This window comes from Cupriavidus basilensis, from assembly GCF_000832305.1.
Taxonomy (GTDB): domain Bacteria; phylum Pseudomonadota; class Gammaproteobacteria; order Burkholderiales; family Burkholderiaceae; genus Cupriavidus; species Cupriavidus basilensis_F.
On sequence record NZ_CP010537.1, the window covers coordinates 3,550,053 to 3,898,767 of the forward strand.

Genomic DNA, 348,715 nt, shown 5'->3' on the forward strand with positions numbered 1-348,715 from the left:
GCGAGTGGGAATGCGCGCGAGTCTAGGGCCGCCGGGGCGTCTCGGGTGTCACCGAGGCTTGTGATTGGTAACCGCCTGTAACGGGGAATGCCTTCCGGGTTAAAAAAACGCTTTTGCCCGCTTCAGAAATGCTTCACGGGCGCTCAGGCGCGCTCCGCCCCGTCGTCGTTGAAGGCCGTGAGGCGTGCCACGCGGAAGGTGCCACGCAGCGATTCCAGTTCGCTGCGGTGCAGCATGGCCAGCCGGTTAAGGAAGCGCTCGCCCTTGGCCATCAGGTGGACCTCGACAATGCGGCGGTCATCCGGGTTGGCCTTGCGCTTGACCAGCCCGGCCGCCTCGCAGCGGTTGACCAGCGCGACCACGCCGTGCTGCTTGGCCTGCAAGCGCTCGGCAAGCTCGCCGATCGATGCCCAGTCCTTGCCGGCACAGCCGCGGATATGCAGCATCAGCAGGTATTGCTGCACGGTCAGCCCTTCGCTCTGGGCGGCATCTTCTGAAAACCGCAGGAAACGCCGCAGTTGGTAGCGAAAATCGGAAAGTGCCTCGAAATCCCGCTTGGTGAGCGGGGATTTGGATGCGGCAGGCTGGCGGGTCATAAGGGGCAGCGTCTGGGCGCTGAGGAACTTGGCTCGACGCTCATTATAGGGGCTGCCCCCGGCGGTTCCGCGCACGCGCGGCGGCGTCAGGTTCCGGGGCCAGGCCAGGGTTTCGACCGGCGCTGATGCGGGTATGGCAGAATCTGTGCGTTCGCAGACACTCCTGACTGCAGACATCACACTTCCACCGGAACCGAAACCGATGTTCTCGGAAATCGCCCTTTTCCTGCTCAATACCGTCTTCAGCTTGTTCGGCATGGCGCTGCTGCTGCGCCTGTGGATGCAATGGACACGGCTGCCCACGCGCAATCCCGTCTCACAAGGCGTATTCCAGGTCACCGACTGGCTGGTACGGCCCTTGCGCCGGTTCATCCCCGGCCTTGGCGGCATCGACTGGGCCACCGTGATCGGTGCCTGGCTGACCGCCCTGGCGTTCCTGCTGCTGGTGCTGCTGGTCTCCGGTGCCGACCCGCTGGCCTACCTGCCGCTGATCCTGCTGATCGCCCTGCTCAATATGCTGAAGTGGGGCATCAGCATGGTGATGTGGGTCACGCTGCTGATGGCGATTCTGTCGTGGGTCAACCCGCACTCCCCCGTCACACCCGCCATCAACCACCTGACCGAGCCGCTGCTGCGCCCGATCCGCCGCGTGATTCCGCGCCTGGGCGGCTTCGATATCTCGCCGATGGCGCTTTTCGTGATCGCGCAGATCTTGCTGATGATCATTGCCCGCCTTGGCGCGGGATTGTTCGGTGCGCGATTTGGCCTCTGAAGGCGTCTGAAGACATCCAAAGACCACTGAAGGTCTTGGAAGACCCATCCGGCAGGGTGTGCCGGCGGATGCCCCGGGCTCAGGTCCGGGGCATTGTTCATAGTGACGAACAGTGTTTTGGTGATTGGCTCTTTTTCCTAAGCAGATGCAGGCATACATTACGGCCAACGTGGAACACACCACGATATGCCCGAAGGAAGAAAAGCATCATGAAGACCCGCGCACAAACCCGCACCCTCGCCGTTTCCCTCCTCTGCGCCATCGGCCTGTCGATGGCCGCCGCCTCCGCGCACGCCAGCGTGCCGGTTTCCGACCTGGCCCGCCTTGATGGCAGCATCGGCCGCACGGTCGATGCGTTCACCGACGGTGCCCGCAGCGGCCCGCGCGACCCGTTCACCGATGGCGCCCGCAGCGGCCCGCGTGACCCGTACACCGACGGCGCCCGCGGCGTGAACGAGCCCCGCAGCAGCTTCAGCGACGGCGCCTGAGCGCAACCTGGCATTCGCCAGGTGAGGAAGAGACAGTTAGATAGTCAAGTAGTCAGAGATAGTCAGCAAGTGCTCACGGTGTGAGCAACACTGTCAGCGCGGACATGGGCAGGCCTGCCAGCCGCCCACCCCCAACCGCAATGACCTCCACAGCCGCGCCAGCCCTCACGGGCCGGGCGCGGCTGCGTCGTTTCGGTCCTGCAGTTCGGAGGCCATCATGGCTTCCACCGCCTCCATGAAGACGCGCACCTTTTGCGGCTGCAGCCGGCGATCAGGCAACAAGGCAAAGACCCGCAGCGGCGGCGGCGGGTAGTCCGGCAGCACCTTCACCAGCCGTCCTTGGGCGACCTCCGCTTCGCAATAGATCAGCGACAACCGGGCAATGCCAAGGCCGGCCAGGGCGCCTTGCAACCGCAGCTCGGCGTTGGCGGTCTGCATGCGCGGCCGGATCGGTACCGCCACGCGCTCGCCATCGCGGATAAATTCCCACATGCCGTCACCGGGCGTGGTCAGGGTCGGCAGGTTGGCCAGGTCCTCGGGCTGCAGTTGCAGCGGCAGGCCGGCGGCCAGCGCCGGCGCCGCGAACAGGCCGCGCTCCACGTGATAGATGCGCCGCGCCACGGTCCCGGAATCGGGCAAGTCGGCATCGACCGCGACAAAGGCGACGTCGAATCCATCACGAATGGGATCGACCATGCCTTGCGAGATCTCCACCTTCACGTCCAGTGCCGGATGGGCCGCCAGCGTGCGGCAGATCACGCCGCCCAGTTGCTGGGCGCCAAACTCGTACGGCGCGGCGATGCGCAGCACGCCTTGCACCCGCTCCTCGCGCGCCAGTGTTTCCTGGCGGATCTCACGCAGCCGCGCGAACAAGGGCGCCACGTCGCGGTACACGGCGCTGCCGGCGTCGGTCAGGCGCATGCGCCGGGTTGTGCGCTGGAGCAGCTTGGAGCCGATGGCCGACTCAAGCCGCGCAACCGCCGCCGAGACCCGGGACTTGGGGCAGTCGAGCTGCTCGGCCGCAGCCGTGAAAGTGCCTTGCTCCACCACGCAGCAGAAGGCTTCCCAATCGTTCCACTGGATTGTCTCGTTCACCAGGCGATATTTCCTTTACAAGCTATGTTTCCCAAACGCGCGACATTATGCGCGCAGCGGGCGCACCACTGGCGCGCGCCCCGCATTTCCTCTACCCTTTCGGCCTTTCCGTGTGTATTCGGCGATCAGCCGAACCAACCGATGGCCAGCCCTGCCGCTCCCGACAATTCCGACCACCCGGCCACGGATGCTCCCGTGGCGCCCGCCGCCGCGCCGGGCCCGGACAAGCCGAGCGATACCTATGTGCAGTCCTTTGCACGCGGGCTCTCGGTCATCCGTGCCTTTGACGCGCAGCACCCCGCCCAGACGCTGAGCGAGATCGCGCAGGCCAGCGGCCTGACCCGCGCCGGCGCGCGGCGCATTTTGCTGACCCTGGTCGGCCTGGGCTATGTGCGCGCCGATGGCCGCCTGTTCCGCCTGACGCCCAAGATCCTCGACCTGGGCTTCGCCTACCTGACCTCGATGCCGTTCTGGAACCTGGCCGAGCCGATCATGGAGGCGTTGTCGCAGGAGGTGCGTGAAAGCTGCTCGATATCCGTGCTGGACGGCACCGAGATTGTCTACGTGCTGCGGGTGCCAGCGCGCAAGATCATGACGATCAACCTGTCCATCGGCAGCCGGCTTCCGGCCTATTGCTCGTCGATGGGCCGCGTGCTGCTGGCCGGCCTGCCGCTTGAGGAGCTCGACCGGGTGCTGGGCGCCAGCGAACTGCGCGCCCGTACCAGCCGCACCGTCACCGACCCCGCCGAGCTCAAGGCCATCATTGCCGGCATCCGCACGCGCGGCTGGGCCCAGAACGACCAGGAGCTGGAAGAAGGACTGGTCTCGCTGGCCGCGCCGATCCGCAACCGTGCCGGCCAGGTCATCGCCGCCATCAATATCAGCGGCCAGGCCAACCGCACCAGCGCCGACGACATGGCCAGCAGCTTCCTGCCTGCGCTGCTGGCCGCCTCCGAGAAAATCTCGAACCTGATCAGCCTGCGCAGCTGATGCGCCAGCGCGGTTAGCGCGCGGGCGTTGCCGGCGCGGGCAGCTCGACGCTGCCGAACTCGGCCGAGCGGGTGCCCGGCAGCGGATGGTTGCTGGCACCGTGGTAGGCGAAGGCGACCGACAACTTGACCGCTTCGGAAACGTTCTGGCCCGCGCTGTGAAACAGGCGGCTGTCGAACAGCAGCACGTCGCCGCGTTCCAGGGCCAGCGGCCGCACGCCTTGCAGCATGGCCTGGCTGGCCGGATGCGACTCGATCAGGAATTCGGCCGCATCGAGCTGGCCGGGTTCGAGCGCGACGGTGTGCGAGCCGGGAATCACGCGCAGCACGCCGTTGCTCTCATCCTCCCTGCCCAGCGCCAGCCACACCGTCACCAGCTCCGGGCGGGCAAATGACCAGTAGCGGGTATCACGGTGCCAGCCGGTCTGGCTGCCATAGTGCGGATGCTTGGTCATCACGCAGTTGTGGTGCGCGAGAGTCAGGCGCACCGGCTCGCCCAGCAGGCTCGCCACCACCTGCCCCACCGCGGGATCGGCGGCCCATGCACGGAACGCATCGTCGCGCCCATAGGCCTGGCGCAAGCGCCGCACCGTGGCCCCTCCGACGGCGTCGCGGCTTGCGGGCGCGCCGGGATAGCCTAGCTCGGCTTCATATTCGACCGGCGCCGCCGCCGCGGCCAGTTGCGCGCGTGCGACCTGCTCGAGCTGGTCGCAGACCGCGGGCGGGGCAAAGCCGCGCAGCACGATATAGCCGTCCGCGTGAAAAGCGCGGTTGAGTTCGTTCAAGTCTGCAGCGGTCGGGGCGATGGCCGAAGCGGTGGAAGTGGCGGAAGCGGTGGAAACCTTGGAAGCCGTGGAAGCCACTTGGGAAGCGGCACCCGGCGGGACAGCAAGCGGGGAGTTCATTGCAGCGGATGAGGGGTTGGCTGGGCCGACAGCTTCGATAATGCCAGAAGCCGGGCGAATCGGCGCGCCCCGCGTGTGTCGGGTGCCCATTGCGTGCGCAAACAGACTGTTCCCGCGCCTGCGCGCGCCGCTACAATGGCCGGGTTCTCCCTCCGACCCGCAGGCTTCACGTGACAGCTCGCCCACGCATCGTCGCATCGCTCTCCGAGGCGGAAGCCCAGCTTGGCCGCATCGTCCTGGGCAAGCCCCGGCAGATCCGGCTGGCGCTGGCCTGCATGCTGGCACGTGGCCACCTGCTGCTGGAGGACCTGCCGGGCGTGGGCAAGACCACGCTCGCCCACGCGCTGGCCCGCACGCTGGGGTTGCAGTTCCAGCGCGTGCAGTTCACCAGCGACCTGTTGCCCGCCGACCTGATCGGCGTCTCCGTCTTCGTGCGCGACAGCGCGGAATTCCGCTTCCATCGCGGCCCCGTGTTCGCGCAGGTGGTGCTTGCCGACGAGATCAACCGCGCCACCCCCAAGACGCAAAGCGCCTTGCTGGAGGCAATGGCGGAGGGACAGGTCACCCACGACGGCGTCACCCACGCCTTGCCGTCCCCGTTCTTCGTCATCGCCACGCAGAATCCGCTGGACCAGATCGGCACGCACGCCTTGCCCGAATCGCAGCTCGACCGTTTCACCATGCGCCTGTCGCTGGGTTATCCCGATCCAGCCTTCGAGCGCGTGCTCTACCTCGGCGGTGCGGCGCCCGCGGCCGGCACGCCCGTGATGGATGCCGAGCAGGTGGCCGCGCTGCAGCAGGCCGCGGCCCAGGTCTATGCCGGCCCGGCGCTGGTGGACTACGCCCTGGCGCTGGTGCAGGCCACGCGCGCGCACTCCGCCTTTGCCGCCGGGCTGTCGCCGCGGGCGGGCCTGGCGCTGCTGGCCTGCGCGCGCGCCTGGGCGTTGCTGCACCAGCGCGACAGCGTGCTGCCCGAAGACGTGCAGGCGGTCTTCATGCCGGTGGCGGGCCACCGGCTGCTGCCGTCCGGCGCAGCCGGCGGTGGCCAGGAGGCGCTTACCCGCCTGCTGGCCGACGTCGCCATTCCCTGACGCCCGATGGCGCGCGGCCGGCCGTTTTCCTCGCCGGGCACGGCATCTCCGGCCGCGCCTGGCCCCAAGCGGCAGGCGTGGGCGTCGCCACCCTGGCTGCAGCGCCGGCGCCCACCCCGGCAAGGCGTGGTAACGCTCGACCGCCGTCACCTGTACATCCTGCCCACCCGGGCTGGCCTGGGCTTCGCGGTCTTGCTGATGGCCATGCTGCTGACCTCGCTGAACTACAACATCAGCCTGGGCTTCGCCCTCACCTTCCTGCTCGGCGGCATCGGCATGGCCTGCATGTGGCACGCCTACCGCAACCTGCTCGACATGACGGTGGCCGGCGCCAGCGCGGTGCCAGCCTTTGCCGGCGAGCCGGCCGCTTTCAGCCTGCGCATTGCAGGCAGCGACGCGCCGGTGCGCATCGGCGTGGAGGCAAGCCTGCCGGCCCAGGCTGGCGCGCTACCTGCCCGCCTGAGCCTGGCACGGGATGCCTCCGGCCAGCTGACCTTGCACATGCCCACCAGCCAGCGCGGCTGGCTGGCGCTGCCGCGCGTCACGCTGTCGAGCCGTTTCCCGCTGGGCCTGTTCCGGGTGTGGAGCTATGCCGACCTGCCGCTGGCGGCGCTGGTCTACCCAAGGCCGGAACCTGGCGCGCCGCCGCTGCCATTTGCCGCGCAGCCCGACGACGATGGTGCAGCGTCCTTGCCCTCGGACGATGGCACGGATCATTTGCGGCGCTACCGCAGCGGCGATCCGTTGCGCCGCATCGCCTGGAAACATAGCGCGCGTACCGGCCGCTGGCTGAGCCGCACCGGCGAGGCCGGCAGCCTGCCAACCTGCTGGCTGGACTGGCAGGCCCTGCCACAACAGCTCGGCGTTGAGGCGCGGCTATCGCGCCTGTGCGCCTGGGTGGTGGCCGCGGGCGACACCATGGAAATCGGCCTGCGGCTGCCCGGGGTCGAGATCGCGCCCGGGCGCGGCGGCGCGCATCGCCGCGCCTGCCTCGAGGCCCTGGCCCTGTGGCCGGGACGCGCCGGTCAAGCCCCGCCGGAGCGCACACCGTGAAGCTGCCGCCGCGCCCCCTTGCGCACGAAGAGCATGGCCTGCTGCTGGGCCAGCTGGCATTGGTGCTGGCGCCGCAAGCGCGCAGCCTGCCGGTGACCATCAGCGTCTTGCTGGTCTTGCTGCTGGCGTGGCGCTGGCTGTTGTGGCACCAGCGCGCGCCGCTGCCCTCGCGCCTGATGCTCGGGATCATCGCGGGGCTGGTGATGCTGGTGGCCGCCGCACTGGTCTGGCAGGCCGGCGGCAACATGGGGCGCGACCTGTCGGTGGCGTTGCTGGGCGCCTTCGTCGTGCTCAAATTGCTGGAGTGCCGGGTGCTGGCCGATGCCACGCTGGTTACCCAGCTGTGCTTTTACCTGCTGCTAAGCCTGTACCTGTTCGACCAGCCGTTCTGGCTGGCCTTGTACAGCCTTGCCATTGCCGCCTGGCTGCTGCGCAACTGGCTCTTCCTGGGGCATCCCGAGGCACGGGGCTATCTTGCCGTGTGGCCGTTGCTCGGCCGCCTGACGCTGATCGGGCTGCCCTGGGCGCTGCTGCTCTTTGTCTTGTTTCCGCGCCTGGATCGTCCGCTGTGGCGGCTGCCGCAAGCCGAGGCCGTGGCCACTACCGGCATCAGCGACACCATGAGTCCGGGCAGCGTGAGCCGGCTCACCCAGTCGACCGAAGTCGCACTGCGCGCCGACGTGCAAGGCGGTCCGTTGCTGGCCAGCGCCCTGTACTGGCGCGCGCTGGTGCTGTGGCAATTCGATGGACAGACCTGGCGGCCATCGCCCTTGCGCCAGCGGCGCGCGCAGCCGGCGCCAGCCTTGCCGGCGGCCGATGACATGGCTGCGGATGCCGGGCCCGGCGAGACGGTTGGCGACGCCCCGGCCAACGGGATCGTCAACTACAGCATCACGCTGGAGCCCAACCAGCACGCGTGGCTGTTCCTGCTCGACCGTGGCCAGGCAATTGCCCCCGGCGCTGGCGCGGTGATCAATGCCGACGGCGAATTTTTTACGCGCGACCCGGTGGACCGGCGCCTGCGCTACCGCGCGCGTTCGGCTCCGGCTGCGCCGCAGCCGCTCGATCTGGCGACGCGAGAGCTGGCGCTGGCATTGCCGCCGGGCAACCCGCGCACGCGGGAGCTCGCAGCCGCGTGGGCGGAGCAATACCCGGATCCCGCCCAGCGCGCGCGGGCCGCGCTGCGGCTGTTTGCCGCCGCGCCGTTCAGCTACACGCTCTTGCCTTCGCCGCTTGGCCACGAGCAGGTCGACAGTTTCCTGTTCGACACGCGACGCGGTTTTTGCGAGCATTACGCCAGCAGCTTCGTGTTCCTGATGCGCGCAGCCGGTGTGCCGGCGCGCGTGGTCACCGGCTATCTCGGCGGCGAGTACAACCCCATCGGCGGCAACTACATCGTGCGGCAGGCCGACGCCCACGCATGGGCGGAAATCTGGCTCGAGGGACGCGGCTGGGTGCGCGTCGATCCCACCAGCGCGGTGGCGCCAAGCCGGGTCGAGCGCGGCATCGACGCCGCGCTGGAAGCCAGCGAGATCGAAGCGCTGCACGCGATGCGAGACCCGGGCTGGCTGCGGAACCTGCGCTGGGGCATGGACGGCATGGTCTACACCTGGCAGCGCTGGGTATTGCAATACGATCGCGGCCAGCAGGCCCGGCTGATGCAGCAACTCGGCATCGGCGACAGCGTGCCGCAGTTCCTGCTGGGCGGACTGGCGGCGCTGAGCCTGCTGGCGCTCGTGCCACTCGTGCTCAGGCGCCGCCGGATCGATCCGGTGCAAGCCGCCTACGCGCGCTTCTGCCACCAGCTGTCACGCCACGGTTGCGTGCGCGCACCGTCCGAAGGGCCCCAGGATTTTGCAGCGCGGGCCGCCCGCGCCCTCCCGGCTGCCGCGCTGGCAGTGCAGGACTTCAGCGATCGCTACACCAGGCTGCGCTACGGCCGCCTGGCGCCGGTGCAGCGCTCGGCCGAGCTTGCCGAGCTGCGCCAGGCGCTGCGGCGGCTTTGCCGTCACCTCGCTCGCCGAACATAACGAGCGCCGGGAGGCATCGGTACTCCGATTTGTTTCAGATGATATAATTACATTTGTAATTAAATTGCCGGACCGGCTCCGTTGCTCCGGCATCACCTGACACCCCGCCATGTCCTTCGAAGACCGCATTGACCGCTTCTGCGCGGGCCATCCGGAAGCGCCGCGCGACCTGATCCTGGCTTCCCGGCTGCTCATGCGCACCGCACGCCTGCTACGCAGTCACATCGATCGCGCGCTGGCGCCCTTCGAGCTGGACCTGCAGCAATACCTCGCCATCAGCCTGCTCGCCACCGACGACAACCAGCCCAGCCTGCCGTCCGAGCTCGGCATCACGCTCGACGCCACGCGCACGCAGATGACCCGGCTGATGGACGGCCTCGAAGCGCGCGGCCTGGTGCGCCGGCACGCTTCGGCGCAGGACCGCCGCAGCACCGAGCTCGTACTGACAGCCGCCGGCCACCGCATGCTGGAGCGTGCCGCCCCAGCCGTGCATGCGGCCTACGCCGAGGCCTGGGGGCCGGTCGGCGAAAGCGGTCTGGCCGCTGCCACGCGCGCGCTCAACCGGATGCACCAGAACCTGCTGACGCTGGAACCATGAAAACCGTGTCTGCCTTACGGCCGCTGCGGCTCGGGCTGCGGTGGCTGCGCCTGCTCAGCCACCAGCAGCGCCAGACCCTGGTGATGCTGCTGCTCGCGCTGGCTACCTCGGTGGAGTTCCTCGAGAACATCATGTTCGTGTTCGCGTCGAGCCATATCGTTGGCGGCATCGATGCCGATCCGCGCAGCTTCGCCCTGGTCCAGGCCGCGTACGCGGTGGGCAGCATGTTGATGATCCTCAAGCAGCAATGGCTGGCGCAGCGCTTTGGCTATCGCTACTACCTCACCGGCGCGCTGTTGATCTTCATGGCGGGCACGCTGGCAGCGGCCACCAGCCATTCGCTGCCACAGCTGGTGGGCGCGCGCTTTGTGCAGGGCGTCGGCGGCGGGGCGCTGTTTACCAGCTGCCGCATTCTGGTCAATGTGATGTTTGCGCCGGCCGACCGCCCGCGTGCTTCGCGCATCTTCATGCTGGGGATCTTTGCCGCCTCCGCGCTGGCGCCCGCCATGGCAGCCGAGCTGATCGAGCGCGGCGTGTGGCAGGACGTGTTCTACGGCGTGCTGCCCTTCGCCGCGCTGGCAGCGCTGGGGGCGTGGCTGCTGCTGCCGGACGCCGAGCCGCGCGAGGACGATCCCGGCCCCGCGCTGGGCCCCCTGCTGCTATTTGGCGCGGCGGTGGTGACCCTGCAGGCCGCCATGACGCAGGCGCGCTTCGATATCTTCTCGCACCCGCTGCGGCTGGCGCTGATCTGCGTGGCGGGTGTCGGACTGCTGATGGGGTTTCTCTGGCAGCAATGGCATCACAGCACGCCTGTGCTCCATCTGCGCGCGCTGCGCAATCCGGTCTACCTGACCGGGCTGGCCATGTATTTTGTTTACTACCTGATCAGCAACCTGAGCGGCTACGTGTTCCCGATCTACGCCGAGCAGGCGCTCGGGCTGCCGCTGGCGACTACCGGCTGGCTCGACACCTTCGCCGCCACGGTCAGCCTGGCCGGGATCTTCGTCTACCTGCGCCTGGCCCCAAAACTGCCGCACAAGAAACCGCTGATGGCAAGCGGCCTGCTTCTGATGGCCGGAGCCACGTGGTGGTTTTCGTCGATGCCGCCCAACGCCGGCCCGTCGGCGCTGGCGTGGGGACTGGTGGGCAAGGGCCTGTTTGGCGTGATGGTCATCATCCCCATTGCCGGCCTCACCTTCCGTTCGCTGGCCGGCGACGATTTCGCCCACGGCTACCGCAGCAAGAACCTGCTGCGCCAGATCGCCGCGTCCTTCGCGTCCGCACTTGGCGCCGTGCTTTTGCAGAACCGTCAGTTCGCGGTACACACGAGCCTGACCGGCGCCCTCGGCCAGCACACGGCACAGACGCAGCAGTGGATGGCGATGGCCCAGGCAGCCTTGGGCGCGCGTGGGCTGGATCCGGGCCATGCCTATCAGGCCGCGCTGGCGCAGCTTGCCGGCCTGGTCGATACGCAGGCCAGGTTGATTGCCTGCGAGGATCTGTATCGGCTGATCGCGGCGCTTGCCCTGATGGCTGCTGTCTTTATGCTGGTGCAACGCCGTCTCGATTGAGGCGCGCTTGCTGCAAGACTGGGAGTTGGATGCCGGGGCGCGAGCAGATCTGTCTGCCGCACAGGCTACGCGGTGTCGGCCCGAGGGGCTGGAGCAGCGCGTTGGATCTATCTGGTAAATCTGGCTGAATCTGGCTGGCATGCCGGAGCGGATCGCTCCGGGGCGTCGCGGCGCGGGACGCGCGCGGCTGTCGCTTTCCGGGAAAGCGTCGGGTCGGCTAGTTAATCGGCTCTAGTCAGAACAGAGCGAGCTGGCGCATGCCAAAGCCGATGGTTTCTTCCACGCGCATGCGGGCGTGAGCGAGCGAGCCCTCCGCACCGGAGTAATTGCCTGCGGCCCAGTGATAGACCACCGGCATGTCGCCGCGATCGGACAGGCGAACTTCGCCCAGTTTCTCGCCGCGCTCATTGCGGTAGAAATGCGAACGGTAGCCACGCTCCCAGTGCGGGGCTTCGGCTTTCTTGCGTCGGCGCGGGGTGGGCGAGGCTTGCGGCAGGCGCCGCGCTCTCTCGGTACCCGTGGTCGCGGACGCGCGGGTGAAATCCAACTGCATAGACTTCCTTGTGTCATCGAGTCTGCAGGACAATTTCGCATTAATGGCCCGGGATGGTCAAGGCCGTTGCCGCGTGTCCTGCTTCGCAGTCGAGATGATACCTGTTACCGCGCGTTCTGGCAGCCCTATTGCACCGGAATTCGGCGTCCACTAAGGCTTGGCGGGCCGACACGTATACCTTCGCGCCGACCCGTCCGCCATTTATGCGGAGGTTAACTCGGGGTTAACTTCGCGGTTAACTCGCTGGCTAACTCCGTGGCCGGCTTTGCAGTTAACCCAGGTCCAGAGGGATAAAGATACGGGCGTCGTCGCGTTGCACCAGCAGTGCAACCTGCTTGCCGGACTTCGCTACCAGGGCCCGCAACTGCTCCGCGGAGCCGATCGGCGTGCCGTTGATGGACAGGATGACGTCACCAGGCTGGATGCCCACCTTGGCCGCCGGGCCTGCGACATCTTCGACCACCAGCCCGCCGTCTATCCCGCTGTCGCGTTTCTCGGTCGGGCTCAGCGGGCGGACCGCCAGGCCAAGCTTGCCGCCGGCGTCATTGGCGGGGGTCTTGCCGGCAACTGCCGCATCCTTGGCCGTGCCGACCTTCACCGTCAGGGTCAGCGGCTCTCCCTTGCGGATCACCTTCAGCGAAGTCTGCGTGCCCGGCGCGAGGTCGGCCACATGCTCAGGCAAGTCTCCGGAATGGTCGATCACGTCGTTGCCGAGCTGCACGATCACGTCGCCCGGCTTGAGGCCAGCCTTGGCGGCCGGGCTGTCCGGCTCCACCGAGTTGACCAGCGCCCCGCTAGGCTTGGGCAGCCCGAACGATTGCGCCAGGGCCTGGTTGACCTCCTGCACGCCGATGCCCAGACGACCGCGGGTGACCTTGCCGTGCGCCACCAGCTGCGCCTGCACCTTGGTGGCTACGTCGATGGGAATCGAGAACGACAACCCCTGGTAACCGCCGGTCTGGCTGTAGATCTGCGAATTGATACCGATTACTTCGCCCCGCTGATTGAACAGGGGGCCGCCAGAGTTGCCGGGATTAACGGCCACATCGGTCTGGATGAATGGCACATAGGTGTCATCGGGCAAGGAGCGCGATTTCGCACTGACGATGCCGCCGGTGACCGTATTCTCGAAACCGTAAGGCGAGCCGATGGCCAGCACCGGCTCACCCACGCGTACGCGTGAGGGGTCGCCCAGGCGCACGGTCGGCAGATCCCTGGCGTCGATCTTGATCACCGCAACGTCCGTTTGCGCATCCGCGCCCAGCACCTTGGCCTTGAATTCGCGGCGGTCGGTCAGTTTGACCGTCACCTCCTGCGCGCCATCCACCACGTGCGCATTGGTCAGGATCAGGCCATCGGGGCTGACGATAAAGCCCGAGCCGAGGCCACGCACAAGTTGCTGCTGGCCATTCTGCGGCCCTTGGAACTGCGGGCCGAAGCGCTTGAAAAACTGGAAAAGGGGATCGTCCGGGTCCATGCCCTGCTGCACCTGTGCCGAAGTACGCTGGGCGCGCGCGGTAACACTGATATTGACCACTGCCGGACCGTACTGGTCGACAATGCTCGAGAAGTCGGTGGGCGCGGCAACGGCCAGGGGCTGGGCCGAGGCCGTTGCAGGCGCCTGAGCGGCATATCCAGGCGTGATGACTTCCTTCTGCAGATAGGTATACCCCCCGGCAAGAGCGGCCAGGGCAGCAATACCAATGGCTGAGCGTGCAAGCGTCTGGCGAATCATGGCGTTTTTCCTTTCTTGGCTACCTCAGGCGTCCGGACTATCTGGACGCGACAGGACCATCCTAAAGGCCGATCCTTAAACCAGACTTAAGGAAGCGTAGAAGGCACTGTCGGAATCAAGAAGGGTGCCACCGATGCGGAGGCATTCAAGGTGCGAGGGTAATGTTCAAGCAAGATCGGCGGCTGACGCATCCTGCATCTCTGTCGCCAATTGCACGCAAAAACTCCGCTTCTGCGCGGAAGTCAGCCGCTTCGCCGCCGCTTCGGCCTTTGAGGCTTCCGAGCGATTGTCGAAGCGCTGCCAGCCCAGGATCCTGATGGGCTTGCGCGATCGCGTATATTTAGCGCCCGTTCCTGCCAGATGCTGGGCGAAGCGCCGCTCCACATCCGTGGTGATACCGGTGTAGATCGTGTTGCCCTCGCATTCGAGCAGGTAAAGAAACCACGGTGCTTCGCCGTCGGCTGGCATTCGAAATGAACTAAAAAAAAGGGGCGGGGCGAGATGGCCGGAACAGCAATTATGCTTGCTGCCATGACTTTCGATCGCTATTTCGATCGCACAAAAGCAAAACCCCCCAGTACTTTCGTACTGGGGGGTTTCAAGGGAGAGCCTGGCGATTACCTACTTTCACACGGGTATCCGCACTATCATCGGCGTGGAGTCGTTTCACGGTCCTGTTCGGGATGGGAAGGGGTGGTTCCAACTCGCTATGGTCACCAGGCATAAACGGTGGCCGCGCTGAGGGTTGCTCAACGCAGCGAATAGGGATGTAGTAAGGGGTTGTGCGTATCGGCCAAGCTGCTGCGCAGCGGCACGCGACACTCACACCAGGTAGAAACACACTGGTTATAGGATCAAGCCTTACGGGCAATTAGTACTGGTTAGCTTAACGCATTACTGCGCTTCCACACCCAGCCTATCAACGTCCTGGTCTCGAACGACCCTTCAAGGAGCTCAAGGCTCCAGGGAATCCTCATCTTCAGGCGAGTTTCCCGCTTAGATGCTTTCAGCGGTTATCTCTTCCGTACATAGCTACCCTGCGATGCCTCTGGCGAGACAACAGGTACACCAGCGGTACGTCCACTCCGGTCCTCTCGTACTAGGAGCAGCCCCCGTCAAGATTCCAACGCCCACGGCAGATAGGGACCAAACTGTCTCACGACGTTTTAAACCCAGCTCACGTACCTCTTTAAATGGCGAACAGCCATACCCTTGGGACCGGCTACAGCCCCAGGATGAGATGAGCCGACATCGAGGTGCCAAACACCGCCGTCGATATGAACTCTTGGGCGGTATCAGCCTGTTATCCCCAGAGTACCTTTTATCCGTTGAGCGATGGCCCTTCCATTCAGAACCACCGGATCACTATGTCCTGCTTTCGCACCTGCTCGACTTGTCGGTCTCGCAGTTAAGCACGCTTTTGCCATTGCACTTTAGGTACGATGTCCGACCGTACCAAGCGTACCTTCGAACTCCTCCGTTACACTTTGGGAGGAGACCGCCCCAGTCAAACTGCCTACCATGCACTGTCCCCGATCCGGATTCACGGACCAAGGTTAGAACCTCAAACAAACCAGGGTGGTATTTCAAGGACGGCTCCACGCAGACTAGCGTCCACGCTTCAAAGCCTCCCACCTATCCTACACAGATCGGTTCAAAGTCCAATGCAAAGCTACAGTAAAGGTTCATGGGGTCTTTCCGTCTAGCCGCGGGGAGATTGCATCATCACAAACACTTCAACTTCGCTGAGTCTCGGGAGGAGACAGTGTGGCCATCGTTACGCCATTCGTGCAGGTCGGAACTTACCCGACAAGGAATTTCGCTACCTTAGGACCGTTATAGTTACGGCCGCCGTTTACCGGGACTTCAATCAAGAGCTTGCACCCCATCATTTAATCTTCCGGCACCGGGCAGGCGTCACACCCTATACGTCCACTTTCGTGTTTGCAGAGTGCTGTGTTTTTATTAAACAGTCGCAGCCACCATTTTATTGCAACCCCTTCACCCTCCTGGCGCAGGCCAGTCAAGCTACAAGGGCGTACCTTATCCCGAAGTTACGGTACCAATTTGCCGAGTTCCTTCTCCCGAGTTCTCTCAAGCGCCTTAGAATACTCATCTCGCCCACCTGTGTCGGTTTGCGGTACGGTCTCGTATGACTGAAGCTTAGAGGCTTTTCTTGGAACCACTTCCAATTGCTTCGCAGCACTAGGCCGCTCGCCCCACATCCTTGAATTCCGCGCCCGGATTTGCCTAAGCGCCTTCTCCAATGCAGGGACCGGGACTTCCAACACCCGGACAACCTTCCGCGATCCGTCCCCCCATCGCATCATACGACGGTGCAGGAATATTAACCTGCTTCCCATCAGCTACGCATCTCTGCCTCGCCTTAGGGGCCGACTCACCCTACGCCGATGAACGTTGCGTAGGAAACCTTGGGCTTACGGCGAGGGGGCTTTTCACCCCCTTTATCGCTACTCATGTCAGCATTCGCACTTCTGATACCTCCAGCATCCTTTACAAGACACCTTCACAGGCTTACAGAACGCTCTCCTACCATGCACTTACGTGCATCCGCAGCTTCGGTGACTGGCTTAGCCCCGTTACATCTTCCGCGCAGGACGACTCGATCAGTGAGCTATTACGCTTTCTTTAAAGGATGGCTGCTTCTAAGCCAACCTCCTGACTGTTTTAGCCTTCCCACTTCGTTTCCCACTTAGCCAATCTTAGGGACCTTAGCTGGCGGTCTGGGTTGTTTCCCTCTTGACACCGGACGTTAGCACCCGATGTCTGTCTCCCGTGATTGCACTCTTCGGTATTCGGAGTTTGCTATGGCGGGGTAATCAGCAATAGACCCCCCAACCATGACAGTGCTCTACCCCCGAAGGTGAGACACGAGGCACTACCTAAATAGTTTTCGGAGAGAACCAGCTATTTCCAGACTTGTTTAGCCTTTCACCCCTATCCACAGCTCATCCCCTAACTTTTCAACGTTAGTGGGTTCGGTCCTCCAGTACGTGTTACCGCACCTTCAACCTGGCCATGGATAGATCGTCTGGTTTCGGGTCTACACCCAGCGACTGAACGCCCTATTCGGACTCGCTTTCGCTACGCCTTCCCTAATCGGTTAAGCTTGCCACTGAATGTAAGTCGCTGACCCATTATACAAAAGGTACGCCGTCACCCGTTTCCAGGCTCCGACTGTTTGTATGCATGCGGTTTCAGGATCTATTTCACTCCCCTCCCGGGGTTCTTTTCGCCTTTCCCTCACGGTACTGGTTCACTATCGGTCGATCACGAGTATTTAGCCTTGGAGGATGGTCCCCCCATCTTCAGACAGGATTTCACGTGTCCCGCCCTACTTGTCGTACACCTAGTTCCACAACGCTGTTTTCGCATACAGGGCTATCACCTGCTATGGCCGGGCTTTCCATCCCGTTCTGCTAACAATGCTGCTAAAGAGTACAAGGCTCTTCCCATTTCGTTCGCCACTACTCTGGGAATCTCGGTTGATTTCTGTTCCTGCAGCTACTTAGATGTTTCAGTTCGCCGCGTTCGCTTCCCTGACCTATGTATTCAGTCAGGGATGACCCATAAGGGCCGGGTTTCCCCATTCGGACATCTCCGGATCAAAGCTTGTTTGCCAGCTCCCCGAAGCTTTTCGCAGGCTACCGCGTCCTTCATCGCCTGTGATCGCCAAGGCATCCACCACATGCACTTGTTCGCTTGACCCTATAACGAGTGTGTCTCAAACTTGCGTTCAAGCCGTGCTCGCTACAGGATGAGTTCTCGCATTTGTGCCGTATTCCAAGTCATCTTTCGATCACTTAAATACATTTCGGTTGATACAATCACAACCCGGTATCGTGTTTTACTACAGCGTCTCATCAACGCTCACGACACCTTTACTACATCCCATATTGTTAAAGAACAGCCGTGCGAAACTTCGTCTCGCAACGTCTTGGCCAAGGCCAAAGGCAAACGCTCAATCCTAAGCGCTTGCCTTTGACGACCAATCCAAGGTACCAGGTAATTGGTGGAGGATGACGGGATCGAACCGACGACCCCCTGCTTGCAAAGCAGGTGCTCTCCCAGCTGAGCTAATCCCCCAAATACTACTGACGCCGGAAGCTCAACATCGAACCACCGTCTATAACTTGGTGGGTCTGGTAGGACTTGAACCTACGACCCCCGCCTTATCAAGACGGTGCTCTAACCACCTGAGCTACAGACCCTTGGCTGTAACAGCAAACAAACCGATAAGTGTGAACGCTCGACTTAAGATGCACGCTCTTGAAAGGAGGTGATCCAGCCGCACCTTCCGATACGGCTACCTTGTTACGACTTCACCCCAGTCATGAACCCTGCCGTGGTAATCGCCCCCCTTGCGGTTAGGCTAACTACTTCTGGCAAAACCCACTCCCATGGTGTGACGGGCGGTGTGTACAAGACCCGGGAACGTATTCACCGCGGCATGCTGATCCGCGATTACTAGCGATTCCAGCTTCACGTAGTCGAGTTGCAGACTACGATCCGGACTACGATGCGTTTTCTGGGATTAGCTCCCCCTCGCGGGTTGGCAACCCTCTGTACGCACCATTGTATGACGTGTGAAGCCCTACCCATAAGGGCCATGAGGACTTGACGTCATCCCCACCTTCCTCCGGTTTGTCACCGGCAGTCTCTCTAGAGTGCTCTTGCGTAGCAACTAAAGACAAGGGTTGCGCTCGTTGCGGGACTTAACCCAACATCTCACGACACGAGCTGACGACAGCCATGCAGCACCTGTGTCCACTTTCTCTTTCGAGCACCTAATGCATCTCTGCTTCGTTAGTGGCATGTCAAGGGTAGGTAAGGTTTTTCGCGTTGCATCGAATTAATCCACATCATCCACCGCTTGTGCGGGTCCCCGTCAATTCCTTTGAGTTTTAATCTTGCGACCGTACTCCCCAGGCGGTCAACTTCACGCGTTAGCTACGTTACTGAAGAAATGAATCCCCAACAACTAGTTGACATCGTTTAGGGCGTGGACTACCAGGGTATCTAATCCTGTTTGCTCCCCACGCTTTCGTGCATGAGCGTCAGTGACGTCCCAGGGGGCTGCCTTCGCCATCGGTATTCCTCCACATCTCTACGCATTTCACTGCTACACGTGGAATTCTACCCCCCTCTGACATACTCTAGCCTTGCAGTCACAAGCGCCATTCCCAAGTTGAGCTCGGGGATTTCACGCCTGTCTTACAAAACCGCCTGCGCACGCTTTACGCCCAGTAATTCCGATTAACGCTCGCACCCTACGTATTACCGCGGCTGCTGGCACGTAGTTAGCCGGTGCTTATTCTTCCGGTACCGTCATCCCCCCGCTGTATTAGAGCAAGGGATTTCTTTCCGGACAAAAGTGCTTTACAACCCGAAGGCCTTCTTCACACACGCGGCATTGCTGGATCAGGGTTGCCCCCATTGTCCAAAATTCCCCACTGCTGCCTCCCGTAGGAGTCTGGGCCGTGTCTCAGTCCCAGTGTGGCTGATCGTCCTCTCAGACCAGCTACTGATCGTCGCCTTGGTGGGCCTTTACCCCACCAACTAGCTAATCAGACATCGGCCGCTCCTATCGCGCGAGGCCTTACGGTCCCCCGCTTTCACCCTCAGGTCGTATGCGGTATTAGCTAATCTTTCGACTAGTTATCCCCCACGACAGGGCACGTTCCGATGTATTACTCACCCGTTCGCCACTCGCCACCAGGATTGCTCCCGTGCTGCCGTTCGACTTGCATGTGTAAGGCATGCCGCCAGCGTTCAATCTGAGCCAGGATCAAACTCTTCAGTTTAATACCTGTGTGGTTCCGAAGAACCTCGCTCTTTCGAGCGGTCGCTCACTCTCAGAAAACTGACTGGTTACATCCGAAGACATAACCAACATGTTTTACTGTGCGAGCACTTTATAACTTGTAAGCTAAAAGACCGAAGTCTTCCGCATCCGCTATCAAGCGCCCACACTTATCGGTTGTTTGTTTGTTAAAGAACTGGCCGCGGTTCGCTTTGCTTACCGCGTCGCTGCGTTTGCTGCAGCAGAGAAACGAGATTATGAAGCGCGATCATCGTTTCGTCAACAGGTTTTTTTACTTCAGTTCGCTGCGCTGTTTGCGCCGCCAACCATCCCGCCAACCCCGCAACCCTTGTCCCGTCTGCTTTGCAGCGGCGTTTCGTGTTGCGAGGGGGCGAATCATAGGGGACCCCCTCGGCCTTGGCAAGCGTTTTCTTGAATTTCTTCGGAACGGTCTGTGACACGGTGATGAAGCGGGCTTCCGTGCCTTGGCGCAGGGTCGGGCAGCGGCTACTCCTATCTATTAGAATCAACGGATGCCTGACCTTCCTATCTACCAGCCATCGCACCAGCCGGCGGATGCGCCCCGGCATCTGGATGCACAGGCGCTGGCAGCTGCACTTTCACGTCCGATTGTCTTTGTCGACCTGGAAACGACGGGTGCCGACGGCACCCGCGACCGTATTACCGAGATTGGCGTCGTGGAAGTGGGACCGGATGGTATTGTCGAATGGGACACCCTGATAGACCCGGGCATTGGCATCCCGCCCTTTATCCAGCAGCTGACCGGCATCACCGACGACATGGTGCGCGGTCGGCCAAGCTTTGAGTCATTGGCGGAAACGCTCGCGGAGCGGCTGCAAGGCAAGCTCTTCGTGGCGCACAACGCACGTTTCGACTATGGCTTCCTCAAGAATGAGTTTCGCCGCGTCGGTGTCACCTTTCGCGCCGATGTCCTGTGCACGTTACGGCTATCGCGCTCGCTGTTTCCCTCGGCGGCGCGCCACGGGCTGGATGCGCTGATCGCCCGGTTCGAGTTGCAGCCCAAAGGCCGGCACCGGGCTCTCGCCGATGCCGAGCTGTTGTGGCAATTCTGGCAGAAGGTCCACGAGCTCTACACGATGGACCTGGTCGAATCCGCAGTGCAGTCGCTGATCAAGCGGGCGAGCCTGCCCGCCGGGCTCGAAGAAACCGCGCTGGACGACGTTCCCGACACCCCGGGCGTCTATCTCTTTTATGGCGACCAGGACATGCCTCTCTACATAGGGAAGAGCATCCACCTGCGCCAACGCATTGGCGCGCATTTCTCCGGTGATCATCGTGCTGCCCTGGAAATGCGGCTGGCGCGCGCGGTGCGCCGCGTCGAATGGCGCGAGACCGGCGGTGAGGCCGGCGCGTTGCTGCTGGAGGCGCACCTGATCAAGACGATGCAGCCGCTGCACAACCAGATGCTGCGCCGGAATGCCGGGCTCTACGCGTGGGAGCTGGCCCCCGGCCTGAGCGCGCCGATATTGCGCTCGGATCGCAACACCGATTTCAGCCGGCACCCTAACCTATATGGCGCCTTTCCCAGCCGGGCCAGCGCCCAGGCCCGGCTGGCCGAACTGGCCCAAACCCATCAACTCTGCCAGGTCGCCCTCGCCCTGGAGAAAACCGCGCGGCAAGGCCTGCCCTGCTTCGCGCATCAACTGCACCGCTGCCTGGGCGCGTGCACCGGCGAAGAGTCCCTCGCAACGCACCGCGAGCGGGCGGTCACTGCACTGGCCAGCCTGGCGATTCGGCCCTGGCCGTTCGCGGGTGCAGTGGCATGGCGCGAGCAGCACGGCGCCAAGGCGTGGTGGCATGTCCTGGAAGACTGGTGTTACCTGGGCTCGGTGGCCACGCTGGAGGAGGCACCGGGCTTGTTGTCCTCGCCTGCGCGCTTTGACCTGGACACCTATCAAATCCTGGCGCCACGGCTGCCGGCCTTGCTCGCCGCTGCCGTTCCACTGGAAGCGGTGCGGCGATTCGAGCTGCAACCACTGGCCGCGCCCCGGGCGGAAACACAGCCGCAGACTACATCGCCCCGGGCGGCGCCCCACCGGCGCAAGCTGCCAAGCCCAGACCAACAGACCTTGCCTTTCTTCGAGCGCTAGGCGGGGCGACGGCTGACCAGTCAGCCCATAGGTCACAAACGGTATACCAAAAACCCCATGAATCACGCACCGCCAAGGTGCGCGACGTCTCGCCACGCCTTCCCGCGAACCCCTCATTTGCGCCAAATTCTGCTGCATTGCACCAGAATTTGGCGAATTGCGGGCGTCCAAACATTTGCCTTGCTCTCGGCAATTTAATGAATATAGTATACCGACTTTGGAGGCAGCCCCGATTGCCGCCAACCCGGACGCCATAGCAGCGGCCCCCACAATACGGAGCGAATGCGTGACGCGGCAAGACATAGCAAGCACCGACACCCGGCCGCCAAAGGCGCGCTTCCTGCCAGTTTGGGAAGCCGCAGCGCTATTGGCCAAAGGCGACACCAGCGCGCAGGACCTGGTGAACTGGTGCGAGGCGGCCTATGCCGCCTCGCATCGGGAGATCAACGCCCTCATCCTGGCGGATTTCAGCGCCGCGCGCGCCGCGGCCGAGGCCAGCGACCAACGCCGGCGCCGTGGGGAGCCGCTTGGCTTGCTGGACGGCATTCCCTACTCCATCAAGGAATCCTTCGACGTGGCAGGCTGGCCCACCACGTGCGGCAACCCGGCGCAGCGCCACAACATTGCGATCAGCGACTCGGCCGTGGTCGAGCGCCTGCGCGCGGCCGGCGCGGTCCTGCTGGGCAAGACCAACGTGCCGATCGGGTTGCGCGACTGGCAAAGCTACAACGCCATCTACGGCACCACCCGCAACCCGCGCGACCCCGGCCGCACCCCGGGCGGTTCGTCCGGCGGCAGCGCCGCGGCGGTTTGCGCGGGCATGAGCTTCTTTGACGTGGGCTCCGATATCGGCTCGTCGCTGCGCAACCCGGCGCACTACTGCGGCGTGTTCTCGCACAAGAGCAGCCACGGACTGGTGCCGCTGCGCGGCCACGGCATCGGCCACGGCTACGGCGAGCAGGAGATCAATGTAGCCGGGCCGCTGGCGCGCAGCGCGCACGACCTGGAACTGCTGCTGCGGGCGCTGGCTGGCCCGGACGGCATTGAAGCGCAGGCCTATCGCCTGACGCTGCCGCCCTGCGACAAGCGCACGCTTGCCGACTTCCGCGTCGCCGTGCTGCCTAGCCATCCGCTGTGCGAGGCGGACGGGGAAGTCAGCGACGAAATCGAAAAACTCGGCCGCTGGCTGGAGGGACAGGGCGCCCAGGTTCGCTGGAACGCGCGCCCGGACTTCGATGCCTCGGCTCTCTGGCACACCTACGTGCTGATGCTGCGGGCTACCACGTCGATCCATATGGACGACGCTGGCTTCGATGCCGCGCTGGCCCGCGCCGCAGGCGCCGCGCCCGACGACCACAGCTACGCCACGCTGCAATTCACCGGCGCCGGCATCCGGCACCGGCAATGGCTGCAGTTGCAGCAAGCCCGGGCCACCTTCGCGCAGGCCTGGCAACGCTTTTTTGGCGAGGTCGACGTGTTGCTGTGCCCGGCAGCGGCCACTACCGCCTTTGTGCTGGATGAAGCCGGCGAGCCGTGGCAGCGCATGCTCCAGGTCAACGGCCGGGCGCAACCGCTCACCAGCCAGCTGTTCTGGGCCGGGCACTCCGGCCTGTGCGGCCTGCCCTCGACGGTGGCGCCGATCGGCCCGGGCCGCAGTGGCCTGCCGGTGGGCGTGCAGATCGTCGCCGGCAAGTTCGAGGACCTGACCACCTTGCGTTTTGCCCAGTTGCTGGAAGCAGCGGGTTTTGCCTTCCGGCCACCGCCGGCCTCGGCTCAGTCCCAGTCCCAGTCCTAGACCCAATCCCACACGGTATAACGCGCCCCTGCGCCCAAAAAAACCAGCGCACCGCCCCCGAAGCAACGACACGAAGGAGAGAGCATGTTCACGTGGTTCAAGGATTTATCGACAATGGAGCGCAAAGGCTTTTACGGCGCGTTCCTCGGTCATGCGGTCGACGTGTTCGACTTCATGATCTATTCCTTCCTGATTTCGACGTTGCTCACCCAGTGGGGCATGAGCAAATCGGCCGCCGGCGCCATCGTCACCTGGACCTTGGTGTCGTCACTGGTGGGCGCTATCGGCGCGGGCGTCCTGGCTGACCGCTATGGCCGGGTGCGCGTGTTGCGCTGGACCATCGTGGTGTTCGCCGTTGCCTGCTTCCTGTGCGGGCTGGCCAACACCCCCGAGCAACTGCTGGCCTTCCGCATGCTCCAGGGCCTGGGTTTCGGCGGCGAATCCTCGCTGTGCATGGTGCTGGTGACGGAAATGATCCGCAACCCGGCGCACCGCGGTAAATACTCCGGCTTCACCGCCAGCAGCTACTCCTTCGGCTGGGGCGCGGCGGCCGTTGCCTACGCCATCACCTTCAGCATCTTCCCGGCCGAAACCGCCTGGCGCGTCTGCTTTTTCATGGGCATCCTGCCAGCGCTGGTAGTGATCTACCTGCGCCGCAACCTGGAAGAGCCGGAAGTCTTCACCAAGAGCCAGGCCGAACGTGCCGCTGCTGGCGCCGGCAGCGGGCCCACCGCATGGCAGCAGCTGGCGCGGCTCGGCCGCAGGCCGCTGCTGGGCAAGACCGTACTGTGCAGCCTGCTGTCGGGTGGCATGCTGGGCGCCTACTATGCGATTGCCACCTGGCTGCCCACGTTCCTCAAGACCGAGCGCGGGCTGTCGGTGTTCGGCACCAGCTCCTACCTCGCGATGACGATCGCTGGCTCGCTGGTGGGCTACGTGGCCGGTGCCTATGCCACCGACCGCTGGGGCCGCCGCCAGACCTATATCGCCTTTGCCGCCGGCGCCTTTGTCATGGCGCTGGTCTATATGGTGATCCCGGTCTCCAACACGTCGATGCTGTTCCTGGGCTTCCCGCTGGGCGTGCTGATGCAGGGCGTGTTCGCCGGCATCGGCGCCACCATCTCGGAGTCTTATCCCAACGATATCCGCGCCACGGGCTATGGCGTCTCGTACAACGTCGGGCGCGTGATCGGCTCGCTGTTCCCGCTGACGGTGGGCTGGCTCAGCACCGGCCGCACCTCGCTGCCACTGGCCATCGCGATCGTGGCCGGGGTGGGCTACATGATGGTGATGGGCGCCGCCTTGCTGCTGCCGGAAACCAAGGGCATGGACCTGGGCCAGGCCGGTGGCGACGACAGCGCGCACGAGCCGTCCGGGGACGCCGACAAGACCGTGCTGGCGCCAACTGTGGGCAAGCCCGCATAAGGCGCCTGCGGCCGCTTGCAGCGAGGTGGGCGGCTAGGCTAGGCTGCACGGGAGGGGGCATGCCAGCTCCCCTGGAGCCCCCATGTCTGTCGTTCGCCGTCTCTCCATCTCCCCTCGCCGTTGGTTGACCCCACTCGCCGCCATCGCCCTGGGCGGCTGCACAAGCGTCGAGCAATCCGCCATGCAGCGCATCCTGGATTCGTGGCAAGCCGCCCCGATCGAGCAGGCCAAGGCGCAGTGGGGGCCGCCGCAATCCGTGCAGGCCGTGCCGGGCGGCACCGCCTACTTGTGGACCGAGGACGTGCCACCAGCGCGTGCGCCGGGCGGCGGCCCGCGCGATGCGCGCGCGCCCACGTCACCCGAACCCCTGCTGGTGCCCGGCCTGTGCCATCGCCGCCTGATCGCTGGCCCCAATGGCCTGGTGATCGGTGGCGACTGGTCCGGCAACGCGTGCTGTGTCACCACCGCGCTAGGCCGCTGCGGCGGGCTGGTCAGGGCCAACTCCTGATCGCACCGGCCACCGCGCTGCTCACCGAATTGGTGCACATCGCGCATCGAAGCAGGCGATCTTGCACCAGCGCCGCCAAGCGGCATGCCACGATCCGGCGCATTTGGAACCCGGCGCTCACCGCTGCCGTTGGCACACCTCTTGCTGAACAAACCATCGAGTAGAAGCGGTTAGCGCCGATGCGCCTCCCCCAGCGGGCAGGCGCATGCCGGCGCGGGACATTGCTCTCGCGACCATCCGGTCGCACGCCCGGTTGACTCGCATCGCGAGGCATCCGGGCGTTTGGATCCGGCCACCAGGCCGGGCACGAGAGAAAAGAGAGCGCCCACGATGTCCCCCATCTTCACGCCCTTATTCCATTTCGCGGACGCCTCTGCCGGCCATGGCGCCGCTTGCGTCCCGCGTCGTCGCCCGCCTGTCGCCGTGCCCGCCTCGGTTTCCCCCGCAAACATCCGCACAGGAGCCCCCATGAAGACGCCTTCCCCATTGCGCCGCCTGTTGATTACCGGCGCCTGCGCCGCGCTCACGCTCGCCGCCATCCCCGCCACCGCGCTAGCCGCCGACAAGGTGACGTTCCTCACCTCCTGGTATGCCCAGGCGGAGCATGGCGGCTTTTATCAAGCGGTAGCGAAAGGCATCTACAAGAAGTACGACCTCGATGTCACCGTGCGCATGGGTGGCCCGCAGGTCAACGGCATGCAGATCCTCACCAGCGGCCAGGCCGACTTCCTGATGGGCTATGACCTGCAGGTGCTCAAGAGCGTGGAGCAAGGCGTGCCGGTGACCACCGTGGCAACCTCCTTCCAGACCGACCTGCAAGGCATGATGACCCACGAGGACGTCAAGAGCCTGGCCGACCTGAAGAGCCGCACGGTGCTGGTCTCCACCTCGGGACGCACCACGTGGTGGCCGTGGCTCAAGGGCAAGTACAGGCTGGAGGAATCCCAGTCGCGCGTCTACACCTTCAACCTGCAGCCCTTCTTTGCCGATCCGCAGGCGGCCCAGCAGGCCTATGCCTCTTCCGAAGTGTTCTCGGCCAGCAAGGCAGGTGCCAAGACGCGCTTCTTCCTGTTTGCCGACGATGGCTATCCGCCCTACGGCACCACGATCGTCGCCATGCAAAAGACGGTCAAGGAGAAGCCGGACGTGGTCGCGCGCTTCGTCAAGGCGACCATGGAAGGCTGGAAGAGCTACCTGGCGGACCCTGCCCCGGCCAATGCGCTGATCAAGCAGGAAAACCCCAACATGAAGGACGACCAGCTCGCCTGGGGCGTGGAGAAACTCAAGGAGTACCACATGGTTGACGGTGGCGACGCGGCCCGCTACGGCATCGGCGTGATGACCGACGCGCGCTGGCAGAAGACGCGCGACTTCATGGTGGGCGCCGGGCTGCTCAAGGCCGATGCCGACTGGAAACAAGCCTACACCACGCAGTTCGTGAAAGACCTGAAGGTCATGCCCTGAAGCGCGCGGCCTCGCCGTTCAAGCTCAACCCCATACAAGGATATTTGACATGCTGGTCACCCAACAACCCGTCCTGCGCCGCTTCTGGTATGCCCTGATGCCGATCTCGATGCTCGACGATGGCCCCAAGCCCTTTACCCTGCTGGGCGAAAACCTGGTGCTGTGGAAGGGCGGCGACGGCAAGCCGGCGGCGCTGCAGGACCGCTGCTGCCACCGCACCGCACGCCTGTCCAAGGGCTGGGTCAACGAGCGCGGCGACATCGTCTGCGGCTACCACGGCTGGGAATACAACTGCTCGGGCAGCTGCGTGCGGATTCCGCAAGCGCCGGACAACGCCATTCCCTCTGGCGCGAAAGTGCAGGCCTATCACGTGCAGGAGAAGTACGGCTACGTGTGGGTGGCGCTGGACGATCCGCTGCAGCCCATCCCCGATTTCCCCGAGGATGGCGACCCCACCTACCGCCGCATCTTCCAGTTCTACGAGAAGTGGAACACCAGCTCGCTGCGCGTGATGGAGAACGCCTTCGACAACTCGCACTTCAGCTTCGTGCACCGCGCCAACTTTGGTTTGTCCGAGCAGCCCAAGCCGGAGAAGTACGAGCTGCTGCAGCGCGAGTGGGGCTTCGAGGCGCAGACGCTGGTGCCGATCCGCAATATCGAGGCGGGTCACCGTGTGACCGGCACCACCGAGCCGATCACGCATCGCCATATGTTCAACCGCTGGGACCTGCCGTTCACGCGCCGCTTCGGCTGCACCTATCCGGCCAGCGGGCGCCATCACATCATCTACAACTGCGCCACGCCGATCGACGACAAGAGCGTGATGCTGTCGCAATGGCTGTACCGCAATGACAGCGAGGAAGACTGCTCGACCCAGGAGCTGATCGACTGGGACGCGCCCATCGTCGCCGAGGACCGCGACATCCTGGAAGCCACCGACTACGACGCCTGCGTGGACACGCGCCGCCGCATTGAATTCCATATGGAATCCGACAAGCCCGGCTTGCTGATGCGCAAGATGCTGATGGAACTGTTCACCCGGCATGGCGAGAAGGAGACCTTCCGCATTCCCGTGGTTCGCGGTTAAGCCGGAGTTCGGATAGCCCCTGGAACCATTCCATACGGAGACAGCCATGAGCGTACTCTTTCGCAGTATCACGCAAGCCCCCGCCGCGGCCCCGAGCGCCAGCGGCCGTGCGCCCGACGCCGGCGGCGAGCCCGCTGGCACCAGCCGGCGCGATGCCGGCGCACCGCTGCTGTTCGCCAACCAGGTCGAGAAGACCTACCCCAACGGCACCGTCGCGCTGGAGCGCGTCAAGCTGGCGATCAAGCCCGGCGAGTTCGTCTCGCTGCTGGGGCCCTCCGGCTGCGGCAAGAGCACCTTGCTCAAGCTGTTTGCCGGATTGGAAATGCCGTCGGCGGGCCATATGCGCTGGTGGGGCAACCCATCCCTTCCGAACGGAACAAACGCCGCCACCGACAGCGCCGGCCGCACGCTGGCGATGGTGTTCCAGGAAGCCACGCTGATGCCGTGGGCGCGCGTGGCCGACAACGTGCGGCTGCCGCTGGACCTGGCCCGCATGCCGCGCGCCGACGCCAACGAGCGCGTGCAGCGCGCGCTGGCGCTGGTGGGGCTGGGCCGCTTCGCCGCGGTCTTTCCGCGTGAGTTGTCGGGTGGCATGCAGATGCGCGTGTCGATCGCGCGGGCGCTGGCGAACAATCCGGACCTGCTGCTGATGGACGAACCCTTTGGCGCGCTCGACGAGTTCACCCGCAACAAGCTCGACGCTGACCTGCGCGCGCTGTGGGCCGAGCGCGGCCTCACCGTGGTCTTCGTCACCCACAGCATCTATGAGGCGGTCTACCTGTCGAGTCGCGTAGTGGTGATGGCGGCACGGCCGGGCCGCGTGATTGCCGACGTGGCCATCGAAGGCCCCGTGGTCCGCGATGAGGCCTTCCGTGTTTCGCCCGCCTTCATGCAGTACTGCGCACAGTTGTCAGCGCTGCTCGCGCAGGCCAACACCGGCGTCGACCCCAACGAGCACTAAGCCCGGCAGCAGCATCGGTCCCGCAAACAACAAGGAGCCCCCCCATGAATCCCCCGCTATTGTCGCGCCCCCCGGTACAGCGCGTGGCCGCCCCGCTAGCCGTCGGCGTGCTGCTGTTGCTCGCCTGGCAGGCGACATGCACCGTGCTCGCCGTACCCGTGTACCTGGTCCCCACGCCCACCGCCATCGGCCATGCGCTGGCGGAAGACTGGAGCCTGCTGTGCGGCTCGCTATGGGTGACGCTGCGCATCACCATGCTGGCCTTTGCGCTGGCCGTGGTGGTCGGCACCGCCGCGGCGTTCATCTTCGTGCAGAGCCGCCTGATCGAGGCCAGCCTGTTTCCCTACGCGATCCTGCTGCAGGTCACGCCGGTGGTGGCTATCGCGCCGCTGATCATCATCTGGGTCAAGGAGCCGACGCTGGCGCTGGTGATCTGCGCGGCCATGGTGGCCGTGTTCCCGATCATCTCCAACACGGTGCTGGGACTGCGCAGCGTCAACCCCGGCCTGCTCAACCTGTTCCGCATCAACCGCGCGAGCCGCTGGGATACCTTGCGCCGCCTGCGCATTCCCAGCGCGCTGCCGTATTTCTTCGGCGGCCTGAGGATCTCCTGCGGCCTCGCGCTGATCGGCGCGGTGGTAGCGGAGTTCGTGGCGGGCACCGGCGGCACGGGCGCGGGGCTGGCTTACCAGATCCTGCAGGCTGGCTTCGCCCTCAATATCCCGCGCCTGTTTGCCGCGCTGTTCCTGATCACGCTAACCGGCGTCGCGTTGTTCGGCGCCATGGTCGTGGTATCGCGCATGGCGCTGTCCCACTGGCACGAGAGCGAGCTGGCATGACGACCAACACCATCCTGATCCGCAATGCCACCGCCATCCTGACCGGCCTTCATGGCAACGGCGAGGGCGAGGGCGAGGGCGAAGGCGAGCGCCATGCCGGCCCGGACCTGCGCGTGGCCGGCCGCACCATCGAGGCCATCGGCAAGCTGGCACCGCGCCCCGGCGAACAAGTCATTGATGCCACCGACTGCGTGGTCTACCCGGCCTGGGTCAACACCCATCACCACCTGTTCCAGTCGCTGCTCAAAGGCGATCCGCCGGGGCTGAACCTGACGCTCACGCCCTGGCTCGGGGCTACGCCTTACCGCTTCCGCGCCGCCTTTGACGAAACCACCTTCCGGCTCGCCGCCCGCATCGGCCTGATCGAACTGGTACGCAGCGGCTGCGGCACGGTAGCGGACCACAACTATCTCTACTATCCCGGCATGCCCTACGACAGCTCGGCCATCCTGTTCGAGGAGGCCGAGGCGCTGGGGCTGCGCTTTGTGCTGTGCCGTGGCGGCGCCACCCGCACGCGGCAGCTGGAGAGCGAACTGCCGCAGGCGTTGCGCCCCGAAACGCTCGACCAGTTCCTGGGCGATTGCGAACGGCTCACCGCGCGCTACCACCAGCCCGCGCCGGATGCGATGCGGCGCGTGGTGATGGCGCCAACCACGCCGCTCTACTCCATGTCGCCCGAGGAGTTGCGCACCAGCGCGCGCACCGCGCGCCGGCTTGGCATCCGGCTGCACAGCCATTTGTCGGAGACGGTGGAATACCAGAACGCCGCGCGCGACAAGTACCAGACGACACCCGTGGCCTTCTGCGGCGAGCACGAGTGGCTGGGCAGCGACGTCTGGTTCGCCCATCTGGTGAAACTGGGCGCGGACGAAATCCGCCAGCTCGGCGCAACCGGCACTGGTATCGCGCACTGCCCGCAGAGCAACGGCAGGCTGGGCAGCGGCATCGCGAACATCCCGGCGCTGGAAGCCGCCGGGGTGCCGGTGTCGATCGGGGTGGACGGCGCCGCCTCCAACGAAGCGGCCGACATGATCTCCGAGGCGCATGCGGCATGGCTGCTGCAGCGCGCGCGGCGAGGCCATGGCGCCCGCCCGCGCGCCGAGGGTGGCGACCATGAAGGCGGCGCTGACGCCGCGCGCGTGGAAGACGTCGTGCGCTGGGGCACGGCGGGCGGCGCGGCGGTGCTTGGCCTGGATGCGGTGGGCACGCTGCAGCCGGGCAAGGTGGCCGACCTCGCCATCTACCGGCTCGACGACCCGCGCTGCTTTGGCCTGCACGATCCGGCCATCGCGCCCGTGGCCAGCGGTGGGCGGCCAGCTCTGCGCGCGCTGCTCGTGGCTGGCCGCGTGGTGGTGGAGCATGATGCGATTCCGGGGCTGGACCTTGCCGAGCTTGGCGCTGCCGCGCGCGACGCGGTGCTGCGCTTGCAGCACCGCGCAGCACAATCCGCGGCGCCACATCCTTGATCCAGGCTAGCCTGGGCGCGGGCCGACGTATGCGGCACGCGGGCGGATCAGCTCGGCATCCGCACGCTGCTCCAGCGCGTGCGCGATCCAGCCGATGGAGCGGCCAAGCGCGAACATGCCGAAGGCCGCGCCGGGCGGCAGCCGCAGATGCCGGCGCAGCGCCACCAGTGCAAAATCGATCGATGGCCGCTGCCCCACCAGCGCAAAAGCGTCGTCGATGAACGCTTGCCATTGCGGGTGATGCGGGAGTATCCGTGCCAGCAGGCCGGCGGCGCGGATGTCGCCGGCGGGGTAGAGATGATGGCCAAACCCCGGCAGGTTCTCGCCGCGGGCAAGCCGCTCGCGCAGCTTCGATGCGGGCTGGGCCTCGCCGAGTTCGTCCCAGAGAGCCTCCACGCGGGCGGTGGTCCCGCCATGCAGGCCGCCGGTCAGCGCGGCCAGCCCAGCGACCACGGATGCGCGCAGGCTGGCGCCGGTGGACGCCACGCAGCGGGACGTGAAGCTCGACGCGTTCAGCTCATGGTCGGCGCAGAGCACCAGCGCCATGCGGATCAGGTCCGCGCCCTCTTCGTCCACCTGCCAGGCGCTGGCGCATTGCCGATGGACCGGCGCGCTGGCGGGCGCCGTGTGCAGCAGGCAGGCCGCCAGCAAACGCACCAGCGCGCCGCAGCCCTCGGCAAGGCGTTCCGGTGACCTTTGCCACTGCGCCGTGGGGTCGTCTTCGCTGGCGATGGTAAACAGCGGCAGCAGCGCCTCCTCGCTGCGCCGCCCGGAGAAGGCCGCCTGCATTGCCGCGAGGTGCGCCGGCGCAAGCGGCGCTGCGCCAAACGCCGCGTCCTGGGGGCACTGCCACAGCAATGCGGCCACCGCTTCCACGGTGTCCGACGCGGCCAACGCAACGGCATCCATACCCCGGTAGTAGAGCCGCCCGTCCTCAATCAAGGTGATCCCCGATTCCAGCACCGGCAAACCCCAGCTCAACGTGGCCTTGGCCACCTCGCGAGGCTTGCGGCCACGTGTGCGCTGGCCGGCCAGGCGCGCAACGTCGTCGGCGAGATAGCGGCTCTCGCGGTGGGTTTCGCCATCGTGCGCGTGCAGCAAGCCACGGCTGACATAGGCATAGAGCGTCTGGCGGGACACGCCAAGCTGGGCGGCGGCTTCGGAGGAAGTCAGGTAGCGGGGCACGGGCGACAAAATCGATCAACAAGTTGATTAAGTTAATCAATATTGACTATTAAAACAAGGAGCCTATGCTGCAAAGCACGAATTCCTGCCCCCCAACGGAGAACGCACCATGCCCGGCCCCGGAGAATCCATGCTTTCAGCCACGAGTCCCACGACCGCCGCCACCCCTTTCCTTGGTGAGATCTGGCGCAGCGTGCACGGGGACGCCGCGTGGCTGGAGCACATTGCCGTGGCCGGCGCCGGTCACTTGCCCGCGGTCTTCCCCGTCACCGCCCTGGCCACCGCCGCCGTCGGCGCAGCCGCCCTGGCCATTGCCGAGTTCATCCACCAGGCCTGCGGGCATACGCTGCGTGTCCAGGTGGATCAACGTCTCGCTTCGCTATGGTTCGGCACTTCGCTGCGGCCGCAGGGCTGGGAATTGCCGCCGCAATGGGATCCGGTTGCCGGCGACTACCGGGCCAAGGACGGCTGGATCCGTCTTCACACCAACGCCCCACATCACCGCGACGCTGCCCTCGCCGTGCTTGGCGTGGCGGCGCAAGCGGACAAGGCCGCCATTGCCCGGGCCGTATCCGGATGGGAAGCCAGCGCGCTGGAAACCGCCATCGTCGAGAACGGCGGCTGCTCGGCGGCGATGCGCACCGAGGCCGAATGGGCGGCCCATCCGCAGGGGATCGCCGTCAACAGCGAACCGCTGATGCACTGGACAACGTGCGCTGCGGGGCCTCGGCCAGCCTGGGCCATTGCCCCGGATCGCCCGTTGCGCGGCATCCGCGTGCTGGACCTGACCCGGATCCTGGCGGGCCCGGTGGCCACCCGCTTCCTGGCCGGCTTTGGCGCCGATGTGCTGCGCATCGACCCACCCGGCTGGGAAGAGCCAGGCACCGTGCCGGAAGTGGTGCTCGGCAAGCGCTGCGCCCGGCTCGATCTGAAAAGCGCGGCGGACCGGCAGGTGCTGGAGCGGCTGCTGAGCCAGGCCGACGTGATGGTGCACGGCTACCGTCCCGAAGCCCTGGCGCGGCTTGGGCTGGATGCGCGGCGGCGCCGCGAGATCAATCCCGCGCTCGTGGATGTGTCGCTCGATGCCTATGGCTGGAGCGGGCCCTGGAAGGGCCGGCGCGGCTTCGACAGCCTGATCCAGATGAGCACCGGCATTGCCGATGCGGGCATGCGCGCCGCAGGCCTGGACCATCCCAAGCCGCTGCCGGTGCAGGCCATCGACCACGCCACCGGCTACCTGATGGCAACAGCGGCCATCCGCGGGCTGGCGCAGCGCCTGGCGACGGGCGCCGGCTGCGAGGTGCGAGCCTCGCTGGCGCGCACGGCGCATCTTTTGGTGGCGGGCACGGTCCTGCAAGGCCAAGCAACAATGCCGGCCCCCGAAACGGCGGCCGACCTGGCCGCAGTCGCCGAGAACACCACGTGGGGCCCGGCACGCCGGATCAAGCCGCCCGCCATGGTGCAGGATGCGCCAATGCACTGGGAGCGCCCGGCCAGCAAGCTGGGTACCGCGCTGGCGCATTGGTAAGCCACGGCGGCAGGCCGCACCGGCGTGCTCCGCTTAGTCGATCTTCGCGCCCGAAGCCTTGATCACCTGGCCCCAGCGCTTCTGCTCGGCGGCAATGGTCTGGCCGAAGGCCTCCGGGCCCTGCCAGGCTGCCTCGGCGCCTTGCTGCTCCAGCTTGGCGCGGGTATCGGCTTCGCCCAGCACGGTCTGCAGCGCGCCGGACAGCTTGGCCACCACCTCCTTGGGCGTGCCCGCGGGCGCCAGCATGCCGTAGAAGCCGACCACCTCGAAGTTCTTCAGCCCGGCCTCTTCCATGGTCGGCACGTCAGGCAAGGCGGGCGAGCGATGCCTGGACGTCACCGCCAGCGCGCGCACCTTGCCGGCCTTGATGTATTGCGTGAACAGCGGGATCGAGTCGGCCATCATCTGCGCTTGGCCGCCCATCACATCGGTCAGAGCCGGGGCGCTGCCCTTGTAGGGAATGTGGACGATAAACGTGCCGCTGGCCTGCTTGAACATCTCCGGCATCAGGTGGGAGATACCGCCGTTGCCGCCCGAGGCAAAATTCAGCTTGCCGGGATTGGCGCGCGCATAGCCAATGAACTCCTTGAGGTTGCGGGCCGGCACGTTGTTATTGACCACCATGACCAGCGGAATCAGCGCGGTGCGGGCCACCGGCGCAAAATCCCGCGGCATCACATACGGCAGCTTGGGATAGAGCGCGCCATTGATGGCCATCTGGCCGGTGTTGGCCAGCAACAGCGTGTAGCCGTCCGGCGCGGCCTTGGCGACGGAATCCGAGCCGATGTTGCCGGCCGCGCCGGCCTTATAGTCCAGCACCACTGACTGGCCCAGGATCGGCTGCAGCTTTTCGGCGAGGATGCGGGCGTGGGTGTCGACCGGGCCACCCGGCGGGAAGCCCACCACCAGGCGGATCGGTTTTTCCGGCCAGGCGGCAGCAGCGGGGGCCGCGCCCAGTGCCAGCGGCAGTGCGGCGCAGGCCAGCAGCACCGGCAAGCCGGGCAGGAATCGGTTATTTAATGTGTACTTCGCCATCAGGTCTTTTCTCCTCGTTTATATTGCGGCCTTGCGTTGCCGGCGTGCGCCGGGGCGAGTCCTGGCCGGGCTCGTTGCCGCGCTCGTTGCCGGACACCCGCGAACACCCTTAATTGTGACGATTTTATTACATGGCGCCATGATAGAAATCCCTGTGCAGGCTTATGATGCCCCTGCCCGGCCGCGCCATTGCGTCAGCCGCTTGCCGGCCTGGCGCGTTCAGATAACGGCTGGCCGCCGCGCGCCGGCCTCGCATCCGTGCCCGGGCATCAGCCAAGGAAAGCCAACGTGAAACCAACCAACCGAGCCGTCGTCCTGTTTTTGTGGGCTGCACTGTACTTCTGCTCCGGCTACATCTCGCACAAGCTCAACGGCCCGTTCTCCGCCACTGGCTATATCTGGCTGCCGGCCGGCGTGACCGTGGCCGCGTTCATGCTCACGCCGATGCCGCGCTGGCTGCCGGTAGGGCTGGCGTTCTTCGCCGCGCAGATGCTGCTGGGCTGGGTGGAGGGGCGCGACACGCTGCGCCTGATGCTGTTCTCGCTCGACGAGATCGGCTTTGCGGCAGTGGGCGTGGCGCTGGTCAGGCGCACGCACTTCTCGCTCGAAGGGCTGGCCTTCGTGCGCGGCGTGCTGATCGCCGGGGTGGTCAGCAGCGCCGCCAGCGCGGCGGTGGGCGCGGGCTGGTTCACGATCATGGAGGACGTGCCGTTCTGGCGCACCGCGCGCGTCTGGGCCGCGTCCGACCTGGTGGGGGTGCTGATCGTCACGCCGGTGCTGGCGGGCTGGTCGCGCTTTCGCGCCATGCGCTCAGGCGGCATGAGCGGCGGCGATTTCCTGTTTGGCCTGGGCGCGTTCGCCGCGCTGGTGCTGACCACCTTCTTTATCTTCGACAACAAGAGCCTGGGCCCGCTGCCTGCCGGCGTGGTGTTTGCGCTGACCTATATCCCCCTGTTCTTCGCTGCAGTGGTAACGCTGCTGTGGGGCGGCCGGGGCGGCTCGGTCGCGGTGGCGATCCTGGCGCTGTTCGTGCTGGTCAATACCGGCCAGGGCGATGGCCCGTTCGCCGAAAGCGCGGCCCACCATGGCCGCTCGCTGATGGAGGCCCAGCTATACCTGGCCGTGGCCGCCTTGCTGACGCTGCTGATCAGTACGCTGCGCACCAGCCGCGAGCAACTGCACCTGCAGTCGGCGCAGCGCCAGAATGATGTCAAGCTGGCACTCGCGGCCAGCGGCCAGCTGGTCTATTGCCTGGACCCGCGCAGCGGCACGCTGCGCTGGAGCGGCGACGTGGAACGCTCGCTAGGGGTGCGAGAAGATGCCTTCGGCAATCTCGACAATGTACTGGCTCACGTGCATGCCGACGACCGGTCCCGGGTGCGCGACCGCTGGCTGCGCGAGAGCGACGGCGACGGGGGGGGCGACGGGGGTAGCGCAACCCGCACCGACCTGCTCTTTCGCCTGATGCTGCCCGCGGGCGACTGCACCATGGTGCTGGACATGAGCAGCCCGCTGCTGGACGGTGACGAGACCGTGGCGGTCATTGCCGGCGCATGGCGCCTGCAAGGCGCGGCTGTGATCGAGGAGCGCGACGCAGCATGACGGCTCTCAAGGGCAGCGGCACGGGGGCCCTGCTCATCCATGGCTTGGGCGGCACGCAGTTCGACCTCGGCCCGATGCACAAGGCCCTGCGGCGCGCCGGGGTGGAAACCCACGCGGTGACGCTGCCAGGACACGCAGGCACGCCCGAGGACCTGGTGCCCGTGCGGGCCGAGCAATGGCTCGACACCGTCACGCAGGCATACGATGAACTGGCCGGGCAGTACGAAACCTTTCATATCATGGGCATGTGCCTGGGCGGGCTTCTGGCCCTGGCGCTGGCCGAGCGCCGCCAGCACACCAAGGGCCGGCTGATCGCGCTGGCGGCCCCGGTCTACATCGACGGCTGGTCCACGCCCTGGTACCGCGCGCTGCGGCACCTGGTCTATCACATCCCCACGCTGCCCGCGCGCATGCGGGTGGAGGAAGACGAGCCGTTCGGCATCAAGAACGACCTGGTGCGCGCCATCGTCAAAGCCAAGTTCGAACGCGGCGACAACTTCCACTACCGCTGGGTGCCGCTGGCCTGCATCCGCCAGGTGGACCGGCTGCGCGGCTGGGTGCTCGACGGCGCCCACCGCATCGCCTGCCCCACGCTGGTGGTGAACGCGCGCGAGGACGAGCTGACCAGCCTGCGCTCGGCCGACTTCCTGGAGGCCACGGTCCCCAACGTGCGCAAGGTGGTGGTGGAAAACAGCTATCACATGATCTGCGTGGACAACGACCGCGAGCTGGTGGTCAGCAACGTGCTCGAGTTCCTCGGCTTCGACCCGGCGCAGGCGCGCCGCCCGGCGCGGGCCAGGGTAGAAGTGCCCATGACCGGGGAAGCCGTCGCCGCCGTGGTAAACGAATACCTGCAGGCCCTCACCAGCGGACAATTCGAAGCGCTGTTCCCGCTGCTGGAGCCCGGCGTGCGCTGGCGCCACCAGGGCGAGCATCCGCTGGCGGGAAGCTATGACGACCGCGACGCCGTCATCGGCATGTTTGCCAAGCTGGAGGAAATCGCCGGCAAGACGGTGCGCATCACCGTCACCGCGCCGCCGCGCATCGAGGGCGCCAGCGCGCAGATCGACGTCGCGGCCTCCTCCGTCATGAACGGCGAGGCCCGGCACAGCCAGGGCACGCAAACCCTGCGCATGCGCAACGGGCGCATCTCTGCCGTGACCTTCCGGCCGGCCGACAGCGCCGACAACGCGGTGAGCGCCACCGAGCCCCTGCCGGCGCCTGCGGGCTAGAACACGCGGCCCAGCTGCAGGTACAGGTTCCATACCCCCTGCGGCGCCGCGGCAAAGCCGAAGTACAGCGGACCGATCGCGCTATTGCCGCCGATAAACAGGCTGGCGCTGGTCTTGAACGGGCCATTGCCGAAATTCTTGCGCCGCAGCCAGACGTCGCCCGCCTCCAGGCTGGCGCCCACCACGGTGGTGCGCAGCCCCGGCAGGATGAACTCGCGCAGGTCATTCAGGTAGGTCAGGCGGCCATACAGCAGGTAGTTGCCGGAGAACTGGTCCTGTGCGTAGGCCGAAAGATGCTGGAAACCGCCCAGCGTAAAGCCCAGGCCACCGCTGACGCTGTTGTCGCTGCGGTGATCGCCATAGGTGGCTGCCGCCTCCGCCGCCAGGTTCAAGGTGTGGCGGCCGTAGCTGGTGGCCCAGAGCGCCTTGGCATGGGCATCGTTGAAGCGGTTGTCGGTGCCGCCGAAGGCCAGCTCATTGGTTGCCAGCAGGTAGTAGCCGGTGCGCGGGAATAGCGGATCGTCGAGCTGGTCGATGGTGAGCTGGGCGCGTATGGTCGGCTGGCGTACGCGGGCGTGCGGGAACAGCCGGCCGGTGTTGATCGGCAGGTTATAGAGGGCCGAGTAGTTGACCTGCTGGTAGTTCACACCCGCCCGGAACTCGCCAAGGCGGCCCAGTGGCACACCCAGGTCCAGGCCGGCGACGGCGGTCTCGATCCGGTAGGCGGTCAGCGGATCGGTATTGCGGTTGGGCGCGGTGTCGGCGTACAGATCGACGCGCTTGCGCCCGTATTCCGCGTACGGGGCAAGATAGAAGCCCAGCCGGTCGAACACCGGCTGGCGCAGCTCGGTGCGCCACTTGGCCTGGGTACTGCCCAGCACGATGTCATTGCGCCATTCCAGCCCGCCGGGCGTGATCCACGGATAGCGATGCCCCAGTTGCAGGTTGAACCCGCCCTGGCCGTTGAAGGTATTGGACACGCCGAAGCCGAACAGCAGGAACTGCGGGCCCCAGGACTTTTGCTGCGCCTCGACCTTCAGCACATTACGGCCGTCTTCGGTGACCAGTTCCTGCGCCACGGTCTCGAAATCGCCCGACGTGGAGAGCTGCGCCATCTCGCGGTTAAGCGTGACCGCGTCGTAGGTGTCGCCTTCGTTGACGCCCAGGTACTTGCGCACGAAGCTGGCCGGAATGCGGCCTTGCGACCGGATCTGGATGGCATCGATGCGCACCGGGCCCGCCACCGCCTGGCTGCCCTTGCGCGCCGCCAGGTAGGTCTGCCAGGCGTCCTCCGGCAGCGTCAGCGACGCGAGCTTGGGCTCGGCCGCCAGCACCGCATTCCAGCCGCCCTGGATGCCGTCGTTGGCGCGCGAGAAATCGGTGAACGACAAGTCACCCAGCTGGGGCTCGATCAGCACGTCGCCCGGCTTGAGCAGCGCCTTTTGCGTGGCCACGTTCTGGTTGGTCAGGATGGTGACCATCTGCTGCGTCACCGCCGCCGGCGAGTCCAGGCTCTCGGGGTCATCCAGCGGCGAGGCGATATTGACCGCGATGATCACGTCGGCGCCCATGTCGCGCGCGAGCTGCACCGGCAGGTTGCTGACCAGCCCGCCATCGACCAGCACGCGCCCGTTCACCTTGATCGGCGCGAACAATCCCGGCACGGCCACGCTGGCGCGAATGGCACGCGGCAGCGAGCCGTGGTCCAGCACGACAGGCACGCCGGTGCCCAGGTCAGTGGCAATGGTGCGAAACGGCGTCGGCAGCTTGTCGAAGGCGTCGTCGGCCGGCAGATGCGGGGTCAGGTTCTGCAGCAGCGCCAGCAGGCGGTTGCCTTGGACCAGGCCGGTGGGGAACTTGATCTTGCCGTCACCGTAGCCGGCCGAGATGCCGATCGGATACTGGAGGTCGTCCTCGCGCTGCGCCTGCGGCAGTTCGGCACGCTCGTTGCGGTCAAAGGCGATATCGCTCAGGTTGATGTGCGACAGCTTGGCCTCCAGCTCGCCCGCCGACAAGCCGCTGGCGTACAAGCCACCCACCACGGCGCCCATGCTGGTGGCCGCGATGCAGTCGATCGGCACGTGCATCTTCTCCAGCGCCCGGATCACGCCGATATGCGCGTAGCCGCGCGCACCGCCCCCGGACAGCACCAGGCACACGCGTGCTCGCTTGCCCGGCACGGCGGGGGGGGCGGCTTGCTCGGCAACTTCGGTGGCGACGTCGGTGGCGACGCCGGCGGTGGATTGCCTGGCCGGCTGCGCAGGGTGATCCGCGGCCCTGGCATGCTGCGGCCCCAAGGCTAGCGCCGCCAATGCAAGCAGCATCGGCAGCAACTGACAACCTGACACCAGCGTGCGCAAGCGGCGCGCGATGCATGATAGAGAGCGGGACATGGGCAAACCTGGACAATCCGCGGCAAAACGGGACAAGACGGTGAAATCGCCGCGCAGAGTTGGCGGGGAAGGTCGTCACGATAGGGCAATTGCCCGTCCTTGAACAGCGGCGCATGCACCCGCTAAGTGCCGGTTGCCTAACCTGCGGGGCTCTCGCTGCCCCGTGCACCAAGCCGCCGCGCGGGTTAGCCGTGCAAACCCTCGGCGCAGAGCAGCTTGATCCACAATTTGCCGGAGTGGATAAACGTATGCCGGATACAACAAAGGGAACGCGGCGGACTGAAGCGGGCGGGCTGTTGCGCGAAAACCGGTAGCGAAAGCCGGAAGTGAACGCCGCGCCGTACCCTATTCCAGCTTGATCCCCGCCGACCTGATCAGTGGCCCCCACCTGGCCACCTCGGCATCGATGAAGCGCGCGAACGATGCGCTGTCGCCCGCCTCCGGCTGCAGCCCGAGGCCGATCAGCTTGCTGCGCGTCTGCGCATCGGCCAGCACCGCGTTGGCGTCCCGGTTGAGCTGCTGCACGATGGCCGGCGGCGTGCCCGCCGGCGCGATCAGCCCGAACCAGCCGTAACCCACCACCCCGGGATAGCCTTGCTCGCCGAACGTGGGCGCGTCCGGATACACCGGCGTGCGCTGCTCGGCGGACACCGCGATCACGCGCAGCTTGCCGGCCTTGATGAATGGCAGCGCGGTAGTGATGGCGGTCAACGTAGCGTCGACCCGCCCCGCAAGCAACTCGGTGTAGGCCGTGGAGTCGCCGCGGTAATGCACGTTGAGGCCCTTGAATTTCGCCTGGGCGGCGAAGAGCTCGGCGGTCAGGTGCGGCCCCGAGCCGATGCCCGGCGAGGCGAAGGTCACGCCGTCCTTCTTATCACGCGCCATGCGCACGAAATCCGCCACCGTGCGTACCGGCGAATCTGCGTTGACGATCAGGAATATCGGCCCGAGCACGCGCGGCCCCACTGCCACGAAGTCCTTGCGGATGTCGTAATGCTGGGATAGCCCTGCCGCCGCGTTGATGGCAAACGGCGCCGCCGCCCACAACAGGGTGTAGCCGTCCGGCGTGGCACGCGCGACCTGCTCGTTGGCCACGCGCGTGCCAGCGCCGGGCTTGTTCTCCACCACGAACTGTTGCTTGTACTTGCGGCTGAGCCCCTCGCTGAGCAAGCGCGCCGAGATGTCGTTGGAGCCGCCCGGGCCGTAGGGCGATACCAGGCGCACCGGATGCGACGGAAATTCCTCGGCCTGCACCGGCGCCAGCGCACCGCCGCCCGCGGCCAACAGCACGGCATTGCCGGCCAGGCGCAGCACTTGCCTGCGCTTGTGCGAGTTCAGTGTCATGACCGCTCCTTGGACGAAGCGGCTGCACCCGCCAGCGGGCGGATCGGCGGATAGACAAAGGTCTTGTCGAGATGCGCGGGCTGGGGCACGTAGAGCCGCAGCGTTACGTAGAACGGGCCTGCGGGCGCGGGCAGCCAGTTGCCTTCGTGCGCCGGGTCGGCCGGCGGCGTGGCCGACAGGCGCAGCCGCAGGCTGCCGTCCGGCGCATGGCGCAAGCTCGGCGAGCGGTCGCCCAGCGAGTAGCGCCCCAGCGCGTTGTCGACCAGCATGCAGTCGGCCTTGCCATACATGGTGAGCGACCAGAACGCGCCCACCTGCGGCAGCGCACCGGCCGGGAAGACCAGTTCGTAGCCGACGCGGCCATCGAGCGGCGCGCCCTCGCTGTCGCGGTCGGCCATCACGTACATCGCCTCTTGCACGCCGAGCGCGCCGATATAGTTGCGCGCCACCAGCGCGCGCTCGGCGAAACGCGTGCCGAACGATTCGCGGATTTCCACCGGCAGGGTCCAGCCGCCGCCGAGGTCGGACGGCAGCGGCGTCGCCAGTTCGGCAAGCACCGCCTGGATGGCGTCGCCCAGGCGGGCAAGCGCATCGTCGCCAAGCGCGGCCGCGTCGCAATCCGCGCCAATGCCAAAAGGCGCGAAGCCCGCCACCAGCCCTGCCTCAGCCGGCGGCGGCGGGTTCTCGCGCAGCGCCTGGTTGACCACCTCGGCATAGCGGCGCGGATCGCCCAGATGCTCGCCAGGCTGCATGCCCACATCGAAGGCCCGCGCGGCGCTCGCCCCGGCCAGCGTGCTCAGGCGGAACTGGTCCTGCAGCGCGTGCACGGCCGGCAGGTCGGCTTCGCCATCCACCAGCACGCGGCCGAGCAGCCACACCGCATCCGTGGGGCAGGCGATGGCGGTGGCGCCAGCCGGCACGTCGCCCTGCCAGCGCGGGCCATGCAGCAAGAAGCGGCCGCGCCCGTTGCCCGTGGTGCGGGTGCCGATATAGCCAAAGGGATTGGTATAGAAATCGAGCAGGCCGAGCACGTAGTAGCGGCCCACGCTATCGGGCACGTCCAGCAGCAGCGGCCCTTGCGACAGGTCCATCCAGGCGTTGCTGTAGAGCGTGTCGTTATTGGGCGTGACCACCTGGCGATGCTGCGGGCCAAGCAACTGGCGCGTGTGAATGAAATGATTGATCCAGCGCACCGGGACATCGGGCTGCTGCGCGGCGAACACGCCGGCGCTATTGCGGCGCGGGCAGGTGGCGGCGCGCATGCGCGCCATTTCGTAAAGGGGCAGCGTGTAACGGATGGCGTCGAGAGCGGGCGCGGCGGATACGGTCTGGTGCATGGTGGCCTCCATGATCTGGTTGACTCAATCGACGCGGCGCACGGCCGGGATGGTGTACTGGCCTTGCAGGAAAGACGGCGCGGGATGGTAGAGCCGCAGGATCAGGTAGAACGCGCCAGCGGGCGCAGGCAGCCAGTTCTCCTGCTGCTGCGCTCGCGCGTGCGAGATGGGAATCACCAGGCTGCCATCGGCCTCCATGCGCAAGCCCGGCGTGCGGTCGCCCACGGCGTAGCGGCCGATCTCGTTGGCGCTGAAGTAACGATCCTCGCCGTACAGCGACACCGACCAGAACGCTTGCGCGGGCGGCAGCATGCCGGGCGCGAAGCGCAGCTCGTAACGGCGACGGCCATCGAGCGGCGCGCCGTCCGCATCGAAATCGGCCATGGCATAAATCGCCTCGTCCGCGCGCAGCGCGCCCAGGCCCTTCATCGCGGTGCAGGCGCGCTGCAGCCAGTCGTCGCCGTACATGCCCAGCTTCAGGCTGTAGCCCCAGCACTTGCGGCCCTGGCTGCGGGTATGGGCCTCGATCACCGCCATGCCTTGCGCGTAGGCGCTTTCCAGCCCGGCCACGATGGCCGGGCGCAGCGCCGCGAAATCGATATCGTCTTCCAGCCGGATGCCGGCCTTGCGCAACAGCGTCAGGATGCCCAGTTCCTCCGCCGCTGGCGGGAACTCGCGCAGCGCGTTGAAGAGGTTGTGGAAGAAGTCCAGCGCCGGCCGGCCGCTGTCTTGCCACTGGTCCACGCAGCGCGGACGCGCCGCGCCCGGCGTGCGGGTCAGCGCGAAGCCCTGCTCAAAGGCGCGCGCCACCGCCAGGTCATCCGGCCCCTGCACCAGCACGCGGCCGAGCAGCCAGACCAGCGAGCTCGGGCACGATACCGCGTGCGCGCCGCCGGCCTTCTGGCCCGGGCCGACCAGCTCGATCTCGCCGCCTTCGGCAGCGACATTGCGTGGCCCCAGGTTCTCGAAGTTGTTGGTGTGCACGTCGAGCAGCTCGATCACGTAGTAGCGGCCCGGGTCGGGCAGCGGCGGAATGCGCAGCGTCACCGGGCCATCGGCCAGGTTGACCCAGCCGCAGAAGTACAGCAGGTCGTTGGCCGGGGTGACGATGTCGCGGTCCTCATGCGTCCACTGGCGCTCGCTGGCGGACAACGTGTTCATCGGCGCGCGGCCATAGCCGGTGGCGGCGCAAACCGAGGTCTGCAGGCGGCAGGTGCGCAGCGTCTCGATGAGCGCATAGCCGTAGATCACCAGCGGCAGCGCTGCGCCGGCGACCAGCGCCTGCTGGGGGCTGGCGTACGTGGCGGCGGCAAGCGTGGGGGCGCCGGCGGGGGCGGCGGGAGGGTTCATGTTCATGTGCGTTGGCTCCTGGCGGGTTATTCCTGGCGGGTTATTCGAGGGCGGCGCCGCTCGACTTGACAAGGGCGGCCCAGGCGCGGACGTCGTCCTGCATCTGGGCGGCAAAGACAGCGCGCGGCTGCGGGGTGAAACGCATGCCCAGCGTGGCGGCCTGCGCCTGCATGGCGGGCTCGGCCATGATGGCGTCGACCGCGCGCTCAAGGCGATCGAGGATGGGAGCCGGCGTGCGGGCCGGCGCGAACAGCGCGTACCAGCTGTCGATGCGAAACGGCACGCCGGACTCGGCGAAGGTGGGCACATCGGGCAGCGCCACCGAGCGCTCCGAGCCGGTCACCGCCAGCGCCCGGACCTTGCCGCTGCGGATCAACGGCAAGGTGCCGGCCAGGTCCGACATGGCCACCGGCAGCGTGCCGCCCATCACATCGGTCAGCATCGGACTCACGCCTTTGTAGGGAATGTGGCGCAGATGGATGCCACTGCTGACGTTGAGGCTCTCGCCGGCCAGGTGGCCGCCCGAGCCCGGACCCCAGGAACCATAGGTGAGGTCGGCGCCTGGACGCCTGGCGGCTGCGATCAGCGCCGGCAGGTCCTTGCCCGTGAACGCCGGGCCTGCCACCAGCACGTTGCCGCCGTAGGCCAGCCGGCCCACCGGCACAAAATCGCGCACGGGATCGTAGGGCAGCCGGGGGAAGATCGCCGGCGCGATGGCATGCGTGGCGGAGATGCCGAGCAACAGCGTGTAGCCGTCCGGCGCGGCGCGCGCCACCTGGGCTGAGCCGATGGTGCCGGTGGCGCCCGCCACGTTTTCCACCAGCACGGTGCCGCCCAGCGCGGTCGACAGCCTGGCGGCCACCAGCCGCCCGATGACGTCGGTGCCGCCGCCCGGCGGAAAGGGCACCACCAGGCGGATCGGCTTGTCAGGATACTTCGTGGCTTGCGGTGGTGCGGCGTGCGCCGGTGTGGCGGCCAGCAACGTCAGCACCGTCATCACGACGGCGGCGAGTGCGCCCGCCGCCGGCACGCGCGCGGTCCTTGCAGCTTGCAAATGCATGATGGTTGTCTCCAGTTGTGGTTCCCCATCCGCGCGTCCGGTCTGTGCCGGTAACGGGTTGCGCGGCAGGGTCAAGCTTGCTTGCTACGCCATCGCGGTCATGCCCTCGATCCGCCCGCCGGCAGCAAGGTGATCACGGCATCCGCCGCCACTGCGCCATCGGCGCCGATGATGAATGGGTTGATCTCCAGCGTGTCGAGCCGGGGACCCAGCGCCGCGGCCACCTTCGACACACGCACCAGCAAGTCGGCAGCCTGTGCCAGCGGCAGCACCGGGTTGCCGCGATGGCCGGCAAACAGTACCGCCGCGCGGCTGTGCTCGAGCATGGCGCGGGCGCGCTCGGGCGACAACGGCGCCAGGCCAAAGGCCATCTGCCGGAAGATCTCCACCGCGGTGCCGCCGATGCCGGCCAGCACCACCAGCCCGAACACCGGGTCGCGCCGCACGCCCACCATCAGTTCGCCCCAGCCGCGCACCATGCGGGCCACCAGCGCGCCCTCGAAGGGCAGGCTGGCATCGGCCCGGGCCAGCGCCGCCTGCATCGCGGCAAAGGCCTTGCGCACCGCGGCGGCGTCCGTCAGGTTGAGCGCCACGCCGCCTGCGTCGCTCTTGTGCAGCACCTGTGCCGAGCAAAGCTTCACCGCCACCGGGTAGCCGATGCGCTGCGCCAGCGCCACGGCTTCATCGGCGTCGCGCGCGAGTCCGTGCGCGGCCACCGGCACGCCGGCGTCCGCCAGCAGCCGCATGGCGTCGAACTCGGACAGCGCGCTGGCATCGTCCGGCACATCACGCAGGAGCGCGCCGACTGGCGCGGCGGCCTCGGCAACCGGCACGCTCGCGGCGGCTTCCCATGCTGCCGCGCGGGCCAGCGCTGCCACGGCCTCGATGGCGTGGGCCGGTTCGCGGAACACCAGGCAGCCGTGCGCTTCCAGCCACGCCCGCTTGTCGTCATCGACCACGCCGGAAAGCAGCAGCGGCGCGGCGCGCTTGTCCTCATGCAGCGCGCGGATGGTGCGCTGCAGTTCTTCCCACAAGCGCGGCGCGTTGGCGCCACCGGCGAGGAAGGCCACCACGCTGCCGTACTCGCCGCAGGTGGCCACGCCGGCCATCGCGTCGAGCAGCACGGCGGGCTGGGCCACCACCTGCCCCGTCACATCAATCGGGTTGGCGGTGCTGGCAAAGGGGATGCTCTCACGCAGCGCCTTGGCGGCTGCCGCGGGCATGGGCGGCATGGGCATGCCAAGCTCTTCGGCGCGATCGGCCATCATGATGCCGACGCCGCCGGACACGGTGACGATGGCCACCGGCGCCACCGCGTCGGCCAGCAACCCGCTCGGGCTGTGCCAGCGCGCCGGCCGGCGCCCGCGTGACAGCGTGTAGCCAAGGCGGAAGAAGTCCTCGATCGTATGGGCGCGATGCACGCCGTACTCATCGAACACCGCCTGATACACCGCATCTTCTCCTGCCAGGCTGGCCGTGTGCGACTGCGCCGAACGCGCGCCTGCCTCGGTGGTGCCCACCTTGGTGATCACCACGGGCTTGCCGGCGGCACGCGCGGCGGCCAGCGCCTGGCGCAAGCGCGCGCCATCGCGGCAGCCTTCCATATACGCCAGGATCACGCGGGTATCTTTGTCCTGCGCCATCCACTCGATCACATCGGCCACCTGCAGGCCGGCTTCGTTGCCAGTGGTCACCCAATGGCTCAGGCCCAGCCCGGCCTCGCGCGCCAGCGCAAAGGCGTAGGCGCCGAACGCGCCGCTCTGGCTGACCAGCCCCACGTCGCCCGCAGGCGGCACGCCAGTCAGCGGGATCGGCGAGAACGTGGCAAACATGCGCTCGCGCAGATTCATCACGCCCAGGCAATTGGGGCCGAGCAGGACCACACCGTGGCGGCGCGCGCTCTCGGCCAGCGCCACTTGCATGGCCAGGCCCTCATCGCCCACTTCGGCAAAGCCCGAGGTGAAGAAGATCGCGGCGCGCGTGCCGTTTCGCGCCAGTTGCGCCATCACGGATTCCGTCGCCACCGCCGGCACCGCGACGATGGCCAGGTCGACGGGCTGGCCAATGGCGGCCAGCGTCGCGTAGGCGGGCAAGCCCTGGATCTCGCTGGCGGTGGGATGCACGGGAAAAATGCGCCCGGCGTAGCCGAGCTCGCGCAGCAGGCGAATCGGCATGCCACCCACCTTCTCGGGCTGCGTGGACGCGCCGATGACCGCGACCGAACGCGGTTTCAGCAGGAAATCTAGATCGGGCATGGCGTTGTCTCCGGATGGCCTTGAATGGCTTGTCTTGTTTTGCGCCTGTGCCGGCGCTGTGTGTGTGGCTTCGTGCCGCTTCGTGTGGCTTCGCATGCCTTGCTCTGCCTGCCGGGCTATTGCCGCAGGCCCGTCATGGATTCGATGGTGCGGGTCATCTCCATCAGCAGCGGCGCGATCTTCTTCTCCAGCATGCCGCGCCGCATTTGCGAGCCGGCGATCGCGCAGTTGAACAGCAGCGGGCGGTTCAGGTAGACGATGCGCGAGTACACGCCCACGCCGTGCACGCCGCTGCCGGCGTCGCCTTCATTGATGGCAAAGCCACGCTTGGGGTAATGCGCCACGTTGTGGCAAATGGTGTCATAGCAGGCGGCGTACTCCTCGGCGCGCTCGTGGCGCGCGGCCTGCATCAGTTGCTCGAACTCGCTCTTGGAAAGCGTGCACAGGAAGGCACGGCCCATCGCCGTGCTCAGCACCGAGCGCACCGCGCCCACGCCGGGGCGCGCCGCCGTGCCCTCGTGATGCGTGCAGCTCTGCAGGTAGGTCACGTCCAGCCGATGCGCCACGCCCATCGATACGGCGCCTTCGATACGATCCGCCAGCGCCTGCATCAGCGGGCGTGCCACATGACGCACCGGCAGCCCGGCCAGGTAGGGATAACCCAGGGCCAGCACCTGGGCGCCGACGAAATACTTGTCGAGCTTGGGGTCCCAATCCAGGTAGCCCAACTCGAACAGCGTGCGGCAGATGCGCGACACCGTGGCGCGCGGCATCTGCAGGCGCTCGGCGAGCTCGCCGTTGCCAAGCGGACGGGACTCGTCGATGAAGCAGCGCAGCAAGGCAAAGCCCTTGGCCAGCAAGCCACCGAAGGACGGGTCCTCTTTCCTGCGCTCGGCTATGAATTGTTCGACCGGCGTGTTCATCTTGTCTCCTTGCACCGCAGTGTGGGCGGCGTCATTTTCTGTGTCAAAGAACGGAATGTATTTCCACATATTGGAAATGTAGACCGTTTCTTGACGAAACGCCGTGGTAACCATATGGTTCATAAAACCGAATCAGAATTCGCATACGGAATCAACATGCCCCTCTCGTCCTCTGCCGCGTCCCCCGCCAAGCCGTCCAAGGGGACTTCCGCATTCCCGACAGTAGCAACCCCGTCGATCCTGCAGCCACCGCGCCAGCGCCGCGCGCGCGAGACCGAGCAGGCTCTGCTGGACGCCGGCCGCGAACTGCTGGCGCAGCGGGATTTCTCCGCGGTGTCGGTTGCCCAGATCGCCTCCGCCTGCGAAGTGTCGGTCGGGGCCTTCTACGGCCGCTTCCGCGACAAGCAGGCGTTCTTCGAATCCCTGCGCGCGCTGGTGATGCAGGAAACCAGCGATTCCGTGGCGCGCTACCTGCGCGTGGAACGCTGGGAAGACGTGCCCACCGACGTGATGCTGGAAAAAATCATGCGCTACGTGGTGCTCGGCTGCCACGCCAACCGCGGCGTGATCAAGGCATCGCTCAAGCACGCCTCCGTCCGCCCGGAAGAGTGGCTGCCGCATCGCGAAAGCGGACAAGACGTGGTGGAACGCATGGTGGCGCTGCTGGTGCCGCGCATGCCGGTGCCGCCGGAGCAGGCGCAGATGCGCGTGCGCTTTGCCATGCAAGCCGTGTTCAGCATCGTGGTCAATGCCATCCTCAACGACGCCGGTCCGCTGCCGCTCGACGACGAACGGCTGCCCGGCGAGATGACCCGGCTGGTGGCCGGCTACCTGGCGCTGCCAGCCTGACGCCTTAACGTCACAACATCACAACGGCACAACGCGCGGTCCCGCGCGTGGTTTCCCGCCGCGATCAAGCCTGACCCGATACCGGCGCGCGCATTCTGCCCGGAGCGCGCGCCGGATCCCATAAGAGCCCGAGGAGACAAGACATGACAATACGCAGCCCGTTCTGCGGGAAGGCGGCCGTCCTGCTGGCCTGCGCGTGCGCGGCACTGCTGCCGCTGGCAGCCCAGGCGCAAGCCAGCTATCCCGCCAAGCCCCTGCACCTGATTGTGCCCTACCCGGCCGGCGGCCTCACCGACACGCTCTCGCGCACGCTGGCCGAAGGCCTGGGCAAGCGGCTGGGACAAACCGTGGTAGTGGAGAACAAAGGCGGCGCCGGCGGCATCATCGGCACCGACTATGTGGCCAAGTCGGCGCCCGATGGCTACACGCTGCTGCTGACCATCCCCGGTCCCATCACCGCCAATCTCGCCCTCTACAAGAAGCTGCCCTACGACCCGCGCACCGACCTGCGCCAGGTGTCCGACATCGCCATGGCGCGCACGGTGCTAGCCGTCAACGGCACGCTGCCGGTGAAGACCGTGGCGGAACTGATCGCTTATGCCAGGAAGGAACCCGGCAAGCTGCGCATGGGCTCCTGGGGCCCGGGCACGCAGCCGCACACCATCCAGGCCTACCTCGACAAAACCTACGGCGTCGATATCCTGCACGTGCCGTATCGCGGCGAAGGCCCGATGGTAAGCGACCTGCTCGCCGGCCAGGTCAACATGACGGTTGGCTCGGTGACCTCGCTCAAGCAGCACTTCGCCAGCGGCAAGCTGCGAGCGCTGGCCGTCACCGGCACCCGGCGCGCCAAAGCCTTGCCCGACGTGCCAACCTTTGCCGAAGCCGGCTATCCCGACGAGCCGTACAAGCTGACCGGCCCCATCACGCTGCTGGTCCCGGCACGCACGCCTGGCGACATCGTCGAGCGCCTGGGCCGCGAGGTGAGCGCCCTGGTGAAGACGCCGCAGATCAGCCAGCGCATCGAGGACATGGGCGCGGAGCCGATCGGCAACCTGCCGGCCGACGCAGTGGCTGCCTACAAGGCCTACCTGCCGGGCGTGCTCAAGCTGACCGCGGACACCGGGGTGACGCTGGACTAAGGCTGGACTAAGGCTGGACTATGGCTTGGACTGACCCTGCCGCTGTGCAGCGGGATAATGCAGCGCGGCAATGACCGCTATGAATCCGGCGCGGCTTAGCTTGGCCGCCGCGGCCGGCACTCATACAATGGCTGCACCCCGCGCGGCGCTCCCGCGTTCGCGTGCCGATTCCCGTTTTACCGCTTCCCGGGTGCCCACCGGCGCCGACATCACGCATGGCAACGCTCTTCCTGGTACGGCACGGTCAAGCCTCGTTCGGCGCCGCCAACTACGACTGCCTCTCCGACACCGGCCGGCAACAGGCCCGCTGGCTGGGCGAGTACTTCCGCGAGCGCGGCGTCGCGTTCAAGCGGGTGGTTGCTGGTTCGCTGGTGCGCCAGCAGGACACCGCCCTGGAGATCCTGGCCGGCATGGGGGCCGGCGATGTGCCGGTCCAGACGAACATCGAAACCCACCTCGGCCTCAACGAATACGATGGCGAAGCGCTGTACCGCAGCCATACCGGCGGGGCGGATCATCGCGCGCACCAGAACGCTGACTACAACGACTACTGGCGCACATTCCGCGCGGCGTATCAGGCCTGGACGCTGGATCAACTGGTGGGCATGCCGGAATCATGGGCGGAGTTTGGCGGGCGGATCCGCGATAGCTTGCTGCATGCCACGCAAGGGGCTTCGCGGGAGGACGCGGTGTTGGTTGTCAGTTCCGGCGGGGCGATCGGACGGGCTACCGCGGATTTGCTGGGTGCGCCGGCGCAGACTGCGATCGAGTTGAATCTGCAGTTTCGGAATACGGCGTTTTGCGAGATTATTTCCGGGCGCGGGATGCAGCGATTGCTCAGTTTTAATAGTCTGCCGCATCTGGATCGGCTTGACCGGCGGGATGCCATTACGTTTGCTTGAGGTCCCGGGGGGGACAGGCCTGTTGTTGCTGCTGGGGGGACCGCGAAAAGCAGCGAAGCCCCCCAGGAACCACAGCCCTACAACCCTACAGCCGCTCGACAATAGTCACATTCGCCATCCCCCCACCCTCGCACATCGTCTGCAACCCATACCGCTTCCCCTGCGCATGCAGCGCATGCACCAGCGTGGTCATCAGCTTAGCCCCCGATCCACCAAGCGGATGCCCCAGCGCAATCGCCCCGCCATTCACATTCATGCGCGCCGGATCAGCGCCCGTGGTCTGCAACCAGGCCAGCGGCACCGGCGCAAACGCTTCATTGATCTCGAACAGGTCGATATCGCCGATCTTCATGCCGGCCTTGTCCAGCGCCCGCAGCGTGGCCGGCAACGGTGCTTCCAGCATGATCACCGGATCATGGCCCAGCACCGACATATGGTGAATGCGTGCCAGCGGCTTGACGCCCAGCTTCTTCAGGCCGGCTTCGTTGACCACCATCAGCCCCGCCGCGCCATCGCAGATCTGGCTGGCGCTGGCGGCGGTGACGGTGCCGCCTTCCTCGATCAGCTTGACGCTGGAGATGGATTCCAGGCTGGCTTCAAAGCGGATGCCTTCGTCCACCGTATGCAGCTCGCCGTTGGCGCTGCCGTCCGCGGCGCGCACGGCCACGGGCACGATCTCGTCCTTGAAGCGGCCGGCCTGCGTGGCGGCGATGGCGCGGCGGTGGCTTTCCAGCGCGTAGCGGTCCAGGTCGTCCCGCGTGAGGCCGTACTTGCGTGACATCATCTCGGCGCCGGTGAACTGGCTGAACTTCACACCGGGATAGCGTTCCTGCATGGCCGGACTCATCGAGCTGCCGAAGCCGTTCTTGAAGGGCAGCGTGGAGGGCAAGCCCATCGGCACGCGGGTCATGCTTTCCACGCCGGCGGCGATCACGATGTCCATGGTGCCGGACATCACCGCCTGCGCGGCGAAGTGCAGGGCTTGTTGCGACGAGCCGCACTGGCGGTCGACCGAGGTGCCGGGCACGCTTTGCGGCAGCTTCGAGGCCAGCACGGCGTTGCGCGCCACGTTGCCGGCCTGCTCGCCGGCCTGGCCGACGCAGCCCATGATCACGTCGTCGATCAGTGCCGGATCGGCGCCGCTGCGCGCAACCAGCGCATTCAGCACCTGCGCGGCGAGATCCGCCGGATGCCAGCCTGCCAGCTTGCCGCCCTTGCGCCCGCCCGCGGTGCGCGCGGCCGCTACGATGTATGCCTCTGCCATGTCGTCTCCTCTTGTCGTTCCGGGGCGAACCCGCCCGTAATGGCCGTGTCCCGGGAAGGGCACGGCCAAGCCTCGTTATCCTGTTGCGGATTCTGGCGCAGCAGCGGGGCGCCCGGCGTCGTCGGAAGCGACGATTGCGCGGCGCAGCCGACGCGCCAAGCGGCGGCGGCGGCGGCGCATCACGCTCGCGGCGTGAGCACCGAGAAGATGGCGGTGGCGCGCAGCAGGCAACGCTCCCCGGCCATCAGGCGGCAACCGCCGAAGCGCAGCCGGGAGCCCAGCTTGTCGAACTCGACGTGCGCCTCCACCCAGTCGCCCACCCGCGCGGCATCGAAGTAGTCCATGCTGAGGTTGACCGTCACCGCCGGCTGCTTGCGCTCAGTCTCCAGCGCCATCATCATGCCGATGGCGGTGTCGGCCAGCGTGGCCAGCATGCCGCCGTGCGGGATGCCAAGCGGGTTGAGGTGATGCGGCCCGATGCGGATGGCCACTACGCGCCGCGCCCGGTCCACGTAGATCTGTCCGAAGTTCTCGAGGAAGCCCTTGGCGCCGCGCAATGCGACAAAGCCCGGCGGCGGCGCCTCGGCCACATCGGATTGCCCCACGCCCGGGCCGGCATCGGAAAGTTGACTGGCTTGGGCCATGGCTGTGCCGCCTTACGCCGCGAAGTAGCGCGAGGCCACCCCGAGCTGCTCGCGGCATTCGGCCACCATGCGCTCGATCAGCTCGGCGCAGGTCGGGATGTCGTCGATCAGGCCCACGCACTGGCCGGCGCTGATGATTCCGCCGTCGGTCTCGCCGGCGGCGAGCGCGGCCTTGCCGCGTACGCCCGCCACCAGGTGCTTGACGTCCTCGAACTGGGCGCCGCCCGGCTGGCGCTCGATGGTGACGACCTCATCGGAGATGGCGTTCTTGAGCACGCGCGCGGTATTGTGCAGCGTGCGGAAGATCAGGTTGGTGTCGCGCTCGCTGGCGTCCACCAGGGCCTGCTTGACGTTGTGGTGGATCGGCGCCTCGCGCGTGGCGCAAAAGCGCGTGCCCATGTTGATGCCCTCCGCGCCCAGCACCAGTGCCGCCGCCATGCCGCGCCCGTCGGCAATGCCGCCCGAGGCAATCACCGGAATGCCCAGCCGGCGCGCGGCCAGCGGGATCAGCACCATGCCCGGGACGTCGTCCTCGCCCGGGTGGCCCGCGCACTCGAAACCGTCGATGGACACTGCGTCCACGCCCAGGCGCTCGGCCGACATCGCATGACGGATCGCCACGCACTTGTGGATCACCTTGATGCCGGCCGCCTTGGCGCGCGCGATATGCTCCTTGGGATTGTTGCCCGCCGTCTCCAGCACTTTGATGCCGCTTTCGATGATCACATCGAGGTAGCGGGCGTACGGCGGCGGGTTGATGGAGGGCAGCAGCGTCAGGTTGACGCCAAAGGGCTGGTCGGTCAGCTCGCGGGTGCGCCGGATCTCCGCGGCCAGCGCTTCCGGGGTGGGCTGGGTCAGCGCGGTGAGCACGCCAAGCCCGCCGGCGTTGGAGACCGCGGCGGCCATCTCGGCGTAGCCAACCCACTGCATGCCGCCCTGGATGATGGGGTAGCGGGTGCCCAGCAATTCGGTGATGCGCGTCTTCATGATGTTCCTTCTGGCTTCTGGTCTTTGTGTTCCATGCTCGGTCTTCTGCCTGGCTCAGGCCGCCAGGCGTCCTGGCGCCAGTCTACGGCGGCGCTGCCGTCCCTACCTCGTCGGATTCGACGATTGCAGGCGCCCGATTCTGCACTACCTTACCCACACCCATTTCGAGAGAGCCAAGGCCAGCCATGAGCACCCCGAACCCAGCCATCCCCCCCAGCTTCGAGACCCTGCAATACGCCGTCGACAAGGGCGTCGCCACCATCACCCTGCACCGCCCGGAAAAGCTCAACGCCTTCACCCCGCGCATGATGCAGGACCTCATCGACGCCTTTGACGCCACCGACGCCGACGACGATGTCCGCGCGGTGATCGTCACCGGCTCCGGGCGCGCCTTCTGCGCCGGCGCCGACCTGTCCTCCGGCGGCTCCACCTTCGATTACGAGAAGCGCTACGGCGCCAGCCAGGAAGCCGCCCACCGCGATGGCGGCGGACGCGTGGCGCTGCGCATCTTCCGCAGCCTCAAGCCGGTCATCGCGGCGGTCAACGGGCCGGCGGTGGGCATCGGCGTGACCATGCAGTTGCCGATGGACATCCGCCTGGCCTCGACCGATGCCAGGTTCGGCTTCGTGTTCGCGCGCCGCGGCATCACGCCCGAGGCGGCATCGTCGTGGTTCCTGTCGCGCGTGGTGGGCATTTCCACCGCGCTGGAATGGTGCTACACCGGCCGCGTGTTCTCGGCGCAGGAGGCGCTGGAGCGCGGGCTGGTGCGCTCGCTGCACGCCCCCGAGGACCTGTTGCCGGCCGCGCAGGCGCTGGCCCGTGAGATCGCCGACAATGCCGCGCCGGTTTCCGTCGCCATCTCGCGCCAGTTGATCTGGCGCATGGCCGGGGCCAGCCACCCGATGGAGGCGCACCGCCTGGACAGCCGCGCGATCCAGTCGCGCGGCCAGTCGGCCGACGTCAAGGAAGGCGTCAGCGCCTTCCTGGAAAAGCGCCCGGCCAGCTTCCCCGAGCGCGTGTCGCAGGACATGCCGGACTTCTTCGACTGGGGCAACGAGCCGCCCTTTATCTGATCCCCAAGGAGAACTGCGTGAAAGTCAGCATGGCAGTCCAGAGCCGCAAATCGGTGCGCGGCTTCCTTCCCACGCCGGTGCCGCCGGAGATCATCCGCGACGTGCTGGAGCAGGCCGCGCGCGCGCCATCGGGCGGCAACCTGCAGCCGTGGCACCTGCACGTGGTGGGCGGCGAGCCGCTGGCGCGGCTCAAGGCCACCATGCGCGAACGCGTCGCCGGCGCGCCCCGCGGCGAAGGGACCGAGTATGACGTCTACCCGCGCGAGCTGGTCTCGCCTTATCGCGAACGGCGCTTCCAGGTAGGCGAGGACCTCTATCGCTGCCTGGGCATCCCGCGCGAGAACAAGCCGGCGCGCCTTGCCCAGTTTGCCAATAACTTCACGTTCTTCGGCGCGCCGCTGGCGTTGTTCTGCACGGTGGACCGCCGCATGGGCCCGCCGCAATGGTCGGACCTGGGCATGTACCTGCAAACGGTGATGCTGCTGCTGCGCGAGCACGGGCTGGACAGCTGCGCGCAAGAATGCTGGGCGATGTATCCGGAAACCATTGCGGGCTTTCTCTCCCTGCCCGCCGAACGCATGCTGTTTACCGGCATGGCGATCGGCTACGAGGATCCGGCAGCGGCGGTCAACCAGTTGCGCGCCACGCGCGCACCGCTGGGAGAGTTCACGGAGTTCATCGGCATCTGAGGCCCCTGCGGCAAGCGGTGGGCAGCGGCTTGCCACTATGCCGATTTCGTCGCCGCCGCTGGGGAAAGGCGACAAGCCGGCAGGGAGCGGTCATGCCACGCTGTAGGGGTCATCCACTCCTGGCCCCCTGGGCATTCCCGCCATGCCTGCGCACGCCCTGCCTTCCCCTGCACGCCCCACGGCGTCTTCACCGCCCGCTCCCCGCCGGATCAGGGTGATCGACTCCCACACCGGCGGCGAACCCACCCGGCTGGTCATCGACGGCTTCCCCGATCTCGGCCGCGCCAGCATGGCCGCGCGGCTGGACCGGCTCGCGCGCGAGTACGACCACTGGCGCGCCGCCACCGTGCTGGAGCCGCGCGGCAGCGACGTGATGGTAGGCGCGCTGCTGTGCCCGCCGGTATCCGCCGATGCCTGCGCGGGCGTGATCTTCTTCAACAACAGCGGCTACCTGGGCATGTGCGGCCACGGCACCATCGGGCTGGTGGCCTCGCTGGCACATCTCGGGCGCATCGCGCCGGGGCGGCACCGGATCGATACGCCGGTGGGCACAGTGGAGGCCACGTTGCATGAAGACGGCTCGGTCGGCGTGCGCAATGTGCCCGCCTGGCGCTACCGGCATGCGGTAGCCGTCGACGTGCCGGGCCACGGCCGCGTCACCGGCGACATCGCCTGGGGCGGCAACTGGTTCTTCCTGACCGAATCCCATGGCCAGCGCATCGAGCGCGACAACCTCGATGCACTGACCGCGTTCGCCTGGGCCGTGCGGCAGGCACTCGAACGGGCGGGCATCGCGGCGCCGCACGGCGCGCCGGTCGACCATATCGAACTGTTCTGCACGCCCGACGGCGCCGATGACGCCGACAGCCGCAACTTCGTGCTGTGCCCGGGCAAGGCCTACGACCGCTCTCCCTGTGGCACCGGCACCAGCGCCAAGCTCGCCTGCCTGGCCGCGGACGGCAAGCTCGCGCCCGGCACACCCTGGCGCCAGGCCAGCGTGACCGGCAGCCGCTTCGTGGCGCACTATGCGCCCGCCAACGAACCGGGCCGCATCATCCCGACCGTGCACGGCCACGCCCATGTGTATGCCGAGGCCACGCTGCTGATCGCGCACGACGATCCCTTCGCCTGGGGCATCGGCGCCCGGGGTATCGGCGCCCGGGGTATCGGCACATGAAGCCCGCGCAGGCTTACGGCGATGTCATCGTCATCGGCGCCGGGATCGTCGGCGCGGCCTGCGCCTTCGAACTGGCCGGGCACGGGCTGGATGTCTGCGTGCTGGACAGCCGCGCCGGCGGCGCCACCCATGCGGGCATGGGCCATTTGGTGATGATGGACGACACCGCGCCAGAACGCGACCTGTGCGCCTGCTCGCTCAGGCTCTGGCGGGAGCTCGCCCGCGACATGCCGCCTGGCTGCGCCTATCGCCAGTGCGGCACGCTGTGGGTGGCCGGCGATGCCGCGGAAATGGCGCTGGCCCGCCAGCGCCAGGACGCGCTGCGGGCGCAGGGCATCCCGTGCGCCATGCTGGATGGCGGCGAACTGGCGCGCCACGAGCCCATGCTGCGGCCGGGCCTGGCGGGAGCGCTCAAGGTCGCGGGTGACGCCATCGTCTACGCCCCGGCCGTGGCATCATGGCTGCTCGCGCAGAGGGCGTCGCGGATAAGCCTCCTGCACGCCACGGTGAGCGCGGTGCAGGCAAACCATGTCACCCTGGAAGACGGCAGGCGGCTCACCGCCGCCGCGGTCGTCGTCGCCAACGGCATCCAGGCCACGCAACTGCTGCCAGCGCTGCCGATCCGCGCCAGGAAGGGGCATCTCGTCATTACCGACCGCTACCCGGCCTGCGTGAACCATCAGCTGGTCGAACTCGGCTATGCCGCGAGCGCGCACCACAGCGACGGGATCTCGGTCGCCTTCAATGTGCAACCGCGCCCAACGGGCCAGTTGCTGATCGGCTCGTCGCGCCAGTTTGACAGCCTCGATGCCGCGGTGGACACCCAGGTGATGGCCCGCATGCTCCGGCGCGCCACCGCCTACCTGCCCGCCCTCGCCGACATGAACGCGATCCGCTGCTGGACCGGCTTTCGCGCCGCCACGCCCGACGGGCTGCCCATCGTCGGCGCCCACCCCGGACAGCCGGGCCTGTGGCTGGCGGTGGGCCACGAGGGCCTGGGCGTGACCACCGCGCCCGCCAGCGCGCGCCTGCTGGCGGCGCTGCTGCTGGGCCACCGGGCCCCGGTCGATCCGGCGCCTTTTTCCTTCAGCCGCTTCGCCGCAGCCACGCAGACCGCTCCTGGCCCCGGCAGGGAGAACAAGCATGAAACGCAACCGAGCCGGTAACCCGACTGTGAACGTCCTCCTGGATGGCAGTGCGCTGCGGGTGCCGGCGGGTATCTCCGTGGCGGCGGCCGTGGCCTATAGCGACCGGCCATTCACCCGCCGCGCCTGCGGCGGCGGGCCGCGCGCGCCGTTTTGCGGCATGGGCATTTGCCAGGAATGCCGCATGACCATCGACGCCCGGCGCCGGCTGGCGTGCCAGATCACGTGCCGGGAGGGCATGGTGCTGGAGCGCACGCCATGAGCCCGCAGCAATCCGGCATCGGCCAGGCACCGGCCTCTTGCCAGCGCCGCTACGACGTGCTGATCGTCGGCGCCGGGCCCGCGGGCATGGCGGCGGCGCGCGCGGCGGCCGCGAGCGGCTGCAGCGTCGCACTGATCGATGACAACCCGGCGCCCGGCGGGCAGATCTGGCGCGACGGGCCGGGCGGGCGGCTGCCATGGCAGGCGCGCAGCCTGCGCCACGCCATCGCCGCGCAAGACCGCATCGCGCTGTTCGCCTCGACGCGCGTCATCGCGGCGCCAGCGTCCCGCACGCTGCTGGTCGAGAACGACGAGAGCGCCATGCACCTGCAATTCCGCAACCTGATCCTGTGCACCGGTGCGCGCGAACTGCTGCTGCCTTTTCCCGGCTGGACCCTGCCCGGCGTGACCGGGGCGGGCGGGTTACAGGCTCTGGTCAAGGCGGGCACGCCGGTCAGGGGCGAGCGCATCGTCATAGCCGGCAGCGGGCCGCTGCTGCTGGCGGCGGCCGCCACTGCGCGCCGGCACGGCGCGCACGTTGCGCGCATTGCCGAGCAGGCGCCGCTGTCACGCCTGACGCGTTTTGCTGGCGCGCTGTGGCGCTGGCCGTCCAAGGCGGCACAGGCGGTGGCGCTGCTCGATGGCCACTATCGGGCGAGCTCCCATGTGCTGGAGGCACTGGGTGAGGAGCGCCTGCAAGCAGTGCGCATCCGCCAGGGCGGGCGTACCGTGGCGCTTGCCTGCGACCGGCTGGCGTGCGGCTTCGGGCTGGTGCCGAATACCGGGCTGGCCGTGCTGCTGGGCTGCGCGCTCGACGCCGTATCGGATGCGATTGCCGTCGATGCGCTCCAGCGCACCGGCCTGCCTCACGTCTATGCGGCGGGCGAATGCACGGGTATCGGCGGCAGCGAGCTGGCCCTGATCGAAGGCAGGATCGCCGGCTACGCGGCCGCGGGCGCCGACGAGCGGGCCAGCGCGCTGACGGCGAAGCGCGCGCGCTGGCACGCGTTCGCGCAACGCGTGCGGACCGCTTTCGCGCTCGACCCTGTGCTTGGGACGCTGGCCCGCGCCGACACGCCGCTGTGCCGCTGCGAGGACGTGCCGCTATCGGCCATCCGTGCGCATCCGGATGCCTGGCAGGCCAGGATGCAGAGCCGCTGCGGCATGGGTGCCTGCCAGGGACGTGTCTGCGTCACGGCCGGGCGGCTCCTGTTCGGCTGGGCGCAGTCCACACCGCGCCCGCCGCTGTCTCCCGCCCGGATCGGCACCTTGATGCTGGACGAGAACGGGCGAAGCTGACAGGCTGCGCCAACGCCGCTTGAAATGACGACGGCTGTTACTCCCTCTCCCACAAGTGGGAGAGGGGAGAAGACCAACGGTCAATCCGTGAATCGACGCACCCGGAAATCCGACGAACTAGAAAGTCCTCAGGAGACAGTATGCCGACATCGCTCTCCCTCTCCCTCTGCGCCCCCGCCTTCCTGCCCCGGCAGCCCTCGCCAGCAACGGCAAGCCAGGACGAAGCCGACAACATCACGCACCTCGCCGGCATCTGCGCGGGCATAGCGAAGCAGCGCCCGCGCGACATGGCTACCCTGCTCGATGCCATATCGCTGATCACGCCGTTGCTGAACGCCATTCCCAACGTGGTGTTCTTCATCAAGGACCGCCAGGCGCGCTATCTGGTCGCCAACCTCACGCTGGCCGCCCGCTGCGGCTTCAAGCGCATCGAGCCCCTGCTTGGCAAGACGTCGGCCGAGGTCTTTCCCGCTCATCTCGGCCAGCGCTACACGGAGCAAGACCGGCGCGTCCTGGATACCGGCTGCGCCATTGCGCAGCAGCTCGAGTTGCATCTCTATCCCGCGCGCGACGCAGGCTGGTGCATGACCTGCAAGCGCCCCTTGCTGGATCGCGGCGGCGCCATCATCGGCATGGCCGGCATCTCCCACGACCTGCGCTTCGCCAGGGATACGCATCCGGCCTACCAGCGGCTGGCGGCGGTGGACACCTATATCCGCGAGCACTACATGCGCCCCATCCTGCTATCCGAACTGACGGGGCTGGCCGGCCTGTCGGCGGCGCAGCTCGAGCGCTACTGCAAGCGCATCTTCCACCTGACGCCGCGCCAGATGATCCACAAGGCGAGGCTGGAGCGCGCGTCCGAACTACTGTCCACCGATATGCCGATCACCGACATCGCGCTCGAGTGCGGCTATACCGATCACAGCGCCTTCAGCCGGCAGTTCAAGGCCCTGACCGGGCTGACGCCGCGGCAATTCAGGCCGCCAGCCGGCAGGCCAGGCGCGCACGATTGAGGCGCAATCACGCAATCACGCAAAAAGGCCGCGCGCGTCGAACCCACTCGCGCGGCCGCGCCTGGAGCGAGGCTCGCATTGTGCCGATTTCGTCCACCTTCTTTACGGAAAGTCTCAAGCCCCGACGGCGCGCAACTGCGAACCTGAAGGCTGGTGGCCAGGTGATGCCATGCCGGCACGCCCCACGTACACGAAAGGAGACGATATGAGCCGCAACGCCATCCATTGGAGCGGTGTGTTCCCCGCCGTCAGCACGCAATTCAAGGCCGATTACTCGCTGGATATCGAAGCCACCCACAAGGTGATGTGCAACCTGGTCGCCGACGGGGTCTGCGGCCTGGTGGTGTGCGGCACGGTGGGCGAGAACACATCGATGTCCGCCAGGGAAAAACTTGCCGTCATCGAAGCGGCGAAAGACGCCGCCAGGGGCCGCGTCCCGGTCATCGCGGGCATTGCCGAATTCACCACCGCCTTCGCCCGGGACATGGTGACCGAAGCGGCGCGCGCCGGCGTCGACGGCGTGATGGTGATGCCGGCGCTGGTCTACTCCGCCAAGCCGCACGAAGCCGCCGCGCACTTCCGCGACATCGCCACCGCCACGGACCTGCCGGTCATGCTCTACAACAACCCGCCGGTCTACCGCAGCGACATCACGCCGGACATCCTGGTCTCGCTCGCCGATTGCGAGAACATCGTCTGCTTCAAGGACTCCTCCGGCGATACGCGCCGCTTCATCGACCTGCGCAACGCCGTGGGCGACCGCTTCGTGCTGTTCGCCGGGCTGGACGACGTGGTGCTGGAGAGCATTGCCGTGGGGGCCGATGGCTGGATCTCGGGCATGTCCAACGCCTTCCCGAAGGAAGGCGAGACGCTGTTCCGCCTGGCCCGCCAACGGCGCTTCGACGAAGCGCTGGCGCTATACCGCTGGTTCATGCCGCTGCTGCACCTGGACGCGCGCCCGGACCTGGTCCAGTGCATCAAGCTGTGCGAGGAACTCACCGGGCGTGGGAGCGCGGTCACGCGGCCGCCGCGCATGCCGCTGCAGGGCGAAGCACTGGCACAGGTGATGACGGTGGTCGCTCAGGCCATGGCCACACGCCCGGCGCTGCCGGACGTCGGCCTGCGGGCCTGAGACCGCGCCGCCGGCCCGCGCGGCCGCCATCCACCCGCTCGCCATCGCGCACGGGCGGGCACATCGTCCGGACGACCATCCCCCGATGACCAAGGAGTCCCCATGTCTCCAGTGCAAGGCAAGTTCAAGCGGCAGCTCTCGCTGACCGATCTCACCTTTATCGGCCTGGGCGCGATCTTCGGATCCGGATGGCTATTCGCCGCCAGCCACGTGTCCGCCATCGCCGGACCCGCCGGCATCATCTCCTGGCTGCTGGGCGGATTTGCCGTGCTGCTGCTCGGCATCGTCTACTGCGAGCTGGGCGCGGCACTGCCGCGCGCGGGCGGCATCATCCGCTACCCGGTCTTTTCCCATGGCGAGCTGATGGGCTACCTGATGGGCCTGATCACGCTGATCGCCTTCTCCAGCCTGATCGCCATCGAAGTCGTGGCCGCACGCCAGTATGCGGCGGCCTGGTTCCCCTTCCTGAGCCAGCCGGGATCGAGCAATCCGACCCTGCCCGGCTGGGCGCTGCAGTTCGCGATGCTGTGCCTGTTCTTCGTGCTCAACTACTACAGCGTCAAGACCTTCGCGCGCGCCAACAACATCGTCAGCGTATTCAAGTTCGTGGTGCCACTGCTGGTCATCGTGGTGCTGTTCACGCATTTCAAGCCCGCCAACCTGCAGGTGCATGGCTTCGCACCGTTCGGGCTGTCCGGCATCCAGGCCGCGGTCTCCGCCGGGGGCATCATCTTTGCGTACCTCGGGCTGACGCCGATCATCTCGGTGGCCAGCGAAGTCCGCTCGCCACAGCGCACCATTCCCATCGCGCTGATCCTGTCGGTCTTGCTGTCCACCCTGATCTACGTGCTGCTGCAGATCGCCTTTCTCGGCGGCGTGCCGACCGAGACGCTGTCGGATGGCTGGCGCGGCGTCGGCCAGGCGTTCGCGCTGCCTTACCGCGATATCGCGCTGGCGCTCGGCGTGGGCTGGCTGGCGTTCCTGGTGGTCTCCGACGCGGTGATCTCGCCCAGCGGTACCGGCAATATCTACATGAACGCCACGCCCCGCGTGGTCTATGGCTGGGCGCGCGGCGGCACCTTCTTCAAGTCGTTCTCCCGAATCGATGCGGCCTCGGGGATTCCGCGGCCGGCCTTGTGGCTGACCTTCGCGCTGTCGGTGTTCTGGACCCTGCCCTTTCCCTCGTGGGAGGCCATGATCAACGTGGTGTCGGCCGCACTGGTGCTGAGCTATGCGGTCGCGCCCGTCACGGTAGCCGCATTGCGCCGCAACGCACCCAGCCTGCACCGGCCGTTCCGGGTCAGGTGGCTAGCCGTGCTCGGCCCGCTCTCGTTCATCATCGCCGCGCTGATCGTGTACTGGTCCGGCTGGGGCACGGTGTCCTGGCTGCTGGGACTGCAGATCGCCATGTTCGTGGTCTACCTGCTATGCAGGCGCGCGGTACCCACCCATCGCCTGAGCCTGGCGCAACAGGTGAAGTCGTCGCTGTGGCTGATCGCCTTCTACCTGCTGATCATCGTGGCGTCATACCTTGGCACTTTTGGCGGCATCGGCGCGATCAGCCATCCGTGGGACACAGGCCTGGTGGCGCTCATCGCGCTGGGCATCTATGGCTGGGGAGCCCGCACCGGCATACCTGCCGCGCTGCTGGATCTCGGCGGTGACGATGACGAATAGCCATTGCCTCGATCTCGACCCGGAGCCCCGATGAACGATCCCGGCGCCCCACCACGCCACCACGCCACAGGCGTGCGAAGCGGAACCCCGAATCTTCGTCACCTTGAAATGAATGCGCCTGAGGGCCGCTACAGCAATCCCAGTTGCCGCGCGATGGCAACCGCCTGCGTGCGATTGCTGGCCCGCAGCTTGGCGCTGATATTGCGCAGGTGGGTGCGCACGGTGGTCTCCGAGACAAAGAGCCGATCCGCCATCGCCACATTGGAGAAGCCCTCGGCCAGCAGTTGCAGCACCTTCTGCTCCTTGGGCGTGAGCGGTTCCAGCAGCCCATGGCGCGCCTGCATCGCGGCCGGGTCCACTGGCTCCGGCGCGCCGCCGCAGGCTTGCAGCAGGCGCTCCACATACCCTGCGGGCAGCGCGCTGCCCTGGCGCAGGCAGGCCTCGGCCACCAGCCGGCGCACGTCAGTGCTCTCGTCGGCGAAGATGCGGATGAAGCCTTCCGCCGCGCCGAAGCGCAGCGCTTCGCCCATCGCCTGCAACGCCTGGGGCGCGTCGCCGCTGCGCTGGCAAGCCAGCGCCAGCAGGATGCGCAGCTTGAGCGCCCTGCGCATCAGCTGCGCGCGCTCGGTGGCGGCGAGTTCCGTCTCGATGGCCTCGCGCGTGCGCACGCAGGGCTCGGTAAACAGCGCCAGCCGCAGGCGCCCCATGACCACGTCTTCCAGGTCGTTGGCGAACGAGCTGACCGCGCTCAGGCCGGGACGCGCGCGCCACAGCGCCGGGTCGGCTGCGTGCTGCAGCGCTTGCTCGGCGGCATGCTGATTGCCTTGCAGCAGCGCCAGGCGGGCACGCTCGAGCATGGCGCCCAGCACCAGCCGTGGCAGGCCGCGATGATGGCCAAGGTGCTCGAGGGCGGCCAGCCATTCGTGCGCGCCGTCCACGTCGCCGCGGTCGTAGGCAATGCGGGCCAGTACGGTATGGCCGGTGATGATCTGGTCGGGCAGGCCGAGGTCGCGCGCAAGCGGCACGTACACGGTGAGCAGGCGCTCCGCGCGCTCGCGCTCGTTGATCTCGTAGAGCGCATCGGCCAGCAGGATGCCGGCCATGGCGTTGCCGTTGGTAGGGCCGTAGCGGTTCGGCAGCATCGTGCTGGCGGCAATGCGAAACCGCGCCAGCGCCTGCTGCAGGCGGCCCTGGCGCAGGTCGATCAGCCCCTCCACCGATTCCGAGAAGATCTTGTTGAAGTTGCTGTCGGAGCCGCGCACGACCTGCCGGGCCACGCCCAGCAGGCGCCGCGCCTCGCGGTAGTCGCCGGTAACGGCGGCCATGCGCGCCATCGAGGTGGCCAGGATGGAGTCCGGGAACGGATAGCCCATGGGCAGCGGCAGCGGATCGTCGCGGCTGCAGGCACGCGCCTCGTCGAAGCGGTCCATCATGTTCAGCAGCATATGGCGCAGCGCGCGCACATGCGCCAGCAGGTCGCCCTCGGCGCCGGCCAGCGGGATGGTCTGCAGCAGCGCAATGGCGTCGGCCGGGCCGCGCGTAAACGACAGCGCCCACACATGGGCGATCTGCAGCTTGGGCCACGCGGCCAGTGCGTCGGCCGGCACCGCGTCCAGCCAGCGCGTCAGCAGGCGCATGCGGCCCTGCGCCAGCAACTCGTCCACCTTGCCCGCCAGCAGCGGCAGCGCGTGGTCCACCGCGCCGGCCGCCAGCGCATGCTCGATGGCCGGCACCGGCCGGCCCTGCTGCTCGTACCAGCGCGAGGCGGCCATCTGCAAGGCCGGCACTTCGTGCGGCATGGCCTGCTGCAGCTGCGCACGCAGGAAGCTGGAGAACAGGCTGTGATAGCGGTACCAGCGCACATTGGGCTGATGGGTCTGAGCAGGCGGCTCCGCGCCGCCGTGGCGCTCGCCATCCAGCGGCATCAGGAACAGGTTGGCCCGCTCCAGCCAGGCGAGGATCTCCTCGCTGTCGGCGGTGCCGCTCACGGCATCGCACAACGGCCCGCTGAGCTGGTCAAGGATGGAGGTGCGCAACAGGAATGCACGCACCGCATCGGGCAGGTGCAGGTAGACGTCCTCCACCAGGTAATCGGCAATCGCGGCGTTCGAGCCGGAAAAGCCGGCGATGAAGGCGTCCGGCTGGCCACGCCGCTCCAGCGCCACCGACGCCAGCCACAACGCCGTCGCCCAACCCTCGGTGCGCCGGTGCAGCGTGGAGATGGCCGCGGGCTGCAACGCCAGGCCGCGTGCGCGGCGCAGGAAGGAATCGGTCTCGTCGGCGGTGAAGCGCAGCTGGGCCGGCTCGATCTCCAGCAGCTCGCCGCGCGCGCGCAGCCGCGCCAGCCCCGACTCCGGCACCCAGCGCGTGCCCACCACCAGGCGGGCGCCGGGTGGCAAATGCTCCACCACCTGCCAGACCAGGCCGGCCACGGCGGGGTTCTGCAAGGCCTCGAAGTCATCCAGGAACAGCGTGAAGGGGCGGTCGTGGGCCGCCATGCGGTCGATCAGCGCAAGCGCGTGCTCGCCTGCCGACTGCGGCGCAGGCTGGGCCGCGGCGAGCGGCGCGCCGCCCTTGCGCAGCACCAGCGCGAAGGCGGCTTCGAGCGAGCCGAGAAAACGCGTGGCGTCATTGTCCGCGCGGTCCAGCGTGAGCCAGGCGGTGGCCACGCCTTCGGCGTCCAGCCGCGCCCGGCATTGCAGCATGGCGGTAGTCTTGCCGAACCCGGCCGGCGCGCGCACCAGCACCAGCTTGACGAAGCCGGCAGCGCACACCGCGTCGCAAATGGCGCGGCGCTCCACCTGGAACGGGGTCAGCATGGGCGGGCGCAGCTTCGCCACCAGCGTGGCGGCGCGGGCGGCGCCCCGTTGGCCCGCGCTGGTCTCCTCGATTGTTGCCATTCGCCGTGTCTTCCTGTTGGCGGCGGCATCCACGAGCTGTGGATGCCACGCGATCGGCGCCGGCTTATGCTTGCCGGCTGCTGGCGCCACATGCGCCAGGGATCGAACGGCTGATTATGGCGTAAACGCCCGCCCGGCACGCGACGCGGCCCCGATGCAAGCCCCAATACCGCTTGCCGCCCCCCATGCCGGCCACACAGGCAAGCTATACCAGCTTGTTCTCCCGCCCCGCCCAGTAGCGTTCGCGCAGCAGCCGCTTGAGCAGCTTGCCGGTGGGCAGGCGCGGCAGCTCGGCGGCAAAGTCCACCGAGCGAGGGCACTTGATGGCCGACAGATGGGTGCGGCAGAAGGCCAGCAGCTCGTCGGCCAGGGCCGGGCTGGCGCGCGCCATGTCGAGTGGCTGCACCACCGCCTTGACCTCCTCGCCAAAGTCCTCGTTTGGCACCCCGATCACTGCCACGTCCATGACCTCGGGATGGGTCATCAGCAGGTTCTCGGCCTCCTGCGGATAGATGTTGACCCCGCCCGAGATGATCATGTTGGCCTTGCGGTCGGTCAGGTAGAGAAAGCCCTCCTCGTCCACGTAGCCGACGTCGCCCAGCGTGGTCCAGCCGGCGTGCACCGGGTGGCGCGACTGCGCGGTCTTGTCGGGATCGTTGTGGTAGACGAAGCTGCGCCCCTCGGCGAAGTAGATGGTGCCGGGCTCGCCCGGCGGCAGCAGCGCGCCGCTGTCGTCGCAGATGCGCAGCTGGCCAATGGAGGCACGGCCCACCGTGCCTTTATGGGTGAGCCAGTCGGCCGAACCCACGGCGGTGGAGCCGTTGCCCTCCGTGCCGGCGTAGTACTCCCAGATGATCGGCCCCCACCAGTCGATCATCTGCTCCTTGACGGCCACCGGGCAGGGCGCGGCGGCATGCACGGCAAAGCGCAGCGAGGACACGTCGTGGCGCAGGCGCACATCCTCGGGCAGCTTGAGCATGCGCGAGAACATGGTCGGCACGACCTGGGTATGCGTGATGCGGTGCAGTGCCAGCAGGCGCAGGAATGCTTCCGCGTCGAAATGCTCCATCACCACCGAGGTGCCGCCGAGCTGCTGCACCGCCATGTTGTAGCGCAGCGGCGCGGCGTGGTAGAGGGGAGCCGGCGAGAGGTAGCGCGTGTCCGTCCCAAACTGGTAGAGGGACTGGCACATCAGCACCATGGTGCCAGGCACGTCGATCTGCTGGTTGGCCGGCGGCGTGAAGACACCCTTGGGGCGGCCGGTGGTGCCGGAGGAGTACAGCATGTCGGTGCCCGCGCATTCGTCCTCGATGCGCCACCCGGGGTACCGGGCCAGCGCCGTCTCGTAGGCGGCGAAGCCCGGCACCGCGCCGTCCATCATCAGGCGCGCGACCAGGCCTGGCACCTTGGCCGCCACGCCCTGCGCCACGGCGGCCTGCGCATGCGAGGTGACCAGCATCCTGGCGCCGCTGTCGGCCACGATATGCGCGGCGTCGTCCACGTTCAGGCGCGTGCTGATGCACACGTAGATCAACCCCGAGCGTTGCGCGCCCCAGCACAGCTCGAACAGGCGCGGGTGGTTCTCCAGCAGGAAGGCCACGCGGTCGCCCGGCTGCAGCCCGTGGTCGCGGAACAGCCGCGCCGCCTGGTTGGAGCGCTCGTCGAGCTCGCGGTAAGTAACGACGGTGCCGCCGGCCATGATGATGGCCGGCTTGTCCGGGGTGCGCTGCGCATGAACATGCGGGTGCATGACTGACCCTCCTGGAAGTGGGTGTGGCCGAACTGGGTGACTGGGTGCGTTGGAAACTTCGGTATCGCGGAACCGGCAGGGATGGCATTGCGTGCGGCACATTGTCGGGACAGGCACCCCGGGCGGGCATCGTCGGATGCGACGAACGCGCCTTGATGCAATGCCGCAAACGCCGCTGTGGCCGCCCGTGCCGCGCGCCGCGCGCGGGGGCGATTCGTCGCATCCGACGATGCGAACCGGCGGCCTCTTCACATAATGGCAAGTGCCCCAGCAACCGCGCCAAGGAACCACCGTGGATTTCCAATTCAGCGAAGAACAATCGATGTTGCGCGACACGCTCGCGCGCTACCTGGCCGACCACTACAGCTTCGAAGCCCGCCAGGCGGCAATCCGCTCGCCCGCTGGCTGGCGGGCGTCCTGCTGGCAGGCCCTGGCGCAGGAGCTGGGGCTGCTGGGCGCCGCGTTCCCGGAACGCTTTGGCGGGCTCGGCGGCAATGCCGTCGAACACACGATCGTGATGGAGCAGTTCGGCCGCCACCTGGTGGTCGAACCCTACCTGTCTACCGTTGTGCTCGGCGGCGGGGCCTTGCTGCATGGCAGCGAGACGCTGGCAGCCAGCTGGCTGCCTGCCATCATCGGCGGCGAGGCCACCGTGGCCTGGGCGCACGCCGAGCCGCGCAGCCGCTACTGCCTGCACGATGTACAGGCCAGCGCAGCCCGCGCGCAAGGCGGCTGGCGCCTTGACGGCCACAAGGCCGTGGTGGTGGCCGCGCCGTGGGCCACGCACCTGGTGGTCAGCGCGCGCACCGGCGGCAGCCGGCGCGACCGGGACGGCATCAGCCTGTTCTGGATCGCGCGCGACGCGCCCGGCGTGACGCTGCAGGAATACCCCACCGTGGATGGCTCCCGGGCCGCCGACATACGCCTGGACAACGTCTTCGTGCCGGATGGTGGCTTGCTGGGCGCCGAGGGCGAGGCGCTGACGCTGATCGAGCGCCTGAGCGACGAGGCTGCGGTAGCGCTGTGCGCCGAAGCCGGCGGCGCCATGAGCCGCATGCTCGGCGACACGGTCGACTACGCGCGCCAGCGCAAGCAGTTTGGCGTACCCATTGCCACCTTCCAGGTGCTGCAGCACCGCATGGCCGACATGTATGTGCAACTGGAGCAAACCGTGGCGCTGACGCAAGTCGCCGCCATGCAGGTTGGCGCGCAGCCCACGCAGCGCGCGCTGGCAGCCAGCGCCGCCAAGGCGCAGGCCGGGCAGGCCGGCAGGTTCGTCGGCCAGGCCGCGGTGCAGATCCATGGCGGCATGGGCGTAACGGAGGAGCTGGCGGTTGGCCACTACTTCAAGCGCGTCACCGCGATCGACCTGCAGTTTGGCTCCGCCGAACACCACCTGCGCCGCTACGCCGACCTGCTGTACCCGGTTGCCGCGTGAGCCTGCGCATTCCTGCCCCGCACTGACGAACATCCCGAGGCCCATCGATGAATCTCGATTTCTCCCCGCAAGAGCTGCAGTTCCGCGACGAGGTCCGTGCCTGGATCAAGGAAGCCTTCGACCCCGGCCTCAAGGCCCTGATGGCACGCACCAAGAATGGCTACCTCGACAAGGAAGGCCAGGTGCGCTGGCAGAAGAAGCTGTTCGAGCGCGGCTGGGCCGCGCCCAACTGGCCCGAGGAATATGGCGGCCCGGGCTGGTCCCCGGCGCAGCGCTACCTGTTCCAGGCAGAGACGGCTGCCGCCGGCTGCCCGACGGTGTCGCCGATGGGCCTGAAGATGGTGGCGCCGGTGATCATGAAATACGGCACTCCGGCGCAAAAGGCGCGCTTCCTGCCGCCCATCCTGCGCTCCGACATCTGGTGGTGCCAGGGCTACTCGGAACCCAACTCCGGCTCCGACCTGGCCTCGCTGCAGATGCGCGCCGAGCGCGGGAACGACGCGCACGGCGAGCACTACATCCTCAACGGCTCCAAGATCTGGACCACGCACGCGCAGTGGGCCGACTGGATGTTCTGCCTGGTGCGCACCAGCCGCGACGCGCGCCGCCAGGACGGCATCTCCTTCGTGCTGGTGGACATGCGCACGCCCGGCATCACGGTGGCGCCGCTGCCCACGCTGGATGGCCCGGTCGAGGGACAGCAGGAAGTCAACCAGGTCTTCTTTGAAGATGTGCGCGTGCCGGTGGAAAACCGTATCGGCGAGGAGGGCCTGGGTTGGACCTACGCCAAGTACCTGCTTGAGTTCGAGCGCGGCGGCAGCTACGGCCCGATGTTGCGCCAGCAACTGGCCAAGGTGGCGCGCATCGCGGAGAAAGAGCCCGGCGAAGATGGCGCTCGCTTGCTCGACGACCCGGGTTTTCGCCGCAAGCTGGCCGAGTTGCACATGCGCGCGGCCGCGCTGGAGGCGAGCGAGCTGCGGCTGTTTTCCAACGTGAGCTCGGGCACCTCGATCGGCGCCGCCTCCAGCATGCTCAAGCTGGTGGGCACTGAGACCATCCAGGCCATCAGCGAGCTGGCGGTCGAAGCCGCCGGCCCATACGCGCTGCCCTTCGTGCAGGACGGCTGGGGCGAATTGCAGGGACGCGCCACGGGGCCAAAGGTGGGCCCCGACTATGCCGCGCCGCTGGCGCCGCGCTATTTCAACTACCGCAAGGCATCGATCTACGCCGGCTCCAACGAGATCCAGCGCAACATCATCGCCAAGCTGGTGCTTGGGCTGTAAGCCACGTCAGTGCAGCAGCCCGCCCGCCGGGCTGCGTTCCTGCGAGGCGGCCATGCCGGCTGCCGGCCCTTCGACATCCCTGTAATTCTCGCAGCCCGCGCACTCGACAAAGGGCACGGCCGGCTGGCCGGCGTCGACCTCTTCGCCGGCTTCCAGCGCCGCGGTCACCGTGGCCCGGATCGATTCCGCCTTGAGCAGCAGGCGCAGGGCGATGTCGGCGCCACGGCTGGCCGCCACGCGCGCGATGAAGGCCCGGCGCGCCGGATCGCCCAGCGTGGCGACGTGCGCCGCTTCGCACAGCACATGCCATGCGGCTGGCTGGCCGTCAAACTGCTGCCGGCGGCGCAGCAGGGTGGCGTCGATGGCGGCGGCGATTTCCGCGTCCCTGACGGTGTGATTGCGCATGGTGCTCTCCTGAACGGGAAACTGGGGTTAGGGCCAGACGCGGGCCGCGCCACGATCATTGCTGCCGTGACTGCCGAGCGTCTGGAACCTGGCGCCGCGCTGGCGCGCGGCATGGATGGCTTCGCTCTTGTTGCTGACCTGCAGGCGCTGGTACAGCAGCGCGACATGGCTCTTCACGGTCGCCACCGAGATATTGAGCAGGCGGCTCACGGTCTTGAGCGCATAGCCGTGCGACAGCAGGACCAGCACCTCGTACTGGCGCGGCGTGAGCTTCAACATGCGCGCCTCCTCGCGCAACAGGTCGATGCGCTCGCCTTGCGTCGCCAGTGCCTGCAAAGGCGCCGAGGGGTGCGGGGCCGGCTGGCGCCAGCGCGCGTCATCGGCCAGCACCAGCCGGATCGCCGCCTCGATCGCCGCCAGCGATGACGCCTTGGGCAGCCACCTGCAGATGCCCCACGCCAGGTCCAGCGGCACCACGGGCGGTAGCGTGCCATCGACCAGCAGCAGCAGGTACTGCACCGATAGCACGGTGCGTGCGGTCTCCAGCAACGCGCGCGCGCGATCCTGCGCTGGCGGCAAGCCGAGGATCACCAGCCCGATGTCGTTCATCTGCCCCTGCAGCATGGCGAGATCGGCCGGATCCACGCAGATCACGTGGCCCAGGCCCTCGACGCCACCCAGCATGCGCAGCAGGCCGAGCCGCAAGAGCGGGTTGTCTTCAAGCAGGAGCGCATTCATGACGGCGTGCCTGCGTGCGAGCTGCTGCGTTCCGGTTCCATCTGCTCCCCCTTTGGCAACGACGTGCCCATCCGGCTTGGCTGGTGTTCGCGGCAACGTTGTCACAGGCAATACCGCAAGCCGTGTGCCAGCGGCAAGGCGTTGTGCGCGGCGGATGCGAGGGGGATTGCGGCAGGGGTGGCGCCGGCCGGGAAGGCAGGCGCCATAACGGCTGGCGGGAGGGCGTGCCAGGCAGGCGGGGCCTGGCGGTGCCCCTTGCCAGGCGCGAATGCGCGAGCGGCGGGCCGGCTGCGTGTTACGCGTTACGTAACGTGTTCCGTGGGGCAGGCGGAAGTGGAATGTCAGCTTGCTGACAAGACCGGCTCTGCGTTGTCGTGCTGGAAAACACCACGGGCTTCGCTTTGAGTGGCTCCTGGCTAAGCCACCCCCTCCCCGGCCCTCTCCCCCGGAGGGGAGAGGGAGAGACAGCCGTCGTCATGGCACGCGGATTTGGCCCGTTCGGCGGCTTCGGCAAATGTCTCAGGGTTGCTCCCCTCTCCCACGTGTGGGAGAGGGGCCGGGGGAGAGGGCGGGCGCTCGTTATGCCATCGTGCTGGAAAACACCACGGGCTTCGCTCTGAGTGGCTCCTAGCTAAGCCACCCCTCTCCCCGGCCCTCTCCCCCTGAGGGGAGAGGGAGAGACAGCCGTCGTCATGGCACGCGGATTTGGCGCGTTCGGCGGCTTCGGCAAATGCTCAGGGTTGCTCCCCTCTCCCACGTGTGGGAGAGGGGCCGGGGGAGAGGGCGGGCGCTCGTTATGCCGTCGTGCTGGAAAACACCACGGGCTTCGCTCTGAGTGGCTCCTAGCTAAGCCACCCCTACCCAGGAACCTCCGGCCCTCTCCCCATGAGGGGAGAGGGAGAGACAGCCGTCGTCATGGCACGCGGCTTTGGCCCGTTCGGCGGCTTCGGCTGGTGCTCCGGATTTGTCGGCAATCTGGCATTCAAAAAGAATGTGTCCTGATGATCACTGGCTCGCTGCGCCAGCCTCAGTTGACGCGCCGGTTGTACCCCTCCCAATACGGCTCGCGCAGCTTCCTGCGCAGTAGCTTGCCGGACGGGTTGCGCGGCAGCGCATCGGCAAACTCGATGCTCTTGGGGATCTTGTAGCCGGCCAGCCGCTCGCGCGCCCACGCCACGATGCTGTCGCGATCCGGCGCCTGCCCGGGACGGGGCACGACGATGGCCTTGACCGCCTCGCCCCATTTTTCGTCGGGCACACCGATCACGGCCACATCCGCCACCTGCGGGTGGCCATAGATCGCGCTCTCGACCTCGGCGGGATATACGTTCTCGCCGCCGCTGATGATCATGTCCTTGACCCGGTCGTGGATGTAGACATAGCCCTCGGCATCGAGAAATCCGGCGTCGCCGGTACGCAGCCAGCCGTCAGCGTCGATGGTGCGCGCGGTCTCGTCGGGCTGCTTCCAGTAGCCGGCCATGTTCTGCGGCGAGCGGATCATCAGCTCGCCGACTTCGCCCGGCGGCAGGCGCTGGCCTTCCCAGTCCACCACCACCACTTCCACGCCGGGCAGCGGCTTGCCGGCGGCCCGCATGCGCGGCACGTCGTCGGTGGTGTGATCTTCCGGCGGCAGCGCCACCACCGTGCCAGTGGTCTCGGTCATGCCGTACTGCTGTGCAAACCCGCAACCGAAGACTTCGATGCCTTCGCGCAGCAAGGCGGCCGGGATCGGCGCCGCGCCGTAGAGCAAGGTCTTCAGGCGGGAGTAATCGATGCTTCGCGCGCGCGGATCGCGCAGCACGAACTGCATCGCCGCGGGCACCAGGAACAGCTTGCTGACGCGCTCGCGCTCAAAGAAGTCCAGCACCGCGCCGGGATCGAAATCGCGCGCCACCACGCCCTTGGCCCCCGCGAGCAAGCTGCGCAAGCCCCAGCCTGAGCCACCAATGTGCGCCACCGGCATGGCCACCAGCGAGACATCATCGTCCGTCCAGCGCGACCACGAGATATCTTCGCGCTCGCTGGCCTCGGTGCCGGCGGTCAGGTTGCGGTGGGTCAGCATGGCGCCCTTGGGGCGGCCGGTGGTGCCCGACGTATAAAGCTGCAGCACCACGTCGTGCGCGGCGGGCTGGTGCGCCGGTGGCGTGGGCGCCTGCGCGTCGCGCCAGGCCACGTAGGCGGGCCAGTCCGGCTGGCCGCCTTCCATGGCGATCACCTCGCGCACCAGCGGCAGCGTGGGCAGCAGTTTGCGCACCAGGTCTGCCGATTCCGGTCCCACGAACAGCAGCGCGGCATCGGAGTGACCAACGATATAGCCCACCTCCGGCGGCGCCAGGCGCCAGCTCGCGGGCGCCATCACGGCACCCATCTTGGCTGCCCCCAGCAGCAGCTCGAAGTAGTGATCGCAGTTCTTGCCGATATAGCCGATGCGCTCGCCGGGCCCGACCCCTGCTGCCGCCAGCGCCTGGGCGACACGATCGCTCTGGCGGTCCAGCGCCAGATACGTGGTCAGCCTGCCTTCGAAGGCATAGGCCACCGCGTCGGGCCGCCGCTGCGCGAAGTGGCGCAGCGCATGCGGCAGTGTGGTCAGGTAACTGAAATCCATCAGCGTCTCCTTCTCTCGGTCCTGCTGCATGCGCGCGTCCTTTTTTATTGTTTTGAACTGCCGGATCAGCGCGGGGCCATGCGGATGGCGCCATCGAGCCGCACCGCTTCGCCATTGAAATAGCTGTTGCGGCACATCTCCAGCGCGAGCGAGGCAAATTCTTCCGGCGCGCCGAGCCGCTTGGGGAACGGCACCGAGGCGGCGAGCGCAGCCTTGACGTGTTCCTGCGCGCCTTGCAGGAGCGGCGTGTTGAAGATGCCGGGCATGATGGTGTTGACGCGAATGCCTTCGCCAGACAGGTCGCGCGCAATCGGCAGGGTCATGCCGACCACGCCGGCCTTGGACGCGGAGTACGCCGCCTGGCCCATCTGCCCGTCTTGCGCCGCTACCGAGGCGGTATTGATGATGACGCCGCGATCGCCGTCGCGCGCATCCAGCGTGAGCATGCCGGCGGCCGAGCGCGCCAGGCAGCGGAAGGAGCCGATCAGGTTGATCTGGATGATGCGCTCGAACGCGTCCGAGGCGAAGAAGCGAATCTGGTCCGGCGCTTCCTTGGCGCGCGATGCGGTCTTGATGGCGTTGCCAGTGCCAGCGCAATTCACCAGGATGCGTTCCTGCCCGAGCGCTGCACGTGCCTTGGCGAAGCCGGCTTCAACCTCCGCTTCCGACGTCACGTTGACCTGGCAGAACACGCCACCGAGCTCGCGCGCCACGGCCTCGCCTTTTTCCGCGTTCATGTCGAACAGGGCGACGCGCACGCCGTGCGCCGCCAGCGCCCGCGCGGTGGCTTCGCCCAGGCCCGATGCGCCGCCCGTGATCACTGCCGTTACCGATGCATTGAGTTCCATTTTGTCTCCGCGTTGTCTTGATGTGTGTTGATGTGTGGATGATGCGTGTTGAATCCGTGCTGGACCATTCCCCGCATTCCGCGTTCCCCGTCGGCGCGCAGCGCTACGCCTGGGCGGAATGCCTGAGCCCGGCGAGCCGGATAAACGGGCTTGCCAGCGTGGTATGGAGATTCAGGGATGACGGCGCGCAACGCATCGTCCGAAGCGACGAATGCATGAAAGCACATGAAGCACATCAAGCGCCTGAGAGCGTGAGCACGCCTGCGCGCGGCGCGAATGCTGCTGCCCGCGGGCAGCAGCATTGGCCACTTGAAGAATCCGCGGCCGGTCTAGCGCCGCGTTGCCAGGTGATACAGCGCCAGCAGGATCACAGCGCCCAGCACGGCGCCGACAAAGCCGGCGGACTGGCCCGGGCGGTACCAGCCCAGCGCCTGCCCAAGGAAGGTCGCTGCGAGCGAGCCGACGATGCCCAGGCCGGCGGTCAGGAAAAAACCGCTTGGCCCGCGCTCGGGCGTGAGCATGCGCGCCACCAGGCCGGCGAGAAAGCCGATGAGGATGATCCAGATCAGGTGCATGTCATGCCCTCCCGGCGGCGCTTCCCGCGGCTCACTTGCATGCCTTGCCGTGATCCGCGTGGAAACCTTGCGCGGTGGCGTCGGCTTCACTCATATAAGCGCCGTTCTTGGTCTTGCCGTAGTACTTCGTGCCAGGGCAGTGATAGACCTTGGAAGACTTGTTGGCCCATACCTGCCCAGGGCCGCCACCCGGAGCCGCGGCGGCGGCGGGCGCGGCTGGCTTGGCCATCGGCATGGAGGCGGACGGCGCAGGCGCGGCAGGCTTGGCCATCGGCGCGGCAGCGGCGGGAGCGGCTGGCGTGGTTTGAGCGCGCGCCAGGTGCGGGACCGAGATGATGAGGGCTGCGGCCAGCAGCATGGGCAAGCCGATGCGCCGGCCCAACGAGGCGGGCGAGGCGGACAAAGCGGTAACAGCGGTAACAGCGTTCATGGCTTTCATAGCATTCATGACAGGCTCCTGCGGTAACAATGCCATTGGGACAACGAAACGACAGGGCTGCATACAGCCGCAACCCGACCGACACGCAATACCTCACTCAACGGCCCGCACCGTCACTCCGTTGACCACAACCTGCCAGCACGGGCTTGTGCCATGGTACGCCTGCTGCACGCCGCCCGCTGCTGGCGCCATGCGACATGCCTTGCAAGGTGCCCTGCGCGAGCGGCAACGCCGATTGCGGCGCCGCGCGAATCCACGGCGTGTGCGGTATCCGCAATGCGCTACAGTGTCAGGCATCCCCCGGGGTTGTCCCGTACTCTCTATCCCCACCCGCATGAGATGACGCTCGTGATCAGGTCCCGATTCACAATACCGGCCGCATGCCGGCCAGGCGCACTGCTGCTGATCTGGCTGGTGCTGGCCATGCTGGCGACGCAGCCTGCACTGGCGGCGCCGGCCGGACTGGCCTCGCTGGCGGCGATCGTCAAGGCCGAGTCCGCGCCGGCCTCGCAGCCCGCTGCCAGCGAGCCCCTCGCGCAGTCGCTTGACCAGGTCATCACCACGCTGCAAAGCGACAAGGACCGCAAGGCCCTGGTCGAACAGTTGCAAGCGCTGCGCAAGGGCATCGGCGGGGCCAGTGCGGCGTCGGCGCCACAACCCGGCCTGCTCGGGGCGCTGGCCGAGGCGGTCGACCATCTCGATGCGTCGCTGGGCAAGGACAAGGGGCCGTGGCACTACTGGCGCTGGCGCATCGATTTCGCGGGCGACGAGTGGCTGGCCGCGCTGACCCTGAACGGGACGCGCTCGCCCTGGCAATCGGCACGGGAGTTCTCCACCGTGCTCGCGGCCTGGTTCTTCGCTGGATGGCTGCTGCGGGAGGCGGTGAGACGCGTGCGCAACCGGCGCCTGCAGCCAGCGGTGCGCCATGAGCTGCCCGCGGTGCCGTCCTGGATGGACGTCGGGCTTTACATGCTGCGCAGGGTGGCGCCGTGGGTGGTCGCCTTCGCCCTGGCGATGCTGCTCTCGAGCGGTGTGTTCGAACGCTCGCCCGCCAGCATGGCCGGCATGGTGATTGCCTATTCGGTGGTGGCCGGCGCCGTGATGGGCGCGGTGTGCCAGGTCATCTTCGCGCTGTTTACCTCGGCGCACCGCGCCCACGCGGTGCGCGACCTGCTGCTGCACTCCCGCAGGCTGCTGTTCGCCACCGGCGCGCTAGCGGCGCTGGGCGACGCCACGACCGACGCGCGCGTGATCGCCTCGCTCGGCGCCAACCTGTCAGCACTGATCTCCACCGTGGCCAACATCGCCGCGGCGCTGCTGATCGGCGCCTTCACGCTGCGCTTTCGCCGGCAGATCGGCCAGATCATCAGCAACCGGCCGCTGGCTTTCCGCCAGGAGCATCCCGCGATCATGGACCTGTTGCGCCTGGTAGGCGCGAGCTGGCACCTGCCGGTGCTGGCGGTGGTGGTGGCCTCCGTGGCAGGCACGCTGCTGGCCACCGGCTACGCGGACATCTTCCTGCAGCGCACCGTGGCCTCGGTAGCGCTGTTCGTGGCCGCGCTGCTGCTGACGCTGGTCACCGGCCGCTCGCCCAAGGCCACGCACCGCCCGCCGCGCTTTCGCGACCGCCAGCGCTCGGCCTACCTGGCGCGCTTCGGGCGCTTCGCGGTAGCGCTGGTGCGGGTGGTGATCTGGTTCGCCTACTTCGAGCTGGCCGGACGGATCTGGGGGGTGTCGCTGCTCTCGGTGATTGAATCCACCGCGCTCGGCAAGCGCATCGGCGAGGCCGTGTTCAGCGTGACCAGCACCGTGCTGCTGTCGTGGCTGCTGTGGCTGCTGGTCGATACGGCCATCACCCAGACGCTGACGCCCGCACACGGCCGCGGGCAGGAGCCCAGCCTGCGAGCCAGGACCATCCTGCCGCTGGTGCGCAATGCATTGTTCGTCGCGCTGCTGGTCGTCACGCTGATCGTGGTGCTGGCCAACCTCGGCGTCAACGTGACGCCGCTGCTCGCCGGCGCCGGCGTGGTCGGCCTGGCCATCGGCTTTGGCGCGCAAAGCCTGGTGCAGGACCTGATCACCGGCCTGTTCATCGTGGTGGAGGACTCGATCGCCATCGGCGATTCGGTGGAACTGCCCGACCATATCGGCACGGTGGAGGCCATGACCATCCGCACCGTCAAGCTGCGCGACGGCAAAGGCGCGCTTCATATCCTGCCCTACAGCCAGATCAAGGCCATCAAGAACATGTCGCGCGGCTATGCCTTTGCCGTGTTCAACATCGGCGTGGCGTACGGTAGCGACCTCGACCAGGCCATCGAGCTGATCCGCGAGACCGGCGCCGAGGTTGCGCGCGATTTCCGCTACGCGCGCAACCTGCTTTCCGGGCTCGACATCCTGGGCCTCGATCGCTTCGACCCCAACGGCTCGGTGGTGCTGGCCCAGTTCAGGACCCGCCCGCTGACCCAGGCGGAAATCACGCGCGCGTTCAACGTGCGGCTCAAGCGCAAGTTCGACCAGCATGGCATCAGCATGGCCACGCAGCGGGTGACGGTGCTGGTCGAGGGCAGCCCGGGGCTCCCCCCGGCGCAGGACGCGCAGGCTACGGAGCTGGCAGCCGGCGCCGGCGCCGCGCTTTCAAAGGGTGCGCCCGGGCCAGGCTGAGTCACCATGCAGCGCCCAAAGCGCACGCAGAAACGGGTACGCTTTGCGCCGCCATGGCCCGTTTCGCAGGCATGTCGGCGCCGTAATAATTTGTAATAATTGCCCAGGCGACATTCCCCGTTTGCGAAGTTATGCTCGCATGCGCATAATGCCGCCACACGGTAACGCGCAGCGCTGACAGACCCGGCATACCGGGCGCCTGACCCCGTCCGGTGGCACCTGCCACTTCGGAGCCGGCCACAGCGAGCCAGCCGTACCGCTACCAGCGGGCCAATAAAAAGAGCAAAGCAGGATCAGGCGAGAGCCACCGGGGAAAACACTATGGGCGAACATCCGTCGGCGGATGAAGACTTCCATCGTCTGATCGATTCGATCTACGAGTCAGCGCTTGACGTCACCGCCATGCCAGCCGCGCTGGATCTCTTCTCCCGCTATACCGACATCGAAAGCCCGCATTACCTGGTCTGGGACAAGCTGTCGGGGCAAGCGCGCCTCGGCGTCACCCCGCATGGCTGCTTCCCGGCGCAGGGCACCTACGTGCCGGAGGGCCTGCATGCGCTGGCGAGCCTGCCCAGGCGCGCGCTCGCGGGCGATCACCATGGTGACCTGCAGGACGGCGCGCCTTGGCGCGCGCCAGCGCATGGCGCCGACCTGGAGCATGGCGTGCGCCTGCTCGATACCGCCGAGGTCTGCGTGGTGATGGGCGGCACGGACCGGGGCGGCCGCCCGGACACCGGGTTCGACGGGGCGCAGGACTTGAACCACCGCAGCAAGCGGCTCGCGCGCGTGCTGCCGCACTGGGCCCGCGCCGCGCGCATGCAACAGCGCAACTTCGAGTTGAGCGGCCTGGCGGCCCTTGGCCTGGCCGGGCTGGATACGCTCGACTTCGGCGTGATGGTGCTGCAAGCCGATATGCGCGTGCGCTACGCCAATATCTGGGCCGAGGCGCTGGTGCAGGCCGACAGCCAGCTCACGCTGGAAAACGGCGTGCTCAAGACCCACGACCAGACCCTGCACGCCACCCTGCAAAGGCTGCTCGACCGCGCCATGCAATCCCGTGGTGGCGAGGCGGCGGCCGGGTCGTGGATGCACATCACGTCGGGCGGCCAGCCGGTACCCGTCATCGTGCTGCCGCTGGTGGCCCGCCAGCCGGTGGAGGGCCCGTGGCAACTGCCGTTCGCGATGGTGCTGATGGGCAACTCGGAATCGCGCTCGGTGCTCGACAGTTCGGTGCTGACGTCGCTGTTCGGCCTGTCGCGCAAGGAAAGCCTGATTGCCATCCGCCTTGCCGCCGGCGAAACCCTGGCCGAGATCGCCGAGCACGAATTCGTCTCGCCGCACACGGTGCGCGTGCATATTCGCGACATCCTGCGCAAGACCGGCACCCATCGCCAGAGCGAGCTGGTGCGCCTGCTGCACCTGCTGCCGGGCGTGGCGCTGGAGCGCGCCGGCGCGGCGCGTGGCAGCTGCGCGCCCGCCTGATCCGCGGGCCTAGGCAACCACGGTGCTGGCCACCTCCAGCAAGCGCTGCACCTGCCGGTCATCGCTATCCGTGGATGTGGCCAGCGCGATGCCGATGCGCGCCGCCGGCCGTGGGCTGGCCAGCCGCAGGAAACGCACGCGCCGGTTGATATAGCGCGCCGCCACGCTGGGCACCAGCGCCACCCCCAGGCCGCTTTCCACCAGGCTGACGATGGTCTGCACCTGCACCGCCTCTTGCGTCACACGCGGCACGAACCCGGCTTGCTGGCACAGCAGCATGGCGATGGCCTGCAGGTTGGGCACCTCGGCGCTGGGATGCATGATGAAGGGTTCCCCGGCGAGCGCCTTGAGCGCAATCGCATCGCGCTCGGCAAAGCGGCTATCGGCCGGCACCGCCGCCACGAACTCGTCGTTCTCCAGCGGCATCAGCGTGTAGCCGCCGCTGTGCAAGATGGGAAAACGCACCAGCCCGGCATCGAGCTGATGGCGCTCCAGCCGGTCCAGGATCGACGCCGAAGTGGATTCATGCAGGATCAGCTCGATCCCCGGGTGCGCGGCCCGAAACGCCGGGATCAGCTTGGGCAGCAGGGCGTAGGTTGCCGAGCCCACAAAGCCCACGCGCAGTGCGCCGCGCTCGCCGTGCGCCGCCGCCAGTGCCGCCGCGCGAGCCTGGCCGGCATGGAACAGCGCGCGCCGCGCGTCATGCAGCGCGGCTTCGCCAGCCTGGGTCAGCCGTACCCCGCGCGAGGTACGCACGAACAGCGGCGTGCCAAGCGCGTCTTCGAGCTTGCGGATCGAGATGGATAGCGGCGGCTGCGCCATGTGCAGGCGCTCGGCCGCGCGGTGGAAGTTGCCGGTTTCGGCCAGGGCGACGAACTGCTGAAGTTGACGAAGGTCCACGCTGATGTCCGCATTGATATCTGGAAGATATCGAATCCTAAAAATCTAATATTAGACGCTAGCGACCCGCCTGATCTACCCTGTGGCATCCGGCGCGCGCCCGGGCAGCCCGCCCCGCGCCAGCCAGGCACAAGAACAGACAGGAGACACCCAGGCATGTTGCCCCTCTCAGGCATCCGCGTCATCGACCTGTCCACGGTCGTGATGGGCCCTTACGCCAGCCAGTGGCTGGCCGATCTCGGCGCCGAAGTCATCAAGGTGGAGCCCCCCGAGGGCGACTCCACGCGGCGCACCGGCCCGGCCGCCGAGGATGGCATGTCGGCCATCTTCTTGGGCGTGAACCGCAGCAAGAAAAGCGTGGTGCTCAACCTCAAGCTGCCCGCGGCGCAGGCCGCGCTGGAGCGCCTCGTGGCCGGCGCCGATGTGTTCATGCACAGCATGCGCCCGCAGAAGCTGGCCGGCCTCGGGCTGGACCCCGCCGACGTGATGGCGCGCCACCCGCGCCTGGTCTACGTGAGCTTGCTGGGTTTTGCCGAGGATGGCCCCTATGGCGGCCGCCCGGCCTACGATGACATCATCCAGGGCCTGTCCGGCAATGCCGCGTTGATGGCCGCGCAGACCGGCACCATGCGCTACTTCCCCACCATCGCGGCCGACAAGACCAGCGGGCTGGTGGCGGCGCTGTCGATCTCGGCCGCCATTGCCGGGCGCGAGCGCCAGGGCGGCAAGGGCGCGCTGGTGGAAGTGCCGATGTTCGAATCGATGGTGGCCTTCAACCTGGTCGAGCATCTCTATGGCCAGCACTTCGAGCCGCCGCGCGGGCCCACCGGCTATCCGCGCGTGCTGGCGCCGCTGCGCCGGCCCTACCAGAGCGCCGACGGCCACGTCTGCATGATGCCGTACACCGACGCCCACTGGCGCGACTTCTTCACCGCCGCGGGCCGGCCCGACCTGGCCGCCGACCCGCGCTTTGCCGGCATCGCCGCGCGCACGCAGCATATCGAAACCCTCTACGAGCTGACCGGCGAGATCGTGCGCACGCGCACCACCAGCGCCTGGCTGGCGCTATGCGAAACGCTGCAGATCCCGGTGGCGCGGGTCAACCAGCTCGCGGAACTGGTGGATGACCCGCACCTGCGCGCCACCGGCTTCTTCGATACGCTGGACGATGCGGCCATGGGCACGCTGCGCTTTGCCGGCGCGCCGGTGCGCTTTGACGGCGAGCGCGCGGCGAGCGCGCTGCCGCCACGCCTGGGTCAGCACACCCGCGGCCTGCTTGGCGAGGCGGGCCTGAGCGGTGAGCAGATCGATGAGCTGGGCCGCACCGGCGCAGCCTATTGTGCCGCGCCGGCCACTAATGCCTAACCCTGCCGCATTCCCGCTCCTAACATAAAGGAAGCCGGCCGCCGATGGCGGCCCTCAACAGGAGACGCCGTGCCCCATACCCAACTCCCCCGCCTCGGCCAGGGCTTTTATTGGCAAGACATCAAGGAGGGCCAGGCCTTCCAGACCTTCCGCCGCACCGTGACCGAGACCGACCTGATCAACTTCATTTCGGTCACCGGCATGCTGGAGGCGATCTTCATCGAGGCGGGCCATGAAGGCGGCGCCATCCATGGCCGGCCCGTGCCCGCCGCGCTGACCTACGCCATGATCGAAGGCTTCATCCTGCAGACCATGATCCAGGGCACGGGGCTGGCCATGCTGGAGCTGACGCAGAAGATCCATGCCCCGGTGATGGTGGGCGACACCATCTGGGCCACGGTCACGGTGACCGGCATCCGCCCCACTTCGCGCAATGGCCGCGCCGTGGTGGATTCGGACATCGAAGTCTTCAACCAGCGCCATGAGCGTGTCATGACTTATTCCGCCCGGCGCTTGCTGGCCGGCCGCTAGCCACACGGAGACCCCTGTCTTGACTTCACTGCCCAGCACGTTCCAGCTGACTGCCTTGCCGCCGGCCGCCGCCGCCTTCCGGCGCGAGGTGAAGGCATTCCTGGCCGAACACCTGCCGGCCCTTGCGCCCGAGGTCCGCGCCCGCTCATGGATGGGCTTCAACGCCGATTTCAGCCGCGCGCTGGCGCGGCGCGGCTGGGTGGGCATCACCTTGCCCGCGCAATATGGCGGCGCCGGGCTCGATCCGTTCTCGCGCTTCGTGCTGGTCGAGGAGTTGCTGGCCTGCGGTGCGCCGGTCTCGGCCCACTGGATCGCCGACCGCCAGAGCGGGCCGCTGATCCTGCGCTACGGCAGCGACGCGCAGAAGGCCTTCTATCTCCCGCGCATCTGCAAGGGCGAGGCCTTCTTCTGCATCGGCATGAGCGAGCCCAACTCCGGCTCCGACCTGGCCAGCGTCGCGACCCGCGCCACGCCGCAGCCGGACGGCGGCTGGCGCTTGAACGGCCGCAAGATCTGGACGACCAACGCCGATCGCTGCCACTACATGCTGGCGCTGGTGCGCACCTCCGGCGCGGGCGAGGACCGTCAGCGCGGCTTGTCGCAGGTCATCATCGACCTGTCGGCGCCGGGCGTGACCGTGCGCCCGATCCGCGACCTGGCCGGCGACGCGCACTTCTCCGAAGTCAGCTTCGAGGACGTGATGCTGCCTGCAGCGGCGCTGGTAGGCCGCGAAGGCAGCGGCTGGGAGCAGGTCAACGCGGAGCTGGCCTTCGAGCGCAGCGGGCCGGAGCGGCTGTACTCCAGCGTGGTGCTGCTCGATACCTGGATTGCGGCGCTGCGGCGCGCGCCGGCTGCGCGGCGCGACACCGTTACCATCGGCCGGCTGGCTGGCCGGCTGGCGGTGCTGCGGGCCATGTCGCTGGCGGTGACCGCCCGGCTTGCCGCAGGCGAGAGCCCGGTGGTGGAGGCCGCGCTGGTCAAGGACCTGGGCACGGAGTTCGAGCAATCCATTCCGGCGCTGGCGCAGGCCGCGCTGGGCGACGACCCGCACCTCGCCGCCGATCCCGGCCTGTACCGCACGCTGGCCTACGTCAGCCAGGTCGCCCCGTCCTATTCGCTGCGTGGCGGCACGCGCGAGATCCTGCGCGGCATGATTGCCCGGGGCCTTGGCCTGCGCTGAACCGGAGTTCCCTATGCATAACGCTTACTCGGACGCGCTCGACAGCGTGCTGCGCGACTGCTGCACGCCCGCCGTTATCCGCGCCATCGAACGCGGCGAAGACCACCTGCCCCTGTGGCAGTCACTGCAAGACAGCGGCTTTGCCGATTGCCTGTTGCCCGAGGCGGCCGGTGGGGCGGGCTTGCCGCTGGACGAACTGGCGCCGGTGCTGTTCGCGCTGGGCCGCCGCGCGCTGCCTTTGCCGCTAGGCCAGACCTTGTTCGCGCGCGCGCTGCTGCACGCCGCCGGGCTGGCGGTGCCGGCCGGGCCCATCGCGCTGGCGACCTTCGATATGGAAGCGGGCGCCGCGAATGCGGTCCTCGTCGCAGGCGGCGCGCAGGCGGCCTGGTTCCTGGTGCAGGAAGGCACGCAGTGCATGCTGCTGCCACGCGACCGGGCGCAAGTGCGCGCGACCGGCGCCCACGCGGACCTGGCCGTGGTCCTGCCGCGCCCCGCATCGGACGGATTGCCACTGTTCACGCTGCCCGCGGGCACGCTGCGCCAGATCGGCGCCTGCCTGCACGCTGCGCAGCTGGCCGGCGCCATGTCGCATGTGCTCGACATGACGCTGCAATATGCCAACGACCGCCAGCAGTTCGGCCGCGCCATCGGCAAGTTTCAGGCCATCCAGCACCAGATCAGCGTGATGGCGGAACATGTCACCGCCGCGCGCATGGCCGCGCAGATCGCCTGCGCCGCCGGCGGCTGGCTCCCGAACCCGCTGCGCGCGGCCATCGGCAAGCTCAACGCCAGCGAAGCGGTCACGCCAGTGGCGGCCATCGCGCATGCCGTGCATGGCGCCATCGGCATCACCGAGGAGTACGACCTGCAGATCTACACCCGCCGCCTGCATGCCTGGCAGCTGGCGGACGGGTCGCAGGCTTACTGGGCAAGGGTGGTGGGCGAGGCGGTGTGCGGCCAACCTGGAACGGGCGTGGTCGATCTGACCCGAAGCTGGAGCACCGACGCGGCCTGAGCCCCCGGGCGGGGCCGGGGCCGGCCAGGATCAGCCGGCGTCGGGGTCGCCCTGCAGCAGGCTCCAGCACAGGCGGACCAGTTCGTCCTCCAGGGCCTGGCTGCCGAGCAAGGGCGAGCGCTCCAGTGCGGCCGAGCGCACCACCCCGAACAAGGCCCGTGTGAGCGCGAACATCTGCGCCGGAGCGGGCAAGCGCAGCGCGCTCACGCCCAGCGCCTGCAACTGCGCGCCGATCCGTTCGCTGGCCAGGCGCAGCGCCGCCACGGCATCCTCGTCGCGATCATGGCGCCAGGCCAGGCGGGCCAGCGCGCGGCTATGCGCGTCATAGCCGCCAAAGCTGAGCACATAGGCCTGCACATAAGCCCGCAGCGCAGCGCGCGCGGCTTGCGGCTCCGCCAGGCCTGCCGCTGCCGGCATGGCGGCCAGGCGCTCGGCCAGCATTGTTTCCAGGGCCACCAACGCCGCCTCGCGCTGATGCTCGATCAAGGTGCGGCCAATTGCCGCGCGGTCGGCAAAGTACTGGTAAAGCGAGCCAACCGAAACCCCTGCCAGCGCAGCGATCTGCTCAGTGGTGGGCTCAGGCTGGGCACGCATCTCGTGTTCGGCGAACAGCTGCGCCGCGGCTTGCAGGATGGCTTGGACGGTATGCTGCGCGCGCTGCTGCGAGGGCTGGCGGCGCTTCGGCGGTTCGGTGGCGGCGGACATGATGGAATCTGAGGAGAAAGCGAATTGGCTGCAACGCGGCGAGCCGATAGATTGTCGCACGGTGCCCCGAGCACGGGCTAACCGGACAAGTCCCAGACCATGCATGCCACTTCCTTGCCTTCACCCGTTTTGCCTGCTCCCCCCGTTCCTCCTGTTCCTCCTGTTCCTCCCGCATCGGCGCTGCCGGTGCATTCACCCGGCCCGCACCGCGCCCCCGATGTGATCGTGGCCGGCGCCGGCATTGCCGGGCTGTGCGCGGCCGATGCGCTCGCCCGCGCCGGCGCGCGGGTGCGCGTCTTCGAGGCCGACGGGGATGTCGGCGGCCGCATGCGCAGCGCAACCCTCGGGCCGCATGGCATCGAGTGCGGCGCACAATTCCTGTCGAGCGGCTACACGGTGCTGCCGGCGCTGGCGCGGCGGCTCGGCCTGGACGGCGGCCCGGACGGCGGACTGCAGGCCGCCAGCGACCTCAACGCGGTGGTACGCCAGGGCCGGCCGCGCCGCGTGCGCGCGCAGAGCCTGCTGGACCCGCTGCGCAGCGGCCTGCTCGGATTGCCGGCCTGGCTGGGCCTGGGACTGGCGCTGGGCCGCGAAGGCCGCGCGCTGCGCACGCTGCCGCTCGACGACCTTGGCCAATGGGCGCGCTACGATGCGGACACCGCCAGCGAATGGCTTGGCCAGCGCGGTTGCCGCGAGGCGCTCGCCTATGTCACGGAGCCGCTGCTGCAGGGGTTCTATTTCCTCACGCCCGAATCGTCCTCCGCCGCGCTCATGCTGCTGGCCAGCGGCTTCGGCTGGCGCCGCTGTGCCAACACTTCGCTGGCCGGCGGCATGCAAAGCCTGCCGCGCGCGCTGGCGCGCACATTGCCGGTGGAGACCGGGCGGCGGGTCGCCTCGATCCGCCAGCAGGACACGCGCGTGGTGGTGAGCGGCGCGGGCTTCGAAGCCACGGCCGACTACGTGGTGTGCGCCCTGCCGGCACCCTTTGCCCGGCAGGCCTGGACGGACGGGGATGCGCTGGAGCGCCGCCTGCTGGCGACGCCCTACAGCCGCACCATCAACCTGTCCTTGCTCACACGGCCGGGGTTTCATGTGCCGGCGGCTTTGGCGGGCGTCTACGGCGTATTGGTGCCGCGAGCCGAGCGCCGTTACGTGGCCGCGCTGGCGCTGGACGCTGGCAAGCACCCGCCGGCGCGTCCCGCCGCCGGACATGGGCAAATCGTCCAGGTCATGCTGGAAGACCGCGCCGCCGCGGACCGGCTGGGCGCGAGCGATGCGCAAATCCTCTCCGACGTGCTGCCCGAGGTCGAACATTACCTGCCGGGCATCTCGCGGCAATTGCAGGACTGCCTGGTCACGCGCTGGGCGCAGGCGATGCCCACGGTGCCGGTCGGCCGTGCCGCCGACGTGCTGGCGTACCGCAGCCGTGCGCCGGCATCGCGGCAACGGGTCTTCCTGGCGGGGGATTACGTGAATGCGCCCTTCACGGACGCTGCCGCGGCCACCGGCTTGTGGGCTGCGCAGGCCATCATGCGGGCGGTGTCATCCACCGCCCGCGCCGGCTGACGCCGCCATGCGCGCTCAAGCCGCCTTGCGATGCCGGCGTTCCGGCTTGCATTCGTACTTGGATTCGCGCCGGCCATCTTCATAGGCCACTTCCAGGCGCACCGTAAAGCCCCACAGCCGCGTGACGTGGCGGATCACCTCGTCAAAGTTCTGCGCCAGCGGGCGGCGGTCGTTCTGCAGGTGGCGCAAGGTCAGGGAGCGGTCTCCGCCCACATCCACATTGGTGATCTGGATGTTGGGCTCCATGTTCGACAGGTCGTACTGGTTGGCCAGCAACTGGCGGATGTTGCGGTAGCCCTCATCGTCATGGATGGCGGTCACGCGCAGTTTGCCTTCGCGATCATCGTCGAGCACGGAGAACAGCTTGAGCTCGCGGATCACGCGCGGCGACAGGAACTGCAGCAGGAAGCTCTCGTCCTTGAAGTTGCGCATGGCGAAGTCGAGCGTCTTGCGCCAATCGCTGCCGGCGAACTCCGGCGCCCAGCGGTAGTCTTCCTCAGTCGGGTTCTCGCACATGCGGCGCAGGTCCTGGAACATCAGGAAGCCCACGGTGTACGGGTTGAGGCCGCTGTAGTAGGGGCTGTTGTACGGCGGCTGGTAAATCACATTGGTGTGCGCCTGCAGCAGCTCCATCATGAAGGCGTCATTGACCAGGCCTTCTTCGTATAGCTGGTGCAGGATGGTGTAGTGCCAGAACGTGGCCCAGCCTTCGTTCATGACCTTGGTCTGGCGCTGCGGGTAGAAGTACTGCGCGATCTTGCGCACGATGCGCACGATCTCTCGCTGCCACGGCGCCAGCTTGGGTGCGTTCTTCTCGATGAAGTAGAGCAGGTTTTCCTGCGGCTCCGGCGGGAAGGCGGCGTCGCGCTCGAACCCTTCATCGTCTTCCAGCGCGTGTGCGCGGTGCTTGGGCAAGGTGCGCCACAGGTCGTTGACCTGCGTCTGCAGATAGTTCTCCCGCTCGGTCTGGCGCGCCTGCTCCTCGGCAATGGAGAGCTTCTTGGGCCGCTTGTAGCGGTCCACCCCGTAGTTCTGCAGCGCGTGGCAGGAATCGAGCAGCGCCTCGACTTCCTGCTCCCCATAGCGCTGCTCGCATTCGGCTACGTAGTTCTTGGCGAACAGCAGGTAGTCGATGATGGCATCGGCGTTGGTCCAGGTGCGGAACAGGTAGTTGCCCTTGAAGAAGGAGTTGTGGCCGTAGCAGGCGTGCGCGATGGTCAGCGCCTGCATGGGCATGGTGTTCTCCTCCATCAGGTACGCGATGCAGGGATTCGAATTGATGACGATCTCGTAGGCCAGGCCCATGTGCCCGCGCTGGTAGCTGCGCTCGGATGCGAGGAAATGCTTGCCGTACGACCAATGGCTGTAGCCCACCGGCAGGCCGGACGATGCATAGGCATCTAGCATCTGCTCCGCGGTAATGATCTCGACCTGGTTGGGATAGGTGTCCAGACCGAAGTCGCCGGCAATGCGTGCGATTTCGCGGTCATAACGCTGGATCAGCTCGAAGGTCCACTCGGAGCCGGTAGAGAGATATGCCATTTACGACCCCCGTTGCGGGTGAAGCTAGGGTTGCGCCGCTCTCCCGCATAGCGGGCGAGCGGAAAACACCTGCAAAAAAACCAGGCCGACCTCAGCGGCTGGATGGCCATGCCGCCTTCTTCTGGAACAGGTCATGCAGTACAGGGTAGATCTCGTCCGCCCCGATGATGCGCTGCATGGCGAAGTTCTCATGCCGGTCCTTGACCGCCAGATACTCTTCCCACAGGTTCTGCGGCTCCTCCGAGGCCACTTCCACATAGGCGTAGTACTGCACCAGCGGCAGGATGGACTCGCGCAGCAAGCGCCCGCACAACTCCGAATCGCCCGCCCAGTTGTCGCCGTCCGAGGCCTGGGCACAGTAGATATTCCACTGGCTGGCGGGATAGCGGTCGTGAATGACCTCGACCATCAGCTTGAGCGCGCTCGATACGACCGTACCACCGGATTCGCGCGAATGGAAGAAATCTTCCTCGTTCACTTCCTTCGCCACCGTGTGATGACGAATGAACACCACGTCGATGCGATCGTAGTTGCGCTTGAGAAAGAGGTACAAGAGCATGAAAAAGCGCTTGGCGAGATCCTTGCGGCTCTCATCCATGGACCCGGACACATCCATCAGGCAGAACATCACCGCCTGTGCCTGCGGGCGCTTTTTCAGCACGCGGTTGTTGTAGCGCAGGTCGAGCTTTTCGATAAAGGGCACGCGCTCCACGCAGGCGCGCAGGTGACGCATTTCCTTCATCAGCTCCAGCGCCCGTGCCGAGTAAGGCCCGTCCTGCTCCAGCACCTCGCCATACTCCTGCTCCAGCACCGCGAGCTTTTTCTGGTAAGGACTGGACAAGGCAATGCGCCGCCCGAGCGAGCTTCGCATCGTGCGCAGGATGGACAGGTTGGACGGGGTGCCGTCGATCGAGAAGCCAGCCCGGACCTTGCGGACCTCGGCGATCTTGGCAAGGTGGCGCTTGGCCATGTCCGGCAGCGCCATGTCCTCGAAGAAGAAATTGAGGAAATCCTCGCGCGACAGGCTGAAGACGAAATCGTCCTCGCCTTCACCCGAATCGCTCGCCTTGGAGCCGCCTCCACCGCCGCCTTGCTGCTGGCGGTCGAAGCTGTCCCCCCGGACGAATTTCTTGTTGCCCGGGTGGATCCACTCCCGCCGGCCGCCCTGGCCGTGGTGAAAGGCGGGCTCGGAGATGTCCTTGACCGGAATGGACACCTGCCCGCTTTGCTCGATGTCCATGATCTTCCGGCCGGACACCGCCTTCGCTACCGCCTGGCGTATCTGTTCGCGGTAGCGTTTGATGAAGCGTTGCTGGTTGACGGCACTCTTGTTGCCGCCGTTCTCGCGCCGATCGATGACCGTGGCCATATGCTTGCCCTCGTCTAGAGGCCTCGTTCAGGCGCCGTTACGATGATTTTCTTACGCGCAAATACCACTCCACAAGTAAGCGGACCTGCTTCGCGGTGTATCCCTTCTCAACCATGCGGTTGACAAAGTTCGCGTGCTTGTCCTGATCCTCGCGAGAGGATTTGGCGTTGAACGAGATCACGGGCAACAGGTCTTCGGTGGTGGAGAACATGCGCTTCTCAATCACCATGCGCAACTTCTCGTAGCTGGTCCACGCGGGGTTCTTGCCCGCGTTGTTGGCCCGCGCGCGCAGCACGAAGTTGACGATCTCGTTGCGGAAGTCCTTGGGGTTGGATATCCCCGCGGGCTTCTCGACTTTCTCAAGCTCGTCGTTCAACGCGTTGCGATCGAGAATCTCGCCGGTATTCGGGTCGCGATATTCCTGGTCCTGGATCCACAGGTCGGCAAACACCACGTAGCGATCGAAGATGTTCTGGCCGTATTCGGAATACGACTCCAGGTAAGCGGTCTGGATCTCCTTGCCGATGAACTCCACGAACGGTGCGGTCAGATACTCCTTGATGTACGACCGCAGCTTGGCTTCCTGCTCCGGCGGGAACTGCTCGCGCTCGATCTGTTGCTCGAGCACATAGAGCAGGTGCACCGGATTGGCGGCTACCTCGGTATTGTCGAAGTTGAAGACCTTGGACAAGACCTTGAAGGCGAAGCGCGTGGACAAGCCGTTCATGCCTTCGTCGATGCCGGCGTAATCGCGGTACTCCTGGTACGACTTGGCCTTGGGGTCGACATCCTTCAGGCTCTCGCCGTCATAGACCCGCATCTTGGAGAAGATGTTTGAATTCTCCGGCTCCTTGATGCGGGTGAGCACGGCGAACTGCCCCATCATCTTCAAGGTGTTGGGCGCGCACGGCGCGGCCGATAGCGAACTGCTGCGCAACAGCTTGTCGTAGATCTTCACCTCCTCAGACACACGCAGGCAGTATGGCACCTTGACGATGTAGATCCGGTCGAGGAAAGCCTCGTTGTTCTTGTCGGCCTTGAAGGTTGTCCACTCGGCTTCGTTCGAGTGCGCCAGGATGACCCCGTCGAAGGGGATCGCGCCGAAGCCTTCAGTGCCCTTGTAGTTGCCCTCCTGGGTGGCGGTCAGCAACGGGTGCAGGACCTTGATCGGCGCCTTGAACATTTCCACGAACTCAAGCAGCCCGCGGTTGGCCAGGCACAGCCCGCCGGAGTACGAGTAGGCATCCGGGTCGTCCTGCGGGAAATCCTCCAGCTTGCGGATATCGACCTTGCCCACCAGCGACGAAATGTCCTGGTTATTCTCGTCGCCCGGCTCCGTCTTGGAGATCGCAATCTGCGACAGCACCGAAGGACGCAGCTTGACCACGCGGAAGCGCGTGATGTCGCCATTGAACTCGTGCAGGCGCTTGACCGCCCAGGGCGAGGCAATGGTGTTGAGATAGCGCACCGGGATGCCGTAGTCCTCTTCCAGGATCTTGCCGTCTTCCTCGGGTGCGAACAGCCCGAGCGGAGATTCATGGATGGGTGAGCCCTTCAATGCGTAGATGGGAACCTGCTCCATCAGCGCCTTGAGTTTTTCCGCCAGCGAGGACTTGCCGCCTCCGGGGGGCCCGAGCAGGTAGAGGATCTGCTTGCGCTCCTCGAGTCCCTGCGCGGCGTGCTTGAAGAAGGCGACGATCTGCTCGATCGTGTCTTCCATGCCGTAGAACTCGCGGAAGGCCGGATAAATCCTGATGACCTTGTTGAAGAACAGGCGGGACAGCCGAGGGTCGTGGTGGGTGTCCACCAGTTCCGGCTGACCAATGGCGGCGAGCATGCGCTCGGCCGCGGTCGCATAGGCCGAAGGATCCTTCTTGCAGATATCCAGATACTCCTGGATGCTGTATTCCTCTTCCTTGCGAGCTTCGAAGCGTGTGGCGTAGTGGCCGAAAATGTCCATACCTCACTCCCGTCAGAGTCCCGTCCGAGGCGAAGGTAGATCTACTACAACCTAAGATCTCGCGGCAGCCTTTGCGGCTCCGCCACCCCGGCTTGGCGGTGCTGCCATGTTGCGAAATCTTTACTTCATCATAGTCAAATAACGGCGAAGGCTGAGAGTCGGTTGACGAACTTTTCAACTGCGTTTGCAACGGCGCAACGGATCAGCTCGGCTCACCGTACCAACACTCCAGGCCCCACTCGCGACGGGCATTTGAACCATGTCTTGTGACACACATTACACCTTTCCGTTATTCCGTGCACAGCTGCTTTTGTAACGGGAAACGCCCTCTTCCCCTCGCAACCCGCGCGGCGCGGGGCTTTGCGGCCGGCCTACTTCCAACGCACTACGACGTTGGCATGAGCGGCCAATCGCATGGCCCCGCGCACGACGTCACAGCGTGCGTGCCACCAGCTCCTTCATGATCTCGTTGGAGCCGCCATAGATCTTGCTGACCCGCGCGTTCGCGTACATGCGCGCGATCGGGTATTCGAGCATATAGCCGTACCCGCCATGCAGCTGCAGGCATTCGTCGATGATTTCGCAGTTCTTCTGCGAGCACCACCACTTGGCCATGGCCGCGGTGGGCGCATCGAGTTCGCCCTTCAGCAAGCGCACCATGCAATCATCGACGAACGTGGCGGCGATGGTTGCCTCGGTCTTGCACTCCGCCAGCTTGAAGCGCGTGTTCTGCATATCGATCAGCGGTTTTCCAAACACCTGCCGCTCGCGCACGTAATCGGTGGTGAGCTCGATCGCACGCTGCATGCTCGCTACCGCACCAAGCGCGATGATCATGCGCTCCTGCGGCAGTTGCTGCATCAGTTGATAGAAACCCTTGCCCTCCTCGTCGCCCAGCAGGTTCTCCACCGGCACGCACACGTCGTCGAAGAACAACTCGGCGGTGTCCTGGCCTTTCTGCCCGATTTTTTCCAGAATGCGGCCGCGCCTGAAGCCGGGCTGGTCCCGGGTCTCGACCATGATGAGCGAGACCCCTTTCGTGCCGGCATCGGGATCGGTCTTGGCCACCACGCAAACGAGATCGGCATGGTAGCCATTGGTGATGAAGGTTTTTGCACCGTTGATGCGATAGATGTCTCCGTTCTGGGTCTTCTCACGCACCGCTCGGGTGCGTACCGACTTGAGATCCGAGCCTGCGCCGGGCTCCGACATGGCGATGGCGGCCACCATGGCGCCTGAAGCCATCTGCGGAAGCCAATTGCGCTTCTGTGCCTCGATACCGTAGTTGAGCAAGTAATGGGCCACGATGCCGCTGTGCACGCCATTGCCCAGGCTGGTGGCGATGGCGCGTGCCATTTCGTTACAGATCACAGCCTCGTGGGCAAAGTTCCCGCCGCCGCCGCCGTACTCCTCGGGAATGCTGGCGCACAGCAGGCCAACCTCGCCGGCGCGGTTCCAGACTTCGCGGTCGATGTAGCCGCGCTCGGCCCAGCGCGCCTCGTTCGGCACCAGCTCGCGCTCCACGAAGCGGCGTACGGTGTCCTGGAACATGACCAGGTCTTCGCTCATCCAGGACACCCTGCGGGCGGCCATCGCCATGTTCTTGTCGGAATTTCCCATGTCGTTCTCCTTGATGGTTGCCGGTGATGCCGGCGATGCCTGTGTTGCGTTGCAGCATCACGCGCTTGTTCTTGTATGGTTGTGTGGTTGTTCAGTCGGGCCAGCGATAGCGCGGCGGCTGCTTTTCCAGGAAGCGCGTGGCGGCCTCCTGGCGGTACGCGGTGGCGAAAGCGATACCCTGGCCGTCCGCCTCCATCTCCAGCATGCTGTGCAGGTCCTGGTTCAGCGAGGCATTGAGCGCCTTCTTGGTCAGCGCAACCGCCACCGGCGAGGCCTCGGTGAAGGCCGAGGCAAGCGCCAGCGCGCGCGCCTGCAGCGCCTCGGGCGGCACGATTTCCATCACGATGCCTTGCTCCAGCGCCGCCGCGGCGCTCAGTTCACGCATCGAGAACATCAGCGTCTTGGCGCGCTGCAGGCCGATCATGCGCGGCAGCGTGTAGAACACCCCGCAATCCGGGACCAGGCCCAGGCGCAGGAAAGGCAGGCCAAAGCGCGCGCGCGGCGTGGCCAGGATGATGTCGGCCACGAGAGCCAGACTGAAGCCGGCGCCATAGGCCGCGCCGTCTACCGCCGCGATCACGGGACGGTCGAGGTGGATCAGGTCTTCCAGCCACGGATGGATGGCCGCCAGGCGCTGGCGGCCCTGCTCAGCGCTGATTTCGCCCTGCATCGAGCTGATGTCGCCGCCGGAACAGAAATCCGAGCCCGCGCCGGTGAGGATCAGCGCGCGCACGCTGGTGTCCTGGCGCAACTGGTGCACGACCTCGCCGATCTCGCGGCGCATGGTGCCGTTCAGGGCGTTCTTGCGCTTCGGGAAGTCGAGCGTGAGGGTGGCAACGCCGTCGGCGACGGCGTAGCGGATGGTCTCCATGGCGAACTCCTCTGGGTTGCCTCGGTGAATAAATGGCGTAGCCGTCATAAGATCTGCGCCTCAGTCGAGCTGGATGTTGGCGTCGCGGACGATGCGTGCCCACTTGGGCGTGTCGGTCGCGATCACCGCGGCCAGTTCCTCCGGGGACGAGCCCACCGGCTGCAGCCCCATCGCCACCAGCTTTTGCGAGATGTCCGGGAGCCGCACGATGCGGGCGATCTCGGTGGAGAGCCGAATAACCACGTCGTGCGGCGTATTGGCGGGCAGGAACATCGAGAACCAGCCGCTCGGCTCAAACCCGGTGTAGCCCGCCTGCGCGAAAGTCGGTACCGACGGAATCGATTTGTAGCGCTGGGTGCCCGTGATGGCGAGGATCTTGAACTTGCCGCTATTTAGATAGCTGTTGGCCGAGGTCACGTCGACAAAGGCCGAATCCACCTGCCCGCCCAGCACGTCGCTCATCAGCGGCGCGGCGCCTTTGTAAGGAATGTGTGCAAGGTCCATGTGCGCCTGCATCTTGAGCAGCTCGCCATGCAGATGCGAGGAGGTGCCGTTGCCATAGGAGCCGTAGCTGAGCTTGCCGGCCTTGGCCAGGGCCACGAACTCGGCGAGCGTGGTCGCCGGCACCCGGTTGGGCACCACGAACAGGTCGGAGGACCTGGCCAGTAGTGAAACCGGCGCGAAGTCGCGGGCCACGTCGTACGGGATGCGCTTGTACAGGCTGGGCGACTGGATCATGGCGGTGATGCCGAGCAGCATCGCGTAGCCGTCGGGCGGCGCCTTGGCCACGATGTCGTTGCCGAGCATGCCGCTGGCGCCGGGCTTGTTGTCCACCACCACCGGCTGGCCCCAGGCCTCGGTCAGGCGCTGGCCGATCATGCGCGCGATGGTATCGGTGCCGCCGCCGGCGGGATACGGCACCACCATGCGGATGGGGCGTGCCGGATAGGTGCCCTGCGCCTGAGCGGGCCACTGCCATGCGCCCAGCAACCCACCACCGCCCAGCGCGGCCGCCTGGCCCAGCCAGTTTCGTCTCGATGTCTTCATGATGTCTCCCATCGTTCTCGTTGTTCTCGCTGTTCTCGCTGTTCTTGTTCAGGCCACGCTGCCAGCAGCGGCCGGTTGATCCCCGCCTTGGTCCTGCTCCAGCTCCTGCAATGCCCGCCACTGGATCTTGCCGGTGGCCGATTTGGGCAAGGCATCGACAAAGCTGACAATGCGCGGCACCTTGTAAGCCGCCAGCCGCTCGCGGCACCACGCCATGATCTGCTCGGCGCTGGCCTCGGGCGTGCCGCGCGCCCCCGGCTTGAGCGCCACCACGGCCTTGACGGTCTCGCCGCGGCGCGCGTCGCGCGCGGCGATCACGCAGGCTTCGTGGATGGCGGGATGCCCGTAGAGCAGGTTCTCCACCTCCGCCGGCCAGACCTTGAAGCCGGACGCGTTGATCATGCGTTTGAGCCGGTCGCGCATGAAGAAATAGCCTTCCTCGTCCATGAAGCCGAGGTCGCCGGTGCGCAGGAAGCGCTTGCCATCGATCTCGATGAACGATTCCGCGTCGGCCTGCGGGTTGCGCCAGTAGCCGCGCATCACCTGCGCGCCATGGGTCACGATCTCGCCCAGCTCGCCCTGCGGCAGCTCGGCCAGCGTGTGCGGGTCGATCACGCGCGCGTCCACGCCGAACGTGGCGATGCCCAGGCATTCGCGCTTGGGCCGGTGGCGCGGATTGGACAGCAGGAAGGCGGCGGTCTCGGTCAGGCCGTACGCCTCGACGTAAGGCAGGCCAAAGCGCTCCTGCAGCATGGTGGCCACGGCGTCCGGCATGGCGGCCCCGCCGCCGCCCAGGTAGGCAAGGCTGGAGAGGTTGCGCTCGCCGATGCCCGGCTGCGCGAAGAAATCCACCAGCATGGCGGGCGGCGCGGCCCAGGTGGAAACCTGGTAGCGCTCGATCAGGTCTGCTGCTGCCGCGCGATCCCAGCGCGGCAGCAGCACGATGGTGGCGCCCAGGTAAAGCGGCGCGTGGATGCCGTTCTGCATGCCCAGCAGATGGAACATCGGCGCGACCGACAAGCACACGCTCTGCGGGCTGGCGCTGCGCCACAGCTGCGAGCCCACCGCCGCGCTCATCAGCGTGCCGTGCGTATGCATGCAGCCCTTGGGATGGCCAGTGGTGCCCGAGGTGTAGGCCAGCATGCACAGCGTGTCGTATCCGGCCTCATGCGCGCGCGGGGCATGGCCCGCGGCGTCGGCCTGCGTCCAGGTCGCCAGCGTGGCGCCTGCGGGTGCGCCGGCGGGCAGCGGGGCGCGCTCGCAAAGCCAGGCGGGCACGCCGCCGGTGCCGCCAGCCGGCTCGAGCATGTCCCCGTACTGATGCACGATGACATGCGCCAGGCTGGCGCCATGCAGCGGCGCGATCTGCGGATAAAGCTCCGCCGCGACGAAAGCCGCCACCGCGCCGCTGTCCGCGGCCACGTGTTCGAGCTCCCCGGTCAGCCACATCGGGTTGGCTGGCACGACCACCGCCTCGGCACGCAGGATGGCGTAGTAGGCCACGATGAACTGCGGGCAGTTCTGGCTGAACAGCACCACGCGGTCGCCCGGCGCCACGCCGCATGCCTGCTGCAGGTAGCCGGCCATGCGCTCGATCTGCGCATGCAGGCCGGCGTAGGAGATGGCCGTATGGAAATACTGGATCGCGGTCTTGTCCGGATAGCGCCGGGCGGCGACCTCGACGTTGTAGGCCAGGCTGGTGCGCGGCACGCACACCTCGGCGGGCATGCCCGCAGGCCAGTGGGGAGAACGGTAGGCCGGGGCGTGGGTAGCAGAAGCAGCTTGATTCATAAAAAACACAAAGTGGGAAAATTGCAGGCCGCCACCAGCCCCGCGCGCATCAAGGCGGCGTGCATCGGGACGGCGTTAGAGGCTGTTTCAAAATGAAGCGAAGCGGTTCTGGCTAGGCGCGCGGCCGCAGACAGTACAAGTGGTACGGCAAGGCCGCGCAACGACGCCAGAATCATTTTGAAATGGCCTCTTAGTCAAGGCGGATGTTGCGGGTGCGGATGACCTTGCCCCAGCGCGCGTAATCGCTGCGCATGGTCTCGGCGAAGGCATCGGGCGTGCTGCCGGCAAGCACCACGCCCATGTCGTTCATGCGCGCGCGCACGGCTGGCATGGCCAGCACGCGGTTGACGTCCGCGGAGAACTTCTCTACCACCGGGCGCGGCGCGGCGGCCGGCAGCAACAGCCCGAACCAGCCCATCGAATCCATGCCCGCGATGCCAGACTCGCGAAAGGTCGGCACGTCTGGCAATTGCGGCGCACGCGCGGGGCCGGTCACCGCCAGCGCGCGCAGGCGGCCGGTTGCCATGTGCGGGCGCGCGCCCATCACCGAGATGATCGCCGCGGGGATCTGCCCGCCGAGCAGGTCGTTCAGCTCCGGCGCCTCGCCCTTGTACGACACGTGGGTCATGTCCAGCCCCGCCGCTTCGTTGAACACTTCGCAGTAGAGATGACCGCTTGAGCCGGTGCCGTAGGAGCCATAGTTGAACTGCCTTGGCCTGGACCTCACCAGCGCGATGAATTCGGCCAGCGTCGTGGCGGGCACCGAGTTGTGCACCGCGAACACCAGGCTGGTGGTGCCAAGGTTGGACACCGGGGCGAAATCGCGCACCGGGTCGAACGGCGCCTTGGCATAGAGGCTGGGGGCCTGGACCAGCGTGGTGATGGTAAGCAGCGCGGTATGGCCGTCGGCATCGGCCTTGGCCACGGCGTCGGCGCCGATCATGCCGCTGGCGCCCGGGCGGTTTTCCACCAAGATGGGGCGCTGCCACATCTTGCCGAGCGGCTCGGCAATCGCGCGTGCCAGCACATCGGTGGCGCCGCCCGCGGGGTAGGGCACCACCAGCCGCACGGGCTTGGCCGGGAAGGCGGCGGCGCGCGCCGGGCTCAGCCCCAGGCCCAGGCCGCCGGCGGCGAGGGCGCCGGCTCCGATCTGCTGCAATGCCTTGCGGCGCGTGTGCTGCATCGCTGCTCCTGAATCGGCCCGAACGGGCACGAGAGAGTTGGGAAATGCTGCAGGCTCAGTCGAGCCGGATATTGAGTTTGCGGATCACGCCGTTCCAGTAAGCCTGGTCGGCGCGCGCCACCTCGGCGAACTCCATCGGCCGGGTGCCTTTGACGATCACGCCAAGGTCGGTCATGCGCTGCCGGATATCTGGCGTGGCCAGGATGGCGTTCACGTCGGCCGAAACCTTGTCCACGATCGGCCGCGGCGTGCCGGCCGGGGCAAACAGGCCGAACCAGCCAGGCCCGTCCAGGCCGCTGTAGCCCAGCTCCTGGAAGGTCGGCACCTCAGGCAGCATGGGCGCCCGGGTGTTGCCCACCACCGCCAGCGCACGCAGGCGGCCGGTGCGCACATGCGGCTTGATGCCCATCACGGAGATGGTGCCCACCGACACCTGGCCGCCCAGCAAGTCGTTGAGCAGCGGCGCCTCGCCTTTGTAGGGGACGTGGATCATGTCCAGCCCGGCGGCGCCGGTAAACACTTCCATATAGAGGTGTGCGCCGCTGCCGGTGCCGTAGGTGCCGTAGGAATACCCTTTCGGTTTGCCCTTTGCCATTTGCACCACCTCGGCGAGGCTGCCCGGCATGGACGAACTGGCGGCCACCACGAGGTGCGAAGTCGCCAGTTCCGACAGCGCGACCAGGTCGCGCATCGGGTCGAAAGGCGGCTTTGCATACTGGCTGGGCACCTGCACCACGCTGGTCAGCGTGAGCAGCAAGGTGTAGCCATCCGCAGGCGCCTTGGCCACCGCATCGGCACCGATCATGCCGCTGGCGCCCGGGCGGTTTTCCACCACCACCGTGCGCTGCCACTGCTGGCCAAGCGGCGCCGCAATGGCGCGGGCGAGCACGTCGGTGGCGCCGCCCGCCGGATACGGCACCACCAGCCGCACCGGCTTGGCGGGGTATCCGGTGGGCACGGCGCCTTGCGCGAGCGCGCTGGCGATGCCGGAGATGCTGCCGCCAGCGGCCAACGAGGCCGCGCCAAGCCGTAACAGGGTCCTGCGACGTCCTATCTGCATCCTGCTTCTCCCCTCGTGAACCGCCACGCCGCGCCCCGCGGATGCGCAGGCCGGCAAGGGATGAGATTGCGCGATGGTGCACTGCGTGGACAATGACCTTTCGGCCCAAAATGATTGGCCGAATCGTTCAGGGAAAAGCCTGCCTTTGGTAAATCCGGATTGTGCCGGGGTGCAGCATCGGGTTCACTGGCGCACAGAACCGGCACAGACCCGGCAGTGGTCCGGCAAGCCCGCCCGTTGCGCTGCACTGCAGCGAGACGCAGCCCAGGGTGGATCCGGACCGGGACCACGGAGTCCGTTGAGAACGAGGAGACAATGCAAATCGCCGCACTCAGGGCATCCGCGCCGCCATCGATGACGGTGCCGCTCAGTTCCCTCCCGCCAGGCGCGCCGGGCGCCGATGTCGCCCAGCCGCCCACGCGCCACACCATTTCCGTGCTGCAGCTGCACCAGATCGTGCAAGGCGCACGCCGCCTTGGCTGCGACATCGACGCCCTGCTGCGCCGCGCCGCCATTTCGCCCGCGTTGCTGCAGTCGCCCAACGCGCGCGTGAGCGAGGACCAGTTTGCCGCGCTGATGCGCTCGATGCGGCGCGTCACGCGCGATGAGTTCTGGGGCTTGCTTAGCCGGCCGGTGGCGCCGGGGGTGTTCGCCCAGGCCTGCCATGCGTTGATCCACTGCGCCACGCTGGAAGACGCCATGCGCGCCGGGTTGAACCTATATCGCCTGCACCTGGTCGATTTCGTGCCTCGGCTGCAACAGCGCGACGGCCGCGCCACCCTGCTCCTGCTGCCGCGCGCGCCCGCCACGGCGTGCCGCCAGTACGCGCAATCCACTTTCGCCTTCCAGGCTTACGGGGTGGCCAACTGGCTGGTGGCGCAGCGCATTCCCCTCGCTGGCGTCGACCTGGCCGCGCGCGCGCCGGAACCAGCGCGCGGGCCAGCGCGGCTCACCGACACCGAACGGGTCTTCAACACCCAGGTCCGCTATGGCCAGCCGCACACTGCCCTGCACTTCGACGCGAGCTGGCTGCGCCTGCCCGTGGTCCAGGACGCCAGCAGCCTGCAAGCCTTCCTGAACGACACGCCGCGCAACCTGCTCACCCGCTACCGCGACGACTCTTGCCTCGCCGAGCGCATCCGGCGTCATCTGCGCTGCCACCTCGACGACGAACTGCCCTCACTGGAACAAATGGCCGGGGCCCTGCGCCTGACGCCGCAAACCCTGCGCCGCCGCCTGCGCGACGAAGGCCGCGGCTACCAGAGCATCAAGGACAGCCTGCGCCGCGACGCGGCCATCGCCTTGCTGGAACACACGGACCTTGCACTGCAGCAGGTGGCGCTGCGCGTGGGGTTTTCAGAACCCAGCACATTCCATCGCGCGTTCAAGAAATGGACGGGAGTGGCGCCCGGGGAGTACCGGCAGCGGCAGATGATGGAGTCCGCGGCCTGAGTGCCTGGACGCGGCGGACGAAGCGGAAGTTGAAGACCCCGTCGAGTCGCCGGTGAGCGCTCGGGTCGGCGGGATCCGTGTGACGCAGGGAGATTGCGCCGCTACCGCGGCGCAACAAATCACGAATCAAAAATCCCCTGGCATGCTCAGCGAAACACCACCACAGGAATATCGCTATGCGTCAGCACCTTCTGGGTCTCGCTGCCCAGCAGCAGGCCGCTGATGCCGCGCCGCCCGTGCGACGCCATGAAGATCACGTCGCAGCCGAGTTCCTTCGCCATGCCGATGATGCCGCGATAAGGCGCCGCCGCGGTGGACGTGGCTCCCATGCACGGCACGCCGGCCAGCGCCGCGGCCGCCTCCACCTTCGCCAGTTCCTCGCGCGCCGCCGCTTCGATGCGATGCTCGAAGACCGATTTCTTCTCGTGGCCCGCGTCGCTGGACATCAGGAACGGATACTCCTCAAGGCACATGTACGGAGTCAGCTTGGCGCCGGTCGTCCGCGCGAACTCGATGGCTGCCGGGAATGCCTTGCTCGAGAGTTCCGAGCCGTCGATGGGGAGCAGGATGTGTTTGAACATGGGATGGCCTTTCGATTGGCGGATTTGAAATTGGCTTCAGGAAGCCGAGACCTTGCGCAGGATGACGTAGAGCTGGTCCTTCAGGAGCAGCTTTTCCTTCTTGAGGATCTCGATGGCGGTGCCATCTGCGGGAACCGTGCCCGCCTCCATGTTCTTGATCTCATGGTCCAGTTCGTTGTGGCGGGTGAACAGCCGCGCAAAGTGGGCGTCCTGGGTCTTGAGGATGGATATCTGATCGCGGAATTCAGGAAACATGGGCCTCACCTTGGGTTGGGTTGAAAGGCTGGGGAGTTCAAGGACATTGTGCCGGTAAGCAGGCACGCGAGACTTGATATGGATCATGTCCGGTAGGCTCGGAACCCAGCAGGGGCATCGCTTGTTCGATCTGAAAAAAAGAAACCAGCCTCGAACCATGAGCAGAAAGATGCACGCGACTCCACGGGAGATTGCAAGTTGTCGGAAATAACCAATAGTGCGGAGGTGCCTTGCCTTTTTTTATACCGAGCTTTCACCCCAAGGCCGACAAGGAAATGTGCTCAGTGTCGTCCTGATCTGGCGCCCCGCCGCGCGCATGACCCGGCGCCTCAAGGGCGCAATGATCGCCAAGGGCATCCCGAATGACCTCGGGGTCGTCTCCGACAAAGCGCGATACCAGCGCAAGGCGTTTGTAGCCGCCGCACTGTCGTGGGAGCCACGAGACAGCCAGCAGCTGATTTGCGGGCTGCTGCTGGCTATCGCGGTCTCGGCGGTCAAGATAGGCCTGATGCTGTTCGGGTCCTGACGGCTGGCTGGCGTGAGCGCGGCCAAGGCGGTACGCGTAGCCCCGGTTACTGCATGAGCGTAACGCATACCGCCGGCACCAGCCTCAGATCACCCCTTGTTCGCGCAGCGCCTCGATCCGCCCTGCCGATATCCCCAGCACCTCGCCCAGCACCGATTCGGTGTGCTCCCCCAACCGCGGCGGCGCCGCGTCGTAGCGCACCGGCGTGGCCGAAAGCCGCAGCGGGCTCTTCACCGTGGGACAAACCCCGCCATCGCTGCGCACCATATCCACCTGCAGTTCACGGTACCTGACCTGCGGGTCTTCGAGCACCTGGGCGTAGTCATTGATGGGCCCACAAGGAATGCCCTCGCGCTCCAGCGCCTGCACCCAATGCGCGGTCGTGCCCGTGCGCATATGGGCCTCCAGCAGCGGCACCAGCACATCGCGATTGACGATGCGGCCGGTGCCGGTGGTGAAGCGTTCGTCCGTGGCAAGGTCCGGACGCGCCACGCCCCGGCAGTACCCTTGCCATTGCCCGTCGTTGCCTGCGGCCACGATCATGTAGCCGTCCGCCGTGGCAAAGACGTGGTACGGCACCATATTGGCGTGGGCATTGCCAAAGCGCTGGGGCGTCTTGCCGGTGACCTTCTGCGCGAGGATAGGCGTGGCGCCCACCGCTACCACCGCATCGAGCAGCGCCATGTCGATGCACTGGCCTTCGCCGGTACGCTCGGCATGGCGCAGCGCCGCCAGCACAGCGACGGTGGCGTACATGCCGGTGAGCATGTCGACCACGGCCACGCCGACCTTCTGCGGGCCGCCGCCGGGCAGGTCATCGCGTTCGCCGGTGATGCTCATCAGCCCGCCGATGCCCTGGAAGATGAAGTCGTAGCCAGGCTTGTGCGCGCTCGGGCCTTCCTGGCCGTAGCCGGTGATGGAGCAGTAGACCAGCGCGGGGTTGATGGCCTTGAGGCTGTCGTAGTCAAGCCCGTAGCGCTTCAGGTCTCCAACCTTGTAGTTCTCCAGCACGATCTGCGATTTCGCCGCCAGATCACGCACGATGGCCTGGCCTTGCGGGCTGGCGATATCCAGCGTGACCGAGCGCTTGCCACGGTTGGCGCCGGCGTAGTAGGTGGCATCGCGGGAAGGATTGCCTGCGCCGTCGGGCAGCCACGGCGGGCCCCAGGAGCGGGTGTCGTCGCCCACGCCGGGACGCTCCACCTTGATGACCTCGGCGCCGAGGTCGGCCAGGTTTTGCGCGCACCACGGGCCGGCCAGGATGCGCGAAAGGTCCAGCACGCGTACGCCGTCGAGCGCGCTCTTCATGGTTGTTGCCGTTGTTGTCATGTACGGAACTCCGCTACGCCGTTGCTGAGCACGGTCACGTCGCGCGCGGGCACGCGGGCGTCGAACAGCACGCGGGCGCCACCTTCGCGCCACATGCGCACTTCGAGGGTTTCGCCGGGAAATACCGGGCGGGAAAAACGCACATTGAGTTCGAGCAGCTGATCGCCATCGCCGTTGGCAAAGGTATCGACCAGCGCACGCGCCGCCACGCCATAGGTGCACAGGCCGTGCAGGATGGGCGCGTCGAAGCCCGCCGCGCGCGCCACCTCCGGATCGGCATGCAGCGGATTGGGGTCGGCATTGAGGCGGTACAACAACGCGGCCTGCGGCATGATCGCCAGGCTGCGAACCGCGTCCGGCGCGCGGGCCGGCGCCGCCAGCAGTGCTTCGGGCGCGGTATCGCCCTGGCCAAAGCCGCCATCGGCGCGGCAGAAGGTGGTGTGGTTCACGGTGGCCAGTTCGGCACCGGTGGCCGCGTCCACCAGCGTGCGCTCCACGATCACGAGCGCGCCCTTGTCGGCCCCCTTGTCGATGACATGGGTCACCCGCGCACGCGCACGCACGGTGCCGGACACCGGCAGCGGACGGTGCAGGCGCAGTCGCTGCTCGCCGTGGACGATGCGCACCCAGTCGATGCCGCTCGCCGGGTCCTGCATCCAGAAGCCGGGATAGGCCAGCACCACGGCCTGCGTGGGAAAGGCCTTGAGTTGCGCTTCATAGACGTAGCGCAGCTGGCGCGGATCGGTGGGCTGCTCGCCCAGGCCAAGACCCAGCGCGTAGAGGATGGAATCCTTCTCGCCGTAGGTCTGCGTGACCTGCGGAAAGTCCCAGTTCTTGATGCGGTTGTAGTCGAGCGGCATGGCGTCAGATCGGGTCCCAGCTGATCACGTCGGGCGAGCGCTCGAGCTTGAAGAAGCTGTTGCGCATGGCGGGGATGGCGATCTCGGCAATGGATTCCGGCGTCCAGCCTTCGCTCATGTGGACCGAGCGCACCGGGCGCGGCTGGCTCATCAGCATGATCTCGTTGGCGCGCACGGCAAAAATCTGCGCGTTGACTTCATGCGCGGCATCGCTGGCGAGGAAGGCGGCCATCGGCGCGACCTTGTTGGCTTCCATCTTTTGCAACTTGGCGACGCGCGCCTTTTCTTCCGGGGTCTCGGAGGGGATGGAGCTGGTCATGCGGCTCCAGGCGAACGGCGCGATGCAGTTCGAGCGCACGTTGAAGCGGGCCATGTCCAGGGCGATCGACTTCGACAGCGCGGCAATGCCAAGCTTGGCAGCCGAGTAGTTGGCCTGGCCCAGGTTGCCGATCAGGCCGGAGGTGGAGGTCATGTGCACGTAGGCGCCGCTCTCCTGGTCCTTGAAGTGGTTGGCGGCGGCGCGGCTGACAAAGAACGTGCCGTTGAGGTGGACGTCGATCACCGAGCGCCATTCCTCCTCGTTCATCTTGAAGAACATGCGGTCGCGCAGGTTGCCGGCGTTGTTGACCACGGCATCGATGCGGCCGAAGTTGTCGATCGCGCATTGCACGATCGCATTGGCGCCCTGCCAGCTCGATACGCTGTCGGTGTTGGCTACCGCGATGCCGCCGGCGGCGACGATCTCGTCGACTACGCGCTGCGCGGGGCCGGCATCGCCGCCTTCGCCGGTGAGCGATACGCCGATGTCGTTGACCACCACCTTGGCGCCGGCCTTGGCCAGTTCCAGCGCTACGCCGCGCCCGATGCCGCCACCCGCGCCGGTCACCAGCGCTACCTTGCCTGCCATCACTCCACTCATGTTCATACTCCTGTCTACACGTTTGCTTGCTCGGCGGCCTGGCACGCGCCAGGCCGGATATGGGTTGATCTCTTTTGGTTGAGACCTCTTATTCCAGGCGTGCGCCCGAGTCCTTCACGACCTTGCTCCAGCGCGTGATCTCGGCATCGATATGCGCGCCCAGCGCCGCCGGCGTGGAACCCACCGGCTCATAGCCGTTGGATGCCAGGTTCGCGCGCAGCTCGGGCTGGGTCAACACAGCCGCGATTTCCTTGCTAAGCCGCTCGACAATGGCGCTCGGCGTGCCAGCCGGCGCCAGCACCGCGTACCAGCCATTGATGTCGAAGCCGGGAACGCCGGCCTCGGACAGCGTGGGCACGTCCGGCGCCAGCGTGGCGCGCCTGGCGCTGGTCACGGCGAGCGCCTTGAGCCGGCCGCTGCGGATATGCGGCATCGAGGTGGAAATGCTGTCGAAGGTCAGCTGCACCTCGCCGGCCAGCATGGCGTTGACCACCTGCGCGCTGCCCTTGTACGGCACGTGGGTCATCTTGACGCCGGCCAGGCTGTCGAACAGCTCGCCGGCCAGGTGGCCCGTGTTGCCATTGCCCGCTGAGGCAAAAGTGAGCTGCCCCGGCGCGGCCTTGGCCGCGGCGATCAGCTCAGGCACGGTCCTGGCCTTCAGCGAGGGGCTGCCGGCCAGGATCAGCGGCAGGTTGGCCACCAGCGACACCGGCGCGAAATCCTTGCGGGTGTCATACGGCAGCTTGGGATAGAGGCTGGCATTGATGGCGTGCGCGGCCAGCACCATGATCAGCGTGTTGCCGTCCGGCCTGGCGCGCGCAAGCTGCTGCGAGGCAATGGTGCCGCCGGCGCCCGGCCGGTAGTCGAGCACCACGGGCTGGCCCAGCCGCTCCTGCAGCTTGGCCGCCACGGGGCGCGCCAGCAGGTCGGCGCTGCCGCCCGGCGGATAGGGAATCAGCAACTGGATCGGCTTGTTGGGCCAGGTTTCGGCCAGCGCCGAAGCGCTCGCGCCCAGCAGCCCCACCGCGAGCGGGGCGATCAGCACGGCCTGTAGCCATGACCTGCGGTGGCGCGCTTTCAGTGCTTGCATGCCTTGCCCTCTCGTTGTGTCGTGGTGTGGTGGTGTGGTGGTGTGGTGGTGTGGTGGTGTGGTGGTGTGGTGGTGTCGCGTGCCGTGCCGCGGGCCCGCCCTCATTGCTGTGGAATGCCGGTGTCCTTCACCACCTTGGCCCAGCGCACGCGCTCCGCGTCGATGAACCTGGCGAAATGCTCGGGCGTGTCGCCGCCCGGCACGCCGCCGAGATCGGCCAGGCGCGTCTTCACTTCAGGCTCGGCCAGGATGCCGGCCACCGTCTTTTGCAGGCGCGAGACCACCGCGGCCGGCGTGCCCGCCGGCGCCACCAGGCCGAACCATGCGGTCACCTGGAAGTCGTCGAGCCCGGCTTCCTTCATGGTGGGCACGTCGGGCAACTCGGCCACGCGCGTGGCGCTGGTCACCGCCAGCGCGCGCAGCTTGCCGGACTGGATATGCGGCAGCGAGCTGGGCAGGTTGTCCACCATCATCGTCACCTGCCCGGCGACCAGGTCGGCCACGGCCGGCGCGGCACCCTTGTAGGGCACATGGATGATGTCGATGCCGGTGCGCTTCTTGAACAGCTCGCCGGACAGGTGCACCGATTGCCCGGTCCCCGACGAGGCAAACGAGAGCTTGCCCGGCTGGGACCTGGCCAGCGCGACCAGTTCCGCCACATTGCGGGCAGGCACCTTGGCGTTGACCACCAGCACATTGGGCACCGAGACCACCATGGTGATCGGCGCGAAGTCCTCGGCACGGTAGGGAAGTTGCTTGTACAGGCCGTAGTTGATGGCATTGGGGCCGATATTGCCCATCATCAGCGTGTAGCCGTCCGGCGCGGCCTGGCGCAGTGCCTGCACGCCAACGATGCCGGCCGCGCCGGCACGGTTTTCCACCACCACGGGCTGGCCCAGCAGCTCGGAGAGGCGCTTGCCGACCAGCCGCGAGGCGATATCGGTGGTGCCTCCCGCCGCCGCGGGCACGATCAGGCGCACCGGCTTGTCCGGATAGCCGGCTGCGGCGGCGCCGCCCACGGTGGCCAAGGTAGCCACGCCCAGCATGGTGGCCACGCCCGCCAGCCTGCTTGCGCTGTAGCGCCGAACTGTCATGTGTCGTCCTCCTGGGTGGCTGCGCGGCGGCTCGGGTTTCGCGCCGCCTTTGCGCAAGGTAAGCCGGTAACCGCCCGCGCAATACGGACGAGCCCGCCTTTATGGTTCTCTTGCCATGCCGAATACGATAAATTGACGGCGGGGACATTGCTATTCACGATTGACAAAAGAGGCCTTTGGCCCAGCGAAACACATGCATTACGACCTGACCGACCTGCGCCTGTTCCTCAACGTCGGCGAGACCGAAAACCTGACCCGCGCCGCCGAGCGCAGCTTCCTCTCCCTGCCCGCCGCCAGCACCCGCATCAAGCAACTGGAAGAGGCCTTCCAGACCCAGTTGCTGATCCGCCAGGTCAAGGGCGTGCGCCTGACGCCCGCCGGCGACGCCCTCTTGCGCCACGCGCGCGAAGTGTTCCGCGAACTGGAGTGCCTGCACTCCGACCTGCGCCCTTACGCCAAAGGCGTCAAAGGACGCGTGCGCCTGCTGGCCAACACGACCGCCACCAATTCCTTCCTCGCCACCGCGCTGTCGCGCTTCCTGGCGGAGAACCCGGATGTGGATATCGAGCTGGAGGAACAACTCTCGCAGGCCATCGTCTCGGCCATCAGCGCCGGCGCCGCGGATCTTGGCATCGTCGCTGGCGAGGTCGCCACCAATGACCTGGAGGTCATGCAGCTCTGCAGCGACGAACTGATCGTGATCGCGCCGGTCAACCACCCGCTGCCGCAATTCACCAGCCTGCACTTTGCCGACCTGCTGGATACCTGTCGCTTCGTGGGCCTGAACCAGTTCAGCGCCATCCAGTCCTTCCTGGACCGCATCGCCAGCGGCATGGGCAAGCGCATCAGCCTGCGCATCCAGCTGGGCAGCTTCGACGCCGTGTGCCGGATGGTGGAGGCAGGCGCGGGCATTGCCATCGTGCCCAATAGCTGCGCGCGGCGTTATGCCAGCCGCAAGGTGCTGCGGTTTATTCCGCTCGAGGATGAATGGGCCAAGCGCGATCTACGCCTGGTGCGCCGGCCGGGGCGGGAGTTGCCGCAGTTTGCCGAGACGCTGATCCAGTATCTGACGGATGCGGCGCGGGAACCGGTTTGAGCGCGAATCCCGGCCAGGCTGCGGGTGGTCATTCCGCGAAATGGACGCCAGACCGAATTCGGTCTATATTCGGTTTTTCGGTAACTCTCGAAAGACCGCCCCGTGAAACTCTCGAACATCAAGCCGATCAGCTTTCTGAAAAGCGATGCGGCCCGTATCGTCACGGAGCTCAGCGAGACGCGCGAGCCTTTGATCATTACCCAGAATGGCGAGGCCAAACTCGTCGTGCAAGACATTGCCAGCTATGAAGCGCAGCGACAGACCATCGCGCTATTGAAGATCCTGGCGCTCGGCGAGAAAGAGATCGCGCAGGGCAAGGTGACAATGGCGGCAGACGTCTTTGCTGAACTGGATCAGCTGGATAAAAAAGACGGCGCATGAAGGTGGTCTTTCTTGAATCCGCCAAGCAAGACTTGATCGACCTCAGGCGCTATCTGGTCAGATTCAAACCCGAGGGAACCTGGCTGGCCGTCAAGAAGCAGATTCAGGAGAAGGTGGCGCACATTGCCGAGTTTCCTGCATCCGGTACTCGCCCCGACGAGCTGGCAGGCTTCGCGGATGGCTTCAGGCAACATCTGACACATCAGCAGCGAATCATCTACAGGGTCGCCCCCGACACCGACACCGTCTATATCCACATCATTTGCGGGCAAGTCCAGGACTTCGAGGAATTCCTGAGCCAGCGCCTTACCAGGCCATGGTGACTCAGCCCTTTTTGCGTTCGGGAATGCAGTTTGGGCAACGCTGAGGAGCCAGTGCGCCAGCGCCTCATTGGCTCAGAGCGTCAACGTTAGTTTTCCGGTCAGCGCACCTGGCAACAGCGCCGAATCGGTCTGCCGCTCGCCATAGGTATTGCTCGACACCCGCAACTGCCGCTCGCTGGTCAGCGCCTCAAGGTGCTCGCCCAGGAAGCTATAGATGCTATCGTCAAAGCGCATCGTGCCAAGCGGCGCCTGGATGCGGCCATCTTCCACCCAGAAGGTGGCGAAGCGCGTCATGCCGGTCATGCGGGCTGCTGGCGCATCGGACCAGTTGAGATACCAGAGGTTACCTATATAGAGGCCCGTGCCGAGCGCCGCGAGCACGTCGTCCTGCGCAAGCTTGCCAGCCGCCATGGCAAGGGACTGTGGCGCCTCACCGGCACTGGCGGAATTGGCCGCGAGATCGTACTCGCGCGCACTGCGGGGGTAGACCAGGCGGCCCGCAGGCAGCCCCGCCTGCACGAGCGTCACGTCGCTGCGTGGAATGCCTTCCGGGCCGAAGGCCGGAGCCAGCGTGCCGCTTGCGCGTTCGTCCAGGTCAAGCAAGTGGCTAAGCCGGGCGCCGCCATCGTACAGCCGCTGCAGCGGGCTTTCCTTCTGCGCCAGCGCACGGGCCGAGAAGCCGCCCCAGGAACACATGCCGAGCACTTCGTCGAGGGCGGCGGGGGCCAGGTAGGCCCGGTAGTCGCCGGGCGGCAGCACGCGCTGCGGCTTGCCCAGGTGCTCCAGTTGCCGGCGCGCCTGGGCAAAGCGGCTGGCGAACTCGGCAGCGTCCCAGCGCGAGCCCGCGTAGTCGGCCTTCACGGCCTGGCCGCTCTCGTGAAACAGGCTCCAGTCGAAATGGAAGCCCTGCGCGGCATGCCAGCCGAAAGCGCCGAAGCTGCTGGCGAAGCCACGGTAGAGCGGGCCGGCGGCATAAATGCCGACCAGGTCGAGCCCATGCGCGGCCTCTTCTATCTGCGCGAGCACTTCGGCGGTGTCCGGCGGTGCGGCCGCATCGGCCAGCGTGCGCTGCCAGGGCGCGCGCTCCAGCATCAGGTAGGGGTCCGGCTGCAACTGGCCGATAGCCTCGCGCAACTGCAGCAGGCCGTCGGCGAGGCGCTGCTGATCGGTTGCGGGATCGCCCGACAGCGCGAGGCCGATATTGGCGTGGCGCTCGTCGCGGATCAGCTGGAGCCGGGCCGTGGCCTGCCGCACCTGTCCGGCCTGGCGCACCCTCGCGCGGTTGAAGCGGATGAACTCGGACGCCTCCGCGCTGTACCACAGCGTGAAGGCTTCGCCCTCTCCCAGCGCCTTGCGCACATCCTCGGCCAGCGCCGCAAACAACGACTGCGCATCCGTCATCACGCGGCACCTCCAAAGACTTCCACTTGCTTGAACACGCAGGCCGGCGAAGCGTGGCCGACGCGCACCACCTGGTTGGGCTCGCCCTTGCCGCAGTAAGGCGTGCCGTGCACCTCGAAGGTACTGGCATCGCCAACGGCGGCCAGGCTGCGCCAGAAATTCGCGGAAACGCCGCGATAGTTCGGGTTCTTGACCACGCCCCTGAGCTCGCCGTCCTCGATCAGGCGCCCCCATTCGCAGCCGAACTGGAATTTGTTGCGCGCATCGTCGATGGACCACGAACGATTGGACGACATCAGGATGCCGCGTTCGATGCCGCCGACAAGTTGCGCCATGGTGCGGTCGCCCGGCTCCAGGTTGAGGTTGGCCATGCGATCGATGGGCGGGCGGTTCCAGTTGCAGGCCCGGCTGTTTGCCACCCCCGGCAGCCCGCTGCGCCATTGCGACAGCGCGCCGCCCAGCGGGCGCAGCAGCAGGCCATCCCGGATCAGGAATGCCTTCTGCGCGGGCTGGCCTTCGTCATCGTGGCCGTAGCTGGCCAGTTCCTCGGGGATGCCCGGGTCGAAGCTGATATTGAGCAGGTCCGAGCCGTACTGGTAGCGGCCGAAGTCCTCCAGCCCGATAAAGCTGGTGCCCGCGTAATTGCGCTCATCGCCGAGGATGCGATCCAGTTCCAGCGGATGGCCGATGGATTCGTGGATCTGCAGCATCATCTGGTCCGGCATCAGCAACAAGTCGGTCGGGCCGCTCGGCGCATTGGGCGCCAGCAGCAACTGCAAGGCTTCGTCCGCCACCCGCGATGCGGCGCCAGCGAAACCGAGCCGCGCGATGACCTCCGCCCCGCCCTGCTGGCCGCTGCCGAAGCCGCCGAAGCTGCGGGTCTGGCTGTCGCTGCCGTCGAAGGCGGTCACGCTGATGCCGGGATAGACGAAGCGCAGCGCCTGCCATTGCTCGGCGCCTGCGCTATTCAGGTAGAGCTGCTCATGGCGCTGGTGATCGAGATAAACCAGCCAGTTCACCAGCCGCGGATCGGCGGGCACGCTGGCGGACACCGCCGCCAGCAAGGCGAAGCGCTCGGCCAGCCCGGGAAACGCGCCATGCAAGCCAGGGGATTCGTAGCGGGCCTGGCCTTGCGGCGGCTCCAGCCCACGCAGGTCGACCAGGCCACGCCCGGCGATCCGCCGGGCGAGTGCCTCGGCGCTGTCGAGCGCGCGCTGCAAGCCGGCCACGCTGAGATCGCTGGTGGCGGCGTAGGCCTCCACGCCATCCAGGCGCACGCTGAGCATGGCGCCCATGTCCTGCATGAAGGACGGCGGCTCGGCGACGCCGCGCCGCATCATGCAGTGCTCGCCGGTCTGGCGCACGAGGCGCAGCGAGTGAATCCCGGCGCGGGTGGTTAGCGCGGCGAAGTGCTGTCTGGCGCGATCGAACAAAGAGGCCTCCCGGATCCGTAGTGAAAGAGCCAGCGCTGGCGCGATCAGCTTCAGCCGATGGGCCAGCGCTGGCGCATGGATCCGGAAATCTTACTATCTTTGCGCCGCGGCGATCCCGCGCCCTGCGCTCAATCCGCCTTCACCCCTGCTGCCTTGATGATCGGCGACCATTTCTCGATCTCCGACTGCAGCCAGGTGCGCAGCCCTTCCGGCGTCTGCTTGTCCTGCGGCACGATCTCGGCGCCCAGGTCCGCCAGCCGCGCCGCCACCGCCGGATCCTTCAAGGCGGTGCGCAAGGCGCCGTTGAGCCGGTCGATGACCGCAGGCGGCGTGCCATGCGGGGCATAGATGCCATGCCAGACCTTGACCTCGAAGCCCTTGAGCCCACTCTCGGCCAGCGTGGCGGTGTCAGGCAAGGCCTTGATGCGCGTGCTGGTGGTGACGCCGTAGAGCTTGACCTTGTCGGCCTTGATATGCGGCAAGGTCTGGGTGGTCTGGTCGCACAGGATATCCACCTGGCTGCCCAGCAGGGCTGTCATCGCGGGCGCGGTGCCCTGGTAGGGAATGGCAGTGAGCTCCACGCCGATGGCCTTCTGGAACAGCATGCCGCACAGCTGCGAGACCGCGCCCAGCCCGGCATTGGCCAGGTTGACCTTGCCCTGGTTCTGGCGAATGTAGGCGATCAGCTCAGGCAATGTCCTGGCTGGCAAGTCATGACGGCCGAGCAGGGTCATGGGCACGTCGGCGACCTGGCCGACAAAGCTGAAATCCGTCAGCGGCTTGTAGGGGAGCTTGCTGTACAGCGCCGGCGCGGTGGCCATGCCGTTGTGGTGGATCAGGATGGTGTAGCCGTCCGGCGCGGCCTTGGCCACGTAGGCGGCGGAGACGGTGCCGCCGGCGCCGAGCCGGTTTTCCACCACCACGCTCTGGCCCAGGGTCTTGGACATGGCTGCGGCCATGGTGCGCGCCACCACGTCGGTGGGGCCGCCCGCGGCAAAGGGAACCACCATGGTGATCGGCCTGGTGGGGTAGGCATCGGCGGCGCGCGCCGGGGCGGGCGCGGTGAGTGCTGCCGCCACGCCCAGCGCGGCGAGCGCCATCCAGCGCCATGGCGCCTGGGCCCGCTTCGCCTGCGCCGCGTATTCGCTGCCGGCCTGCCTGTGCCGCTGCTGCTTGCTGCCTGCCATGTCTTTTGTCTCCATCGTGGTGGATTGACCGGGTTATGCCGGCTGGCGCCCGCCCGCGTCGGCCTGTGCGGCCTGTGCGGCCTGTGCGGCCTGTGCGGCCTGTGCGGCTGCGTGGCTGCGTGGCTGCGTGGCGTGATCGCGTTATCGCGTTATCGCGTTATCGTTTCCGGCAAGCGTGGCGATAAAGCGACGTATATGCAATACGGATTTCCCTAAGGGTGGGCAAAGCCGGCCAGAAGCCTCAGGGCGCCGCTCAGGGCGCCGTCAAGTCCGTGCGGCGCCGCGCACACCCGGCGCCGTGCCCGCCCGGCCTGCTTCCGGGGGCGCTAAGCCGCTCTTTCGCAAATCCGAATTACCGCACGGCAGGCCCTCGGGAATAATGGCCGCAAGCTAAATCCCATCAAGTCCATATAACGTCCATACCGGGGCCCCTTTTCATGTTCGCAGACCAATCGCACGACCAGCCGTATCCCGACATCCGCGAAGCCGTGCGTGCCCTGTGCACCGGCTTCGATTCCGCCTACTGGCAACGCGTGGAAGAGCAGAACGCCTTCCCCGAAGAGTTCGTGCAGGCGCTGACCAAGGCCGGCTGGCTGTCCGCCCTGATCCCCGAGGAATACGGCGGCTCGGGCCTGCCGCTGACGGCAGCCTCCGTCATCATGGAAGAGATCAACCGTACCGGCGGCAATTCCGGGGCCTGCCACGGCCAGATGTATGTGATGGGCTGCCTGCTGCGCCACGGCTCGGCCGAGCAGAAGCAGCGCTGGCTGCCGGGCATTGCCTCGGGCGAGCTGCGCATGCAGTCGATGGCGGTGACCGAGCCCACCACCGGCACCGATACCACCAAGCTCAAGACCACGGCGGTGAAGAAGGGCGACCGCTACGTCATCAACGGCCAGAAGGTGTGGATCTCGCGCGTGCAGCACTCGGACCTGATGCTGCTGCTGGCACGCACCACGCCGCTTGACCAGGTCAAGCGCAAGTCGGAGGGATTGTCGGTGTTCGTGGTGGACCTGCGCGAGGCCATCGGCAAGGGCCTGACGGTGCGGCCGATCCGCAACATGGTCAACCACGAGACCAACGAACTGTTCTTCGACAACCTGGAAATCCCCGCCGAGAACCTGATCGGCGAGGAAGGCAAGGGCCTCAAGTACATCCTGGACGGCCTGAACGCCGAGCGCATCCTGATCGCCTCCGAGTGCGTGGGCGATGGCTACTGGTTCATCGAGCGCGCCAGCAGCTATGCGCGCGAGCGCATCGTGTTCGACCGCCCGATCGGCCAGAACCAGGGCATCCAGTTCCCCATCGCGCGTGCCTATGTGAACGTGGAAGCGGCCAGCCTGATGCGCTACAAGGCCGCCGCGCTGTTCGATGCCGGCAAGCCCTGCGGCAAGGAAGCCAACATCTCCAAGCTGCTCGCGGCCGATGCGTCGTGGGAAGCGGCCAACGTCTGCCTGCAGACGCACGGCGGCTTCGGCTTTGCAGCCGAATACGACATCGAGCGCAAGTTCCGCGAGACGCGCCTGTACCAGGTCGCGCCGATCTCCACCAACCTGATCCTGTCGTATGTGGCCGAGCATGTGCTCGAGCTGCCGCGTTCATTCTGAGGGCTGCCCCCATGCTTGCTTCGCACCAGGGTATCCGCCCGCTCGATGGCATCCGCGTCGTCTCCCTCGAACACGCCGTGGCCGCGCCGTTCGCAACCCGCCAGCTGGCCGACCTCGGCGCCCGCGTGGTCAAGGTGGAACGCCCCGGCGTGGGCGATTTCGCGCGTGGCTACGATGAGACCGTCCATGGCCAGGCTTCGCACTTCGTCTGGCTCAACCGCGGCAAGGAGAGCCTGACGCTCGATCTCAAGCAGGACGAGGCGCAAGCCGTGCTGCACCGCCTGCTGGCCGATGCGGACGTGCTGGTGCAGAACCTCGCGCCCGGCGCGGCTGCACGCATGGGGCTGGATTTCGACACGCTGCACCCGCGCTACGGCAAGCTGATCGTCTGCGATATTTCTGGCTACGGAGACGCCGGCCCCTATCGCGACAAGAAGGCGTACGACCTGCTGATCCAGGCGGCCGCAGGCCTGATCGGCATCACCGGCAGCGCGGATGAGCCATCGCGCGCGGGGATCTCCATCGCCGACATCGCGGCCGGCATGTATGCCTATAGCGGCATCCTATCGGCGCTGCTGCAGCGCGGCCGCACCGGCCAGGGCCTGCGCGTGGAGGTGACCATGCTGGAGGCGCTGACCGAGTGGATGAACTACGCGCTGTACTTCGGCCACTACGGCGGCAACGCGCCAGCGCGATTCGGCGCGTCGCACCCGGCCATCGCGCCGTATGGCGTGCACCGTACCGGCGACGGCGGCAGCGTGATCTTCGGGCTGCAGAACGAGCGTGAATGGCAGGCCTTCTGCAACAAGGTGCTGGCGCAGCCAGAGCTGCTCAAGGACGAGCGCTTCGCCTCCAACTCGGGGCGCGTCAAGAACCGCACCGAGCTGACCGCGCTGATCGAAGCGCGTTTCGCGCCGATGACGGTGACGCAGGTCGAAGCGCTGCTGGACGACGCGCAGATCGCCAACGCGCCCATGAACGATATCGAGGCCGTGTGGAACCACCCGCAACTGGCTGCACGCGGACGCTGGCGCGAAGTGGCCAGCCCCGGCGGCCCCATCGGGGCGTTGCTGCCGCCGGCCAACCTGTCGGGCGTGGAACCGGTGATGGGCGACGTCCCGGCGCTGGGTGCGCATAGCGCGGCCATCCTGGCGGAGCTGGGCTACGGCGCGGACGAGATTGCCAGGATGACGCACAGCAAGACGATTTGAACGACCGCGCGAAGCCATGACGCCAACGCGCAGGCGTAGCGCCTGCGCACAATGTCGCGCAGACGTGGCTCCCCTCTCCCGCTTGCGGGAGAGGGGCAGGAACAGAAAGACAGACCACCACCCCAGAACACCGCCCGGAGCCGGCATGAGCCAAGCCACTGACCACACCTACCCCACCCGCCAGCTGTGCGAATTCCTGGCCCGCTTCACGCTGGCCGACGTGCCCGCCGACGTGGTGGAGCGCACCAAGGACCTGTTCCTCGACTGGATTGCCTCCGCCATTGCCGGCAAGGATGCGCCCGCCGTGCGCAAGCTGCAGGAGTTCGCCGCCGCCATGGGCCCGCAGCAGGGTCCCGCGGAAGTCCTGGTCGATCGCCGCCGCACCTCGCCGTACTTTGCCGCGCTGATCAACGGCGCTTCCTCGCACGTGGTGGAGCAGGACGACGTGCATAACGGCTCGGTGCTGCACCCCGCCGCCGTGGTGTTCCCCGCCGTGATCGCTGCCGCGCAGGCCGAAGGCAAGAGCGGCGCCGAAGTACTGCTGGCGTCCATCGCCGGTTACGAGGCGGGCATCCGCATCGGCGAATTCATGGGCCGCTCGCACTATCGCGTGTTCCACACCACCGGCACCGTCGGCACGCTGGCGGCAGCGGCCGCTGTCGCCAAGCTGTATGGCATGGACGCTGAGGGCATCAACCAGGCGCTCGGCTCGGCCGGCACGCAGGCCGCGGGCCTGTGGGAATTCCTGCGCGACGCCGCGGACTCCAAGCAACTGCACACCGCCAAGGCAGCTGCCGACGGCCTGATGTCCGCCTGGATCGCACGCGCTGGCTTTACCGGCGCGAAGCGCATCCTCGAAGGCCCGCAGGGCATGGCCGCCGGCATGTCCAGCGACGCCAACCCCGCCGCCCTGACCGACGGCCTGGGCAAGCGCTGGGCCACCGCCGAGACCTCGTTCAAGTTCTTCGCCTCGTGCCGTCACACGCACCCGGCGGCTGATGCGCTCAAGGACCTGATGCTGCGCGAGAAGATCAGCGCGGACCAGATCGCCAGCGTGACCGCGCACGTGCACCAGGGCGCCATCGATGTGCTCGGCCCCGTGACCGATCCCAAGACCATCCACCAGGCCAAGTTCTCCATGGGCACCGTGCTGGGCCTGGTCGCCGTGCATGCGCACGCCGGCCTGGGCGAATTCGAGGACCACGCGCTGCAAGACGCGAAGGTGGCCGCCTTGCGCGACAAGGTGGAGATGGAGCTGGACGACGAGATCAATGCCGCGTATCCGCGCCAGTGGATCGGCCGCGTCACGGTCAGGACCACCGACGGCCGCACGCTGGCGGGCCGCGTGGACGTGCCCAAGGGCGATCCGGGCAATACGCTGTCGCGCCCGGAGCTCGAGGCCAAGGCGCTGCAGCTGGGCGCGTTTCGCCACGGCGCAAGCGAGGCCGAGATGCGCGCCATCATTGCCCGCGTGTGGGCGCTGGAGAAGCAGGCGAGCGTCAACGACTGGCTGCCCGTCGCGAAATAACGCGGCCAATCTTACCGAGACTCGCTTCATGTCCGACGTCACCACCGCCACCACCGCCATTACCTATCTGTTCGTGCCGGGCGACCGGCCCGAACGCTTCGACAAAGCCGCAGCCGCCGCGCCCGATGCGCTGATCCTCGATCTCGAGGACGCCGTGCATCCGCACGCCAAGCCGGCCGCGCGCACGGCCATTGCCGCGTGGCTGCTGGAACGCGGCACGCAGACGCGGGCCTATGTGCGCATCAACGACGCCAGCTCGCCGGCCTTTGCCGCCGACATGGCATGGCTGCGCGCCCTGCCGCCCGGCGCGCCGCTGGCCGGCTTGCTGGTGCCCAAGGCAGAAGACCCGGCCGCGCTTGGCGAGATCGCCCAGGCGCTGGCGCAGGCCAACCCGCAGGGCCGCCTGGTAGCGATCATCGAGAGCGCGTGCGGCCTGCACGGCATCGATGCGGTCGCCACCGCGCAAGGCGTGTCGCGGCTGGCCTTTGGCTCGCTGGACTTCGCCGTGGACCTGGGTTGCGCCCATACCCGCGAAGCGTTGCTGATGGCACGCTCGCGCATTGTGCTGGCTTCACGCGTGGCCGGCCTGCCGCCGCCCGTGGATGGCGTCACCACCGCGCTCAAGGACGAAGCCGTGCTGGCCGACGATGTCGCGCACGCGCGCGCCCTCGGCTTTGCCGCCAAGCTGTGCATTCATCCGGCCCAGCTTGCCGCGGTGCGCGCGGGCTTCCTGCCCACGGCCGAGCAGCTGGACTGGGCGCAGCGCGTGCTGGACGCCACCGCCAGCGGCAGCCACGCCGTGCAGGTCGACGGCAAGATGGTCGACCGCCCCGTCATCGAACAAGCCCGGCGCATGCTCGCGCTGGCCGCGCCAACCGGCGCCGAACCCGCAATCGCCCAGCCATGACCCAACTCGAAACCCTGCGCACCTGGATCGGCCGCAGTGAAAGCCGCACCGAGACGCTCGCCCCGGAACCCGTGATCGGCCTCGCGGCCACGCTCGACCTCGACGGCGACGCGCTGGCGCGCGGCCCGCTGCCGCCGCTGTGGCATTGGCTCTACTTCCTGCCGCGCGCGCCCCAGCGCGAGCTTGGCCAGGACGGCCACCCGGCGCTGGGCGGCTTCATGCCGCCGGTGCCGCTGCCGCGCCGCATGTGGGCCGGCGGCGAACTGGATTTCCACAAGCCCCTGCGCGTGGGGGATACGGTGACGCGCACATCCACCATCCGCAATGTCGAGCACAAGAGCGGGCGCAGTGGAGAACTGTGGTTTGTCACCGTGGAGCATGTGCTCACCGTCAAGGGCGAGGTCGTGCTGACCGAGCGCCACGACCTAGTCTATCGCGCCATGCCGGAGCCGGGGCAGCCACTGCCCGCGCGCGCACGCCTGGCGCACCAGGCGCAATGGCAGCGCCAGTTGCGCGCCGACCCGGTGATGCTGTTCCGTTTCTCCGCGCTCACCTTCAATGGCCACCGCATCCACTACGACCACGACTACGTGCGCGACGTAGAAGGCTACCCCGGCCTGGTCGTGCACGGCCCGCTGCAGGCGATGCTCACGCTGGACCTGCTGGCGCGCGAGATGCCCGGCGCCACGGTGCGCCGTTTCGGGTTCCGCGGGCTGGCCCCGATATTCGATCACGACACGGTGACGGTGGGCGGCGCGGCCGATGCCAGCACGCCAGGCAAGATCATCTTGTGGACCGGCGACGATGCCGGGGGCCAGGCGATGGACGCATGGGCCGTGGTTGAGCACTGACCCGCGCAAGGACAGCAACGACGATCACAACGACAACATCGGGAACGAAGGGAACGAAGGGAACAACAACAAGAGGAGACTTCCGATGCATGCAGTCCGCAACCCATGGCGCGTAGCTGGCGCCGCTATCGTGCTAGGTTGCGCCACGCTTGTCCAGGCGCAGTCCGCTCCCACCTATCCCACCCGCCCGGTCACGCTGATCGTGCCCTATGCGCCGGGCGGCACCACCGACGTGGTAGTCCGTCAGTTTGCCGTGGCCTTGCAGAGGTCCCTTGGCCAGACCGTGGTGGTGGACAACAAGCCGGGCGTGGCCGGCACCATGGGCGCGCTTGCCCTGCGGCAAGCGAAACCCGATGGCTACACGCTGTCGATGATGCCGGTCACCGTATTCCGCCAGCCCTTCATCCAGAAGACCGCCTTTGACCCGGCGCGTGATTTCACCTACCTCTCGCGCATTACTGGCTATACCTTTGGCGTAGTGGTGCCGGCCAATTCCCCGTGGAAGAACTGGGGCGATTTCCTGCGCGACGCGCGCGCCCGGCCTGGCACCGTAAGCTACGGCTCGCCGGGCCAGTACAGCTCGCCGCACATCACCATGATCGAGCTGGTGACCAGGGAGAACCTCACCGTCAACCACGTGCCCTTCAAGGGCGATGCCGACTGCCTGAACTCGCTGATGGGCAACCATGTGCAGCTCTGCGCCGCCGGCAGCGCGGCCGGCACGCTGGTCGATGCGGGCAAGTTGCGCTGGCTGAATCTGTGGACGGCGCAGCGCTCGCCGCGCTGGCCCGACGCGCCCACGCTGCGCGAGCTCGGCTATGACATCGTCTCGAACTCGCCCTACGGCGTGGCCGGGCCAAAGGGCATGGACCCCAAGGTGGTCAGCATCCTGGAGGCTGCGCTGCGGCGCGCCGCGCAAGACCCCCAGCATCTGGCCGCGCTCAAGCAGCAGGACCAGGACCTGATGTACCTGGACAGCGCCGGCTACACCCGCTTTGCCCTGCAGCAGATCGCGCAGGAGAAGGCGCTGGTGGAGCGGCTGGGCATCAAGCCGGATTGACCGGATCGACCGGATAGACCCTGCACCCGCGCTGCGCCAGGCCATGGCGCAGCGTGGTTTGTTCTGCCGGCGCGCTGCTTCGCGCCACCACCCCCCACACCCACCGATGACCATCCAGCCATCCACAGCGAACCCCGAAGCGACCCGCTTCGACCCGCGCGGCCACCGCATGTGCGAACAACGTTATTTCGAGGATTTTGTGCCCGGTGAACGCTTTGTGCTGCCCTCGCGCACCATGACCGAGGCATTGTTCGCCGCCTTCCAGCTGGCCAGCGGCGACAACCACCCGGTGCATTACGACGCAGAGTACTGCCGCGCCCACGGCATGCCGCACATGCTGGCGCACGGCTACCAGGTGCTGATCCAGACGGCGGCGGGCGCCGGCCTGTTCCCGCATATGGTGGAGGAATCGCTGAAGGGGTTTCTCGACCAGAGCAGCCGTTTCCTGCATCCGGTCTACGTGGGCGATACGCTGTACAGCACGCTGGAAGTCAGCGAACTCGCGCCGAACCGCACCACCGGCGTGCTGACCTTGCGCTCGACGGTGCATAACCAGCACGGCGTGCTGGTGCTCGACGGCTTGCAGCGTTACCTGCTGCGCAAGCGCGCACCGGGCGCCTGAACGGCGCCGCGCTCCCCTCTCCCGCAAGCTGGTGAGGGGAGCCATCCGGCCTCAATCCACCTGGATATTCGCCGTCTTCACCACCCCGCCCCACAGCTTCAGTTCGCGCTGAATGCGCTCGCCCAGCGGTTTCGGGCCAGTGATATCGAGATCGTAGCCGCCCTGCGTCATGCGCTGCTTGAAGGCAGGATCGTCGCCGATCGACTTCTGCGCCTTGACCAGCTTGTCCACCACATCGGCGGGCAGTTTCTGCGGGCCGATCAGCGCGTACCAGCCGGTCAGGTCATAGTTCTTCATGCCGGACTCGATCATGGTCGGCACGGTCGGCAGCGCCGCGTTGCGCGTCTTCGACGTCACCGCCAGCGCGCGCACCTTGCCCCCCTGGATATGGCCGATGGCAGTGCCGGTGATGTCGAACATGAAGGTCACCTTGCCACCGATCACATCGGCCATCGCCGGCGAGTTGCCTTTGTAGGGTACGTGCAGCATCTTCACCCCGCCCATCTGCGCGAGCAGCTCGGCGGACAAATGGTTGGACGCGCCCACGCCGGCCGAGCCGAAGCTGACGCCTTCCGGATGCTTGCGCGCGTACTCGACCAGCTCGGTGACATCCTTGGCGGGGAAATCCTTGTTGATCAGCAGCACGTTGGTGTAGTCGGTGATCAGGCCGATATAGGTGAAATCCTTGGTGGGATTGAAGTTCACCGACTTCTGGATCAGCGGCGTCATGGTCATGGTGGGGCTGGCCACGAAATACAGCGTGTAGCCGTCCGGCGTTGCCTTTGCCGTCAGGTCCGCGGCGATGGCGCCGCTGGCGCCGGCGCGGTTGTCCACCACCACCGGCTGCTTGAGCGTGCGGCCCAGGTAGTCGGCGTAGATGCGCGCGGCCGTATCGACCGGGCCGCCCGGGGCATAGCCCACGATCAGCTTCACCGGGCGCGCCGGATAGTTGTCCGCCATTGCGGCGCCTTGCACCAAGGCCAGCAGCATGCCGGCCATCATCCATCGTTTCATCTGTCTCCTCCTGATTGTGCGTCTTGCCAGTGCCCCGGCGTGCAGGCGCGCTGGCGGCGAGAGCGCTTCGACCCGCGGCGAAGCGCTGGCGGCGGCGAGTTCATGGAATCAGCCGCCGCCGGGGGTCATGCCGCTACGGCGGTGCCGTCCAGCATGGCGCGCAGCGGCTGCTTCAAGAGCTTGCCGCTGGCGGTGGTGGGAATGGTCTCGATCACGCGGATCTGCGCGGGCCGCTTGTACGGCGCCAGGCTCTCCCGCAGGTAGGCCTCCAGGGCGGCGGTGTCCAGCTTCGCGCCCGGCTGCGTTTCGATAAAGGCCACGACTTCTTCGTTGCCATCGGCGGCAGCGCGCCCGACCACGGCGGACTGGCGCACGCCGGGGAAGGCGTTGATGACGGATTCCACCTCGATCGGGTAGACGTTGAACCCCGAGCGGATGATCAGGTCCTTGGAGCGGCCCACGATAAACAGTGCGCCGTCTTCACCAAGCAAGCCGAGATCGCCCGTGTTGAGCCAGCCGCCCGGCAGCAGCGCCTCGGCGGTCTGCTCCGCGTTGCGGAAATAGCCGCGCATCACGCCGGGTCCGCGCACGCGGATCTGGCCGCGTTCGCCCGCGGGCATCGGCTCGCCCTGTTCGTTGGTGATGTTGATCTCCACGCCTTCGACGATGTAGCCGGCGGAGCAATCGGCGCGCGGCGCGTCCATGCGGGTGATGAACAGCGAACCGGCATATTCGGTGATGCCGTAGCCGTGATGCAGCGGCTGGCCGAACCATGCCTCGGTGTCGCGCTTGAGGGTCGGGTCCAGCGGCGCGCCGCCGGTATAGAGATAACGCAGGCGGGGAAACGCAGCGGCGCCGCTCTCCAGCGACGACTCCCGCGCCACCGCCATGATGCGCGTGAACATGGTGGGCACGCCTTGCAGCATGGTGACGCCGGGGGACTCCAGCGCGGCGAACACGTCCGCCGCATCGAAGCGCGGGCGCATCACCAGGCTGGCGCCCGCGTACAGCGTGGCCATCAGCACGGTGGCGATGCCGAAGATATGCGACAGCGGCAGCGCGCCGTAGGCAATGTCGTCGGGACCGAGATGGCGCGAGGTCGCCGAGATCCGCGCGAAGATGGTCAGGCCGGCGTGCGGCACCATCACGCCCTTGGGCGCGCCGGTGGTGCCGGAGGTATAGATCAGCGTGGCCACGTCTCGCGCCTCGGCGGCGCTCACGCGCGGCGGCGCCTCCGCGGCACGCAGGCTGGCGAGGCCGGGATCGAGCGCCACGCAATCGGTGGGCTGTGCGCCGAGCCGCCTGGCATGCGCCGCCGCCACATCGGAGACATGACCGGTAAAGAACGTCAACAACGGCTGCGCATGCGCGCGGATGCCATCGATCTCGCGCGGCGAGAGCCGTGCGTTGACCTGGATCGGCCACGCGTGCAGCGCACTGCAGGCAAACAGCATCACCACCATCTCGGCGCAGTTCTCGCCCACCACCATCACGCGGTCGCCCTGCCCCACGCCCTGCGCGGCAAGCCAGTCGCGCGTGGCGGTGATGCGCTGCCACAGCGTGCCGTAGCTAAGCACCCCGCTGGCCTCATGCAGGCAAGGCGCATGGGGCGATTGCTCGGCCCAGTGCCGGGGGATGTCGTGGATGAACTCGGGGCGGAAAGAGGACATGGTGCAAGTGATGATTAGGTTGGAACCGGACTGGCTGTTGCGACGGCTGGGAATAGCTCGGAATGGCTGAAACGGCGAACTCACTGATCCAGATGGATGTTCGCTGACTTGATCAGGCCGTCCCACTTCTGGTACTGGGTGCGCATATAGGTGCCGAACTGCGCCGGCGTCGAAGGAAAGGGCACCGTGCCCTGGCTGGCCAGCCGCGCCGCCAGCTCGGGCTGCGCGAGCGACGCCACGATCTCGGCATTGAGGCGATCGACAATGGCGGCCGGGGTATTGGCCGGCGCCACTACGCCGAACCACGCGGTGAGTTCATAGCCGGGCACACCGGCAGCGGCCAGCGTCGGCACGCCGGGCAGCTGCTCGGACGGCTTGGCGGTGGTCACCGCCAGCGCGCGCACGCGGCCATCCCGCACGTATGGCAAGGCGGTGGAGATGCTGTCGAACATCATGGTCAGGCGCCCGCCGATCAGGTCCGTCATGGCCGGGGCGCTGCCCTTGTACGGCACGTGGTCGATGCGCACGCCCGCCATGTGGGTGAAGAGCTCGCCGGCCAGGTGCGACGACGAGCCGTTGCCAAAGGAGCCGTAGGTCAGCTTGCCGGGCTCGCGCCGTGCAAGCGCCAGCAGCTCGGCCACGTTGCGGGCCGGGACGGAGGGATGGACCACCAGCACGTTGGGCAGGTAGGCCACGGAGGCCACCGGCGCGAAATCCTTGAGCGGGTCGTAGCCCGGCTTGTCGTACAGGCTCTTGTTGACGGCCAGCGAGCCGAAGGTGCCGAACAGCAAGGTATAGCCATCGGCCGGCGCGCGCGCCACCGCCACGGCGGCAATGTTGCCGCCCGCGCCGGGCCGGTTCTCGATCACTACCGACTGGCCGAGCCGCACGGAAAGTGCATGGCTGACTTCACGCGCGAGCAGGTCGGTGGCGCCGCCCGGCGGGAAAGGCACCACCAGCCGGACGGGCTTGTCGGGATAGGCGGCGAATGCGCTCGCCGTGGCCGCCAGCCAGCCGCATAGGGCAAGCCATCGGGTGCAACGTATGGTCCAGCGGTGCATCGCCTGTCTCCTCGGCGTGAATTGTTCTTGTGCTGCGACGGCACTGCGCCAGTGTGCGGCAGGCGTCGGCCGCATGCCATTTGGATTTGGCTAAGGCCGTGTTCTGCTTGGCATGGGCGCTTGCAGGCGGCTGGCTTGCGCTGGCCATCGGTTCGCAAGCGCGGAAGGACGGCTTTGCCATTGCGGAAGAACCGAACGCCCCGCCACCCATAAAATCCCGGCAACGACTCAAAACGGCGGCCGGTGGCGGCCCGCCTTCCCAACCGAGGGGACAAACAGATGGACCTGCGTTTCAGCGCGGCGGAACAAGCGTTCCGCGAAGAAGTTCGGAGTTTCGTGCAGGCCAGCCTGCCCGCGGATATCCGCGACAAGGTGCTGGCTCACCAGCGCGTGGAGAAGGATGACTATGTGCGCTGGCACCGTATCCTGCATGCGCGGGGCTGGGGCGCGCCGACCTGGCCCAAGGAATGGGGCGGCACGGGCTGGAACGCGCTGCAGCGCCTGATCTTCGAGATCGAGGCATTCCGTGCGGGCGCGCCGCGCCTGCTGCCCTTCGGCCTGACCATGATCGGCCCGGTGCTGATGAAGTACGCCAGCCAGGAGCACAAGGAACGCTTCCTGCCGCGCATCCCCACGGTGGAGGACTTCTGGTGCCAGGGCTACTCCGAGCCCGGCTCCGGCTCCGACCTGGCCTCGCTCAAGACGCGCGCCGTGCGCCGGGGCGACCGCTATATCGTCAACGGCCAGAAGACCTGGACGACGATGGCGCACTTCGCCGACTGGATCTTCTGCCTGGTGCGCACCGACAGCGAGTCCAAGCCGCAGGAAGGCATCTCGATGCTGCTGATCGACATGAAGACGCCGGGCGTGACCGTGCGCCCCATTGTCACGCTGGACGGCGGCCACGACGTCAACGAGGTGTGGTTCGAGGATGTGGAAGTGCCGGCGGGCAACCTGCTGGGAGAAGAAAACCGCGGCTGGACCTATGCCAAGTACCTGCTCGGCCACGAGCGCACCGGCATTGCCGGCATCGGCCACTGCAACCGCGAGCTGCGCCAGCTCAAGCACTACGCCACGCAAGCCACCGACGGCGCGGGCCGCCCGCTGATCGATGACGTGCGCATGCGCGACAAGATCGCGCGCATCGAGATGGACATCATGGCGCTGGAAATGCTGCTGCTGCGCGTAGCCACGCAAGACGCCGGCCGCGGCCCCGGCCCGGAAGCCTCCATCGTCAAGATCCGTGGCTCCGAGATCCAGCAGGACCTCGCCATGCTGCAGATGGAAGTGGCCGGCCCCAATGCCTGGCCATACTCCCCGCGCTGGCTCGAAGCCGGCGAAGCGCCGCCCGCCGACGCACCGCTGCACGCCCCGGCCTGGGCCGCGCCCGCCGCGTCCACGTATTTCGACATGCGCAAGACATCGATCTACGGCGGCACCACCGAAGTACAGAAGAACATCATCTCCAAGATGATCCTCGGTTTCTGAGAGCACAGACGGAACAAGCACAGTCATGGACTTCAACTACAGCGAAGAACAGCAGATGCTGGCGGACAGCCTGCGCCGCTTCATCGATACCGAATACACCTTCGATAAACGCCGCAAGAGCGCCCGCGGCGGCGGCAGCCTCAACCGCGCCACCTGGGCGCAGCTAGCCGAAATGGGCGTGCTCGGCCTGACCGTGCCCGGCGAATACGGCGGCTTCGGCGAAAGCGCCGCCAGCCAGCTGGTGGTGCAGCGCGAACTGGGCCGTGGCCTGGTGCTGGAACCGGTCACGCCCACCGCGGTGATGGCCACCGCCGTGCTCAGCGCCTACGGCAGCGACGCCCAGAAAAACGATTGGCTGCCCGCCATCGCCGCCGGCGAACGCGTGGTCACCCTCGCCTACCTGGAACCCACCACGCGCTACCGCCCCGAGACCGCACGCGCCAGCGCCGAGCGCAAGGGCGACGGCTACGTCCTGAACGGCAACAAGAGCCTGGCCTGGCACGGCGAAGCCGCCGACGCCTTCCTGCTCACCGCGCGCGTCTGCGGCAGCAACGAGCTAGCCCTGTTCCTGGTACCCGGCAACGCCGCCGGCCTCACCGTGCACGGCTATCCCACCATGGACAGCCTGCGCGCCGCCGACCTCGCCCTGCAGAACGTCATCGTGGACGCCAGCGCCATGATCGGTAACGCAGCCGACGGCCTGCCCGCCCTGCTCCACGGCATCGACCACGGCATTGCCGCGCTATGCGCCGAAGCCGCCGGCGCCATGGAAAAACTGATCGAGATCACCGCCGAGTACCTGCGCACGCGGCAGCAGTTCGGCAAGCCGCTAGCGGTGTTCCAGGCGCTGCAGCACCGCATGGCCGATATGCTCGTACAAAAGGAACTGGCGTTGTCGATGGCCTACGTGGCAGCGCAAGCCCTGGACGAAACCGACCCCGCCCAACGCCGCCGCATGCTCAGCGCCGCCAAGGTCACGGTCGCCAAGGCCGGCCGCCTCGTCGGCCAGCAAGCCGTGCAGCTGCACGGCGGCATGGGCATGACAGACGAGCTGGAGGTTGGGGATTACTTCAAGCGCCTGACCATGATCGACCCGTTGCTCGGCGACAGCGATTTCCATGTGCAGCGGTATGGCGAGGTGATGGCCGCGTAAAGCCCGGGCCGGGCATACGAGCGAGCGCGACACTGCGAGCGCCCGCCCTCTCCCCCGCCCCTCTCCCACAAGCGGGAGAGGGGAGCCAACCAGCGGCACGATCAACCAACTGTGGTAGCCGTGTTTCCCGCCCGAAGGGGCGGGAAACACCCCAGCGCGATGCGAAGCGAGCCGTCAAGGTGTGCCAAGGCCGTATGGGGCGCCTCGGGATTCGGCGAAAAGAGCGGAAAAGAGGGACCCATGTCTGAGTATCGCCGTAAGGCGATGCGAGTTTGGGTCCCGGCCGCTCTTTTCGCCGAATCCCGAGGAGTAGTCGCCCCATCCGGCGCGCCTTTTTTGCCTACTTTTTTGGCAAGACAAAAAAGTAGGTCGCCGCCCCGCAGGGGCGGTGAAACTGCAGTTGAAGTTGCCCTTGACGTTAAGCAGTTGCAGTTGCATCTGCAGTCGGGACCACCAACCTACCCCCCACCTCAAATCACCAACTCAATAACAAACGGCCCCCGCCGACCATTAGCCATCCCAAACAACTCAGCAAACCGCTCCATATCCTCAGCCCGCGCAGCCTCCACCCCCATCCCATTGGCCAGCTGCACCCAGTCAAGATCCGGATTGCCGATATCCAGCATATCAAGCGCAGTCTTGCCCGGATTGGCCCCGACCCCAGCCAGCTCGCCCAGCAAGATCGCGTACTTGCGATTAGCCAGAATCACCACGGTGACATCAAGCTTCTCGCGCGCCATCGTCCACAGCGATTGCAGCGTGTACATCCCCGAGCCATCGGCCTGCAGCGCAACCACCCGGCGCCCTGGCGCGGCAACCGCGGCGCCAGTGGCCAGCGGCAGCCCATCGCCGATAGCACCGCCAGTCAGTTGCAGCCAGTCATGCGGCGCGGCATGCACGGTCCCCGGATAAAACGCACGCCCAAAGCTCACGCTCTCTTCCACCACGATGGCCTGCTCCGGCAGCAGCGCCGTCAGCGTTTGCGCGACCGCCTCGGAGGTCACCGCGCCCTTGGCGATTCCACGCGGCGCGACCGAAGCCGGCACCGACACCGAGGGGGCGCCAAGCTCGTCGGCAAGACGCGCCAGCGCTTCGGCCAGATCTTGTTCCGGACGTGCCAGCACATGGATCTCGGCGTCTTCCGGATAGGGGCGCGGCGACTTGCCCGGATAGGCGAAGAACGTCACCGGCGGCGGCGCGCCCACCAGGATGACGTTGCGGATGCCAGCCAGCTTGTCCCGCGCCACGTCGCCGGAATAGGGCACCCGATCCACGTTGAAACGACCTCGGCCGCGCGACACGCGGGCGTTGGACATCGGCGTGATCAGGCGCGCATCGGTGGCAGCGGCGATGCGGTGCGCATCGGCCAGCGGCACCTCGCGCAGCGCGGTGCCGGCCAGCACGATCAGCGTGGGCTGGCCCGAGCGCAGCAGGCGTGCAGCTTGCTGGACGGCGTCGGGCGAGACCTTGGGCACCGGCAGCGGCGCCAGCGGCACGCCTACCTTGCCGCCGGCATCCCAGCAGACATCCGAGGGCAGGATCAGGCTGGCGACCCCACCGGGGGCGGCGCACGCGGCCTGCACGGCCGTGGCGGCATCGGCGCCGACCGATGCGGCATCCGTGGCGGTGCGGGTCCAGACCGAGACGGGGCGCGCCCAGCCTTCGGTATCGGCCGTCAGCGGCGCGTCGAACGGACGGTGATAGGTGGCCTGGTCGCCCACGATGTTGATCACCGGCGTCTGCGCGCGGCGCGCGTTATGCAGGTTGGCCAGGCCATTGGCCAGGCCCGGGCCGCAGTGCAGCAGCGTGGCGGCCGGCTTGTCGGCCATGCGCGCGTAGCCATCGGCCGCGCCGGTCACCACGCCCTCGAACAGGCCGAGCACGCAACGCATGCCGGGAATGCGGTCGAGCGCGGCCACGAAGTGCATTTCGCTGGTGCCGGGGTTGGCAAAGCAGGTGTCCACGCCGCAGGCCAGCAGCGTCTTGACCAGGCTCTCGGCGCCGTTCATCTCGCTCTGCCCGTTGTTGCCCTGGGTTGCATGGCTACCTTGGTTGCGGTCGGTATTCGGCATCTCGTTCATTTCCGGTTGGCGGATTGGGGAATGGATCAGGGAATGGATTGGTGGACAAGCATCAGGACTGCGCCGCTGGCGTAGCGGCCGGGCGCGGTGGGACATAAACGGGGGCGGCGCCCGCGCCGGCCGCAAGCAGGTCAAAATCCAGGCAGACGAACTCACTCGGGAATTCGATGCGCGCGTAATAGACGATCACGCCGTCCACGCACGCATAGCGCCGCAACTCGGCCACCGGCGCGCCAACGGGCAAGGCCAGCCTGGCGGCCGATTCCGCGCCCGCCGCAATGATTGACAGGCGCTGCCTGGCGGCAGTGACCTTCAACTGGGGGAAACGGTCGAGCACCGGCACCGAAGCGCCGTGGCGGAACGCTTCGGGCTCCCGCGCAAACACGCTGGCCTCGATAAAGACCTCGCCCAGCGCAAACGGGCGCTGCTCGATCCGGTGCAGGCGGCGCAGGAAGTGATAGCCCGGCGCACGCGTGGCGGCGCAAGGCATGCCCAGTTCGTCCGGCAAGGTGACGGTGCCGTCGGACTCGGACAGCGCCTCGGTGTCAAGCTGCTCGCCGACGGCCACCACCTGGTCCCAGCTCACCGGCAGCCTCATCGCGCGGCGCTCGCGGCAGCTTGCCTTGACGAACGTGCCGCGCCCGCGCTCGCGGGTCAGCAGGCCTTCTTCGTCAAGCAGGGAGAGCGCGTGATGCATGGTCATGCGCGCCACGCCGAACTCGCGGCAAAGCTGCTCGAGCGACGGAATGCGCTCGCCTTGGCGCCATTCGCCACTCTCGATATGGCGGCGGAAGATCGTGGCGAGCTGGAGGTAGACCGGCTGGCGGCTGCGGGACAAGAGGTCGCTGGAGGCAGGCAAGGCGGTGAAAGCTGGATTCGGCATCAATAGCGGGAGCAACGCAGCGGCTGCGAAAGCCATGGGCGCCAGCGTGTTAGCGCCGGCCGGAAGTGGCTTACGTAGGTGGCTTACGGAAGTGGCTTACTTTAATAAGGTCTATAAACCTAGACTACTAGGGTTTACTGTAGTCCCGTCACTGGCGCAAAAAAAACGCAGGCCGAAGCCCGCGCTTTTCTGTGTGTGTCCATCGCGGCTTGTCACCGCCCTGGCTCACGCTGCAAGCGGCTGCGCGCTGCCCGGCGCAATGACCTGCGTCAGGGTGGGCGCCGGGGTGGTTGCCTGCGGCACGGCGGGCGCCGCGAACCAGCCATGCACGGCCGCGTGGATGGCCTCTACCTGGGCCAGCTTGCGCCGGTACGCGGAGCGCTTCTTGGACGGCAGCTCCATCACATCGCGGCGCGGCTGGTTGACCGGCACCTCGACATTGCCGCAAGGCATTGGCTGGCCCGCGGACTCCATCCAGAAGCCCTCGTAGTCGCAGCGGATCTCGCGCGGGGTATGGCGCTGGCGGCCCACGTGATTTTTCTTGCTGACGCCCACGATGCGCTGCACCCCGAGCACGGCGGCAAAGCCGAGCAGCGCTTCCATGACCGCATCCTTGGGACGCAGGCCTTCGCATGCCTTGGTGGATTCGCGGATCAGGTCGCGGCTGCTCTCGCCCATGGGGCCTTGCAGGCCCCCGACGAAGATCTCCGTGCCGTCCTTGCGCTGCGCCAGGTAGAAGCTGAGCTGGCTCAGGCACACGCCGCTGGCCGTGTCCAGCCAATAAAAGGCCAGTTCGCCTTCCTTGGGGTTCGGCCCGGAATCGGCCAGGCGCAGCCTATAGCGGCCATCGCCCATCGCCCATTCGAGCCCACCGCCCACGTAGACGCGTTCGCTCAGCGCCGGCGGCACCAGCGTGCTCATCGCACGGTAGTGATCCAGCACCGTACGCATGCGCTCGCGAAAGCTCAGCCCGAATGCGCCAAGCGGGCGATACGGGCGCTCGAGCAGCGAGGGCTTGGCCATGGCCACGCGCTGCATCAGCGCGCAGGAGTCGACCGCCTGCAACCAGCTGCGCACCGCGGCAAAGCGGAATGCGGACCGGCAGATCAGCTTGAGACGCTTGAAAACCCACTTCTTGCCACCCGGCGGGTGGCAAAACGCCGACAACGCAGTAAGCGCCGCCAGATAGCGAAAATAGAAAAAAGGCCCGAGATCGTGAAAAAATCCCCTGGCATTCAGCCCCGACAGCCATTGAAGGCTCGAGATTGGTCCTTGCACCACTTGATGCTCCCCTGTTCCCGATGCAGCAAAGCCGGTACCCGGTCTTGTGGTGCTGCGCTAACGATTCAACACCGCCGCGCCCGCCATGATGGTGGCAGGGTAGACGGCCAGGCATTGCCTGGATCACGGAGCGCGGCCGGCGGCGTGGGGGGCCAGCGGGCCAAGTGTTTCCGCTCCGTAATATTTCGTAACGAATAGTAATACGTCCGGTTGACATTAAATGCAGTCATTGCCCCTGGAACGCGAAAAAAAACTGGCGGGCACGGAGGAGTGTCAATAGAACAGGTCGCCGCCCCGCGACAAATGAGCGCAGGATGCGCTCTCTGTCCCCGGGGTGACTCAGGAGCAACGCGGCGCGCCTGCGGGTTGTGGTTCCGCAGCGAAGTGCAGGCCGGCACTGGCCGCCTACCCGGGGCTGGCGTTATCCAGAGGTAGAGGTCGAAGGCCGAGATCATGCGTGAGTTGACGCAAGCTCCCTGGCAGCGCGCTCAAGGCAGGTAGCCCAGCGAGCGCCACCAGAAGTAATCCAGCGGCAGCAGCACCAGCAAGGTCAGCGCGGCCAGCGCCAGGCACATGCGGGTTCCGTCGCGCAGCCCCACGCCACCGAGCTGCATGGCGATCACGATGGGTGGCGACTGGTAAGGGAAGAACACCGTGGAGAACACGGGAACCTGCAGCATCAGCACGGCTTCCAGCGACAAACCCGTGGCCTGCGCCAGTTGTTTGGCCAGCGGTGTCAGCACGGCAGGCAAGCCGGGCAGCGTCGTCATGAGGCCCAGGCTCGCCCCGACCGCGCCAAGCGCGGCCACATTGGCGGCGGTATGCCCCGGCGCAAGGGGCAACCAGCGCAGCAGTGCCGTGCTGATGGCGGTCCCCAGCCCGGTGGACTCCACCACGGCGCCCAGGCCGAGAAAGCCGGCCACATAGATCAGAGGCGTGAGGTGCACCTGCTCGGCCAGCATGCGCGAGGAAACCAGGCCCACGCCCGGCAACAGGCAGACGATGCATGCCGCCAGCGAGATCCAGGCCGGCGAGACGCCGTGCAGCGTATCGGTGGCAAACCCGGCCACGGCCAGCACCAGGATCACGGCCAGCAGCTTCTCCTGCCGGCTCGGCGCGCTCGCTTGCTCGCGCGGGAGTGCAGCGATCGGCCCACGCTCGGGGAACAGCCGGCAAACCAGCCAGACCAGTATCACGGTCTTGAGCAAGCCGAGGATGGGGAAATGCAGCAGGAGATAGCTGCCATAGCTCAGGTTGACGCCATACAGGGAGCTGGCCGCGCCGAGCAACACGCTGTTGGGGATATTGGCCGGCAGGATAGTGGTGGGCGGCATATAGCTGGCGGCTGCCACGGTCAGCACCATGCCGATGCGGCCGTTGGAACCCGGTGCGAAGCCAAGCCGGTCGGCCAGCGCCAGCACGATCGGCATCAGCAGCAGCACGCGCCCGGTGGTCGACGGCGTCAGGAATGCCAGCCCCACGGCGCTCACCGCCACGGTGCCGATCACCTGGCGATAGCTGCCCACCCGGCCCCGGAAGATGATGGCCGCCAGGCGCTGCGCCAGCCCGGTCTGGCGCAAGGCCACGCCGGTTACCGCGCCGCCGAACATGAGCCACCACGCGGTAGAAGCAAAGCCCGAGAACACCACGGGCGCCGGCGCCACGTGCAGCACGACGGCACACAGGAAGAACAGCAACGTCGTAGCCGGCTCGGGCAACGCGCCCAGCGCCCAACAGCAAACGGTGGACGCCACCAGCGCCGCCGCCAGCACCAGGCCGCCGGGCGCGCCGGTGGCGCGGCCCACCAGCCATACCACCGCCACGCACAGGGCGATGACAATAGCGGCGCGCGCGCTGTCCGACAGCTTGCCCGCGCTCGCGGGGCCTGCGGCGGGTGGCGCCTTGGAAGCGGCGGGATTGCCGGGAAGGCTGGCCGGGGGCGGCAAGCCGGGCTGACTGGTATTGCTCATGCGAGGGAACTCCGTGGTGCCATGCGATGAGCGCCATCGTAGGACGCGCCAATCTGGCCGGGTTACACTTCTCGGGCAATTTCTTACGAATACCAGCCACACCCGAAACCCTGCGCCAAAGCCGCGCCGAGCCAGATGCCACGCACCACCTACCAGCCCGTCCCGCTGACCCAGCCCACCGCCGAGCAGCCGGTCATCGTGCATCTGCGCCTGCCGCCGCCCAACGCCATCATTCGCCGCCATCGGCATGCGTGGGGGCAGATCTCGTGCCCCCTGCGCGGCAGCATGCGGGTGACCGCGGCAGGCACCACCTGGGTGGTCCCGACCATGCGCGCGGTGTGGATTCCGCCGGATGTGGAACACGAGGTGGTCACGCTGGGCGACGCAGCGCTGCACGCCTGCTATGTGCTGCCGCAGGCGGCGCCGCTGTCGCTCACCGCCTGCGCGGTCGTGGAAGTGTCGGCGTTGATGCGCAACCTGATGGTGGCGCTGGCCGACGCGGCCAGCCTGTCCGCGCCACGGCGCCAGCTAAGCGCGGCCCTGCTGATCGAGGAGTTGCGCACCGCGCCCACGCTTTGGCCGGGGCTGGCCTTGCCCACCGACCGCCGCCTTAAAGCGTTGTGCGATGCCTTGATGGAGCAGCCAGGGTCGGCGCTGAGCCTGGCCCAATGGGCCGAGCTGACGGGCGCCAGCGAGCGCACCCTGGCGCGGCTGTTCCGCACCGAGCTGCACACCAGCTTTGCCGCCTGGCGCCAGCAATTGCGGCTGGCGCACGCCGTCGACCTGATGAGCCGCGGCAAGCCGCTCGCGCATGTGGCGGCCGAAACCGGCTATGCCAATGCCGGCGCCTTCTCCACCATGTTCCGGCGCGCGCTGGGACAGGCGCCGCGCGATTTTCTGGCCGCGGAGTCCCGCAATCACGGGAGAGGACATTGAGCGCGAAGACCCATCTTGCCAAAGCCATCCACTGGCCTGCCGGCGCGCAGGTGCATCCTCGCGAGATGCTCGCGGCAGCCCTGGGCATGGGCATGCCGCTGCTGCTTGCCGGCGCCACGGGGCAGATCGCGCTCGGCCAGGCCGCCGCGCTTGGTAGCCTGGCGATCGGCGCCGGTGCGGTTGCCGGTTCGGGCATCGACGCACGCGACGAAGCCCGCATCAGGCCACTGGCGGCCCTGCTTGCACCGGTTGCGGCTGCCGCGGGCATCGCGGCAGCCCTGGCGGGCCACGGCATCCTGACCGATGCCATCGTCCTCTTGCTGGCCGGTGCGGCGGCCTGCCTCGGCGGCTACAGCCGGCCGCTCGCGATAGCGGCCACGCGCTTCGTCCTGTTCCTGATCATTGCCACAGGCGCGGCAAGCGCTGCGCCCCATCGGGCAGGCTTTCTCCTGCTCGCGCTGGCCGGCGCGCTCTGGACCTGTCTGCTGTGCCTGCTCCTCGCGCCGAGGGCCACAGCGCTGCCGCAAGCGGACACGCGCTTGCCATTGCCGTTGCCATTACCCACCACGGCGCAGCGCCTGCGGCGATGGCGGCGCACGCTGTCGCAGTGGGCCGGGTGGCAGTACACGCTGCGGCTGGTGCTCGGCCTGGGCTGCGCCGGCATCCTGCGCGGGATGTTCCCGAACCATCATTTCGAATGGATCACGCTGACCGTGGCGATCCTGCTGCAGCGGCAGCCAGAAGGCTTTGCCGTCAAGGCCACGCAGCGCGTGGCCGGCACCCTTCTCGGCGTGCTTGGCGCGAGCTTGCTGCTGGGCCACCAGCTCCCGTACTGGCTGGTGGCATTCAACGCGGGATGGCTGGCCGGCATCCGGCCACTGCTGCGCCTGCGCAACTACCTGGCCTACTCGGCAGTCATGACCCCGCTGATGGTGATGATCATGAGCGCCAGCGGGCCGGCCGACGGCGGCATGCTGATGGACCGCGTGGCCGCGACGGCGATCGGTGCCGTCATCGTGTTGCTGGTCGACCGGATTGCCCTGAAGGCAGCCGGCGGCGCGCTTGCCAACTAGTTAGGCGCCATATAATATGGCGCCACCATGCAAGCACTCGAACAGAAGTACCTCGCCCTGCTCAACGAAGCCGAACGACGCCAGTTGCCCGGCCTGGACAGCATCCAGCTGTGTTTCCGGGCACTGTCGCTGGCGTCCGCGATCGACCGCAACTGCGCTGCGCTGCTGGCGCCGCATGGCCTGTCCGAAGGCCGTTTCGTGTTGTTGTTCCTGCTGAACGCGGCCAGGGACGGGCTGGCGCCCAATACACTCGCCGAGCAGGCCGGCGTCACGCGCGCCACCATCACCGGCCTGCTGGACGGGCTGGAGCGCGAGGCACTGATCGAACGCCATGCCGACGCCACGGACCGGCGTGCCCTGACCATCCGGCTCACCCGCAAGGGCAAGCAGGTCGCGAAGAAGGTGTTCGACGAGCATGGCCGCTGGATCGCCAGCCTGTTCCGTGACTTGTCCGCACAGGAGCGCGCCTTGCTCGACGGCCTGCTAAGCAAGGTTTCCGCGGGCATGGCCAGGCGCCATGGCGTGCCGGAGGACCTGGCATGAACCAGTCAGCAGCCCAGCCGGCATCACGCAAAGGCGCGAGCCGGGCGGCGGACATTCCCGCCGACATCCTGGCCGCGCTGGAGCGCGGCGAACTGCAAAGCGCCACGCTCACCGAATGCCTGGCGTTGAACCAGGTCACGCTGCTGCGCGCCGTGTTTCCCAAACTCCCGCCAGCCGCCATGCAGCAAGCCGAAGCCGCCAGCCAGCTCGGCATCCTCAAGCGCATGGCCAGCATCGGCGCCATCCTCATGGAGCAGCTTGGCGCCGCGGGCATCGCACGTTGCCAGGCGCATCCATCGGACACCGTGCGCGGCTGGGCCTGCTTCATGGCCGGCATGCGGCCGGGCCTGGACCTGAGCCAGCGCCTCGCGGCCATCCGGGCGCTGGCCGACGACCCGCATTTCGGCGTGCGCGAATGGGCCTGGATGGCAGTGCGGCCGCATCTCGCGGCGGACCTCGACACCGGCATCGCGCTGCTTGCCGCCTGGACGGCGTCGCCATCCGAGCGGCTGCGCCGCTTTGCCACCGAAGCACTTCGCCCGCGTGGAGTATGGTGCGCGCATATCGCCGCGCTGAAGAAGCATCCCGCGCAGGCCCTGCCGCTGCTGGACGCGCTGAAGGCCGACCCCTCGCCCTATGTACAGGACTCGGTGGCCAACTGGCTCAACGATGCGGCCAAGGACAGTCCCGACTGGGTACGCGCCCTGTGCCAGCGCTGGCAACTGCATGAGCCGGCCGCCGCCACCCGCCGCATTTGCAGCCGCGCGCTGCGCAACCTGTGACGAAGGGACCGGGGGGCGGGTCAGGGAAATAAAAAAGCCCGCCACCAAGGTGACGGGCTTTCGAGGCAGGCAACAACCGGAAGATCAGGCCGGCAGCGAATCCGACAAGCGGTTCTCATTGCCGTTGCCATTGCCGTTCTCTTCGTCCGGCCAGTTGCGGCCGACCATCCACTCATACAGCGTGGGCAGCACGATCAGCGTGAGCATGGTGGCGGTGATCAGGCCGCCGATGATGACGATGGCCAGCGGGCGCTGCGTCTCCGAGCCGATGGCGCGCGAGATGGCCATCGGGAACAGGCCCAGCATGGCCAGCAGCGCGGTCATCAGCACCGTGCGCAAGCGGTCCATCGAGCCGGTCAGCACGGCCTGGCGCACCGGCATGCCTTCGTCGCGCAGCTGGTTGAAGTAGGTCACCATCACCACGCCGTTGAGCACGGCCTGGCCGAACAGCGCGATAAAGCCGATCGCAGCCGACACCGACAGCGGAATGCCGGTGATGAACAGCGCGAACACGCCGCCGATCAGCGCGAACGGAATGTTTGAGATGATCAGGGTCGCGCTCTTGAACGACTTGAAGGCATTGAACAGCAGCAGGAAGATCACCAGCACCGACAGCGGCACCACGATCGACAGCCGCGCCATGGCGCGTTCCTGGTTCTCGAACTCGCCCGACCAGCTGATCTTGACGTCGTCGGCCTTGACGTTCTTGGCGACCAGTTCCTGCATGTCCTTCACCACGCTGCCCATGTCGCGGTCATGGATGAAGATGCCGATGGACGTGGTGCGCTGGCCGTTCTCGCGGCTGATGTTCATCGCGCCGGAAGCCGCGCGGAAGTGCACCAGTTGCGACAGCGGCACCTGCGCGCCGTCCGCCGTCTGCAGGAAGATATTCGGCAGGTTTGGCAGCTGGCGCTCGTTAGGCTTGAGGCGCACCGCCACGCTGAAGTGCTTCTCGCCCTCCCACAGCTCGGTGGCTGCCTTGCCGGCCAGCGCGGTCTCCATCAGGTCCTGCACGTCTCCCACGTTGATGCCGTAGCGGGCAGCCTGGGCGCGGTCGAAGTCCAGCACATACTGCGGCAGCTCGCCGTCGCGGTCGATAAAGGCGCGCATCACGCCCTGGACCGATTGCACGTTGGCCAGGATCTGGTCGGCCACGCGCTTGTTCTGCTGCAAGCTGTCGCTCTGCACCTTGATCACGATCTGGCCCTTGATCTGGGAGATGCTCTCAAGAATGTTGTCGCGCACCGGCTGCGAGAAATTGGGCTCGATGCCGGGCAACTGGCGCAGGTTGGCGTTGATCTCGTTGATGATCTTGCGCTTGTCGTAGCCCGCGCGCCATTGCTTGTCGTTCTTCAGGTCGACCAGGATCTCGACGGTGTTGATCAGCTTGGGATCGGTGCCGTCGTCCGGGCGGCCCACCTTGGAGATGGTGGTATTGACCTCGGGCGTCTTGCGAATCACGCCACGCAGGCGGCGGGCCTGGTCGCGCGCTTCGTCGATGGACACCGACGCCGGCAGGTCGAAGCTGACCCACATCGAGCCTTCGTCCAGCTCCGGCAGGAACTCGCTGCCAAGGAACTTGCCCACGCCAACCGTTGCCACCAGCAGGCCAACGGAGATGCCCACCACGGTGCGCTTGTGGTCGAGCGCCCAGGCCAGCATCGGCTCGTAGAGGCGCTTGCTATGGCGCACCATGAAGTTGTCTTCATGCGCGATGTTCTTGGTCAGCAACAGGTGGCACAGCAGCGGCACCAGCGTCAGCGAGATGATCAGCGAGCCGACCAGCGCACCCGTCACGGTGTAGGCCATGGGCGCGAAGATCTTGCCCTCGTGGCGCTGCAGCGTAAAGATCGGGATGTGCGCGGCGATGATGATGATCATCGAGAACACGGTCGGGCGGCCCACTTCGGTGGTGGCCTGCAGGATGGCGTGCATGCGCGCGCGGCTGTCCTTGATCTGGGCTTCCTTCAGCTCGCCCAGCCGCTTGAAGATGTTCTCCACCACGATCACAGCGCCGTCCACGATGATGCCGAAGTCCATCGCGCCCAGCGACAGCAGGTTGGCGGGAATGCCCACCCAGGTCAGGCCGATGAACGTGGACAGCAGCGCCAGCGGAATCACCATCGCCACGATGGCCGCGGCACGCACATTGGCCAGGAACAGGTACAGCACGGCCATCACCAGCAGCGCGCCCTCGACCAGGTTGCCGAACACCGTGTGCAAGGTCTTGTCGATCAGCGTAGAGCGGTCGTAGTAGGGCACGATCTTCACGCCCTTGGGCAGGATCGAGTTGTCCAGCAGGTCGATCTTCTTCTTGAGCGCTTCGAGCACCAGCGAGGGGTTCTCGCCCTTGCGCATCACCACGATGCCCGAGACGATATCGTCCTCGTCGTCCTGGCCCATCAGGCCCTGGGGCGGCGCGGAACCGGTCCTGATCTCGGCAATGTCCTTGACCAGGATCGGCGTGCCATTGACTTCCGACACCACCACATCGGCGATATCGGCCGAGGTGCGGAAGCTGCCCAGCGAGCGCAGCAGGAACTGCTGGCGCCCGTTGGCCACGGCGCCGCCGCCGGCGTTGGAGTTGGCGCGCTGCAGGGCGGTAAAGAGTTGCGCGAGCGAGATCTTGGCGTCGCGCATCTTCGCCAGGTTGGGGTTCACCTCGTACTGCTTGATGGTGCCGCCAATGGTGACAAGGTCGGCCACGCCCGGGACCTGGCGCAGGTTCTTCTCCACCACCCAGTCCTGCAGCGTGCGCAGTTCCTGCGCGCTGTAGCCCTTGCCGGTCAGGCGAAAGCGGAAAATCTCGCCGATGGCGGTCGACAGCGGCGCCAGCTCCGGCTGCACGCCGTCGGGCAGGTCCACCCCGCGCAGGCGCTCGATCACCTGCTGGCGGGCCACCACGTCGGTGGCCTTGTCATTGAAGGTGACCATCAGGAAGGACAGGCCGAACTGGGTGTGCGAGAACACCCGCACGGAGTTCGGCGTGCCGGCCAGCGCGGTCTCGATCGGGATCGTGACCTGGCGCTCGACTTCCTCGGCGGCGCGGCCCGGGTATAGCGTAATGACGTTGACCTGGATGTCGGAGACATCCGGGAAGGCTTCGATCGGCAGGTTCTTGAAGGCCGCAAGGCCCCCCCCGATGAAGATGGCAAGGCCGAGCCAGACGAACAGCTTCTGGTGCAGGGCGAAATGGACGATACGCGAAATCATGTGGCGGTCTTCCTCACTGCTTCGCGCTGGCGCTGCTGGCTTCGCTCGCGCGCGCCGCGTTGACCGCGGTGGCGTCTCGCAGGATGTCCTGCAGGTACAGGTTGCCGTCGGTCACCACCACGTCGCCATCCTTGAGCCCTTCCACTGCCTCGGCCATGCCGGGCAGCGACACGCCCAGCTTGATCTGCTTGCGCTCGAAGCGGTTCTGCGCCGTGCGCACGAACACAAAGTGGTGGTTCTCGGCCAGGAACACGGCCTTGGACGGCACCGCGATCCCCTGGAAGGAGGCGGCCTGCAGCTTGGCGGTGACGAACATCTCGGCCTTCAGGCGACGGTCCGGGTTAGGCACGGACAAACGCACCTTGACGCTGCGCGCCGCAGGATCCACGTAATCGGCCACCTTGACCACCTTGCCGGCGAAGGTCTCGCCGGGATAAGCGGCCGACACCAGTTGGACGGTCACACCAGGCTTGAACAGGGCGATGTCGGCCTCGGCCGCGTCGACCTGCGCCCACAGTTCGCCGGGATCGGTCACCAGGAACAGCGGTGCGGTGGGCGGCTGGTCGGGGCGCAGCTCCATGCCGTTATTGATATTGCGCTCCACCACCAGGCCGTCGATCGGCGTGCGCAAGGCAAAGCGGTTGCTCGCGCCCTCGCCCTGCGCGCCGGCGCCGTACTGGCGCAAGGCAGCCTGGGTGCGCTGCAGGTCGGCATTGGCCCGGGCAGCGTCGGCCTGGGTCTGCTCCAGGTCCTTTTGCGCCACGACGCCAGCACCGTACAGCTCGCGCTGGCGTGCCAGCGCCTTGCCGGCATAGGCGGCGTCGGCCGCGGCCTTGCGGGCGTCGGCCTGGGCCACGCCGAAATCGGTCGAGGTCAGCATGGCCAGCGCCTGCCCCGCCTTGACGTTGGTCCCCGGCTGCACCAGCACCTCGGTCACGCGCCCGGCAAACGGCGTCGACACGCGCACGGTGCGGTCTTCATTCCAGACCAGGCGGCCTGGCAGGCTCAGCATGCGCTCGCCGCCGCTCTTGACGGCCTCGCCCACGATGCCGGGCAGCGTCCTGACCGTGGCCGGAAATTCAACGGTGTTGCCGCTGACCTTGGGTTCGTCGCTGGGGGGCGGGGCTTCCTTCTTGCCGCAGGCGGCGAGCGCCAGCGCGACCAGCGAAAACGCGACCAGCCGGGCGGCGACGCCATGGCGGGCCGCGGCACGTACGGGGGACATTGAAGCAGGCTTAGCAGTCATCGGGACGGACATCGGAGCAGACACGGAATTAAGGACGCGGTACATCGGGGCGAGCCTGGGAATTGGGTGAGGACTGCAGGGCGGCGCGGTAAGCCGACAGGGATTTGGCGAAATCGCCTTGCGCGTTGACAGCGTCCAGGCGCGTCTGGCGCAAGGCCCGGCGCGCATCGAGCAGGTCCAGCACGCTGCTGGCGCCCTTGGCGTAGGCAAACTCGGCGCTGCCGGCAACACTCTCGGCGGTCGGCACCACGCCTTCGACCATCTGCTTGAGCGACAGGCGCGTGGCTTCAAGCTGGTTGCGCGAGCGCTCCAGCTCGTTCTGCGCCTCGAGCAGCACGCGGTTGCGATCATCCAGCGCGGCGTAGTAATCCACCTCGGCGCGGCGGGCTTCTCCGCCAAAACTGTGGCGCACGTAGAGCGGGATCGACACGAACACGCCGAAGCTGTTGCCGCTGCCGGTCTGGTTGGCGGCCGAGACAGGGTAGTGCTCCGCCTGCGCGCCCACGGTGACATCGGGCACGCGCCCCGCGCGGGCCAGGTCGCGCGCGCTGGCGGCTGCAGCCAGGCGGGCTTCCGCCGCCGCCACGTCCGCGCGGCGCTGCACGGTGTCGGCGTCGGGCTGGGGCACCGGCACATCCAGGGCGGGCCAGTCGGGCGTCAGGCGATTGTCGGCCAGCGTGCCGGGCACGCCGATGGCCTGCGCCAGCGCGGCCTTGTCGCTGGCATGGTCGGCCATGGCGCTGCGCAGGTCGGCTTGTGCGCGCAGCACATCGAGCTGCAGCTTGGCCACATCGGCGCGCGACACATCGCCAGCCTTCAGGCGAGCCTCGTTGGCTTGCTGGGTGCGGCCGTAGAGTGCCAGCGTCTCGTTGAGCACGGCAACCCGTTCCTGGCTCACCAATGCTTGATAGAACGCCTGGTCCACCAGGCTCGCCTGCTGGGTGATCACCGCCTGCAGCACTTCGCCAGCGGCGCGGCTGGAGGCTTGCGCGGTATCCACCCGCAAGCCTGCCTTGTTGGCGGTCTCGATCACCTGGTCCACACGCAGTGTGGAGTCCACCGTCTTGCTGCGCGGGCCGCCCGAGTTGAAGCCGGCATGCGGGTTGATATTGGCCACGCCCAGGCTGAGCACAGGGTTGGGCCGCTGCGACGCAATCTGGATATCGGCCTGGCCAGCCTCCACATTGCGCCGCGCCGCGATGATGTCGCGGTTGCAGCGCACGGCATCGACCCGCACCTGGGCGAGGGTCAGGGTCGCCTTGGACGGCGGCGCCACGCAGGGGCCGTCCATCGGCAAGGGTGCGCTTTGCGGCACATTAGAGCCGGCCACGGCAGCGCCCGCAACGGCGCCGAGAAGGCTTAGCAGCAGGAAACGAGGAATGGAAAAAGACACGATCAATCTGGCTCGGTTCGACTTAAGTGTGCGGTAAACGACCATGCCCGCCGTTCGGTGCACCGAGTTAGCGAATATTCACGCATCTCCGTGGAACCCGACGTGTTCTTGCCGGTATCCGGCAGCGGCGAACGATCTCCCGAGCGCATTCCAACCGAACTGCATTACAAACGCCTTTCACGCGGCCAACAAATTTGGGGAAAAACCCTCGAACACCCCCTTTTCGAGGGAAAACCCTGACAAATACGCCGCTTTCATGACAAAGGAAAGTAGCCAGCAGGCGGGTCGCCAAAGCCGCGTATCATTACGCGCTTTGTGCCTTTTGGCCCCCACCGGAACGTCGGCCCGGGGCGTTATCACTCACCCCGCAGTGCACGCTGTTGCCATGCTGTTGCCGTTAGCGCCGCCTCCTGTATTCCATGCTTGACCATTCCCTGCTGCCGTCCTTGCTGTCCGCCCTGTTGATCTTTGGCCTGGGCAGCGCGCTGGGCGCCGTGGGCGGGCTGTTCGGCATCGGCGGCGGGCTGATTGCCATTCCCGCGCTGGGCCTGCTTTATGGCATGGACCAGCAACTGGCGCAGGGCACCGCGCTGGTGATGATTGCGCCCAATGTGCTGATCGGCTTCTGGCAATACCGCCGCCGCGCCGGCATCGCGCTGCGCACGGCAGTCGTGCTCGGGCTGTCAGCGGTGCTGGCGACTTATGCCTCGGCACGTCTGGCCACCGCCATCGACGCCGTGTTGCTGCGCCGCATCTTTGCCTGCTTCATGATCGGCCTGGCGCTCTATTTCCTCTGGCGGCTGCTGCCAGGACGCGCCGCCACGGCGCAGCAAGCACGCCTGTCACCGCGCTGGATTCCGGCGCTGGGCGTGGTCGGCGGCGCGTTCTCGGGCTTTTTCAGCGTGGGCGGCGGCGTGGTGGCGGCGCCGGCCCTGGTTGGGCTGTTCGGGTTCCGGCAGGCGGCGGCGCAAGGCCTGGCGCTGGCGCTGGTCACGCCCGGCGCGGTGGTGGCGCTGGCCACCTATGCCCATGCCGGCCATGTCGACTGGGCCAGCGGCATCCCGCTGTCGCTCGGCGGCATGCTGACCATCTCGTGGGGCGTGGCGCTCGCCCACCGCATGCCGGAGCGGCGGCTGCGCGCCGCCTTTGCCTTGTGCCTGATCGCCACCGCGGGGATCATGCTGGCGCACTAGCCTTGCAGGCCGCGGCGCCTGTGCCACTCGGCAAGCGACTCGGAGGGCCAGGTGCCGCAGTGCACATGGCCCCGCCCCTTGGGCACATCGACCCAGGGCGCGGCAAAATCCAGCGCGGCCTCCACCACCTCTGGCGGCTTGGGCAGCGGCGTATCGATGGCGGACGCCTGCGGATGCACCAGCTCCGGCCAGCGCGGATCCCAGAGCCATAACGCGCTGCCGCATTTCAGGCAGAAATGCCGCTTGGCCGGCGAGCGGCGCGCGCGCTTGCCCGGCTCGCGCATCACCGCGTGGTAGATGCCGACATGCTTTTTGCCGCGAACCTTCAGCGTGGCGGCGTCACCGCCGAGGTTGATGGCATAGCCACCGCCGCCCGCCGTCTTTCGGCAGATCGAGCAGTAGCAATGCATGAACGGATAAGGCGAGTCGCACTCCAGGCTGAAGCTGACCGCGCCGCAATGGCAGGAACCTTCGAGATGCATGGGATCTCCCGTGGGGACAGGACACCTTCATTCTAGGTTCCAGGAGTTGGCGCGTGGCCGGACACTTACGCGCTGCCTGCTGGCTCCTCCCAATCGAAACGCCAGATCGCCAGCAGCGCGAACAGCGCGGCAAAGGCCAGCAACACACCGACAAAGCCGGCCACGCTGCCGTCGATGCGCACACCAAAGAACGCAATGGCGGCACCGAAGATCAGCGCCATCAGGATCGTGGCCGTGAGCGCGCCGCTGACGATGCGGCTGCCCAGCAGCGCAGCGCGCGGCGCCGCTTCGCCGAAGCCGCCCGGCAAGGTCACGGCCACCTGCACCTTGCCTTGCCGCACCGCATCGTCGGCGGCCTGGGCTGGCAGCTCGCGCAACTGCAATGCGGGATCCTGTCGCAGCGCCCGGCCAGCGTATCGCTGGCCACCAACTGCCCGTGGTCCATGATCACGATGCGATCGCACAGGCGCTCGGCCTCTTCCATGTAGTGCGTGGTGTAGAGCAGCGCCTTGCCGCGCTCGCGCAGCGCTTCCAGGCTGTCGAAGATGGCATTGCGGCTTTGCGGGTCGACCCCGGTGGTGGGCTCGTCGAAGATCAGGATGTCGGGATCGTGGACCAGCGCGCAGGCAATGTTCAGGCGGCGCTTCATGCCGCCGCTGAAATGCGCAGGCTTGTCCCGCGCGCGCTTGGACAAACCCACCAGCGCAAGTGCCTGGGCCGTGCGCTCGCGCAGCACAGCGCCCGGCATCGGGGGCGACCAGGCCGCACAGCATCGCTACCGTGGTGCTCTTGCCGGCCCCGTTGGGCCCCAGCAGGCCCGTGATCTCGCCGCCAGCGACGGTGAAGGCAACGTCCTTCACCACCGCCCGCGTGCCATACGATTTGCCCAGGCCGATGGCTTCGAGCATGTGGCGCCCCCTCCCGTGAAGACGCACGATCCTAGCCGAGATGCCCGGCCAGGATGCCCCCCCTCGCGTCCGCCAGCGAGTGGGGCTGGCTGGACAAGCCCTACCCGATATGGCATAAGAGTCCGTGCTGCCTGAAAAAACGGCGGCACGCTTGCCAGGATTTTCCACCCTTCATTCGAGACCTCATGCTCCTCGCCTCGCACCGCAACGCAGTCCGCCGCCATGCCATGCATGCGGTGGCAACGCGTGCGTGCGCGGCCAAGGGCAGCGTGCGCTCGCTGCGCGCCACACCGGCCGCGGTCAACACCTATGGTTTCGCCGCCGTGCTTTTCCAGGCCGTGCGGGGAAACCAGGACACACCAGCCAGGTCCTGATTTTCCCCGCACGGCACTTTGCCTGAGGGCGCGCATCGCGCCCCTTGTCCAATGTGCAACCTGGGGGAAAAACCATGTCTTCGTCTTCGATCTATCACAAGACCCTCTGTGCGATCGGCACCGTCGCCGTCGTCTACTTTCTCATCAATCTCTGATTGAGCACGGTGCCTCGGCTTAGCCGTTGCACCGTCATGGCCCTGCACGCCTTTTTCCTGCCGCGGCACGCTCGCGGCATTCACTTCGCACGCCTTCATCGCCATGGAGCTCACCAAGAATTTTGTCAAAGCCAAGCGCCCCTGCGCCGATGGCTACCGCTGGTTCGTGCGCAACCGCCAGGGCGGCAGCGACTACCAGCACCTGCTCGACGCCCTCGTCGATGACGGCCGCGTTGACGACGCCTGCTGGCTGCTGACGCAGTTCGGGCCCACCGACGCTGTACTCGCCGTGGACAGCATCGACGCCGATGCCGTGGTCTTTGCCGGCTCGCTGGTGGTGCGCGGCAGCATCGACGTCGGGACCACGCTGCGCGCCGGGGGCCGCATCCAGGCCGGCGGCGGCATACGCGCGGGCCGGGCCATCGTGGCCGGTGACAGCCTCGCGGCGGCCGGCGGCATCCATAGCGGCGGCGTGCTCGAAGCGGGCGGCGATATCAAGGCCACATGGGGCATCGACGTGCAGGACGCGATCACCGGCGGCGCCAACCTCAAGGCCGGCTGGGATGTGCTGTGCGGCGGCAAGATCGCGCTCGCCGGCAGCGCGGTGGCCGGGCAGGACCTGATCGGGCAAGCGGCCATTCACTGCGGCAAGAGCATCCGCGCCGGCGGTGTCATCGATGCACGCCACACCGTGCGCGCCGGCCACGGCATCGAGTGTGGCGCCTCCATTCGCTGCGGCATGCATCTGGAGGCCGGCTGGGGCATCAAGGCGCTCGAGGCCATCGTTGCCGAATGCGCCATCAAGGCGGGCGAAGGCTTGCAGGCGGGCGACGAGATCCGCGCGGGCGTTGGCTATGGCGTGTACGCCGGCCTGGATGTCAGGGTCGATGCGTGGCCGGCGAGCGCGAAGGTGCTGGCGGTGCGCAAGCCCGACGGCCTGGTGAGCGGGTGGTGGGAGGAACCTGCCATGTGCTGATATGCCACCGCACACCTTGCCCTTGTTCCTTCACCGTTCTCACGTTCTCACCTTTCACTTGGGAGATAAGCAATGTTCTACAAAGTCTTGCTGGTCCTGGCCTTCTTCATGGTCGTAGTGTTCGCCCTGGCACGGGGCTTCCAGCACATGCCGGTCTAACCGCCGCTGCTTCCGGGAGAAAGAACGACATGTCCATCATGGCGCTTCCGTGGCTTGCGCGCAGGCTAGAGCTGCGCATCGATGTCAGCCACCGCCCCGCCGAGCTCGACCAGGAGTTCGGTTCCATCTACGGCCGCCTGCACCGGCCGGGCGACCGCCTCCACGGCATCCCGGCGATCGCCACCGACTCGCCGGAGCTGGTGATCCGCTACCGCGAGGCGGATGGCGAGTACTACGTCTATGTGGAGGACGTGGCGCGCAAGCGCCTGGCGGGCTACACGGTCTTCAACCGCCTGATCGAGGTGGGGCGGCGCGCCGACCGCTACCTGCGCGCGCCGCACTCCAAGTACGAGACGGCCTACCAGCGCCGCGGGCTGGCCACCGCGATCTACCGCTGGGGGCTGGACGCCGGCCTGTGCCTGATGACGGGCGCGCGGCAGTCCGCCGGCGCCAATGCCTTGTGGCACTCGCTGTCCAAGGACCATGTGCTGGGTTATGTGGACCTGCGCTACAAGACGCTGACCTATCTCGGGCAGGAAGTCAGCCGCGAAGTGCATGATGACCTGCATACGCGCATGATCCTGCTGGGCAAGGGCTGGAGCGTCGAGCGGCTGGCGGCGGTCACCGGCATGCTGTAGCGCCGCGCTGGCGCCGCTTGCTGGTTTCATGAAAACCGGAATCGCCCGGGCTAGTTGTTTCGCGCCGAAACAACTAGCCCGGGCGAATCGCTGATTTTTACGAAGTCGCATCTCAAGTTACAGATATGTTGCAACTTAGGCACTTCCCGCCTCTCCAGATTTTCCCGGATGCGTCGTAATCTTCAAACGTGCCAACCGGCGCTGCAACCCAATAGGAAATCATGTCCGAACGCCTCATCATGCTTGACGTCCCCGGTGTCCTCTATTCGAGCCGCTCCGAGGCTCGGCTGGGCGGAATCCCCGATACCGGCACCTTGCGCGACGTCCGCTTCTTCGATCCCGTCGCGCTCGGATTCGTGCGGCGCCTGTTCGGCCTGGCCGGTGCGCGCGTGGTGGTATCCGAGGCATGGCGCCGCGGCGTTCCCGCCGCCATCCTGCAGCAGCTCGACCTGCAGGTGGAAGGCATGACCCCCGACATCCCCGGCGGCCACGCAGCCCGCATCGCGGCCTATTTTGCGCACCGCCCGGCACCGCAGGCCTTTGCCATCCTGACCTGCGACACGGCGTCGATGCAAGACCCGCAATACGCGCACCTGCTGCCGCACGTGGTCAGCGTGAATCCGGCCGAGGGCCTGACACCGGCCAACTTCAAAGAGGCGCTGGATAGGCTCGGCGTGGCGTGCCCGTCTACCCTGTGCCTCGACACGCAGCCCGACGCGCGCGTGGAAGCCCGGCTGGAGCGGCTGCGCCGCCTGGCCAAGGAAGCGCCCGCGCGTTTCGAGGTGGGCACCGCTGCCACGCCCTTGCTGCAGGCCGTGCCAGCGCTCGCGCTGCCGGCGCGGCGCACGGAAAAGCTGCTGGCACACGCCTGATACGCTGCACGCCGATGCGAGCCGGCCCCGGCCGCCGCGCGCCGCTTCGGCGCGTTGCACGCCGGGGCCGGCCTGGCTTTCAGGCTACCCGGGGCTACCTGCTTTCTGGCTGAACACCAGCACCAGCCCAAGCACGATCGCCACCATGCCTGCCAGGCTCAGCGCGGCAAGGCGATTGCCCAGGAACAGGTAATCCATCAGCGCGGTCACGGCCGGCACCAGGTAGAACAGGCTGGTGACGTTGACCAGGTTGCCCGCCTGGATCAGCCGGTAGAGCAGCAACGTGGCGCCCACCGAAATCACCAGCGCGAGCCAACCGAGCGACAGCGCGAAGCCCGCCGAAGGCACCACCGCCATCGGCTGGAACGGCACGAACAGCAGGCACAGCGCCAGGCCCGCGCCGTATTGCAACGGCATCACGTCAAGCGGTGCTTGCCGGATGCGTTTTTGCAGGATGGCGCCGATCGTCATGCACGCCAGCGCGCCGAGCGCAAAGCCCATGCCCAGCAGCGAGATGCGCGCCAGCGCTATCCCCTGGAAGACCACCAGCACCAGCCCGCCCAACGCCACCGCAAGGCCTGCCAGGCGGCGCGCCGAGAAGCACCGCTCCACCAGTAGCAAGGTCAGGATCGGCTGCACGCCCAGCAGCGTGGCCAGCACGCCCGGCGTCATGCCGCGCGCCAGCGCCAGCAGGTAGAAGATCGAATACGCGCCGGTCAGCAGCAACCCGGAGCAGACCACCTGCAAGCGCGTGCCGGGCCGCGGCAACCAGCGCCGCCGCCAGGCCGCGAGCACCAGCAGCACGGCCAGCGCCAGCGCAAAGCGCGCGGCCAGCAAGGCAAAGGCAGAAGCGTATTCAAGCCCGAGGCGCGCAAAGATGGCGCCGCTGCTCCATAGCAGCACGAAGAGCGCGGTCGAGCCATGCGCGCTCAGTGCATTTTTGTTCAAATCCATGGGTTTCACCTGTCACGGTAATCCGAAAACGCCGGCGCGCCCCGGCACACTGGCGCCGCGCGGACGCAAAAGCGCCCTGGCATCAGGCGGGAACCAGCCGAAGAAGGAAGAAGCCGAAAAAAGACGGGCTGACGATCAGCCCAGCACGGCCGGGGGCGGCGGCGCAAGGCCGGCCCGCGTGCGCGGCGCAGGAGTGACGGGCGGTGCGAGCGGTACAAAGGCGGCGCACGGCCGCGCCGCGCCCGGACGGGTCGCGATGGTGGCAAAGGCGTTGTGCGCAACTTGATACATGGGAATCCGAAAGAGGCCGTTTCAAAAAGATTCTGGCGTCGTTGCGCGGCCTTGGCGTACCACTTGTACTGTCTGCGGCCGCGCGCCTAGCCAGAACCGCTTCGCTTCATTTTGAAACAGCCTCTAAGCAGGCCGGGGCGGAGAAACAAACATCCGGGTCCCGCAGGACTGCGTAACGTTACACCACGTCATTTCACGTGGCAATGCTGTCCGGTCTGCGGGCGGTCTTGCGGGCCTAGGTGAGCGGCTCGCGATCCACCGCCAGCCGGCTGGCAACGGCAAACAGCCACATCGCCAGCAAGGCCAGCCCCCACAGCACCAGCACCCGGCCTGCCGCCAGCTGCTCATCGGCCAGGTAGGTGCTGCACAGTTGCGACTCCGCCTCCTGGTACAGCAACCCGGCGCTCAGCATCATCCAGGCGCCGTTGATGACAAAGAAGCCCTGCACCACGGGGCCGGCGGCCTGCCACGAGGCGCGCGCCAGCAGCCCCGCCAGCACCATGCTCGCCACCTTGGCCATGCCCATGGGGCCCGCCAGCGTGGCTGCGTCCAGCGCCACCGGCAGCATCCAGTAGCTGACGATGCACCACGCCGCCAGCAGGCCCGGCAGCCCCGCCGCGTTCCATGGCGCCAGCCAGGCCGCCAGCCGCAGCCCTGCACAGCGCGCCGCCCACCAGCCGGCAAGTGCCAGCAGCGGCAGTTCCAGGCCCATATGCCTGGCCATGGTCGCCTCCAGCCATGGGCGCAACAACGCGGCCACGGCCAGCATCAAGCCGGGCAGGCAGGCTTGCCAACCGGGTGCAAGCCGCACCTTCACAGCCGGCTGCGCAGCACGTCGGCCAGCGCCAAGTCCGGCCGCTCCACGTCATAGGCGGCAGCCAGCCGGCCACGTGCGTCGACCAGGAACAGCGCGGCGTTGTGCGAGTAGCCGCCCAGCCCATCGGGCAGCACGACGATGCCGAAGGCGTCGAGCAGGCCGCGCAAGCGCGCGGGCTCGGCCACCGTGGCGAAGGTCCAGATGGCGGGATCGGCGCGCAGCGTGCGCGCATAGGCCCGCAGCGCGGCGGGCGTATCGCGTGCCGGGTCGAAAGACAACGTCAGCAGGCGCACGCGGTCCTGCAGGCCGCGCTCGCGCAATTGCTGCTGCAGCCAGGCCTGCCCCGACGCGCTGGTGCGGCAGATTGCCAGGCATCGGGTATAGACGAACGTCACCAGCGTGACGGGCCTGTCGCGCTTGCCAACGCCCTCGCCCTGCGGCATGGGGCCGCCAAAAGCGAGCTGCCGGCCCGCCTGGTCGACCAATGCCAGCGCCGGCAGCTCGCGCGGGGCGCGCGCCAGGTCCAGGCGCCGGGCGCCATCGGCGCTGACCGTGCGCAAGCCCCGCGTTGTGGCGAACACCGCCGCGCCGGCCAGCACCAGCACGAGCGCAACCATCGCCAGCGTCTTGCTCCACGCACGCGTCATGGCTTGGGGGCGCCTCCCGTGGTCGTGAATGCCTGCAGCGCTTCGCCGCCGTGCCAGGGCGCCTTTTGCGCGACGGAAGCCGCGCGCGCCGCCGCGATCCGCGCGGCCTCGACCGGCGCGGCGCCATTGCCCCACTGGCTGCGGATATGCGTGGCCAGCGCCGCGATCTCCTGGTCGGAAAACTGCTCGCCAAAGGCCGGCATGGCGCCGTTGTAGGTGGTGCCGAGCACCTCCAGCGGGCCGGTCATGCCGTGCAGCAGGATCTGTGCGAGACGGTCCGGATCGTCGTTGACCCAGGGCGAGCCCGCCAGCGGCGGGAACACGCCGGGAATGCCTTGCCCGCTGGCCTGGTGGCAAGCCTGGCAATTGGCGGCGAACAATAGCTTGCCGTCGGCTACACGGCCCTGCCCCGCCGGCGCTGCCAGCGCGGCCAGGTCGCGCCGGTCGCCCAGCGCGGCGCTGCCGTCGGCGCGCTCGATCAGGATGTAGCTGATGGCCCAGACCAGCAGGCCGCACACCAGCGCCAGCACGATCTTGGGCACCGGGTTGTGCTGCTCGACGGAATCGGCGTTCTCTGTCTTATGGGCTTGCGAGGGCTTCATCGTGGCTGGCTTGCGCGCCGGGCGCGCGTGGCGCCGGCGGGCTGGAGGTGGATTGAGAAGAGGTGGATTGAGAAGACGCGGCCGCACCGAACGGGCTGGATGGCGAGGTCGAGGCGGATGCCAGCGTGGCACGCTGCGGCGGCTGGCTGCTTGCGCCCGCCGCTGCGGCCTGCTCCACCACCGGGTAGGTGTGGCGCAGGCCAATCAGGTAGGCGACCAGGTCCAGCGCCTGGGGCGTGGCCACCACCACCTTGCCCGGCGGCACCGTGCCGCCGGGCAGCGCGACCACCTTGTCGCTTTTGCCGACGGCGCCTTCGGGCTTGAGCTCGAACAGGAACGGATAGCCCGGCATGATGCTGTCCGCCACGTAGGCGCGCGGCTGGTAGAGATGGCCCAGGTGCCAGTCGGCGCTCGGCTGGCGCACGCCGATGTTGAACAGGTCGGGGCCGGTGCGCATGGTGCCAAGCAAGGGCGGGCTGTCATAGTGGTAGTCCGCCGCCACGGACGGGCGGCCCCAGCCGCGCGCGCCGTCGGCGCGGCCCGCGCCGGTGGAACTGGGCTGCTGCGTATGGCAGGCGATGCAGCCGTTGGCGAGATACACCTCGCGCCCTCGCAACTGCTCGCTGGTGTAGGGCGCCAGCGCCGCCGGCGCCGGCACATCCTTGAGCTGCAGGAAGGGCACCACGATCATGGCCGAGGTGGCGAGCGAGAGCGTGACCATGGCCCCGCCCACAAGTTTGAGTTCGTTTTCCATGTTCAGGCAGCCGCTTGGGAAACCATGCGATCGGTCTGCGCCAGCGCCGCAGGACGCAAGACCATCAAGGCAAAGTGAAAGGCAAAGACCAGATGGCCGAGCGTCATCAACGCGCCGCCCAGCGAGCGCCCCTGCAGCCAAGGCAGCGTGACCGTCACCGATTCCATGAAGGGACGCGCCGGGTCCAGCAGCGCCAGGCCCTGCAGCACGCCGCCGATGCTCAGCGTGATGAGGTACGTGGAGAAGCCCGCCACCACCAGCCAGAAATGCAGCGAGATCAACGCGGGCCGGGGCCACGGCGCGTCGACAATGCGCGGCAGCGCGAAGTAGATGCCGCCGAAGATCACCATCGACACGAAGCCGTACATGCCCAGGTGCGCGTGCGCCACCGTGAAGTGCGTGAAGTGCGTCACCGCGTTGAGCGAGCGCAGCGCCTCGAACGAGCCCTGCACCGATGCCAGCGTGTACATGATGGCGCCGAACACGATGAAGCGCAGCGTGGCCGAGTGGCGCAGCGCGCCGAAATTGCCCTTGAGCGTCAGGTGCTGGTTCACCGAGAACGCGGTCACCGGGATGATCATCATCACGCTCTGCACGATCGACAGCGTGATCAGCCACGGCGGAATCGGGCCGCCGATCAGGTGGTGCGCGCCGACCTGGCCGTAGAAGAACGCCAGCGTCCAGAAGCCCAGCAGCGACAGGTTATACGAGCGCACCGGCCGCCCGATCACCTTGGGCAGGAAGTAATAGACCGAGGCGAGCGACAGCGGCGTATAGAACAGGCCCAGCACGTTGTGCCCGAACCACCAGTTCATGGTGGCCTGCTCCACGCCGAAATGCACGCCCGGGATCTTGGCCACCACGTACAGCACCGGGAACCAGAACAAGGCCGCGCCGATGTACCAGACCGACACGTACAGATGATGCACACGGCGCTTTTGCAGCATGAACGCCAGCGGCAGGCCGATCATCATCCCGCCCAGCGCAAACAGCAGGCCCACCTGCCACGGGATCTCCAGCCACTCCAGGCCGGCATTGATGCCCACGGCGATGCTGCCGAGTCCCGCCACCAGCCCCGCATTCCAGACCAGCGCGCCAATCATGGCAAAGCGCCCGCCCAGCAGCGGCGTGCGCAGCAGGCGGGGCAGCATCCACAGCGTCAGCCCGAGCAGCCCCATCGGCGCCCAGCCGTACGCGACCGCGTTCAGGTGCAGCGTGCGCAAGCGGCCGAAGGAAAGCCACGCCTGCCCGGTCAGCAGGTCGGGCATATGCAGCTTGAGCGAACCAAGCAGGCCGGCGGCGGACGCCACCACCAGCCAGACCACGGCACAACTCAACATCAGCAGGGCCGGCAGAGCGCTGGAGCGATCAGCCTCATGCCGCGCCGCCAGCTCTGCCTCGAGATCGGCGCGCGCGGCGGCGGTGGCGGCCGGCGCCACCCGGCTGGACGCCGCGCCCACCCAGAGCGCCTGGCGCTGCGCCGCATCGCTCGACGGCTCCTCGGGCTGGCCGACCTCGCCGGGCGCAAAGATGGTGCGCGCACCGGCGGCTTCGAGATCGAACAAGCCCTTGCGCAACGACCAGATGAAAGCAAACAGGCCACCAACCGACAGCAGGAAGGTAGCTAACAACAGACTCGTGGGATCCATGGATTTCCTTGCACTTCCCAGGACGGCGCCGTGGCGGCCGTGGCTTACGGACAGCGCTGAATGCTAAGGAGACAAGGCCGGCCCGAACAGGATCAGATCGGATCGATACAACCGGAGCAGAGGGATTCCGGCGCGACATGTTGCCGCAGCAAATCTGCCACATCGGAATATCCCCATGCACCGTGTCGCGCATCGCGCCGATACGATACAGTTTCCGGAAATCAGTCATACGCCAAACAGTGGATCTCCAATGCCGCCCAGCAAGCCAGACACCCCCCAGCGAAATGACGGGGAAGCCACGCCCGGCACGCTCTACGAAACGCTGGCCGACGATATCGCGCACTCGATCCAGGCCGGCACGCTGCGGCCCGGCGACCGCCTGCCCTCCGTGCGCCAGGCCAGCGCCAGCCGCGGGCTCAGCCCCTCCACGGTGTTCCAGGCTTACTACCTGCTAGAAGCGCGCGGGCTGATCATCGCGCGCCAGCGCTCCGGGTATTTCGTGGCCAGCACCCGCCGCGTGTTGCCACCCGAGCCCGAGGCCGCGTCGCAACCGGCGGACGAATCCACCACGCTGAATGTCAGCGAACTGGTCTTCGACGTGCTGGCGTCGGCCAAGCAGCGCGAGCTGGTGCCACTCGGCTCCGCGTTTCCCAGTCCGCTGCTGTTTCCGCTGCCGCGCCTCGCCAAGTCCATGGCCGCAGTCGTCCAGCAACTGGACCCCTGGAGCTCGGTGGACGACATGACGCCGGGCAACGCCGGCCTGCGCCGCCAGATTGCCCTGCGCTACCTGATCGACGGGCTTACCGTGCACACGGACGAGATCGTCATCACCAACGGCGCGCTGGAGGCGCTGAACCTGTGCCTGGCGGCCGTCACGCGCCCGGGCGACGCGGTCATCATCGAGTCGCCCACCTTCTACGGCGCGCTGCAGGCGCTGGAGCGCCACGGCCTGCGCGCCATCGAGGTGCCCACGCATCCGCGCGAAGGCATCGAGCTCGACGCCCTCGCCCGCGCGCTGGAACGCCACCGCCCGAGCGCGTGCTGGCTGATGACCAATTTCCAGAACCCGCTGGGCAGCCTGATGCCCGACGACAAGAAGCGCGAACTGGTGCGGTTGCTGGCGCGCTTCGAAGTGCCGCTGATCGAGGACGACGTCTACGGCGAGCTGTACTTCGGCAACAAGCGCCCCACCCCGGCCAAGGCGTTCGACACGCAGGGGCTGGTGATGCACTGCGGCTCCTTCTCCAAATGCCTGGCGCCGGGCTACCGGATCGGCTGGGCCGCGCCCGGACGCTTCGCGCGCGAAGTGGCGCGCGCCAAGCTCACCAGCACGCTGACAGTGGCGGCGCCAACGCAAGCCGCTATCCTTCACTACCTGGAGAAAGGCGGCTACGACCGGCATCTGCGGCAGTTGCGCCAGGCGCTGATGCAGCGCCAGGACACCTTCGCGCAGGCCATCGCGCGGCACTTCCCGCCGGGCACGCGGGCCACGCGGCCGGCTGGCGGTTACTTCCTGTGGCTCGAGATGTCGGCCGGCACCGACAGCCTTGCGCTGCACCGGTACGCGCTCTCGCATGGCATCAGCATCGCACCCGGCCCGATTTTTTCCGCGCATGGCGGCTTCCGGCATTGCTTGCGCATCAACTGCGGCCACGACTTCGACGACCGGACCGACGCCGCGCTCGCCACGCTGGGCCGGCTGGCCAGGCTGACAATGCAGTAAAGGCCGCGCCGCACCTGCCTTACAATGCGCGGCCCAATGGAGAACACAAAATGGAATCCCGCCTGACCGAACTAGAAATCAAGGTCGCCTTCCAGGACGACCTGCTCGACACGCTCAATCTCGCCGTGGCGCGCCAGCAGCGGCAGATCGACCTGCTGCAGGAACAGCTTCAGGCGCTTTACCAGCAGATGCGCTCCAGCGGCACGGGCGGCGGCGAAAACGGCCCCCAGCACGAACTCCCGCCGCACTATTGATCGTGCGCATGGCCCGCGGCCAGACTGGGCAATTGGCCGACAAGTGGACACGTGGACAAGTGGACAATTGAACAAAGCCGGCGCAGGCGCGGTCAGAAGGGATAACGCGCAAGACGCCAACCTGGAGGCACCACAGCATGCCGACGACGCAATGCCGCACCCGGCCCCGCAAATCCCTGACAACGCGCAAAGCCGCCCCCGCCGCCGCCGCGCTTGCCATGCTGGTCGCCGCCAGCGCCTGGGCCGGCTATAACGTCTGGACCGGCGACTACACATTCTCCCGCCAGGAACTGCAGGACGCCGTCGACAAACGTTTCCCGGCAAGGCTGCGCTACGCCCAGGTGCTCGACGTCCAGCTGACGCAACCGCGCCTGCTGCTCGACGAAGCCAACAACCGCGTGACCACCCGGATGGATGCACAGGTCAGCAATACCTTGCTGCCCGCGCCACCGATCAACGGCACGCTTTCGCTGAGCAGCGGGCTCAGGTACGACCCGGCCAAACGCGCCGTGCTGCTCGACAATCCTTCCGTCGAACGCGTCCAGGTCGCCGGCATGCCGGCGCAATATGGCGAGCAACTGAACGCCATCGGCGCCGTCGTGGCGCAGCAACTGCTGCGCGATTACCCGCTCTACACGTTCAAGCCGGAAGAATTGCACGTTGCCGGCAAAGACGTCGAGCCGGGCGCCATTACCGTGCTGGCCGACGGCATCAAAGTCCAGGTCAATACGCGTTAAACGCAATACGTACCCGCTATTCGCATCCAATGCCGATGCCGTCGCCGTGCAAGACATGTTGTATCCGCGCACGCATTCATACCAGAAATCCGCGCAGTGAATTCACGCCGCGCGAGTAATGTCGCGCGACCGGTTATACTCCGCGCTCCACAACTAACGGGTAAATAAAAATGGCCGTAGCAAAGAAAGTCGCAACCAGCGCAGCAGCAAAGACCAAGCCGGCAGCCGCCAAGAAGGCAGCAGTTCCCGCGAAGAAGGCCAGCGTGCTGGCTCGCGAACTGGCCGCTGCAAAGAAGGGCCTGCTGAAGCTGCGCGCTGATGCAAAGAAGGCGATCGAAACTGCTAAGCGCGAAATCAAGGTCGCAGCTGAAGCCGCCAAGCAGGCCGTGCTGGCTGAGAGGCAAGCCGCCAAGGAAAAGCTGGCTGCACAAAAGGCCAAGGCCAAGCCGGCTGCGAAGAAGCCGGTGGTGAAGGCTGCCGTGGCAAAGAAGGCTGCAAAGCCGGCCGCCGCCAAGAAGGCAGCAGCTCCCAAGGCTGCAGCACCGAAGGCAGCTGCTCCGAAGGCAGCAGCACCGAAGAAGGCCGTCGTGAAGGCTGCCCGCAAGCCGGCAGCGCCGAAGAAGGCCGTGGCCGTCAAGGTCGAGGCAGAAGCGCCTGTCGCCGCGAAGTAAATCGCGCACGGGCCAGCGCGGCAGGTGGCCCGGACATGCGCGCGGTAATCCGCGCCGTGCTCCGGTCCCCGCCGCGCACCACTTTTGTGCTGACTGGCTGGCGCCCTGCAGGGCCAGCCGGACATCTCCAGAGCAAATCCCCGGTTATTCAAGACGCCCTGGCCGATCGGCATTTCCCGATTAGCGCCGCCTGGCTCCGCCTGTCATTTCCCGCATTTCCCGCATTTCCCACATCGCACGCATTGCCCGCCGGGACATTCGCCGCGTCTTAAGCCAACGCTTAAGGTGGCATGCGCAAAGACATTGCGGCGAAGACTTGGCCCCACTGCGCGCCAGTCCTCAATCGCGCTTTGTCGAATTTCGGCCACGCATTGCACGCGGCCCAATCCGCCTGCATTCGGCGATGAAGTTCCTATTTTCGGAATACCAGGCTGAAATTATTGGCCGGCATCGGGATTGGCTCGTCCATGCGAAAGCCCTCGGCCTCGCCCAGCGCCGCCACGTCTTCCATATTGCGCACGCCCCATTCGGCGTTCGCGCTGCGCAACTGCGCATCGAAGGCGGCATTGCTCGGCGCGGTATGTTCGCCATTGCGCCGATACGGGCCATATAGGTAAAGCACGCCGCCGGCTGGCAGCAAACGCCCGGCCCCGGCGAACAGCGCCTCGGCCGCAGACCATGGCGCGATGTGGATCATGTTGATGCAGACCACCGCCTGCGCCGCCTCGATGCCCCAGGGCTGCTGGCGCACGTCCAGCACCAGCGGCGCGAGCACATTAGCCAGCCCGGCATGCTCGGCCCAGCCCGCGATCGACTCGCGCGCCGCAGCGTCCGGGTCGCTCGGCTGCCAGGTCAGCCCCGCCAGCGCGGCAGAAAAATAGGCGGCGTGCTGGCCGGTGCCACTGGCGATTTCCAGCACCAGGCCGCTCTGCGGCAAGACCCGCCGCAGCACGGCCAGGATGGCGTCGCGGTTGCGGTCTGTGGCTGGCGCCATGCGGCGCGCGTCGTGTTGGCCGTCTTGGTTCGGCATCTTGTTGCTCCTGTTGGGGTACGGGTCTGGGTCTGGGCCGCGGTGGCGCGTTGGCCCGGCGGCCGCGCATTACCGCAAGCGTAGCAGGCATGACCGGTCCCGCGTCCATGTTGCCTCGGCGGGTCCGCACGCCTGCGGCCCGAAACGTTCCCGGTATAGGCCAGGGGTGATGCCGATGCGCTTGCCGGTCTGCCTGGCGAACGCGCGCGCGAGCGTAAAAAAAGGCCCCCGATGACAAAGTCATCGGGGGCCCAACAAAGCGCCGGGGTAACAGCTGTCCCGCGCTTACGCCTTAGTGGTCTTGACGCTCGTGGTATCGGCCGTCAGGTAGCCGACGGCGGCGCCAAAGCGGTCCTTGTAGTTGGCGCGCACCAGCGGATCCAGCGTGGCCTGGACCTTGGCGTGCAGGCCGCTCCAGTCGCCGGCGTGCTGGAAGTTGTTCATGATGTAGGTCCAGCCGTTGATCTCGTCCACCGCATGCAGGCCGGTGGATTCCGCGCCGGCCGGGGTCGAGAGCACGCGCGACAGCTTCTTGGTGTCTACGTTGTAGGCCCACAGGAAGTTGTTGACGTGCTGGCCGCTGTCCTCGCCGATGAACAAGGTGCGCAGCTTTTCCGAGAACTTGAGGTTGTCCGGGTTGGCGATCTGGTCCGGATCGGCGGTGTTGCCGAGTGCATCCGCGCTGATGTCCTTGCCCACGATCAGTGCCTTGGTGTGCACCGGTACCCATTCGCTGTTGATGGCGGCACCGCCCAGGTCCTTCTGGCCGCCGGCAAGGTTGTGCTGCATCACGCCGCCTGCGTTGAGCGCCGTGGGGATCGTGATGTTGCTCTGCGCGTTCCAGCCCTTGGCGTTGTTGAGGACCATCGAGTCGATCATGTTCTGCAGCGCGGAGTAGGCCACCTTGTCCTTGATATTAACGGTGGTGCCTTCCATCTTGGTAAAGCCCATGCTGCCGCCCTTGAGGTAGGCGTAGCGATGGGTTTCCAGAAAGGCCGCGGCCTTCTCCTTGCCCGGGTAGACCTTGATCCAGTTGGCGGTGCCGCCAACGAAGATCTTGGTGAAGGTGGGGTCCGAGGGATCGGTCGTGCGCACGTCCATGATGTCGGTGGGCAGGTTGGACTTGGCCATGGCCTCGACTTCGGCGCTGGTGGCGTGTCCCAGGTTGACCCACGTCAGGTCGGCGCCGGGGGCGGCCGGGTCGATGGAGAAGCCCGCGCCCACCTTGGCCACGTACAGCGTGCCGGCGGAGAGGTCCTTTTCCTTGTCGGCCACGAACATGAACAAGCCGCTGTTGGTGGCGTCGTCGCCCATCAGCACCGTGCGGTTGTCCGGCATCACATGCACCAGTTCGTGCGAGATGCGGCCCATGCAGAAGTGCTTCTTGATGCTTGCGGTGCCGTCGGCATTGACCGTGACCTCAGGCATGTGGCCATAGAAGTACGGGTTGGCCACGACGCTGGCGGTCCCCAGCAGGTTCTTGCTGAACGCCAGGAACTGCGCGTTGGTGCTGGCCGTGAAGGCGTCCGGCTCGTACTCCTCGCTCGACAGGTGGGTGTTCCACGGCGACAGGCTGGCGCCGCAGGTAATCCACAGGCCATTGACCGACGAAGTATCGACGTTGTGGTACTTGACCAGGGTCAGCTTGCCGGTGGCGGGGTCCTGGTCCAGCGTCAGCACGCCGATCGGCGACGGCAGGCGGCCGTAGGCGCTGGCGCCGGCCTGGTCACGCGTGGTGTACTCGAACTGGACCACGGCGAAGACCGTATTGCCCTTCACGCCGGCCACCTTGGCGCCGTCGATCTTGAGCAGCGAGGTGCCGTCGGGCGAGTCGGAGTAGAACTGGCGTTCCTTGCCGGCCACCGATTTGTCGATGATCGGCTGGTTGTTGATGTCGAAGTAGCCACCGGCGAGGATGCTGCCACCCTTGCCGTCCGGGACCATGTCGCCGGTGATGAAGAAGGGCTGGTAGGCCAGCTTGTAGGTCTGGCTGCTGCCGTCGCTGAACGATACCTTCAGGCTGGAACCCACCGTGGTGGTCGCCATCGCGGCCGGGTTGGCCAGCGTGGGCGCGGCCATGCCGGTGAATTCGGCGGTCGTAAACGTAGCGCCGGCAGGCGTGACGGGCGTCGGCGCCGGAGCCGTTGCGGCTACGGCGTCGCCATCGCCGCCGCAACCGACCAGAAAGGCGGTAGCGCCAAGGCCCAGCGGCAGCATGGGGGCGCCAGCCAGGAATTTAAGCGCCTTGCGGCGGGATGCGTCCGGTTTGTCGAGCATTCTTCTTTCCCGTTTCGTTATGTGAAGGATTGGGCGGCGCGCCATGCGCGCTGCCCTGCAGCGCGCTCGTGGGGACAACCGCGCAGCGTTCAGGCCGATGCGTATGCTATGAATGATTTGTTACAGCTTGTTTAAACTGACTGAACTTGCAGACATCCAGGAGCCCTCTCGCGCAATCCGGGCGGCCGGGGCGGCTGCGGTACACTGGCGCAGGCCCCAATCCGGTGCCCCGATTCCTTTTAGCTTTCCGCCCGCCGGCGCCGCGCATCGCGCGCCGTGACGCGGCCCGACCCGTGCCGACCTACACCCTCGCTTCTCCCGTCCAGTCAGACCTGGAAATCCGCAAGAGCCGCTTCATCGGCTTTGCATTGCCCGTGCCCGACCGTGCCGCGGCCATGGCCGAAGTGGCGCGCCTGCGCGCCGACCACGCCACCGCCACCCATGTCTGCTGGGCGCTGCTCGCGGGGGGCCAGTCAGGCATGTCTGACGACGGCGAGCCATCCGGCACCGCCGGCCGGCCCATGCTGGAAGTGCTGCGCCACCATGAGCTGGAAGGCGTGCTGGCGGCCGTGGTGCGCTATTACGGCGGCGTCAAGCTAGGGGCGGGCGGGCTGGTGCGAGCCTATACGGACGCGATTGCCGTGGCGCTCAAGGATGCACAGCGCATCGAGCGCATCACCTATGCGGAGCTGGTTGTGGAGGTGGACTACGCCGACGAAGCCCGCGTGCGCCGCTGGATCGAGCAGGAGAGCCACGTGCTGGCGCATACCGAACACGGCGCGGCTGCCCGGCTGACCATCCGGCTGCCGGCCAGCCTGCTGGCGCCGGCCCGGGCCGCGCTGCGCGACGCCACCCATGGCCGCGCGCGCTTTCCCGAGGCGGACGAGGGGCAAGCGCAGTCATGAGCCGCGACATCACCGCCGCCCAGTTGGCCCCGGCGGCCCCGGTAGCGTTTGTCGCCCGCCTGGAGCCGCAGGGCAGCACTTTTCCCGCCCCGCCCACGCAGACGCTGCTCGAAGCCGCGTTGCAGGCCGGCCTGAAATTCCCAAGTTCCTGCCGCAACGGCACCTGCCGCACCTGCCTGTGCCGGCTGGCCGCCGGGCGGATCGGCTACCGCATCGAGTGGCCGGGCGTGAGCTACGACGAGCGCGACGAGGGATTCATCCTGCCGTGCGTGGCGTATCCCGAGAGCGACGTGGTCATAGAAGCGCCGCAATCGCGCTAGCCAAGCAAGGCGTCAGGCGGCCACCTTGGGCACCCGCCTTGGCGCGGCACGCTGGCGCGCCGCCAGGCACTGCATGAAGAACTGCCACGCGATCCGCAATGCATCCGGGCCGGACGGATCGGCAAAGGCCTGGCTGGACGGGCCGCCGCTCCACGCGTGCCCGAGCCCTTCGATGCGCACCAGCCGGATGCAGGGCTCCCCCTCGCTCGACCAGGCAAAGATGCTGTAGGCACGGCGCTGCCCGCGCTGGACCCGGCGCGGCTTGGCCAGCATGGGTGGCTGCGGCAGCAGTTGCTGCCAGAGCGCGGCGCTGGCCAGCGCGTTATCGAAGTGCACCACATGATCGGCATCGCCGTGCAGCAGCAACAACGGCGGCGGGCGGCGCCCCGCTAGTTGAAAGCGCGCCGCGTCCAAGTCCGGCTGGCCCTTGCCGTGCATCACGCGCGCCGCCTGCGCGGCGTTGGACGCGCTCAGCGGCACCGCCCCGGAATGCGAGCCGACCGCGACAAAACGGTCCGGGTAGCGCAGCCCCAGTATCACCGCCATGGCCCCGCCCGCCGACAAGCCAAGCGCGAAGACGCGTTCACGGCGAACCGGCTGGTGCTGGCAGACATGCTCGACGATCGACATCAACAGGCTGGCCTCGGCCACCACGCGAGGCGCGGCGCGGAACCAGTTCCAGCAACGCTGGGCGTTAGCTTGCGACGATTGCTCCGGCATCAGCACCACGCAGCCCGCGCTGCGCGCCAGCGTAGCCGCGCGGGTGCAAGCCGCAAAGCTGGCCGCGTCCTGGCCACAGCCGTGCAGCAACACCAGCAAGGGCGCGGGGCGCGACGCGCTCACGCCCGGTGGGATAAACAGCCGGTAACGGCGCTGCACTAGCGGCCCCAGCCCCCAGCTGCCCTCCTCCCAGCGTCCGCCGCCGCGGCTGACCGGCGTTGGCACCGGCGAGGCAACGCCGGTCAGCACGCGCTGCGCCGCCTTGCTCATCGCCTCGCCCTGCTTGAGCGCCGAGCGGATCGCGGACTTCGTAACCGTGCGCTGCGCACGCTGGACATTGCGGGTGGCGATCTTGCTCAGGGTATTCCAGAGCTTGGTGCCGCTGCGATTGCGTCGTGTCATCGGCGATATGCCATTGGCGGCATCTCCAGCGCGGGGGTTGCGGGAATGCGCGGCCTGCGGTGCGCACCCGGCCTGGATGCGCAGTGTTTCGCCGCAGCGCAGCAGCCAGTATGCCCCGCGCAACCCCGAAAGAATGCGCCTTCGCCGCCATTCCGATCAGAAAAACCCGCGTAGCGCCAGCTCGGCCCCTAGCAGCAGCAGCCCACAAAAAAACAGCTTGCGAAAACGCGCCGCGCTGATGCGATGGCGCAGCCACTGCCCGATGAACATGCCCGCCAGCGCCGGCACCAGCGCCAGCAGCGACGCCCCCAGCACCGGCGTGTGCAACAGCGCGCCATGCATCACCAGGCTCACCGCGAGCGCGATGGTGGACACCGTGAACGACAAACCAAGCGCCTGCACCAGCGTCTCGCGGTCCAGGCCCAGCCCCTGGATATACGGCACCGCCGGAATCACGAACACACCCGTGACCGCCGTGATCGCGCCTGTGACCACACCGATCAGCGGCGCCAGCCAGCCCTCGGCCGCCAGCGGCACCTTGGGGTGGAACGCCATCAGCCCCAGCACCGCGTACAGCACCAGCGCCGCGCCCAGCCATGCGGTGGCATGCACCATCAGGCTGGGCGGCAGCAGCGCGGCGGCCAGCCAGGTGCCCACGCAGATCGCGGCCAGCAAGGGCCACATCCGCCGCGCCAGCTCGCCAAGCCGCGGCCCGGTGTAGAGTTGAACGACGTTGGTTACCATGGAAGGCGCGACCAGCAGCGCGGCGGCCTGCGCGGGCGGCATCGCCAGGCCCAGCAGCCCTACCGCCACGGTAGGCAGCCCGAGCCCCACCACGCCTTTGACCAGGCCGGCGAGCAAGAAGGTAAAGCCGATCAGCGTGGTCTGCCCATTCAGGAAGGTCGACTCCATGCCGCCCTCACCGCGCCGGCGACGCGCTCGCCGCAATGGGCGCGTGCACGGCGCGGCTGTCCGCCGGCGCCTGGTCGCGTTCATTCAGGCCGTAGTCGCGCAGCACATGCGCCACGCGCAGCCGATAGCCCGCGAACACGCCGCCCCGCCCGGCCGACTGCGCCAGCCGGTGCGCCTCGGTATTGCGCCACGCCATGACCGCGGCCTCGTCGCGGAAGAACGACAGCGACAGCAGCTTGGCCGGATTGGTCAGGCTCTGGAAGCGCTCCACCGAGATAAAGCCGTCGATGGCCTCCAGCGTGGGCCGCAGTTGCGCGGCGATCTGCATGTACGTGTCCTTGCGGCCCTCGGCCGGCTCGACTTCAAAGATGACTGCGATCATGGCGGGGTCCTGTTGACTTGCTTGACTTGACTTGACTTGACTTTGACTTGAATCGCTTCACAGAAAATACGGAATGCGCGCGTTGACCGAGGGCCGATAGCGGAATGCGTGCGCCAGCGACGCCGGATCCGCGCCACGCGCCAGCAGCGCGGCCACCACGGCCTGCGCCACCGTGGACGCCAGCGCGTCGCCAGGGCATGCGTGGTGGCCGCGCCCGAAGGTCCAGGGCGCCGGCGTCGCCGCCTCGCGCTGTCCGAGCGAGGCGGCCGCCAGCACGACCAGCACCGTATCGCCCGCCTGCAGTTGCGCACCACACAGGCGGACATCGGCGGCCAGGAAGCGCCGGGTGTTCTGCACCGGCGGATCCTCCCGCAGCACGCGTGCGGCCACGCAGTCCAACGCGGGCCGCTCTCGCCCATGGGACGTATCCCGGCCCAGGCACAGCAGCATGTTGCCGACCAGGCCGGCGGTGGCCTCGCACGCCTGGATCAGCAGGCCGATCGCATTGGCTGCGATAATCTCCCGCGCCACGCCGGCGGCAAGCGCTTCGTGCACCAGCGCGTCCAGCGGCGGCGCCGATGACAGGCTCGCGCGCATCCAGGCCTGCAGCCATGTGGCGGCCTCGCTCCCCGCGGCAATCTCCTGCGCTGTCGCCAGCGGCGACATGGCCCGCGCGAAGGCTACCACCTGGCCCGCCACGGATGGCTTACCGGTCATCGGCAATCCAAGCGCATCGGCTACCGCCAGCACCGGCAAGGTGAACATCCAGTGGTTCACGGCAGCTCCGGGCCGGACGGCGTCGAATGGCAGATCCTGTGCCAGCGCCAACACCCGCGCCCCCATGCCGGCAAGCGCCAGGCACGCCATGCGTTTGCGCAGCACGCCCTTGAGTGGCGCATGCCAGTCCCCATCGTTCATGCGGATCAGCCCGCCGAACAGCGTGCCCGCCGGGCTACCCGCCAGCGCGGGCGGCACGGCTTGCGCGGGCGGCCGCACGCGGCAAGCGGGATGGGCCAGCACGGCTTGCACCTCGGCGGCGCCAGAGGCAACCCATAGCCCGAGCGCTTCGTCGCGATAGAACGGACGCTGCGCAGCAAGGATGCGGTAGTACGGTGCCGGATCGGGGTGCGTCACGGCGCAAAGCGGGTCGGACGGCATCGGCATGGCGGTCGGCAAGGGCATGGGGAGGGGAATCGAGAGCACACAAGCAGTATGCCGGCGCCCGCCGCACGACGTTTCATGACGATGTGAAATGTGGAATGCGGACCCGGGCCGCAAAGGCGGGAGATGTCATGCCAGCCATGCCCGCCATGCCTGCCATGCACCCGCGCCAAGCGTACGGGCGTTTGACGAAAGCCGGGCGTGCCGGCTTTCGTCTGGCTTTACGTCGCCCGGACAGTGTTCACGAGCGGCCATCCACCGTGTTACCAGGGCATCGGAACCTCTTCGCCGTTCGCGCGCTCACCGTAATACAGCGACGCAAGCATGCGCGACAGGAAGGTGAACTCCGTATAGCAATGTTGCATCAGTGCCAGGCCAACTTTTTCCGGCACATGTTCGGCGCCGGGCTCCAGCCCGAGCACGAAGCGGCTGCGCAGCACGCAACCCCACGAGGTATCCCGCGCCACGTGAAGCATCTGACCCGTGATCGGGTCCTTGTTGACATCCATCTTGACGTTATCGCCGAAGCCGATTCGCGCAGCGATGATCGCCGAAACGGCACCGGCACCGAACGCATCCTTCAATGCGGCCTCGCCATACACTTCGACCGGATCGTGAAACTTCAACTTCGCGGCAACCGGAGGAATCTCTGCCAGCGACTCGACAGCGTGAATGCTGGCGCCGTAGTAGTTCTCGCCACGCTTCCAGTGCTCGTCCCAACCGCGATGCTCGACGTGATCGACCGGGTGCCACCACTTGATGTGTTGCGTCGTCTCGAAGAACTTGAACCACCAGTCCAGCATACGTCCCTTGCAGCCGTGCAGGTCGGTGCGCACGGACACTTGCAGCGGTCCGCCTTCGAGACGCTGCAAACCAGTCTCGATCACCATGGGAGCAGGATTCAGCAACGAGGAGTGATCCAGCCAGGGCATTGCCATTTGGGTACTGTTCATTCCGAACTCCAATTCGGGGATGAGGGGGAGTTTCAGTATATTGGAAACGATGATCGTTTCCAATATACAATCGCGCATAATCGCAAATCGATAGACTTCCGCTTTGCCCTGATGACCGATACAGACAAGAAGCCGCGCGGCCGTCCGCCCAAGCCGGAAGCCGAAATTCAAGCCCTGCTTGTGACCAGCGCCATGGAGGTGCTGCTCGAGCGGGGGTATGAGGCGACGACCGTGGAAGCGATTGCGGCGAAGGCCGGCGTGGCGAAAAAGACGGTGTATCGCCTAGCCGCGAACCGGGACGAACTCGTGGGCATGGCCGTGCGCGCCTGGACGGACGGATTCGCTGGAACGCTGGCGATCGATGCTTCGCAGAGCGCCGAGGTGATGGGCGTCCTGCGAAGCATCCTGGAACAGATCTGTGCTCACGTGCTGACGGCTGAGGCGGTGAGCATGTTCCGCCTGCTGACGACGGACTTTCGTGGCAAAGGCGAGCTGTTGGCCGCGTACGAACGAAACGGCATCGCACGGGGACGCGCCCTGTTGGGAGAATGGTTGGAGCGCCAGCATCGCCACAAGATGCTCAACGCGCCGGACCCCAGGGCCGCCGCTGGTGCAATTCTGGCCATCGCCGTCACCGAGCCGCTTCGGCAGATGGCCATTGGCGTTGCAACACCCATCGAGCGTGTCGAAGATGTGCAACACCTTGACGCTTGCATGGGCATCATCGGCCGTATCGTAGGTCTGCCTGCGACCCGGTCGTAGAATCGGGGCCGTTACGTCGTTGTGTTGCGGGATGGACGGCACGCAACCGCCATCCGCCAAGGCGGCGACGTTCTTCGCCAAGCAAACATCGCTTCCGCCGGCGCCGCCGGGTCCGGCTCCAGACAGCAAGGGACTGGCTCGCGGGCTAAGACGGAACGCAGACTTCTGCATTGCGCCTACATTGCCGAAGACCTGGACTAGACTCCTCCAATCAGGGAGGCTCCTTGCAAACACCGCAACGATGCGGGGATCATTGCGTTGGCAAGGCTCCCATGCTGGTCATTGGGGGGGAATTCCCTCATTTAATGTAAAAAGCCGGTGGAAAATAAGCTCTAAAACGCATCTTTCCAGAAGGAAGCCCATCATGACGTCCCAGACAGACAGCAAGCAGCCGACGCCTGACCCAGCCGAGCGCAACGCGTTCTTTCCCTCCCCCTATTCACTCTCGCAATTTACTTCGCCAAAATCCAACCTCGCGGATGCCGACTATCCGGACGCTTATCAGGGAGGCAGGTGGAAGGTACTGCTCGTCGCTGCGGACGAGCGCTATCTCCTGACGGGAAATGGGACCTTTTTTTCCACGGGCAACCATCCCGTCGAAACCCTCCTGCCCATGTATCACCTTGACCGCGCGGGATTCGAGTTCGACATTGCTACATTGTCGGGTAATCCGGCCAAGTTTGAATGGTGGGCGTTCCCTTCCGAAGACGCCGAGATAAAGGCCCTCTACGCGAAGTACGAGCAAAAATTCCAGCAGCCCCTTAAGCTTGCCGACGTGGTGAATTCCTTGAACAAGGATGCAGACTACATTGCCGTTTTCGTCCCTGGGGGACATGGCGCCCTGATGGGGCTACCCTTCAGCGCGGACATGAAGGCAACCCTGCAGTGGGCCATGCAAAACGACAAGTACGTCATCACGCTGTGCCACGGGCCTGCCGCCTTACTTTCGGCCAGCGTCGACGAACCCAACGGTGGAGATCTGTTCCGCGGCTACCGCATCTGCGCATTCCCAGATGCCATGGACAAGCAAACGCCGGATATTGGCTATATGCCCGGCCCATTGCGTTGGTTCTTTGGCGAAAAACTCGCGGCTATGGGAGTCGAGATAGTAAACACCGGAATCGATGGAAGTACGTTCCGGGACCGGAAGCTCCTCACGGGTGACAGTCCGCTCGCGGCCAATAATCTTGGCAAGCTGGCTGCGCGCGTGCTGCTGGACGAAGTGCAGAATACCGGTGGGCGCTAGTTCTCACGCCATCGGGGACCTTGTCTGCTCGGGTGCGTGAACTGGCACGGCCTGCACAAACATCGATTCGCCTCGAGGCGCGGCTCGGGACGGTTCACTCGTCCATCGTCGCGGGGCTTTCCAGGGGAAACTGCCCCAGGATGTAGTGTGCTGAAGAGCGGGGAAAGGCTGGAAAGTCGCTTCCCGTATGGCAAGGACGGCGGCAACCGGGACGGCATCAATACATTTCGTAAGCACTCTGATGCTTTGCAAGGACTTTAATGTCCGAGGTCACTATTGAATTAAGGGAATATTGTGCTTTCCAGAATGACGCTAACCTCTTGATTCTTCGACCCAGTCGGATGGGGTCACAAAGTCAAAGTCCTTTCCGTCAACTTTGGCCCCCGAAAATTAAAGAGATTTCCACTTGTATCTTCTCGCAGCCCAGGATGAAGAGGCGCAAAAATCACATAGCAGATGTTCCTTCACTGTCCGGAGGTGGTGTTCGGTTTTTATTTTGTCAGCCGAGCAATTGTCGCCATCGTCGCAGGGACACGCTTCATACAGTATTTTCCTGATTGCTGCGGTATCCCCGCTTCCTTCATGAGCGCCGTCTGGCTAAGAGCCTTCGATGGGTCCACCTGCCGGAGTCGAAACGCCGCTGCTTCTACGGCTGCGTTGTATTCAGCATCACGCGTTGCCCAGTCGACGAGATAGCTGCCCTCTGTCGAGTAGCGCCCGCGGAATTTCAATCGATGAGCCTCGCAGACCTTTCTGAGCCAAGCAGGGTCCTCTCTAGCAAGACACTTGAACAAACGAGGTTCGAGCTTACCTGCATGAGTCGAGGAAAGAGGCGCGACTGTCGAAAGTAATGTTTCCACCGCTTCCTAAGTCTCGTGAGATCTTCGTGTGAGATACGCGGCCGCAAGGTATCGTGACGCAGCCAGTATATAACCGTTGGCCTGGCGGCCCCCATCTGCTTAGCGATTTCCCATTGCTAATTCATTATGCGGCCGTCTGGCCGATGCAGCTCGAAAGCCCATTGGGCAGCTATTTGAGCAATATTTCGCCTGCTTCTCGAGGCACAACAGGGTGAATCGGAATGGCCGGGATTGTCAACAATCGTCCTGTCGTTGATGCACAGGCATTCACATGCGGATGAACATAGCCAGCCGTGCGTTCGCTCGTCAAGCGCAGCCTGGCGTGAGAACCTCGCGAACCTGGGTAATTGATGCCTGCTCTGGGGTTGAAGGAGCGTTTTCCCTGTGGAATGCCGCGCGGCTCATTTTTGGTAAAACACTGCCATAGCTTGCTGGCCGCGGACGGGCGATATTGGAGGCGTCGGAACTGACCGACGTCACCTACAGGAGTAGCATCATGCACAGCTACAACGTTGACCCGAACAATCCCCAGTGGCCGAGCCGGAATCCCTTCAAGGATTCCGGAAAAAACCGCGGCAACAACCCGCCGGCGAAGGGCAATTAACTCGTCGAGCTACTGGCAGCTTGTGCCGTGCGCTGCCTTGGCGAGCTCCGCCAGGACAGCGCCTTTTTCACGGTGATAGGCCAACCAGTAGGGATAGCGCACGGCCGCCCACGACTCGAAGTCTGGGTGGCCAAAAGGAAAGGCGGGCCAAGGCCACATCGCTGGTGGCTCGCCGTTCTCGCGCGAGATGGCGGACAGGGTCTGTCCAAGGTACCCCAGCAAGTTGATAAGCTTCGCGGCAGAGTGCTGTCGATACAGCCTGTCCTTCGAGTCTTCTAGGCCGTGAGCGGCCATCAGTCCCGCCATTGTCTCGGGGTCCGGGAAGTGCTTTCCCGAACTCCAACGATACAGCGTGCCAATCTCCAGTTCGGGCACGTCGCTGGCTTTATTCATCATCGCGGAGACTGACGAAACCCTCAGACGACGCTTCAGCTCATCGAAAAGCAGGCTCGCAGGGTTGCGACCATGTCCTGTCCGTGAGGGTATCAGGCAGGCAAACTGGGGCGACTCCAATCCCTTGTTCTCGCCGTCATCAAGGTCCCAGCCGGCCAACCACCCCAGATGCGCATCCATGGACATTGCGGTCGTAAGGGCAGAAACCGCCTGCAGGTTTGGGGCTTTGCGTAGAACCTCTAGCGCCTCCGGCCAAAGTAGGGCGCTCAGCAGGGAATGATTGGTCATGAAGTCGGCTGCCCCGGCCGCATCACCGGCCTCAAGCAGTTGCTGAGTCCGCCAGCCCGAGCGTTCCAGCACTGCCAGATAGCAATGTCGGCGCTGCCATTCGCTCACCTCAATACCCAACCCCCAAAACAGAGTTTCTATGAACGTCAGGGACTCAACATGCTGTCTGGCGTCTATGCATCCTGCGATTGCCCGCTTCAGGTCATCGATGAAGGCTGGCGTGGCTTCTTGTGACCCGACCTTTTCCAGCATTTCGTTCAGGGCTTTCAGTACCAGCTTTTCCCTGGGATTGCCTTGCGCAGCAAGCCTCATTAGTCGCCTGTATGCATTCCCCGCGCCTGTTTCGGCAAAGGCCGCCTGCACGGACACGCCGAACAGCTTGAGGTGGATGTCCGGCATAAAGGCAAACAACCCAACCCGCGGAATGGGGGCCGGATGGCCATCAAAAGGGTAACTAAACGACACCCGTGCATTCATTGGCTATTGTGGACCCCGTTGTTTGCTCTTCAACTCCAGCAGCGATTCATACCGTTCAACTCTCGCTCATCGCTGCCGCAGCCGGTATCATTCATCGCCCTCTCTCTATATGCTGCCCTTTCCGCCCAATCGTTGACCGATATGTAGGTGCGCGCCATACTTCGTCACTAGGTTCAGGTACTGGCTTGATAGCAGCTCGGCCTCTTCGACCTGAGCGGCGAAATCCTCCAACGTCAGGTCGATTGATTTGTCCACCCGATTGGGCGACATGTCCCAATCGAGCGGCACGAAGACAAGCAACGGAGTCGCGTCACAGAGTCTTCCCGATTCGGTGCGCAGATGCTTCCCTGGCACACCCCAACGGCCGTGGGAATAGTCATTGCGGAACCCACGAGCTCTATGCGCACGTTCGAACCACAGCGCAAACTCTCGCTCGCCTTCAAGGTCCGAGCTCGTCCACGCAGCCCACATCAAGCGCTCCAGAGCTTTCAAGCGTCCCTTTAGCTTTGCTGTGTGAGGCTCGAGAAGTTCTCGAATCTTCGCGTCTTGCTCGTGCCCCCAGTACCGCAACTGGAGCCCAATATTGAAGTCCAGCCTAGCAATGGCATGGACGAGCCGACCGAGCAATAGATGAAACGCGCTGTCGAAGTCGGTTTCCGCAATCTGACGCCATGCATCTACTCGTTTAGGTGAGGCCATAAGGGTTCTACGGCGAGCCTAAAGTGCGTGAGGTCGCTTCCCTCGCCAGCAATCCGGCTTCTGTAGCCCGATCCGCGAATTCATCAATAGTCATCGAAATTGATTTCCCCGATGGCCCCGCGACATTCTCATCCAGCTGCACACGAAGATTGGCCTCTGCTCCAAAGCATCAACGCACGGTCCAGCAGTTCGCGTCCGCGTATCTCGATTGTCGACTCGTCCCAGGTGAGGAAGCGATTAAGCACACCGTTTATCGGTGACACAGAGTGCGTGAGAATCGCATCGCGCTTGGTTGCCCAAGCACTGTTCTTCAAGGCACTGTTAAGACTTCCCGTGATAAGCGTCAGGTTACCGAAAGTCTGAATCAGCTCGTTTCGGCGCCGGCTCTCGGCTACTCCGGGCGCCGCTTCGTCGGCGAACCACGCATGCTCAACGCCCTGCGAGCCGTCTGCGAGCGGCCAGTGAGGTACCCAACCTTGCGGCATAATGTGCTCGACCGTGAGCGGAGAGTTGGTGCTTACGTTCTCCGATTTGGACGACCGATACGTTTCGCTGATGCGCCAGAGAGCGTGTGTCAACCTCAGATTATTGAGGGATTGGTATGCATTGCGGCTCATCCAAGCTGCGGATACAGCATCGTCGCTGGGCCATTCATCTGTCGCACTTCGGAGCGCCATCAGGAATTCGCGGACAACCTCGGCAGTAGCCCCTTTGCTGCGTACTGTCCGCGTTAGAGCCATAAAGATTCTGTTGTACGCCTTCGTCTCACCGCCGCAAACCGCTCGACGCACGAGGTAACTCTCGAGCATCTTAGCCGTTTCGGCCATGTCAGCGTCACTGGCACCCAAGTCGAGCATTGCCAGTAGTGGCGGGTAGGCCGTACTGACATCAAAGAGGTTCAGGAAATGGGCTAGGTCACCAAGTAAAGGAGATTCGTGGGAAACCGAAATCTTCCGGAAATTGTCGCGCTGCCGGGCAAGTTCCGAAAGCTCTTCCTGGACGCTTGAGAAAGGCTTCTCACGCTCGACCCAGTGCTTGTACTCGGCGAATAGGTGCTTGATTGGGATGTCCCGAGCCTGCTTGCTGGCAAGGTAGTGCTGGATGAAAAGGTCGCTGCGGGGCCGACGCAGTCGACCTTGTGTCACCTCTTCGCGCCAGAACGGCTCATCAAACGTTGACCAGTACTGCTCGTAGAGTTCTTCCTGCTTTTCGCCATATCGCGCGGCCCGCAAGAAGATATAGTTTCGCAGTAGGTCCGCCGGCAGAAGCGGCTCACCTCTCGCATTAAGCGTCTCGAAGATGACCTGTGCGTCATCTCCGTCGCCCAGGTCAATCGCTACAACTTTCAGTGCGGTCTTGAGCGCTTCAAAGCATGCTTCAACGCGATGCTCCATCGCGATTTCCTCGCCAACCGGAGGCTCGTCTGGCGAACCCTTGAAGTAGGCAAATATCTGCTCATGGAAAAAGAGATACGCTTCGACCATCCGGGGCCGGGGATTGAACTTTCTCGCGTACGGACGACGAGTGAGGGGATGAACTTTCTCGAGGGACGACTTCGAGCCCGCCGTCAGCACGTCGACGAACTGCGACCGGTCGGAGAGGGTCGGCCAGACCTTGAACTTCTCGACTTCCGGTTCAGCCATCCGGCCAGAGTTGAGTGTGTACTTCTCACACTCCACCGCGAAGTCGTCGAGGCCTTCCTCGCGACAGAAATCGCGAAATGCCGCGAGGAAAATCTGTAGCGTGGTCAAACGCTGTTGGCCATCGATTACGCTCCGACGCTCGACGCGACCAACATGCGTCTGCTTCTGGTCCAGCACCATTGCTCCCAGAAAGTGGACTGGCGCGTCTCGGCGGTCCTCAATGAACTCAGTGAACTTGCGCGATATGTCTTCCCAGAGAGGTTCCCACTGATGGTCCTGCCCCCACACATACTGCCGCTGGAACATTGGGATTTCGAGTCGCATCTTCCTTTCGAAGATGTCCAGCAGCGCGATGGCATTTGCATCCATTGGTCGTTCTCTCTAGTTTCGTTTGTTTTTTTGTGACTGTTGGCCGAACGTGATGATACCTCTGCCAAAAAGCAGAGGCTTGAATAAGTCGTTGACGACCGTAGCGCCGCTGGGACCGTGTGCGACTAGATCACGTCCGCGGAGAACTGAGTGAGGTCCTGCAAGACTTCATCAAACTCATGATTAGAAACCGGGTGAGCACCTATAAGCTCTTCGAGACGTGACCTAGTCACAAGCTCTACCTGGTTCGCCTCAGCCTGTGTCACTGCGCCACGCGTAAAGGATTGGTTTGTCACAGCAAGCCTACGGAATTTAGTGCCCCTGAAGCGCGCTTGATAGCGGGCAGCGCCTGCAGTTACCTCCTTGACGGCGTCCCAGCCAACCTCGGCCGACTTCGAACTCTTACACTGAAGTAGCTCTCCTTCCCGGCCCTTCAAAGCAATCACATCGATTCCTCCATCCCCCCCCCTCTTGGGCGTCACGGTCGCCTGGAACCCTTGCTTGTTCCACAAGAGGCAGCAGAAAACCTCAAATGCCTCACCATCCATGCGGTCGATATCATCAATCGTAAGGTATCGCTTCGGGATGGCCTCACCAGTGCCGCCCTCGTCAACGAGGTCCCTGAAGCTTGCATCCTTACCGGCACCATTCAGCATAGCCGTCAACCCTCCATCATCGAGGGTTGTTCCCGCCAGACCTGCCTTGCGCTTGAGAAGCTGGTCCAATCTGACCTCAAAGGTGTTGAAGTCGTCAGCAACTACGGTCGGGCAATACACGAAAACATCCCGCTCCTGCCCAATGCGAAACGCACGGTCGGTTGCTTGAGCCTCCTTGGAAGGGTTCCAGGCACGGGTGAAGTGGAAGACGTGATTTGCCGCGGTGACGTTCAATCCAGCGCCGGCGGCAAGGGTAGACAGGATGATGACGTCGAATCCCGGCTTTGACGAAAACTTATCTATGTATCCCTGACGGCCCTGAGAATCGCCGTTGATGATGTACGGGCGGATACCGAAGGTCTCTTTGAGGAAGTAGTACAGCGCTGCCTGAGCCTCGCGAAGTTCCGTGAACACAATGGCCTTTTCACCTGCCGCTTTGACCTCATCGAGTTGCTCAAGAAGCCAATCCAATTTTGGCGAGTTGGCAAGATGCGCTTCTCGTCCAGACCTGTCGACGAGGAACTTCGTGCCCGGCAGACAGTAAGGCTCGGCGCAAACTGCCTTCATGAGATGTAACGCACCAAACGACAACTGCGCGCGCTTTCGCCCATTTGACTCCTTGGCGGCGTCCTGAAGTTTTTTCAAGCCCCCCTTGTAGAGGATGCGCTGGTGCTCTGTGAGAGGGATTTCCAGACGCTCCTCAGTGCCAAGTGCTGGCTTGAACTCCAGCTTGGTCTGCGCGACGGTCTTCAGCGCAAAGTACTTCATCGGCAGGTCGGCCGCAATGTCTGCCTTCGTGCGACGCAATGTCTGGGGTGCGATGGCAGTCTGGAGACGCTGGAGTGCTTCCTTCTGTTCCTCGGTCTCACATTCAATCGGGCGCCGATAGGTCTTGCCAAATTCCTCCAGGGCACCCAGCAAGCCCGGCTGGACCAGGTCAAATAGACACCAAAGGTCGGCCAGAGAATTCTCGACCGGTGTACCCGTACACGCAATGCGGAAATCTGCCTTCAGCTTTTTCGCAGCGAGCGTGACCAGCGTCCCTGGAGTCTTGATGCGCTGAGCCTCATCGCAAATGAGAAATGCAAAAGGTTGCTTGGCCAGCGAGAACTCATATGAGGTCAGTACCTCATATGTGGTGATGATAACCTTTGCCGGTCCGACCCAGCTCGGCTTCAGCAGGTCTTCAATGCCCTTGTCTCGCAGCTGGTTGTCGATAAGGCTAGGCGGTTGCTTGCGTTCCTTCAGTTCATCGCCGTAGAGAACCAAGACTTCAGGGAAGGAGTCATTGAAAAATTTCTTGGATTCGTTGGCCCAGTTCTCGAGAAGGCTCTTGGGTGCGAAGATGACCGAGGGAGCGGCATTGGGGTTGCCCTCATAGTACCAAGCGAGTAGCGACAGCAGTTGCAGTGTCTTCCCCAACCCCATGTCGTCCGCCAACAAGGCACCGCGGCACCCGGCGGGAGCCTTCGAAACCAAGTGCTGAAACCAAGCCACACCGTAGTGCTGGTGGTGCTTGAGCTCAATGCCAGGTCGCAGACACTTGGGCAACTGAGCTTGCCGGTCGTCCGGCAGCGCCAGCGATGTCCTGCGCTCCTCGAAATAGTCAACGTCATGGAAATTGGTCTTGACCAAAAGCGTTTGACGGGTCTTCTTCTCCTTCTTCGCCTGAGAGGAATGTTCTTCTTCAACGCTCTCTTGAGCTTCGACCATACTTTTGAAGCTATCAGCGAGCGTCCGCGCTTGAGCGGTGGCAATCGGAGTCGGCAGACTGGAATTTTTGACGTCTGGAAGCCCCTTTTCCTCTGCCTCCTGCACCTGCTTGTCGAAGTCCCGCACCCACTCCTTCGTGAGAGGCACCAGCACCTGGCCTTCGTGCCCTTGCAGGGTCACCTTGACCATCGGTGTCAGGTCCAATGGCAGCCAACCGCTATCCCCCTCTTCCTTCTTCTCCTTCTGGAAAACGGGAACATAGATGGGCTTGGCTGCGCCAATCCCCTCGACACGTCCACTATAGCCGTCTAGCTCATAGACGTCGTCGAAGCTGATTCGCTCGGCTGGCTGTGTACGCCAGAGGTGGGCCAGCTGAAGTCCCTGCTCAAGCTGCACGGTCGACTCTGCATCGAGGGTCAGGTCATACTCGTCCCAGGGAAACCGTTCCCGGTCCCGCTCCAGCGCTTCCTTGAGCGCCAGGAGGAACGCATCCAGTTCGTCAACAGTCTTACACGCTTTGCAATCAGTTCTAGCCGAACCGTCCCCAAAGTGCTCCGTGACCACGAGTTCGACCGCATTTAGCCGTCCGTGCTCGGTCCTAGCGACAATGTTGAATACTGCCGCCACCGCGCCGGCCTCCGCACGGTCTGCCTCGAACTCATCCGTCTTTAGTACTTCGTGTGCTGCGTCACCAAGGAATGCGAACGGATTGTGGACAAACTTCTCAGCTTTCGCCCCGGCTACATGGCGGTTAGGCATCTCACGTTTGATAACGTTGAGCACCTTCCGAACTGGCTCGGAGATAACGACTCGTATGCGCCCCGAGCCCCGCGTGAGGTCGTAATGTGGCTGAACCGAGTTGAACCCGTCGAAGGCAGTCAACCAACCGTCGGGAGCTCCCTCAAAGATTGGAGATACGGTCAGTACCCGCCCGAATGGTGTGTCGTGCTTTGAAAGAGGGAGCCGCAGCGTGTCGGGTGTCAGAACAAGGGTCGTCTCGAGGTAGGGGCTCGCATAGAGCGCTCCGGCCCGGTCAGCAATTCGGCGAATTCGCCCCCAGGCTAGCTCTTGGGCGTGTTGCGTCCTATCGCTATCGTCGCGGCGGCGGAATGCGGACACTTCTGCTGCCGTAGCCCATGCAGCGGCCGACAGCATCTGCGATTCGCCACTAACTGTCGCCACCGCACCATCCAAGCGTTCCAGGTGAACTTTCTTGGCACCATCGGTCCAACCTGTCACCGTAAGGTCGAAGTCCCGACCGGACAGCGTTCCGGAGCTGTCAAGCACTGGCCGCAATGGTCCCTGGGGAGGAAGGCCTAGTAGCTTAAGTGCGCCGACGTGTTCTGCAGAACCCTGCAGGTCATAGAGGTCACCCCATGGAATGAGTGCGGCCTTCCGGTCTAACCGACAGCGGTCTTCTGCTGCAAGCTGCGCCAGATATGCCCCCAAGACAACGTCATCAGGACCGGCATCATGTATGGCCTCAAGTAAGCCGTCGGCCGTGGACTCAGTCAATTCACGTGCGAACTCAATACGTACCCCTTCCTGAGTCCACGAGGTCACCAGAGTCGACTTATCGGCCTTGGGCGCGGCCGCCCGCTTAAAAAAATCGAACAGCCCCATCAGTTCTCCGGGAAGTACCAAGCCTGCCTGTTGTTTGCCCACTTGAAGCCCAGCGCCTTTAGCTCCGTGCCGAGCGTCGTCCTCTGCAGTGGGTCCTCAACCCAAAGCCTGCCGCCGCTGGCGTTGCTCCGCCTGTCATCTATCGATGCGCCACGGAATCGAGTTACGAGTGCCCGCAGCGCTGCCATGTCTGGGCCTGCGAACTTGGCGGTCGCCCGTCCCGATGCCGTTCCGGAACTCGCAGTACGATTTCCTGCCGTTGAAGTGGTGGCAGCCCCGGCGGTCGCGACTCTTTGCGCCTCAGGGCGGTCAGGCCGAATCCCCAACTGACGAAGTTCGACTTCTGCTCTATCACCCCACCCTTCTCGATGGACGATTCGAAGAGCGCAACCGACGTCTTGGCGGTAGCCGGCGGCCAGGTCAGCTGTACCTCCCTCGTAGTGTCGGTCATAGGGCTCGAACGGTAGCTGGTCAGCCTGATAGACGTAACATGCATTCGGCTTCTTGCTGAACTCGATAATGAGATAGGAGCCAATCTGCATCATGAAGGCATCCACCTCAGGTTTGCTCGTTAGCTGCGCATATGCGCCCTCCTCTCGAGCAATCAGCTCCCGAATCCCGGGGTTGCTACGCTTGAGCGCCATTGTGTCGACACCAAACACCAACCTCGTCCAAGCGATTTGCTTGAGATACTTTGACCAGAAGGCAAGTCGACCTTCATCCGCGTTGTTTCTGGCAGCCAATATGTCGAAGAAGTCCTTAAGATTTCGCTCATTTACCCAACTGAGCACCATCTGCCATACCGGGTCAGGGACTCTGTTCCAGGCTGTGGCTATCCCTGCGGCTTTCAGCTTCGGATTCTTCCACACCGTGGGCTGACACACGTAGTCCCGCAGCCGTTCGTCATGCGGGGCACCCTTGCAGGCGTGGTACCGAATGAGAAGGACTTCCAACGCCTCATCGCGGAAGCCTGGCTTTCCTTGGATTAGCTTGACTAGTTGAGGAATGAGTCTTCTGAACTCCGCATCGCTCTCCGCCGTCGCGCGACGCACCACTCCAAGAACCAGGGCGTGCCAGAACCAGCTCGACGGCGGGATACCCAAATCCTCGGCGAGCCGGTCGGTTGGCCCGGTTTCGCCTCGAAGATATGAGTGCGAATACTTGTCGACGGGGTTCTCTGAAAGTACCTCTGATTCCTTGCGAAGGACGTTGACCCAATCTGGAACCTGGTTTTTTCCAGCCTGTTTGTCAATCAGCGGCCAAGTCCTCTCTAGGAATGACCGAAGCGCCTCCCAGCCGGAGCGCGTCGCATCATCGTTCGCAAGATTCGGGTCGAAATTGAAGTACGAGTACAGCAGTCCGTGCCAAGTAAGTCGCCAAAGGTCTCCTCGCTTAGCCTCGGATTCGTACAAGCCCAGAAGCGCCGGAAACCGCCTGGCCCCAAGCACCATCGCGCCATCCTGCTCGCGGATAGGCTCGCCAATGGCAGAGGCCACCAGGTCTCGTTGCCATGAGTCCAGCTCCTTGCCCCTGAGAAAGCTCAGCGCAGCAGCGTACGCATCTTCTTTCCTGGGCTTGGCCGCTGCAAAACCTTGGAAGATGCGTTCTGCTTCTCGGGTTGGCTTCTCAACGAGCTCAGGTTTGCCAAACTCACCGGAATGCAACCCCATCGACTCCATGGCGGCGACGAGGTCCCGATTGAGTTGTTGCAGCGCGGCGGCGGCTAGCACTTTCCGAACTCCTTGCCTTTGAGCACGTCGCTGGCCTCTGGCTGCTTTTCGTCCAGCCCCCAAAAATCCACCTTGAATTCAACTCGCCGGCTCTCTGCCTTGTCTTTCTTAATAGAGTTGAAGGAATAGCCGCCAACCAGAAAAAGCTCCTGCACCTTTCTGAGCTGCTCCGAGGTCAGCCCGTCACCAGATGAAGTACTCTGAAACAGAGCGCAGACCACGCTACGACTTCGGTCTAGGCTCAATTGCAGGTTATAGAGGTATGTCCCATCCTCATCCGTAAAACCCTCAACCACGACGCTTCGCATCCAGCGCTGGCCCTCGGGTGTGTCTTTCGCCTTCAGTAGGACAGGAATGTAGCTACGCAAGAACTGGCCGGCGGGAACACTGATGGTGTAACTGCCACTATCAAAGCGAACCTCCTTGCCTAGGTCGATACGGTAGTTCTGCTGGTCAACGCCCACGCCACGGCTCTTCGGGTCGTTGGCAATCATTGCCATGACTTTGTTGATAGCCGCAGCTCGCTCGATGGTCGCACGTGTCGCTGCATCAATACTTTGTGTTACTGCAACCAGCGTCACAGCCATCACCACGAGGAAAAGCACCATTAGCGCCGACATGAGGTCCGAGAAGGAAATCCAGAATGGACTCTCCCCTTCATGTTTGCCTCCTCGCTTGAGGAAGATGCGAGCGAACATGTCAGACCCTCTTCATGCGCTGTACGGCATTCGCAAGTTCCTGCACGACCCCGTTAAGATGCCCAGTGCCCTGCGCGAGATGGCGGTCGGTCTCTGCAATCGTTGACTTCACTTGGCTGACCAGGGAATTACCAAAATCGGAGAATGCCTTGACCAACGCGGCGTTGACTTGGTCCAAGTGCAGGCGAGCCTCTTGCTCCGATTTCCGCATCGCTTCGGCACTCGCCTTGATGCTGGAAATAAGCTCCTGGGACACGCCGGCCTCCCTTTTGACCGTCTCGATGAGACCCATAAGGGCAGCTACTTGAGTGTCAACGGTCTTCCTTGTCGAATCGTACTGCTCGAACCCACGCTGCACCGCGGTCGATGCCGCCTGCAACGAAGCAGCAGCGGAAGACAGCGTGTCTGCGACTTTTGTCGAACGTTCGAATACGGCTGACACCGCGCCACCAGCGGTCTCGAAGCGCTGAGCCGCGGAGCCCATGGTCAACGCCCCTTGATTCATGCCATCGATTGCCCGTAGCGATACGACTCCAAGTGCATCGACGTTTTGTTGAGTCTTCGCGACCTGCTCCGAAACCACGCTCATCAGAGTCTCCACCTGTGTCGTCAAGCCACCAACCAACTGATTGGTCTGGTTAGCCAGCCGGTCATTTCTTCCAGCTTCCTCCGCGGCTGCCGCCTTGCGCGTACCTTCTAGTCTATCCATGGCGACAGCCACTTCGCCGAGAACCTTCATCACAGCCTCGTCCATCGCCTGCTTGGACTTGTTCTGCTCTTCGGTCACCAGTCGTCGGAAGTCCTGAACAAACTCCCGCATTTGGTCCGTGAGGAGTTGCTGGTTGTCTGCAGCCTTCCTCATGGCGTCCTCAAGCGTGCCGCTCATCTGATTCGCGGCCTGCTCGTTAGTCTGCTTGATGTCGGCAAGGAGTCCCTGGAGCGACGACTGAACAGCCGACATCGAATCCATCGACCGCTGCATCTGTTCGTTGATGCCGCGCATTTGCCCCCCGAAGGTATCTTCCAGTTTGGCCATGAACCCGGTGAGCAGGGTCTCAAGCATCGAATTGACCTGCTCGCCATTGCCGCGGGCCGTGACCTCCATAGCCTCCCCGACACGCCTCATTGGCTCTGCAATGGCGGAGGAAATGGACTCTCCAATGTGCTTGCCGAGCGCCAAGGTCGACGCCTCCTGGGCTGCAATCTGGCGGTCAACCAGGTTGGTCATCATCTTGTGGAGGTCCTCCACAAGTGCGTCCTTCAATTGAGCGGTGCTGGTAGCGTTTTGCTCCGACGACTTGACCAATCGGGCCAGGTACTCCTCGCCCGCGCCCGTCGAGTAGAGGCTGTCGATGGCATGAGTAAGGTGCTCAACCAGCCGATAAAAATAGGCCAACACGAGACGACTGATGAAGACCACCAGCATCGCGCAAGCAATAGCTGTCCCCGAAGCGACGAAGGCATGCTGAACACCAAGCAGCAGTGGGCCCAGACCGTTTACAGCGTCCTCAATGGGGGTAGGCTTGAACTGTTGAAGGCCATCCAAAAGTCCCGCGAAGGTGCCAATGATGCCCAACCCGGTCAGCACACCCGGAAGATGCCGCGTGAAGTCGTCGAATAGGCGCCCATCAACCAGCACCTCGCGAGTAAACATCGCCTCGGCGGGCACGGTCGCACGGACTTCAGTGAGGGCGGCGCCGCCTGAGCCTGCCACACGCAGCTCATGCAGTGTGTCGGCATATTCAGTCCAGAGGTGCTTGAGTGGCTCCCACCGAAACGCACGACCAACTTCGGCGGGGTCGGGAGCGCCTTGGTCCCTGCGGAGCGCGCGAATTGCCCGCAACGTCGACCAAATCTGCCACCAGACTTGGGTTCCCTTGTACGCGTAGCCAGCCAGGAATGCTACCGTCAGGAGAGCGACAAAGAGGAACACGTATAGCGGTACACCATGGAGGCTGCCAAGCGCTGGATGAAGTGCCCCCAATGTTTTTGTTATTCCGTTCATGACCTCTTCTTCCCCGTGGAAACAACCTCTTCCCGACTGCTGACTTCAGCTTCGCCGATGCCGTGCATCCGGCAGTAATCATCTACCAAGACTTCAAACATGTTGGTCAGGCTCCTGCGCTCCTGCGCGGCGGCGGCTTCAAGTTTGCGCTTCATCGTTGGGGTAACCCGAAAGCTCAACCCGACAGTTTTCTCTGCTTCCATGAACGGAATTGGCGTTTGTATAGCAAACCACCATACATCCCGCCCCTCAAAAAGTCCAACCCCCGAACGGGGGGGAGGTTGCTTCCCTTTGGCATCTAGAGGTCTCGCGGTCGCACTGGCCTCATCCGGCGCTACTTCGTTTGCGCTTGCGGTTTGCGGTGCCGCCAAGAGGCTCCGCAATAACCGGCAAGATTGTGCCCGCTATAGCGAATATCCCGCTTTACCGGCAGAGTGTTGCCTGTAATTGCAGTCGAGTCAGGTAGGAGAAAGCCTGGGTTGGAGCTCTTTGGGATAGCGTACTGCGTCGAGCCGAAGAGGCGAACGACGAACCCGGTGTGGTTAAATGGATATTGGCTCATCCAAATACGACTGATGAATCCGCAGTGACAACGCAACTAAGAGTTCCGTTCGCCCTCGATGGCACGGGAAGGGTCGTGGAGGCACGCTCTCTCTCTCGCGCGATGACGCAGGCCCATTTCTTTGTGCCGCCTGCAAAAGCCCACTTGTCGCAAGACGCGGAGACATAAATATTTGTCATTTTGCTCACAAGACGGAGGGAAACTGCGAGACGGCCTTCGAAACAGCTGTCCCGGAGCATGAAGCCAACGTGATGAAGCCAGGCATTAGTTCGCATAGGCCGCAGATATGATGATGGCTCGCCCAGTCCAATTTTGATTCAATGGAGCAGCTTCTCGAAACAGCGCAACTTCTCGCCGACGTCGCGCGAGTTGCTGCGTTGGAGCCCAAGGAGCGGCTACAAGACGCCTGGTGCCAGGCGCTTCTACGGCAACCAGGTGCTCGTCGCTACCTCACGAAGCAGTGTTTGCTGCCATTCTATTCTGCGCAAATTAGCTATGTAGCAATGGTGGTCGGCTGCATCCTCAATATTGAGGATTCGTCTTCCGCACCGGTGCCGGTCACTGGACAGAAGGCCGGAAGGATTAGAGCAGCCGCGAAAAAACTTGATGACGAGGTCGAGGGCGTTGCAGCATTGAATGTCGCTATTGCGGAGCCGACATTCCGCTCAACCCTAGACCACCTTCGCAATTTCTCCCAGCCGAAGAACGTCCCTGTCCGGAACCGCAAGGGGAATCCTGAACGGCGACAGTTCATCTGGGCGGTTGCGGAAGCTTTTTTCAGGCACTTCCAGGACTTCCACATAGAGGCCATCACAGAAGTCGTGGCATCGCGCTGGCGTGAGACCGACGTGCGCAATGTTCGTCACGAGTTGACCGCAGAGCGCAAGGCCAAGATTGCTGAAGCAGCAAAGCGAGAAACCAGCAGCAGCGGCGAAGCTGCTATCGTTGCTGCGGCTGCCTTGACTCGCGCTCAGCGCAGGGCTGTCCCACTGATTGGACATCCGCGCAGCGACAGCCAAAGGATTCGGGATGCGCTGGCCGCGTTGAAGAGCATGGAAGACAGAGAATTGGCAGCCAGTCTGGTCCAAGGAATTGAAGCAGTTCTGGCTGACTTCGATTACGAGTTTCCGGAGAGCTGAGCCGCGGACACTAAAGGAAGAAAATCTGCGCTTTAGTGTCCGGATACAAAGAATCCTCGTTGGCGAAAGTGCCGACTTATACCCATTTCGGGAATAATTCGATGAGTGAGGCGTTACAACTTCGCCGCGTACAGCGGTTGCCTCATGAACCTCGAACTATTTTCGTCGGAAGCCGAACGCATCGGTGCCGTTCTCGAAGCTCCCAATGAGCCGGCCCTTCGGGAGCGGCGCCTCACGGAAATCGCCAAGCAGTGTCGTGGCAACCATCATGCGACACAAACCCAGAGGCTGGCCCTGGCACTGAAGGAGCTCAAGTCAGTGTCTACTTACGAATGTCGCAGGTACCTGGATATCTACTGTCCGCCTGCCCGCAAGTTCGACCTTGTGCAGCAAGGACACTACATCGAAACGCACTGGCAAACCATCCAGGTGGAAAGCGGCCAACAACATCGTGTAGGCCTCTACGTGCTCCGGCAAGGCAATCTCCAGGCCGCGTGTGCTGCGAGAGAATCGTGACACAAGGTTTAACTCATTGATTTGCAAGGACCCTGAGGCGACACGTGGATTGAACAGGATTGCGGCGGCTCCCGACGCCGTTCGGTTTGCCCCTGCTAATACATTTCGGAGGTGCTTTATTCCCTTTGGAAGTACTTTATTACCAATGTAAGGACTTTATTCCCTTGCAAGGGCTTTATTCCCCGAGGTCAGAAATCCTCCACCGAGCGTCTATACTGCATTCGTTGCTTCATTGCGGAATGAACTATGGAATACGCTCCCAGCATCAGCCAGATGGCCGGCCTGCTTGCCGACCCGGGACGCGCCGCCATGTTGTGGGCGCTGATGGACGGCAGCGCCCGCCCGGCCGGCGAGCTTGCGGCCATTGCCGGCTTGTCGGCATCGTCCACCAGCGGTCACCTGGCCCGGCTCAGTGAGGGCGGCCTGCTCGCCGTGCAGACGCGCGGGCGCAATCGGTACTACCGGCTCGCCACGCCGGAGATCGGCGTAGCCATCGAGGCGCTCGCCAGTGCGTCGCTGGCCAGCCAGCCGCCGCGCGTGCGCGCGGTGCCCGCGTCGCGTACCGCGCCGGCGGCCTTGCGCCAGGCGCGCACCTGCTATGACCACCTGGCGGGCGAGCTTGCGGTTTCCCTGTTCGAACGTATGTCGCATGCCAACTGGATCGTGGTGCACGGCACGGCAGTGGACCTCACCGACAGCGGCAGTGCGGGCATGGTGCAGCTTGGCGTGGACCTGGATCTCGCGCGCCGCAAGCGGCGGCAGTTTGCCTGCACCTGCCCCGACTGGAGCGAGCGCAAGCCGCACCTCGGCGGCGCGCTTGGCGCGGCGCTGCTCGATAACATGATGACCAACCGCTGGATCGAGCCCACCACCACATCGCGCGCGCTGCGCGTGACGCCGCGCGGGCAACGCGAGATCCTGCGCATTGCCGGCTGAGCACAGGCTCATCCGTGGACGACACCATTTCCGTTTTCAATGCGCCGAGCCGGCGCCGCACCGATGGAGGGCTGATGCAATGAGCGACGAACTGAGCAACGAGGTGCGCGAGGCGCTCTGGCGCCTGATTGAGCTGATCAACTTCGACGACGCAGCCATGGTGGAGAAGCACCAGATGCTGTTCGACGAAGCCCTCGCCAACTCGGACGACGCGGATGCGGTCGAAGGCCAGGAACTGCTCTGGATCCTGAAGGACGTGATCGACTGGGAAGCGGGCTTCTATGTGGACTGGAAAGACGCCGCATCCTTCATCAGTTGCATGGATGAGCTGTGCGCCAGGCTCGATATCGAGCTGGACTGGGGCGTGGAGGATCCGCAGGACGAGGAGTTCCTGGAGAAGGCCAGCGTGCCGGAGCTGATGGAACTGGCTCATGAGCAGTTGCGGCTGGCCGGCATCACGCTCTGGAACTGGAACACCGATGGCGATGCCTATGCAGGCTGGATCGCCCGCGGCGAGGATGATGAAGAGATGACGACCGTGGCCGAGACACTGGGGCTGGAGATCAGGACCGGCGACCAGCCGTATTGAGGCTGCGGAGCTGGCCCTGGCCCCGGCCTCACCGCGGCCTCGCGGCCTCAGCCGGTGATCCCGACGTCAACCGCGCCCTGCCGATCCGTGGTGCCCAGGGTGCGCTCCAGCACATCGAGAAATGCCCTGACGCTGGCCGGCATCAGCTTGCGCGCGGGCATCAGCACAAACACCTTCAGCGGCGACGACGAATACGCCGGCAGCACCCGCACAAGGCGCCCCTGATCCAGCTCATCCTGCGCGTAGCGTGGCGAGAGCCGGGCCACGCCAAGGCCATCGGTGGCGGCTTTCAGGCGGATCTCCGCGCTCTGCGTGCGCATGCGCGGCTCCACCGCCATGTTGGCCACCTCCACACCGTCGCGCAGGAACTCCCAGCGCCGGTCCTCGGCGTCGCCCAGCAGGGGCCAGCCGGCCAGCTCCTGTGGCGTGCGCGGCAAGCCCCGCGCGCGGATCAGCGATGGCGCGGCAAAAAAGCCGCGCTCGATGCGCACCACCCGCTTGCTGGCAAAGGAGCTGTCGTGCAGGCCGGTGGTCGTCATCACAAAGGCCAGGTCGTAGCCTTGCTCGACCAGGTCGGGCTGCTCCCAGCTCACATCGACCTGCACGCGCAGCTCGGGATGCAGCCGCAGCAACTGTGTAAGGATGGGCGAGATGTGCAGGGAGCCAACCTCATAGGGTGTGGAAATGCGCAGTGTTCCACTGACTTGCTCGCTGACCGACACTGCCTCGGCGCTGATTTCGCGCAGCTCGTTAAAAAGGGGCGCGACCCGGTCGTAGAGTTGCTGGCCCCGCTCGGTCACCCGCACGCGGCGCGTGGTGCGCTCGAACAGGCGCACGCCCAGCTGCACTTCCAGCCGCGACACCGCCGCGCTGGCGGATGACTTCGGCACGTCGGCCAGATCCGCCCCCTTGGTGAAGCTGGCACCCTCCACCACCCGGCAGAAAATCTCCCAGTCCTTCCATTCGATCGTCTTCATTCGCCATCCCCGTGCCACATGGCGCGCATCGCGAGTCGTGCGCGTCAATGTGGGGGATTGTCCCATGCGGCGAACAATGACGCGCGGGCAGCGTTGCCTTCCATTCTTTTCTTGACTATTTACATCGTAAATATACACTGTAAATCATCGTTACCAAAGCAGCATCGCAGCAGAAGGCGACATGCTTCAATCGGCACACACACGGATCGCCCCACCCCAACAGACATGGCAAAAAACCTCACCCAGGAAGAGATCGACGCGTTCAAGGCCCGCCTGTGCGCGGTAGCGGAGCGGCGCTTCGCCGAAGGCGGCGTAGCCAGCGTGAGCATGCGCCAGCTCGCCGAGGAACTGGGCTGCAGCCCGATGACGCCCTACCGCTACTTCAAGGACAAGGACGACATCCTGGCGGCGGTGCGCACCGCCGCGTTCGACCGTTTCGCCGCCACCCTTGAGGCCGCCGGCGCCAGCGTTGCCGAGCCGCGCGAACGCGCGCGCGCGGTGGGCGAGGCCTATCTCGCCTTTGCCTTTGCCCAGCCCAATGCTTACCGGCTGATGTTCGACATGACCCAGCCGGACGACGACCGCTACCCCGACCTGGAGCGCGCCGGCTCGCGTGCGCGCCGCACCATGAGCGCGCATCTGGAAACCATGGCGCAGCGCGGCCTGATCCACGGCGACCCGCAGGTGCTGAGCTATGTGATCTGGGCCTCGATCCACGGGCTGGTGATGCTGCGCCTGGCCGGCAAGCTGCCCGGCGACCCCGATTTCCGCGCTATCCACGCCGAGATGTTGCGGCTGCTGGCTGCGGGCATGCGCGCGCCCATGCCCGCGGCAAGTCTCGAAGCGGGGAATGAAGCAGGTCATGAAACCGTTAGCGAACCCGTCCCCACATCCATGCCGAAGCCAATCCGGCAGCAGAGAAAAAGGAGCTCCCGATGAGCCAGCCGTTCCCGTCCACGCCCTATCTCAGTGGCAACTTCGCCCCCATCCTGATGGAATGCGATGCGCCCGACCTGCCGGTGCTTGGCGAGCTGCCGCGCACGCTGCGCGGCACGCTCTACCGTAACGGGCCAAACCCGCAGTACGCCCCGCGCGATGCGCATTACCACTGGTTCATCGGCGACGGCATGGTGCACGCCTTCCACATGGAAGACGGCCGCGTGCGCTACCGCAACCGCTGGGTACGCACCAACAAGTTCCAGCGCGAGCAAGCTGCTGGGCATGCGCTGTTCGGCAGCTGGGGCAACCCGGCCACCACCGATCCGTCAGTGCTTGGGCAGAACGCCGGCGTGGCCAATACCAATATCCTCAGCCACGCCGGCCGCCTGCTGGCGCTGGAAGAAGCCGACCTGCCGGTGGAGCTGGACGCCCAGACCCTGGCCACGCGCGGCGATGTCGACTACGGCGGCAAGCTCACCGGCGCGATGACCGCGCACCCCAAGGTGGACCCGGTGAACGGCGAGATGGTGTTCTTCGCCTACTCGGCCGATGGCCCCTTCACCCCCGGCATGCGCTACGGCGTGGTGGATCGCAACGGGCAGCTGCAGCGCCTCGAACACTTCGAGGCGCCGTTTCCCAGCATGGTCCACGATTTCATGGTCACGCAGAAGCATGTGCTGTTTCCCATCCTGCCGCTCACCGGCAGCATGGAGCGGGCCATGCGCGGCGAGCCGGCTTACGCGTGGGAGCCGCAAAAGGGCTCGCACATCGGCATCATGCCGCGCAATGGCGGCACCGTGCAGATGCGCTGGTTCCATGGCGAGGCCTGCTACGTATTTCACGTGATGAATGCCTGGGACGCCGGCAACAAGGTCATCGCCGACGTGATGCAGTATGAATCCTCCCCCATCTTCAATCCCAACGGCGACGGCACCGGCGCTCGGCTGTGCCGCTGGACCTTCGACATGGCCGGCAAGTCGGACACGTTCACGCGCGAATACCTGGACGACATGGCGGGCGAGTTCCCGCGCTTCGACGAGCGCTTCTCCACGCTGCCGTATCACCATGGCTACTACGCGCTGCGCCAATACGAGAGCAGCGCGCGTGGCAGCTACGACAGCCTTGCCCATCTGGACCTGCGCAGCGGCAAGCGCGCCACCTACCAGTTGCCCGAGGGCGACGCCTTGTCCGAGCCGGTGTTTGTGCCGCGCGCAGCCGACAGCGCCGAAGGCGATGGCTGGCTGCTGGCTACCGTCTACCGGGGCGTGCAGGCGCGCAGCGACCTGGTCGTGCTGGATGCCAGCGCGATTGCCGATGGGCCGGTTGCCACGGTACAGCTTTCGCACCGCGTGCCGTTCGGTTTTCATGGCAACTGGTGCGGTGCGGACTGATCCGGCAACAAGACGCGCATCGACATCCACTGCCTGGCGGCCGGGCTTGTTCCGGGCCGCAAACCAACCCAAGGAGAGCAGCATGGGATTACTGATTGGCTTTGCCCCGTTCGTCGCTTTTTTTATCGCCATGCGGAGCATCTCGCCGCTGGCCGGCCTGGCCGCGGCCTTCGTGGTCTCGCTGTTGCTGTGCCTGCGCATGTGGCGGCGCGGCGAATCGCTCAAGGTGCTGGAGCTTGGCAGCCTGGCCCTGTTCGCGCTGCTGCTGCTCTATACCGTCAGCGCCGCGCCGCAATGGACGGTGGCCACGGTGCGGCTCGCGGTGGATGCAGGCTTGCTGGCGATCGTGCTGGTCTCGCTGGCGATCGGACGCCCGTTCACGCTGCAATATGCCCGCGAGCAGGTGCCCAGGGAATACTGGGCGTCGCCGCGCTTCCTGGCGGTGAACCGGCATATCACGCTGGCGTGGGCCGCCGCGCTGGCGGTGATGGTAGCCGCCGACGCCGCGGCGGAATACGTCAGCGCCATCCCGTTGTGGGTCGATGTGGCGGCGACGGTGGCTTCGTTCGCCGGCGCCGTCATCTTCACGGTGCGCTACCCGGCAGCTGTGCGGCGGGCGGCCGAGGCCGCGGCATCGGCATCGGCCGCGCCAGGACGGCCGCTGGCATAGCCGGATAGCAACCCGGCCCCACAGGCTTCTGCTGCGTTTCTCCCCGAACTGTGGCAAATTTCCCGCACGGAGAACGGGAGGAGCCTTTTGCCATGAACCCAAGCACCAGTGCCGGCCTGTTGCGAGCGCGCGATGGCCGCAAAGCCCGCGTGACCGAGGGCGAGCTGTTCTTCGACCTGATCTACGCCTTTGCCATCACGCAGCTGTCGCACCTGTTGCTTCACCACCCCGGCCCGGAGGGCGCGCTGGCGCGGCGGGGAAAACGGCTGTCGAGGCGGCATAGACCGCCGCCGGCCTTCAGTGCTCGAACATGATCACGGAGCGCGCCAGTTCGCCGCGCCGCAGTTCGTCAAAGGCCTCGTTGATGTTCTCCAGCGGCATGCGGCGCGAGATCAGCTCGTCCAGCTTGAGCTTGCCCGACAGGTAGAAATCGACCAGCCTCGGCATGTCCACCGGGAAGCGGTTGGAGCCCATCATCGAGCCCTGGATGCGCTTCTCAGCCAGGAAGTCCGTGCCCTTGATCTCGATCTTCACGCCCGGCGCGATCATGCCGATCACCGTGGCGGTGCCGCCGCGGCGCAGCATGGAGAAGGCTTGCTCAGCGGTCTGCTTCAGGCCTATGGCTTCGAACGCATGGTGCACGCCGCCACGGGTCAGCTCGCGCACGGCTTCCACCGCATCCACGTCAGCCGCGTTGATGACATCGGTCGCGCCGAATTGCCTGGCAAGCTCCAGCTTGCCAGGCACCCGGTCGATCGCGATGATGCGGCCCGCGCCGGCAATGGCCGCGCTGTTGATGGTGGCCAGCCCGATGCCCCCGCAGCCGATCACCGCCACGGTCTCGCCCGGGCTCACGCGCGCGGTGTGGATGACCGCGCCCATGCCGGTGGTCACCGCGCAGCCGATCAGCGCGGCGCGGTCCAGCGGCATGTCGCGGCGAATGGCCACCAGCGCGTGCTCGTGGATCAGCATCTGCTCGGCAAATGCCGACAGGTTCAGGAACTGGTTCATCGGCGCGCCCTTGGCCGCCAGCAGGCGCGGCTCTTCGCCCTCGCGGCGCTTGGTGTCGGGCTCCACGCACAGCGACAGGTGGCCGGTCAGGCAATGCTCGCAATGGCCGCAGTAGGCCGACAGGCAAGTGATCACGTGATCGCCGGGCTTGACCGTGCGCACTTCGGAACCCACCTGCTCGACCACGCCGGCCGCCTCGTGCCCAAGCACCACCGGCATCGGGAAGGGATAGGCGCCGTCCAGGAAATGCAGGTCCGAGTGGCAAACGCCCACCGCCGCCGTGCGCAGCAGCACCTCGTGCGGGCCCGGCTTGCCAATGGCGACGTCTTCGATCACAAGCGGGGTCTTGGGTTGATGCAGGACAGCGGCTTTCATGGATCTCCTCGTTGTTCGATCTTGTTCGGCACAATTCGCGACGGTTTCCGTCCCCGGCAACGGCGGCGGCACGGCTACCATACAACCGAAACGCCATTCAGTGAAGCCATAAAACAGCGCCCGCCCCCGGCCTGCTGCGCAGCCAGGCGCCCGAGGATCAGGAATGCGACGCCGCCTTGTCTTGTTGCGCGGGCGCCGGTTGCGCGTTGCGCCGCTGGTGGTACTTGCGCAGGATCTGCTGCGCGATCGACAGCCGCGAGCCCACCGGCACCGGAAACCGCACCAACGCATCGAGCCGGTCCGCCGCCATGGCTTCGAACATCACGCGCGGCTCGAACTGCGAGAGATCGAGAAAACGCGAGCCGCCGTATTCCTGCAGGCTGTGCCGGGCCTCGGCCAGGAAGCCGGCGCACACCTCTTCCGTGATCGCGATCAGGTCGGCCTCGACGCGGTCCGGATCGCTCTTCTCCGGCAACGGGATGCGCAGCGTGTCCAGGGTGTACTTGCCCGCCTGGGAGTGGTTGCGCACGGCTACCGTCAGCAACATGCTGTTGGGAATCTGCACCGTGGAACCAGTGAACTGGCGCGCGCCGGCAATCTCCACCAGCGTGGTGGTGAGCGCGTCCATGTCCACCACCTCGCCGGAATGCGGGCCGATCTCGACGACATCGCCAAGCTGGAAGGGGCGCGCCATCATGCGCAGGAAAGCGCCCAGGAAACACATCACCAGTTCCTTGCCGCCGATCACCAGGGCCACCGCGAAGGCGGTCAGCGAGATCGCCACGCTCTTGAGCTCGGACACCCAGATGCCCAGCAGCAGCAGGAACACCACCGCGGCAACCGCGTTGCGCGAGGCCACGGTCCAGGCGCGATAGCTGCCGCGATTGTCCTTGTCCCCCTGCTGGCGAGCCTGGAAAAATCGGTTGATGAACTTCACGGCCAGCATGCCGGCCAGCACGATGCCGACGCTAAGCGCGATGTGTAGAAGATAGCTGTCGTTGAAGGGCAGGTTCATGAGGATTGGTCCGGATACCGCGAGGATGCAAACCCCAGATTCTAGCCATGCCGCGCCGCAACCAGCGCAAAACCTGCCGCGGCCCCGCCCCGCGCCTTTCCCCGGGCGGCGTTTTCTCTTATGATGCCGCCCGATGTATCAGCCGGTAAATGTACTGCCGTGCATCCCGCCTTGTGCTGGCCGGGCCCGGTCGGATGCCGGCCGCGCCAGTCAATGTGGGCCACGCGCATCTAGGGCATGATCCGCGACACCGGCGACGACCTCAAGGCGCTCAGCGCCAAGGGCCTGTTCTCCGGCTACGGCAACGACCGCTGCTACCTGCGCGCGGTCAAGCTGTACGGCGACGGCGCACTCGGCAGCCGTGGCGCGGCGCTGATGGCGCCGTACTCGGATGACCACGTGCACAGCGGCCTGCTGTTCATGAGCGACGCGGCCATGCAGGCGAGCGTCAAGATGGCGATCGAGGTGGCCGACAAGGAAGTCGGCGGCCGCGAACTGCGCAACCGCATCGAGCATGCCCAGGCCCTAGCGCTGCCGGACATCCCGCGCTTCAAGCAGCTCGACCTGATCGCCTCGATGCAACTCACCCATGCCACCAGCGACATGAACATGGCTGAGGACCGCATCAGCAAGGAACGCATCAAGGGCGCCTACGCCTGGCAGACCATGCTCAAACAAGGCACCGTGATTGCCGGCGGCTCGGACTTCCCGGTGGAATCCGCCAACCCCTTCTTCGGCCTGCATGCGGCGGTCACGCGTACCGACCACGAAGTGCGCCCGATCAAGGGCTGGCATCCGGAGCAAGCCATGACCCTGACCCAGGCCTTGCGCGCCTTCACGCTGGACGCCGCTTACGCGGAGCACCAGGAGAAGATGCCGGGCTCGCTGGAGCCGTGCAAGTGGGCCGACTCCATCCTGGTCGACCAGGACCTGTTCAAAGTGGCGCCGGCCGAGATCTGGAAGACCCGCGTGACCCAGACGTGGGTGGCGGGTGAGCGCGTGTACGCGGACACAAGCGCGCGTTGATGTTGATACGCTGAATTGCCGAGTACCATGGCGTGTATTCGTCGCCGTGGCATGATCGAGAGGCCGGCCCTGCGCCGGCTTTTTTTCATGCGTGCTGCTGCTTCACGGTGCGTGTTGCAAACAGAAGACAGAGCACAGAGAACACCCATTGCCCGCCCCGCCGGGCGGCAGGCGATCGAGTGGCGAGCATGGCGCACAGGCCATTGCGCCATGAGAAGAAACAATGTCCGCAGAGGCGGCGGGGAATGCCTCACCCTCCGAAAATGCGCCCGTGCGTATGTGACAGCCAGGTCTCTGCCCGCATGGGAAATGGGGCATCGGATGCCATTGATTTCAACGGTGTGACATCCTGCTCTTACACATTCTTACAGCACTGGCACGGCTTCTTGGCTAGCCTTCATTCACTCGCCACCGTGCAGCGAACCCGAGTCCTGCACATCCGCGAGTATCGTCGATGGCCCTCGGGTCATACGCATTCGCCCCGCTCCTGCGCTCAGCCGGAGCGCGGGCAGATCCACGGACCCGGCACGTCTTGGTCCACACACAGATGCGCAAGCGGTCCGGCTGGGCCGTGAAACAACGCATCGCGGAAGAAATATTGGGGGACTTGCTTTACAGGGAACGTGCGTCTTGCCGACACGCCCGGTGCCAACGGCTTGCCGCTCGTTTTGCGAACCCGATCGCGCAAACTTGCCAGTGAGGATGCCATGAGCGACAAAATCGAACAAAGCCGCCCCCCGGCCACGCACCTGCCGGAATTGCGCACAGAGCATCCGGCGCCCGCGAGAGGCAGCCGCGAGCTGACCCAACACCGACTCTGGCACGTGGTGCCACGCCTGACCAGCTACGGCGTGGCCGCCTTTATCGTCTGGGTGATCTTGGCCGTGATGTTTCCACCCGTGTTCACGCGCTCGTCGGAACGCGCCGTGGTCGATGGACCTGTCAACCTGGTCACCACCCCGGTCGAAGGCGTGGTGGCGGGCCAGCGAATTTCGGTGGGCGCCTCATTTGCGCCGGGAGACACGCTGATGAGCGTGCAGAACCAGAATATCGACCGCGCCTTGCTGGTGGAACTGACGGGCAAGAAGCTGGACAACCAGCAACGCTACGATGCGGCCAAAGCCAAGCTCGAAGGCGATCAGGCCCGCCTTGACGCGACCGACCAGGAGACCAGGAAATACCAGGCAGCCGCACAAGCCGAACACGCCGCCAAGATCCGCGGCATCCAGGCCCGCATGGCAATGGCCAAGGAACAGGTAGACCAGCAGGAAGACGTGGTGAACCGCAACCAGGCCATGCAATGGGCGGGCGCGGTCAGCGAGGCCTACACAAATGCCTCCCGCTACCAGTTGTCGATCCTGTCGAACTCCAAGGAAGCGATCCGCGCCGAGCTCGACAACGCGCTCAGCAACAGCCAGGCAGCCAAGGGCAAGGTGTACCTCTCCAGCACCGATGGCGCGGTCTCCACGCTGGCGCAGCGGCACGACGAACTGAGCGCGGAGATCACCCAGCTCAGGGCGGAGCTGACCCAGCTTGAGCAGTATGGCAAGTCGGTTGACTCCCTGATCGCGCAGGAAGAACAGCGCGTCCAACGCATGTCCAACCTGGATATCAAGGCCTACGATTCCGGCATGGTCCAGGACGTGCTGGCACCGCCCGGCACGCGCGTCGCGGCCGGCGCGACCTTGCTGCGCAGTACCAATTGCGCGCAACCCCGGGTGGTGGCCGTGTTCCCCCGCAGCCTCAGCAACGACCTGTTGCCCGGCACCAAGGTGACGGTGCGCGTGGACGGCGTTGCCGCGCCGCTGGCCGGCAAGGTTGCTGAAATCCTGCCGCGCGCGCCCGATGGCGAGCAGGCGCGCTACTTCGTGCCGTTCCCGCCCATCGAGAAAAACGAGATCTACCTGATCGCCAAACTGGACAAGCCCTTACCGGCGTTGCCTCAGCAGAGCGCCGGCGCGGCGGCGGATCGCTGTGCGCTGGGCCGCTGGGCCAAGGTCAGCCTCGACCAGCCCTGGTGGGGCCATGTGCGCACGCTGATCTGACGGCAGCGAATCCGACGCAAGGCAGGAGATCGCCATGAACCGGGCCTTACCCACCTTACCCACCTTACCCACCTCGCCCGCCTCACCCACCTTACGCCGCCGAATGCTGCCACCGCTGCTGGCCGGCATGACCAGCCTGGCCATGATCCTGGCGCCGCCCGCCGCCGCCCAGGCGCCCCCGGCGCAAGCGCGCGAGCAGTTGCTGGCGGGCGCCTGCCAGGCAATTGCCGCGCGGGTCGCGGCGGTGCCGGGCCAGGGCCCGGTGATGCTCGGCAGCTACGAGCCCGCACCGGGGCAGGGTCCGCTCGCACCCGCCTTGCAGCAAGCGGCGTTCGTCTATGACAACGCGCTCGCGGGCATCGCGCTGGTGGCCTGCCGCCGCGTTGGCGATGCGCGCCGCATAGCGGACGCCATGGTTGCTGCCAGCGCGCACGATCGTCACTACCACGATAACCGGCTGCGCAATGCCTACCGCGCCGGCGCGCTGCCGGCAGGCCCCGCGCCCCTGCCCGGCTGGTGGGACACGCCGAGCCAGCGCTGGTTCGAGGACGCGTACCAGGCCGGCACCGCCACGGGCAATGTGGCGTGGGCCGCGCTGATGCTGCTGGCGGTCTACGACAGCACCCACGAACGCCGCTATCTCGACAGTGCCGCGGCGCTGATGGGCTGGGTCGACGCCACGCTCTTCGATGCCGGTCCCCCGGGCGGCTTCATCGGCGGCTACTTCGGCGAGGAACCCAGCCCCACCCGCCAGTCCTGGAAGTCCACCGAGCACAACGTCGATGCCTATGCCGCGTTCATCTGGCTGGCCCGCCTCAGCAACGATCCGCGCTGGCCGGTGGCGGCGCGGCGCGCGCGCGGTTTCGTCGAGGCGATGTGGCAGCCGCGCGAAGGCCGCTTCGTGATCGGCACGCGCGACGACGGCCGCTCGCTCAATAGCGGCCCCTCCGCTCTCGATGCGGTGTTATGGCCGCTGATCGCCGTGCCAGACGCGCCCGCGGACTGGCGCAGGGGCCTGGACTGGACCCGCGAGCGTCATGGCGTCAAGGGCGGCTACGGCTTCAACGGCAACCCCGACGGCGTCTGGACCGAAGGCACGGGCCAGGCCGCGCTGGTGCTGCGCGCCAGCAGCCGCGCGCAGGATGCCTCATCGCTCTGGCCACTGCTGCTGTCACAGCGCGCGCCCTCCGGCCTGCTTTACGCCACACCGGAACAACGCATCCGCACCGGCCTCTCGATCGGGCCGACCTCCACCACGGAGGACTTTTACTACTACCACCTGCCCCACCTCGGCGCGACCGCATGGGCGGTGCTGGCCGCCGCAGGCTGGAACCCCTTCCGTCCTTCCGGATGTGTCGATGCCGCTTGCACCGGCACCATTTCCGCCCCTCCGTCCAAGGAGTAATGATGTTTGCATTCTTCCTCGATGGCAGGGCGCTGCTCGTCATCAACGCCGCCACCTTGCTGCTCGCCTGGCTTTGCATGCGGGGAGACCGCACCCGGGACTCTGACCGTTGCGTGTTCGGCGCCATCACCGCAACCCTGCTGCTCGTCTACCTCGCGTGGCGCTGGACCCAGACGCTGCCCGAATGGCAAATGACCTTCCCGAGCCTGTGGGCGCATGCCTTCTTCGGGTTCGAGATCATGACGATCGCGTACACCGTGATCTCCATCGTCACGCTGACGCGCGGCAGCAACCATGCGCCAGCGGCCGATGCAGGCGAAGCAGCACTGCGGCGCAGCCGCTCGGTGCCCCGCGTCGACATCTTCATCGCAACCTACAACGAAGGACTGGAAATACTGGAGAAGACCATTGTTGCCGCGCTGGTGATCGACTATCCGGATTTTCGCGTGTGGGTACTCGACGACACCCAGCGCGACTGGCTGAAGGCGTTCTGCGCGCAGGTCGGCGCCAACTACGTCACGCGCCCCGACAACACGCATGCCAAGGCGGGCAACCTCAACAATGGCCTGCAGCATAGCGCCCGCGCGGAGCACGGCGGCGGCGCACCCTACATCATGGTGCTCGATGCCGACTTCGCCCCGAACAAGAACATCCTCATGCGTACCATCGGCCTGTTCGCCGACCCCAAGGTCGGCGTAGTGCAGACGCCGCAGTTCTACTACAACGCGGACCCGATCCAGTACAACCTGCGCTCGACCGAATGCTGGGTCGACGAGCAGCGCGCCTTCTTCGATGTGATGCAGCCCGCCAAGGACGCCTGGGGCACCGCCTTTTGCATCGGTACGTCCTTCGTGGTCCGGCGCGAGGCGCTCAGCTTGATCGGCGGCTTCCCAACCGGCACGGTCACGGAGGATATCCACCTGACGTATCGCCTGATGCCCCACGGCTATGTCACGCGCTGGCTCAACGAACGCTTGAGCGTGGGCCTGTCCGCCGAAGGCCTGCCCGAATACATCAGCCAGCGCAGCCGGTGGGGACTGGGCACGATCCAGGTAGCACTCACGGCCGACGGGCCGCTGCGCGGGCGCGGCTACACACTGGGCCAGCGCGTGCATTACGTGCACGGCCTGCTGCACTGGCTGAGCCGCCCTTTCACGCTCATGCTGCTGGCCGGGCCGCTGTTGTATTGGTACTTCGACGTGCCGACGCTGTACGGCGAACCGATGCAGTTCCTTGCCTATGGCGTGCCGGCGCTGCTGCTTTACTGGGCCTACAGCATCTGGGTAACCGGCTCGCGCGCGCTGCCCATCTTTACTGAAGTCACGCAGATCGTAGCCGCGCTGGCGGTCAGCGCGACACTGGTCAGCGCATTCTTCAAGCCGTTCGGGCGTCCGTTCAAGGTCACCAACAAGGGCCTGGATCGCAGCAAGCTGGTGATCCACGGGAAGTTCGCCACGCTCTATGGCTGCCTGATCCTGCTCTCAGGCATGGGCCTGGCGCGCGCGGTGGCCGCCGACGCGGCAGCCTCGGGACTCGCCTTCAACATCGCGTGGACCGCCGTGTCGATGGTGCTCTACCTCACCTCGCTGCTGGTCTGCGTTGAACTGCCGAGGCCGCGCAAGGAAGAACGCTTCCCCTACCGGGAGCGAGCCCTGCTGCGGATCAGCGGCAAGGCAGCTTGCGGCGGACACGAGTACACCGCCACTACCGTGAACCTGTCCTGCAATGGCGTCGCCATTACCAGCGCGATGGCGGCGTCGATTCCGGTCGGCGCCGAGGGCGCGGTCTGGATGGAGGCGACCGGCTGGGTCCCATGCCGGATCGCGCGCCGCCAGGGCAAGCTGCTCGGGCTCGCCCTGCATCTGGACATGGCGACGCGCCATCGCTTGATCCGGCTGCTCTTCAGCGAGCCCACCCACAACGTCGCCAGCCAGGGCAATCCCCGGCTGGCCATTTCGCGGCTCGTGTGGCGCGCCTTTTCCGGATGAATCCCATGCACAAGACTCTCGCCCCTACGCTGCGCATTCTCTGCATGGCGCTGCCGCTTGCGCTGGCCGCATGCACCCTCGAGCCAACATACCAGCGCCCCGCGCAGCAAGTGCCGCAGGCCTGGCCCACCGGCCCGGCATACTCTGCCGGCACGCCGGCAGCGGCCGAAACGAGCACTTCGGCGGCCGACCTGGGCTGGCAGGACTTCTTCGTCGATGCGCGCCTGCGGCGCCTGATCGAGCTGGCGCTGGCCAACAACCGCGATCTGCGCGTCGCCACGCTCGCCATTGAACAGGCGCGCGCCCAGTACCGTATCCAGCGCGCCGCGCAATTCCCCGCGATCGGTGCCAGCGCGGGCGTGCTCAGCCAGCGCGTGCCCAACGAACTGCGCGCGCCCGGACAGCCAGCGGTCATCACGCAGTACAGCGCGGGCGTGGGATTCAACGCGTTCGAGCTGGACTTCTTCGGACGCGTGCGCAGCCTCAAGCACGAGGCACTTGAACAATATCTCGCCACGGAGGAAGCGCGCCGCAGCGCCCATATCAGCCTGGTCGCCGAGGTCGCCAGCGCCTACCTGACCTGGCGCGCCGACCAGGTGCTGCTGCAAATCTCGGAGGACACGCTGAAGAGCCAGCAGGCTGCCGCCGAGATGATCGGGCGCGGCAAGCGCGCGGGTGCCATGGCGCAGCTGGACCTGCACCGCGCCGAGACCCAGGTGCAGACCGCGCGCGTGGGCGCGGAGCAATACACGCGGCAGGTCGCGCAGGACGAGAATGCCATCAGCCTGCTGATCGGCGGCCCGCTGCCGCAAGACCTGCCACCGCCCGAGCCCTTCGAGTCGACGAGCCTCGTTGCCGAGCTGCCTGCCGGCCTACCCTCGGCATTGCTGCAGCAAAGGCCCGACATCATGGCCGCCGAGCACCGCCTGAAAGCCTCCAACGCCGACATCGGCGCCGCGCGGGCGGCATTCTTCCCGACCATTTCGCTGACCGGCGCGGTTGGCTCGGCCAGCACCAATCTGGCAGGGCTGTTCTCCGCAGGCATGGGCGCGTGGACCTTCGCGCCGCAGATCACCCTGCCGATCTTCAATGCCGGCAACAACCAGGCCAGGCTCGATGCCTCCAAGGTGCAGAAGGACATCAATATTGCCGCCTACGAGAAGACTATCCAGACGGCCTTTCGCGAAGTGGCAGACGGCCTGGCCGCGCGCGGGACCTATGACCGGGAGGCCGCCGCGCAGGAAACCCTGGTCAAGGAAGCCAGCGAAACCCAGCGCCTGTCGGAGATGCGATTCAAGAACGGCGTGGACGACTATTTTGCGGTCTTCGATGCCCAGCGCCAGCTCTATACCGCGCAGCAAACCCTGGCCACCATCCGGCTGGCCCGCCTGACCAGTCGTGTTGCGCTGTACAAGGCGCTTGGCGGAGGATGGTCGGAGCACACGGCCGCCGTGGCGCAAAGCGCGGGCGCGACACCGGCACGATGAAGCGCACCGCAGCTAGCGGGGCCCGATCGCTACATGGCGGCCCCTGGCCTTGGACCGGACAGGTGGAAGCGCATGCGCCTCGGGCCGCCCCCGCCGCGCGCAGACGGCGGCCTGCGGCTGCGTCACACGGCAGGCCAGCGCCGCCACGCTCTCGATCGCCAGGCAAATCAGGAAGTAGAGAAACGCGACGGCAAGGAACACCTGCGCCGCATAACCCACGCTGCGCCCGTTGACCTGCGTTGCCACGGTCGACAACTCCACCACGCCCACGATATAGGCCAGCGACGTATCCTTGGCCAGCGACACCCACACATTGCCCAGCGACGGCAGCATGGCGCGCAGCGTCTGCGGCAGCACCACCTGCCAGAGCGCCTGCAACGGCGTCATGCCAAGCGCCAGCGCCGCATTGCGCTGCCCGCGCCCGATCGCGTCAAAGCCCGCCGCCATGACCTGCGCGATATAGGCCGCGCCGATCAGCGCGAGCGCCAGCACCACGGTCTGCACTTCGCCCACGTGAACGCCCGCCAGCATCGGCAGCAGGAAGTAAGCCCAGAAGATCAGCATCAGCACGGGAATCGCGCGCAGGCAGGCCAGCAACGCGCGCACGGCACGCGCCAGCGGGGCCGGCGCCAGGTCAAGCAGCGCGGCAACGCCAATGCCCAGCACGGTGGCACCCGCGCAGGCCAGCAGCGCCATCCACAAGGTCAGCGCGGCGCCCGCCACGGGACCGTTGGGGAACGTGCCGGCCAACAGGTAGGGCAACTGCCTGAGCACCATGGCCCAGCCGGAGAAATCGGCATCAGGCACGCGCGGCCTCCGTCCATCCCAGGCAGCGCAGCAGCACCGGCGCCGCCGCCTGCAACAGCAGGATCAGCGCGACGTAAAGCAGCGTGGCCAGGCCGAAGGCCTGGAAGGTCATCAGGCTGTCGGTTTCCACTTGCCGGGCGGTGTAGGACATCTCCGCAAAACCGATCGCCATCGCCAGCGATGTGTTCTTGATGGTCTGGCAGAACTGCCCCACCATCGGCCGCGCGGCGATGCGCAGCGCCTGCGGCAGCACCACGCGCCAGAATGCGGCCGCGGGTGTAAAGCCCAGCGCCAGCGCCGCCGCGCCCTGGCCCCGCGGCACATTGGCCAGCCCCGCCTCCAGTTCGCGCGCATAGAAAGCACTGGCGTAAAGGCCGATGCCGGCCAGGCTCGCAAGCGCCTCCAGCGAAGGCGCGGGCACGTGCCAGCCGCCGATGCGCCATCCCTGCCAGTCATACAGCGCGCCGATGGCGCCCTCGCCCAGCAGCTGTGCCGCGCCGAAGTACCAGAAGAACAACTGCACCAGCAACGGCGTGCGGCGCAGCAAGCCAACCGCGCCGCGCGCCGTCAGGCGCAGCGGCATGATCGGGCTACGCGCGAGCACCAGCCAGCCGGCGGCAATCGCGCAGCCAAGCACAAACACCGCCACCGACAGCGCCACGGTCAGGCCAAAGCCGGCTGCAATCCAGCCGACGTACTTTGCCGGCAGCGACTGCAGCAGGATCGCTTGCCCCTGCATGGCTAGCCCTGGCCGGAATAGAAGGAAGCCATCGTCACTTCAGCGCGCTGCCAATCGTGAAATCCCGCGCCAGCGGCGCCGTGCTCTTCGGCCCGAACCACTTGTCGTAGATGCGCGCCGCCGTGCCATCCTTCTCCAGCCCCGCCAGGATGCGATCGATCTCGGCGGTCAGCCGGTCCTCGCCCTTGGGAACGCCCACGCCCATGTACTCACGCGTCAGCGTGAACGACGAAATCTCGAACTGATCCTTGTTGGGCAACGTCGCCAGCAAGGCGCCCAGCTTGGCGCCATCCTGCGCAAATGCCTGGATCGCGCCGCTGCGCAGCGCGCTCAGCGCCAGCGGGGAATCGTCATACGCGATCACGCGCGCGTCCGGATACTTCTGCCGCAGCGTGGTCTCCTGCGTGGTGCCCTTGTCCACGCCCAGGCGCCAGGCCTTGAGGTCGTCCGCCTGCTTGAGCGCGCCCTTCCTGGCGATGAACTGCAAGCCGCTGGCGAAGTACGGCGTGGAGAAGCCGATCTGCTGGCGGCGCTCATCGGTGATGGTGAAATTGGCGGCGACGATGTCTGCCTTCTGCGATGCCAGCAGGGCAATGCGGTTGGCTGGGTTGGTCGCGCGGAACTCAGGCTTCACGCCCAGCCGCTTGGCGATCTCGGCCGCGTAGTCCACATCGAGGCCAACAGGGGTGATACTGCCGGCCTCGACAAAGCCGAACGGCGGGTTCGCGTCGAACACGCCCACGCGCAGCACGCCAGCCTTCTTGATGTCATCCAGGCGGTCCGCCATGGCGGGGCTCGAAGCCAGCACGGTGAGGCCGGTGAGCAGCGTCAGGGCAGCCTTGAACAGCGGCGAAGGGATACGCATGGGGAATCTCGCTAAGGGTTGGATGGCGAGACGATAGCGGTGGGAACCCAGGCCGGGAACGAATGGTTTCGCAGATGGTTATGCCATCCCGGGAGCCCCATCGGCAGGCCCCGGCGGCCCGCTTTCCACGGCCCTTCGAAATCCATGCAAAAATACGCTGATAACGCACCGCAACAAAGCCCCCTGCAATCGCCCCAACCAGCGACCACTACAGGAGAATGAACAACATGTACCGTGGAGAACGTTTCAACGGCTACAGCCATTTGGCCGGCGCCGTGCTGGCCGCAGCCGGCACAGCAGTCCTTATCACCAGCTCTGCCCTCTACCACGACGCCTGGAAGGTCGTCAGCTCCATCGTCTACGGCGCCACGCTGGTCTTCCTCTACACCATCTCCACGCTCTATCACAGCCTGCGCGGCCGCCCCAAGGACATCCTGCGGCGGCTCGATTACTGCGCCATCTACCTGCTGATCGCCGGCAGCTATACGCCCTTCGCGCTGGTCACGCTGCGCGGGCCGTGGGGCTGGACGCTGTTCGGGGTGAACTGGGGACTGGCGGTGATCGGCATCGCGCAGGAGCTGTTGATTGGCCGCCGCACGCGCGTGTTCTCGCTGCTGATCTATGTGCTGATGGGCTGGCTGGTGCTGTTTGCCTTTGGCCCGCTGGTGGCGGCGCTGCCGGCTGCCGGCCTGTACTGGCTGGTGGCGGGCGGCGCGCTCTATACGGCCGGCATCGGGTTCTTCCTGTTCGACGAGAAGGTGCGGCACTTCCACGGCATCTGGCACCTGTTCGTGCTGGCCGGCAGCGCCTGCCAGTTTGTCAGCATTCTCTGGTACGTGGGCTAGACAGAGTGTATTGACCTGGCGTTCTCGCGCGCCAGGCGCATCGGCACATAGGCGATGCCCTTTGTCTGTGCGCGGGGGCCGATGGCCCGGAAGCCGAAGCGCTCGTAGACCACGGTTGCGAACGGGCTCGAATTGACGGTGAATTCACGCACCTCGCCGCTGGCGATCGCAGCCTGGCTGGCGGCTTGCCAGAGGGCTCCGGCAATGCCGCTCCGATGCATCTGTGGCGCGACGAACAGGTGGAAGAGGTGGCTGACATCACGCATCGCAAGGATGCCGGCAAGCTGCTCGCCGCGGCAGGCAACCAGATAGTGGAAGCGCGGACTGGTGACATAGCCGGACATCGCATCCGGCGAGAGGCTGGCGAGAAAATCCTCCGCGCCGGCCCCGGATGCCTCGATGGTGAAATAGTGCGCGACGCTCAGCGCAAGCGCGCTCATGCCCGCGGCGTCTTCGATGCCGGCATGGCGAATGATCAATGTATCCATGGTGGATCTGGCTGATGATAGCCATTCAGTTTTTGGTCATAGCGCGGGCCGGCGCGCCACATGCCTGCAGCCAGGCGCGAGCCAGATGCGTCTGCCGCGGGCTTACTGCGGCACCAGCTCCACCTTCTCCCGCGTCTCCTTCTCCACCGCCTTGCGCGTGTAGAGCAGCGGGAAGTAGTCGCCCCTCGCCCACATCTGCGCCAGGTCCCGATAGTGCGGGCTGGCGGGATTGCCGGATTGCCCGGGTGCGTTGACCACGCGCGAGGCATCCCAGTTGCCCACGTCCAGCACCATGCGGAACGACGCGCCCGCGGTGAGCTGGTAGTCGCTGTTGCGGTAGCTCGTGTTCATCGGCGTGAAGGAAGACCCGCCGATCGGCCCGGCGTTGACGTCGTAGCGCTGGCGCGCCGCGTTATCCAGCAGCGGGTCGAGCGGATGATTGAACACTGCGGTGTGCAGCTTGCCCCATTGCCAGGCTTTCGGGTCCGGGCCAAGCTTGCGCTCCACCTCCGCCATGGCGCTCTTGAGCGATGCCACGATGACTTCGTTGCGGCGCTCCACCGGCATCCACGGCTCGGGCTTTTCCAGCACCGCCAGCACGCGGCTGGCATCGCCATAGCCTGCAAGCCTGGCGCCTTCCGGCGACAGCGCCGCGCGCACCACCGCCGGGCGCAGGTACTTGCTGAACCAGACTTCAAACAACGCCGCCGGCGCGCTGTCGGCGCGCTCGTTGCCGTCCCAGCCGCGCAGCAGGTCGAGTCCCCGGCGCGCCTGGACGTCCTCGGTGCGTACATTGGCCAGCAACGCCACCGCGCGCAGCGCCGGCAGCGAAGTGGTGTCGTTCTGCCACGCCATGCTGTCCGCCACCGAGGCATGCGGGTTCGCTGCCACCAGGCTCTTGAGCCGCCGCGCGCGCGCCGTGTCGCTCCATTCGTAGCCCACGCCCATCTTGGCTGCGGGGTGGTGGGGCGGGATGTTGTTCTCGTTGGCGGTCACCACATAGCCGGCGGCCGGGTTGTAGGCCCACGGCAGCTCGTCCATGTTGCGGTAGCCCGCCCACTCGTAGCGGCCGTCGCCCGGCACTGGCGTGAGGCCATCCCAGTTGGGGCGGATGACGGTCAGGCCACCGGGGATCCAGCCAATGTTGCCTTCGCGGTCGGCGTAGACCTGGTTCTCGCCCGGGGCGCCCCAGCGGTTCATCGCGGCGCGGAACTGGTCCCAGTTCTGGGAGCGCATGTAGTCCATGGAGCCGAAGTACGGCGCCATGCCCAGGTCCAGCCAGGCCGCGCGCAGCGCATAGGCGCGATTGCCCTTGGCATCGGTGACCAGCACCGGGCCGTGGCGGGTGAAGTCCAGGCTGACCTTGCGCGGCGTGGCCTCGCCCTTGACGGCGATCTCTTCGGTCACGGTTTCCATCGGTTCCCAACGGCCGCGGTACTTGTATTCGTGCGGCTGCGCCGGGTTGGTCTCGTAGACGTAGAGATCCTCCTGATCCATATAGAAGCGGGTCAGGCCGAAACCGATGTTGTCGTTGTGCCCGATCGAGATCCCCGGCAGGAACGGCTCGCCGGCTCCGATCACCGACATCCCCGGCGCGTTCAGGTGGCTGATGTAGCGCAGGCTGGGCGCGCCGTGCGCGCGGTGCGGGTCATTGGCAAGGATGGGCCGGCCGGTGCTGGTGCGCGAGCCCGAGATCACCCAGTTGTTGGAGCCGAGGCTGCGCGCGGTGTCGCTGTTGGTGTCAAGCACCGCATACAGCGCCTCGTGCGGGATGCCCTCCGCCTTGGCCGAAGCCCACCACTCTTTCGGAAAGCGCGGCGCGGCGGTGGCGAGCTCATAGGCGCGGCGCAGTTCCACGGTCGGCAGCGCGCAGGGGTCGAGGCCGTCCGGCAGCTTGGGCTGGATCGGCGGATCCAGCTCGCGTTGCACCCAGTCGGTGCGGGCCGCATCGGGCTTGACCTGGCAGTAGACCTGCGCGCGATTGACCTCGCCCATGACATTGAGCGTGAGCCCATGATGGCGGATGCGCACGATGTCTTCCGCATGCCAGCGCGCGGGCTTGTAGTTCAGCAAGCGAAACTCCGGCGGCAGCAAGTCCGGCCTGCTCTCCGTCTGCGCGACATAGGCGTTCACGCCGGCCACGAACGCCTCCGCCACGCGCTTGGCGTCCGAGCCATAGGCCAGCCACTCGCGGTACATGTCGCCGCGGAACAGCACGGCACGTGCCATGCGGTCCCCTTCCACATAGGCCGGCCCGAAGTCCTTGGCCATCTCGCCCAGGCCACGCTTGCGCCACAAGTCGATCTGCCACAGGCGGTCGCGCGCGGCCATGAAGCCTTGTACATAGAAGGCGTCGTACAGCGTGTTGGCGTAGATATGCGGCACCCCCCAGCGGTCGATCAGGATGCTGGCGGGCTTCTCCAGGCCCGCCACCTGGAAGCGTTCGTTGGCGGGGACTGCGGCGGTGGCAGCGGTTGCGGCGGCCGGTGGCACGGCATGGGCGGCGGCTGCGGCAGTGCTCAGGATGAGCAGGGCGGCAAGGCGGCGGGCTCGGCAAACCATGGTGTTTCCTTGGGGACGTGGGGATCGCATCGGGTAAAAATCGGGTGTCGCGAGCCATGCGGGCGCGGCGAATCGCCGCCAAGGATAGCGGAAGTCGCACGGGCGAGCCTGATCGGGCTACCCGTTCTTGCCGGATTGCAACCCGGCTCACGCTCCGGGAACCAGCGCGAACACCCAACTGGCGCGGCTTTCCATGAGTTTCATCAGGCAAAACTTTGATGCAGTGCAGAATGACGAGGCACACGTGGAAGCCTATAACCCCATAACCGGTTTCATTATCCGAAACCGGCCGACTCCGGAGTGCGCGCGCGTGACGGTACCGACTACCTCCCTCCAGAAGGCCTGCAGGCTGCTGCGCGTGCTGTCGGACGCGCGCAATACGCGCCTGACCGACCTGGCCGTGGCAGCCGGCGTCGACAAGGCTTCGGCGCTGCGCCTGCTGGACACGCTGGCAGCCGAAGGCTTTATCGAGCGCGACCCCGACACCAAAGCGTTCACGCTGGGCCCCGAATGGCTGGTGCTGCGCGCGGCCAGCGTGCGCCGCATCGACCCGCGCGCCAGCGTGCGGCCGGCGCTGATCCGGCTTGCCCAAGCCTTCGAGGACACCACCATCCTGTCAGTGCCAAGCGGCTGGGAGTCCGTCTGCCTGGAACTGCGCCCCGGCACCTTCCCGATCCGCGCCAGCTACCTTGACGTGGGCAGCCGGCGCCCGCTCGGGGTCGGCGCGGGCAGCCTGGCGCTGCTGGCGGCACTGCCCGATGCCGAGGTGGAAGCCACCTTGCACGCCATCGCACCCGCGCTCAAGCGCTATCCGCGCATCAGCGCGGCGATGCTGCTGCGCGAGGTCGAGGCCACCCGTGCGCGCGGCTACGCGGTACTGCTGGATGTGGTGGTGGAGCGCATGGGCGGCATCGCCATCGCGCTGCCGGACCCGGATGGCTACCCGCTTGGCGCCATCAGCATCGCCGCGCTCAATGAGCGCATCAGTGAGCGCGAGCCGGCGCTCGCGCGCGCGCTGCGCCGCGAAGCCGATACCGTTTGCGCCGCCTGGACACCGCCAGCGCCCGACTCGGCGGCGGCACGCCGGCGCAACGCCACCATGGCCGGCGCCGCGCCAAAGACCAAGACCCCGACTGCGCGCAAGACGCGGCGAACCACCACAACCGACCTGTAACCGGAGACACACAGCATGCGCTGGAAGCAACGACCGCAAGGTTCCAACTGGGGCGACTTCGGCCCCGACGACCAGCTTGGCCGCGTCAACCTGATCGGCGCCGAGCAGGTGCGCAAGGGCGCGCGCGAGGTGCAGGCCGGGCTGTCGTTCTGCCTGTCGCTGCCGCTGGATTATCCCGGCGGCAACAAGCTCAACCCGCGCCGCCATCCGCCAGTGCTGCGCCCCACCTTCCGCGACGACATACCCTATGTGAACTTCCCGCTGGCCAAGGTGAACCCGAGCGCCACCGACGTGATCAGCGACGACCAGGTGCTGCTGTCGCTGCAGTACTCCACGCAGTGGGACTCGCTCGCCCACGTGGGCGCGCTGTTCGATGCGGATGGCGATGGCCGCCCGGAGCGGGTCTACTACAACGGCTATCGCGCCAACGAGCACATCGTGGGCCCGGTGGACTACGCGGAGGACGATCATTTTGCCGCGCACGCCTGCGGCCACGACCACAGCGAGGCGCGCGCGCTCGGCATCGAGAACTTCGCCGTCAAGGGCATGCAGGGGCGCGGCGTGCTGGTAGACCTGGCCAATGCGTTTGGCCAGGATTTTCGCAACGTGGGCTACGACGACCTGATGCACGTGCTGGAGGCCGACCGGGTGGAGGTGGAACCCGGTGACATGCTGTTGCTGCGCACGGGCTTTGCCGAAGTGGTGCTGTCGATGCAGCGTGAGCCGGACGAAGCCGTGCTGCATCACAGTTGCTGCGCGCTGGACGGCCGCGACGACCGCCTGCTGAACTGGATCACCGATGCGGGCATCGCCGCGCTGATCGCCGACAACTACGCGGTGGAGCGCTATCCCGCGCGGCCCGCGCCGGCCGACCAGCCGAATCATCCGCTGCTGCCGCTGCACCATCACTGCCTGTTCAAGCTCGGCCTGCCGCTGGGCGAACTCTGGTACCTGAAGGAGCTCGCGCAGTGGCTGCGTGCCAACCAGCGCTCGCGCTTCATGCTGACTGCGCCACCGCTGCGGCTGCCGGGCGCGGTGGGCTCGCCCACCACGCCGATCGCGACGGTGTAGGCACCACAAGAAAGCAAGTCAACAAGACCAAAGCTGGAGGAGACCACCATGAACCGAAACCACTCGCTGCTGCGCCGCCCGCTGGGCGCGCTCGCCATCGCCGCCGCGTTGCTGTGCGGCGCAGGACAGGCTGATGCGCAGCCGGCCAAGGCCGGCATTTCCGATGACGAGGTCAAGATCGGCCTGATCCTCGACATGAGCGGCCTGTACGCCGACGTGACCGGGCGCGGCAGCGCCACCGCCGCGCAGATGGCCATCGACGATTTTGGCGGCAAGGTGCTGGGCAAGAAGATCGAACTGGTGGTGGCCGATCACCAGAACAAGGCCGACATCGCCGCCAGCAAGGCGCGCGAGTGGTTCGATACGGGCCACGTCGACGCCATCCTGGACGTGGCCGCCTCGGCACCGGCGCTGGCGGTGCTGGAGGTCGCCAAGCAGAAGAACAAGATCGTGGTGTTCTCAGGCCCCGGCACCGAGCGCATCACCAACGACCTGTGCACGCCGGTCTCGGTGCATTACGCCTATGACACCTACGCGCTGGCCAATTCCACAGCGCGCGCGGTGGTGCAGCGCGGCGGCAAGACGTGGTTCTTCCTGACCGCCGACTACGCCTTTGGACACACGCTGCAGGAGTCCGCCACCGCCGTGATCAACGAGACCGGCGGCAAGGTGCTCGGCGCGGCGCGCCATCCCATCGGCGCCAGCGATTTTGCTTCCTACCTGCTGCAGGCCCAGGCCAGCAAGGCGCAGGTGGTGGGCCTGGCCAATGCCGGCGGCGATGCCGTCAACGCCATCAAGGCGGCCAGCGAATTCGGCCTGACCAAAGGCGGCAACCAGCGCATGGCGGGGCTGCTGCTGTACATCAACGACATCCACGCCATCGGCCTGAAGACCGCCTCCGGGCTGCTGCTGACCGAGGGCTTTTACTGGGACATGAACGACGCCACGCGCGCGTGGTCGCGCCGGTACTTCGAGAAGCTCAAGAAGATGCCGAACATGAGCCAGGCCGGCACCTATTCGTCGGTGATGCATTACCTCAAGGCGATCCAGGCCGCGGGCACCGACGAAACCGCTGCCGTCATGAAGCAGATGAAGGCGATGCCGATCAACGACTTCTTCGCCAAGAACGGCCGCATCCGCGAGGACGGGCGCATGATCCACGACATGTACCTGTTCGAGGTCAAGACGCCGGCGGAATCGAAGTACCCATGGGACTACTACAAGCTGCTGGCCACGGTGCCCGGCGACCAGGCCTTCATGCCGGTGGCCAAGTCGCAGTGCCCGCTGCTCAAGCGTTGAAGTCCTTGCCGTATTTGAAGCATTGAGAGAGGCTCCATGCAACACGCAGCTTACCTGCGCGGCGCGGGCAATACGCGCTTTGGCCGCGTCGAGGGCAGCACGCCGCTGACGCTGATGGCGCAGGCCACCGACGCCGCGCTGGCCGATGCGGGCCTGGCCCGCGCCGACATCGACGGCGTGCTGTGCGGCTACGCCACCACGCTGCCGCACCTGATGCTGGCCACGCGCTTTTGCGAGTACGCCTCGCTCGATCCCGCCTACGCGCACGGCGTGGCCTCCGGCGGCGCCACCGGCGGCGTGATGGCCATGCTGGCGCGCGAGCTGGTGGGCGCAGGGCGCTGCCGCAACGTGCTGGTGGTGGCCGGCGAAAACCGCCTCTGCGGCCAGAGCCGTGACCAGTCCATCCAGACGCTGGCCCAGGTTGGCGAGCCGGACATGGAAGTGCCCAACGGCGCTAGCGTGCCAGCTTACTACGCGCTGCTGGCGTCGCGCTATCTGGCCGAGACCGGCATGCACGCCGACGCGCTCAGCGGCTTCGCGGTGCTGATGCGCGAGCACGCGGCGGGGCACCCCGATGCGCACCTGCGCGAGCCGCTCACGCTGGATGCCGCACGCGCCGCCAGGCCCATCGCCACGCCGCTGCGGCTGTCGGACTGCTGCCCGATCTCCGATGGCGCGGTGGCGCTGGTGGTGTCCGCCGAGCCGGGCGGCGGCACCCCCGTGCGCATCACGGGCGCGGGGCAGGCGCATCGCCACCAGCATCTGTGCGCGCTCGACAGCGTGATGGCTACCGGCGCCGCCGACGCCGCGCGGCGCGCGCTCGCGCAAGCGGGCAACACGATCGGGCAGATCGACTACCTGGCGATCTACGACTCGTTCACGATCACGCTGGCCATGCTGCTGGAAGAGCTTGGCATAGCCGCGCGCGGCGGATCGCCGCAGCGGCTTGCGGCAGGCGACTTTGCGCGCGACGGCGCGCTGCCGCTCAACACGCACGGCGGCCTGCTTGCCTTCGGGCACTCGGGCGTGGCCGGCGGGCTGATGCATCTGGCGGAAGCCACGCGGCAGCTTGCGGGCAAGGCTGGCGCGCGCCAGTTGCCGCCGCGCAAGCGCGCGCTGTTTCACGCAGATGGCGGGGTGCTGTCTTCGCATGTCAGCCTGGTGCTGGAGGCGGCATGAGAACGCTTGCAATGCCCACCGCTTCGCCAAGGACGTCGCCATGAGCACTGACCATCCCTATCAAGCTGGCCTCGACGCGGGCGTGGTGCGCTATCAGGCGTGCGAGGACTGCGCCGCGTGGCAACCGCTGCAGCGCCATGCATGCCGCGCTTGCGGCAGCACGCGGCTGGCATGGCGCGACGCCACGGGCCGCGCTACCGTGCACAGCGTCACCGAAGTCGCGCGCGCGCCCACCGAGGATTTCCGCGCGCTGACGCCTTACACGCTGGTGCTGGCCACGCTTGACGAAGGCCCGCGCGTGATGGCGCATGCCGAGCCCGGCGTGACGATCGGCGAACGCGTGCGCGCGGGGTTCATGCGCCATGGCGAGCGCACGCTGCTGCGTTTCCAGCGCGAGTAGCCGCGTGGCACGGCGTAGCACTACGTAGCACGACGCAGCAACACACTTCGACACCCTGGAGACCGACATGTACCGAACCTTGCCGCTTCGGCGGCCCGCGCGCGCCCTGCTGATGGGCGCGATGGCATTGGCCGCCGTGCTGCTGGCCGCGCCCGGCGCGCGTGCGCAGGACTGGCCCACGCGTGCGGTGCGGCTGGTTGTGCCTTACCCGCCCGGCGGCCCCACCGACATCGTGGCGCGCGTGGTCGGGCAGAAATTGTCGGAGCAGCTCAAGCAGCCCGTGGTGATCGAGAACCGGCCTGGCGCGGGCGGCAATATCGGTGCCGAGGCCACCGCGAAGGCCGCGCCGGATGGCTACACGCTGCTGGTGGCCACCACGGCGCACGCCATCAACATGACGCTGTTCACCAAGCCCGGCTACAACACGCAGCGGGACTTCGCCCCGGTCTCGCTGCTAACGCGCGGCCCGCTGGTGCTGGTCACGGCGCCCGCCACGCCGGCGGCCAATGTCGCGGAGCTGATCGCGCTGGCCAAGGCCAAGCCGGGACAAGTCAGCTTTGCCAGCTCCGGCAACGGCCAGTCCACGCACCTCGCCGCCGAGCTGTTCAACAGCATGGCGGGCACGCACATGACCCACGTGCCATACAAAGGCAGTGCGCCCGCGCTCACCGATGTGATGGGCGGGCAGGCCACGGTCATGTTCGACACCATGCTCTCCGCCATGCCCTTCGTGCGCGAGGGCCGGCTGCGCGCGCTGGCGATCACCGGCGCGACCCGCTCGCCCGCCGCGCCCGATGTGCCCACCATGGCGCAGGCTGGCCTGCCCGGCTACGAGGCCACCGCGTGGAATGCCCTGCTCGCGCCGGCAGCGACACCACAGGCCGTGATCGCCACCTTGAGCAGCGCGCTGAAGGCCGTGCTTGAACAGGAGGAGGTGCGCGCCAAGTTCGCTACGCAGGGCTTCGCCGCGCAATGGACGGCGCCTGGCGCCACGGCGCAGTTCCTGACCGGGGAGATCGACAAATGGGGCAAGGTGGTCAAGGCCTCCGGCGCCACCATCGATTGAGCCATTCACGCTGTTCCCCCAAGCCGGACATGCCGGCCTTTGATTCCGGATCGCACTCATCATGAACCAGACCTTGCAAGCCTTGCTGGCGCCGCGCTCGATCGCGGTGATCGGCGCCTCCGACCATATCCACAAGATCGGTGGCCGGCCCATCTACTACATGCGCGAGCATGGCTATGCCGGCAAGCTCTTCCCGGTGAACCCGCAACGCGACACCATCCAGGGCCTGCCCGCCTTTGCCTCGCTCGATGCACTGCCCGAGGTGCCGGAGCTGGCCATCATCGTGGTGGGCGGCGATGCAGCGGTGTCGGCGGTGCGCGATTGCGCGCGGCTGGGCGTGGCGGCGGCGATCGTGATCGCCTCGGGCTTCGGCGAAGCCGGCGAGCAAGGCCGTCGCCAGCAGGACGAGATGGTGCGGGTTGCCACCGGCGCGGGGCTGCGCCTGGTTGGCCCGAACAGCCAGGGCCTGGCCAACTTCGGCACCGGCACCATAGCCAGCTTCTCCACCATGTTTATCGAAGTGCCCCCGCAGGATGGCCCGGTGGCCGTGGTGAGCCAGAGCGGCGGCGTCAGCGCCATGGTCTACGGCCTGCTGCGCGGCCAGGGCATTGGCGTGCGCCATATGCACGCCACCGGCAACGAGGCCGACATCACGGTAAGCGAGCTGGCGCTGGCCGTGGCGCACGATCCCGATGTGCAGCTGATCCTGCTGTACCTGGAGAGCCTGACCGATCCGGCCGTGCTGGCGCAGGCCGCCGCGGTGGCGCGCCGCCGTGGCGTGCCCATCGTCGCCGTCAAGGCGGGCCGCTCCAGCGCGGGCCAGCGCGCGGCGGCGTCGCACACCGGTGCCATGGCCAATGAAGACCGCGCGGTGGGTGCCTTCCTGGCACGGCACGGCATCTGCCGCGTGGATGATGCGCACGCGCTGGCGCGCTGTGCGCCGCTCTACCTGCGTGGCTGGCAGGCCAGCGGGCGGCAGCTGGTGGTGGTGAGCAATTCCGGCGCGAGCTGCGTGATGGCGGCCGACGCGGCAGAGCCGCTCGGGCTTGCGCTGGCGCCGCTGTCGCAGGCCACGCAGGCAGCGCTGGCGCAGCGCCTGCCCGGATTCGCCTCAACGGCAAACCCGGTCGATGTCACCGCCGCGCTGCTCACCAACAGCGGCCTGTTTGGCGACGTGCTGCCGCTGGTAGCCGCCGATCCGGCCGCCGACCTGCTGCTGCTGGATATCCCGGTGGCGGGCATGGGCTACGACCTGCCACGCTTTGCACGCGACGCCGCCAGCTTTGCCGACAGCGCCGGCAAGCCGATTGCCGTGGCGGCCTGGCAGGCGCCGGTGGCAGCTGCGTTCCGCGCGGCCAACGTGCCCACCTATGCCAGCGGCGCCGAGGCGCTGGCTGCTTTCGCGCAACTGGTCACGCACCAGCAGCAGCTGCGCGATGTGGCCGCGCAAGACACGGCCGTAGGCGCGCATCGGCCCGCGGCCAGCGATGCGGCGGGCGCTGCGTCGAGCGCTGCCGGGCACACGCTGAGCGAGGCGCAGAGCCTCGCGCGCCTGGCGTTGGCCGGCATCCCGGTGGTAGCGCACAAGCTGTGCCAGAGCGTCGATGAGGCGGTCGCGGCCTGGCGCGAGCTGAAAGGGCCCGTCGCAGTCAAGGCCAGCTCGCCGCAAGTGCCGCACAAGAGCGAGCACGGCCTTGTCGCATTGAACTGCAACGATGAACACGCGGTGGCGCAGGCCTTTCTCACGCAGACCGACATCCTGGACAAGCTCGGCGCGACCTGCGAAGGCGTGGTGGTGGCGCGCATGGAACGTGGCCAGCGCGAATGCATGGTGGGCGCGCACTGGGACCCGGTGTTCGGGCCGGTGGTGCTGGTGGGAGACGGCGGCAAGTATGTGGAAGTGCTGCGCGACACGGCCGTGCTGCTGGCGCCGTGCAGCGAGGCCGCGGTGGCGCGCGCCGTGGCCGGCCTGCGCATTGCGCCGCTGCTGGCGGGCGTGCGCGGCGAGCCGGCTGTCGATGTGGCGGCGCTGTGCCGCATCGCCGTGCGCGTGGGCCAGATGATGCTTGAGGCCGACGGTGCGATCCGCTCGATCGACCTCAACCCGGTGATGGTGAGCGCGGGCGGGGCGGTGGTAGTGGATGCGCTGATGGAGGTGGCAGCGCACGCTGCGCCAGCCTGATCGTTTTCCAGGCAGTCTCAGTTCTCAGTAGACGTCGCGCCGATACCGGCCCTGCTCGCCAAGGCGCAGCAGAGCCTCTTCGCCCAGCACGTCCGCCAGCGCCGCGTTGACGCCGCCGGCCATGCCCTTGAGGCTGCCGCAAACGTAGATGGCCGCGCCGGCTTCGATCCATTCCCGCAATGCGCCGGCCGATGCGCGCACGGCGTCCTGCACATAACGCAGCGGGCCGCCATCGCGCGAGTAGACCAGGTCCAGCCGCTGCAGCACGCCATTGGCCTGCCATGCGGCGAGCTCAACGTGGTGGAACGCGTCGTGCTCCGCGGTGCGCTCGCCAAACAACAGCCAGTTGCGATGATGCCCCGCAACGGCGCGGGCCTTCAGGTGCGCGCGCAGGCCGGCCAGGCCGGTGCCGTTGCCGATCAGGATCAGCGGGCGATCGTCCGCGGGCGGATGAAAGCCGCGATTCGTGCGGATGCGCAGGGCGATGCCCGCGCCCGGCTGCGCATGCGCGGTGAGCCAGCCGGATGCCAGGCCGAGCCGGCCATCGTCATGGCGCGTCTGGCGCACCAGCAAATCCAGTTGCCCGTCGCCCGGCAGCGAGGCAATCGAATACTCGCGGTGCGGCAACGGCGGCAGCGTGTCCACCAGGCGTTGCGGCGTGACGCCGTCCAGCGCGGCAAGGTGCGGATCGGGCAGGACGATGCGCGTGGCGAGCGCCTGCGCCAGCGTGGTGGATGCGCCATCGCAGCGCACGGCGGTATCGCCGTCCAGCGAGAGCTTTGCCAGCACGCGCGCCACCTCGGACGGCGCAAGGCGCGGGCCGATCTCGGCGATGTCGCCGGCCTGCCACGACGGCGCGCCCTGGCCCACGGCTGCCGGCACCAGCGCAAGATGGAAGGCCGGTGCGCCCGGGCTGCCGGGATTGAGCAGTCTGCGCTCGTGCAGGCGCCAGTCGGCATAGCGGGGCTTTTCCCAGTCGGCGATTTCGGCGCCGCCGCACAGTGCGCTGAGATGGTTCTGCCAGTGGCGCAGGGCCCCGGCATCGCCATTGTCCACTTCCACCATGTCGAAGAGCGCTTGCGCATGCTGGCGCTGCATCCATGCCGACAGCGCGTGGCCGAAGGCGCAGTAGTTCGCGTAGCTGCGGTCGCCAAGCGCGAGGATGCCGTAGCGCAGCTCGCCCAGGCCACCTGCGCCGGCGGCGGCCGTCAGGCGGCGTGCAAAGCCCGAGGCGCTGTCTGGCGCATCGCCCTCGCCCGTGGTGCTGACCACGAACAGCGCCTGGCGGCAATGGGCAAGACGCCCGGCCTCCAGCTGGTCGAACGACAGCAGCTGCGCGGGCACGCCGGCATCCTGCAGCGCTTGCGCGGTCTGCAATGCAAGCTGCTCGGCAAACCCGCTCTGGCTCGCATAGGCCACGACCGTGGCGCCGTCCCTGGCCTCCGATAGCTGGCCGGCGCGCGCATGCCGCTGGCGATGCCGGCCGATCACGGCGGCACAGAACCCGGCATAGGCTATCACCACGCCGGCGGCCATGCCGGCGCGGCTGGGCGCGAGAAGGCCCAGCGCGATGCCAGCCACGCCAGCCAGCGCGCCCAGCAGGATCACGGCATCGATGACGCGGATGCGCTTGCGGGAATTGCCGGCATGGCCGGCATGGCCAGTATTGCTGGAACTGCCGGCGTCGCCGGCGTGGCCCTGCCGGCGCGGGCTGGCAGCGGCCGGCGGGTCCATCGGCAGGGAGGAGGCGGTATCGGGCGTGGTCATGACAGCATGGCCTCGAAGGCCGGCGACAAGCGTTCGTCGAAGCCATCGCTGCGGCGGATCAGCAAGCGCGCGGCCAGCCCATGGCGGCGGGCAAACACCATGCCCGCCTCGGGGCCCAGCACGGTCAGCGCGGTGGACAGCGCATCGGCCATCATGCATTGCGGGTGCAGCACCGTGACCGAGGCCAGCGCGTGGCTGGCCGGGTAGCCCGTGCGCGGGTCCAGCGTGTGCGCATAGCGGCGACCACCGCTATCGAAGTAACGCCGGTAGTCGCCCGAGGTGGCAACCGACAAGCCATGCAGCGCAACCAGTGTCTCGTGCCCCGCCGCGCCACCGCCCGGCGGCGTTTCCAGCGCGACCCACCACGGCATGCCGTCGGGCTTGACGCCATGGCCGCGCAGCTCGCCGCCGATTTCCACCAGGTGGTTGTCGATGCCCTGCGCGCTCAGGTAGCGCGACACCGCATCCACGCCAAAGCCCTTGGCGATGGCACAGAAATCCAGCCGGATGCCGCCGGGCTGCTGCACGCGGCTGCCAGCCTCGTCGATGGCGATGCGCTGCCATGCGCATTGCGCGTGCGCCTGCTCCAGCGCCGCCAGCGCGGGCGCTTGGGCACGCTGTGGCGCCGGGCCGAAGCCCCACAGGTCGACCAGCGGCCCCGCGCTGGGGTCAAAGGCGCCGCCGCTGTCACGCGCCACTTGCAGCGCAGCCTTCAGCACGGTGAAGCAGTCGGCTGGCAGCACCTGCCAGCTGCCGGCCGCGGCGCGGTTGAAGCGGCTCACGTCCGAGGCTTCGTCCCAGTTGCTCATCTGCGCGACGACCTCGGTCAGCACGGCGCGGATGCCGGCGTCGAGCGTGTCTTGATCGGCTGCCACGGGTGATGCGGCCCATGCCACCGACCATGTGGTGCCCATGGTCTCACCTTGCCGCCGGCACAGGCGTGACGCCGCGGCAGGCACGGGCGGAACAGCGCCAAGCGAAAGGGGAACCAGGACACGCTGCATAAGAGACGGACGGGAGACGGAAACGACGAAAACACAAAAAAGCCCCCCGGGGGGCTTAGAGGCTGTTTCAAAATGAAGCGAAGCGGTTCTGGCTAGGCGCGTGGCCGCAGACAGTACAAGTGGATCGGCCAAGGCCGCGCAACGACGCCAGAATCTTTTTGAAATGGCCTCTTAGGGCTTGCGCAGGTGACGGGACTCACGCCCCGCCGCCTGCCGGTGTGGTATTGCGCTTACTGCGGCAGCACTTCCACCGTGGCCGCATAGCTGGCGCGGCGCGCCGTGGCTTGCTTGACGGCAACCTTGTCGTCGCGCACCTCGGCTTCCATCCAGTACATGCCCGGGGCCGGCCACTTGACGCTGAACTTGCCGTCGGCGTCGGTGGTAAGCGCCATTTCCTGCAACTGGTCACGGTAACGGATACCGCCCGGCACCACGGCTACCTTGACGTTCGCGGCGGGCTTGCCGTCCAGCAGCAGGCGGAAGCTGGCGGCGTCGCCGGCGACCAGGTCGTTCGGGTGGGTAACGGGCGCCAGCTCCAGGCCGCGGCCAGTGGTCTGCAGCACCTTGGCGGTGGGCTTGCCCGCCGTCACGAAAGCTTCCAGGCGGCTGTCGGCCTGCGTCACCTGCAGGTCCTGCGCGCCGGCCGGCACCTCCTTGGCGAAGGCTTCCGGCGAACCGCGCCAGCGCTTGGCCTGGCCGTCCACCTTGTAGCTGGCAAACAGGCCGTGGTTGACCATGGCCACCTTGTAGGTGCCGGGCTGGGTCAGGTGCACGTCGAAGGTGCTGCGATAGCGGCCGGTGCTGGCGTTCTCGACCTTGGCCGCGGCGCCGTCCGGCGCGGTCACGGCAAGATTATCGAGGCGCAGCGGCACGTGCTCGAAGTAGAACAGGTCGTTCGACACGGCGGCGTCGACGGTCACCCACGGGTCGCTGCCCGACAGCACGGTCGCCGACGGCAGCAGCCACTGGCGGTGTGCGTGGGCGGCCAGCGGCATCAGCGCGGCCAGGGCCAGCGCGGCGGCCCGGACGGACAGTTTGGTGGCGAAGGTCTTCATCGTCATGCTCCTATTCCTCTTGCTATTGCAATTGCTATTGAATGCAGGGCGGGTTGATCGGTTCGGGGCTCAGGGCTTCAGGGCTTCAGGTCGACCGAGACGCCGCCAAGCTCATGCTCGCCCTTGGCCTTGGCCGAAGCGGCTGCCTTCGGCGGCCAGGCAAAGGGCACGCGCAGCAGCTCGCGGCCACCGACCTCGCGAGCGGCTTCCACCACGAGCTGGTACTCGCCGGCGGGCAGCTTGCCCAGCGGGGCCTTGGCATCCGAGAAAGTGAGCGTGTGCTCTCCGGCCGCGCGCGTGGCGCCGGAGATGCCATCGGCGGGCATCTGCATGTCGCGCCCGGCCTTGCGCCACCACTGGCGCATGTCCTTGAGCCACTTGGTGCCTTCGCCGTCCTTGTGCTTGACGTCATACCAGACGGCCAGCGTGGCGGCCGGGCTCTGGTCGGCGCGCTCGATCCACATCGAGACATAGGGCCGGTGGTATTCCGCGACGTTCAGGCGCGGGATCTCCACCTTGACGTTCATTTCGGCCGCCACGACCGGGCTGGCGAACGGAGCCGCGGCCAGGCCGGTAAGGGTGACGGTAAGCAATCGGCGCATAACGGGACCTCGTCTTTGAACGGTAAATGGGATCAGGTGATCGCTAGTGATCGTTAGTGGATGAACAGCAGCGCCAGCAACAGCGGCACCACCAGGCCCAGCCCGACCAGCGGCCAGGTCGCCATGCGGCCACCGGCGTGCAGCTTGAGCAGGAACAAGCCGGTCACGCTGAAGATCAGGCAGGCCGCGGCGAACACATCCAGGAACAGGCTCCAGGCGCGGCCGGTGTTGCGGCCCTTGTGCAGGTCGTTCAGGTAGGAGATCCAGCCGCGCGTGGTCTTCTCGTACTGCACCTCGCCGCTGTCCAGCGCCACGCTGACCCAGGCGTCGCCACCCGGGCGCGGCAATGCGACATAGATCTCATTGGCCTGCCACTCGGCTTCACGGCCATGGGCGTTGATATCGAGTTCCTGCGACAGCCAGTCGGCCAGCGCCGTTGGCACCGGGCCCTTGTCTGCGTGCGTGGCCCTGCGCAAGGCCGCCGTGAGGCTGGCTGGCGCGCTCGCCGTGCGCGTGACTACTTGTGCTCGAGCCTCGATCTGGCCAGCGTGGTTGAGCGTAAAGCCGGTGACGGCAAACAGCAGCATGCCGATCAGGCACATTGCCGAACTGATCCAGTGCCACTGATGCAGGTGTTTGAGCCAGAAGGCCCGGCGCTGCTGGCCTGCCCCTAGCGATGTTTCAGTCATGTTTGTTGATCTTCCGGCGCCCGGCAAGCTGCTTCTCCGGTGCCTCACTGGTCAGCTTGCCGCGTCCGCGCGGAGGTGCCGCGCCCCATGCCAGGTGACGTCCCAGGCAGATAAAGCGAAAGGATAATGGTTCTCATTTGAAATCGCAATGCTTGCGCTGGCGATCGGGCATTACGTTCCATTACACGCGCCACACTCGGTATGGCCAGACAATAGAGTCGTTACTTAGACAAAAGGTTGTTACAAAAACGCGCATTGTGCTCAATAGAGCATATTTTTACTAGCATTGGTGGTTCCATCGACCTATAGTGAAGACGCATTCCCCCGAGCGCCTCTAACTGCGAGGCGCCTCCGAACGCTTGGCCTGAGACAGGCTCTATGTCAGGCTGTGAAGCTCACCGAAAAAGGCTTGCCAAGCAAGCCAATTAAGGTCCACATCTCACAGCCCTCGTACCCAGACCGACGCTGCGCGCCTGCTACGGACTAGTGGTCACTTCCGAAGGTCAGCCATCGCCTTGAATTCCTTGTTCCAGCGCATGCACGTCCACTAGCCACCTCGAACTCCTCCTTGGTCTCCGGGGCCGCGTCGGCGTCCGCCTATGCCGCTGCAAGGAGAGTCAAATGAGAATTCAAATAGCGTCTGACCTGCATTTGGAGTTCCTTGACCGAACGCATCCCAGTTTTATCGGTCTCGCCCCGGCCGAGGATGCAGAAATCCTAGTACTGGCCGGCGACGTCCATAACGGCTGTCGCGGTATGGAGCTCTTCGCCACTTGGCCCGTCCCCGTCATCTATGTGCCTGGGAACCATGAGTACTACGGAAGAGAGTTTCGTGCTCAGCGAGATACCTTTTGCCTTGCGGATGAAGATACTTACCCCAGTGTCATTGCGCTTGAACGGGGTATTTTTGAGTACAAACGGGTACGGTTCCTCGGCGCCACTCTCTGGACAGACTTTAATCTCTATGGTCAGCCCACCAGTGCAAGGCGCCTCTCGGCTACAAGGGTCTATGACTACAGGACCATCCGATTAGCGCACAGCCAATTTGGGACGCGCGACGCCCTCCGTGAGCACCTCAAATCCGTAGTTTGGCTTGACAGCGTACTAGCCGAACCTTTTCCCGGGCTTACTGTGGTAGTCACTCATCATGCACCACACGAGCTTAGTTTAGAAACAGATTTGGCCGGACACCCACTGAATCCAGCATTCGCCTCAAACCTTCAATGGATGTTCGGTCGCTGTTGCCTATGGATTCATGGTCATGTACACGGCAGTTGTGACTATGCTCTCGAAGGGACAAGAATCCTTGCTAACCCGCGAGGCTACCCCGATTTACTGGGTGATTTATCTCTGGCCGATAAGGTGCAGTGGGAGAATCACCAATTCAACCCGAGTCTAGTTGTGGAAATAGACCAATCGACATCTTTTCGTCGTCACTCTATAGCCAGGAACCGGAGAACTCGCGACGAGCGTTCACGCTTTGCGAACTGGCAAGCTGACTCGGGGCCCTTGAATACCTTGACTTGGGACACCGCCTTCGATGGCCTCCCGAGTTGACGTCTTCAGTGCGAAGTTAATCGCATCACGTTGAGGCCATTTCACTCTACCCATGATTTAAACCACTCAACCTCTCCGAAGGCATAGCGGTGGATATCGGAGCTCACCATAACACCTCTAAGGTGTTCTCTGGTGCTCTGAAACCGCCGCCCGGCTTTCTCAAAATCAGAGACAAGTCGATTTAGCCTCTGAATGATTTCTTGACAGTCGAGGTGTCGAGATGAACGTCCGCACACAAAAAATCATCATTGAAACGCTTCTAGGGATACCGCCGATTGTCGTGCCTCCTGAATATTTCAGGTACGCAATGAGCGAGTGGAAGATACAGAAATTTCTCTCGGAGGGGCGCGGATTAGGCGAACGAGAAAACTACAAACCGTGGTTTACCATTGCGGATGTGCCGTCACGCGGCAAGTCTACCCGAGTCTGCGGGGAGGATAGATTCGGTCAACGTACCCTGCACTTTCTTTCCACGAATGAATGGTATGAGTATTTGCACCTTAAGTGGGACCCTACTTGCATCGGGATTAAGGAACAGTACCCTCATCGAGACCGCTTAGAAACCATAGCAGCTGCAGCTCACCTCGAAATCAAACATCCCGAAGACCCTATCTATCACGTTCCTATCGTTATTACCACCGACTTTATCGCCAAATTCCGAGTCGATGGCAGAACCTCAGAGAAAGCAATTGCCGTCAAAGACGTAGATGCACTGGAAAACAAGCGCACAGTCGAAAAGCTGGCACTCGAGGATGAAATTTGCAGCATGCACGGGCTTAAGTGGGATTGCATTACAAACCGCAACCTCCGAACTCCGTATGGAGACAATCTCGAGCGTCTGGATGGATACGACCGAACACTCATTCCGGCATCCGCACAGACCGACCTTATTCTTGCCATATTTCTAAAGTACCCCGGCGCCACCGCTTCCGATGCGTGTTTGGAATGCGACCGAATTTCTGGAACTGAGCAGGGGACACACTTGGCGATGTTGAAATGTATGCTGGCGACAAGACATATTATCACGGATTTACATACCAAGCCCTTTCAGTCGCAGCTCTGCAATGCATTTTTTCCGATGAGAGAACTGGCGACCCGAGCGACATACCTTCAACGATATATCGGGAAGCCGACACATGCCTTAGTTCCGCCCCCACTGGCGTCAATGCCGGGGGGACCAACATCCTCGAACCCTTATAGGATTTACGGCTATATCAAAGGGGAATGACCATCATGGAAACCACATTCGATGAAGATGTCGCCATCGCGGAAAACCTCGTCCTTCACGAGAAAGCAACCGGAGCGCGCTATGCTGTAGTGGTTCGTGGATGGTCGGCTGAACTGCCCACCGCCTTGGAAAGGATAGACATGCCGGACCAATGGCCCATCTCAATTCCACGCGAAAAGCTCGCCAAAGCAATTAGGGCTAAAGAGTACGTCATTGACTATTCCTACACGGAAAGTCGAATCTCATATCTTCCTCCGAGCGCTGGACCAGAGACTAAAAAAAGGAAGGTTTCAAAAAAAGATAAAAAAGAGCGATTGATAACACATCACGTAACGTCCGGAAAGGCGGCGGCCGACGACAGGAGGTGGACACTACTCCAGGACGTCCTTAAAAGTCCGGAGTATCTACAAATCGTTTATGGAATCAACAGAACAAAAAATCTCGAAGCCCTGGCCTTGCGATTCAAGGTGTCACGTCCCCACCTGAGGACCGTGCTTATGCTTTATTGGAGTAACGGGCTGAGTAAGGCTGCAATTCAGACTGACCTCGATAAATGCGGCAATGAAGGTCAATGCCACAATTCGAAAAACAACGTGAGGCTGGGCGGACCACGCACATTCGCGCTTGATGAAGGTCTCGGCGCGCTAGCTAACGAGCAAACCAGAAAACATCTTCAAATCGCAGCGGATTACTATTTCGCAAGCAAAAACGCCACACACGAAAAGGCAGTCGATTACATTACTGGCTTATATTTAACAACAATCACGAAGGCAGAAAACGGCATAATTCGAACCATAGAACTTCAGAAAGCATTTCGCCCAACCGTTCGACAACTTCGTCATTTCATATACAAAAACTATCCAAACGGAACTCGCAAACCGACCCGCGCCACTCAGAAGGAGTGGGACCTCTTATTCCGTGGTCTGGAAGGACGCGCCACTGATATTGCACATGGGCCCGGCGAGCGATTTCAAATAGATGCCACCATTGCCGATGTCTACATAGTGAGTCGCTTAGACCGGCGGTTTGTAATCGCGCGTCCCACGATATACTTCATAATCGACACGTGGAGTCGTCTCATTGTCGGGATGTACGTCGGGCTCGAGCCACCATCATGGGCTGCCGCAATGATGGCGCTCATCAACTGCGTTGAGGACAAGGTCCAATTCTGCAAACACCATAACATTTCCATAGAGCATTGGCAATGGCCCGCTGCACATTTGCCAGCATGCCTTTTGGGTGACAAGGGTGAGCTTTTGAGCATCAGGCTTGTAAGGGATGTAGTAGACGTCCTAGGGGTCAGAATCGACAACGCCCCCGGTGGTCGCCCTGATTTGAAGGCGATAGTCGAGAGAAGATTCGGCATCTATCCTTCCTCTTTTGGACCTTGGATGCCAGGACACGTAGAACGTGATTGGGCGAAGAAGGGCCTACCGGACGGGCGCGAAACCGCAGCCTACGACCTCGAAGAATTTACCACTGCGGTCATTCTCGCAGTCATAGACCACAATACTAATCGCGTGATAATGGATTTTGACGCTCCGCCTAAAATGGTGGGTGATGGAATTCCTCCTATTCCCTACCTCCTCTGGCAGTGGGGCATCGCAAACCTGGGGGGAGTTCTAACCAAACGCCCTGTTGAGGAAGTACGCATGTATGTCTATCCGGAAGTTGACGTCGCGGTGACCGAGCATGGCATTAATTACGAGCACGTGTTCTACAGCAGTCCGACCAGCGAAGCACAGGGGTGGAAAGCGAGAGCTCGAAACAAAGGAGTCTGGCACATCCTGGGCCGCGCCAACCCCAACCGATTAGGGGACCTTTACATTCCGATTGGCGGTCGCAAGTTCGAAAAATGCGTACTTGCAGAATCTGAGCTTAATGATATAACTTGGTGCGAACGAGAGGACCTATATCTTCGAGGTCGTGAAAATGAAGAGGTAGGCCACGCACAGGCTCAACCAGGTCGCGTTGGTGGAATTCTCGCTCAACAAACAGTACAAGATGACGCGACAGCACAAACCGAGGCAGTCTTGTACGCCTCAGATTTAAGACACCCCATTAAGAAGCACATAAAGCAAGCGACCAAAGCGGAACGCGAACTTCGAAAAAAATTTGGCATACCACCTGCCCCCAAGCCGAAGTTGGACGCTCAACCTGTCGATGATACGTCCCTAACAGGTGCGTCTCGTCAGCAAAAGGCCGAGGCCATTCAACGCCAAATTGATGCGCGGAATGCGCAACCTAATGATGACAAGAGCTAAGCGAGACAGCCCAGCGACTGGGGACTTACCCAGCATGCCCAATAGGGCGATTGCAATCAAGTCAGAAGAGGAACTTCTTGAGTATCTAGAGGAATTACTCGATGTCGAGCGACACAGCGAGGCCCTTTGCAATCTTCCGGAGTATTCTCCGGAGGAGCGGCAACTGCCTAAGGCCATGCGTATGCGCCGCGTCGGTAGGCTCGAAACGTTCTACCAAACGCTGCCCCGTGATTACGAGGTATTGAATGCGCTTATCAGATGCATTATCAACGGATACGAGTATCGCCCGCGTCGCTCGCGTCCAGATATAACCGAAACGCCCCCTCGCAACGTCGAGAAACTTGTTAAGCGCAGCATTGAAAGTGTGCGCTACAGACCCATTCGCTTCCAAGACTTAGGCCCTACTAGCGCTCCAATGGCCAGTCTACTCGGTTTATCAGGTCTGGGCAAAACGCACACTATTCATAATGCGCTGACGTTCATCCCTCAAAAGGTCGAATGTCCCGATGGCGTCATTCAGGTAGTGTGGATTTATGTTCAGTGCTCTCCGTACGGTCAATTAAAAGAGGCGCTCCGGGACATTATTCTAGCAATCGACAACCTAGCACCCACCGAACACATAAAAGAAGTAAGCAAGAAAGCTGGCACTGATGAATTAGGACTGAAGGTTCGAAAGCTGTGCGAACACCATCGCGTAGGAATTATAGTATTCGACGAAATACAAAATGCCTTGGTCCAAAGAGGCGTTACTCAGCACGCTGTTTTGAACTTTTTCGTGAAATTAAATAACCGCGACAATAATTCCAACAATACCTCCGACGTCAGCTCTGATAATGGCTCTCTGATACCCATATTTTTCCTCGGCACCTCCAATGCAAAGCAACTGCTGAAAGAAACAGTGTACTCATTGCGACGAGCGGAAAAGTATGGTGAATATGAGTGGGCTCCCTGCGGGCTGAACACGGAGTGGAATAACTTTTTCAGCGCCCTATGGGAATATCAATGGACAAAAAAATTTGCCAAGCCGACTCCACAGTTGAGCCTCGCCTTGCATGACTTGTCCCAAGGAATTTTTGGAATAGCGACTTGCTTGTTTCAACTCGCCCAAATTCATGCTATTGAGCACGGTATGGAGGAGCTGACACCGAAGCTTCTTTATGAGGTCTTTGAACAAAGGATGAGCATGTTGATACCAGTTATTGAAGGAATAAGAAACGGTGATGTGGACAAAATGTCACGGTATGAGGACATCATAGCCAACGAACTCAAGAAAATCAGAGGTGCCATCTCTTCAAAAACTGGCAACGGGACAACGACAGAAGAAACTCCAAAAGAGCTTTCGGAAGAAGCGGCAAAAGCCTCAACTAATTACAGCGAAGCCAAAACATTCCTAGATAAAATTTTTTCCGAAGAAGAAAAAGTAGTAGCGCTACGCGAGCTACTCGACATCTGGAGAGAAACGAAAGGACTTCTCGCGTCCTCCGCCCTAGTTCAGAAGGTCCACGGAAGAATACTGAAGGAAAGACGCCAAAACCTGAAGCACAGCTCACCTGGACCTTCGAAGGACGTCAAGAGGCCAACGCCCACATTCGAAGAAGTAATAAAGCGCGCTAAGGATTCTGCGAAAAATTCACAAAAAGGCCGCTGAGAGCAACCGTGACACGAGTCGCCCTTTCCTATCCATACCCGGACGAGCTGCTATATAGCGTTATTAGTCGATATCTTTCTAGCGTTGGCCCTACTAGCCGAACAGAGCTGATGAAAGCGCTCACTGGTCGTCAAGGAAAGCCTGTTATCGACTTGCCTAAATATTTGAACCGTGTCAGCGAGGTGACTTTTGAATCCTGGGGGCTGACTGGTCTTGAGATTGCCAACCGATTTACCCTTGCCCCGCTTTACACTTGGCCTCTTTCTTTGGCTGACGCAAACGAATGTCTCGATAAGCTCCTCGGGTCAGAACCTGCCACAGCCCATAAGGATTTGAAGGTGACGGGAGAATACGTCACCCGCCCAGCGCACCTCCGAATTTGCCCAGTATGTCTAAAAGAGGATATCCGCAAGTATGATGGCATTACGTATTGGCATCGAGTTCATCAAATCCCCGGTTTGTTGATTTGTCCGGACCATAATGTCCCGCTGGTGAACACAACAGCTACATACGACAACCGAAGTATTCGCACGTGGGAGGATGCGAACAACGTGTCGCTACTGGAGGGGCCACTTGCCACGGAGAACTTTACAACCACGCAAATGGCGCAAGCTTATGCCATTTCGGTGCTTCTCCATACTATGCTGCAAGGACTACTACCAAAGCCAGAGTCGTCGTTTAAGGACTATTACACTTTGCGCGCATTCGATGCCGGAATTATAAATAGCACATTAAGAGTAGACAGACGCGCCATCATTAGCTCGTTTCTCAACTTTTATCAGCAAAGCTTTCTTCACGCACTCGGGCTTCCAGAAGTAACAGAACGAAGGCATTGCTGGCTTACACAAGTGCTATTCAATCTAAAATATAAGATTACTCCTCTGCATCATTCAGTGTTACTGCGGTTCTTTGATGCACTAGACGGACTACCTTCTAGGCCAGAAAATTTTTCGCACGGCCCATATCGTTGCCTTAATGTAGAATGTAGGAAATCACCTTTGCCGACAGCAATAGCGGAGTCATTTCATCGGACTTCTACAGGGCTACGCATAACGGCCAAATGTTCATGCGGCTTTATAATTGAATTTTCCGACAGCAAGGACGCTGTTCCGATTGAGCCCACCATAATTGCCTTCAGCCCAAAATGGCTCGAAGATGTGAATCGTCTAAACAATGCCGGCTCCAGCGCCCTACAGATTTCCAAAATAATGTCGACAACGGCCCAAATAATACGGCGAGTTATTGGCGGCAATGCGGATTTTTTGGGGCTATCGTTCGATGAACGGCGAATCGAAGCACTAGAGGAGAAATGGAGAGAGGTGACTACGGAAAGCTCTGTATTGGAAGCCAAACGGAATTATCCGGAACTGTACCGCCTGCTTTTTGCCTACGATAGGAAATGGTTGTATAAGTATAATCGCGCCTCTAACCGAAGAGTGGCACCTCCAGTACGGGCACCCAGGGCATTCACGCCCGAGCGCGACTTAGACTGGAGTAAGCGTGCAACATTAGCCGTAGAGAAAGAACTCAAGACACGAAGCACCAACTACCCCTATACCCGTGGCATTCTTGCAATGTCCGCAGGACTCAATTCCCAAGTAATCTCCGAAAATGCAGAAAGACTTCCGCTAACCATGCTTGCACTTGAACGCGGCGTTCGTATACTAAATCAAAAGAATTAAATTTCATCTATTTGTCAAAATTTGAATTTAGCTTTTAACATTGGATTGGAGCTTTTCCAGTATTTTCCACAATTGAGATAAAGGCGAATCATCGCTTAGCCCCAATTCCGGATTGGTCCTTATCAAGCGCCATGCATTATCTCGACTCCATCCTTCCTCTCTGTCGTCGAGCACGCACCAACACTTGAATCGTTTGGCGCGGACGTAGCGCGCAATGACCTCATATTGAGTAGCAGTCCTCAGTAATCCGGACATTCGTGGCTTCCCAATCGGTTCCGTGGCGCCTTCTACTCTCCTCGCGAGTTCAATTGGCATTCTGGAAGTGAAACCATCAAGCGGCAGCATGAGTAGCAAACTCGTTCTTAGCACTATAGCCGAGTCGAACCTGTTCACGAGGTCAATCAACAACGGTGACCAGCGCCAGTAGCGTCGTCCTTCATCGCTCTCCGCGTCAATAGGCGGTAGGCCTGCACCACAAGGCACCAGTACACCCTCGATGTTGAGGAATATGCGGATTCGCTCACAGTTTTTCATGGCGCTTCACTCGCGGCACGTCGCGACACGCCACGCCCCACCTCATCCTGCAATTCCCACCGTGCGTAACAGCCGAACGAGCGCCGCATAGACCTGAGGCTCTCTTAGTCCTTCCTCGCTTGTCGCAATCAGACTTACGTCTTCAGTCTCCGGAAGGACCTGGTTCCAATCCGAATCCAAGACGATAAGGGCGGAGGGCGAACGGCGTCTCAGGTCGCATCGGAGCCATTCCCTCCTCACGCAGGAATTCCTCAAATGGAATCGCAGCAGGCGATTTCCTGGAAGGGTTGAACCGACTACGCGCGCTCGCAGCGCCGGCGGTAGGTGTTGAACAGCATGCTGATAGCCGATGAAGAATGGCCACCAGCTGTGCAGAACGATACGTGTGTCGGGATAAGGAAGAAGGAGCTCTTCCAGGCGTTCGGCGTTCTCGAATAGGCGATGGCCAGGACTACGCAGATGCGGCGTGCGTCCGCTCTCGAATGTCACAGGGCGCGGGTGAAGGACTCCATCCGTGTTTAGATAGAGGGTAACCGGCACGGCGAACCTCCGGAGGCGGAGGGCTGGCAGGACGCGAATTCGCCACAATCGGGTTACATGTGGCTAGAATGGCGATGCCATGCCGTTGGGGAAGGGTCGACGCTGCCTTGACGGTTCGAGTTCTACTTCTTCACGTCGACCATACATCCGTTTTCGCAGTGCGAAATGACGGAGGGATGGCTATTGCAAATGGAATGCTCACGTGCCTCACACTGACTCTGCGTGGACCCGCCTAGCGGGCCGGACTGCGCGCGGGGTTTTGGCGCGCAAGGACTGCTCATTTGAGGAGCTTGCCGTCCTGATGTCCGCGACTGGCATCCCGGAATCCTTCAGAAGCGTTGAAAGCAAGATTCGGAGAGGAAGTTTCAGCTTCGCATTCTTCCTGGCAATGCTTTGGGCCGTCAGCGCCGAATGCCCCGCCCAATGGAGGCAGTTCGTTCATTCCGAGCAAACCTGGGAGGACGCCGCGCACCATATCTTCCTTCATGAAGCCGCCGCTCACCGACTGAACCTGGACGACTTACCTAGGCGGTTGGAAGCCTTCGCCAGTGTTCGTAGGCGAGGCACACTGACAGCCCAGGTTACGGCCGGCACGTTTCCTTTCACACTCCTGCTGCAACTAGCCTCCGTTGTTCGCATTCCAGACTTTTCAAGGTTTGTAGACGACATCGACCTGGCCGCCGCCGCAGCCGATGACGCCGTCACGGCCGCCAGCAAGCGACCCCCACCGCCCCGGCCTTAGAGCGACTGCTGGGGTTCGATGCTGGTTAGCAGCGTTCCTGTTCCTACTTGACACCGGTAGCCCCGCAATCGTGCGGCCGGTTCCGTGCGCCCCGCGGTCATTTGGTGCGTAAATATACGTACCATAGTATACCGATGCGACCGTAATGCCAAGCGAAATCTGCGCCCAATGCCACGGAGGCTTTGGGTACGCCGCTATGGGTACGGCCAATAGGAACGCGCCATAGACAACACGCGGCGAGGTCAAGCTTGGCTTCGTCGACAAGTCCGGGCGAGCAGGGAGTAGACGGCATTCAGCGGCACCGTAGCGGGAGCGTCCTGGCGGAAGTTGGCCGGTGCGGCTGAGTGCGTGATGGCAGCCGAGGAATTGGAGGATTAAGAGATGTCCAAGATGAGCAGACTGATGCGCTTCGCCTCGTCACAGAAGAATGTCGACAGAGTCGCCTTCTGGGGCGGGGTGATTGTAGGGATATACTTCGTGTTTGTTGTTGGAGCGATGACCTTACGGCTCCCGCGCTTGGGGACGCGTGAACGTGCAGGCAAATTGGATACTTACGGAAGCTATTGATGCTGCGAAGGCTGACTGGTGCTCTGGCTAAGACGGCCTTCGCAAATTGGAAGCAGCGCTATTCATGCTCGGCTACGACCTGAGCCGCGCCGACGAACGCAATCCGATGGCCGAGGCAGCATAGTTATCCCCAGCGCCATTCCCCCAGGGGTGGCGCATACACGTCGCCACTGCAGATGGAACTCCACTGCGCACCGTTCCATCCGCCACGACCTGCCCCCGTCGACGCTCACGTCCCTGAGCTCGTTCGAGTCCGCTTTCGCACATCAAGTGCGTAGGCAGACTATAAGCCGCAACGGGGCACTATTAATCAACCATCCTCTCGTGCTTCTAAGCGCCCTAGAAGCTATTCTGGGCTAACGGTCGTCCAACCATCCGAATCGGCACGACCCATCTTCTCGCCTGGCATCTGCTGCAGTTCGGCAATTTTCCCTACCCGCCCCAGGCAGGGCTCAAGATGGATGAAGAAGCCGCCCCGTAGCGCGAACCATCTAAGCATCTCGATTGCTCGACAGTAGCAACCCTGAAGCTACACTAGAAATACTCCCTGCTATCCGCATCGGGGGCAACCAGTTTCACCGATTGAGCAGAGGCATTTCCGGAGCTTGCAGTCTTTCTCTTGGCTCTGGAAGTGCCGGTGTCGGCCCCGGGCACCACTGGGTGAGTTAACGCGGATACATTCTCGTCATCATCTTGCGGTCATTCTACGGATAAGCCTATAGTCCGCCTGATTCGCACAAACAAAAAGCCCTTCTGTCACATCGAAGGGCTTTCTTGTTTCCAGACTTCTAAGTCAATGCGGCACGCCTGTACCAAGCAGCGGAAAATGGCGCAGCCCCAAATCACGCTTCTGGAATCAAAAACTTGTCGCGATTCTTGCCGAGCCAAGCCGGCGCACGGCCACGGCCAGTCCAAGTTGCACCCGTCTTGGGGTCTTGATACTTCGGCGGCAAGGATGACTTGGATTTTGCCGGACCCTTAGCTGCCGTTCCTGCAGCGGGACGGCCACGGCGTCGCTTTGGAGCAATGTCTTCCGCGGTCAACTCGTACTGCGCCATCAGGGCTTGAATCTGTTCAATAACGCCAGCGACCTCTGTTGCACGCACTTCGAGGAGTTGCGCCTCAATTTTTTCCTTTTCTGCCAGAAGTTGCTTGTATGTCGCCATTGTCTTTCTCCGTTTCAGTAGTAATTTCAGCATCGTACATTATTTCGGAGATTGCAACTCTCTACAACCGCATTTCGGCATCCGCACCAATCAATCTGTGCATCGCAGACGCCTTTATTTCCCTCGTTTACCGGTCGATACTTGTGGCGGTGCACGTGGCTTCCGTTGTACTGCAATATCCTTTGGTCGAGACCGGAGCACTTCGAACAATTCCGCATGCGCCGGTGCGGACCGCCGGATGAAGCGCTAGATGCGTCGTTCTGTCGGTAGTGAGTCGGTATCGCACTGATTACATTCTTCGCTTGGGTTGGCGGCCCGCTCGGACTAGTCGTAGACTGGGCCATGGCCGCTGACCGTATCCGCCCTCCGCTCTCCCAGTATGAGCAGAAGCGTGACTTCAATGTCACGCCCGAGCCTGCTTCTCAGATTTTTAGCCACCCGACGCCGGTCAAAGGCCTTTTCGTCATCCAAAAGCACTGGGCTGGCCGTCTCCACTATGACTTTCGCCTGGAGCTCGATGGAGTCTTACTGAGTTGGGCTGTTCCCAAGGGTCCAAGCTTCGACCCGCAGCAAAAACGGATGGCCATCCACGTCGAAGACCATCCCCTCGACTACGCAAACTTTGAGGGCTCCATTCCGCCAAAACAGTATGGCGCAGGCGTGGTTCTCGTGTGGGACCGTGGAACCTGGGAGCCGGTAGGCGACCCGCACGTGGGAATGAACAACGGAAAACTCATTTTCCAACTCCACGGGGAAAAACTCGCCGGCCTGTGGGAGTTCGTGCGCATCTCCAAGCCTGAAGACAAGCAAGACTCGTGGATGCTATTCAAGAAGCCCGATGAGTGGGCACAACCGCTCGCCGAGTATGACGTCGTCAAAGCGCTGCCTGACAGCGTCATCGACAGACCGCTAGGACTGGTCGAGCAGCGCGAGCCGAAAACCTCTTTTGCGAATCCGCCCGCCGCGGTATCAAAAATCGACTTGTCGCTTGCTGTCAAAGCCGACCTGCCCGCGAAGCTAGAGCCACAGCTAGCCACCTTAGCAACCTCACTGCCGAAAGGCGATGACTGGATAGTCGAGATGAAGTTCGACGGCTATCGCATGATGGCGCGCATCGACAAGGGACGAGTCCGCTTGTTCACGAGAGGCGGCCATGACTGGACCAATAAACTGAAGAGTCTCGCTGCCGGAGTAGAGAAAGTGGGCATCACAAGCGCTTGGCTCGATGGAGAGCTCGTGGTCCTCAAGGACGGACTCCCTGACTTCAATGCTTTGCAGAACGCTATTGACGGCGCTCGCAATGAGAACATCGTCTACTTCCTCTTCGATATCCCTTATTGGAACGGCCAAGACCTCCGAAAGGTGCCCCTGACCGCCCGGCAAGCGCTCCTGGAGCATCTCATCGGAGAGCCCACCGAGCGGATTCGAATCAGCCAGCATTTCGACGCGCCGCCGGCGCAGGTTTTCAAGGCCGCAAGCGAATTGGGGCTAGAGGGCTTGATGTTCAAGCGGCAAGACGCACCGTACGTGTCGACACGTACGCAAACGTGGCTAAAGGCGAAATGCACACTCCGCCAAGAATTCGTCATCTGTGGTTTCCTCGACCGGAGTGCTGCGCCCCAGGAAGTCGGTAGCCTATTGCTCGGCTACCACGTGGACGGCAAGCTCCGCTATGCCGGCAACGTCGGCACAGGTTGGGATGCCAAGACCGGCCGAGACCTGTGGACCCGCTTGACCGCACTTGCAGCTCCTTCCGCGCCGTTTGACGCTGAATCAGTCAAACCGGGGCGCTGGTCCAAGCGCAGTGCGGGTAGCGAGCATTGGGTCCGGCCATTGCTGGTCGCAGAGGTTGCCTTCGCCGAGTGGACGCCTGAGGGTCATGTGCGACAAGCCTCGTTCAAAGGTTTGCGCACCGACAAGCCGACAAGCCAAATCATCCGGGAGGTCAAGACCACCGCTGCAGTGCCCGTGCCAAGCTCGGTCAAGGTGACCCATTCTGAGCGGGTCATCGACCCGACGACCGGTCTCACAAAGCTCGACCTAGTTCGCTACTACGAGAGTGTTGCGGAGTGGATGCTACCTCACCTGAAGGACCGCCCACTCTCGATGCTGCGCGCGCCCAATGGCATCACCGAAGAACAGTTTTTTCAGAAACACCCAGAGAGCAAGATGCCGTGGCTCAAAGAGCACGACCCCGCCTTGTGGCCGGGTCACGCTGCCTTGCTCACCGTCGGCAGCCTGGACGCGCTTGTATCCGCTGCTCAGATGAATGTTGTGGAGTTCCATACCTGGAACTCTGTGGTCAAGCGCCTCAACAAGCCTGACAGGGTCATCTTCGACCTGGACCCTGGTGAAGACCTGAAGTGGCCGTACATGCAGGAAGCGGCACTCCTTGTCCGCACACTACTGACCGAACTTGGGCTCAAAGCCTGGCTGAAGACCAGCGGCGGGAAAGGCTTGCACGTGGTGGTGCCGCTGTTGCCAAGGCTTGACTACGATGCCGTGAAGGGATTCTCCCAGGCGTTTGTACAACACATTGCCAGAACCATCCCCCAAAGGTTTTCTGCAACGTCTGGGCCCGCGAATCGTAAGGGGAAGGTCTTCGTCGATTACCTGCGCAACGGGATGGGCCAGACGACCGTGGCAGCATTCTCTGCCCGGGCCCGCCCTGGCTTGGGGGTGTCCATGCCAGTGACGTGGGAGCAGCTTATGTCGCTGAAAAGTGGCGCGCAATGGACTGTCGCGACAGCGCGCGACTACCTTAGCTTCCAAACCGCGGACCCATGGCGTGACTATTGGTCGACGCGGCAGTCATTGACGACAGCACTTAAGCGGCTAAGCTGACCTTAGCGCGCGTGCGTTTGCCTCAGTTGCTCGGTGCAACAGTGTCGAGGCGTGGAGGATAGTATGCCGGCCCATTCCATCGCATCGTTGTCCCTTTCCTTCGGCTTGGTTTCCATACCGGTCAAGCTATACACCGCCACGGAGAGTCAGAGCGCCGTCAAGTTCAACTACATGTGCAAGGACGGCTCCCGCGCCAAGCAACAGTACGTTTCAGAGAAGACAGGTCAGGTGGTTGAGCGTGCTGACCTGCAGAAGGGCTACGAGTTTGATAAGGACCGCTATGTCCTATTCTCGCCGGAGGAGCTAAAGGCGTTGGAGGAAAGCGCAAACCATGTCGTCGAAATCGTGGCGTTCATCCCAGAGAAGACTGTCGACCCACTGTACTATGACAAGGCGTACTTCGTCGCACCCGACAAGCGGGGCAGCAAGCCCTACAACTTGCTGAAGGACGCCATGCTGAAGAGCGGCCGCTGCGCGCTGGCAAAGTGGGCATCGAAAGGGAAGACGCATATGGTGCAGATTCGCCCGGCAGAGGATGGCTTGGTGTTCCAGCAGTTGCTGTTCGCTGATGAAGTCCGGTCAATGAAAGAACTGCACATCGAACAGGTCGACGTTTCCGACGCCGAGTTAAAGCTTGCGCTGCAAATTATTGACCAGGCCGCAGAGGATAGCTACGAGCCCACGCAATACGAGGACGAAGAGAAGAAGCGCATCCTTCAGGCCATCGACGCGAAGATTGCAGGCAAACAGATTGTCTCGCCCGAGCAAGTCGAGGTGTCGGCCAGCGGCCAAGTTATTGACCTTATGGAAGCGCTGCGAGCAAGCTTGGCTAAGGGTGGCAGAAAAGCCAAGCCGCCAGCGGCCACGGCCAAAGCGCCTGTCGAGGAAGTCGCGGACCTCGTAACGAAGGAGCGCAAGAGCGTGAAACGCGCTGAGAAGGTCGCTGAAGCACCCTCGCGAGTACGAGCTCGGAAGTGACGGCCCCCAACTCGGACCATCACTACTCTCTGCGCAGCCTACAGTCTTTGCTCGGCGTGCCCCGTAGAGTGGTGACTGGCCTGATGGAGGCCGGCTTCGTGAACCCAAGCCGTGGCCCCCGGAACGAACTCCGCTTCACGTTTCAAGATGTGGTGCTGCTGCGCACAGCTTATCAACTGCAAGCGGCGAACATTTCTTCGCGCAAGATTGTTCGTGCCTTAGCCAGTTTGAGAGCAAAGCTGCCGGAAGAATTGCCGCTGACAGGACTCCGCATTTCAGCCGTTGGCAACACGATTACCGTACGGTCTGGTCCTGACCAGTGGGAAGCCGATTCCGGGCAATTGTTGCTTGACTTCGAGGTGGCCCCGCTTCGGGGTGCTGTGACGTTTCTTGACAGCGCGCCTGGAAGTACGGCGAGTCGGGAGCAGGGAGGAGAATGGTTTGCACTGGCCGAGCAGTTGGCCGTTTCCGACCCACAAGGCTCAGAACATGCCTATCGGAAAGCCATGGAGTTGTCGACCGTGCCACACTACGAGGCCTACACAAATTTGGGTGTCCTGCTGGTGGAGAGCGGCCGATGTGTGGAGGCGCTGACCATGTTCGACAGAGCCTTGGAACACTTTCCGGCTGATAGCCTACTCCACTTCAACCGCGCCGTCGTAATGGAGGAACTCACTCGCGACGAGGATGCTGCAAGCAGCTACAGAAAATGCTTGGAGCTGGAACCAGACTACGCAGACGCCCACTTCAACCTGGCCCGATTGAGTGAATTGCGCGGCGACAAACAAATTGCTTTGCGACACTACAACGCGTACCGCCGACTCTGCCCGTAGTTGATGGATATGAGCACCATGTATGCCCTGAGACCTTTCGCAATTGACACCGGTGCCGAAGTATTGGCCGCCGACCGGCTTGAGGTGGATGGCCGCGCCAGTTGCCTCCTGCTGCATGGCGGCGCAGCTATGAGCGAACGGTCCCACTGGCTTGTGCTCCGGCAGAATCTCGCGAGCCATGGGATTGGGACGGTTGCCGTGGATTTCTCCGGGCACGGAGAAAGCTCGGCACGAACACCCAACTCCCTGAGTAAGCGCTACGACGAAGCAATTGCAGCTTTGCAGTACCTTGATGAAGCCGACTCGCGCGCTGTTATCGGCATCAGCATGAGCGGCGAAATCGCAGTACGCCTTGCCGCTGACCCTAACAATCGCATCAGGCGACTGGTCACATTGGTCGGCGCCGCCTACGATTCGGCCGCATTCGAGGCTCCCTTCGGCCCAGCCTTCACCAAGATACTCCGCACGCCGCAAAGCTGGCTGCGCTCGGTTGCCTTCGAACAGATAGCGTCCTTTCCTGGCCGCTTAACCGTGGTCCGCACAACCGAGGACACTATCGTTCCGGCCACCATCGGTGAGCTGCTCATTGCGAACGCCTGATGTGCCGAGCATGCGGAAATTGTAGACATCCCCAATACGGACCACGCTCTCGGCATGCCCTTGCAAGCACAGCCGGGGCTAGTCGACCGCCTCGGAAACGTCATCTCTCGCGCCATCCTTGCCGGACAGCGGGGCAAATGACTACTGTGGCTTGGCGCCACGCGCAGGCCGATGTCGCTTTGTCGGATGACGAGACTGAATGGCTAAAGCTGCGGTTGCAACGAAAGCGCGAAACTCCGCCTTAGTCGTCGTCTTCCCCGTGGTGTCCATGGTGCCGGTGGCCCCAGTACCCGTACGGACCATAATATCCACCATAGTACCCACCATCGTACGGCACCACGACGCAACCGCCGAGCAGCGTAGACACGGCAATCAGCAATGCGAGAAAGGCTTTCATGGCGTTTCCCTCATCTTGAACAAGTGCGGAGAGGCCAAGCTGGCCTCCCAGCCAACTGGCACTCTCCACAAAGCCCCTGCACTCGAGCATCGTTGCTATGGCCTTCGCCTTCGCAACCGACCTCCTGTTCGCTCGATGGGAGCAGCTTACTGCTTCTTCGTCTTGTCTACATTGGCACCGGCTGCGTCCTTCGCAGCACCGGCCTGTGCCTCCGGCTTCGCGACATCCACCTTGGCCTTCGCCTTGTCGGCACCATCAACCTTCGCCATGCCAGTGTCCCCCTTGGCGGCCTTCGTCTTGCTCGCCTTGTGATGGGTGCCCTTGGCGGACTTGGTGGCGTCAGCTTTAGCGTCAGCCTCCTCCTTGCTGGCGTTGGCTTGAGCCTTTGCTTCATCGCCCTGCGCGCTGACATTCTTCTTGTCCTTGTCGGCTTTTGCCTGCGTGGCGCTCTTTTCCTTGACGACCTTTACCTGGTCTTTCGTCGCCCCTGATTGCGGCTGAGTCGCGGAAGCTGGCACACCAGTCTGCGCGAAAACGGTACCGACGAGGGCTGCAGAGGCGAGAGCAGCGAACAGCTTCTTCATGACGTGAACTCCTGAGGAATCTTTAGCAGCTCGGCAATGCGCCGTGCTTACCACCAGAAACGGGACTGTCCCGAGCCGAGTTGACTCAGAACTCGTGACAATCCGTAAGTTCTGAAACAGGCAAGCTTAAGACGCGAGCACGGCCCGATGCGCCTCCACCCCCAACACGGGTCTTCGTCCTTTCGGCGCAGAAGATGCTCGCGTGTGTTGCAGCCTCAAAAGGCTGGCTGGAAACCTAGCGCCTCGACGTCGTGTTACAGAAAGTCACCGCTGTGCGAATCCGCTAATACACTGTCGAGCCATGCTGACCTAGAGTCTCTGCAAGAGAAAAAGGAGGAGAAAATCATGCGAAAGGCCGCAGCGCTCTTGCTTCTGGTCGGCGTTACCGCGCTTGGCTCCAACATGGCTGAGGCGCGGGTGGACGTCGGTATTGGTATTGGCATCCCGTTGCCAGCGGTTGTCGCCCCGCCCCCGGTCTTAGCGCTAGGCTGATGGGTAACATTCGGAACGCCGAGACTTCCATCATCAATCATTCGATTCAAAGGTAACGCTATGAGGCCGCGCCGTGCGACCAAGGCAGACCTTCGTGATGTGGAAGCATTGCTTCGGTCGTGCTCGCTGTCCGTTGGCGGAATACATAGCGAAGCGGTGCAATTTCATGTCAGCCGGGACAAGATTGGCCTCCTCGGCTGTGCCGGTATCGAGGTGTTCGGTGACAGGGTTGGCCTGTTGCGAGGAGTCGCTGTCGCCCAGCGCGCGAGACGGGCAGGGCTGGCTGCCTTGCTAGTGTCCGCACTGGTCGCCGATGTCCGCTTGCGTGGCATCGCTACCCTGGTCGTCGGAACTGAAACTGCCGCCGGCTATTTCTCCCGCCTTGGTTTCACGCCTGCCGACCTTGCTGCCATCCCTCTTGAATTACTGGCTTCCCGTGAATTCGCTAATGCCAGTATCAGTGAAACGCCTCTATTGAAGGCTGAGCTCTAGCTACACAGCACGGTGAACTATCTCGCTGCAGCACTACCGAGCCGCCCAGAGCCACGACCGACACATGCCGAGTCGTAACCGCTCACGGTTTGCATTGAAGTAGCCCTTACGGCGCGTGATGAGGAGGGATAGAGTCGTGCCAAAATCAATTGACGGCAGGCTTGGACTGACTGCAGACAACGTCAACGAGGAACCCGAAGCCAACGGCCGGATTGAAGAACTACCCGTTCTCAAGGCTCGCGCCATTCTCTATATTTCGCGCAGACATCTCGACAACATCGTCGGATGCGCTGCACGTGGCAGGTTCTATCTGAAAAGCGAAGGCGGTTTCCAGATTTCGCTAACCACCGCTCTCGCCTACCGAAAAGCAAATTCCAGAGGATAAAAGCGGCGGCGTTCAATCTCACGGAAGCCACCTGACGAAACGCGCCGCCGGAAAGATGGCGCAGGGACCCTTCGGCATTCTGGATTCGACCCATCTGATTTCTCAGGCCAGTCGCGGCTCATTGCCTTCGCCGGCCCTTGGCGTAGACTTCCCCGTTCGCCGACCGCTCTGTTGAGGCGTTACCAGCGCACTCGAACCTCTGTTGGCGAGCTAACGGCCCTCAGTAATCGCACCTCTGCCTAGCCAGCGATTCCCTCGTGAAGCCATGACTGACGCGCAACTGATGCTCGACCGCAATCACCTGGTCCTGGCACGCAAACAACAAGTCGTCCTTGAACTTCTGCGAAGCACCCTTGATGCGTTGAGCTTCATAGGAGGTCTGCCTCGCACGACAGCGCAGATACAACAACGTCGCCTTGGGAGCCAGCTTAAGCTCCGCCTTGTCGAGAGGCTTACATTCGACATAGGTTTGGGCGAAGCCGCCTTGGCTCGGTAGCAATGCCGAGAAAAGCAAAAATGAAGAAAGAATACGCGACATGAACGTGTCATCACTTGAGGTGCCGGCCGGGCGTACCTTCTATCGTCGGCTGAAACCTGCCGAAGAGAGCTACTCGTTTCCGCCATTCTCCCCCGTTGGACTGCGTTTTCCTGTCACCGCGAGAGGCTCCTTGGAGTCACTTCCTGCGTTCGTGCGCGAGTCTGGGCGAGCGCCTGAACCCGGCTGACGGACACCGGTCGGCGCCTGGATGGTCGAAATTGCTCGCTTGTACACAATTTGCATGCCGCCGGGTCCGCTCAGCATCACCACGTACTGGTCGAATGACGCGATTGAACCGGTTAGCTTGATTCCGTTGACCAAGTACACCTCGACACGCTTCCGCTCTTTGCGTGCCGAATTCAAGAAGTCGTTTTGCGGATAAGAGAGCTCAGGATTCATTTGGTGTCGAATAGTCCAGACAGCCAAGTTGCAGCCGTGCCAACACAGCCTGCGACCACCGAGTCGGGTCCCGTCAAGGTTCAACTCTTCGAACTCGACCCGCTTTCTTCGATGCAGCAGCATGTTGGCCTCGCAATGCAGAAGACAAGCGTGTGAGGTGAAATTATGCTCCGTTTTTCCACACGCGCAGGGGCGCAGTCCAGCAGGAAGTTGAGCGCTAAAGGAACCCACGTCGCCGGCTGTACGTGGATGCCGTGAAGGACGCTCTCGAGCGCTTTACACCGGTCTCAGTACCTTTTCGATTAGGAAATCAACACAAGCAGATTTCAAATGTCTTCGTTGGGATGACACGGTCGACGCGCCTCCTATGCATAGCCATGCATCGAGAACGACTGTCGTCTGAATCGGGCGCTTCACCCCACGCTTCTTGAAATCAGAGCGTCTGGCTCCCTACCGCATTTGAGGTGTCACCGGTACTCTGGCTTCGGGAGACGCATGCGGACATGACTTTACATTTGGATGCTGATATGAGCTCGTTGCAAATAGCCGTAAGTCATAAGCCTCATGACAAATGTATGAGTTTTTGCAACGCACAATCCAGCCGAGCGAACCTATACTCGAGGCTACCTTTTACTGGCCCGGGGGAACAAATAACCACCTAACAAAGAAAGGAGGTGGGAAATGCTGAAGAAAATTGCACTACTCGCCGTAACAGGGGCCGCACTTTGCGCTGCAGCGGCCTACGCCGGCAACGGCCAGCGGGATGTTTACACCGATGGCGCTGGCACAATGGGGCCGCGTGACCCCTATACCGATGGAGGAAGAGTCGGGAAATTCGACGTGTATTCTGATGGCGCCAGAGTCACAGACCGTCGTGATGTTTTCACCGATGGAGCGCGAGTCACAGACCGACGCGATGCGTTCACCGATGGCGCGCATATCTAAGGCGGGCATCCAGTAGCCCACAGAATTAGTTGGCGGAAGGGGGCGTCCAGCGCCACCCATCCGCAATTTGGTAGCCCTCCAAAGGTGCCCGCCTTTGGGGGCGTTGTTTTTTAAGGCAACCGCGCGCAGGGCCGTCGCTCACACAAAGGCGCTCCGTGGATGCCGCCATAATGTTGGACTGCGTGCGGGCCGGCGTCACGGCATCTCAACGAGAAGCCTGTTTCCCTGCTGGGCACAAACATTTCTGCATTTCAGGCTCGTAGATGGATTTGCTCGACAAATCGCCCACCTCTGCGGCGAACGATGGCCCATCTTTGCGCCACCGCCAATGGTGAGCCAGGAACTCCATAAGGCTTCCTGGCTCCCTATCTGTCGGCGCCGGTTTGACAATACAAGGATGGCCGATTCTGCATAACGGCAGGCTCCCAGTCGCAACCTGAATCATGGCCTCCGATGCGTCGGTATGCTGGTCGTAATCACTGCCTAGGCGGCGCCAGCGGACCATCCAACCAAACGTGCGCTCGCCCCCAGCAAAATCAATCTGCTGCTCGTGGCGGCGCACCACCTCGACCACGAAGTCAGGCCTCGCCGCCTTGTACCTCAGCGCCAGGCGGTTGCAGGCTCCATCGGCAAAGAAGTGCTTCAGACCAGGCCAACGGCTCTTTTGCCCCCCGCGTTCGCGCCAGAGTCAGCGGGGACTCGTAGCCAAGGTTCTTTGGTGGACTGGAAGCCTATCTACCACGCGTGAAAAAAGAACCCGCGTCGCTTGGAAGGCAACGCGGGTGGCAGCAGGACTACATCGCCGGTCTATGGAGAATTAATAGTCTTTCATCTGAGAATTAAACAGCGTTCTCCGGCCTATCTCTTGGTCATTGTGCCCGGCCGCGAAAACGGAGTGGTCAGCGACCGACATGCGGACGTCACGCACCATCAAGGTTAACCCGCAATCACTGCAATATCAGGCCCATGCAGCACTTGATTGACACCAAACCGACACGGGGATTGTGTTCAATGCGTGGGCGATTTCTGCAGCGTCATCTGCGAGTTCACCGTCGCTTCCGGCTAGAGCACTCTTGGGCAGGCTACCGCCCGTTGCCGCAAGAAAAAAGAACGCCCGTTCGCGAGACAGTGCCAAGCGAAACCAGGCATAGCAATTTTGAAGGTCAATATGCATCAAATTCTCGTTTCTCCCATAACCACGAACGACGCACCGCTACCGGGTGCTCGCATTGGGAGAAGGCCTCGCTGGACTGTTTCAGCCGGCATCCAGACACTCCGTCATGAAGCGGCAAAGCTGCGGGCAGCATTTCAGGCACGGATGGCGCAAACCGATGCAAGTGCCTTGCAGGATGACGCCACCGACTTGCTCCAGCAGGCCGCTATCCTCGACAGGGGCGCCGAGGTGCTGGCGCTCACCAGCACGACTTGAGTCCGTGACTGCCATCCTATAATCCGGAGCCTGGCGGGCCCCTTGGTTCCTTGCATCCAGCTTCTTTCGCCGGATGGCGAAATGTGCGGTCACCGCGAACTGGCACGTCGCGGATTTTGTTAGGCGGAATTCTCATTTCTCCGATTGGCATATGCATTAGCCAGCGGTGCGCTCCATCGTCAACTGAGACCAACCCATGGTGCCATTCCGTGGTAAACCCTAGACCATCTTGGCTGCAGCGAGCCGGTCGGCTATGCTGGCAAGTCGGATTATCTTGCTGCAATCGAGGGCAAAATGCGCAGGGTGAAGTAGCAGGTCCGGATTGAAATTTTTATTTCTGCATGCAGTTTGCGTGCGCGTTGCATTGAGGATGAAATGGCGACTGGCATTGTGAAGTGGTTCAACAACGAAAAGGGATTTGGATTCATTGCGCCGGACGGCGGTGGCGCGGACTTGTTTGCGCACCATACGGAAATCCAGGGTACGGGATATCGGTCCCTGGATGAGGGCGCCAAGGTGGCATTCGAACCGAAGCAAGGTCCCAAGGGCTTGCAAGCCTCGCAGATTCGCAAGCTGTAGTCGCCGTTGCACCTAGACAGCCGAGACGGAAGAAAGGCCCTTCGCCGTGACGAGGGGCTTTTTTGTTTCCGGCAACACTCTGCCGCTTCAGCGCATCCACACGAGTCGGCAGCCGGCTGCAATCGATACGCCAATCGCGGTCCCGCAAATCGTCTCTGAACACCGTCGCAGCGGGCCCCACCCTCGACCGTCAAAGTCCGTACAAAACCCGATACTCAGGACTTGCCTTATTAGTCACAATGAGTGCCTGAAGCAAACTGACCATGACCTGAACGTTGTAGGCAACTGCCATGACCGCGACAGGCTTGGTGGAACGCTAACGAAATGGCACGCAAATTGCGCCAGCCGAATAAGAAAAGCCGGTCTCATCAGGGATGAATCATCGTGCTGACAGTCATGGCTCTGCTGGTACTTGCGCTCGTCATGCGCGCCTTATACCTGCATCTGCACCTCGCGCGCGCAGAGTTGGTTCGACGCGAGGAGAAAGGGATGCTCACCTATGAGGTCCGGCGACGTGTTGGCATGGAAGCCCTTCCCTCACATGTTTCCGCGTATCCCGTCCCCAGAGAGGTGCGTATTCGCGTCGTCAGGTTCACCGTGATAGTGCTATGGCGCAAGGAGTATCACATTGCCTTGCCTGCTGATGCCTGCACACACCTTGGAGATATCTCCGCCGACGAAACTGATGAGCGCTTCCCTGCTTGGGTGCAACACCGTCCTTCCTAAGCAGGGGAGCCCTCACTCCTCGCCGCGAGTGGCACGCCCTCGGGCTACCCAAGCTGAGGCCTTACTCCGACCTCGACGCGGAAATGCTCAAAGCTTTCCCCTGCCGTCACGGCTCTTCGCCGCCAGTCGCGTAACCAATCTGGTCGCCCGCACGTCAGTTTTTCGTATTGGTGGCGCGTCGCGCTACTTCGCAGCACCGACCACGTAGTCCACGGCGGGTTCCACCTCGTCATCCGAGACACCCCACGTCCGTAGAATGCCCGAATTTTATCGCCGACCGACCGGACGGGATGCGATAAGTTGAAGTCCGCAAGTCGCCGTCACCGCATCAAAATAACTCTCAAGTCAGCTTTGCAAGCCGGCACAGCTTTGTCACTCTGGGTGTTGCCAACAGCAGCATTTGACACCAACCAACGGCAGCGCAATGGGATTCATTGCGACGGTAAGCAATATGAAGAGTCGCGGCGGGCTTCCTGGAGCCCCCTTTGGCATCGACGGGGCCCCCTCAATGCCAACCTACGCTCCGTTCGACCTCTCAACCCAAATTGGGTCAGCTACGTCCATAGCTGGAAGCTTGCGCCCTCGCCCACAAAGGGTTGGCAGAAGTCAAGTGCCGGTTGGTTACGCGGGTGGTCACAATGACATCGTCGCCAGTACATATTGACTTTGATTTTTTTTACGTCAGAATTAAGTAACACTTTATGCGGATGGACCGCTCTCTGCGCTTGCAAACGAATTCCAGCAAGGCCGCACGCGTGACGAGGGTCCTGCCATTGTACAAAGTGGACAGACGACATTGAGTTGAATTCAATAGCATGCAGAATTAGACCCGTGACCCATACGTCGGACGATGTAAGTGGAGACAGGAATGACGACAGCCCGAGCTGGAACCAAAGGAGAAGCCGTTAGGCTTTTGGCGGCAGAAGGGATAGCACGAGTCGAGCTGGATTACGAGTCAGGTTGGCAGGATGCGATTGAACTCGGACGTTTGGGCCAGAAGGCTGGCATCTGCGTGGAGTATCGCGGGCACGAGAACATCGCTGTGAGGTCCCACACTGCACTTATCGCGGGCCTCAGTCGACCGAAGGTGTCTTTCCGCCAACGAAATCTCTACTGCCAGTTCGCATTGACCGAACTGACAGCCAAGGACTTGGCGACCTTGGAGACAAAGGCAATGAAGCTTGGAGACTACATCCTGGCCGGGCATCTACTGCGGGAGGTCGATACAGTTTGGGCCTGAGTAGGCTCCGATTGAGCGGGGCTTCTGTATCGACAACTTGCGCGCTCATTTCTTGGCGCTACTTGTCGTGCCTCAAGGCAGTCAACTTCAGCATAGCACCACAGGGAGAGGCCATAGCGTCCGAGTGCTTCGCGTCTGCACTTCTGGTTGTCGTGACTTGGCTTTCCCGCTATATTCCTTGGCAACGTGACCCATAGACGAGATTTCGCCGTGACCGTCCATGTTGCGCACAATCGAGCCAATGCGCTTGAACAGATATTGTCACAGGTGACAGGAACGGTTGACCTGGACTATGAGGCCGGTTGGGAAGATGCCCTTGAACTTGGAAGGGTTGGGCAAAAGTACGGCGTCGCCGTTCAGTTCAGGACCCTTGAACATATCGCCGTGCGCACTCCAGAAGCCCTGGCTCAGGGACTGCGAGCACCGAAGAATACCTTCAGACAGCGGCACCTCTATTGCCTCTTCGACCTAACCTTGATGACCGATGCGCTCCTGACGGAGCTGGAGGCACTTGCCATCGAGCATGGTGATTACATCTTGGGTGGCCAACTACTCCGGGAAGCTACGCTTGTCTGGGAGTGAGCGAAGACGCCGGCCGGCACCACCAACTGTACCTGCCCGCCCATTCCAGTTTCAATGCGCACGCACAATGCGAGGCCATCCTACTGATTTCGCGCGCCGCTAATCAATGCGCAGCTTAGCCAAGCCCCTCGCTCCAAATCTCCGCAAGACCGCCCTGGACAGTTCTACTTCCTCAGGCATGACTTCGAGCTCGCCGAGCGAAACATCATAATGTGTGGAGAAACCGAGGCGTCCGGCGGTGATGAGTACCGCCTTAGTACAGCCATCTGCGCGAGCGCGCGTTAACACTGTATCGACTAGGCGCGTCGCGATTTGATGCCCACGATATTCCTTGAGCACGCCGACAGACCGTACAACGACCGTCTGGTCGCATTGCTCAGCGCAAGCACAGCCGACGACCCGCTCGCCCGCCAGCGCGACATGAAAGAAACAAGAGGTCTGGTCAACGAACTCGCTCGGCAATCCGCAACATTCGAGAACTTCCCCGATTGCAGGCCAATCAACTTCCTCTGCCGCCCTAATCTGCAAACTTCTCATTTCCGGCATCTCCTCGTTTCACATGCGAGCTGAAGGCGGAAAACACGTAAGAATGCGCATCTCTTAAGAGAGTGGCTCCTAAGTTAACATTTCCGTCGAGCCAATTGATATCAGGGAAACCCAGCAACGCATCGTGCAATGCTCAAGCGGAGAATCAGCTATGGTGTCGGTGCGTTGACGCCAAAGAAGCTAGGCTTTGCAAGCGGAGGGAAACGCCCCCGTTCGCGCTTCAGGCCTCCGGAATCAGGAACTTATCACGATTCTTTCCAAGCCAAGCCGGTGCCCGACCACGTCCGGTCCAGGTGGCACCAGTCTTCGGGTCCATGTACTTTGCCGGCAGCGAGGCCTTCTCCTTCGCCGCAGCCTTAGGCTTATCGCCGGCCGCCGGGCGTCCACGGCGTCGCCTCGGAGCCAAGTCATCGACCGTCAGCTCGTACTCAGCCATCAACGTTTGAATCTGTTCGATTACGCCGGCGACCTCGGTCGCACGAGCTTCGACGAGCTTTGCTTCCAGCGCCGCCTTCTCTGCGACGAGTTGCTTGTAGGTTGCCATTTCAATCTCCGTCTATTAGTAATAGTCAATATCCTACAGCACTTCGCCCGATTTTCATCAGCTATATGAAGCTGGTCCAACTGAATTATATTAAGCAGGCGCTGAAATATCTTTCTGTGAATGCTATCCTTTCTTCCTCTTCTTCCCAGCCAGGAAGGGGGGCAGTCATAGGAAAGAATCCATGTATTTCGCTTTACGCCTCGTCGCATCTGTCGCCATTTGTCTTAGCGCCGCCGCCGCTCACGCAGAAACGGACTTTGAAAGTTGCCCTCAGTTTTTTGCACAAGGCGCCATTCCGCAGGCTCGGAGCACCGAAAATTTGAAGCCACGCGCTCTTTGTTTTGAGGCGTTCGCGGTCTTGCATTCTGGCACGACGAAAACGCCTATCTATGTAGCTGAGCGGCTGAATTCAGCGCAAGTTGCCGCTGCCCAGAATGAGGGGCGCGCACACAAGTTCTTCGCCGATGCTCGGCTACCCCGAGCGGAACGAGCCGAACTCGATGACTACGAGGGCTCCGGCTATGACCGTGGCCACATGGCGCCGGCGGGCGATATGCCCAATGCCACGGCTATGGCGCAGAGCTTCTCCCTTGCCAACGTGGTGCCCCAGACCCCAAAGAACAATCGGAAGAGTTGGGCCGGCATTGAGAAGGCAACCCGAAAATACGTTCGGCGCGCCAAGGGGGATGTGTACGTCATCACCGGCCCGGTGTTCGGGTCCACGCCGCCCGCCGCCATCGGCCCAGACCAAGTATGGGTGCCACAATACCTCTTCAAGCTCGTGTACGACACGGCGACCCATCGAGCCTGGGTACATTGGATTGAAAATTCAGACTCGGCGCACCCTGGACTCCCTATCTCGTACCGCGAACTCGTAAAGCGAACTGGCGTGGAGTTCCTCCCGGGCGTCGCGCTAGCTGAATGACGCTCGCCCCGGAAGCGGAGACCTTGTAGACCTCTCTCGTTGTTCGCCCTTGCGCGCCCCTGCATCCCGCATACCGGTGAATGTCATTCGCCGGAGAGGCGTATCGGGTTCAATGCTCCGCCGGCGATTGCAGTATTGTGCGGGTGCAGGGCGTGGCCCATATGCGCCGAGGATGTAAGTGGGGAGAACGAAATGGCGACAACTCCAGCTGGCACCAAAGTGGAGGCGCGAGGCTCCTGGAGACAGAAGGCGTGACGGTAGTGGAACTGGACTATGAGTCAGGCTGGGAAGATGCCATCGAACGTGGACGGCTTGGCGACAAGCGCGGACAATGATTCTGCAAGTCGTAACGTGGGGCGGCAGTCTTGCGCTGCGCATCCCAGCTGATTACGCTCTCCAAGCTGGCCTCAAGGAAGGCAGCTGGGTGAGCGCGGCCCTAACTGTCGACGGCGGTATCAGCATCCGCCCGCTCAAATGGGACCGCGCCACTTTCGCGCAGGGACTTGAAAGGCCCCGCGAAGCTATGCGGATGACTCAGTCTGTCACGGAGGAACTGCGGCGAGGAGCGCGCTACTAAGGTATCGGAGTCAAAAAAGGGGGCTGTCAAGGGGGCGCTCACGGTAAGCGCAGCGCCCTTTGTACTCCTAGAATTCGCTCTCACTGATTTCGTGAGTCCGCGTGTTGCCATTGAGCACCTTATACAAGGTAAGCCTCATCTTGCTGTAACGCGTGCCGTTGTACTCCTCGGTTTCCTGCAGCTCGAAGGGCTCTGACCTGGAGATTCTGCCCGTATCTAAGTTTCGGTAGCGGACATCGAAGTAGCCGGGCGCCATGTTGGCAAATTCGAAGTGGGTCCCCGCCTTGATGAAGGCGTATCGCACGGGAGTCCTATTGCTTCCGTTCAGTGAGAACACTTTCAGGAATACGTCCTCGTCGTTGCGCGAGTTATCTATCGTTAGCGACGACAGACCTCCTGTTTTCAGAGCAGGGTAGCCCGGGACGTAAGCAGTCCACGTTGGCCAGGGTTCGCCATTGGGCGCGGTGGGCTTGCGTGTGTAGCCTGGTCGAAAAGGATTAGGGCTAACAGTATTGGTCGGCGGAGGTGCTGACGCGCGCGATGGCGTTGCCACAGCTGGCTGCACTGCCGGTGGCGCGGGAATCTTCTGCTGAGGATAAGGAATCGCCGGCGTCTCGGGTCGATTCGTTGCAACAAGAGGCTCTATCGGGCCACTGCGCGGCTTGTGGTTTCCTAGCCCTACAAACAATAGGCCAAAAATGAACACCACAAAAAGAATCGGTCCGACGGACTGGGAGAACCCGGGCTCCTTTGACGTGTTCCGACTAGCCCTCGGAGACTGACTAGCCTTCGGCGTAACCGAGGGTCGTGGCGGCACGGGTCGTGCCGTCGCGCTGGGTCGACTCGCCGAAGCTCCGGCGGCCGCCCTGGCTGCTGCCGCTCTCTGCACGTTTATCGCAGCATCTTTCGCAGCTTTCTCCTGCGCCAGTATCCAGGCGTCATGCTGGGCACGCCTGACCGGGTCCACCAGGACTTCATAGGCCGTGTTGATAATGGTCATATTCCGGTGCGATTCCGGAGAACCATTGTTCCGGTCAGGGTGGTGCTTTTGACTCAGAGCTTTGTAGGCGGCCCGGATAACCTCAGGTGGAGCTTCACGAGAAATTTTTAGGTTATCGTAGTGGGTGTGCATTCTCGATATCGGCGCGAAAGTCGTCCGCTATTTTATGTCACACCAATACAGGAAAATCCCGCCTCCATAAAGGAGTACTGGCTCTTAGCGCATAGTCGTTGGGCGGCCACAACAGCACCCCACTCCAGTTGGGAGCGCCCACACCTCCCTTGTGAGAAGGAAAATGTCTCATAGAGCGTGAAACTCCGTCACCCCCTAACATAGCGACAATCATCATTACCTGAACACGTCAGTGAATTCTGCGCCCTCCGATACTTCGAGAGTGGAATCACTTGCGCGAAGGTTCTGAGGCTCGCCGCTGAACGAGGGCCGTAGTGGCAGGGACCCAGATATACCCGCCCTCGACATCGCCGTACGGGTAGGCCTTCCCTTCCACCAGGAATCTTGCTGTCAATGCACACAGAGCGGCATCGACCGCCTCAATTGACTTCAACATCCTGGTGTCGATAGTTGTCTCGCCGATGCAACGTCCCTGTCGAGCACGGCGCAGGTTATGGCATAGGGGAAAGTCTCGAAGCTTACGCGCCCCCTGGAAAAGGCTTTGCCCACAAGAAGCGGGTAACTTGATGCGAGAGCTTCGTTATGATAGGTGTTGCGCAGGGACTTTTAGCGGCACGGAGTTGGTGGAGCAGCCGGCCAAGTTTGCCGAGGTTACGATGCGTTTCAAGTCCGTTCATTCGTCGTTGTGCAGAACGACAGCCGAACCTTCATCTAGGTTCCAACCCGGTTCGATACCAAAAACCCCGCACAGATAAGATACTCAAGGACTCTCTCATCGCTCATCTCCCGACGAGAATAAAGAGCGCAAATTTCCTCGGGAGTTCGTAGTCTAGCTTTTGGTAAGAGCGTGCTTAACGCATCCCAGGACACGCTGAGGAGGTCGCTGCGCGCGTGGGCTACCGCAATCAGCTGAGCTATTTCTCTGGGTGGCCACGCCTCTTCGTCGACCCAAACCAATTGGGATGGTCTGCCGGAGGTTCCCCGTGCAGCAAGTAGCGTTTCATACGCAGCCAAGCTAGATACTGCAATTTGGAAGTAACCTTTGTGCTTGCGGATAAGCGCCCCGGAGTCAGATAAGCTCACCAGGTAATCCCAGACCGCTATCTTCTCGCTGTCAGTAAACTCAGGGGTAGTCGCAAAGCGGTAGCTCAGCCAGCCGACCGCATAGTCTTTCTTTACCCAGCCGCGCCCCTCAACCACTTGCCGCTCAATCAAACCGCCGAAGAGCGTCATCTGCCAGAGCAAGGGGTCCATTACCCCAAATGACCGAGCGCCGCGCACCCGAACCCTAAGGTTGCCAGGGAGCTCGGCTCTATCGAAGCGCCGCGCTATAATCTGCTTCTTTTCATGCTCTGGTCGGCCTCTGAAGCGGGCAGCTCTCTCCAACTCTACTCGCTGCTGATACTTCTTCTCTCGCTCAGCCTTTCGCAGTTCGCTCAATAAATGTCGCCGGGCCTCCTGCTGTTCCGCTTCCAGGGCAGCGTCTTTCTGCCGGAGCATATCTGCTTCCACACGGGCAACCTCTAGTATCGGGGACAACGTCTCCTCAAGTTTGCGCTCCGTTTCTTTCAGCTCCGGATGGAACAACCATCGCTTTAAGGAGTGCTCCGCGAACAAGACTTCGCGTAGCGATTCGAATGTCGCGGTTCGCTGTGCTGACAGGTCAATCTCAAGCAGAGGTATGCCGAGGGCAGCTACTTTATCAAGTTTGGTCGCGTCGACGAAGTGGGTGACTGCCACCTCGACCATGACCGTCCCAAGCCCCTCTGCTGTCACCAATAGGTCCGGCCGGACATTCTCTACCTGCTCCTCGAGACGCACGTCAGTGAGGTCGCGTTCTCCGAGCGAGACTATCTGCTGTACCGGTTCATGAAGTCGACCCAATGCGTCATAAATCTCATACTTGGCAAAGAGCGCGGGAAACAAGAGTTTGCGCTCAGTATCAATCAGCTGCTTTGCTGCCAGATGAACAGCGCTCTCAAAACCGCTTCGGCAGTCGGTGCCAGGAGCGTGTGCAAAGTGCGGGACAACGCTGCTTTCCCAACAATGCTTGGCGTAAAGCTGTTCACGGCAGCCGGGGCAAATGCATCCGCAAGCTTTCCCCAAAGAGACGTCTCTGGGTTCATACAAGCGACCATCGGACTTGCTAAGACCGAATGGCACCCGGAGGCTTGAGCGACTCAAACCTATGGACAAAGCGTCAGCCATGTGAAACGCGCAGAGAGTTTATGGGGTAGCCCACCCGCTAGTCGGTGCCTCCATCGCTTCGGGCCGCTTCGGCGCTGCGCTGCTGGCATCGGGTCAGAACTTGGCACAGGACAAGCGGTACAGTCGACCTCGAATCGCGCTGTGAGAGGGGACGTCGACCGCCTTGGCTTAGCACCGAACCAAGTGTCCAGGGAAGGTTGAGGGCGCTCCACTATCGGCGTGCCTCGACTTTGTAGAAGTAGTTCTCGACCATGAGGCGAGCTCGGTCGGACTGTACGGCGTCGGAAATCGAGCTCTTCAATTGAACGTAGTGACGGCACTCGGGGTCCTGGGCCTTGCTCCAGTTGTAGACACCTTGAATCTTGCTCGCGAACGCTTGATAAGAATATGGTCCGGCCAACGCACCATCGATGCCTGGGAGTGCTCGCGCAACACCCTCCCGACGCGGCGGCCAGGCTGGTGTGACAACCACAGACTCTGGGCGAACTTCGACGGAGAACAGAAACTCCACCTTACCGCTCTCATCGGCCCAACATGGTGGGAAGTCCCGACCGCCACGGGCGTCGAGCCGATTCTTCAGAAATGCAACCTGTCCGCGTAGGTCAGAGTTCTCCTTCTTGATGGCTTCAGGGCTTCGGCCTCCCGTCGCCAAGTCACCGAAACCCTTTGCCGCTGCAACCACCTCCTGGACTGTCTGGGCTTCCTGCCCGGGCTTGAGGTCTCGGTCCAGCTTGTCCTTGAGTTGCATGCGAAGCTCAGCAGTGGTTGCGATGGCCTGTCGGACCATATCGATGGCTCGCTTGTCACGGCTGGCTTTCCCTGTTGCAGTCTTGCCTTCCGTTGCAGAGGCTGCTTGCGCCAGGGACTCGACGCCTGCAGACGAGGCGGCGCTTGTGGGGTTAGCAGGTGCGGATGCCTTCGCATCACGCTTGCTAGCAGCCGTACTTGCTAGCTTTGCTGCTACTGCGTTGGCTTGCTCTACAGCCTTACGCACCTGCTCCTGTAGCGCAAGGGCCGACATGACCTCCTCGCGTGTGACGTCTGGCCTGCTCGCCATGGCTGCCTGTTCAAGCTGCTCCTTCAGCTCGGTAAGGGCAGTCAGCTTGGCGTCGAGGTCTTCAACCTGCTGCTTCAGCCTGTCACGCTCAGCACGAATCTGGTCGGCCGCGATTAGCTTGGTGATGACTTCGTCAGGATTCGGAGTGCCTGCACCTTGGAGTGCGGTTGCAAGCGAAGACTTTGCGGCATCGAGCGCCGCCTTGGCTTGCTGCGTCGTCTGTACTTTCGCCAGCTCGGCCTCGGCGGCTAGCCTATCGTTCTGCTCCTTGAAAACCAGGTACCCAAGCAGGAGCAGCAGCAGAAACGTTAGGGTAAACGCAATCTCCGTCAGCGATAGCTGGAAGACTTGGTCATTTCGTTGTGCCACACGAAGTCCTCAAGTTCCTGATGCTTTGGGCGGAAAGGACTGGGTAGAGGCACTGATTGCCCCTTCCGCACCGAAATCTGGTCCGTTCGGTCGCACCGAACCGACTGCACTGGGGGCACTAGCTGCTAAATAGGCGCTCGCACCGTTAACCGGGACTTGCGGTTGTGCAATTGCCTGGCCCGCCGACGCAGAATACGGAACCGCAGGAGACGGAAGACTCAAAGCCGAGAGCAGAGCAGGCGTATGCTGGAACGGGCTACCCACCGTGGAGGGCGCTGGAGTTTCAACCGCGACCTTCACCTCCTGAATTCGAGACACAACGTCACGCAACTCAGAGCTCTGAGCTCGCAACGCCGTGTCCAGGGAAGTGAGCTGTCGAACCATTGATTGCAGCTGCTCGACGGCCTGGTCAACTCTGCCTACAGCCGTTGTGGCGTGCTGACCCAGAGTGCTGAGAGTCTGAACCGCCTTCAAATCGGCAACAGCTACGCTTTCCAGCTTTCCAACTACGGACTGTGACGCTTCAGCTGCGGCCACCAAGTTGGTGGAAGCGGTTTCGGCTGCTATGGTATTCGATGCCAACTTACTTGAGATAGTTTCTGCAGCAGCTCTCGTTGCGGTCGCGTTCGCCTCAATCTTCGCGGCTACGGATTGGGTGGCCTGAGCTTGAGTATGCAACTTCTCGATGACCCCAGACAGCCCTGACTCAACGGCGCGTCGTGTCTCTGCGCCGTCGGAAATCACACCAGCGACTCGGGCAGACAGTTCATTCGTGGCATTGTTGCTCGCGGCAACCCCAGCCAGCGTGCTAGCCAACGTTTCGTCGAACTTGATGAGGGTCGCGCCAAGTTGCTCCAACGCCGTGAGCTGCCCCTGAGCGGTGTCAAGCACTGCCTGCTGTTGCTGGGTCAGCTTGAGTACGGTCTCAAGCGAGCCCTCGGTTGCACCGGCTTTGTCTTTCAGTTTTTTCAATGCGGCCGACAGCACGACAGTGGATTCGTTGACCTCGTGAAAGGAGGCCTTGATACCACCAGCAAGCGCCGTCGAGCTTGCCTTCAGCTGAGCCAGCGGGTCGCTCAAATGCTGGGCGAAGTAGTCGTCCGGGAAGGTTGTTGTCTTGAGCCTATCCGTGACAGCATCGGTGAACGCCCCGACCTTGGCCTCGATGCTCGCTAGATTCGCTCTCATGCCTTGGGAGTAGCCATCAACCGAGTCAGACAGGCGCTGACTAGCCGCTTTGACCCCTCCAAGAGCCTGCATGAACGCGTTTTGGTTCCTTGTTGTCAGGTCAGCAAAGAATGCGGTGAGCTTTTCGGCGTGGTTCTTGGACAGGTTCTCGACCTGCATGTTAACGCGCTCGACGCTTGCCTTGGCGGCTGTGTCGACCTGAGACTCGAAATCGCGAAGACGCTCCAACGCGATGGTCAGCTGCTCGGTGAATTTGCGGGTGGCGTCAAGGACCGCATCCTCCGCGTCCTTGATTGCGTCAGCTACGTCCTTCTTGAAGCTGACTAAGTACACGCGGACACCGAGGCCGAGAACTGTGCTGACCATGGCCGCGCCGAATCGAACGGCAATGTCCTGAATCCTCGTGCCGATATTCGGGAGGTCGAACAGGCTGAAGATGATAGACGTGATGGTGAAGATGAACCCGAGGTAGTAGCACGTGTCAGCGAACTTCTCGTCCGTTAAGTCGTTCTCGCGCCTGAAGTAACCAAGCGCGATGTAAGCGCCCATGATAAGCAGTGGAACCGTGAAGCCCAAAATCCATGGGTCTCGCAGCTTCCACCCCAGGAAAGAAGACCCGACCTTGAGAATGAGCGTGACAAGGAACAGCTTCTGGACACGGATATCGAAGATGCTCTTCATAGTTAGCCCTCCAGCGGTCGGACGGCCACGATGCGAGCACCTGCCTTGGCGAAGTAGTCCTCCCAGAACTTCAGGTTTCTCTTGGTCTGAAGTTGCGGGCTGTTCATGAGGTAGTGCAACTCAACCTCCACATCGCTGAGTTCGAGTTGTGCCTTCTTGCCGTAGTCAGACGCGGCGAATGCAGCGTAGTCGACAGGTCCCTTGTACATGGTGAACTGCGGCGTGTTGTGCAGCATGTCGGACATGATGATGAGCCGACGCTCGCCCTTCACGTCATACTTGTGATAGGCATTGATGCCCACCAACTGAAGCATTTCAAATATTGGTGACCACTTTGCGGGCTGAGTTGACACAAGCGACTCGGACTGCTTGAGCACTGGTTCGATGAACTTCAACCGATACTGAGCCTTGAGCCTCTTCTGGTTAGCCGTGAGTTCGCTCTTGCCCGAACCGTCACCGGGATTACACAACTCCACCAGCGGCGCGGCAGTTTCCTTGAAGTCCTCGCTAAGGACAAACACTGACAGGAGGTAGCCCTCCGGAATCCGTTTCTCCACCAGCTCTTGGAGGATGACGGAGAAGGCCTGCTTCTGGGTGAAATTGAGCGGGTCGGTCTTGTCGACCAGCAAGACATAGTGACCGACAGGTCCGTCGGCAGGGCACATCGTCTCGGGATTCAGGCCCTTCGGACGACTCATCATATAGTAGCCGACACCGACCAAGCCAGCTACGACCGCTATTAGGAAAAGCGTTCCAAGGACAAGTTCCTGCGTGCGGCGTTGTCGTGCACGCCTTCCTAGCTGCGCCATTACGCAATCTCCTTGGCCGGGAAGTGGGTACCAAGCGGCTTGAGCCGGTCGAAGTGTTGAGTGAAGGCAGCCTGGATGCGGGCTCGGATTTCCTGCACTTCTGCCAGAAGGGCGTTGACCAACACCCGCTGTTCTCGCAGCCCAGCTTCGTCAGCGGCTGTGCTGAAGTCTGGTGTCCGAATCGGCCTCAGGTCGGGCTGCCTGTCGAAGTACACGGGTCGCTGCAGCCCCTTGCGATGGAGCTCGTTCTCGGTTCGGAACTTTCGAAGAAGTGCGTCCAGTGAGTTATCCGCATCGCGGAGGGCTGTTGACAGTCTCGAGCCCGTCATCAGCTTGTCTTTGATGAGCGACTCAAAAACCGCAACATCTGCTTGGGCGCGTTCAAGCGTCTTGTCAAGCGCCTTCAATTCTTCGTTCTTCAACTCTTCGAGGTCGATGCGCAACGTATTGAGTTCGTCTTCATGGTCCTCCACGGCAGTCTGAGTGCGGCGCGAGATGGACCCGTAGCCAGGGTAGAGGTCCTCGCTGAAGAGCCCGTCAAACAACGAGGCGATGCCAAAAACCATGCTGATGGCAAACAGCGCCCACGAGAAGAAGTCCCGAAGGTGGAGAGGATGTTCAATGAACGCGTCGAGGGCGGCCTTCGCCGGATTGGCAACCTCTGCCGTGAGGCTGTCGCGGTAGTGCGCGATACCCATCCCGACGCAAGCCATAACAAAGAATGAGAAAGCAAGAGCAGCCAGCCCCAAGGTCTTGAGAGCTGCGCTCCTGTGATTCACGTAACGAATCGCGAACTTGCCTAGCAAGAACGCGACGGCGACATTGATTGCCGCCATGATGGCGGCCTCGGCAAAACCCCCGAGGAGCCCTGAGTCCAACCCTTGTGCGAAGAATCTAGCGTTGAGGACACCCTCTACTCCGACGAGCAGGAAAAGGACTGCGTATAGGAGGTAAGTCCGGGTCCCAGATGGGAAGTGAGCCTCACGAGTCAGTCCATGCTCAGTGCGAAACGCGTCAAGTTCTGCTTTGCGCTTCCTGGCGGTCTCGCCCAACGTCCGGAGGATACTGTCTTGTTCAGTCAGAAGCGTGCTCGCCTTACGCTCAAACTCTTTGTCGGCTTGGCGCGCCCGATTTACGTCCTGAGTGATGTTGCGACGGCCCAAGTCTTGACTGAGAACATTGAGCCGCAGCGCTGCCCAGTCAACGTAGTCTTGCCGCGCCTTCTCCACGCGCTGCACTACGGCGGCCTCCGGTCCTGAGATGAGCGTTGCGTCGCAAGCGGGCAGCCCCGCCTCGCCAAGGCGCTTAGCTTCGTCGACAAGGCGAAGCTCCTTGGCAAGCTTGTCTACCTCCAGGGGGTAGAGGTCTGGGTGACCCTTTCGGGGTTTACCCGACCCTGACGATGTGAGCCAGTCCCATAGCCGCTCCAGCAGACCCATGCAGAACCCGTTTTTTAATGTTCTTCCACGCGTTGACCGCCGCTTCTGTACCCCGGTAACGCTTTCCTTATTGCATTCTACCTATCGAGGACCGGTTTTAGAGCGTATTTTGCACTTTTCGTGACGACTGGTTTCGTAGTGAGATGACAAAACGCAGGCCGTACGGATGTATCAGACAAAGAATGGACCTTTACCGCAACATAAATCCAATCTGATTGCTCATTGGCTCAGGTAGCAACCTCGGTGATGCCTGAGATTGCTAAAGGCCAAAGATGCCATTCAGCAGTCTAATGACGCGGCGCCTTGGGCCCAATTGCCGAAAGGTGACGCACTCAGTGCGGACCTAGTAGCCCCTCGAAAGAGGGGGGCACTCAGAGATAATCCTTGAGGAGCGCTCGAAGACTGCAACACAGTCAGCGGCGCGAATTTATGCGGCAAGACGGGTAGGCCAAACGACTGCTATTAACGGATTGAATCACGTGTCGTGCATCACTGGTTTGGAGAAGGAGCAAGCTGACTGGAGGCGTCAGCGTTCCCCTCAGAGAAATCCGCTTGACGCCCACGTCCCGTAGCGTACCTTTTGGCCCCAAACCGGGGCACCGGGGCCGCAAATGCGGCCAGGCCCGCATGCATATCAACAAGTAAAGATGAGGCCTGGGCGCGGAACGCGAATGTATCCGCCTTCAGCATCGCCGTAAGCGTGCGTCCGTCCTGCTAGCAGATATCTTGCTGTCAACGCACAAAGAGCCGCATCCACGGCGTCAATCGATTTCAATGCGTTGGTGGCAATCCGCGCTTTTTCAAGCAGTTGTCGGCGTTGAGAACGCTTTTCCTTTGCAGAGGCGACATCCCTACCAAGCATGGCGCAGGTTATGGCATGGGGAAATGTCTCAAAGCTGACCCTTCCCTTGGCATAGTCCTTGTCGCTAAGGAGCGGGTAGGTTGGAGCGAACGCGTGGTAGACCCGCTCCCCATTGAACATCCAGCCATAAAACCCGCTGGCGTTGGACTTGGCTCTATCTCGTGGAGGGGTCGAGAAGGAAAAGATTCGCTCCTGTGCGAGCTCTCTTTCGGCGCGACGGCCAAATCCCTCGATTCCCCACCGACAAGGCGAGTCAATCCCGATAGCAATGGCATCAAACTCAATGCACTTTTGGACTAAGCCCTCCGGCGCTCTGCTGTTGATGCTGCATAGGATGTCGTTGCCTCGCAAAATGACAAGGTGGCATCCTTTCCTGTTCCCTCCAATCAATGTCAATTCCAGCCACCGTGCTGAGTACAGTCATAGCTATCTTCTGCCTTGCAAGGGAATCATGAGTATGAAGGATACATCCTGATAGGTGTCTATGCAGGAAGTTTCAGTTTCCACGCATGCTAAGCTAGCTCTGGACTGTGAATCCAAGATAGAAACGGCCGTTCAGTTTGGCCCGAGGACAGTTGAGGACATGCTTTTTCTTCGTCGGTCGCCTTCGTTGGGTCAAACGCTGGAAGTCAGTCTGTTTACGCGAAGTCAGAGATTCCGCTGAGTCCATATGTGATGCCCATCGAGCTCGCGTCGCCTCGCGACAACCAGCAGCAAAAGGAATGTTGACCGAAAAGCTTGCCCAACTCAGAGTTACATACAGCTATTCTGATATGAGGGAGCGGTGTAGAGACCGACATCACCCATCCTCGGAGGACGCGCTAGCCTCGACCCACTGCTCATCGACACGCGTCACGAAAAATTCCCTTAAGATATCGGGCAAAGAACGGGACCAACAATAGCTTCCGAGGGTATGCATGCAGCCACGTTTGACCGAATTGCTCAAAGCAGTGCAGCCAGAGCGAGTCCTGTTCACAACCTTTACCCTGAGCCTGAACTGGTTTGAGTCATTCTGCCTACCCGTTCTTAAAATGGAAGGTTGTGACCAAATCGACCTGTTCGTGGATTCCCGCGAAGCCTGCAAGTTGGGCAACGAAACATCCAGTGCTTATGCTGGCAATGCCTACCGCGTAGTCCCCATATACAACAAAGGCGGCTTCTTTCACCCCAAAATTGCATATCTGCAAGGGGAAGAGACTGACACGCTCGTTGTCGGCAGTGGGAACCTGACCTTCCCCGGCCAAGGTGGAAATCTGGAGGTGATTGACGCGGTCAGCGCCCGCCAGCACCCTTACGTTTTTGAGGAATTCGCCTCCTTCGCCGAAGCTCTTGCCCAGCGTCCGGACTTGGCTAGCGAGACTGTTTCTGTGCTGCAGCACTATGCGCAACGGGCACGCCATGTTGCATCCCTTGCTCCAGCGGAAGGTCGAACATCGCCGAGAACAGCCTGGCTGGTCCACACATTGGCCACATCGGCGCAGGACCAACTCGAGAAACTCGTTAAATCAGAGCTTGGCGCTGTTCGCCGGCTCACGGTCCTCTCCCCGTTCCATACGCGCTCTGGGAAAGCCATCGCGTCCATTGCCAACATGTGTCGAGCCGAGGCCGTGCGAATTGGCCTTCAGGTAGAGCGCGGCACCAGTCGGCTATTGGCTCCCTTTGACATAGCCGCACCGTGTCTGCCAGAGAATCTGACGTACGTCACACCGGACACCTCCCACGCTGCCAGGCATGTCCACGCTAAGTGCTTTGAGCTCGAAGGTCCCTCGGAATATCTGGTGATGACAGGGTCGGTCAATGCAACCTGGCAAAGTCTGTGTGACACTCGCAATGTAGAAGTGGCGTTAGTGCGGAAACTAGCCACATCACCTTTCGCATGGATAGCGGGCGAACCCGCCGAGTTCGTTCCTTGCGAGTATGAGGTGGACCCATCGAGCGCTTTGGCATCTTCCTTGCAGGTGTCATTGCGCGACGATATGCTGGATGGAGCACTATCACCTAACGCAGATGTGCGAGTGGCACGACTAGAGGTTTGGTCAAAAAGCAAGAAAGAACTCACCCTAGAAGGGGTTGAGCTCGATGCGGAGGGTCGGTTCAGCGTCGCCGTAACACTCAACTGCGCCACAGACCGTGCCTTGCGACTGAAGCTAATCGCCGACAACGTTCGAGCTGTGGGCTGGCTTAACGTGGAGAGCGAACTCGTCATTCCACCTGGTGACAAAGTGCTGGGTCGCATCGCAGCCAAGGTGGTCGCAGGCACGGCAACACCGGCCGACCTCCGAAAAGTGTACGAGCGATTCCGACGTATCCTTCGGCGTGAAAAGGAGCGGGCACAGTCCGCCGCTCAAGTTTATCGAACTACCTCGACGCGTCCCTTGACCGCGCCAACTTCTCCTGGGCCTCGCTCCTACGACAGGTGGTCCCACGGTGACCGGGGTGACTTAGGTCAATCCCCCGAGACGGCACAGCAAGCGCTGGCTGCAGCCTTTGTTAGCTTACGCGAAGCCCGCGGAGCCCCCAGTCGGACTTCAGCCCGACAATCGTCAGCCGGGCAGGCAAAAACATCCACGCAAAACACCCCGACCGCGGCCCCCCCCAACGATAACCCTCCCAGTAAGGGGCCAAAGAATAAAGAGGCCAAAAATCCGATGGCGGAGATGTTGAAGACATTGCCCGTCGTGCTGGCCATTGACGCGTCAGGACTATGGATGCCTGCCTTGATTGCACTTTCCGCCGGCGACCTGTTGGCTCGAATAACCGCCGATAAAGCTCTTACGCTGGAAGAGGCTGCGACCTACATCCGGCGGTGGTTATCCGATTACAGCCACTTCAGCTATAGCGCCGAGAGCCGCAGTCGGCTCATGCAACTGTTTTGCGGAATGGCCGCGACTGCCGCCTACTTTAGTGGAGCGTCCGCCGACCTCTCGCGATTGATACAGGATGTTGAGGTGCTGGCGCAGCGCAAGGTGAATGCTGATGAATGGCTTGACCTCGTTGACCAGGCGCTGCAAACAGATGCCTTTGACACACTCCAGGCTGACATTTGCACCCAAGTGCTGGAGAAGTCCCTTGAATTGGGGGTTACCCAGGCCCGCGGTCGAGAACTGGAAACAGTGATTGCTTCAGTGTGCAGCACTGAACCCTGCTTGGATGAGCCCTTGAAGCGATACGAGAACATTCGGAAACACCTTACGCAGATACATAAGAGCCAACTGCGTACAGGAAAGACCCGCCGGCTCTTTGGAGTCATCGGTCCCGACGTCAGCCCCATTAACGAGGAAACCGGGTGCCCTGCCTGTAACCATAAGCTGGGTTCTGTTGACGTCGTTGCAATCATTGCACGGGACGGCGTAGCACTACATGCTCCGGGGTGCAATAAACCTGTTTTTTCTGGACCCACCAAAGAGAGTTTGACGGCAGCACACGTGCCGACCTCCCTGTATGGCTATCTGACGGCCTGATTACTGCTCTAGCCATGTTCGACACCCCTCACTACGTCCCCTTCCCCGTTGCCAGTCAAAGCCCGGACCCGCTTGGCCTGGCAACGGCCAACACTTCGCTGTACCGCCAAGTCTTCCCGGGCATCAACAATAGAGCTCGGTATATCCGCGTGTACTCGGCGCTTTGCTGGATGGTGGAACAAATCTGGAACACGCTTTCCGACGATTCCACTGACGAGGACATCAAAGCGGCATTTGAATCGGGCCTCCAGAAAATACAGCTTCTCCTAGTATGGGGCAACACGCGCCGGAAGGTCCCTACGTTGCCGGGCAGTCAACGCGTATGGCCGGCTGATGATGAACCAGGGACACTCTCTTTTGCAGGCATGCCGACGAAAGCTGCGTATAAGCTTTTGGCTGAAGATGAAGATTCCGAAACAAAAGATGGCGCGACACTTCTTGCCCCTGATGAGTATGCCCCAAGCGCCACGAACGGGCTCGGGTTCCTCATTAGGGATGAGCACTTGGAAGGCGTGTATCGCACTTCAGAAGCGGGCGCAGTCCTTGCCGCAGCGTTTGAAGGCCACCTTGTTGCCACCCTCCCTCAAGCGTTGAGCTGGCTAAGGGACCCGCACAAAGTTGAAGCTAGCGCCTCAAAGGTTGACGAGCTTTATGAAGTCTTGCGACTCGATGCGCCGACAAAGGTAGAACAGTCGGCGTTCGCCGCACAGTACTTTCCCGGGTCGCTCGGCCCGTTGACGTCCCGAGAAACGGTGCAGCGGTATCTCGGATTAACGCTTGCACTGCGTGCGATTGCAGCGGAGCAATCCATTACCCCGGCTCAGAATCGATTTATCGATGTCGACCACATCCGCCATGCAATGGCCCGTGGCTTGGCCAGCGACGGCACCTCGCTTACGACGAGTGATTTGGTAGAAACCCGGCGGCTATGGCAGAGCCTGCAAGTTCGCCAGTACCTGAAGCTCGCGTTGGAAACCTTGTTCAGGGTATGCGAGCACCAAATTCGCCACGCGGTCACAAAAAACTATGCCCTGGATGAGACCGGCAATCGGGTATGGGCGAGCCGTGACATTGGGGATATCGCTCAAAAAGTCGGAGAACTAGCTAAGTCAAACTTTCCCGGACAACAAGGTGTCTCGATTGAGGAGTTGCTGACGACAAATTTTCCAGCCAAAGGGCAAATACCGTCCCTGTATGTTGCAGGTGCCTCAAGTACGGACCTCGACATCCGCTCCAACCTAGCGGAACTTAAGCGGCTCTCCACCTTTACGCAATCCTCTGGAAAAGAAGGACTGGCAGCAGGTGGCGCGCTGTACGCGCTACTTTGGTGTGCCGTGGAAGCCCACTACCTTCCCGCGGAAAGCTTGGATGAGCACGGGGACCGCCTAAGCTTCGCTCTACTCAAGGTGCTAACTGATGAGTTTTCGAAAGCCTCGCCAGCCGAGTTTGTGGCCACTATCGCCCGGGACTACGTGATTAACTTGCATTTCGATGTCGTACGAGAACGAACAGAGGACGACATCAACGCGCGCAAAACGCCGAAGGACCGCTATCGTATCCTCGTTGGTGACTATGGACTGGAGCCCGGACTGAATCGACGAGAAGCGCTATCTAAACCCTTTGTGCTGGAAGACGTGCTCTTGCACGCGCTCTATTTCATGACACAAATAGGACTGCTCTTACAGAAAGAGAAAGGACGCAAGGAATTTCGATTGACTGCGGAGGGCGAAAGACGCGCAGCGCAGCATGTTCCAGACCGTGGAATTCTCTGAAATGCAAGGGGTCGCTCGGTATGCTCGGGACGGCATCCCTCTGGAAGCGGCAGCCTCACCGAGCATATGCCGCAACAAATCAAAAACACCCTGGCCTGACGCTCGCCGCCTGCTACCACAACTGCAATGGTCCCCCGGTGGGCGGTGACGAGCTAGTAGCCACAGTTCAGTGCACTCGGCAGTGCTGCTCAACATTTGCAGCATATCTGGCAAAAAAGTTGGCGATATGCATACTTCGCATCCCGAACCTGGACCCGACAGCCCCCCAATTCGCCGCCACCTGCGAGGCACTTGCATCTCCACGCATCCATCGGCCTATTTGTACCGCAAGCAGAGCTTGAGGACTCCATAAAGGGCGTCGTAGACCCGTTCCTAGGCGATTACGTGACGCCCGGCGTATGAAGCGATTGAGCCCAGTAGTACCAAGCAAAGACCGGCGGGCCATTGCCTTTTGCGGCACTCGGGTTTAGCACCGCGCGGGCGTTGGCGCCGCCTTCCCTCGCCACAGGGCCTTGAAGAGGCGCTCTCCCCCTAGGGCCCCGACAAGCCCTCCTACCAGGGCGCCAGCCGCCGTGCCGAGGCCAGGTGTAACCAGAGACCCCGCTAGTGCGCCCAATTCCGCGCCGGCCCACGCCGAGCCACATTCCACGGTCGAGTCTATTGCGCTTGCTACCGTCAGCTCCCTTCGATAAGCCTTGATACTAAGGTCAGCCAATAGCACAAGAGCAGGGGCTGTTCGCATCACTTTTGTTCCCTTGGCCCACGCCTTGGGCGCATGCTTGGTCACAACTTCTTTTAGCAGTTGAGCGCCCAATGCCCACGCGCCGCCCTCTGCAGCCCCCACTGCGGTGGCTTTGGCAACCTCAACAAAGGCGCGGCCGGCACTCACCTCCCCTTTGCGCACCCTACTCGCTTGGCGAACCGCGCTGTAGGTTCCGCCTACTACCGCTCCCACGATGGCACCGTTCTTGACCGCGGCCCTGCGCTCCAGGATAAGCTTGCGCCGGACTAGCGGGACCAAGTCACCCCGTGCAAGTCGCTTCATCTCGTCGGTCGTGAACTTGTCGCTGCTGACGTTGCCAGCTGAAATCTTGTCGGTCAGCCGCTTTGCTGCCGCATCGGCGCGGGAGGCCTGCTTCTTCGCGAAGGGGATTTCTTTCTTGCTCCAGCGTTGCCCCTTCTCCCGAAGGCTTGCTTTGGCGCTGGTGACCGTGTCAGTCGGGACGACGAGCCCTACCGAATCGTAGTCCCCCATCAAGACTGCCTTAGCATTGTCCGCCGTGTTCTTGGCCTGGTAGCTCTTCACTACCTTGCCTTTACGGTGTATGTTGATGTCCTTGACCCTGTGCTGATAGTGGTCCTTGACCGCACGCAGCTCAGACCCGGCCAGCACAGCGTTGGCGTCGAAAGACCCGGCCAACGCGTCCTCGAAGTGACAGCCAGCTTTGGACGCCAACGGGCGCTTGGACCGATTGCACTTTTTCACCGCAGAGATGGTTTTGTCCAGGACCGCCGATGCCTCCCTGGCGCGGCTGTTCGCAGCCTGGTACACGGGTTGAGCCTTGGCGAGTTGCGCAGCCTTGGTTTCTTTTTCCCCTCGCCCCTTTTCGGCCGCTGCTTTCGGGTTAGACTTGTTAGAGCGTGGCATGAGAGAACAATTAGGTTGGGGCTGTTGAGTTTGTAGCGATGCGTGCCCTACCAGAGTAAGACATCTCGACAAAAAATCCAAAAAGCTCCTATAACTTCGACAGTCGAAAAAATCTCGGCGAAGCTTCAACTCTGTTTCAATAATGATGCATGGCTATGGCAGATTTTGAGGTTAACCTGAAGCTTCACTGCAACGTCGTTGGCGGGCCTTACCTTCGACCGTTTAGCCCGAACACCAATTGGAGGCAAGCATCCTGCTTCATTATTGGGTTGAATCCGGCGACAGCCCTGTGGGAAGAGTTTTCCGGATTCGAGGAGTACTGGAATGGCCTAACCAAAGAGCCAGAACTCTTCTACAGCCGTTACAGGGCCAAACACAGAACAGGGCAAACGAAGACGAAAAAATCCATCAATGAGCTGACCTCGTTGATAGGTGCGGAAAAATGCCTGGTAACAAACATTTGCTGGTACCCAGCGCCCAAATGGAGGTGTGTCCCCAAGCGTGAACTTCGCCGTCACGAAATGCAACTTCTGAAGCTTATCGATTACTGTCAGCCCCGCGTGCTATTTTTCCACGGGAAGGATACTGTGGACTTCGTCGAACGCACCTACGGCATGACGCTGAAGCCGAATGTGCCGCCCGCAGAGCAAAACGTGCAAGTTGGAAATATGCAAATACTGACTTACTACCACCTCAGCGGGTTAGGTAGGAAGAAAGAGCAATTCAACCCGGGTCGGGACCTACCCGTCTTTGCAGACCGAATCCGCCAACACCTACAGATAGCCTAGACCTTTAGACGTGCCTGCTTGGCTCGTAGTGCCTGCTGGAAGTAGTGTTCAGGAGGTTCGCCGGCACCGAATTCCCGGGTGGCCCTCGGACCAGCTAAGGCAAACTGTGCATACTCAGCACGAATGCGCCGCGCATAGTTTCGTTTCGTTAGCAGGGGCCGGTGTCGATAACTGCATCCCATACGTCCGCTGGCACGGGCTCGAGTATCCGACGCAACGAAATCCTGTCTGTGCGAGCTAGAACTTCCATTGTTACGTCCCTTGTTTCCACCAGTCTTTCGTCAAATACCGCACAGAGCTCTACAAAGAGCTCCGCTGCCTCTGCGGTCCCTGGTTCCCCGACAAGAACATAGACCCCTCCGCCATCGGTCGTCCCGGTGAGAGTGGCAGAGTCAAACTCAACGATGCGAGCAGTTGCCCAATACCTACCAGCCTTGGAGAACTTGCCTACAAGGTGGCGCTCTCCTCGGTAAGTCGCAAGTACGCGCCAGCCCTCGATTAGCTCACGCTCCGAGTTGGCCGCGGTGTTCCGTACGTTTGCTAGCATAGTAAGTTCAGAATGCATCTCGGCCATTCAGCCATAGCCGCTGCTGGCGCGTCTTCTGCCAGCCTATTGAGCGGCGCACACCAGCGCCTACGGCCCTAGCGCATGAGGTACTCGCCCGTAATGTCTTTTGCGCCGGACACCTTGTTTTTCCACATGGCAACCAGCCAGAACAACATCCATATTCCTTCTTCCTTTCCAGCGTAGCCGCCCAAGATGAAGGAATACCCGTCTTCTGTCCGTCCAATCTTGCTCCTCGCATCGAACGACACGAGGGGAGGGCTGACACGGTAGTATCCAGTGCGAGCACACTTGCCAACGTAGTGCCTTGTACCGGCGTGGGTGAGCATCACGTGCCATTCCCTGAGATGAGCATCACCATTCAGGTCCTCAGGAGTTGATATCCATCGAGCCACGCGCCTCTCCTTTTCTCGTTTCGTCAGCCTCAGTGCGTAAGCGCAGAGTCACCAGAAGCCGGCAGGAAATACTCCTCGCTCACGTCTTTTGCTGCCGCGAATCGCCAAATTCGCGAGTAGCGCTCCCAGACGTAGACAGCTTCTTCATCAAGCCCAGGTGGCCCCAGCAATTTGTACACACGTCCGTTTAACGTCCTACCGGTACGCTTCTCTCTGTCGAAACTGGAAATGGGCGTACTCACACGCCCAATGTTATCTTCTACGCTGTGGCCAATGAAATGCCGCGTCCCGTAGTCCGTCTCCAACACGCGCCAAGTCGTTAGCCAAACTTTCGGCTGTGCGGCCACATCGAGTGATGTCCGGGTAGGCATGAGTATCCTCCCGCGTTAGCACAGGTTCCTTGCGAACAAGCCTATCCACAGCCATCTAGTATCAATGGCTGAATGCGTACAGCGCTAACCCATGCGGCGTCCGGCCCAAGACCGACTCGTCGTCAGCATTGGGCACAGGGAAGCAAAGGGCTTCGCCGCGCGTGGGTGGTTGCCTGCAAGGTTGGGAAGATTGTTGCCAGGGAGTGTAGTTCTGCTTGTGGCGGCAACGATTGGCGTGCGCCAGCAGAGCGCACGGTTGAAGTGTAGTCAGTTTGTGAGCGAGTTCAAGGCTACCGTGCGAGATGCTGAGTATAGGCTCAACTATCCACGAAGACGCAAGTGGCAACGCCTGCTAGGGCTCCCGCTCTCCCACTTTCACTACGACTGCCGCGACGCCGCCGAACGAAGTTCGCACCACCCGCGTGTCAAAGATGTCACGTGAGAGCCTCCGTTCCGATAGCTCTCGGCTCAACACATTGAGCGCATCACTGATTGCAGTGTCGCCTTTATTCTCTGGTATTGGCTCCTGCTCATCGACAGGCGGCGTCGTTCCCTCGCTGCCAGCGCACTCTGCAGTCATGACAACGCCGGCCTCGATGATGCGGCCAAGTGCCGCGGCCGAGCAACTCACGACAGCCTTGACGGACGCAGGACCTTGCGCGCAGAGCGCTCCAATCGCGCAAGCCATGCTTTGAGTCAACTCCGGTCTCACCCCAAGCTGCGCGACAAGCTCAGCAGGGAGTTGAGTAATGCTGAAAGTCATGCAGCTCTCCTGACTAGACTACAAGTAACCGCCCGCAATGCGGGACGGAGCGCGGCTTGCTGCCAGGGAAGCGTGGTGCGATAGCACCGCGTAAGCTACAGTCGACGCGTGACGCTATGCCAATGACTGAGCCAATCACGGAGGAACTGCGGCATGGAGCGCGTTATTGATGATGTTCGTTAACATGATGGGACACCCCCGTCATGAAGCATGCTCCGAGGGAGCAATGTACTCCGTGGTGACATCCCTGGCTTCAGTTACATGATTGTAGGAAGCCCAGAAGTTCCAGACGTACTCTGCATCGCCGTCAACGCCCGGACCGCCTGCCAGCAAGTATCTGCGTCCGCTTCTGGTAATGCCTGTTCTGGTCGTGGCATCAAATGACACAATCGCTGAACTCACACGCCCATCCCGATTCTCCAGGCAGTAGCCTACAAAATGCCGCTCGCTGAGCTCTGTCTCCATAACTCTCCAGTGCCGGAGCGTGAGATGCGGCTGTTCGTCAACGGAGGCAACGGGCCAAATGGGCATAGTAGCTTCTCCTTTGTCACAAGGAAAATACGATGAGTTGCCGGGAGTACTACACTGCTACCTGTGTTCGCACGGAATCGGCGATAGGCAGGATTACCAGCAAGTACACCCGCGCGCATCGACGCAACACACGTTTCCCCGCCAGCGAAGTTACTCGCGGCAAATGGAAAGACGCGCAGTGACGCATATCGGCGCGCAACAGGCCTGAGCTTGGAGCGCGTGCGTGCGTTGGTTGGGAGATTTGTTGCCAGTTTATAGTTCTGCTTGTAGCGGCAACGTTTGGCGTGCGCCAGCGGGGGCGCGTGACTGCAGTGTAGGTCGTCTGCCGGGAGATGCAAGGCCGCGCGGAGATAGGCGCCCAGGACTTCCGCCGACGCTGAAGTGCGGTTAGGTTGAGTGCATCCTGACAAGGTGCGCCGTTGGACAAACGTAATGGGAACCATTGCCTGCAAGGCTCGATAGCTACTTGCAGATGCAGCTGGCGGTCCCTTTTGGCGGTCGCCCTCGTAGGCCACGTCTTCGGACACTACACTGTAGCTAGGCAATGGAGAGAACGATGATATGCCACTCCGCCACGCAGCCGCCCGGAGACGCGCTGCTGACCATCGCCGAAGTTGCTGCCCGGCTCGAAGTCAGCCGACCGTATGTCTCAATGCTTTGCGAAGCAGGTAAGCTGGGTGAGGTCGTTGTGACTGGCGACGGACGTCGGCGCATCCGAGCGTCCGCCGTGGAGGCTTGCCTGGCTGCACGAGTCAAACAGTCCGAGGGAGCACCGTCTCCTCGCCGAGCAGGAGTTGACTCTGGGCGCTACGACCACCCCGATGAGCACTTCCGGAGCAAGATTCGCCAGAATGAGGCTGCCAAGCCGGAGGAACCGTCCTCTGCTCGGACCGCTCCAAAATCGCGTTCGTGACGCCGCCAACAAAAATTGGGGCTCGCTTTGAGGAGACAAGTGCCATCAGTAACGCGCTCTGCGCCGCAGTTCTTCCACGACAGACTCGGTCATTGGCATCGCCTGACGCATTGCCTCCAGCTCCTGCGCGAAGGCCCTGCGGTTCCATTTTGCGGCGCAAACGTTGATGCCGCCGTCCGCAGTCAGCGTGACCTGCACTCGGTCCCCCTCCTTGAGGCCTAGGAGCCGAACGTAATCGGCGGGGATACGTAGCGCGAGACTGTTTCCCAGTTTCGCGATTCGCACGTACATCGTCTCGTCCTTGAGCTACACGTGAGTGGGGAAATTTGTCGCCAGAATGTTGTTCTGCTTGGTGGCGGGAGGGTTGGCGCCGCAGGTGCGCGTGACCCAGTGTAGAGCGTTTGCCGGGAGATGCAAGTCCAACAAGAACCAGGTGCGGTACAGCTTGCGGGCGGCGTCAAATTTGGACCCCGAGTTCGCTTTGCACGCAACAGGATTCGTGATTCGAGAGCTTGGCTGGGGGCGCTGACCTTTCGTCCAGCTACTTGGCGAGGTATTTATAGGGCAACCAGGCCACGTCCTCGAAAACGGTCTCCGGGCCAGCGCGATGCTCAATGTTCCAAACTTGTCCAGCAGCCTCTTGGCGAGTTCGGGAGTAGCCATCCCAGCCAAAATACTTGGCCATAAACTCCGGGGCTCACGGAAAAGATTTTGACCGAGTTGACCGCAAATTGATAAGGGCACGGGTGTACGCTTCGTTGAATCGCTCGTAGTCAGCGGTGCCGCCAGTGAGCCCTGAAAGCATCGCGTCACGAGAGCGGCTTGCGGCCTCCGACTTTTGAGCTACATGGTCTATGCCCGCGCAGCAGTGGGCCATCGTTTCAATGGCCTCCCTCTCACGCTGTTCGTCCATCCGGTCGCCATGCTCAAATTCGGTGACTGCGTTGTATACAGCCCAGAAACGGCGTGCCATGTCTTGAGTGATTTTCTTCGATTGACGAGCGGCCGTGGCGACAAGTAACGCAAGCCGCTGGATGGGCGTAGTCTCGCCAGCATCTACGCGAAGCCTCGCCTTTCCGAGCCACAGGCCGACGATTGCGGATATCGCCGTTAGGTTGTTCTCCTTCTCGGCGATAAGGTCCGCCAACAGAGCAGACGCATGGGCCGCGATGTCGATATAGGGTTTTCTGACATTCCAGATACCCTCGAAAATCGCTGTACAGGTATCACTGCCCCGGATTGCGTCAATAGCGCTGCTGGCACTTTTTGCCTCTCCTGCATTGGTGGGAAGGCTCGCAAGCAGGTAGCGAGGTGTGATAGCAATTCCAACGTTCCATGAGCACAAAAGCCCAAGTTTCTCGCTCACCTGTTGCGGTGTCATTAACCCCATCTCGTCAGCGATTGCCAGCAGGTCAAGCGTACAGAGCCCTCGAGCAGCCGTTTCCTCCGATTCCGTTGCATAGATACGCAATAGCGCATCGTCCGAGTAAATCCAATACCTGCCCAACTGAGCAAGGCTGCGCGTATCCTCAGTGAGCAACCTTCCTATCGGACCAGATTCCTCCGCCGGCGTATGGTTCACCGGCTGCTGAATTTTCTCGAATCGGCGCTTGAGTTCCTCAATCAGCTTCGTGTAGCGTTGTCGGACAAACGACCCTGTTATCGGCGAAGCGCTCTGTTGAATCTCCAGCAGAGTCGCCTGGCTAATCGCGATAACAGGAAAAATCTCAAATAGCACGTCAAACAGCTCTAAGTCTTGCAGGACAAAGAGCGCGGTAAGGTCGAGGAGCGGTACCGCCGTTGCGACATCGTGACGAGCACGCGGAGTCCATGTACCCGCAATCATTGACAGGTGGTACTGCAGCGCATCCTTCTTTGACTTCTTTCCAATCTCCCAGAGTTCCCCGATGTCGCGAACGTTCACCAGGATGGCCCGTGGCCGCCAGGCGTAGGGGATTGGTAGGTCACCGCGACCAAGTTCCCTTTCTGTTTTTGTCTGCCAAGCGCGCCGCTCCTCGTAGTTACCCAGCACCTCCTTAAGCATGCGCTCGATGTCATGGAAAGTGGGATTCTCCGGCAGCGTGCCGTGACGCAATATGCGGGACTCAGGCCAGCGGTCCGTAAAGGCCGTCATACGCCGCTGGAATTCGGCAGCCCTCTCTGGTGAAAATGGGACATCGCCACGTATCGTCGCCGTTAGGAATGTTCCGAGAAACTGCCCCTCGGCAACTTCGTCATTTTGGTCGACATTCCGCCCCATTTCCCACGCAACCTCTATTGCTCGCTGGCTCCCAGGCTCTTTCGTATGAAGCAGCGTGAACAGCAGCCGCAGACAATCGACGCGTCGTGCTCTATCGACCTCTTGGTCAAGAAGTCGCTCCGCAAGTTCTAGGGCCTCATCTATAAAACCACACCGCGTCACGATGTTGACATACGTGTCGACCGCTAGTCGGTCAGAGACATTGCTATCGAGAAGCTTACGGACCTCGGTAAGGGCCTCGGCAGTCCGACCAAGTTTGTCGAGTGCGAACGCCTTGATGGCAGAGAAGCGACCGATATGTGCGAATCTTTCGATTGCCCGATTAGCAACAAACAGCAAGTCGTCCCACTTGGCAAGCGTCGCGTACGCTTGCGCTAGCACGAACTCTCCTTCAATCGAAAGCTGCTGGAGCTCACGAATCCGTGCCGAGATGTCTATACAGAATTCTGCTTCGTTGTGCTTAGTCGCGTCGAGTAAGTGAAACAGCTGGAAGGCGATGGCCTTGGGCTTCCCTTGTTCTTCATAGTCGACCATCAACCGCTTCAGGGCCTCATCTTTGGCCAACACGTTACGTGCAGTCGCACGGAAATAGCCAAGAATTGCTACATGGCTCGCCCACTGTGGCTTGCTTCGCAACCGAGTGGCCAGAGCTTCAGCTCGGTCTGCAAGGAAGAGAGTATCGCCAGACAGGACGCCAAGTGCCAAAGACACTGGATACAGGTCATGGTCCTGGGGCAGCGAGTCACATGCGCCTTCAACTTCTTCCAAGCACGGGCGGTATCTCTTCGTCTGATGCAGTATGCCGATTCGCTTGAAAATGCGCTCTGCCGAATCTGGTCGGCGCTGATTCGCCAGAAGAGCTGCGTCGTAATCTTCGAGATGAATTGCCAGCATCTCGAGCGCCCACTGCATTGTGGGTAACGTTGGACGAGCCTCAGCCGCCTCTTTAGCCGCATCAATAGTCTCCTCCGCCCTCCCCAACATAAGAGCGGCAGCTGCCCATATGTCCGCGAGAAACTCCAGGTTGCCCGACCAGCCAGCCCGACGTAGCAAGTCGATAGCTGTTTGTACATCATTCCACACTGCCTGCAATCGTGTGACGTCGAGGTCAGCGGGTCCGGTCATCGACGCGATAAAAATTTCACCGACAACCTCGCGCGTTGAAGGCATTGACAGCCTGAAGTTAGCGCGGGCTCGCAGAATATGAAACAGCTGCTGGCTATGCAAATCAAGCTGCTTCTGGGCGATGCCTTCATCGCAAACGCGTACGACCTCCTCGTGCTTGCCCTCTAAGCCGGCAACGATAGCGCGGGTATTAAGCGCATCCCTGCGAGGGAGCGTGTCCAGCAGTTCGGCGGCTCCGTCGAAGTCTCCTTCAATCGCCATTAGGCGAGCGAGAGTCGCCTTGACGTCTGGAGCGTCCGTCTGCAAGCGCGCTTTGAGGTCAGATACGTCGCATTGCTTTTCGGGTTGATACCTGAGCGAAAGTTCCGCCTCGACCCAAGCGGTCAAGTATCTAGGAGCATCACCGGAATGCCGGCAGGCCAGCGCATAGTCAGCCGTGGCCTGGGTTTCGTCCGAACTGCGAGAGTGCAATCTCCCACGACAGTACAGGTACTCCGCCTTCTCAAGCGGCGTCATACCGTCGAAATATGGCTCCAGCGTTTCCAGAAGCACAGATGCTTTGTCAATCGCACCGATGGCAAGGCGCCGGCCGACCTCATCTAGTTTTCCAGCGATGGAATCGCGAGGAGCCGTCGGCCATGGTGTAGTCACCGGTGACGCCATGACCTCGAGCAACGTCCCGCTGTACTGCGCAAGACCCGTAGCCACGCCCTCAAGAAGAGTGGCGCGCTCGTCCGGAGCCGCCGACGGCAGCTTGGCTTCCACCACTTCGTCCAAAGTCGTCGCAACCTTGTGAAGGCGAAGGTTGGCATCGACGTCGGCACGCAGGTCCGTCTCCTCGGTCAGCTGATTCGCGACAGGTACCCGAACCGTTAGACTGTCAGATTCAGATTTGTCCCGACCATCCTTGCGAAATCGTTTCAGCTCTTCGTGAATCCATACATAAAATGCTGGACACGCGGGAGCACTCTTGAGGTCTACGCTGAGGTCACAGTACACGAGGAGAATCGGCTCCGTAACTCGCGCGTAGTAGTTCACCGTACTTCTACTGAGGGATATCGAGTAGAACTCACCGGATACGTTTATCGCGGGCGATTCGCTCCCTTTGAGTTGAACGTGGAAAGCGGCAACGTAGCGCTCGCCATCCACAAGTTGGACGTGGTAGTCGAGGCCAACGTCGTCAGTACCTTCCAACGACCGCGCGCGCCAAGTCTCAGGGTGACGTGCAGAGAAGCATTTGTTCGCTCGCTGCCCAATTCGTTGGGCTTCACTTTCCTTCGGAAGGGCTGCTTCGTGCGACATGGGCTTTAGGTAATCGGTGGAGATTGCAGGGGACTGGTGTAGAGCGCAGAACTTATTCGGGTAGGTTCGTCGCGTCGCCCTAGAAGGTGCAGTCAAAGACGAATGGGCTTAACAGCGTAGTTTCCGATGAAGCCTCGTCGCACGCGGAAGATATGACCCTTAGGCATTCCTCTGCGGTTCCGCTCGGTACAAGCCTTCGGGCAACTTTCTTCCGGCGGTCATCGTCAGACCAAGTGTCACACATGAACCACATGACAAGATATATTCCGACACCGGTACCGAATGCGTTCATATAGTTATCGCGCAACTGTGAGGCTGGCGCAGACAGCAGGTCATCGTTCCAGCAACCTTTGACTTCAATCACTACTCGGATAGGTCGCTGCACGTCACCGCCTGTCGCAGCTGACACTTCGACAAGAATGTCCGTTCTCTCGCCGATGCCGGTGGGGCTGTGCGACCGCACTTGAACTTCGCGATTCACAATTGCTCCTCGTGTCGAGAGGCGGTCGCGCAATTCTATGGTCAACCAGTCACAAAGCCGAGGTTCGTGCTTCGGACGTTTGGAAGCTTCGTCCCAAAGGAAATAGACGGCAGGTTGTGCCGAATGCCCCGAGATTTTCTCTGCGATTAGCACAAGCTCGCCTACCACGGCTAGGTGGAGTTCGCGCTCAGTTCGGACAACCCTGCCCTTGGCAATGCCCAAGGCCGCTAAGGCCTCTTGCACATCATATGGAATCCAGGAATCGCGAACGGCCTTTTGCTCAGCATCGTGCAAAAGAGATGCAATCCACATTCGGTCAGGATAACGCTCCGAAATTCTTTGGAGAGCAGCGATACTTTCACGACTGGCCAGTTCGCGCAGACTATAGAGGCAGGCATTTCTAAAGTGTTGTACATAGTGCTGCCACTTGACGATGCCTCCGTAGGCGATATCAGACGAAGAGGGATAGTCCCCCTCCAGTATCTCGAAAATCTGCTCCGTGACTTCGGCATCAATGAGCAGCAGGGGCACAGCATGACCCGAAACCGAGACTTGCATTTCTGCCGCTAGTGCCGCTACGGCTTGCGGCAAGGCGCGCAGGCGTAGCCAAATGGAGTTGAGCATGCGCTCGGGCTTTCGTCGTGCCAGCAGGGCCATACAACTTGTAGCGAACGGCACTGACAAGTCCGGCAGAGTATCAACGCGAGCGACCAATGAGTTAATTGCCGCTGCTTGACTGCCGTTCTTATCCAGAAACTTGCACAACGCTAAGAATGCGGATTCACTTTGCAGCGTTGGTAGCAGCACTTCTAGTTGCCGTCGCAGCGGTTGGGGCATGAACCCTTCGGCAAAATCGGGGAGGCGTGCCAAGTCGGCTTTCAGATATTGATGGCACACATCCGAAAGGATTTGCATCATGTCGTCAGGAGAATGCCTTAACGCCATGTCCAGCAACCGGTTGATAACGGCGCGAGGTTGCCCGTCGAGATTGTATCGTGCGACGCCACGAGCCCATTTCACCAGCAAGTCCATGAAACCAGTTGAACCATGCAGATTCATTGTATGCAGCAATACTAGGGCCGCGATGCCTCCGTCCTCCTGCTGATGCGATTGATTGGGCGCCAAGTCTCGTTCAACTGGCCCAGCATCCCGTAGATACGCAGCGGCGCAAGTACATATTCGTCTTTGGACCCCTTCGTCCAGCGTTGCCCATAACGGGGAGGTCGTAACTTCACACGAGAACGTGTAATAGCCGAGAAAGTCTTCTTCGAAACGAAGATACGACAGCATGTTGAGCCACTCCCACGTATCTCCGCTCTCAGCTCGCGTGAGCGCTGCTAATAGAAGTTCGAGTGAACTTCCCTTGGGAGCCGTCGGGGGTGAAGGAGTGTCAAGCCTACGCATAAGCGCAAGCGTCTCCCTAGCCTTGTTTGCCTTGTCCGAGTTGAGCACGACAGCGTCGATGTAATCAGTACTGACGTCAGCAAGCAGGGCATCGCGAACTTTGGCGTGGGGGCCAGCTGACTCAAGCAGCCACTCGCGAACAGTTCCGTCACCGTCACCCAGATATCCGAGTATGAGGTTGGCGATTATCCTCCGCTGGAATTCGGAGTGAGTGGCCCGTTCGTATGTAGCAATCAGGTATGCTCCGTCAGTCTCGGTGAGCAGGCCAGTTCCGTATCGTAATATTCCCGCTGCAGACCGAGGATTGCCGGTCGCCCCATCTAAGATGGATTCGAAGACTTTTAGCCGACGCTCAGGGCGTTCGGCGAGCTCGAGACCCTTGTCGAATTCTGATGTTTCTCGCGAGGTAGATAGCCGGTGGTGATTTGACAACGCAAGCCAAGCCACTTTTCCAAATTCATACCAGTACTCGTCTGACGACATGACCATGAGCGCCGCTTTGCCGAACATGTGGAAAACGAAGTCCTCCCAACTGTGTTCAAGATGTTCGCGACTAAATTCCAAGTGCAGCCATCCCAGCACATGCGGCATATCGCTGGACAGCGTGCCTAAATCTTGAAGTCTATACAAAGCGTGCGCATATGCGCCGGAATGATTCGAGTTCTTTCGCTGCTGAACGTGCTCGATGAGCGAGCCTAAGGTGTCTCCGATGTCAAGGGCGCAGTGAAGCGCAATTCCTTTCAACTCATCGTCGACGTCTTCAGTGCAACCACCTTTCATCAACGGAATGATTTCCTTCTTTGCAAGCTGGGACTGAGAATCCCTGATGGCATTCGCCGCGCTTTGTCTTAGCTCGTAGTCTTCCGCCGCATCAAGTGCAATTGAAACTAGCGATGGAATCTGGTCTACATGTCCGCACGCGGAAGCCACATCGGCGGCAAATTGGCGCAAAGCACCAACTCGACTCTTATCACCAAGGATTTTCAGCAGCTTCTCGAGCAACGATGGGTGAGCCAGCTTCGAGTATGACCGTATAAGTTTGTAGTCGTAGATGGGATATCTACGTCGTTCAATCAAGTGGGTAAGCTCATCAAAAATCTTCCCTACGTGTATCTCATCCGATAGCGAAACGCTACTGTCAAAGACTAGCATTGGCTCAGCGGAAACAACCAGAGACAGGAGTTGCTGGCTTTGCTGACCTAACCATGCTGCGAGTTCGCGAAGCTGTGGGACCAGTCTGCCGGAGCCGTCTGGCAAGGTAATGAGAGCCATGACATTGGGGATGGAAAGCCCCAGGGACGCGATGAAATGCGCCGCGAGGAATTCCGCGTACGTGCGATGCGTGAATGTAAAAATTCCGCCGCCTCTTGCCGTAAACAGTCCGCTATGCAACACTTCGGCAAACTGCGCTCTGCTTGCACACCACTCGCTCCCACCAAAACGGAGTGGAAAGCGCATCAGTTGGTCATTGTCTAGCCACGACTGTTCGGACTCGCCCTCATTACAGTCGTCTAGCCGGATGTCGGTCTTGTTGGTTAGCAGAGCGGCAGCCGCGACAAATCCCGCGAGCTGCAGCCGGAGACGCCCATCCGGGAGCGACAGATTTCCGTACTCACGGCGACGCTCGCATTCGTTCAACAAGGCTGCGCAGCCTCGTTCGTAAAGTGTCCATCTGCTTGAGGAGAAGACCTCGCCGTCTCCGAACTGGGAAATCAGGAATCTCAGTCCTAGAGGCTGTAAGGAGAGCGCGTAGGCTCCCGAAGTCAACAAGGACTGAAAGAAGGCCGCCACTCCAATTTCCCGCTCATTCAACGCAGCTGCGACTTGCCCTCGTGAGTACGGAGCAATCTCGAAAATGTTGATGGCGCTTTCTTTGAACGATTGCCAATGGCGCCGCAAGGTGTCTTCCAACGAACGCGGCCACGCACGTGTGCGGCAGGTGATAACTATCCGCAGGGCGCTGGCGTCGACTTCGAGAAGCACATCTTCAATTACGGTCTCGGCTCGCTTGATATTAACGCGGCACTCGTCCAGGGCATCCAGAAAGAGGATGGTCGGGATGCCCTCGTCGATGCAATCCTTCAAGGCGCGCCGCAGGGCGGCGTCGAGGACTCCAGCGTCTGCGTATCTTCCGAGGTCGATAAAGCGCACGGTACGAGCGGCAGCTGCCTCGGCTTGGCTTTTAAGTCTGCCTAGCTCAAAGGACTTCCCCGAACCCGGTTCTCCGAGAAGAACGAGTACCTCTGATGCCCCCAAGAGCTCGTTAGTTGCCCTTAGATGAGGGTTGTAGAACGCCCGCCAATTTTTCTCACCGAGCACCGTGTAGCCATGCTCGTCCACGCGAATCGGCATCCCGTGTGGGGTCCAATATCTCCCAGACTCAAGAAAATCGCTGTCCGCGTCGTTTTCGCTATGGTCGAACATTCGTATGGGTACAAGGACCGTGACCACCGCGGGGCCATTGGTTTGGTGCCTCCCATCGGTCCGGTGTCATTTAGGTAACTCGGCTAGTCTAACCCGATTCGCTGCTGAATCAGCTACCGCAGCGAGCGTCTCAGTCCATCGAATCGGATAGCGGTCAAATAAACATCGCGCCACTCCACTTGTGAGTGCACGCAAACTGTCTTGTTGCTATGACCAATTCGCCGTGACTGCTAGGCCTGAGTTAAGTTGCACTCTGGTCGCCAAGCCATTGGAGGACATCTGCCCCTCGCCAACGGAGAGGGAAACTTGGTCCCAAATGAGCGGTCGGTGGCAAGGTCCAGGGGGCAAGATGGGCGTGGCGTAGGATGGTCACGGGTGTGACTCCGAGGAGCGACGCTAAGTCGTAAGGGCGAGATATTCCTGCAATGCGACCGGATAACTACCCATGGAGATGGAGAATACTTGCATCCTCCATAACAACTCGCAACGCTTCCCCACGCGAGGTAGTTGAGACAGTCCATGCCCGGTATTTGGTCGGACGGCTGGCTCGTGAACGCTGCTCTTGCCGTCCTATATCGCTGTTTCTGCCGGTCGACTGCGATACCAGACCTCATTGCCGCCGCTGTCCTTGGCCACCTGCTTGCGAATCTCGAACTGGCGCGATTCGTGAATAACCTGCCTCCAGCTACCGCAGCCATACCGTTGTGGCAGCTGGTCCGGATGCTGCTCGCGTATCCATGCTGTGGCGGCATTGAGCTTCGTCCAACCATTTGCGGAGAACTTGGCCTCCGCTTTCCGAAGGCAGGCGACGGCCCTGCTTGTTGGCCAATCCACTGACCCATCTGGCCAGATTCCATTGACGACCATGTCCTCAAACGTCGACGTCGCCGTGAAGGACGCCGCAAACGCCCGCGCTTGGTCCATCGTCTGCGCCCAGCCCCGCAGGGTGAGGAAGTGGCCATCGATGGTCTGGAAGCTGGCGTCAAGATAAGCTTCAGCGGCGTTGCAGCCATCTAAATCCCAGATGTTGAAGAGTTCCAAGAAGTGATGGACTAGCTCATTGCGGAGGTCTACCAATTCCTTCAGTGCCGTCCTGATAGCTTCATACCGTTCGGGGTCCAACTCAATCTGAGAGCGGACTCGGACCCAAAGGCCGCCATCGCCCGACTTATCTTCGCTGGCGGCATCGTCTTCCTGGCTTGGGGTCAGATAGTTCTCAGTAAGCATGCCCACCAGAGTACCCAGGGTCTGTTTCTGGACACTCGCCACCCGCGCGTCGCGGATGGCCTGCAGCTGGGCAGGTGGCCCGGCAATGTCGTGGTTGGCGACAAGCGATTTGAGAAGGATTTCGTACTGCTGGAGACGAAGCAGGCAGCGCCCGAGCTTTCGCTGCACGGTGCGCTGGAGGTCGAGCAGGGCATCGGGACTGGCTGATGTTAGTAAGTCCATACAATCATTAACCTCGCACCGGGTGGCAATCATGTGGGATTGCACTCTAGCAAGCGAATGATAGAGCACTCGTGAGCGGCGTCGTCAAAAACTGCTGGTGGGTTAAGGAATTGATGCAGCCTGGTCCAAAAGCCACCGCAGGACGTCAGACCGTCGCCATCGCAACGGGAAACGTGGTCCCAGATGAGCAATTGGGAGCAAAGTCCAAAGGGCAAGCCGCGCGCGACGGCGGATGGTCGCGGGAGTCACACCTAGTAGCGAGGCTAGGTCGTGGGGGTCGAGGTATTCGTAGTTTGAGGTCATGCATCCTATAGGCAACAATGCATGTGCCTTATTCGGCAGTAACGACTTCGCTTGCCGGAGACCCCAGTGGCGCGACGGTAGTAAAAGGGTTTCCGGGTGATTTCGGTAACGACTCTATTGTCTCGGGATACTCGGAACGCCCCTTGAAGTGCAGCGTCATCCGCAGCAGGAAGATCATTTGTGCAGCTGCAAGCACGTCAATGCCAGATTCCCCTGCAAGCCTTGCCGCACCTGGGAAATCCCCTAGCGAGGGATCGTCAAGTTTGTCCTCCGTGCCGCCGATATCGCGTCAGCAGTGCCGTAAATCGATACTTAGAAAAGGGGGGGGAGAGAATGCTGGAGCACCTGAGCCTGAGGAAAAAATTGCTGTTGCCATTGCTGCTGAGCTGGGTCTGCCTGCTCGGGCTGACGCTATGGGACGCCTGGCAGATGCGCGAGCTGCGCCTGGCGGAGAGAAAGCTCGACCTGGCGCACGTCACCGAAACCGCGCTGTCCATGGTCCAGTCGTACGAGGCACTGGGGCGCAGCGGCAAGCTGCCGATGGAAGAGGCCAAGCAGCAGGCCCTGGAGCGCGTGCGCGCCATCCGCTTTGGCGAGGACGGCTACTTCACCCTGATGCGCTCCGACGCGGTCGTGGTGATGCACCCGTTCAAGCCGGAAATGAACGGCAAGAACATGGAAGACACCAAGGACCCGAAGGGCACTTATCTGTTCCGCGATATTGCCGCGATCGGCAAGGGCCCGGGACAGGGCTACGTGCAATACCTGTGGGCCAAGCCTGGCGCCGAGGCGCCGCAGCCCAAGCTGAGCTACGTGGCGAATTTCAAGCCGTGGGACTGGAACTTCATCGCCGGGGTCTACCTGGACGATATCGACGCGGCGTTCCGCCAGGCGCTGCTCAAGTCGCTGGCCTTGCTGCTGGGCATCGGCACGGTGATGACTGTGGTGGTGGTGCGCATCGCCAACGGCCTGCATAAACAGCTGGGCGGGGAGCCGGCGCTGACTTCGCGCATCGCCGCGCGCATCGCGGAAGGCGACCTGGCCAGCGAAGTGCACACCGCTCCCGGCGACAGCCACAGCGTGTTGTTCGCCATGCAGCAGATGCAAACCCGCCTGACCGGCGCCATCGGCAGCATCCGCGGCTCGGCGGATTCGATCGCCGGAGCGGCCAGGGAGATCGCCACCGGCAACGCTGACCTGTCGCGCCGCAGCGAAGAGCAAGCGGCGTCGCTGGAGCAAACCGCAGCCAGCATGGAGCAGCTCACCGGCACCGTGCGCCAGAGCGCCGACAACGCGCGCCAGGCCAGCCGCCTGGCCGAGGGCGCATCGGAGATCGCGGTGCGCGGCGGCGTCATCGTGGGCAAGGTGGTCAACACCATGGGCGAGATCAAGGCCGCCTCCGGCAAGGTGGTCGACATCATCGGCGTGATCGAAGGCATCGCTTTCCAGACCAATATCCTGGCGCTCAACGCCGCGGTGGAAGCCGCCCGCGCGGGCGACCAGGGCCGCGGCTTCGCTGTGGTGGCCGGCGAGGTACGCAGCCTGGCGCAGCGCAGCGCTACCGCCGCAAAGGAGATCAAGGCCTTGATCGGCAACTCCGCGCAACGGGTGGATGATGGCTCGGCGCTGGTGGAGACCGCCGGGCAAGCCATGGATGAGATCGTGGAAGCGGTCAAGCGCGTGACCGACCTGATGGGAGAGATGCGCGCCGCCACCGAAGAGCAGACCGGCGGCATCGAGCAAGTCAACCAGGCCGTGACGCAGATGGACCAGATGGCGCAGCAGAACGCCGCGCTGGTGGAGCAGGCAGCCGCCGCGGCCGCCTCCCTCGAAGACCAGGCAGATGCGCTGCACCGCGCCGTTGGCACGTTCCGGCTGGCGGGCGCCTGAGATCCGCATAGTGCAGTAACCAGCGGCGCCCCGAAGCTTGGCATGGCGGGCGCCGCCATCGCGCGCTTGACTGCGCGCTTCGCGTGCGCCGGGGACTTTCCCCGCTTGCCCGGCGCACGTTTTCTTCTTCCGCGTCCCCTCCCGGTGTTTCCTTCCACGCTTGTGTGCAACTGGCGGCCGCGCCGCCCGCGAAGCCCTTCCGAAATAAGTTGAAAATTTTCCTTGTAATGAGATTAATTCCCATTTACGATGGCTTCACTGACTGACGCAGGCAAGCAAGACGAACCCGGCGCCAGGCACCAGAACACAGCAGGGCCAGCGGCAAGTTCGCGGCAACCAGAATTTTGAGAGGCCGCAACGCGGCATCCATTACCGTCTTTTGTGGGGACCGCTCCGTACCGCGGAGCGTTTGGCAGTAGCCAGTCGCCGGAGGATCGGGAAAGCAACCAGACCCCGCTTTCCCGATCGGCTCTTCGGCCGACAAGCCAAGCCATTTTTTTATTCCGCAAGCCGTGCGCCACGGCTTGCAGCAGCGGGCGGCCTTCCTTTCAGGATGCCGCCCGCTGCACGCCTACGGTTGGAATCGCGAACGCCCGCCCAATGCGCGTGACGGCGCGGCCGGCCCGGACACCTTCATTTCCGATCGATGCGCCCCGTGCGGGCGCCAACCCGCAGCATGCTGATGCCTCCCGACAGTACCGAACCCATCGACCTCAAGCGTGCCGGACTCAAGGCAACGTCGCCGCGCGTTCGCGTGCTGGAAGTCTTCCGTGCCAGCCTGCGGCGCCACCTCAGTGCCGAAGACGTCTACCGCATCCTGCTGGCCCAGGAAGTCGACGCCGGCTTGTCGACGATCTACCGCGTGCTCAACCAGCTGGTGCAGGCCAACATCCTGTTGCGCCTCAGCTTCGAAGCCGATCACGCGGTGTTCGAACTCAACGAAGGCGGCCACCACGACCACCTGATCTGCGTGGCCTGCGGCCGCGTGGAAGAATTCCGCGACGAAGCCATCGAAATCCGCCAGCGCGAAGTGGCAAGCGCCAATGCCTTCGTGCTGCGCGAGCACATGCTGGTGCTATACGGCCTTTGCCCTGGGTGCCGGGCCGACAAATCCATCAACTGATAGGGCCTTTGTTCCACCGCCCCCATTGCCGGAACCACGGCCTCGCCCGTCCCCGCCCGCCGCGGGTGCCGGTGCGCAACCGGAGTCCATCATGGATCGCCAGACCAAGCCCCTGACCGAACTCAAGCGCCTGCTCAACGATTGCCTGCATGCGCAACTCGGCTGCCAGGGCTGCCAGCTGCACGCCGTGTGCGTGCACCGGCCGGACCACACGGGGTGCAACTGGAGCGCGGAGGTCGATTTCCCCGGGACGAGCGAGGAAGAAGCGATACGGAGCTTGCCGCTGGCACGCCGGGTGGTCGTGATGGTCAGGGAGCGCTTCAATGTCGAGCGGATGAACATGGGCGAACCGGGCTTGAGCCTGGCTTAAGCCCGGCTCAAGCCCCCGGCACCGTTCACGCGGGCAGGCGGCACTTGCGTTCAAGCACATGGGTGAGCATTTTCCATCCTGCCAAATCCCCCCACCCCCTCCCCCTCCAGTTAAAATCCGGCGCTAGCCTCCGCGCGCAGCGCGGCCCCACTCAAACCCGCTCCGCGTCAAAATGCCCATCCCCTTCGCGCCCCGCCGCGCACTTCTGGCTCTAGCCCTCACCCTGGGCGCCACAGCCGCCTGGGCAGCGCCTGACGTGCCGGCCACCACCGCGCCCGCCAGTAACTGGAAGATCTCTGCCGGCCCGGGCTTGTACGCCGCGCCGGATTTCCCCGGCTCGCGCAGCACGCTTGCTTATCCGATCATCTACCAGGACATCGACTACGGCGGCCGCTTCTTCTCGCGCGGCTTCGACCTGCTCGGGGTCTACGCGCTCAACAACGATATCTGGCAGATCGGCGCCGACTTCCAGTTCGACCCGACCTGGCGCAAAAGCAAGAATGACAGCCGGCTCAGAGGCCTGGGCGACGTCAACATGACCATGCGGGCGCGCGCATTCGCGCAGGCGCAGGTGTCGTTCGTGACGTTCTCGGCGGATGTGGCGCAGGATATCGCTGGCCAGGGCCAGGGCCTGATTGCGAATGGCGATGTGCTGTTCAGCCTGCCAGCCGGTAAGTGGCTATTCACATTGGGGCCAGGAGTGACCTGGACCAACGGCAAGTACATGCAGACGTTCTTCGGCGTCACGGCGGAGCAGAGCGCGCGTTCCGGCCTGCAGACGCATGCCGTGGGTGCTGGCCTGCGCGAGTGGCATGCGAACGGCATCGTCAGCTACGAGATCTCGCGCAACTGGTCCGCGCTGGCCTCCGTGACCTTTGCCCGGCTGCAGGGCGACGCGGCCAGCAGCCCGATCACCGAGCGGCGCCAGCAATGGACCACCATGGGCGCCGTGACCTACCGTTTCCGCTAAGCGCGGGCAGCACGGGTAGCGCAGGTAGCGCGAGGTAGCGAGAGGCAGGCTGGATGGGCGGGATGGCCAGATGGCCGGGCCTTCCGCCGTCAGGGCCGGCCCGGCCCCGACGCCACCGCATTCGCGCTCGCGCTCGCAGCCGGGGCGGCGGGCCGCAGCACCAGCCAGACGGCCATCCCGATCAGCGCTCCGCCGGCGGCGTGTGCCCACGACAACTGTTCGCCAAGGAAGATGGCGCCCCAGACGATGCCGAACGGGGGGATCAGGAAGGTCACGGTCAGCGAGCGAACCGGACCCAGGTCGGCAATCAGCCGGTAGTACAGGATGTACGCAATCGCCGTGCAAAGCATCCCCACCCCGAGCATCGCCATCCACACGCCCGGGCCGGCCGCCGGCAGCGTGTTTTCGCGCATCAGTGCAACCGCGCTGAACGGCAGCAGGAACAGGGTGGCGCCAATCATGCTGCCCGTTGCCACCAGGCGGGCGTCCAGACCGCCCTGCGCGGTGATCCAGCGCCGCGCGAGAAAGCCCGCCAGACCGTAACATGCTGTCGCCACCAGGCAGGCGGCGGCGCCGAGCAGCACCTGGGGCGAGAATGCTACCGGTCCGGTGCGGGTCAGCACCGCGACACCGGCAACGCCGAGGACGACACCGCCGGCCTTGGCCAGCGTCAGCCGCTCGCTAAAGCACAACGCGCCGATCAGCACGCCCATCAGCGGCGTCATGGCGTTGAACACCGCGGAGTAGCCTGCCGGCAGCCACAGCGCCGCAAAGGAGTACATGGCGAACGGGATGCCCGAGTTGATCACGCCCAGCACCATGACCTGGCGCCACTTGCCGCGCATGTCCCAGCGCACGCGCATCATCGCCAGGCAGGCCAGGAGCGTCAGCGCCCCGATCAGTACCCGCAGAAAGGCGGCGGTCAGGGGACCAAGCACCGGCGCGCTGATCCGCAGGAACAGGAAACTGGCGCCCCAGATGGCGGCAAGGCTGAGCAGGCGAATCAGGTCGGTGGGTTTCATGGCGGGGAGGGGGAAGGAGACGAGACGAAACGAGGATGGCGTGCCCGGATTAAACCCCGGTGCCGGTGTGGCCGCAAGCTGGTTTCGGACATCTCCCTGCCCCGGATTACCGCCAATAAGTGAATTAACAGGCTTTTTTTAGCGGGATCGCCACGTTGACACCCTACTGAAGAGGGGACAGCTACATGAGTTGCGTGACAAGTCGTGTTTAGTTATTTTAAAATCTGATCTGCGCCAGAGTTAATTGACCCCTCCGACGCATTCCCGACAAGCCGCCACTCACGTGGCGGCTTCTTTTTTTTGCGGCGCACGGTTCACAACTATAAATCAACGTCAACCGCAATGGGAGATGACGCGTTTGCAGCGTCATGAAACGACAGTTCCTTGGCTTGCTAGCCCGCATTTACGTCCTCCAATTTGCCGTCGAGGTACCGGCCACCGTGGCCATGCTCGCCGAGATGCTGATGGAGTACGGCTTCCAGGTGGACATTGGCACCGTCCGTCCCTTGCTGCGCGCCTTGCAGATGGAAGGCTACATGGAAAGCGTCCTGCGTGACGGCATCGGGCGTGTCTACCTGATCACGGAACGTGGCCGGGAAGAACTGCGCAGCAGCCGCAGCCATGTGGACGATCTGTATCGCCGGCTGCACTCGCGCAGCGATCCCTCGGAAGCGTCCCACAGCTGACTGCCAGCACGGCGGCCAGGCTTGGCCGCTTTTTGCGCCGCGCCCCGACGGCGCTCGCACCAGGGCAGCGTGAGTCCACACTCACGCCATCGCCTCTCCTCACATTACCCCTGCATGCTGTCCACCAAAAACGCCCAAACGGGGACGTTTTGCCGCAACTCGTCATGCGACGAATAACGTACCCGTTTCTGCGTGGACCACCATGCTTTGCATCAATGAAAGCGCCCGGGCAAGCCGTACGCGCTAGATTGCGCACCACTTGCCCGGGCTAGCTGTCTGGCGCTGATCGCCAGCTTCTGCTTCTTTGCCTTCTGACTGATTTACTTCTTCTCGGCCTTGCCTTCGTAGCGCTTGCTCCACTCGGCAAGAATGCGGTCCCGGTTGGCGCTGGCCCACGTGAAGTCGTTCTTGATCAGGCGCTTCTCGTAGTCGGCCGGCAGCAGCGGATCCGGCTTGGCGATGCCAGGGATGGCCAGCACCGCGAAGTTCTTCTCGTACAGCGCCATGGCGTCGGACGAGGCGGAGAAGTCGGCCAGCTTGCGCGCCGCATCCGGGTTCTTGGTGCCCTTGATGATCGCGGTGGCCTCGATGTCCCAGCCCAGGCCTTCGGACGGCAGCACGATGTCGATGGGCGCACCTTCCTTCTTGGATTTCATCGCACGGTATTCAAACGCGATGCCGATCGGGAACTCGCCTTGCGCCGCCATCTTGCAAGGCTTGGAGCCGGAGTGCGTATACAGGCCGATGTTCTTGTGCAGGGCGTCCATGTAGGACCAGCCCTTTTGCTCGCCCATCATCTGCAGCCAGGCGCTCACATCCAGGTAGCCGGTACCCGACGACGCCGGATGCGGCATGACAATCTTGCCGGCGTATACCGGCTTGGTCAGGTCGGCCCACGACGTGGGCTTGGGCAAGCCCTGCTTTTGCGCCTCGATGGTGTTGAAGCAGATTGCCGCGCCCCATACGTCCATGCCAACCCATGCCGGCGGATTGGCGGCGCTGCGGTATTGCGCGTCCACCGCCGCCAGGTTCTTCGGCGCGTACGGCTGCAGCATGCCTTCCTTGTCGAGAATGGCGAGACTGGAGCCGGCCAGGCCCCACACCGCGTCGGCACGCGGCGCGGCCTTCTCGGCCAGCAGCTTGGCGGTCACGATGCCGGTGGAGTCGCGCACCCACTTGATCTCGATGTCCGGGTTGGCCTTCTCGAACGCGGCCTTGTAGGCGGCGATCTGGTCGGCCTCCAGCGCGGTGTACACCGTCAGCACGGTATTGGCATGGGCGGCGCCGGCCAGCAGCGCGAAGGCGGCCACGGCGGTGGCGGTGCGGAACAGGTGAGTCATGGTTTCTCCTTGTAAGGCGTGTCGTGAAATTCGGGTCGTGAAAGGCGTGTCGTGGCGCAGGCGCCGGTTTGCGACGGCGAATCAAGGCGCCGGCGCGCGCCAGGCTTGCGTGCGGCGCAGCCAGCCGCGCGCGGCGCCCATCAGCAGCAGGCAGGCCAGCGCCGAGGTCAGCAGGATCAGCGTGGACATGGCCGCGGCCGGCGCGGTGTCGCCGGCGTCATCCATGTTCAGCACCGAGATCGCGGCCAGCACGGTATCGGGGCTGTACAGGAAGATCACCGCGGATACCGTGGTCATGGCCGAGACGAACAGGTAGCGGAAGATATCGATCAACGCGGGCAGGCAGATCGGCACCGTCACCCGCCAGCAGGTGATCAGCGGCGCCACGCCCAGCGACAGCGCGGCGGCCTCGAACTCGGCATCGAGCTGGCGCAGCGCGGCGGCGGCGGTGAGGTGGCCGGTGGTGTAGAAGTGGGCCACATTGCAGATCACCAGCAGCGTCATGGTGCCGTAGAGCGCGTGCAGCGGATTGGACGGCGCGTTGAAGAAGAACACATAGCCCAGCCCGAGCACCAGGCCGGGCACCGCCATCGGCAACACAAAGCCGGCACGCAGTACGCCATGCAGCCATGCCGGCCCGCGCGTGCGCTCGGTCAGCCACGCGCCGAAGAAGATCGCCAGCGTGCCGGCCAGTGCGCTCAGCGCGGCCAGGCGCAAGCTGTTGCGATAGGCCAGCCAGCCGCCACCATCCATATTGTCGAAGTCGTAATGCGCCAGCGTGAGCTGCAGGTTGTATGGCCACAGCTTGACCAGCGAAGCACCCACCGCCGCCGCCAGCATGGTCAGCAAGGCGGCGCCGATCACCATCACCACCAGCGTGCAGCACGTGTCGCGCAGCCCGTCGCGGCTGGGCACATAGACCTGGGCACGGCTCGACATCTGCGCGCGTTGCCGGCGCTGCATGGCGATGTCCACGCCGAACGTCAGCAGCGCCGGCAACAACAGCAGCATGCCGATCAGCGCGCCGCGCGCGAACTGCTGTTGCCCCACCACGGCCTTGTAGGCTTCCAGCGCCAGCACCGGATAGCCGCCGCCCACTACCTTGGGCACACCAAAGTCCGTCACCACCAGCGTAAACACCAGGCATGCCGCGCCAAACAGGCCGTGCCGCGCGCCCGGCAGCGTCACCGTGAGGAAGGTGCGCCAGGCGCAGGCCCCCATGGCGCGCGCGGCCTCGTACAGGCGCGCGTCAGCCAGCGAGAGCGCGGCCATCAGCACCATCAGCGCATGGGGAAACGTGTAGAAGGCCTCGCCCAGCACGATGCCCCAGAAGCCATAGATGCCGCCCGCGCCGAATACGCCCTTGAAGACGCCCTGGTTGCCGAACAGGTAAACCAGCGCGATGCCCGGCAGCAGCGAAGGGGCAAACAACGGCAGCAGCGCAATGCCCCGCCAGAGCGGCTTGAGCGCGATGCGGGAGCGTTGCAGCGCGTAGGCAAAGCCAAAGGCCAGCGGCACCACCAGCGCGGCCACGGTCAGCGAGACGGCCACGCTGCGGCCCAGCAGCGGCAGGAAATTCGGGTTGGCGACCAGTTCGGCCACGCGCGCGGGCAAGGCCCAGCGCCCGGCGTCATCGAACCACGCCTGGCCAAACAGCGCCAGCAGCGGCAGCACCAGCGCCACGGCAAGCCCGGCAAGCCAGAGCCACTTCATCGCGGCGGGCGCGGCATGCGCGATGCGGTCCGCCGCGCCGCCGGTGCCGCGCCCGCAACTGACAGCGGCTTCGCTTTCGGCCTTCGCCCCGGCCACGGGCCATGCGCGCGTCATGCGAACACCTGCAGCGCCTGGCTGGGCAGTGACACCCAGAACTTGTGGCTGCCCGGCGCCGGCAGCAGATGGCGCTCCTCGCGCAGCACGTCGGCAAACAGCGTGTGGCCCGGCAGGCGGTCAGCCTCCAGCATCAGGCGGTAGCGGCTGCCCAGATAGGTCTGGTCGACAATGCGCGCCAGCAGGCGGTTAGGCTCGCCCTCAACCGGGTGCAGCCGGATGGCCTCCGGGCGGCAGCATAGCCGGGCTGCGCCATCAGCCACCTCGCTGGCACGGGCCGGGGATACGGCCAGGTCGAGTTCGCCCACGCTGAAGGTATCGCGCCCGCTGAGCCGGCCATCCAGCCAGTTGGCCTGGCCGATGAATTCGGCCACGAAGGCCGAGGCCGGGCGCTCGTAGATCTCGCCGGGCGTGCCGACCTGGGCGATGCGCCCGCCCTCCATCACGGCGATGCGGTCCGCCATCGCCATGGCCTCATCCTGGTCGTGCGTGACCATGACGGTGGTGACGTTCAAGCGCCGCTGCAACTGGCGCAACTCCAGCCTCAGATGCTCGCGCACCCGCGCATCGAGTGCCGACATCGGCTCATCGAGCAGCAGCAGCGACGGCGCCGGCGCCAGCGCGCGCGCCAGTGCCACGCGCTGCTGCTGGCCGCCCGAGAGCTGCCCGGGGAACTTGCGCTCGCTGCCGGCCAGGCCTACCAGCGACAGCATTTCCGCGACGCGGGCCTCGCGATGCGCACGTCCCATGCCGCGGCCCTGCAAGCCGTAGGCCACATTCCGGGCCACCGAGAGATTGGGAAACAGCGCATAAGACTGGAACAGGATGCCGTAGTCGCGCGCCTGCGGCGGCAAGCCTGTCAGCTCGCGCCCGCCGGCGTGGATACGGCCCGTGTCCTCGCGCTCCAGCCCCGCGATGATGCGCAGCAAGGTGGTCTTGCCGCAACCCGATGGGCCCAGCAGGCACAGCAGTTCCCCCTGCGCCACCGACAGCGAAACACCGTCCAGCGCCTGGAACCCTCCCGCCCCTCCGAAACGCTTGCCTACCTGCTCGACCGCCAGGAACGCGCGGCCCGGCGCGGACTCACCTGCTTGCATGGACAACCCTCTGCGCTTTGATAACAGCGGGCAGCATAGGAGCGGCGCATGCCAGCCGTGTGGCAGTCAGGCAAAGAATCCCGATGCGGGTATCGGCGGATTTTGGGGATGCGCCTCAATCCGCGGCCGGCACCCGTTGCGCCCAGGCCCGCATGGTCACTTCACCGCCTGCCGCGCAGATCTCCATCAGGCCGGCCAGCGGCACCGCCTGGCAGAACAGGTAGCCCTGCACGGCGTCGCAGCCATGTTCGCGCAGGAAGGCGAATTGCGCGGGCGACTCCACGCCTTCGGCCACCACCTGCAGGTGGAGCTGGTGGCCAAGGGTGATGATGGCGGCCGCCACGGCCTGGTGATGCTCATCGTGCGCCACATCGTCGACGAAGGATTTGTCGATCTTCAGCTTGTCGATCGGCAGCCGCGTCAGGTAGCTCAAGCCCGAATAGCCCGTGCCGAAATCGTCGATCGACAATCCCACGCCGAGCGCGCGCACGCGCTCGAACGTGTCCATGGTCTTGCTGCCGCCCTCGATCAGGATGCCCTCCGTCACCTCGATGGTGAGGCTCGACGCCGGCAGCCCGGCGGCCGCCAGGCATTGCGTGACCATGGCGGGAAACCCTTCCTGGCGCAGTTGCAGCGGCGAGATATTCACCGCCACATCCAGCTCCACGCCAAGCTCGCTGCGCAGTTGCTGGATCTCGCGGCAGGCCGTGGCCAGGATCCACTCGCCCAGCGGCATGATCAGGCCGCTCTGCTCGGCAATCGGGATGAACTCCGTTGGCGGGATCACGCCGCGCTCCGGCGTTTCCCATTGAATGAGCGCTTCCACGCCGGCAATGCGCAACGTGGCCGTGTCAACGATGGGCTGGTAGCGCAGCTTGAACGCCTGGGTGGCCAGCGCACGCCGCAGCAGCCCCTCGATGGTGAAACGTGCCATGGATGCCTCGGCCATCTCGCTGGAGAAACGGCTGAGCTGCGCACCGCCGCGGCGCTTGGCCGCGTACATGGCGGCATCGGCGTTCCTGAGCAGGTCGGCCAGGTTGTCGCCGTCGTCGGGGCACAGCACCATGCCGATCGAGGGCGTCACGCGCAGGCGCTGGTTGCCTAGCTGCAGGTCTTCCGACAAGCGGGCCAGGATCTTGGCGGCGACCAGCTCGGCCTCGCTGTCCTGGCTCAACGGGTCGAGCACCACCACGAACTCGTCGCCGCCCATGCGGGCGACCAGATCGGCGTAGCGCACCGCGGCCTTGAGGCGATCGGCCACGATACGCAGCACCTCATCGCCGATGTGGTGGCCGAGCGATTCGTTGATGCGCTTGAACTGGTCGAGATCGAGCAACAGCAGCGCGATGCGCTCGCCCTTGCGCAGCGCGCGCTGCAGCACCAGTTCCGTGCGCGCATGCAGCTGGGCGCGGTTGGGCAGGCCCGTAAGCGCGTCGTGATGCGCCAGGTGCCGGATGTATTCGTCGGCACGCTTGCGCTCCGTCAGGTCATGCGCGATGGCGAGATAGCCGCCGGCATCCAGGCCGCCGATGCCGGCCTCGCCAGCAAAGGCCGGGGCCGGCGGGTCCCCCGTGCCGCCGGGCACGTGCGCCTCGGGCAGCGCGGTCAGCGTCAGTTGCACCGGCAGGCGCGAGCCGCCCTTGCGGACATAGGTCCACTCCTGTTCGTCGGTCAGCCCGAGCCGGGCCTTGCCGACCACGGCGGCCAGGCCCGGCGCCACCGGCTCGCCCAGCTCGTTGGTGAGCACGGCGGCGCGCGCCGTAACCTCCTTGGGATCGAGGAAGTCCAGATAGCGCATGCCCGCGGCCACCTCGCTGGCCTGGTACCACAGCATGCGCTGGCCGGCGCGGTTGATGCCGGTCACCGTGCCGTTGCGGTCGAAGGTGATGACGCACAGCGCGGTGTGATCGAGCACGCGCGCGCTGCGCTCAGCCACGTCGGCCGCCACCAGTTCGGCACGGCGGATGGCGCTCAGGTCGGTCACTACCCACAGCACCCGGCCGGGCCCGGCAGCGGGCACCGGCGTCACCGCCACGCGCACGGGAATGATGGTGCCGTCGGACCTGCGGGCGTGACTCTCCAGCCGCCCCTCCAACGCCGTCGCGGCCAGCGTGGCGGCATCGGGCAGCAAGGTGGCGATGAGGGTGCCGGGGAACTGGTCCGGCGCCTTGCCGAACAGTGCGGTGGCCGCCGCGCTGGCGATCTGGACACGGCCGCCGGCATCGCATACCAGGAAGGCATCGCTGGCGCTGGCCAGGCCCGCGCGCTGCAGGGCGCTATCCGCCTGCCGGCCCTGGCGCACCCGCGCTGCGAGCTGCCACGCCCTGCGCCGCTGGCGCGCCAGGCCAAACACAATCCAGGCTAGCAGCAGCGTGCCTGCCGTGCCGCCCGCCAGTACCAGCATGGAGCGCCGCGGGCGATGCGCCGATTCGAAGGCTGGCGTGGTGGTGGCGCGCAAGGTCCAGACCCTGCCGCCATAGGTCAGCTCGCGTTCGGCCTGCAGCAACGGCGCCGGGACCGGCGCGCCAGCCGGCACGGGCTCGGCGTCACCGGCCAGGAGCGCGCCGGGGTTGGTGTCGCGTCCTTCATAAAGCAGCAACGACAAGGTGCCGGCCGCAGGCAGGCCGACCCCGCGCAGCAGGTCTTCCAGGCGCAGCGAGGTATAGACGTAGCCGGTCACTGCCAGTTGCCGCTGGGTGGGGGTGTTCAGCGGCAGGCCACTGCCGTACACCGGCAGGTACAGCACCGCGCCACGCTGCGGCGCCTGCGTTTCGCTTTCCCGCGTGAGCTCCACGCCAGCGCTCAGGCGCGCCTCGCCGCTATCGCGGGCAGCCTCGGCGGCAGCGCGGCGCACGGGATCGGACATGATGTCAAAGCCAAGCGCGCGCGTGATGCGCCCGGCGAAGGGCTCGACATACACAACTGGCGCGTACACGTCGCGCGGGCCCAGCGGGTAGACCTCAAAGCCAGGCTGGCCCTCGCGGCGTATCGTCTCGACCAGCCAGTCGAGCTCGCGTGGCGGGGTCAGGCGCGCATAGCCGATCGAATGCGTGCCGGGCGGCAGGTCATCGAGCTGGGTGGTGTACAGGTAGTTGCGCCACTGCTCGCGGGTGAGGGCGGGATCGGCGGCGAACAGCCCGGTGGTGCCGCGCAGCAGCTGCTCGTTGTCCTGCAAGCGCCTTTGCAAGGCGGAGAAGACCGGCGAGAACACCGCCTCGAAATCGTCCCGCGCCACCTCGGCTTCAAGCGTATGCATGCCGCGCCACGCGCCGCCAGTCGCCAGGGCGCCGGCCGCGGCGACCAGCAGGGACAGCAGGACTGGCGAAATTGAGGGCAGTTTCATGAATTGGGGGTGCGCATGGGAGCCCTCGGTGGCCTCGCCCTGCCGCCGCAGGGCGACGGTCCACTATACCGTGGCGGCAATGGCTCGCCCACCCCCGGCGCGCCACCGTAACGTACGGCGCCACACGCTGGCGGGCGCGGCCCGCGCGCGCCCATGCCAGACTCGCGCGGGGCTAGCGCTTGTGGTAGGGTTGGCGGGCCTGCAAGCCTGCCGAAGCCCGACTCCCGGCAACCGTGCGGGCCGGCCGTCCAGAAGGCGCGCGCCGTCCCCCGACACCGCCGGCTCGCATGCCCCAAGTTTCGCTTTCCCTGAAGGCGCGTCTCGCGCTGATTACCACGGCGCTTGCCGCCGTGCTTGGTACCGGCATCGTGCTGGCATCGCTCTATTACGCCCACGACGACCTGCGCGCCGCGCTGCAAGACCAGCAGGATTCCATCGTCAAGCTCGCCTCGGACCAGCTCGACACCGCCATGGAAGACCGCGTCACCCTGCTGTCCCATGTGGCGCCGCAACTGGCCGGCGAGCTTTCCCGCCCGGGCGCCGAGCTGCGCCTGCTGCTGGAGCGGCGGATTCCCGTGCCAGGCGCCTTCAATGCGTTCATGCTGGCCGATGCCCAGGGCCGCGTGCTGGCCAGGGATGGCGTGCAGGTCAGCATCGCCGACCGCGACTACTTCCGCGAAGCCGCGCGCACCCTCGAGCCCGTGATCACCCCGCCTATCCGCGCCCGTATCAATGGCGCGACCGGCGTGCTGGTGGCGGTGCCCATTGTCTCGAAGCAAGGCGAATTCCTTGGCGTGCTGGGGGGCTGGCTCGACCTGTCGAGCGCCAACTTCCTGGTGGAGATCACCCACAACCGGCTCGGCACCACCGGCTTCTATTGCCTGGTATCGGGAGGTCGGATGCCGGTCTATGTGCGGCACCCCGATCCGGCCAAGGCCACGCAGCCGGCCCGCGCGCTGGGAGACACCTGCGGCGTCGACGACCACAGTGGGCGTGTCGAGTTTCTCTCGCCCGCCAGGCCGCTGATCTCGCGCTACCTGATGGAGAGCACCGGATGGGAACTGGTAGCGGTGCTGCCCGCGCAGGAGGCGTTCGCGCCGCTGCACGCCATGCAGGTGCGCTTTCTCGCGCTGGCGCTGCTGTCGCTGGCGGTGGTGGCCCTGCTGATCTGGCTGACGGTGCGGCATCTGCTGACGCCGCTCACGCGCCTGCACCAGGTGGTAAGCGACAGCGCGCGCGACCTCGCGGCCTACGAGAAACTGCCGGCGCAGCAGCGTGACGAGATCGGCGACCTGGCGCGCGCCTTCGGGCAGTTGATGCGTGACGTGCGCGAACGGCGCGAGCAGCTCGACCTGAGCGAGCGCCAGTTGCGCGCGGTCACCGATACGCTGCCCGCGCTGCTGGCCTTTATCGGGCCCGACGAGCGCTATGTCTTCAATAATCTCGCCTACGAGCGGACTTTCGGCATTACGGTGCAGGCGCTGCGCGGCATGACCGTGCGCGAGGTGATCGGCGACACCCGCTATGCCCGCGCCCGGCCGTTCCTGCAAAAAGCGCTGGCGGGCAGCGCGGTGACGTTCGAGACGGAAGAAAACGATCCGGATTACCGCTGCATGGAGACCAGCCTGCGCCCCGAATGGAGCGCGGATGGCAGCCATGTGGTGGGCGTGCATGTGCATGTGCAGGACGTGACCCAGCGCAAGCTGGAGACCCTGCGGCTTTCGCGCATCTCCCGGCTCGACCACCTGACCCAGTTGCTCAACCGCAACGCCTTCGAGGCGTTGCTGCAGGCCGCCATGGCGCGCAGCCGCGAAGACGGCCGGCTCATGGCGCTGCTCTACCTGGACATGGATCGCTTCAAGGCGGTCAACGACTTCCACGGCCACATCACCGGCGACCTGCTGCTGCAGGCCTTCGGGCGGCGCCTGCAGCGCTGCGTGCGCGAGCGCGACACGGTGGCCCGCCTGGGCGGCGACGAGTTCGCGGTAGTGCTGGAGGATATCGGCGGCGCGGCCAATGCACAGCGCATTGCGCAGGCCATCGTGCATTCGGTGAGCCGGCGCTTTTTTATCGACGGGGTGTTTGCCGATGTGGATGTGAGCATCGGTGTGGCGCTCTACAAGGGCGCGCCCATGCCGGACCAGGAGCTGATGCGCCAGGCCGATGCCCTGCTCTACCGCGCCAAGGCGGCAGGCCGGGGCCGCTTCGAGATGGGGCCGCCGGAACTGCTGGACAGCTGACTTAGCTCGCCTGGCTGACTTACTTGCCTTCTTCGAACGGCACGTGCTTGCCATCGCGCGACTGATAGCCGAGCTTGGTGTCCGCACCCATCATCCGCTCCCATGCCACCATGGCATCGGCCACGGCCTGGGGCTCGCCCTTGAATACCAGCACATCGTTGCCGCAGCTCGGGCACTGCCCGCCAAACACGGCATCGATGCCGCGCAGGTTGGGGGCGTCGATGGCATCGAAGGTACTGAACGCCGTCTTGCACGCGCCGCACACCAGTTGCGCAGGCCGCATGCCTTCGAGCCGCGCGCGGGCCTGGTCGGCACGCTCGGCCTGGCTGCCCCGTTGTTTTGCTTCACCCATGATGGACTTCCTTTGCGCAGCCGCCTGGCTGCGCTTGACTTGATTGATTCATCCGTTGCGCGCCCCCTCAGAACGGCGCGGGGCCCACAGCGGACTGCGGCGCCACCGGCGGGAACGCGATCTGCCCGGTCTGGCGTTGCAACGCATAACGCACATAAACGCCGGCATACCACTGGCGATAGTCGCGCGCGTTGTCGATGCCGAGCATGCCGCCGACAAACAGCTGCTGGGCCGCCTGGTACTCCATCGAGCCAACCAGATTGTAGGCCAGGCCGGTCTTGGACTGGCCGGGATAGACGTTATTGCCGGCCGCCGACTGGGCCGCTCGATCGGTCGGGAAATAGTCCGACGCATCCTCGCGGAACGCCTGCATGCCTAACGCGCCGCGCACATTGTAGGCCAGCCGGCCGCTGCGCCCTGCCAGCGAGAGCGGCACGGTCACGGCGAAGTAGGTCTGCGGGCTAAAGTAACCGCCCTGGCCGAAGGTGAAGTAGCGCAGGTTATCCGCGTACCCCATCGAGGTGAAGTTCACGCCGCTCATCAGGCGCTGCTCGGCGTTGTCGACCAGGCGCAGGTAGAACCCGCCACCGCCTTCCCAACGCGTGTTGCGCTTCACATCGTGCCCGGTCAGCAAGCCGTAGCCGCCGTAGCCGTAGATGCCGAAGAAGCCATCGTCCCAACCCAGGTCGACGCGCCCGCTGCTGTTCATCACGCCCCCCCACTGCAGGCCGGCACGGTCATCGCGCGCGCCTGCGTACGACAGCAAGCTGTCGGTGACGGGGCGGCGCGATGCGCCGAGCGACAGCGTGGTGCGTTGTGTCAGCGGCAGGTTCAAGCGCACACCGGTATTGACGTCGGTGTAGCGAAAGCCCAGCGGCGTGCTGCCAATGTCAGCCTTGATGCGATCCGATTCATAGGCCACGCCCAGCGCCACACCAAAGGCATTCTGCTGGCCGGCGGACGCGGACTGTAGCCGCGTGCCGGCCGAGTTGACGAGCGCGCCGCCCACCGGGACCGCCAGCGGGCCGCCGCCAAAGCGCGAGGCGCTGTTGAAGTCGCTGCCGACCGAGCCCGCGTCCAGCGCAACCGGTGTCACGCGCGCCACCAGCTTGCCGTTGCCGACGGCCATCTTGGCTTCAGCCGCCACCTGCATCTCGGTGAGCTGGCTCATGCCGGAGTCGCCATTGCGCCCGCGTAGCACGGGGCCACCGGCGAGCGTGCTGGTGCGCTGCGATTCGATCTCGTTGAGTTCCTGCTGCGCGGTCTTGGGCCCGGTCGGGTTGGCCTGAGAATCGGCTTCGGCCAACCAAGGCGCGCGCGACTGCGCGCCAATCGGCTGGCGCGCGGTCGCGCCCGGCGCGGGCGCCGCCGCGTAGCCGCCGGCGGCTGGCGCAGCGTACTGCGCAGCGGGATACTGGGGTGCCACGGCCTGCTGCGGCACGGGATATGGCACGCCCGGTTGCTGGGCCGCCTGCGCGTTGGCTGGATAGGCGGGGTAAGCCTGACTGGCTGGATAAGCCTGCGCAGGCGCCTTGGCCGCGCGTGTGTTCTTGCCGCGCGTGCTGGCGGGCGCCTGCATCGGCATGGGCGCTTGCACCGGCTGCGCATAGTAGGCCTGCGGCTGCTGGATCTCCGCTGCCATGCCCTGCCCGGCAGCGGACACCGGCGCCGGGATGTAGGGTTGCGAGGCCTGTGCGCCGGCGGTCATCATCACCGGCGCGGGCGCCATTGCCGGCTGGGGCGCTGCCGCGGCGCGCGTGGGACCGGGCACGATCAGGTACGGCGCCTGCGACCCGGGCGGCGGCAACTGCGAGCTGCCGCGCTGGCCGGGCAGGCCGACAAACGGGTTGGACGGTACGCGGTCGAAGCCCGCGCCATCCGGGCGCGCGCCGGCCGAGGATATGCCCGCGGCGTTCTCTGCCGCCACCGCTGCGCGGAAGTACTCGGCGGCGCGCGAGGTCTTGCCTTGGGCGCGGTAGAGCCGCCCGGCGGCGGTCAGCACCTTGGGCGATCCGGGCGCCTGCGCCAGCGCCATCTGCAGCGTGCCTTCGGCCCAGCTGTATTCCTTGGCGGCGGTGGCGGTGCCAATCGCCGCCAGCATCAGGTCGAGGTTGCGCGGGTCCTTCTCCAGCACGCTCTCGTACAGCGTCAGGGCCTTCTTGTTCTCGCCCGCCTGCGCGTACATGCGCGCCAGGCTGGCGCGCACGGCACTGTTGCCGGGGCGCTCGGAGAGCGCCGGCGCCAGCATGTCGTAGGCAGCCACGAGGTCGCCGCTCTCGGTCAGCGCATCGGCCTGGCGCACGATGTAGGCGACCCGCAGGTCGTCATAGTCGCGGCGCTGCGAAGTACTCAGGTTGGCATTGGCAAGCTGGCGCAGCACACCGGCCAGTTCCACGTCCTGCTTGGTCTTGAGCAGAATGGCGGCGTACTGCAGTTGCATGCCGATGTCAGGGCGCACCGTGCGGCCCATGACGTTGCGCATCAGCGAGAGCGCACGCGCCTCGTCGCCCGCATCGGCGTAAGCCAGCGCCAGCGCGCCGAGCTGGTCGGGGTCCTGCTGGGCGTAGCGTTCGGCTTGCTGCAGTACGCCCAGCGCCGCGGCCTGCTGGCCGGCGGCGGCGAGCCCGCTGGCTCGCTCGGCTTCGGCGTGCACCCACAGGCGGCGTTGCAGGGTGCCCATGTCGCGGGTGCGGTTTTGCGGGGGAATGCGCTCCAGCGCTTCAAGCCCGCTTTGCCAGTCGCCGGTTTCGGCGGACAGCAGCGCGCTGGCATACAGCGCGTCCGGCATATTGGGGTTGGACAGCAGCAGGCCGTCCATGACGCTGCGCGCCTGCTCCTTCAAGCCCATCGACGCATAGGCGCGCGCCACATCCAGGCGCACCCACGGGTTGGTCGGGTCGGCCGCCATCGCGTCTTCCAGCGCGCGGCGCGCGCCGGCGGTATCGCCGCGCTGCAAGGCGGCGCGGGCCTGGCCACGGGCTTCCTCGGCGCGCAGCTTGCCCAGCGAGCCCACCTTGTCCTGCTGGGCGGGCGTCAGGTTCTGCACGATGGCGAGCGCCTCCGCGCTCTTGTTCTGCGCCGCCAGCACGCCTACCAGCCCGCGCGTGGCGTCGGGGTTGTCGGGCTGCTGCTTGAGCACGCGGCGATACGCGGCTTCGGCCGGGGCGTACTGGCCTTCCTCGGCCATCACGTCGGCCAGCGCCACCTGGGCGGAAGGCTCGCGCGGGTCGAGCTTGACCGCCCGCTCCAGCAGGCTGCGCGCCTCGGCCCGGTTGCCGGCGCCGCGCGCGGCGCTGGCCTGCTCGGACAGCAGCCAGTATGTGGCGCTGTTCTGCGCGCTGCGATAGCGGCCGCCGGCCCCACGCTTGGCAGCCTGGTCGAGGAAATCCAGGGCCTCGGCAAACTTCTCCTGCTTGAGGCGCAGCACACCCATGCCGCCGAGCGCGTCGGCGTCGCCGGGGCGCTCCTGCAGCGCGGTCTGGAACCGGTCGCCGGCGCGTTCGAGGTCGCCGGCATCCATGGCATCGAAGCCTTGCTGCACGATCTGGCGCACGGGGTTGCCGGCAGCGCCTGCCGCTTGCGTGGCTTGCTGCTGTTGCTGCTGGGCCTTGACCCCATCGAGCTTGGCGCGGATGGTGGCGTCGTCGGGATGGCTTGCCAGCCAGGCCTGGTACAGCGGCGCGTCCGCCGGGCGGCCGCCCAGCCAGGTCAGCGCCCGCCGCCAGCTCTCGCTGGCCTTGCCAGCTACGTCACTGCTTTTAGACAGCGCCTCCAGCTGGCGAATGCCGTCGCGGCGGGTGGACTCGCGATAGGTCAGGTGCTGCGCCAGCGCGAGCTGCGCGCGGTTGTCCGACGGATTGGCGCGGGCCAGTTGCTCCAGGCCCTTGCGGGCTTCATCCCAGCCCTGCGCCGTGCCGCCCAGCGTCTGGTAGTACTCCAGCGCCAGGTTGCCTTGCGGCACCGCGCCGCCCGCGGCTTGCTGATAGCGCTTGACCGCTTCCTCGCTCTGGCCGCTGCGCGCCAGCTGGCGCGCCTGTTCGACCTGCTGGGTCGCGCCGCCGCTGCTGATCACCTGCGTGAGGCGCGCCACCAGCGGGGAGTTGGGCTGGGCCTTCTTCAGGCGCTCCAGGTAGGTGCGCGCGCCATCGGGGCGGCCCGCCTCGGCTTCGGCCACGCCCATGCCATACAGGGCTTCCGGCTGGGCCGGATTCAGGCGCAGGATCTTCTGCCACGCTTCGGCAGCGCGGTCGCTGCGGCCGCGTTCCTGCCAGTACTTGCCCTGGTCCACCAACAGCTTGACCGGGTCTTCCTGCGCCGTGGCGGCCGCGGCGAACGCCGTCAGCAGGCTCAGCACCAGCGTCTTGGCACGCAGGCCCTTGCCGCGCGCGGTGTCCGCGGCTATATGCTTCCCGCTCGCCGAGCGGGGGGTGTTCGCGCGTCCGTTCATGGCCGGGCGCTTGCGGTTCGACATGTCTTCTCCCACTCCAGCTCCAGTTGCCCCGAAGGCGCGAACCGGTAGCGGCCTTCGGCAAAGCCGAGGCCGAATAATCCCAATACGGTGTCGTAGTACGTGGCGGCGGATTTGCCCGTGGCCGAGTCAATCATCGTCTGCGCCCGGGTGCGCTGCACCGCGGCTGCCGGCGATCCGGCCGCCTGCAGGAACGGCACCAGTGCGGCGGAAAAGCCCGTCGGGCCGTCGCCGTCCACCGCGCCGCTGTCGGCGTGCATGCGCTCAGGCGGCGCGGCGCGTCCCACCATGCGCTGCGCCTGCGGCGCCAGGGCCTTCATCAGCATGCGGCCAGCGGCGTCACCGCTTGGCGTCACGCCGGCCCACAGGTAGACGCGGATAGCGTCGTAGCTGCTGACATCGCCCTTGTCCGGGTCGGTGAGAAAACCGGTGCCGGCCGCGTCGCTGCGGTAGGCCGACCAGTCGGGCACGATGCCCTGCCTGGCCACCGCGTCGACCAGTTTTGCGGCCTGCGTGGCGAGCGTGCCCCACGGGCCGGACGACTCGGCCGCAGCCAGGCGGCGCAGCACCGGCACCGGCAGGTAGCTGGCATTGAGGCGCCACTGGCGCGGGCCATCGGCATTGCCTTGGACAAAGCCCTGCGGGCCCGGCAGCAGCATGGTGCCAAAGCCGGGCAGCGACACCACCTCTTGCTTGGCGACCAGCTTGAGCAGCGCGCGCGCCTGCTCGCCATAACGCGGCTGCTTCCACAACCGCGCGGCTTCGAGCAGCGCGAAGGCGAACCACAGGTCGGCATCCGATGCGGGGTTCGCATCGATCACGCCCCACGAGCCGTCGGCCCGGTGGCCCCACTGCCAGGCGGGCAGCTTGTCCTGCAGGTTGCCCGCGCCGAGGTTGGCAAAGCTCCATTGCCACAGCCGCTCGAAGGTAGCGCGGTCGTTGGCCATCAGGGCAAACACCATGCCGTAGGACTGGCCCTCGGAGGTGCTTTGCTGCTCCTTGGTGGACGGGTCGAGCACGCGGCCGTCGGCCTGCACGAAGCGGGACAGGAACTGCTGGTACAGCGGCCACGCACAGGCCGCCGGCGGCGATGCCTTCGGCACGGCGGCATGCGCCAGTGCGGGCCAGCCACCCAGCGCCCCGAGCGCGGCCAGCCCCGGCAAGCCCGCAAGCCATACGCGGCGTGTGCGGTTCACGCTCACTTGTGTTCCCCCAGCTTGCGGCGCGTGGCGCGCGCCCGCAGCGACAGATACATCAACACCGCCAGCAGCAGCGCAGCGCCGCCGATCATCAGCACCATGGCAAGCGGCCGCTGCGATAGCCACCACTGCACATAGGTCCAGGGCGGCAGCTTGCCCACGTGGTAGTTCTGCTGTGCCGCCAGGCTGTCGATCTCCTTGCCGCGCACCAGCGCCAGGCTGCCTTGCACCTTCGTGACCCGGTCGGGATCGAGCAGCACCTCGGTCACGGTCTGCAGGCCTTGCGGCGCGTTGCTGGTGACGGCCACCACACTGCGCCCTGACGCCAGTGGCGACTCGAAGGCGCTTAGCGCGGCATCGGTGCTGGCGCTGCTGACCGACATGCGCGTCTCGACCGGGCGGTTGCGCGTGCCATCCGCGCCGTTCCACCAGCCCGTCACGGCGGACACCAGATCGGTCAGCGCAAAGCGCTTTTCATTGCCGGCCAGCATGACCGGCATGCGCTCGGCCCATTGCGTGAAGAGCGGCTGGCTCTGCGTGGTGCCGATCACCAGCAGGTCGCGCGCGGCCTGCTTGTCGACCTGCGCGGCGCCGCTCACGGCCACGCCGGTGGCGGGATAGCCGGTGGATTCGCCCATGCGCCCCATCAGCGTGAGGTAGGTCGAGTAGTCCTCGGCAGCGGGCTTGTCCGGCAGGATGACCGCGGTCTCGGAGAGGTCGGCCATGCGCGTGAACGGGAAGCCGCTGTTGCCGAACACCGCCAGGTCAGGCAGCGCGATAAAGTGCGGCAGGCCGGTGATGTTGATGGTCGAGTCCGGGTCGATCGCGCCCTTGACGTTGTCCAGCATCACGTCCTTGCACGCGCCCTGCTTGAGGTAGTCGTAGTAGAAATGGAACTGCAGCTGCGACTGCGCGGGCAGCATGAACAGCGGCAGCTCGATGCGCTCGTCGACCGGCACCGAGCCATCCGGCAGCACTTTGGCCAGCAACTGGCTGGCACGGCCATCCTGGTTCTTGACCGAGCGCAGCGCGTAGGCGCGCAGGAACTGGCTGCTCACGCTGATGTTGAGGGTGGACTTGTCCACCACCGGGCGCGGCGTATAGCGGTACTTCAGGTCGATCGGGATGCCCTTGCTGCGCCAGCCGAACAGGTCGGGCGGCAACCGGAAATTCACCCGCACCAGGTCCGGGTTGTAGCCCGAGACGTTGAGGTCGCGCACCTCGGCTAGCTCGCCGAAGCGCACCGGGCGGTCGCTGCGGATCCAGTTGGGCGCGTCGTAGGGCACGCGCGGTGCCACGTCGTCGAGCTTGTTGATGGTGGCGCTCTGCCCGGACAGCGCGCGCGCACCAAGCGTGAGCGCTTGCGCCGCGGTCTTGAGCTCGGCGCTGTCGCGGCCCATCACCAGCAGCAGCTTGCCGTTCGCATCGCCCGGATTCGGCACCACCGCGATCGACGGCCCGCCGATGGCGGGCACCTGCACGCCGGCGGGCTTTTCCTCGTTGGTGACGAACACCACCGCATTGCCGGTGGCCGGTACCTGGTTGAGCGTGGCGGCAAACGACGCGCCGCGATAGCCGGCCAGCGCGCCGAACCACGACGAGACCGTGCCGGCGGCTTCCAGCGTGGCCGTCGACGGTGCGCCGGCGAACACGAAGGGCAGCCTGAGGCGGCTAACGTCGCGGCGATCGAAGAACGGCAGCGGCAGCAGCGCCAGGTCATTGGCCAGCGCCACCGGCGTGAGCGTGAGCTCCAGCACGCTGCTGTTGCCAACGGTAGCCCACAGGCTGGAGTGGAAAGGATCTTCGCAATCGGTGGTGTAGTGGCCGATCAACTGCAGGTTAAGGCGGTTGAACTCGGTGATCAGCCGCGGCTCGATCGGCACATCGCGCTCCAGGCTGTTGCCCGCGGTGTCCTTGGGCACCGGCACGGTGCCGGCAACCTCGCCGTTGACCATCACATTGATATGCGACAACGCCGGTATCAGCGCGGGCGAATACGTGTAACGCAATTTCAGGCGCGCGCCGGTCACGACCTCGTCGGCGCGGATCGAGAACGGCACGCCGTTGATGGCGTCCACGCCGCGCAACTGGAACGGTGCGATGGCGCCCAGCTGCTTGAGCGTGAGCTGCACGGTGCGCGCGCCGCTGCGGGGTGCCGCTGCGGCGGCCTGCGCCGCCACCCCGGCGGGCGACTGCGCGGCGACCGCGTCGCGCGTGGTGTCGGGCATGCCGGCGCGCTGGGCGCCGGCCGGGGTCACCGTCAGCAAAGCGAGCGCGAGCAATGCGCTAAGGCGGGTCGCGGCGGGCAGGCCCGAGGTGCGGCGCGCGGTTGAGCGCGCAGGCGAGCGGTCGGTCAGGCGTGGTGTCTTGGTCAAACGCATTCTCTATTTTTTGCCAGTGGTCCGGTGCGTGTTCAAGCCGCGGCCCGAACCGTTCCGGGACGCGGCGCTGGGCCGACGAGGCCGATCACCGGGTGGAAGCGCCAGGTTCTGGACGGCGCAACAATTGGCGCATCTCGCGCCCGAGGTGGAACATCACGTTATGGAAGCCAAGCAGGCCAATGCGCAGGATCTGGCCGGCGGCCAGCCCCGGGGCATCCGGCCGCTTGCGGCCCCACGAATCGATCCACGCGTCGGCTCGCGCAAAGGTGCACTGCACGAAAGCCATCTCCTCGCGCGGGCTCATTTCCGCCAGCTCCAGGCCGGTGTGCGTGTCGCCCTGGAACACCACCTTGGCGGGGAACATGTGCTCGTCGTTCTGCAGGTAAAGCGAGATCTGCACCTGCTCGCCCACAGCTGCCTTCATACCCGGCGGCAGCCGCATGCCGATGCCGCCCTCGGCGAAATCGATGGTCTCGCACACCAGCGTGCGGCCATCGGGAAAGTGCAGGGTGGCAGGCAGTTTCATCGCCACGCGGTGCGCCACGCGGATCTGGCGCGTCTCGCTGGCGACCGCAATGGAGGCGCCGAGGATGATCAGGTTGTAGAACGTCCAGATCAGGTTGAGCACCACGGTGGTGGCCTCGAACTGGTTCCACAGGAACAGCCGCAGGAAGCCCACCACCACGCCCAGCACGTTGAACAGCAGCAGCACCAGGTAAGGCCGCGAGATTACCCAGTCGAAGTAGGCTTCCTCGATCACGCCGCCCTTGGGCGTCACGTTGAACTTGCCGGCCGCAGGGTTGACGAACGCCACCAGCACGGGCCGCATGATGTACCACGCAAGCACGGATTCGTACACCTCGTTCCAGAACGAATGGCGGAACTTGCCCTGTATGCGCGAGTTGGTCATGTTCGCGTGCAGCAGGTGCGGCAGCGCGAAGGTGGCGATGGTCAGCGCCGAGGCCTGGATCACGTGGGCGCCGAACAGCAGGTAGGCCAGCGGCGCCGTCAGGAACACCAGCCGCGGCAAGCCGTAGAAGAAGTGCAGCATGGCATTGAGGTAGCACAGCCGCTGCGGGATCGACAGGCCCGGCCCGAACAGCGGGTTGTCCACCCGGCAGATCTGCGCCATGCCCCGGGCCCAGCGAATGCGCTGCCCGACGTGGCCGGAGAGGCTTTCCGTGGCCAGCCCCGCAGCCTGGGGGATCGCCAGGTAGGCGGTGCCGTAGCCCTTGCGGTGCAGCTTGAGCGCGGTGTGTGCGTCCTCGGTCACGGTTTCCACCGCAATGCCGCCCACTTCCAGCAACGGCGCCCGGCGGATCACGGCGCACGAACCGCAGAAGAAGGTAGCGTCCCACAGGTCGTTGCCGTCCTGCACCAGGCCGTAGAACAATTCGCCCTCGTTGGGGACCTCCTGGAATGTGCGCAGGTTCTTCTCGAACGGATCGGGCGAGAAGAAATAGTGCGGCGTCTGCAGCATGGCCAGCTTGGGGTCCTTGAGGAACCAGCCCATGCTGATTTGCAGGAAGGAGCGCGTGGGAATGTGGTCGCAATCGAAAATCGCCACATACTCGCCGTGCGTGCCCTTGAGCGCTTCGTTGATGTTGCCTGCCTTGGCGTGGCGATTGTGGTTACGCGTCACATGGGTAACGCCAACCTTCTCGCAAAACTCGCGGAATTCCTCGCGCCGGCCGTCATCCAGCACGTAGACGTTGATCTTGTCGCGCGGCCAGTCCAGCGACATCGCCGCGAATACCGTCGGCTTGACCACCGACAGCGGCTCGTTGTAGGTCGGGATGAAGATATCCACGGTCGGCCAGCTGGCAATGTCCGCGGGCATGGCCACCGGACGGCGCTTGAGCGGCCACGCGGTCTGGAAGTAGCCCAGCATCAGCACCACGAACGCGTAGATCTCTGCCAGCACCAGGCCAATGCCAAAAGCGGAGTCGAACCAGCCGCCCAGCCCCACCGTTTCCGTCAGGCGCCAGTACATATAACGGCTGGACGCCGCGATCGACAGGATCACCATCATCAGCGTGGCGAGGTGGCCCTTGACCCGGTTCAGCCAGACCGCCAGCCCGAAGCACACCGCGGCAAACCCGACCTGCTGCCAGAAATCCAGCGGCACCGTGATGACCAGCGCAAACATGAACAACCCGGCCAGCAAGGCCAGCAACCGCGCCACGGCGCTATCCCAAAAGGGAAGCGCGACGAAGGTGTTGCCGAATCGCTGCAATGCGGCCGACAGCGCGTTGGGCTTGTCGTTGACCTTGCTTTTGACTTTGTCCTTGCCCTTGGCCCGTGCGCCCTTGGGCGCCGCGGCGGCTTTTGCCTTGGCTGGCTTCACGCGGCCTCTCCGTAAGCGGCCAGGGCCTGGCGCACCCATGCAGCGCAGCGCTGCAGGTCGTGCGTGGCCTGGCTGTGAGGGTTGTACTCGAGCACGCTGCGGTCGTAGGCCAGCGCCTCCGCCACCGCCTGGTCCTGGTGGATCACGCCCAGCACACGCTCGCCGAGCTGGGCGCGCAGCACCTGCACCACATCTTTGCCAAGCTGACGGCTCACGTCGACCTGGTTGATCACCAGCATATGGCCCAGGTAATCGGGCCGGCCCTCGCAATAGGTGCGGATCAGGTCTTCCATCAGGGGCATGGTGGCGTAGGACGCGGCATCCGGCAGCGACACCATCAGGCACAGCTGCGCACATGACAGTGCCTGGCGCATGTATGGCGACGGGCCCGGCGGCGTATCAATCACAACGACATCGTCGCGGCCCAGGCCAAGTCCGGCAAGCTGGGCGCGCAGCCATCCCGGATGGGTGGAGAGGTGCGCTTCAAACGCGGAGCGGTCGGTCTCGTTGAGTGAGCCGAACGGCATGACCAGCACGCGGGAGCGGCCCTTGTACATGCTCTGCTGCCACGCTTCTGCGGCCAGCGTGGCGCGCGCATGCCCGGCAACTTCCTGCGGCGGCATGCCGAAATGCAGGCGCAGCGCATTCTGCGGATCCAGGTCCACGGCGAGTACGTTCTCGCCGGCAACCGCCAGCGCTTCGGCCAGGTTGGCCGACAGCGTGGTCTTGCCCACGCCGCCTTTGGCCGAGACAACAGCAATGATCTTCACGAGCGATTCAGCCGATCTAGAAAGGAGCGGCGCGCGGGTGCGCGCTCGCTGGTGGTGGCGGGCTCCTGGCGGCCTTCTAGGCGGGCGAACACCTTGGATAATTCGGTGTCGGCGGGGCGGGCCGGCTCAGCCGGCGGCGCGGCCGCGGGAGCCGCCGGGGACCAAATGCTGGCCGGCTGGGGCGCGGGGACAACCGCCGGGTTCGCTACGGCTGCCGATGGAGGCGACGCAGCGGCAACTTCCGGCGCTGAAAGCGGCATCGGGGCCGACATCACCGGCGCCATGCCTTGCGGCGTGCGAAAACGCGGCATCATCGCCGAGGCGGGCACGCCCGTTGCCGCCAAAGCAGCCGGGGGGGCAACCTGAGCGGGCACAGCCTCGGCGGCGTGAGCCGGCTCCGCGGCAGGCGCAAGCTCGCCTGCCGGCAGGGCCGCGCGCCACAATGGCGCGGGCGGCGCGGCCTGTGCCGCTGCCGCACCGGCAGCCTCATGCGCATGCGGCGCGGCGGGCTGCACGGGAGGCACTACGGCGGCGCGGTCGACCCGCACGGACGTCAGCAGCGGCCAGCGCTCGCGCGCCTGCATCGCCGCGTCTTCGCGCACGATCTCTTTGTATGACTCGGCCTTGCCGCCGAAACGATGGAACAGCTTGGACAAATCGTCGGATTGACTCATGGGATCTCACTCACGCAAGGCTGTGCGCCAGCGCCAGAACTGCCGCAAACCGCTAGCGGCTCTTCAACGCCCGAACCGGAATTCCACGCATCCGGTGGCATCGATCGGTGTACTTTGGCTGACCCGCAGGGCCTCGGACGAGCCGAGCATGCGGAACCAGTGCTGGTACGCCCCCTCCAGGAATGCCGGCGACCAGGTGTCGGCTCCGTCTCCCAGCGCCGCGTTCAGCGGCGCGCAGAAATGCCGGACCACCAGAGCCCCCCCCACATCCTCGATGCTGGTCCAGCCCCAGTCCACATCCAGCCAGATCTGCGCGACGGCGCGCTCCAGCTCGGCAAGCGTCGCGCAGGCGCCAGGATCAAAACGCTTGGCAAATCGCGCACCAACACGCCACATCACGGCGCGCAGGCCAGCCACGTCCATGGTCTCGGATAGTTCTTCGGCGAGCGCCGACAGTACATCACGCCATTGCGACGAGCAATGCCGCTCAGTGAGATATTGCAGAATTGCTTGATTCACCCCGAGATCCTGTTTTAATGGCTTACTGTCAATATTCTTCTTATTGTTGGAGCGTCATTTTCTTACCAACCCTGCGATCTGGGCAAATGCTTTGCGAGCAACAATGGTTATGTTCCATCCTCGCAACATCCACAACGGCGGCCGCCGTGCCCCGATCCGGGCGATTTCCCGCGCGGGCAGGCGCCACGGCCTTTTGCGGTCGACCCAAGCCTGACAGTTTCCACGTCATAGGGAAACCCACCCCCTTCCGAAGCGGGGAACACTTTACGTTGCCAGTTTAATGTCTCTACATTAGCGCAGTAAGGTACTGCTGCCGGTCCGCAAAGACTGCCCACGATGCCATTCTGGCGCGATAAGTCGCAGACCAGTGCATGTAATTTCTCCATGTGGGGAAATAGCGCGGGTTTTGGGCGAGAAACGATAGGACCGGACCCGTGGCAGTCAAGCAAGCGACTGCGGACTAGTCCGGCATGACTTGCGCGCCGGAGCGGGCCGCGGCGACGAACGCATCGATCAGGCGCGCCCCGCGCCGTTCGCGAAAAAAATAAAGATACTCACTCATTTCCTCGCTACTATCCTCAAAATCCCGCATTTTCAGCTGTGGATGGCTCGACACCTCGTGGCGGGCAATGACGGATACACCGGGTCCGCGAATGACCACCTCGCGCATCAGCGGCCGGCAACCGGCCAGCGCGGCTATCGGCACCCGACGGGGCCAGCCGCCGCCCGCCGCGATGGAACCGCTCGACGCCGCAGGCCTCCTCCAGCGCGCGGATCTGGGCGGTGATGGTCGGCAGCGACAGGCCGAGCCGCTTGGCTGCCTGGGTCACGCTGCCGATGCGGGCGACCATGAAGAAGGATTTGAGCTGGGCAATGGGCATGCTGCAGACGCGTGGTGATAGCGCGGGTGAATCGGGCGCCGTTGCAGCCGGGGGCGTATTCTAAGGCCCGGGGATCTGTTGCCACGCCGCCTTCGGCCGAACAGGAGAATGCCATGCCCGAGCGCAAGCAGGACGCCACCCGGATCGAGACCGACAGCCTGGGCGACATACCGGTGCCTGCCCGGCACCTGTGGGGCGCGCAGACCGAGCGTTCGCGCCAGAACTTCCGTATCGGCTGCGAGACGATGCCGCCCGCGCTGATCGAAGCATTCGCCATCCTCAAGCTCTGCGCAGCGCGTGCAAATCGAGCGCTGCACGTGCTCAAGCCGGAACTGGCCCACGCCATCGAGGCGGCGGCGCAGGAGATCATCGCCGGCAAGTGGCCGGGAGAGTTTCCGCTCTCGGTCTGGCAGACCGGCTCCGGCACGCAGACCAACATGAACCTGAACGAGGTCATTGCCAACCGTGCGATCCAGCTGCTAGGCGGCGAGCCGGGCGCGAAGCAGCCGGTGCACCCCAACGATCACGTCAACGCCAGCCAGTCTTCAAACGACAGCTTTCCCACGGCGATGCATATCGCCGCCACCCGGGCGATCCAGCTGCAACTGCTGCCCGCGCTGGAGCGCTTGCAGCAGGCGCTCGGGCGCAAGGTGGACGCGTTTGGCGACATCGTCAAGGTGGGCCGCACGCACTTGCAGGACGCCGTGCCGCTGACGCTCGGCCAGGAGTTCTCCGGCTACGAAGCCCAGGTAGGCGATGCCCAGTCGCGCCTGCGCCAGGCCATGCTGCGCGCCATGCCGGTGCCGCAGGGCGGCACCGCAGTGGGCACCGGGCTGAATGCACCGCATGGTTTTGCCGCGGCCTTTGCGCGCGCGCTGTCGGACTACACGGGCCTGCCGTTCGAGCCCGCGCCGAACCGCTATGCGCTGCAAGCCTCGCACGATGCGCTGGCCGACCTGTCGGGCGCGCTCAACACCACGGCATCGTCCTTCCTGAAAATCGCGCGCGATTTCATGCTGCTCGGCTCCGGCCCGCGCGCGGGCTTTGCCGAACTGATCCTGCCGGCCAACGAACCCGGCTCTTCGATCATGCCGGGCAAGGTCAATCCCACCCAGGCCGAGGCGCTGGCCATGGTGTGCTGCCGGGTGATCGGCAACCACACCACCGTCACGCTGGCCAATGGCCTCGGCACGCTCGAGCTCAACGCGTACAAGCCCGTGATCATCTACAGCCTGCTGCAATCGGTCACGCTGCTTGCCGATGCCGCTGCGAGCTTTGCCGAACGCATGGTGCAGGGGGTACAGGCGGATCGCGAGCGCATCGCCGAGATGCTCGGGCGCTCGCTGATGCCCGTGACCGCGCTCAACCCGCACCTCGGCTACGACCGCGCCGCCGAAATCGCCAGGCTGGCGCTCACGCGCGGCCTGCCGCTGCGCGAGGCTGCGCTCGCTTCGGGACATGTCACGGCGGCCCAGTTCGATGCATGGGTCGACCTGAAGGACATGACCAGGGAAATATGAGGCCGCCAATCAGGCTCGCGATATGAGGCCGCCGCTTAGCGCTGGCCCTTCTCGCACACGGCGCATAGGGTTCGGCGAACGCCGGTTTGCTATCAGTGGCCGCCTGACAAGGTGCATGGGCCGGCCTTTGTTGCCGAAAAGCAAAAGCGTACCCGTTTCTGCGTGCCTTCAAACCCCACCTGCAACGGCAAGAAAGAGGCTCGCGCCTACTTGCCCGCGGCCTTCTGCCGATAGCGCGCCAGTTCGGCGCCTAGCCACGGAGCGCTCTCCACCGGCTGGGCCTGGCCGCACTTGACCAGGTAAGGCTTGCCGCTGACGCTGCTCTTGCTCGCGCCCAGTTCGATAAAGCGCTCGCTGGTGCCAATGACGCCCTTGTCGGCCAGGTAGTCGTATTTCTTCTTGAGGTGGGCAGCCGCATCTGGCGCTGAAAACCAGCTGCCATTGCGGTTGAACTGGCAATTCGAGCCGGCCAGGTAGGCAAAGAGATGGGTGACCTCGGCCTGCGTGGCGGGCGGCGGCGCCGCTGCGGCGGGGGCCATGGGGACTGCCAGCACGGTGGCCAGGAGCAGGGCGGACAGGAAGGCAGGCTTCATTTTCACGGAGTCGATCAGTCGCATCCGCTGCATTAGAGCGGCATTCCCGCTCCGGTTCAAGGCTTGACGAATGGCCAGAGCGCCCGCCGCGCGGGCGGAACCAACTGCCCGCGCGGCAAAGCGTACCCGTTTCTGCGTAACAATCCGGAGCGTCAGCCGATCGCGCCACCGCCATCGAGCAGCACCGTAGAACCCGTGGCAAAGCCAGTCCCGGCCAGGTAAAGGATGGCCTGCGCCACGTCTTCAGGCTGGCCAATGCGCTGCGCCGGGAGCCGCGCGGCCACGTTTTCGAACATGGCCGTGCGCGCGGCGCCATCGAGCTTGTCCCACAGCGGTGTGGCGATCAGACCCGGGGAGACGGTATTGACGCGCACCGGCGACAGTTCCAGCGCCAGGCCGCGGCTAAGCGCGTCCAGCGCGGCATTGATGGCGCCCTGCAGCACCGATGCCTTGCTCGGCCGCACGCCCAGGAAGCCCGAAACCAGCGTCAGCGAGCCATGCGCGCGGATCGGCACCAGGCGCGCCACGCGATAGGCGCCCCAGAACTTGCTGTTCATCGCGGCGTAGGCATCGGCCAACGGCAACTGGCGCACCGGGCCGGTGGGCGTCTGCGCGGCGGAGATCACAACGTGGTCCCACGGGGTGGCGCCGTCCATGAACTGCGCCACGCTGGCGTCGTCGGTGATATCGACCGTGGCGCCGCCGACCGTGCCGGCGCTGGCCAGCGTGCGTACAGCGGCATCGACTTTTTCCTGCGAGCGTGAGGCAATCGTGACGCTGGCGCCGCGCTCGGCAAAGGCAGCCGCGGTGGCCAGGCCGATGCCTGAGCTGCCGCCAACCACCAGCACCCTGGCGTTCTTGAAATCGGGAAACATGGCAAGACTCCTTGAATTTCCTTCAATGGCCAATCCATGCGGCAGGAAGGAAGGCCGCATGCTTGCCAGCCATTATGGTCACGGCGCGCCGGCGGATCATCCACCCAGGATTGGAAGCACTCTTGGCAGGCATTTGATAATCGAGGGCGCGCCGCCGCTACAATGCTGCGGTGCAGCTTAGGCCCCGTCCCGGGTCCGCTCACCCTCCTCCCAGCGGTCGCCAACCGCCCCGAAACAACCTCCTGCCCATCATGAAGCCGCTCCTGCTCGTCCTCAGCCACGTCAGCGCCCAGCATCTGTCCTGGATTGCCGAACAATACGAGGTGCGCTACGCGCCCGACAGCGCGGCCCGCGCCACGCAGGTCCGGGAGGCCGGCGCCCGCGTGCGCGCGGTGCTGACGATCGGCTCGGTCGGCCTTACCGCCGCGGAGATCGACGCCATGCCCGCGCTGGGGCTGGTGTGCGCGCTGGGCGCGGGGTACGAGAACATTGCCGTGGCCCACGCCCGCGCGCGCGGCATCGTCGTGGCCAATGGCGCCGGCACCAACGACAGCTGCGTGGCGGACCACGCCATGGCGCTGCTGCTAGCCACCGTGCGCGCCATCCCCGCGCTGGACCAGGCCACGCGCGCCGGCAAGTGGCGCACCGCGCTGGCGCTGCAGCCCAATGTGTCGGGCAAGCGCATGGGGATTCTCGGCCTCGGCACCATCGGCCGGCGTATTGCGCAGCGCGGCCTGGGCTTCGACCTGGAGGTGGGCTATCACAACCGGGCCCCGCGCGCCGACGCGCCGTATCGCTATTTCGACAGCCTCGGCGCGCTGGCCGAATGGGCCGACTACCTGATCATCGCCACGCCCGGCGGCGCGGGCACCCGCCACCTGGTCGACGCCAAGGTGCTGGCCCAGCTGGGCCCTGGCGGTTTCGTGGTCAATATCGCGCGCGGCAGCGTGCTCGACACCGCGGCGCTGGCCGATGCCCTGCGCGCCGGCAAGCTCGGCGGCGCCGGCCTTGACGTATACGAGACCGAGCCCGAGCCGCCCGCCGCGCTGTTCGACTGCCCCAATGTGGTTCTGACCCCGCACGTGGCAGGCTGGTCGCCGGAAGCCATCGACGCTTCGGTGCGGCAGTTCCAGGAAAACAGCCGGCTGCATTTTGCCGGCAAGCCTGTGCTCACACCGATAGGCTGACGAGAGGCGCCGCCGCGCGCTCACGCGACGGGAAACACCACCCGCACGCGCAGCCCGGGCGCGGCGCCTTCCAGCGAGACCTGCGCGCCATGCGATTGCGCGATCTCCGCCACGATGGCCAGGCCCAGCCCGCTGCCCCCGGTGGGCGCTTCCGGCACCCGGTAAAAGCGGTCGAACACGCGCTCGCGCTCGGCGGCGGGAATTCCCGGGCCATCGTCCTGCACGATCAGTTCCGCGCTCTGCGTACCCGCTTCCCTTACGCCCGTCATGGCGCGTCCCTGGCCAACCAGCACATCGACCCTGCCGCCTGCCGGCACATAGCGCAGCGCATTGTCGACCAGATTGGTCAACAGGATGCGCAACGCATCGACGTCGCCGCGCACCACGGCCGGCCCGGCGGCAGCGTCGAGCCCAAGGTCGATGTGACAGTCGAGCGCGGCCTGGGTCATCTCCGCCACCACGCTTTGCGCCAGCGCGCGCAGGTCCACCGGCTCATGCGGGGGCGCTGCCGCGCCGGGCTCCTGGCGCGCCAGCGTGAGCAACTGGGCCACCATGTGCGTGAGCCGCTCCAGCCCCTGGCGCAGCTTGCCCACGGCCTCCTGCCGCTCCTCGGCCGTATCGGCGCGCTCCACCAGCTGGGCCTGCAACTGCAGCGCGGCCAGCGGTGTGCGCAGCGCGTGCGCGGCGTCAGCCACGAAGGCGCGCTGGGTATCGATGGCGTGGGACAGCCGCGCCAGCAACTGGTTGAGCGCCTCGGTCAACGGCGCGATCTCGTCCGGCATGCTGCTGAGCGCCAGCGGGGCCAAGGCGTTGGCGTCACGCTGGCGCACCCCGGCGGCGATCTCGCGCAAGGGCCGCAGGCCACGTCCCACGGCCACCCACACCAGCCAGCCGATCAACGGCAGCAGCAACAGCAGGGGCGCCACTGTGCGCAGCGCCATGCGCGCGGCTACCTCGCTGCGCGCCGACATCGGCTGGGCAATCTGCACCACGCCGAGCCCGAGCTGCACGCTGTAGATCCGCCATTCGCCCTGCGCGGTCTTGACGTTGGAAAACCCCAGCTCGGCGCGCGGCGGCAACGCGGGATGCGCGTGCGACAGATACAGGCTGCGCCCGGAGCCGTCCCAGATATGGATCACCACGTCTTCATCGGCATGGAACAGGCTGTCGCCAGGCGAGCCCGGCGCACCGGGAGACTGCTGCGCAACGAACGGCGGCATCACCGGATCGGCAAACTGGCTGGGCAGCGCGGCGGCCACCTGCTTCATCTGGTAGTCGAACAGTGCGTTGGCTTCCTGCCGGGCCTGCCCGTAGATCAGCGCGGTAGCAATGGCGATGCCGGCCAGCAGGCCCAGGGCAAGCCACCACAGCAGGGTTCTCTGGATCGAACGCATCAGCCCGCGCTCCCGGATTCGAGCTTGGGCACCACATAGCCCACGCCGCGGATATTGCGGATCAACCCCGCGCCGAATTTCTTGCGCAGCGCGTGGATGTAGACCTCCACCGTGTTGCTGCCGACTTCATCGCCCCAGCCGTACAAGCGCTCCTCCAGCTGCGCCACCGACCACACCTTGCCGGGCCGCGCCAGCAGCGCCGAGAGCAAGCCGAACTCGCGCGCCGACAGGCGCACCGCCTCGCCGTCAAGGGTGGCTTCGCGGGTCACGGGATTGATCACGATGCCGCCATAGCGCAGCAACGGCTCCGCCCGGCCTTCGGCGCGGCGCACCAGCGCGTGCATGCGCGCGGCCAGTTCCTGCAGGTCGAAGGGCTTGACGAGGTAGTCGTCGGCGCCGGCGTTCAGCCCCGCCACGCGATCGGCCACGGCGTCGCGCGCGGTCAGGATCAGCACCGGCGTATTCACGCCACGCGCGCGCAGCGCGGCGAGCACCTCCAGCCCGGAGCGGCGCGGCAGGCCCAGGTCGAGCAGGATCAGCGCATAGCAGGCCTCGCCCTCGGGGCCGCCCGACTGGGTGGCCGCGGCCAGGCCGGCCTCGCCGTCCTGCACCCAGTCCACCGCGAAGCCTTCCTGGCGCAATGCCAGCTTTACGCTATCGCCGATCATGGCGTCGTCTTCCACCAGCAACACTCGCATGGTCAGGTCCGGGTCAGGCAGGATTAGGTTGGTTGCGCGGATTGGCTCGGCCGGCGCCGCCGGCATCGCCGCCGGCGCCGTGCGTGATCGCTTCCTCCAGTGCCTGCGCCAGTCCGGGCAGCGCTGGGTACTGCGCGTTGATCACGTAAACCGGTAGGCTTTCCAGGTACGCGCTCAACCGCCCCTTGGCGGTAAAGCGCGCGTTGAACGCGGAGTTGCGCAGCGCGGGCACGAAGCGCGGCACGATGCCGCCGCCCAGGTAAACGCCACCACGCGCACCCAGTACCAGCGCAATATCAGCCGCCACGGAACCCAGCAAGCCGCAAAACACGGCAAGCGCGCGCTCGCAGAGCGGGTCGTGCCGGTGGATCGCGCCTTCGGTTACCTCTGCCGGCTCGAGCTGGCGCGCCAGGGGCGTACCCGTTTCTGCGTGCAACGCCGCATGGGTCAGCGATAGCCCCATGCCCGACAACAGACGCTCGGCGGAGACACGGCCGAAGGCCTGCTGGGCCGCGCGCCACGCGGTCCATTCGTCTTCGGTCTGCGGCATCAGCTCGATATGGCCGCCCTCGCCGGCCAGCGCCACGGCCGGCCCGGAGCGCGCGGGCACCAGCCCGGACACGCCCAGCCCGGTGCCCGGCCCCACCAGCGCGAGCGGCGCGCCGGTCACGGCCACGCCCTGGCGCAACAGCGTCAGGTCGTGCGCGCCAAGGTGTGGCAATCCCAGCGCCAGCGCGGTGAAATCGTTGATGGCCAGCAGCAGGTCCAGGCCCAGCGAGCGCTGCATCTGCGAGATGGAGAACGCCCAGGCGTGATTGGTCAGCTTGACGCGATCGCCGGTCACCGGGTTGGCCAGGCCAATGGCCGCGTGGCGCGGCCTGGCGCTACCGGGCGGCAAGCCGCCGAGGTAGTGCTGCACGGCAGCCTCGAGCGAGGGGAAATCGGCCACTTTAAGCGCGGTCACCGGGCCGATGCGCTGCGGCGCGGTCTCCAGCGCAAAGCGCACATTGGTGCCGCCGACATCGCCCAGCAGGCGTGGAAAGCGCCGCATGGCGTCAGGCCGAGAAGACATCGGTGCCATGCCGGTGCCGGCTCAGCACCAGGCTGATGGGCAGCGCCGGGGTGGGTCCCTTGCAGGCGCGCGCGAACACGGCCGTCTTGACGGGCCCCGCGAACGACACGAAGACGCGCTCGGCAGCCAGCAGCGCCGCCAGGTTCAGCGTGATGCGCGCGTGCGGCGCCTCGCGCGGATGCGTGACCATATAGCCCGGCTGCGGCTCGGCAAGGGCTTGCTCCAACTCGGGCGCCTCGGGAAACAGCGAAGCGGTGTGGCCGTCCTCGCCCATGCCCAGCACAATCACGTCAGGCTGGCGCCACGCCGCATTCAGCCGGGCCACCGCGCCGGCCGGGTCGGCCACTTCGGCGGCGTCAGCCACCAGCGGCACGAAGGCCGCCTTGCCAGCCGCCTCGCGCAGCAGGTGGCGGCGCACCAGCGCGCCGTTGCTGTCGTCATGGTCGGGCGGCACCACGCGCTCGTCGACCAGCGTGATGGTGACCGCGTCCCAGCGGATGGTGCGATGGCGAAGGCGCTCGAACATCGCCACCGGCGAGCGGCCGCCGGACACCGCCAGCACCGCCCAGCCGTTCACGCCGATGGCGATCTCCAGCGCGTGGGCCACCGAGATCGCCATTGCTTCGGCCAGGTCCGCCTCCGAGGTATGTTCGTAGCGTCGCATGGGCAGTGTCTCCTGTTTGAATGAGGGTCTATCAACGATCAGCGCTCGCGGCTCACACCTCTTCGTGCCAGAGCGAGCCGTCGCGCGACATCAGCGCGGAGGAGGAAGCCGGGCCCCATGTGCCAGCGGTATACGCCTTGGGCGGCACGGTGCTGCCCGCCCACGTATCGATGATGGGCTCGACCCAGCGCCACGCCTGCGCCTGCTCGTCGCGCCGCACGAACAATCCAAGGCGGCCGCGGATGACATCGAGCAGCAAGCGCTCGTAGGCGCCCGCGCGGCGCACCTTGAAGGAATTGGCGAAGTCCAGGTCGAGCGAGGTGCCCGTGAGCGCCACCGTATCGCCCGGCTGCTTGACCAGGAAATACAGGCGGATGCTTTCCTCCGGTTGCAGCCGGATCACCAGCCGGTTCTGCGGCGACAAGGTCAACGGGCGCGGGAAGATGGCGTGCGGCACATCGCGCAAGTGGATGACGATCTCCGCCACGCGCGACTGCATGCGCTTGCCGGTGCGCAGGTAGAACGGCACGCCGGACCAGCGCCAGTTGGCGATCTCGGCCTTGATGGCGACAAAGGTCTCGGTATGGCTGTCGGGCGCGATGCCCTTCTCGTCCAGGTAGCCCACCACCGGCTTGCCGCCAACGGCGCCGGCCCGGTACTGCCCGCGCACGGTTTTCTCGGCCACGTCCTGCGGCGTGATGGGCTTGAGCGCCTTGAGGATCTTGATTTTTTCGTCTCGAATCGCATCCTCGGACAGGCTGGTGGGCGGCTCCATCGCCACCATGCACAGCAGTTGCAGCAGGTGGTTCTGCACCATGTCGCGCAGCGCGCCGGTATTGTCGTAGAACTCGCCGCGTGTTTCCACGCCAAGCTCCTCGGCGATGGTGATCTGCACGTCCTGCACCCATTCGCGGCGCCACAGCGGCTCGAACAGCGCGTTGCCAAAGCGGATCGCCATCAGGTTCTGCACCGACTCCTTGCCCAGGTAGTGGTCGATCCGGTAGATCTGGTCTTCGGCGAAGTACTGCGCCACGGCCGAGTTGATCGCATCGGACGAATGCAGGTCGTGCCCGAGCGGCTTCTCCAGGACGATGCGGACATTGGGATGATTGAGCCCGGTGCGCGCGAGCTGCTCGCAGATGGGGACAAAGATATGCGGCCCGGTGGCGAGATAGCACACCACCACCTCGGGCGAGCGCTGCAGCACCTTGGCTGCCAGCGCGTCGAAGTGCCCGGGCACGCGGGCATCGGCCTGCACATAGCTGATGCGCGCAAGGAAGGTGGCCCAGGCTTCGGGCGGCGCATGCTCAAGGCCCGGCCGCACGCTCTGCTCCAGCGAGCCGACGTAGTCCTCGGTGGAAAGGGGATGGCTGCCAGTGGCAAGAATGCGGGCGTTGGGATGAAGCAAACCCGCGCAGTGTGCATCGAACAGCGCCGGCAGCAGCTTGCGCCGCGCCAGGTCCCCGGTGCCGCCGAACAGCACCATGTCGAAATCGGGCATGCTCACCCTGTACTCCTTGTCTTGGCCAACGTGAGTGCGGCGCAAGAGCCCGGCGGGGCCCGCGGGGTTCCAGGAACACCAGCGCGCGTCACTTTTCCGAGTGCCGCGGTGCGCCGCATAAGTTCCGGCCAGTTTAGTTGAGTCGCCGCCGCTTGGCGAGGCGTGGAACGCTCGGCGCGGCCCCGGAGGTTTGCCGCCTGCGCACTAGCCGAGCAGCAGCCCCACCCACAGGCCGCGAGCCTGGAGCTGGTAGGCGCGCGTGGCCTCGATCAGGGCGCGGCGGGGCGCCGGGTCCATGATGGCCTCGGGCAGCAGCGGATCGCGCACGATGGCGCGGATGATGGCGCGGCCCACCAGCATGGCCTCGCGCGCGCCGGCATCCGGCGCCATGCGCGCCAGCTTGGCCTGGCTGCGCTCAAGTTGCGCCAGCGCGCGGCGGTACGCGGATTGCAGCGCCGGCACATCCCACAACCGGGCCATGCGCGCGGCGGCATCGGCGTCGAACTCGCGGCCCACAAAGAGCAGGCTGGCGCTGGCCATGCCGAGCCGGGACAGCGCTGCGCGCATGGCCGGGGCGCCGCCCGCGAGATTGTCCGGGCGCACGTTGATGCCAGCGGCCAGCACCCGAAAGCCGGACAACGACAGCGCACGCGCATGGTGGCGCCAGGCGGTCTTCTCGCTGCGCGCCACGGCGGCGTCTTGCACCACCAGCCAGTCGCCGGCCCAGTGCCCCAGCCGGCTCTCTTTTTCGAACCAGTGCTCTACCTCGTCGTAGACCGGGTTGCCTTCCGCCAGCACCGCGTAGCAGCCACGCTCCGTCTTGACGATGCGGCCCTGGCGCTGCAGGCGCGTCAGCGCCACCCGCACGCTGGGCGTGCCGATGCCCATCACCTCGGCGCCGCGCGCCAGCGCCTGCACCGGCAGGGTACGCTCCGGAAGGCCGTAGAGCAGGTCCAGGACCAGGTCGGTCGCCGAGGGCTCGCGGATCTCTATTTCATGCATGGGTCGAAAGCGGGAGCAACGTAGGCGGTAAAGGATGCCGCGAAGGGTAAACCAGAAATATTTCTTTTCTTGGCACAAATATATCATTTTATGAAATATTTATGCATGTGGAAAAACACCTAGAAAGTACCCGATTCGTACGATTCGCCCTTGCCAGGCGCAGGCACCGAGGATGCGCGCATGGATAGTAAATAGTAAACCCAGCCGGCCCGGTCCTCACCGTCATTCTGGACCGCGCCGACAAGCGCAACGCCGATCGTGTTCGAGGAGGGCATCCCCGGGGGCAGGACGGGGGCGGGGCGAACACGCCCCGGCTCGGCAAAGCGTACCCGTTTCTGCGTAGCCAGGGCGGGATGCAATGGCAGCGAAATCAGCCCTGTCGGGCCAGCGCCGAACGCAAGCCAGCATGCATGGCCGGCCCGGCGGCCACGATCCCCTGGCACCCCCACGTAAACGGCTTGCCATCCAGCGCGGTTACCACGCCACCCGCCTCGGTCACCAGCAACACGCCTGGCAACCAGTCGTAGTAATCCTGCCCGCACTCCCAGTAGCCGTCCAGCGCGCCACCGGCAACCAGCGCCAGCAACAACGACGTGGGACCGTATACGCGCTGCCCGAACACCTGCGGCAACAAACGGCCAAAGCGATCCAGAAAAGCCGCGGTATCGTTACGCACCTGCCCAGGCCAGTTGGGATGCGCCGTGGTGATCAGCGCCGAGGCCAGCTCCCCACGCGCGTTGGCACGCAATGGCGCCCCGTCGCAATCGGCGCCCTGGCCGGCCACCGCCCGATACGTCCGCCCGGTGGCCGGGTCATGCACCAGCGCCAGTGCTGGCACCCCTTCTACCACCAGGCACAGTGCAATGGTCCAGCCCGGCATGCCGCTCAGGTAGTGCAGGGCACCATCGATGGGGTCGCAAACCCAGTAAGCGTCGGCATGCTCCGGTGCCTGCTGCTCGCCGCTCTCCAGTTCCTTGTCGGAGAACGGAATCTGCGGCCAGCGCTCCAGCAAGGCCCTTTTCAGCGTCGAGCCGACGGCGCCGCTGTGCTGCTCGAACGCCGCCCGCAGGGCCTGGAAGTCAGCAGGAGCGCTGCGTGGCTGCTGCGTACGCAGCAGCCGGCCTTGCTGGGCGAGCAAGGCGCTCAGGCTATCAAGCACAGCCGCCACGGGCTGGCTGAGACGTTCGGAGAGGAGCTGAGTGTTGACGTTGACGTTGGTCTTGGTGTCGGCATTCACAGTGCATCGCTCCTGGTTGGGTTGGAGCAGCCAGTCTAGGCACTCGCCGCATTGCCATCTAACGATAAAATGCCAACTTATATTCGAAACGGGCCAAACCGATGTCGCTACGAGAAATCCGACCGATCGCGCATGAAGCCGCCCGGGAACAGGTACCGCATGCGCATGCCGAGGGTCAGCTGTTCACGGTGAAGTCCGGCGTGGTCAGCATCGAGGCCGGCGGCGGGCGCTGGCTGATGCCGACCGGCTGCATCGGCTGGGTGCCGCCGTATGCATCGCACGGTGCGCACATCCATGGCGCGATGGCCGGAATGAGCCTGTATTTCGACGAGGCGTGGAGCCGCGCCGCCATGCCGGAAACCCTCAAAGTGGTACGCCTGTCGCCGCTGCTGGCCGCGCTGCTCGACACGCTGGCGCAAGCCGAGCCGCCGTGCGGGCCGGTGCTTGCGCATTACCTGGCGGTCTTCGCCGATGACTTCATCCGCCAGCCGGCACAAACGCTGTTCCTGCCCATGCCCCAGGAACCGCGCCTGCTGCGCATGGCCACCGCCTTGCTGGCCAGCCCGGACGACAACACCGGCCTGGATGGTTGGGCGGCGCGCATCGGCATGGCCCGCCGCACGCTCACCCGCCACTTTCAGGCCGACACCGGCTGGAGCCTGGCGCAATGGCGCCAGCAGTTGCGCATGCAGGCGGCCATGGAGCGGCTGGTGGCAGGCGAAAGCGTCACCGCCGTGGCGCTCGGCCTGGGCTACGCCAGCGTCAGCAGCTTCATTGCCCTGTTCCGCCGTTACACCGGCACCACGCCGCGTGCCTACCTGGCACTGGGCAAGGACTGAGGAGCGACAGGCGCGCAAGGCCACGGCCATTCGCGGGTGCAGCAAGCGCCAACCCACCCGCTCTTGTATGCTACGGCTATTGCCGCCGAAGAAGCCTGACCGCGCCATGAGCCACAAATCCCGCAGCCTCCTGCAGTCGATCTTCAGTCACCCGCTCAGCAACAACATCCACTGGCGCGAGGTGGAGTCGCTGTTGCAGCAACTCGGCGCGAAGGTGGACCCGATCCAGGGCGCCCGCTTCAGGGTGGTGCTCAACGAGTATGAGTTCTACCTTCATCACCCGCACCATGGCAATGTCTGCGCCAAGCAGGAGATCAAGCACCTGCGCGATTGCCTGGCCGCCGCCGGCATCACCCCTCCCGACGGCGACGACAAGCCGAAGTGACCCGGCGCTTGCCCCGGGGCAGGCCCCGTGGCGAACCCCGGCACGGCCATGCTCATCGGCCGCCAGGGCCAGCCATTGCCCCAGCCCATCCATTCCTACGGATTTCCATGACCAATCTTTCCGCCTTCCTCGTTACCAATAAATGGCCAGCCTTGCGCCCGGAGCGGATCCAGCTCTATTCGCTGCCCACGCCCAATGGCGTCAAGGTCTCGATCATGCTCGAGGAAACCGGCCTGCCGTACGAGCCACACCTGGTGCGCTTCGACACCAATGACCAGTACACGCCGGAGTTCCTGTCGATCAGCCCCAACAACAAGATTCCCGCCATCCTGGACCCGAACGGCCCCGGCGACCAGCCGCTGGCCCTGTTCGAGTCCGGCGCGATCCTGCTTTACCTCGCCGACAAGAGCGGCAAGTTCATCCCGCAAGATCCCGCCGGCCGCTACGAGACCATCCAGTGGCTGATGTTCCAGATGGGGGGCATCGGGCCGATGTTCGGGCAACTGGGATTTTTCAACAAGTTCGCCGGCAAGGAATACGAGGACAAGCGCCCGCGCGACCGCTATGTCGCGGAAGCCAGGCGCCTGCTGGCCGTGCTCAACGCACGCCTGGCGAACCGCGCCTGGATCATGGGCGACACCTACACGATTGCCGACATCGCGACCTTCCCCTGGGTGCGCAACCTGATCGGGTTCTACGAGGCCGGCGAGCTGGTCGGCATCGAGGACTTCCCCCACGTCACGCGCGCGCTCGAGGCCTTCCTGGCGCGTCCCGCCGTGGCCAAGGGCCTGGATATCCCGAAGCGCGTCTAGATCAGCCAGCCATCTCCACCACCGCCGCGGCGGGTGCCGCGGCATAGTGATCGAGTTGCATGGCAAAGCTGGCGCGGCCCGAGGTCAGCGCGCGCAGGCTGCCGATATAGCCGAACATGCTGGCCAGCGGCACATGCGCCTGCACCACCGTGGTGTTGCCACCACCGCGTTGCAATTGCCCGCGCACCATGCCCCGGCGCCGGTGGAGTTCGCCGATGACGTCGCCCACATGATCGGCGGGCGTCACCACTTCCACGCTCATCACCGGCTCCAGCACCACGGGCGCAGCCTGCCGCGCGGCTTCACGCAAGGCGGCCGCGGCCGCGGTCTCGAAGGCCAGGGCCGAGGAGTCGCGCTCGTGATAACTGCCGTCCAGCAAGATGGCCTGGACATCCACCACCGGGTAGCCCGCGAGCACGCCCTGCGCGGCCGCGCGCCGGATGCCGGCCTCCACCGCCGGCACAAACTCGCGCGGCACCGCGCCACCGCTGATGCGGCTCTCGAACCGGACGCCCTCGCCACGCGCCAGCGGCTCGAAGCGCAGCACCACTTCCGCGTACTGTCCCGGGCCACCGCTCTGCTTGCGATGCAGGTAGCGCACCTCGGCGGCACGGGTCAGCGTTTCGCGATACGCCACCTGCGGGCGGCCTACCGTGACCTCCACGTGAAAACGCGTGCGCAGCTTCTCCAGCGTGACCTCCAACTGCAACTCGCCCATGCCGGACAGCAACGTCTGCCCGCTCTGCGGATCCAGGCGCAGGCGCAGGCTCGGATCTTCCTGCACCAGCACTTGCAGGCCGCGCGACAAACCGGCCTGGTCGGACTGGCTCTTCGGCTCGATGGCCACGTCGATCACCGGCTCGGGCGTGTCGATCGTCTCCAGCACCATGGGGTGCGCGGGATCCGTCAGCGTGTCGCCGGTGATGGTGGCCTTGAGGCCCGCTATCGCCACGATGTCGCCGGCCACGGCAACCCGCAGCTCCTGCTTGCGGTCCGCGTGCATCTCGTACAGCCTTGCCACCCGCTCGCGCTTGCCACTGCCCGCGTTGAGCACGGTGTCGCCGGCAGCGAGCCGCCCGCGATACACGCGCACGAACGTCAGCGTGCCGTGCGCGTCGTGTACGACCTTGAAGGCGAGCGCCACCAGCGGCTGGTCAGCGTCCGCGCTCACTGCATGACGGCCCGCTTCGCCAGGCGCAGGCAGGTAAGCTGTCACGGCATCGAGCAACGGCTCCACGCCCTTGTTCTTGAAGGCGGACCCGGCCAGCACTGGCACCACGGCGCCGCTGATGGTCGCGCGCCGGATGGCTGCGCGCAAGGCGTCACCGGCCGGCTCGCGGCCCGCCAGGTAGTCTTCCAGCAATGCATCGTCCTGCTCGGCCAGTGTTTCCAGCAAACGCTGGCGCCAGGCCGCGGCCTGCTCCGCCAGCGCCTGCGGCACGGCATCGGTCACGTAGCCCGTGCCGCCTTGCCATAGCAGGGCCTGCATGGCGACGAGATCGACCACGCCGTGGAAATCGCCTTCGCGGCCGATCGGCAACTGCAGCACGAGCGGCACCACGCCGAGGCGTTCCTCGATCATGCCGGCCACGCGAAGGAAATCCGCGCCGGTGCGGTCCAGCTTGTTGATGAAGGCGAGGCGGGGCACGCGGTAGTGGTCCGCCAGGCGCCAGTTGGTCTCGGTCTGCGGCTCCACGCCGGCCACGCCGTCGAACACCACCACGGCGCCGTCGAGCACGCGCAGCGAGCGGTTCACCTCGATGTTGAAATCGATGTGGCCCGGGGTATCGATCAGGTTGATCTGGTGCCCGTGCCAGAACACGGTGGTGGCCGCGCTGTTGATGGTGATGCCGCGCGCCTGCTCCTGTGGATCGAAATCCATGGTGGCGGCGCCGTCATGCACCTCGCCCAGCCGGTGGCTGGCACCGGTGTAGAACAGGATGCGTTCCGACGTAGTGGTCTTGCCCGCGTCCACGTGGGCAATGATGCCGATGTTCCTGAGTTTCCTGCTTTCGTTTCTGCTTTCGTTTCTGCTTTCGTTTCTGCTTTCCATGATGGGCTGCCTGAATGCAAACACCCTGGCGGGTGCGTGCCTGCCAGGGTGTTTGTGGTCCCTGGGAGGCGATCTGCGAGGCCTCCCGGACTGCATCTGCAGCCTGGAGGCTATGGGATCGCTTGCGAGGCGGCGCCGGCATGCCGCATGCGGCACGCAATGGTCTCGGTGACTACGCCAGACGACGCCGTTACCGCACCAAGGGACGAGCGCAAGCCCCCGTTCCCTTGGCCGGTTTGAATCGTGGCAATCAACTTGTCGTAGGTACGCATGGCGTCTCAGATGGTGGCGAAACAAAAAAACAAAACCCCGGCGGGCCTGAGGGCCGTCCGGGGTTGGCGATGATCGGTTTCGTCGTTCCCGGAACTGGCCTTGCAGCCTTCCGGGCGGGACGCTCGGAAGACTAGACGTGAATAGCCAGCAGCACGCGTTCACCGTCGGGTGCCGCGGCAAACGCTGCGATGGCAGGGCGTTGCGCTGCTTGCTTCATGTCGTTTGGACTCCAGAGAATGCAGCGGAGTCTAGCACTTGTGGAGCAAACGTGCAGCGGCTCATACTTGCGCCAGGCACGCACCAACCGTGCGCCCCTCCCCAAAGTGCACTAGGCTGAAAAGGCACCCACGCAGGAGATCCCCATGCCAAGTCACCCAGTCCTGGAACGGGTCACCGCCCGCATCGTCGCGCGCAGCGCCGCCACCCGCCAGACCTACATGGATCGCACCCGCGCCATGGCGGGACAGAAGGTGGAGCGCGCGCAGCTCTCGTGTACCAACCTGGCGCACGCCGTGGCAGCCATGCCCGAGCAGGCCAAGATCCGCCTGAAGGCGCAGGAGCGCCCCAACCTCGCCATCGTCTCCTCCTACAACGACATGCTGTCGGCGCACCAGCCCCTGGCGGAGTATCCGCAATGGCTCAAGGAAGCCGCGCTGGAGGCGGGCGGCACCGCGCAATTCGCCGGCGGCACGCCCGCCATGTGCGATGGCGTGACGCAGGGCCAGGACGGCATGGATCTCTCGCTGTTCTCGCGTGACGTGATTGCGCTATCCACCGCGGTGGCGCTGTCGCACCAGATGTTCGACGGCGCGCTGTACCTCGGCGTGTGCGACAAGATCGTGCCGGGGCTGGTGATGGGCGCGCTGTCGTTCGGCCACCTGCCCGCCATCTTCGTGCCAGGCGGCCCCATGACCACCGGCATCGGCAACGAGGAAAAGGCGCGCGTGCGCCAGCGCTATGCCGAGGGCAAGCTCAGCCGCGCGGAGTTGCTCGAGGCAGAGAGCCAGTCGTATCACGGCCCGGGCACCTGCACCTTCTACGGCACCGCCAACTCCAACCAGATGCTGATGGAGATCATGGGCCTGCACCTGCCCGGCACCGCCTTCGTCAATCCCAACACGCCGCTGCGCGAAGCCCTCACGCGCGAATCCGCGCGTCAGGCGCTACGCCTTGTACATGGCGGCGATCGCTATACGCCGGTGGCGGACGTGCTCGACGAGCGCGCCTTCGTCAATGGCATCGTCGGTCTGCTCGCCACCGGCGGCTCCACCAACCATACGTTGCATCTGGTGGCGATGGCGCGCACCGCGGGCATCATGCTGGGCTGGGACGATTTTGCCGAGCTATCGGAAGTGGTACCGCTGCTGGCGCGCGTGTATCCGAACGGCAGCGCGGATGTAAACCAGTTCCAGGCCGCCGGTGGACTCGGGCTGGTGATTCGCGGCTTGCTGCAGCTTGGCCTGCTGCACGACGACGTGACCACCGTGGTCGGCAAGGGCCTGGCCGACTACACGCGCGAGCCGGTGCTGCGCGATGGCCAGCTCACCTGGATCGACGGGCCCGAAGCGCCGCTGGACGACACCATCGTGCGCGCCGCCGGCCAGCCTTTCGCGCCGGAAGGCGGCATCAGGCTGCTCGACGGCAATATCGGCCGTGCCGTGCTGAAGATCTCGGCGGTCAAGCCCGAGCACCACATCGTGCAAGCCCCGGCGATGGTGTTCCACACGCAAGACGCGCTGATCGAAGCGTTCAAGCGCGGCGAGCTGGAGCGTGACTTTGTCGCGGTGCTGCCATGGCAAGGACCGGCCGCCTGCGGCATGCCGGAGCTGCACAAGCTCACCCCCACGCTGACCGTGCTGCAGGACCGCGGCTTCCACGTGGCGCTGGTAACGGACGGACGCATGTCTGGCGCGTCGGGCAAGGTGCCGGCCGCCATCCATGTATGCCCCGAGGCATTGAGCGGCGGCGGCATCGCCCGCGTGCGCGATGGCGACCCGATGCGCGTGGACGCGCATGCGGGTGTGCTCACGGTGCTGGTGCCGCAAGCGGAATGGGCCGCGCGCTCGGTGACGCCGCCCGACCTCTCAGCCAACCGGCACGGCGTGGGGCGCGACCTGTTCGCCAATTTCCGCCGTCACGTGAGCACGGCGGAGGCGGGGGCCTGCTCGCTGTTTGCCGAGGAAGGCTGACGGGAGGTAGCTAGTGTGCGGCTTAGAAGCTATGGCTGATGCCGGCACCGAACCCGGTGCCGCCACCTGCGTAGCGACTGTGGCGATACGACACCGCGCCATACAGCGTGGTGCGCTTCGATAGCGCATAGTCCACCCCGCCGGTTGCGTAGTCGGTCACGCCCGCCGTGCCATAGCCCTGGAAATCGCGCGCGCCCGAAAGCTTCAGCGTATAGGCGCCCACGCGCCAGTTGACGCCAAGCGTGGCGGCGCTGCGCCTGGCGCTGGCGTCGCCGAGGAAGGCCTGGCTCGCGGCGCTTAGATGGGTCTGGCTATACGAGGCCATCAGCCGCACCTTGGTGAACGCGTAGGCCAGCCCCGCGAACCACGTGTTGTCATAAGCCGAATTGCGCTCCGCCGTCAGCATGGCCGACCAGGGCCCGCCGTCGTAGTTGAGCGAGACCGCCAGCGGCCGCGTGCGGTCCCGGTTGCCGGCGGCGTCCGGCGTTTCGTTCTTCTCCACGCCGGCGGATACGTGCACGTGCATCCCGCCCCATTTCGGCGAGTCGTAGAACACGCCGTTGTTCAGGCGCGAGTATTCGCCCGCGGGGCCATTGTGATACGGGTCGGTGCGATAGGACGGGTGGTACACGTACCACGCCACGGAACTCACGCGGTTGAAATTGTCCCAGCTGTCGTACTGCCAGTCGTATTGCCACATCGGCGTCAGCGCACGGCCAACGCGCAGATCGCCATAAGGCGACTGGATGCCAATCGTGGATTCGCCCTGGAAGTACGGCGTGGCGCCGCTGGCTTCGAGTCGGCCATTGCCCATGTCGAAGCGCGTTTGCAGGTTCAAGGTAGCGGCCCAGCCGGGGGCCAGGGTCTCGCTGCCGCGCAGGCCGATGAAGCTGCGCTGCATGGTGCCGAGCACAATGGGCTGGCCAGGCGCGGGACGGAAGATGCCGACGTCGGCAAACCCGTACAGCGTGAGGCTGCCCTGCGCGTGCGCGGTCGGTGCGGCAGGGGCAAGCACGGCGGCGCAGGCCAGCGCCGGCAGGCACCGCGCGAGCCTTGCGCGCGGCGCACTATGGGAGATGCCTTTATTGGCAGGAGAGACATTGCGCAAGTTGAGCGGCTTGCGCGCGATGGGGTTCAGTTCGAGCTTGTATGCAGGCAGCAAATCCAATTCCGGAGATTGAAGGCATGCCGTGTTCCGCCGCGTGGCGCAGCGAAACGCGGATACCGGTGAAGACCCCAAGGGGGCGGGAGACAGACAAAGGCCGATGGCGGCGCGGGCGCTCGCCGCCAAACGGGATCGCCGCCGGCGCAAGCCGAAGAGCTTGGTTCGTCAGCTCAGGCGATGCGAGGGACTCGGCGCGGCGGGCGCGGCTGCTTGCGCGTCCTCGGGCACGCGCCACTCCTGCACCGGCACGGCGATGGCGCAGCCGGCGGCTTCGAGCACCTGCTTGATGCGGTGGTAGAAAGCGAAGCGCACGTTCCAGTAATCCCCGGCGGCAACCCAGCAACGCACGTTGAGCGTCACGCCCTGCGCGGCGTAGTTGATCACCATGGCCTCGGCGGCCGGGTCCGCCAGGATGCGCCCCTCAGCCGCAAGCATGGCGCGCAGCGCATCGAGCGCGGCCTGGATGTCGGCGCCAAAGGTGACGGTGACTTCGATGTCGAGCCGGCGGGTGGGATTCTCGCTGTAGTTAGTGATGGCACTGCCCCAGATCTTGCCGTTGGGCACGCGCAGGCAAACCCCATCGAAGGTGGTCAGCTCGGTCATGAACAGACCCGTCTCGCGCACCGTGCCGGCCACACCCTGCGCGTCGATGTACTGGCCCACGCGAAACGGCCGCAGCAGCACCAGCATGATGCCCGCGGCAATGTTCTGCAGCGTGCCCTGCAACGCCAGTCCGATGGCCAGACCGGCGGCGCCGAGCATGGCGATGATGCTGGCGGTCTGCACGCCAAATTGCGACAGCACCAGCACCACCGTGATCACGCGCACGATCCACTGCGTGACGCTGGCCAGCATCGGGCGCAAGGTGGCGTCCACGCGCGGGCGGTCAAACGCGCGCAGCACCGCGGCGCGGGCGCGCCCGGAGAGCCACCAGCCCAGGATCAGGATCAGCATGGCGGCGATGCAGTTCAGGCCTTGCTGCACCACTAGTTGCAGCAGGTACGCCCAGGCTGCTTCCAGCTTGTGGGGCTCGATGAAGTTCAGGTTCATGGATTCGGCTCCGGCGATCAATGTGAAAAGGCTGGACATGCGCGGCTCAGGATGCATCGTCGTCGCGGCGGCGGTGCGCCAGTTTCCCCGCGTCCGGCAGCGTGGTTTTGAGGTAAAGCGGGTCGATCTTCAGTGTCTGCATGTGGGCAGGTTCATGGTTTGGTTCGAAAGACTTCAGGAAGAGGTTGGTACGCACGAGCGTGGCATCAGGCCGTGAGGCGGAACGGCAGGTCAACAAAGCGCGCGGCCGATGGCACTGCCGGCGCCGGGCAGCGCGCTCGGCAGGTCGGAATGCTGGAACTCGCCGCTGGCCTCGCCACCCGTGGTCTCGAAGCCAATGGCGTAGGCGCGCAGGTCGGGCGTACCCGTTTCTGCGCGTAATCCGGTGATCAGGCTGGGGTCCGCGCCGCCCGACAACAGCACGCCCATCGGCACGTCCACCACGGTGAGGTGATGGCCGACCGCGCGCGCCCCCTGGCGAACAGGTTCTCTCCATCGGGACCACGCTTGGCCTGGTCGCGAGTCATATCGGCGAGCGCGTGCAGGTCGGCCATGACCTGATCAAAGCGTAGTTCTCCGGCAATGCCACACATGTTTGGTCACTCTCTTGCCACTGGCGGCGTCCGGACTGCCAAAGCCGGCGATGGCCCGGCTTGATGTCAGGTGATTGCCTGCATTTGAATGAAATTGACAATAATTCAGGGACAAATGACGGGGGAATTGGTTTCCCCCCGAGGCGCGGCGGCAGCTGGACGAATCGGCGCCAGCCCTGCGTGGGCAAGGGCTGGGCCCGATTGAAAAAAATTTCGCCGGAGTGGGCTTGGGAGTACTTTTTACGTGGGGAGAATCGCGCGCGCCCCCTGCGTGGGAGCACGCAGAATTGGGTACGCTTTGGTGCGCGGGAGGTAGTGCGGAGGAAGAACGGGCGTTGCACCCCGCCGGTGCCAGGACCGGCCGGCCCGGACCTTATTTCAAGCCGTGACGGGGTGATCGTGCAAGCGGTCGCGCGAGGCCAGCGAGGGGAACAGGCGCATCCACACCACCACCACCACCAGTGTGCCGATGCCGCCAAGCAGCACCGCGCCAACCGGCCCGAACAGCGCAGCGGTCACGCCGGACTCGAACTCGCCAAGCTGGTTGGACGCCCCGATAAAGACCGAGTTGACGGCGCCCACGCGCCCGCGCATATCGTCGGGCGTATCGAGTTGGACCAGCGTGGAGCGCACCACCACGCTGATCATGTCGGAGGCGCCAAGCATGACCAGTGCCGCCATCGACAGCGGCAGCCAGTGCGAGATGCCGAACACCATCGTCGCCATACCAAAGACGGCCACCGCGCCGAACATCACGCGGCCCACGCGGCGGTTCATCGGATGGTGGGCGAGCCACAGCGCGGTCGCCAGCGCGCCGATGGCGGGCGACGAGCGCAGCAGGCCCAGGCCCCAGGGGCCGGTATGCAGGATGTCGCGCGCGTAGATGGGCAGCAGCGCGGTGGCGCCGCCCAGCAGCACGGCAAAGAGATCCAGCGAAATCGCGCCAAGCAGCACCGGCCGGCCGCGGATGTACGAAAACCCCGCAAACAGCGTGGCGATGCTCACCGGCGTGGTCAGCCGCTGCGCAGCCTGGCGCAGCTTGAGCGCGGTGACCAGGCAGGCGGCCACGGCGAACAGCGTGGCGCTGATGGCGTAGACGACGCCCGGGCCGGCCACGTAGGCAAAACCGCCCAGCGCGGGGCCGATGATGATGGCCGTCTGCGTGGCGGAGCTGGACAGCGCCACCGCGCGCGGAAACATGCGTGGCGTGACCACGCTGGGCAGCAGCGCCTGCAACGTCGGCGTCTCAAAGGCGCGGGTGGCACCGATCAGGGCCACGAACACGAAGATGTGATCGCGCGTGATCGAGCCCGACAGGCTCGCCACCGCCATCGACACCGCGATCAGCGCTTCCAGCGTCTGGCAGGTGCGCACGATCAGCCGCCGGTCAAAGCGGTCGGCCACATGGCCAGACATCAGCAGCAGCATCACAGAGGGCAGGAACTGCACCAGCCCCACCATGCCAAGCATGAACGGGTCGCGGGTGAGATCGTAGATCTGCCAGCCTACCGCCACCGTAAAGATCTGGTAGCCGATGGTGGTGCACAGGCGGGCAAACCAGAACAGCCGAAATGAAGGGTCGCGAAAGACTGAGTCCGGCTCGGGGGCCGGAACGGAAGCAGGGGTGGACATGGATGGCGGTGGTGACGGGGCGGCGGCGGGGCAAAGCTGGGACGGATTCTATCCGAGGCCCGTGATGCATGCAGGCGCATGCATCACGTCACGGCTCACCCATGCACACTCAATGATGCAATGTAGCAACAGAAAGACATGCGAGGTGATTTTTCGCGAATGATTCGTATTTATAATGCAACCATCTCGATGCATCGAATGCACACCATTGCCGCCAGCGCTTCACAGGCATTGCCATTGTGCAGCCCACCTCCCGGCTCTTCGGCGCCGCGATCGACGCCGCCCTGCTCTGCCTCGCCTTGTCCACACACGCTGACGACCCGCAGCCGGCCGCTGCCCCGGCAAGCCAGGGGGCTTTCAGCGCCGAAAGCGCCCTTAACGCCGTCACGGTGGTCGGCAACTGGCTGGAGAGCCCGAACGAGGCCAGAATCTTTTTGAAATGGCCTCTAAGCCACCAAGGCGACTACCGAGGCGACAGCGCCACGCGCAGGCACTGCGCCAGCGCCGCGGCGGCTGGTGCGGCGTCGCGGCGCGACAGCAGCAGCACGCGCGTATCACAACGCGTATCACAACCGGCATCGGCCAGCGGTACGCACCGCACGCCCGGCGGTGCCAGGCGACCGAGCGAAGCCGGTACCAGGGCCACGCCGAACCCTGCCTCCACCAGCGCCAGCTGCGACAGCTTGCGCGAGATCGCCGCCGCCGCGCGCGGATAGAAGCCGCGCTCCAGGCAGCACTGCGCCACGCGATGGCTCAGGCCGCCCCGGTCAGGATGCGGCAGCGACACGAAGGGTTCTTCGCGCAACCTATCCAGCGCCACGCTTTCCTCGTGCGCGAGCGGATGCGCGCTGCTTACCGCCAGCACCAGGCGCTCTTCATAGAGCGGGTCCACCTCGACGCCGGGAAGCCGGCGCAGCAGCGGCTCGCGCGCCAGGCCCAGGTCGGCGCGGCCCTCCTCGATCTCCATGGCCTGCTGTTCGCTGGATGCCTGCGAGATCTCGAAACGTATCCCCGGGCGTTTGGCCTGGTACGCGCGCAGCACCGCCGTGCAGGCTGGCGTCAGCGGCACCGAGCTGGAATGCAGCAGGCGCACCGTGCCTTGCTCGCCGCGCTCGACCTGACGCGCCTGCGCCGAGGCCTCGGTCAGCTCGGCCAGGATGCGGCGTGCCGCCTCCAGGAAAGCGCGGCCGGCCGGCGTGGTCTCGACATGGCGCGGCTTGCGCACCAGCAGCGCCACCTGCAGCATGCCCTCCATCTCCTTGATCTGCCGGCTCAGCGCCGACTGCGCGATAAAGAGCCGCTCCGCGGCCAGGCTAAAGCTGCCGGCATCGACAATTTCAACGAAGTAGCGCAACTGCTTGAAGGACGGACTCATTGAATGGGCGGGTTGATGGGACGCACGGGCTGACATCGGCCCGAGAGCGTGCGCGCAAGTGTGCCATGGCGCGCGCGCCGCGCCCAGCACACTGCCATGCCGCTTTGCGATGGATCGCGGGGCGCTTTGATATTGGTCCGCACATGCGGGCGTCCCTATGCTGTGGGGCACGCAACCCTGATGCCAATGCCCGTGGACCTGACCGCCCTGCTGCCCGATGTTTCCCTGCCCGCCTACCTCGCCATGTGCTTGGCGATCGCCGGCGCCTACGTGATCTTCGGCATGGCGGGCTTCGGCACCGCGCTGGTGGCCGGGCCGCTGCTGGCCTACCTGATGCCGGTGAGCCAGATCGTTGCGCTACTGGCGTTGATGGACTGCACGGCCGCAGCCTTTGCCCTGCTGCGCGATGGCCGCGCCGCAGACCGCGCCGAGCTTGGGCGGCTGCTGCCCTGCATGCTGGCCGGCAGCCTGGTGGGCGCCGCGCTGCTGCTCAAGCTGCAGTCGGACCTGCTACCGCTGCTGCTTGGCGTATTCGCCATGGGGTATGCAATCTGGTCGTTTGCCGGCAAGCGACCCAGCGGGTTTACGCCACGCGCGGCGCTGCCCTTTGGCCTGGGCGGCGGCCTGTGCTCGGCCATGTTCGGCAGCGGCGGCTTTCTCTATGCCATCTACCTGTCGGGCAGACTGGGCAAGGATGCCATGCGCATGACGCAGTCCACGCTGATCGGCGTGAGTACGCTGACGCGGCTGGTGCTATTTGCCCTGGCGGGAGTCTATGCGGGTGCGGCCATCATCAAGCTGGCGCTGCTGCTGGCGCCAGCGATGGCGCTGGGCCTGTGGGCCGGGCGCAGGATCACGCTGCGCTTGTCGCGCGAGCAGTTCCTGCGCATGGTCAATGCGGTGGTGCTGTGCTCCGGCGGCGCGCTGGTCCTGCACTACCTGCTGCGCCTGGATTAAACGCGCCGCCCGAACGGGCGGCGCTTGCGCCAGATCGCTCTGGCGGCGCGAAAATCAAACGATTTCGCGCGTTTCCATGAACTGCAGCTTGGGGAAGCGCTCCTGCGTCAGGCGCAGGTTGACCATGCTGGGCGCCAGGTAGACGTGGTCGCCGGCACCGTCGAGCGCTACATTGTGGCCCGCCTTCTCGATCAGCTTCTCGATCTCCGCGGGGTCACCCTTGAGCCAGCGCGCGGTGGCGCAGTCGTGCGACTCGAAGATCGCGTCGACACCGTACTCGTGCTCCAGGCGGTGCGCCACCACGTCGAACTGCAGGATACCGACGGCGCCCAGTACCAGGTCGTTGGAGGCGATCGGGCGGAACATCTGCGTCGCGCCCTCTTCCGCCAGCTGCTGCAGGCCCTTTTGCAGCTGCTTGACCTTGAGCGGGTTGTTCAGCCGCGCGCGGCGGAAAAACTCAGGCGCGAACGACGGGATGCCGGTGAACTTGAGCGCCTCGCCCTCGCTGAACGCATCGCCCAGCCGGATGGTGCCGTGATTGGGCACGCCAATGATGTCGCCGGCGTATGCCTCTTCGGTCGTATTGCGATCCTGCGACATGAAGGTGATGGCGTTATTGATGGCCATGGTCTTGCCGGTGGACACATGCAGCACCTTCATGCCGCGCTCGAAGCGGCCCGAACAGACACGCACGAACGCGATGCGGTCGCGGTGGCGCGGGTCCATGTTGGCCTGGATCTTGAACACGAAGCCCGAGAACTTGGGCTCCTGCGGCTCCACTGCGCGCGACTCGGCATTGCGGCCCTGCGGCGGCGGCGCCAGCTCGCACAAGGCGTCGAGCAGCGATTGCACGCCAAAGTTGTTGACGGCCGAGCCGAAGTACACGGGCGTCTGCTTGCCGCTGAGGAACGCGTCCTTGTCGAAGGCATGCGACGCGCCGCGCACGAGTTCGATCTCGATGCGCAGCTCTTCCGCCTGGGTGCCCAGCACGCGGTCCAGCTCCGGGTTGTCCAGGCCCTGGACCATGGCCGAGGTGCCCTTCTCGCCGTGCGGGTCGAACAGTTGCACGCGGTCGTCGATCAGGTGGTACACGCCGCGAAAGGCCTTGCCCATGCCGATCGGCCAGGTCATCGGCGCGCACTGCATCTTCAGCACGTCCTCGATTTCGTCGAGCAGCTCGATGGGCGAGCGGCCTTCACGGTCGAGCTTGTTGATAAAGGTGATGATGGGCGTGTCGCGCAGGCGGCAGACGTTGAGCAGCTTGATGGTCTGCGCTTCCACGCCGTTGACCGAGTCGATCACCATCACCGCGGAGTCCACCGCGGTCAGCGTGCGGTAGGTGTCTTCGGAGAAGTCCTCGTGGCCCGGGGTGTCGAGCAGGTTGACGATGTTCTCGCGGTACGGGAACTGCATCACCGACGAGGTCACCGAGATGCCGCGCTGCTTTTCCAGCTCCATCCAGTCGGAGGTGGCGTGGCGGTCGGCCTTGCGCGCGCGCACTTCGCCCGCGACCTGGATGGCGCCACCGAACCACAGCAGTTTTTCGGTCAGGGTCGTCTTACCCGCGTCAGGGTGCGAAATGATGGCAAAGGTGCGACGACGCGCAATTTCGGATACGAGCGAGCTCACGGCAGTGGATTCGGCAAACAGAAGATGAAAAGGGGCCCGGGGCGCAGCGGACCGGCGCCAGGGGCCGGCGCGACCATCAGCTTGCGGTCGGGGGCCGGGCACTGCGGGCATGCACGAAGGGAATCGGGCCGTATTTTACCGGTTCGCGGGACCGGCCGCGCGCGGATCGGGCGGCGGGTTGGTGCTTTGCCCTCGCAAACTGCCGAATTGCAGCGCGTACTGGCGGGTCAGCTCGGCACCGAAGAAGAAAATTTGTGCCGAATAGTACACCCACAACATCAGCGCAACCACAGAACCCGCTGCCCCATAGGACGAAGCCACGGCACTATGGCCCAGGTAAAGGCCAATCAGCCGCTTGCCCACCGCGAACAGCAGGGCGGTGATGATGGCGCCCATGACCACGTCACGCCAGGCGATGCGGGCATTGGGCAGCATCTTGAAGATCACGGCGAACAGCAGGGTCACCACGCCAAATGAAAATGCCGTTGAAAGCGCGTCCGCCACCGGCGCAAACCACGATTGCGTCCACATCTGCCCCCAAAACCGGTCGACCACCGCCAGCGCGGCATTGACGATCAGCGACACCAGCAGCATGAAGGCCAGCACCAGCACCAGGCTGAACGAGAGCAAGCGAGCGCGCAGCAATTGCTGCCAGCCGGCGCCCTGCGGCGCAGGCGTCTCCCAGATCTCGTCGAGGCTGCCTTTGAGTTCCGCGAAAACGCTGGTGGCGCCGACAAACAAGATGCCGGTGGCGATGGCCGCGGCCAGCCCGCCACCACCCGAGCGGTGCGTGGCGGCAAGGATTTCCTGGATGGCAGCCGCGCCCTGGGCGCCAACGAGGTCGTCGATCTGGGCGAAGATCTCGCCCCGTGCCGCTTGCGCGCCAAAGAAGACGCCGGCAATCGAGATCACCAGCACCAGCACTGGCGCCAGCGAGAAGAGCATATAGAAGGACAGCGCCGCGCCCTTGCTGGCGGCTCGGTGCGCCAGCCATGCGCTGACCGCGGCCAGCACCACGCTGGCAGTGCGCGTGGCGGTATGGCGATCGGGCAGCCAATGGCCGATGCCGCGAGCGCGTTGCTTGGGCGGCGCGCGGTCCAGGGGCTGATCGGGGGAATCTGCTGGATTCAAGCGTGGACCCCGTTGTTGGTCGGGCGGCTAAAGGGTCAGGCGACCTGCCCTAGCCCCGGTCTTTGCTCAGGCCCCATATCAACGACACCGCGCACAGCACGAGGAAAATGATGAAAAGGATCTTGGCGAACTCGGCCGCCGCGGCGGCGATCCCGCCGAAGCCAAACACGGCCGCGATCATGGCGATGACGAAGAAAACCACGGCGTAGCGCAACATGATGGGACTCCAATGCAGCCTTCTCCCGTTTTGTTATCCGTTCCAAGGTTCATGATACAGGCCATCCCGCGCTTTGCCCAAGCCGCCAGGACGCGGCGCGCGCCCCGATTCCAGCCCGGTCCGGGTGTTGAACGGCTAGACTGAAAGACGGGCTCGCGCCGTCTCGCCACGGGTAAAACGGCGCCACCGGAGCGGTTGGCCGCAAGCACCGGCCGCCCGGCTACCGTCCTCCCGCACACACCCCTTCGACAACCAGAAGGAGGCACCATGAACCGGAAAACCCTCCGCCGCCTTGGCACGGCCGTCTTCCTGGCGCTCGGCCTGCTCGCCGCCGCTGGCTGCGAGCGCAGCCAGCCTGGACCCAAGCCGATCTCCGGTGCACTGGATGAGCAAGCCGCCGGCACCGCGCAACCAGCCTTGCCCGTGCTGTCGGCCTGAGCACCAACAGCTTCGCAACGGCGCGCCCAGGCCAATGCCGCCAGCCCACGCATCACGCTCCTGCAAGCCCGGAGCGTACCCGTTTCTGCGTACAGAGCCGCGCGCCGGCAAACGCACGTAAAGCGGCGCAGACGAGGCGCAAACGGCCCGGGCCGCCCGCCTCGCCGCAGGTACCAAAGACGGGGCGGCATACTTGCCGGCCCCTGCCCTGTTTCAGCAATGCAACCAGGACCAGCCTGCCCTTGCTAGCACGCATGGCGCGTCGTCGTGCCAGACTCAGCATGGCCGCGCGCCCATTCGGCGATCGCTTTCTTCCGGCGCCCTCGGCAATGCCGTGTTACAGCGCCGCAACCAAAATGTTCTTCCTCTATCAGGGAACTTCCGCGCGCTCTTGCGTACCACCCGCAAACCGTTGACAGCGCTCGATTGCAGGGTATTGGCACGCTTGTCGCTCTGTTCGCCACAGGGAGACATAAAAAAATGACGCGACGAGTCCTACAACGCGGGAGTGAGTTCAGCCATGCGTCAGCCGCCAGCGCGAATGACGGCACGGAGGCGTTCGTATCGACTGGCGCGGCCTGCGCCATCGGTCTTGCAGCTTTTGTCGCCGCCCTTGCTTCCTTCTCCGCGATTGCCGACCCAGGCGATATCGTCGTTCTGCGCAGCGTCGAGCCGCGTATTGCCTATCGCGGCATACCGCAGGGGGACATGCCGATAGCCGCCGCTGTCGAGCCGTTTCCGTCCGCACGCTTCCAGCAATCCACCGCCGCCGTGGCCAGCGACCTGACCGACAGCGATCTCGCTGCCGCGGTAGGCCGCAGCGCGGCCGGCGCCGCCGTGTCCGGCACCAGCCAGTCCACCACCGGGCGGCTGGCCCTGGCGCCCAGCCAGATCGAGGGCCTGGCCAATGGCAGCGGTGCCGGGAGCGTTTCGGGCGGCATCGCCGCTCAGGTCGCGCAGGCGACCGGCAACATGACCGGGGCCTTGATGCACGGATTGGTGCCGCTTGCGGTGGGAGGCCGGCCATGACCCGCGTCCACTTCGCACGCGGCAACCGCGCTGCCTTGCTTGCCGGCCTGATGCTTGCCTGCCCGCCGCTTCACGCGCAGGTCCAGGGCGCAGCCACCGACAGCACCCGCATCGATGCCGGCGCGCTCACCGGCGTTGCCGGTCGCGCCGCCGTGAACCTCGCCGCGGGCAGCGGCAACGCGCAAAGCAACCAGACCGCCATCGCGAGTGGCAGTGCGGACGTGCGGTCGCAGCAGCGTGCCGGCGCAACCGCGTCCGCGACAGGCGCCGTCAGCCAGATCGGCGGCGGTGCCTTCGCCAATGGCAGCGGGCTGCTTTCAGCAAACGTGGCCAGCGGCAACGGCAACGTGCAAATCAATGCGGCAGTGCTGGCGCCGGCCGCCAGCGTAAAGATCGAAGCCATCTCCGACGGCTTGCTAGCCGCGGAATCGGCCGGAGGAAGTCGCCCGGATTCAGCGGGCCACGCAACGGGTCCGCGCGAGGCAGTCATCCAGCCAGATGCCTACCGCAACGCAACTGGCCTGGTGCAGCTGAACCAGACGGCAGGATCGGGGAATGTCTCGTCCAACGTTTTTGTGCTCCGTCCCCCGGCGGGCACTTTTTTCTAAGCAGGGAAGGAGAAAATCATGAGAACGAAAATCCTCGCCATCGCAGCGGGCATTGCGCTTTCAACCAGCGCATTCGCGGGCGGCTTCAGTTACTTCGACCGGCCGGACGACGCCGATATCTACAGCCAGACAGCGATCAGCAACGACATCTATGTCCGTGGTTTCGGCTTTGCCTGGGGAGATATCCACTTCAGGTCCGAATCGGGCGCAGTGGTCAACAGCCAGCAAAGCGCACGCGACAATAGCGTGCGTATCGGCCCGTCCACCAACAGCGCATTCGGCGGCGGCAATGCGTTGTTCAATGCGCAAGGCAACATCGGCGTGAACATATCCGCAGGCGCGGGCAACGGCCAGTCCAACCAGGCCGCGCTGGCCAGCATCGACGCGTCGGATGTCTTCGCCTCGGCGCAAGTGTTCTCGAGCCAGAAGACCGGGGGTAACGGCATGCACATGGTCGGCGCCGCAAACAGCGCCAGCATGGGCGATAACATGTTGGCCGGTGCCAAGGGCAACGTCGGCGTGAACATCGCCGCGGGCGCCGGCAACCTGCAGAGCAATGCGCTGGCGGCCTCGGTCAATATGGGCGGCGGCGGCACCGGTCGCAACGGGGGAAACCCCGTCGGCGCGCTGGCCAAGGCAACCGCGTCCAATGACCAGACCACCTACGGCAATGACCTGTCGATGTGTGGCTGCAGGCCGAACAACGCCGCCACGCTCAACGGCGGCGCCCTGGCCAATGCAGTGGGCAACATCGGCGTGAATATCGCCGCCGGGGCCGGCAACGCGCAGAGCAACGGGCTCGCCATTTCCACGGCGACCCACTGAGCACTGCGGCAACAGCACGAACGCGGCTGGAGAGCCGGGACCCGGGGGTCACCGGCTCAACCCGCCCAAGGGGGAGTGTCATGCGCGCGCTATTCCGCGTGACCGGGGCATGCATGCTGCTGGCAGCAGCATGCAGTGCCAATGGTCAGAGCACGATGACGATCGACATCGACGGACAGCCGATGCTCAGGAAGCCCGTCAAGAGCATGCTCGAGATGCGCTACCAGAACATGATGCGCCAGCAGCTTGACTTCAGTTGCGGCGCAGCCGCGGTAGGCACGCTGTTGCGCTACGGCTACGGTTATGACCTGGCGGAGCCCAGGATCGTCGAGGACATGCTGCGCATCTCCGACGCAGACACCGTGGTCAAGAATGGCTTCTCCATGCTCGACATGCGCAACTACGTCGAAACGCTGGGCTTGCGCGGGCGGGGGTTCCGCGTGGACTACAGTGCCCTGCGGCAACTCAAGATCCCGGTCATCACCTTACTCGACGTCAACGGCTACCTGCATTTCGTGGTGGTGCGCAAGGCCATCGACGGGCGCGTGTTCGTAGCCGATCCGGCACTGGGCAACCGCATCATCAAGGAGGAGGATTTCGCGGCGAACTGGAACGGGCTGGTGTTCGCCATCATCGGCCGGCCGTTCGATCCGAACTCGCCGCTGCTCGATATCGCCGCGCCCGCCTTGCGCGACCGGACCAACGCCGCGCTGGCCGGGGGCATGGTGCCCGCGGCGCTCGACTTTGGCCTGATACGGATGGACTATTTCTGACATGGACACCGCACGGCGCCTCCTCTGCCTGAGTTGCTCCGCCGGCATGGCGCTGGCCACGCCAACGCTCGCGCTGGCATCCGCGGCGGCTGACGATGCCAGCGACGTGATGGCATCGCCAGCAATGGCGGAACTCGTCTCCGACGCGGAGATGGCCGGCGTGCGTGGCAAGTACCTGGGCGCGGCCCTGGTCAGCGGCTTTGTTGTGGAAATGGTTTCGCGCTGGCAGAACGATACGGCGATCGCCACGGCAACCGCCCGCGTCGCCGCCGCCAACCTCGCCACCAGCAACGCGGCGGCGCAGGCCACGGCGAGCTTGTCGGCTCACGTCCAGAGCCTTGCCCCGGGCAATGTGCAAGGCAATGGCGGCACGGCCAGCTCCGCAGTGCAGGTGGCGGGCGTGGGCCAGGTCGCGCAGATCGCCGGCGACGGCAATTCGGCCAGCAACGTCAGCACCATCACGACCCAGACCACGCCCATCGCGGCGGCGTCCACGGCGAGCGTGGCAAGCGGCAACCTGGCTGCGCAACTGGCTCACGGCAACGGCATCACCGCCAGCGCTACGGTAGTGCCGGGCGGCGGCGTGTCGCTGGCCATCCAGTCGGCCGCGGGCAGCGCCACGCAGAATGCGCAAAGCGGCAGCCTGATGCAGACAGCACGCATCACGGGCGATGCGCAGCAAGTGCTCAACCTCACCAACATTACGCTGCAGGTGCAGCAACTCACGATCCGGCAACTGACGCAAACCAGCATGCGGGACGCACTAGCGGCAATCGCAACGATGCGACGATAATCCAGCATGCGCAGGGCTGGCGCACCCGCTTCGCGCCCATTCAGATTTCCGGGGGGAAAGATGAAGACCGAACTCGCTCTGATGGGTACCCTGGCGGGTACGCTGATCTCGGCCGGCGCGTGGGCGCAGGTCAGCGCCCAGCCCGGCGCCGACGAGCGGATCGAACGACTGACAAAACTGGTCGAGCAGCAAGACAAGACCATCAAGGCTCTCGAACAGCGCCTGAACGACCTGGAAATGGTCGGGGCGCGCGGGCGAGGGGTAGTAGCAGGAACGGGGAGCAGTGCCAACGGGAACGCCGGTGGCGGAATGACCGCCGCCGGTGTTCCCTCCTTGGCACAAAGCGCAAGCCCTGCCGCGGGCGGCACGGCCAACGCAACGCCCGCCGGCGACACGCCGGTGGTGGGTTCGGATGCGCGCGAGACACAGCAACAGGCGCGCGTGCAGAGCAAGGACCTGGTCTACCAGAGCGAGCATGCGCCGCTGTTCGAGCGGCGCCTGACCATCGACAGCGGCTTCATCTACAGCTACTACGACCGGCGTGCACTGTCGCTGTCCGGCTTCCTGGCGCTGGACGCCATCTTCCTCGGCACCATCAACCTCAACCAGACCAAGTCGCACACGCTCACGTACGACACCATCGCACGCTACGGCCTGTCCGAGCGCCTGTCGATGGACTTCGATCTGCCGGTGACGTACCGCAACACCAACTTCATCTCCGGCGGCGCGGGCGGCTCCGCCTCGAGCCTGTCCGATGCCACGCTGAGCACGACGGCGCTGGGCGATATCAGCATGGGCCTGTACTACCAGTTCCTGCGCGAAAGCGGCGCCGCACCCGACGTGGTCGGCAGCATCCGCGTGCGCGCCCCCACCGGGCGCTCGCCGTTCGGCATCAAGCTGGTCTCGGCGGATCCCAACAACAACAACAACCTGAACATCGCCGACCAGTTGCCCACGGGCAACGGCGTATGGGCTGTTACGGCCGGGTTGTCGCTGCTCAAGACTTATGACCCCGTGGTGCTGTTCGTCAATGCCAGCTACACCTATAACATCAAGCGCTCGGTGAGCGATATCTCCTCGGTGCAGGGGCAAGTCACGCCGGCCGACGTAAAACTGGGCGACACCATCGGCTTCGGCGGCGGCCTGGCGCTCGCGCTCAACGACCGCACGTCGATGTCGATGGCCTTCAATGCCGCGATCTCATCGAGCACGCAGGTCACCACCGCGGGCGTCACGCAGACCGTGATCGGCAGCCGGGCCAACGTGGCCACCATGACATTCGGCTTCAATCACGTGATCACCAAAGGCTTGTCGGTGAGCACCGCGATCGGCCTCGGACTCACCCCGGATGCGCCGAACTACACGGTGACGCTGCGTTTTCCCTATACGTTCTGAGCGCCCCGGCCCGACGAGAAAAGCGGGCCGCGGCCCGCCTGTGCTGCGTCGGCCGGCTATTCGCCGGCGCCGGGATGCGCTTCGATCCGGATATTGTGCTTGTGCATCAGCCGGTACAAGGTGACACGCGAGACGTTGAGCTCGCGCGCGGCGGGTACCACGTGGAAGCCGTGGCTCGCCATCACGGTACGGATCGCCTCGCGCTCCGCCTCCTCGCGGATCGCGTCCAGGGTCTTGCGCGGCGAATCGCTGCCACCGTGCAATTGCAGGTCCTCCGCGGTGATCTTGCGGTTATCGGTCATCACGATCGCGCGCCGTACCCGGTTGATCAGTTCGCGCACATTGCCCGGCCACTCGTATTGCATCATGGCCTGGGTGGAACATGGCGAGAATCCGCGAATGCGCCGATGCGCCTCGTGGCCATGCTCGGCAAGCACCGAGTTGGCAAGCAGCAGGATGTCCTCCCCGCGCTCGCGCAGTGGCGGGATCGACAAGGTCAGAACGCATAGCCGGTGGAACAGGTCGGCACGGAAGCGTCCGTCGGATTGCGCCGCCACCAGGTCCACGTGCGTCGCCGAGATGATGCGCAAATCCAGCGGGATCGACTGGTGCCCGCCAAGCCGGGTGATGGTGCCTTGCTGCAAGAAGCGCAACAGGGCTACCTGGCTTTCCAGCGGCAGGTCGCCGATCTCATCAAGAAACAACGTGCCGCCCTGCGCCTGCTCGATCCAGCCGATCTTGCGCTGGTTGGCGCCGGTGAACGCTCCCTTTTCATAGCCGAACAGTTCGGATTGCACCAGGTGCGGGGGAATGGCGCCGCAGTTGATCGCCACGAACGGGCCTTTGCGCCGGCTCGAGGCTTCATGAATGGCTTGCGCCGCCAGCTCCTTGCCGGTGCCGGACTCGCCGGAGATAAAAACGGGCGCCTCGTTGTGCGCGACCTTGGCGAGCGAGCGGAACATGCTGCGCATCACTGCACACTCGCCGATCATGGGGCCGTGGCCGATCAGTTCGTGGCTGCCCGCGCCATGCAGGCAGGCCATGCCGTGGGCATGTTTCAGCGTGTAGAGCAGTTCACTGAACGAAAACGGCGTGCGCACGTAGTCCACGCAGTAGTCGCGTATCAGCCGCCTCACGCGTTCGTCCTCCAGCATGCGCGACGACGTGATCGCCACCCACATCACGTGCAGGTATTGCAGGCTCTGCTCGAGCTGCATCAGCTCGGCATCACTGTATTCCGTCTCGAGATCGAGCACGCCAGCCATTGGCGCACTGCCCCGCACCACCCGGCTAAGGTCCCGGATCTGCTGGATGTGGCGAATCTCCCAGCCGGAGCCGAACTGGGCCGGATCAAATCCATAGGGTTCGTGGCGGGATACGACCAACACCTGTGCGGTGCGTGTCGCCGCCTTGCACAGTCGGTCCATAACGTTCTCCCTGACATTGAGCATCTTGACTACTCCGGCTTGCGCCGCGGTCCCGTTCTCGTGCGGGCTCCGTGTGCGGTCAAGCTGAGTCGGTTGGGGGAGATCCCCCACGCGCAACGTCGGCATTACGGCTTGGACAAACTGCGGGACTGCTCGCCAAGAATGGCGCTGTGGTCGCTACCGGCATGGAGCTGGTCGCGAATACGTCGGCGCACCAGGTCTTTTTCGCGCATCAACTCGGCGCGTGGTGCTTCGGGCGATTGGCCGGAATACCGGTAATAGAGCGCCTTGTAGGTCAACTGGCTGAGAATCCATTCCTGCAGCAGCGCGCGCTGGCGGGACAACTCGCCATCCATCGATCGTTGCCGCTGCAGCAATTGTTCGATCGCGGCACGCGCGTGGGCCGGCAACGCCTGTTCCTGGCTCAGGAACGCTTCGACGATACTAGCGGCAGGGTCGCCACGCTCGCCATCGCGGCTTCGGCGCGGTGCCTCGGCGGCGGCTTCTCCCAAAGCCGCCCAGGCACGGTGAATGGAAAGACTAGCGGACTCGCTGATGGGCCCCATGGCGGGTCGCCGGATTTCTCCTGCAGTCATGATTGATCCCCGTTGAACAACACCCCCGGCACTACACGTTCGCGATTACCACTTTTGTTTAGTCTTATTGTTTGCTCTTGTCGGGCGGGCGTGTCTCCGCTCGCTCCTTTCGTGGTGGCGAAGCCATCTTGGCGATGGTCTGCTCATTCAGTCCTTGCCCTCTTGTTTGAGATGGACTTGTTGTGTCGCTACTGCAGGCCTGAAGACGCTGAGTCAGCTGGCGCGGCCCCGGAGTGCCGGAGTCAAGAAGGGGCGCCCTGAAGCGCCCCGCAATCTGCCACGCCTCTAGTTCAGTGCATTTAGGCCAGTTTGTCCAGCCCTCAGTATGGGTACTCAGCCGAATATCATCCTTTAGTATGAACGTTCTGCTACACACAATCTGCCACGCGAGGTAATTGATCACTTACATTTCGCGCAGAAATGGGTACGCGAATTTTATCCCGTGGTGTACGCCGGCGACGCAGAAACAGGTACGGCGCCGATTTGCGGGGAAGGGGAGGAGGCCCGCGCCCAGCCACGCAGAAACGGGTACGCTTTCTCTCATCACCCGGCAAACGCGCTCGCCAATGCTGTCCTTCCGGCAGGCGGCAGGCTCAATGCTCAGTACTCCGGCGGATAGTGAAACTTGAAGACGAAGACCGCCGCGATGATCCACGCCCATGAGAGTAGCGCTGGCGTCGAACAGATCGACCAGGAAGAGCACCTGCAACTCGGTGCGCACGTCGGTCCGGTGCTCTGCAAGCTTGAACCAGTGTTCCACCAGCGAAATGCCGGCGGCGGTGCGACGAGTGGCGTCGGTTGGCTGACGGGTTGGGGCCCCTTGTTTTCGTCGCGGCCGTGCTTGCGGATTGCGGTTCAGGTTGCGTACCGTGCACGCCGGGTCTGCCGAGCGTACTTTCGGGTAATTTCCGCCACGGCACGGCACCAGCGGCGAATAGGATCCATCTGAAAAACGTGACGATCCGACCGCGGCTCGCAGTGGATCCAGGCAGACATCCAGAATGACCCTACCTTGACGCTGGCGCTAATCCGCCGTATAAACCCCGCTAGATTCAAGCGACGAGGCAACAGCACATTCGTTAGCCACCGTCATGGTACTTCCGTTGTCCATGGTGTCCTTTCCTTGAGTTGCTTTGCTCGGATATGCGTGAGCTATCCGTTTCTTTTAAATTTTTCCCAGGAAAAGCAATACCATGCAAACCGGTATCGTTAAATGGTTCAACGACGCCAAGGGCTTCGGTTTCATCAAGCCGGACGCTGGCGGTGACGATCTCTTCGCGCACTTCTCTGAAATCCGCTCCGACGGTTTCAAGTCGCTGCAGGAAAACCAACGCGTGTCGTTCGAAGTCAAGAACGGCCCGAAGGGCCTGCAAGCTGCGAACATCACGCCGCTGTAAGCAGTAGACTGGCACCCCACTAGGGGTGCGCCCAGTCAGGAAAACCCCGCCTCTCGAGGCGGGGTTTTTTTTTGTCCGGCAATCCTCCCGGCCTCGCCCGGATCCGGCGCCGCTGCGGGATCGCCATAGGAACGGCGCCACTGCTCTCACCTGGCAACGCCGTCGCTCGGGCCACCGCGGAGCACGCAGAAACGGGTACGCGCCGATCTCTGCGGCCAGTTCGACTCCGCAATGCCTCTGAGTCCCCACGCAGAAACGGGTACGCCCCAT

288 protein-coding genes, 2 tRNA genes, 3 rRNA genes and 8 pseudogenes are annotated in these 348,715 nt (G+C 64.8%); 141 read left to right on the forward strand and 160 right to left on the reverse strand.

What is annotated here, in order from left to right; genetic code table 11:
• Nucleotides 1-143: 143 nt before the first annotated feature.
• Complete coding sequence (locus tag RR42_RS36105; protein ID WP_043357107.1) at nt 144-596, reverse strand: MarR family winged helix-turn-helix transcriptional regulator; 453 nt, start codon at nt 594-596, stop codon at nt 144-146.
• 202 nt (nt 597-798) lie between these two features.
• Here RR42_RS36105 and RR42_RS36110 point away from each other — a divergent pair, with 202 nt between their 5' ends.
• Nucleotides 799-1,368, forward strand: coding sequence for a YggT family protein (locus RR42_RS36110; protein WP_043357110.1), 570 nt, complete (start codon nt 799-801; stop codon nt 1,366-1,368).
• Between the two features lie 209 nt (nt 1,369-1,577).
• Nucleotides 1,578-1,856 (forward strand): hypothetical protein, encoded by a 279-nt coding sequence (locus RR42_RS36115; RefSeq protein WP_043357111.1) that lies wholly within the window; start codon nt 1,578-1,580, stop codon nt 1,854-1,856.
• Nucleotides 1,857-2,021: 165 nt separating this feature from the next.
• On the opposite strand, the gene RR42_RS36120 is transcribed toward RR42_RS36115, so the two are convergent.
• On the reverse strand, nt 2,022-2,951 hold the full coding sequence (locus RR42_RS36120; protein WP_043357113.1) for a LysR family transcriptional regulator: 930 nt from the start codon (nt 2,949-2,951) through the stop codon (nt 2,022-2,024).
• A gap of 141 nt (nt 2,952-3,092) precedes the next feature.
• On the opposite strand from RR42_RS36120, the gene RR42_RS36125 reads away from it, so the two are divergent.
• On the forward strand, nt 3,093-3,941 hold the full coding sequence (locus tag RR42_RS36125) for an IclR family transcriptional regulator (protein ID WP_043357115.1): 849 nt from the start codon (nt 3,093-3,095) through the stop codon (nt 3,939-3,941).
• 13 nt (nt 3,942-3,954) lie between these two features.
• Here the strand turns inward: RR42_RS36125 and RR42_RS36130 are convergent, their stop codons facing one another.
• Nucleotides 3,955-4,725: a phytanoyl-CoA dioxygenase family protein gene (locus tag RR42_RS36130; protein ID WP_144410053.1), complete on the reverse strand. Its 771-nt coding sequence runs from the start codon at nt 4,723-4,725 to the stop codon at nt 3,955-3,957.
• Between the two features lie 290 nt (nt 4,726-5,015).
• Here RR42_RS36130 and RR42_RS36135 point away from each other — a divergent pair, with 290 nt between their 5' ends.
• The 5 genes from RR42_RS36135 to RR42_RS36155 all read left to right on the forward strand — a co-directional run bounded on the left by RR42_RS36135 (nt 5,016) and on the right by RR42_RS36155 (nt 11,188).
• Entirely contained in the window at nt 5,016-5,936 is a 921-nt protein-coding gene (locus tag RR42_RS36135) for an AAA family ATPase (RefSeq protein WP_043357117.1), read from the forward strand.
• A 6-nt stretch (nt 5,937-5,942) separates the two neighbouring features.
• Nucleotides 5,943-6,989: a DUF58 domain-containing protein gene (locus tag RR42_RS36140; RefSeq protein WP_043357118.1), complete on the forward strand. Its 1,047-nt coding sequence runs from the start codon at nt 5,943-5,945 to the stop codon at nt 6,987-6,989.
• Entirely contained in the window at nt 6,986-9,019 is a 2,034-nt protein-coding gene (locus RR42_RS36145; protein WP_043357120.1) for a transglutaminase TgpA family protein, read from the forward strand. The genes RR42_RS36140 and RR42_RS36145 overlap by 4 nt, the downstream gene beginning before the upstream one ends.
• 109 nt (nt 9,020-9,128) lie before the next feature.
• Nucleotides 9,129-9,617 carry a MarR family winged helix-turn-helix transcriptional regulator gene (locus tag RR42_RS36150; RefSeq protein ID WP_043357122.1) on the forward strand — a complete coding sequence of 163 codons (489 nt, stop codon included), beginning with the start codon at nt 9,129-9,131 and terminating at the stop codon, nt 9,615-9,617.
• Nucleotides 9,614-11,188, forward strand: coding sequence for an MFS transporter (locus tag RR42_RS36155; protein WP_043357124.1), 1,575 nt, complete (start codon nt 9,614-9,616; stop codon nt 11,186-11,188). The genes RR42_RS36150 and RR42_RS36155 overlap by 4 nt, the downstream gene beginning before the upstream one ends.
• Before the next feature lie 235 nt (nt 11,189-11,423).
• Here the strand turns inward: RR42_RS36155 and RR42_RS36160 are convergent, their stop codons facing one another.
• The 8 genes from RR42_RS36160 to RR42_RS36195 all read right to left on the reverse strand — a co-directional run bounded on the left by RR42_RS36160 (nt 11,424) and on the right by RR42_RS36195 (nt 19,301).
• The gene (locus tag RR42_RS36160; RefSeq protein ID WP_006164639.1) at nt 11,424-11,741 is read right to left on the reverse strand and encodes a hypothetical protein; all 318 of its coding nucleotides are present in this window, start codon (nt 11,739-11,741) and stop codon (nt 11,424-11,426) included.
• A 271-nt stretch (nt 11,742-12,012) separates the two neighbouring features.
• The gene (locus RR42_RS36165; protein WP_043357126.1) at nt 12,013-13,476 is read right to left on the reverse strand and encodes a DegQ family serine endoprotease; all 1,464 of its coding nucleotides are present in this window, start codon (nt 13,474-13,476) and stop codon (nt 12,013-12,015) included.
• Between the two features lie 165 nt (nt 13,477-13,641).
• Complete coding sequence (locus RR42_RS36170) at nt 13,642-13,944, reverse strand: GIY-YIG nuclease family protein (RefSeq protein WP_043357128.1); 303 nt, start codon at nt 13,942-13,944, stop codon at nt 13,642-13,644.
• Between the two features lie 140 nt (nt 13,945-14,084).
• A 5S ribosomal RNA gene (gene rrf / locus RR42_RS36175) occupies nt 14,085-14,197 on the reverse strand.
• Nucleotides 14,198-14,326: 129 nt separating this feature from the next.
• Nucleotides 14,327-17,205: ribosomal RNA gene (locus RR42_RS36180) — 23S ribosomal RNA — on the reverse strand.
• Between the two features lie 302 nt (nt 17,206-17,507).
• A tRNA-Ala gene (locus RR42_RS36185) sits at nt 17,508-17,583 on the reverse strand.
• Nucleotides 17,584-17,631: 48 nt separating this feature from the next.
• Nucleotides 17,632-17,708: transfer RNA gene (locus tag RR42_RS36190), tRNA-Ile, on the reverse strand.
• A gap of 61 nt (nt 17,709-17,769) precedes the next feature.
• A 16S ribosomal RNA gene (locus RR42_RS36195) occupies nt 17,770-19,301 on the reverse strand.
• The 16S, 23S and 5S rRNA genes sit together here with 2 tRNA genes alongside, the layout of an rRNA operon.
• Before the next feature lie 532 nt (nt 19,302-19,833).
• On the opposite strand from RR42_RS36195, the gene RR42_RS36200 reads away from it, so the two are divergent.
• From RR42_RS36200 to RR42_RS36240, 9 genes are all read left to right on the forward strand, one after another.
• Nucleotides 19,834-21,432: a 3'-5' exonuclease family protein gene (locus RR42_RS36200; protein WP_043357130.1), complete on the forward strand. Its 1,599-nt coding sequence runs from the start codon at nt 19,834-19,836 to the stop codon at nt 21,430-21,432.
• A gap of 286 nt (nt 21,433-21,718) precedes the next feature.
• Nucleotides 21,719-23,227, forward strand: a complete 1,509-nt coding sequence (locus RR42_RS36205) for an amidase (protein WP_043357131.1) — start codon at nt 21,719-21,721, stop codon at nt 23,225-23,227.
• Nucleotides 23,228-23,311: 84 nt separating this feature from the next.
• Complete coding sequence (locus RR42_RS36210) at nt 23,312-24,652, forward strand: MFS transporter (RefSeq protein ID WP_043357133.1); 1,341 nt, start codon at nt 23,312-23,314, stop codon at nt 24,650-24,652.
• Nucleotides 24,653-24,734: 82 nt separating this feature from the next.
• Nucleotides 24,735-25,160 carry a hypothetical protein gene (locus tag RR42_RS36215; RefSeq protein ID WP_043357134.1) on the forward strand — a complete coding sequence of 142 codons (426 nt, stop codon included), beginning with the start codon at nt 24,735-24,737 and terminating at the stop codon, nt 25,158-25,160.
• A 468-nt stretch (nt 25,161-25,628) separates the two neighbouring features.
• Complete coding sequence (locus RR42_RS36220; protein ID WP_043357135.1) at nt 25,629-26,624, forward strand: ABC transporter substrate-binding protein; 996 nt, start codon at nt 25,629-25,631, stop codon at nt 26,622-26,624.
• A 49-nt stretch (nt 26,625-26,673) separates the two neighbouring features.
• Complete coding sequence (locus tag RR42_RS36225; protein WP_043357137.1) at nt 26,674-27,711, forward strand: aromatic ring-hydroxylating oxygenase subunit alpha; 1,038 nt, start codon at nt 26,674-26,676, stop codon at nt 27,709-27,711.
• 46 nt (nt 27,712-27,757) lie between these two features.
• Nucleotides 27,758-28,672 carry an ABC transporter ATP-binding protein gene (locus tag RR42_RS36230; protein WP_236702129.1) on the forward strand — a complete coding sequence of 305 codons (915 nt, stop codon included), beginning with the start codon at nt 27,758-27,760 and terminating at the stop codon, nt 28,670-28,672.
• Nucleotides 28,673-28,716: 44 nt separating this feature from the next.
• A complete protein-coding gene (locus RR42_RS36235) occupies nt 28,717-29,511 on the forward strand; it encodes an ABC transporter permease (protein WP_043357139.1) in 795 nt (264 codons plus the stop codon).
• Nucleotides 29,508-30,977: an amidohydrolase family protein gene (locus tag RR42_RS36240; RefSeq protein WP_043357141.1), complete on the forward strand. Its 1,470-nt coding sequence runs from the start codon at nt 29,508-29,510 to the stop codon at nt 30,975-30,977. The genes RR42_RS36235 and RR42_RS36240 overlap by 4 nt, the downstream gene beginning before the upstream one ends.
• Nucleotides 30,978-30,983: 6 nt before the next feature.
• Here the strand turns inward: RR42_RS36240 and RR42_RS36245 are convergent, their stop codons facing one another.
• The gene (locus RR42_RS36245; RefSeq protein ID WP_043358549.1) at nt 30,984-32,162 is read right to left on the reverse strand and encodes a citrate synthase family protein; all 1,179 of its coding nucleotides are present in this window, start codon (nt 32,160-32,162) and stop codon (nt 30,984-30,986) included.
• Nucleotides 32,163-32,292: 130 nt separating this feature from the next.
• Between RR42_RS36245 and RR42_RS36250 the strand changes: the two genes are divergently transcribed.
• On the forward strand, nt 32,293-33,690 hold the full coding sequence (locus tag RR42_RS36250) for a CoA transferase (RefSeq protein ID WP_236702130.1): 1,398 nt from the start codon (nt 32,293-32,295) through the stop codon (nt 33,688-33,690).
• A 33-nt stretch (nt 33,691-33,723) separates the two neighbouring features.
• Here the strand turns inward: RR42_RS36250 and RR42_RS36255 are convergent, their stop codons facing one another.
• On the reverse strand, nt 33,724-34,725 hold the full coding sequence (locus RR42_RS36255; protein ID WP_043357145.1) for a Bug family tripartite tricarboxylate transporter substrate binding protein: 1,002 nt from the start codon (nt 34,723-34,725) through the stop codon (nt 33,724-33,726).
• 288 nt (nt 34,726-35,013) lie between these two features.
• Here RR42_RS36255 and RR42_RS36260 point away from each other — a divergent pair, with 288 nt between their 5' ends.
• Both RR42_RS36260 and RR42_RS36265 read left to right on the forward strand, forming a co-directional pair.
• Nucleotides 35,014-36,327, forward strand: coding sequence for an MASE1 domain-containing protein (locus tag RR42_RS36260; protein ID WP_043357147.1), 1,314 nt, complete (start codon nt 35,014-35,016; stop codon nt 36,325-36,327).
• Nucleotides 36,324-37,559 (forward strand): alpha/beta fold hydrolase, encoded by a 1,236-nt coding sequence (locus RR42_RS36265; RefSeq protein ID WP_043357148.1) that lies wholly within the window; start codon nt 36,324-36,326, stop codon nt 37,557-37,559. Before RR42_RS36260 ends, RR42_RS36265 begins: the two co-directional genes overlap by 4 nt.
• On the opposite strand, the gene RR42_RS36270 is transcribed toward RR42_RS36265, so the two are convergent.
• The 7 genes from RR42_RS36270 to RR42_RS36300 all read right to left on the reverse strand — a co-directional run bounded on the left by RR42_RS36270 (nt 37,556) and on the right by RR42_RS36300 (nt 48,221).
• Entirely contained in the window at nt 37,556-39,883 is a 2,328-nt protein-coding gene (locus RR42_RS36270) for a patatin-like phospholipase family protein (protein ID WP_043357151.1), read from the reverse strand. The two genes, RR42_RS36265 and RR42_RS36270, sit on opposite strands and share 4 nt — an antisense overlap.
• A gap of 414 nt (nt 39,884-40,297) precedes the next feature.
• Nucleotides 40,298-41,296, reverse strand: coding sequence for a Bug family tripartite tricarboxylate transporter substrate binding protein (locus RR42_RS36275; protein ID WP_043357152.1), 999 nt, complete (start codon nt 41,294-41,296; stop codon nt 40,298-40,300).
• Complete coding sequence (locus tag RR42_RS36280) at nt 41,293-42,645, reverse strand: DUF1254 domain-containing protein (protein WP_052495201.1); 1,353 nt, start codon at nt 42,643-42,645, stop codon at nt 41,293-41,295. The genes RR42_RS36275 and RR42_RS36280 overlap by 4 nt, the downstream gene beginning before the upstream one ends.
• Nucleotides 42,646-42,657: 12 nt before the next feature.
• On the reverse strand, nt 42,658-43,983 hold the full coding sequence (locus tag RR42_RS36285) for a DUF1254 domain-containing protein (protein WP_052495330.1): 1,326 nt from the start codon (nt 43,981-43,983) through the stop codon (nt 42,658-42,660).
• Nucleotides 43,984-44,023: 40 nt separating this feature from the next.
• On the reverse strand, nt 44,024-45,043 hold the full coding sequence (locus RR42_RS36290; protein ID WP_236702131.1) for a tripartite tricarboxylate transporter substrate binding protein: 1,020 nt from the start codon (nt 45,041-45,043) through the stop codon (nt 44,024-44,026).
• Nucleotides 45,044-45,141: 98 nt separating this feature from the next.
• On the reverse strand, nt 45,142-47,298 hold the full coding sequence (locus RR42_RS36295; RefSeq protein ID WP_043357156.1) for an acetate--CoA ligase family protein: 2,157 nt from the start codon (nt 47,296-47,298) through the stop codon (nt 45,142-45,144).
• Between the two features lie 116 nt (nt 47,299-47,414).
• Nucleotides 47,415-48,221 (reverse strand): IclR family transcriptional regulator, encoded by an 807-nt coding sequence (locus tag RR42_RS36300; RefSeq protein ID WP_043358555.1) that lies wholly within the window; start codon nt 48,219-48,221, stop codon nt 47,415-47,417.
• Between the two features lie 156 nt (nt 48,222-48,377).
• On the opposite strand from RR42_RS36300, the gene RR42_RS36305 reads away from it, so the two are divergent.
• The 3 genes from RR42_RS36305 to RR42_RS36315 all read left to right on the forward strand — a co-directional run bounded on the left by RR42_RS36305 (nt 48,378) and on the right by RR42_RS36315 (nt 51,114).
• The gene (locus RR42_RS36305; protein WP_043357158.1) at nt 48,378-49,070 is read left to right on the forward strand and encodes a TetR/AcrR family transcriptional regulator; all 693 of its coding nucleotides are present in this window, start codon (nt 48,378-48,380) and stop codon (nt 49,068-49,070) included.
• A gap of 143 nt (nt 49,071-49,213) precedes the next feature.
• Nucleotides 49,214-50,212, forward strand: coding sequence for a Bug family tripartite tricarboxylate transporter substrate binding protein (locus RR42_RS36310; RefSeq protein WP_043357160.1), 999 nt, complete (start codon nt 49,214-49,216; stop codon nt 50,210-50,212).
• A gap of 215 nt (nt 50,213-50,427) precedes the next feature.
• On the forward strand, nt 50,428-51,114 hold the full coding sequence (locus RR42_RS36315; RefSeq protein WP_043357162.1) for a histidine phosphatase family protein: 687 nt from the start codon (nt 50,428-50,430) through the stop codon (nt 51,112-51,114).
• An 85-nt stretch (nt 51,115-51,199) separates the two neighbouring features.
• Here RR42_RS36315 and RR42_RS36320 read toward each other — a convergent pair whose 3' ends face one another.
• The 3 genes from RR42_RS36320 to RR42_RS36330 all read right to left on the reverse strand — a co-directional run bounded on the left by RR42_RS36320 (nt 51,200) and on the right by RR42_RS36330 (nt 54,009).
• Nucleotides 51,200-52,378, reverse strand: a complete 1,179-nt coding sequence (locus tag RR42_RS36320) for an acetyl-CoA C-acetyltransferase (protein ID WP_043357164.1) — start codon at nt 52,376-52,378, stop codon at nt 51,200-51,202.
• Between the two features lie 179 nt (nt 52,379-52,557).
• Nucleotides 52,558-53,022, reverse strand: coding sequence for a PaaI family thioesterase (locus tag RR42_RS36325; RefSeq protein WP_043357166.1), 465 nt, complete (start codon nt 53,020-53,022; stop codon nt 52,558-52,560).
• Nucleotides 53,023-53,034: 12 nt separating this feature from the next.
• Complete coding sequence (locus RR42_RS36330) at nt 53,035-54,009, reverse strand: NAD(P)H-dependent flavin oxidoreductase (RefSeq protein ID WP_043357169.1); 975 nt, start codon at nt 54,007-54,009, stop codon at nt 53,035-53,037.
• A 185-nt stretch (nt 54,010-54,194) separates the two neighbouring features.
• Between RR42_RS36330 and RR42_RS36335 the strand changes: the two genes are divergently transcribed.
• The 9 genes from RR42_RS36335 to RR42_RS36375 all read left to right on the forward strand — a co-directional run bounded on the left by RR42_RS36335 (nt 54,195) and on the right by RR42_RS36375 (nt 63,478).
• Nucleotides 54,195-55,082 (forward strand): crotonase/enoyl-CoA hydratase family protein, encoded by an 888-nt coding sequence (locus RR42_RS36335; RefSeq protein ID WP_043357172.1) that lies wholly within the window; start codon nt 54,195-54,197, stop codon nt 55,080-55,082.
• Nucleotides 55,083-55,099: 17 nt separating this feature from the next.
• A complete protein-coding gene (locus RR42_RS36340) occupies nt 55,100-55,771 on the forward strand; it encodes a nitroreductase (RefSeq protein ID WP_043357174.1) in 672 nt (223 codons plus the stop codon).
• Between the two features lie 142 nt (nt 55,772-55,913).
• On the forward strand, nt 55,914-56,948 hold the full coding sequence (locus RR42_RS36345; protein WP_052495202.1) for a 4-hydroxyproline epimerase: 1,035 nt from the start codon (nt 55,914-55,916) through the stop codon (nt 56,946-56,948).
• The gene (locus tag RR42_RS36350) at nt 56,945-58,114 is read left to right on the forward strand and encodes an NAD(P)/FAD-dependent oxidoreductase (RefSeq protein WP_052495203.1); all 1,170 of its coding nucleotides are present in this window, start codon (nt 56,945-56,947) and stop codon (nt 58,112-58,114) included. The genes RR42_RS36345 and RR42_RS36350 overlap by 4 nt, the downstream gene beginning before the upstream one ends.
• Entirely contained in the window at nt 58,092-58,355 is a 264-nt protein-coding gene (locus RR42_RS36355; protein ID WP_201777379.1) for a 2Fe-2S iron-sulfur cluster-binding protein, read from the forward strand. The genes RR42_RS36350 and RR42_RS36355 overlap by 23 nt, the downstream gene beginning before the upstream one ends.
• Nucleotides 58,352-59,653, forward strand: a complete 1,302-nt coding sequence (locus RR42_RS36360; protein ID WP_052495204.1) for an NAD(P)/FAD-dependent oxidoreductase — start codon at nt 58,352-58,354, stop codon at nt 59,651-59,653. The genes RR42_RS36355 and RR42_RS36360 overlap by 4 nt, the downstream gene beginning before the upstream one ends.
• A gap of 140 nt (nt 59,654-59,793) precedes the next feature.
• The gene (locus RR42_RS36365) at nt 59,794-60,669 is read left to right on the forward strand and encodes an AraC family transcriptional regulator (RefSeq protein WP_144410054.1); all 876 of its coding nucleotides are present in this window, start codon (nt 59,794-59,796) and stop codon (nt 60,667-60,669) included.
• A 205-nt stretch (nt 60,670-60,874) separates the two neighbouring features.
• Complete coding sequence (locus RR42_RS36370) at nt 60,875-61,801, forward strand: dihydrodipicolinate synthase family protein (RefSeq protein WP_043357176.1); 927 nt, start codon at nt 60,875-60,877, stop codon at nt 61,799-61,801.
• 102 nt (nt 61,802-61,903) lie between these two features.
• Nucleotides 61,904-63,478, forward strand: a complete 1,575-nt coding sequence (locus RR42_RS36375) for an APC family permease (protein WP_043357178.1) — start codon at nt 61,904-61,906, stop codon at nt 63,476-63,478.
• 128 nt (nt 63,479-63,606) lie between these two features.
• On the opposite strand, the gene RR42_RS36380 is transcribed toward RR42_RS36375, so the two are convergent.
• Together RR42_RS36380 and RR42_RS36385 are read right to left on the reverse strand one after the other, a co-directional pair.
• The gene (locus RR42_RS36380) at nt 63,607-66,378 is read right to left on the reverse strand and encodes a LuxR C-terminal-related transcriptional regulator (protein WP_043357180.1); all 2,772 of its coding nucleotides are present in this window, start codon (nt 66,376-66,378) and stop codon (nt 63,607-63,609) included.
• Between the two features lie 205 nt (nt 66,379-66,583).
• A complete protein-coding gene (locus RR42_RS36385; protein ID WP_043357183.1) occupies nt 66,584-68,128 on the reverse strand; it encodes an AMP-binding protein in 1,545 nt (514 codons plus the stop codon).
• A 292-nt stretch (nt 68,129-68,420) separates the two neighbouring features.
• On the opposite strand from RR42_RS36385, the gene RR42_RS36390 reads away from it, so the two are divergent.
• Both RR42_RS36390 and RR42_RS36395 read left to right on the forward strand, forming a co-directional pair.
• The gene (locus tag RR42_RS36390) at nt 68,421-69,566 is read left to right on the forward strand and encodes an acyl-CoA dehydrogenase family protein (protein ID WP_043357185.1); all 1,146 of its coding nucleotides are present in this window, start codon (nt 68,421-68,423) and stop codon (nt 69,564-69,566) included.
• A gap of 47 nt (nt 69,567-69,613) precedes the next feature.
• Complete coding sequence (locus RR42_RS36395; protein ID WP_043357187.1) at nt 69,614-70,849, forward strand: acyl-CoA dehydrogenase family protein; 1,236 nt, start codon at nt 69,614-69,616, stop codon at nt 70,847-70,849.
• 6 nt (nt 70,850-70,855) lie between these two features.
• Here the strand turns inward: RR42_RS36395 and RR42_RS36400 are convergent, their stop codons facing one another.
• From RR42_RS36400 to RR42_RS36425, 6 genes are all read right to left on the reverse strand, one after another.
• Nucleotides 70,856-71,254, reverse strand: coding sequence for a DUF7696 family protein (locus tag RR42_RS36400; RefSeq protein WP_043357189.1), 399 nt, complete (start codon nt 71,252-71,254; stop codon nt 70,856-70,858).
• A gap of 27 nt (nt 71,255-71,281) precedes the next feature.
• Nucleotides 71,282-71,992, reverse strand: coding sequence for a helix-turn-helix transcriptional regulator (locus RR42_RS36405; RefSeq protein WP_043357191.1), 711 nt, complete (start codon nt 71,990-71,992; stop codon nt 71,282-71,284).
• A gap of 1,027 nt (nt 71,993-73,019) precedes the next feature.
• Complete coding sequence (locus RR42_RS36410; protein ID WP_043358564.1) at nt 73,020-74,597, reverse strand: fatty acid--CoA ligase; 1,578 nt, start codon at nt 74,595-74,597, stop codon at nt 73,020-73,022.
• 65 nt (nt 74,598-74,662) lie between these two features.
• Nucleotides 74,663-75,445: an SDR family NAD(P)-dependent oxidoreductase gene (locus RR42_RS36415; protein ID WP_043357193.1), complete on the reverse strand. Its 783-nt coding sequence runs from the start codon at nt 75,443-75,445 to the stop codon at nt 74,663-74,665.
• A 329-nt stretch (nt 75,446-75,774) separates the two neighbouring features.
• On the reverse strand, nt 75,775-76,020 hold the full coding sequence (locus tag RR42_RS36420; RefSeq protein ID WP_043357195.1) for a GlsB/YeaQ/YmgE family stress response membrane protein: 246 nt from the start codon (nt 76,018-76,020) through the stop codon (nt 75,775-75,777).
• 31 nt (nt 76,021-76,051) lie between these two features.
• Nucleotides 76,052-76,468 carry a signal protein gene (locus RR42_RS36425; protein WP_236702132.1) on the reverse strand — a complete coding sequence of 139 codons (417 nt, stop codon included), beginning with the start codon at nt 76,466-76,468 and terminating at the stop codon, nt 76,052-76,054.
• Between the two features lie 330 nt (nt 76,469-76,798).
• Here RR42_RS36425 and RR42_RS36430 point away from each other — a divergent pair, with 330 nt between their 5' ends.
• Both RR42_RS36430 and RR42_RS36435 read left to right on the forward strand, forming a co-directional pair.
• On the forward strand, nt 76,799-79,123 hold the full coding sequence (locus RR42_RS36430) for a mechanosensitive ion channel family protein (protein ID WP_082055244.1): 2,325 nt from the start codon (nt 76,799-76,801) through the stop codon (nt 79,121-79,123).
• Nucleotides 79,124-79,444: 321 nt separating this feature from the next.
• On the forward strand, nt 79,445-80,605 hold the full coding sequence (locus tag RR42_RS36435; RefSeq protein ID WP_043357196.1) for a helix-turn-helix transcriptional regulator: 1,161 nt from the start codon (nt 79,445-79,447) through the stop codon (nt 80,603-80,605).
• 9 nt (nt 80,606-80,614) lie between these two features.
• On the opposite strand, the gene RR42_RS36440 is transcribed toward RR42_RS36435, so the two are convergent.
• Nucleotides 80,615-81,505, reverse strand: a complete 891-nt coding sequence (locus tag RR42_RS36440) for a LysR substrate-binding domain-containing protein (RefSeq protein ID WP_043357197.1) — start codon at nt 81,503-81,505, stop codon at nt 80,615-80,617.
• A gap of 156 nt (nt 81,506-81,661) precedes the next feature.
• Between RR42_RS36440 and RR42_RS36445 the strand changes: the two genes are divergently transcribed.
• From RR42_RS36445 to RR42_RS36460, 4 genes are all read left to right on the forward strand, one after another.
• Nucleotides 81,662-82,870, forward strand: coding sequence for a CaiB/BaiF CoA transferase family protein (locus RR42_RS36445; RefSeq protein WP_043357198.1), 1,209 nt, complete (start codon nt 81,662-81,664; stop codon nt 82,868-82,870).
• A gap of 69 nt (nt 82,871-82,939) precedes the next feature.
• Entirely contained in the window at nt 82,940-83,401 is a 462-nt protein-coding gene (locus tag RR42_RS36450; RefSeq protein ID WP_043357200.1) for a MaoC family dehydratase, read from the forward strand.
• Between the two features lie 19 nt (nt 83,402-83,420).
• Nucleotides 83,421-84,581, forward strand: a complete 1,161-nt coding sequence (locus RR42_RS36455) for an acyl-CoA dehydrogenase family protein (RefSeq protein ID WP_043357201.1) — start codon at nt 83,421-83,423, stop codon at nt 84,579-84,581.
• Nucleotides 84,582-84,594: 13 nt separating this feature from the next.
• Nucleotides 84,595-85,596, forward strand: coding sequence for an acyl-CoA dehydrogenase (locus RR42_RS36460; RefSeq protein ID WP_043357203.1), 1,002 nt, complete (start codon nt 84,595-84,597; stop codon nt 85,594-85,596).
• A 30-nt stretch (nt 85,597-85,626) separates the two neighbouring features.
• Here the strand turns inward: RR42_RS36460 and RR42_RS36465 are convergent, their stop codons facing one another.
• Nucleotides 85,627-86,301, reverse strand: a complete 675-nt coding sequence (locus tag RR42_RS36465; protein ID WP_043357204.1) for a TetR/AcrR family transcriptional regulator — start codon at nt 86,299-86,301, stop codon at nt 85,627-85,629.
• Nucleotides 86,302-86,487: 186 nt separating this feature from the next.
• Here RR42_RS36465 and RR42_RS36470 point away from each other — a divergent pair, with 186 nt between their 5' ends.
• Nucleotides 86,488-87,867, forward strand: a complete 1,380-nt coding sequence (locus RR42_RS36470) for a protoporphyrinogen/coproporphyrinogen oxidase (protein WP_043357205.1) — start codon at nt 86,488-86,490, stop codon at nt 87,865-87,867.
• A 15-nt stretch (nt 87,868-87,882) separates the two neighbouring features.
• On the opposite strand, the gene RR42_RS36475 is transcribed toward RR42_RS36470, so the two are convergent.
• The 9 genes from RR42_RS36475 to RR42_RS36515 all read right to left on the reverse strand — a co-directional run bounded on the left by RR42_RS36475 (nt 87,883) and on the right by RR42_RS36515 (nt 100,310).
• Entirely contained in the window at nt 87,883-89,409 is a 1,527-nt protein-coding gene (locus RR42_RS36475) for a SpoVR family protein (protein WP_043357207.1), read from the reverse strand.
• A 91-nt stretch (nt 89,410-89,500) separates the two neighbouring features.
• Nucleotides 89,501-90,778, reverse strand: coding sequence for a YeaH/YhbH family protein (locus RR42_RS36480; RefSeq protein WP_043357209.1), 1,278 nt, complete (start codon nt 90,776-90,778; stop codon nt 89,501-89,503).
• Nucleotides 90,779-90,815: 37 nt separating this feature from the next.
• Nucleotides 90,816-92,738: a PrkA family serine protein kinase gene (locus tag RR42_RS36485; RefSeq protein ID WP_043357211.1), complete on the reverse strand. Its 1,923-nt coding sequence runs from the start codon at nt 92,736-92,738 to the stop codon at nt 90,816-90,818.
• Between the two features lie 432 nt (nt 92,739-93,170).
• Nucleotides 93,171-94,358, reverse strand: coding sequence for an acyl-CoA dehydrogenase family protein (locus RR42_RS36490; RefSeq protein WP_043357212.1), 1,188 nt, complete (start codon nt 94,356-94,358; stop codon nt 93,171-93,173).
• A gap of 91 nt (nt 94,359-94,449) precedes the next feature.
• Nucleotides 94,450-95,229 carry an enoyl-CoA hydratase/isomerase family protein gene (locus tag RR42_RS36495; protein ID WP_043357214.1) on the reverse strand — a complete coding sequence of 260 codons (780 nt, stop codon included), beginning with the start codon at nt 95,227-95,229 and terminating at the stop codon, nt 94,450-94,452.
• A 60-nt stretch (nt 95,230-95,289) separates the two neighbouring features.
• A complete protein-coding gene (locus tag RR42_RS36500) occupies nt 95,290-96,276 on the reverse strand; it encodes a Bug family tripartite tricarboxylate transporter substrate binding protein (RefSeq protein ID WP_043358569.1) in 987 nt (328 codons plus the stop codon).
• A 48-nt stretch (nt 96,277-96,324) separates the two neighbouring features.
• On the reverse strand, nt 96,325-98,067 hold the full coding sequence (locus tag RR42_RS36505) for a long-chain fatty acid--CoA ligase (RefSeq protein ID WP_043357216.1): 1,743 nt from the start codon (nt 98,065-98,067) through the stop codon (nt 96,325-96,327).
• A gap of 190 nt (nt 98,068-98,257) precedes the next feature.
• Nucleotides 98,258-99,250, reverse strand: coding sequence for a Bug family tripartite tricarboxylate transporter substrate binding protein (locus tag RR42_RS36510; protein ID WP_043357218.1), 993 nt, complete (start codon nt 99,248-99,250; stop codon nt 98,258-98,260).
• 55 nt (nt 99,251-99,305) lie between these two features.
• Nucleotides 99,306-100,310: a Bug family tripartite tricarboxylate transporter substrate binding protein gene (locus RR42_RS36515; protein ID WP_043357219.1), complete on the reverse strand. Its 1,005-nt coding sequence runs from the start codon at nt 100,308-100,310 to the stop codon at nt 99,306-99,308.
• A 315-nt stretch (nt 100,311-100,625) separates the two neighbouring features.
• Here RR42_RS36515 and RR42_RS36520 point away from each other — a divergent pair, with 315 nt between their 5' ends.
• Nucleotides 100,626-101,762: an AraC family transcriptional regulator gene (locus RR42_RS36520; RefSeq protein ID WP_043357220.1), complete on the forward strand. Its 1,137-nt coding sequence runs from the start codon at nt 100,626-100,628 to the stop codon at nt 101,760-101,762.
• Nucleotides 101,763-101,908: 146 nt separating this feature from the next.
• On the opposite strand, the gene RR42_RS36525 is transcribed toward RR42_RS36520, so the two are convergent.
• Both RR42_RS36525 and RR42_RS36530 read right to left on the reverse strand, forming a co-directional pair.
• Complete coding sequence (locus RR42_RS36525; RefSeq protein ID WP_043357221.1) at nt 101,909-102,343, reverse strand: universal stress protein; 435 nt, start codon at nt 102,341-102,343, stop codon at nt 101,909-101,911.
• Between the two features lie 36 nt (nt 102,344-102,379).
• Nucleotides 102,380-102,598 (reverse strand): YdcH family protein, encoded by a 219-nt coding sequence (locus RR42_RS36530; protein ID WP_043357222.1) that lies wholly within the window; start codon nt 102,596-102,598, stop codon nt 102,380-102,382.
• A 277-nt stretch (nt 102,599-102,875) separates the two neighbouring features.
• Between RR42_RS36530 and RR42_RS36535 the strand changes: the two genes are divergently transcribed.
• On the forward strand, nt 102,876-103,124 hold the full coding sequence (locus RR42_RS36535) for a hypothetical protein (protein ID WP_043357223.1): 249 nt from the start codon (nt 102,876-102,878) through the stop codon (nt 103,122-103,124).
• 84 nt (nt 103,125-103,208) lie between these two features.
• On the opposite strand, the gene RR42_RS36540 is transcribed toward RR42_RS36535, so the two are convergent.
• The 5 genes from RR42_RS36540 to RR42_RS36560 form a co-directional block, all read right to left on the reverse strand.
• On the reverse strand, nt 103,209-104,453 hold the full coding sequence (locus RR42_RS36540; RefSeq protein ID WP_236702133.1) for a CaiB/BaiF CoA transferase family protein: 1,245 nt from the start codon (nt 104,451-104,453) through the stop codon (nt 103,209-103,211).
• Nucleotides 104,450-105,313 (reverse strand): MaoC/PaaZ C-terminal domain-containing protein, encoded by an 864-nt coding sequence (locus RR42_RS36545; protein ID WP_043357226.1) that lies wholly within the window; start codon nt 105,311-105,313, stop codon nt 104,450-104,452. Before RR42_RS36545 ends, RR42_RS36540 begins: the two co-directional genes overlap by 4 nt.
• A gap of 4 nt (nt 105,314-105,317) precedes the next feature.
• Entirely contained in the window at nt 105,318-106,232 is a 915-nt protein-coding gene (locus RR42_RS36550) for an SDR family NAD(P)-dependent oxidoreductase (RefSeq protein WP_043357229.1), read from the reverse strand.
• An 88-nt stretch (nt 106,233-106,320) separates the two neighbouring features.
• Entirely contained in the window at nt 106,321-107,322 is a 1,002-nt protein-coding gene (locus tag RR42_RS36555) for a tripartite tricarboxylate transporter substrate binding protein (protein ID WP_043357230.1), read from the reverse strand.
• Between the two features lie 101 nt (nt 107,323-107,423).
• A complete protein-coding gene (locus RR42_RS36560) occupies nt 107,424-108,416 on the reverse strand; it encodes a Bug family tripartite tricarboxylate transporter substrate binding protein (RefSeq protein WP_043357231.1) in 993 nt (330 codons plus the stop codon).
• Between the two features lie 193 nt (nt 108,417-108,609).
• On the opposite strand from RR42_RS36560, the gene RR42_RS36565 reads away from it, so the two are divergent.
• The 3 genes from RR42_RS36565 to RR42_RS36575 all read left to right on the forward strand — a co-directional run bounded on the left by RR42_RS36565 (nt 108,610) and on the right by RR42_RS36575 (nt 110,216).
• Nucleotides 108,610-109,512, forward strand: a complete 903-nt coding sequence (locus RR42_RS36565) for a LysR family transcriptional regulator (protein ID WP_043357232.1) — start codon at nt 108,610-108,612, stop codon at nt 109,510-109,512.
• Nucleotides 109,513-109,614: 102 nt separating this feature from the next.
• Nucleotides 109,615-109,893 carry a type II toxin-antitoxin system Phd/YefM family antitoxin gene (locus RR42_RS36570; RefSeq protein ID WP_043357233.1) on the forward strand — a complete coding sequence of 93 codons (279 nt, stop codon included), beginning with the start codon at nt 109,615-109,617 and terminating at the stop codon, nt 109,891-109,893.
• Nucleotides 109,890-110,216, forward strand: coding sequence for a type II toxin-antitoxin system RelE/ParE family toxin (locus RR42_RS36575; RefSeq protein ID WP_043357234.1), 327 nt, complete (start codon nt 109,890-109,892; stop codon nt 110,214-110,216). Before RR42_RS36570 ends, RR42_RS36575 begins: the two co-directional genes overlap by 4 nt.
• Before the next feature lie 72 nt (nt 110,217-110,288).
• Here the strand turns inward: RR42_RS36575 and RR42_RS36580 are convergent, their stop codons facing one another.
• The 3 genes from RR42_RS36580 to RR42_RS36590 all read right to left on the reverse strand — a co-directional run bounded on the left by RR42_RS36580 (nt 110,289) and on the right by RR42_RS36590 (nt 114,150).
• Nucleotides 110,289-111,617 carry a TldD/PmbA family protein gene (locus RR42_RS36580; RefSeq protein WP_043357235.1) on the reverse strand — a complete coding sequence of 443 codons (1,329 nt, stop codon included), beginning with the start codon at nt 111,615-111,617 and terminating at the stop codon, nt 110,289-110,291.
• Complete coding sequence (locus tag RR42_RS36585) at nt 111,617-113,050, reverse strand: TldD/PmbA family protein (RefSeq protein ID WP_043357236.1); 1,434 nt, start codon at nt 113,048-113,050, stop codon at nt 111,617-111,619. The genes RR42_RS36580 and RR42_RS36585 overlap by 1 nt, the downstream gene beginning before the upstream one ends.
• A gap of 128 nt (nt 113,051-113,178) precedes the next feature.
• Nucleotides 113,179-114,150, reverse strand: coding sequence for a tripartite tricarboxylate transporter substrate-binding protein (locus RR42_RS36590; protein ID WP_052495334.1), 972 nt, complete (start codon nt 114,148-114,150; stop codon nt 113,179-113,181).
• A 524-nt stretch (nt 114,151-114,674) separates the two neighbouring features.
• Between RR42_RS36590 and RR42_RS36595 the strand changes: the two genes are divergently transcribed.
• From RR42_RS36595 to RR42_RS36625, 7 genes are all read left to right on the forward strand, one after another.
• Nucleotides 114,675-115,844: an acyl-CoA dehydrogenase family protein gene (locus RR42_RS36595; protein WP_043357238.1), complete on the forward strand. Its 1,170-nt coding sequence runs from the start codon at nt 114,675-114,677 to the stop codon at nt 115,842-115,844.
• Nucleotides 115,845-115,855: 11 nt separating this feature from the next.
• Nucleotides 115,856-117,055: a CaiB/BaiF CoA transferase family protein gene (locus RR42_RS36600; protein ID WP_043357240.1), complete on the forward strand. Its 1,200-nt coding sequence runs from the start codon at nt 115,856-115,858 to the stop codon at nt 117,053-117,055.
• A gap of 145 nt (nt 117,056-117,200) precedes the next feature.
• On the forward strand, nt 117,201-118,583 hold the full coding sequence (locus RR42_RS36605) for an MmgE/PrpD family protein (RefSeq protein ID WP_043357242.1): 1,383 nt from the start codon (nt 117,201-117,203) through the stop codon (nt 118,581-118,583).
• A gap of 28 nt (nt 118,584-118,611) precedes the next feature.
• Nucleotides 118,612-119,490 carry an HpcH/HpaI aldolase/citrate lyase family protein gene (locus RR42_RS36610; protein ID WP_043357245.1) on the forward strand — a complete coding sequence of 293 codons (879 nt, stop codon included), beginning with the start codon at nt 118,612-118,614 and terminating at the stop codon, nt 119,488-119,490.
• On the forward strand, nt 119,487-120,341 hold the full coding sequence (locus RR42_RS36615) for an FAS1-like dehydratase domain-containing protein (protein ID WP_043357247.1): 855 nt from the start codon (nt 119,487-119,489) through the stop codon (nt 120,339-120,341). Before RR42_RS36610 ends, RR42_RS36615 begins: the two co-directional genes overlap by 4 nt.
• Before the next feature lie 85 nt (nt 120,342-120,426).
• Nucleotides 120,427-121,401: a tripartite tricarboxylate transporter substrate binding protein gene (locus RR42_RS36620; RefSeq protein ID WP_043357250.1), complete on the forward strand. Its 975-nt coding sequence runs from the start codon at nt 120,427-120,429 to the stop codon at nt 121,399-121,401.
• A 106-nt stretch (nt 121,402-121,507) separates the two neighbouring features.
• Nucleotides 121,508-122,023 carry a MaoC family dehydratase gene (locus tag RR42_RS36625; RefSeq protein ID WP_052495205.1) on the forward strand — a complete coding sequence of 172 codons (516 nt, stop codon included), beginning with the start codon at nt 121,508-121,510 and terminating at the stop codon, nt 122,021-122,023.
• 51 nt (nt 122,024-122,074) lie between these two features.
• On the opposite strand, the gene RR42_RS36630 is transcribed toward RR42_RS36625, so the two are convergent.
• The 3 genes from RR42_RS36630 to RR42_RS36640 form a co-directional block, all read right to left on the reverse strand.
• Nucleotides 122,075-123,037, reverse strand: a complete 963-nt coding sequence (locus RR42_RS36630) for a Bug family tripartite tricarboxylate transporter substrate binding protein (protein WP_043357252.1) — start codon at nt 123,035-123,037, stop codon at nt 122,075-122,077.
• A 125-nt stretch (nt 123,038-123,162) separates the two neighbouring features.
• Nucleotides 123,163-124,707, reverse strand: coding sequence for a class I adenylate-forming enzyme family protein (locus RR42_RS36635; protein ID WP_043357255.1), 1,545 nt, complete (start codon nt 124,705-124,707; stop codon nt 123,163-123,165).
• Nucleotides 124,708-124,787: 80 nt separating this feature from the next.
• Nucleotides 124,788-125,768: a tripartite tricarboxylate transporter substrate binding protein gene (locus RR42_RS36640; protein WP_043357257.1), complete on the reverse strand. Its 981-nt coding sequence runs from the start codon at nt 125,766-125,768 to the stop codon at nt 124,788-124,790.
• 279 nt (nt 125,769-126,047) lie between these two features.
• On the opposite strand from RR42_RS36640, the gene RR42_RS36645 reads away from it, so the two are divergent.
• Both RR42_RS36645 and RR42_RS36650 read left to right on the forward strand, forming a co-directional pair.
• Nucleotides 126,048-127,256 carry an acyl-CoA dehydrogenase family protein gene (locus tag RR42_RS36645; protein ID WP_043357259.1) on the forward strand — a complete coding sequence of 403 codons (1,209 nt, stop codon included), beginning with the start codon at nt 126,048-126,050 and terminating at the stop codon, nt 127,254-127,256.
• Between the two features lie 25 nt (nt 127,257-127,281).
• On the forward strand, nt 127,282-128,409 hold the full coding sequence (locus RR42_RS36650; RefSeq protein WP_043357261.1) for an acyl-CoA dehydrogenase family protein: 1,128 nt from the start codon (nt 127,282-127,284) through the stop codon (nt 128,407-128,409).
• 470 nt (nt 128,410-128,879) lie between these two features.
• Here the strand turns inward: RR42_RS36650 and RR42_RS36655 are convergent, their stop codons facing one another.
• From RR42_RS36655 to RR42_RS36670, 4 genes are all read right to left on the reverse strand, one after another.
• Nucleotides 128,880-130,418 carry an acetolactate synthase large subunit gene (locus tag RR42_RS36655; protein WP_043358573.1) on the reverse strand — a complete coding sequence of 513 codons (1,539 nt, stop codon included), beginning with the start codon at nt 130,416-130,418 and terminating at the stop codon, nt 128,880-128,882.
• 124 nt (nt 130,419-130,542) lie between these two features.
• On the reverse strand, nt 130,543-131,373 hold the full coding sequence (locus tag RR42_RS36660) for a GntR family transcriptional regulator (protein ID WP_052495335.1): 831 nt from the start codon (nt 131,371-131,373) through the stop codon (nt 130,543-130,545).
• 225 nt (nt 131,374-131,598) lie between these two features.
• A complete protein-coding gene (locus tag RR42_RS36665; RefSeq protein ID WP_236702134.1) occupies nt 131,599-132,651 on the reverse strand; it encodes a VirK/YbjX family protein in 1,053 nt (350 codons plus the stop codon).
• Between the two features lie 491 nt (nt 132,652-133,142).
• A complete protein-coding gene (locus tag RR42_RS36670; RefSeq protein ID WP_043357268.1) occupies nt 133,143-134,624 on the reverse strand; it encodes an SLC13 family permease in 1,482 nt (493 codons plus the stop codon).
• Nucleotides 134,625-134,759: 135 nt separating this feature from the next.
• On the opposite strand from RR42_RS36670, the gene RR42_RS36675 reads away from it, so the two are divergent.
• The 4 genes from RR42_RS36675 to RR42_RS36690 are packed head-to-tail and all read left to right on the forward strand — an operon-like array spanning nt 134,760 to nt 137,958.
• Nucleotides 134,760-135,560, forward strand: a complete 801-nt coding sequence (locus RR42_RS36675) for an AraC family transcriptional regulator (protein ID WP_043357270.1) — start codon at nt 134,760-134,762, stop codon at nt 135,558-135,560.
• Nucleotides 135,557-136,633, forward strand: a complete 1,077-nt coding sequence (locus RR42_RS36680; RefSeq protein WP_043357272.1) for an FUSC family protein — start codon at nt 135,557-135,559, stop codon at nt 136,631-136,633. The genes RR42_RS36675 and RR42_RS36680 overlap by 4 nt, the downstream gene beginning before the upstream one ends.
• A gap of 27 nt (nt 136,634-136,660) precedes the next feature.
• Entirely contained in the window at nt 136,661-137,176 is a 516-nt protein-coding gene (locus tag RR42_RS36685) for a MarR family winged helix-turn-helix transcriptional regulator (RefSeq protein ID WP_043357274.1), read from the forward strand.
• Nucleotides 137,173-137,958 carry a DNA alkylation repair protein gene (locus RR42_RS36690; RefSeq protein ID WP_043357275.1) on the forward strand — a complete coding sequence of 262 codons (786 nt, stop codon included), beginning with the start codon at nt 137,173-137,175 and terminating at the stop codon, nt 137,956-137,958. The genes RR42_RS36685 and RR42_RS36690 overlap by 4 nt, the downstream gene beginning before the upstream one ends.
• An 84-nt stretch (nt 137,959-138,042) precedes the next feature.
• Here the strand turns inward: RR42_RS36690 and RR42_RS36695 are convergent, their stop codons facing one another.
• From RR42_RS36695 to RR42_RS36705, 3 genes are read right to left on the reverse strand one after another with little or no spacing between them, the layout of a single operon-like run.
• On the reverse strand, nt 138,043-141,171 hold the full coding sequence (locus tag RR42_RS36695; protein WP_043357276.1) for an efflux RND transporter permease subunit: 3,129 nt from the start codon (nt 141,169-141,171) through the stop codon (nt 138,043-138,045).
• Between the two features lie 13 nt (nt 141,172-141,184).
• Nucleotides 141,185-142,396: an efflux RND transporter periplasmic adaptor subunit gene (locus tag RR42_RS36700; protein ID WP_043357278.1), complete on the reverse strand. Its 1,212-nt coding sequence runs from the start codon at nt 142,394-142,396 to the stop codon at nt 141,185-141,187.
• 49 nt (nt 142,397-142,445) lie between these two features.
• Nucleotides 142,446-143,708, reverse strand: a complete 1,263-nt coding sequence (locus RR42_RS36705) for a TolC family protein (RefSeq protein WP_052495206.1) — start codon at nt 143,706-143,708, stop codon at nt 142,446-142,448.
• A 521-nt stretch (nt 143,709-144,229) separates the two neighbouring features.
• On the opposite strand from RR42_RS36705, the gene RR42_RS36710 reads away from it, so the two are divergent.
• Complete coding sequence (locus RR42_RS36710) at nt 144,230-145,003, forward strand: sulfite exporter TauE/SafE family protein (RefSeq protein WP_043357280.1); 774 nt, start codon at nt 144,230-144,232, stop codon at nt 145,001-145,003.
• On the opposite strand, the gene RR42_RS36715 is transcribed toward RR42_RS36710, so the two are convergent.
• The 4 genes and pseudogenes from RR42_RS36715 to RR42_RS41565 form a co-directional block, all read right to left on the reverse strand.
• Nucleotides 145,000-145,485, reverse strand: coding sequence for a GFA family protein (locus RR42_RS36715; protein WP_043357282.1), 486 nt, complete (start codon nt 145,483-145,485; stop codon nt 145,000-145,002). The two genes, RR42_RS36710 and RR42_RS36715, sit on opposite strands and share 4 nt — an antisense overlap.
• A gap of 65 nt (nt 145,486-145,550) precedes the next feature.
• Nucleotides 145,551-145,805, reverse strand: coding sequence for a hypothetical protein (locus RR42_RS36720; RefSeq protein ID WP_236702135.1), 255 nt, complete (start codon nt 145,803-145,805; stop codon nt 145,551-145,553).
• On the reverse strand, nt 145,796-146,233 hold the full coding sequence (locus RR42_RS36725) for an ABC transporter ATP-binding protein (protein WP_052495208.1): 438 nt from the start codon (nt 146,231-146,233) through the stop codon (nt 145,796-145,798). Before RR42_RS36725 ends, RR42_RS36720 begins: the two co-directional genes overlap by 10 nt.
• Before the next feature lie 43 nt (nt 146,234-146,276).
• A pseudogene (locus RR42_RS41565) lies at nt 146,277-146,393 on the reverse strand (LPS export ABC transporter ATP-binding protein); the annotation flags it as partial.
• Nucleotides 146,394-146,578: 185 nt separating this feature from the next.
• Here RR42_RS41565 and RR42_RS36730 point away from each other — a divergent pair.
• From RR42_RS36730 to RR42_RS36745, 4 genes are all read left to right on the forward strand, one after another.
• Nucleotides 146,579-146,767 carry a hypothetical protein gene (locus RR42_RS36730; protein ID WP_043357286.1) on the forward strand — a complete coding sequence of 63 codons (189 nt, stop codon included), beginning with the start codon at nt 146,579-146,581 and terminating at the stop codon, nt 146,765-146,767.
• A gap of 258 nt (nt 146,768-147,025) precedes the next feature.
• Nucleotides 147,026-147,898 (forward strand): hypothetical protein, encoded by an 873-nt coding sequence (locus tag RR42_RS36735; RefSeq protein ID WP_043357288.1) that lies wholly within the window; start codon nt 147,026-147,028, stop codon nt 147,896-147,898.
• A 188-nt stretch (nt 147,899-148,086) separates the two neighbouring features.
• A complete protein-coding gene (locus RR42_RS36740; protein ID WP_043357290.1) occupies nt 148,087-148,695 on the forward strand; it encodes a hypothetical protein in 609 nt (202 codons plus the stop codon).
• Nucleotides 148,696-148,916: 221 nt separating this feature from the next.
• A complete protein-coding gene (locus RR42_RS36745; RefSeq protein WP_043357291.1) occupies nt 148,917-149,567 on the forward strand; it encodes an HAD domain-containing protein in 651 nt (216 codons plus the stop codon).
• An 84-nt stretch (nt 149,568-149,651) separates the two neighbouring features.
• Here the strand turns inward: RR42_RS36745 and RR42_RS36750 are convergent, their stop codons facing one another.
• From RR42_RS36750 to RR42_RS36775, 6 genes and pseudogenes are all read right to left on the reverse strand, one after another.
• Nucleotides 149,652-150,521 carry a DMT family transporter gene (locus tag RR42_RS36750; RefSeq protein WP_043357292.1) on the reverse strand — a complete coding sequence of 290 codons (870 nt, stop codon included), beginning with the start codon at nt 150,519-150,521 and terminating at the stop codon, nt 149,652-149,654.
• A gap of 526 nt (nt 150,522-151,047) precedes the next feature.
• Nucleotides 151,048-151,629: a hypothetical protein gene (locus RR42_RS36755; RefSeq protein WP_052495209.1), complete on the reverse strand. Its 582-nt coding sequence runs from the start codon at nt 151,627-151,629 to the stop codon at nt 151,048-151,050.
• Nucleotides 151,626-152,276: an SCO family protein gene (locus RR42_RS36760; RefSeq protein WP_236702136.1), complete on the reverse strand. Its 651-nt coding sequence runs from the start codon at nt 152,274-152,276 to the stop codon at nt 151,626-151,628. Before RR42_RS36760 ends, RR42_RS36755 begins: the two co-directional genes overlap by 4 nt.
• On the reverse strand, nt 152,273-152,878 hold the full coding sequence (locus RR42_RS36765) for a c-type cytochrome (protein WP_043357294.1): 606 nt from the start codon (nt 152,876-152,878) through the stop codon (nt 152,273-152,275). Before RR42_RS36765 ends, RR42_RS36760 begins: the two co-directional genes overlap by 4 nt.
• Nucleotides 152,879-153,020: 142 nt before the next feature.
• Nucleotides 153,021-153,632 (reverse strand): annotated as a pseudogene (locus RR42_RS36770) (cbb3-type cytochrome c oxidase subunit II); the annotation flags it as partial.
• Between the two features lie 2 nt (nt 153,633-153,634).
• Nucleotides 153,635-155,281: a cbb3-type cytochrome c oxidase subunit I gene (locus RR42_RS36775; protein ID WP_043357296.1), complete on the reverse strand. Its 1,647-nt coding sequence runs from the start codon at nt 155,279-155,281 to the stop codon at nt 153,635-153,637.
• Between the two features lie 250 nt (nt 155,282-155,531).
• Here RR42_RS36775 and RR42_RS36780 point away from each other — a divergent pair, with 250 nt between their 5' ends.
• The 4 genes from RR42_RS36780 to RR42_RS36795 all read left to right on the forward strand — a co-directional run bounded on the left by RR42_RS36780 (nt 155,532) and on the right by RR42_RS36795 (nt 158,666).
• Nucleotides 155,532-157,004: a PLP-dependent aminotransferase family protein gene (locus tag RR42_RS36780; protein WP_052495210.1), complete on the forward strand. Its 1,473-nt coding sequence runs from the start codon at nt 155,532-155,534 to the stop codon at nt 157,002-157,004.
• Nucleotides 157,005-157,054: 50 nt separating this feature from the next.
• Nucleotides 157,055-157,258, forward strand: coding sequence for a SlyX family protein (locus RR42_RS36785; protein WP_043357297.1), 204 nt, complete (start codon nt 157,055-157,057; stop codon nt 157,256-157,258).
• Between the two features lie 218 nt (nt 157,259-157,476).
• Entirely contained in the window at nt 157,477-157,995 is a 519-nt protein-coding gene (locus RR42_RS36790; RefSeq protein ID WP_236702256.1) for a DUF1439 domain-containing protein, read from the forward strand.
• A gap of 170 nt (nt 157,996-158,165) precedes the next feature.
• Entirely contained in the window at nt 158,166-158,666 is a 501-nt protein-coding gene (locus tag RR42_RS36795) for a hypothetical protein (RefSeq protein WP_043357301.1), read from the forward strand.
• A 412-nt stretch (nt 158,667-159,078) separates the two neighbouring features.
• On the opposite strand, the gene RR42_RS36800 is transcribed toward RR42_RS36795, so the two are convergent.
• Nucleotides 159,079-159,696 carry a DUF938 domain-containing protein gene (locus RR42_RS36800; protein WP_043357303.1) on the reverse strand — a complete coding sequence of 206 codons (618 nt, stop codon included), beginning with the start codon at nt 159,694-159,696 and terminating at the stop codon, nt 159,079-159,081.
• Between the two features lie 285 nt (nt 159,697-159,981).
• On the reverse strand, nt 159,982-161,973 hold the full coding sequence (locus RR42_RS36805; RefSeq protein ID WP_043357305.1) for a PhoX family protein: 1,992 nt from the start codon (nt 161,971-161,973) through the stop codon (nt 159,982-159,984).
• Nucleotides 161,974-162,266: 293 nt separating this feature from the next.
• On the opposite strand from RR42_RS36805, the gene RR42_RS36810 reads away from it, so the two are divergent.
• Together RR42_RS36810 and RR42_RS36815 are read left to right on the forward strand one after the other, a co-directional pair.
• On the forward strand, nt 162,267-162,878 hold the full coding sequence (locus RR42_RS36810; RefSeq protein WP_043357307.1) for an IMPACT family protein: 612 nt from the start codon (nt 162,267-162,269) through the stop codon (nt 162,876-162,878).
• Entirely contained in the window at nt 162,875-163,198 is a 324-nt protein-coding gene (locus RR42_RS36815) for a 2Fe-2S iron-sulfur cluster-binding protein (RefSeq protein ID WP_052495211.1), read from the forward strand. The genes RR42_RS36810 and RR42_RS36815 overlap by 4 nt, the downstream gene beginning before the upstream one ends.
• A 12-nt stretch (nt 163,199-163,210) precedes the next feature.
• Here RR42_RS36815 and RR42_RS36820 read toward each other — a convergent pair whose 3' ends face one another.
• The 5 genes from RR42_RS36820 to RR42_RS36840 form a co-directional block, all read right to left on the reverse strand.
• Nucleotides 163,211-164,320, reverse strand: a complete 1,110-nt coding sequence (locus RR42_RS36820) for an alpha/beta hydrolase family esterase (protein ID WP_043358597.1) — start codon at nt 164,318-164,320, stop codon at nt 163,211-163,213.
• Between the two features lie 156 nt (nt 164,321-164,476).
• Nucleotides 164,477-165,232, reverse strand: coding sequence for a sulfite exporter TauE/SafE family protein (locus RR42_RS36825; RefSeq protein ID WP_043357308.1), 756 nt, complete (start codon nt 165,230-165,232; stop codon nt 164,477-164,479).
• Nucleotides 165,233-165,239: 7 nt separating this feature from the next.
• On the reverse strand, nt 165,240-165,614 hold the full coding sequence (locus RR42_RS36830) for an antibiotic biosynthesis monooxygenase family protein (RefSeq protein ID WP_043357309.1): 375 nt from the start codon (nt 165,612-165,614) through the stop codon (nt 165,240-165,242).
• A gap of 57 nt (nt 165,615-165,671) precedes the next feature.
• The gene (locus RR42_RS36835) at nt 165,672-166,796 is read right to left on the reverse strand and encodes a cytochrome P450 (protein ID WP_043357311.1); all 1,125 of its coding nucleotides are present in this window, start codon (nt 166,794-166,796) and stop codon (nt 165,672-165,674) included.
• Between the two features lie 242 nt (nt 166,797-167,038).
• Nucleotides 167,039-167,728, reverse strand: coding sequence for a DAPG hydrolase family protein (locus tag RR42_RS36840; protein ID WP_043357313.1), 690 nt, complete (start codon nt 167,726-167,728; stop codon nt 167,039-167,041).
• Nucleotides 167,729-167,839: 111 nt separating this feature from the next.
• On the opposite strand from RR42_RS36840, the gene RR42_RS36845 reads away from it, so the two are divergent.
• Nucleotides 167,840-168,490, forward strand: coding sequence for a TetR/AcrR family transcriptional regulator (locus tag RR42_RS36845; RefSeq protein WP_043357315.1), 651 nt, complete (start codon nt 167,840-167,842; stop codon nt 168,488-168,490).
• Nucleotides 168,491-168,854: 364 nt separating this feature from the next.
• Complete coding sequence (gene hchA, locus RR42_RS36850; RefSeq protein WP_043357317.1) at nt 168,855-169,736, forward strand: glyoxalase III HchA; 882 nt, start codon at nt 168,855-168,857, stop codon at nt 169,734-169,736.
• 491 nt (nt 169,737-170,227) lie between these two features.
• Here hchA and RR42_RS41895 read toward each other — a convergent pair whose 3' ends face one another.
• From RR42_RS41895 to RR42_RS36890, 9 genes are all read right to left on the reverse strand, one after another.
• Nucleotides 170,228-170,596 (reverse strand): TnsD family Tn7-like transposition protein, encoded by a 369-nt coding sequence (locus RR42_RS41895; protein ID WP_082055249.1) that lies wholly within the window; start codon nt 170,594-170,596, stop codon nt 170,228-170,230.
• Between the two features lie 613 nt (nt 170,597-171,209).
• The gene (locus RR42_RS36855; protein WP_043357319.1) at nt 171,210-172,358 is read right to left on the reverse strand and encodes a hypothetical protein; all 1,149 of its coding nucleotides are present in this window, start codon (nt 172,356-172,358) and stop codon (nt 171,210-171,212) included.
• 105 nt (nt 172,359-172,463) lie between these two features.
• Nucleotides 172,464-173,057, reverse strand: coding sequence for a hypothetical protein (locus tag RR42_RS36860; RefSeq protein WP_144410057.1), 594 nt, complete (start codon nt 173,055-173,057; stop codon nt 172,464-172,466).
• A gap of 128 nt (nt 173,058-173,185) precedes the next feature.
• Complete coding sequence (locus RR42_RS36865; protein WP_043357323.1) at nt 173,186-175,069, reverse strand: DUF262 domain-containing protein; 1,884 nt, start codon at nt 175,067-175,069, stop codon at nt 173,186-173,188.
• Between the two features lie 125 nt (nt 175,070-175,194).
• A complete protein-coding gene (locus tag RR42_RS36870; RefSeq protein WP_043357325.1) occupies nt 175,195-179,061 on the reverse strand; it encodes an SNF2-related protein in 3,867 nt (1,288 codons plus the stop codon).
• The gene (locus tag RR42_RS36875) at nt 179,061-180,791 is read right to left on the reverse strand and encodes an EH signature domain-containing protein (protein ID WP_043357327.1); all 1,731 of its coding nucleotides are present in this window, start codon (nt 180,789-180,791) and stop codon (nt 179,061-179,063) included. The genes RR42_RS36870 and RR42_RS36875 overlap by 1 nt, the downstream gene beginning before the upstream one ends.
• Nucleotides 180,785-181,489, reverse strand: coding sequence for an OmpA/MotB family protein (locus RR42_RS36880; RefSeq protein WP_043357329.1), 705 nt, complete (start codon nt 181,487-181,489; stop codon nt 180,785-180,787). The genes RR42_RS36875 and RR42_RS36880 overlap by 7 nt, the downstream gene beginning before the upstream one ends.
• Before the next feature lies 1 nt (nt 181,490).
• Nucleotides 181,491-183,494 carry an anti-phage ZorAB system protein ZorA gene (zorA, locus tag RR42_RS36885; protein ID WP_043357331.1) on the reverse strand — a complete coding sequence of 668 codons (2,004 nt, stop codon included), beginning with the start codon at nt 183,492-183,494 and terminating at the stop codon, nt 181,491-181,493.
• The gene (locus tag RR42_RS36890; protein ID WP_043357334.1) at nt 183,491-183,697 is read right to left on the reverse strand and encodes a hypothetical protein; all 207 of its coding nucleotides are present in this window, start codon (nt 183,695-183,697) and stop codon (nt 183,491-183,493) included. Before RR42_RS36890 ends, zorA begins: the two co-directional genes overlap by 4 nt.
• A gap of 376 nt (nt 183,698-184,073) precedes the next feature.
• Here RR42_RS36890 and RR42_RS41900 point away from each other — a divergent pair, with 376 nt between their 5' ends.
• The 5 genes from RR42_RS41900 (at nt 184,074) to RR42_RS36910 (ending at nt 187,236) form a co-directional block, all read left to right on the forward strand.
• A complete protein-coding gene (locus RR42_RS41900; RefSeq protein ID WP_144410121.1) occupies nt 184,074-184,346 on the forward strand; it encodes a competence protein CoiA family protein in 273 nt (90 codons plus the stop codon).
• Between the two features lie 30 nt (nt 184,347-184,376).
• Nucleotides 184,377-185,195: a hypothetical protein gene (locus RR42_RS36895; RefSeq protein ID WP_043357336.1), complete on the forward strand. Its 819-nt coding sequence runs from the start codon at nt 184,377-184,379 to the stop codon at nt 185,193-185,195.
• A gap of 144 nt (nt 185,196-185,339) precedes the next feature.
• Nucleotides 185,340-185,711, forward strand: a complete 372-nt coding sequence (locus tag RR42_RS36900) for a helix-turn-helix domain-containing protein (RefSeq protein WP_052495212.1) — start codon at nt 185,340-185,342, stop codon at nt 185,709-185,711.
• Nucleotides 185,712-185,957: 246 nt separating this feature from the next.
• Nucleotides 185,958-186,647, forward strand: coding sequence for an ArsR/SmtB family transcription factor (locus tag RR42_RS36905; protein ID WP_043357338.1), 690 nt, complete (start codon nt 185,958-185,960; stop codon nt 186,645-186,647).
• Nucleotides 186,648-186,726: 79 nt separating this feature from the next.
• Nucleotides 186,727-187,236: a DUF6630 family protein gene (locus RR42_RS36910; protein WP_043357340.1), complete on the forward strand. Its 510-nt coding sequence runs from the start codon at nt 186,727-186,729 to the stop codon at nt 187,234-187,236.
• Between the two features lie 47 nt (nt 187,237-187,283).
• On the opposite strand, the gene RR42_RS36915 is transcribed toward RR42_RS36910, so the two are convergent.
• A complete protein-coding gene (locus tag RR42_RS36915) occupies nt 187,284-188,213 on the reverse strand; it encodes a LysR family transcriptional regulator (RefSeq protein ID WP_043357342.1) in 930 nt (309 codons plus the stop codon).
• A 225-nt stretch (nt 188,214-188,438) separates the two neighbouring features.
• Here RR42_RS36915 and RR42_RS36920 point away from each other — a divergent pair, with 225 nt between their 5' ends.
• The 4 genes from RR42_RS36920 to RR42_RS41570 all read left to right on the forward strand — a co-directional run bounded on the left by RR42_RS36920 (nt 188,439) and on the right by RR42_RS41570 (nt 191,527).
• Nucleotides 188,439-189,152: a TetR/AcrR family transcriptional regulator gene (locus RR42_RS36920; RefSeq protein ID WP_043357344.1), complete on the forward strand. Its 714-nt coding sequence runs from the start codon at nt 188,439-188,441 to the stop codon at nt 189,150-189,152.
• Entirely contained in the window at nt 189,149-190,543 is a 1,395-nt protein-coding gene (locus RR42_RS36925) for a carotenoid oxygenase family protein (RefSeq protein WP_043357346.1), read from the forward strand. The genes RR42_RS36920 and RR42_RS36925 overlap by 4 nt, the downstream gene beginning before the upstream one ends.
• An 82-nt stretch (nt 190,544-190,625) precedes the next feature.
• Complete coding sequence (locus RR42_RS36930) at nt 190,626-191,213, forward strand: hypothetical protein (RefSeq protein WP_043357347.1); 588 nt, start codon at nt 190,626-190,628, stop codon at nt 191,211-191,213.
• Nucleotides 191,214-191,305: 92 nt separating this feature from the next.
• Nucleotides 191,306-191,527, forward strand: a complete 222-nt coding sequence (locus tag RR42_RS41570) for a low temperature requirement protein A (protein WP_043357348.1) — start codon at nt 191,306-191,308, stop codon at nt 191,525-191,527.
• Here the strand turns inward: RR42_RS41570 and RR42_RS36940 are convergent.
• Both RR42_RS36940 and RR42_RS36945 read right to left on the reverse strand, forming a co-directional pair.
• The gene (locus tag RR42_RS36940) at nt 191,511-192,599 is read right to left on the reverse strand and encodes a Zn-dependent alcohol dehydrogenase (RefSeq protein WP_043357350.1); all 1,089 of its coding nucleotides are present in this window, start codon (nt 192,597-192,599) and stop codon (nt 191,511-191,513) included. The genes RR42_RS41570 and RR42_RS36940 overlap by 17 nt on opposite strands.
• Nucleotides 192,600-192,756: 157 nt before the next feature.
• Nucleotides 192,757-193,614 carry a mechanosensitive ion channel family protein gene (locus tag RR42_RS36945; RefSeq protein ID WP_043357352.1) on the reverse strand — a complete coding sequence of 286 codons (858 nt, stop codon included), beginning with the start codon at nt 193,612-193,614 and terminating at the stop codon, nt 192,757-192,759.
• Between the two features lie 234 nt (nt 193,615-193,848).
• On the opposite strand from RR42_RS36945, the pseudogene RR42_RS36950 reads away from it, so the two are divergent.
• The 5 genes and pseudogenes from RR42_RS36950 to RR42_RS36970 all read left to right on the forward strand — a co-directional run.
• Nucleotides 193,849-194,640 (forward strand): annotated as a pseudogene (locus tag RR42_RS36950) (amidohydrolase); the annotation flags it as partial.
• 707 nt (nt 194,641-195,347) lie between these two features.
• Nucleotides 195,348-196,685, forward strand: coding sequence for an HlyD family secretion protein (locus tag RR42_RS36955; RefSeq protein ID WP_043357353.1), 1,338 nt, complete (start codon nt 195,348-195,350; stop codon nt 196,683-196,685).
• A gap of 103 nt (nt 196,686-196,788) precedes the next feature.
• Complete coding sequence (locus tag RR42_RS36960) at nt 196,789-198,090, forward strand: hypothetical protein (RefSeq protein ID WP_043357355.1); 1,302 nt, start codon at nt 196,789-196,791, stop codon at nt 198,088-198,090.
• 2 nt (nt 198,091-198,092) lie between these two features.
• A complete protein-coding gene (locus tag RR42_RS36965) occupies nt 198,093-200,078 on the forward strand; it encodes a glycosyltransferase family 2 protein (RefSeq protein WP_043357357.1) in 1,986 nt (661 codons plus the stop codon).
• Between the two features lie 5 nt (nt 200,079-200,083).
• Entirely contained in the window at nt 200,084-201,565 is a 1,482-nt protein-coding gene (locus tag RR42_RS36970) for an efflux transporter outer membrane subunit (protein ID WP_052495213.1), read from the forward strand.
• A gap of 12 nt (nt 201,566-201,577) precedes the next feature.
• Here the strand turns inward: RR42_RS36970 and RR42_RS36975 are convergent, their stop codons facing one another.
• From RR42_RS36975 to RR42_RS36985, 3 genes are read right to left on the reverse strand one after another with little or no spacing between them, the layout of a single operon-like run.
• Entirely contained in the window at nt 201,578-202,342 is a 765-nt protein-coding gene (locus tag RR42_RS36975) for an amino acid ABC transporter permease (protein WP_052495337.1), read from the reverse strand.
• Between the two features lie 22 nt (nt 202,343-202,364).
• A complete protein-coding gene (locus RR42_RS36980) occupies nt 202,365-203,111 on the reverse strand; it encodes an amino acid ABC transporter permease (RefSeq protein ID WP_082055250.1) in 747 nt (248 codons plus the stop codon).
• Between the two features lie 34 nt (nt 203,112-203,145).
• Nucleotides 203,146-203,976 carry an ABC transporter substrate-binding protein gene (locus tag RR42_RS36985; protein ID WP_052495214.1) on the reverse strand — a complete coding sequence of 277 codons (831 nt, stop codon included), beginning with the start codon at nt 203,974-203,976 and terminating at the stop codon, nt 203,146-203,148.
• Between the two features lie 227 nt (nt 203,977-204,203).
• Between RR42_RS36985 and trhA the strand changes: the two genes are divergently transcribed.
• The gene (gene trhA, locus RR42_RS36990; RefSeq protein ID WP_043358608.1) at nt 204,204-204,821 is read left to right on the forward strand and encodes a PAQR family membrane homeostasis protein TrhA; all 618 of its coding nucleotides are present in this window, start codon (nt 204,204-204,206) and stop codon (nt 204,819-204,821) included.
• Here the strand turns inward: trhA and RR42_RS36995 are convergent.
• Together RR42_RS36995 and RR42_RS37000 are read right to left on the reverse strand one after the other, a co-directional pair.
• Nucleotides 204,818-205,309, reverse strand: a complete 492-nt coding sequence (locus tag RR42_RS36995; RefSeq protein WP_063778480.1) for a GNAT family N-acetyltransferase — start codon at nt 205,307-205,309, stop codon at nt 204,818-204,820. The genes trhA and RR42_RS36995 overlap by 4 nt on opposite strands.
• Nucleotides 205,310-205,411: 102 nt before the next feature.
• On the reverse strand, nt 205,412-207,871 hold the full coding sequence (locus tag RR42_RS37000; RefSeq protein WP_043357360.1) for a penicillin acylase family protein: 2,460 nt from the start codon (nt 207,869-207,871) through the stop codon (nt 205,412-205,414).
• Nucleotides 207,872-208,181: 310 nt separating this feature from the next.
• Between RR42_RS37000 and RR42_RS37005 the strand changes: the two genes are divergently transcribed.
• From RR42_RS37005 to RR42_RS37035, 7 genes are all read left to right on the forward strand, one after another.
• Nucleotides 208,182-209,045 carry an IclR family transcriptional regulator gene (locus RR42_RS37005; RefSeq protein ID WP_043358612.1) on the forward strand — a complete coding sequence of 288 codons (864 nt, stop codon included), beginning with the start codon at nt 208,182-208,184 and terminating at the stop codon, nt 209,043-209,045.
• Between the two features lie 15 nt (nt 209,046-209,060).
• Nucleotides 209,061-210,116: a cyclase family protein gene (locus tag RR42_RS37010; protein ID WP_043357362.1), complete on the forward strand. Its 1,056-nt coding sequence runs from the start codon at nt 209,061-209,063 to the stop codon at nt 210,114-210,116.
• A gap of 48 nt (nt 210,117-210,164) precedes the next feature.
• Nucleotides 210,165-211,415, forward strand: coding sequence for an ABC transporter substrate-binding protein (locus RR42_RS37015; RefSeq protein ID WP_043357364.1), 1,251 nt, complete (start codon nt 210,165-210,167; stop codon nt 211,413-211,415).
• A 36-nt stretch (nt 211,416-211,451) separates the two neighbouring features.
• Nucleotides 211,452-212,594, forward strand: coding sequence for a thiolase family protein (locus RR42_RS37020; protein WP_043357365.1), 1,143 nt, complete (start codon nt 211,452-211,454; stop codon nt 212,592-212,594).
• Between the two features lie 40 nt (nt 212,595-212,634).
• Nucleotides 212,635-212,994, forward strand: a complete 360-nt coding sequence (locus tag RR42_RS37025; RefSeq protein WP_043357366.1) for a Zn-ribbon domain-containing OB-fold protein — start codon at nt 212,635-212,637, stop codon at nt 212,992-212,994.
• A gap of 67 nt (nt 212,995-213,061) precedes the next feature.
• Nucleotides 213,062-214,060 carry a tripartite tricarboxylate transporter substrate binding protein gene (locus tag RR42_RS37030; RefSeq protein ID WP_052495215.1) on the forward strand — a complete coding sequence of 333 codons (999 nt, stop codon included), beginning with the start codon at nt 213,062-213,064 and terminating at the stop codon, nt 214,058-214,060.
• Between the two features lie 61 nt (nt 214,061-214,121).
• The gene (locus RR42_RS37035) at nt 214,122-216,242 is read left to right on the forward strand and encodes an acetate--CoA ligase family protein (RefSeq protein ID WP_043357367.1); all 2,121 of its coding nucleotides are present in this window, start codon (nt 214,122-214,124) and stop codon (nt 216,240-216,242) included.
• 24 nt (nt 216,243-216,266) lie between these two features.
• Here RR42_RS37035 and RR42_RS37040 read toward each other — a convergent pair whose 3' ends face one another.
• From RR42_RS37040 to RR42_RS37060, 5 genes are all read right to left on the reverse strand, one after another.
• Nucleotides 216,267-217,778, reverse strand: a complete 1,512-nt coding sequence (locus RR42_RS37040; protein ID WP_236702257.1) for a sulfite reductase subunit alpha — start codon at nt 217,776-217,778, stop codon at nt 216,267-216,269.
• 227 nt (nt 217,779-218,005) lie between these two features.
• Nucleotides 218,006-219,013 carry an FAD:protein FMN transferase gene (locus RR42_RS37045; protein WP_043357369.1) on the reverse strand — a complete coding sequence of 336 codons (1,008 nt, stop codon included), beginning with the start codon at nt 219,011-219,013 and terminating at the stop codon, nt 218,006-218,008.
• 230 nt (nt 219,014-219,243) lie between these two features.
• Complete coding sequence (locus RR42_RS37050; protein ID WP_043358620.1) at nt 219,244-220,068, reverse strand: DUF4198 domain-containing protein; 825 nt, start codon at nt 220,066-220,068, stop codon at nt 219,244-219,246.
• A 77-nt stretch (nt 220,069-220,145) separates the two neighbouring features.
• Nucleotides 220,146-220,670: a DUF2271 domain-containing protein gene (locus tag RR42_RS37055; RefSeq protein ID WP_043357371.1), complete on the reverse strand. Its 525-nt coding sequence runs from the start codon at nt 220,668-220,670 to the stop codon at nt 220,146-220,148.
• Between the two features lie 53 nt (nt 220,671-220,723).
• Nucleotides 220,724-221,359 (reverse strand): PepSY-associated TM helix domain-containing protein, encoded by a 636-nt coding sequence (locus tag RR42_RS37060; RefSeq protein WP_043357374.1) that lies wholly within the window; start codon nt 221,357-221,359, stop codon nt 220,724-220,726.
• 621 nt (nt 221,360-221,980) lie between these two features.
• Between RR42_RS37060 and RR42_RS41905 the strand changes: the two genes are divergently transcribed.
• From RR42_RS41905 to RR42_RS39335, 5 genes are all read left to right on the forward strand, one after another.
• Nucleotides 221,981-222,916 (forward strand): metallophosphoesterase, encoded by a 936-nt coding sequence (locus tag RR42_RS41905; protein ID WP_082055251.1) that lies wholly within the window; start codon nt 221,981-221,983, stop codon nt 222,914-222,916.
• A 220-nt stretch (nt 222,917-223,136) separates the two neighbouring features.
• Nucleotides 223,137-224,144 carry a TnsA endonuclease N-terminal domain-containing protein gene (locus RR42_RS39320; RefSeq protein ID WP_082055252.1) on the forward strand — a complete coding sequence of 336 codons (1,008 nt, stop codon included), beginning with the start codon at nt 223,137-223,139 and terminating at the stop codon, nt 224,142-224,144.
• A gap of 5 nt (nt 224,145-224,149) precedes the next feature.
• Complete coding sequence (locus RR42_RS39325; RefSeq protein WP_158408342.1) at nt 224,150-226,408, forward strand: DDE-type integrase/transposase/recombinase; 2,259 nt, start codon at nt 224,150-224,152, stop codon at nt 226,406-226,408.
• Nucleotides 226,409-226,442: 34 nt separating this feature from the next.
• A complete protein-coding gene (locus tag RR42_RS39330; RefSeq protein ID WP_158408343.1) occupies nt 226,443-228,056 on the forward strand; it encodes an ATP-binding protein in 1,614 nt (537 codons plus the stop codon).
• A gap of 8 nt (nt 228,057-228,064) precedes the next feature.
• Nucleotides 228,065-229,738: a TnsD family Tn7-like transposition protein gene (locus RR42_RS39335; protein WP_082055255.1), complete on the forward strand. Its 1,674-nt coding sequence runs from the start codon at nt 228,065-228,067 to the stop codon at nt 229,736-229,738.
• 27 nt (nt 229,739-229,765) lie between these two features.
• Here RR42_RS39335 and RR42_RS41910 read toward each other — a convergent pair whose 3' ends face one another.
• Nucleotides 229,766-230,272: an HAD domain-containing protein gene (locus RR42_RS41910; RefSeq protein ID WP_158408344.1), complete on the reverse strand. Its 507-nt coding sequence runs from the start codon at nt 230,270-230,272 to the stop codon at nt 229,766-229,768.
• A 42-nt stretch (nt 230,273-230,314) separates the two neighbouring features.
• A complete protein-coding gene (locus RR42_RS41915; RefSeq protein ID WP_158408345.1) occupies nt 230,315-230,812 on the reverse strand; it encodes an HAD domain-containing protein in 498 nt (165 codons plus the stop codon).
• Nucleotides 230,813-231,014: 202 nt separating this feature from the next.
• Between RR42_RS41915 and RR42_RS41405 the strand changes: the two genes are divergently transcribed.
• Nucleotides 231,015-231,554 carry a DUF6471 domain-containing protein gene (locus tag RR42_RS41405; protein ID WP_236702137.1) on the forward strand — a complete coding sequence of 180 codons (540 nt, stop codon included), beginning with the start codon at nt 231,015-231,017 and terminating at the stop codon, nt 231,552-231,554.
• Nucleotides 231,555-231,935: 381 nt separating this feature from the next.
• A complete protein-coding gene (locus RR42_RS37080) occupies nt 231,936-232,121 on the forward strand; it encodes a hypothetical protein (RefSeq protein WP_043357377.1) in 186 nt (61 codons plus the stop codon).
• 842 nt (nt 232,122-232,963) lie between these two features.
• On the opposite strand, the gene RR42_RS39340 is transcribed toward RR42_RS37080, so the two are convergent.
• Nucleotides 232,964-233,287: an H-NS family nucleoid-associated regulatory protein gene (locus RR42_RS39340; protein ID WP_082055256.1), complete on the reverse strand. Its 324-nt coding sequence runs from the start codon at nt 233,285-233,287 to the stop codon at nt 232,964-232,966.
• 342 nt (nt 233,288-233,629) lie between these two features.
• Here RR42_RS39340 and ligD point away from each other — a divergent pair, with 342 nt between their 5' ends.
• The 4 genes from ligD (at nt 233,630) to RR42_RS37100 (ending at nt 238,542) form a co-directional block, all read left to right on the forward strand.
• On the forward strand, nt 233,630-236,131 hold the full coding sequence (ligD, locus tag RR42_RS37085; protein ID WP_043357378.1) for a DNA ligase D: 2,502 nt from the start codon (nt 233,630-233,632) through the stop codon (nt 236,129-236,131).
• Between the two features lie 63 nt (nt 236,132-236,194).
• On the forward strand, nt 236,195-237,109 hold the full coding sequence (locus RR42_RS37090; protein WP_043357380.1) for a Ku protein: 915 nt from the start codon (nt 236,195-236,197) through the stop codon (nt 237,107-237,109).
• The gene (locus RR42_RS37095; protein ID WP_043357382.1) at nt 237,106-237,942 is read left to right on the forward strand and encodes a tetratricopeptide repeat protein; all 837 of its coding nucleotides are present in this window, start codon (nt 237,106-237,108) and stop codon (nt 237,940-237,942) included. The genes RR42_RS37090 and RR42_RS37095 overlap by 4 nt, the downstream gene beginning before the upstream one ends.
• A gap of 18 nt (nt 237,943-237,960) precedes the next feature.
• Nucleotides 237,961-238,542, forward strand: coding sequence for an alpha/beta hydrolase (locus RR42_RS37100; RefSeq protein ID WP_158408348.1), 582 nt, complete (start codon nt 237,961-237,963; stop codon nt 238,540-238,542).
• 543 nt (nt 238,543-239,085) lie between these two features.
• On the opposite strand, the gene RR42_RS37110 is transcribed toward RR42_RS37100, so the two are convergent.
• Nucleotides 239,086-239,523 carry a hypothetical protein gene (locus tag RR42_RS37110; protein ID WP_043357386.1) on the reverse strand — a complete coding sequence of 146 codons (438 nt, stop codon included), beginning with the start codon at nt 239,521-239,523 and terminating at the stop codon, nt 239,086-239,088.
• 552 nt (nt 239,524-240,075) lie between these two features.
• Here RR42_RS37110 and RR42_RS37120 point away from each other — a divergent pair.
• Both RR42_RS37120 and RR42_RS40320 read left to right on the forward strand, forming a co-directional pair.
• Nucleotides 240,076-240,507: a GNAT family N-acetyltransferase gene (locus RR42_RS37120; RefSeq protein ID WP_043357388.1), complete on the forward strand. Its 432-nt coding sequence runs from the start codon at nt 240,076-240,078 to the stop codon at nt 240,505-240,507.
• A gap of 136 nt (nt 240,508-240,643) precedes the next feature.
• Entirely contained in the window at nt 240,644-240,892 is a 249-nt protein-coding gene (locus tag RR42_RS40320; protein ID WP_144410060.1) for a hypothetical protein, read from the forward strand.
• Nucleotides 240,893-241,112: 220 nt separating this feature from the next.
• Here RR42_RS40320 and RR42_RS37125 read toward each other — a convergent pair whose 3' ends face one another.
• Both RR42_RS37125 and hfq read right to left on the reverse strand, forming a co-directional pair.
• Entirely contained in the window at nt 241,113-241,430 is a 318-nt protein-coding gene (locus RR42_RS37125) for a hypothetical protein (RefSeq protein ID WP_052495217.1), read from the reverse strand.
• A gap of 69 nt (nt 241,431-241,499) precedes the next feature.
• The gene (gene hfq / locus RR42_RS39345; RefSeq protein ID WP_082055331.1) at nt 241,500-241,829 is read right to left on the reverse strand and encodes an RNA chaperone Hfq; all 330 of its coding nucleotides are present in this window, start codon (nt 241,827-241,829) and stop codon (nt 241,500-241,502) included.
• A gap of 681 nt (nt 241,830-242,510) precedes the next feature.
• Between hfq and RR42_RS37130 the strand changes: the two genes are divergently transcribed.
• Nucleotides 242,511-242,774 carry a hypothetical protein gene (locus RR42_RS37130; protein WP_082055257.1) on the forward strand — a complete coding sequence of 88 codons (264 nt, stop codon included), beginning with the start codon at nt 242,511-242,513 and terminating at the stop codon, nt 242,772-242,774.
• A gap of 394 nt (nt 242,775-243,168) precedes the next feature.
• Here the strand turns inward: RR42_RS37130 and RR42_RS41410 are convergent.
• A pseudogene (locus RR42_RS41410) lies at nt 243,169-243,438 on the reverse strand (IS5/IS1182 family transposase); the annotation flags it as partial.
• Nucleotides 243,439-243,942: 504 nt separating this feature from the next.
• Here RR42_RS41410 and RR42_RS40330 point away from each other — a divergent pair.
• The 5 genes from RR42_RS40330 (at nt 243,943) to RR42_RS37150 (ending at nt 247,330) form a co-directional block, all read left to right on the forward strand.
• A complete protein-coding gene (locus RR42_RS40330) occupies nt 243,943-244,203 on the forward strand; it encodes a hypothetical protein (protein WP_144410061.1) in 261 nt (86 codons plus the stop codon).
• Nucleotides 244,204-244,578: 375 nt separating this feature from the next.
• Complete coding sequence (locus RR42_RS37135) at nt 244,579-244,782, forward strand: cold-shock protein (RefSeq protein WP_043357391.1); 204 nt, start codon at nt 244,579-244,581, stop codon at nt 244,780-244,782.
• Nucleotides 244,783-245,166: 384 nt separating this feature from the next.
• Entirely contained in the window at nt 245,167-245,508 is a 342-nt protein-coding gene (locus RR42_RS37140) for a hypothetical protein (protein ID WP_144410062.1), read from the forward strand.
• Nucleotides 245,509-246,376: 868 nt separating this feature from the next.
• Nucleotides 246,377-246,748: a hypothetical protein gene (locus RR42_RS37145; RefSeq protein WP_043357394.1), complete on the forward strand. Its 372-nt coding sequence runs from the start codon at nt 246,377-246,379 to the stop codon at nt 246,746-246,748.
• Nucleotides 246,749-246,958: 210 nt separating this feature from the next.
• Nucleotides 246,959-247,330 carry a hypothetical protein gene (locus tag RR42_RS37150; protein WP_043357395.1) on the forward strand — a complete coding sequence of 124 codons (372 nt, stop codon included), beginning with the start codon at nt 246,959-246,961 and terminating at the stop codon, nt 247,328-247,330.
• 99 nt (nt 247,331-247,429) lie between these two features.
• On the opposite strand, the gene RR42_RS37155 is transcribed toward RR42_RS37150, so the two are convergent.
• Both RR42_RS37155 and RR42_RS37160 read right to left on the reverse strand, forming a co-directional pair.
• On the reverse strand, nt 247,430-247,867 hold the full coding sequence (locus RR42_RS37155) for a GNAT family N-acetyltransferase (RefSeq protein WP_043357397.1): 438 nt from the start codon (nt 247,865-247,867) through the stop codon (nt 247,430-247,432).
• Between the two features lie 229 nt (nt 247,868-248,096).
• A complete protein-coding gene (locus RR42_RS37160) occupies nt 248,097-248,420 on the reverse strand; it encodes an H-NS histone family protein (protein WP_043357399.1) in 324 nt (107 codons plus the stop codon).
• A gap of 181 nt (nt 248,421-248,601) precedes the next feature.
• Here RR42_RS37160 and RR42_RS37165 point away from each other — a divergent pair, with 181 nt between their 5' ends.
• The 3 genes and pseudogenes from RR42_RS37165 to RR42_RS41925 all read left to right on the forward strand — a co-directional run bounded on the left by RR42_RS37165 (nt 248,602) and on the right by RR42_RS41925 (nt 249,922).
• Nucleotides 248,602-249,345, forward strand: a complete 744-nt coding sequence (locus RR42_RS37165) for a DNA/RNA non-specific endonuclease (RefSeq protein ID WP_043357402.1) — start codon at nt 248,602-248,604, stop codon at nt 249,343-249,345.
• Between the two features lie 192 nt (nt 249,346-249,537).
• Nucleotides 249,538-249,674: pseudogene (locus RR42_RS41920) on the forward strand (PHA-granule associated protein 4); the annotation flags it as partial.
• Between the two features lie 2 nt (nt 249,675-249,676).
• Nucleotides 249,677-249,922, forward strand: coding sequence for an AbrB/MazE/SpoVT family DNA-binding domain-containing protein (locus RR42_RS41925; protein ID WP_043357404.1), 246 nt, complete (start codon nt 249,677-249,679; stop codon nt 249,920-249,922).
• A 67-nt stretch (nt 249,923-249,989) separates the two neighbouring features.
• On the opposite strand, the gene RR42_RS37175 is transcribed toward RR42_RS41925, so the two are convergent.
• The 8 genes and pseudogenes from RR42_RS37175 to RR42_RS39350 form a co-directional block, all read right to left on the reverse strand.
• Entirely contained in the window at nt 249,990-251,054 is a 1,065-nt protein-coding gene (locus RR42_RS37175; RefSeq protein WP_082055259.1) for a J domain-containing protein, read from the reverse strand.
• Nucleotides 251,055-251,765: 711 nt separating this feature from the next.
• Nucleotides 251,766-252,980 (reverse strand): hypothetical protein, encoded by a 1,215-nt coding sequence (locus tag RR42_RS38065; protein ID WP_052495218.1) that lies wholly within the window; start codon nt 252,978-252,980, stop codon nt 251,766-251,768.
• 30 nt (nt 252,981-253,010) lie between these two features.
• A pseudogene (locus RR42_RS41930) lies at nt 253,011-253,262 on the reverse strand (hypothetical protein); the annotation flags it as partial.
• Between the two features lie 211 nt (nt 253,263-253,473).
• Nucleotides 253,474-254,688 (reverse strand): hypothetical protein, encoded by a 1,215-nt coding sequence (locus RR42_RS37185; RefSeq protein ID WP_043357407.1) that lies wholly within the window; start codon nt 254,686-254,688, stop codon nt 253,474-253,476.
• A gap of 9 nt (nt 254,689-254,697) precedes the next feature.
• Complete coding sequence (locus tag RR42_RS37190) at nt 254,698-256,557, reverse strand: hypothetical protein (RefSeq protein ID WP_052495219.1); 1,860 nt, start codon at nt 256,555-256,557, stop codon at nt 254,698-254,700.
• A gap of 2 nt (nt 256,558-256,559) precedes the next feature.
• On the reverse strand, nt 256,560-257,366 hold the full coding sequence (locus RR42_RS37195) for a hypothetical protein (protein ID WP_043357409.1): 807 nt from the start codon (nt 257,364-257,366) through the stop codon (nt 256,560-256,562).
• Entirely contained in the window at nt 257,366-258,805 is a 1,440-nt protein-coding gene (locus tag RR42_RS37200; protein WP_052495220.1) for a hypothetical protein, read from the reverse strand. Before RR42_RS37200 ends, RR42_RS37195 begins: the two co-directional genes overlap by 1 nt.
• Before the next feature lie 634 nt (nt 258,806-259,439).
• A complete protein-coding gene (locus RR42_RS39350; protein WP_330218534.1) occupies nt 259,440-260,063 on the reverse strand; it encodes a DUF429 domain-containing protein in 624 nt (207 codons plus the stop codon).
• 533 nt (nt 260,064-260,596) lie between these two features.
• Here RR42_RS39350 and RR42_RS40340 point away from each other — a divergent pair.
• Nucleotides 260,597-263,128: a hypothetical protein gene (locus RR42_RS40340; protein WP_144410064.1), complete on the forward strand. Its 2,532-nt coding sequence runs from the start codon at nt 260,597-260,599 to the stop codon at nt 263,126-263,128.
• Between the two features lie 14 nt (nt 263,129-263,142).
• Nucleotides 263,143-264,900: a hypothetical protein gene (locus tag RR42_RS37215; protein ID WP_043357414.1), complete on the forward strand. Its 1,758-nt coding sequence runs from the start codon at nt 263,143-263,145 to the stop codon at nt 264,898-264,900.
• A gap of 466 nt (nt 264,901-265,366) precedes the next feature.
• Here RR42_RS37215 and RR42_RS37220 read toward each other — a convergent pair whose 3' ends face one another.
• Complete coding sequence (locus RR42_RS37220; RefSeq protein ID WP_144410065.1) at nt 265,367-266,548, reverse strand: glycine zipper domain-containing protein; 1,182 nt, start codon at nt 266,546-266,548, stop codon at nt 265,367-265,369.
• A 155-nt stretch (nt 266,549-266,703) separates the two neighbouring features.
• On the opposite strand from RR42_RS37220, the gene RR42_RS39355 reads away from it, so the two are divergent.
• Nucleotides 266,704-267,336 (forward strand): uracil-DNA glycosylase family protein, encoded by a 633-nt coding sequence (locus tag RR42_RS39355; protein ID WP_158408352.1) that lies wholly within the window; start codon nt 266,704-266,706, stop codon nt 267,334-267,336.
• Between the two features lie 642 nt (nt 267,337-267,978).
• On the opposite strand, the gene RR42_RS37235 is transcribed toward RR42_RS39355, so the two are convergent.
• Together RR42_RS37235 and RR42_RS37240 are read right to left on the reverse strand one after the other, a co-directional pair.
• Nucleotides 267,979-268,296: a hypothetical protein gene (locus tag RR42_RS37235; protein ID WP_144410066.1), complete on the reverse strand. Its 318-nt coding sequence runs from the start codon at nt 268,294-268,296 to the stop codon at nt 267,979-267,981.
• A gap of 723 nt (nt 268,297-269,019) precedes the next feature.
• The gene (locus tag RR42_RS37240) at nt 269,020-269,430 is read right to left on the reverse strand and encodes a hypothetical protein (protein WP_043357421.1); all 411 of its coding nucleotides are present in this window, start codon (nt 269,428-269,430) and stop codon (nt 269,020-269,022) included.
• Nucleotides 269,431-270,517: 1,087 nt separating this feature from the next.
• On the opposite strand from RR42_RS37240, the gene RR42_RS39365 reads away from it, so the two are divergent.
• Nucleotides 270,518-270,874 carry a helix-turn-helix transcriptional regulator gene (locus RR42_RS39365; RefSeq protein ID WP_269083426.1) on the forward strand — a complete coding sequence of 119 codons (357 nt, stop codon included), beginning with the start codon at nt 270,518-270,520 and terminating at the stop codon, nt 270,872-270,874.
• A 45-nt stretch (nt 270,875-270,919) separates the two neighbouring features.
• Here RR42_RS39365 and RR42_RS41575 read toward each other — a convergent pair whose 3' ends face one another.
• The 4 genes from RR42_RS41575 to RR42_RS37260 form a co-directional block, all read right to left on the reverse strand.
• Nucleotides 270,920-271,165, reverse strand: a complete 246-nt coding sequence (locus RR42_RS41575) for an AbrB/MazE/SpoVT family DNA-binding domain-containing protein (RefSeq protein WP_043357423.1) — start codon at nt 271,163-271,165, stop codon at nt 270,920-270,922.
• Nucleotides 271,166-271,571: 406 nt separating this feature from the next.
• Complete coding sequence (locus RR42_RS37250; protein ID WP_082055264.1) at nt 271,572-275,561, reverse strand: DUF4365 domain-containing protein; 3,990 nt, start codon at nt 275,559-275,561, stop codon at nt 271,572-271,574.
• Nucleotides 275,562-275,640: 79 nt separating this feature from the next.
• Complete coding sequence (locus RR42_RS37255; protein WP_144410067.1) at nt 275,641-279,597, reverse strand: NACHT domain-containing protein; 3,957 nt, start codon at nt 279,595-279,597, stop codon at nt 275,641-275,643.
• A gap of 843 nt (nt 279,598-280,440) precedes the next feature.
• On the reverse strand, nt 280,441-281,319 hold the full coding sequence (locus RR42_RS37260; protein ID WP_043358649.1) for an OST-HTH/LOTUS domain-containing protein: 879 nt from the start codon (nt 281,317-281,319) through the stop codon (nt 280,441-280,443).
• Nucleotides 281,320-281,955: 636 nt separating this feature from the next.
• Here RR42_RS37260 and RR42_RS37265 point away from each other — a divergent pair.
• From RR42_RS37265 to RR42_RS37280, 4 genes are all read left to right on the forward strand, one after another.
• Complete coding sequence (locus RR42_RS37265) at nt 281,956-283,512, forward strand: methyl-accepting chemotaxis protein (RefSeq protein WP_043357427.1); 1,557 nt, start codon at nt 281,956-281,958, stop codon at nt 283,510-283,512.
• 676 nt (nt 283,513-284,188) lie between these two features.
• Nucleotides 284,189-284,635 (forward strand): ferric iron uptake transcriptional regulator, encoded by a 447-nt coding sequence (fur, locus tag RR42_RS37270; RefSeq protein WP_043357429.1) that lies wholly within the window; start codon nt 284,189-284,191, stop codon nt 284,633-284,635.
• Nucleotides 284,636-284,726: 91 nt separating this feature from the next.
• Entirely contained in the window at nt 284,727-285,005 is a 279-nt protein-coding gene (locus RR42_RS37275; protein ID WP_043357431.1) for a hypothetical protein, read from the forward strand.
• Nucleotides 285,006-285,177: 172 nt separating this feature from the next.
• Nucleotides 285,178-285,975 carry a MipA/OmpV family protein gene (locus tag RR42_RS37280; RefSeq protein ID WP_043357433.1) on the forward strand — a complete coding sequence of 266 codons (798 nt, stop codon included), beginning with the start codon at nt 285,178-285,180 and terminating at the stop codon, nt 285,973-285,975.
• 89 nt (nt 285,976-286,064) lie between these two features.
• Here RR42_RS37280 and RR42_RS37285 read toward each other — a convergent pair whose 3' ends face one another.
• On the reverse strand, nt 286,065-286,997 hold the full coding sequence (locus RR42_RS37285; protein ID WP_043357435.1) for a DMT family transporter: 933 nt from the start codon (nt 286,995-286,997) through the stop codon (nt 286,065-286,067).
• A gap of 368 nt (nt 286,998-287,365) precedes the next feature.
• On the opposite strand from RR42_RS37285, the gene RR42_RS37290 reads away from it, so the two are divergent.
• On the forward strand, nt 287,366-287,683 hold the full coding sequence (locus RR42_RS37290; RefSeq protein WP_043357438.1) for a PadR family transcriptional regulator: 318 nt from the start codon (nt 287,366-287,368) through the stop codon (nt 287,681-287,683).
• A gap of 320 nt (nt 287,684-288,003) precedes the next feature.
• Here the strand turns inward: RR42_RS37290 and RR42_RS37295 are convergent, their stop codons facing one another.
• The 4 genes from RR42_RS37295 to RR42_RS37310 form a co-directional block, all read right to left on the reverse strand.
• Nucleotides 288,004-289,023: a putative 2-aminoethylphosphonate ABC transporter substrate-binding protein gene (locus RR42_RS37295; protein ID WP_043357439.1), complete on the reverse strand. Its 1,020-nt coding sequence runs from the start codon at nt 289,021-289,023 to the stop codon at nt 288,004-288,006.
• Between the two features lie 81 nt (nt 289,024-289,104).
• Nucleotides 289,105-290,850 carry a putative 2-aminoethylphosphonate ABC transporter permease subunit gene (locus tag RR42_RS37300; protein ID WP_043357440.1) on the reverse strand — a complete coding sequence of 582 codons (1,746 nt, stop codon included), beginning with the start codon at nt 290,848-290,850 and terminating at the stop codon, nt 289,105-289,107.
• A complete protein-coding gene (locus RR42_RS37305) occupies nt 290,847-291,947 on the reverse strand; it encodes a putative 2-aminoethylphosphonate ABC transporter ATP-binding protein (protein ID WP_043357442.1) in 1,101 nt (366 codons plus the stop codon). Before RR42_RS37305 ends, RR42_RS37300 begins: the two co-directional genes overlap by 4 nt.
• Before the next feature lie 115 nt (nt 291,948-292,062).
• Nucleotides 292,063-295,290 (reverse strand): EAL domain-containing protein, encoded by a 3,228-nt coding sequence (locus RR42_RS37310; RefSeq protein ID WP_043357444.1) that lies wholly within the window; start codon nt 295,288-295,290, stop codon nt 292,063-292,065.
• A 287-nt stretch (nt 295,291-295,577) separates the two neighbouring features.
• Here RR42_RS37310 and RR42_RS37315 point away from each other — a divergent pair, with 287 nt between their 5' ends.
• Nucleotides 295,578-297,530 (forward strand): diguanylate cyclase domain-containing protein, encoded by a 1,953-nt coding sequence (locus tag RR42_RS37315; RefSeq protein ID WP_043357446.1) that lies wholly within the window; start codon nt 295,578-295,580, stop codon nt 297,528-297,530.
• Between the two features lie 19 nt (nt 297,531-297,549).
• Here RR42_RS37315 and RR42_RS37320 read toward each other — a convergent pair whose 3' ends face one another.
• The 9 genes and pseudogenes from RR42_RS37320 to RR42_RS39385 all read right to left on the reverse strand — a co-directional run bounded on the left by RR42_RS37320 (nt 297,550) and on the right by RR42_RS39385 (nt 311,121).
• A complete protein-coding gene (locus tag RR42_RS37320; protein ID WP_043357448.1) occupies nt 297,550-297,882 on the reverse strand; it encodes a hypothetical protein in 333 nt (110 codons plus the stop codon).
• 67 nt (nt 297,883-297,949) lie between these two features.
• Nucleotides 297,950-302,353 (reverse strand): cellulose biosynthesis protein BcsC, encoded by a 4,404-nt coding sequence (locus RR42_RS37325; RefSeq protein WP_043357450.1) that lies wholly within the window; start codon nt 302,351-302,353, stop codon nt 297,950-297,952.
• Entirely contained in the window at nt 302,326-303,552 is a 1,227-nt protein-coding gene (gene bcsZ / locus RR42_RS37330) for a cellulose synthase complex periplasmic endoglucanase BcsZ (protein ID WP_043357452.1), read from the reverse strand. Before bcsZ ends, RR42_RS37325 begins: the two co-directional genes overlap by 28 nt.
• Complete coding sequence (gene bcsB / locus RR42_RS37335) at nt 303,549-305,930, reverse strand: cellulose biosynthesis cyclic di-GMP-binding regulatory protein BcsB (protein ID WP_419188903.1); 2,382 nt, start codon at nt 305,928-305,930, stop codon at nt 303,549-303,551. Before bcsB ends, bcsZ begins: the two co-directional genes overlap by 4 nt.
• Before the next feature lie 85 nt (nt 305,931-306,015).
• On the reverse strand, nt 306,016-308,277 hold the full coding sequence (gene bcsA / locus RR42_RS37340) for a UDP-forming cellulose synthase catalytic subunit (RefSeq protein ID WP_173430746.1): 2,262 nt from the start codon (nt 308,275-308,277) through the stop codon (nt 306,016-306,018).
• Entirely contained in the window at nt 308,274-309,047 is a 774-nt protein-coding gene (gene bcsQ, locus RR42_RS37345; RefSeq protein ID WP_043357453.1) for a cellulose biosynthesis protein BcsQ, read from the reverse strand. The genes bcsA and bcsQ overlap by 4 nt, the downstream gene beginning before the upstream one ends.
• Complete coding sequence (gene bcsP / locus RR42_RS37350; RefSeq protein WP_043357455.1) at nt 309,044-309,721, reverse strand: cellulose biosynthesis protein BcsP; 678 nt, start codon at nt 309,719-309,721, stop codon at nt 309,044-309,046. Before bcsP ends, bcsQ begins: the two co-directional genes overlap by 4 nt.
• 63 nt (nt 309,722-309,784) lie before the next feature.
• Complete coding sequence (gene bcsD, locus RR42_RS37355; RefSeq protein WP_043357457.1) at nt 309,785-310,240, reverse strand: cellulose biosynthesis protein BcsD; 456 nt, start codon at nt 310,238-310,240, stop codon at nt 309,785-309,787.
• Between the two features lie 460 nt (nt 310,241-310,700).
• Nucleotides 310,701-311,121: pseudogene (locus tag RR42_RS39385) on the reverse strand (LysR family transcriptional regulator).
• Between the two features lie 113 nt (nt 311,122-311,234).
• Here RR42_RS39385 and RR42_RS37365 point away from each other — a divergent pair.
• Nucleotides 311,235-312,641 carry a class II fumarate hydratase gene (locus tag RR42_RS37365; RefSeq protein WP_043357460.1) on the forward strand — a complete coding sequence of 469 codons (1,407 nt, stop codon included), beginning with the start codon at nt 311,235-311,237 and terminating at the stop codon, nt 312,639-312,641.
• Between the two features lie 206 nt (nt 312,642-312,847).
• On the opposite strand, the gene RR42_RS37370 is transcribed toward RR42_RS37365, so the two are convergent.
• Entirely contained in the window at nt 312,848-313,234 is a 387-nt protein-coding gene (locus tag RR42_RS37370; RefSeq protein ID WP_043358657.1) for a DUF5329 domain-containing protein, read from the reverse strand.
• Between the two features lie 152 nt (nt 313,235-313,386).
• Complete coding sequence (locus RR42_RS37375; protein WP_043357461.1) at nt 313,387-314,109, reverse strand: SDR family oxidoreductase; 723 nt, start codon at nt 314,107-314,109, stop codon at nt 313,387-313,389.
• Nucleotides 314,110-314,360: 251 nt separating this feature from the next.
• Between RR42_RS37375 and RR42_RS37380 the strand changes: the two genes are divergently transcribed.
• Complete coding sequence (locus RR42_RS37380) at nt 314,361-315,296, forward strand: 2-hydroxyacid dehydrogenase (RefSeq protein WP_043357463.1); 936 nt, start codon at nt 314,361-314,363, stop codon at nt 315,294-315,296.
• A gap of 20 nt (nt 315,297-315,316) precedes the next feature.
• Here RR42_RS37380 and RR42_RS37385 read toward each other — a convergent pair whose 3' ends face one another.
• The 7 genes from RR42_RS37385 to RR42_RS37415 all read right to left on the reverse strand — a co-directional run bounded on the left by RR42_RS37385 (nt 315,317) and on the right by RR42_RS37415 (nt 322,864).
• Complete coding sequence (locus RR42_RS37385) at nt 315,317-316,690, reverse strand: ATP-binding protein (RefSeq protein WP_043357465.1); 1,374 nt, start codon at nt 316,688-316,690, stop codon at nt 315,317-315,319.
• On the reverse strand, nt 316,690-317,388 hold the full coding sequence (locus RR42_RS37390; protein ID WP_043358660.1) for a response regulator transcription factor: 699 nt from the start codon (nt 317,386-317,388) through the stop codon (nt 316,690-316,692). Before RR42_RS37390 ends, RR42_RS37385 begins: the two co-directional genes overlap by 1 nt.
• 13 nt (nt 317,389-317,401) lie before the next feature.
• On the reverse strand, nt 317,402-318,460 hold the full coding sequence (glk, locus tag RR42_RS37395) for a glucokinase (RefSeq protein WP_052495223.1): 1,059 nt from the start codon (nt 318,458-318,460) through the stop codon (nt 317,402-317,404).
• Nucleotides 318,444-319,124 carry a 6-phosphogluconolactonase gene (gene pgl, locus RR42_RS37400; protein WP_043357469.1) on the reverse strand — a complete coding sequence of 227 codons (681 nt, stop codon included), beginning with the start codon at nt 319,122-319,124 and terminating at the stop codon, nt 318,444-318,446. Before pgl ends, glk begins: the two co-directional genes overlap by 17 nt.
• A 52-nt stretch (nt 319,125-319,176) precedes the next feature.
• The gene (gene zwf, locus RR42_RS37405) at nt 319,177-320,625 is read right to left on the reverse strand and encodes a glucose-6-phosphate dehydrogenase (RefSeq protein ID WP_043357470.1); all 1,449 of its coding nucleotides are present in this window, start codon (nt 320,623-320,625) and stop codon (nt 319,177-319,179) included.
• 204 nt (nt 320,626-320,829) lie between these two features.
• The gene (locus RR42_RS37410) at nt 320,830-321,627 is read right to left on the reverse strand and encodes a PaaX family transcriptional regulator (protein WP_043357472.1); all 798 of its coding nucleotides are present in this window, start codon (nt 321,625-321,627) and stop codon (nt 320,830-320,832) included.
• 370 nt (nt 321,628-321,997) lie between these two features.
• Nucleotides 321,998-322,864, reverse strand: coding sequence for an inositol monophosphatase family protein (locus RR42_RS37415; protein WP_052495224.1), 867 nt, complete (start codon nt 322,862-322,864; stop codon nt 321,998-322,000).
• A gap of 101 nt (nt 322,865-322,965) precedes the next feature.
• Here RR42_RS37415 and RR42_RS37420 point away from each other — a divergent pair, with 101 nt between their 5' ends.
• The 3 genes from RR42_RS37420 to RR42_RS37430 all read left to right on the forward strand — a co-directional run bounded on the left by RR42_RS37420 (nt 322,966) and on the right by RR42_RS37430 (nt 324,900).
• Entirely contained in the window at nt 322,966-323,703 is a 738-nt protein-coding gene (locus RR42_RS37420) for a helix-turn-helix domain-containing protein (protein WP_043357474.1), read from the forward strand.
• A gap of 106 nt (nt 323,704-323,809) precedes the next feature.
• The gene (locus tag RR42_RS37425; RefSeq protein WP_043358671.1) at nt 323,810-324,088 is read left to right on the forward strand and encodes a type II toxin-antitoxin system HicA family toxin; all 279 of its coding nucleotides are present in this window, start codon (nt 323,810-323,812) and stop codon (nt 324,086-324,088) included.
• 107 nt (nt 324,089-324,195) lie between these two features.
• Complete coding sequence (locus tag RR42_RS37430) at nt 324,196-324,900, forward strand: glutathione S-transferase N-terminal domain-containing protein (RefSeq protein ID WP_043357476.1); 705 nt, start codon at nt 324,196-324,198, stop codon at nt 324,898-324,900.
• Nucleotide 324,901: 1 nt separating this feature from the next.
• Here RR42_RS37430 and fusA read toward each other — a convergent pair whose 3' ends face one another.
• Nucleotides 324,902-326,953, reverse strand: a complete 2,052-nt coding sequence (gene fusA / locus RR42_RS37435; RefSeq protein WP_043357478.1) for an elongation factor G — start codon at nt 326,951-326,953, stop codon at nt 324,902-324,904.
• 635 nt (nt 326,954-327,588) lie between these two features.
• On the opposite strand from fusA, the gene edd reads away from it, so the two are divergent.
• A complete protein-coding gene (edd, locus tag RR42_RS37440) occupies nt 327,589-329,415 on the forward strand; it encodes a phosphogluconate dehydratase (RefSeq protein ID WP_043357479.1) in 1,827 nt (608 codons plus the stop codon).
• Between the two features lie 22 nt (nt 329,416-329,437).
• On the opposite strand, the gene RR42_RS37445 is transcribed toward edd, so the two are convergent.
• The 5 genes and pseudogenes from RR42_RS37445 to RR42_RS37465 form a co-directional block, all read right to left on the reverse strand.
• On the reverse strand, nt 329,438-330,577 hold the full coding sequence (locus RR42_RS37445; RefSeq protein ID WP_052495225.1) for a porin: 1,140 nt from the start codon (nt 330,575-330,577) through the stop codon (nt 329,438-329,440).
• A gap of 168 nt (nt 330,578-330,745) precedes the next feature.
• Nucleotides 330,746-331,630: a mechanosensitive ion channel family protein gene (locus tag RR42_RS37450; RefSeq protein ID WP_043358676.1), complete on the reverse strand. Its 885-nt coding sequence runs from the start codon at nt 331,628-331,630 to the stop codon at nt 330,746-330,748.
• Between the two features lie 231 nt (nt 331,631-331,861).
• Nucleotides 331,862-332,086, reverse strand: a pseudogene (locus tag RR42_RS37455) (asparagine synthase-related protein); the annotation flags it as partial.
• Between the two features lie 515 nt (nt 332,087-332,601).
• Nucleotides 332,602-333,855, reverse strand: coding sequence for an MFS transporter (locus RR42_RS37460; protein ID WP_043357483.1), 1,254 nt, complete (start codon nt 333,853-333,855; stop codon nt 332,602-332,604).
• Nucleotides 333,856-334,318: 463 nt separating this feature from the next.
• Entirely contained in the window at nt 334,319-335,230 is a 912-nt protein-coding gene (locus RR42_RS37465) for a LysR family transcriptional regulator (RefSeq protein ID WP_043357485.1), read from the reverse strand.
• Between the two features lie 180 nt (nt 335,231-335,410).
• Here RR42_RS37465 and RR42_RS37470 point away from each other — a divergent pair, with 180 nt between their 5' ends.
• Nucleotides 335,411-336,187, forward strand: coding sequence for a sulfite exporter TauE/SafE family protein (locus RR42_RS37470; RefSeq protein WP_144410068.1), 777 nt, complete (start codon nt 335,411-335,413; stop codon nt 336,185-336,187).
• A 54-nt stretch (nt 336,188-336,241) separates the two neighbouring features.
• Here the strand turns inward: RR42_RS37470 and RR42_RS37475 are convergent, their stop codons facing one another.
• The 3 genes from RR42_RS37475 to RR42_RS39390 form a co-directional block, all read right to left on the reverse strand.
• On the reverse strand, nt 336,242-337,816 hold the full coding sequence (locus RR42_RS37475) for a peptide chain release factor 3 (protein ID WP_043357489.1): 1,575 nt from the start codon (nt 337,814-337,816) through the stop codon (nt 336,242-336,244).
• A gap of 135 nt (nt 337,817-337,951) precedes the next feature.
• Nucleotides 337,952-338,917, reverse strand: a complete 966-nt coding sequence (locus RR42_RS37480; RefSeq protein ID WP_043358678.1) for a YihY/virulence factor BrkB family protein — start codon at nt 338,915-338,917, stop codon at nt 337,952-337,954.
• A 79-nt stretch (nt 338,918-338,996) separates the two neighbouring features.
• Nucleotides 338,997-339,164 (reverse strand): DUF1328 domain-containing protein, encoded by a 168-nt coding sequence (locus RR42_RS39390; protein WP_043357491.1) that lies wholly within the window; start codon nt 339,162-339,164, stop codon nt 338,997-338,999.
• Between the two features lie 267 nt (nt 339,165-339,431).
• On the opposite strand from RR42_RS39390, the gene RR42_RS40795 reads away from it, so the two are divergent.
• The 7 genes from RR42_RS40795 to RR42_RS37515 all read left to right on the forward strand — a co-directional run bounded on the left by RR42_RS40795 (nt 339,432) and on the right by RR42_RS37515 (nt 345,025).
• Entirely contained in the window at nt 339,432-339,602 is a 171-nt protein-coding gene (locus RR42_RS40795; protein ID WP_173430747.1) for a hypothetical protein, read from the forward strand.
• A 480-nt stretch (nt 339,603-340,082) separates the two neighbouring features.
• Nucleotides 340,083-340,631, forward strand: a complete 549-nt coding sequence (locus RR42_RS40635) for a hypothetical protein (RefSeq protein ID WP_158408354.1) — start codon at nt 340,083-340,085, stop codon at nt 340,629-340,631.
• A complete protein-coding gene (locus RR42_RS37495; protein ID WP_052495226.1) occupies nt 340,628-341,239 on the forward strand; it encodes a hypothetical protein in 612 nt (203 codons plus the stop codon). Before RR42_RS40635 ends, RR42_RS37495 begins: the two co-directional genes overlap by 4 nt.
• An 18-nt stretch (nt 341,240-341,257) precedes the next feature.
• Complete coding sequence (locus tag RR42_RS37500; protein ID WP_043357495.1) at nt 341,258-342,064, forward strand: hypothetical protein; 807 nt, start codon at nt 341,258-341,260, stop codon at nt 342,062-342,064.
• Nucleotides 342,065-342,144: 80 nt separating this feature from the next.
• Nucleotides 342,145-342,837, forward strand: a complete 693-nt coding sequence (locus RR42_RS37505) for a C39 family peptidase (protein ID WP_043357497.1) — start codon at nt 342,145-342,147, stop codon at nt 342,835-342,837.
• 1 nt (nt 342,838) lies between these two features.
• Complete coding sequence (locus tag RR42_RS37510; protein WP_052495227.1) at nt 342,839-343,630, forward strand: hypothetical protein; 792 nt, start codon at nt 342,839-342,841, stop codon at nt 343,628-343,630.
• Between the two features lie 60 nt (nt 343,631-343,690).
• Nucleotides 343,691-345,025 (forward strand): hypothetical protein, encoded by a 1,335-nt coding sequence (locus tag RR42_RS37515; RefSeq protein WP_052495228.1) that lies wholly within the window; start codon nt 343,691-343,693, stop codon nt 345,023-345,025.
• A 56-nt stretch (nt 345,026-345,081) separates the two neighbouring features.
• On the opposite strand, the gene RR42_RS37520 is transcribed toward RR42_RS37515, so the two are convergent.
• The 3 genes from RR42_RS37520 to RR42_RS37530 all read right to left on the reverse strand — a co-directional run bounded on the left by RR42_RS37520 (nt 345,082) and on the right by RR42_RS37530 (nt 347,808).
• Nucleotides 345,082-346,452 carry a sigma-54-dependent transcriptional regulator gene (locus RR42_RS37520; protein ID WP_043357499.1) on the reverse strand — a complete coding sequence of 457 codons (1,371 nt, stop codon included), beginning with the start codon at nt 346,450-346,452 and terminating at the stop codon, nt 345,082-345,084.
• A gap of 125 nt (nt 346,453-346,577) precedes the next feature.
• Nucleotides 346,578-347,048, reverse strand: coding sequence for a hypothetical protein (locus RR42_RS37525; RefSeq protein WP_043357501.1), 471 nt, complete (start codon nt 347,046-347,048; stop codon nt 346,578-346,580).
• A 403-nt stretch (nt 347,049-347,451) separates the two neighbouring features.
• Nucleotides 347,452-347,808, reverse strand: coding sequence for a hypothetical protein (locus RR42_RS37530; RefSeq protein WP_043357503.1), 357 nt, complete (start codon nt 347,806-347,808; stop codon nt 347,452-347,454).
• A gap of 433 nt (nt 347,809-348,241) precedes the next feature.
• Here RR42_RS37530 and RR42_RS37535 point away from each other — a divergent pair, with 433 nt between their 5' ends.
• Nucleotides 348,242-348,445, forward strand: a complete 204-nt coding sequence (locus RR42_RS37535; RefSeq protein ID WP_006159057.1) for a cold-shock protein — start codon at nt 348,242-348,244, stop codon at nt 348,443-348,445.
• Nucleotides 348,446-348,715 lie beyond the last annotated feature (270 nt).

Bases quoted from the DNA above. Each gene is read 5' to 3' on its own strand.
- RR42_RS36105 (WP_043357107.1), bottom strand. From the start codon at position 596: ATGACCCGCCAGCCTGCCGCATCCAAATCCCCGCTCACCAAGCGGGAT.
- RR42_RS36110 (WP_043357110.1), top strand. From the start codon at position 799: ATGTTCTCGGAAATCGCCCTTTTCCTGCTCAATACCGTCTTCAGCTTG.
- RR42_RS36115 (WP_043357111.1), top strand. From the start codon at position 1,578: ATGAAGACCCGCGCACAAACCCGCACCCTCGCCGTTTCCCTCCTCTGC.
- RR42_RS36125 (WP_043357115.1), top strand. From the start codon at position 3,093: ATGGCCAGCCCTGCCGCTCCCGACAATTCCGACCACCCGGCCACGGAT.
- RR42_RS36140 (WP_043357118.1), top strand. From the start codon at position 5,943: ATGGCGCGCGGCCGGCCGTTTTCCTCGCCGGGCACGGCATCTCCGGCC.
- RR42_RS36150 (WP_043357122.1), top strand. From the start codon at position 9,129: ATGTCCTTCGAAGACCGCATTGACCGCTTCTGCGCGGGCCATCCGGAA.
- RR42_RS36155 (WP_043357124.1), top strand. From the start codon at position 9,614: ATGAAAACCGTGTCTGCCTTACGGCCGCTGCGGCTCGGGCTGCGGTGG.
- RR42_RS36160 (WP_006164639.1), bottom strand. From the start codon at position 11,741: ATGCAGTTGGATTTCACCCGCGCGTCCGCGACCACGGGTACCGAGAGA.
- RR42_RS36165 (WP_043357126.1), bottom strand. From the start codon at position 13,476: ATGATTCGCCAGACGCTTGCACGCTCAGCCATTGGTATTGCTGCCCTG.
- RR42_RS36170 (WP_043357128.1), bottom strand. From the start codon at position 13,944: ATGCCAGCCGACGGCGAAGCACCGTGGTTTCTTTACCTGCTCGAATGC.
- RR42_RS36200 (WP_043357130.1), top strand. From the start codon at position 19,834: ATGCCTGACCTTCCTATCTACCAGCCATCGCACCAGCCGGCGGATGCG.
- RR42_RS36210 (WP_043357133.1), top strand. From the start codon at position 23,312: ATGTTCACGTGGTTCAAGGATTTATCGACAATGGAGCGCAAAGGCTTT.
- RR42_RS36215 (WP_043357134.1), top strand. From the start codon at position 24,735: ATGTCTGTCGTTCGCCGTCTCTCCATCTCCCCTCGCCGTTGGTTGACC.
- RR42_RS36220 (WP_043357135.1), top strand. From the start codon at position 25,629: ATGAAGACGCCTTCCCCATTGCGCCGCCTGTTGATTACCGGCGCCTGC.
- RR42_RS36225 (WP_043357137.1), top strand. From the start codon at position 26,674: ATGCTGGTCACCCAACAACCCGTCCTGCGCCGCTTCTGGTATGCCCTG.
- RR42_RS36230 (WP_236702129.1), top strand. From the start codon at position 27,758: ATGAGCGTACTCTTTCGCAGTATCACGCAAGCCCCCGCCGCGGCCCCG.
- RR42_RS36235 (WP_043357139.1), top strand. From the start codon at position 28,717: ATGAATCCCCCGCTATTGTCGCGCCCCCCGGTACAGCGCGTGGCCGCC.
- RR42_RS36240 (WP_043357141.1), top strand. From the start codon at position 29,508: ATGACGACCAACACCATCCTGATCCGCAATGCCACCGCCATCCTGACC.
- RR42_RS36250 (WP_236702130.1), top strand. From the start codon at position 32,293: ATGCTTTCAGCCACGAGTCCCACGACCGCCGCCACCCCTTTCCTTGGT.
- RR42_RS36255 (WP_043357145.1), bottom strand. From the start codon at position 34,725: ATGGCGAAGTACACATTAAATAACCGATTCCTGCCCGGCTTGCCGGTG.
- RR42_RS36265 (WP_043357148.1), top strand. From the start codon at position 36,324: ATGACGGCTCTCAAGGGCAGCGGCACGGGGGCCCTGCTCATCCATGGC.
- RR42_RS36270 (WP_043357151.1), bottom strand. From the start codon at position 39,883: ATGCTGCTTGCATTGGCGGCGCTAGCCTTGGGGCCGCAGCATGCCAGG.
- RR42_RS36275 (WP_043357152.1), bottom strand. From the start codon at position 41,296: ATGACACTGAACTCGCACAAGCGCAGGCAAGTGCTGCGCCTGGCCGGC.
- RR42_RS36280 (WP_052495201.1), bottom strand. From the start codon at position 42,645: ATGGAGGCCACCATGCACCAGACCGTATCCGCCGCGCCCGCTCTCGAC.
- RR42_RS36285 (WP_052495330.1), bottom strand. From the start codon at position 43,983: ATGAACCCTCCCGCCGCCCCCGCCGGCGCCCCCACGCTTGCCGCCGCC.
- RR42_RS36290 (WP_236702131.1), bottom strand. From the start codon at position 45,043: ATGCATTTGCAAGCTGCAAGGACCGCGCGCGTGCCGGCGGCGGGCGCA.
- RR42_RS36295 (WP_043357156.1), bottom strand. From the start codon at position 47,298: ATGCCCGATCTAGATTTCCTGCTGAAACCGCGTTCGGTCGCGGTCATC.
- RR42_RS36300 (WP_043358555.1), bottom strand. From the start codon at position 48,221: ATGAACACGCCGGTCGAACAATTCATAGCCGAGCGCAGGAAAGAGGAC.
- RR42_RS36305 (WP_043357158.1), top strand. From the start codon at position 48,378: ATGCCCCTCTCGTCCTCTGCCGCGTCCCCCGCCAAGCCGTCCAAGGGG.
- RR42_RS36310 (WP_043357160.1), top strand. From the start codon at position 49,214: ATGACAATACGCAGCCCGTTCTGCGGGAAGGCGGCCGTCCTGCTGGCC.
- RR42_RS36315 (WP_043357162.1), top strand. From the start codon at position 50,428: ATGGCAACGCTCTTCCTGGTACGGCACGGTCAAGCCTCGTTCGGCGCC.
- RR42_RS36320 (WP_043357164.1), bottom strand. From the start codon at position 52,378: ATGGCAGAGGCATACATCGTAGCGGCCGCGCGCACCGCGGGCGGGCGC.
- RR42_RS36325 (WP_043357166.1), bottom strand. From the start codon at position 53,022: ATGGCCCAAGCCAGTCAACTTTCCGATGCCGGCCCGGGCGTGGGGCAA.
- RR42_RS36330 (WP_043357169.1), bottom strand. From the start codon at position 54,009: ATGAAGACGCGCATCACCGAATTGCTGGGCACCCGCTACCCCATCATC.
- RR42_RS36335 (WP_043357172.1), top strand. From the start codon at position 54,195: ATGAGCACCCCGAACCCAGCCATCCCCCCCAGCTTCGAGACCCTGCAA.
- RR42_RS36345 (WP_052495202.1), top strand. From the start codon at position 55,914: ATGCCTGCGCACGCCCTGCCTTCCCCTGCACGCCCCACGGCGTCTTCA.
- RR42_RS36350 (WP_052495203.1), top strand. From the start codon at position 56,945: ATGAAGCCCGCGCAGGCTTACGGCGATGTCATCGTCATCGGCGCCGGG.
- RR42_RS36355 (WP_201777379.1), top strand. From the start codon at position 58,092: ATGAAACGCAACCGAGCCGGTAACCCGACTGTGAACGTCCTCCTGGAT.
- RR42_RS36360 (WP_052495204.1), top strand. From the start codon at position 58,352: ATGAGCCCGCAGCAATCCGGCATCGGCCAGGCACCGGCCTCTTGCCAG.
- RR42_RS36365 (WP_144410054.1), top strand. From the start codon at position 59,794: ATGCCGACATCGCTCTCCCTCTCCCTCTGCGCCCCCGCCTTCCTGCCC.
- RR42_RS36370 (WP_043357176.1), top strand. From the start codon at position 60,875: ATGAGCCGCAACGCCATCCATTGGAGCGGTGTGTTCCCCGCCGTCAGC.
- RR42_RS36375 (WP_043357178.1), top strand. From the start codon at position 61,904: ATGTCTCCAGTGCAAGGCAAGTTCAAGCGGCAGCTCTCGCTGACCGAT.
- RR42_RS36380 (WP_043357180.1), bottom strand. From the start codon at position 66,378: ATGGCAACAATCGAGGAGACCAGCGCGGGCCAACGGGGCGCCGCCCGC.
- RR42_RS36385 (WP_043357183.1), bottom strand. From the start codon at position 68,128: ATGCACCCGCATGTTCATGCGCAGCGCACCCCGGACAAGCCGGCCATC.
- RR42_RS36395 (WP_043357187.1), top strand. From the start codon at position 69,614: ATGAATCTCGATTTCTCCCCGCAAGAGCTGCAGTTCCGCGACGAGGTC.
- RR42_RS36400 (WP_043357189.1), bottom strand. From the start codon at position 71,254: ATGCGCAATCACACCGTCAGGGACGCGGAAATCGCCGCCGCCATCGAC.
- RR42_RS36405 (WP_043357191.1), bottom strand. From the start codon at position 71,992: ATGAATGCGCTCCTGCTTGAAGACAACCCGCTCTTGCGGCTCGGCCTG.
- RR42_RS36410 (WP_043358564.1), bottom strand. From the start codon at position 74,597: ATGGATTTCAGTTACCTGACCACACTGCCGCATGCGCTGCGCCACTTC.
- RR42_RS36415 (WP_043357193.1), bottom strand. From the start codon at position 75,445: ATGGAACTCAATGCATCGGTAACGGCAGTGATCACGGGCGGCGCATCG.
- RR42_RS36420 (WP_043357195.1), bottom strand. From the start codon at position 76,020: ATGCACCTGATCTGGATCATCCTCATCGGCTTTCTCGCCGGCCTGGTG.
- RR42_RS36425 (WP_236702132.1), bottom strand. From the start codon at position 76,468: ATGAATGCTATGAAAGCCATGAACGCTGTTACCGCTGTTACCGCTTTG.
- RR42_RS36430 (WP_082055244.1), top strand. From the start codon at position 76,799: ATGACGCTCGTGATCAGGTCCCGATTCACAATACCGGCCGCATGCCGG.
- RR42_RS36435 (WP_043357196.1), top strand. From the start codon at position 79,445: ATGGGCGAACATCCGTCGGCGGATGAAGACTTCCATCGTCTGATCGAT.
- RR42_RS36445 (WP_043357198.1), top strand. From the start codon at position 81,662: ATGTTGCCCCTCTCAGGCATCCGCGTCATCGACCTGTCCACGGTCGTG.
- RR42_RS36460 (WP_043357203.1), top strand. From the start codon at position 84,595: ATGCATAACGCTTACTCGGACGCGCTCGACAGCGTGCTGCGCGACTGC.
- RR42_RS36465 (WP_043357204.1), bottom strand. From the start codon at position 86,301: ATGTCCGCCGCCACCGAACCGCCGAAGCGCCGCCAGCCCTCGCAGCAG.
- RR42_RS36475 (WP_043357207.1), bottom strand. From the start codon at position 89,409: ATGGCATATCTCTCTACCGGCTCCGAGTGGACCTTCGAGCTGATCCAG.
- RR42_RS36480 (WP_043357209.1), bottom strand. From the start codon at position 90,778: ATGGCCACGGTCATCGATCGGCGCGAGAACGGCGGCAACAAGAGTGCC.
- RR42_RS36485 (WP_043357211.1), bottom strand. From the start codon at position 92,738: ATGGACATTTTCGGCCACTACGCCACACGCTTCGAAGCTCGCAAGGAA.
- RR42_RS36490 (WP_043357212.1), bottom strand. From the start codon at position 94,358: ATGGGAAATTCCGACAAGAACATGGCGATGGCCGCCCGCAGGGTGTCC.
- RR42_RS36495 (WP_043357214.1), bottom strand. From the start codon at position 95,229: ATGGAGACCATCCGCTACGCCGTCGCCGACGGCGTTGCCACCCTCACG.
- RR42_RS36500 (WP_043358569.1), bottom strand. From the start codon at position 96,276: ATGAAGACATCGAGACGAAACTGGCTGGGCCAGGCGGCCGCGCTGGGC.
- RR42_RS36505 (WP_043357216.1), bottom strand. From the start codon at position 98,067: ATGAATCAAGCTGCTTCTGCTACCCACGCCCCGGCCTACCGTTCTCCC.
- RR42_RS36510 (WP_043357218.1), bottom strand. From the start codon at position 99,250: ATGCAGCACACGCGCCGCAAGGCATTGCAGCAGATCGGAGCCGGCGCC.
- RR42_RS36515 (WP_043357219.1), bottom strand. From the start codon at position 100,310: ATGCAGATAGGACGTCGCAGGACCCTGTTACGGCTTGGCGCGGCCTCG.
- RR42_RS36520 (WP_043357220.1), top strand. From the start codon at position 100,626: ATGCAAATCGCCGCACTCAGGGCATCCGCGCCGCCATCGATGACGGTG.
- RR42_RS36525 (WP_043357221.1), bottom strand. From the start codon at position 102,343: ATGTTCAAACACATCCTGCTCCCCATCGACGGCTCGGAACTCTCGAGC.
- RR42_RS36530 (WP_043357222.1), bottom strand. From the start codon at position 102,598: ATGTTTCCTGAATTCCGCGATCAGATATCCATCCTCAAGACCCAGGAC.
- RR42_RS36540 (WP_236702133.1), bottom strand. From the start codon at position 104,453: ATGACAACAACGGCAACAACCATGAAGAGCGCGCTCGACGGCGTACGC.
- RR42_RS36545 (WP_043357226.1), bottom strand. From the start codon at position 105,313: ATGCCGCTCGACTACAACCGCATCAAGAACTGGGACTTTCCGCAGGTC.
- RR42_RS36550 (WP_043357229.1), bottom strand. From the start codon at position 106,232: ATGAGTGGAGTGATGGCAGGCAAGGTAGCGCTGGTGACCGGCGCGGGT.
- RR42_RS36555 (WP_043357230.1), bottom strand. From the start codon at position 107,322: ATGCAAGCACTGAAAGCGCGCCACCGCAGGTCATGGCTACAGGCCGTG.
- RR42_RS36560 (WP_043357231.1), bottom strand. From the start codon at position 108,416: ATGACAGTTCGGCGCTACAGCGCAAGCAGGCTGGCGGGCGTGGCCACC.
- RR42_RS36565 (WP_043357232.1), top strand. From the start codon at position 108,610: ATGCATTACGACCTGACCGACCTGCGCCTGTTCCTCAACGTCGGCGAG.
- RR42_RS36575 (WP_043357234.1), top strand. From the start codon at position 109,890: ATGAAGGTGGTCTTTCTTGAATCCGCCAAGCAAGACTTGATCGACCTC.
- RR42_RS36580 (WP_043357235.1), bottom strand. From the start codon at position 111,617: ATGACGGATGCGCAGTCGTTGTTTGCGGCGCTGGCCGAGGATGTGCGC.
- RR42_RS36590 (WP_052495334.1), bottom strand. From the start codon at position 114,150: ATGGCGCTCGCCGCGCTGGGCGTGGCGGCAGCACTCACCGCGCCCGCC.
- RR42_RS36595 (WP_043357238.1), top strand. From the start codon at position 114,675: ATGTTCGCAGACCAATCGCACGACCAGCCGTATCCCGACATCCGCGAA.
- RR42_RS36600 (WP_043357240.1), top strand. From the start codon at position 115,856: ATGCTTGCTTCGCACCAGGGTATCCGCCCGCTCGATGGCATCCGCGTC.
- RR42_RS36605 (WP_043357242.1), top strand. From the start codon at position 117,201: ATGAGCCAAGCCACTGACCACACCTACCCCACCCGCCAGCTGTGCGAA.
- RR42_RS36610 (WP_043357245.1), top strand. From the start codon at position 118,612: ATGTCCGACGTCACCACCGCCACCACCGCCATTACCTATCTGTTCGTG.
- RR42_RS36615 (WP_043357247.1), top strand. From the start codon at position 119,487: ATGACCCAACTCGAAACCCTGCGCACCTGGATCGGCCGCAGTGAAAGC.
- RR42_RS36620 (WP_043357250.1), top strand. From the start codon at position 120,427: ATGCATGCAGTCCGCAACCCATGGCGCGTAGCTGGCGCCGCTATCGTG.
- RR42_RS36625 (WP_052495205.1), top strand. From the start codon at position 121,508: ATGACCATCCAGCCATCCACAGCGAACCCCGAAGCGACCCGCTTCGAC.
- RR42_RS36630 (WP_043357252.1), bottom strand. From the start codon at position 123,037: ATGAAACGATGGATGATGGCCGGCATGCTGCTGGCCTTGGTGCAAGGC.
- RR42_RS36635 (WP_043357255.1), bottom strand. From the start codon at position 124,707: ATGTCCTCTTTCCGCCCCGAGTTCATCCACGACATCCCCCGGCACTGG.
- RR42_RS36640 (WP_043357257.1), bottom strand. From the start codon at position 125,768: ATGCACCGCTGGACCATACGTTGCACCCGATGGCTTGCCCTATGCGGC.
- RR42_RS36645 (WP_043357259.1), top strand. From the start codon at position 126,048: ATGGACCTGCGTTTCAGCGCGGCGGAACAAGCGTTCCGCGAAGAAGTT.
- RR42_RS36650 (WP_043357261.1), top strand. From the start codon at position 127,282: ATGGACTTCAACTACAGCGAAGAACAGCAGATGCTGGCGGACAGCCTG.
- RR42_RS36655 (WP_043358573.1), bottom strand. From the start codon at position 130,418: ATGAACGGCGCCGAGAGCCTGGTCAAGACGCTGCTGGCCTGCGGCGTG.
- RR42_RS36660 (WP_052495335.1), bottom strand. From the start codon at position 131,373: ATGCCGAATCCAGCTTTCACCGCCTTGCCTGCCTCCAGCGACCTCTTG.
- RR42_RS36670 (WP_043357268.1), bottom strand. From the start codon at position 134,624: ATGAGCAATACCAGTCAGCCCGGCTTGCCGCCCCCGGCCAGCCTTCCC.
- RR42_RS36675 (WP_043357270.1), top strand. From the start codon at position 134,760: ATGCCACGCACCACCTACCAGCCCGTCCCGCTGACCCAGCCCACCGCC.
- RR42_RS36685 (WP_043357274.1), top strand. From the start codon at position 136,661: ATGCAAGCACTCGAACAGAAGTACCTCGCCCTGCTCAACGAAGCCGAA.
- RR42_RS36690 (WP_043357275.1), top strand. From the start codon at position 137,173: ATGAACCAGTCAGCAGCCCAGCCGGCATCACGCAAAGGCGCGAGCCGG.
- RR42_RS36695 (WP_043357276.1), bottom strand. From the start codon at position 141,171: ATGATTTCGCGTATCGTCCATTTCGCCCTGCACCAGAAGCTGTTCGTC.
- RR42_RS36700 (WP_043357278.1), bottom strand. From the start codon at position 142,396: ATGTCCCCCGTACGTGCCGCGGCCCGCCATGGCGTCGCCGCCCGGCTG.
- RR42_RS36705 (WP_052495206.1), bottom strand. From the start codon at position 143,708: ATGGACGGCCCCTGCGTGGCGCCGCCGTCCAAGGCGACCCTGACCCTC.
- RR42_RS36710 (WP_043357280.1), top strand. From the start codon at position 144,230: ATGCTTGACCATTCCCTGCTGCCGTCCTTGCTGTCCGCCCTGTTGATC.
- RR42_RS36715 (WP_043357282.1), bottom strand. From the start codon at position 145,485: ATGCATCTCGAAGGTTCCTGCCATTGCGGCGCGGTCAGCTTCAGCCTG.
- RR42_RS36725 (WP_052495208.1), bottom strand. From the start codon at position 146,233: ATGCCGGGCGCTGTGCTGCGCGAGCGCACGGCCCAGGCACTTGCGCTG.
- RR42_RS36730 (WP_043357286.1), top strand. From the start codon at position 146,579: ATGCTCCTCGCCTCGCACCGCAACGCAGTCCGCCGCCATGCCATGCAT.
- RR42_RS36735 (WP_043357288.1), top strand. From the start codon at position 147,026: ATGGAGCTCACCAAGAATTTTGTCAAAGCCAAGCGCCCCTGCGCCGAT.
- RR42_RS36740 (WP_043357290.1), top strand. From the start codon at position 148,087: ATGTCCATCATGGCGCTTCCGTGGCTTGCGCGCAGGCTAGAGCTGCGC.
- RR42_RS36745 (WP_043357291.1), top strand. From the start codon at position 148,917: ATGTCCGAACGCCTCATCATGCTTGACGTCCCCGGTGTCCTCTATTCG.
- RR42_RS36750 (WP_043357292.1), bottom strand. From the start codon at position 150,521: ATGGATTTGAACAAAAATGCACTGAGCGCGCATGGCTCGACCGCGCTC.
- RR42_RS36760 (WP_236702136.1), bottom strand. From the start codon at position 152,276: ATGACGCGTGCGTGGAGCAAGACGCTGGCGATGGTTGCGCTCGTGCTG.
- RR42_RS36765 (WP_043357294.1), bottom strand. From the start codon at position 152,878: ATGAAGCCCTCGCAAGCCCATAAGACAGAGAACGCCGATTCCGTCGAG.
- RR42_RS36775 (WP_043357296.1), bottom strand. From the start codon at position 155,281: ATGGATCCCACGAGTCTGTTGTTAGCTACCTTCCTGCTGTCGGTTGGT.
- RR42_RS36780 (WP_052495210.1), top strand. From the start codon at position 155,532: ATGCCGCCCAGCAAGCCAGACACCCCCCAGCGAAATGACGGGGAAGCC.
- RR42_RS36785 (WP_043357297.1), top strand. From the start codon at position 157,055: ATGGAATCCCGCCTGACCGAACTAGAAATCAAGGTCGCCTTCCAGGAC.
- RR42_RS36790 (WP_236702256.1), top strand. From the start codon at position 157,477: ATGCTGGTCGCCGCCAGCGCCTGGGCCGGCTATAACGTCTGGACCGGC.
- RR42_RS36795 (WP_043357301.1), top strand. From the start codon at position 158,166: ATGGCCGTAGCAAAGAAAGTCGCAACCAGCGCAGCAGCAAAGACCAAG.
- RR42_RS36800 (WP_043357303.1), bottom strand. From the start codon at position 159,696: ATGCCGAACCAAGACGGCCAACACGACGCGCGCCGCATGGCGCCAGCC.
- RR42_RS36805 (WP_043357305.1), bottom strand. From the start codon at position 161,973: ATGCTCGACAAACCGGACGCATCCCGCCGCAAGGCGCTTAAATTCCTG.
- RR42_RS36815 (WP_052495211.1), top strand. From the start codon at position 162,875: ATGAGCCGCGACATCACCGCCGCCCAGTTGGCCCCGGCGGCCCCGGTA.
- RR42_RS36820 (WP_043358597.1), bottom strand. From the start codon at position 164,320: ATGACACGACGCAATCGCAGCGGCACCAAGCTCTGGAATACCCTGAGC.
- RR42_RS36825 (WP_043357308.1), bottom strand. From the start codon at position 165,232: ATGGAGTCGACCTTCCTGAATGGGCAGACCACGCTGATCGGCTTTACC.
- RR42_RS36830 (WP_043357309.1), bottom strand. From the start codon at position 165,614: ATGATCGCAGTCATCTTTGAAGTCGAGCCGGCCGAGGGCCGCAAGGAC.
- RR42_RS36835 (WP_043357311.1), bottom strand. From the start codon at position 166,796: ATGCCCTTGCCGACCGCCATGCCGATGCCGTCCGACCCGCTTTGCGCC.
- RR42_RS36840 (WP_043357313.1), bottom strand. From the start codon at position 167,728: ATGAACAGTACCCAAATGGCAATGCCCTGGCTGGATCACTCCTCGTTG.
- RR42_RS36845 (WP_043357315.1), top strand. From the start codon at position 167,840: ATGACCGATACAGACAAGAAGCCGCGCGGCCGTCCGCCCAAGCCGGAA.
- hchA (WP_043357317.1), top strand. From the start codon at position 168,855: ATGACGTCCCAGACAGACAGCAAGCAGCCGACGCCTGACCCAGCCGAG.
- RR42_RS36855 (WP_043357319.1), bottom strand. From the start codon at position 172,358: ATGAATGCACGGGTGTCGTTTAGTTACCCTTTTGATGGCCATCCGGCC.
- RR42_RS36860 (WP_144410057.1), bottom strand. From the start codon at position 173,057: ATGGCCTCACCTAAACGAGTAGATGCATGGCGTCAGATTGCGGAAACC.
- RR42_RS36865 (WP_043357323.1), bottom strand. From the start codon at position 175,069: ATGGATGCAAATGCCATCGCGCTGCTGGACATCTTCGAAAGGAAGATG.
- RR42_RS36870 (WP_043357325.1), bottom strand. From the start codon at position 179,061: ATGGGGCTGTTCGATTTTTTTAAGCGGGCGGCCGCGCCCAAGGCCGAT.
- RR42_RS36880 (WP_043357329.1), bottom strand. From the start codon at position 181,489: ATGTTCGCTCGCATCTTCCTCAAGCGAGGAGGCAAACATGAAGGGGAG.
- zorA (WP_043357331.1), bottom strand. From the start codon at position 183,494: ATGAACGGAATAACAAAAACATTGGGGGCACTTCATCCAGCGCTTGGC.
- RR42_RS36890 (WP_043357334.1), bottom strand. From the start codon at position 183,697: ATGGAAGCAGAGAAAACTGTCGGGTTGAGCTTTCGGGTTACCCCAACG.
- RR42_RS36895 (WP_043357336.1), top strand. From the start codon at position 184,377: ATGGAGCAGCTTCTCGAAACAGCGCAACTTCTCGCCGACGTCGCGCGA.
- RR42_RS36900 (WP_052495212.1), top strand. From the start codon at position 185,340: ATGAACCTCGAACTATTTTCGTCGGAAGCCGAACGCATCGGTGCCGTT.
- RR42_RS36905 (WP_043357338.1), top strand. From the start codon at position 185,958: ATGGAATACGCTCCCAGCATCAGCCAGATGGCCGGCCTGCTTGCCGAC.
- RR42_RS36910 (WP_043357340.1), top strand. From the start codon at position 186,727: ATGAGCGACGAACTGAGCAACGAGGTGCGCGAGGCGCTCTGGCGCCTG.
- RR42_RS36915 (WP_043357342.1), bottom strand. From the start codon at position 188,213: ATGAAGACGATCGAATGGAAGGACTGGGAGATTTTCTGCCGGGTGGTG.
- RR42_RS36920 (WP_043357344.1), top strand. From the start codon at position 188,439: ATGGCAAAAAACCTCACCCAGGAAGAGATCGACGCGTTCAAGGCCCGC.
- RR42_RS36925 (WP_043357346.1), top strand. From the start codon at position 189,149: ATGAGCCAGCCGTTCCCGTCCACGCCCTATCTCAGTGGCAACTTCGCC.
- RR42_RS36930 (WP_043357347.1), top strand. From the start codon at position 190,626: ATGGGATTACTGATTGGCTTTGCCCCGTTCGTCGCTTTTTTTATCGCC.
- RR42_RS41570 (WP_043357348.1), top strand. From the start codon at position 191,306: ATGAACCCAAGCACCAGTGCCGGCCTGTTGCGAGCGCGCGATGGCCGC.
- RR42_RS36940 (WP_043357350.1), bottom strand. From the start codon at position 192,599: ATGAAAGCCGCTGTCCTGCATCAACCCAAGACCCCGCTTGTGATCGAA.
- RR42_RS36945 (WP_043357352.1), bottom strand. From the start codon at position 193,614: ATGAACCTGCCCTTCAACGACAGCTATCTTCTACACATCGCGCTTAGC.
- RR42_RS36955 (WP_043357353.1), top strand. From the start codon at position 195,348: ATGAGCGACAAAATCGAACAAAGCCGCCCCCCGGCCACGCACCTGCCG.
- RR42_RS36960 (WP_043357355.1), top strand. From the start codon at position 196,789: ATGCTGCCACCGCTGCTGGCCGGCATGACCAGCCTGGCCATGATCCTG.
- RR42_RS36965 (WP_043357357.1), top strand. From the start codon at position 198,093: ATGTTTGCATTCTTCCTCGATGGCAGGGCGCTGCTCGTCATCAACGCC.
- RR42_RS36970 (WP_052495213.1), top strand. From the start codon at position 200,084: ATGCACAAGACTCTCGCCCCTACGCTGCGCATTCTCTGCATGGCGCTG.
- RR42_RS36975 (WP_052495337.1), bottom strand. From the start codon at position 202,342: ATGGTGCTCAGGCAGTTGCCCTACCTGTTGGCCGGCACGTTCCCCAAC.
- RR42_RS36980 (WP_082055250.1), bottom strand. From the start codon at position 203,111: ATGCAGGGGCAAGCGATCCTGCTGCAGTCGCTGCCGGCAAAGTACGTC.
- RR42_RS36985 (WP_052495214.1), bottom strand. From the start codon at position 203,976: ATGCGTATCCCTTCGCCGCTGTTCAAGGCTGCCCTGACGCTGCTCACC.
- trhA (WP_043358608.1), top strand. From the start codon at position 204,204: ATGTACCGTGGAGAACGTTTCAACGGCTACAGCCATTTGGCCGGCGCC.
- RR42_RS36995 (WP_063778480.1), bottom strand. From the start codon at position 205,309: ATGGATACATTGATCATTCGCCATGCCGGCATCGAAGACGCCGCGGGC.
- RR42_RS37000 (WP_043357360.1), bottom strand. From the start codon at position 207,871: ATGGTTTGCCGAGCCCGCCGCCTTGCCGCCCTGCTCATCCTGAGCACT.
- RR42_RS37010 (WP_043357362.1), top strand. From the start codon at position 209,061: ATGCGCTGGAAGCAACGACCGCAAGGTTCCAACTGGGGCGACTTCGGC.
- RR42_RS37015 (WP_043357364.1), top strand. From the start codon at position 210,165: ATGAACCGAAACCACTCGCTGCTGCGCCGCCCGCTGGGCGCGCTCGCC.
- RR42_RS37020 (WP_043357365.1), top strand. From the start codon at position 211,452: ATGCAACACGCAGCTTACCTGCGCGGCGCGGGCAATACGCGCTTTGGC.
- RR42_RS37025 (WP_043357366.1), top strand. From the start codon at position 212,635: ATGAGCACTGACCATCCCTATCAAGCTGGCCTCGACGCGGGCGTGGTG.
- RR42_RS37030 (WP_052495215.1), top strand. From the start codon at position 213,062: ATGTACCGAACCTTGCCGCTTCGGCGGCCCGCGCGCGCCCTGCTGATG.
- RR42_RS37035 (WP_043357367.1), top strand. From the start codon at position 214,122: ATGAACCAGACCTTGCAAGCCTTGCTGGCGCCGCGCTCGATCGCGGTG.
- RR42_RS37040 (WP_236702257.1), bottom strand. From the start codon at position 217,778: ATGGCCGCCGGCGTGGTGATAGCCTATGCCGGGTTCTGTGCCGCCGTG.
- RR42_RS37045 (WP_043357369.1), bottom strand. From the start codon at position 219,013: ATGCAGCGTGTCCTGGTTCCCCTTTCGCTTGGCGCTGTTCCGCCCGTG.
- RR42_RS37050 (WP_043358620.1), bottom strand. From the start codon at position 220,068: ATGAAGACCTTCGCCACCAAACTGTCCGTCCGGGCCGCCGCGCTGGCC.
- RR42_RS37055 (WP_043357371.1), bottom strand. From the start codon at position 220,670: ATGCGCCGATTGCTTACCGTCACCCTTACCGGCCTGGCCGCGGCTCCG.
- RR42_RS37060 (WP_043357374.1), bottom strand. From the start codon at position 221,359: ATGACTGAAACATCGCTAGGGGCAGGCCAGCAGCGCCGGGCCTTCTGG.
- RR42_RS41905 (WP_082055251.1), top strand. From the start codon at position 221,981: ATGAGAATTCAAATAGCGTCTGACCTGCATTTGGAGTTCCTTGACCGA.
- RR42_RS39320 (WP_082055252.1), top strand. From the start codon at position 223,137: ATGAACGTCCGCACACAAAAAATCATCATTGAAACGCTTCTAGGGATA.
- RR42_RS39325 (WP_158408342.1), top strand. From the start codon at position 224,150: ATGGAAACCACATTCGATGAAGATGTCGCCATCGCGGAAAACCTCGTC.
- RR42_RS39330 (WP_158408343.1), top strand. From the start codon at position 226,443: ATGCCCAATAGGGCGATTGCAATCAAGTCAGAAGAGGAACTTCTTGAG.
- RR42_RS41910 (WP_158408344.1), bottom strand. From the start codon at position 230,272: ATGAAAAACTGTGAGCGAATCCGCATATTCCTCAACATCGAGGGTGTA.
- RR42_RS37080 (WP_043357377.1), top strand. From the start codon at position 231,936: ATGTCCAAGATGAGCAGACTGATGCGCTTCGCCTCGTCACAGAAGAAT.
- RR42_RS39340 (WP_082055256.1), bottom strand. From the start codon at position 233,287: ATGGCGACATACAAGCAACTTCTGGCAGAAAAGGAAAAAATTGAGGCG.
- ligD (WP_043357378.1), top strand. From the start codon at position 233,630: ATGGCCGCTGACCGTATCCGCCCTCCGCTCTCCCAGTATGAGCAGAAG.
- RR42_RS37090 (WP_043357380.1), top strand. From the start codon at position 236,195: ATGCCGGCCCATTCCATCGCATCGTTGTCCCTTTCCTTCGGCTTGGTT.
- RR42_RS37100 (WP_158408348.1), top strand. From the start codon at position 237,961: ATGTATGCCCTGAGACCTTTCGCAATTGACACCGGTGCCGAAGTATTG.
- RR42_RS37110 (WP_043357386.1), bottom strand. From the start codon at position 239,523: ATGAAGAAGCTGTTCGCTGCTCTCGCCTCTGCAGCCCTCGTCGGTACC.
- RR42_RS37120 (WP_043357388.1), top strand. From the start codon at position 240,076: ATGAGGCCGCGCCGTGCGACCAAGGCAGACCTTCGTGATGTGGAAGCA.
- RR42_RS37125 (WP_052495217.1), bottom strand. From the start codon at position 241,430: ATGTCGCGTATTCTTTCTTCATTTTTGCTTTTCTCGGCATTGCTACCG.
- hfq (WP_082055331.1), bottom strand. From the start codon at position 241,829: ATGAATCCTGAGCTCTCTTATCCGCAAAACGACTTCTTGAATTCGGCA.
- RR42_RS37130 (WP_082055257.1), top strand. From the start codon at position 242,511: ATGCTGAAGAAAATTGCACTACTCGCCGTAACAGGGGCCGCACTTTGC.
- RR42_RS40330 (WP_144410061.1), top strand. From the start codon at position 243,943: ATGCATCAAATTCTCGTTTCTCCCATAACCACGAACGACGCACCGCTA.
- RR42_RS37135 (WP_043357391.1), top strand. From the start codon at position 244,579: ATGGCGACTGGCATTGTGAAGTGGTTCAACAACGAAAAGGGATTTGGA.
- RR42_RS37145 (WP_043357394.1), top strand. From the start codon at position 246,377: ATGACGACAGCCCGAGCTGGAACCAAAGGAGAAGCCGTTAGGCTTTTG.
- RR42_RS37155 (WP_043357397.1), bottom strand. From the start codon at position 247,867: ATGAGAAGTTTGCAGATTAGGGCGGCAGAGGAAGTTGATTGGCCTGCA.
- RR42_RS37160 (WP_043357399.1), bottom strand. From the start codon at position 248,420: ATGGCAACCTACAAGCAACTCGTCGCAGAGAAGGCGGCGCTGGAAGCA.
- RR42_RS37165 (WP_043357402.1), top strand. From the start codon at position 248,602: ATGTATTTCGCTTTACGCCTCGTCGCATCTGTCGCCATTTGTCTTAGC.
- RR42_RS41925 (WP_043357404.1), top strand. From the start codon at position 249,677: ATGATTCTGCAAGTCGTAACGTGGGGCGGCAGTCTTGCGCTGCGCATC.
- RR42_RS37175 (WP_082055259.1), bottom strand. From the start codon at position 251,054: ATGCACACCCACTACGATAACCTAAAAATTTCTCGTGAAGCTCCACCT.
- RR42_RS37190 (WP_052495219.1), bottom strand. From the start codon at position 256,557: ATGAAGAGCATCTTCGATATCCGTGTCCAGAAGCTGTTCCTTGTCACG.
- RR42_RS37195 (WP_043357409.1), bottom strand. From the start codon at position 257,366: ATGGCGCAGCTAGGAAGGCGTGCACGACAACGCCGCACGCAGGAACTT.
- RR42_RS37200 (WP_052495220.1), bottom strand. From the start codon at position 258,805: ATGGGTCTGCTGGAGCGGCTATGGGACTGGCTCACATCGTCAGGGTCG.
- RR42_RS37215 (WP_043357414.1), top strand. From the start codon at position 263,143: ATGTTCGACACCCCTCACTACGTCCCCTTCCCCGTTGCCAGTCAAAGC.
- RR42_RS37220 (WP_144410065.1), bottom strand. From the start codon at position 266,548: ATGCCACGCTCTAACAAGTCTAACCCGAAAGCAGCGGCCGAAAAGGGG.
- RR42_RS39355 (WP_158408352.1), top strand. From the start codon at position 266,704: ATGGCAGATTTTGAGGTTAACCTGAAGCTTCACTGCAACGTCGTTGGC.
- RR42_RS37240 (WP_043357421.1), bottom strand. From the start codon at position 269,430: ATGACTTTCAGCATTACTCAACTCCCTGCTGAGCTTGTCGCGCAGCTT.
- RR42_RS39365 (WP_269083426.1), top strand. From the start codon at position 270,518: ATGATATGCCACTCCGCCACGCAGCCGCCCGGAGACGCGCTGCTGACC.
- RR42_RS41575 (WP_043357423.1), bottom strand. From the start codon at position 271,165: ATGTACGTGCGAATCGCGAAACTGGGAAACAGTCTCGCGCTACGTATC.
- RR42_RS37250 (WP_082055264.1), bottom strand. From the start codon at position 275,561: ATGTCGCACGAAGCAGCCCTTCCGAAGGAAAGTGAAGCCCAACGAATT.
- RR42_RS37260 (WP_043358649.1), bottom strand. From the start codon at position 281,319: ATGGACTTACTAACATCAGCCAGTCCCGATGCCCTGCTCGACCTCCAG.
- RR42_RS37265 (WP_043357427.1), top strand. From the start codon at position 281,956: ATGCTGGAGCACCTGAGCCTGAGGAAAAAATTGCTGTTGCCATTGCTG.
- fur (WP_043357429.1), top strand. From the start codon at position 284,189: ATGCTGATGCCTCCCGACAGTACCGAACCCATCGACCTCAAGCGTGCC.
- RR42_RS37275 (WP_043357431.1), top strand. From the start codon at position 284,727: ATGGATCGCCAGACCAAGCCCCTGACCGAACTCAAGCGCCTGCTCAAC.
- RR42_RS37280 (WP_043357433.1), top strand. From the start codon at position 285,178: ATGCCCATCCCCTTCGCGCCCCGCCGCGCACTTCTGGCTCTAGCCCTC.
- RR42_RS37285 (WP_043357435.1), bottom strand. From the start codon at position 286,997: ATGAAACCCACCGACCTGATTCGCCTGCTCAGCCTTGCCGCCATCTGG.
- RR42_RS37290 (WP_043357438.1), top strand. From the start codon at position 287,366: ATGAAACGACAGTTCCTTGGCTTGCTAGCCCGCATTTACGTCCTCCAA.
- RR42_RS37295 (WP_043357439.1), bottom strand. From the start codon at position 289,023: ATGACTCACCTGTTCCGCACCGCCACCGCCGTGGCCGCCTTCGCGCTG.
- RR42_RS37300 (WP_043357440.1), bottom strand. From the start codon at position 290,850: ATGACGCGCGCATGGCCCGTGGCCGGGGCGAAGGCCGAAAGCGAAGCC.
- RR42_RS37305 (WP_043357442.1), bottom strand. From the start codon at position 291,947: ATGCAAGCAGGTGAGTCCGCGCCGGGCCGCGCGTTCCTGGCGGTCGAG.
- RR42_RS37310 (WP_043357444.1), bottom strand. From the start codon at position 295,290: ATGAAACTGCCCTCAATTTCGCCAGTCCTGCTGTCCCTGCTGGTCGCC.
- RR42_RS37315 (WP_043357446.1), top strand. From the start codon at position 295,578: ATGCCCCAAGTTTCGCTTTCCCTGAAGGCGCGTCTCGCGCTGATTACC.
- RR42_RS37320 (WP_043357448.1), bottom strand. From the start codon at position 297,882: ATGGGTGAAGCAAAACAACGGGGCAGCCAGGCCGAGCGTGCCGACCAG.
- RR42_RS37325 (WP_043357450.1), bottom strand. From the start codon at position 302,353: ATGTCGAACCGCAAGCGCCCGGCCATGAACGGACGCGCGAACACCCCC.
- bcsB (WP_419188903.1), bottom strand. From the start codon at position 305,930: ATGCGTTTGACCAAGACACCACGCCTGACCGACCGCTCGCCTGCGCGC.
- bcsP (WP_043357455.1), bottom strand. From the start codon at position 309,721: ATGAGTCAATCCGACGATTTGTCCAAGCTGTTCCATCGTTTCGGCGGC.
- RR42_RS37365 (WP_043357460.1), top strand. From the start codon at position 311,235: ATGCCCGAGCGCAAGCAGGACGCCACCCGGATCGAGACCGACAGCCTG.
- RR42_RS37370 (WP_043358657.1), bottom strand. From the start codon at position 313,234: ATGAAGCCTGCCTTCCTGTCCGCCCTGCTCCTGGCCACCGTGCTGGCA.
- RR42_RS37375 (WP_043357461.1), bottom strand. From the start codon at position 314,109: ATGTTTCCCGATTTCAAGAACGCCAGGGTGCTGGTGGTTGGCGGCAGC.
- RR42_RS37380 (WP_043357463.1), top strand. From the start codon at position 314,361: ATGAAGCCGCTCCTGCTCGTCCTCAGCCACGTCAGCGCCCAGCATCTG.
- RR42_RS37385 (WP_043357465.1), bottom strand. From the start codon at position 316,690: ATGCGTTCGATCCAGAGAACCCTGCTGTGGTGGCTTGCCCTGGGCCTG.
- RR42_RS37390 (WP_043358660.1), bottom strand. From the start codon at position 317,388: ATGCGAGTGTTGCTGGTGGAAGACGACGCCATGATCGGCGATAGCGTA.
- glk (WP_052495223.1), bottom strand. From the start codon at position 318,460: ATGTCTTCTCGGCCTGACGCCATGCGGCGCTTTCCACGCCTGCTGGGC.
- pgl (WP_043357469.1), bottom strand. From the start codon at position 319,124: ATGCGACGCTACGAACATACCTCGGAGGCGGACCTGGCCGAAGCAATG.
- zwf (WP_043357470.1), bottom strand. From the start codon at position 320,625: ATGCCCGATTTCGACATGGTGCTGTTCGGCGGCACCGGGGACCTGGCG.
- RR42_RS37410 (WP_043357472.1), bottom strand. From the start codon at position 321,627: ATGCATGAAATAGAGATCCGCGAGCCCTCGGCGACCGACCTGGTCCTG.
- RR42_RS37420 (WP_043357474.1), top strand. From the start codon at position 322,966: ATGTCGCTACGAGAAATCCGACCGATCGCGCATGAAGCCGCCCGGGAA.
- RR42_RS37425 (WP_043358671.1), top strand. From the start codon at position 323,810: ATGAGCCACAAATCCCGCAGCCTCCTGCAGTCGATCTTCAGTCACCCG.
- RR42_RS37430 (WP_043357476.1), top strand. From the start codon at position 324,196: ATGACCAATCTTTCCGCCTTCCTCGTTACCAATAAATGGCCAGCCTTG.
- fusA (WP_043357478.1), bottom strand. From the start codon at position 326,953: ATGGAAAGCAGAAACGAAAGCAGAAACGAAAGCAGAAACGAAAGCAGG.
- edd (WP_043357479.1), top strand. From the start codon at position 327,589: ATGCCAAGTCACCCAGTCCTGGAACGGGTCACCGCCCGCATCGTCGCG.
- RR42_RS37450 (WP_043358676.1), bottom strand. From the start codon at position 331,630: ATGAACCTGAACTTCATCGAGCCCCACAAGCTGGAAGCAGCCTGGGCG.
- RR42_RS37460 (WP_043357483.1), bottom strand. From the start codon at position 333,855: ATGTCCACCCCTGCTTCCGTTCCGGCCCCCGAGCCGGACTCAGTCTTT.
- RR42_RS37465 (WP_043357485.1), bottom strand. From the start codon at position 335,230: ATGAGTCCGTCCTTCAAGCAGTTGCGCTACTTCGTTGAAATTGTCGAT.
- RR42_RS37470 (WP_144410068.1), top strand. From the start codon at position 335,411: ATGCCAATGCCCGTGGACCTGACCGCCCTGCTGCCCGATGTTTCCCTG.
- RR42_RS39390 (WP_043357491.1), bottom strand. From the start codon at position 339,164: ATGTTGCGCTACGCCGTGGTTTTCTTCGTCATCGCCATGATCGCGGCC.
- RR42_RS40795 (WP_173430747.1), top strand. From the start codon at position 339,432: ATGAACCGGAAAACCCTCCGCCGCCTTGGCACGGCCGTCTTCCTGGCG.
- RR42_RS40635 (WP_158408354.1), top strand. From the start codon at position 340,083: ATGACGCGACGAGTCCTACAACGCGGGAGTGAGTTCAGCCATGCGTCA.
- RR42_RS37495 (WP_052495226.1), top strand. From the start codon at position 340,628: ATGACCCGCGTCCACTTCGCACGCGGCAACCGCGCTGCCTTGCTTGCC.
- RR42_RS37500 (WP_043357495.1), top strand. From the start codon at position 341,258: ATGAGAACGAAAATCCTCGCCATCGCAGCGGGCATTGCGCTTTCAACC.
- RR42_RS37505 (WP_043357497.1), top strand. From the start codon at position 342,145: ATGCGCGCGCTATTCCGCGTGACCGGGGCATGCATGCTGCTGGCAGCA.
- RR42_RS37510 (WP_052495227.1), top strand. From the start codon at position 342,839: ATGGACACCGCACGGCGCCTCCTCTGCCTGAGTTGCTCCGCCGGCATG.
- RR42_RS37515 (WP_052495228.1), top strand. From the start codon at position 343,691: ATGAAGACCGAACTCGCTCTGATGGGTACCCTGGCGGGTACGCTGATC.
- RR42_RS37520 (WP_043357499.1), bottom strand. From the start codon at position 346,452: ATGGACCGACTGTGCAAGGCGGCGACACGCACCGCACAGGTGTTGGTC.
- RR42_RS37525 (WP_043357501.1), bottom strand. From the start codon at position 347,048: ATGACTGCAGGAGAAATCCGGCGACCCGCCATGGGGCCCATCAGCGAG.
- RR42_RS37535 (WP_006159057.1), top strand. From the start codon at position 348,242: ATGCAAACCGGTATCGTTAAATGGTTCAACGACGCCAAGGGCTTCGGT.